Genomic DNA, 368157 nt, shown 5'->3' with positions numbered 1-368157 from the left:
GCGGTCCGGGCCGGTCAGGACCGGGTCAGTGCTGCCAGACGCGCACGTAGTCGACCTGCATGTCCGCCGGGGTCACGGTCGGGCCGGAGGCGTAGACCGCGTTGTTGAGGATCAGGTACATCGGCGCCGAGGTGATGCCGCTGGTGATCTGGCCGACCTTCACGCCGTCGTAGTAGTAGGTCACCGAGCCCGGCTGCCAGTCCGCACCGAAGGTGTGCCAGCCGCTGTAGTTGCCCGGGGCGCAGCCGCCGGGGCCGCCGGACGGCGAGTGGAAGTGGTAGCAGGCCTGACCGCTCAGGCCCTCCATCACGTCCAGCTCACCGTCGGCGGGCCAGTTCTGGCCGTCGGTCCAGAAGGCCGGCCAGTTGGCGACCTGCGAACCGGACGCCGGCAGGTAGATCCGGGCCTCGAAGGCGCCGTAGGTGAACTGGGCCTTGCCGTTGGTGTTGACCAGGCCCGAGGTGTACGCGTAGTTCTTGCCGTTCACCGTGGCCGGCTTCTGCTCGGCCTTGAGGTGCAGGCTGCCGCCGCTCTCGCTGATCTGGGACGGGGCGTAGGCGGCGGACTCGGCGCCGTTCACCGGGGGCGTCGTGCAGGTGGCGCAGCCGAACCAGTTGGGGTTCCACTTCGAGCCGTCCAGCGACGAGCCGTTGAACTCGTCGGCGAAGACCGAGCGCCAGGTGCCGGGGATGCCGAGCGGGGCTGCGCCGGAGCCGGACGGCTGGGTGGGCGTGGCCGTGGCGCTGGGCGTCGGCGTGGCCGTGGCGGTGGCGGTCGGCGTCGGCGTGGCCGTGGCGGTGGGCGACTTGGTGGGCGACGGCGAGGTGCTCGGGGTCGGCGACGCGGTGGCCGACGGGGACGCGGTGGCCGTGGGCGACGAGGTGGCCGTGGGCGACGAGGTGGCCGACGGGGACGCGGTGGCCGTGGCCGTCGCGGTGGGGCTCGGCGTCGGAGTCGGCGTCGGCGTCGGCGTCGTCGCACCGGCGGTGAAGGTGCCGATCGGCGCCAGGTTGTGCCAGGTGTTGTTGACCTCGTAGGCCACGAAGTACGTGTACTTGCCGGCCGGGAAGGTGCGGCTCTCCGGCGTGAACGTCCGCTGCGTCGAGGACAGCGTCGTCGGGATGGCGCCGCGGAAGTCGTAGTGGGTGCCGTCGGCCCCGCGGACCGCGATGGTCAGGGCCTGCACCGCGGTCCGCTTGGTGGCGTGCAGCTGGGCGGTGGCGGTGACCGCCGCGCCGTCGCCGGGAGCCGGCGGCGTGACCGACAGCGAGTCGACCACCACCGGCTCGGCCGGCGCGGTCGGCAGGGCCCAGGCGGCGGCCGCTCCGGTTCCGGTCGCGGCGATCGCGAGGGCGAGGACGGCGAGCCTTCGCCGGCCGGTGAACGTGCTGCGGGCACGGTGCTTCGAGTGCTTGGGCATGAGGGGGAGGACCTTTCGTTCCCCCCCGGCTGTGGAGCCAGCAGCCTGAACGAGGGAACGGTCCGTACGCAAGCCCGACGCCGCGGCCGGAACCGCGGCATCGATCGTGCACGTGCTCAAAACTCCAGGTGGGGCGGCCCTTCCGGGTGCGGATGCGGACGGTCTGTGAAATGGGGCACAGACGGGGTGCGGGTACCGGTCCGGCGGTGGGCGGGGCCGGCCGGACCGGGGCCCGGATCAGGCCGGTCAGCGCACCTCCGAGGCGATCGCCCGGCTGATCTGCCGGGCTGCGAAGCCCGTGCCGCAGACGAAGCGCATCATCGGCCCGAAGGTGTCGGCGGCGGACAGGCCGGTGAAGTAGAGCCCGGGCACCGAGGACTCGAAGCCGTGGGACAGCCTGGGCGCGCCGCCGTTGCGCCGGGCCACCGCCCGGCGCAGCGCCGGGTCCAGCATCTCCAGCCGCTCGACGTCGACCCGGTACCCGGTGGCGGCCAGCACCTGGTCGACCTCCAGGGTGTCGGTGGTGCCGCGCAGCCGGAGCCGGACCCGGCCGCCGACCTCCTCGGCCGACGCCACCCGGTGCCCGGTGAGCACCGGGAACCGGCCGAGCGCCCGCTCGGGCAGCCACCATGCCCCGGACGGTCCGAGCACCGTGCGCACCAGCTCCGCCCTGGTGCGGTCCGGCAGGTACCGGAAGGCCGCCGGAGCCCGGGTGAACGCCACGAACGACCAGCCCGGGCCCAGCGGGGACCCCGGATGCGCGATCCGCGTCGGCCACGTCCGGTCGCCCGGCCGGTCCGAGTCGGGCGGCTCGCCGAACTGCAGGCGCTCCGCCCTGGCGACCAGGACCGGTTCGGCGCCCGCCTCGTACATCAGCGTGGCGCTCTCCAGCGCCGACTGCCCGGCTCCGATCACCGCGACCCGCTGGCCGGCGAACTTCGCCAGGTCGGCGTGGTCCGAGGTGTGCGAGGCGAGGCCCGCCGCGACGAGCGGCTGCAGGTCGGCGGGGATCCGCGCGTACGGCGGGAAGCCGCTGGCCATCACCACCGCACGGGTCGTGAACGCCTCGCCGGTGTCCAGGTGGAGCCGGAAGCCCGGTGGCGCCCCCTCGACCCGGACCACGGCCGCGCGCTCCACCCCGGGCACGCACCGCTGCTGGTACCACTCGCCGTAGCGGACGAACTCGTCGAGCGGCACGGCGTAGCGGTCGCCCACCCGGGGCTGGTTCCTGGCGGCCCGGAAGTCGTTCAGCCCGAACCGGCGCTCGGGATCCGCGATGGACGAGGCCCGGGGGGTGGACTTCAGGAACATCCCCGCGGGCATGCGTGCCCGCCAACTGCCCATCGGCACGCCCATGATGCGTGCCGGAACGCTCCGCGCCCTGAGGTGCGTCGCGACGGCCAGCCCGTACGGACCGGCGCCGACGATCGCGACGGGCACATCGGTGATCGAGTTCATTTCGAACCTCCCAGGGCAAGGCCCTTGGTCATCCGCTGGCCGGCGTAGCCGGCCACGCGGCGTGTCCCCTGGCCGCCGAAGCGGAGCGCCATGACGGCGGCCGGTGCCGGGTCGTCACGGCACAGCCAGGCACGCTCCGTGGACCGCCGCGGCTTCAGGTCCGGCAGCGGGCGCCGGTCCTGCCAGTACGTGACGGCGGCGGAGAGCACGTCCAGCTGTCCCACCCCGAAGAAGCGGTGGAGCTGCGGACCGCGCGGTACCGGGCGCCCGGTGAGGGACAGGTGCAGGGCGCGGACCACGTCCACGCCGTCGGCCGTCTCGAACAGCCGGAACTGGGCACCGGTGCGGGGATTGAAGTCGAGCAGCTTGTACCTGCCGTCCCGCAGGTCCAGCCGCCAGTCGAGGTCGGCGATGCCGCTGAAGCCCAGCGCCCGGCAGAGCCGGACGGCGAGTCCGGCCAGCTCGGGGTTGGGCAGCGACACCGCCCGGGTGGTGAACCCGCCCGAGGGCGGGTACGAGCGCAGCTTCTGCCCGGTGAAGACGGCGAGCGGTTCGCCGCCCGGGCCGCAGCACAGGTGGGTGATCCAGTCCTCCGAGCGTTCCGGGGCCAGGTACTCCTGGGCCAGCACCGAGAGCCGGCCGTTCGGCGGGCAGGCGGCCAGCAGCTCCTGCTCGTCGCGCACGACCGTGGAGTGGTGGACCACCGGGCGGCTGAGCCGGGTGAACGGCTCCAGGTTCTTCAGCACCATCGGGTAGCCGCAGGTCTTCGCGGCCGCCAGCAGCTCGTCGTGGTCGCCCGGGGCGACGGTGACGGGCGCCGGGACGTCGTGCTCCTCGCAGATCGCGTGCATGGCACCCTTGTTGGCCAGTCGCCGGGGAAGCCCGGCGGGCACGGGCGGCAGCACGAAGTACGGGGACAGCTCCTCGGCGTGCTCGGCGAGCAGGACGGCGGCCTCGTCGTCGGTGGGCAGGGCGATGCACCGGCCGCCGATCTCCCGGCCGACCTCCCGGACGACGGCGAGCAGCCGGTCGGTGCCCTCGCGCCCGGTGGTGGGCCGGACGAAGGCGCGCGTCAGGTAGCGGGAGAGCGCCGTCGGCGTGAGCCGGTCCTCGACCATCGCGTACACCGGCACCCCGGCACGGCCCAGCGATCGCACGGCGCCGACCGGCCCGTGCGCCAGGGGGTACTTCCCCACCTTGACGAGTAGGACCGCGGTCTCCCGGTCCAGGTCCAGGTCCAGCCCGGTCGGTCGGGTGTGGTCGGCCCGGTTCATGTCGTGCCTCCTGTGGTTCGTGTGCTCGGGAGTGCCGCTGGTCGGGTGCGCTGCGGTCCGGTCGGTCGTGCGCTCAGTGCTGCCACACGCCGACCCAGTCGACGCGTACCTGCGTCGAGTCGACGCCGGGCGGGGGCGACTGCTGGTAACCCACGGCGAGGTTGAGGATCAGTTCCATCGGGGTGGTCGGGATCGAGGCCCGGTCGGTGACCTGGAAGACCTGCACGCCGTCGACGTACCAGGTGACGGCGTCGGGCTCCCAGTCGAGCCCGAAGACGTGGTAGCCGACGGCGAAGTCCGCCGGGCCGTGGGCGTAGTGGGCGTCGATGTCGGTGCCGTCGGGGGCCTCGGCGTGCAGGTTGAGGTCGACGTACCGGTTGCTGTTGATGAACTCGGCGGCGTCGAGCTCCGGGAGCCCGCCCCTGGTGTCGGCGGAGAGCAGCCAGAACGCCGGGAACATGCCGAGCGGCTGGTCGGTGGTCCTGATCGCGGCGGCGAAGTACCCGTAGGTGAAGGTGTGCCGCGGGTTGCCGTCCCAGTTGTCGCGGCCCGTGGAGACCATGCCGGACGTCCAGGGGTAGACCTTCCCGTCGCTGCCGGACGTCGCTCGGCGCTGGGCGGTGAGGGTGAGTGCGCCGTTCCCCACCGCGACCTGGCCCGGGAGGTACCACTGGTCCTCGTGGTTGCCGGCGTTGGTGCAGCCCCGGACGTTCCAGTCGTAGCAGGTGGTCCACTTGGAGCCGTCCAGGCCGGTGCCGTCGAAGTCGTCCCGGAACACCTGGTGCCACGGGCCGGCTCCGGGCGGCTGGTCCGCACCGACCGGCGGCGGGACGTCCGCGTCGCCCGTGGACGCCGCGGCCGAGGTGTGCGGCTGCAGGACCGCGCTGACGCCGGTGCCGGCGCCGCTGGCCGTTCCGCAGGCGACGGCCAGCAGCAGCACGCCGGCCACCGGCAGCGTCCGCCACCGGACCGCGGGGCCGCCGCCGGACGGCCTCCGGAGCCACCCGGGGCGGCGGGAACGGCCGGCGGGCTCGCCGGACGAGGGGGCCGGCGGGGGCGCGGGCGCTGGCGCGGGGGCGGCGGGGAGGCGGCGCGGGAGCACCGTCAGGAGGGTGGTGAGCACGGCGAGGACCAGCACGGCCCGGCCGACCGTGAAGGAGTGGGTGAAGAACAGTGCCTCCGCCGTCAGCATCGTGAGCGCCAGGCTGACCGTCACGGCCAGCGCGGCGGCGCTCACCCGGCCGGGCCCCCGGTCGCGCCAGGACGGGCCCGGCCGGGCCCAGGCCACGGCCGCCGCACCCGGGCCGGCGAGCAGGAAGACGCCGGCGACGACGGCCCGCAGCGGGTTCCCGGCCGGGAGCAGCAGGGCGGCGAGGGCGGTCCAGCCGCAGAGCGCGGGAAGTGCGCGCGGCAGGGTCCACGGTCGGACGGTCATGACGTCCTCCCTCCGGTCGGGGCGGAGCCGGCGCCCACGCCGCCGGACGGGACGTACTGGTAGACGACGGAGTCGTCGTTGGAGAACACCAGCCGGAGGTCGGGGGCGGTCGCCGCCGCGGCCGCGAAGCCCTCCGTCGCGGAGACCGGCAGCAGGCCGGTGAGCTCGCACTCGGCGAGCTGGGCCCGGGTCAGGATCAGGTAGGTCGGGCCGCCCGCGACGTTCGGGCGCTCCAGCATCATCCGCAGGACGTCACCGGGGTTGGCCACCAGGCGCTTCAGGTCCTCGTGGGAGGCGTCGCTGAGGACGAGCCGGTCGTGGTCGTCGTAGTGCAGTTCGCCTCCCGGCTCGTTGGCGGTCAGCGAGACGATCCGCGAGCCGGCCGGGGTGGCGGCGACGTAGCGGAGTGCGGCGGCCTCCTGCGGGGTGAAGTAGTTCATGCTCTCCTTGCCGAAGTAGCCGAAGAGCATGCCGCCGAGCAGACCGAGCAGGACGACGGCGGTGAGGCCGGTCCGCACCGGGCCGCCGGGCCGGCCGGCCGGCGGAGCGGGCGTGCGGTCGGACGGGGAGCCGGAGTCGGGGCCGGACGGGGCGTCGGCGGGCCTGGCGTCGGCGGGCCTGGCCGGCTGCGTGTCGGCGGGCTTCGGGTCGGCGGGCTTGGCGTCCCGGGCGCCCCAGAGGAGGGTCGCGGCGAGGAAGGCGGCGGCCGGCAGGGCGAACAGGTAGGCCCGGAAGAGCATCTCCCCGTCGTAGGCGTTGGCGAGCAGCACCAGGAGCGGCGCCACCAGCAGCGGTACCAGGCCGACCCGGCGCACCGAGCGGCGGCGGACCAGCGCGGCGAGGGCGAGCAGGAGGACGGCGCCGGTCAGGAAGCGGTCGGCCCAGGAGGTCATGATCTGGCCGGGGGCGGCCTGTCCCAGCTGGGCCAGGCCCGACACCGCGTTGTGGTCCGGCGAGCCCAGGGCGGTGATCAGGCCGGCCAGGTTCTGCGACACGAACGGTCGGGCCACGGTGGCGTCCCAGAGCACGGTCAGGCCGACCAGCGCGCCCAGCACCGGCAGCACCGTGCGGCGGTTGCGGCGGCCCAGGGCCAGCAGGGCCAGGCTCACGGCCAGCATGACCGGGGTCAGCTGGTGCGAGGAGACGATCACCGCGAGCAGCACCAGGAGCAGCAGGAACGGCGCCACCCGCCAGCCGCCGCGCGGCGGGACCTCGTCGGCCGTCGACAGGGCCCGGGCGCCGGGCGGGCCCGCCCGGCGCTCCGCGGGCCCGTGCCCGGCCGGCGCGAGCGTCCGTGTCACCGCCAGCTGACGCATGACCAGCGCGACCACGGTGAGCGAGACCAGGTAGGCGAAGGCCTGCGGGGAGAAGTAGTCCTGGCCGACCCAGGCGGTCGAGAAGTAGAGCCACACCCCGCCCCAGACCAGCCGGCGGTCCCTGGTGATGCTCCGGTAGAGCATCAGCAGCGGCCCGAGCAGCAGCAGGTTGGTGATCACCGGGTACCAGGAGGCGTAGCCCAGGACGGAGTCCAGGCCGGTGGCGCGCAGGACCAGGGCGTGCAGCTCGAAGAAGCCGGGCCACTGGTTGTAGACGTCGAGCTTGCCGGCGCCCGGCACCGTCCCGCCGTGGCGCAGCATGGCGTCGACGATCGCGACGTGCTTCCAGGCCCAGGCGTAGCGCAGGGTCGGGTAGAGCAGGCTGGGCGTCGCGTGGATCACCAGGATCAGCGCCAGGACGTAGGCACCGGGCCACCGGTGGCGGATCCTCGGGGCGCGCAGGGCGGTGACGAAGCCGAGGGTGAGCAGCACCAGGGCGGCGAAGTAGGCCGGCGGCAGTGCCTGGAGCAGACCGAGGTCGCCCATCCGGGAGAGCTGCGTCCGGGAGAGGGCCAGCAGCCAGAGCGCCAGTGCGGCCGGCAGGGCGCCGCGGACCACCCAGCCGGACCAGCCGGGGGCGGCGAGGGCCGTGCGGAGACCGCCGGTCCGGTGGCCGGAGGTGCGCTTGGCGAGTGGGCGGTGAGCCGGTGTCCGCGGGTCGGGTCGGACGTCTTCACGTTCCAGGGAGTCGGTCACTGTGATCACTCCTGACCGCGGCCCCTCGGTGGTCCGCCCGGCGGGCGGCCGAGGGCCGCGCGCAGGCGGCGGTACGTCCGCCACGCCCGGGTGGCGGCACTCTCGTGGAAGGGCGCGGTCGGGGCGCCCCGGCGCTTGGTCCAGTCGTCGAACACCTGCGGCGGCGTGTCGGCGCGGACCATCAGGCGGGCGATCCGCAGCGGGTCGTCCGCCGGGGAACTGAAGGCGTTCCGGACGGCGGCGGCCGAGGTGTACCCGGCCTGGGCGACCTTGCGGCGGACCTCGGCGCCCGAGTACCCGTGGGGGTAGGCGAAGGAGACGACCTCGTGGCCGAGCACGTCCTCCAGGACCGTCTTGCAGCCGGCGATCTCGTCGGTCAGCCGCTTGCCGTAGACGGTGTCCAGCGGGACGTGGCTCCGGGAGTGGGCGCCGATCTCGACGCCCAGGGCGTCCAGGGTGCCGAGCTGGCGCCAGTTCAGCATCGGTGCCGGCGGCAGCAGGCTGCCGGTGCCGCGCCCGCCGGGCGGGTGGAGGGCTCCGGTGGTGACGTACAGGGTGGCGGGCAGCCCCTCGTCGGAGAGGATCGGGGCGACCGTCCAGTAGAAGTCGGCGTAGCCGTCGTCGAAGGTCAGGACGGCGGCGCCGGGCGGCAGCTGCGGTCCGCCGCGCAGGGCGGCGACCAGGCGGCGCAGCGGTACGAGCTGGAGGCCGTTGTCCGCGATGCGGGCCAGCTGCTCGCGGAACAGGGCGGGCGTGACGGTGTACGGCGCGAGCCAGGACGGCGGGTCGTCCGAGACCGAGTGGTAGAGGAAGACCGGTATCCCGCTCATGGCGCGCCCCGGGTGGGTGCGCCGGTGGGCGGCCGGCCGCCGGCGGCGGGGCGGGCCTCGGTCTGCTCGTCGTGGGTCGGCTGGTCGTGCGGGGTGGGCCGGTCACCGGTGGGCCGGTCGTGGGTGGGCTCGTCACCGGTGGGCTCGTCACCGGTGCGCCGGCCCCCGGTGCGCTGGCCCCCGGTGACCGGACGGACCGCCCCGGTCCGGCGGAGTGCGGTCCGTCCGGTTCGGCCGCCGGCGGAACCGGTGAGGTAGCCGGCGGCGGTCAGGGCGACGCCGGCGCAGAGCGCCGCCGCCGTGGCGGGGCGCCACCGGCGCAGGCTGCGCAGCACCGCGGCGGGCACGGTGTGCCGCAGGTAGGTGCGCTCGCTCGCGAGGCCGGCGGCGGCGCCGTCGTGCCGTACCACCGCGGCCTTGGAACGGCCTTCGGCGAAGCAGCGCGCGGCGAAGTAGGAGAACGTGGTGCGGGCCGGCGGCACCCGGTGGCGGACGGCGGCGGCCGGCTCGTAGCGGAGCACGGCGCCGGGGTGCCGGGCGGCCAGCCGGATGCAGAGTTCGGTCTCCTCACAGCCGAGCGGGCGCCGCCCGACCCGGCCGAGGTCGGTCCGGAAGCCGCCGGCGGCGAGGGCCTCGGCGCGACGGAAGGACATGTTGGCGCCGATGAAGTTGCGTACCCGGGCGGCTTGGCGCGGCAGACCCCGGTAGGAGCAGCCGACCACCCAGTCGAACTCGGGCGGGAACCAGCCGGGGCGGCCGCTCTGCCACCACGGCCGGACGAGGCCGCCGACGCCGAGCACCTCCGGTGCCCGGTAGCCGGCCAGCAGGTGCCCGGTCCAGTCGGGGGCGGCCGTGGCGTCGTCGTCGAGGAAGGCGATCAGCTCGCCGCGGGCCGCTCGCAGGGCGGTGTTGCGGGCTCCGGAGAGACCGCGCCGCTGTTCGTTGGCGATGATCCGCAGGCCGGTGGAGAGGTGTTCCCGGGCGAGGCGGAGCAGTTCGGGGCAGTGGTCGACGACGAGCAGCAGCTCGTCCGGGGGGCGGTGCTGGGCGTGGACGGAGGCGACGGCGGCGCACAGGTCGTCCCAGCGCTCGACGGTGTAGGCGCAGATCACGACGGTCAGGCTCGGCCCGGGGCCGTCGACGGGCCCGGGGGTCCGGTCACCGCCCCGGTCGGACGACAGGTCGACCGGCTCGGCGGAGCGGTCAGTGGTCATCGCCCTCGCCTCCTTCCGTGGCGGCCGGCTCCGCGACCCGCGGCTCGACGGCCGGCGCCTCCGTGGTCCGCAGCCAGCGCCGCAGGACGACGAGCAGGAACGCCGCCAGCGTGTACTCGGCGATCACCCAGGCGAGGCCCACACCGACCAGTCCGTACCGCGGCAGCAGCACCGAGACCAGAGTGATGATCATGACGGCGGAGGCCATCCGCACCCCGACCATCCACGACAGCGCGCGACGGACCCGGGACACCTGGATGACCACGTTGGTCACCGCGATCGGCAGCGCGCACAGGGCGAGCAGCCGCAGCACCGCGGTGCCGTTCTCCGCGTACGCGGCACCGAACACGCTCAGGATCCAGGGCGCGCCGACGACGATGACGAGCACGGCGCCCGACAGCAGCAGTCCGGTGTGGCGCAGCATCCGCCCGGCGTACTCGGCGAGCCTCCGCGGGTCGCGGGCGCCCTCGACCACCAGGGAGTGGCCCATGCTGAACGTCGCGACGAAGAGGGTGGAGGCGATGACGAAGGCCAGCGAGTAGTAGGCGCTGCCCTCCGGGCCGAGCTGGGCCAGCACGATCAGGGGGACGGCGCTGTAGCTCGCGAAGCTGAAGAGGTTGCCGAGGTAGTCGGCACCGGCCCAGCGCAGGACCCGCTGGGGCGGTTCGGCGGTGCCGTCGTCGGCCGCGGCGTGGACCGGCACGGCCCGGCGGAACAGCACCACGTTGGCCAGCCCGATCGAGACCACCATGGCGACCGCCCAGGCGACCAGGATGCCGGTGCCGACGGCCAGGGCCGCGCAGCCGGCGAGGAGCAGGGACTTGGCGACCGCGAAGACCGCGTTCTCGCCGAGCACCCAGCCCGTGCGGCGGGTTCCGGTGAGCGCGCCGTCCTGCAGGACGAAGATCGCGTAGCCGGCGGTGGCCGCGACGAAGGAGACCGCGAGCACCGGCGAGTGCAGGTAGCGCAGGTTGGGTGCGACCACCGGGAGCAGCAGCAGGAAGCCGACCGCGACCAGGGCGCTGCACCCGGCGCTGACCGCGTAGCACCACAGCACCAGTCGCCTGGTGTGCCGGCCGGCGGCGGGGACGAACCGCACCAGGGCGTCCCCGAGGTTGAGGCTGCCGAGCGTGGCCAGGAACATCGCGGCCGACAGTGCCGCGTAGCTGCGCCCGACCGCCTCGACGGAGTAGTAGCGGGTGGCGAGGATCCAGAAGAACGCACCGAGCCCGGCTGCGACGATCGAACTCGCGGCCAGCACATGGCCGTTGTGCATCAGAGAGTCCGCGCGCAGGCGCTCGGTCGCCGCCCTGAGCCGGGCTCGCAGCAGCACCGGGTAGGAGCACTCGCAGGGCAGCGCCAACGGGCACGAGCACGGCCGGGCGGACGCGGTCCTGCGCCGGGAGCGGGCGTGGTCGAGGGCGGACATCACGACCTCGCCGAGTGGTCGGCCCGGTGTTGCATCCGGACGCTGCGCAGGTAGCAGACCGGCCCGTAGACCAGCCCGAGGAGCTCCAGTCGCCCGAGGCGGGCCATCAGCGGGTCGCGGCGTGCCCCGGCCGGGGTGCCCCGGCGCAGGGTCTGCCGGACTCCGCGCGGCACCCGGGCGAGCAGGGCGGCCAGCAGGAGCGGCTGCCGGCGGGCGGCGGCGGCGAGGTAGGCGCCGAATCCGACCCCGAAGCCGAAGACCTGCTTGGTCAGCGACTCCATGGAGCGGCGGTGGGGGTGCCAGACCAGGGCGTCCGGCCGGTACACGACGGTGTGGCCGGAGGTCAGCACCTGCAGGAAGGAGAGCAGGTCCTCCCCGCCGCGGGCCGGGGTGCCGGTACTGGTGGCGGGGTCGAAGCCGCCGAGGGACCGGAGGAGGCCGGTGCGGAAGGCCATGTTGGCGCCGGTGCCGAGCCGGCCGGTGGCGAACGGGAACAGCGGGTCGTCGGACGGTTCGGCGAGCGACCAGCTGCGCACGGTGAAGCCCTTCGCGTAGCCGCAGTAGCGCTCCAGCGCGATCTGCGCCCGGGTGTCCAGTTCGGCGGGCAGGACCAGGCCGGTCACACAGCCCACCCGCGGGTCCGCGAAGCCGTCGACCAGGGCGGCCGCCCACCCGGCGTCGATCAGGAGGTCGTCGTCGGCGAAGGCGCAGATCTCGCCGTGGGCCGCGGCCAGGCCGCGGTTGCGGGCCCGGGCCAGGCCGGGCACCGGCTCGTGCACGTAGCGGACGCGGCCCTGGTAGCGGAGCCGGACGAGCAGTTCGGTGGCCCGGTCCGAGGGGGCGTTGTCGACGACGATCACCTCGGTGTGCCGGTAGGTGCCGGCCAGGAGGGCGTCCAGGGAGCGCGGCAGCAGGTCGGCGCGGTCGTGCGTGCACACGACGACGCTGACCAGCGGGGTGCCGGCCGGCCCCGCCGGCGCGGCGGCGGTCGCCGTCCGGGGGGCCGGCGCGGGCAGGTCCAGTTCACGGGCGGCCGCGGCGGTCAGGGCGCGGCAGAGTCCGTCCCGGTCGCCGGGTGCGGCCTCGGCGGTCACCAGGCCGAGGGGCCGTCCCCGGTAGCGGATCAGCGCGAGCACGCGGCCGTTCGGGGAGAACACCTCGCCCCGCCCCGGGCGGTGCAGCTCGTCCGGGTGTTCGAGGTCCAGCTCGGCGACCGCGACGGGCGCGGGCGGCAGGGTGATCGGGGCATTCATGACGGCTGACCTCCGGTGCGGCCCGCCGCCCCGGGGCGGCGCTGCTGCCAGACGGTGAAGAGGTAGCAGAACGGGCCGTACAGCAGCCCCCGGCGCTCCAGCCTCCGGAGGGTGCGCAGGGTGTCGCTGTCGACCCGCCCGACGCGGGGGCCGACCCGGTGGGTGACGTGCCATCGCCACACCCCGTAGGGCAGCCGCCGGAGGAGTTCGGCGAGCAGGCTCGGCCGGTGCGAGATCGCCGCCGCGAGGTACGCGCCGAATCCGACCCCGAAGCCGCGGATCTGGGTGGCGAGCGCCTCCATGGTCCGCCGGTGCCGGTGCCAGATGATCGCGTCGGGCTGGTAGGCGACGGTATGCCCGGCGGTCAGCACCTGCTGGAAGGAGAGCAGGTCCTCCCCGCCGCGCGAGGGCGTGCCGGTGCCGGTGGCCGGGTCGAAGCCGCCGAGGGAGCGGATCACCTCGGTGCGGAAGGCCATGTTGGCGCCCATCCCGAAACGGCCCGTGGAGAACTGGACCAGGGGGTCGGCCAGCGGTTCGCGGAGCGACCAGCTCCGGGCGGCGAAGCCCCGGCCGGGACCGCAGTACTCCTCCAGGACGAACTGCGCCTCGGTGTCGAGCTCGGCCGGCAGCACCAGTCCGGTCACGCAGCCGATCCGGTCGTCCGACTGGAACGCCTCCGCCAGGGCCGCCACCCAGCGGGAGTCGGCGATGGCATCGTCGTCCGTGAAGGCGCAGACGTCCCCGCGGGCGGCGGCGAGGCCCCGGTTGCGGGCCCGGGACAGGCCCGGCAGGGGCTCCCGGACGTACCGGACCCGGTCGCCGTAGCGCGATCGGACCAGCCGCTCGGTGGCGTCGGTCCGGGGGGCGTTGTCCACCAGGATCACCTCGATCGCGGGCGATCCGATGTCCACCAGCGAGTCCAGGCAGCTGGGCAGCAGCTCGGCCCGGTCCCGGGTGCAGACGATCACGCTGACGGTCAGCGGGCCCGCAGGCACCCGGGCGCGTCCGACCCGACCAGGACGCGCCGCGGGTGTCGCGGTGGACAGCGCGGGAACGGGGAGTTCCCGGTGAGCGGCGTCGACCAGCGCCCGGCGCAGCGTGGCGGTGTCGCCTGCTGTTCCGGTGGCCGTGACCAACCCGAGCGGGTGTCCGTGCAGCCGCACCAACGCCAACACGCGGCCGGCCGGGTCGTCGGCGCCGAGACCGCCGGGCGAGCGCAGCCCGCTCGGCTCGTCCAGGTCCAGGTCGACGACGCGGACGGGGGTGTAGAGCGAGTCACGGGCGGCAGGGCGCGGGCAGGCAGCTGCGGTGCGCCGGTCGGAGCCATTCATCATCGCTCCCCCGCGGAAGGGGCCGCCGAGGCCCGGGCGCCGGGACGCTCGGAGATCAGGGTCCTCAGCACCCGGCGGCCGTCGGAGACGGCGTGGAGGTGGGAGCGGCCGCTGCGGCGGGGGAGTTCCAGGCTCGGCACCTCGGCGATCCGCAGTCCGGAGCGGAGCGCGTGCGCGATCATCTCGGCCTCGATCTCGAAGCCGGTCGACCGCAGGTCGAGCGCGTCCAGGAAGGAGCGGCGGAAGGCACAGTAGCCGTAGCACAGGTCGGTGAGGTGTGCGTCGTACAGGCGGTTGACCACGGCGAGCAGCACGCGGTTGCCGAGCGAGCGGATCCGGGTGAAGTCCAGCGAGCCGCCGCCCGCGATGCACCGGGAGCCCTTGACGAAGTCGTAGCCGTGGTCGAGGAAGTGGAGGAAGTGCGGGATCTCGCCGGGCCACATGGAGCCGTCGGCGTCCAGCATGACGATGTACTCGCCGGAGGCGGCGGCGAATCCGGTGCGCAGGGCGTTGCCCTTGCCGGGACCGCTCTGGGCGACGCTGCGCACGGTCGGCAGGCAGTGCCGGGCCATCGGGATGGTGGCGTCGCTGGACGAACCGTCGACCAGGATGACCTCGTCGACGCAGCGCGGGATCTGCTCGAACACCCAGGGGATGTTGCGGGCCTCGTTCTGCGCGGGAACGACCAGCGTCACGCTGTGCTTGCTGGGAACGCCGTCCCCGGCCCGGCGCATCGGCCGCCGGCCGGTGACCCGGTCCTCGGCTCGACGGTTGGGCCGGCCGTTCTGCTCCGGGTGCGAAACGACGTGGTTGGGCAGGGTGCTCATCGAGGACGGCCTCTCGGGGGGAGGCGGCGGGCGGCGCCGGGCACGGCGCGGCCCCTGGTGGAACGGGGCGGACCCGGGCGCGCGACGGATGCGCGGGGCGGGCGGGGCCCCGGAGGGAAGTCCCCGGGGGGACTGCCGAAAAGCTGGAGAGCGACTCTCGCGGCCGAAGGGGGTGCGCGCCGCCCGCTCTCGCTCGGGCGCCGGAGCGCCCGGTCTGTCGAACTGGCCAATGTTCTTCCCGCACCGGGGTGCGGGGTGTGCCAGGGCCTCATCGTGCCCAGGTGACCTGCGCCACGTCAAGGGGTTTGTGGCGATTGGTTCCCTATGCCCGATTCGGAATGGATCGGGTGGGTCCGCCGAGGGGCCGGCGGATCGCGGCCCGCCCCCGCCGAGACGCAGCGCACGACCCGCGCGGTGCCCCGGTCAGCTCCCGACCGGCCGGCCCTCCGGCTCCTCGGCGATCCGCCGGGCGATCTCCCCCGGCCGCACCGGCCGCCCGAAGTGCCAGCCCTGCGCCCAGTCGCAGCCGATGCTGCGCAGCCGCTCGGCGTCCTTGCGGGTCTCCACGCCCTCGGCGGTGACGGTCAGCCCGAGCGCGTGCGCCATCGACACCAGGCCGCTGACGATCCGCCATCCGGTGGCCTCGTCCTTGGCCGGGTCGTGCAGGTCGCCGACGAACGAGCCGGCGATCTTCAGCCCGGAGACCGGGAGGTCGCGCAGGTAGGCGAGGTTGGACCAGCCCGTGCCGAAGTCGTCCACCGCGAGCGAGACGCCGAGGTCGACCAGGCCGTGCAGGGTGCGCAGCGCCTCGTCCTCCGGGCCGACCACGGTCGACTCGGTGATCTCCAGCTGGAGCAGCGCCGGGTCCAGGCCGGTGGCGTCGAGGATCCGGTCGAGGTCGGCGACGAGCGCGGCGCTGCGGGCCTGACGGACCGCCAGGTTGACGTTGAGCTGCGGCGCGTCGACGCCGAACCGCTTCGCCCAGTCTGCCGCCTGACCGCACGCCTGCTCCAGCACCCAGCGGCCGAGCGGCATGATCAGGCCGGTCTCCTCCGCGGTCGTGACGAACTCGTCCGGGCCGAGCACGCCGAGCTGCGGGTGGCGCCAGCGCACCAGCGCCTCCACCGCGGCGAGCCGGCCGTCGGCCAGTGCGTAGAGCGGCTGGTAGTCGATGAAGAACTCGCCGCGGTCGAGCGCGGCGGGCATCCGGACCGAGACCGCGTAGCGGCTGACGGCGCGGGCGTTCTCCTTGGGGTCGAAGAGCGTCCACCGGCCGCGGCCGGCCTCCTTGGCCCGGTACAGCGTGAGGTCCGCGGCGCGGACGGCGGCACCGGGGGTGGTGGTGGAGACGCGCCGCTCCAACACGCCCACGCTCGCGCCGACGGCCAGCTTGTGATCCCCGATCAGCACCGGTCCGGCCAGCGCCTTCAGCACGGTCTTGGCGGCGGCCACCGCCTCCTGCTCGCCCCGGCAGTTCTCCAGCAGCACCACGAACTCGTCGCCGCCGAGCCGGGCGACCAGGTGGCCGAGCGGGGTGAGGGCGGCCTTGAGCCGGGCGGCGACGGCCGAGAGCAACTGGTCCCCGGTGTCGTGCCCGAGGCTGTCGTTGACCACCTTGAAGCCGTCCAGGTCGACGTAGCAGAGCCCGAACCGGGCACCCGGGTCCGGCTCCTCGAACAGCTTCTCCAGCCGCTCGAAGAAGGCGGCCCGGTTGGGCAGGCCGGTCAGCGGGTCGTGGGTGGCCTGGTGGCGCAGCCGCTCCTGGAGGCGGTAGCGGTCGGTGATGTCCTCCAGCATCGCCACCTGGTACTGCGGGCGGCCGTCGTCGTCGCGGATCAGCGAGACCGTCAGGTGGGTCCAGACCACCTCGCCGTCCTGCCGGTAGTACGGCTTGTCGAACTGGAAGTAGTCGCGCTTGCCGCTGACCAGCTCCTCGTACGCCTCCCAGACGCCGGGGGTGTCCTCGGGGTGGACGAGATCGCCGACCCGGCGGCCCTGCATGTCCTCCGGGGCGGCGCCGAACAGCTCCTGCAGCGCCTTGTTGACGGCCAGGATGTTGCCCTCGGTGTCGCCGATGCCGATGCCGATCGCGGCGCTCTCGAACAGCGCACGGAAGCGGGCCTCGGAGGCGCGCAGTGCCCGCTCGGCCTCCTTGCGGGCGGCGTCGGCGGCGGTGCGGATCGCCTCCTGCTCACGCAGCGTGCGCTCGCGCAGGGCGGCGGCCCAGCCGGCCGCGAAGGCGCCGCACAGCGCCGGACCGCGGCCGTCGGAGGCCGGCTGCTCCTGGAGCAGCTCGACGGCCCGGGCCAGCACGACCGGGTCGGTGAAGTGGGCTTCGACCAGCTCGGCGCCGGCCTGTGCGGCCAGGTGCGGCTCGAAGGGCTGGTCCTGCTGGGCCCGGTGGAGCAGCGCGGCGGTCCGGGAGACCAGCCGGCCCAGCAGGCCGGGATGGACCACCGTGCCGTGGTCACCGGAGAGCAACCGCGCCCAGTCCTCGTGGAACCGTTCGGCGCTGCTCGGCACCGGCGCCTCGCTCACGCTCCCTCCCCGCTGCGCGCAACGGCGGCCACGCCGGCGGCGCGCCGCCGGGCGCTCCCGCCCCGGCCGCCGGTCGGGGGGACCGCCGTCGCCCTCAGGCTCACGCGCGGAACCCCACGCCCGCCACCCCGGTCATCCGCTCGGGGTGCTGGCCGACCGCCTCGGGCTGGTCCGGACGCCACTGCGGCAGGTAGACGACACCCGGCTCGACCAGCTCGAATCCGGCGAACATCGCGGTGATCTGCTCGACGGTGCGCATGGTGAGCGGGGTGGGCGTCATCCGGTACAGCTTCTGGTGGTCCTCGGCCTGGTCGGGGCGGCCCTCCAGGGAGGCGTGCGACAGCACCAGCGCGCTGCCGGGCGGCAGGGCGTCGCGCAGCACCGCGACGAGCTTCCACGGGTCCTCGGCGTCGCCGACGAAGTGCAGGACGGCGACCAGCAGCACGGCCACCGGCTCGCCGGGGGCCAGCAGCGCACGCACCTCCGGGCGCTCCAGCAGGTCGTCGACGTCCCGCAGGTCGGCCTGGACGGCGGCGCTCTGCGGGTCGTCCTGCAGCAGCAGCCGGCTGTGGGCGGCGGCGACGGGGTCGCGGTCGACGTAGACCACCTCGGACTCGGGGTTGATCGCCCGGGCGATCTCGTGCACCGCACCGAAGGTGGGGATGCCGGAACCGATGTCGAGGAAGCGCGTGATGCCCTGCTCCGCGACGAACTGCACGGCGCGGCGCAGGAAGGCGCGGTTGGACCGCATGATCTGCGGCAGCTCCGGCCACAGGGCGATCGCCTTGCGGGCCATCTCCCGGTCCACCTCGAAGTTGTGGGAACCGCCGAGGTAGTAGTCGTAGACCCGCGCGGCGTTCGGTTTGTCCAGGTCCGTGCCCTCCGGTACCCAGTTCGGTCGCCGCATCCTAGGGACTCCTTCGTTCCGGTTCCGGGAAGCCAGCTGTCTGACGGGACTGCTGCGACTGATGAGACTACAAGCACAAAAGATCCTCCCCCGCACGCTGAACGCGTGCAAGCGGAGTTCCGCCCTCCTACCGGCGGGTTCCCTCCGGCGCCGCCGGAGCGCTCCCGTGCGGGAGCGCGGCGCGCCGCGGCCGTCCGGACTGCCGTTCCGGCGCCGGCGGCCGAGAATGGAGCCGATGGCCGGACGCATCGAGGACTACGCCCTGATCGGCGACCTGCAGACCGCCGCCCTGGTGGGCCGGGACGGCTCGGTCGACTGGCTCTGCCTGCCCCGGTTCGACTCCCCCAGCTGCTTCTCCGGCCTGCTCGGCGGCGGTGAACACGGTGCCTGGCGGCTCGCCCCGGTCGGCGCCGCGCAGTGCTCCACCCGCCGCTACCGGGGCGACAGCCTGGTGCTGGAGAGCGAGTGGCGCACCCCCGAGGGTGCCGTCCGGGTCACCGACTTCATGCCCCAGCGCGGCCGGGGCGGGCGGCGCACCCCCCAGCTGATCCGGATCGTCGAGGGGATCGAGGGCAGCGTGCCGGTCCGCGGCGAGCTGCGCCTGCGGTTCAACTACGGCCGGATCCAGCCCTGGGTCCGGCGCACCGGCCACCACCGGGTCGCCGTCGCCGGGCCGGACTCGGCCTGGCTGCGGGTCCCGCCCGGGGTGCACACCTACGGCGTGGACGGCGTGACGGTCTCCGAATTCACCGCCACCCCCGGCCACCGCACCGCCTTCGTCCTCACCTGGCAGCCCTCCCACCTGCCGACCACCCCGCGCACCGACACCGAGGACGCGCTGGTCGCCACCCTCAGCGACTGGCAGCACTGGGCCGACGGCTGCCGCTACGACGGCGAGTGGCGGGACGCCGTCCTGCGCTCGCTGATCACCCTCAGGGCCCTCGCCTACGAGCCCACCGGCGGGATCGTCGCCGCCGCGACCGCCTCGCTGCCCGAGCGGATCGGCGGGATGCGCAACTGGGACTACCGGTTCTGCTGGCTGCGGGACTCCTCCATGACGCTCTCCGCGCTGCTGCGCGGCGGCTTCCGCGAGGAGGCCGCCGCCTGGCGCCGCTGGCTGCTGCGCGCCATCGCCGGCGAGCCCCGCGACCTGCAGGCCGTCTACGGCGTGGCCGGGGAGCGCGTTCTCGGCGAGACCGTCGCCGACTGGCTGCCCGGCTACGAGGGTTCCCGGCCCGTCCGGTTCGGCAACGCCGCCGTCGACCAGCTCCAACTCGACGTCTACGGCGAGGTGGTGGACACCCTGCACCTCGCCCTGCTGGCCGGCCTGCCGATGGAGCGGCACGTCTGGACCCTGCTCCGCGCGCTGATGGACTACCTGGAGAAGCACTGGCGCGAGCCGGACGAGGGCCTCTGGGAGGTCCGCGGCGGGCGGCGGCACTTCGTCCACTCCAAGGTGATGTCCTGGGTGGCCGCCGACCGCGCCGTCCGGCTGGCCGAGGCCACCGGTCTGCCGGCACCGGTCGACCGCTGGCGGGCCATGCGCGACGCCGTCCACGCGGACGTCTGCGCGAACGGCTACGACCGGCGGCGCGGGGTGTTCGTCCAGCACTACGGCGGCCAGGGGCTGGACGCGGCAACGCTGTTCGTGGTCAAGACGGGCTTCCTGCCGCCGGACGACCCGCGCGTGGTCCGCACCGTGGACGCGATCCGGGAGGGCCTGGACCACGGCGGCCTGGTACGCCGCTACCAGGCCCGGCAGCGCACCGACGGCCTGCCCGGCGGCGAAGGGGCCTTCCTCGCCTGCTCGTTCTGGCTCGCCGACGCGCTCGCCGCCACCGGCCGGCGGACGGAGGCCCGCGACCTCTTCGCCCGGGTGGTCGGGCTCGGCAACGACCTCGGTCTGCTCTCCGAGCAGTGGGATCCGCGCGCCCGGCGCCAACTCGGCAACACCCCGCAGGCGTTCACCCACGTCGCGCTGGTCAACACGGCCTTCGCCCTGAACGAGTCGGCCTGACCGGGCCCCGGCGCCCGGGTGCGCGGGCGGTCGGCGGCGCGGCGGGGTTCCGGGGCCGACTCCGCCCGGCGGCCACGGCCTATAGTGCGGGCGTGGACCCCAACCACTACCGGTTCCGCGGCGCGTGGCGCCTGAGCGCGCCGGCCGCCGCCGTGTACGCGGTGCTGGAGGACGTCCGGAACTACCCGCTCTGGTGGCCGGAGATCCGCGCCGTCCGGGAGGACGACCCGGACTCCGGCGCGGTGGTGGTGCGCGGGTACCTGCCGTACCGGCTGGTGATCGGCCTGCGGACGGTCCGGCGCGATCCGGCGGCCGGGGTGCTGGAGGCCGCTATGACCGGCGACCTCACGGGCTGGTCCCGTTGGACGGTCGCCCCGGACGGTGCCGGCAGCCTGCTCCGGTTCGAGGAGGACACCCGCCCCGGCAAGCCCCTGCTGCGCCGGCTCGCCGTCCCGCTGCACCCGGTGTTCCGGGCCAACCACGCCGTGATGATGCACCGCGGCCTGCGCGGGCTGGCCGCCCACCTCGGCGCCGCCCGGCCACGCCGGGCGGCGCGGGGGTGAGGGCCCGGGCCCTCACCCGGTGAACAGCCAGCGGCGCAGCAGCCGTGTCACCACCGGCAGCGCCGCGTAGGTCATGAGCGCGCTGATCAGGGGCGCGGTCACCAGCGGCCGGACGGCCACCGGCAGGCCGGCGAGGTGCGGATTGAGCAGCAGGCTCGCGGTGACGGTGAGCGGGGCTATCGCCACCGTCGAGGCGACCGCCATCTTCCAGCGCACCGGCGGGCGTCCCTTGGCGGCGGCCGGGGTGGTGGCGAACCAGCCCTCCATGCCGAGGATCTCGTGCCGGTGCACCTCGTGGTGGTGTCCGTCCGCCTCGGCGAAGCAGGCCGCCCGCGCCGGGGAGTCCTGCCAGGAGCGGAACGCGGCGGTGTCCCGGAAGTGCAGCAGCAGGTGCCAGGGGTCGTCCGGGCCGGCCGGGCGCAGCAGGCCGGTCCCGAGGTTGCCCTCGTGCGCGGCGGCCGCGGCGAGGATGCCCTTCGCCCAGACCTCGAACGCCGCCTCGTGACCGGCCTCCACCCGCCGGGCCACGAACAGCGTGATCTCGTCGCCCTGTTCCCCGTGCCGTCCGTCCGCCGCCATCGTGCGCCCCTCCTCCTGCCGGTGGCCGCCCGGCGTGCGGGTGCCGGTCCGGCCTGCGGGTCCCCGCCCGGCGTGCCAGGCCCGCAGCGTAGGCGCACCGGGCCGGCCGGTGCCGCACCGGGGGTGCCGCTGCCCGCCAGGACGTGGTCATCGTCCGGCCGGCGCCGTTCCCCGGCCGGGCAGGTCCGGACGATCCTCCGTAGCGGCCGGCCGGCACCTGCCGCTACCGCACGGCCCGGCGGCCCGCTACTGCGCCGGGCCGCTCCCGCGGCCCGCCGGGGGTATCCGGGCCGCGGGGCGGGAAGACGGGAGGAGCGGCGGGCACGCCCCCGGCGGTCCCTGACCGCCGCCGTCGCACCCCGCCCGCTCCCCCACCCCGCTCCACCCCGGAGGCCGCATGACCAGCCAGCCCGACGAGTTCGGCTTCGACCGGCCCTTCGACCGTGCGGGAACCGGCAGCGCCAAGTGGGCACGGGCCGGGCGCGGCTCCGCCGACGCCGCCGGCGTGATCGCGATGGGGCTGGCCGACATGGACCTGCCCGGGCCGCCCGCCGTCGCCCGGGCGCTCGAACGGCGGGCACGGCACCGGGCGTACGGGTACACGGTGTGCGATCCGGCCGACCGGGAGCTGGTGGCCGACTGGTACCGCGTGCGGCACGGGGTGGCGGTGGACCCGGCATGGGTGATGCTGCTGCCGTTCGGGCCGCGGACAGCGGTACGGCTGCTGCTGGAGGCGGTGCGCCCGACCGGGCCGGTGCTGTTCCCGACCCCCGAGTGGGGCGGGTTCGCCCAGCTGTGCCGGGCCGCCGGCCTCCCGTACCGGGAGGTGCCGCTGGACCGGGACGCCACCGGCTACCGGCTGCCGGTCGCGGCGCTCGCCGGGCACCCGGCCGCCCTGCCACCCTCCGCGCCGCCGCCTGCGGCCGACCCGCTGCGCCCGGACCGCCACTCCCGTCCCGGCCCAGCTGGCGCGGTGCTGCTGAGCAGCCCGCACAACCCCTCCGGCCGGGTCTGGACCGCGGCCGAGGTCCGTGCGCTGGCCGAGGCCACCGCGCGGGCCGGCGCCGTCCTCGTCTCGGACGAGGTGCACGGCGACCTCACCCATCCGGGCCACCGCCACCCGGTGGCCGTCGAGGTGGCGGGGCCGTACCGGGAGCGGACGGTCACGGTCAACTCGGTCGGCAAGACCTTCAACGCCTCGGGTATCCCCAGCAGCTTCGCCCTGGTGCCGGACGCCGCGCTACGCGAGCGGCTCACCGGGGTGATGGCGGGCTTCGGGCTCTGGGAGGGCGGGCTGCTGGAGCAGGAGGTGCAGCGGGCCGCGCTGCGGCACGGCGGTCCGTGGCTGGACGCGTTGCTGGCGCACCTGGCGGCCGCCCGGGACCGGCTGACCGGCCTGCTCGGCGCCGCCGTACGCTCCGCGCCGCAGGCCTCGTACCTGCTCTGGGTGGACGCCGCCGCGCTCGGCCTGCCGACGGCGGGGGCCCGGACGGCGCTGCTGGAGCGGTGCGGGCTGGAGGCCTCGGACGGAGCCGACTTCGGGCCCGGCGGCGAGGGCTCGCTGCGGCTCGACTACGCCCTGCCGGGACCGGTCCTGGAGGTCGTCGCGGAGCGGCTGAAAGGGCTCGGAACGGCCTGATTCACCCGGTTGCCACCCCTGCGAGCTGCGAGGACGCGCTCTTCACGAGATGTTCGCGGAGCGGCCCCGCATGGTCCGTAGCAGACTGGGCAAGGTAGACCGGGCCGCAATCGTGATCCCGAGGATGGTGAGTCCGGTGATACCCGTACGCCCGACCAGCCCGACCAGCCCGACCAGCCCGAGCAGTCCGCCGGAACGGCAGAGCGCCGGACCGCCCCCGACCGGGGTGTCCCCGCTCACCGAATCGGCGGCGCGCAGCCACATGGCCGGCGTCTGCTTCAAGATCGGCCCTCCCCGGCTGGTCGGTGTCGAGGTCGAGTGGTTCGTCCACGACGACCGATGTCCCGGCGACCCCGTCTCACCGGAGCGGCTGCACGCCGCACTGGACGCACTGCCCCTCGGCGGCCCCGACGGCACGTCGCTCCCCTCCGGGGCCCGCCTCACCCTCGAACCCGGCGGACAGGTCGAGCTCAGCTCCCCGCCCGCCGACGGCCTCGTCGCCTGCGTCGCCGGCACCCGGCGCGACCTCGCCGCCCTGCGGGCCGCCTTCGCGGCGCAGGGCCTGCGCCTCACCGGCACCGGCACCGATCCGCTGGCCCGCCCGCGGCACATGGTGCTGGACCACCCCCGCTATCTTGCGATGGAACGTTTCTTCAACTCCGCCGGGCCCTGGGGCCGGATCATGATGACCGGCACCGCCTCCGTCCAGGTCTGCCTGGACGCCGGCGACGCGAGCGGACCGCACGCGCTGGACCGCCGCTGGCGCCTGGCGCACCGGCTCGGGCCGGTGTTGGTCGCCGCCTTCGCCAACTCCCCGGTGCTGGACGGGAAGCCGACCGGCCACCGGTCCACCCGGCAGACCGTCTGGTCCCGGATGGACCCCACCCGCACGCTCGCCCCCGGGCCGGACCACGGCGACCCGTGCGAGGCCTGGACCAGGTACGTCCTGGACGCCGAGGTGCTCTGCATCCGCCGCCCCGACGGGCTCCCCTGGACGGCGCCGGCCGGACTGACCTTCGCCGACTGGCTGCGCGGCGCCGGCGAGCGCCCGCCCACCCTGGCCGACCTGGACTACCACCGCACCACGCTCTTCCCACCGGTCCGCCCGCGCGGCCACCTGGAGCTGCGGATGATCGACGCCCAGCCGGGCGACGGCTGGATCGTCCCCGCCGCCCTGGTCGGCGCCCTGCTGGACGACCCGGTCGCCGCCGACACCGCGCTCGCCGCCCTGGAGCCGCTGGAGTGCGCCGACGGCCCGCGTCCGCCGCGCAGCGACGCCTGGCGCCGCGCCGCCACCCTGGCCGTGGCCGATCCCGAGCTGCGCCGCGCCGCCCTCGCCTGCTTCGCCGCCGCCGACGCCGCGCTGGGCCGCCTGCCCGGCGCCGAGGGGCTGCGCACCGCCGTCGCCGCCTTCGCCGAGCGCTACCCCGCGCGCGGCCGCTGCCCGGCCGACGACCAGCTGGACGCCCTGCGCTCCGGCACCCGACGCACTCCCCCGGAGGAGGCCGCATCATGATCGACGACGCCCGCCCGACCGGCGCCCCCGCCGGCACACCCGCCGCCGACCCCTTCGCTCCGGGTCCGGAGACCCCGGTCGAGGCGCTGCGCGAGGCGATCGCCGCCGAGCTGCAGGCCGCCCGCGACCGGACCGCCGCGCTGACGGACTGCGTCGAGGACACCGACCTCACCGCCCAGCACTCCCCGCTGATGTCGCCGCTGGTCTGGGACCTCGCGCACATCGGCAACCAGGAGGAGCTCTGGCTGCTGCGCAACGTCGGCGGCCGGGACCCGATGCACCCGGAGATCGACCCGCTCTACGACGCCTTCCAGCACCCGCGCGCCGAGCGGCCCGCGCTGCCGCTGTTGCCGCCCGGCGAGGCCCGCGCGTACGCGCACGAGGTCCGCGGCCGGGTGCTCGACCTGCTGGACGCCAGCCCCCTGGAGGGCGCGCCGCTGCTGGACGCCGGGTTCGCCTTCGGCATGATCGCCCAGCACGAACAGCAGCACGACGAGACCATGCTGATCACCCACCAGCTCCGCAAGGGCGAACCGGTGCTGGCCGCTCCCCCGCCGCCGCCCGCCCCGGCGGACGCCGCCGCGCTGCCCGCCGACGTGCTGATCCCGGCCGGCCCGTTCACCATGGGCACCGACACCGAGCCCTGGGCGCTGGACAACGAGCGCCCCGCGCACCGGGTCGAACTGCCCGCGTACCGGCTGGACACCACACCCGTCACCAACGGCGCCTACCTGCGGTTCATCGCCGACGGCGGCTACGACGACCCGCGCTGGTGGGCCCCGGCCGGCTGGGAGCACCGGCAGCAGGCCGGGCTGACCGCCCCGCTGTTCTGGCGCCGCGAGGGCGGCCAGTGGCTGCGCCGCCGGTTCGGCGTCCTGGAGCCCGTCCCGCTCGACGAACCGGTGCTGCACGTGGGCTGGTACGAGGCCGACGCGTACGCGCGCTGGGCCGGGCGGCGGCTGCCGACCGAGGCGGAGTGGGAGAAGGCCGCCCGGCACGACCCGGCCACCGGCCGCTCCCGCCGCTACCCCTGGGGCGACGCGGCGCCCGCCCCCGCCTACGCCAACCTGGGCCAGCGGCACCTGCGCCCGGCCCCGGCGGGCAGCTACCCGGAGGGTGCATCCCCTTACGGTGTGCGGCAGTTGATGGGCGACGTGTGGGAGTGGACGGCCAGCGACTTCCGCCCCTACCCCGGCTTCTCGGCCTGGCCGTACAAGGAGTACTCGGAGGTCTTCTTCGGGCCGGAGTACAAGGTGCTGCGCGGCGGCTGCTTCGCCGTCGCCCCGGTCGCCTGCCGCGGCACGTTCCGCAACTGGGACTACCCGATCCGGCGGCAGATCTTCGCGGGGTTCCGCACCGCCGCCGACGTGGAGGCCGGCTGATGTGCCGTCACCTGGCCTACCTGGGCGCACCGGTGGCGCCCCGGGAGCTGCTGGTGGAGCCGCCGTTCGGGCTCCACCGGCAGTCCTGGGCGCCGCGCGCCCAGCAGTACGGCACGGTCAACGCGGACGGCTTCGGCCTCGGCTGGTACGCGGACGGGGACGCCACCCCGGCCCGGTACCGGCGGGCCGGGCCGATCTGGGCGGACGCCGCCTTCGCCGACCTCGCCCGGGTGATCCGCACCCGGGCGCTGGTGGCGGCCGTCCGCTCCGCCACCGAGGGGTGCGCGGCGGGCGAGGAGGCCGCCGCCCCCTTCGCCGCCGGGCGGTGGCTGTTCAGCCACAACGGCGCGGTGGCCGGCTGGCCCGGCAAGCTGGACGCCCTGGCCGCCCTGCTGCCGCCGGCCGAGCTGCTGGAGCTGGCGGCGCGCACCGACTCGGCGCTGCTGTGGGCCCTGGTGCTGCACCGGCTGCGGGCCGGCGCCGGTCTGGGCGATGCGCTGGCCGGCACCGTCGCGGACGTGGCCGCCCACACCACCGGCCGGCTCAACCTGCTGCTCACCGACGGCCACGCGATCGCCGCGACCGCCTGGGGCGACACCCTGCACCACCGGAGCCTGCCCGGCCTCGGCGTGGTGGTCGCCTCCGAACCCTTCGACGACCACCCGGACTGGACGGCCGTCCCGGACGGCTCGCTGCTGCTGGCCGGCCCGGACGGCGTCACGGTCCACCCGCTCTGACGTGGGTAGGCGCCCGGACCGGAGCCCGCGCCGCCGGCCACCCCGGGAAACGGCCGCCTGCCCCCTCTCCTTCACCTTTTGAACAGAGGATCCATCGCCCCATGAGCACCTTCGACGTCACCCGCCTGCTGCCCGCCGACCACTTCAGCACCGCCCTGCGGCACGACGTGCAGCTCGGTCTGACCTCCGAACCCAAGTGGCTGCCGCCGAAGTGGTTCTACGACGCCCGCGGCAGCGAGCTGTTCGAGGAGATCACCCGGCTCCCGGAGTACTACCCGACCCGCGCCGAGCGGGCCATCCTGACCGCGCGGGCCGGCGAGATCGCCGCCGCCACCGGGGCCCGGACCCTGGTGGAGCTCGGCTCCGGCTCCTCGGAGAAGACCCGGCTGCTGCTGGACGCGCTGCGGGAGCGGGGCACCCTGGACAGTTACGTCCCGGTGGACGTCAGCGAGAGCGCGCTGACGGCCGCCGGGGAGGCGCTCGCCCACGAGTACCCCGGGCTGTCGGTGCACGGCGTGCTGGCCGACTTCACCGCCCGGCTCGGCCTGCCCCCGGGCGGCGGCCCCCGACTGGTCGCCTTCCTCGGCGGCACCCTCGGCAACCTGCTCCCGCCCGAGCGTGCGGCCTTCCTGCGCGGCCTGCGCGCCGCCCTGGAGCCGGGCGACTCCCTGCTGCTCGGCACCGACCTGGTCAAGGACCCGCGGGTACTGGTCGCCGCCTACGACGACGCGGCGGGGGTCACCGCCGAGTTCAACAAGAACGTGCTCGACGTGCTCAACCGGGAGCTCGGCGCCGACTTCGACCCGGCCGCCTTCGAGCACGTGGCGCTCTGGGACCAGGAGCAGGAGTGGATCGAGATGCGGCTGCGGTCGCTGCGCTCCCAGACCGTGAAGATCCCGGCGCTGGACCTGCCGGTCCACTTCGACCGGGGCGAGGAGCTGCGCACCGAGGTCTCGGCCAAGTTCCGCCGCGAGCGGGTCGCCGAGGAGCTGGCCGCGGCCGGCATGCGGCTGGCCCACTGGTGGACGGACGAGGAGGGCCGGTTCGGCCTCTCCCTGGCCGAGCCGATTTGATTTTTCACCTTACTAATGGGCGAGGGGATTTGAGGAGCATCCCGCGTACAACACTTGAACATTGACGCGTTACGATCGCGACGACCGAGCTCAGTGCCGAGTACCAGGAGTCAAGATCGTGAGCGTCACCCAGCAGCCCGCGGAGCCGGCGGCGGCGGAGGCCGGGGCCTCCGGCCGCCTCGGCTTCGTCGTCTTCATCACCGCCGCCGCGGCCCTCGGCGGCTTCCTGTTCGGCTACGACAGCTCCGTGATCAACGGCGCCGTCTCCGGCATCCAGGAGAGGTTCGGCGTCGGCGACGGCGTGACCGGCCTCATCGTCTCCTCGGCGCTGCTGGGTTCGGCCGTCGGCGCCGCGCTGGCCGGCCGGTTCGCCGACCGCTACGGCCGGATCAAGGTGATGAAGGCGGGCGCGCTGCTGTTCGCGGTCAGCGCCGTCGGTTCGATGCTGCCCTTCTCCGCCTGGGACCTCGCGTTCTGGCGGGTCCTCGGCGGTGCCGCGATCGGCATCGCCTCGGTGATCGCGCCGACCTACATCGCCGAGGTCGCCCCCACCCGCTACCGCGGCCGGCTGGCCTCCTTCCAGCAGGCGGCGATCGTGCTCGGCATCGCCATCTCCCAGCTGGTCAACTGGGTGCTCGCGGACGCCGCCGGCGGCGACACCCGCGGTCACCTGCTCGGCCTGGAGGCCTGGCAGTGGATGCTGGGCATCTGCGTCCTGCCGGCCGCGGTCTACTTCGTGCTCTCCTCGACGATCCCCGAGTCCCCGCGCTACCTGATCTCGGCCGGCCGGCTGGACGAGGCCCGCACCGTGCTCGCCGAGGTCGAGGGCAAGGACGCCGACACCGACGCCCGGATCGCGGAGATCCAGGGCCTGATCGCCTCCGACCACCGCCCGCGCTTCCGCGACCTGCTCGGCGGCCGGTTCGGCCTGCTGCCCGTCGTCTGGGTCGGCATCGGCCTGTCGGTCTTCCAGCAGCTGGTCGGCATCAACGTGATCTTCTACTACTCGTCGATCCTCTGGCAGTCCGTCGGCATCGACCAGAGCAACTCGCTCCTGATCAGCTTCATCGGCTCGGTCATCAACATCCTCGGCACCGTGGTCGCGATCCTGCTGGTGGACCGGATCGGCCGCAAGCCCCTGGCCCTGATCGGCTCGGCCGGCATGGCCGTCGCACTGGCCGCCTGCGGCTGGGCGTTCTCCTCGGCCACCGGCAGCGGCGACGACGTCACGCTGCCCGACCTCCAGGGAACGGTGGCCCTGGTCGCGGCCAACGCCTTCGTGCTCTTCTTCGCGATGTCGTGGGGCGTGGTGGTCTGGGTGATGCTCGGCGAGATGTTCCCCAACCGCATCCGCGCCGCCGCGCTCTCGGTCGCCGCCTCGGCCCAGTGGATCGCCAACTGGGCGATCACCGTCTCGTTCCCGTCGCTCTCGCGCTGGAACCTCTCGGCGACCTACCTGGCGTACGCGGGCTTCGCCGCGCTGTCGATCCTCTTCGTGGCCCGCTTCATGAAGGAGACCAAGGGCGTCCGCCTGGAGGACATGGGCTGAGCCACCGGCCGACGCCCCACGACGCCGACCCGGTCCGACCCGGCCGCCCCGACCAGAGGCCGTCGCCGGTCCGGCAGTCGGACCACCGGCCCCCGCACCTCCAGGGTCCGTCCGCGAACCCCCGCCTGCCCGGTGACGCCCGGCCCGTCCTCCGGGCGGACGACGGGAGTTTGAGGACGGACCCTAGCGCCCCCGGCGCAGGTGCGGGGGCCGAATCGTCCACTCCCTGCGGCCGGCCGCGCACCTCCGGTACTCATGAGCGCCAGGAGGGATGTGTCCTTGATCTTCAACCGGCTTCGTACCCGCAGCACCCACAGCAGCCGCCGGCCCGCCTCGGCGCCCGCCGCAGCGCAGGCGTCGGCACCCGCCGCCGGCTGCCCGTACGCCCCCGCGCACCCCACCACCGGCGCCCCCGGGCCGGCCCCGGCGACCGCGGGCCGGCCCGACTCCCGGCCCGACCCGTTGCCCGCGGTCCGGCGGCCGACCGGCCACGGCACCGGGCGGCTCACCCCCCACCCGGCCGAGCCGTTCACCGACCCCGCGGAGGCCGCCGCCTTCGTCCGCCAGTTCCACCACGAGCAGCCGGCCGCCGGCGACCCGGCCGAGCGGCTGCGCGCGGTGCTCGACGAGATCGACCGCACCGGCACCTACGAGCACACGCGGGCCGAGCTGGCCTACGGCGCCAAGCTGGCCTGGCGCAACGCCGCCCGCTGCATCGGCCGGCTGTACTGGCGCAGCCTGGTGGTGCGCGACCTGCGGCACCTGGGTTCGGCCGACGACATCGCCGCCGAGTGCTTCGAGCACCTGCGCACCGCCACCAACGGGGGGCGGATCCGCCCGGTGGTCTCGGTCTTCGCTCCCGACCGGCCCGGCCGCCCGGCCGCCCGGATCCTCAACCAGCAGCTGGTCCGCTACGCCGGCCACCCGGGCGCGGACGGCGGCTGGACCGGCGATCCGGCCGGCGCGCGGCTCGCCGCCCGGGCGCGCGACCTGGGGTGGAAGTGCGCCGAGGAGCGGTTCGAGGTGCTGCCGCTGCTGGTCCAGGAACGGCCCGGCGAGCGCCCCGAGTGGTACGAGCTGCCGGACGACACCACGTTGGAGGTCGAGCTCACCCACCCCGAGCACGACTGGTTCGCCGAGCTGGGGCTGCGCTGGTACGCGGTGCCGGCGATCAGCGACATGACGCTGGAGATCGGCGGCGTCCGCTACCCCACCGCGCCGTTCAACGGCTGGTACATGGGCACCGAGATCGGCGCGCGCAACCTCGCCGACGCCGACCGGTACGACATGCTGGCGACCGTGGCCGGGCGGCTCGGCCTGGACACCTCCAGCGACCGCACGCTCTGGCGGGACCGCGCGCTGGTGGAGCTCAACGTGGCGGTGCTGCACTCGTTCCAGGAGGCCGGGGTGACCATGGCCGACCACCACACGGAGTCGGCGCGGTTCCTCAAGCACGTCGCCCAGGAGCAGCGGCTCGGCCGGCCCACCCCGGCCGACTGGAGCTGGATCGTGCCGCCGGTGTCCGGCGGGCTGACGCCCGTCTACCACCGGTACTACGACCCGGTGGACCCCTCGCTGCGGCCCGCGTTCACCCCCCGGGAGCCCTGGTGAGGGCCGCCCGCGGGGCCGCGGTCGCCGGCCCCGGCCGCGCTCGCCCCACCGGCGGGCTCCCGCTCGCCGACGGCCCGGACGGCGTCCGGCCACCTGTCTCCCCCGGCCCGGCGGGCGCCCTCGACGGTGCGCTCGAACCGTAGCGCCAGCCCGTCGAGGAGAGCCTCCAGTCCGGTCTCGAAGGCGCCCTCGTCGATCGCCCCCCGGTGCTCGGCGAGCCGGTGGGCCTCGCCGAGGTGGGGGTAGTCGGCCGCGTCGTACAGCCCGGCGTCCTCCGGGAAGCCCGCCGCGAACGAGGCCAGCGCCGAGCCGGTGACGAAGTACCGCATCAGCGCACCGATCCGGGTGGCCTGCCCGCGCGGCCAGCCGGACTCGACCAGGCAGCCGAAGACGGCGTCGGCCAGCCGCAGTGCGTTGGGGCGGCGTCCGGGGCCCTGGGCCAGCACCGGGACGATGTTCGGGTGGGCGGCCAGGGCCGCGCGGTAGGAGCGGGCCCAGGCCCGCAGCGCCTCCGGCCAGGGCGCCCCCGGGGTGAACATCGACAGGTCGACCTCACCCATCACCCCGTCCACCACCGCGTCCAGCAGCTCGTCCTTGGTGCCGAAGTGGTTGTAGAGGGACGGCCCGCTGACGGACAGCTCGGTGGCCAGGCGCCGGGTGGAGAGTGCGTCCAGCCCCTCGGCGTCGACGAGCCGGAGCGCGGCCGTGACGATGCGCTCACGGCTGAGCAGCGGGGTGCGCGGGCGGGCCATCGGCGCGGTTCCTCCGGTCGGGTGAGGGTCGGGCGGCTTCCCGCGTGTCTGGCCGCGGGTCGCCCGGGGGTGGGGATCGATTCTGGCAGGCGGCCCTTCCCAGCGGAGCCCCGTCGGGGCTACAGTCCCCCCATAAAACTTGCAGCGCTAGTTTAACGGGGTCTCGATGAACCTGGAGCTGTCCGAGGAACAGACCGCCGTCCGCGACCTGGCGGCCTCCTTCACCGACCGCGAGATCGCCCCGCACGCCGCTGCCTGGGACCGCGCCGAGTCCGTCGACCGCGCGGTCATCGGCAGGCTCGGCGAGCTGGGCTTCCTCGGCCTCACCCTGCCCGAGGAGTACGGCGGCAGCGGCGGGGACCACCTCGCCTACTGCCTGGTCCTGGAGGAGCTGGGACGCGGCGACTCCGCCGTCCGCGGCATCGTCTCGGTCTCGCTCGGGCTGGTCGGCAAGTCGATCAACGGCTACGGCACCGAGGAGCAGAAGCGGGAGTGGCTGCCCCGGCTCACCTCCGGCGAGGCGCTCGGCTGCTTCGCGCTCACCGAGCCCGGCACCGGCTCGGACGCCGCCAACCTCACCACCCGGGCGGTCCGCGACGGCGGGGACTGGCTGATCAGCGGCAGCAAGATGTTCATCACCAACGGCACCTGGGCCGACGTCGCCCTGGTGTTCGCCCGCACCGGGGGCAACGAGCCCGAGCAGCAGGGCCACCGGGGGGTGACCGCCTTCCTGGTCCCCACCGGCCTGCCCGGCTTCACCCGCACCGAGATCCACGGCAAGCTCGGCCTGCGCGGCCAGGCCACCGCCGAGCTCTCGTTCGACGACGTCCGGGTGCCCGACTCCGCCCGGCTCGGCGAGGTCGGCAAGGGCTTCACGGTCGCCATGGCCGCGCTCGCCAAGGGCCGGATGTCGGTCGCCGCCGGCTGCGTCGGCATCGCCCGGGCCTGTCTGGACGCCGCCGTGCGGTACGCGGGCGAGCGCGAGCAGTTCGGCAGGCCGATCGCCTCGCACCAGCTGGTGCAGGAGCTGCTCTCCGACATCGCGGTGGACGTCGAGGCCTCCCGGCTGCTCACCTGGAAGGTCGCCGACCACATCGACCGCGGCCTGCCGTTCGCCACCGAGTCCTCCGTGGCCAAGCTCTACGCGAGCGAGGCCGCCGTCCGGGCCGCCAACAACGCGCTCCAGGTGTTCGGCGGCTACGGGTTCATCGACGAGTACCCGGTCGGCAAGTACCTGCGCGACGCGCGGGTGATGACGCTCTACGAGGGCACCAGCCAGATCCACAAACTGCTCGTCGGGCGCTCGCTCACCGGCGTCAACGCCTTCTAGCCGGCTCCCGCCCGACCACCGGGCCGGACCACCGAGCCCCCCGATCTCCCGCTGTTCCGCTGTTCCGCTGTCTTGATAAGGAGCCCGACGACGTGCGTCCTGTCTACTTCGCCGCAGCCCGCCGCACACCCATCGGCCGGCTGCGCGGAGCGCTCGCCACGGTCCGCCCGGACGACCTCTCGGCCACCGTGCTGCGCGCCCTGCTGGCCGACGTTCCCGCCCTCGACCCCGCCCGGATCGACGACGTCTACTGGGGCGCCGCCAACCAGGCCGGCGAGGACAACCGCAACGCCGCCCGGATGGCGGTACTGCTGGCCGGCCTGCCCGACACCGTCCCCGGCGCCACGGTCAACCGGCTCTGCGCCTCCGGCCTGGAAGCCGTCACCCTGGCCGCCCGGGCGATCGGCTCCGGCGAGGCCGACGTGGTCCTGGCCGGCGGCTGCGAGTCGATGACCCGCGCGCCGTTCGTCCTCCCCCGCCCCGACGAGGCGCTGCCGCACCGGATCGAGACCTTCGACACGCGGCTCGGCTGGCGCCTCACCAACCCCCGGATGGCCGAGCTGCACGGGGTGCTGTCCATGGGCGAGACCGCCGAGGAGGTCGCCTCCCGCTACGGGATCACCCGCGAGCGGCAGGACGCCTTCGCCCTCCGCAGCCACCAGCGGGCCGCCGAGGCCCGCAAGTGCGGCCACTTCGACAACGAGCTGGTGCCGGTCGAGCGGCCGGACGGGGTGACGGTCACCCAGGACGAGAGCATCCGCGAGGACACCAGCCTGGAGAAGCTCGCGAAGCTCAAGCCCGCCTTCCGCCCCGGCGGCACGGTGACCGCCGGCAACGCCTCGCCGATGAACGACGGCGCGGCCGGCCTGGTGCTGGTCAGCGAGGAGGCGCTGGGCGACCTCGGCCTCCGGCCGCTCGGCCGGTACGTCGCCGGGGCCTCGGCCGGCGTGCACCCGGACGTGATGGGCGTCGGCCCCGTCCCGGCCACCCGTAAGGCGCTCGCCCGGGTCGGCTGGTCGCTCGACGACCTCGGGGAGGCCGAGCTCAACGAGGCCTTCGCCGCCCAGGTGCTGGCCTCGGTGGACCAGCTGGGCATCGATCCGGAGCTGGTCAACCCGACCGGCGGGGCGATCGCCCTCGGCCACCCGCTGGGCGGCTCCGGCGCCCGCATCCTCACCACCCTGCTGCACCGGATGCGCCGCAGCGGCGCCCGGCGCGGGCTGGCCACCATGTGCGTGGGCGTCGGTCAGGGCACCGCCGTCCTCGTCGAGAACGTCAACTGAGCAGCACCGAGCATCGTCCGGAGGGAGAGTCCGTCGTGACTCGTTTCGCAGGCAAGGTCGCCGTCGTCACCGGCGCGGCCCAGGGCATCGGCGCGGCCACCGCGCGGCTGCTGGCGGAGGAGGGCGCGGCCGTGGCCGTCGTCGACCTCACCGCCGAGCGCGCCGCCGGGACGGTCGAGGAGATCACCGCCAAGGGCGGCACCGCGCGCGCGTACGGCTGTGACGTGGCCGACTACGACGCGGTGGAGGCGGTCTTCGCCCAGGTCGTGAACGACCTCGGCGGGGTGCACGTCCTGGTGAACAACGCCGGGATCACCCGGGACAACCTGTTCTTCAAGATGACCAAGGCCGACTGGGACACGGTGCTGACCGTCAATCTGACCAGCGCCTACAACTGCAGCCACGTCGCCCAGAAGTACATGGTGGCGCAGAAGTACGGCAAGATCGTCTCGCTCAGCTCGCGCTCCGCGCTCGGCAACCGGGGCCAGGCCAACTACGCCGCCGCCAAGGCCGGCATCCAGGGCCTCACGGCCACCCTGGCGATCGAGCTGGGCCCGTTCAACATCAACGTCAACGCCGTCGCCCCCGGCTACATCGCCACCGCGATGACGGCCGCCACCGCCGAGCGGGTCGGTGCCACGGCCGAGGACCACCAGGCGGAGGTCGCCGCCCGGACCCCGCTGCGGCGGGTCGGCCGGCCGGAGGAGATCGCCTCGGTGGTGGCCTTCCTGGCGAGCGAGGACGCCTCGTACGTCAGCGGCCAGACGCTGTACGTCAACGGTGGGGCACGCTGAGCCCGGACGGCGGGCGGGATCGGCCGAACCGGCGGGGCTCGCCGGGCCGGCCCGGCGGGGCGTAGCGCCCTATGACTGACGATTCGTCATACTGTCGGCCCGGGTGGAGACTTACTTTCACCTGGGCCGGCCTTTACCTTTTCCGGTGGTCAGGCGTGACCATGCCGCAGGTACCAAATGACTATGGCATGATCATGCGGCTCTCGATGGGATGGCCGGAGCCACCCGACCGGACCAGGTCGGGCCCCGTACCCCAAGGAGTCCCATGGGCAGCCCCGCCACCCTCCGCCGCTCCCTGGCCCTGCTCGCCGCGGGGGCCACCGCCCTGACCGCCGGCACCGTCGCGGTACCGGCCGCGTCCACCGCGGCGTCCGCGTCCCTCTCCGGCGTCCACGTGCGCCCCGCCTCCGCCGGGCACCACAGCACCGTCGGGCGGACCGCGCCCCTCTCCACCTCGGAGTGCGTCAGCCAGATCGGCATCCACTGCTACTCCCCGCTCCAGTACCGGACCGCCTACAACCTCGACCCGCTGTACCGGGAGGGCATCACCGGCAAGGGCCGGACCATCGTCATCGTCGACTCCTTCGGCTCGCCGACCATCCAGCACGACCTGGAGGTCTTCGACAAGCAGTGGGGCCTCCCCGACACCAAGGTCGAGGTGGTCAAGTGGGGCGACGTCCCGGAGTTCGACCCGAAGAACCCCGACCACACCGGCTGGGCCGGGGAGACCACCCTCGACGTCGAGTACGCCCACGCCATCGCGCCCGACGCGCACATCATCGTGGTGGAGACCGGCGTCGCCGAGACCGAGGGGACGACCGGCCTGCCGGAGATGATGGACGCCGAGAAGGCCCTGATCAGGGCCGGCCGGGCCGACGTCATCTCGCAGAGCTTCGGCGCCACCGAGAACACCTTCCCCGGCTTCGACAAGGGCGACTTCAAGTCCCTGACCGACCTGCGCTACGCCTTCAAGGAGGCCGCCGCCCACGACGTCACCGTGCTCGCCGCCTCGGGGGACAACGGCGCCACCGACGCGCAGGAGAACGGCGAGGACCTCTACCCGTACCGGGTCAACTCCTGGCCCTCCGCCGACCCGCTGGTCACCTCCATCGGCGGCACCCAGCTCACCCTGGACGACGCCGGCAAGCGCACCGCGCCCGACAAGGTGTGGCACGACAAGTACGGCGCGGGCGGCGGCGGGGTCTCCGGCGTCTTCGAGCGGCCGTGGTACCAGGCCGGCGTCGCCGGCGTCACCGGCAACCACCGCGGCACGCCGGACATCAGCATGAGCGCGGCCGTGGACGGCGGGGCCTGGACGTACGAGTCCTACGACCCGACCTCGGTCGGGTGGCACCTCACCGGCGGCACCAGCGAGGCGACCCCGGTCTTCTCGGGGGTCGTCGCCCTCGCCGACCAGCTCGCCGGCCACCGGCTCGGCCAGATCAACTGGCGCCTGTACGGGCTCAGCCTGCTGCCGCCGAAGTGGAGCGGCCTGGTCGACGTGACGGAGGGCGACAACTCCTGGGACAAGGTGACGGGCTACCAGGCCGCCAAGGGCTACGACCTGGCGAGCGGCCTCGGCACCATCGATGGCACCAGGTTCGTCCACGCCCTCGCCGGTCGCTGACCGGCCCCGGGCGGCGGGACGTACGGGGCCGTCCGGCAACGCCTCGGGGAACGCTCGCGCGCGGGAGGTCGGCCAGGTCGACCTTCCGCGCGCGGGTGTGTCCGGCGGCGGCGTCCGGGGCGGGCCACTGCTCCCGCTCCCGGTTCAGGACTGCGGCTGGGCGCCCCGGGCCGCGAGGTTGGCCAGGTGGCGTTCGGCGGCGCGCAGCTTCCGGTTGTCCGCACCGGGCAGGTGGGCCCGGAGCTCGATGATCTCGGGGGCGATGCGGATCGCCTCCGCACGGTCCGGGATCGCCCGCCAGCAGGCCTCCGCGTTGGTGGCCGCCCGCTGGGTCTCGGGGTGCTCCGGCCCCTGCGAGCGCAGCAGCGTCAGCGCCACCTCGCGGTAGATGTCGGCCGCCTCCGCCGTCCGCCCGGCCAGCCGGCACACGTGGGCGCGGACCTGCCGGACCTGGAGCACGGGCTCGGAGACGGTGCCGTGCTCGGCGATGGCCTCCAGTTCGAGGGCGAACGCGAGGTCGGTGGCGGCGGCGTGGTCCCCCGCGTCGGCACTGCGGACGATCCGGCCGATCACCTCGCGGTAGTCGGCCAGGGGCCGCCCGGCCGCGTCGTCCTCGGCCGGGGGCGCCTCGGCGGGGGGAGCCTCGGCGGGCGCGGCCCCGGCCGGGGGCGCGTCGGCGGGCCCGGCGCCGGCGGGCGCCGGTGCCTCGGGGCCCGGGTCCGCGGAGCCCGCGTCAGCGCGCTCGTCGGTGGGGGCCACCGACGCGGGGGTCGCGTCGGCCGGAACGGCGTCCTGCGGCACCGCGTCCACCGGGTGCGCGGCCTCCGGGTGCGCGGCCTCCGGGTGCGCGGCCGGGAGCGCGCCCTGCGGCACCGCGTCCTGCGGTACGGCGTCCTGCGGCACCGCGTCGGCCGGGACCGCATCCGCCGCCACCGCGTCCTGCGGAACGGCGTCCGCCGGAGCCGGTTTGGCGAGCCGGATGCCGTCCGTCAGCGTGGGCCGCCAGGCGTACGGCTTGACCAGGTCGACGGGCCGGGCCGGCGGCGGGGGCGTGGCCGGGACCCCGGCCTTCACCAGGTCCACCGGGCCCTCGGGAACCACGGGTGCCGGAGCCGGGGCCGCCGCCGGCACCGCGGCGGGTGAGGCCGGCGGCACCGGCGGAGCCGCCGGCACGGGCGCGGCGCCCGCCGCCGCTGCGGCGGCCGCCGGCTTGTCCAGGGTGACGGCCGGCCGGTCCGCGGGCACGGCGTCGCGCGGCCCCCCGTCGCGCGGCGCGGCGTCCCGGGCGGCAGGCGGCCGGGGCAGCACCGCGGCAGGACGCGGTCCCTCGTACGGGACGGGGTCGAGCTGCGAACCGTCCGTCCGCCGGGCCGTGTTGCGGAAGAACGGGCGGTTCGGCGCGTGCGTGGCCAGGATGACGACGTCCGGGCGGAGCACCGAGTAGACCTGGTTGCGCAGCTGCTCGGGGGCCAGCACGGCCTCCCCGCCCGGGCGGCCGCCGTGCAGGGCCTCGATCAGCGCACGGGTGAAGGTGCCGATCTGCTCCGGGTCCGGGCTGACCACCGCCCAGAGCGGGAGGCCGTCGGCGAGCGGCGAGATGGTGCCCTGGAGGAACGGGAGGGCGCTCTGATCGGCGCTCAGGTCGGCGACGACGAGCGTCTGCCACTCGGCGGGCCGGTGGCGCAGCTCGCCGGCGATGGACTGCCAGGCCAGGCCGTCCTGCCGGACGCTGCCGGGCTTGGAGTCGCGCAGGGTGAGGTGGAGTTGGCCGCCGCGCTTGTCGGCCAGCAGGTGGCCGCCGAGGTGGACCAGCAGGGGTCCGGGGTGCCGGGCGGCGGCGCGCAGGTGGGCGAGCACGGTGTGCGGGTCGCTGGCACCGGGGAGGTGCACGGCGTCGACCGCGTCGGCGGCGAGCAGGACCTGCGGCGAGACGGCGGCGAGCATCGCGGAGAGCACGGGCGCCTGGGTCGGACCGCCGCGCCCCCAGGTGCGGCGGCCGGAGGTGCCGTAGCCGCCCTCGACGACCAGGATCCGCCCGCGCGGTGCGGTGCCGAGTCCGCCCGGGCCGGCGACCGGCGCGGCGCCGATCCCGTGCGCGGGCGTGGCGCCGGGCACGGTGAACGGCAGCGGGGTCGCGGACGGCGGAAGGTCCACCGCGGGCATGCCGGTGACGGTCCATCCGGTCGGCGGCACCGGCGGCGCGACGGGGGGTGCCGCGGGCGGCGGGGTCGGCGGGTCGTACAGGGCGGCCGGGCCGGGCACGTGCTCGTCGTAGGGGCTGCGCGGCGAGGGCGGAGCGGCGTCGCGCGGCACGGCGTCCGCCACGGGATCGGGGCCGCCGGGGACAGCCGTCGTCTCCGCCATCTCTGGTCACCGCCCCGCCCCGCCGCCCTGCGACGTCTGCTGCCCTTGCCTCGTGGTGGCGGACCACCACGACCCGTGGGCGCCACCCTACGAGATCACGCCCCGCCCGAGCCAGGCCGGGGTCGGCCCCGGGGGCGCGGGTGACGGAGCGCCACCCGCGCCGTCCGCTCCCGGCCGGTCAGCCCGAGAGGAGGTCGCGGAGCAGGGCCACCGTGTCGGCGTCGAGCTCGCGGCCGGTGCGGCGGCTCAGGGCGTCGAGCCGGTTGACGGCGCGGACCAGTTGGTCGCGGGCCCCGGCCGATGCGTAGGCGTAGAACAGGTCGCGGTGCAGCAGTTCGACGTCCGGGGCGACGGCGAGGCCCCGGAAGACGGCGGCCTCGGCGCTGCGGTGGTCGCCGTACTGGAGGCGGCGGGCGGCGAGTTCGTGCGCGGTGTCGACGATCGCGGCGATCATGTCCTGCCGCTCCGCCTCGGCCCAGCCGTACGAGGCGGGCGGGGCCTCCGCGAACGGGGCGCCCCGGACCAGCGCCAGGGCGTGGGCGAGCGCGGCGTCCGCGGTGGCACTGGTGCTGCGCATGCCGCGCCGGTAGAGGCTGCGGAACTCGTCCCAGTCGCAGGTGACGGTCGGGGCGTAGGAGTAGCCGTCGGAGGTGTCGGTGGGCAGGAACGGCCGGCCCTCCGAGGAGGTGCCGAGCCAGGCGGCCAGGTCGGCGAGCTTGGCGGGCAGCGGGCTCTCGGCCGTGGTCGGGTGCGGGTCGAGGTGGGCCGCGCCGGGGTGGAGGTCGTGGTCGAGGGCGTTGTGGTCGGCGCCCGGACGCAGCGCCAGGTAGGCGGCCAGCTCGGTGAGGCGGGGCAGCGCGCCGGGCTCGGCGGTACCGGCGGCGCCGGCCACGTCGACCGGGCCGAGCAGCCGGATCCGGGGTGCGGTGCGGCTGGCGTGCGCCTCCGGGGAGCGGAGGATGGCGAGCAGGTCGTCGCAGTCGGTGCGGCCCGGCGTGGTGCGGGCCACCGGTGCGGTGGCGGCGGGGCCGGGCTCGGGAGCCGGGGCCGGTTCCGGGCGGCCCGGGGTGCGCGGGGCCGCGGCGGACGCCGCGGGCGCGGGATCGTGCGCCGGCGCCGGCTCGGACGTGGTGGCGCGTTCGGCGGCCCTGCGATCCGGCACGGCGCCCGTCTCGGGGGTCGGCGCCGACGCCGGCTCCGCGGTCGGCTCCGAGGTCGGCGCGGGCTCGGCCCGGAGGGGTGCGGCGGGCGGCAGCGGCTGGACGGGGACGACCACGTCGCCCCGGGCCTCGGGCCCGGACGGGAGGCGGAGGTTCTGGGTGGTCTCCTCCTGGTCGGCCCCGCCGGCGGCCGGCGCATCCGAGGTCGGTGCGGCCGGTGCCGCGGGCGGCGCCTGGTGGGTGCTCGCGTGCCGGCCGAGGCCGTTGACCAGGAAGCGCGCCCCCGGGCCGCCGTTCGCACCGGCCGCACCCTTGGCACCGGCCGCGGCGGGCCCGGCCGGCGCCGCCGGGTCGGTGCCCGCGAACGGGCTCGCGCCGGTGCCGATCACCCGGGCGAGCAGGCGCGGCCCGGCCGCCCCCGCCCCGTCGTCCTCGTCGGCGACCGCGCCGCCGAAGTCTCCGCCCAGCCCGCCGCCGAGGCCGGCGAACGGCTCCGAGGCGGCCCCGACGGCTGCCAGCACCGGTACCGGGCTGGGGAGTTCGGCCGGCTCGACGTCGATGCCGGGGCCGTCGAGGGTCCACGCCGGCGCCGGGTGCTGGGTGGTGTCGTCGGCGGCCCGGAGCAGCTCGGTGACCTGCTCGTACTGCAGGCCGGTCAGGCGCTGCAGCTCCAGGGTGAGGTGCAGGCCCGGGATGGTGGCCTGGCCGGTGGCGGGCAGCGTCCAGCGGGCGACCGGGCCGGTGCCGCGTTCGGGCGCCCGGGTGATGACGGCGACGCAGGTCCGGGGCCGGGCGTCGAGCAGGCGGCCGAGCTCGGCGGGGACGTCGCCGCCGGGCTGCTGGGCGCAGAGCACGATCTCCGGGATCCATGACTCGTCGGCCAGGCCCCGGCTGCGGGCCTCCCGCGGGCTGGTGGACTCGGCCGCGACCAGGGTGGCCCGGGCCTTGGCGGTCCGCGGCCCGAGGGCGGTGAGCGCCGCCTCCAGGGTGGTGTGCCGGTGGATCCGCTCGGCGGCCGGTCCGCTGATCGGCAGCTCCTCGGCGAGGTCGACCAGGTGCAGGTGCAGCCGGTCGGCGAGCGGGCTGTGGGCGAGCTCGACGGCCAGGGTGCGCAGCACGTCGCGGGCGTCGTCCGGGTGGCCGGAGAGGTGCAGCAGCCGGACGGTCTCCAGGTCGGCGAGGACGACCGAGCCGTCCGGCGCGGTGCCGAGGGTGACCAGCGCCGGGTAGGGCGCGGCGGCCTTGCGGGCCTGCGCGGGCGAGAGCAGTTCGGTGGAGTCGGCCGCGCACCACCAGATGTTCGGGGTGTGGGCGGCGCGGAACGGCGCGATCGGGGTGGCCGGGCCGGAGAGGTGCAGCTCGACGGTGTGGTTGGGGGTGACCCGGGCGGCGACGATGGCCGGCAGGCGCTTGCCGCCCCGGACGGTGTTGCGGGCCATGGTGCGCAGGGCGCGGTCGAGCAGGTCGAGGCCGCGGTCGTCCTGGCGGGTCCTCAGCTCGGCCTCGAACGCGGCGGCGGGTGAGGCCGGGAGGGCGATGCGGTGGCGCGGGCGGCGGGCGCGGAGCTGGCCGCCGCGCTTGCGGGCGACCGTGCCGACCATGATGGCGGCGAGCAGCACGCCGACGGTGGAGGCGGCCAGGGCGACCGTGTAGTCGTCGCTGGGGGCGGCCTCCGCGTGCGCGGCCGGCGTCGCCGGGGCGTGGGCGGGCGGCGCCGCGGGGGTCGGGGCGGGCGCGGGCGCCTGGCCGACGGGGGCCGGATCGGCGGGTGCCTGGCTCGGGGGCGCGGACGGGGCGGGCGCGGGTGCCCGGGTGGCGGGCGGAGCCGGCGTGCCGGGCGCCGGTGGCGCGGTCGGTGCCGGCGCGGGCTCGGGTGCAGGAGCCGGGGCCGGTGCGGTCGCGCCCGGCAGCGTCAGGACCATCCCCGGCACGACCACGTCCGGGTCGGTGAGCCGCTCCCCGTCCGGCGCCTCGACGCCCCTGTTCGCGTCGAACAGCTTGGGCCAGGCCTCGGCGTCCCCCAACTCCCGCTCGGCGATGGCCGACAGGCTGTCCCCGGCGGCCACCGTCACCGTGGTGTGCCCGGAGCCGGCGCCTGCCCCGGTCCCGGCCGGCGGCGCGGGGGGTGCCGGAGCCGGGGCGGGCGCCGGGGCCTTGGCGTCGTCGGCCTTGGCGTCACCCGGCATCAGCAGCTCCCAGCCGGGCTGGATCGGCCGCTCGGCGTCGAACCGGATGCCCGAGTCGTCCATCACCCGACCGTCGTTCAGCTTGGCGATCTCCACCCAGCGTTCACCGGAGCCGAGCTGGCGCTCGGCGATGGACCAGAGGCTGTCGGCGGGGCGGCTGTCCCGGACGGTGTAGCTCGGGTGCTGGTCGGCGGCGGGCGCGAGCGCGGGCGCCGCCTGGGCGGCGGGCAGCGCGGCGCGCGGCGTGCCGGCGGTCACCTCGGCGGGCGCGGCGGCGGCCGGGGCCCGGTCGGGGGCGGCGGCGAAGGCCGAGCCGGCCACCGGGAGCAGCGCGATCACCGAACCGACCAGGCCGGCGGCGAGCCGCTGGCTCCAGCCGAAGGCCGGGATCCGCCGGGCGATCCGTCCGCGCAGCTGGGCCGGGATCTCCAGCAGGACGGAGAACGCGAAGCAGAGCCAGCCCAGCCAGCCGACCACGACCAGCAGCCAGAGGAAGAGCCGCCCGTCGTCGGGGCTGGTCAGGGCCTGCCCGATGCCGTCCGGCGCGACCTCGCCCATCCCGGCGACGGCCTGGGTGCCGTACAGCAGCAGGGCGGGCAGGCCGATCAGCAGGGCGAGCAGGGTGAGCAGCGCCGCGAGGGCGGTGAGTACGGCGCCGCCCCGGCCGCGGCGCGGCGGCAGGGGTGCCGGCCGCCGGCCGGGCGCCGGGGAGGCGGGCCCGCCGCGGGCCGGACGTCCGGCGCGGGCTTGGTCCTTGGCACGTGGCGCGACCATCAGTCGGTCTCCGCTTTCTCGACTCCGTGGACGAGGGTGGCACTCCCCTTGCCCGTGACCTTCTGCTTGCCGAGCTCCCCCAGCAGGGCGGGCCGGAACTCGGCCTTCACCGTGACGGTGACGACCGAGCCGTCGGCCGAGAACGTCACGCTCTCGGCCTGGAGGTGGTAGAGGGCGAGGTAGCTGTTGGCGGCGTCCCGGACGTAGTCCTGCTTCACCCGGTAGCCCGCACCCTGGAGGACGGCGGCCTCGTCGAGCTGCTGTCCCCCGATCCGGGCGGCCTCCTGGGCGTAGCCGTCGGTCCGCTCGGCGACCCTCAACCGGCCGGCCGCGTCCACCACGAGGGCGATGACCAGGATCAGGAAGGCCGCGCAGATCGCCACGAAGATGCCGATCGCGCCGCGGTCCGACCGGCCGCGCACGGCGCACCGCGCGCCTGCCGCCCGGGCGCTCCGCCGGCCCGCTCCCCCGGGTCTGCGCACCGCCGCGCACCCCTCCCGCACGTTCCTCTCCCCACCGGTCCCCGCCGGGACCGCTCCGCCTCGCACCTGCCGTCCCCCGGGGGCCCTCCGCTTGCGTCTCCCCCGCCCGGACGCTCCCCAATCCCCGCCCCCGGACCTCGCCCGCACCGGCCGCCTCACCCGCCCCGGTAGCGGTCGACCACCGAGACGAAGTGGCCGGTGAGCCGCTTCGTCCAGGGCATCCCCGGCCCCGGCAGCAGGTCGTTCAGCGGCACCTCGCAGACCACCGTCACCTCGACGGTCACCAGCGGGGCGCCGTGGGTGACCAGTTCGCCCTGCTTGACGTCGGCCTCCCAGTTCCGACAGGCCACGCCCTGCTGCCGCATGGTGTCCAGGGCGGCCTTCTTCACCAGCTCGTCCATGCCGTCGACGCTCCGCGCCAGCGAGGCCGTCCGGGCGGCCGACCGGGCCGCCGACTCCACCGTGCCGGCCGAGGTCTGCACCCGGCCCGCGGCGGCGGTGGCGAGGACCAGCGCCGCCACGGCCGGCAGGACGATCGCCGCCTCGATCGCGACCCCGCCCGCGTCCCGTCCGTGCGCCGACCGGGCGGCCCGCCGGGCGGCGAGCCGCCGCCCCCATCCGGCGGTCCGGGCCCGGGCGTTCACGGCACCGCCTTCGGCGGGACGAACCGCTCGCGCGGGGCCTCGGCCGACTGGACCACGGTCGGGGCGAGGAACGGGACCACCGACGGCGCGGTCAGCCGGACCGTCACCCGGACCAGGACCGGGGAGCTGCCGTCCGTGCGCACGTCGTACCCGCGGACGTCCTGCCGGTCGAGGAAGTCCTCGGCCTGCGACTTCGCCGCCGCGTCCTTGACCTCGTCGCGCTGGTCGCCCTGCACCCGCCCGGCGTCGACGCCCTCCCGGGCGGCGGTGAGCGCGACCTGGCGGTAGTACCACACCATCGCCACGTCGACCACGAGCAGGATCAGCACCAGGACGACCGGGAAGACGATGGCCAGGCTCAGGCTCACCGCTCCCCGGTCGCCTCGGCGACGGGGCCGTTCGATCACGTGGCCGCACCCGCTCCGGGCAGGTTCGGGTCCTGCTCGACCTTCTTCACGACCTTGTCCTTCAGCGCGTACAGGGCCACCGCGACGGCCCCCGCGACGAAGACCAGCGCGATGATGGCGAGGGCGAGCTCGATGCTGATCGCACCGCGGTCGCCGCGGGCCCGGGCGGCCTTCACCCGGCCGACCCGGAACTGGAAGAGCAGCAGGGCGAACTGGACGGGCAGCAGGGTCGGCCGGAGCAACCGGCCGGCCAGGGACTTGAGCTGGTGGGACATCAGGGGACTCCCGGGGTTGGGTGCGGTGTCGTCCGCTCGCGCTGCCGCATCGACGTCAGGCGAGCATCTGGTGGAGGGCGGGGAAGACGATCAGGACGGTCATCAGCAGGGTCAGGGCGGCGCCGGGGGCGACCATCCGCTCGCTGTCGGCGTTGGCCCGGGCCAGGTCCTCGGCGAGCAGTTCGCCGCGCAGGCCCTTGGCGCGGGCCCGCAGGGTGTCGTAGACGGCGGCGCCGTCGGTGCCGGAGAGCCGCATGATGTCGGCGACGTCCTGCAACGGCGTCAGGCCGAGCTCCACGGCGAGCGCGTCCAGCCCGGCCCAGGGCGGCAGCCGGTCGGTGGCGGCGCGGTCCAGGGCGTCCCGGATCCGGCCGAAGACGGTGCCGCGGCCGACCGACGCGGCGCGGCGCAGCGCCTCGGCCGGGCCGAGGTCGGCGGCCCGCTCCAGCGCGACCAGCTCCAGGTAGGCGGCGATCCCGTGCAGGTACTCGGTGCGCGCCTCCTTGGCCTCGCCGCGCACGATGGCGTCCGGGACGAACCAGAAGAGCCCGGCCAGCAGCGGTCCGACCAGCAGCGGAAGGGCGAACGGCAGTCCCATGTCCAGGAGCGCCGCGGTCGCCCCCAGGTACGCCGGGAGGACGAGGCCGACCAGGGCGAACAGCAGCTTGTGCGCCATGAACCGGGCCGGGCTGCGGCCGATCAGCGACAGCTCGCGGTGCGGGATGCGCACCCCGCGCAGGCCGAGCGAGCGCTCGCCGATCCGGTCGAACCAGCGCGGCCGCTCGTCCGGATCGACCACCCGCTCGGCGGGGGTGCGGTGCAGCCGCTCCAGCGCTTGGCCCAGGTCGGGCGGGGCGGGCCGGAGTTCGGAGACCAGCAGGGCGACGCCGCCGGCCGCGACCGCGCCGGCCAGCACGGACCAGGGGGAGATCACCGGACCTCCCCGAGGAGTCGGCGCTCGCCGCCCGCGTCCCGGCCCTCGCCGTCGTCCGGCGCCGGCGCGGTCCGGCCGCGCCGCCCGGTCCGGCTGCGCCGGTCGGGCTCGAGCAGCCGCGGCACCGGCGGGTGCGAGGCCAGCGCGCGCATCCAGGCGATGATCGCCACGAACAGCCCGGCGACCACGGCCAGCACGATCTGGCCCAGCGCGGTGCTGTACGGCCGGGTGTAGTCGGTGCTGAACGAGCCGATCGAGACGACCAGCACGATGATGCCGACCAGCCAGCGGATGGTGGTCCGGTGCTTGGCCCGGTCGGCCTCGATCGTGCGGCGCTGGCGGACCTCCTCGCGGACCGACTCGGCCATGTCGGAGAGCGCCCGGGCCAGCCCCGGGCCGCTGTCCCCGGCGCGCAGCAGCAGCGCCGCGAGGACCTTGTCCGCGGTGGCGTCGGCGATGCCGTCCGCGAACGCGCGCAGCGCCTCCTCCGGGCGCCAGCGGGCCTGCAGCCGGGCGGCCAGCTCGGCCACCTCCTCCTCGATCGCGGCGGGCGCGGTCCGGCGGCTGGTGACGATGGCCTGGTTGAGGCCGACGCCGAGCAGCAGCACGTCGGCGATCCGCTGGGTCCACTCGGAGAGCGCCTCCAGCCGCTCGATCCGGTGGGTGTCCGGGCGGGTGGTGTCGAACAGCCAGGGCAGGCCGAAGACGGCCAGCGGGACGAGCAACGCGGTGAGGGGGATGCCGGTGAAGAGCCAGCCGAGCGGCGCACCCACCAGGGCGGCCGGCAGCTGGACCCGGCGCAGCCGCACCATCCGGGCCGGGGCCGCGCCCGGGGCGCCGTACCAGAACACGTGGAGCCGGCCGGCCAGCGGGTTCCGGTCCGCCCCGGCGTCCTCGTCGACGGGCTCGCTGCCGCGGGCCCAGGCCACCAGGGCGACCACGCCGAGGGCGACCAGCAGGCCGCAGAGCACGAAGAGCAGCGTCATCGGGGGCCCCCGCCGATCCGCAGCTGCAGCGGCTCCGCCCAGCTGCCGAAGCGCGAGCCGAGCAGGGCCGCGTCGAAGCCCGCCCGCCGCAGGTCGTCCAGGCAGTTCGGCGGGGTGTGCGGGACGGCGCGCGGCTCGCCCAGGTCGGGGCGCGGGCCGAAGACCGTGTTCAGCGCGGGCCGCCCGCTCTCGCCGAGGCCGGTGACCTCCAGGACGTGCGAGACGAACCGGTGCCGGCGGCCGCCGACCGCGGTCTCGTCGACCATCGAGACGTGCACGATGAGGTCCACCGCGTTGGCGGTCAGCCGGTAGGCGAGCGCGTCGGTCATGTGCGAGCCGTACTCGAGGCAGAGCTCGGCGATGCGGTCCACCACCATGTGCGGGCCGCGGGCGTGCAGGGTGCACATCGAGCCGCCCTCGCCATTGGTCATCACCCGCAGCATCGGGACGACCTCGCCGGAGCGGACCTCGCCGACGATGATCCGCGACAGCGTCATCCGCAGCGCCGCCGGGATGAGGTCCCCGATGCTCAACTCGCCCGCCATCCGGCCGTCGACGCGCTCGCCGTTGCCCTCGCGGGCCTCCATCGGCACGACCTGGCGCAGGTGGCCGAGGGTGTGCAGCCAGAGCTCGAACTCCGACTCCAGGGTGCCGATCCGCTCGTCCGGCGGGATCTCGGCGGCCATCGCGCGCAACAGGCTGGTCTTGCCGACGCCCTGGGTGCCGGTGATCATCACGTTCTTCCGGGCCCGGATCGCCGCCGCCAGGAAGGCCGCCAGGGTGGAGTCCAGGGTGCCCAGGCGCACCATCTCGGGCAGCGTCGCCGACGCCACCCGGTGGCGGCGGATCGCCACGTACGGGCGCGGGGTCACCTCGGTGAGCGCCTGGAGGCGCATGCCGCCCTCCAGGCGCAGCGCGAGCGTCGGACTGGCGGTCGAGAGGCTCCGCTCGCCGCCCCCGTGCTGGCGGGCGAGGTCCTGGAGCAGCTCGATCAGCTCGGCGTCGCTGTCGGCCACCGGCGGCACCTGGCGCAGCGGCTGGTGCACCCGGGAGACCCAGACGTCGTCGCAGCCGTTGATCAGGATGTTCTCGATCTCCGGGTCGTCCAGGTAGGGCTGGAGCCGCCCGGCGCGGAAGAGCAGGTCGAAGACCGCCTCGGCCAGCGCGCGGTCCTGCTCGCGGGTGGGCGGGATGCCGTGGGTCTGCGCGTAGGCGTCGGACCAGCGGGCGACGGCCTCCTCGATCAGCGCGCGGCCTCGCTGGCGGCGGGTGGCGCGGTCCGGCTCGGTGCCGGAGGCGGCGGTCAACCGGGTGATCTGCTGGTGCAGTTCGGCCGCGACCTGGCGCTTGAGCTCGCGGGCGACCTGCGGGTCGACGGCCGGCCGGGTGGCGGCGCCGCGCAGGTCGAGCGAGGGCAGCTGGGAGGGGACGGCGGTGGGGCCCGCGGCACCGCCGGGCACGCCGGCGACCGGTCCCGGCGCGACCGGGCCGGTCCCGGGGAATCCCGCTGCGGTGCCGTCCGGCGCGGTGAGGTCCAGTGCGCCCGGGCCCGGTCGGGCGCTCGGCTGCGGCGCCGGCTGCGGGTGCGGCGCCGTCCAGGGCAGTGCGGCCGGATCGGCCGCCGGGTGCTGGTGCAGGGGGCTACCGCGCACGGAGCACCTCCCCGGGTGCGGTGGGCGACTGCCGCGGCCCGTGGGCGGACGGCGGCTGGTCCTGGCGGTACTGCTCGGGCTGCACCCGGCCGTAGGGGCGGCCGCCCGACAGCGGGTCGCTCCCCCGGGCAGGGCCGTCCTGCGGGACCTCGGGCTGCGGGCCGGGCTGCTGCGCGGGCTGTTGCGCGGGCTGCGGGTCGAACTGCTGCCCGTACGGGGGCGCGTACGGCTGCCCGTACAGGGGCGCGTACGGCTGCGCGTGCTGCTGGGCCGCATCCGGGCCGGCCTCCGGCGCCGGCTGGGGCCAGGGCGCCGCGGGGGCCGGCTGCACCGGGTGCGTGGGCTGCGCCGGGTGCGTGGGCTGCGCCGGGTGCGTGGGCTGCGCCGCGTACGTCGGCGGCACTTCCTGCCCGTACGGCGCCCCCTGCCCGTAGGGCTGCTGCGGTTCCTGCGGCCGCCCGGGCGCCGGGAACGGCGCCGGCGCGGCCGGCTGCGGCGCCAGCCCGGCGAGCGGCGCCACCGGACCGGTGGTGATCACCGGCGCGGCCGGCTGCGGCACCTGCCCGTAGCGCGGGGCGGGCTGCGGTGAGGCAGGGGCCGGCTGCGGCGGCGCGTAGGCGAGCGGCTGGGCCCCCGGACCGGGTGCGGGTGCGGCGGGCAGCTGCGCGGGCGCCGCCGTCGGCGCCAGCCGCTGCCGGCGGCGGCGCACCAGCAGCTGCACCTCGTCGGCCGCCGACCGGGCGGTCCGCATCAGCTCGGAGCGGATGAACCGCCGGTCGGTGGTGTCCCCGCCGTCGGAGAGGATCCGTGCGGTGCGCACCGCGTGCGGCAGCAGGCCGATCACCGGCAGCCCGAACTCGCGCGACACCTCCGCCCCCGAGTAGGGCCCTTCGGCGACCAGCAGCAGGCCGAGCGCGTCGGCTCCGGTGCCCGCGGCGGCCAGGTCCTCGGCGAGTGCGGACAGCCGCGGCCGGGCCGCGCTCAGGCCGCGCAGGGTGGTGCGCACGGTCACCGCCACCGCGTCCGCCCGGCGGGCGAGGACGGCGCTGGCCCCCGTGGCGCCGGAGCGCCCGAGGTCGAGGATCACGTCGTAGCCCTGCGGCTCCAGCCCGTGCAGAACCTCCATCAGCGGCTCCCACGTGTAGGCGAGCCCGGGCGCCTGGGCCGGGTCGGTCAGGCCGGGCAGCAGCAGCCGCTCGGCGTTCCCGTCCGGGGAGAGGTCGATCAGCTGCTCCCAGAGCGTCTGGGCGAGCAGGCCGCGCCGGTCGGCGACGGCGAGGTTGCGCAGCCCGTAGACCGCCTCGACCCGCCCCTCCAGGGCGCCGGCCAGCACCGCACCGCCGTCCGGGTCGCACTCGACCAGCAGGATCCGGCGCCCGGGCTGGAGCGGCCAGGCCAGCAGCAGCGCCAGCGCCGCCGTGGTGGCGCCCGGCGCGCCGGGCCCGCCGGCCACCGCGATCACCGCCATCTCAGCCCCCACCCGCCCCGGACGGCGCGGCCGCCGTGGAACCGCCCGGCGCTGCTGGCGCCCCGGACGCCGCGCCCGGTGCCGCGCCGGACGCGGCGGCGGACGGGGAGCCCGCTGGCGCTCCCGAGGGAGCTCCGGTCGCCGCGCCGCGCGGCGCCAGCACCACCTGGATCCGCTGACTGGCCACCCAGGCGGCCAGCTTGGCGGCGTCGGCCGACGGCACCGCCACGTCGACCACCTGGCTGCCGTCGGTGTCCACCCGGCCGACCGTGATCACCACCGCCGAGAGCGACTCCGGCCTCCCGGTGTCCGGGGTGTAGACCACGACGATCGCCACTCCGGGCTGCAGCCTGGTCGCCGGCAGCTGGGTGCGCTTGGCCGAGACGCCCACGATCAGCTGGCCCGGCTGGACGCTCAGCGACTGCGCCAGGTGCGCCTTGGTCAGCATCTCGCCGCGCTTGAGGTCGGTGGCGGCCCGCATCCCGACCGCCTTGCTCCGGTCCGCCGCGTCCAGCGGCTTCAGCGCCGGGTCGCTCGCGATCCGTGCCACCACCAGGTCCGCGTCGGTCAGCACCTGCCCGTACGGCACGTCATGAGCCAGGGCCAGCACGGCGACCCGCTGCCCGGTGCTGTTGTAGAGCACCGCGCCGCCGAGCCCGCCCGCGGCGATCAGCGCGACCGCCATCGCCAGTACGGCCGGCCGCCTCCGCCGGGCGCGCAGCGTCCGGCTCGGGGCGTGCGGCGTCGCGCGGCCCTGCTCGGGCAGCACCGCCGCCGCAGTCCCGGACGTGCCGGCCCCCGGCGTCGCGAATGTACGGTTCTCCACCGGGTTCCGACCTCTCCTGCGTCGTGCGGATCTCGCTGCCTACGGACGTTGCGGACGTGCTGTACCGGGCTCGGGCGCGGTTCCCCCCGCCGCCCGCCGGTCAGTTGAGGACCTGCACCTCGCCCACTCTGAGCTTCAGGTCGGTGGAGAGCGACATCTGCTTGGGGTCGACCTTCTGGTTGCTCCCGGTCACGGTCACGTAGCCGCGCCACCGCGTGGTGACCGTCCCGGTGAAGGTGCCGCCCCGCTTGCCGCCCGAGCCGGCGGTGAACACGTGGCCGCAGGTCGGCGACTTCGCCGCGCCGTACCTGGCCTCGTACGGCGTCCCGCCGGCGTTCGGCCCCTCGCAGACGACCGCCGGACCCCCGTCGCCGAGGTCCCACTCCACCGACTCCAGCTTCGGGGTGACGGTCACGCTGATCGCGCCCTCCGTCACCGTGACCGGATTCAGCGTGGTCGCGTTCTTCAGCCAGAACCAGACCGGGACGCCGACCACGGACGTGCCCTCGGGCGCGACACCCGGCTCGGGGTAGGGGAAGGTGAGGGAGTCCCAGATCTCCTGGGCCTTCGTGCCCGGGTTCATCGGCGGCGCGACGGGCGCCTGGGCGAAGAACGTCGGCTGCGGTGCGCCGAAGGTGCCGTCGCTGTAGGCGCAGGTGACGTCGTAGACCGCCCCCTCGGACGGCTTGTGCCCGGCCCAGACCGGGTCGTCCGCGGCGGGCTGCGGGCTGGTGGTGCGGTAGTAGCAGCCGTTGGTGCTGCTGAACCAGCCTTTGACGGGGTCGTGGCAGGCCATCGGCACGCCGTTCCACTGGCACACCTGGTCGCCGCCGCCACCGCCCCCGCCGCCCGTGCCGCCGCCACCGGGGCCGGGCGTGCTGCCGGGGGTGTGGACGCCGGTGCAGATCACGTTCACCGCACACTGCGTGACGTCGCCCCCGCCCCCGGCGGGAGGTTCGTCCGCCGACGCCGTGCCCCCGGGGGAAAGCAGCAATCCGGCGAACAACAGCGCCGGGACCGGGATTCGCCGTACCGGTTTCAGCATGTTCGGTCCACCTCCTGCTTGAACTCGGTTACCAGCCAACGCGCCTGGTACTTCCGTACGGAAACGGTCGCGATGTAGCGGGTGAGCCGCTTCGGCGGATCCTTTACCGCGCGCGTCGCCGCATCCGCCTGATGCCACCCCGAGACGTCCAGGCAGTCCTCGATCACGGCCGTCTGCGGATCGGCTTTGAGGTCCACGCTCTTCAGCACGGGGGAATTGCCCGGGCTTCCCGTCATTACCAGTTTGGCGTCGTGCAGCTGGCGCAGATTGACGAGCGATCCGCTCAACGCCTTCCCGGAGGAGAAGGCCTCCAGTCGGGAACCGTCCGAATCCGTTCGGCCGAAGACCTCGACCTGCGTCTGCCACCAGTCCTGATACGTCCTCAGCACCAGTCGGCCGGCCGCCCCTTCGGGTCCGTCGGTCGGCGCGATCCGGTCGTTTGCGGAACCACCCGAAGGAGTTAGCGGTGCAACTCCCGCAACAGTGGGCGCAGTCGTCCCGAGGCGATCGACCGAACCGGCGTCACCACCGCCCGCACAGGCACTCAGGAGCAACACCGAAACCAGCCCGGCGCCCCCTACCGTCCCAGTGCGCACCAGATTCAAGTGCCGCCACATCGCCCCACCTCGTCGCGACCGACCCCGTAGGTGGTCCGTGGTCGCCAGAAGATTTCCGCCGTCCCGCTGGTGTGCCGCGAGAGCATCGATTCTTCGCCATCCCGCCCCTGCACGGCAACACCCCGAGCCCCCTGACCTTACGTGGAAGGCGGATCCGTCGGGGCACTTTCGCGCCACAGGACGGCCAACAGTTCTTCGGAAAGCGACAATCCGGCCAATGCGCCCCGAACGGCGGCCCGATTGCGCATCAGCAGGCGCCCGCCCTGCGGCGGTACGAGCAGGCGTGCGCCCGGCGCACCGGCACCCGGTGCGGCGTCCGGCCCACCGTCGAGCTGGGCCGCCACGGCCGGCTGGAGGTCGAGCGGGGAGACCGCCGCGGGGGCGCCCGGGAGGCCGTGCCGCAGGACGGTGGTGAGCGCGTGGCTGAACGATCCCTCGGCACCGGGCAGGACGGCGTCCCGGCCCCGTCTACCGGTGGTGAAGCGGCCGACCCGGCCCCAGAGCGGGACGCGCGGGTAGCTGAGCAGCTCGCCCGCGCCGTCCTCGCCGCCGCCGCGCTCGAGCGCCGCCCAGGTGTCCCGGTCGGCGACGGCGTCGACCAGCAACAGCGCCTCCTCCTGGTCGCCGTGGACCATCGCGCTGACCACCCAGTCCCAGGCCAGGCCGCGACGGTAGGCGTTGTCGGCGGTGGAGCCGCCGGTGACCAGGGCCAGCCGCCGGCCGCGCGGGTCGGCGACCAGCTGGCCGACCAGGCAGACCACCAACCAGCGGCCCGGCCGGGAGGCCGCCTCGCGCACCGCGGTGAGCATGGTGTTGGCGTCCGCGGCCGGGTCCACCGCGGTGACCCGGCAGCCCGCCGAGCCGGCGTCGAAGCACATGCCGGGCAGCACCTCGGCGAGCAGCCGGGCACCCTCGGCCGCCCGGGCCGAACCGCCGAAGCCGCGGTCGGGCCCGCCGTCCGCCCCGATCACCACCAGATCGACCCCGCTGACCACCCGCATCGCCCCCTCCTCGCCGGCCCGCCGTCTCCGGGACCGCCCACCGCTCCGTCTCGCCGCCTCGCCGCGACCGCCGGCCGGGGCTCGTCCGCGCGAACCGCGGCCCGGCCGGCCGGCCGTGCCCCCGGCACGTTCCACCGCCGCGGAGCAGCACCGGCCACCGCCGGACAAGCTACCGCCCCGGGGGCCGCCTCCCCGGCCGGACGAGGGGCTCCCGACCCGGATGCTCCGGGACCATGGGCCCTATCGACCCGCCGTCGGGGCGGAGGACGATCGGACCCATGGACCGTGACGACCGTGTGGAGACCCTGAGCGAGGCCGAGTGCCTGCGGCTGCTCAGCACCGTGCCCGTCGGGCGCGTGGTGTACACCGAGCACGCGCTGCCCGCGGTCCTGCCGCTCTCCTTCGACCTCGCACCGGACGGGCGCCTGTTGCTGGCCGTGCGCCGGGACAGCGCCACCGCGCGCGGGTTGGACGGCACGGTCGTCGCCTTCCAGGCGGACCGGCTGGACCCGGTCACCCGCACCGGCTGGAGCGTGCTGGTGCACGGGCGGGCGGACCTGCTGCGCGACCCGGAGCAGATCCGCCGGGCGCTGCGCTCCGGCCTGCGGCCGTGGGTCGGGGACCCGGACCCGCTGTTCGTCGCCCTGGTGCCGGAGCTGGTCACCGGCCGCCGCCTGCTGCCCGCCGGCCGCACGGTGACGCGCTCCTGACCGCCCGGTGACGCGCTCCTGACCGCCCGCCCGCGCCCCGGGGACGGCCGGGCCCGTTCCCCCCGCGTGCCGCCCGGCTCCTGACAGGTGACCGGAGAGTAGGCATACTCTGCCGAGTCCGCACCCCACCTGCCACCAGGAGCGCTTCGTGACGATCTTCGCGTCCCTCGCCGACCTCACCGCCGCCGTCGGCACCGAGCTGGGCACCAGCAAGTGGCACACCGTCGACCAGTCCCGGATCGACCTGTTCGCCGAGGCCACCGGGGACCACCAGTGGATCCACGTCGACCCCGAGCGGGCGAAGGAGAGCCAGTTCGGCTCGACCATCGCGCACGGTTACCTGACGCTGTCGATGATCCCGGTGCTGGCCAAGGAGTGCTACGGCGTCGAGGGCGTGCGGATGGCGCTCAACTACGGCTCCGACAAGGTGCGCTTCCCCGCGCCGCTGCCGGTCGGCACGGCGATCCGGGCCACCGCGGAGCTGGTGTCGGCCACCGAGGTGTCCGGCGGCGTCCAGGTGGTGGTCCGCTTCACCATCACCAGCGCGGAGAGCGCCAAGCCGCACTGCGTCGCCGAGGCGATCACCCGCTTCTACGCCTGAGGCCTCCGGCCACCCCTCCGGAGCGGGCCGGTCGCCGTTCGGGCCCGCCCCGGCCGGCGTCCGAATCCCCCCGGCCGGCGTCCCCCCGCCCGGAGCGGCCCGCCGGTACGCCGAACGGCCCGCAGCGGGCCGCCCACCAGGTCCGGACGGCCCACGACGAGTAACCTCCGACAAGATGGTTGTCGTACCGCAGCGGCCTCGCCGTCCTGGGTACGCGCCCCGGCGTGTCCGGTAGCCGTAACCGTCCCTGGAGGTGCCCGTGCCCCGCTCCGCTCCGTGGTACTCCCGCGTCGCCGGTCTGACCTCGCCGCCCGCCCCGGCGTCCGCGCCCTCCCCGGACCGGACCGGACCGGGCCTGGCCGGACTCCCCCGGGCGGCCTGGCACCGGATCCGCACCGACGCCTTCGGCGCCGAGCCCCGTGGCGAACGGCTCGCCCGGATCCACCGCTCACCGCAGTTCGCCGACGGGGCCTTCCGCAACCCCCTCCCCACCCGCCGGCTGGTCTACGAGCGCACGCCGCTGGAGATCACCCGAGCCCAGCTGGCCGCCGACAAGACCCGCCGAACGCCGGCGGCCGCCGTGCCGCTGCACCGGCTGCTCCCGGTCGACCTGGCCGCGCCGGCCGCCTCCGGCCTGCGGCTGACCTGGCTCGGCCACGCCACCGTGCTGGCCGAGCTCGACGGCCGCCGGGTGCTGTTCGACCCGGTCTGGGGCGAGCGCTGCTCGCCGTTCGCCTGGACCGGACCCAAGCGGCTCCACCCGGTGCCGCTGCCGCTCGGCGAACTCGGCCCGGTGGACGTGGTGGTCGTCTCGCACGACCACTACGACCACCTCGACATGGCGACCATCCGCGCGCTCACGGGCACCGGCGCGGTCTTCGCCGTCCCGCTCGGCGTCGGCGCGCACCTCGAGCACTGGGGCGTCCCCGCCGGGCGGATCGTCGAGCTGGACTGGTGGGAGTCGGCCGAGGTGGCCGGACTGACCCTCACCGCCACCCCGGCCCGGCACTACTGCAGCCGCGGCCCGCGCACCAGCGCGCTGTTCCTCTGGGCCTCCTGGGTGGTGGCGGGCCGCGGGCACCGGCTCTTCCACAGCGGCGACACCGGCTACTTCCCGGGCTTCGCCGAGATCGGCCGCCGGCTCGGTCCGTTCGACGCGACGATGATGCAGGTCGGCGCCTACTGCGACTACTGGCCCGAGGTGCACATGACGCCCGAGGAGGGCGTCCGGGCGCACCTGGACCTCGGCGGGGAGCTCCTGCTGCCGATCCACTGGTGCACCTTCAACCTGGCGCCGCACCCGTGGGAGGAGCCCGCCGAGCGGGTCGTCGCCGCGGCCCAGGCGCTGGGCGCGCGGCTGGCGGTGCCCCGCCCCGGCAAGCCCTTCGAGCCCGCAGACCCGCCTGCGCTGCGGCTCTGGTGGCGGGCGGTCGCCGCTCCGCCGAAGGACGACACCGGGCTGGTCGTGCCGGCCGCCCCGGCCGGCCCCGAGCGTCCGCCGGCCCGGCCGGTGGCGACGACGGAGGACGACGGCGTCGCGGTGTGACCTCCGGCGCGGGCTCCGGCCCGCCCGGCCGCTCCCCACCCGTGCCCGCGCCCACCGCCGCGGCAGGGGCCCGTGGCCGGGCCCGTGGCCGGTCACGGACCGGGCACGGGGTCGCCGTCGGCCCCGTGCCCGCGCCGGCCCTGCCCGCGCCCCCTCGCGCCGGCCCTGCTCAGCCGGCCAGGACGTCGCGCAGCGAGCGCGCCTCCTTCACCAGCCGGCTCGACCCCGGCCGGGCCGCCACCGCGTCCACCTCCGCCACCGGCCCGCGGGCCCGGCAGCGGCGTGCGGCGTCCGCCGCGACGGCCAGCACCTCGCCGGCTCCCCGGGCGGGCTCGCCCGCGAGCAGGGCCGGCAGGACGGGGGCCAGGACGGACCAGACGGTCGCGTACGCGCCGGTTTCGGCCGCGGCGGCCAGCGCCTGCCCGAGCCGGTTCGGCTTCACCGTGTCGCGGGCGACCAGATGGCCGAGCTCCCGGCCGAGCAGACCGGCGTCGAGGTCCCCGCGGGCGGCGAGCACCAGCAGGGCGTCCACCGCGGCCGTGCGGTCCTCGGGGAAGCGCGCGCCCAGGCCGTACGCCACCGCCAGGTGCACCGCGAGCCCGGCCGGGCCGCCGGCCTCGGCGAGGATCGGCAGCAGCCCCGCGACCCCGCGCTGCTCGCGGTCGGCCGCGCCGGCGAACCAGTCCAGCCACCGGGCCGTCTGCTCCTCGCGGTGGTGCGGGAGCATGGCCACCCAGTGCACCGTCGGCCAGAGCCAGGCGTTCACCTTCCGGGCCCGGGCGATGCTCGGCTCTGTGGCGTCCAGCAGGGCGCGGAACTCCCCGCCCAGGCGCTCGCCGGCCGGGCCCTGCGGCCCCGCCCCGACCCCGGGCTGGGCGACGAGCACCCGGTCGACGTCCTCCCACGAGCGCTCCCAGTAGTGCGGGCCGTGCAGCCGGCTGCCGCTCGAACCGGGGACCGGGGCGAAGACCACGCGTTCCGAGGGCAGCGGCCGGAGTCCGCCGTCGCACAGCCACTGCGCCACCCACCGCCCGGCCGGTGAGGCCAGCCGGCCGGCGTCGGCGAGCACCGCCGGCTCGGCGGTCGGGGCGAGCCGCAGCAGGGCCGCCTGCAGGTCCACCGTCCCGGGCCGGGCGCCGGCCGCCTCGTACGCGGCGATCCGCTCCACCAGCTCGGCCGCCGCCACCGCGCCCGTAGCGTCGGTGGGCGTGGCGAGCAGCAGCGGCGGCCGGTCGGTGGTGACGCGCTGGGCGGCCTCCGCGAGCCGCGCGGCGAGCACGTTCCCGTACGGCGTGTTGTGGTCGCCGCGCAGGGGGTCCCGGCCCTTGTCACGGAAGACCGTGCCCCGCCGGTGCGGGTCGACGTGCCCGGCGATCGCGGCGGCGACGTACAGCACATCGGCCGGGGAGCAGTCCAGCCAGCGCGCGGCGCCGTTCCAGGTGTGCACCCGCAGCACCGGCTCCAGCGCCTCGGCGAGCGCCGCGTGGTCCCGGTGGGCGTGCCTGACCAGGCCGTCCAGCGTGCGCTCGAAGTCGACGACGTCCCCGCCCCCGGCCGCGAGCAGCGCCGACAGCTCCTCGGCGACCTCGGCCGGCGTGGCGATCGGCGCGCCCAGCGGGCGCGGCACCGGCGCGGGCGGGAGCGGTTCGCTCCACGCGGCGTCCGGGTCGCCGTCGTCGCCGACCGGGGCGCCGAGCACTTCCCCGGCCCGGGCGTGGTGGGCCGGGTTGAGCCCCTCGGCGGCGACCCGCAGCTCGGGCAGGACGGCCTCGCCGGCCTTCGCCAGGTGCCGGGCGACGATGTTCAGCGCCCGCTCCTGGAGGGCGGTGTCCGGGTGGGCGAAGGCCTCGGCGGCGGCCAGCACCACCGGGCCCGCCCGCTCCGGCGCGCGCTTCGCGGCCCTGTCCAGCCAGCCAAGCTGGGCCCGGACGAGGCTCTTCTCGGTGCGGAACAGCACCACGGCCGACGCCTCCGCCAGCAGCTCCGGCTCGACCAGGCCGCGCTCGTCCAGGCGGGCCAGCACCTGCTGGGCGTGGCCGGCCACCACCGGGAGCCCGTCCAGCATGGCGACCAGACTGCGGGCGTGTGCCCGGTACTCCGCATCGTCCGGAGCCAGCGCCGTCAGGATGCCGAGGAAGCCGCGCTGGTCGGCGGGCTTGCCGCCGCGCACCAGCCGGGCCAGGCAGCGATCGAGCAGCTCGGCCCGGTCCACCGTGCCGCTGGTCGCCAGCATCGCGACGGCCGCCGGGAAGCCGTCCCCCGGCCGCTCGCCGTGGCGCGCCTCCAGCTGCCGGCCGACGTCCTCCAGCTCGAACACCCGGGGCAGCAGGACCGGCGTGAAGGCGTCGGCGGTCATCAGTTCCTGCAGCGTCCGGGAGTCGCTGAGCCGGCCCGCGGCGCCGAGCTGGTCGAGCCACTCCGCCGTGAAGGCGTCGGTCGCGGGCACCGGGCAGCCGGTCCGGCGGACCACCTCGGCGATCAGCGGGTAGAGGTCCCAGCTCCAGCGCGAGCCGCGCCGGGCCGCCAGCCGGGTGGCCACCTCGACCTGCCACTCGACCGGCTGCGCCCGGACGACCTCGGCGAGCGCGGGGTGCCGGGCCCAGGAGCGCTCGGCGAAGTCCCGCCCGTTGATCCAGCCGGCGGCGCCGGCCGGGCCGGCGTGACAGCCGGCCCCGGCCACCAGCAGCGCCCCGCTCCGCGCACTCGCCTCCTTGGACCACTGGCCGCGGACTTCCTTGCGCAGCTCCTTCAGGGCCGGCAGGCAGGCCCGGCGCTCGACTGGCCCGAGCGCCGCCACCAGGGCCGGCACCTGGGGCGTCCGCCCCTCCCGAACCGCCGTCAACAGCTCCTCGACGCCGCTCACGCGACCGGCTCCTTCCCGTACGGGGCGGGCGAACCGCTCGCCGCGTCCGCGGCGGGCGCCGCACCACCGGAGGCGTTGCGCTCCCGGACCATCCCGACCGCCAGGACGTGCTTGCACGGCCCGCGTCCGCCCCGGTACTTCGCCCACCAGAGGCAGGTGCAGCCGGCCCGGCCGGACTCGTCCGTCCGCACCCGCTGGACGTGGTCGTCCACGGTGACGGTCGCGAGCGAGCCGTCGCCGTCCAGCCGCACCGCGCCCGCCGTCACCAGCGCGTGCGCCGCCCGAAGTCGCGGGTTCCGGGCCTCCGCCCGGCCCGCCTCGTACGGCAGCTGCCGGTGGAAGTAGGCCGCTTCGGCGGTGTCGTAGCCGATCTGCCCGGCGGTGCCGAGCCTCGTCAGCGCGGCCCGGACCCGGGCCGGGGTGAGCCCGGACTGCTCGGCCAGTTCGGCCACCTCGATCCGCGGCTCCCAGGCCAGCAGGACGGCGACCAGGTCGGCGTCCTGCTCGGCCGCCCCGGTGGCCAGGGCGCCCAGCACGCCGCCCTCGCCGGAGAAGCCCCGCGAGGCGTCCGGCGACAGCGTGAGTGTCAGCCGCATGCCGGGCAGCACCACCTCCCAGGCCGAGGCGGCCGGGCCGTCGCCCGGTACCGCCGGGCCGTAGACCCGCAGCGCCAGGGCGTGCCGCAGCACCCGCTGGAGCGCCGCGAGCCGGTCCGGCCCGGGCAGGCAGACCGCGCCGGGCACCGGCCGGGTGGTCGGGCGCAAGGTCCGGCCGGCCGGGACGACCCACAGGGCGGTGCGGGCGCCGGACCGGCCGCCGCCGCGCGGCAGCGAGCGCAGGAAGCGGACCGCCTCGGCGGCGGGCAGCTCGGCGCGCAGGTCGAACCCGGCGGCCGTCACCTGGGTCTCGGCGAAGCCCCGCAGCCAGCGCTCGGGCAGCGGCACCTTCTTCTCGACGACCGGGCCGTCGAAGGTGGTGACCTCCAGCGCGTCCGGCCCGACCGCGAGGTGCAGCGGCTCGGCCGGGCCGATCCGGGTGAGCGCCTCCCGCAGCGGGTTGTTGACGTCGACGTTGGTCGTGCCGTGGCCGATCTCGTCACCGTCCAGCCCGGCCTGGAGGACGTCGAGGCGGGCGTAGACGCCGCAGCAGCCGGAGAACGACTCGAACCGCAGCCGGTCGCCGTTGGCGGTGACCACCGGGTCCAGCGAGGCGCGCAGCTGCGGCTGGTAGTAGCGGGCGGCGGCGACGTCGGCGACCGCGAGCAGCGCGGCGGCGGCCGGGGCCGGGTCGGCCAGGAAGCCCGCGAAGAAGCGCGGGTTGGCGGCCGCCCCGAGCGGGGTGGCACCGCCCGAGGTCTCCAGGGCGAGGCGCGGACCGGCGGCGTCGGAGAGGACGGCGGACGGGCGCAGATAGGCGTACGCGTGTGCGGCTTGCGACATGCGGAGCACGCTAGGAGGGAGCACTGACAACCCGTCGGCCACGGCCGGGAGACTGGAACAGGTTCTATGGCCGAAGTTCGCCCGGAATGGTTACCCAGGTCACACCGTCCGACCGTTGGCTTCTGCCACTATGGGCCTCGTGACCGAGGTGACTGAAGAGAAGAGACGGGCCACCGACGCCATCGGCCCGTTCGCCGAGCTGCTGCGGATCGAGCGGCTGGACGAGAACACGTTCCGCGGCCGGTGCCACGCCGGGGCCCCGATGCGCGCCTTCGGCGGCCAGGTCGCCGCCCAGGCGCTGACGGCCGCCGGGCGCACCGTCGACCCGGACCGCCCGGTGCACTCGCTGCACGGCTACTTCCTGCTCCCCGGCGATCCGACCCGCCCGATCCGCTACGAGGTCGACCGGGTCCGCCAGGGAATGTCGTACGCCACCCGGCGGGTGACGGCGGTGCAGGGGGACGCGGCGATCTTCACCCTCTCCGCCTCGTTCAAGCGGCCGGAGCCGGCCGCCGACCGCCAGCGGGAGGCGCCGCCGGTCCCCGGCCCCGGGGAGCTGCCGGACGCGTTCTCGCTCTGGGACGCGGCGGCCCGCGCCGAGCTGGCCCGATCGGGCGGCTTCGGCTCGCTGGAGCTGCGGTTCGTCCCGGCGGACGCCCCCGGGCTGCCGCCGGCCGTCCCGGGCATGCCGGAGCAGTACGTCTGGCTGCGCACCGGCTCGCCGCTGGACGACGACGACCCGCTACTGCACGTCTGCGCGCTCACCTACCTGTCCGACCTCACGCTGGCCTCGACCGCCGGGCTGCACGTCCAGCCGAACTTCTTCCAGCGGCGGGAGCCGCCGCGGCTGATGATGGCCTCGCTGGACCACGCGATGTGGTTCCACCGCCCGTTCCGGGCCGACGAGTGGCTGCTGTTCGCCCAGCGCAGCCCCTCCTCCTCGGACGGACGGGGGCTGTCGCTCGGCGAGTTCTACGACCGGGAGGGGCGGCTGGTCGCCTCCGCCGTCCAGGAGGCACTGATCCGCGACCGCGGTGCCCGGCCGCGCTGACCTGCCGCCGGGCGGCCGGGGCGCCAGGGCCGGCCGCCCCCGGGAGCGGCCGGGCGGCGCCCGGGGGACGGTCGCGGAGCCGCCCCCGACCGGCAGCGGGACGGCGGGCGAACGCGGGGCGGCCGGCCGGCGTCATACTCCTGAGCGGCCCCGAGCCGTATCATGGTGCGGGTGACCAAGGTTGACCTGTCACCACGACCGGTGGAGGCGATGTCTCCGCGTCAGCTGGAACGCCGCGAATCCCTGATCGCGGCCGCACTCGCCCTGGTGAACGAGATCGGCGTCGAGCGGCTGCAGATGAAGCAGGTCTGCGAGCGCTCGGGAGTCGCCCTCGGGACGGCGTACCGCTACTTCTCCTCCAAGGACCACCTGCTGGCGGCGGCGATCGCCGAGTGGCACCGGCTGCTCCTGGCCGATCTGGTGGCGGAGCTGCGCGGGCCGCGGGCCGGACTGGGCGCCACCGACCGGGTGGTGCGCTTCGTCCGCGGCGGGATGCGCGCCTACCAGCGCCAGCCCGAGCTCGCCAGACTCCGGGTGGCCGTCGCCGCCTCCACCGACCCGTTCGCCAGCGAGGCCCTGCAGGGCATGGCCCGGGCCGACAGCGCCGCCCTGCACGCGGTGATGGCCGAGGTGCCGGCCGCCGCGAGCGACCTGGTGCGGCACATCGTCGGCCACGCCTGGCAGGGCGAGCTGACGGCCTGGGTGACCGGGCGCACCACGCTCGGCGACGCCCGGCGCCGGCTGGAGGACGTGGTGCGGCTGGTGCTGACCCCGTACGAGACGCCGTTCCCGGCCCCCTACGAAGGCCTGACGGAGGTGCGGCCGGACCTCCGGTCCGAGGTGCGGTCCGAGGTCCGGCCGACCGCGTGAGCCGGTCCGGGGCGGGCCGGGGGAGGCGCGGCGCCCGACCCCGGCTCGCGGGAGGCCGAGGCCTCGTCGGCGCGCCCTCCCCCGGCGCCGGTCGCCCGGTGGACGTCGGACGACACGGGTCCGTCGTCCGACCCCGTCACCGGCCGGCGGGTCGAGGACGGCGGCGCCCGGCAACGACGGCGGCGCCCGGTGGCGGGGCACATCCCACAAGCCGACGCCCGCCCCCCATCCGGACTTCACCCGCGCGTAGCGATCGTTAACGCCGCCCTGGAACGCTCCGTGACATGAACGCCCACCCTCCGGCGACCTCCCAGGATCCGCGCTTCCCGCTCCCCCAGCGGCACCGCCGCTTCCTCGCCTGCGCCGCCGTGCTCGCCTCCGTCGCCCTCGGCACCCTCGGTGTCGGCGCCACCGTCGAGACGGTCCGGCACGACACCGTGGCGACCACCGCGGCGGGCAAGTGAGGTGAGCCGGGCCGCACGAACGCGCCCGTCCTGCTCCAGGGGGCGGGGCGGCACGGCCGGGAGTACGCGATCGACGCCGCCCTGGTGGCCGTCGCACTCCGGCGACGCGCAGGGTGATGGCCCGCCCGTGGTCCCCACGGCCGGCGTCGAGGGCATCGGACGCCTCGCCGCCGGACGCATCGGGGCCGCCGGGCTCCGAGTTCCTCAGGCCCGCTGCTCGGCGTGTTCGGCGGTGGGGGACGGGACGGTGACCGCCGGGTCGCGGCGGGAGTGGCGGCCGGTGCCCGGCGTCGGCAGGAGGTCGGCCGCGGGGGCGTAGCGGGCGGCGGGGGCGCGGAGCAGCCAGCCCGGCGGGCGGGTGCCGCGGGGGGTGGGGGTGATCAGGCCCATCCGGTGCAACAGGTCGAGTGCGTCGCGGCGCAGGGCCGTGCGGTCGGCGAGGTAGTCCCGCCGCCAGCCGGCAGGCAGGCCGTACTCGTCGGCGATGTCGCCGAGCACGCCGTCTATCAGCGCGTCGGGAACCGGGACGACCGGCACCGCCGGCTCGCCGCCGGGGGTCTCCGCGTCCTCGGCGGGTTCGCCGGGCAACGGGCGGACCTCCTCGACCAGGCGCTCGACCAGCAGCAGCGCGGCCTGCGCCAGGGTGCCGGGGCCGGGCAGCACGAGGTCGGTGAGTTCCTCGGCGGGGTCGAGCAGGGCGACGCCCTCGGCCCGCGACTCGGCCTCCAGTCCCAGGAACTCCGCGAGGGCCGCCGGGCCGCTGTGGCGGTGCTCGCGGAGCCAGGCACGCTGGTCCTCGGGCAGGTCGGCGACGAGGACGGCCGGGGTCTCGGCGAGCCGGCGGCGGACGGCGGTGCCGGGTTCGGCCTCCGCGGCGCGACGGATCAGGTCGGCGGCGTCGGCGGCGAGCGCGGGCGGCCCGGCGGGGACGGCTCGGGCGAGCTCCCGGTCGACCGTCAGGACGGCGTCCTCGTCGGCCGGCTCGGCGGGCACGCCGGTGAGCACCTGCCAGTCGGCGAGCGTGGCGAGGGCCATGCCGAGGTCGCCCGGGGCGGCGGGGACCGGTCCGGACGCGGCGCGCATCGCCGCCCGCAGCCGGCCGAGCGGCAGTTGCTCCGGGGCGTCGACCAGCAGGGCCAGGGCGAGGGCGAGCTGGGCGTAGCCGCCGGGGGTGAACGGGGCACCGGTGGCCGGGTGTTCGAGCCGGCGGGTGGCGCCGGGACCGAGGCCGGCCTTGCAGAGGCGGGCGTGCCAGGGGCCGACCACGAGGCGGTATCCGAGCAGGGTGTCGAAACGCTCGGCGAGCCAGTCGCGGTGACGGCGGATCAGCGGGAAGCCGTCGGCGTGCGGGCCGGAGGCGGTGACCAGCGGGTGGGCGAGCAGCAGGCGGGCGGCGATCCGCTGCTCGGCAGCGGCGGCGGAACGGTCCTGCGCTCCGGACCCACCGGAACCACCGGACCCACCGGCCGGGGGCGCCACGGCGGCGGCGCCGCGGGACCGCTCGGGCTTGCGGTGCCGCCCGGGGCTGCCGGGCTTGGCGCCCGAGCGGACCACGGGCAGGGTGTCGGCGTCACGCCGGGCACGGCGCGGGCCGCGGGCCGGGCGGGTCCCGCGGGCGCGCAGCGCGGCGGCCGCGTGCGCGGTGGGGCCGTGCCACCAGCTGACGTCCGGCGCACCCCCGGGGGCAGTCACCGCCGCAGTCCCCGCGGCGTTCCCGGCGGCAGCCTGCGCGGGAACGGCCGGTACGGGGGCCGCCTCGGCGGGGGCGCCGAAGTGCCGGGCGGGGTAGAGGCCGAAGGACGCGGCGCAGAGGTCGTCGGCGGTACCGGGATCGGCCTCGGCGAACCACCGGGCGAGCCGGAGCAGCCCGGGGTCGGGCGAGAGCCCGTCGGCCGGGTCGGCCGGTGCGGACCCCTGCGGAGCGTCAGGCCCGGCTCCGCGTACGGCGGCGACGGCGTCGGTGGTGCTCCGCCCCGCCCCGCCCGTGCGCCCGTCCGACGTGCCGCCGGCCACCTGCGTGGCGCCGGCCGCGTACTCCTGCTGCTCCATGTCGTGGACCAGACTAGACGGTGGGCGACGCCCCCGGGGGCGGCAACCGCTCCTCCCGGCGAATTGACCGGCCCGGCCCCGCCGGTCGGCGGCAGCCCGCTGCCTCCCCCCGCCGCTCCCGCGTGCCTCCCGCCACCGTGCGGATCCGCCGCCGCGTCACCGCCCGGTCGGCACCGGGCCTACGCACCGGTAACAATGTCTTCCACCGGCGGGCCCGGTCGCCCAGGGGGGGGACGAACGGGCCCGCCGCCCCGGCCCCGCCGCGCCCGCGCACCGCCCCACCCACCCGGAGGACACCGCCGCATGAGCATCCGTACGACCACCCGCGCCGTTCTCGGCGGGCGCCTGCGCTCCGCCACCGGGCTGCTCGCCGGCTTCGCCGCCACCTCCGCGGCCCACCTGGGCGCGATCCTCACCGAGACCCCGGTGCTGCGCCACGCCACCAAGCCGGCCCTGATGCCCCTGCTGGCCGCACAGAGCGTCACGGCCGCCACCGAGGCCGGCCGGAAGGCCCCGAAGCTGCTGGCGCCGGCGCTGCTGTTCAGCACCGGCGGCGACGTGCTCCTGCAGCTCGGCGACGACACCGCCTTCCTCGCCGGCATGGGCTCGTTCGCGGCGGCGCACGTCTGCTACGTCACCATGTTCGTCCGGCGCGGGGCGCTGACCGACCGGCGGCGGGCCCTGCTGGTGGCCGCCGCGTATGCGACGGCGTGGGCGACGATGATCGGGCGGCTCTGGCCGGACCTCGGCGACCTGCAGATCCCGGTGGCGGGGTACAGCCTGCTGCTCGCCTCGACCGCCGTCACCTCGGCGGGCCTCGGTTGGCGGACCGGCCTGGGCGGGGCGCTCTTCCTGCTCTCGGACACGCTGATCGCGACCAAGCTCGCGAAGTGGCAGGAGTTGCCCGGCCACCAGTTCTGGATCATGGCGACGTACGTCCTGGCCCAGTACCTGCTGGCGAGCGGCACCATTCGGAGCGAGGAGGCGTCCACCGCCGCGCCCGCCGCCGCCCGGCCGGCTCTCCGGCCCGCCACCACCCGGCCCGTCTCCGCCTGACCCGCCGGCGTACGACGCCGGCCGGAACCGGACCGGACGCCGACCCGACACCGACCGCTGCGGCGGTCGGCCCCGGACGCACCGGTGCCGCCGGACCGCTGGTCCGGCGGCACCGCCGTGCGGGACGCCCTTCAGACCGAGCCGGCGCCGGTCCGCCGCCGGAGCAGCCAGAAGCCGCCGATGCCGGCCGCGACCAGGGCCGCGCCGCCGGCCAGCTCCGCCGGGTCGGCCGCGACCGAGCCGCCGAGCCCGGTCTTCACGGCACCGTGCGGGGCCACCTGCTGGCTGCCGGCGCCGGACTGCCCGAGCGAGCCGGCCCACTCCCCCGCCGCCTGGCTCCACGAGCCGATGCTCTCCGCGGGCGAGGACGCGGTCGCGGTGGTGACCGTCACGCTGGTCGAGAAGACGGCGCCGTCCGGGCAGGTGCCGTCGACCTTGTTGTCGCCGCTGTTCTTGCCCGCCAGCCGGGCGGAGCCGGTGTGCTTGCCGTCCGAGCCGAGCGTGAGGGTGGCCGGCCCGCCCTCGAACGCCTGGGAGTGGGCGGTGATGGTCTTGGCGTTGGGCTTGTCGGACTTCTCGCAGGAGACCGTGACGGTCACGGTCTGACCCGGTGCGGCCTGGGACGGGCTGACCGTGGCGGCGCCGTCCTTGGCCAGCGCGGTGGGAGCCGTCAGGCCGGTCAGCACCGCCGCGCCGATCAGGGCGGCGGCGGCCGTACGCGTGGGGCGCATGCCGGAACCTCCGGGATTCTCGGGCGCAGCCGGGGACTCCGAAGTCCACGTGATCGAACAACTACACCCAGTCATCCACCGACGCTAGGCACCCGCCCCCCGCCCGGCCACCGCTCTGGACCGTTCGGGGGACCGGGCCCTCCCCCGGATCCTGCTCACACGCAGTGATCCGGGCCGTCTCAGAGGTCGAGGTCGACCACGACCGGGGCGTGGTCGGAGGTCCCCTTGCCCTTGCGGGCCTCGCGGTCGACGTAGCTGTCGGTCACCGCGTCGGCGAAGGGCTTGTTCCCGTAGGTGAGGTCGATCCGCATGCCCCGGTTCTTCGGGAAGGCCAGCTGGCGGTAGTCCCAGTAGGTGTAGGGGCGGTCGTACTTGAGCGGGCGGGGCACGACGTCCTGGAGGCCGGTCCCGGCGAGGGCGGCCAGCGCCTCGCGCTCGGCGGGGGTGACGTGGGTGAGGCCCTCGAAGGCGGCGACGTCGAAGACGTCCTCGTCGGTGGGGGCGATGTTGAAGTCGCCCAGGACGGCGAACGGGCGCGGGCCGGCCGCGTCCTCGGCCGCCGCCACCCGCAGCGCCTCCAGCCACTCCAGCTTGTAGCGGTAGTGGGCGTGGTCGACCTCGCGGCCGTTCGGCACGTAGACCGACCAGACCCGGACCGGGCCGCAGGTGGCGGCGATGGCCCGCGGCTCGACGTCGGGCAGCAGTGCGCCGTCGGCCAGGTAGCCGGGCTGCCCGGGGAGGTCGCGCACGACGTCGTCGAGACCGAGCCGGGAGACGATCGCCACGCCGTTCCAGCGGCCGGTGCCGTGGGCGGCCGTCTCGTAGCCCAGCTCGCGCACCTCCTGGTAGGGGAAGGCGTCGGTGGCGCACTTGAGCTCCTGGAGGCAGAGCACGTCCGGCTTGGCGTTCTCCAGCCATTCCAGGAGCTTGGGCAGCCGCGCGGTGACGGAGTTGATGTTCCAGGTGGCGATGCGGACGGTCACGGCTTGCGGCCTTCCCGGTGGCGGTTCGGACGGGGGTGGGCACCCGAGCGGACGCCCACCCCGAATCTACCGAACGGCACCGACAGAGCCGGCCGGCATCAGGGAGCGGGCCGCACCACCGCGGCCGAGCCGCCACCACGGCGCACCGGCTCGGCGGCGGCCACCCAGCGGCCGTCCGGCAGGCGTTCGACGCCGGTGGCCGCCCCGATCTCGGGTGTGCTCGCGAACACGTGGCCGAGCGCCTCCAGCCGGGCGCGCTCGGGCAGCGCGAGGAAGCCCGGCTCGGCCTGGGTGGCGGCCGTGTTGCGCTGGCTGGCGCGCGGCGCGGCGATCGCCTGCTCCAGGCTGAGGCCGCGGTCCAGGCGCCCGAGCAGCACCTGGAGCGTGGTGGTGATGATGGTCGCGCCGCCGGGCGAACCGGTCGCGAGCAGCGGCTCGCCGTCGCGCAGCACGATGGTCGGCGAGAGCGAGGAGCGCGGGCGCTTGCCGGGGCCGGGCAGGTTGGGGTCGGGCACCCCGGGGTTGAGCGGGGTGAAGTTGAAGTCGGTGAGCTCGTTGTTGAGCAGGAACCCCCGGCCGGGGACGGTGATGCCGCTGCCGCCGGTCTGCTCCAGGGTGAGCGTGTAGGAGACGACGTTGCCCCAGCGGTCCGCGACGGTGAGGTGGCTGGTGCTCAGGCCCTCGTACGGCTCCGCAGCGGGTGCCGCGCCGGTGTCGGCGCAGCGGGCGGGGTGGCGCGGGTCGCCGGGGGCGAGCGGACTGGTGAGGGCGCGGTCGGGGCTGATCAGGCAGGCCCGGGACGCGGCGTACCGCTCGGAGAGCAGCTCCCGCACGGGGACGTCGTTGAACGCCGGGTCGCCGACCCAGCGGTTGCGGTCGGCGAAGGCGATCCGGCTGGCGTCCAGGAAGTGGTGGTAGTACTGGGTGCCGTCGTACTGCCCGACCTCGCCGTCCTCCAGGATGCCGAGCGCCTCGCCGACGGTGGTGCCGCCGGAGCTGGAGGGGGCGATCGAGTAGAGGTCGTAGTCGCGGTAGGCGACGTGGGTGGGCTGCTGCCGGCGGACCCGGTAGGCGGCCAGGTCGGCGGCGTCCACCTTGCCGGGGCGGGCGTTGCGGCCGGAGGTCGGGTCCACCGGGGGGTGCTGGACGGTCTTCACGATGTCGGCGGCGAGGTCGCCCCGGTAGAGCGCGTCGGTGCCCTCGCGGCCGAGCTGCCGGTAGGTGGCGGCGAGGTCCGGGTTGCGGAAGGTGGAGCCGACGGCGGGCAGCGCGCCACCGGGGAGGAAGAGCTTCGCCGTGTCGGGGAAGTCCTTGAACCGGGCCTGGTTGAGCGCGGTCTGGTCCTGGAACGTCCGGTCGACGGTGAAGCCCTGCTCGGCGATCCGCTCGGCGGGCTTCAACGCGTCGGCGAAGGAGCGCTTGCCCCAGAGCCTGACGGCCGTCTCCCAGGTGGCCGGGGCCCCGGGCACGCCGACGGAGAGGCCGCTGGTGACGGCGTCGGCGAAGGGCAGCGGCTTGCCGTCCTCCAGGAACAGCGAGGTGTCGGCCGTCCGCGAGGCCGTCTCCCGGCCGTCGATGGTGGAGACCCGGCCGGTGGCGTGGTCGTAGTAGACGAAGTACCCGCCGCCGCCGATCCCGGCCGAGTACGGCTCGGTGACCCCGAGGGCGGCGGCGACGGCCACGGCCGCGTCCACCGCGTTGCCGCCCTTGCGCAGCACCTCGATCCCGGCCGCCGTGGCATCGGCGTCGACACTGGCCACCGCACCGCCCCAGCCCACCGCCTCGGGCACCTTGGGCGGTGGTTCGGCCGCTCCGGCCGGCCCCGCGGCGGAGCAGACCAGGGCGGTGGCGAGCAGGATCGGCGGGGTGATGCGGGCCAGAGCTCTCATCCGAAGGGCCTCCCGAGTCGACGTCAACTCCGTTGTTTCACAGGAGGCATGGCCCGGACAACAGGGCCGCACCGGTACCACCGCACAGTCGGCGCTCCGCCCGGGTCCCGGCGTACGCCGGGGTAGCGTAGGGGCGCCCGCCGCCGGGCGGGCGCCCCTACGGACCGGAGGGGCGCTACGGCACGCTGCGCTCCACCCGGCGGCGCTTGATGGTGCGGAAGCGGCGGGCCACCTGGCGGGCCAGGTCGGCGGCCCCGACCAGGCCGGCCTCGTTGCCCAGGGCGGCGTGCACGATGGTGGACTCGGGGCGGAAGCCGCGGCCGGTCAGGGTGCGGCGGAAGGTGTCGCGGGCCGGGGCGAGCAGGAGGTCGCCGGCCTCGGAGACGCCGCCGCCGATGACGAAGCGGCCCGGGTCGAGCGCGGCCGCCAGGTTGGCGATGCCGACGCCGAGCCAGGTGCCCACCTCGTACAGCAGCTCGGTGGCGGTCGGGTCGCCGGCCCGGGCGGCCTCGGTGACCAGCGGGCCGGTGATGCCCTCGGCGGTGCCGCCGGCCCGGGCCAGCAGCGGCTGGACCACCGGCGACTCCTCGGCGACCAGCTCCCGGGCGTCCCGCACCAGGGCGTTGCCGGAGGAGTACTGCTCCCAGCAGCCCCGGTTGCCGCACGGGCAGCGGTGGCCGCCGGGCACCACCTGCATGTGCCCGAACTCCCCCGCCAGCCCGTACTTGCCCCGGTCGACGTAGCCGTCGCGGACCACGGCGCCGCCGATCCCGGTCCCCAGGGTGAGCATCACCATGTGGTCCTCGCCGCGCCCGGCGCCGAACCGCCACTCGGCCCAGGCGGCCGCGTTGGCGTCGTTCTCGACGATCACCGGGAACCGCAGCCGCTCGCTGAGCGCCTCGCGCAGCGGCTCGCCGCGCCAGTTCAGGTGCGGGGCGAACAGCACCGTGGAGCGGTCCGCGTCGACCCAGCCGGCCGCGCCGACGCCCACCGCGTGGACGTCGTGCCGGTCGGCGAGGTCGAGGACCAGCTCGACGATGACGTCCTCGACCACCTTGGGGCTCTTGCTCTTGTCGGGGGTGTCGGTGCGCACCTTCTCCAGCACCTTGCCCTCGCCGTCCACCACGCCGGCGACCACCTTGGTGCCGCCGATGTCGACGCCGATGGTGGGCAGCCGCAGGACGCCGACGGGCAGGGCCCGCCGGCGGCGCTCGGCCCGCGGGCCGAGGCCGAGCAGATTGGGCAGGACCGGCGGCCGGGTGCCGGCGTTGGGGCTGGTCACGGCTGCGGACGCTCCTCACGGGGTTCGGGGGCGGGGTCGGTGGGTCGGCCCAGCTCGTGCGAGAGCTCGGCGAGGTCGGACCCCCCGGCCATCTCGGTGGTGAGCTGCTCCAGGCCGATCTCCGCCCGGGGGTGGCTGCCGGCCGTCCGGCCCCGCTTGAGCAGGGTGAAGTGGTCACCGACCAGGTACGCGTGGTGCGGGTTGTGGGTGATCAGCACCACCCCGAGGCCGGCGTCACGGGCGGCGGTGACGTACTTGAGCACCACGCCCGACTGCTTCACGCCGAGCGCGGCGGTCGGCTCGTCCAGGACGAGCACCTTGGCGCCGAAGTGCACGGCACGGGCGATCGCCACGCACTGGCGCTGTCCGCCGGAGAGGGTGCCGATCGGGCGGTCGACGTCGGGCAGGTCGATGCCCATCCGGGCGAGCGCCTCCCGGGTGGTGGCGCGCATGCCGTCGGCGTCCAGCCGCAGCCCGCCCCAGCGGCGGTGGCCCTGCTCGGAGCCGAGGAAGAAGTTGCGCCAGACCGGCATCAGCGGGACGACCGCGAGGTCCTGGTAGACGGTGGCGATGCCGCGGTCGAGCGCCTGGCGCGGAGAGTCGAAGCGGACCTCCTCACCCCCGACGGTGAAGGTGCCCTCGTCGTGCCGGTGCAGCCCGGCGATGATCTTGATCAGGGTGGACTTGCCGGCGCCGTTGTCGCCGAGCACGCAGCTGATCTCGCCGGCCCGCAGGCTCAGCGAGACGCCCTCCAGAGCGCGGACCGTGCCGTAGGTCTTGCCCACCCGGTCGAGCGCGAGCAGCTCGGTCATCGCGGTCCCCTCTCGGCGCGGCGCTTGACCCAGGAGTTCAGCAGGGCGGCGAGCAGCAGCATCGCACCCAGGAAGAACTTGAACCAGTCGGGGTTCCACTGCGCGTAGACGATGCCCTTGCCGACCATGCCGAAGATCAGCGCTCCGAGCGCGGCGCCGACCACCGAGCCGTAGCCGCCGGTGATCAGGCAGCCGCCGATCACCGCGGCCACGATGTAGATCAGCTCGTTGCCGACGCCCTCGCCGGACTGCACGGTGCCGAAGGAGAACAACAGGTGCTGGCCGAGCACCCAGGCGCAGAAGCCGACCCCGAGGTAGAGCACGGTCTTGGTCCGGGCGACCGGCACGCCGACCGCGCGGGCCGCGGCCGCGTCACCGCCGACCGCGAAGACCCAGTTGCCGAAGCGGGTCCGCAGCAGCACCCAGCTGCCGACCGCCACCAGGCCGAGCCACCACCAGACGGTGGCGCGGATCGTCAGCCCCCCGACGGTCAGCTCGGAGGCGAACAGCCACCGGCAGGAAGCGAAGCCCTCCATGTCGGAGATCGGCTTGGTCGAGACCGTACCGGAGACCAGCTTGGTGACGCCGAGGTTGGCGCCGGTGAGCATCAGGAAGGTGCCCAGGGTGACGATGAAGCTCGGCAGCCTGGTGCGGCCGAGCATCCAGCCGTTGAAGAAGCCGATCGCCAGCGTGACGGCCAGCGAGACCAGTACGCCGACCCAGGTCACCGCGGTCAGCTGGTAGCTGACCATGGACGAGGTGAGCGCAGCGGTGGTCACGAGCACGCCGGCCGAGAGGTCGAACTCGCCGCCGATCATCAGCAGCGAGACCGGCACCGCCATGATGCCGATGGTGGACGCCGCGTACAGCACGGTGCCCAGCGAGGAGACCCGGAGGAACGGTTCGGCGACCGCGGCGAAGACCAGGAAGACCGCCACGGCGGCGATCAGCGCGCCCAGCTCCGGCCGGGCGAGCAGCCGCCGCACCGTCGCCGGGCGCTCCTGGACGAGGACGTCGGTGCTCAACGCGTCCCCCTCGCGACGTACTCGGCGAGGGCGTCGGCGTCGTTCCCGGTGAGGATCTGGGGGCCGGTCAGCACCGGCTTGCCGCCGCCGAGCATGTCCAGGTTGGAGCGGTGGAGCCAGAGCAGGTCGACGCCCTCGTACCCCTGGAGGTAGGGCTGCTGGTCGACGGCGAAGCCGACGGAGCCGGACTTCAGCCCGGCCACCACGGCCTGGCCCAGGTCGAAGGTGTCCAGCTCGACCGGGCGGCGGGCGTCCTGGATGGCCTGCAGACCGGTGGCGGCCATCGGGCCGGAGAGGGTGAGCACGGTGTCGATGGCCGGGTCGGCCTGGAGCTTCGCGGCGACGGCGGCGCGGGCGTCGGGCATGTTGACGCCGTCGACGTAGAGGACCTGGAAGGCGCTGCCGGCCTTGCTGCGGGCGCCGCCGCAGCGCTGCTCCTGGCCGACGTTGCCCTGCTCGTGGATGACGCAGAGGACGTTCCCGCGGCCGCGGGCGGCCAGCTCGGCGCCGGCGGCCTGGCCGGCGGTGGACTCGTCCTGGCCGATGTGGGTGAGTGCGCCGAATCTCGCGGAGTACTCCTGGCCCGAGTTGATGGTGATCACCGGGATGCCGGCGGCCTTGGCCTTGCCGAGCACGTCGGCGAGCGCGTCGCCCTTGGCGAGGGTGACCAGCAGGCCGTCGACCTTCTGGTCGATGGCGGCCTGGACGAGCTGGACCTGGTTCTGGGTCTGCGCGTCGTTGGAGTATAGGAAGGTGATGTTGTCCTTGGCGGCGGCCTGCTCGGCGCCCTTGCGCACGGTGTCCCAGAAGGCGTCGCCGGCGCCCGCGTGGGTCACCATCGCGACCTTCCAGCGCGGGGTGGTGACGGCGCTGCCGGCGGCGGCCGCGGCCTTGGCGCGGGCCTGCTCGGCGCGTCTGCCTCCGGTGCTGCTGCAGCCGGCCACGGCGACCACCACGGCCAGCGCGGCGCAGGCGGGCCAGAACCGGCGGGAAGGGCGAAAGCGGGTTGTGCTCATCCCCATAGTCTCGCTGGCCCGCGAGCGCGCGATTGCACCGCCTCGCCCGCCACCGGGGTCCGGACGGGCGGTATCGTGCCCTGTCGGGGGCAATCCTGGCGTCCGCCGGGCGGATGGTCCGGGTGCGGGCTGTCAGGGTGGCAGACTAGGGCGGACCCGGAAAGGGATCATCACGGAAACGTGATGTTCCTCTCAGGTTCCGCACAGATTCGGACGGCAACCGATCCCCGTTTGAGGCCGTCCAATGCCATTGGAGTGCGTTCGGGCGAGTGGGGCCCGAGCGGCTTGCGAACCCGGATACGAGACTTTGATGCAACTGACAGGCACGCCCTTCCTCATCTGCACGGTGATCCTCGTGCCGATCTCCATCGCGGTGGCGATGCTGTGCTGGGGTCGGGTACGCGGGCCCCAGCCGGTGCGGATCCTGTCCCGGCTCGTCATGATCGTGTTCTGCCAGATCACGGCCGTGGTCATGGTGTTCGTCATGGTCAACAACGCCAACCTGATCTACGGCAGCTGGGAGGACCTGCTGGGCACCGGGAACCACGTCCGCGCGGTGCCCTCGATCCCGCCGGCCGAGCAGCCGGTCCCGGCCGCGGGCGGCACGGCCAGCGGGCAGCCGGCCGCGGGCGGGGACGCCGCGAAGCCCAAGCTCACCCAGCAGTTCCGCGGCGTCAACGATCCGGCCGTCCCGGGCGACGTGCAGAAGACCGACCTCAAGGGCCCGGTCTCCGGCGTCGACGGCGAGGTGCTGGTCTGGCTCCCGCCGCAGTACAACGACCCCGCGTTCAAGGACAAGAAGTTCCCGGTCGTCGAGCTGATCCCGGGCTACCCGGGTTCCTCGTCCACCTGGTACGGCACCCTGAAGGTCTCCGAGCAGCTGAAGCCGCTGATGCAGCAGGGCAAGGTGGCGCCGTTCATCCTGGTCTCGCCCCGCACCCTGTTGCTCAGCGGCCACCAGGACGCCGGGTGCACCGACATCCCCGGCAAGATCAACGCTGACGCCTGGCTGACGCGGGACGTGCCGCAGATGGTCATGGACAACTTCCGCGCCGACCCGTCGCCCGAGCGCTGGGGCATCGCCGGCTATTCGGCCGGCGCCCACTGCGCGGCCAAGCTCTCGCTCGCCCACCCGAACCGCTACCGCGCCGGCGTGGCCCTGTCCGGCTACAACGACCCGGCGGTCGAGAAGGACTCGCTGGTCGGCAAGGACGCCAAGCTGCGCGAGGCCAACAACCCGGTCAACATCCTGAAGAGCGCCCAGCAGCCGCCGAAGGTCGCGCTGTACGTCTCCGGGAACAAGGGCGACGGCTTCGAGGACGGCCAGGCGATCGCCGCCGTGGCCAAGGCCCCGACCACCGTCCAGGTCCAGGAGGCCACCGGCCCGCACACCACCGACCAGTGGAAGGCCCTGGTGCCCGGCGTCTTCGAGTGGCTGACCGGCGTCATCCCGGTCCAGTAGGACGAACGGATACGGAAGGGCCCGCCGGTGTGCGGCGGGCCCTTCCGGCGTTCCGGTCCTCAGACGGTGTCGGCGTACCAGATCCGGCTCGGCGGATCCCCGGCCTCGGTGTCCGCGCTGAAGCGCCTGGGCATCCCCGGGCGCAGCGCGGGCCTGACCACCTGCCAGAGCCGTTCGACCGCCTGACCGGTGAAGCCGTCGAATTCCGGCACCGCCTGGAGCAGGACGGCGCCGCCGGGCAGCTCCTCCACCCGGTGGAACCCGGCGGCGCGGATGGCCTCCGCACCGCCGAGCTGCTGCGCGATCTCCCGGGGGACGACCATCAGCCACTCGTACCCGCGCAGCAGCCGCCGCGACTGCGGCAGCGTCATGCCGGGCAGCGGCGGACCGACCCGCTCCTCGTGCTCGGTCCGGCCCAGGGTCCGGGCGTAGCCGATCTGCGCGTAGGAGGGGTCGACCTCCTGCGCGAAATCGCGCAGCAGGTCCGTCCAGCGGGCCTGGTCGGCCGGCGCGAAGCGCCCCTCGGGGGCCTGCGCACCGAGCCGGATCCAGTCCTCGCTGTCCTCGTCCCGGGCGACGCTGAGGCGCACCAGCGCCTCGCCCGGCATGCCCTCGGCGTCCAGCCGGTAGAGGGCGACCTCCGCCAGCTGGACGTCGGTGGCCAGCCACTTGCGCAGCAGGGGCAGGTTCTTCCGGGTCAGCACCTTGCTGCGGTGGGTGATCCGGCCGTTCCTGCGGTTCACGCTGTCCGCCGAGAGGAAGCCCCAGAGCGCGCCCGGCGGGCCGCACGGGACGGCCTTGGTGAGGGACTCCTCGACGAGGCCGGTGGAGTCGAGGACCGCCTGGAGGGACTCCCCCTCCAGGCGTTCCGCACCCTCGACCAACCAGCGCCATGCGAGACCGGCGAACGCCTCGGCGTCGCGGTACTCCGTGTCGATCTCGCATCGGATGGTGTGCATCACAAGTCCCTTGCTGCTTCTCGACCGGCCTGGAACGGCCGTCAGTTAGGCGATGGCGACGGCGCCGATGACCAACAATCCACCGAGCACGACGCTGACCAGGATATTGGTCTGTTGCTGCTGGGTCGGAGCCACCCAGGTGATTCCCATTCCGCCCTCGCCGTCGCCCGGGGTGGTGGCGTAGGGCATCGCCCGCGCCGGCGCGGCGTCGGCGGCCGGCGCCCCCTTGATCGGACGCGTGGTGGTCCAGCCGGGCCTGCGCCCCCGCTCGCTCAGCGGGATCGGACTGGCCTGCGGGACCGGGACGGGGTGCGGCACCGGATCGGGCTCGCCGCCGCGCGTGTCCTCCTTCGACCACCTGTAGGTGATGATGCCGTCCGACTTGCCGTCCTTGGCCGTGATGAACTCGGCGGGGTTGGCGAAGTTGGGGACGGGGCCCAGCTCGGTGCCCAGCGCACCACCGGCCTTCACGGTGCGGTGGTCGCCGTTCTCGATCAGCATGACCTGCAGCTGGCGGATGTACCGGGCGAGCTGCGCCGGTCCGGCGTCCTCGGCGCCGCCGCCCTCGTGCTTGACCTCCCAGACCAGGACCTCGTCCTTGCCCCACTCCACGATGTCCGCGTAGCCGGGCTTCTTGTTGCCCTTGGCCGAACCCTCGCGGACGAAGACGTCGTTGTCGAAGTCGTTGTAGGGGTGCCGGGCCTTGAGGTAGGCGGTGGCCATCAGGACGGCCGTGTCGTGGCGCGGCGTCCAGACCTTCCACCACTTCTCCTCCTCCGGTTCCGGGTCGGAACCGAGGTCCGGCTCCTCCTCGCCGGTGGCGGTGGCCTGCGCCTCGCGCTCGGCCCGCTCCTGCTGCATCTGCCATTCGCGCAGGTCCGGGTCGTAGAGGCCGGACGGGTCGCTGCGGTTGACCGGGTCGCTGTGGGAGTAGCCGTAGCTGTTCCACTGCTGCGGGTCGTCCGGGACGAGCAGCGGGTCCGGGCTGACGAACCGCCCGGTGGAGGGCTGGTACTGCCGTGCCCCCAGGTTGGTCAGACCGGTGACGTCGTCCTTGGAGCCGCCGACGAAGCCCTTGTCACCCGCCCAGACGCCCGCCGCGGGCTGGGTGCCGCGGGGGTTGCCGAAGGGGTCCATCGGCCGGCGGGTGACGGCGAGGCTGGTGGCGTCGACGGTCAGCAGGCCGCTGTCGTGGTGGTCGGCCAGCTGGATGGTGAGGCCGCCGGCGCCGACCCGGACCATGGTGAGCCCGCCGGGCACCGGGTAGTAGCGGGTGCCGGTGAGGGTCTTGGCGACGGTGTCGTAGGTGAGCTCGTCGCCGCCCAGGTTGACGGTGGTCTTCCCCGGGTTGCGGCGGATCAGCTGGTTGCCGTCCGCGTCGTAGACGTAGCTGGTGACCTGGCTCGGGACGGTCCACTTCTGGCCGGCCGGAACGGTCGTGGCGCAGTCGCCCAGCACCAGGTCGGTGCCGTTGGTGGTGACGTCGCCCGGGACGGCCAGGCAGCGGGCGGCCGCCTGGTTGAGGACGGTGCCGTCGGCGCGGGCCGTCCACTTCTGCGCGGCGCCGCCGTCGCAGGGCTGGAGCTGGACGAGCGAGCCGGCCGCGGTGCCCATCGCGGTCACGCACTTGTTGAACGCCTTGAGCACGCCGCCGTTGACCGCGAAGCGCTGGCCGCCGCCGGAGCCGCAGGTGTAGATCTGCGCCGGGGTGCCGTTGGCCGAGCTGCCGCCCTGCATGTCCAGGCACTTGCCGCCGATGCCGGTGATCGGGCCGGCCTGGGCGAAGGTGTCGAGCTTGCCCTCGGTGTTCCAGGCGAGGTCGGCCGTGCCGGTCCTGGAGGTGTAGATCGAGGTGGTGTTGCCGGCGGCGTCGTACTTGTCGCTGCCGGAGACCGTCGTGCTCGCGCCGACCTTGGTCCCGGTGCCGGTCAGCGCGTGCGGACCGCCGCTGCCGTTGCCGGTGTTGACGGTCCCCGGGTTCGGGAACGTCTGGGTGGTGACGGCGTCCTTGGTGGCGTCGCCGCCGGTGTCGTGCTGGACGAACCGGGTGCGGTTGCCCGTGACGTCGTAGCCGTACTCCTGCCAGTAGGGGTTGCCGCCGCCGACGGTGGTCAGCGCGGGTGCGACGGCGCCGCTGGTCGGGGTGGTGTTGGTGCACCGGCCCTGGTCCGGGGTCTGGTGCTCGGCCGGGTCCGGGACGGTGACGCCCCCGGTGTCGCTCCAGGCGGTGGTCAGCCGGCCGAGGCTGTCGTAGCCGAAGCACTGCAGGTCGCGGGCGGCCGGGTTGTTGTCGGGGGTGGTGCTGATCGACGTGACGCGACCGGAGTCGTCGTAGGTGTAGCCGGTCTGCTGGACCGCACCGGAGGTGGAGGTCTGCTTGTCCAGGAACTGGTTGCGCAGCCGGCCGGTGGCCTGGTCGTAGTCGTTGGTGACGACGACCTGGGTGGCCCAGGGGTTGACGGTGGACCGGGTGGCCCGCCCGAAGGCGTCGTACTCGGTCTGGGTGTCGTAGGTGGTGGCACCGGCGTACTTGTACAGCTGACCGTAGTCGTTGTACGAGTACGCGAAGTCGTCGACCGGAAGCCCGCCGACGGCGGGCTGCAGGCGGGACTTCACGTTCCCCGTGATCTTGTCGAACGCGGTCGACACGGAGTAGCTGAAGGTGCCGGTCTGGCCGACCTCGCTACCGGGGATCGTGATGGTGGCCCCGGTGGCCCGGTAGGCGTCGTCGTACCCGGTCACGGCCGTGGTGTACGCCTGCCCGGCGGCGCCGCCGACGTAGCGGGTGGACGAGGCCGGCTTGCCCCTGACGACGGTGTCGTAGGACCAGCCCGCGAGCTGGTTGGCCGGGGCCACGCTGCCCTCGTACACGCCGGTCTTGCGGCCGGTCAGGTCGTAGGTGAAGGCGAGCGTGCGGCCGCGGTTGTCGGTGGTGGTCGCCACCCGGGAGGCCTGGTCGTAGGTCTGGGTGACCGTGCCGGTGTCCGGGTCGGTCGCCGAGATCTGGCGGTCCCGCAGGTCGTAGCCGTACGACCAGCGGTTGCCGGCCGCGTCGGTGCGCGACTCGGGCTTGCCCTCGACGGTGTAGCCGTAGCTGGAGACCACCGCGTCGGCACGGTTGCCGGTGGCGGTGGGCGTGTTGTACTGCCACCGCTCGACGGTGCGGCCGCGGGCGTCGGAGACGGCGCTGGTCGGCCAGGTGCCGGCGGGCGGGATGAGGTCGACGCGGTCCACGCCCGCGTAGACCGTGGTGGAGCGGTTCTGCTCGACGCCGAGCGACCAGGAGGCCACCACGGTGACCCGGCCCTGGCCGTCGTACGTGGTGCGGGTCTGGGCCGGGACGGTCGAGTCGGCCGCCTGGACCAGGGTCCCGGTCGGGCCGGAGGCGTTGTTGTACCAGGCCGCGTCGGCGGTCTTCACCCGGCCCTGCGAGTCGTACAGGGTCTCCGTGATCAGCCGGCCGGTGTAGGCCGGGTTGGCCGGCGAGGCCTGGGTCTGCCGGGTGCGGCCGAAGCCGTCCAGAATGTCGATCTTGCGGGTCTGGACCGGGTTGGCCAGGTCCTTCTTGAGCACGAACGTCGTCACCGAGGACGGCGAGCCGGCCGTGTTCGACAGGTTGTACGCGTAGCTCAGGTTCGGGTTCGGGTTGGCCCCCGGCGTACGGCCGGCGAGCCAGACACCGGTGAGCCGCCCGAGGGCGTCCCAGACCTGCGTGCTGGTCTTGTTGTTCGGGTCCTTGACCGTGAGCGTGTTGCCGCGCCGCGGGTCGATCGTGGTGACGGTGTCCCAGGTGACCCCGCTGAGGCCGGGCGCGGGCGCCGAGGAGGTCAGCGTGGACGGCAGCTCACCGGCCGCGGCTGCCGCGTAGCTGGTACGGGTGGTCGCGCCGCCCGGGTGCTGGGCGTCCTTGACGGTCAGCGCCGTGACCGACTCGACCCGGCCGTACTTGTCGAAGGTGGTGCTGGTCGTGTCGGTGAAGGTGGCGCTGCCGTCCGCTTCGTAGCGCTCCAGCTCCTGGGCGCCGCTCGGGTTGGCGGTCGCCCCGGCCTGGCCGAACGGCAGGTTGTCGTACAGCACGCGGCTGCGGGAGGCGGTGTTGCCGGGGCCGGCGGTGGCGGTGCACGCGCCGGCGCCGGAGACGGTCAGCGTCTCGGCGGGCAGGTCGGTGCGCTGCGGGTCGGGCCCGGTGGCGTAGGAGGTGCGGGTGCACAGGTCGGGCAGGCCGTCGGCCTGGTCGAGCACCGTGCTCGTGCGGTTCGGGTGGGCCGGGTCGCTGACCGTGGTCTTGGTGGTGGTGCGCCAGGTCTGGTCGGCCTTGAGCCCCTGGGTGGTGACCGTCCGGGTGGTCGCGGTGTAGCGCGCGACGAGGTCCGGCAGGCCGTTGCCGCGCGGGTGGGTCGCCGTGGCGACCTCGCCGGAGGCGCCGTTCACGGTCCGCGAGGTGACCTTGCCGTTCTCCTGGTCGAACACCTCGGTCTGCAGGACCTGGCCGGCCAGCCAGTCGACGTCGACGACGTCCCGGCCGAGCGCGTCGGTCAGGTGCACGCTGCGCGTGCCGCCGCCGATCCGGACGTCGCCGTCCATGCCCTGCCGGTAGGTGGTGCGGGTCTGCGTCCGGGGACCGTCGTTGCCGCTGCCCGCCGTGACGGTGACCGCCGCGAAGCCGCGGAAGTCGCCCCAGGTACGCGCGTTGGACTCGGTGAACTCGCTGTCGTCGCGGTGCCAGCCGGCCCGCTCGTAGGCGTACTTGGTGATCTTCTGGGGGGCATCGGTGGCGGTGTCGTTCTCCGTCAGCGAGGCCACCGTGTAGTGGTTGAACCAGTCCAGCACCGGGGTCGCGTCGGCGACCGAGCCCGGCGGCAGCCAGCGGACGGGGTAGCAGCCGAGGGTGTTGTCGTCCTCGGCGACCGGCATCACCTTGTTGATCCGGGAGCAGGCCGGCAGGTTGTAGTCGACGTTGAGGACGCCGCCGAGCTCGTTGTGGATCTGCTGGATGCGCGGGCGGTTCATCAGCGGGGGCGCCGGCACCAGGTCGGTGCCGTCCACCCGGTTGGGCAGCATCACCGGGGTGAAGCTGACCAGCGGGGAGCTGAGCTCGGGCGTCGCGGTCCTGCCGGTGCGCTTCACCGAGTCCAGCCACAGCGCCTTCTGGCTGGTGGCGTCCTTGGGGTCCGGGAAGGAGTGCTTCAGCTCGTAGGCGTCGACGTCCTTCCAGACGTTGTTGACGCGCACCTGGGTGGTGATGCCCGACAGGCGCTTGGTGGTGAAGTAGCTGGGCCCGTAGTGGGTGCAGGTGCCGTCCTGCTTGCACTCCTGGTCCACCGGCACGTCGGGCCAGTTGTTCTTGTTCGCGACGGTGCGCTGGGCGGGGTCGCAGTTCGCGGTGTCGAGGCAGCGCTCGGCGGTGGTGAAGGTGATCCTGGCGGCCGGCTGCAGGGCGCCCTTGGCGGCCACCTGCTCGTCCAGGCGCTGGCCGAACGCGACGGAGGCCGGGAGGTTGGCCCGGGTGTACGCGGTGCGGGTGCCGTTGCCGTTGTTCTGGCCGCCGCCACGGGCGTACCAGTTGGTCTCCGGGGACCAGGTGAAGGTGGTCAGGTTGCCCTTCGGGTCCACGACGTAGTCCAGCGAGAGCCGCTGCCACATCTGGCACCAGGACGCCTTGCCCTGGGCCGAGTCGTAGCAGGGGTCGCCGCTGTTGGGCGAGTAGACCGGCACGGTGGAGACGGAGTTGGACGCGGGGTCGCTCTTGTCGCCGCCGGGCAGGTGGTTGAGCCCGAAGTAGTAGACCGTGCCGGAGCTGTCGGTCACCTTGGCGTAGGCGCCGTCCCGGGCGTCGTTGCCGGCGCCGGAGCCGAACTCGACCTTGGTGCCGTCGTCGTCCTTGGGGTGCCAGACGCCGGTGGCGGCGTCGGTGGTGGCACCGGCCGAACCGGCGTTGCGGTCGCGGACCAGCTGGCCGGAGTGCGAGCCGAGCGAGAGGGTGGCGTTGAAGCCCGCCCAGCACTCGTCGCCCGAGCCCTTGATCCCGTCCTTGTCGCACGGCTTGAAGGTGCGCTCGATGAAGCCGGGGTTCAGCTCCCAGCCGTCACCGACCCAGGACGCCTGCGCGTTGGTGGCGGAGGTCTTGCCGTCCACCGACGAGGAGTTGTACGCGAGCGCGACGGTGGGCGCCGCGCCGCCGAGCGAGGGCGGCACCTGGATGGGGTAGCTGTAGTTCAGCGCGCCGGACGCGCTGCCGGCGGCCCAGGCCGAGGAGGGGTTGAGCGTGGAGGCGGCGTAGTCGCCGCCCCCGCCGGCCGGCGCGGTCTCCGCGGCCAGGAGCAGCGGTGCGGCGGCGGGGGCCGCGGCCGGGGCCTCGAGCGCACCGGAGGCGAAGGCGGCCTTGACGGCGCCGCCGGCGGACTTCTCCGGAGCCGGTGCCGGAGCCGTGGGCGCGGCGGGCAGCGCGAGGTCGGCGACCAGGCGCTTGGCGGCGGCGTCGTAGTGGCTCGCCACCGGGGTCCGGACCTGGCAGGCGGGCACGTCCGGGGTGGTCGCGGCACACGCGGGCAGCGTGACCAGGCGGCCCCGGGAGGCGAACTCGCCGCCGGTGGCGGCGTCCAGCGCGGCCACGTCCATGCCGACCTGGACCGGCGCCGGAGCGGCACCGTCCTGCGGTGCGGGGGCGGCGGCGGGGGCCGCCGTCGCCGGCTGTGCGGTGAGACTGAAGAGCAGGCCGTTCACGCCGGCCGCGCGGGCGCTCGGCGCGTCACCCTGGACGACGGTGACCGCCGCGGGGGTCCCGGCGGTCGCGGCCGCGCCGGGCCCGGGCGCCACCCAGACCGGCAGCCGGCCGGCCTTCGCGGGCGCCTCCGGGCGGGCACCGGCGAGGTCGGCGGTGGCCGACTCGCGCTGGGCCGGGGCCGGGGCGGCCGCCTTGCCGGCCCGCTCGGGCACGGGGTAGTGCGGCGCGACGGCGGCGGCCTTGGCGGCGTCCGTCACGGTGACCGAGGGACTGCCGGGCAGCGGCGTGCCGGGCGGCTGCCAGACCTTGGAGAAGTCCGGCTTGGGGGCGGCCTGCGCCGCCGGGCCGATCAGCGAGCCGGCCACCGCGAAGGCGACCGGCGCGGCTATCCACCGCCACGGAATTCTCCCGCGCTGCGGTCTGTCCGTTTTTGACACGTTCCCACCCCGTTGAGTGCAAAAGGTATTTGAATGCTCATCAGAAATAAGCAGGCGGAACCTAGCAGTCCGGTGACCGGCACTGCCAACCCCGGACGGAGGCCGGGGCGAGTGACCCATCTCACTGCCCGGTCATCCGATCCGTTTCGCATCCAAACCCGGACAAGCCCGATCCGCGCACGTTGTCGGCAGTCCGTCAGAACTGCGACAGTGCGCCTGACCTCTGCGTATCCGCCCTGAACGGTGCGCGCCGAACCACGGGGGAGCTCCATGCCCACCACACCCAGACCCAGACCCGTCCGGTCGACCGGACGGCCCGCCGCCGCTCTGGTCTCCTTCGCCGTCGTGACCGGACTGCTGACCGTCAGTCCGCTCGCCGCCCACGCCGCCGGCGGCCCCTCCCCGGCCCCGAGCGCCACTGCCGCCAAGCCACCCACGCGGCCGGCTCCGGACAAGGTCCAGGAAGCCATCGCCCGCGCCAAGCGCGAGGGCAGGGACGTCCCCGTCCCCGAACTCACCGACGAGTACACCACGGTGGTCGCCACCGCCGGCGGCAAGCTGCGCTCCGAGCAGCACCAGCAGGCCCAGCGCGCCAAGCGGACCGACGGCTCCTGGGCCGCCCTGGACGACACCCTCGTCAAGCGCCCCGACGGCACCGTCGCCCCCACGGTCGCCAGCGGCGACCTGGTCATCTCCGGCGGCGGTACCGGCCCGCTGGCCACCATGACCACCCAGGACGGCCGGCAGCTCGCCGTCTCCTCGCCGTTCCCCGGCCCGCTCCCCGCGCCGGTGCTCACCGGCAACGGCGCACTCTTCCGCGACGTCGCACCGGACACCGACCTGCAGGTCAACGCGAGCAAGTGGGGCGGTTACACGACCGTCGTCGTGCTGCGCACCCCCGCCGCGGCCGCCAACCCCGCCGTGCGCACCCTCGTCTTCCCCACCGCCACCAAGGGGCTGGAGCTCGGCAAGACCGCCGAGGGCGCGCTGACCGCCTCCGCCGGCGGCGAGGCGGTCTTCACCGCCCCCACCCCCCAGATGTGGTCGGCCAAGGAGGCCCGCACGCCGGCCGCCCGGGCCGCCGCCAAGTCCGCCGCCGAGGCCTTCGCCGGCTCGGCGCCCCGCGCCCTGGGCGCCCCGAAGGCCGCCGAGGCGCCCGCCGGGCAGCCCACCGAGGCCAGCGCCGCGACCCGCACCGCCCCGGACGCCCCGAGCACCACCGCCGGCCCCGGCTCGCTCGCCACCGTCGCGGACATCCCGGTCACGGGGGCCGAGGTCCACGACAAGGGCGGCAAGGCCGAGGGCGCGATCACCCTCACCCCGAGCCCCGACCTGCTGGACGGCCCCAGCACCTCGTACCCGGTCTACGTCGACCCGTCCTGGGGCCGGGACGCCCGTGGCAAGCAGCACCACGCCTGGGTGATGCAGGCCCACAGCACCACCGGCAACTTCGACCGCACGGGTTCCAACGACCGCGACCGGCCGGGCTCGGGCTACCAGGGCTGGGAGTCCCCGTACGGCATCGAGCGGGCGCTGTACGAGTTCGACCTGAACGGCTACGCCGGCGCCACCATCAACTACGCCAACCTGCAGATCAAGCAGTACATCTCCTCGGACCACTCGTGCACCACGACCTACCCGGTCAACCTCTACCGGGCGCGGGAGTTCGACTCCTCCGTGTCGTGGGGCAACCACCAGGTCCGGGAGTGGATCGAGGGGAAGAACGTGCCGGGCAACGGCACCCTGTCGGAGTGCTACAACGACATCCCGATCGACTTCAACATCACCAACGCCCTGCGCGACGGCATCCGCAACACCGGCGTGCCGCTCGCCTTCGCCGTCCTCGGCCAGGAGGGCAGCGGTCAGCGGATGGGCTTCAAGCGGTACTCCTACGACGCGACGCTGAGCAGCGAGTACGACTTCCCGCCGCGGGTGCCCACCAACGAGCGGGTCACCCCCGCCCCGCACCGGGTCACCGCCTCGGACACCGACGCCTGCGCCGACGTCCCGGTCTCCTCGTACGGCTACGTCACCAACACCACCGCCACGCTGCGCTCCACCGTCAGCAGCCCCAACCAGGGCCAGCTGACCGAGTACGTCAGCATCTGGGACAACACCACCGGCGGCAACACCGTGAACAACGGGTGGTCCGGCTTCGTGGGCACCGGCAACGAGGCGGCGTACGACCTGCCGGTCGGGCTGCTCCAGAACGGCCACCACTACGGCTGGTACGCCCAGGGCGACGACGGCCTGCTGCGCGGCCCGGCCGGCACCGTCTGCCACTTCGCGGTCGACCTGACGCCGCCGGTGTTCGGCTTCGGCGCCTTCACCGACCCGGCCACCCAGTTCCCGCCGGCCGGCAACGGCCGGACCACGCAGCTGAAGCTCGGCGACACCGGCCACATCCCGGTGACCGCCTCCGACCCCAGCCCGGGCGCCGGCCTGATCTCCTCCGGCCTGGCCTGCGTCGAGTGGAGCTACGACCCCCAGCTGGCCGGCGCGGAGCGCACGTGCGCTCCCGGCGGCTCCCTGGCGGTCACGGACATCACCACCAAGCCCACCCACTGGGGCACCAACGTCCTGTACGCCCGCGCCGTCGACGAGGCCGGGAACTCCTCCCAGACCTACTCGTACGCCTTCTACGTCCCGTGGGCGCCCGGCCCGGTCGCCTTCGGTGACACCACCGGCGACGCCCGCCCGGACATCCTGCTGGCCGACACCGCCGGCAACCTGGTGACGCACGGCCGGGCCACCGACGCGGGCAACGCCAGTGTGCCGCCCACGGGCACCGCGGCCCCGGCCGCCCAGGCACCCGGCTACGACTCGCCGACCAACCCGCGGACGTGGAAGGACTACCGGGTCTCGCACCGCGGCTCGCTCGACCCGACCACCAACCTGGACGACCTGTTCGTCCACAAGGACCCGAGCAAGCCCGGCGCCGGCGACGGCGACGACGCGCTGTACTACTACTCCGACACGCTCTCCGACCCCGGCCGCTTCACCCGCGGCACCGCGACCACCGTCGACCGGCCGGACTGCGACACCGCGTACGCCACCTCCTGCAACGGCCACCACGACGGCGGCAGCTGGGCCCTGGCCCGCCAGATCACCCCGATCGGCTCGGCCAAGGACACCCGCACGCCGAGCCGCCGGGTGACCGACGCCACCGGCGTGTTCGCCATCGACTCGGACAGCCTCTGGTTCTACCCGGTCAAGACCAACCACACCCTGGCGCCGCCGTCCCTGGTCTCGGCCGGCGGCTGGGACGACAAGGACCTGATGGTCCCCGGCAACACGCTGGCGATCGGCGCCACCACGGCCACCACCCCGGCCCTGTGGGTCCGCAACCGGACCAACGGCGACATCTTCCAGTACGCGCCGACCACCGCCGGACGGCCCGACGGCTCCACCACGGTGACCGCCCTCACGGCCAACCCGGCCACCAGGATCGGTTACGGCATCACCGCCGGGAGCTACCCGACGGTCGGTTCCGACGGCGACGTCACCGACGACCAGGTGCCCGACTTCTGGGCCGCCGACGCCTCGGGCAACCTGCACGTCTGGGCCGCCACCACCGCCTCCGGCAAGGTCAACGGTTTCACCGGCGAGCACATCCGCGGCACCACCCAGGCGCCGTACGCCCAGTGGCGGCTGACCGGCGACGCCACCGCCAACCCGGCCGGGTACAACGGCACCGCCAACGGCGTCGCCTGGACCGACGACACCGTCGACGGCCACGCGACCAAGGTCGCCGCCTTCGACGGCACCCGCAAGTCCGACCTCACCGCCAAGTACACCGTCGACACCCGCAAGAGCTTCACCGTCAGCACCTGGGCCTACCTGGCCAAGGACGACGCCGGCATGATCGTCAGCCAGGAGACCGCGCACGGCAGCTCGTTCATGATCTACGGCGATCACGGCACCTGGAAGTTCGCCATCGCCCAGAACGACGCGTCGAACGCCTGGCCCTACGACTGGACCTCCGCCATGGGCCCGGCCGCCGCGTACCAGCTGAACACCTGGACCCAGCTGACCGCCAGCTACAACGCCGACACCGGCCAGATGAACCTGTACGTGAACGGCAGCCTGGCCGGCACCGCCCAGCACGCCGCGTCGACCAGCCCCACCGCGACCGGCAGCCTGGTCGTCGGCCGCTACCGCAACAACGACGCGAGCAGCAACTACCTCACCGGCCGGGTCAGCAACCTCGCCGTCTACAACACCGCGGTCACCGCGACCACCAGCAACAGCCCGGTCCGCTTCGCGACCCACGTCGGCCGCTGCATGGACGCACCGGACAACAACACCGGCAACGGCATGCACCCGCAGCTGTGGGACTGCAACGGCACCGACGCCCAGCGGTTCAGCCTGAACGCCAACGGCACGCTCACCATCAACGGCCAGTGCGTGGCCGCGAGCGGCAACGGCACCGCGTCCGGCACCGCGATCATCCTGTGGACCTGCCTCGGCGAAGGCGGCCAGCAGTGGCGCGCCCGGGCCGACGGCAGCCTCTACAACCCGCAGTCGGGCCTGTGCCTGGACGTCCCCTGGGCGAACAGCAACCCGGGCACCGTCTTCCAGCTGTTCACCTGCAACGGCACGCCGGCGCAGCGCTGGAGCATCCCGACCGTGAACACCCCCGTCCTGCCCGTCAACCCGTAGCGGGGCTCCGGGCAGGCAGTGCGCCCCGTCGGCCGACCGGCCGGCGGGGCGCCGTCACGTCAGGCCAGTTCGAGGGCCAGGTAGAAGTCCACCCGGTCCTCCAGGCGGGAGAGGTCCCGCCCGGTCAGCTCCTCGATCCGGCCGATCCGGTAGCGGAGGGTGTTGACGTGCACGTGCAGCTGGGCGGCGCAGCGCGTCCAGGAGCCGTCCGAGCGCAGGAACGCCTCCAGCGTCCGGACCAGGTCGGCCTGGTGCTCGATGTCGTAGGCGATCACCTTGTCCAGCAGGCGGCTGCGGAAGGCGCGGCGGACCTCGTCCGGGACGGCGGCCAGCAGCAGCACGTGCGAGGCCAGCTCCTCGGGGCCGGCGACGCAGACCCGGCCGACCCGGGCACCCGCGATCCGGCGGGCGTGCCGGGCCTCCTCCAGGGCGCCGCGCAGGCCGCCGGCCTCGGGGGCGGGGGCGGAGACGCCGAGGGTGATCCGGCCCTCGGAGCCGAGGCCGGCCTCCAGCGGGGCGAGCAGCTCACGCAGGGTGTCGGCGGGGACGGCGGCGTCCATCGCGGGCATCACCACGACCGCGCCGCTGCCGGCGCCGGCGACCAGGGCCCGGTCGGTGGCACCGCCCAGGGCCTCCTCCAGGAGGGCGCGCACCGCCCCCTCGGGCAGGCCGGTCCCCTCGGCGCTGAGCACCAGCCAGTTGCCGTCCGCCGCGTGGGGCTTCGGCTCGGGGATCTCGTACCGGGCCGCCATCGCCGAGGAGGCGTAGAGGGTGCGGCTGATCTCGGCCGGGTCAGCGTCACGCTGCAGCAGGGTGAGCACCTCGTCGGCGAGCCGGCGGCGCAGCCGGCGGCCCTCGTCGCGGCGCTGGCGCTCGGCGGCGACCAGCCGGGCCAGGTTCTCGGCGAGCTGCTGGCGCTTGGTGGTCCACTCGGTGACGTCGCCGGCCACCGCGAGCACCCAGTCGGCGAGCGGCGCCTCGGCGTCGGGGGTGGCCGAGGCCGGCAGCAGCGAGTACGAGCCGGTGAGCAGCCTGGCCCGGTGCGGGGGCCGGCGGCGCTGGCGCTGGGCGCCGAGGTGGGCGCGGACCAGCTGGTCGCGGTCCTCGGCGGAGAGCCGGTCGGCGGGGCCGGCGATCACCGCGCCGGTGGGGGTGAGCACCCAGCAGTCCAGGTCGAGGTCGCCGCCGAGCAGGTCGAGGACGGCGTCCAGCCCGCCGCCGCCGGCCGCGGAGACCAGCAGGCGGTGGCGGTCGACCAGGGCGGCCAGGTCGGCGGCGCGGTCGGCCGAGACCTGCCGGCCGATGAACTCGGTGACGGTGCCGAAAGCGATGTCGTCAGGTACCGCCAGGAGGGGCATCCGGTGCCGGCGGCAGGCGTCGACGAGGTCCTCGGGCACGGGGCCGACCTCGGCCTCGCCGGCCGCGAGGGCGACGGCGCCGCCGGCCGCGATCGTCCTGACGAACCGCTCCGAGTCGGCCGGGCCGGTGCGCCAGAGCATGCCGGTGAGCACCAGCTCACCGCCGTGCAGGTAGCGGCCGGGGTCGTGCAGGTCCGTGGTCATGACGCCGCTGACCTGCCGGTCCAGCTCTTCCTCCGCCGCGAGCAGGCGCAGTCGCGGGGCTCCGGGGGCGAGCAGGTCACGGACACGCATCCGGGACTCCTAACGGGCTGGGGGGTGAGGGTGGGGGGCCCGAGCGCTCGGTCCGGGCAGACAGTGTGCCCGAACACCAGTGCTCGGTGTTACGTACCGACGGTGCCCGGATCACGGGCCCGTAGCTCGGGAATCACGGCCGGATTACGGTCGTAGGTAGCGCCCCGCGAACAGCTGGGCTGCGCGATTGTCCTCCTTAGAGGAACGTACAGGATGCCGGGCGGCACCACAGCCGGGGCTTCATGCCATCGGTGACTCCCAGTGGGCCGGGTCACAGCGGTTCACTGGCCACACGCCGCCGGACACACCCGGGTTACCAGGACGCAAAGCGAAGGCGACAAAGCAGTAGCACAGTCCGAACACCGGAAGCGGGCACTGTGCCCACCGTCCGGCAGCAACGACTTGAGGAGACACCCGCATGGAGTTCCTTCGGCCCGCTACCTGGGACGAGGCACTCGCGGCGAAGGCTGAGTACCCGACCGCGCTGCCCATCTCGGGCGGTACGGACGTCATGGTCGAGATGAACTTCGACGTGCACCGGCCATCCGCGATTCTCGACCTCAACCGCATCACCGAGCTCACCGAATGGTCGAACGACGGCAGCGTCGTCCGGCTCGGTGCCTCCGTCCCGTACACCCGGATCATCGACGAGCTGTCCGGCCCGCTGCCGGGCCTCGCGCTGGCGGCCCACACCGTCGGCTCCCCGCAGATCCGCAACCGCGGCGGTGTCGGCGGCAACCTCGGCGGGGCCTCCCCGGCCGGCGACGCGCACCCCGCGCTGCTGGCGGCCGGGCGCGACGTCTTCGTCGAGGCCGGCTCGGTGCGCGGGACCCGGATGATCCCGATCGACGAGTTCTACGTCGGGGTGAAGCGCAACAGCCTGGAGCCCGACGAGCTGATCCGGGCCGTGCACATCCCGGTGGCGGACGGCCCGCAGCAGTTCTCGAAGATCGGCACCCGCAACGCGATGGTGATCGCCGTCTGCGCCTTCGGTTTCGCCCTCCACCCGAGGAACGGCACCGTCGGCACCGGTATCGGTTCGGCTGCCCCCACGCCGCGCCGCGCCGTCGCGGCCGAGGAGTACCTGCAGGGCGTGCTCGCCGAGCGCGGGCTCTGGGAGTCCGGCGAGCTGCTGGGCACCGAGGTGATCCAGCGGTTCGGCGAGCTGGTGAAGGACGCCGCCTCCCCCATCGACGACGTCCGCGGTACCGCCGACTACCGGCGCCACTCGCTGGCCGTGATGGCCCGCCGCACCCTCACCTGGTGTTGGAACGACTACAGCAAGCAGATCAGGAGCGCGGCATGAGGGTCACTTTCACCGCCAACGGCAAGCCGGTCGAGGCCGACGACGTCTGGGAGGGCGAGAGCCTGCTGTACGTCCTGCGGGAGCGGGTCGGCCTGCCTGGTTCGAAGAACGCCTGCGAGCAGGGCGAGTGCGGCTCCTGCACCGTCTACCTGGACGGCGTGCCGGTCTGCTCCTGCCTGGTCGCGGCCGGCCAGGTGCAGGACCGCGAGGTCCGCACCGTCGAGGGTCTGGCCGAGGAGAACGGCGAGCTGGGCCTGGTCCAGCAGGCGTTCGTCGACGCCGGCGCCGTCCAGTGCGGCTTCTGCACCCCGGGGCTGCTGGTGCAGACCGACGCCCTGCTGGAGCAGGACGCCCAGCCGAGTGACAACGACATCCGCGAGGCGCTGTCGGGCAACCTCTGCCGTTGCACGGGCTACGAGAAGATCATGGACGCGGTGCGGCTGGCCTCCGCCCGCAAGTGCGCCGGGAAGGCGGCCGCGGAATGAGCACTCGTACCATCCAGGGTCAGAAGAACCTCCAGAACATCAACCAGGCGAGCAAGGACGGCATCGGCGGCTCGCCGCTGCGCCCGGACGGCAACCTGAAGGTCAAGGGCGAGTTCGCGTACTCGTCCGACCTGTGGCACGAGGACATGCTCTGGGGTATGGCGCTGCGCTCGCCGCACCCCCGGGCCAACATCCTGGGCGTGGACATCTCCGAGGCCCTCAAGGTGCCGGGCGTCTACGCCGTGCTCACCCACGAGGACATCCCGGGCTCCAAGTACTACGGCCTGGAGATCCAGGACCAGCCGGCCCTGGCGATCGACAAGGTCCGCTACCACGGCGAGGCGATCGCGCTGGTCGCCGCCGACCACCCGGAGACGGCCCGCCGCGCGGTGAAGAAGATCAAGGTCGAGTACGAGGTGCTCACCCCGATCACCACCGAGGAGCAGTGCCTCGACCCGGAGACCCACGGCTACGTGCACGAGCCGCACGAGTACAAGTCCCACGGGTACGGCAACATCTGCCACGAGCAGAAGCTCGTCTCCGGCCTCGGCGTGACGGACGAGGTCCGCGCGATGGCCGACGTTATCGTCAAGGGCACCTACGAGGTCGGCATGCAGGACCAGGCCTTCCTCGGCCCGGAGTCCGGGCTGGCCGTGCCCGCCGAGGACGGCGGCATCGACCTCTACATCGCCACCCAGTGGCTGCACGTGGACCGCCAGCAGATGGCCCCCGTGCTGGCCCTGCCGGAGGAGAAGGTCCGGCTCACGCTGGCCGGCGTCGGCGGCGCCTTCGGCGGCCGCGAGGACCTCTCGATGCAGATCCACGCCTGCCTGCTGGCCCAGCACACCGGCAAGCCGGTCAAGATCGTCTACTCCCGCGACGAGTCGTTCTTCGGCCACGTGCACCGCCACCCGGCGCGGATGACCTACGAGCACGGCGCCACCCGCGACGGCAAGCTCGTCTTCGCCGACGCCCGGATCGTGCTGGACGGCGGCGCGTACGCCTCCGCCTCGCCCGCCGTGGTCGGCAACGCCGCCTCGCTCGGCCACGGCCCGTACGTGATCCCGAACGTCAGGATGCACGCCATCGCGCTGTACAGCAACAACCCGTCCTGCGGCGCGATGCGCGGCTTCGGCGCCGTCCAGGCGGCGTTCGGCTACGAGACGCAGATGGACCGGCTGGCCGCCGAGCTGGGCATGGACCCGGTCGAGCTCCGCCAGCTGAACGCGATGGCCGAGGGCGACCACATGCCCACCGGCCAGCAGATCGACTCGCCGGCCCCGGTCGCCGAGCTGCTCCAGCGGGTCAAGGACATGCCGCTCCCGCCGCCGCTGGACCTCGACCAGCTGGACGTCCGGCAGATCCCCGGCGCGCTGTCCAACACCTCGCACGGCGAGGGCATCGTGCGCGGCGTCGGCTACTCGGTCGGTATCAAGAACGTCGGCTTCTCCGAGGGCTTCGACGACTACTCGACCGCACGGGTGCGCCTGGAGGTGATCGGCGGCGAGCCGGTCGCCATGGTGCACACCGCGATGGCGGAGGTCGGCCAGGGCGGTGTCACCGTCCACGCCCAGATCGCCCGCACCGAGCTGGGCGTCGAGCAGGTCACCATCCACCCGGCCAACACCGAGGTCGGCTCGGCCGGTTCGACCTCCGCCTCGCGGCAGACCTACATGACCGGCGGCGCGGTGAAGCTGGCCGCCGAGGCGGTCAAGCAGGCGCTGATCGAGAAGGGCCGCAGGCGCTACGGCTGGACCCGCAACGACCTGTCGCTGGTCGGCGGCAAGGTGGTCTCGGAGTCGGCCGGTGTGCTGGTCTCCATGGTCGACCTGCTCGGCGACGAGGCGATCGACCTCACCCGGGAGCACCACCACCGCCCGACCGTCCCCTTCGACAAGGAGACCGGGCAGGGCTTCGGCCACGTGCAGTACACCTTCTGCGCCAACCGCGCGGTGGTCGACGTGGACGTCGAGCTCGGCCTCGTCAAGGTGGTGGAGCTGACCGCCGCCCAGGACGTGGGCAAGGCGCTCAACCCGCTCTCCGTGGTGGGCCAGATCCAGGGCGGCTGCACCCAGGCGCTCGGCCTGGCCGTGATGGAGGAGATCATCGTCAAGGACGGGAAGGTGCGCAACGCGTCCTTCACCGACTACCTGATCCCCACCGTCCTGGACACCCCGCCGATCCCGGTCGACATCCTCGAACTGCCCGACCCCAACGCGCCGTACGGTCTGCGCGGCGTCGGCGAGGCTCCCACGGTCTCCGCGACGCCGTCGATCGTGGCCGCCATCCGCAACGCCACCGGTCTGGCGCTCAACCGGATCCCGGTCCGGCCCGAGCACCTGACCACCGAGGCCCCGGAAGCCCTGTAGCCGGAACCTCCTCCCCGGGGCGGCGACCGTGTTCTCCGAGCGCGAGCGAGGAGAACAGCGACCACAGCCCCGCCGCCCCGGGGCAGCACCACCGAACGCAGTGAAGAAGCACCACCCATGCACCATCCGAAGCAAGGCGAACGCATCACTCCGCTGCCTCTCCCACGCCGGGGCTCTGCAGCGGTGCCCACCACCCTCGCACTGCCGGCACTGCCACAGAGTGCACCCAGTGAGTCGAATCGTCCCCCTGTGCCAACTTCGTTGACTGGCTGTCAGGTCGGCTCGCCCACCCCAACCCCCTTTGACACTTGGGAGTGGACATGACCAGGATCCCCACGGAGCCCGGCACCACTGAAGACAGACCCGCCGAGGACGACGCCCCCACGTCGGCCCCTGCGACTCCTTCGAAGAACGCGCTGGACGCGTACTTCAAGATCTCCGCGCGGGGATCGACGCTCGCCAACGAGCTCCGCGGTGGCGTCACCACCTTCATGGCGATGGCGTACATCATCCTGCTCAACCCGCTCATCCTGAGCGGTGCCGACGTCACCGGCGTGAAGCTGGACCACGCCGCGCTGACCACCGCCACGGCGCTCGCGGCCGCCGTCACCACCATCCTGATGGGGGTGGTCGGCAACGTCCCGCTCGCCCTGGCCGCCGGCCTCTCGGTCTCCGGGGCCGTCTCCGCCCTGGTCGTCCCGCACACCACCTGGCCCCAGGCCATGGGCCTGTGCGTCATCTACGGCCTGCTGATCGTGCTCCTGGTGGTCTCCGGCCTCCGCGAGAAGATCATGAACGGCATCCCGCTGCCGCTCAAGCACGCGATCACCATCGGCATCGGCCTCTTCGTGACGATCATCGGCCTCTACAAGGCCGGCTTCGTGCACACCGGCGGCCCCACCCCGCTGTCACTCGGGCCCACCGGCGAGCTGGCCGGCTGGCCGGTCCTGATCTTCTGCCTCACCCTGCTGACGATCTTCGTGCTGATGGCCCGCAACGTCCGCGGCGCGATCCTGATCGGCATCGCCGGCGGCACCGTCCTGGCGGTGGTCGTCAACAAGCTCGCCGACGTGCCGGCCCAGGCCTGGAAGAACTCCGTGCCGGTCTGGCCGGGCAGCCCGGTCTCCGCCCCCGACTTCAGCCTCTTCGGCGACGTCGACCTGTTCGGCGCCTTCGGCGGCCAGGGGATGGGCGCGATCAGCGCCTCCGTCGCGGTCTTCACCCTCGTGCTGGCCGGCTTCTTCGACGCGATGGCCACCATCATCGGCGTCGGCACCGAGGCGGGCCTGGCCGACAAGCAGGGCCGGATGCCCGGCCTCTCCAAGGCGCTCCTCATCGACGGCGCCGGCGGCGCGGTCGGCGGCCTGGCCGGCGCCTCCGGGCAGACCGTGTTCGTCGAGTCGGCCACCGGCGTCGGCGACGGCGCCCGGACCGGCCTCGCCTCCGCCGTCACCGGCGGCCTGTTCGCCCTGATGCTCTTCTTCTCCCCGCTCGCCGGCATCGTCCCGGTCGAGGTCGCCTCCGCCGCCCTCGTCGTGATCGGCGCGATGATGATGAGCCAGGCCCGGCACATCGACTGGTCCGACCGCGAGGTCGCCATCCCGGCCTTCCTCACCTGCGTCCTGATGCCGTTCACCTACAGCATCACCGCCGGTGTCGCCGCGGGCGTCATCTCCTACACGGTCATCAAGGCCGGCCAGGGCAAGTGGCGCGAGCCCGGCCCGCTGATGTGGATCCTGACCGCCGTCTTCGTGGTCTACTTCGCGCTCACCCCGATCAAGTCCTGGCTGGGCGTGCACTAGCAGCACCGCCGCCGTACGGGGATCGTTTCCCGTACGGCGGCACCACCCGTTCCGTCCGTTGAGGTTGAAGGAGCTCCCCGACATGCAGGACATCGCCGAGCAGCTGCAGGCCTGGCACGCGTCCGGGCGTTCCTTCGCCGTGGCCACGGTGGTCGGGGTCTCCGGCAGCGCGCCGCGCGATCCGGGGGCCGCACTCGCCGTCGACGCGGCGGGCGAGGCCGTGGGAAGCGTCTCCGGGGGCTGCGTCGAGGGGGCCGTGTACGAGCTCTGCCAAGCCGCGATCGAGTCCGGCGAGCCGGTCCTGGAGCGGTTCGGCTACAGCGACGAGGACGCCTTCGCCGTCGGCCTGACCTGCGGCGGCATCCTGGACGTCTTCGTCCAGCCGGTCGTCCCGGGCACCGACCCCGCGCTCGACGCCGGCATCGCCTACATCGCCTCCGGCACCCCGGTGGCCCTCGCCCGGGTCATCGCCGGCCCCGGCGGCCTGCTGGGCGCCACCGTCGCCGTCACCGCCGACACCCACCACGGCGCCCTCTCCCCCGCACCGACGACCGTGGCCAGCCTCGAACGCGCCGTCGTCGCCGAGGCCCGCGCCATGCTGGACGCCGGCCGCACCGGCCAGGTCGTCCTCGGCCTGGACGGCCGTCCGTGCGACGAGCACGAGCATGGCACCGTCACCGTCTTCGTCGAGTCCTACGTGCCCGCGCCGCGGATGCTGGTCTTCGGCGCCATCGACTTCGCCGCCGCCGTGGTGCGGATCGGCAAGTTCCTCGGCTACCACGTCACCGTCTGCGACGCCCGCCCGGTGTTCGCCACCCGCAAGCGGTTCCCGGACGCCGACGAGGTCGTCGTCGACTGGCCGCACCGCTACCTGGACGCGCAGCTGGAGCGGATCGACGGCCGGACCGTGCTCTGCGTGCTCACCCACGACGCCAAGTTCGACATCCCGCTGCTGGAGCGCGCGCTGCGGCTGCCGGTCGGCTACGTCGGGGCGATGGGCTCGCGCCGCACCCACCGCGACCGGCTGGACCGGCTGCGCGAGGCCGGCCTCACCGGGGCCGAGATCGGCCGGCTGCGCTCGCCGATCGGTCTGGACCTCGGCGCCCGCACCCCCGAGGAGACGGCCGTCTCGGTCGCCGCGGAGATCGTCGCCCACCGGCGGGGCGGCAGCTGCCTGCCGCTGAGCGCCGGCGACGGACCCATCCACCACGACGCGGAGCGCGCGGCCGAGGCCGCTGAAGGCCCGGCCGCCCGGGATCCCCGGCCGCACGCGGCCTGAGCGCCGGGGGGCGCGGGCCGGGTCGGCGAGGCGCGGCGGCGCCGCCGCGCGGGTGACCGCCGGTCAGGTCACGACGTCGTAGGCCTCGCAGATCATCGGCGGGGTGGTGGGAATGCCGACCTCCTGGAAGATCGGCATCAGCACCGCCGCGAAGTGGTCGAAGGTCTCCCTGGACTCCCACACGTCGGTGACGTGCCACCCGCCGCCCGGCGTCGGGCCCGCCGTGTGCAGGACCAGCCCGCGCACCGGCCAGTCCGACGGCGAGTTCAGCCCCGCCCCGCCGGTCAGCCGGTCGACGCTCTCCTGGTACTGCGCCTGGGTGACCTCGGGAAACTCGAACACCACGATGACGGCCATGGGCTGCTGCTCCTGCTCACTGGGCCGGCGGGTCGCCGGGGAGGGCCGAGTCCAGTGCAGCCCCGGCCCGGACCCGGTCGCCAGCCGGCGACCCCGCCCGGGTGACGACGGGCGCAGCCTGCCCCGGTCGACTCGCCGGTGGCCTCGGGCGAACACCGGGTCGCATTGCGGGCCCCTGCCGGCGGCCTGACGCTGGAGTCCGGCGGACTCACCGTGAGCCCCGGGGAAGGAGCAGCGGTCATGCGTGCCCTGCTGGAGATCGAGCTCGACACCGAGACGACCAACGCGCTGATCACCGACGGCACGATCCGCGAGCGGTTCGAGCGGATCATGTCCGACCTCCGGCCGGAGGCGGCCTACGCCTTCGCCCGCAACGGCCGGCGGTGCCAGATCGTCGTCGTCGACGTCACGGACGCGGCCTCGATCCCGTCCATCTGCGAGCCGTTCTGGCTGGAGTTCAACGCCGACGTCGACATGCACCTCTGCATGAATCCGGACGAGCTGCGCGCCGGGCTGGACCGGATGGGCCGCTGAGGGCAATCGGCCGGGCCGGCGAGAGCCGCCGGGTCCGCGTCAGTCCGGGACGGCGAGCCCTCACTCCGAAACCGGCCTCCACCGCACCGCTCACCCGGTCCGGTGCGAGCCGTCCCCGGCCGGGTGGCCCGCCCCGCTCAGAGGGGCCGGACGCGTTCGGCCACCGCCCGGCCCTCCTGCTCCGTAGCGTCGTACTCGACCCGCTGGCCCTCGGTCAGCGCGCGCTCGCCCTCCCCCACGATCGAGTCGAAGTACACGTACAGCGCGGGCCCGTCCTCGTCGGGCGTGATCAGGCCGTAGCCGTGGTGCACGTTGTAGGACTGGACCGTCCCGGTGGCCATGGGCACTCCTTCGGTCGCTCGGGGTGACGACCTCCTGGGTACCACCCCCGGGCGCCGAACGGCCGCTGCCGCGCCCGGGGCGTGCGGCGTCAGCGGTGGTTCGCCGGATCCAGGCACCCCTCGGTCCGCCGCCGAACTGCGGCGATCCGGCTCGACGGCCCCGCGCCAGGTCCCCTCGGTGACGCCGAAGTGCTCCACCACCGTCTCCGAGCGCAGCCACCCCGGCGTCAGCCCGACCGCCGTCGCCCCCGGAACTCAGTCAGCCGTGCCGGGCGGGACGACCCAGCGGGTGGACTGACCGGTGACGGCGGCGATCATGTCGTAGTCGCCGTCGTAGTGCAGGACGGTGCAGCCGTGGCGTTCGGCCACGGCTGCGATGCCGAGGTCGGGCACGGACAGCGCCCGCCAGTGGCCGGCGGAGGTGAGGAGCGCCTGGACCTCGACGGCGCGGTCCCACACCTCGTCGGGCGTCGACAACCAGTCGAAGCCGCGCAACCCCTCGCGGATCCGGTCGGCATCGGTCTTGGACCGGGCGCTGTGCGTGATCTCCAGCTCGACAGCGCCGCAGAGCGCGAGCAACCCTTCGTTGAACAGTCGGTCGATCACGGCCCGAACGGCCGGCTTCGTGTAGCGGGCGAAGGCCGACTTGTCGATCAGGAAGCGCTCACTCACCCTGGTCCACCGGTCCGGTGAGGTCGGGCAGTCCGCCCTCGGCGAGCCAGGCGAGGAACTCCCTGCCCTTGCGGCGCTTGACCGCGTCCTCAAGGGCGGCGTTGACCGTCGCCACCTTGGTCGTCGTGCCGAAGATCTCGGCGGCCTCGGCCAGCAGCTCGTCGTTGACGTCTATCACGGTACGGGCCACGGTCGGCCTCCCAGATCAGCCGGCCTGCGATATCAAACTCCAGCCTATTCGATATCGCAGGCCCACGGGCCGTCGGCTCAGGTCACGTCGAGGCGGGCCGCCAGGCGGAGCAGGCCCGGGGAGAGGCGGCTCAGGAAGCGGGCGGCCTTGGCCTCGGGGGTGACCGGGACGACGGGGCGGCCGGTACGGACGGCGTCGAGAATGGCGGCGGCCACCTTCTCGGGCGGGAAGCCCCGGCGGGCGTAGAGCCTGGCGGCGCGGGCCTGCTTGGCGGCCTGCTCCGTCGCGGTGGTGGCGGAGAAGGTGGAGGTGCGGGTGATGTTGGTGTTGACGATGCCGGGGCAGATGGTGGAGACCCCGATGCCGTGGCCGGCCAGTTCGGCGCGCAGGCAGTCGGAGAGCATGAAGACCGCCGCCTTGCTGGTGGCGTAGGCGGTGAGCGCCTTGGACGGCAGGTAGGCCGCGGCGGAGGAGACGTTGACGATGTGGCCGCCGGCGCCGCGGTCGGCCATCAGCGTGCCGAAGGCCCGGCAGCCGTGGATGACGCCCCAGAGGTTCACGTCCAGGACGCGCTGCCACTCCTTCGCGGTCGTCTGCAGGAACGTCCCGGAGTGGCCGATGCCCGCGTTGTTGACCACCACGTCGGGCACCCCGTGCTCGGCCGCGACCTCCTTGGCGAAGGCGTCGACGGCGTCGCCGTCGCTCACATCGACCTGGTAGGCGTGAGCCGCCGGACCGATCAGCGAGGCGAGTTCGGCGGTGCGCTCGGCGGCCGCGAGGTCGAGGTCGCAGACCACCACCCGGGCGCCGTCCTCGGCGAAGGCCAGGGCGGTGGCCCGGCCGATGCCGCTGCCGCCGCCGGTGACCACGACCAGCCGGCCGGCGGCGGCCGCCTCGGCCGCCCGCCCGGCGTCGACGGCGGCGGTGAACTCGCGGACCATTCCGGCCACGGTGGATCCCTTCTCCAGCAGGGCGGACCAGTGGGTGGCGTGCAGCGAGCGGCGGGTGAGTCTGGGCACCCAGCGCTCCAGCCCCTCGGAGAGGAACGCGCCCACGTAGTGGTCCTCGGTCAGGGTGATCAGCTGGACCGGCACCTCGGTGGGCCGCTCGCGCGGGTTGCGCAGGGCGGGCCGCATGTTGGCCCGGTACAGCTCGATGCCGCGGACGGCGTCGCGCCGCAGGGTGGGCTGCGGGTGGCCGGGGCGCGGGGTGACCCCCTCCAGGTCCCGCAGGACCCTCGGCCAGGCGCGGGCCAGGCCGAGGCGCCAGAGGCCGGGGGCGAGGTAGGGCAGGTGGAAGGCGGTGATGTACCAGGAGTGGACGCCCTGGGAGAGCAGCTGCCTGAGGTGGCGCGGGGTGGGCCGGCGCAGGCGGTCGCGCAACCAGTGGCCCATGTGGTCCAGGCAGGGTCCGGACATCGTGGTGTAGGAGGCGAGCCGCTGCTCGGCGCCGGGCGCGGTGACGGCCTCCCAGGACTGCAACGAGCCCCAGTCGTGGGCGACCACGTGCACCGGCCGGTCCGGGCTGACCGCGTCGGCGACGGCGAACAGGTCGGCGGCCAGCTGCTCGAGCCGGTAGCCCTCGCGGGCGGACGGGACGCCGGACTCGCCGGCGCCGCGCACGTCGTAGCGGACCACGTGGTGGTCGCGGGCCAGGTCGGCGGCGACGTCGTCCCAGACCGCGTGGGTGTCGGGGTAGCCGTGCACCAGCAGGACGGTGGGCCCGGACGGGTCGCCCTCCTCGAAGACGGCGAGCGGCAGCCCGCCGGAGTGGACCCGGCGGCGGGGGGTCGTCGTCATCGGGTCGCCTCCCGGGCGGTCCCGGCCCCGGCCGGGACGGACGCGGTCGTGCTCTCCGCCGCGCTCCAGCGCCGGACGTGCGGCAGGTCGTCGTCGAGCCAGTACGCGTCGTCCTCGGTGACCACCAGCAGCTCCTCGAACTTGATGCCCACCTCGCGGAAACCGATGTGGGGCTCGACCGCCCACAGGCCCGGGGTCGGCGCGTGCCGGGACGCCCGGCCGTCCGCCCAGAGCGGGGAACGGCCGTGCAGGCGCTCGCTGATCAGCTCGCGGCCGAGGGTCTGGAGCGTACGCACCCCGAAGCCGAAGAGGTTGACCCCGGCGGGGCCGCGGGCGGTCATCCGGGTCACCTGGTGGCCGATCACCCGGCCCGGGTAGACCTGGTGCCGGTTGTCGTAACCGTGCGCGGCGATCTGCGCGTCGACGGCCGCGTACACCTCGTCCAGCGGCTTGCGGGCGCGGACCTCCGCCAGGATCAGCTCGCGGTAGACCCGGAGGTCGGCGGCGAGCCGGTCCCAGACCCGGTTCTCGCCGACCTTGCCGCCGTAGCCGATGTCGGCGGTGTAACCGTCCACCACGGGCGCGCAGTCCAGCACGTAGGGCATGCCCTCCTCCAGCCGGCGGCCGCCGGCGAAGAACTGCAGCGGCGTGTGGAAGTGCCGGAACGCCGTCCGGTCGCCGAACCAGGCGAACGGGACGTGGAAGAAGTCCTGCACGCCCGCGCCGACCAGGCGGCGGCGCAGTTCGGCGGTGGCCTGCCGTTCGGTGACGCCGGGTTCGATCCAGGCGGCGACCTGCTCGGCGCAGTGGTAGGCGAGTTGCTGGGTCTCGCGGAAGCGGGCGAGGTCCTGCTCGGTGAACGGGAAGGACGGGGGCTTCTTCGCCACGGCGGGGCTCCTGTTCTGGGGGTCCGGGGCTGGGGAGCGAGGGTCTGCTGCGGACTGCCTGACGTGTCGTCGGGTGAGGCGCCACGGCGGGCCGGGCGCCGGCCGCTACAGGTCGACGGCGAGCGTCTCGCCCTCGGCGGCCCGGGAGACGCAGGGCAGCAGGGCGCCGGCGGCGCGCTGCTCGGGGGTGAGGCGGCGGTCGCGGTGGTCGGGCGTGCCGGCCAGCAGGCGGACCTCGCAGGTGCCGCAGAACCCCTGGTGGCAGGAGTAGGGCAGGTCCGGGCGGGCCTCGCGGAGCACGTCCAGGGCGGACCGGTCGGCCGGGACGGCGAGCGCCGGGCCGTCCGCGCCGAGGCGGACGGTGAACGGCTCCCCGTCGGTGATCGGCGCCGCGCCGAACCGCTCGAAGTGCAGGGCGGCGGCGGGCGATCCGTCCAGCGCGCCCTGGACGGCGGCGAGCATCGGGGCCGGGCCGCAGCAGTAGACGGCGGCCCCGGGAGGGGCGTACCCCAGCAGCTCGGCGCCGGTCGGCACGCCGCCGTGCTCGTCGTCGGTGCGCCGGTGCACCCGGCGCGGGTCGAGGTCGTCCAGCTCGTCCGCGTACGGGAGGGTGGCGGCGCTGCGGCCGACCAGGACGAGCCGCCAGTCCAGCCCGTGGCGCTGGGCCTCGCGCGCCATGGGCAGCAGCGGGGTGACCCCGATGCCGCCGGCCAGCAGCAGGACGGCCGGCTCGGCGCAGAAGGCGAAGCCGTTGCGCGGGCGGCGGGCGGTGAGGCGTACGCCGCGGTGCAGGGCGTCGTGGACCTCGACCGAACCGCCGCCGCCCCCGGGCAGCCGGCGGACGGCGATCCGGTAGGCGGCGCGCTCGGCCGGGTCGCCGCAGAGCGAGTAGTGGCGCTCGCGGCCGGAGGGGAGCGTGAGACGCAGGTGCGCACCGGGCTGCCAGCGCGGCAGCGGGCCGCCGGAGGGGTCGGTGAGCCGCAGTTCGACGACGTCCGCGGCGACTTCGCGGCGGTCGGCGACCACCAGTTGCAGCGGCGGGGTGGGGCGGCCGACCGGGCGGCGGGGGTTGCGGCGCAGCAGCGGGCTGCCGAGGGCGGGGCTGTAGCGGTCGCCGAAGGCGGTGAGCCGCCGCATGAACCGGTCGGCGTGGGGACGGCCGTAGAGGTCGGGGGGCGGGGTGTGCAGGTCCATCCGGCGGGTCCTTGGGTGTCCGTGGGGGCGGCGTCGGGCGGGGCGGGCGACGTCGGGCGGGGCGGGCGCCCCGCACGCCGTCAGTGGGCGGCCGCCGCGCGGGCGGCCGGGGAGGTGGCCAGGTAGCCGAGGGCCTGGCTGGACGAGCCCTCCTGGGTGGGGTGGTAGCCGGGCCTCAGGTAGCGCAGCCCGGAGCGCACCGACTTGACCGGATCGGGCAGCAGCCCGCGCCGGGCGATCCGGCGGGCCTCCCGCCAGGTCGGCTTCAGCCGTCCGTCGAGGCTGGGGTCGGCCGCCAGCAGGAACCGGGCACCCCGCACCCAGAGACGGACCAGCAGCGGCCCGGAGACCGCCATCCCGCGGATCCGCCGCAGGTAGCCGGGGTCGAGGTGGACCATCAGGTCGAACGCGACGCTGCGGTGCTCGACCTCCTCGGCGCCGTGCCACCGCAGCAGGTCCAGCATCGTCGGGTCGGCCTGGGCCCGGTCCAGGCCCGGTGAGTTGAGCGCCCAGTCGCCCAGGAAGGCGGTGAAGTGCTCGATCGCCGCGACGAAGGCGACCCGCTCGATGACGTTCTCGCGCCGCCGGGCCGGCGTGAGGCCCGGCTTGTCGCCGAGGACCCGCTGGAACAGCCAGGCGATCTGACGGACGTACGGGCGCGGGTCGAGCCCCTGGCCGAGCAGGTGGTCCAGCACCTCCTGGTGCGCCTCGGCGTGGATGGCCTCCTGGCCGATGAAACCGAGCACCTCCTCGCGCAGCTGCTCGTCGCGGATCAGCGGCAGCGCCTCCTTGAACACCTTGACGAACCAGCGCTCGCCCTCCGGCAGCAGCAGGTGGAGGACGTTGATGACGTGGGTGGCCACCGGCTCGTCCGGGATCCAGTGCAGCGGCAGGCCGGCCCAGTCGAAGCGGACGTCCCGGGGCTCCAGGACGAGGCCGTCGTGGACGCGGGAGGCCGGGGCGGCGACGGCGGGAACGGGCGTGGAGCGGGGCATGGGAGGGCCCTCCTGACCTGCGGGTGGCGGCTCGGCTCAGGGAAACGTACTCGCGGGTAGCGACGGCGACAAGGGGTTCGGCACCTCTTATCGACATCGAGTCTAATAAGTGATGTGCGCCGCGCGGCACCACGGGAAACACGGAAGGCCCCGCCGAATCGAGGCGGGGCCCACGTGGACGGGCGGACGGCGGCCGGTCAGACCGCCATGGCGAGCATCAGCGGCGCTGCCCGGGCCGCCAACAGCTCCGCTGCCGCCTTGAGCCGGTGCACGTTGTCCACCGGCATCGACGTGGCCAGGCAGCCGACCGTGCTGCCCGCCGTCACCGGCACGGCCGCGCAGACGGTGCCGAGCGCGTACTCCTGGATGTCCAGCACGGGCACGGTGGCCGGCTGCCGCTCCAGCCGGTGCATCAGCTGGTCGGTGTCGGTGACGGTGCGCGAGGTCAGCCGGGCCACCGGGTGGCGGGAGAAGTGGTCCCGGCGGCCGTCGTGGTCGAGCTGGCTCAGCAGGCACTTCCCGATCGCGCTGGCGTGCGCGGTGGCCCGGAAGTCCACCCACTCCTGCACCGCGGGCGCGTGGTCGGCTGCGGAGACCGCCTCCACCGACAACTCGCCGTCGTGGTAACGACTGAAGTACACCGCGGCGCCCAACTCGTCTCGCAGGTCAGCGAGTTGCCGGTTCAGCCGGGCCCGGACGAGCTGCTCCCGGTTGTGCTGTCCGAGCAGCGCGAACGTACCGCCGAGCAGCCAACCGCCGTCCTGGCACTGGAGATAGCCCTCGATCTCCAGGATCTCGGCGAGCCGCCGAACCGTCGACAGGCTCAGGGACGTCTCCCTGGCGAGGGCGACCAGGGTGGCTCCGCCGGCGTGCCGGTCGACGGCCTCCAGCAGTCTCAGGGCGTGCTGCAAGGAGGTGATCGGACCGGGCGTGCCCTGGTCCGGCGCGGCGTGACGACCCGGGGCTGGTGTCGACATGTCGTCCCCTTCCGATGTCCGCCCGCGCGGCGACCTGCGGGCTTCCTCCAGCCTAGCCACCCGAACGGCCGGGCAGTTGCCGTCCACGGATATTGGTGCAGGTCTCGTGAACGGGCTTGACCGGCATATGCCCCGGCCGCCGCGCGAGGACACCCACGCCCCAGGCCCGCCCCAGGCCCGCGCACCGCTGCCCGCCGGGGAACGCGGAGCGGGCCCCTCCCCACTGCCCAGGGGGAGAGGCCCGGTCGCGGCCGCCGGGGTGCGGACCCCGGCGGCCGGTGAGGGTGGTCCGGACGCGCGTGCGACGCCTCGTCAGCCCTCGTCCCCGGCGCGGAGCCTGGCGACGGCCGCCGCCAGGCGGGCGCCGTACTCCTCGTCGGCGGCGTGGAAGTGGGCGAGGTTCTTCTCCACGATGTCCTCGCGGGTGACCTGCGCGAGGAAGCCCGCGAGGTTGTCGATCAGGCGGCTCTTCTCGCCCTCCGACATCAGGCGGTAGAGCTCGCCGGCCTGGAAGAAGTCGTCGTCCTTGGTGTGGGCCGGCGTGGTGTAGGTGCCGGTGTGGCCGCTCAGCCGGACCGGGGCGGCGAGCGCCTCGTCGGTCTGGGCGGGGCCGTCGTACGAGTTGGGCTCGTAGTTCCTGCCGCGGCCGGACCTGTTGATCGCGTGGAGGCCGTCGCGGCCGTAGTTGTTCGCCTCGGTGGCGCGCGGGGCGTTCACCGGCAGCTGGGTGTGGTTCACGCCGAGGCGGTAGCGCTGGGCGTCGGCGTAGGCGAACAGGCGCCCCTGGAGCATCTTGTCCGGGGACGGGCCGATGCCCGGCACGAAGTTGTTCGGCGAGAACGCGGACTGCTCGACGTCGGCGAAGACGTTCTCGGGGTTGCGGTTGAGCACCAGGCGGCCGACCTTGACCAGCGGGTAGTCGGCGTGCGGCCACACCTTGGTGAGGTCGAACGGGTTGAAGCGGTAGTCCGCGGCCTCGGCGACCGGCATCAGCTGGACGTAGAGGGTCCAGGACGGGAACACCCCGCGCTCGATGGCCTGGTGCAGGTCGCGCTGGTGCGAGTCGGCGTCGGCACCGAGCACTTCGGCGGACTGCTCGCCGTCCAGCGAGCGGATGCCCTGGTTGGTCTTGAAGTGGTACTTCACCCAGTAGGCGTCGCCCTGCTCGTTGACCCACTGGTAGGTGTGCGAGCCGTAGCCGTTCATGTGGCGGTAGGACGCCGGGATGCCGCGGTCGCCGAAGAGCCAGGTGATCTGGTGGGTCGAGGCCGGCGAGTGCGCCCAGAAGTCCCAGACGTTGTCCGCCTCCTGGACGCCGGTGTACGGGTCGCGCTTCTGCGAGTGGATGAAGTCGGGGAACTTCAGCGGGTCCTTGATGAAGAAGACCGGGGTGTTGTTGCCGACGAGGTCGTAGTTGCCCTCCTCGGTGTAGAACTTCACCGCGAAGCCGCGGGGGTCGCGCACGGCGTCGCTGGAGCCCAGGTTGCCGGCCACGGTGGAGAACCGCAGGAACAGCTCGGTGCGCTTGCCGACCTCCGAGAGGAAGGCGGCCTTGGTGTACTGCGAGACTTCGTCGGTCACCTCGAAGTAGCCGTAGGCGCCGGAGCCGCGGGCGTGCACGACGCGCTCCGGGATGCGCTCGCGGTTGAACCGGGCCAGCTTCTCCAGCAGCTGCTGGTCCTGGATGAGCAGCGGGCCGTACTCGCCGGCCGAGGCCGAGTTCTGGTTGTCGGCGATCGGCGCGCCGGACTCCGTGGTCAGGATCTTGGACATGGAGGGTCCTTCGGGTGTCGGTGCAAGCAGTGCGTGGAGGAGGGGTTGGCGTCCGAGCGGCTGCCGCTCAGATGCCGAGCAGGCGCCAGACGGCCGAGCGGCGGCGGGAGGAGTGCTCGCCGTCCGGGCCGTCGGCGGGCCGCAGCTCGGCGACGGCGGCGGTGGCCGCGGCCGGGTCCGCCAGCGGGCGGGCGGCGGTAAGCGCGGCGGCCTCGTCGGCGGTGAGGCCGGCCTCGGTGAGCGCGGCGGCGGCCTCGGCGGCCGGGACGGCGTTGAACCAGCGCAGCGCCAGGGCGGCGCGACCGGCCTCGGTCAGCCGGCCGGTGAGGCGGAGCCGGGCGAGACCGCCGTCCGGGTACACGTTGATCCGCACGTGGGTGACCGGGCGGCCGACGTCGAGCCGGAACCGGTGTCGGGTGTCGGGCTGCAGGCGGGTGCGGGGCAGGATCTCGAACCAGCCGTCGCGGTCCTCGGAGGGGTTGCCGCCCTGGGAGGCGTCGTAGCCGACGAGGTCGGCCCAGCCGGGGGCGTTGGCGACGAAGTGGGTGGTGTCCACCTCGGCGGCCAGGACCTCGCCGCCCCCGGCCAGGGCGATCTGCACCCAGTCGTTGGCCTTGTCGCGCCGACGCCGGGTCTCCCAGCCCTCGCCCATGACGGAGGCGCGGCCGGGAGCGTTCAGGTTGTGCGGGGAGGAGAAGTAGCGGTCGGACGCCGCCTCGGCCACGCCGCCGTACTCCTGGGCCGCGAGGTCGAAGGTGAGGCCGTCGAGCTCGCGCGGGTCGGGCAGCACCTCGCCGTGGACGCGGAGCCGGGCCACGCCGCCGTCCGGGAAGATGTTCAGCCGGACGTGGGTGTAGCGGGTCTCGTCGCGGACCTCGAACTCGTGGGCGGTGTCGCCCTGGAGCGGGGTGCGCGGCAGCAGCTCGACCCACTCCGCGGCGGCCAGCTCCTCCGGCGAGGGGTGACCGGGTATCGCGGCGGCCTCGACCGAGGCGCTCTCCGGGTAGTTGCCGGTGAAGTGCGCGGTGTCGACGATCAGGCCGCGGACCACGCCGGCGACGCCGAGCCGGACGATCGTCCAGTCGTGGTCGTCGTCGGCGGGGTGCGGCTGGTCGGCGCCGACGCCGCGGCGCCGCTTGGACTCCCAGCCGTCCATGATCTGGCCCTTGTGGCCGAAGGTGTGCGGCCGGAACTCGGCGGGCTTGGCGACCAGCAGGTTCTCCGCGTCCGCGAAGGTGTCCTCGTTGGTGGCGACGACGCCGGCGCCGAGCAGCCGGGAGGCCAGGTTGACCAGCTCGGTGAAGGGAGCGCTCGGGGTGTTGACGGTGGTCACTGAGTCTCCTCGGGGCGGGTGTCCGGGCCGGCGGACGGGCGGGTGATCTGGCGGCCGAACGGCTCGGCCGCGACGTCGACGACCCGGCCGCGCAGCCAGGTGGTGCGCACGGCGCCGGTCAGCGTCCGGCCGGCGTACGGGGTGACGGGGTTTCGGTGGTGGAGCTCGCCGGCGTTCACGGCGAACTCGGCGTCCGGGTCGAAGGCGACCAGGTCGGCGTCGTGGCCGACGGCGATCGCGCCCTTCGTGCCGGTGAGGCCGACCAGCGAGGCCGGGCCGCTCGCCATCCAGCGGACCACGTCGCCGAGCGTGTGGCCGCGGCGGCGCGCCTCGGTCCAGATCGCCGGCAGGCCCAGCTGCAGGGAGGCGATGCCGCCCCAGGCCTCGGCGAAGTCCCCGCTGCCGCCGAACTCCGGCAGCAGCTTGAGGTCCGGGGTGGACGGCGAGTGGTCGGAGACGACGGCGACGAACTCGCCCGCCGCCAGGGCCGCCCAGAGCGCGTCCCGGTTGGACTCGTCCCGGATCGGCGGGCAGCACTTGAACGCGGTGTCGCCGTCCGGCACCTGCTCGGCCGCGAGGGTCAGGTAGTGCGGACAGGTCTCGGCGGTCACCCGGACGCCGTCCTCCCGGGCCTGCCGCAGCAGCGGCAGCACGGCGGCCGAGGAGACGTGCAGGATGTGCACCCGGGCACCGGTGCGGCGGGCGGTGTCGAGCAGCCGCGCGACGGCCGCGGTCTCGGCGTCGGCGGGCCGCGAGGCCAGGAAGTCCCGGTAGTGGACGCCGGGTTGCTGCGGGGCGGCGGCCAGGACGGTCGGATCCTCGGCGTGGATGATCGCCAGCGCCCCGATCCGGGCCTGCTCGGCCAGCGCGGCCTCCAGGTCGGCCGCCTCGACGTGCGGGAACTCGTCCACGCCGGACGGCGCGAGGAAGCTCTTGAAGCCGAACACGCCCGCGCGGTGCAGCGGTTCGAGGTCCGGGACGTTGCCGGGGACGGCGCCGCCCCAGAAGCCGAGGTCGACCCAGGCCTGGCCCTCGGCGGTCTTCCGCTTGGCCTCCAGTCCGGCCACCGTGGTGGTGGGCGGGATCGAGTTGAGCGGCATGTCGACGATCGTGGTCACGCCGCCGGCGGCGGCCGCCCGGGTGGCGGTGGCGAAGCCCTCCCACTCGGTCCGGCCGGGCTCGTTGACGTGCACGTGGGTGTCGACCAGACCGGGCAGCAGCGCGGTGTCGCCGAGGTCGGTCAGATGCTGGTCGCCGGCGAGCAGCGAGCCGTGCTCGGCGATCTGCTCGATCCGCCCGTCCCGGATCAGCACGTCCGCGGGGCGCTCGCCGTCCGGCAGGACCACCCGGCGGGAGCGGATCACCGCAGTCTCGCTGAGGGGCATGGGGGACCTCCGAAGCCTGAAGAAGAAGGGTGGGTACGTCGAAGGATTGCCCGGAGCCTAGGGCCGCCTTCAACAAAACGTCAATGGAGGAACGCACGAGGGCCGACGGGTTTCCGGCCACCCGGGGTGGGCGTTCGGCCGGACCGGCCGTGGAGCCCTCCTGCCCGTCTCGGGCCGGACCTCCGGTCGAGCGCGGAGCGCCCGCGGTCGAGCGCGGAGCGGACTGCGGTCAGCCGGCGAGGAACTCCGCCGCCAGCCGCTCCCCCGCGACCTCGGCGAGCTCCGCCGCCCGGGTCATGCTGTCCCCGGGATGTTCGGCCAGGTCGGTGAGGGCGTACGCGCCGACGAAGCCGGCCGCCCGCCACTCGCCCTCGGAGAGCTCCAACCGCCCTGCCACAGCGGCCACCCGAACCCCCGCCCGGGTGGCCGCCGCGGCAACGCCGGCGGGCGCCTTGCCGTGGAGCGTCTGCGCGTCCAGGCAGCCCTCGCCGGTCACGACGAGGCGTGCCCCACGCACGGCCTCGTCGAAACCCAGCAGATCGAGCATCAGCTCGATGCCGGGTCGCATGGTGGCGCCGAGCAGGGCGAGGGCGGCGAAGCCCACCCCGCCTGCGGCCCCGGCGCCGGGGGCGTTGCGGAAGTCCCGTCCGACGGCCTCGCCGACCACGTCGGCGAAGCGGGTCAGGCCCTCCTCCAGGATCACCAGGTCCTCGCCGTCGGCGCCCTTCTGCGGGCCGTAGACGGCGGTCGCGCCGCGCGGGCCGAGCAGCGGGTTGTCCACGTCGCAGGCCACCACGATCTCGATCCCGGTGAGCGCCGCCGCCGGTGTCCCCGTGGCCAGCGGGCCGAGGTCGAGCCGGTCGAGCCTGCGCAGCGCGGCGCCGCCCGGCGCCAGCTCGGTGCCGTCCGCGTCCAGCAGGCGGGCGCCGAGGGCCTGGACCATGCCGGCCCCGCCGTCGGTGCAGGCGCTGCCGCCGAGGCCGAGCACGATCCGCTTGGCGCCCAGGCCCACCGCCCGGCCGATCAGCTGGCCGACCCCGTAGGAGCCGGCCGCGAGCGGGGCGGTCCGGCCGCCGGGGAGCCGGGCCAGCCCGGAGGACTGCGCCAGCTCGACCACGGCGGTGTCGCCCCGCACGGCGAGTGCGGCGTCCACCGGCAGGCCGGTGGGTCCGGCCACCTTGGCCGGGATCCGGTGGAAGCCGGCGGCCAGCGCGGCGGCGAGGGTGCCCTCGCCGCCGTCGGCGACGGGCAGTTCGCGGACCTCGGTGCCCGGCGCGGCGCGGCGGATGCCGGCCGCGATCCGCGCGGCGACCTCGGCACCCTCCAGGGTGCCCTTGAACTTGTCGGGAGCTACGACCACATGGCCCTGGGCGGGGGTGGCGGGCATGGCGTGGGCCTCACTTCCGGACTGGTCTGGCAATGGTTCGTCAAGCATGTGCCCCCGGGGCGGGCGTGCGCCCCGGCAGGGTCGGCCGGGCCGGGCAGGTGCCCCCGTCGGGGTGCGTCCGTCGGGGGCCCGCCCCCGTCCGACGGGTGCCCGTCGGACGGCCTGCCCGCGATCCGGGGCGGCCACCCCGCCGGGCACGGGCCCGGGTGGGGTGCGATGGCCCCCTCCCCGCCGTTCCCCTCGTCCCGCTTCCGACGTACGAGAGGCTCCCCTCGGCGAGGGAGGGGGCCGGGCGACACGCAACCGGCACGACCGAAGTGCCCCCGTCAGGGAGTGCGTGTCACCGGCTTGGTCGATCGGCAGGAGGCGGATGAGCCCCGAACCACCTGCCGATCGGGCCTGGCCTCCTGGTGGCGCGGGCACGACCGGATAGGTACACGCCACCAGGAGGAGTCCGCGGGCCTCGGGGGCCCGGTCCGGCTACTCGACCTCGCGGCCGGACAGCCGCTCGACGCCGCGCAGCAGCGCCGAGTGGTCGAGGGAGCCGTCGCCGTTGGCACGGGCCGAGGCGACCAGCTGGGCGACGACCGCGCCGACCGGCAGGGCGGCGCCCACGGCGCGGGCGGCGTCGGTGACGATGCCCATGTCCTTGTGGTGCAGGTCGATGCGGAAACCGGGGGCGAACTCGCGGTTGAGCATGTTCGCCTTCTTGCGGTTGAGCACGGTCGAGCCGGCCAGGCCGCCGCCGAGCACGTCCAGCGCGGCACCCAGGTCGACGCCGGCGTTCTCCAGGAAGACCACGGCCTCGGCCAGGACCTGGATGTTCACGGCGACGATCAGCTGGTTGGCGGCCTTCACGGTCTGGCCGGCGCCGGCCGGGCCGACGTGGATCACCGTGGTGCCCAGGGCGTCGAACAGCGGCTTGGCCTCGGCGAAGTCCTCCGCCGCGCCACCGACCATGATCGACAGGACGGCCTCGACGGCACCCGCCTCGCCGCCGGAGACCGGGGCGTCCAGGGTGCGGACGCCCTTCTCCTTGGCGGCGGCCTCGACCTTGATCGAGGTCTGCGGGGTGATCGAGGACATGTCGATCACCAGGGTGCCGGGCCTGGCGTTCTCGAGCACGCCGCCCTCGCCCAGGATGACCTGCTCGACCTGCGGGTCGGCCGGGACCATGGTGATGACGACCTCGGCGTCCTTCACCGCGTCCGCGATGCTGGTGGCCCCGTGGCCGCCGGCGGCGACCAGGGCGTCGATCTGCGGCTGGGTGAGGTTGAAGCCGGTGACGTGGTGCCCGGCCTTGACGAGGTTGGCGGCCATCGGGCTGCCCATGATGCCGAGGCCGATGAAGGCGATCTTGCGGCTCATCGCGTCGTTCCTTAGGTGCGTGGAGGGGTGGGGTGCGGGGTCCGGCGGGCGGGCCGGAGGGCGGTGCGCTCAGCCGGCCGAGCGCAGCTCGCGCGGAAGCCACTCGAAGCTGTCGGCGCTGACGCCGGTGGAGGGGCGGTACTCGAGCCCGATCCGGCCGGTGTAGCCGGCGGCGGTGAGCCGGGCGAACAGGTCCTCGAAGTCGAGGCCGCCGGTGCCCGGCTCGTTGCGGCCCGGCTTGTCGGCGATCTGGACGTGGCCGAAGCGGTCGGCGTAGGTGTCGATGACGGCGGCCAGGTCCTCGCCGTTCATGGCCAGGTGGTAGAGGTCGCAGAGGAACTTCGCGTTGCCCAGGCCGGTCGCGGCGTTGACCTTGTCCACGACCTCGACCGCGGCGGCGGCGGACACCAGCGGGTAGTCCGGCGACTCGGGCCGGTTCAGCGCCTCGACCAGCAGGATCGCGCCGATCTCGTGGGCGGCCCGGGCGGCGAGGACGAGGTTCTCCAGCGCGAGCGCGTCCTGCTCGGCCGGGTCCACGCCCTCGACCCGGTTGCCGTACAGCGCGTTGAGCGCCTTGGTGCCGAGCGAGGCGGCCAGCCCGGCGGCGACCGGGACGTTGGCGCGGAAGCGGTCCTTCGCGGCCGGCACGGAGACGGTGCCGCGGACACCGAGGCTGAGGTCGTCCAGGAAGTTGAGCCCGGTGAGCCGCACGCCGGCGTCGGTGAACGCCTTGCGGAGCGCGTCCAGCTCGGCCTGCGCCGGCGTGGCGCTCTCGCCGAACGGCCACCAGAGCTCGGCGGCGGTGAAGCCCGCGGCGGCGGCGGCGGCCGGGCGCTCCAGGAGCGGGAGCTCGCTGAACAGGATCGACAGGTTGACCGTGTAGCGGTGCTGGGCCGCAGCCGTCACGTCAATCACCTCTCACTCTCTTCCGTCATCCGCAACTTCCACGATACGGAAGAGGGATTCTGCTTGGTGGAAGCATGTCCGCCGCGCCGAGCGGGTGTCAAGACCGCCGCAACAATTTGTTGAAGCCGACCGAAACCGCTCCCCCGCAGGCCCCGGCACTGTTCGATCGACCAGCCCCTGCCCGCCCGCACCCCCGCGATCGACCAGCCCCTGCCCGCCCGCACCCCCGCTCGCTACAGTGGGCGGGTGCGATTGATGGTGGAGTTCACGACAGAACCGTTCGAACTGGACACGTTCCCGGAGCACGCCGTGGCGGCCCGGAAGGTGGTCGACGAGGCCGGCCTGGCCGTCTCGGTCGGCCCCTTCGGCACCGGCGCGGAAGGCGATGCCGAGCAGGTCCTGGGCGCGGTGACCAAGCTGCTGCGGGACACCTTGGACGCGGGCGCGACCCGGATCTCGGTCCAGGTCAGCGTGCTCGGCGAGGAGGGCGGTACGCCGTGACCGAGCACGTGGAACACCCGCTCGCGGCGGCGATAAAGCCGCTGCTGGACGCCGTCGGCGCCACGCCCGTCCGGTTGGACGAGGCGAAGGCCGAGGACGTCGTCCTGGAGTGGGAGGGCGCCCCGGCGCTCGCCGTACGACTGCCCCACCTGAGCAGTGCGCTCGACCGCCTGCTGGCCGAGATGACCCGCCAGTTCGACGGGCGCCCGCTGACCGAACTGGACCGCTGGGAGAAGCAGCGCGTGGTCGCACTCCTGGAGGAGCGCGGCGCCTTCACCGTCCGCCACGGGGTGGAGACGGTCGCTTCGGCACTCGGCGTCAGCCGCTTCACCGTGTACAACTACCTCAACCGCCAGGACGGCTCGAAGTCCGGCTGAGCACGGCCGGCGAGCCCCCCGCGAGGTGTGCGAGGCCGCCCGTGACGTGCGCGGATCCGCGTACATCCGGGTGAACCCCGCCGGCCGGGCCAGTCTTCACCAGTCCCCGGCGGGGCACACTTGTCTCATCGCACACGAAACGCCCGGGTAACCGGGACCCGTTCAAAACGTAACCACCAACCGTTCAACAAAGTGTTGACGGCCGCGGTGGGTCGATCTAGCTTGTGCGGGTGGCACCACTCTTCAGGAGGTCCACCCGTGACCAACCACCCCCACGCCCTCGACGCCCTGGCGGCGGCCGACGCCGCCGAGCTGAGGACGATCCTGCTGGAGGTCTGCTCCAGCACCACCTGGGCCGACGCCGTCGCGGCGGCCCGGCCCTGGTCCGACCGGACGGCCCTGCTGGACGCCAACGCGTCGGCCATGGCCGCCCTCACGGTCGCCGACCTGAACGACGCGATGGCCGGCCACGCCCGGATCGGCACGCCCAAGGCGGGTGACGCCACCTCCGAGCGCGAGCAGGCCGGCATCAGGGGAGTGGACCCCGCACTCCTCGACGAACTGCACGAGGCCAATGCCGCCTACGAGGCGAAGTTCGGTCACGTGTTCCTGATCTGCGCCACCGGGCGCACCGCGGACACCATGCTCGCCGCCCTGCGGGAGCGCTACCCCAACGACCCCGCCACCGAGGCGGAGATCGTCCGGGGCGAGCTGCGCAAGATCAACGACATCCGGATCAACCGGCTGCTCGACGAGGACTGACGCCGCGCCGGCCGGTCCCGACACAACGTCACACCTGCCATCAGTAAGGTCACTTCACCCATGACTGGCATCTCCACCCACGTGCTCGACACCAGCCTCGGCCGCCCGGCCGAGGGTGTCCCGGTCGAGCTCGCACTGCACACCGAGGGTGGCTGGAAGGTGCTCGGCACCTCCGCCACGGACTCCGACGGCCGGGCCAAGGACCTGCCGGCCGTGGAGGCGGGCTCGGTCGTCCGGCTGCTCTTCGACACCGCCGCGTACTACGCGGCGAGGTCCGAGGGGGCGCCGTTCTTCCCCGAGGTCTCGATCGTCTTCACGGTCGCGCCCGCGCAGCACCACTACCACGTGCCGCTGCTGCTCAACCCGTTCGGATACTCGGTCTACCGCGGAAGCTAGACCGCCTGATTGATTGGGAGCCATGTCATGGCCCACGTGCTCGGTCAGAACCAGTACGGCAAGGCGGAGAACCGCATCGTCCGGATCTACCGTGACTCGACCCGTCACGAGATCAAGGACCTGAACGTCTCGGTCTCCCTCCAGGGCGAGTTCGAGGACGTCCACCTCACCGGGTCGAACGCCAACTGCCTCCCCACCGACACGACGAAGAACACCGTGTACGCCTTCGCCAAGGAGTACGGGATCGAGTCGGCCGAGGCCTTCGGCATCCTGCTGGCGCGGCACTTCGTGGACGACACCGAGCGCGGTGTCGTCCACAGCGCCCGGATCCGGATCGAGGAGTACGCCTGGGACCGGATCAAGACGCCGGACAACTCCGCCCGCTTCATCGGCTCCGAGGAGGTCGGCCACTCCTTCGTCCGCAACGGGCAGGAGACCCGCACCTCCGAGATCGTCTACGACGGCGAGTCCGTCCAGGTCGTCTCGGGCCTCAAGGACCTCATCGTGATGAACTCCACCAACTCGGAGTTCTGGGGCTACATCAAGGACCGGTACACCACCCTGCAGGAGGCGTACGACCGCATCCTCGCCACCCAGGTGACGGCGCGCTGGAAGTACGGCTTCAGCGGCCGCGACGGCGAGGCCCAGCCCAACTGGAACCGCTCCTACTCCCACGTGAAGCGGCACCTGCTGGAGGCCTTCGCCGAGACCTACTCCTACTCGCTGCAGCAGACCCTGCACGCGATGGGCACCCGGGTGCTGAACAACCGGGCCGAGGTGGACGAGGTCCGCCTGGAGCTGCCGAACAAGCACCACTTCCTGGTCGACCTGGAGCCCTTCGGCCTCAAGAACGACAACGAGGTCTACTACGCCGCCGACCGGATGTACGGCCTGATCGAGGGCACCGTGCACCGCGAGGGCGTGGTCCCGGTGATCCCGGTCGCCTGACCTCCCCATGGACACCGTCCGGCGTCGCCGCACCCTCCGGCCCCCTGTGGCCGGTCGATACCGGACGGGCCGCACCACCCGTCACACCAGCACCATCCGTGACACCAGCAGCACCCGCACCACCTGTTTCTCCACCCCCACCCACCGGAGACCGTGCCCGCTCGACGGCGGCCGGCCCGGGGAGCTGGAGATACCGGCCGGGGGACCCTTGCACCGCCGTCCCGCCCCCGGCCGCCGCGCGATCGATACGTCTCCAGCGCCGCGGGCGCGTCGCGAGCCACGGGCACAAGAGGGGCTCGACATGGCACCCAGCAACACCAGCAGCACAGACGGCGGTTCCACCCCTGCAAGACCTTCTGGTCCGGACGGCACGTCAAGCAGCCTCCCCGGCAGTCCGTCCGGACCGGAAACCCACCCCGTGGACGAACTGCTGCCACCGGTGAAGCTCGTCTCCACCGGCCTGCAGCACGTCGCCGCGATGTACGCGGGAGTCGTCGCTCCCCCGCTCATCGTCGGCGCCGGCGTGGGGCTCTCCCCCGCCGAGCTCGCCCTGCTCATCTCGGCCAGCCTGTTCACCGCCGGACTGGCCACCCTGCTCCAGACCCTCGGCTTCTGGAAGATCGGCGCCCGCCTGCCGTTCGTGAACGGCGTCTCGTTCGCCGGGGTCGCCCCCATGATCGCCATAGCCGAGGAGCACGGACCGGAGGACGCCCTCCCGGTGATCTTCGGAGCGGTGATCGTCGCGGGGCTCCTGTGCTTCCTCGCGGCACCGTACTTCTGCAAGCTGATCAGGTTCTTCCCGCCGGTGGTCCAGGGCGCCGTGATCACCCTCATCGGGGTGTCCCTCCTCCCGGTGGCGGTCAACTGGGCGCGCGGCGGCTCGCCGGGCGCCCCCGGGTACGGCTCCATGCGGGCCATCGGCCTCGCCGCGATCACCCTCGTCGCGGTGGTGCTCTGCAACCGGCTGCTGCGCGGCTTCTGGCAGCAGCTCTCGCTGCTCATCGGACTGGCGATCGGCACCCTGCTCGCCTTCCCGCTGGGCCTCGCCGACTTCGGCGCGGTCGAGGACGCGAAGGTCTTCGCGCTCCCCTCGCCGTTCCACTTCGGCGCGCCGATGTTCGACGCGGCTGCGATCGCCTCGCTCTGCATCGTCATGGTGGTCTCGATGACCGAGTCCACCGCCGACATGCTGGCGCTCGGCAGGATCGTCGACCGCGAGGCGGACGAGTCCGTACTCGCCGCCGGCCTGCGGGCGGACGGACTGGCCACCGCGCTCAGCCCGGTCTTCAACGGCTTCGCCGCCAGCGCCTTCGCCCAGAACATCGGGCTGGTGGCGCTGACGAGGATCCGCAGCCGCTTCGTGGTCGCGGCCGGCGGAGGCATCCTGATCCTGCTCGGGCTCTTCCCCGTGCTCGGGTCGCTCGTCTCCCTGGTCCCGCAGCCCGTCCTGGGCGGCGCCGGGATCGTGCTCTTCGGCACGGTCGCGGCGAGCGGCATCCGCACCCTGGCGGAGGCCGGCATGGACTCCGGCTCGAACACCGTCCTGGTGTCGGTCTCGCTCGGCGTCGGCATCGTCCCGATCGCGGTACCGACCTTCTACGACCCCTTCCCGGAGGCCGTCCGCACCCTGATGCACTCCGGGATCTCGGCCGGCTGCGTGATGGCCGTCCTGCTCAACCTGCTCTTCCACCACGTCGGAGTCGCCCGCCGGTCGCCGGCCGACGGGACACCCGGCACGACGGTGCCGACGGCGACACCGTCCTGACCCACCGGGCGGGCATGCCTGCCATGCCCGCCCGGCCTCCCCCATAGGAGTTCCCCATGGCAGTCCAGCCCCCGCCCGCCGACCAGCGGATCGTGATCGAGAACGTCGCGATCGCGACGGTCGACGCCAACGACACCGAGTACGCCCGCGGCCACGTGGTCATCCTCGGCAACCGGATCGAGTCGGTCGGCAACGGCCCTGCCCCGCAGTGGCTGGACAACGTGGTGCGCCGGATCAACGGCGAGGGCCACCTCGTCACCCCCGGCCTGGTCAACACCCATCACCACTTCTACCAGTGGATCACCCGCGGCCTCGCCCAGGACGACATCCTCTTCGACTGGCTGGTCGCGCTCTACCCGACCTGGGCCCGGATCGACGAGAAGCTCGTCCACGCCGCCTCGCAGGGCTCCGCCGCCGCACTGCTCAAGTCCGGCTGCACCACCGCCTCGGACCATCACTACGTCTTCCCCGAGGACGGCGGCGACGTCCTCGGCGCCTCCATCGAGGCGGTCCAGGAGCTCGGCCTGCGCTTCACCGCACTGCGCGGCTCCATGGACCGCAGCAAGAAGGACGGCGGCCTGCCGCCGGACCACGCCGTCGAGCAGCTCGACGACATCCTCGCCTCCTCGGAGGCGGCCGTGGACAAGTACCACGACCCCTCCTTCGGCTCGATGCTGCACGTCGCCATCGCGCCCTGCTCGCCGTTCTCGGTCTCCACCGACCTGCTGCGCGAGTCGGCCGTCCTGGCCCGCCGCAAGGGCGTCCGGCTGCACACCCACGGCTCCGAGACCGCCGAGGAAGAGGCGTTCTGCAAGCAGCTGTTCGGGATGGGCCCGACCGACTACTTCGAGTCGGTCGGCTGGCTCGGCGAGGACGTCTGGATGGCGCACTGCGTCCACATGAACGACTCCGACATCGCCAAGTTCGCCGAGACCGGCACCGGTGTGGCGCACTGCCCCTCCTCCAACGCCCGCCTCGCCGCCGGCATCGCCCGCGTCCCCGACATGCTGAAGGCCGGCGTACCGGTCGGCCTCGGCGTCGACGGCACCGCCTCCAACGAGTCCGGTGAGCTGGGCACCGAGCTGCGCAACGCGCTGCTGATCAACCGCCTGCACGGCTCCCCGACCGCCCTCACCGGACGCCAGGCGCTGCGCCTTGGCACCATGGGCGGCGCCCGGGTGCTCGGCCGGCAGAACGAGATCGGCTCGATCGAGGTCGGCAAGCTGGCCGACCTCGCCCTGTGGAAGATCGACGGCATCATGCACTCCTCGATCGCCGACCCGATCGCCGCCCTGACCCTCGGCGCCCTGCCCCCGCTGGCCACCCTCTTCGTCAACGGCAACGCCGTCGTCGAGAAGGGCCAGCTGACCACCGTCAACGAGGACCGGATCGCCCGCGACTGCGCCCGGGCCGCCAAGGAGCTGGCCTCCCGGCCGGTCTGATCCCCGGTCCGCTCCACCCCTCCCGGAGCGGGAGGCCTCCCGGTCCTCCCGGTCCTCCCGCTCCCCTCCCACTCCGGGCCGCCCAGGGACGGTGCGTGACCCGGACTCCGCGAGCCGCCCCTCCCGGCCGGCCAGCGGAACGCAGCCCCGGACCCACGGCGAGGGTCCGGGGCTGCGGCGTGCCCGTGCCCACGACCCCGGCGCTCCGGGCGGTGGGAACCGCCACGGACGTCGCCGGACGCGGTCCGGTGCTGATCCCGCGCCTGGGTGGGGCCGGGCGCGGGATCAGCACCGGACCGCGTCACCCCGCCGGGACCGCCCCTGGTCACCGATCCGGCGCGTGGCAGGGCCACCACGGCCGACGGCCCGACCGCGGGCCGCGCCGGGCACGGCAACGGCCCGCCGGGCGAGACGCCCGGCGGGCAGCCGGTCCACCCGGCGTCGGCTCAGGCGGTGCGGCCGAGCGTGGCGAGGTAGGCGCGCCAGCCGCCGTGGTGGGTGATCTCGCGGTGGACGCCGCGCTCCGCCTCGCCGCGGGCGAGCAGCATGGAGAGGCAGGCCGAGCCGTCCGCCAGCTCGATCACCCCGAGCTCCAGCTCGCGCGGCTCCCCGGGCAGGACGACGTCGCGCAGGTGCTCCAGGCTCACGTCGTACAGCTCGCCCTCGATCGCGGTGTCGACGGACGGGTCGGGGTGCAGCCCCGGGCAGACGTCGCTCTCGCCGCCGACGTCGATCGAGAAGAAGCGGTAGCCGGGGGCGGTGCGGACCGGACCGACCAGCGCGTCCGCGACGGAGGCGTGGAAGGGGCCGCCGACCATGGCCTGGCCGTTGAAGAAGATGCGTGCCATGAGGTTCCTCCGGAAGGCCGTTCCGTACGGCGACGAGAGGACAGGTGGATTCGTCGCCGTACGGAACGGAGCAAAGGGCCGCGGGTCTGCTACAGCCTGGCAGGCGGCAGCCGGCCCGCGCGCGGATAGATTGGGCTCAGCCCAGCAGGGGAAGCGCGGGAAGGGTCAGGAAGTCCGCGAACTCCTCGGCCAGGGCGACCTGTTCGAAGAGCTTGGCGGCCTCGCGCCAGCGCCCACCGGCGTAGACGTCGTCGCCCAGCTCGGCCCGGAGCTCGGCCAGCTCCGTGGCCACCAGGCGGCGCACGAGGTCGGCGGTGGCCTTCTCCCCGGTGTCCGCCAGCACGACGCCGTTGTTGATCCACTGCCAGATCTGCGAGCGGGAGATCTCGGCGGTGGCGGCGTCCTCCATCATGTTGAAGATGGCGACCGCGCCGAGGCCGCGCAGCCACGCCTCGATGTAGCGGATGCCGACCTGGACGGCGTTGTGCAGGCCCGCGTGGGTGCAGGTCCCGCCGGCGCCGGCGATGTCGAGCAGTTGGGCCGCGGTGACGGGCTCGGGCGGGCCGGGGTTGTCCTTCTGGTTCGGGCGGTCGCCGAGCACGGCGTCGAAGGAGGCCCGGGCGACCGGGACCAGGTCGGGGTGCGCCACCCAGGAGCCGTCGAAGCCGTGGCCGGCCTCCCGGTCCTTGTCGGCCTTGACCTTCTCCAGGGCGGCCGCGTTGACCTCGGGGTCCTTGCGGCTCGGGATGAACGCGGCCATGCCGCCGATGGCGTGGGCACCGCGCCGGTGACAGGTCTGCACCAGCAGCCGGGTGTAGGCGGCCATGAACGGCGAGGCCATGGTGACGGTGTTGCGGTCCGGCAGGATGTAGTGCTCGCCGGCGTCGCGGAAGTTCTTGACGATCGAGAACAGGTAGTCCCAGCGGCCCGCGTTGAGCCCGGCCGCGTGGTCGCGCAGCTCGTAGAGGATCTCCTCCATCTCGAACGCGGCGGTGATCGTCTCGATCAGGACGGTCGCACGGATGGTGCCGTACGGGATGCCGAGGGCGGCCTGGGCGTGGGTGAACACGTCGTTCCACAGCCGCGTCTCGAGGTGGCTCTCGGTCTTCGGCAGGTAGAAGTACGGGCCGGAGTTCGGGTCGTCCGCGCCGCGGGCGATCAGCCGGGCCGCGTTGTGGAAGAAGTACAGCCCGAAGTCGAAGAAGGCACCGGCCACCGGGACGCCGTCGACCAGCAGGTGGTTCTCGTCCAGGTGCCAGCCCCGCGGGCGGACCACGACGGTGGCGAGCTCGGCGGCAGGCCTGAGGCTGTAGGTCTTGCCGGCCGAGGACGTGAAGTCGATCCGGCCCTCGAAGGCGTCGATCAGGTTGATCTGGCCGCTGACCACGTTCTCCCAGGTCGGGGCGGTGGCGTCCTCGAAGTCGGCGAGCCACACCTTGGCGCCCGAGTTGAGCGCGTTGATGACCATCTTGCGGTCGGTGGGGCCGGTGATCTCGACCCGGCGGTCCTGGAGCGCGCGCGGGGCCTCGGCCACCGTCCAGTCGCCCTCGCGCACGGCGGCCGTCTCGGGGAGGAAGTCCAGGGTGCCGGCCCGTGCGATCTCGGCGCGGCGGGTCCTGCGGCGGGCCAGCAGCTCCTGTCGGCGGTCCTCGAAGGCGCGGTGGAGGCCGACGACGAAGGCGACCGCCTCCGGAGTGAGCACCTCCTCCGCCCGGTGGACGCGCGGACCGGCGACAGTGACGACCGGAGCGGCGGGGGAGGCGCCGGCGGGTCCCTGATCTGTAGCCATGAGCAGGACACTCCTAAGACGGTTGAGCACGGCGAAGGGAGTTCCGGTGGGAACGTCCTTGATCTGAACCGATCTGAACCCACCTACCGGAGGGTTCGATTCTGTAAAGTGGAGACTAGTTTCCGCGATACAGAATTTCAACGGTTTGTTGAGGTGATCGCAGGGACTCTACTCCTCCCCCGACAGCGAAGGGAACGCCGGTGGTCTCGACCCCCGACACAGCATCGACGACGGGCCCGGACCGCGCGAGCGGCGGTGTGCAGTCCGTCGAGCGCGCCTTCCAGTTGCTGGAGGCGCTGGCCGACTCCGGTGGCGTGGCGACGCTCAGCGAGCTCTCCACCTCCTCCGGCCTGCCCATGCCCACCATCCACCGACTGGTTCGTACCCTCGTCCAGCAGGGCTATGTCCGCCAGGACACCGCACGCCGCTACACCCTGGGCCCGCGGTTGATCCGACTGGGCGAGACGGCCGGCCGGCTGCTCGGCAGCTGGGCCCGCCCGTACCTGGCCGAGCTGATGGAGGCCACCGGCGAGACCGCCAACCTGGCCGTGCTGGAGGGCGGCGAGGTGGTCTACGTCGGGCAGGTGCAGTCGCGGCGCTCGATGCGGATGTTCACCGAGGTCGGCCGCCGGGTGCAGCCGCACTGCACCGGTGTCGGCAAGGCCCTGCTGGCCCAGCTGCCGGAGGACGAGGCGCGCGCGGTCCTCGGGCCCAATCCGCTGCCCGCCCACACCGAGTTCACCGTGACCGATCCGCAGGCCCTGCTGGACCAGCTGGCGCAGGCCCGCGAGCGCGGCTACGTGGTGGACGACCAGGAGCAGGAGATCGGGGTGCGCTGCATCGCGCTCGCGGTACCGGGCGCGCCGACGCCGACGGCACTCTCGGTCTCGGGCCCGGAGGCCCGGATCCGGGCACTGGAGGAGCAGGCCGGCGCCTCGTCGCTGGTGCCGGTGATGCAGCAGATCGCGATCAGGCTGGGGCAGGTCCTGGCTCCCTGACCGAGCGTCATGTGGCATCGGTGCGCAGGTAGTCGGATCCTCCGACTTCCTGCGCGCGACTTCCTGCGCCGCCCCGCGGGCAGCGGCCCTCCGCACCTGTCCTCTGCGCCGGCTCCCGCACCGGCTCACCGCCCTGCCCGGGCTCCGCGGGCCGGTTCGCCCGTTCGAGCGGCCCGAGGGCGGGTTGCCCCGGCCGCGGCGGACCGGTCGGTCACGCTGGGTGCGGACGCAATGCCCCGCGACGGTGCGGGGCGCCGGAAGCAGAGGGCAGGGTGAGCGCCGATGTCGCGCAGAGGGTCCGCACGGGTATTCCTCGGGAGGTCGTTGACGGTGGGGTGCGCGCTGGTGGCGCTGGCAGCCGGGCCGGCGCTGGCCTGCCCGACCGACGACGAGGGGCAGCAGGCTCCCGCGCCGGCCGCCGCACCGGCTGCCGTACCGGTCGCGGCGGCGCCCGCGACGTCCGACTCCGACCTGGTGGTGGTCCGGATCGACCCGGACGCCGCCGCGCCGGGCGGCACCACCACGGTGCACGCCTTCGTCGCGAACTTCGGCCCGGACCGCACCGCCTCCCCCTTCACCCTGGTGGTCACCCTGCCCGAGGGGGTGGAGCCGGAGGGCCCGTTCTACCCCGAGAACTGCTACCCGTTCCAGAACGGCCACCGGGTGCGCTGCACCTTCCCGGCCGGCCTGCCGAGGTTCCGGAGCGCGACGGCGCGGATCCCGGTCCGGCTGGCCCCGACGGTCCCGGCGCCGAGCACGCTGACCGGGGGCTGGGTCGCGGTGCGCGGCGACGACGACAGGAACGAGGCCGACAACAAGCAGCCGTTCGAGATCGCGGTCGTCCGGACCGGCTGAGCCCCCTCGTGGTGCGATGCCGCGGACACGCCGGAGCGCCGCCCCTCGTGCGGAGGGTCGGCGCTCCGGCGCGTCCGGATCATCCCGGCGGGCCGACGGGCGCGGGGCCGCCGGCGGGCGGTCGGGTCAGCGGTAGACGCGGAGGTAGTCGGCGGCGAAGGTGATCGGGGCCGTTCCCGTCGGCGCGGGGTGGTACTGCCCGGCGCTGAGCGACAGGTTCAGGATCGGGTAGGCCGACCAGCCGGCGCCGACGCCCTTGCCGTCCGAGAAGACCTTGACCCCGTTGATGTACCAGTCCACCGAGGTGGCGCCGTACTGGGTGCCGACGGTGACCCACTGGTCGTGCGCGATGGACTTCGCATCGGTCACGTACTTGTAGCCCGGGTTGATGTGGTTGGTCAGCTCCAGCAGGTTCGCGTTGTCCGCGTGGTACTCGAAGCTGTCGATCTCGCCGTGGTTGCCGCTGGTGCCGTTCCACGTCCACAGCGCCGGCCAGGCGCCGGTGCCGGCGGGGAGCTTGACCCGGGTCTCGATGTAGTCGCCGGTCTGCACCTTGAAGCCCTCGGTGGAGTACTCGGTGGTGAGCAGGCCGGTGTCCCAGGCCTTCTTGCCGTTCTCCAGCGTGTGGGCGCTCGGCCGGGCGGTGAAGGTGGCGACACCGCCGGAGACGGCGACGTTGTCCTTGTTCAGCCAGTCGAGCTTGTTGTCGTCCGGGTTGTGGTCGCCGTAGTGGTACGAGCTGCTCCGGTCGGCCGTCCAGCGGGAGCCCAGGGCGAGGCTGTCGAACTCGTCGGACCAGGTCAGCTTCTTCCCGGCGACGGGCGCCGCGGCGGCCGGGCTGCTCGGGGTGGCGGTGGCCGTGGCCGACGGCGTGGGCGTCGCGGTCGGGGCGGGGCTCGGGGCGGCGGTGGCCGCGGAGACCACCAGCTGCTGGGACGGCAGGTTGTGCCAGGCGCCGCCGAGGTCCTGCCAGAAGCCGAACTGGGTGTAGGTGCCGGCCGGCAGCGTGCGCGATCCGGTGGTGACCGACAGCCCGCTCGGGCATATCTGCGCGTTCGCGACGCTGCCCGGGAAGTCGAGGTTGTGTCCGGCCGCGTCGCGCACCCCGACCCCGACCGTCTTCGTGGTGAAGCAGGCCGAGGAGTGGACGGTCAGCGAGGCAGTGGCGGCCTTGCCCGCGACCATCGTGGCCGGGGTGAGCTTGTCCTGGGTGACGGTCGGCGTGGTCGCCGCGTGCGCACCGGTGACCGCCGGGAGGCCGAGCAGGCCGGCGCCGCCGAGGGCGAGCGCGCCGGTGACGGCGAAGGCCGCGTTGCGGCCGCGGTGGGAGGGTCGGGCATGGCGCGGCGCGCGGCGCCGGGCAGGCTTCTGCATGGCAGTGTCCTCTGCGACGCCTGCGAGGTGAGCTGTCGGGTTCGGGCAGAGGTCGCCCGGCCGCGCGTGGAGCGGCTTCACCCCTAGCCTCGGCCGCGCGGGAGCGCACGGGCCGAGGCACTACCTTGGGTCCCCCGCTCCCGTCCGCTGTGGTGCTCGGTTGCCGGCCGGCGGGTGGACAGGACTCGGCGTCCCGACGGCGGAGGTCCGCGAAGCGGACGTCCCGAGCAGGCTAGGCAGCCCCTCCCGGACGCGACAACCCGGCGGGGTCGGTTGTCGCACAGCTCACATCCGGTCCGCGGGCGGCCCCGCCGGAGCCGATCGAGTCGCGGTCACCGGTGACCGGTTGCCGGGTCGGCCGCCTGCCTTCCGGGGCCGGTTCAGCCGAGCCAGGCGTCGACCTGCGCCATCGCCTCCGGGGACCAGGCCAGCTCCAGGTGATTGAGCCCCTCCAGCAGCCGGGTGCCGCCGACGGTGGCGATGCCGGTGGTGTCCAGCGCGCTCCTGGTGAAGACGATGCCGTCGCTGGGCCCGCGGTTCTCGTTCAGGACCCCGGGGATGTCGGCCGTGCCGCCCGCCAGCAGGTAGGTGCGGACCGCCGCCGGGACGCCCGCCCGCTGCAGCGGCCCGACCAGGGAGCCGGCGTCGATCGCCGCCTGGACGCCCTGGCCGGAGGTGAAGACCCCCTGGCCGCCGTAGTACGTCGTCCACCAGTCCTGCGCCGTCCCGTCCACCCCGTAGGTGCCGTCCCAGCGGGCGAGCAGCTGGCGCTGGCCCGGGTAGCAGTCGTGGCCGCCGGACGGCAGCACGCCGAGGCAGGGCTGCGCCGTGTACGTCCCGTAGCAGGTCATGTACAGGTGCGGGGAGGGCGCGTTGGCGGTGCCCCCGCAGGCCGGCCAGGAGGCCAGGGAGAACGCCCAGCCGTGGGCGTAGACATAGTCCAGGCCACCGTTCGGGCCACCGAGCGTCACCAGCCGGCGGACGTCCCCGGCGTACGCCCGCCCCCAGGCCGGGCGGACGGAGGAGACGTAGGCGCGGGCCGCCACCTCGCCCTTGCTCCAGGCGACCACGTCCACCTGGGGCACTCCGAGCCGGGCGCGGATCAGGGCGACGGCGTCCCCGACCGCCTGGGCCTGGAGCAGGTTGTCGCCGTGCTTGTGGGCGAAGCCGATCGCGAACACCCGGTGGCCGGTCCCGGCGAGGTACTGGGCCAGACCGGTGGACGGGCAGCCGGCCGGGCCGGTGGCGCCGCAGCTCCCGCTCTCACCGGGGTCGGCCCAGGCGCGGTCGGCGTTGTCGTTGGCGCCGTGGACGAGCAGGACGGGCGTGGCGTGGCCGCCGGTGTCCCAGCCGGCGGCGGAGTAGAGGAGGAACCTGCCGGAGAACGGCTGGCGGACCCCGCCGAAGTAGGCGAGGCGGGCGCCGTCCTGGTCGCCGCGTCCGCCGGGCGGGTACTGCTCGGCGGGGAAGCCGGGGGTGGTGTCGAGGTAGCGCTCGACCTTGGCCCAGCCGTTGGCCGGGGAGGGGAAGGTCGCCTCCAGGGTCGGTCCCGCGGTCACGGCGGGGGGCCGCGGCGGCCCCCGCCGCGTCTGCCGGGGGAGCCGCCGGCACGGCCAGGAGGAGCAGGGTGAGTGCGAGCAGCGCGGCAAGGGCGGCGGGGGTCCGGTGGGCGGCGAGCGTCGCGCGTCGGGTGGTGCGGCGGGTCCACGCTCGAGTGGTGCGGGTGCTGGGCATCGGCGGCTCCGTGGTCGGACCGGGCCGGGCCCACGTCCCGGTGGGCCGGCGCCAGCACGGTACGGCCGGGTCACCGGGGCGGCCCATGTTCCGGGCTCACACCCGGTGTGCGGCCTGGGTGGGGCCCCGCGCCGTGGCGGGCTGTCGGCAAGTACGCCGCGGAGGTCACCTCGTCGGATAGGTTGGAGGTCCATCCGCGGCCACGTGCCGACCGGCCCGCACCCCGGTGGACCGGTCCGCCCGGACCGCGTGGACAGCACCGCAGGCACCGCACCACACGCCCCGGGTCGTACGCCCGGCCCCGCACGACGAGAGACGAGGACCCGTCCCGCCATGACCGCCGCCCTGCCCGCCTTCGCCGGCCGTACCTACCTCTTCCAGGTCGACAACGGCGCGGCCTTCCGCAACGCCTACTCGGCCGACGGCAAGCGGCTGCGCTGGGAGGGCCTCGGCGAATCGGCCGGCCAGTGGGAGGACGTGGCCCTGCACGTCGCGGAGGTCGGCCCGGAGCTGTACTTCGTCAGCTGGACCGAGCAGAGCGGCATCACCGTCAGCCACGTGATGGACCTCGGCAAGCTGACGGTGCGCGCGTTCTGGACGTACGAGGGCGAGGGCGGCCGGGTCGGCGAGCTGCACACCGGCACGCTGGAGCAGGTGGCCTGAGCCGCGGGACGGTTCCGCCCGCCCCTCCCGCCCCGGCCGGCCCGGCCCCCGTCGATCCCCGGGCCGGCCGGGCCGGCCCGGATCAGACCGGCTGGCCCGGGACCTTCAGGCGCTCGGAGAGCCACTCCAGCGAGGACGGCAGCAGCTTGCTCCAGGTCTCGAAGTTGTGGCCGCCGGTCTGCAGCATGCTGTACGAGACCTTCATCGGGCTCTGCACCGCGCCCACGAACGCCTCCGTGTCGCGCCGGTACTCGCCGTCCCCCTCCTTGGTGCCGGCCAGCAGCACGGACACCTTGGGCTGCGGCAGGTTCTTCAGCCGCCACATCAGGTCGGCCTCGCTGCGGCGCTGCTCACCGTCCGCGCCCTTGAACAGGTCGACGGTGGTCGGGTCGTCGGCGGCGCGGTAGTAGCCGGAGAGCGAGACGGCGGTGGGGAAGACGTCCGGGTGGCGCATGGCCAGCTTGAGCGCGCAGTAGCCCCCGGTCGAGTTGCCCATGAAGCCCCAGGCCTGCGCAGCGGTGGAGACCCGGAACGTCGCCTGGATCGCCGACGGGACGTCCCTGGTGTAGTACGTGTCGGACTGCGGGCCGCCCGGGACGTCCTCGCACTCGGTGTCCTTCGGCAGCGCGGGCGACGGGGTCATCAGCACCAGGACGGTCGGCTGCATCCGGCCCTCCTGGAGCAACTTCAGGGCGGCACCGGGGTAGTTGAGCCGCGTCACCAGGTTCTTGGCGATGCCGGGGAAGCCGGTGCTGATGATGACCGCCGGGAACTGCTTCTGCGCGTACTCGGGCTGGAAGTACTGCGGCGGCAGGTAGACGTACCCCTCGGTGGAGAGCCTGGAGACGGCGCCGTCGATCCGCACCTCGCGGATCTCCCCGGACTGCTTGGGGTCCCGGCCGAGCGCCCCGCCGCCCTGGACGTTGGCGTGGCCGATGGTCTCGACCAGGAGGCGGCCGGAGGCGTCCGCCTTGTTCTGGATGACGACCGGTCCGTTGTCGCCGGTGCCGAGCAGGTCGTCCCAGCTGCTGTAGAAGGCGAAGTAGTTGTTGGCCACCAGCCCGAGCGCGGCGAGCACGGTGACCTGGGTGGCGAGCAGCGCGCCGATGCGGCCGAGCACGGCCTGCCAGCTCCGCTTCGCGAGTCTCGGCCAGAGCCAGACCGTGCCGACCATCATCACCACGGCGATCACTACGGTCAGCGCCAACACCTTGTGGCTCGTCAGACCCATGTCCTGCTTGCTCCCACGCCTCGAACTCCCCACCCGGCCACTAGCGGGCAGTTGCTAGGACACCGGGGCGGCCGCCCCGGTTCCCCCGTCCACAGCAGAGGCCGTCGCCGAGGCGCGGTACCCCACCCTAGCGCCCCTCGGGGGCCCTTCGGACCCGCCGACCAGCGGGGACCGGAAGGATGAGACGCGCCGGCCCGCGCTGCCCGACAGGCCGGTCGGGCAGCGCGGACGCGGGGCCCGGCGACGGGCGGCGAACGCGGGCCGGCGCGCAGGTGGAGGCGTGGATCACCGCGGGCGCGCGGTCGGCGTCGTGCCGTGGCCGTCACCCGTCCGGCGGATCGGGCCAGGGGCTGCGCCACACCACCGCGGTGGCTTTTACTGGAAGGGAGGGCACCCGAGCCGGCGGCAGGGCGAAGCGCTCCGTCACCGCCGCCGGTGGTTCACCGGTTCACCGCCAGGAGGTCGTGCCATGAGCCCGCCTTCGCGAGAGCTCGATTTACCGCGCCTCGTCGTCGACAGCCCCGACCGGCTCAAGGGTCAGGTGTTCGTCCTCGCCGACGAGCCGATGCTGGTCGGCCGGAGCTCCGACTGTCAGATCCACGTGGGCGATCCGGGCGTCAGTCGGCGGCACGCCGTGGTGTGGCGCACCGGCGGCCACACCACCGTCGAGGATCTCTCCTCCACCAACGGCACCAAGCTGAACGGCCACCTGGTGTCGGGGCAGGAGGAGGTGCACGCCGGGGACGTGCTGGACTTCGGACCGTTCGAGGTGCACTACGAGGAGCCGCGCGACGCCGACGTCACCGTCCCCGGGGTCGGTGCTCCGGGGCCGACGGCCAGCTTCCGCACCGTGCAGCCGCCCACACCGACGCCGGGGCCGGGGCAGCCCCGGCCGCCGCACCCGGAGCGACCCCCGGGGCCACCGCAGGGCCGGCCCGCGGCACCGAGGCCACCGGGCCCGGCGACACCCCCGGCCGGCCACCCGACGCCGCCGCACTACGCGCAGCCGGGGCAGCCGCCGCCCCCCGGGGAGGAGCGCCGCTTCGACGTGAGGGACCAGCAGGCCTGGAACCTGAACAACGTCGCCGGCAACCAGTACAACGTCATGCAGGAGCGGCGGGACAACTTCTTCCGCGAGATCGCCGCCACCCGGACCAGGGCCCGCCACCTGATCGTCACCGGCTTCGTGATGTTCCTGGTCGGCGGCGGGGTCTACTTCTGGGCGCTGATGAGGTTCATCTCCGCAGGCAGCGACGCCGTCAACTCCGAGAGCACCGACTACTCCGTCCCCGACCTGCTCGGGCCGAAGATCGGGGGTGTGCCGGTCGGCGCCATCGGCTTCGCAGCAGCGACGATCGGCACCGTCCTGATGGTGATCGGGATCGTCCTGCACATCGTCACCACCTCGCGCCGACGGCGCTTCGAGGAGGACGAGTCGCGGCGGTTCAACGTCCCGCCGCCGGCGCGGTGAGCCCGCCCCGACAGCCCCCGGAGGAGGCCCCCATGGTCTTCAACATCGGTAACCAGCAGGGCGGCGTGGTCAACAACGTCGCGGGCGACCAGACCGTCCACGGCGGCCTGTCGGGCCACCTCACCGCGGACGGACAGGACGTGCGCGGCCTCGTCGGCGATCTGCGGACCGCCGTCGACCAGGCGCAGCTGCCGCCCGCGGTGGTGCCCGAGGTCCGGGCGGAGCTGGACTCCCTCGACACGGAGGTCAACCGCCCGGAGCCGGACCGCGAGGTGGTGGCCGGCCGCCTCACCCGGATCACCCGGGTGCTCACCACGGCCGGCGCCCTCGCCGCCGCCGGCTCCAGACTGGTCGGCCCGATCTCCGCGCTGGCCGGCTGGTTGGGCGCCCTGGGCCAGCCGATCATGCACCTGCTCGGCGGCTGAGCTCCGCCCGGGGCGGCGGCGGCGCGGACCGGCCACGAGGGGGCTGCGGGAGGGGTGACGCGCGCCGCTCAGGTAGGGCGGGCGGGCGCGCGGCCCGGCCCGGGGCGGGTGCCGGTCCAGGCGGCCCGGCGTTCGGAGGCGAGGTTGCCCGACCAGACCAACGCCGCCCCGACCAGGGCGAAGCCGCAGGTCGTCAGGAAGCAGGCCCCCGCGACCCGCTCGTAGCCGCGGGGCAGCGCCGGGTCGAGGAAGGCGTACGGGTACCAGTCGGTGACCGCACCGCGGATGAGCGTGCAGCCGAGGTAGAGCAGCGGGAACGCCAGCCAGGCGCCCAGCGCCGGGAGCAGCCGGATCCGGCGCGCAGGCGGGTCGACCAGCCAGTCCGCGAGCATGACGACCGGCACCACCCGGTGGAGCACCTGGCCGGCCCAGGGGAGCACGACCTCCCCGGGGTAGCTCGCCACGCCCAGGCCGTAGACCAGCCCGGTGACCGTCGTGCAGAGCACCACCGCGCCGCGCACCACGGGCGGCACCGGGCGCCCGCCGGTCAGGCCCGCCCAGCCGCCGAGCAGCAGGACGGCCACGGCGGCGATGCTGCTCAGGGTGGTGAAGTAGCCGAAGAAGTCCGGCACCCCGACCGGCCCGGTCGCGGCGCGGTAGCCCACGACTCCGAGCGCCACGGCCGCGAGGGCGCCGAACGCGATCCGGCAGAAGGCCGACCATCGGGGCATCGTCGAATCCGCCTCTCACGGCCTGGTCCGACCGTTCCCCAGATTCAAACCCGGCCGGGCGGACGCGGCCACCGGAGGCCGCGCGGGGCACGGGACGGGTGGTGCGGAACGGACGGGCCAGGGCGGACGGGCGGTGCGGAACGGACGGGCCAGGGCGGACGGGCCGGGCAGGGCGGACGCGGCGGAAGGGACGGCCCCGGGCGGGTCCGGCCGCGGTCAGGCCTTCCAGTCGACGGCCAGCGCCCGGGCCGGGTTCGCGATGAGCGCCAGTCCCGGCAGCTCCGCGCCGAACTCATCGGCGAGCCGGGGGGCGAGGGAGGTCAGCAGGTGGGCGGGGCCGGGGGCGCAGCGGGCGGAGCGGGTGGTGGTGTCGACGCCCAGCAGGATCCGGTCGGCGTGGCCGGCGTCGAGCAGGGTGGCGAGGATGTCGAACAGGTGCCGCTCGGCGGCGGCGTCGCCCGGGCGGGGGGCGTCCAGCGCGACGAAGACGCCGAGGTCGACGAGTTCGCGGATCGGCTCCAGCGCCGGGAGACGGTTGAGGTGGCCGAGGATCAGCCGCTCGGGCGGGACGTGGAACCGGCTCCCGAGCTGGAAGAGCACGGCCATCGGGTCGGTCCCGGCGTCGTGGTGGACGGCGATCGGGGCCCCGGTCGCGTGGTGGGCCTCGGCGGCCGCCTGCAGCACCCGGCGGGTGTGCCCGGTCATCGGTCCGTTGTCGCCCGCGACCTTGATCAGCCCGGCCCTGGTCCCGTCGGGCGCACCGCGCAGGCCGGTGGTCAGCTCGGCGGTGAACAGCTCGGCGAGCCCCTCGTACCACCCGTCGAGCAGGGCCTGGTCGTAGTGGACGGCCTGGTGCAGGCCGGTGGCCGTCACCAGGTGGACGCCGGTGGCCCTGGAGAGGCCGGCGAGCACGTCGTTGCCCCGGCCCGTCCCGTACGGGCTCCACTGGACGAACGACCGCCCGCCCGCCGCCGCGAACGAGTGCAGCACCTCCTCGGCCGCGACCGGGTCGTCCAGCTCCTCGCCGGGGAGGCGGGGGCTGCGCAGGAACAGGTGGTCGTGGGCGTCGCAGACGCCGAGCTCGGCCGGGTCGAGGTCGCCCAGGACGGTGCGGACGGTGGCGCTCATGCTGCGGCCTCGCCGTCCGCCGCCTCGTGGCCCGCCTCGTCGTCCGCCTCGTCGCCCGCCGCCTCGTGGCCCGCCTCGCCGTCCGCCGCCGCGAAGGCGGCCGCGGCGACGCGCAGCCCGGCCAGGGCCCTGGGCACGCCGACGTAGGGAGCGAGGTGGACCAGGACCTCGGTGACCTCCTCCCGGGTCAGGCCGATCCGCAGACTGTTGCGGACGTGGTCGGCGAGCTGCGGTTCGACCCCGCCGAGCGCGGTGAGGGCGGCCAGGTTGGCCACCTGGCGGTCGTGCAGGGAGAGTCCGGGCCGCTGGTACGTGCCGCCGAACAGGGCGGTGACGATCCAGTCGGCGAAGCCCGGTGCCAGCGCGTCCAGCCCCTGCAGGGTGGCGGTCGTGGTCCGGGGACCGGCGAGTTCGTCCAGCAGGGCGTAGCCGGCGGCGCGGTCGAGGGGCGCGGGAGCGAGCGCGGCGGGTTCCATGGGGTAGGTCGGTCCCTTCATCGGTCGGTCTGTCACCAGTGGCGGCCGGCCGGCAGCCGGTCGAGTTCGGGGCGGCTCAGGTGCAGGACCCGGAAGCGGGTACCGGGGGTCCCGTCGGGCACCGGGCCGGCCCAGAGTGCGAACCGCATCAGCTCCCAGCGGTCGGGGTCGACGGCGACCGCGGCGGTGTGCAGGTCGGGGTGGTCGGGCAGGTCGGCGAGGGCCGCCGCGACCGCCTCGGCCGGGTCGACGTCCTCGGGAAGGCGTTCCAGCCGGCGGGTCGCGGTGGCCGGGGTGCCGCGACCCGGGCGCCGACCCGCGCCGTGGCGCAGCCCGGCCCCGAGCCAGTGCCGGACGGCCGGACGCCCGAAGTCGGCGCTCAGCCCTCGGAAGCCCGGGCCGAAGAGGAAGCCGTTCATCCCCTCGGCGGTGCGCCAGAGGTAGAACGGGGCGTAAGCGTTGACCGGCGAGCCGTCCTCGCCGCGCTCCCGCACCAGGTAGGCCTTGGCCCCCAGCCCGGGGTGGGCGTCCAGCAGGTGGCCCCTCTCGGCCACCCGCCTGCGGATGATCCCCATGTCGTAGTCGGCGGGCAGGGTGATCTCGTACTGCATGGCGTGCACGGGCCGCTCCGGTCCTCAGCCGGCCCGGTGGGCGGCGAGCAGACCGAGGGCGCCGCGGACGGCCCGCTCGAACGGCTCGGCGCTGCCGGCGGCCCGGGCGAGGACGTAGCCGCCCTGGACGACGGCCACCACGGCGGCGGCGGTGTCGGCCGGATCGGCGGCGGCGCGCAGCTCTCCCGCTGCCTGGCCCTCGGCGATCAGCCCGGCGATCCGGCCGCGCAACCAGTCGAAGGTCTCCTCGACCGGGGCGCGCAGCTGCGGGTCGGCGACGACGTCCGGGTCCTGGGCCATCCGTCCGATCCGGCAGCCGCGCAGCACGTCGCGCTCGCGGTGCAGGTAGGCGGCGATCCGCTCGTAGGCGGTGCCCGGGCCGGCGAGATCGGCCTCGGCGACGGCGCGCATCTGCTCGGCGCTGCGGCGCAGGGCGGCCGCGGCGAGGTCGGGTTTGCCGGTGAAGTGGTGGTACATGCTGCCCTGGCCGACGCCGGAGCGCTGCTGGATGGCCTTGGGGCTGGTGCCGACGTAGCCGCGCTCCCAGAGGAGTTCCTGGGTGCTCTCGATGAGGCGGTCCTGGGTTGCCATGGGCAGCACTGTACATACCTGTAGGTACAGCTGTCCATACCACTAGGTACAGAAGGGGGCCGCCGCGCTCGTCGATGGTCGATCCCGGCGCCGGGCTGGCAGGATGGCCGGCATGACCTACCTCGCCGCGGATGACCGCTATGCCTCGATGACCTACCGCCGGGCCGGCCGCAGTGGCGTGCAGCTCCCGGCCGTCTCGCTCGGCCTGTGGCACAACTTCGGGGACGCCCAGCCGCTCGACGTCCAGCGGGCGGTCCTGCGCCGAGCCTTCGACCGGGGCATCACCCACTTCGACCTGGCGAACAACTACGGCCCGCCGTACGGCAGCGCCGAACGCAACTTCGGCTACCTCTTCGCCCAGGACTTCCGCCCGTACCGGGACGAGCTGTTCATCGCCAGCAAGGCCGGCTACGACATGTGGCCCGGCCCGTACGGCGACGGCGGCAGCCGCAAGTACCTGCTGGCCAGCCTGGACCAGTCGCTGGGCCGGATGGGCCTGGACTACGTGGACGTCTTCTACTCGCACCGCTACGACCCGGACACTCCGCTGGAGGAGACGATGGGTGCGCTGGACTCCGCGGTCCGCTCGGGCCGGGCGCTGTACGCGGGCATCTCCAACTACCCGGCGGAGCAGCACCGCGAGGCGGTGGCGATCCTGCGCGCCCTGGGCACGCCGGTACTGATGAACCAGTCGGCGTACTCGATCCTCAACCGCACCGTCGAGGGCGACGTGCTGGACGCGGTCGGCGACACGCAGACCAGCCTGATCGCCTACTCCCCGCTCGCCCAGGGCCTGCTGACCGACCGCTACCTCAGCGGGCGGGTACCGGCCGGGTCTCGGATGTCGGTCGGCCACTTCCTCAAGGAGGAGGCGCTCACCGAGGCCAAGCTGGAGCAGCTGCGCGGGCTGAGCAAGGTGGCCGAGCGGCGCGGGCAGACCCTCGCGCAGCTGGCGCTCTCCTGGGTGCTGCGGGACGAGCGCGTGGTGTCGGTGATCATCGGGGCGAGCAGCGTGGCCCAGCTGGACCAGAACATCGACGCGCTCGACGGCGGCCCGTTGACGGCCGAGGAGCTGACGGAGATCGACACGCTGAGCCGCTGAGGCCCGCGCGACCGCCCGGCTCCACCGGCTCGCGGCACCGGCACCGGCACCGCGCGAGGTCCGGCCGCCGCCCCGGGCCCGCCGCACGCTGTGGGAGGCCCGTCGTCACGACGAGGCACCGCGGCCGGGAGGGCGTTCACGGTGAACGCCCTCCCGGCCCACGGCAGTGCCCGCCAGGGGCGGCCGTGGGTCAGGCCACCGGCGAGTACTTGTAGCCGACCCGACGAACGGTCACGATGCTGTCCCGGTAGGCCGCCCCGAGCTTCCGGCGCAGCCGCGCCACGTGCACGTCCACCGTCCGGCCGTCCCCGACGTGGCCGTAGCCCCAGACGGCGGAGACCAGGTGGTCCCGGGTGTGCACCCGCTGCGGGTGCTCGGTCAGGTGCGCCAGCAGCTCGAACTCCAGGTAGGTGAGGTCGAGCAACCGGCCGTCGACGTAGGCGTTCCGGCGCTCGACGTCGACGGTGATGCCACGGTCGGCGGGGCGGACCGGACGGACGGCGGCCGGCCCACCGGCGCCCGGAGCCGCCGCGGCCGGACCGGCCGGGGCCCCGCCCTCGGCGGGCACCAGCACCAGGTAGCCGACCATCGGGTGCCCGGGGGCTGCGGCGCCGAACTGCGCGCCGTACTGGGCGAGCAGGGCCTGCGGCAGCACGCCCGGCGGGAGCGCGGCGACGACCGCCGCACCCTCCGGAAGCGCGGCGAGCAGCGCCTGCGGCGGCTGCGGGGCCCGCGCGGCCTGCGCAGCCGAGGGGGCGGGGACGGTCGGCGGTGCCGGTACCGCCGCGACGTGTGCCGCGGCGGGCACCTGTCGCTGGGGCGCCGGACCGGCGTGCCAGCGCTCGGCGGTCGACCGGTCGGCGATCGACCGGTCGCCGGTCGAGGGAACGGAACGGACTGCGCGCAGGTGCGGGGTCGCGCTGGGCAGGGGCAGGGTGGCCGTGGAGGAAGAGGTCATGGTGCTGCTCATTTCGCGCGGAACGGACGGGGTGGAGTCGTCTGCGCGTCGACCGGGCGGAGTGCGCCGGCGCTGAACGAGGTCAGCGGGCGGAGGGCCGGGACGCGCTGGGCGAACCCGGACACGTCTGGTCGAACAGGTGCGGCTGCCGCGACGGCCAGAACGGTTCGAGGTCGGAGCGGCCGCGAACGGCTCCGCCCGCGACGCCGGCGGCACGGGCGGCTGGGTCGGCGAGGGGCTGGGCCTGGGTGGGGAGGAGGGGGTTCACTGGTGCTCTCCGCGATGCGGGCCTGGGCAGCGGCGGCCGGTCGGACGGGTCCGACCGGGCCGGGTCGACGAGTGGACGGTCCGTCGGGCCGCTCCGGCGGGGGCTCGCGCGGCGGCTCGGAGAGGCCGCGGAGCGGGGCGCAGGAGGCCGGCCGGAGGATCCGTCGGGATACCGGGGGCTGGTCCGTCAGCGACAGCAGGCGCTGCAGATCAGCGCCTGGTCGATGTAGCGGCGGACCGTCAGCGCCGGGGTGACCGGGGCGGGGGCGGACGTGACGGCTGCGCGTCGCTGGTCGACGGTCACGGTGCTTCCCTCCCCCCTTGCCGGATGTTCCTGAGGCACCCGGAACCGTAGCCCGGGCGGCCTTCGACCCCAGAGCCTTCCACGCCGGGCCGGTCGAGGCAACCTCCCGTCCACAGAACGTCCGGAATGCGGACGTCCGAATGAGACGCCGGACGCGCCGTCAGACCCGCGCCGGTGCACTGCGGCGCCGTGCCGCGGCGTGCTCGACCAGGTTGACCAGCAGCTCCTTCCCGTCCTCGCGCCGCCGGGCGTCGCAGAGCAGCACCGGGATGTCGGGGTCCAGGTCGAGCGCGTCGCGGACCTCCTCGACCGTGAACGCCTCGGTGCCGTCGAAGCAGTTCACCGCCACCACGAACGGGATGCCGCGCTGTTCGAAGAAGTCCACCGAGGGGAAGCAGTCCGCCAGCCGGCGCGTGTCGGCCAGGACCACGGCGCCCAGGGCGCCGCGGGCCAGCTCGTCCCAGACGAACCAGAACCGGTCCTGGCCCGGCGTGCCGAAGAGGTAGAGCGCCAGGCCGGGCCGCAGGTCGATCCGGCCGAAGTCCATCGCCACGGTGGTGGTGCGCTTGGCCTCCACGCCCGAGATGTCGTCGAAGGGGCGGCCGAGCTCGCTCAGCTCCTCCTCGGTGCGCAGCGGGCGGATCTCGCTGACCGACCCGACCAGGGTGGTCTTGCCCGCGCCGAAGCCGCCGGCGACCAGGATCTTCACCGCGACGCCCGGGCCGCCGCGCCAGCTCGGGTCGGTGGTCGCGGCGGCGCCGGACGCGGCCGTCGGGACGGCGGACGCCCCCGCCGGGGTGGTCGGGTCAGAGCGCACGGAGTCCATTGATCACGTCTCGCAGCAGGCGCTCGTCCGGCAGCTCGGCGAGCGGAACGGGTCGGGTGACGCTGATCAGCTCGGCGTCGTAGAGGTCGCCGAGCAGCACCCGGACGACGCTGACCGGCAGGTCGGTGTAGGAGCCGAGCTCGGCGACGGACAGCGGCTCCCGGCGGCACCAGGCCAGGATGGTCTGGTGCTCCGGGTCGAGCACGTGCGCGGGCACCGCCCCCGCGTCGGGCCCCGGCTCGGCGGCGGTGATCAGCGAGATCAGGTCGAACAGGCCGTCCTCGACCGGCCGGGTACGGCCCCGGGTCATCGAGAACAGCCGCACCACCGGGCCGGCGTCGTCGTCGAACCAGCGGTCGTCGACCTGGGTGCGCGGCCGGAACAGGTCGACCTCGAGCGTGTCCTCGCCCGGGTCGTCCTGTTCGCTCGTCGGCTCCTCGTCCGCCATCGGGCCGCTCATCTCACCGGCGGGGCGGCTTCGGTGCGCGGCTCGGCGGCCATGTGCTCGCCCACCCGCTTGACCAGCAGGGCCATCTCGTAGGCGATCTGACCGATGTCGGCCTCGGCCTCGCTGAGCACGGCCAGACAGCTGCCGTCGCCGGCCGCGGTGATGAAGAGGAACGCCTCGTCCAGCTCCACCATGGTCTGGCGGACGCCGCCCACCTTGAAGTGCCCGCCGGCGCCCTTGGCGAGGCTGTGGAAGCCGGCCGCCACGGCGGCGAGGTGCTCGGCGTCCTCGCGCTCGAGATCGCGGGAGGCGCCGGTGGCGAGACCGTCGCTGGAGAGGATCACCGCGTGCCGCAGGGCCGCGACGCGCCCCACCAGGTCGTCGAGGAGCCAGTTGAGGTCCCCGGACGACTGCGTCGAAGTGGTCATGAATCAGTTCCTTCCGCTGGGGCGGGTGGTGCGGGTACTGCCGGTGTTCCGGATGGTGCGGGTCCTGCGGTCCGGGCCGGGGGCCCGGGGGGTCCTGAGGGTGGTGCGTACGGGGACCGGTCGGCGCGCGGCGCCGGGGGCGCGGGCGGCACCCGGCGGGCGAGCGGGGCCGGGGAGCCGGCGGCGGGCGCGGGCAGCGCCGCAGGAGCGGGCGCCGGCGCGATCGCCCGCCGGGACGGGTCCGGGGGCTGCCAGGCCGGCACGGCGACCGGACGGGCCGGTGCCGGCACGGACCGGGCCGTGGCACCGCGCCCACGGGTGAAACCGCGCTGGAAGGAGGTGAAGGCCGCCCGGGCCTCCTCCGGCGAGCGCTCCCGGGCGGTCTCGGCGGCGAGGGTGCCGGCCGTGCTGCCCGCGCTCCGCCGGGCCTCCTCCGCGGCGCGCTCCTTCAGTTGGGGCGCGAGGCTGGCCTGCCGGACGCGGCGCGGCAGCACGCCGGCCGTGCCGGGAGCGCGGGACGGCAGGGGGGAGACGGGCGCGGCGTCCGCCGGCGTCGCCTCGGCGGCGGCGCAGCCGGGGGCCGCCTCGACCGCCGGAACGTCCGCGGACGGCGTCTCGGCGGGCGGCACGTCGACGGCGGGCGCGTCGGCGCCCGGCGGCTCGGCGCGGCGGTGCCGCCCGGTGCCCGGGCCCTCCTCCCCGCTGCCGTCGGGGGCCGCGACCAGCAGCGGTCCGCCCTTGGTCCGGGAACGGCGCGGCAGGCCGCCCGGGGTGCGGGCGGGCTCCGGCGCCGACGGGCGCGGACCGCCGCTCCCCCGGTGCCGGCCGCCCTGGCCGGAGCCGGACCCGGCGGTGCGGGTACCGCTGCCGGTTCCCTCCTCGCCGCTCAGCGGGGGCACCGCGACCAGGTCCCGCTGGCCGCGCCGGCCCGTCGCCGGACGCCGGCCGGCGGAGGCTCCGGCAGCCGGGCCGGCCGCGGGCCCGGCCGCAGGGCCGACGGCGGAGGCGGCACCGGCGCCCGGTCCGGCACCGGCCGCGGCCGGCTCCGGCATCCCGTCCGGCGCCTCCGCCAGCAGCTCGCGCGGGACCAGCACCACCGCGGTGGTGCCCCCGTACGGCGAGGGCCGCAGGTGGACCCGGATGCCGTGCCGTCGGGCCAGCCGGCTGACCACGAACAGGCCCAGCCGGTCGGTGTCCGCGAGGTCGAACTCCTGCTCCACCGCGAGGCGCTCGTTGATCTCGGCGAGGGCCTGCTCGCCCAGGCCGAGCCCGCGGTCGTCGATCTCCAGGGCGAAGCCGTGCGCCACCACCTCGCCCTGGACCGTCACCTGGGTGCTCGGCGGGGAGAACACCGCGGCGTTCTCGACCAGCTCGGCCACCAGGTGGGTGACGTCGGCGACCGCGCTGCCCAGCAGGCCGGTGCCGGGGAACGGTCGGACGATCACCCGGGCGTAGTCCTCGACCTCGCCGACGGCGGCGCGGACCACGTCCACCATCCGCACCGGCTTGCGCCAGGCGCGCCCCGGCGAGCCGCCGGCCAGGATGATCAGGCCCTCGGCGTGCCGGCGCATACGGGTGGTGAGGTGGTCGACCTTGAAGAGGTCCTCCAGCTCCGCCGGGTCCTCGGTGCGGCGCTCCATGGTGTCCAGCAGCGTCAGCTGGCGGTGCAGCAGCACCTGGCTGCGGCGCGCCAGGTTGACGAAGACCGCCGAGACGCCGCGCCGCAGCTCCGCCTGTTCGACGGCGGCCTCGACGGCGGCCCGCTGCACGGCGTTGATCGCGCGGCCGACCTGGCCGATCTCGGCCGGGCCGAACTCCAGCTCCGGCGCCTCGACCGCCACGTCCACCGCCTCGCCGCGGCGCAGCCGCAGCATCACCGAGGGCAGGCGGGTGCCGGCCAGCTCGTTGGCCGCGTTGCGCAGGCCGATCAGCTCGCGGGCGAGGCCGCGGCCGATCCGGTAGGAGATCAGCACCGACAGCACCACCGCGACCAGGCCGATGGCACCGGCGATGCCGCCGCGCCACAGCAGGCCGATCGCGTAGGAGCGCTCACGGTCACCGATGGTGCCGGCCAGCCTGGTGTTGATCGCGGCGAGGTCGCCCAGCGCGCGGTCGGCGGTCTCCCGCCAGGCGTCGCCGTTGATCGCCTGGACCACCCGGTCCGGCCCGCCCGCGCCGACGAAGTCGGCCTCGGCGCGGGCCAGCGCCGCCCAGGCCTCGCCGCCGCGCAGGGCGATGTAGTCGGCCTGGTCGACCGGCTCCAGCTCGGCGACGTACACGGTGAAGAGCGCCTGCTGGTTGTGCAGGGCGTCCAGCGCGACCTGGTACTGCTCGGCGGTGGGCTTGCCCGGGGCGGTGCGCAGCCCCTCCATCGCCGCGTCCTCCTGGGACAGGTACTCGCGGGCACGCGCCAGCTCGATCAGGATCGTTCCCTGCCGGGGCAGTTGGCCGCTCTGCCGGGCGACGAAAGCGGACCGGAAACCGAAGGTGGGCTTGACCAGGTCGCTGTACTGGCCGAGGGCGAACTCCCAGTTGAGGGCCGAGCGGCCGATCTGGGCGCGCAGCGGGACGAGCTGGTCGGCGGCGGCGAGGATCTGCAGGTAGCGGCCGCGCTGGGCGGCGTCGAGCCGCCCGTTGCTCCCGTCCTTCTTCTGCCGCAGGGCGGCCAGACCCCGGTCGGTGACGCCCTGGGCGTGCTCGAAGGCGTCCCGCGCGGACCGCGAGCCCGGGTCGGCCAGCCGCTGGACGGCGGCGCGCCGCTCGTTCTGCAGCGCGTAGGCGTACTGGTCGACCGGCGTCCCGAACTCCTTGTACGTACTGCTGACCTCCAACTGGCTCCAGACGTCTCCGGTGGTGGCGAGCGTCGCGTACGCCCACAGGGCGGTGAGAGCGACGATGGGCACCAGGAGCAGCGCGATGATCTTCGCGCGGATCGAGCTGCTGCGCAGACGCATGGAGTCCTCGGTCGGGAAGTGCCAGGCGCGGACGGGGAGCGGTTCGAGGGGCCGCCGGCGGGAGCCTGTGGCGGGCGGACGACATCGGGACGGCGACGGGGGAGACGGCGGGCGGTCGGGAGGCGGACGGCCAGAAGGCGGGCGGGACGCGGTGGGCAGGCGGGCGGACGGTCGGGCGGTCGGGCGAACGTGGGCGGCATGACAGGTGCATGACGCGTAGAACGCAGACGGACAAACGGTGGTACGGGCGGTGGCCCGCCAGGTCGAGGGGGCCTCGTCGGAAGGTCCCGGCCTCGGGTCTGCGAGAGCCTACTACGCCCTGACCACTCGTTCGAGGGTCGAACCCGTCCTCTCCCCCACCCCGCCGCGATCATGTCCGGATCGTCCCCGACGTCCCGGAATGGCCCCCTCGTCCGATCCACCCGCACCACGCCGCCACGGCACTCGCCCGACGGGCACGTGCCGATCTCGTCGCGTCACGGTCACAACCCTGGGCAGTGACAGAGCTATCCGATAGTTTCGCTCCACCTGCCCGACCGGTCGGGGCGCCACCGATCCGGACGCCCGCACGGGCCCGGCAGGCCGGGGCCGCGAACGCGATCGGGGGTACAGTGCGCGAGTTCACCTCCCCCGCACCGGCCGGCCCCCCGGCCCGGGGCGGACTGGCCGACTCGCTCTACGACACCGCCGAACGCTCCCCCGGTCTGGTCCAGCTGGCCCGCCGGTCCGGCAGCGGCGAGGAGTGGCAGGAGGTCACCGCGGGCGCCTTCCGGGACGAGGTGATGGCGCTCGCCAAGGGCTTGCTCACCCGGGGCGTCCGGTACGGCGACCGGGTCGCGCTGATGTCCCGGACCCGCTACGAGTGGACGCTGTTCGACTACGCCCTCTGGTCCGTCGGCGCCATCCCCGTCCCGGTCTACCCCACGGCCTCGGCCGAGCAGGTCCGCTGGATCCTGGCCGAGACCCAGGCGGTGGCCTGCCTGGTCGAGGACGAGGACCACGCCATGACGGTCGGCGCCGTCTGCGACGCACTTCCCGAACTCACCGGCATCTGGCAGCTGGACCGGGGCTGCATCGCCGCGATCACCGAGGACGGCCGCGGAGTCCCCGACTCGCTCGTGCACCGCCAGCGGCTCGGAGTCACCGCCGAGAACGTCGCCACCGTCGTCTACACCTCCGGCACCACCGGCCGGCCGAAGGGCTGCCTGCTCACCCACGGCCACCTGGCCACCGCGGCCGACGCCCTGCTGGACGGCTGGGGCGACGTCTTCCGGGACACCGGCGGCCCCCAACCCTCCACCCTGCTCTTCCTCCCGCTCGCGCACGTCTACGGCCGGATGGTGCAGGTCGCAGCGGTGCGCGGCGGCTTCCGGATCGGCCACGTCGCCGAGGTCTCCACCGACTCCCTGCTGCCCGCGTTCGCCTCCTACCGGCCGACCTTCCTGCACATGGTCCCGTACGTCCTCGACAAGGTCTTCAACCAGGCCCGGCGGGCCGCCGAGGAAGCCGGGCGCGGCGAACTCTTCGAGCAGGCCCGCCAGGTGGCCGTGGAGTGGGCGACCGCCCGCGAGCAACGCGCCCTCGGCCGCGGCCCCGGCCCGGGCCCCAAGCTGCGGCTGCGCCACCTCGCCTACGAGCGGACGGTGTACCAGCGGCTGCGCGCCGTCCTCGGCGGCCGGGTCCGCGGGATGATGTGCGGCGGCTCCTCGCTGGGCCGGGAGTTGGGCCTCTTCTTCACCGGCATCGGTGTCGAGCTGTACGAGGGCTACGGCCTGACCGAGACGTCCGCCGCGATCACCGCCAACCCGGCGGGGCGGCAGAAGCTGGGCACGGTGGGGCGGCCGGTGCCCGGCGCCACCGTGGCGATCGCCGACGACGGCGAGGTCTGGGTGCGCGGTGCCGGCGTCTTCGGCGGGTACCTCAACCACCCGCGCTGCACGGCGGAATCGCTCTTCGACGGCTGGTTCGGCACCGGCGACCTGGGCAGCCTCGACGAGGACGGCTACCTGACCATCACCGGCCGCAAGAAGGACCTCATCGTCACCAGCAGCGGCAAGAACCTCGCGCCGACCGCCCTGGAGGATCGGGTCCAGGCGCACCCGCTGGTCTCCCAGTGCCTGGTCGTCGGCGACGACCGCCCGTACGTGGCCGCGTTGATCACGCTGGACCCGGCGGCCCTGGCGCACTGGTTGAAGACGCACGGCCGGGGTCAGTTGGACCCGTGGGCGGCGCTCTCCGACGAGGAGCTGCACGCGGAGATCCAGCGGGCGGTCGCAGCCGCCAACACCGCCGTCTCACGGGCCGAGTCGATCCGGGCGTTCCGGCTGCTGCCGCGGGAGTTCGGCGTGGACCAGGGCCTGCTCACGCCCTCCCTGAAGCTGCGGCGATCGGCCATCGTGGCGCACTACGAGCAGGACATCGAGGAGCTGTACGCGCCCTGACGGGGAGGTCGCGAGGCGGCCAGTCGCCATGCCCCTGACGCTCCGTCGTGTCGCCTCGGGGGTAGCGCACTTGGGTCCGCGGTGCGGTTCCGTTCCGTGCGCGCTTCATTCGCCGTTCCCTTGACGATCCGAGTGGTCCAGTCCATTGTTTTGCCTCGGCCGAGTGCGGCACGCCGACGGCTCCCACCCCTCGGGGAGCGTTCCACCCCGTTCCACGCGCCCTTCCCAGGGGCGCGCCCACACCCCCCACTCCCCCACGCAGGAGTCCTCACGTGCCCACGTCTTCACGCCCGTCCACGTCTTCCGGTCCGTCCACGACTTCGGACCCGGCTGCGCCGGCTCGTCGGCGCGCCCCGGTGCGGTTCTCCGCACTGGCGGCGGGCGCGCTGCTCGCCGTCTGCGGCCTGGCCGCGCCCGCCTCCGCCGGCCCGGCGCCCACCGCCACTGCCTCCGTCGTCAATCTGGCCACCAACCCGGGGTTCGAGATCCCCGCCTCCTCGCTGGCGGACTGGGGCAGCATCCCCGGCTGGCGTTGCACCGGCGGCCCCACCGAGGCGACCGTCACGGCCACGGCCCCGCACTCCGGTGGGAGCGCCCTCGTCGTGACCCCGGCGAGCGACGACTCCAACGGCGAGTGCGCCCAGACCGTCTCCGTCCGGCCCGACACCACGTACACCGCCTCGGCCTGGGTCCGCGGCACCTACGTCTACCTGGGCGCCACCGGCACCGGCCGGGACGTCGCGCCCGCCTGGACCGCGAGCACGGACGGCGGCTGGCAGCAGCTCACCACCCGCTTCACCACCGGTCCGGACGCCCGCACCGTCCGGCTGTACGTCCACGGCTGGTACCAGCAGGGCCCGTTCGCCGTCGACGACGTCCGGGTGGACGGTCCGGCTCCGACACCCGCGACCGGTGCCGGCTCGGTGCCGACGGGCGACCGGGTCGTCTTCCTCACCGTCGACGACGGCTGGCAGCGCACCCCCGAGGCGGAGAGGTTCATCGCCGACCACAGGCTGCCGATCACCGCCTTCCCGCTGCCGATGCCGGCCGCCGCCGACCCCGGCTTCTTCCGCCGGGTCACCGCCGTCCCCGGCTCCTCCGTCCAGGACCACAGCGTCTCCCACCAGGACCTCTCCAGGCTCCCGCTCGCCGAGCAGCAGGTCGAGATCTGCGACGCCCGGGACTCGCTGACCCGCCTGTTCGGCGCCGCTCCGACGGTCTTCCGCCCGCCGTACTTCGCCTGGAACGCCGACACCCTCCAGGCCGCCGCCAACTGCGGCATCCGCACCGTCCTGACCGCGAACGCCGACTTCAGCTGGGGCGCCTCCAACGTCTGGCACGAGGGCACCCTGTCGCCCGGCGACGTCGTCCTGCTGCACTGGACCGACACCCTCGCCGCCGATCTCCAGCGGGCCCTCTCCGCCGCGGAGGCGGCCGGCCTCCAGCCGGCCGGCCTGGCCTCCTACCTGCACTGACCCGCCCGGGGCGGCTCCGCCGGTCCCGGGGGGATCGGCGGAGCCGCCGCGTCGGGCCTGCCGGTCGTCGTTCCCGGGGGGACGACGACCCGGGGGATCCGGCTCGTTGACACGGCGCGGGCCGGGTGGCTCTAATGAGGGCGTGCAGCGCGGCGTCGGCCAAAGAGAACTGGGCCGGCCGACGGCCGAGCGAGCACCTTCACAGAGGGACGATGCGCGATGAGCACTCACTCCGCTCCCCTGATCTGACCTCAGCGGCCGCCGCGGCGCTCCCTGCGCCGGTGCGCATGACCGGCCGCCGAGCACCCTGCCGCTCACCCGTACGCGCCGTCAGCTCTCGGCGCGGTCACGGCTGCGCAGCGGCCGGGCACTCGCGCAGCGCCGCCGGCGGCCCTCCCATCCCCCTGTTTCGGAGAACCCACAGGCGTATGCCCATGTCTTTCAATCAAGCGGTCATCGAGGAGTTCCGCGCCAACGGCGGGAAGGTCGGCGGCCCGTTCGAGGGCGGCGATCTCCTGCTGCTCACCACCACCGGCGCACGGTCCGGCCGCGAGCACACCGTGCCGCTCGGCTACGTCCGGGCGGAGGGGCTGCTGCTGGTCGTCGCCTCGGCGGCCGGAGCGCCGGAGCACCCCCAGTGGTACCGCAACCTGCTCGCCCACCCGGTGGTGCGGGTGGAGCTCGGGACGGAGGTGTTCGCATCCGTCGCCGTCCCGGCCGAGGGCGCGCGCCGCGACCGGCTGTTCGAAGCCGTGGTCCGGGTCGCCCCCGGCTACGGCGACTACCAGGCGCACAGCGAACGAGTGCTGCCGGTGGTGGCGCTGGAGCAGGCCGTCGCCGAGGCCGAGCCGCGCGCGGTGGCCGACCTCGCCGACAAGGTGGTGCAGGTCCACACCTGGCTGCGCGCGCAGTTGCGGCACGTGCGGGAGGAGACGGAGGCGCACTTCGCCTCCGGGGCGGCGGGCGACGGACGCCCGCCCGGGCTCGGATTCCAGGTGCGGCAGCACTGTCTCGCGTTCTGCGAGGGTCTGACGCACCACCACACCGGCGAGGACTCCGCGATCTTCCCCGCTCTGGCCCGGAGCCATCCGGAGCTGCGTCCGGCCCTGGAACGCCTGGGCGAACAGCACCGGGAGGTGGGGCGGATCAGGGACCGGCTGGTGGCGCTGCTCTCCGGGATCGGCGTGGCCGATCCGGCGCGGTTCCGCGCCGAGCTGGCGTTGATGTCGGCCGAGCTGGAGGCGCACCTCGACCAGGAGGAGGCCGAACTGCTGCCCGTCCTCGCCGGCATCCCGTTCCCGCCGAGGCGCTGAGAGGGGTGAAGTGTCGAGGCGTTGAGGAGGTGAAGGGCTGAGGCACCGAGGAGGGGGGAAGGGCTGAGGCGGTGAGGCAGAACCCTCGGCGCGGGTCCTGCGGGGCGCGTCCGGGATCTCCTCCTGCGGGTCGCGACGCCGGGCCCCGCCCGCCTCGTCGTCGAGGCGGGCGGCGCCCGGCGGTTGTGCGGGGGCCGGCCGGGGCCGGCACCCCGTCAGACCTGTGCCGAGAAGACCGGGAGGTAGCCGCCCGAGTGGCCGGAGGCCTTCGGGTGGTAGCTCTCCTCGATCGGGAACGTGGTGCTGTTCAGCCAGGTCGTGGCGGAACCGCAGATCTCGTGCTCGGTGAAGATGTTTCTGACGTCGCCGAAGGCGAAGCCCGCGTTGGCGGCGCGCTTGGCGATCACGCCGTCGAGGACGTCGGCAGCGCTGTTGATGGCCTTGCGCTTGGTGTCGCCGATGCCGAAGATGCAGCTGCCGCCGATCTTGTAGAGGTGGGGGTAGCCGAGCACGACCACGCGGGCGTTGGGGGCCTTGGCGTGGATCGCCGCGTAGACCTGGTCGAGCTTGCCGGGCAGGGTGTCGTTGGCGTAGGCCTTCGCCGCCTCGACCGCGTTGATGCAGGCGCTGTCCGAGTCCAGCACGCAGGTCTGCATGGTGCTCGCGAAGCCGGCGTCGTTGCCGCCGACGCTGATGCTGACCAGCGTGGTGGAGGAGTTGAGGACCGAGAGCTGGTTGTTGATCACGTCGTCGGTGCGCGCGCCGGAGCAGGCGGCGAACGCGAAGGACGACGGCGCGTGGGCGTTCTTCCAGAGGTAGGCGTAGGCGTTGGTGCTCCGCTTGCAGCTCCCGCTCTCGGCGGTGTAGCTGCCGGCGCCGAGACCGGAGGCGTAGGAGTCCCCCAGGGCGGCGTAGTTGACGCCGGCTGCGCTCGCGGAGCCGGCGGTGGAGAGGGTCGTGAGGGTGAGGAGAGCCGTGAGGGCGGCAACGGACATGGCACGGGTGGGGCGCGGCATGACACCTCCAGGGAGTGACGTGAGTCACAGATTTGATACCAGGCAGTAGGTATCGCGGGAAGTGCTCATGCCAGGGCAATTGACGGTCCGTCCGGCAACCGTGGAGTGAACTTCCTTGCAGGCGCGGTGAAGTGCGCTGGTCACGCCGCGGCGGTGCGCTCGGCGCGGGCCCCACGGCTCACCCGTTCGGCGGTCCGCCCTGCGGGTCGCCGAACGGCCGGGCGCCGGGATGTCGCCGTGAAGGGCCCCGTGAAGGGCCCCGTGAAGGGCCCCGTGAAGGATGGCGGGAAGGCTGCCGGGAACGGCAGGCCGCCGGGTTCGGGCGGGGGCAGCAGCAGGCCGATCCCCCCGCCACGGCATCGGTCGCCGGTCGGGCGGAAGCCGACTCCCGGTCAGTCCCCGGCGGGGTGGGCGGCACTCGCGCCGGTGGGGCTCGCGTCCGCGCCGGGGAACACCTCGCAGCCCTCCACCGGGAGCTCCTCGATCGCCTCGTTGGCCGCCGCCGGCACACCGAGCCACCGGACGGCGGTCGCCACCGCCACCCGGGCCTGCCGCAGGCCGGGCGCGCCCCAGCCGAGCAGCTCGACCGCGAGGCCGGGTGCGACCAGCAGCCGCCGGTAGTGCCGGCCCGAGGCCGGGTCGGGCGCGCTCGGCCCGACCGCGCGCAGGACGGCGGCCATGCGCACCCGGGCGCACTCGTGCCCGTTGTTGGCCGACCCCACCCGGTCGTAGAGGTAGCCGAGGTAGTGGGGCGTGCCGATCGACGCCTGGGCCTCCTCGGCCGCCTCACGGGCCAGTGCGGCACCGGGGTCGCCGCCGTCCTCCGGTTCCAGCGAGCCGCCGGGGAGGGAGACGATGCCGTCCCTGGGGTTGACCAGGGTCAGCACCCGACCGTCGGGCGCGAACAGCCAACCCCACGACTGCTTCACCGGCAGCCCGGCGGGCACGGGCTCGCCGGGTCGCCAAGGCCAGCCCGCGGTGGGACGCCGGCGCACCTTGCCGAGCAGCTCGGCGATCTCGGCGCTGTACTCGATCCGGCTCATGCGTCCCCCCTCTCGGTGTCGGGCTCGCCGGACCGGCGGTGCGCGGGGAGGGCCTGCGGTGCACGGTTCGGGGCGGAGCGGCAGGAGCGCCGGCTGGGGGGCCGTACGCTCCTACCTGTTGATCTTCCCCGAAATCTTCCCCGAACAGGCGGTCGATGAACAGTCCCCAGCGCCGCTTGGTGGACACCCGGCCGCGAGTTGCCTGGTCAGACCAGGGGCCCACCGCCCTCCCGGTCCGGGCCTTCGGCCCCCGGCGGGGCGGGGTCCGACGGCCCGGCGGAGGGCCCCCGGCCGGACCGCGGCGACCGGACCGGCGGAGGGTCGGGGAGGGCGAATCCCGGCAGCGGCACCGCGCCCGGAGGGTGGGGCAGGCCACGGCCGACGTCGTCGTCGAGCGCGTCGAAGACCTCCTGGGCGGTCATCGGTCGCAGTCGGCCCCGCCCGAGGGCCCAGCCCCGGATCACCTGGCCGCCGGGCGCGGCCGGGTCCCCGTGCAGCAGCAGCGCACCCTCACCACCGGCGGCCGCCCCCGCCGCCAGCGTGACGCAGAAGGCCTCGACGTCCCGGCCCTCGCCGAACGGGCGGCCGCCCGCGACCCGGACGTCCGCCGCCGCGGTGAGCTCCTCGCCGTCCTCCGGGCCGTGGCAGCGCAGCGTGAACAGGTGGCGGCCCTCGCCCGCGCCGTCGGTCAGCGTCAGCCAGACCGCCGCCACGTACGTCATCACGGCCACCAGCCGCGGCTGTCCGAGCGGGCCGTCGCCGACCGCCGCCACCAGCGCGCCGCCGGCCACGGTGATCCGCACCCGGGCCCGGTGGTCGTCCAGCAGGACGGGCAGCAGGTCGGTCAGCCGCTCCCCGGCGTAGACGAACGGCTCCCCCGCCAGCTCCGGATCCGCCGCGTAGGCGACGCGCCCCGCGGCGCCCGCGGGATCGAACCCGAAGGCCTCGCAGTAGTCCTCGAAGTCGGGCGGGTCGAGCACCCGCAGGTGCACCTCCAGCCCCGCCGCCCGCAACGCCCTGAGCTGGGACTCCGTCCGCCGCAGGTACTCCCGGAAGCCGAGCGCGCCGAACAGGCCGTGCCGGGCCAGGCCGTCGAAGTCGGCCGCACGGACGGCCACCCCGAGCGCCACCGGCTGCGGCGGCGGCGCCCCGCGCGCCCGACCCCGCGGGCGCGGACGGCCGCCGGGCCCGCCCGGCATCCGGAAGCCGCTCCACCCGCCGCCCGGCGGGCCGCCCGAGGGCCCGCCCGCGGGGCCGCCACCGGGCGGCCCGCCGGCGCGGGGCCGACGGGAGGCGAGCCGGACCCCCGGGCGCGGCGCCGCCGCCCGCGCACCGGCGCCCTCCGCGGCAGCGGCGCCGGCACCCGCCCCCGCCGCGGCCGCCCGACCCGCACGAACCCGCGACAACACCTGCTTGAACTGCACGGACATACACCCTCCCGTCAAGTCGTGGCCGGCCCGCTCCGCTCCGAGGCCCGAGACCTCCCGGGCCGCACCGGCGATCGCGACCGTACACACCGTCACTGACAATCCACCCCGGGTCACCGCCGGCGGAGCCGCCCGCGCGGCCGACCGGGCCGTCGACGCGCCCGAGCCCCGAGCCCCGCACCGCACCGCACCGCACCGACGGCAGGAGCGTGCACACCGTCACCGGCCAGTCGCCGCGTGACGGAACGCACCCCCGGCCGCGCACCCCCGGGGCGCCCGGGCCCGTTGTTCCGGCCGCGTTGTCAGTGCCGGGCGTTAGGGTCGGTGACCATGCGGCTGCTGCATACCTCCGACTGGCACCTCGGGCGCTCCTTCCACCGGGAGAGCCTCCACGACGCCCAGCGCGCCTTCCTCGACCACCTGGTGGCGGTGGTCGAGTCCGAGCGCGTGGACGCCGTGCTGGTCGCCGGCGACGTCTACGACCGGGCGCTGCCGGGCCTGGACGCGGTCGCGCTCTTCGACGACGTGCTGCACCGGCTGGCCGCGCTCGGCGTGCCGACGGTGTTCATCAGCGGCAACCACGACTCGGCCCGCCGGCTCGGCGTGGGCGCCGGCCTGATCGGCCGGGCCGGGATCCACCTGCGGACCGACCCGGGCGAGTGCGCGGCGCCCATCCTGCTCGCCGACGAGCACGGGCCGGTCGCCGTCTACGGGCTGCCCTACCTGGAGCCGACGCTGGTCCGCGAGCGGTTCGGGCTGGAACGGGGCGGCCACGCGGCCGTCCTCGGCGCGGCGATGGACCGGGTCCGGGCCGACCTCGCGGCCCGCCCCGCGGGTACCCGCGCGGTGGTCCTGGCCCACGCCTTCGTCACCGGCGGCGCGCCCAGCGACAGCGAGCGGGACATCGCCGTCGGCGGCGTCGCCGCGGTGCCCGCGGCGGTCTTCGACGGAGTGCACTACGCGGCGCTCGGCCACCTGCACGGCTGCCAGACGCTCGCCCCGCACCTGCGCTACAGCGGCTCGCCGCTCGCCTACTCCTTCTCCGAGGCCCGGCAGCGCAAGACGATGTGGCTGGTCGACCTCGCCGCCGACGGCACGGTCGCCGCCGAGCGGGTCGACTGCCCGCAGCCGCGCCCGCTCGCCTGTCTGCGCGGCCGGCTCGACGAGCTGCTCACCGGCGAGGAGTACGCGGCGCACGAGCGGTCCTGGGTGCAGGCGACGCTGACCGACCCGGTCCGCCCGGGCGAGCCGATGGAGCAGTTGCGCCGCCGCTTCCCGCACACCCTGCAGCTGCTCTTCGACCCGGAGGAAAGCCCGGCGGTGCCGTCGCAGTCGTACGCGGCCCGGGTCAGCGGCCGCGCCGACCTGGAGATCGCCGAGGGCTTCCTGCGGCACGTCCGCCCCGGAGCCGAGCCGGACCCGGACGAGCTGGACTGGCTGCGCGAGGGCTTCGAGACCGTCCGGCAGACCGGCGACCGGAAGGCGGACCTGCCCCGATGAGGCTCCACCGGCTCACCGTCACCGCGTTCGGTCCGTTCGCGGGCTCCGAGACGGTCGACTTCGACGCGCTCGCCGCCGGCGGCCTGTTCCTCCTGCGCGGCGCCACCGGCGCGGGCAAGAGCAGCGTGCTGGACGCCGTCTGCTTCGCCCTGTACGGCGAGACCCCCGGCACCCGCCGGGCCAACCGGCTGCGCAGCGACCACGCCGACCCGCGGCGGCTCACCGAGGTCCGGCTGGAGCTGACGCTCGGCGGGCGGCGGCTGGAGATCACCCGGCTCCCGGAGCAGCTGCGGCCGAAGAAGGTCGGCAAGGGGACGACCGTCGAGCGGGCCCAGACCCTGCTCCGCGAGTGGTCCGCGGACAGCGGCGACGGCACGCCGGGCTGGCGGGCGGTCAGCAAGTCGCACCAGGAGGCCGGCGAGGAGATCCACCGGCTGATCGGGATGAGCCGGGACCAGTTCTGCCAGGTCGTGCTGCTCCCGCAGGGCGACTTCGCGCGCTTCCTGAAGGGCGACTCGGAGGAGCGCGGCAAGCTGCTGCGGCGGCTGTTCGACACCGAGCGGTTCCAGCACGTCGAGTCCTGGCTCGCCGAGCAGCGCCGGGCCCAGGAGGCCGCGGTCCAGGCCGGGCGGCGCAGGCTGCGGGACTTGGCGAGCAAGGCCGAGCAGGCGGCCGGCCCGCAGGCCGAGCCGGCCGCCGCCTGGGTGCCGGCGGAGGACGAGCCGGCGCACGGCGCCGCCGATCTCACCGACGGCGTGCTCGGTTGGGCCGCGATCCTGCGCAGCGGCGCCGCCGAGCAGCTGGCCGTCGCCGACGCCGCGCTGTCCGGTGCGGAGGCCGAGCACCGGCGGGCCCAGCAGGCCGTGGCCGACGCCGAGGAGCTGGCCGGCCTCCAGCGCCGCCACCAGGCGGCGGCGCAGGAGGCGGCCCGGCTCGCCGAGGCCGGCCCGGCCATGGAGCGCGACCGGCTCCGGCTGGCCGAGGCGCAGTCCGCCGTCGGCGTGGAGGCGGTGCTGCACCTGCGGACGGCCGCCGCCGACGCGCACCGCGAGGCGCACGAGGAGGAGCGCCGCCGGCGGGCCGCGCTGGCCAGCGCTCCCGGCGAGGGCCCGCTGCTGGCCCGCGCGGAGACCGCGGAGCTGACCGCGGCCGAGCAGCGGCTGCGGGCCGCGGCGGTCCGGCTGGAGGCGGCCCAGGCCGAGGAGCGCCGGTGCGGGGAGCTGGTCCGCGAGCAGGAATCGCTCGACGGGGAGCGCCGCCGGGCCGAGGAGCTGGCCGAGGAGGCGGCCGACTGGCTGGCCGACTTCGACGACCGGCTGGCCGCGCTCCAGGAGGAGCAGACGGCCGCCCGCGCGGCCGGCGCCCTGGTCGAGCAGCTGGACGCCCGGCGGGCCGAGGTGACGGAGCGGCTGGAAGCCGCCCGCCGCCGGGACGGCCTGCGTGCGGAGATCGCGGCCGCCGAGCCGCGCGCGCTCGCGCTGCGCGCCGAGGCGCTGGACGCCCGCAAGCACAGCCAGGACGTGCGCGAGCGCCGGCTCACCGGCATGGCCGCCGAACTTGCGGCCCAGCTGCGGGCCGGCGAGGCGTGCCGGGTCTGCGGTTCGCCCGAGCACCCGGAGCCGGCCCTCCCCTCCGACGACCAGGTCGGCGCGGAGGACGAGGAACGCGCCCTGGCCGCCCAGGCCGCGGCCGAGCAGCGGGCCGGGGCCGCCGAGCGCGAGCTGGCCGACCTGCAGGTCCGCGAGGCCGCCGCCGCGGGTGCGGCCGGCCCGGAGAGCGCGGAGGCGCTGGCCGCGGCGCTCGCCGAGGCGGAGCGGGAGCGCCGGGAGGCGCTGCGCGTCGCGGAGGGGTTGGGGGCGGCCACCCGGCGGATCGAGCGGCTGGCGCAGGAGCAGGCCCGCCGGCTCGCCGCGGTGCGCGACGCCGGCGAGCGCACGGCCGTGCTGACCGACCGGATCCAGCTGCTCGCCGCCGAGCGGGAGGAGCTGACCAGGCGGGTCGCCGAAGCCCGCGACGGCGCCCCCTCGGTGGCCGCACGCGCCACGGGCCTGGTCCGCCTCGCCGACGGCGTCGCCGCGCTCGCCGCGGCCGCCCGCGCCGGTGCGGACGCGGCCCGGCGGCTGAAGGAGGCCGATGACGAGCTGGCCCGCACGGCGGCGGACGCCGGGTTCCCGAGCCCGGCGGAGGCCGCGGCCGTCCTGCTCCCCCGGGAGCAGCGCGAGCGGTTGGAGGGTCGGCTGGCGCGGTACCGCTCGGAGCTGGCGGCGGTCGAGCGGCTGCTCGCCGAGCCGGGTCTGGCCGCGGCGGCGGCCGGCCCGCCGGCCGACGTGCCCGGTGCCCGGAGCCGGCTCCGGACGGCGGTCGACCGCCTGCGCGGGGCACACGCCGCGCAGCAGGTGGCGCGCGAACGCTGCGCGGCGCTCGCCGGGATCGGCCGGGAGCTGGCCGAGCTGGCGGCGTCGCTGGCGCCGACCCTGGCGCGGTACGGCCGGATCAACCGGCTCGCCGCGCTGGCCGCCGGGACGTCGGCGGAGAACCGGCTCCGGATGCGCCTGGAGTCGTACGTGCTGGCGGCACGGCTGGAGCAGGTTGCGGCGGCGGCCAGCGACCGCCTGGTGCGGATGTCGGGCGGCCGGTACACGCTCGTCCACAGCGACGACCGGGGCAGCGGCAACAGACGCTCGGGGCTGGCGCTGCGCGTGGTGGACGCCTGGACCGGTACCGAGCGGGACACCGCGACGCTCTCCGGCGGCGAGAGCTTCTTCGCCTCGCTCGCCCTGGCCCTGGGGCTGGCCGACGTGGTCACGGACGAGGCCGGCGGCATGCCGCTCGACACGCTCTTCATCGACGAGGGCTTCGGCACGCTGGACGAGCACACGCTGGAGGAGGTCATGGACGTCCTCGACGGCCTGCGGGAGCGGGACCGCGCGGTCGGCATCGTCAGCCACGTCGCCGACCTGCGGAGCCGGATCCCGGCGCAGCTGCTGGTCCGCAAGGGCCGGCACGGCTCCACGCTCGCCCTGGCCGGGCGGGAGGACGCCTGACGCGCCGGGACCGCCGGGCGGTGCTGACGGGGCGGGAGAGCCGCGGCAGCGCACGGAGAACGGGGAGGGCGCCCGAGGCCCCCGGACGGGACGGCGTCCGAGGGCCTGGCGGGGCCCGGGCCGGGCCCGGGCCCGTCACGCGTCAGCCGGTCGCGGGTGATCGGCCGGCCGGCGGGTGGTCGCGGGGTGGAACGGGTACACGGCCGAAGGCTCGGTCGGCGGGTCGGCGGGTCGGCAGGACCGGGCGGTCGAGCGGACGGGGACCGGCGGTCAGCCGGAGCAGGCGATCCGCTGGGCCTGCTGCCAGGCACAGACGGGGCAGAGGGTGCTGCCCGGGTGGTCGGCGGGCAGTTCGGTGGGCTCGCCGCAGAGCACGCAGTCGGCACGTGGACCGGTCGGGTCGGGGTCGCGGGCCGGCGCCGCCACCGCGGCCTCGGCCGCGTCGGGGCCGAGGGCGCAGATCGCGCCGTCGTCGCCGGTCTCCGCTGCCGCTTCGCTCATGACGCCTTCCTACTCCGCCGCCCGGCCGGAATCAAGGCTCGCCCGTACCCGCGGCCGACGCCCGGCAGGCCCCCGGGCCGCCGCCCGGCGGCGGCCCGGCACCCCGGCGCCGGCCGGGCGTCGGCCGCGGGTACGGTGGCCGGGTGTCCGCCACCCTGCTCCGACGCCTCACCGCCGCCCGGGCCGCCGCCCCCAACTACCCCGAGGTGGGCGCCACCCTGGACGCCCGGCTCCCCGCCGGGTACGCGCACCTGCGGCGGCGCGTCCACCTCGGACACGGGCCCGAGGTGCTGGAGCGGGCCGGCCGGTACGTCCTCGGCTGGGGCTGCCAGCTCGGCACCGGCTTCGCCGTCCACCCCTACGCCCCGGCCGAGGAGGGCGCGACCGTCCTGCTGCGGCTGGCCCTGCCCCGACTGCGCCGGCCCCGGCTGGTGATCCCCTGCCGGGTGGTGTGGACGGTGGACGAGCCGGACCGGATCGGTTTCGGGTACGGGACGCTGCCCGGCCACCCGGAGTGCGGCGAGGAGGCGTTCCTGGTCAGCATGGACGCCGACGGCGAGGTCTGGTTCGAGGTGACGGCCTTCGCCCGGCTCGCCGCCTGGTACGCGCGGCTCGGCCGCCCGGTGTCGGTGCTCTGCCAGTACCTGGCGATCGAGGGCTATCTCACCGCGGTGGCCGCAGCCGTCGCGGGCGGCGGCGCCGCCCCTACTGCCCCTGCGGCCGGCGCCCGCGCTGCCGACGGTCACGCGTAGGAAGGCGGCGCGGGGACGGCGGCGCAGGGACGGCGGCGCAGGGACGGCGGCGCAGGGAGGGAGTCGTGTCCGGCCGCCGGATCAACCGAGGAATGACAGCCGGACCGTCCTGCGCGGGTTGTCCCCGTTGGTGTCGACCAGGACCACCGACTGCCAGACGCCGAGAGCGAGTTGGCCGCCGATCACCGGCAGCGTGGCGTGCGGCGCCACCAGGCCGGGGAGGACGTGGTCGCGGCCGTGGCCGGGGCTGCCGTGCCGGTGGCGCCAGCGGTCGTCGGCGGGCAGGAGCTCGCGGAGGGTGGCGAGGAGGTCGTCGTCGCTGCCCGAACCGGTCTCCAGGACGGCGATGCCGGCCGTGGCGTGCGGCACGAAGACGTTGAGCAGCCCGTCGCGCCCGGCGGCCCGTTCGTCGAGGAACGCGGCGCACCGGTCGGTGATGTCGAGTGCCACCTCGTGGCTGCCCGTGGTGATCTCGAACGTGGTGGAGTGGAAGGGGGTGGAGTGGATGTTGTCCGCCATGGGCTCATCCTCGCCCAGCCGCGGTGGCTCTCCGTCCCGGCTCGCCGACTCTCCTTGCCAAGGAGGCAAGGTGTCGTAGGCTGAGAGGTTCAGACCTTCCCGGGCCCGAGCCGTTCCGGCCCGCTCCGCGGCAGCCGCACGTCAGCGCTGGACCGTCCTCCCGTGGCGCCGGTGGCACGGGTCCGGGTACGCCGAAGACCCGAGGGGCCGTTGAGGCCCGTCGGGTCGGATGCCGCTCGTCGCGGCGGCGCCGGCCGGTCTCAGCCGCGGCCGCCGAAGAGGCTCCGGCGCAGCCGGCGCAGCGGCGCCAGCAGCGACACCCGCACGTGGCGGCGCGGCGCGGTCGGGGCACCGGCGCCGCGCGGCGTCAGCTCCCTTATCAGCCCGAGCGCCTCGGCGGTGTCCACCGCCGGGAGTGCGGGCGCGCCGAGCACAGCCAGGTGTCGCTCGATCCGGCGGCCGGTCGCGCCGACGCCGCACTGGACCGCCGGCACGCGGGGCCGAGTCCGCACTTGCATGTGTTCCATCAGTATTCCCACCCCTACGAGGCGCCAGGGCCGTGAGGCGAAGACTATCCGTGACAGACGGCCTTCGCGCAACCGTCCTGGTGTGCTGCCACCGTACCGTGCGGCGTCAACTGACGACGCACCAGGGGCCACCCGTCCGGTCACGACTAGGCATCAATGATGGTGCACGACCCGCCGCCCGTCACCGGAGCGACGGAGGCACCGGCCCGGCGCCTGCCCGAGAGGCACGCGCCGGGCGTACAGGGTCACCGACAGTCATGGCACACAGTCCCCGGGCGGGCGGCGCAGCAGACGAGCGCCGGGCGCACCCCGAGCACGGGGCCGCTACGCGCTGCGACCGCGTGCTCGCTCGACCGCCAGCCCCGCTCGCGGCGTCACGCGATACGACTATCACTTCAGGAAGTGAACACAATCGCGGGATTGACTCGGCTCGAAGCTCCAAGCAATATCTTCATCGACATGCGCGGGCGCGAGCTCGCACCGCCCGCACCCAGTCGCGTGTTCGACAGATGAAGATCTCCGGCTCCCCCGAGCCACTGCCGGCCGCCTCGACGCTGCGGTGGCCAGGTTCGGGAGGTTTCGGACAGGCGGCCGGCCGTAGAGGGTCGGCCGGGCCGCCACCTGGCTGCCGGTGCCGCCCCGCACGGGGCCCGGCACCGGCGGTTCCGGCTCCGGGAGCACCGCTCTCCTCCCCCCGCGCGCCACGGGGCGCCCCGCACGGATCCGCCGCCGACCGCGCTCGCTAGACTCGGCCAGCGTGCCAGTCCTCCTCAGCATCGTGCTCCCGGTCCACGGAGTGGAGCGCTACCTGCCCCGCTGCCTCGACTCGATCCTGGAAGCCACTCCCGCCGGGGAGTCCCGCTTCGAGGTGATCGCGGTGGACGACCGCTCCCCGGACCGCTGCGGCGAGATCCTGGACGAGTACGCCGCCCGCGACCGCCGGCTGCGCGTGCTGCACCTCACCGAGAACCAGGGCCTCGGGGGTGCCCGGACGGCCGCGCTGCCCGAGGTGCGCGGCGAGTACGTCTGGTTCGTCGACAGCGACGACTGGCTGCCGGACGGCACCGTCTCCGCGCTCGTCGACGAGCTCGACCGGGAGTCGAAGCGCGACCGGCCGACCGACGTCCTGCTCACCGACTTCGTCCACGCCTACCCGGACGGCGGGACCGAGCCCAACCCCTGGCGCCACGTGCTGGTCGGCTCCCCGCTGGTCGAGGGCGCCACCCTGGCCGAGCACCCGGCGCTGTTCCAGACCGTGATGTCGGTGTGGAACAAGGTGTTCCGCCGCGAGTTCCTGCTCGGTCTCGGCGTCTCCTTCGGGCGCGGCTTCTACGAGGACATCTCGGTCACCTACCCGGCGCTGCTGGCCGCCGAGCGGCTGCGCTACCTCGACCGGCCCTGCTACTTCTACCGGCGCGGCCGGGCCGGCGCGATCACCTCCACCGCCTCCCCCAGGCACGCGGACGCGTTCGCCCAGTACGACGCGATCTTCGCCTTCCTGGACCGCCCGGACCGGCCCGGCCGCCCCGTGCCGGAGTCGCTGCGCACCCTGGTCTTCGACCGCACCGTCCGGCAGGCGCTCAACGTCTACGACACCCCCGGGCTGGTCCCGGCGGACCGGCGCAAGGACTTCTTCCGCCGGATCTCCGAGCACTTCGCCCGCCACCGCCCGGCCGGCTACCGGTTCCCCGGCGGGGTGCGCGGCGTGCAGTACCGGCTGGCCGCGCGCGGCGCCCGGCTCGCGTACGCGGAGCTGCGGCGCACCGGGCGGCTGCCGCGCGAACTCAAGCGCGGGGCGCGGGCCGTGGCACCCGCGGTGAAGAAGGGGGTCCGCAGCAGCGCCCGGTTCACCGCGTACAACGCCTTCCGCCGGCTGCCGCTGGACGAGCACCTGGCGGTCTACGCGGCGTACTGGCACCGCGGGTACGCCTGCAGCCCGGCGGCGATCTACGAGAAGGCGAAGGAGCTGGCGCCGGACGTCCGTGGCGTCTGGGTGGTGGAGAACCGCGCCCGGGCGGCCGCGCTGCCCGCCGGCGTGCCGTACGTGATCGTCAACACCCCCGCCTACCTGAAGGCGATGGCGACCGCCAAGTACTTCGTGAACAACGTCAACTTCCCCCGGACCATGGTCAAGCGGCCCGGCACGGTGCACGTCCAGACCCAGCACGGCACACCGCTGAAGGCGATGGGCATGGACCTGAAGGACCACCCGGTGGCGGCCGACGGGATGGACTTCGACCTGCTGCAGGAGGCCGTCGACCGCTGGGACTTCCTGGTCTCGTCCAATCCCCACACCAGCGAGCACTTCGCCCGCGCCTTCCCGGGCCGGTACGAGATGCTGGACACCGGCTACCCGCGCAACGACCGGCTGGCGAACGCCGGGCCGGCCGAGGTGGCCGCGATGCGCGAGCGGTTCGGGCTGGCTCCCGGGCGCACCGCCGTGCTGTACGCGCCCACGCACCGCGAGGGCCAGGGCGGCTACGTGCCCCTGCTGGACGTGCGCGAGCTGGCGCGGAGGCTGGGCCCCGGTTTCACGCTGCTGGTGCGCACCCACTACTTCCACACCGGCGGCCCGGGTGACCTGGCGGCGGGCGAGGGCGCGGCCGAGATCCTGGACGTCTCCGCGCACCCGACCGTGGAGGACCTCTACCTGGCGGCGGACGTGCTGGTCACGGACTACTCGTCGATGATGTTCGACTTCGCCGTGCTGGACCGGCCGATCGTGGTGTTCGCGCCGGACTGGGAGGAGTACAAGCGGAACCGCGGCGTCTACTTCGACCTGTTCGCCGAGCCGCCGGGTGCGGTGACGGTGGACGCGGACGGGCTGGCGGCGGCGCTGCTGGCGGGCGACCCGGAGCCGGGGGCGCGGGCGAAGTTCCGGGAGCGGTTCTGCCCGTGGGACGACGGCGGGGCCGCCGAGCGGGTGGTCCGCCGGGTGTTCCCCGTCAAGGACTGAACGGCGGGCCCGGGGCCGGGCGGCGGGCCCGCGGCTGACGGCGGGCCCGGAGCCGAGCGGCGGGCCCCGGGTCGCCCCGGGGCCCGGCCGGGCCGGCCTCAGCCCTGGCGGGCGGCCAGGAACTCGTCGAAGGTGAGCTCACCGTCGTGGTTGGTGTCCATCTGCTTGATGATGGCCTCGGCCACCGAGATCGTCGTGGTCAGGTCGCCGAGCTCGCGCGCGACCTGGGCGTACTCGGCGGCGGTGATCCGGCCGTCGCCGTTCACGTCGAACTTGTCGAAGGCCGCGCGGATGTTGTCGACGTCTGCCATGGGACCCCTCCTGAGGGAACTGGAAGCTGGTGAGCTTCTGAAACTGCTGAAACGCCTGTCCGCCGGTCGACCGATCGGCTGGTCCGCCCTTCGGGCGGTGCTCCGATCACGAAGATCCGCCGATCGGAACGACCTGCTGATCGAGAAGACCTGCTGGAGTGCGTTTCTCTACGACGGCCGTACCCTACCCGGCCGTGGTGAGCGCCACGGCTGCCGGGAGTGGACGGGTTCGGGGGTGGGTGTCGTAGTCTGCGGGTCTGATTCCCGGCCCGGCCGGGGACGACCGCCGATCGTCGACCGTTCAGGCCCGGGCTCCCCTCGGGCGTGCACGTCCTGGGAGGGACCATGCTCGATCTCGTCACCAAGCTGGTGCTGAAACCGCTCGCGCGGGGGATCTGGCGGCCGAACATCGAGGGCCTGGAGAACGTGCCGCGCAAGGGCGGCGTCATCCTGGCCAGCAACCACCTCTCCTTCATCGACAGCGTGGTGATCCCGCTGACCGCGCCGCGCCGGGTGCACTTCCTGGCCAAGGCCGAGTACTTCACCGGCGCCGGCATGAAGGGCGCGCTCTCCAAGGGCTTCTTCGAGGCGATCGGCGCGGTGCCGGTCGAGCGCGGCACCTACCGCTCGGCCCAGGCCTCGCTGGAGTCGGCGCTGGCGATCCTGGAGGACGGCAAGGCCTTCGGCATCTACCCCGAGGGCACCCGCTCGCTCGACGGCCGCCTCTACCGGGGCAAGACCGGTGTGGCCTGGCTGGCCCTGACCGCGGGCGTCCCGGTGGTACCGGTGGCACTGGAGGGCCCGGAGCAGATCCTGCCGATCGGCAAGCGCGTCCCCCGGATCAGGAAGGTGACGGTCCGTTTCGGCGAGCCGCTGCACTTCGACGAGCTGCACGGCCAGGCCCGCTCGCTCAAGGCCCGCCGGCAGGTCACCGACGAGGTGATGCGGGCGATCCAGCAGCTGTCCGGCCAGGAGGTCGTGGAGAGCTACAACGAGATCCCCAAGGCGGCCTGAGCCCGTCCGCGGGCGGGGCCCTCGGACCGGCCCCGGCCCGCCGGCCGCCTGAGCCCCGCCGCCTGAAGCCCCGCCGCCCGGGCCGAGCCCGTCCGCGGCCCGGGCCCGCGGCCGCTCAGACCCGGCCGAGCTGGGCGGCCGGCACCTCGCGCCGCAGCAGCGCCGCGTACCGGCCGTCGGCCTCGACCAGCCGGTCGTGGGTGCCCCGCTCGACCACCTCGCCGCGATCCAGGACGACGATCTGGTCGGCGGACCGGACGGTCGAGAGCCGGTGGGCGATGGTGATGGTGGTCCGCCCCGCCGCCAGCGTGTCGATGGCCTGCTGGACGGCGCGTTCGGTCCGGTTGTCGAGGGCGCTGGTGGCCTCGTCCAGGATCAGCACCGGCGGGTTGCGCAGGATGGTCCGGGCGAGCGCGAGCCGCTGCTTCTCCCCTCCCGAGAAGCGGTAGCCCCGCTCGCCGACCAGGGTGTCGTAGCCGTCCGGCAGCCCGGCGATGGTGTCGTGGATCTGCGCGGCCTCGGCCGCGGCGACCAGTTCGGCGTCGGTGGCGTCCGGCTTGGCGAAGCGCAGGTTGTCGGCGACCGAGGCGTGGAAGAGGTAGGTCTCCTGGGAGACCACGCCGACCGCCCGGGACAGCGAGTCGAAGGAGAGCTCGCGGACGTCGACGCCGTCGATGGTGACCCGGCCCCCGGTGACGTCGTAGAGGCGGGGCACCAGGTAGCTGAGCGTGGTCTTGCCCGAGCCGGTCTCGCCGACGACGGCGAGCGAGCTCCCGGCCGGAACCTCGAGCTCGACCCCGGAGAGGGTCGGCCGCTCCTGGTCCGGGTCGTAGCGGAAGTCGACGCCCTCGAAGCGGACCTCGCCGGTGATCCGCTCCAGCTCGACCGGTCGCTCCGGCTCCGCGATCTCGACCGGCAGGTCCAGATACTCGAAGATGCGGTGGAACAGGGCCAGCGACGTCTGCACCTGCACACCCGTGGAGAGCAGGCTGACGGTGGGGCGGAACAGGCCCTGCTGGAGCGAGACGAAGGCGACCAGGGTGCCGACCGAGACGATCGGCGAGCCGCCGGCCGCGGCCAGGCCGGCCGCCCAGTAGATCACCGCGGGCATCGCGGCCATCACGATCTGGATGGTGTTCATCCGCCACCGCCCCGCCATGCTGGCGCGCACCTCCAGCTCGGCCAGCTGGTCGGACTGGCCGGTGAACTCCGCGGCCAGTGAGTCCGAGCGGCCCATGGTGCGGCCGAGCAGGATGCCGCTGACCGAGAGGGACTCCTGCACCGCCGAGCTCATCGCGGCGAGCTGCTTCTGCCGCTCGGTGGTGATCTTCTTCCGCTCGTTGCCGACCCGCCGGCTGATCCAGACGAACACGGGCAGGAGCAGCAGCGAGACGACGGTGAGCCGCCAGTCCAGCGCGACCATGGCCACGACGGAGGCGATGACGGAGGTGAAGTTGGAGACCAGCGAGGTCGCCGTCGACGTCACGGTGGACTGCATGCCGCCGATGTCGTTGGCGATCCGGGACTGCACCTCGCCGGTGCGGGTGCGGGTGAAGAAGGCCAGCGACATCCGCTGGAGGTGGCTGTAGACGGCGGTGCGCAGGTCGTGCATGACGCGCTGGCCGACGGTGGTGGAGATCAGCGTCTGCAGCACGTTGAAGATGCTGTTCACCACGGCGGCGGCGATCATGCCGAGCGCGAGCAGGCTGAGCAGGCCGGTGCGGCCCTGCGGGATGGCCGTGTCCAGGACGGCCCTGAGCAGGAACGGCGATATCACCGACACCACGGCGGAGGCCGCCACCAGCAGTCCGACCGCGGTGAGCCGGCCCGTGTACGGGCGGAACAGCGCGAGGATGCGGCGCCACTGGGCCGGCGGGCGGGGCTCGTCCGCGGCTCGGGCGGGTGGGGTCCATCGGATGCCGTCGGGCCTCAAGGGCAGACCTCCCAGGGTCGGACGCGCGGGCGGCGCGCGGCGGGCGCGGCAGCGCGCACCCGCGCGGAGGGCATGGCACCGCGCGGGTGCGCGGCGGGCATGGCGGTGCAGCGGACACCGGCATGGCGAGCATAGCTCATAGTTAGCGAAGCTAATAGTGAGGCTCGCTCTATTCCCGGCGCCGGGTCGCCAGCCAGAGCCTGCCGCACGGGCGGCTCCCCTCCGGGGCCGCCGCACCGTCGCGCTCGCGGCCGGCGGCAGGCCGGCGCGACCCCGGGGCCCGGGGACTCGCCGCCCGCCGCGAGCGCCTCCCGACTCAGTCGGTCCGGTAGGTGCGCGCCGCCTTGGAGGAGAGTCCGCCGAGCTTGCCGGAGGGCAGCAGGCGGGCGACCGCCACCGCGATCTTGTACCGCTTGCCCGGCACGGACAACGAGCGGCCGCGGGCGAGGTCCCGCATGGCCTCCTCGACCACCCGCTCGGCCGACAGCCAACCCCAGGACGGGATGTTGCCGGTGCCCATGCCCGCCCGCTGGTGGAACTCGGTCCGGGTGAAGCCCGGGCAGAGCGCCATCAGCCGCACGCCGGTACCGCCCAGATCGCGCATCACGCCCTGGGTGAAGCTCACCACCCACGCCTTGCTCGCGCCGTACGTCCCGCGCGGCAGGAAGGCCGCCACCGAGGCGACGTTGACGATCGCGCCGCGCCGCCGCTCGCGCATCCCCGGCAGAGCGGCCGTGGTCAGCCGGAGGATCGCCTCCACGTGGACCTTCAGCATGTCCAGCTCGTCCTGGAGCGGGACGGTGAGGAAGGCGCCCTTGTTGCCGAAGCCGGCGTTGTTCACCAGCAGGTCCACCGGGCGGGCGGTGTCCGACAGCCGCGCCTCCACGGCCGCGATGCCCTCCTCGGTGGCGAGATCGGCGGTGAGCACCTCGGCATCGATGCCGTACGTGTCGTGCAGGTCCGCGGCGGAGCTCTCCAGCCGTCCGGTGTCCCGGGCCACCAGGACGAGCTGGTAGCCGCTCCGGGCGAGCCGACGGGCGAACGCGGCTCCGATGCCGGCGGTGGCGCCGGTGATCAAGGCAGTGGTCATGCACCCGACCGTACCGACTCGCCGGCGGCCAGGGGTACCGCCCCGCGGCACCGGAGCGTCGAGGGCCACTCCGACCCTGCACGGACGGGCCGTTCGCCACCGAGCGCATCCGGGAGCGAGGTCCGCCCGGTGCCATCGGTCACGCAGAGTACGCCCGTTGCGCCGGACAGTTCGCACCCGTATCGTCGGACGAGGGGGCACCGCCGGGCCAGGCGGTGAAATCCCGATGAGGAGGCAGCCGATGCTTGCTCAGACCACCCGAACCACGCGGGCTCCGCTCGCCACGCCGGCCGAGGTCGACGTGCTCGGCACGCTGATGCTGGAGGACGAGGCGACCGTCAGTGACGCGCCCACGTACCGGCCCGAAGCCTCGGGCGTGCTGATCGCCCTCCTTCTGCTGTCACCGAAGCAGCCCAAGGAGAAGACCCGGTAACCGGCCGGGCTCACCGGCTCTCCACGACAGGAGAACCTCGTTCCCATGCCGTTCGCCGACACTTCCCTCCGTGACGAGTACGCCGCGGCCGTCGAGCGAGTGGCGGGCCGGGTCCTCGACGCCCTCCGGGGCGCCGCGGGCCCGGCCTCGCCCGGCCGGCCCGGCGACGGTACGCCGGACGGCCCGCCGAACAGCCCCTCTCCGGACGTGCCGCTCCTGGAAAGCCCGTTGTCCCGGGCCGAGTTGGCTGCCGTCCGGGTGCTCGGGCCGGACGTGTTCGCGCCGCGGCTGCTGCACGGGCTCCTCCCCGACCGGCCGACCGCGCTCGCCGTCGCGCTGGCCCTGGAGGCGTTCCCCGCACCAGCCCCCGGCACGACCGACGATCCGTCCGACGGCGCGGCGGCGGCGTCCTGGCGGGACCGCGCCACCCTCGACCTGCTCGCCCTCGGTGGTCATTCGGGCGGTCACCCCGACGGTCAGCCCGTCTCCGCCCCGCGGCCCGCGGCCCGACCGGGTCCGCCTCCGGCCCCCGTGCCCGAACCGGCCCTGCTCGGCTGGCCCCGCTGGTCGGTGGCGATGGCCCGGCTCTCGCCCCTGGCCCTGCCCGACCTCGGCGGGCCGATCCACGACCTCGCCCGCCGCCACGCCCTCGCCCTCGCCCGGGGAGCCGCCCGCTCGATGATGCGGCGCGACCTCCGCACCGCCGCCCGGATCGCCCGGTGGCTGGCCTGGACCGTGGCGAACGGCGCCCCGGAGCACCTGGAGGTCGCCCCCGTCCTGGACCGGGTCCGCGCCGCCGGCGACGGCAGTGCCCGGATCGCACTTGAAGTCGCCATCGCCGAGGGCCTGTTGGCACTGCGGCCGAACGGAGCGGCGGTATGACCGGCACCACCGACACGACCGTCCTGCGCAGCGCCCAAGAGGTCTCCTCGGGTGCGCTGCGCTGGCTGCACTCCTGCTACCGCAGCGGGCTCGGCCGCTTCCCCGAGGACGCGACCATCGACCTGGCCGACCCCGACAACGTCTACAAGCCTCTCGGGGAGGCCGCGTTGGCGACCGGCCTGCTGCTGCGCGAGGGCGTCGTGGGCGCCGAGGACAGCCGGATCGCCCGCGAGACGCTCGACCTCGCCTGGGAGCAGCTGCGGGGCGGCGACCTGCTCTACGAGCGGCAGTTGCGCTACCCGCTGATGACCGACCCGCTGGAGGTCTACGTCCACTTCGCCCGGGCCGACTACCGCCACCGGGCCCTGGAGGAACTGCTGGACTCACTGGCCCGGCTCCGCGCGGTGCGGGCCATGGAGATGTTGCCCAACCGGCGGCTGGCCGTCGCCAACGCCCGCCGGGTGGTGGGCCTGGAGCAGCAGGCGGACTGGTCGGCCCTCGCCGCCGCCACCTGGCTGGGGGCCACGCCCGAGCCCTGGATGATCGACTGGCTGACCGCCTACGACGTCACCCACACCGTGTTCCACCTCACCGACTGGGGCGCCCGGCCGGACGGCCTGCCCGCCCCGATGCGCGACTACCTGCGCGACTGGTTGCCGGTCTGGCTGGACGTCTGGCAGGAGATCGGCCAGTGGGACCTGGTCGGCGAACTGCTCATCGTCGCCGCGTGCATCGGCGAGACCGAGGCCGGCGTCCCCGGCTGGCGGGCGCTGGCCGCCGCACAGCGGCCCGACGGCATGGTGCCGCGGGACGCCGACCCGGTCGCCGGCGAGCCGGAACAGCTGCTGACGGACCACGGACACACCGCCGTGGTCACCGTGGTCGCCGCCGCGATCACCCTGGCCCGCGCGCTGGGCGGCGCGTCCGGCGCCACCGCCGTGGCGGCCTAGGTGGACGGCCCGACCGGGAAGCCCCGGGCCACCGGCGCAGCCGGCGAGCCGGTCGTTTCGCTCGAACTCCGCCTGGGCGTAGCCGGGTCGGGCAGGTCAGGCGGACCAGACGGAGGCGGCTCCGGCTACGGCGGGTTGGGCTACGGCGGGTTGGGCTACGGCGGGTTGGGAGAGCAGGATGCGGAGCGGCTGGTCGCGGCGGCCGCCCCGTTCGCCACCGCCGTCACCCTGGCCGTCGCCTGGGGCGAGCGGCAGGCCGTCCACTCCCGCGGCCGGCTGTCGCACGGGGGTGCGCCCTGCACGCCGGACAGCGTCTTCGAACTCGGCTCCGTCTCCAAGACGTTCACCGCTCTGCTGCTGGCCTCGATGACCGCGCGCGGCGAACTCGCCCCGGCCGACCCGGTGGAGCCGTACCTGCCCCGGAACTGGCGGGCACCGGCCGTCCGGCAGGGCGGGCCCATCCGGCTCCTGCACCTGGCCACCCACACGTCCGGGCTTCCCCGCCTGCCGCCGGGCCTGCTGAAGAGCGCCCTGCCGGCCTGGTTCAGCAACCCCTACGCGACCTTCCGGGACGAGCAGTTGCAGGCCGCTCTGGCCCGAACGACGTTGCACCACCGGCCCGGTAGTCGGTTCGCCTACTCCAACTACGGCGCCGGTCTTCTCGGCCGGCTGCTCGCCGAGGCCGCGTCCACCGACTATCCGGCGCTCCTCGCCGACCGCATCTGCCGACCGCTGGGCCTGCGCACCACGACCTGCCGCCCGGACGCGCCCGACCGCGTGGTCGGACACCGCCACGAGCGCCCGCTGCCACCCTGGCACATCCCGGGCCTGCCGGGCGCCGGGGCCGTCCGTGCCGGCGGTATGGACCTGCTGCGCTACCTCCGCGCCCATCTCGCCCCGGGTGACGGGGAGCTGGGGGCGGCCCTGCGCGACGTCCAGCGGCCCCGGCTACGCCTGCCGCACTCGGCGGACCGGATCTGTCTGATCTGGAACCACCGCCGGATCGGCGGCCGTGACCTCCTCTTCCACTCCGGCGGCACCCGCGGCTTCACCGCCTTCGTCGGCTTCTGCCCGCAGACCGCCACGGCCGTCGCCGCCCTGGCCAACTGCGGTCCCGCCCTGGACGGCCGGTTCGTCCAGGCCGGCTACGAGGCGCTGAAGCGGCTCTCCTCCGCACAGCCCTGACGACCGCCGGCCGGCGACAGGGCAACAGGGCAACAGGGCAACAGGGCAACAGGGCAGGATGACCGGCCGGTTCCGCCGGGTGGATCCACCCGGCGGAACCGCCGCCCGGATCAGTGCTCGGTCGAGCGCGCGGCCGTGTCGGCCGCTCCCCCGGCGCCCACCGGGCGCAGGCGGGTGGCGGCGGTGGCGGCCAACTGCGGTGCGAGCTTGGCGACGTCGCGGGATCCGACGGCCGCGATCACCAGCGGCAGCAGCGCACGCACAGGCTGCATGCCGCGCAGCCAGGCCTGGGCGTAGACGTGGGCCGAACGGCGGGCGATGCCCTCCACCAGGCGGTCCACGGCGGGGCCGAGCGGGTAGGTCTTGTTGGCGGGCCAGGGCAGCCGGGAGCGCATCTGCTTCAGGACGGTGTCCTGGTCGGCACCGCGCACCATGTCGGTGTCGGTCCAACTCAGGTACGCGACGCCGACCTTCACACCCTGGTAGGCGACCTCGGCGCGGACGGAGTGAGCGAAGGCCTCCACGCCCGCCTTGCTGGCACAGTAGGCGCTCATCAGCGGCGCCGGCGTGAGCGCGGCGAGCGAGGCGATCTGCAGCAGGTAGCCGCGGCTCTCGGTGAGGGCCGGAAGGAAGGCCCGGGCGGTGGCGACGCTGCCGAGCAGGTTCACCTCGATCACCCGGCTGAACGCCCGGTGGTCGCTGTCGAGCAGCGGGCCGCCGATGGCGATGCCCGCGTTGGCCACCACGGCGTCGATCCGGCCGTAGTGCTCCTTGATCAGCCGGGCGGTCTCGGTGAGGGCGTCGACGTCGGTGACGTCGGCCTCCCAGGCGGTGGCGGACGGGCCGCAGAGCGCGGCGACGGCCTTGAGCTCGGCCGGCTCCAGACCGACCAGCGCCACCTTCGCGCCGCGCAGGGTGAGCTTGCGGGCGAGCTCGGCACCGACACCGCGCGCGGCACCCGTGACGACGACGACCTGTGCGGACAGGGGCGGAATGGCGTTCATGCGGGCACGGACCTTTCGGGGGCGGCTGACGGGGCGGGGCCGGGCACGGTCGGGACGGACCCGGTCGGGACGGACGGCACGGTCGGGGCGGACCCGGTCGGGACGGCGGTCTCGGCGGCAGCGGGCCCGAGGGCGGCGGGCCCGGCCGCGCGGAGGTGGGCGGCAGCCATCCGGTGGATCTCGGCGGCCACCTCGGCGGGCCGTTCCATCGGGGCCATGTGCCCGACCCCGGGGAGCAGGAGCAGCCCCTGCGGGTCGGCCAGCGCCGCCACCATCCGGTGGGCGTGCACCGGCGGGGTGAGCCGGTCGTCGGTGCCGACCACGACGGCGGTCGGCGCGGTGAGCCGGGCCAGCCCCGGCCGGACGTCGAGCTCCCCCAGCACGCCGGCCCACGCGGCCCGGACCCCGGTGGGGCAGGCGTGCACGATGCGTGCTGCCGCCTCGACCGGGCCCTCGGGCGAACTCGCGCCCATGGTGGCGTACCTGAGCACGGACCGGCTGGCCGGCCCGACCGGACCGAGCGGCAGCCGGGAGCGCAGGACCCGGCGGTGGAGGAACCGTCGCAGCGCAGGGGAGCGCACCACGCCCGGCAGTACGCGGAGTTCGGCGATCAGGTCGGACGAGCCGGTCGAGACGAGCACGGCGGCGGCGGTCCGCTCGGCGACCTCGGGGCGGCCGCCGGCGGCCATGATGGTCATGCCGCCCATGCTGTGCCCGACGAGGAGGGCGCGCTCGCCGGCCGCTACGGTCCGTGTGAGCACGGCGGAGAGGTCCTCGGCCAGCGCGCGGGTGGAGTAGCGGACCGGGCTGGGCGGGATATCGCTGCGGCCGTGCCCGCGCTGGTCGTACGCCACCACCCGGTAGCGGTCGGCGAGTCGGCGGATCACCGGCGCCCAGAAGACGGTGGAGCAGGTCCAGCCGTGGGCGAGGACGACGGTCGGGGCGCCGGGTTGCCCGTGCACCTCCACGTGGAGCCGGATGCCGTCGGCCGAGCGGACGTCCACCTGCTCGACGGGGCTGAGCGGTTCGTAGTCGGCGGGGATCGCGGGCCTCATACCAGGGCCCCCTCGGCCGCGGCGGCCGAGCCCGGCGCCGCGGGGGCGGCGCGCATGATCAGCTCGTACTCGGCGAGGTCGACCTTCCGGGTGGCCCGGCGGAACGCCGTCGTGGAGCCGGGCCAGAGCACGGTGTTCCTGCCGTTGGGGTCCAGGTACCAGCTGCGGCAGCCGCCGGTGGTCCAGACGGTGCGGTCCATCCGGTGCTGGAGTTCGAGGTTCCAGTGCCGCTGGGCCCGCTCGGTCGGCTGCATCGCGGTGGCGCCGATCGAGCCCAGGGTGGTCAACGCGTCGATCATGTAGTTCAGCTGGGACTCGATCATCAGGATCATCGAGCTGTTCCCGAGGCCGGTGTTGGGGCCGATCACGAAGAAGAGGTTCGGGAAGCCACGCACGGTGGAGCCGCGCAGCGCCTCCATGCCGTCCTTCCACTCCTCCGCCAGGCTCGTGCCGTCGACGCCGAACACCCGCTCACCGATGGGCATGTCGGTGACGTGGAAGCCGGTGCCGAAGACGATCGCGTCCACCTCGTGCTCGCTGCCGTCCGCCGCGACGAGGGTCGAGCCGCGCACCTCGCGCAGGCCGGAGGCGACCACCTCGGTGTTGGCGGCGGCGAGCGCCGGGTAGTAGGTGTTGCTGAGCAGGATGCGCTTGCAGCCGATCCGGTAGTCCGGGGTGAGCCTGGCGCGCAGCGCGGGGTCGGCGACAGCCTGGGCGAGGTGGCGTTCGGCGAGCTGCTGGACGACCTTGAGCAGGCCGGGCCGGCGGACGAAGGCGTCCACCTGGAGCTCGCGAAGGGCGAAGAGGGTGCCTCGGCGGATCTTGGCGGTCACGGGAAGGCGGCCGTGCAGCCACTTCTCGATCTCGCTGATCGCGCGGTCACGGCGCGGCAGCACCCAGGCGGGCGTGCGCTGGAAGACCGTCAGCCGGCCCACCAGCGGCTGGATGGACGGGACGATCTGGGCGGCGGACGCGCCGGTGCCGACCATCGCGACCCGCTTGCCGGCGAGCTCGTAGTCGTGGTCCCAGCGGGAGGAGTGGAACACCTTTCCGGGGAAGGCGTCCAGGCCCGGCAGGTCGGGGATCTGCGGATCGGCCAGCGGCCCGGCGGCGGAGACGACGGCGTCGGCGGTCCACTCGCCGGCCGTGGTGGTGATCCGCCAGCAGGCCTGGTCCGCCTCCCAGCGAGCCTCGGTGACTTCGGCGTTGAAGCGCAGGTGCGGGCGGATGCCGAAGACGTCGGTGACCTTCTCCAGGTAGGCCCGGATGTCCGGCTGGCCGGAGAAGCTGCGCGGCCAGTCCGGATTGGGGGCGAAGGAGAAGGAGTAGAGGTGGGAGGGCACGTCGCAGGCGCAGCCGGGGTAGCTGTTGTCGCGCCAGGTGCCGCCGACCGAGTCGGCGCGCTCCAGGATGACGAAGTCGGTGATCCCGGCGCGGCGGAGCCGGACGCCGGCGCCGATCCCGCCGAATCCGGAGCCGATCACCGCGACCCGGACGTGCCGGACGGGCGCCGGGACCGCCGCTGCGGGCCCGGCCGGCCGGGCTGCCGGGACGGTCGCGGCGGCGGCCGCCTCCGGCGCGGCGCTCGCCTCCGGTCCGGAGGCGGCGTCCGGTGCGGCGGTCGCGGCCGCCTCCGGCGTGGCGTCGGCAGCGCCGGAGTCCTGGCCGGACGAGCCGGGGCGCGGGCGCTTGGTGCTGGATGCCATGCGGCGTCCTCCTGAGGGTGGGGGCCTGAGGTGCGCACTGCCGCGACGCGCCGCCTCCATGGTGCCGTGGCGTGCCGCGAGAACCATGCCAGCAATCACTGGCACGATGGGCAGGTTAGCCCTTGCTGACAGTCGATGGAAGAAGCCCGGCCGCCGCACTTCCACGATCGGCGGTCCTATGCTGAGCGCCGTGGACAAGGTCAGAGCGGCGGCGGACGACAAGCAGCGCGAGTACCGGGTGGAGGAGCTGGCCGAGGCGGCCGGCATCACCACCCGCACGCTGCGCTTCTACCGCGAGCGCAAGCTGCTCCAGCCCCCGCGCAAGGAGGGCCGGATCGCCTGGTACGGCGAGGCCCACCTCGCCCGGCTCCGGGTGATCGCCGAACTCCTGGAGCGCGGCCACACCCTGGGCGGGATCGCGGAGCTGATCGGCGCCGGCGAGAGCGGCCGGGACGTCGCCGAGCTGATCGGGCTGGAGGCGGCGATCGTCGCCCCCTGGTCCGACGAGACCGCGGTCCGGCTGGACTGGGACGAGCTGAAGGCCACCTTCGGGGACCAGCTCACCGAGGAGAACACCGCCGAGTCCATCGCCCAGGGCTTCATCACCGTCGACGAGGACGGGATCACCCACGTCAGCCGCCGGCTGCTGGACGCGACCACGGACCTCGTCGCCGAGGGTGTGCCGCTCTCGGCGGTGCTGGAGGCCAGCCGGCGGACGCGCGAGCACGTGGACGCGATCGCCGAGGTCTTCACCGCCCTCGCCCGGGAACACCTCCTGGGCGCCCTCGCGGCCGACACCCCGCTTCCGCCCGGCGAGGCCGCCCGGCTGACCGAACAGGTGCTGCGGGTGCGCCCGCTGGCCCGGACCGTCACCGACGCCCAGTTCGCGCTGGCCATGGACCGCCGGGTACACGCCGAGTACGAGGAACTGCTGCGGCAACGCCTCGAGCAGCGCGACGAGGCCGACGCGGGGAGCGGCACCGGCCGCGAGGCGTGACGGGCACCGAGGCATGACGGGCGCCGAGGAGTGACGGGCACCGAGGCATGACGGGCGCCGAGGAGTGACGGGCACCGAGGAGTGACGGGCACCGAGGCATGACGGGCGCCGAGGAGTGACGGGCGCCGAGGAGTGACGGGCACCGAGGCATGACGGGCGCCGAGGAGTGACGGGCACCGAGGAGTGACGGGCACCGAGGCGTAGCACGCCCCGCCGTGGCGGATGCTCGGCATCGGCTCCACCGGCGCGGGCCCGGTCCTCGACCGGATCCGCCCAGGAGGAGCCCGGCCGGCCGAGCGCTCGCCCCTGGTGCCCCGAGGGGGCCGACGGCATCCGCAGCACGCTCCTGGTTCACCACCAACTGCCTTGTGGAAGAAGGTAGTAGGGACCAGCGAGAGGGGGCGGGACATGGACGCGCTGGCGACCGCGGGCACGGTGGCGATCCCGGTCCTCGCGGCATGGTCGGTGCTGCGGCTCTGGCTCCGCCCCGGGACGACGCCGGGCGACGCCGTGTCGGCGTACGGGTGGTCCGCGCTCGGCCTGGCGGTCGGCTACTCCTCCGGCCCCGGCTGGCTGGTGCCCGCCTGCTGGGCGACGCTCGGCCTCGCGGCGGCGTACCACCTCGGCCGCCTGCTGCTGTGGATCGTCGCGAAGCCGATCGTCCCGACCGATCCCGTCGTGCTGCGGCGACGCCTGCTGGACGCCTGCCGCGCGGAGACCGGACCCGAGGCGTTCCTGGTCGGCGTGAGCCCGGACGGGTACCTCACCTTCTGGGGGCTGGAGAGTGCCGGCATCCCGCGCTGCCGGCTCCGGCCCGGGCCGGGCTGCGCGACCTGCCTCCTGGAGGAGATCGTCGGGGAGTTGGCCGTCAACGCGGCGGACGTCGTCGCGCAGTACCGGGCCCGGTTGGCGGAGCGGGCGAACCAGCTGTTCGCCCTGCGGCGGGGGGTGATCGACAACCGGTGGAAGGCCGAACTGCGCCCGGTCAAGGGTGCCAGGATGCCGTTCGAGCACTCTCCCTGCACCGTCCACCGGTTCTGAGCGACGCGCCGTCCACCCGATCCGCCCGTTACAGTCGAGGCCCACCCGCGGCCCACCCGCGGCCCTTCCCGGGCCGGGGACGCCGTCCGCCCGGCGCCGGTTCCACTCCGAAGCCCAAGACCGCCCCAACACCCGGCGCGGATTCCCGGCAGAACGCGGAGCCGACGCGCCCTCAACGTGAAGGAATCGAGCAGCCCGCACCGTCGCGGAGGGCCTGGCGGCACGGTCCGCGCCACACGTTAGGCTCATCCCCCGATGCCCGCGCCGCACCACGTCGCGCGGGCATCGAGCCATACGGACTGACGTACCGGAGCCGGGCGACACCGGTCGCGCGACGTGCGCCGGAGACGGGGGAACGGGGAGACATGAGTGGCGGACCAGCCCAGGGTGCCGGGGGCACGGGTGACGGCGGAGCCGGCGGATACAGCGTCAACGTGGCCGGGCTGCACGGGGTCAGCGAGGCGCTGAGCAAGACGGCGACCGACATCGCGGAGGCCAAGACCGCCTACGCGGGCGGGCTCTGCTACGCGTCGACGGCCTTCGGCGAGTTCGGGATGGACCACGCCTGGTCGTCCTTCGACCAGAACTGGTCGAAGGAGATCGACGTCACCCAGCGCGCCCTGGACGAGCTGGCGCAGAAGATGTCGACCACCACGGCGAACTACCGCAACACCGAGAAGGCCCTGGCCGCCTCGCTGGCGCCGGCGGGCGGCGGCCGATGAGCAAGGTCAAGGACCTGGAGAGCGCCCAGCACAGCATCGAGAAGTTCTCGCTCATGTTCGCCAACCTCCAGTTGCTGGAGGGGATCGACAAGGCCCTGGCCGTCCCGGAGCCGGTCGGCGATCCGGGGGCGATCCGCGCCCGTGCCCAGGACTACGCCAAGGCGGCCGCCTCCTTCGGCAAGGCCGCGCAGGACCTCGCCGGCATAGCCGGCAACCAGCTGCCCGCGGTCTGGACCGGTTCGGTGGCCGAGCACGCCACCCAGGCGGTGCACGCGATGTCGGCGGAGACGGTCACCTCCAAGGAGACCCTCGCCGAGGCCGCGAAGGTCCTGGAGGCCTGGGCGAACGACCTGCAGTGGGCGAAGTCCGTCGACGCCCAGGGCCGCCAGCAGTTGCAGTCCGCCCGGGAGAAGGCGCGCAAGGACCCGGGCGGCTTCGACCAGGGCGCCCGGGAGGAGGCCCTGAACGGCGTCGCCGCCCAGCTGTCGGGCGCCCGCCGCGCCGAGAGCTGCGGGACGAGCACGGCGAGCAAGCTCAACCAGCTGGCGTCCAAGGCCCGCGCCGAACGGGCCGGCCAGGGGTCGATCGACCCGCTCGCGGCCGTGGTGCTGGCCACCGAGAAGAACCCGGGCGCCGGCGAGGACGACGGCTACATCCTCACGCCCAACCAGCTGGACCGCGCCACCCAGACCCTCGGCGTGATGCCGGGCGGCGACCAGGCGGCGTTCCGTGCGCTGCTCTCCAACGCCAAGTCGCCCGAGGAGGCGGCGTACCTGTGGAAGGCGCTGGCGGCCGGCCACTCGGTGGCGGACATCCAGAAGTTCGACGAGGGCATCCACCCGCACGGCGACGACCCGGCCTGGCTGGCCCAGCATCTGGTGCCGGCGACCAGCACCGGTGACACCGACCGCGAGTCCTCCGACAACATCGACGTCACCTACCAGGGCCGGAACGTCAACATCGACGGGTACTCGGTCTACTCGCAGCGCAACGTCAGCGACTGCGTGGCCGCGTCCACCGTGATCGCCCAGGCGAAGCTGGACCCGCTGCTGATGTACCAGCTGACCACCGGCGGCACGCCCGACGTGCCCGGCGCGGACTCGCCGGAGAACTTCGAACAGCGGCTGCAGAAGACCTACATCGGCGAGTACATCGACGGCCAGAAGGTCGACGGCCGGAAGACCTATCCCAAGGAGGACAGCGGCCTCGGCCCCAAGGCCCAGACCTACCTGGCCGACAAGGACCTCGGCAAGGCCACCGGCGCCGACTACGAGCACGTCGAGCTGGAGAACGACGACGACCGGCGGGCGGCGCTGGCCCGGATCGAGAAGTCCGTGGACGAGGGCCTGCCCGTCCCGATCACCGTGCGCAACAGCGACTCCGGCCACCAGATGATGATCATCGGACGGGACGGCGACAGGCTGCAGATCTACAACCCCTGGGGCTTCACCTCCTGGGTGACGGAGGAGCAGTTCGTCAACAGCCAGCTCGGCGGGCTGACCCCCGGCGACCACCCCCTCGACAAGTCGACCGCCCTGGAGCTGCCGAAATGACCACCGTCCGGTCGGACGCCGAACTGGCGGACCTCGACGTCCCCGCCGCCGTCACCCGCGGCCTGCTGCTCGCCGGCGGCCCGCGCCAGGCCCTGTTCACCGAGGCCGCCATCGCCGCCGCGCACCGGGCCGAGGCCGCCGGCATCGGCCCGTACCCGCTGGGCTTCCTGGCCCGGCACGTCCGGGCCGGCGGCTTCGCGGCGGCCCTCGCCCTGCCCGACCCGGTCATCGGCGAGCCCGGCCGCACGCTGGTGCGCGGCTGGCTGGAGGCCGCCGCGGCGACCGGCGCCGACCTGGGGCGCGAGCACCTTTTCGCGCGCTGGCTGGCGGAGGTCGCCGCGCTGGTCTCGCTGCGGCGCGACGCCCGGGAGGGGAACGCGTGACGGGCAGCCGGCGCCGCCCGCTCGACCGGGGTCTCGCCGTGGCCGCCGCCGCCCTCGTGGCGGCGGCCGCGGCGGCCGGCTGCTCCTCCTCCGCGGCCGGTGGCCCGGACCGGCAGCCGGACGCCGTCCTCGCACTGCCCGCCGACCAGGACGCGGACGCGGTGGGAGGGGGCCGCCAGCCCGCCTTCCCGCCCTCCGAGGTCCACCTCGCGGTCGGCGGCTCGCTGGGCGTCAGCCTGACCTCGGCGCCGCTGCCGCACGGCTGGCAGCTCGCCGGCGAGGGCGATCCGGCGGTCGTCCGCCGGGGCCCGGACACCCCGCTGAGCAGTTGCCCGGCCGACTCGGCCGGCTGCGGCCACACCGTCCGCCAGACCTGGACCGCCGCCACCGCCGGATCCACCACGCTCACCTGGCACTTCGTCGACCGCACCGGCTGCGGCCGCGGGGCCGGCGGGCCGGGCACGGCCCCCACGGCCCCGGCCGGTTCCGGGACGGGCGGTTCCGGGACGGCCGGGCCCGCGTCGTCCTGCAAGGTGCTGGCCGTCAAGGAGGTCCGGATCAGCGTCGGCTGACGATGCGTCGGAGAACAGGCTTCCCGGGCACCGCTCCACCGCGTGCGCCTACGATCTGATCATGATCGAGGGAACGCTGGTGAAGCTGCGCGCACTGCGCGCGGAGGACGCGGAGCACCACCTCCGCTGGCGCAACGACCCGGAGGTGGTGCGGTTCGCCGCCGCCGGGGACCCGTGCTTCGGGCCGGTCACGGCCGAGGGCGTGGAGATCGGATTCTCGACGATGCTGCGGCTGGTCCCCCGGGAAGCCGCCGTGCTCACCGTCGAGGAGGCGGCGACCGGTCGCGTCATCGGGATGGTCGACTACCGGGACCTCGACCCGTTCGTCGGCGTCGCCACGCTGGGGATCACCCTCGGCGAGAAGGAGTTCTGGGGCCGCGGCCACGGCTCGGAGGCACTGCGGCTGCTGGTGGACCACCTCTTCGGCGCCTACGGCCTCAACCGGCTGGAGCTGGACACCTGGAGCGGCAACGAGCGGGCCGTCCGGGCGTTCACCCGGATCGGCTTCCGGGAGGAGGGCCGCCGCCGCGCGGCGGCCCTGGTCGGCGGCGTCCGGTACGACCGGGTGCTCTTCGGCATGCTCCGCGAGGAGTGGCGGCCGGCGGTCCGGCCGTAGCCGCTCACCGGAGCGTGGCCGGCGTACGGGCGCGTCGGTGGCGGACGTCGGGCCCCGGGTCAGGCACCCCAGGTGCGGGTGCAGAGCACCAGCCGGTACCCGTCCGGGTCTTCGACGGTGACGCCGAACTCGTCCCAGTACGGATTGTGCGCCGGCACCCGCTTCCCCCCGGCAGCCTCCAGGCGTGCGACGGCGGCCTCGTCCACGGGTGCGCCCAGGTAGAGGACGAAGAGGTCGTCGACGGTCGGGGTGGGCTCCAGCGGCTGCTCCGGGTCGCGGGTCAGCTCGAAGTGCCAGGCGCCGCCGGGGAGGCCGACCATGACCAGGTCGTGCTCGCCGGACACGCGCTCGGTGGAGCGCCAGAGCACCGAGAGACCGAGGCCGTCGACGTAGAAGCGCTCGGCGGCGGCGAGGTCCCGGGAGGGGCGGGCGACCCGGACCTTCGTAGTGGAGTCGATCATGCAGTGACCCTACCCGCCCACCGGGGGTGGCCGGCGTGCCGGCGGCCGCTCAGAACCGCCGCAGGCGCTCCTCGTCCGACGTACGGGGGCAGGTGAGGCAGGCGGAGTCCGGACGGATCGCGTAGTAGAGACAGCAGCCGAGCCGGGTCCGGGTGTGGTGCTCGCGGCCGTCGGTGCCGCGCAGGACCCGGAAGTCGGCGGCGCCCGGGAGCGGTCGGGTGCCGCCGGGCAGCACCGCAGCGGCGGCCGCGACGGCGGCGGCCTCCTCGCCGAGCATCCGGCCGAGGTACCAGACGGCGGAGGCCAGATCGTCCGTGACCATGCCCCAGAGGGCGCGGGTGCCGCGCCGGGTGGGCCCGGCGAAGGCGGTGAGCAGCGGCTCCACGTGCGCGACGACGGCGGCACGCAGCTCGGCACGGAGTTCGTCGTCGCCCGGAAGGGTGCGGTGGGAACGCGGGCGCAGCGCGAGGTCGCCGGTGGGGGCGTGCAGCCAGAGGTCGCGGGGGTCGATGACGGGCACCCGCCGGGCGAGGTGCCAGGGGCCGACGATCAGGAGGCAGGCGGACCAGACGTAGTGGTGCAGCAGCCGGGAGGCGGCGACGTGCGGGCGCGGCGAGGTGCCGTGCTCGGCGGCGAGCGGGGCGATCCGGGCGGACTCACCGGCCAGCGCCTCGGCCAGGGAGGTCGGGTCGTCCGCCAGTCGGGCCGCGGAGTGCCAGCCCTGGGCGGGGGCGGGGTCCGGGTCGTCGGCCGCGAGCAGTGTCAGCGCGAGGGCCGGGCAGAGTTCCACCAGCCGCCGGTAGTCCGCGGCGAGCGCCGCATCCTCTTGACGGGCGTGCGCGGCGTCCGCATGACGGGACGACACCGCGCCCGCCCCAGGAGCGTGGGCGGTGCGGGCGAGCGTGGTGGGTGCAGGGGCGCCGGACGCGAGCGCCGGCTGCGCCCCGCGGATGAGCACGCCGTCCGGGCCGGCCTGCAGGCCGGGAGCGAGCGGGCCGCCCGCCGCATCGTCAGCACGGAGAGGACCCAGTGCGGACGGGGCTCCGGGCATGGGTGTGGCACCCGAGATCATCGGCACTCCCGAGATCGATTAAGGTGAGGCTCACCTTACAGTCGCACGGAGCCGCACGATCCCGGACCCGCACCGCCGATCCGGGGCATCCGCCCGGACCTGCACCGGGACCTGCACCGGGACCTGCACCCGAGGCTGCACCCGGACAGCTCCACCCAGGACGGACGGATCGGGACAGGACTTGACGAGGTTAGGCATGCCTAACCTAATATCTCGAATCGTGTTGAAGACCGACCCTCCGACGGCCACCGCCGCGGCAGCGCCCCGGACCTCCGCAGTGCGGCGGCTCCTGCTGCTGACCGCGGGAGCCGGAGCGCTCGTCCTCTGCGTCGCACTCAGCCTCGCGCTCGGCTCCCGCTCCATCCCGATCTCCACCGTGATCGACGCCCTCACCGGATCCGGCTCCGGCTCCGGCGGCGACGCCGACGTGGTGACGGGCCTTCGGGTCCCCCGCACGCTCGTCGGCCTGGCCGTCGGCGCCGCCCTCGGCGTCGCCGGGGCCGTCGCCCAGGGCGTCACGCGCAACCCGCTGGCCTCGCCGATCACGCTCGGCATCAACGCCGGCGCGAGCTTCGCCGTGGTCGCCGCGATCTACGGGCTCGGGCTCTCCCGGCCGGTCGAGTACGTCCCGTTCGCCTTCCTCGGGGCGGCCGTCGCCGCCGTGGCGGCGTACGCGATGTCCCGCCGCGGCGGGGACCTCGACCCGGTCCGGCTGGCGCTCGGCGGCACGGTGCTCACCGTGGTGCTCACCTCCTGGACCTCCGCGCTGATGCTGGCCAGTCACCGCACGCTGGACGAGGCCCGGTTCTGGCTGGCCGGCTCGATCGCCGGGCGGCAGCTCGACACCCTCACGCCCGTCCTGCCGTTCCTGGCCCTCGGCCTGGTCGGCGCCTTCGCCGTCGCCCCCGCGCTCAACGCGCTGGCCCTCGGGGACGAGGCCGCGCAGGCGCTCGGCGTGCCGGTCGCACGGATCCGCGTCCTCGGCGGCCTCGCCGTGGTGCTGCTCGCGGGCAGCGCGGTCGCCGTCGCCGGGCCGGTCGCCTTCATCGGCCTCGCCGCGCCGCACCTGGTCCGGCCGCTGCTCGGCAACGACCACCGCTGGCTGCTGCCCGGCTGCCTGATCACCGGTCCGCTGCTGTTGCTCGCCGCCGACGTGCTGGGGCGCCTGGTGGTCCGGCCGTCCGAGATCGAGGTCGGCATCGTGACGGCCTTCCTCGGCGCGCCGCTGCTCGCCGTGCTGGCCCGGAAGGTGGCCCGATGACCACGCTCACCCTGGACACCGCGGCGCGGACGGCCGCGGGGACGAGCGCGGCCCGCCGCCGGGCCCGGACCGCCGCCTGGTCGCTGCTGGCCGCCGCGCTGCTGGTGCTGCTCACCGGCGTCGCGCTCGGCACCGGCCAGGTGCAGATGTCCGCCTGGGACGCGCTGCGCGCCCTGGTCGGCGTCGGCGACGCCGGAAACGTGCTGGTGGTGCAGGAGTTCCGGGCCCCCCGGGTGGTCTCGGCGCTGATCGCCGGCGCCGGGCTCGCCGTGGCCGGCTCGATGCTGCAGCGGCTCTTCCGCAACCCGCTCGCCTCCCCGGACACCATCGGCGTCACCGGCGGGGCCTCGTTCGGCGCCGTCCTGATGCTGGCCACCGGCGCCTCGCAGGAGCTGATCCCGCTCGCCGCGCTCGGCGGCGGCCTGCTCGCCGCGCTGCTGCTCGGCGGCTTCGCCTGGCGTTCGCGGATGGCGGTGACCCGGCTGGTGCTGGTCGGCCTGGCGGTCCAGCAGGGCCTCGCCGCGGCGGTCAACCTGATGATCGTCCGGTTTCCCGCCGAGCTCGCCGCCTCCGCGATGCAGTGGACCACCGGCTCGCTGTACGGGCGCAACTGGACCGAGGTCTGGATCGGCGGCACCGCCATCGCGCTCACCGCCGCCGTCGCGGTGCTCTGCCACCGCCGGGTCGCCGTCCTGGACCTCGGCGACGACTCGGCCGGCGGGCTCGGCCTCGACCCGAACCGCGACCGGCTGCTCCTCCTGCTGCTGACCATCGCACTCGCCTCGCTCGCCGCCGCGCTGACCGGGCCGGTCGCCTTCGTCGCCCTCGCCGTGCCGCACCTGGTGCGGCTACTCGCCGGGCCGCCGACCCTCGGCACCCTCGGCCTCACCGCGCTCACCGGCGCCGCGCTGCTGCTCTCCTCCGACCTCCTCGTGCTCCACGTGATCCCCGTCCACGGCCTGCCGGTGGGTGCCGTCACCGCCACCCTCGGCGCGCCCTGGCTCCTGGTGCTGATGATCCGCCAGGGCCGACTCCCCCAGAGGAGCAGCTGATGACCGCCGCCACCACCGACCGGCAGCCCGCGACCGGAGCACCCGACGAGCGGCCCACCGGCGCCAACCGGCTCGCCGCCCACGGGCTCCACCTGCGGTACGGCAACCGCGTGATCGTGGACGGGCTCGACCTGGAACTGCCCGGCGGAGCCGTCACGGCGATCGTCGGCCCGAACGCCTGCGGCAAGTCCACCCTGCTGCGCGGCCTGGTCCGGCTGCTCGACCCGGCCGCCGGGACCGTCACCCTGGACGGCTGCGACATCCACCGGATGCCGGCGCGGGCGCTCGCCCGGCGGATGGGCCTGCTGCCGCAGCAGCCGGTCACCCCCGAGGCGATCACCGTCGAGGCCCTGGTGCGGCTCGGCCGCTTCCCGCACCAGCGGATGCTGAGCCCCTGGTCCAAGGCCGACCAGGCCGCGGTCGAGGAGGCGCTGGCCCGCACCGGCACCGACGTGCTGCGCGACCAGCAGGTGGACCGGCTCTCCGGCGGCCAGCGCCAGCGCGCCTGGATCGCCCTGGCGCTCGCCCAGGACACCGAGCTCCTGCTGCTCGACGAGCCGACCACCTTCCTGGACCTGCGGCACCAGCTGGACGTCCTCGACCTGGTCGCCGACCTGCACGCCGAGGCCGGACGCACCGTCGTCATGGTGCTGCACGACCTGGGACAGGCCGCCCGCTACGCCGACCACCTGGTGGTGCTCAAGGACGGCCGGCTCGCCGCCGCCGGAGCGCCCACCGAGGTACTGACGGCCGAGCTGGTGGAGGAGGTCTTCGAGGTGCCGTGCCAGGTGGTGCCCGACCCGGAGACCGGCACGCCGCTGGTCGTGCCACGGGCACGGACCCGGTCCCGGACCACCGCCGTCTCCTCGGGCTGATCCCCCTTCCGCCCTCCGGCCGCCCCGCGCTCACCCGTGGCCGAGCCGGTGTCCCACCCTGCCCGGAACCGTCCGGCACCCCCGCACCAGAGCAAAGGAACCGCCATGAACCGCTCCGTCCGCGCCCGCAGGCTCCCCGCCGCCGTCCTGGCCGTCGCGCTCTCCACCACGCTGCTCGCCGCCTGCGGGAGCAACGGCGACGCCGAGGACGCCGCCAAGCCCGCCGGCGACGCCGCCCCGGCCGCCGCCGGCTCCGGCGGGGTCTTCCCGCGCAGCGTCACGCACGCCGCCGGGACCGCCGAGATCAAGGCCCAGCCGAAGCGCGTCGTGGTCCTGGACAGCGGCGAGCTGGACGACGTCACCCTGCTGGGCATCACCCCGGTCGGCGCGGTCTCCCCGCACATGAAGACCGAGGGCGGCTTCCCGGGCTACCTCAAGGACAAGGTCAAGGACACCAAGGAGGTCGGCCCGATGGCCGAGCCGAACCTGGAGCTGATCGCCTCCCTCAAGCCCGACCTGATCCTCTCCTCGAAGGTCCGGCACGCCAAGGTCTACGACAAGCTGAACGCCATCGCTCCGACGGTGCTGGCCGAGACCACGGGATTCCCGTGGAAGGAGAACCTCGCCCTGTACGCGCAGGCGCTCGGCAAGGAGGCGGAGGCCAAGAAGGCACTCGCCGACTACGAGGCCCGCGCCGCCAAGCTCGGCGAGGCGATCAAGGCCAAGTACAACGGCACGGCCCCGAGCGCCTCGGTGGTCCGCTTCGTCGCCGGCCCGACCCGCCTCTACCAGAAGCAGTCGTTCAGCGGTGTCGTGCTCAAGGACGTCGGCCTCGGCCGCCCGGCCTCGCAGGACGTCGACAAGTCGATGCTGGAGGTCAGCGCCGAGCAGATCAACCAGGCCGACGCCGACCTGGTCTTCGTCACGGTCGCCGACGACCCGACCAAGACCAAGCAGAGCGAGGTCCAGGGCACCCCGGTCTGGCAGGGCCTGAACGCCGTCAAGAACGGCAAGGTGTTCAACGTGCCGGACGAGACCTGGATGTCGGGCATCGGCGTCCAGGCCGCCGACGCCATGCTCGGCGACATCGCCAAGGCCGCGGGCGTCGACGCGCCCAAGTAGCCACCCCCCCAGACGGAAGGGCGGGCCGCCCGCACGGCGGCCCGCCCCACCCGGCCGGCCTCCCCGGCCCGGCTCCCCCACGGAGAGGACCCCGCCCACCATGCGGCTCTACCTGCTCGCCCACAACCCCACCGACTCGGTCACCGAGGGCTTCCTGCCCGCGGCCGCCCGGTTGGGCCTCGACGTCACGGTCCTCTCCGACGACGCGGCGGCCCACCGCCTCGCCTACGCCCAACTCCCATTCCCCGCCGACTCGCTGGAGGTGCTGGAATGCGACGTCCGGGACTTCCGCGAGGTGATCGGGCGGATCTCCCGCCATCACGCACCCGACGCGGTCTTCACCAACAGCGACCACCTGCAGACCCAGGCCGCGCTGGCCGCCGAGTACTTCGGCCTGCCGGCCAAGGACTGGAAGGCCACCCTGCGAGCCAAGAACAAGGCCGAACTCCGCCGCCACCTCGCCGCGTCCGGCGTGGACGCGGTCTGGTCGGCCGAGCTGGCCCCCGACCAGGACCCGGCCGACCTCCGCGGCCTGGACATCCCCTTCCCGTGCGTCGTCAAGCCCCGTGAGGGCGTGGCCAGTGAGGACGTCGAACTGGTCTCGGACATCGACGAGTTGGTCCGCCTCGGCAAGGAGATCCAGCACCGCCGCCCCGGCGCGGCGCTGGTGGTGGAGGAGTTCCTGGTCGGCGAGCTCCGCACGCTGGAGACGCTCGGCGACGGCACCGTCCGACACGTCCTGGGCGGCTTCGAGACCCGGCTCTCCCCGCCGCCGCAGTTCATCGAGGAGGTGCTGGAGTTCGTCCCCGCCCACCCGCAGCCGGTGGTGGACCAGGTCCTCGCCCAACTGGACGCGCTCGGCGTCGGGTTCGGCGCCTGCCACACCGAGTTCATCGTGCAGCCGGACGGACGGGCCAGGATCGTCGAGGTCAACTACCGCGCCATCGGCGACCGGACCGACCTCATGATGGCCGGGTTCCTCGGCATCCCGCTCTTCGAGCACATCCTGAACGTCCACCTGGGCCGGCCACTGCCCGCCGACCTCGGCGCCCGCAGCGACCTCCGGGCCCACAACCTGGCCGTCTGCGCCGACCGCGCCGGCACGCTCACCGCCGCCCCCGAGCCGTGCGATCTCGACGTCGACGGCGTCCACCTCTCGTACCGCCCGATGCGCGCGGTCGGGGCACGGCACCCGCACTACCGCACCAACCGGGACTACCTCGGCATGATCTGGACCATCGGCCCGGACCTCACCGAGCTGCGGCGGGTCGCCGCCGAGTTCGCCGACGCCAACCACTGGGAGATCACGCCGTGAACGCCGTGAACGCGCTGGACCCCTCCCCCGTCGCCGGACAGCTGACGCTCCGGGTGCTCTCCGCCCTGCTGCGCGAGGACGTCCTCGGCCTGCGCACCCGCAGCGTCCCGGCCGACCGCGCGGACGGCCGCTGGCTCACCCTGGCCGAGCACGCGATCGCCCTGCCCGTCGCCGAGGAGGGCTTCCAGAGCGAGTACGCCGCCCGGCTGCCGCTGCTGGAGCACGACGGCGACCGGCTCACCGGGCTCGACGCGATCCTGGCCGCGCTCGCCGGGCTCGCCGACCCCGAGGACCGCGACGGCTGGACCGCCTTCGCCGAGGAGTGCCGGCAGACCCTCGCCACCATGGAGTTGCACGACCACGTGCGCGGCGAGGTGCAGACGGCGCTCGCCGACCTGTACGGCCCCGACCCCGCCCACTGGACCGGCCTCGCCGCCGCCCTCGGGCAGGACACCCTCGCCGCCCACCTCGACCACCCGGTCTACCCGACCGCCCGCGGGCGATCGGGGCTCAGCGAGCCGCAACTACGCTCCTACGCGCCGGAGTTCCACCCGGCCTTCGAACTCCGCTGGCTGGCCGTGCCGGCCGGCGCCGTCCACCGGCACGGCGGGCAGCCGCTGCCCACCTGGTGGCCGACCCCGGCCTGGCTCGGCCTCGACCTCGACGGCGACGGCGACGGAGACGGAGACGGAGACGGCGACGGCGACGGCGGCTGGCTCACCCTGCCCGTCCATCCGCTCTCCGTCGGCAGGCCGCTCGACGAGGCGCTGGCCGCCCTCGGCCTGACCGGCAGGGCCGTGCTCGCCGAGCGGCCGTACCTGACCGTCGTGCCGACGCTGTCCATGCGCACCGTCGCCGTCGCCGAGGACCCGGCCTGCCACCTGAAGCTGCCGCTGGCCACCGCCACCCTCGGCCTGAAGAACCGCCGCACCATCAAGCCCGGCGTGCTGCCGGACGGCGCGGCCGGCCAGCGCCTGCTGGAGACCGTCATCGGTCTCGAACCGCGCTTCGCCGCCACGGTCCTGCACGCCGACGAGCAGTGCTACCTCGAAACCGGGCACGAGCTGCTGGCCGTCCTGCTGCGCCGCTACCCGGCCGAGCTGGGCGAGACCGTGACCGTCCCGCTCGCCTCGCTGCTGGCCCCCGCGCCCGGCGGCCGGCTGGTGGTCGACCACCTCGCGGACCGCTTCTACGACGGCGACCCGCTCGCCCTCTACGACGCCTTCCTCGCCCTGCTGTTCGACTGGCAGACCACGCTCTTCCGCTACGGCATCGCCCTGGAGTCCCACCAGCAGAACACCTCGCTGGTGCTGGACCGGGCCGGCGGCCGGACCCGGCTGCGGCTGCTCTACAAGGACAACGACGGCCCCCGGATCAACGGCCCGCGGCTGGCCGCCGAACTGGGGGACCTCGCCCCGGAACCGACCGAGTTCGACGACCACGCGCGGATGTTCGGTGACACCGACCGGCCGCTGACCGACCTCTTCACGACCATCACCGGCCACCTGTGCAGCGCCTCCCTCGCCTTCGGCCTGGCCGCCCACGGGCGCGCCGGACTCGACGACACCCTGGCGCTGCTGCGCAAGCGGCTCGCCGAAGCGGTGGACCGGCTCGGCCCGGCGGGCGAGCCGCTGCGCGCCGCCGTGCTGGACGCCGAGCGGCTGCCGGTGAAGGCGATGGTCACCGCCGGCACGCTGCTCAGCAAGCAGCGCTCCGGCGCCGCCGACATCAACAAGCACTACACCAGCGGCCCCAACTACCTCCGGTCGCCGGGCGTCACGCCCCCGGGAGCCACCCGATGACGGTCGACACCCTGGCGAAGCCGTCCACCGGCGAGACCGCCCGCGCCACCGGGCTCGGCCGGCGCCAGGTGCACGCCGTCGCCGCCTGCTACTTCGTGGCCTCCTTCGCCGCGCTCGGCCTGCCGCCGTACCTGACGGCGATCCTGCCCGCGCTGGGCGACCCGCAGGGCCGGTGGGCCGGCGTGCTCTACATCGTGCCGACCGTGTTCAGCGCGCTCGGCGCCCCGCTGTGGGGGCGGCTCGCCGACCGGTTCGGCCGCAAGCGCCTGTTGCTCCGCGCCCAACTCGGGCTCACCGTCTCCTTCCTGCTCGCCGGCGCGGCCGACAGCCTGCCGGCGTTCACCCTCGCCCTGGCACTCCAGGGGTTCCTGGGCGGCACCTTCGCCGCGACCAACGGCTACCTGGCCGCGGCCCTCGACGGCGCACGGCTCTCCCGGGCGCTCACCCTGATGCAGGGCAGCGCGCGGGCCGCCCTGGTCGCCGCCCCCGTCCTGGTCGGCGCGCTGTCGCCGTGGATCGACCCGCACCGGCAGTACCTGCTGATGGCCGCCCTGCCGCTGGCCGCCGCCGTGCTGCTCTCGTTGCTCCCGGAGCCGGCCCGGCCGGCCGTCGCTGCGGTCCGCACGGGCGACGCCGAGGGCGAGGCCGGAGGCGCGATCGGGGGCGGCGTCGGCACCGCGAACGCCGGCGTGGCCGGGACGGCGGACGACACCGAGCCGGCCGCGGCCGCCTGCGCGCCGCTCACCGCGCTCTACGCCTTCGAGTTCGCCTTCGTCTTCGCGACGATCATCTCCTTCCCCTACCTGATATCCCTGGCCGAGGAGCGGGTCCCCGAGGTCTCCGAGACCACCACCGGCGTGCTGTTCGCGCTGCCGCACCTCTGCTACCTGGCGTTCGCCGCCCGCACCCACACCGCCTTCCTCACCCGCCCGCGCGCCGGGATCGCGCTCGGCTTCGGCTTCGTGGCCCTCGGCCTGGCCGGACACGCCGTGGCGTACTCGCTGCCGGCCTTCGTGGCCGTCCGGCTGCTGCTCGGCGCCGGGCTCACCCTGGGCCTGGTCTGCCTCTCCGTGCTGGCCGCCGAGGCCGCGCGGGGCCGGGCACCGGGCCGGATGTTCGGCACCCTCGAATTCGTCTCCAAGGGCGGCGCCGTGGTCGCCGGTGCCGTCGCGGCGCTGGCCAACGGCCGGTTCGGCGCCGCCGCCCCCGTGCTGGTCGGCACCGCCGCCGCACTGCTGGCCGCCGCCGCGGCCACCGCACTCGCCGCCCCCTCCCCCAAGCGCTGGAGTCACCGATGACCCGCGAACTGCCGACCGCCGACCACGCGGTGGCCCACACCCTGCTCAACTGCCTGCTGCGCGAGGTCTCCGCACCCGAGCACCAGACCGCCGTCGCCGACGGCCGGCTGCTGCTGCGGCTCCCCCGGCGCGGCGTGCTGCTGCGGGTCGCGCTGCGCCGCACCTCGCTGCTCGGCGCGCACCGCTTCACCGGCCCGGTGGAGGAGGAACGCCCCGACGGGTGGTCCGAGTTGGACTGGCGCTCGCTCGCCGACCACGTCCAGGGCGAGCTGGAGCTGCGCACCGGAACGGTGAACGAGGAGTTCCTCGACCAGCTGGCGTCCAGCCACGCCGGTGTGCTGGCCGGGCTGGAGAGCCGCCCCGCCGCCGGGCCGGACCGCTACCTGGAGTCCGAGCAGGCGCTGCTCTTCGGGCACCGCTTCCACCCGGCGCCCAAGTCCCGCTCCGCCGAGCGCGGCGACTGGCGCTCCTACGCGCCCGAGTCCCGGGCCGAGTTCCGGCTGCGCCACCTGGCCGTCCGGGAGGAGCTCGTCGCGGGGGCCTCCACCGACCCGGCGGCGACCGCACTGCTGGACGGCCTGCGCGAGGTGCCGGCCGGCTACCGGCTGCTGCCCGCCCACCCCTGGCAGTTCCAACTCCTGGCCGACCACCCGCTGTTGCGCGGCGCCCTGGAGCGCGGAGACATCCTGGACCTCGGCCCCGGCGGCGAGCCGTTCGCCGCCACCGCCTCGGTGCGCACCCTGCACGGCGCGGGCGCGTTCCTGAAGTTCAGCCTCAACGTGCGGATCACCAACTGCCTGCGCAAGAACGCCGCCTACGAGCTGACCGGCGCGGTGACCCTGACCCGGCTCCTCACCCCCGCGCTGACCGACCTCGCCGAGCGCTTCCCGGACGCCGCGGTGCTGCGCGAGCCGGCCTTCCGCACGCTGGCGCTGCCCGGCGCGGACGGCCTTCCCGACCGGTCGCTCTACGAGGGCTTCGGCCTGATCGTCCGCGAGGGCTTCGCCGGCCTGGTGCGCCCCGGCGTCACCCCGCTGCTGGCCGCGGCCGTGGCCGACGAGCACCCGACCAGCTCGGCCCAGGTCGCGCAGCTGCTCGGCCCCGACGCCGACGCGCGGACGGCCCTGGACTGGTGGACCACCTACCTGCGGCTGCTCGTCCCGCCGGTACTGGCCGCCTACTTCGACCACGGCGTCGTGCTGGAGCCGCACCTGCAGAACGTGCTGGTCGGGGTGGACGCCGACGGGCTCCCCGCCCAGGTGCTCTTCCGCGACCTGGAGGGCACCAAGCTCGTCCCCGAACGGAACGCCGCCGTGCTGGCGGCCCTGCCGCCCGAGGTGGCCGGGCCGATGGCCTACGACGCCGAACGCGGCTGGGACCGGGTGGTCTACTGCCTCCTGGTCAACCACGTCGCCGAGCTGCTCGCCGCGCTCGCCGACCGCCACCCGGAGGCGGAGGGCGCCCTCTGGGAGGCCGTGCGCCGGGTGCTGGAGGAGTACGCCGCCGCCCACGGCCGCCCGCCCCGGCTGCGCGCCCTGCTCGCCGGGGTGCCGCTGCCGGCCAAGGCCAACCTGCTGACCCGCTGGGAGCGCCGCCCCGACCGCGAGGCCGGCTACGTGCGGCTGCCGTCCCCGCTCGGCCGCTCGGTCCTGGCCGGCGCGGCGCAACTGGCACCGCAGAGCGCCGCCCGCACACCGGCGTGGAGCGCCCGATGAACGACACCCTGCCGCTGGGAGGCACCCGATGACCGACACCGTCCGCCGACACGTCGCCGGGCTGGCGCCGGATGCTCTGCCCGCCTTCGTCCACGACCTGGCGGCGCTGCGCGTGCACGCCGCCGCCGTCCGGGCCGCGCTGCCCGAGCGCGTCGAGCTGTACTACGCCGCCAAGGCCAACCCCGACGCCCCCGTACTGACCGCGCTGCGTTCCGCCGTGGACGGCTACGAGGTCTCCAGCGGCGGCGAGTTGGCGCACGTGCGGCAGGCCGTGCCGGACGCCCCGCTGGCCTTCGGCGGCCCGGGCAAGACGGAGGCCGAGATCGCGGCCGCGGTCGACGCCGGGGTGCACCGCTGGCACGTCGAGAGCGAGCAGGAGCTGTACCGGCTCGCCGCCGCCGTGGCCGACCGGCCGCAGGCCTCGGTGGACGTGCTGCTGCGGGTGAACCTGCCGGTGGGCGCGGGCGCCCTGGACGCGGTCGCCCTGGCGATGGGCGGCCGGCCGACGCCGTTCGGCCTGGGCCCGGAGCGTGCCGAGGCGTGCGCCCGCCTGCTCACCGACCCGCTCGGCCCGTTCGGCGCGCTGCGCCCGCGGCTGCGGCTGCGCGGTGTGCACGCCCACCTGGCGAGCGGGCTGTCCGCCGCGGACCAGCTGGCGCTCGCCGAGCAGATCGTCGGCTGGTCGGCGCGGCTGGCCGAGCGGCACGCCGTCGCGCTCGACGAGGTCAACGTGGGCGGCGGCATGGCCGTCGACTACGCCGACCCGCAGGCGGGCTTCGACTGGACCGCGTTCGGAGCGGGCCTGGGCAGGCTGCTCGACCGCCACCCCGGGCTGACCCTGCGGATCGAGCCGGGTCGCGCGCTGACGGCGTACTGCGGCTGGTACGCCACCGAGGTCCTGGACGTGAAGCAGAGCCACGGGGAGGACTTCGCGGTCGTCCGCGGCGGCACCCACCACCTGCGCACGCCGGCCACGCGGGGGCACGACCAGCCGTTCACCGTGGTGCCCGTCGAGGCCTGGTCGCACCCGTGGCCGCGCCCGGCCGTCACCACGGGGCGGGCCACCCTGGCGGGGCAGCTCTGCACCCCGAAGGACGTCCTCGCGCGCAGCGCGCCGGCCGCGGCCGGGCTGCGCACGGGGGACCGGGTGCTCTTCGCCATGGCGGGCGCGTACGCGTGGAACATCTCGCACCACGACTTCCTGATGCACCCGCACCCCGGCTTCCACTACCTCGACGACGAGGTTCCGGCGGCCACCGGCTGACGGCGGGCGCCGGCCGGGCGCGGTCGCGGGCGGCAGCTTTCGGCGGACGACTTCCAGCCGACGGCTTCTGAAGTCCGTCGGCCGGAAGCCGTGGGCCGGCGTCGTGGGCCGGCGTCGTGGGCCTTGACGTCGCCGTGGCGGGTCGAGGTCGTGGGCCGATCGCCTCGGGGCGCTCGCCCCCTCGGAGCGCCCCCGGTCCGCCCCCTGCCGCAGGTCGGCACCGCACAGACGTGCGAGAGTGGTAGCCAGCGAAGGGAGCGCGCAGTGCTGATGGACAGGGTGGCGGAGATCCTCGCCGAGGCGTCCGCCGAGGCGGTGGAGCCGCGGTTCCGGGCGCTGGCCGCCGGCGAGGTGATGGAGAAGGCCCCCGGTGAGGTGGTGACCATCGCCGACCGCGAGGCCGAGGCGATCATCGAGCGGCGCCTGCGCGAGCTGCTGCCCGTGCCGGTGGTCGGCGAGGAGGCCGTCTCCGCCGACCCCGCCCTCGCCCGCGCCCTGCACTCCGAGCCCGCCGTCTGGCTGGTCGACCCGGTGGACGGGACGTCCAACTTCATCGCCGGCCGCCCCGACTACGCCGTGATGGCCTCCCTGGTCCGTTCCGGCCAGACCGTGGCCTCCTGGATCTGGCAGCCGTCCAACGCCGTCTGCTACACCGCCGAGCTGGGCGCCGGCGCCTGGCGCAACGGCCACCGCCTCACCCGGACGCCCGCGCCGGCCGCCCCCGCCAAGTGGCGCGGCGCGGTGAAGAGCCGCTTCCTGGACCCGGAGCAGCGCCGCCGGGTGGAGGCGAACAGCGCGGCCTTCGGCGAGGTGACCCCGGGGCGGCACGCCGCCGGGATCGAGTACCCGGAGCTCGCCGAGGGCGGGCTGGACTTCATCCTCTACTGGCGCACCCTGCCCTGGGACCACGCTCCCGGATCGCTCCTGGTCACCGAGGCCGGCGGGGTCTCCGCCCGGCTGGACCGCAGCCCCTACCGCCCGGAGGCCCCGGGCTGCGAGCACGGACTCCTGGTGGCCGCCGACCGGGCGACCTGGGAGCGGACCCGCGCCGTCCTGCTCGGACCGGACGACTAGGTTCCGTCCGGGCGGCCGCGGGCCCGCCCCCTGCGGGCTCGCCGGACGACGGGGAGCCGCTCCGGCAGGCGCTTGATGAGGCCTGGCCGCCAGGCCGGCTGCTCGGCCGGCTGCTCGGCCGGGCAGGGCCGGCCGCAGACCCGGCAGGCGCTCGACCAGCGCCGTGATCGCGATCTCCGCGTGGGTGCGAAGTCGATGCGCTCCCGCTCCGGGAAGACCGCCGGGTCGTGGTCGGCCCCCTCGACCAGCACCAGGACCAGCTCGCCCTCCTTCACCTCCACCTCGCCCAGCCGGACGTCCGGACGGCTCCCAGGGCCGAGCGGCTAGGCGGGCCGGGTCTCCCGGCCGATGCGCACCACCTCGTGCAGCAGTGCGCCGACTTCGGCCGCGGAGGCGTGCGGGTTCAGCAGGGTGAGCTTCAGCCGGACCCTGCCCGGTCCCTCGCCGGGCAGTTCGGTCCGTCCGACGACGGCGCGCCCGGTGCGCAGCAGCGTCCGGCGGAGTTCGGCGTTGACCGCGTCGAGCGCGGTTCCGTCGTGCTCGCCCGGCGGGCGGTAGCGGAACACCACGGTGGTGAGGACCGGTTCGGCGTGCAGCTCCAGTTCGGGCTCGGCCCGCACGGCCTCGGCGGCGCCGCGCGCCAGCAGGTGGCAGGCGTCGACCAGCCGGCCGAGGCCCGCCCGGCCGAGGGTGCGCAGGGTGACCGCGATCTTGAAGGCGTCGGCCCGCCGGGTGGTGCGCAGCGACAGGCCCAACAGGCTCGGGTAGCCGGCCTGTTCGTCGTCGGCCGGGTTGAGGTACTCGGCGCGGCGGGCGAGCGACACGTAGGTCTCGGCCCGCCGCACCAGGAAGATCCCGGCGGCGGCGGGCTGCCAGCCGAGCTTGTGCCAGTCCAGCGAGACCGAGTCGGCCCGGGCGATGCCGTCGAGCAGGGGCGCGAGCCGGTCGGACAGCAGCGCGCCGCCCCCGTACGCGGCGTCGACGTGCAGCCAGGCGCCGTAGCGGGCGGCGAGGTCGGCGGCGGTGTGCAGCGGGTCGATCGCCCCGGTGTCGGTGGTGCCGGCGGTCGCGACCACGGCGATCGGGGTGTTCCCCGCCCAGCTGGTCTCGGCCAGGACGCGTTCCAGGGCGGCCGGGTGCATGCGCAGGTCGCGGTCGACGGGGACGGTGACGACGGCCCGCTCGCCGAGTCCGAGCAGCGCGGCGGCGCGCTGGACGGAGAAGTGCGCGGCCTCCGAGGCGATGATCCGGGGCCGGGCACCGGCCGGGAGGCCGTCGAGCTCGACGATGCCGTCCAGCTTCTGGTCGCGGGCCAGCATCAGGCCCATCAGGTTCGACTCGGTACCGCCGGAGGTGAGCACCCCGGCGGCGTGGGCCGGGTCGAAGCCGACCAGGGCGGCGAGCTCGGCGAGCAGTGCGGTCTCCAGTGCGGTGGCGGCGGGCGCCTGGTCCCAGGAGTCCTGGGAGGGGTTGAGCGCGCTGACGGCGAGGTCGGCGGCGGCGGCCACGGCCAGCGGCGGGCAGTGCAGGTGGGCGGCGCAGGCCGGGTCCGCGGGATCGGCGGCGCCGCGGGCGAGCACCTCGGTGAGGCGGCCCAGGGCCTGCGCCCCGCCCGGCCCGGCCAGTGCGTCGGCGACCAGCGCGGCGACCTGGCCGGGGTGCCCGGCCGGCAGCGGCCCGCCGCGGCGGGCGGCGCCGGCGTCCAGGGCGTCGAGCACGGTGGCCAGCAGGGGCCCGAGGGCGCCCGGGCCGCCGGTACCGCCGGCCAGGGCGTCGAGGCCGGCGGACGGGTCGTCCGGCATCCCGGGTTCGTCGGAGCTCGCGGGCTCGGGCCCGCCGGTCCCCGGGCCGCCGGGACCGTCCGGGACGCCGGTCCCCCAGGGGTCGTCCGGGAGATCGGAACCGCCGGGCACCTCCGGGCCGTCGCCGCCCCCGCCCGCGCCGCTCACCGGGGGCCCGCCGAGGCGGCCGCCGCAGCCGTGCCGGAGGTCGCGGCTCTGCCCGCGACGCCCCTCGCGGCCCCGGCGGCCCCAGCGCCCACCGCGCCCACCGCCGCGATCGCGTCCGCCAGCCGGTCGAGGACGGCATCGGCCTGCTCGTCGGTGATGGTGAGCGGGGGCAGCAGGCGCAGCACCGCGTCGTGCCGGCCGCCGAGTTCGACGATCAGCCCACGGGCCAGGCACGCCTCGCGCACCCCGACGGCGAGTGCGGGCGCGGCCGGCCGGGCCCCGCAGGCGTCCGGTGCGGCGTCGGGATCGACCAGTTCGACGCCGAGCATGAGCCCGCGGGCGCGCACGTCGCCGATCACCGGCAGCTCGCCGGCCAGCGCGCGCAGCCGTTCGGCCATCCGGGCGCCGACCAGTGCGGCCCGCTCGGCCAGACCGTGGGCCGCGACGAAGCGGATCGTGGCCGCCCCCGCCGCCATGGCGAGCGTGTTGCCGCGGAAGGTGCCGGTGTGGGCACCGGGCCGCCAGCCGTCGTACTCCTCGCGGTAGACGACGACGGCGAGCGGCAGGCTCCCGCCGATCGCCTTCGAGAGCACCATCGCGTCCGGGACGATCCCGCTGTGCTCGACCGCCCACATCGCCCCGGTGCGGCCGACGCCGGTCTGCACCTCGTCCACGATCAGCGGGATGCCGCGCTCGGCGGTGATCCGGCGCATCTCGCGCAGCCAGCCGTCCGGCGCGGGCACGACGCCGCCCTCGCCCTGCACGGCCTCCAGGATCATCGCGGCCGGCCGGACCACCCCGCCCGAGGGGTCGTCCAGGAGCCGCTCCGCGTACGTCGCCGCGAGGCCGGCCCCGGCCTCCCCGCCCACGCCGAACGGACAGCGGTACGCGTACGGGTAGGGCAGCCGGACCACCTCGCCGCCGCTCGGCAGCGGCTCCCTGACGGCGGTGTTGCCGGTGAGGGCGAGGGCCCCCGCGGTCATCCCGTGGTAGGCGCCGGTGAAGGCGAGCGCGCCGGAGCGGCCGGTGGCGGTCTGCATCAGCTTGAGCGCGGCCTCGACGGCGTCGGTGCCGGCGGGACCGCAGAAGTGCACCCGCGCCTGCCCGGCGAACTCCTTCGGCAGGCTCTCGAACAGCGCGGTGGTGAAGTCGTCCTTCTCGGCGGTGGCGAGGTCCAGCAGGTGGAGCGGGGCCCCGCTGTCCAGGGTGCGGCGGATCGCCTCCAGCACCACCGGGTGGTTGTGGCCGAGCGCGAGCGTGCCGGCACCGGAGAGGCAGTCCAGGTAGCGCCGGCCGTCGGCGCCCTCGACGGTCATGCCGTTGGCGCGCACCGGCACGATCGGGAACGAGCGGGCGTACGTGCGGGCGGCGGACTCGCGGACGCGCTGGCGGCGCAGGATGGCGTCGCCGCCGGGGGTCTGGGCGGGCACGGTCGGGGCGGGCACGGTCGGACCGGTGGCGGGCTCGGCGGCGAGCGTCAAGGCGGGACTCCCAAGAAGTTAGGTAAGCCTAACTTTACTTTGCTTGACCTGTCGGAATGCACCCAGGGGCACCGGAATCACCCGCGCGGGTGACAACGAGCCCGATCACCCAACGAACGGGCCGCCGGGAGGTTACGGGCTCCGCGCTACGCTCGCCCCATGCCCTCCGAACCCTCGCCCGCGCCGTCCGACCACGCCGGCGAACTGGCCCGCACCCGCGAGTTCTTCGCCGCCCGCGCCGCCGGCTGGGACGCCCGCTTCCCCGACGACGGCCCGCGCTACGCCGCCGCGATCGCCGAACTCGGCCTGGGACCGGGCGACTCCGTGCTGGACGCCGGCTGCGGCACCGGCCGCGCGCTGCCCCTGCTGCGCGCCGCGGTGGGGCCCGAGGGCCGGGTGCTGGGCGCCGACGTCACCCCGGAGATGCTGGACGAGGCCGCCGCCCGCCACCCCGGCACCGCGACCCTGCTGCTCGCCGACTGCGCCCGCCTCCCGCTCCCGGACGCCTCCCTCGACGCCGTCTTCGCCGCCGGCCTGGTCTCCCACCTCCCCGACCCGTCCCGGGCCCTGCGCGAACTCGCCCGGGTCACCCGCCCGGGCGGGCCGCTCGCGCTCTTCCACCCCGTCGGCCGCGCCGTCCTCGCGGCGCGCCACGGCCGCGAGCTCACGCCCGGCGACCTGCGCGCCGAGGCCAACCTGCGCCCGCTGCTGGCCGCCGCCGGCTGGCGGCTGGACCACTGCACGGACACCGACGAGCGCTACCTCGCGCTCGCCACGCGGGCCTAGGCCAGGGGCCGGCCGCTCGTCCTCCGGCGCCCCGGCGGGGGCGGCCGCGATCCAAGATCATCGCCATGCCAGACTCGGACTCCCACGCACCCGCACGGGTGCCTGACGAGAGGATCCCCATGGCGCTCTTCGGCAACGCCCACCGGGTGGACGACTCCGAGGCCCAGCAGGAGTTCGCCCGGCTGCTCGGCGCGGGCGAGCAGGTGCAGGCCGCGTACCAACTGGTGCGCGACACCTTCTTGTTCACCGACCGCCGGATGATCCTGATCGACAAGCAGGGCATCACCGGGAAGAAGACCGAGTACCACTCGGTCCCCTACCGCAGCATCACCCACTACGCCGTGGAGACGGCCGGTTCGTTCGACCTCGACGCCGAGCTGAAGATCTGGGTCTCGGGCGCGGCGCTGCCGATCTCCAAGAACTTCACCAAGGGCGTCGACATCTACGAGGTGCAGGCGCTCCTCACCCAGTACGTCGCCCGGTAGCCCCGGGGCCCCACCACACCTGGCGGCCGCCCGGGCGGGCCCCGCTAACCGCCGCCGGCCGTCCAGCGGTAGCAGAGCTCCGGGCGGCCGACGCTGCCGTACTGGGGCTCGCGGGCGGCGAGGCCGGTGTCGACCAGGTGCTCCAGGTAGCGGCGGGCGGTGATGCGGGAGACGCCGGCGGCGGAGCCGGCCGCCGCCGCGGAGAGCCCGGTCCGGGCCTCGCGCAGCACGGCCGCGACGGTCTCCAGCGTCGGCGCGCTCAACCCCTTGGGCAGGGCGGTGCGTTCGGGCGTGCGCAGCAGGGCGAGGGCCTGGTCGACCTCGTCCTGGCCGGTCGCGTCGCCGGTGCGCCCGAGGGAGTCGCGGTAGCGGGCGTACCGCTCCAGGCGGTCGTGCAGGGCGGCCGCGCTGAACGGCTTCAGCAGGTACTGGACCACGCCGGCCGAGACCGCCTGCCGCACCATCGCGAGGTCGCGGGCCGAGGTGACGGCGATGACGTCGGTGGTGTGCCCGGCCGCGCGCAGGGTGCCGCACAGCTGCAGGCCGTGCCCGTCCGGCAGGTAGAGGTCGAGCAGGGTGAGGTCGACGGGCGTGCCGGCGGCCCGGGCGCGCTCCAGGAAGCGCAGCGCCTCCGCGCAGCCGTGCACCGTGCCGACGGCCCGGAAGCCGGGTTCGCGGTCGACGTAGAGGGTGTGCGCGGCGGCGGCCACCGGGTCGTCCTCGACCACCAGGACGGTGATCTCCGGGCGGGGCCCGCCACCGCGGCGCCCGGCGGGACGGCGGAGCCCCTCCGAGGGCCGGTCCGGGCGCCCCTCCGAGGGCCGGTCGACCGGCCGGTTCACGACGCCACCGGCGCGGGCAGCCGGGCCGGGCGGCCGAGCGGCAGCCGGACGGTGAGCACCGCGCCGCGGTCGCGGCCGACCTCGACGGTGCCGCCGTTGCGCCGGGCGGCCTGGGCGACCAGGGCGAGCCCGAGGCCGTGCCCGCGGTCGTCCCGCTTGGTGCTCCAGCCGCGCCGGAACACGTCCGCGACGGCGGACGGGTCGATGCCGGTGCCGGTGTCGGCGACGCGGAGCAGCAGGTGCCCGCCCGCGCCGGTGGCGGGCCCGGCCGGACCGGTCCCGCCACCGGTCCCGGGCGCCGCGGCGCCGGCCGGCCCGGACCGCGCTCCGGCCGACTCCGCCCCGGCGGCGTCCGTTCCGCCGGGCTCGATCCGGGCCGTGACGGTGACCTCGGGCGGGTCGGGGCTCTCGGCGGCGCCGGCGATCGCGGCGTCGACCGCGTTGTCGATCAGGTTGCCGAGCACGGTGATCAGGTCGCGGGCGGACAGACCCGGCGGCAGTACGCCGTCGTCGATCCGGCTGTCCTCGGTGAGCGTCAACTCCACGCCCCGTTCGGCGGCCTGGGCCGCCTTGCCGAGCAACAGGGCCGCCAGCACCGGCTCGCCGACCGCGGCGACGACGCGGTCGGTCAGCTGCTGGGCGAGTTCGAGCTCGGCGGTCGCGAACTCCACCGCCTCCCGGTGCCGGCCGAGCTCGACCAGCGAGACGACGGCGTGCAACCGGTTGGCCGCCTCGTGCGCCTGTGCCCCGAGCGCCTCGGTGAATCCCCGCACCGAGTCCAACTCGCCGCTCAGCGATTGCAGTTCGGTGTGGTCGCGAAGGGTCAGCACCCGCCCGAGGCCGGTGCCGATGGTCGACGTGTTGAGCACCACGACCCGCTCTGCGGTGAGGTGGACCTCGTCCCGGACCGGCTCGGCCCCGAGCACGGCGGCCACCAGCGCCGCCGGCAGCCCCAGCTCGGCGAGCGGCCGCCCCTCCACCTCCCCGTCCAGCGAGAGGAGTTCGCGGGCCGCGTCGTTGCAGAGCACCACCCGGTGCCGGTGGTCGAGCAGGACCAGGCCCTCGCGCACCGAGTGCAGGGTGGCCTGGTGGTACTCGTAGAGGTGGCTGAGCTCGTCCGGCCCCATTCCGTGGGTGTGGCGCCGCAGCCGGGAGTTGGCGAGGTAGGTCCCGGCGCCGCCGACCGCCAGGGCGGCCACCGCGACACCGACCAGTGCGAGCAGCGGACCGCGCAGCTGTGCGGAGATCGACTGCACCGTGATCCCGGCGCTGACCAGCGCGACCACCCGGTGCCGCTCGTCCAGCACCGGTGTGACCACCCGGACCGAGGGGCCGAGCGTCCCGGTGTACGTCTCACTGCGGGTCCGGCCGGCGAGCGCCCAGTCGATGTGCCCCAGGAACGGCTTGCCGATCTGCTCGGGCAGCGGGTGGGTCCAGCGCACCCCGGCGGTGTCCATCACGGTGACGAACGAGACCCCGGTGTCCGCACGGACCTGCTCGGCGTACGGCTGGAGCACCCCGCTCGGGTCGGGCGCACCGACGGCGGCCAGCACGGACGGCGAGTCCGCCACCGAGCGGGCGACCGCGGTGACCTGGCGGCGGGCGGCGTCCTCGGCCCGGCCCGCGGTGAAGAGGTACGCCAGCACGGCGCCACCGGCCACCACCGCGGCCACGATCACCACCTGGACGACGAAGAGCTGCCCGGCCAGGCTGCGCACCGGTCCACGCGGCCGCCGGCGCGGTGTGGGGAGGGTGCGCACGGACATGCCAGACAGTGTGCACCACCGCCGGCACCCGGCAGGAGACCCGTTCGCGCCGGGGTCGCGCCCCCGTCTCCCGGCACCGCGGCCGCGCCTGCCGGGCCCGCCCGCTCACGCCGCCGGCCGCTGCCGTCCGGGTGCGGCATGAACTCTATGAACGCAAACGTGACCCCCGTCACTGTCCGGCCCGATAGTCGGAGCGGCCCACCACCCGGGCCGCCAGGACTGCAGGGCGAAGGAGCCGCAGATGTCGATCACTGGAGCAGGGCCCCAGGCGGGGGTCAGACGCCGGGACCGCACCCACTACCTCTACCTCGCGGTGATCGCCGCGGTGGTCGCGGGCGTCGTGGTCGGACTGGTCGCGCCGGCGTTCGCGGTCGAGTTGAAGCCGCTCGGGACCGGTTTCGTCAACCTGATCAAGATGATGATCAGCCCGGTGATCTTCTGCACCATCGTGTTGGGCATCGGCTCCGTGACCAAGGCCGCGAAGGTCGGCAGGGTCGGTGGGCTCGCACTCGGCTACTTCCTCGCCATGTCCACCGTGGCGCTGGGCATCGGCCTGGTGGTGGGCAACCTGCTGGAGCCGGGTGGCGGCCTGCACCTGACCGCCGCGCTCGCGAAGTCCGGCCACGCCCAGGCCGCCGCCGGGCACGCCCAGTCCACCACCGACTTCCTGCTCGGAATGATCCCGACGTCCATGCTCTCCGCCCTCACCGAGGGCAAGGTGCTGCAGACGCTGCTGGTCGCCCTGCTGGCCGGCTTCGCCCTGCAGGCGATGGGCCCGGCCGGCGCGCCGGTGCTGCGCGGAATCGAGCACGTGCAGCGGCTGGTGTTCCGGATCATGTCGATGATCATGTGGGTGGCACCGATCGGGGCCTTCGGGGCGATGGCCGCGGTCGTCGGGGCGACCGGCACGGCCGCGTTGAAGAGCCTCGCCGTCATCATGATCGGCTTCTACGTCACCTGCATCCTGTTCGTGGTCGTGGTGCTCGGCACGCTGCTGCGGCTGGTCGCCGGTGTCAGCGTGTTCGCGCTGCTGCGCTACCTCGGCCGCGAGTTCCTGCTGATCCTCTCCACCTCGTCCTCGGAGAGCGCGCTGCCCCGGCTGATCGCCAAGATGGAGCACCTCGGCGTCAGCCGGCCCGTCGTCGGCATCACGGTCCCGACCGGCTACAGCTTCAACCTCGACGGCACCGCGATCTACCTCACCATGGCCTCGATCTTCATCTCGGAGGCGATGGACAAGCCGATGTCGCTGGGCGAGCAGCTCTCGCTGCTGGTGTTCATGGTCATCGCCAGCAAGGGCGCGGCCGGGGTGACGGGCGCCGGGCTGGCCACCCTCGCGGGCGGGCTGCAGTCGCACAAGCCCGCGCTGGTGGACGGCGTGGGCCTGATCGTCGGCATCGACCGCTTCATGTCGGAGGCTCGGGCGCTGACCAACTTCGCCGGCAACGCGGTCGCCACCGTGCTGATCGGCCACTGGACGGGCGAGCTCGACCGCGAGCAGGCCCGGCGGGTGCTGGCCGGCGACGCGCCGTTCGACGAGCAGACCCTGGTGGACGCGCACGGCACCGCGGCGCCCGCCCCCGAGGGCGTGCCTGCGGGCGGCGGAGCACTGCCGGAGCCGGTGCCCGCGCAGGGCGGCGGCGCCGCGAGCGCGACGGCCGCCTGAGCCCCATCACCCGCACACCCCACCCACGACCCCACTCCGAACACCCCCGGCCCGGCGCCTCGCCCAACCCCCGAGCGGCGCCGGGCCGGGGGCTCTCCCGCCCGCCGGACCGGCGCCGCCCGCACCCCTCAGGGCTCGTCGGAGCCGCTGACCGCCCAGCTCAGACCCGTCGCCGGGTCCTCCATCGCGAGGTGCAGATGGCGCAGGCCGTCCGCCGGGTCCCACCACGTGAAGCAGCGCATCCGGGCCACCAGCGCGTTCACCGCCGCCCGGTCCGGCCCGTCCTGGCCGGCCATCGCACCGAGCGCCCGCCAGAGCGCCAGCCGGCCCTGCGCCGATCCCCGTGACCGCTCCGTCGCCCCGGCCTGGACCAGCACCGGGTACGCCACCGCGAACGGCAGGTACCCGCCGGTGACCCGGTGACCCGGGGCCAGCTGGGCGGCCGCCCGCGGCGCGGGCCCGCGGACGCAGACCACGTCCGCCCACTCGGCCAGCGCGGACAGCGCGCCGGTCGCCGGCTGGCCGCGCAGCCGGCCGCCCGGCTCCGGCAGCAGCACCGGCCCCAGGCCCTCGCGCGTGGCGGGCAACGTCAGCAGCGCACTGCGCGCACCGCCGCCGGGCAGGTAGTCGCGCACCCGCACGCCCTCGCCCCAGCCGACCGACTCCCACGGCTCCAGCAGCAGCGGAACGCCCTCCGGGTCGGGCTCGGCCCCGTACGAGAGGTCCTCGCCGATCAGCACCCGGGTCTGTGCGACCAGCCGCCGCACCGGGGCCGGGCCCAGCAGCGGGGCCAACCGCAGCCAGGAGTGCCGGGTGGCGAGCACCTCCCACAGCGGACCGGCGTCGTGGTCCGCCTCCCCGGCGGAGGTCCCGGGGCCGCCGTCCGCGTCGAACAGGCGGACGGCCAGTTCGGGCGGCGCGGCGTACGCGATCAGGTGGCCGAGCAGGGCGGTCTCCACCACGGCCGCCTCCTCGCCCGCACGCGCCACGGCGGCGGCCCGGACCTGCCGGTAGACGGCCAGCAGTTCGTGCCAACGGCCGCCCTCGACCAGGGTGCGGAGCCGGTGCTCCTGGTACGTGATCACGATTTTCAGCGTACGGGCCGGGGCCCCGCATCAGCTGACTTGCCGTCAGCTCGGTGCGTCGGGCGGCGCCGGGACCCTCCGCACCCGACCCGCGCGCGGCCGCCCCGCGCTGCCGCCTCCCCCGCCGTGCCCGTGGCCGCCACCTTGGCCGCCACCGGCGCGCTCCCCTTCGAGGAGGGTCCGGAGGTGGCGCAGCGCCCGGCGGCGGGTGACCGCCAGCGTGGAGCGGTGCACGCCCAGCAGCGCCGCGGCTTCGTCGATGCTGTAGCCGTCGACGTCGACCAGCAGGACGACGCGCGCCTGCTTGGCGGTCAAGTGGCGCAGCAGCCGGACCACCTCCCAGTGGGCCTGCAGCTCCCCGAACCCCCCGCCGCACGGTTGCGCGTCGACCCGCACCCCCTCCGGCGGTTCCGGCACGAACGGCCGGCGCCGTTCCCGACGCCACTGGTCGCGCAGGATGTTGGCCATGATGGTGAACGCGTACGCGTAGGGCTGCGGATGGTCGAGGAAGCGCTCGGGGCGGCGGGCGATCCGCAGGTACGCGTCGTGCACGATGTCGCCGGCGGCGAACGGATTTCCGGTGAGCGAGGCGGCTGCCCGGTGGAGCCTCGGCAGCATGTCCGTGAACGCCCGGTTGAAATCCGCGGCAGTGGCGTTCTCCGATCGGGAGGCGTCCGATCCCGGCCGCGTTTCGCCACATCCAGCCCGGTCGCCCCCGGAACGGCCGCACCCGGGGAGGACGCCTCGCTCGGACGGGCCCTGATCGGAGGGGCCCTGATCGGAGGGGCGGGCGTCGCCGGCGGTGTCCGGCCCTCCCCCACCTCGGCACTGATGGATGAATTCCACGCCGCCCCCTCGGAAGTCGGCAGCCGAAGTCACCGGTCGGCGATTCGACCGACCGGCATGTGATGCAGATCACATCATAGTTCGCCGTCTCACGATGCGCAGTCATTCGTGTGCAATTCGTCATCACCCTTGCGGGGCTCGGGAATTGGCGGCCCGACCGGGCGGGACCTGCCCGCCCGTGCCGAGCCCACGGGCGGGAAGGCCGAAGACCGCGTCAGGAGGCGGCCGGCGCCCGCGGACGACCACGGCACGGATCGTGGACGGCGGGGAACGGCGTGGGCGGCGAGGTCCGGCGTGCGGGTCGGTGGCCCCGGCGGGCCGGGGTTGGCGGTTCGCGCCTCAGGCGGCGCGGTCGTGGTCGCCCGGTGCCGGCCGCACGGGCGCGGTCGGGAACTCCTCGACGGTGAGCTCGCCCGCCTCCCGGTAGGCGGCGCGCTGCCGGGCGGTCGGGCTGAGCGCGACGAAGGCCGAGGCGAGGAAGAGGGACGAGCCGAGCCCGACGGCGATCGGGAAGACGAACTCCATCGGCGCGGCCCCGCCGGGGACGGTCCGGGCCGGCTCCGGCTGGACGCGGACGGCCGCCATGGCCGCGCAGTGCATGCAGCTCACGGCGAGACCCATCAGCAGCGACGCGCCGACGGCCGCGTACACGGTGCGGATGGTGACGGCCGCCCAGAGAGCCACCGTGGTGGCGCCGACCGCGATCAGGACGGAGAGCAGAACGGTGCCCGCTTCGTAGCGCAGACCGCCGTGCAGCCGCATCGCGGCCATGCCGAGGTGGTGCATCGCGGCGACACCGAGGCCGGTGGTGAGCCCGCCGGTCACCAGCGCGAGGCCCCGGTGCCGGCCGTGGCCGACGGCGAACGTGCCGAGGCCGGGGACCAGGACGGCCACCAGCAGGCTCAGCACGGTCAGCGGGACGTCGTAGCGCAGCTCGGTGCCGTCGACGGCGAAGCCGTACATGGCGACGAAGTGCATCGTCCAGACGCCGGAACCGATCGCGGCGCCCGCGGTGAGCAGCCGGTTCCGGCGGGAGGCCCCGGTCGCGGCCAACCCGCGCAGCATGCACCGCAGGCCCCGGGCGGCCCCGGCGCACGCCACCACGTACGAGAGCGCAGGCGTGAGCCAGCCGAAGCCGAAGTGCTTCATCATGCCCATCGGACCTCCGGTCGACCGGTCGAACCCGGGCGGTTCACGCTGCGCGCCCGGGGGCTCCCTGCGCCGGGCGGACGCCGCGCCGTCGGCGGACGGCGACGGGTCCGGCCAGGCCGGAGGGCGCTTGTCACAGGCCGGACGCATGTGCACACCCGCTTCAGGGTGCGTGGGACGCTATCGAGGGCGCCGAAGCCCTTCGCGAGGATGTGAAAAGCCGCCCACCGCGTGCGGCGGCTGTGTTCGAATGGGTCGGTCCTCTGCCCGCGCGACGACCCCGCCCCGCCCGTACCCACCGGTTGACCGCCGGGTCATCCTCCCGGAAGGTGGCGCAGCGGACCAGGGCGCGTCCGCCCACCGGCCCCGCCATCCGTGACCTGCGACCCGTGACCCGCGACCCGCGACCCGGTTCGAGCCTTCCGACAGGCCGAAGCAGCCGCCAGCCACCCTCGCCTGTGCGATGGAACAGGCGATTTTGGGCTGGTATCTGCGGCACTATGATCGCCATATCAGCCGCACCTGCGGACGTGGCACCGCGCCCCGTCCGGCGCGCCCCGGAGGGGAAGCCCGATGAGCACCGACAGCACGCCCACCGCCCGCACCCGCAGACTCGCCGTCGTCGCCGCAGCGGCTCTCGCCCTCAGCCTCGGGATCACCGCCTGCGGCAGCGACGGCGACACGAAGTCCTCGGGCAGCGGCGCCGCCGGCAGCGCGTCCGCCGGCGCCACCACGGGCGCCGGCTCCTCGACCGCCGCCTCGGCCGACGTTCCGAAGGCCTCCGGCGCGATCACCGTCTTCGCCGCCGCCTCGCTCAAGGAGAGCTTCACCGAGCTCGGCAGGAAGTTCGAGGCCGCCCACCCGGGCGCCAGGGTCACCTTCAACTTCGGCGGCAGCTCCAGCCTCGCCACCAGCATCAACTCCGGCGCGCCCGCCGACGTGTTCGCCGCGGCCAGCCCGGCCACCATGAAGACGGTCAGCGACGCGGGCGGCGCCGTCGGCACGCCGAGGACCTTCGTGAGGAACACGCTCGCCATCGCCGTGCCCAAGGGCAACCCCAAGCACGTCGCGGGGCTCAAGGACCTCTCCGCCCCCGGCGTCAAGGTCGCGCTCTGCGCGAAGGAGGTGCCGTGCGGCGCCGCCGCGCAGACCGCGCTCAAGGCCGCCGGTGTCGAGCTCACCCCGGTCACCCTGGAGCAGGACGTGAAGGGCGCGCTGACCAAGGTCGAGCTGGGCGAGGTCGACGCCTCGCTGGTGTACAGGACCGATGTGAAGGCCGATGCTGCGAAGATCGACGGCGTGGACTTCCCCGAGGCCGCCAAGGCCGTGAACGACTACCCGATCGCCGCCCTGGCCAAGGCGCCGAACAAGGACGGCGCGGCCGCGTTCGTCGCCTACATCGGGTCGGCCGAGGCGCAGCAGGTGCTCACCGCGGCGGGGTTCCAGGCACCGTGAACCCCCGCACCACCGGGCCGGAGGCCGGGGTGGCCCCGAGCACGGGCCTGCCACCCCGGCGGCGGCGCGCGGACCGCGTCCCGGTCGCCCTGCTGCTCCCGGCGCTGCTCGGGCTGGCGTTCCTGACCCTGCCGCTGGTCGGGCTGCTGGTCCGGGCACCCTGGAGCAGCCTGTCCGACCAGCTCACCAGCACCGAGGTCTGGGACGCGCTGCGCCTCTCGCTCGTCTCCGCCACGGCGGCGACGGGGGTGTCGCTGGTGCTCGGGGTGCCGCTGGCCTGGCTGCTGGCGCGCACCGAGCTGCCCGGGCGCCGGCTCGTCCGGGCGTTGGTGACCCTGCCCCTCGTGCTGCCGCCGGTGGTGGGCGGTGTGGCGCTGCTGCTGGTGCTCGGGCGGCGCGGCATCGTCGGCTCGTGGCTGGACTCCGCCTTCGGCATCACCCTGCCCTTCACCACCACCGGTGTGATCGTCGCCGAGGCGTTCGTGGCGATGCCGTTCCTGGTGATCAGCGTCGAGGGTGCCCTGCGGGCGGCCGACCCGCGGTACGAGGAGGCGGCCGCCACCCTGGGGGCCTCGCGGCTGACCGCCTTCCGCCGGGTCACCCTGCCGCTGATCGCCCCCGGCATCGGCGCGGGCGCCGTGCTGGCCTGGGCCCGGGCGCTGGGCGAGTTCGGGGCGACGATCACCTTCGCGGGCAACTTCCCGGGCAGGACGCAGACGATGCCGCTGGCCGTCTACCTCGCCATGGAGCGCGACCCGGAGGCGGCGATCGCCCTCTCGCTGGTGCTGCTGGTGGTCTCCGTCGCCGTCCTGGTCGGGCTGCGCGAACGCTGGCTGTCGACCTCGTGAGCCCGGCTGCAGCCCCCGGGGCCGGACTCCGCGCGCCCGCCCGGCAGTGCCCGCAGGCCGGGGACCGGGCACCGGCCGGACGCGTGGAGGGGACGCGGCGGGCGCGCTCGGCGGAAGCGCGGAGTGGACGGTCGGCCCACCCGGCCCTCCGCTCCGGCGGTGGATCGGCCCGCCCGTCCGACCACGCTCCCCCGCTGGGCGCCGCCGCCCCGGATCCAGCGACGACCCCGCCCCCTGCCGAGCCCTGGAAGCCCACACCGTGACTGCCGCCGCCCCCGCCCTCGACGCCCGGCTGCGGGTCGACCGCGCCGCCTTCAGCCTCGACCTCGCGCTCACCGCCGCCCCCGGCGAGGTGGTCGCCCTGCTCGGACCGAACGGCGCCGGCAAGTCCACGGCCCTGCGCGCGCTCGCCGGACTGCTCCCGCTCGGCGGCGGCCACCTGCGGCTGGACGGCCGCGTCCTGGAGGACCCGGCCCGGCGGCTGCACACCCCCGCCGAGGAGCGCCCGGTCGGCGTGGTGTTCCAGGACTACCTGCTCTTCCCGCACCTCAGTGCGCTCGACAACGTCGCCTTCGGCCCGCGCTGCCAGGGCCGGTCCAAGCGCGAGGCGCGCGCCGAGGCGGCCGGCTGGCTGGAACGGATGGGCCTGGGCGAGCACGCCGACGTCCGGCCTGGCCGCCTCTCCGGGGGCCAGGCGCAGCGCGTGGCGCTCGCCCGCGCGCTGGCCGTCCGGCCCCGGCTGCTGCTGCTCGACGAACCGCTGGCCGCCCTGGACGCCCGCACCCGCCTCGACGTCCGCTCGCAGCTGCGACGCCACCTCGCCGAGTTCGAGGCGGTGGCAGTGCTGGTGACGCACGACCCGCTGGACGCGATGGTGCTGGCCGATCGGCTGGTGGTGATCGAGGACGGGCGGGAGGTGCAGTCCGGCAGTCCGGCCGAGATCGCCCGCCGGCCGCGCACCGACTACATCGCCCGCCTGGTCGGCCTCAACCTCTACCAGGGCACGGCGGACGGCCACCGGGTCACGCTGGCGGACGGCACCGGGCTGACCACCACCGAGGAGCTGACCGGTCCCGCCTTCGTGGCGTTCCCACCGTCGGCGGTGACGCTCTACCGGGAGAGGCCTCAGTCCAGCGCGCGCAACGTCTGGGAGCTGGAGGTGACGGGCCTGGACCTGCACGGCGACCAGGTCCGCGCCGACTTGGCCGGAGCCGTGCCGATGGCCGCTGATCTGACGCCCGCCGCCGCGGCCGAGCTCGACCTCGCCCCCGGCGCCACCGTCTGGGCGTCGGTCAAGGCCGCCCAGACGCACGCCTATCCGGCCTGACCCCGCCGCTCCCGCGGGCCGGGGCCCGGTGCCGGGGGCCGCGGTCCCGTCACCCCGTCGGCCCGTCGGCCCGTCGGCCCTGGCGGCCTACTCCGACGGCTCCACGAAGCCGGCCTCGTACGCGGCGATCACCGCCTGGGTGCGGTCCCGGGCGCCGAGCTTCGCCAGCACGCTGCTGACGTGCGTCTTCACCGTCTGCACCCCGAGGAACAGCTGCTCGGCGATCTCCCCGTTGGCCAGTCCGCGGGCCATCAGACGCAACACCTCCGCCTCGCGCCCGGTCAGGGCGGCGCGCTCCAGCGTCTCGCGCGCGGCGCGGTTGCCCTGGCCGACCGCGAGGCGCCGGATCGCGGCCGGGAAGAGCAGCGACTCGCCCGCAGCGACCAGCCGGACGGCCTGGGCGATCTCGGAGGGGCGCGAGCGCTTCAGCAGGAACCCGTCGGCGCCGGCCCGCAGCGCCTGGTAGACGTAGTCGTCGTTCTCGAAGGTGGTGACGACCAGGATCTTCGGGGCCTGCTCCGACCCCCCGCCGCCCGCGGCCCCGCCCGGGCCCGGCCCGACCAGGGCCCGGGTGGCGGCCAGGCCGTCCATCACCGGCATCCGGACGTCCATGAGCACCACGTGCGGGCGCAGTTCGCGGGCCAGCGCGACCGCCTCGACCCCGTCGGCGGCCTCGCCGACCACCGTCAGGTCACCCTGGGCCTCCAGGACGGCCCGCAGGCCGGCCCGGACCAGCTCCTCGTCGTCGGCCAGCAGTATGTCGATCATCACGCGCCCAAGCGTAGGGGGACGCGAACGGCCAGCACCCACTCGCCCGACTCCGCGTCCGTCCCGGCCGAGGCCTCGCCGCCGAGCAGGACGGCCCGCTCCCGGACGCCGCGAAGCCCCTTCCCACCCCGGCGCGGGGTGGACCGGCCGTGCGGCGCCGGGCCCACGGTGTTGGCGCAGCGCAGCTCGAACGCGCCCTCGCGCACGGCCATCCGGATCCTGATCGGCTGCCCGGGCGCGTACTTGAGGGCGTTGGTGACGCCCTCCTGGACGATCCGGTAGCCCTCGCGGGAGAGCACGCCCGGCAGCCTCCCGGACGGCACGTCGATCCACGCCTCGACCTGGCTGCCGGCCGAGCGTGCGGTCTCGAAGAGCGCGGGGAGCTGCTCGATGCCGGGGCGCTCGCGGGCGTCCCCGCCCTCACCGGCGCAGCCTCCGCCCCCGGGGCGGTCGCCGGTGTCGCGGAGCAGGACGAGGGTGCGCTCCAGGTCGTCCATCGCCCGGCGCCCGGTCTCCTCGATGACCTCGAGCGCGTTGGCGACGAACGCCGGATCGCCGACCTCACGCGCCGCACCGGCCTGGATCACCGTCACCGTCAGGGCGTGGCCGATGGAGTCGTGCAGCTCACGCGCCAACAGGTTGCGCTCCAGCAGCCGTTCGGCCCGCAGTTCGGCGGCGGCCAGCCGCTCGGCCCGCGACGGCCCCAACAGGCTTGTCGCCATGGCCAGTTGAAGGCGGCCGGCCCAGACGATCAACCAGCCGACGCCGAACAGCAGGACCGGCGCCAGCAGTTGGTACCAGGACAGGCCCGTGCGGGCCGGGAACCGGACTCCGTAGAGGTCGGGCTCGGGCCGGACGACCAGGTCGACGGCGGCCGTCGCCGCCAGGATGCAGGCCACCCCGACGGCCGAGCCCAGGGCCGTCCGCCCGACCAGCCACACCGCGGTCCGCCACCGGTCGGCCCAGGTGCGGGCCGGCTCGGCGGCGATGTCCTGCTCCCGGCCGGGCATCAGCAGCAGACGGGCCTGCACGCCCTCGGCCCGGCGCATCGCGGGCACCAGGGCCGCCAGGACGAGCAGGGCGACGTCCACCGGAACCGCCCGCGCCAGGATCCCGCCGAGGGTCGGGCCGGACGTTCCCGGATAGACCATCAGGACCACGCCGGCGAAGATCCAGCCGATGAGCAGATGCACCAGCCGCGCGTAGGCGGCGGCGCTCAGCAGGGGCGCGAACATGCGGGGCATTCGGCCATCCTGCCAGGTCAGCGGCGGGGGCGGTCTCCCTCTCGGGAGGGAGAACCGTCCCCTCCCCGGCGGGATCCGCAGGGCTGGTCGGTTCCGGTCGAATGGTGACCACCCGGAGCGCGCCACCCCAGACGGCGTCAGCGGCAGAGAGAACAGGAGCACGACCGTGATCCAGGTCCAGGGCCTCGGCAAGGAGTACGACGGTACGTGGGTGGTCGCCGACCTCGACTTCGAGGTCCGGCCCGGAGTGGTGACGGGCTTCCTCGGCCCGAACGGCGCCGGCAAGAGCACCACCATGCGGATGATCCTCGGCCTGGAGCGGCCGACGGCCGGCCGCGCCCTGGTGGACGGCCGCCCGTACGCCGAACTGCCCGACCCGCTGCGCCGGATCGGCACCCTGCTCGACCCGCAGGCCGTGCACGGCGGTCGCACGGCACGCGGCCACCTGCGCTGGCTCGCCGCCAGCAACGCCCTGTCGAAGCACCGGGTGGACGAGGTGCTCGCCCAGGTCGGCCTCGCCGACGCGGCCGACCGCCGGATCCGCGGCTTCTCCCTCGGCATGCGCCAACGCCTGGGGGTAGCCGCCGCGTTGCTCGGCGACCCGCCGGTGCTGATGCTCGACGAGCCGGTGAACGGGCTCGACCCGGAGGGCATCCGCTGGATCCGCACGCTGCTGCGCGGCCTGGCCGCCGAGGGGCGGTCGGTGCTGGTCTCCTCGCACCTGATGACGGAGATGGCCCTCACCGCCGACCACCTGGTGGTGATCGGGCGGGGCCGGCTGCTGGCGGACGCCGCCACCGCGGAGTTCATCGACCGGCACGGCCGCACCCGGATCCGGGTGCGTGCGGTGGACCCGCAGAGGCTGTCCGTCCTGATGCGCGACTCCGGCCTGGACGCGGAGCCGGTGGACGGGGGCGCCTGGGAGGTCGCCGGCGCCGAGCCCGAGCAGCTCGCCGCCCTGGCGGCCGCCAACGGCGTGGTGCTCTACGAGATCGCCGTCCAACAGGACACCCTGGAAGAGGCGTTCATGCGGATGACCGCCGACAGCGTCGAGTACCGGGCGGTGGCCGCATGAGCGCCCCGATCGCCCCGGCGGTCACGGCCACCGCGACCGGCCGCTCCGTCGCCGGCAGGTCCACGGCCCCGGGCGTGCTCGACGTCCTGCGCGCCGAGGGGATCAAGCTCACCACCCTCCGCTCGCTCTGGATCACCCCAGCGCTCGCGGCGCTCCTCACCGCCGGGGTCGGCACCGCCGTCGCGGCGGCGGTCGGCGGCGTGGACGCCGGCCTCACCGACGACCCGGGGGTCGGTGTCCACTACGGCCTGAACTTCGGCCAGGCCGCCCTCGCCTGCTTCGGGATCCTGCTGCTGGGGCAGGAGTTCGAGACCCGCATGATCGGCGTCTCGCTCGCCGCCGTCCCCCGGCGCGGGCGCCTCTACGGCGCGAAGCTGGCGGTCGGCGCGCTCGTCGCCCTGGGGGTCGGCGCGGTCGGGACGGCCGGCTCCTTCACCGGGTACGCCGCCCTCGCACCCGGCGCCTGGGACGGCCCGGCCTTCGTCCGCAGCGCCACCGCCGGGGTGCTCTACCCGGTGCTGCTGACGGTGCTCTGCCTCGGCCTGACCGCCGTGATGCGCAACCTCACCGCGGCCATGGGCCTGTTGGTGCCGAGCATCTTCCTGCTCTCGCCGCTGCTCTCCGGCGTGCCGGGCGTGCGGCACGTGGTGCAGTTCCTCCCGGACCGCGCCGGCCAGTACGCACTGCGCTACGCGGACGACCCGGCCGTCCCCTACGGCCACTGGACCGCCCTGCTGATCATGGCGCTCTGGAGCGCAGCCGCGGCCTACGGCGGGCTCCGCTCGATCCGCCGCCACGCCGCCTGACGTCCCTGTCCGGAGTCCCCGTCCCCGTCCCCACCAGTCGGAAGAGGAAGCCGATGACCTCCGTCCTCGCTGTGCTCCGCTCCGAGCGGGTCAAGTTCACCACGCTCCGGTCCCAGTGGATCACCCCGCTCGTCGCCGTCGCACTCACCGTCGGCATCACCGTCCTCGTCAACATCGCGTACGGGACCGTCGACCACACCCCCGGCGAGGACCCGGCCGGGGGGATCTACTACGGCCTGCTCTTCGGCCACGTCGCCGTCGCCTGCACCGGGGTCCTGCTGCTCGGCCAGGAGTTCAGCACCCGCATGATCGACGTCTCGCTGACCGCCGTCCCCCGGCGCGGGCACCTCTACGGCGCGAAGCTGGCGCTCGGCGCCGGGCTGGGGCTGCTGGTGGGGCTGGTCTCCACCGCGGGCTCGTTCCTCGCGGTCGCCACGACCGTCGGCCTCGACCCGTCCACCCCGGGCCTCCGGCGCAGCTTCCTCGCCGGTGTGCTCTACCACCCGCTGCTGGTGGTGCTCTGCCTCGGCCTGACCGCCATGATGCGCAACTTCAGTGCGGCGCTCGGTGTGCTGACACCGATGCTCTTCCTCGGCACGACCTTCCTGGCCGCCGTCCCCGGGGTCGGCGAGGTGGGCCGGTTCCTCCCCGACCGGGCGGGGCTGTACGCGATGCAGACCCGGGCGGACCCGGCCGTCCACTACGGTCACTGGACCGCACTGCTGATCATGGCGCTCTGGAGCGCAGCCGCGGCCTACGGCGGACTCCGCTCGATCCGCCGCCACGGCGCCTGAACGGCCCGGACGGCCCCGGACCGCCCCGGCTCCGCGCACGGGCGCGGGCGCGGGCGCGGGCGCGGGCGCGGGCGCGGGCGCGGGCGCGGGCGCGGGCGCGGGCGCGATCGGGGCGTCAGGGCCGGCGAACGCGCCACCGGGCGCCGACGGACGCCAGGGAACGGCCTTCGGACGCCGCTCGCTGCCGTCCGTCCCCCGTCGCGGCCCGAGGCGTCACGCGCGCAGCGCCGGGTGGTCGGCGACGACCGTGCAGCTCCCCGGGGCGATCTCCGTGAAGCCCGCGTCCTGGACCAGCGGCAGACCGCTCGCCACCAGCTCCGCCCAGGCCTCGGGCGTGGCCGTACGGACCGCCAGGGCGAAGCCGGCCCCGGCCCACTCCTTGCGCTGCGCGTCGCTCAGCCGCCACCAGGCGAGCTGAGCCGCGTGGCCGGTCTGGGCCATGGTCTTCCCGGCGCTCATCTCCAGCTCCGGGTTCAGCCAGAGCACCGGGATCCCGGCCCCGGCGGGGTCCACCGGCCCGGCCTCCGCCAGGTCGGTGCCGGAGACCTGGAGCTTCGCGAGGTCCTTCGGCCAGCCGTCGAGCGGGATCGGCGGGAACACCCGCACCTCGGCCTCCCGCCCGGTCACCGTGATGCCCGGCAGCTCGCCCGCCCTGCGCCACTCGCCGCCCCGCGCCCGGCGGACCACCTTGCGGATCCGGGCGTCCTCCCAGGCCGCCACCTGCTCCGCCCACTCGCCGTCCGCCTCGGTGACCCGGGGGTCGGCCAGCAGGGTGAGCACCGCACGCGCCGAGGTCTCCAGCGCGTCGCTCCGCCCGGGCGGAGCCGCCTTCTCCAGCCGGACGACCAGCGGGAGGACGTACTGCGGCCGCGCATCGCGGTCCTCGGGAGCAGGGATGGGGACGGGAGCATCGAACGGAGAAGTCACCCGTCAAGCATGCCAGCCCCCGCTCCGCGACGATCACCGGAGCCGCGGCCACCGCCGGAGCCGCAGGAGACGGCCGCGGCCGGGCGCCGGCGGGGCAGGCACGGGCACCGGACGCGGGAGGCTCAGGACGCGGGGCCGGCTCAGGCTCAGGAGAGGTAGTCCTCCGGTCCGCCGTCGCGCCGGATGTCCAGCGTCACGCAGTGGAACCCGCCGCCGAGCACCCGCGAGTGCCGCAGCCGGTGTGGCAGGACGGTGATGCCGGCGTGCTCCAGTTGCTTGATCAGGCTGTGCTGCCCCGACTCCACGATCGCCGTGTCCGGGCTGACCATCAGGAGGTTCATGCTGATCCAGCTCTCGCTGAGCGCGTGCTCGGGCGAGTCCGCCGACGGCTCGGCGGGCGGGCACCAGAGGATGTCCCAGCCGCGCAGGGGCTCGGGCACCGTCTCCGGGCTGATCCGCTCCGGGTTGAGCAGCACCAGCCCCGGACGCAACAGCGCGATGGTGCTGTCGATGTGGGTGTAGCCGTAGATGTCGCGCAGCGGGTGGAGCCTGAGGTCGCCCAGCAGGCCGAGGGTCGACTCCAGCCACTTCAGGCCGAGTTCGTTGCCGCTGCGGGACACCTGGTAGAAGACGTCGCGGCCCAGCCGGAGCACGTTGGCGGCGTCGAAGACGGGCTCGGACTCGCCCAGCAGCGGCAGGCCGTCGGCGTCGAACTCGAAGAGCCCGTCGTCGAGTCGGGGCCGCGGTGCGGACAGCCAGCGCGCGCCGCCGAGCAGGTACTCCTGGAAGAGGTCGCGCAGGCCGAACACTTCGAAGTAGCGGTGGCGCATCGGGCTCGCCACTTCGATCACCGTCTCGCCGACGACCAGTGTGAGGTCGCGCGGGCAGTAGGAGTGGAAGCCGCCGTCGGCCTTCCACCCGGGCGCGGAGAACGCGGCCGCGTGGTCGACGACCTGGGGCTGGTGGACGGTCACGCCCAGCTCGCGGAGGGTGGCGACCAGCGCGTCGAGGTCCTCCTCGGTCTCCTCCACGACCTGCTGGGGGTAGGCACCGACCTCGATCGCGGCGAGCTCGGCGGCACTGGTCTTCGGGAAGCAGGAGAGCCAGGACGACGGGTCGGTCTGCTCGGGCAGCCGTGCGCCCACGGCGGTGCCGACCACCACCTCGCGCAGCGTGGTGAACTCGTCCCAGCTGTGGACCGGACGGGCCGGCGCAGCCGGGCGGGTCGACTCGGACATGACTCCCCCTTGACACGTGGCGGAACAGCGTGGATTCGGAACGGATCGGACGGCGAACGGCGGGCAGCCGGAATCGGCCCGACGGTATCGGCGGGTGCGAACGAGAACATCCGGCTGGAGCGGATACCGAACGGCCCGCTCCGGCGGTGGAATTCCTCGAACCTCGGAGAAACCGCCGACCCGGCCGAGGCCGACCGGCGGACGGGAAATCACCGGCCGGGCAGGCGAATTCACGGATTGCGTGAGCCGGGATCGATCGCCAAGCTACCCGGCCGCCCGACGGCCACGCAAGGGAGTGATCGACATTCCCGGCGCCGCCCGATCGACCCGGTGATCGACCGGCGCGTTGTTCGACGCCGCTTTCCCGAGGCCGATCAAACCCGCAGGACGCGGCGGATCCGGCTCCCGCTCGCCAGCGTCAGCAGCGCCCCGCCGGCCGCCGCGATCCCGGCCACGGCCAGGCTCTGCCGCCGGGCCCGGCGCCGGTCGGCCGCCGCCGCACGGACGGCGGCCGCCAGGAACGCGCGCTCGACGCCTCCCGGCACCAACTCGCCCGCCGCCACCTGCCGCCGCACCGCCTCCAGCCGTCCACCCCGGTAGAGCAGCTCCGGGTCGCGGTCGGCCGCCGCCCAGCTGCGCGCCGCCTCGGTGAGCCGGCGGTGTTCGACGATCGTCTCCCGCCCCTCGGCGAGCCAGTCCCGGAGCCGGGGCCAGGCCTGTGGGAGTGCGTGGTGGGCCAGCTCCACGGTGTCGCGGTCCAGTACCACGAGCCGGGCCCGGACCAGTCGTTCGAGCACCGCGGGAACGCCCGGCTCGTCGAACTCCCGCCGTCCGACGGGCTGGTGCGCGCCGTCACCGGCGGCCCCCGTCGGCGGCCGGCCGCCGAGCCGCAGGAAGACCGCCTTCACCCGCTCCCGATCGGCCGGGTCCAGTCCGTTGAACAACGCCTCGGCGGTCCGGGCCAGCGCCCCCTCGAACCCGCCGGTGGCCTGGAAGCCGGCCAGCGTGAGGGCGTTGCCGCTGCGCCTGCGCCAGGTCTCCAACAGGGCCGCCGACAGCAGCGGCAAGGCGCCCGGCTGCCGGGCGGCGGTGGAGATCAGGACGGCGAGCAGGGCGCCCTCGACGGTACAGCCGGCCCGGAGCGCCGGCTCGGTGATCGCCCGGCGCAGCTCGTCCGGCGCCGGCGGGCCGACGTCCAGGACGGCGCCACGGGCGACCGCGGCCAGCCCCCGGTGTTCCGCCTGGAGCGCGGCCGCCTGGTCGGAGCGGAGCACCAGCACCACCCGGCACGGCCCGACGCCGGCGCTCCCGGTGCCGTGCCCGCCGAACCCGCCGAGCCCGGAGGTGTCCGCCCCCGGTCCACCGGCCCCGCGCCCGCCGGTACCGCGCCCTCCGGCGCCCGGGCCGTCCGCCCGGCCCTGCGCGACCGCCACCAGGGTGTCCAGGAACCGGGTGCGTTCCGCGGCGTCCCGGCAGCGCGTGCGTAACTCCTCCCCCTGGTCGACCACCAGGACCGGGCCCGCGGGGCCCGCCCCCGCCGCCCGGCCGCCACGCGCACCCCGTGCCTCCCCGGCTCGATGCCCGAGCCGGGCCAAGGCCAACCTGTACGCCTCCATCGGACGCTCCCCGGGGGTGAGCAGGGCCACCGGGACGGTGCCCGCCCCGCCGGTCCCCCGGCCGCTCCCGCGCCCGGGCCTGCGACCGGCGGGTCCGCGGTGCACGCCCGCGCCGGCGGGAGCCCCCCGACCCGGCGCTGCGTCACCCGCCGGTCCGCCGCCCGGCGTGCCCTCCCCCGCAACCCCGCCGCCGGCGGCCGGCTCCCCCGCCAGCCGGGCCAGCAGCCCGGCCCGGACCAGCGAGGACTTGCCCACCCCGGACGGCCCGGTGACCACCACCAGGCGCCGCTCGTCGAGCAGCCCGACCAACCGGTCCAGCAGTGCCTCGCGCCCGAAGAACCGTTCGGCGTCCACCGCCTCGAAGGCCACCGCCCCCGGGTAGGGGGCCCGCCCGGCGTCCTGGGCACGCCGCCGCGCGGCGGTGTCGGCGGCCAGCTCGGCCGCCAGCAACTGCCAGCGGTGCTGCCACTGACGGACGTCCCCGCCGCACGCCTGGACGTACGCGAGCGTCACGGCGAGGCTGGGCAGCCGCCGCCCGCCCGCGGCCACCGAGAGGCTGGCCGCCGAACAGTGGGCCCGGACGGCCAGTTGGCGGTACGGCGGACTGCCGGCCCGTTCCCGTAACGCCCGTAGATCGCTCGCGAACCGCAGCAGCGGTCCATCCCCTTCGTCCAGCGGGCTCTCCCGACGCGGCACTGCTGTCCTCTTCTCCGTCGAAGTGGCGACCTTCCGGTGTCCATCCCCCGGATTCATCATGCGCAACACCGTTGGCGTCAAACAATGGGGCGCACGAGCCGGTTGTTCCGAGTTGATGTTCAATGTCCAGTCGCTCGGCGCCGAACAATGCCGGTGGGATAGAACCGGGAGCCGCAGACTTCGCTGACTTCGGAGATTTCCCATGAAGTTCACGCGGTACTGCCGTTCCCTGCTGTCCACACCCGCGATGGCGGTGGAGCGGTACGCCAAGAGCCACCAGTCCGGGGCCGACATCGCCATGGTCGACCTGGAGGACTCGGTCCCGCCCGCACGGAAGGAGGAGGCCCGCCGGCTCGCCGAGGAGTTCTTCGACCTCCCGACCACCAAGCTCGCCCGGAGCGCGGTGCGCATCAACGCCCTCTGCGGGCCGGACGGTCTGCGCGACCTGATCGCGATCAGCCGCTACCGGGTGAAGCCGGACATCGTGCTGGTGCCGATGGCGGAGTCCCCACGGGACATCGAGATCGCGGCCGGCGCGCTCGGACCGGACTGCCCGGACACGGAGTTCCTCGCCGTCGTCGAGACGCCGCTCGGCGTCGAGCACGCCCCCGCCATCGCGACGGCCGGCCACCGGCTGCGCGGGCTGGTCTTCGGCTCGGCCGACTACGCGTTCGCGGTCGGTGCCCGGCTCTCCTGGGACGCCCTCGCCCATGCCCGCGGCCGGCTGGTCAACAGCGCCCGCGCCGCCGGGGTGGAGGCGATGGACGCGCCGTTCTTCGAGGTCGCCGATCTGGCCGGACTGCGCCACGAGGCCGCGCTTGCCCGGGACTTCGGCTTCAGCGGCAAGATCGCCGTCCATCCGCGCCAACTCGCGCCGATCAACGAGGCGTTCAGTCCGGACGAGCAACTGCTGGAGCGGGCCCGCCGGGTGGTCGAGGCGGGCCGGGAGAACGGCCGCTCGGTCACCGTCGTGGACGGCGTGATGGTCGGCATGCCCTTCTTCGAGGCCTCGCAGCGCCTGATCGAGCAGTTCGCCCCACCCGAACCGAACGAGACGAAGGAGAAGTGACGATGACCGAGGCAACCGAGCCGGCGCAGTCCGTCCAGGGCCCGCGCCGCTACCGCAACGCCGCGGCGATGCTCGCCGCCGCCGATCCGGTCTGGCAGGCGGCCGGCGCCAACGGCCTGATCGGCATCAAGGTGGACTCGGAGTCCAACAACCGGCTGATCGTCCGCGAGAGCGGCCACGAGTTCGCCAACATGGTCTCCTGCGCGTACCTCGGGCTGAACAACCACCCGCAGGTCGCGGCCGGCGCGGTGGACGCGCTCACCGAGTCCCGGAGCACCTGGCTGGTCACCTCCACCACCCGGATCAGGCACAACCTGCTGGTCCGCCTGGAGGAGGAGTTGGGTGAGCTGTTCGGCGCACACGTCCTGCCCGGCGCCTCCTGCACCTCCCTCACCGCCGGCATCCTGCCGCTGGTCGCCTCCGGCCACCTGAACGACCGCTGCGACGGCAGCAGCGACGGCCCCCGGGTGATGGTCTTCGACCGGTTCTGCCACTTCTGCATGGCCTACGTGAAGCCGATCTGCGCGGACGAGGCGCTGGTCCTCAACTGCCCGCACAACGACCTGGACTACCTGGAGGACATCTGTCGCAGGTACCCGCGGGTCGCCTACGTGGCGGACGGCGCGTACTCGATGGGCGGCGCGGCCGCACTCGACGGCCTGCTCGAACTCCAGGACCGCTACGGCCTGTTCCTCTACATCGACGACTCCCACTCGCTCTCCATCATGGGCGAGCGCGGCGAGGGCTTCGTGCGGTCCCGGCTGGAGATGAACCCGCGGACGGTGATCGTCGCCAGTCTCGGCAAGGGCTTCGGCACCGGCGGCGGCATCGCGATGCTCGGCAACCGGGATCAGTTCGAGTTCCTGCACCGGCACGCCGGCCCGGTCGGCTGGTCGCAGAACGTCGCGCTCCCGCTGGTCGGCGCCTCGCTCGGCAGCGCGGCCATCCACCGGTCGCCCGAACTCGCCGAGCTGCAGGCAAGGCTGAACCGCAACATCGACCTCTTCGACGAACTCCTGCCGACGAGCTTCGCCGGCAACGGCCTGCCGGTGCGGCGCGTGGACGTCGGCGACGCCGAGCGCGCGGTCAAACTCTCCGCCCAGCTCTTCGAGCGCGGCTTCTACAGCTCGGCGGTGTTCTTCCCGATCGTCCCCAAGGGCGAGGCCGGACTGCGGCTGATGATGCGCGCCGACATGGACGAGCGCCTGATCACCGAGTTCGCCGGCCACGTCAAGGAACTCACCGCCGACCTCTGACACCTGGGAGCACCCGCACCATGCCCGAACCCCTGTCCGCAGACCACCCCACCCCCGCGCTGCGCCCCGCGGCCGCCGGCGACCTCCCGGGCGCGGCCGCGGCCGAACCGGAACCAGTCGGCTACCGGCGGATCGGCCGGCTTCGCTACCGCGAGGTGGTCGGCCGCTACTACGAGGAGTTCACCGTCGGCGACGTGGTCGAGCACCGACCGGGACGCACCGTCACCGAGCTGGACAACGTGCTGATGAGCATGCTCAGCATGAACGACGCGCCGCTGCACATCGACGCGGCGTACAGCGAACACACCCCGTGGGGGCGGCCGATCGTCTCCAGCCTGGTGACGCTCAGCATCGTCGGGGGGATGACCGCCCGCTCCACCAGCGGGCGCACCATCGCCAATCTCGGCTGGGAGAACATCCGGATGACCCACCCGGTGTTCACCGGGGACACCCTGTACGCGGAGACCGAGACGCTGGCCAAGCGGCTCTCCAAGAGCCGCGCCGGCCAGGGCATCGTCAGCTGCCGCACCACCGGGACCAAGTCCACCGGCGAGGTGGTGGTGGTGTTCGAGCGCAGCTTCCTGGTCCCGCTGCGCGGCCACGGCCTGGACGAGGTCGCCGGCTACTGACGGCGGAGAACCGGACGGCCCCGGGGACGGAGTTCGGCGGACGGACACCCGGATCCGCCCGCCGAGCCCCGCGGCCTGCGAACCCGTCCCCCGGATTCGCCGGTCGCGCCCTCGCACTCCCGTGCCCCTGCCTAGGCGCGCACGTCCACGAGCACCTTGCCCATCGTCTCCCGCGCACCCATCGCGCGGTGCGCGGCGGCCACCCCGGCGAGCGGGACGACGCGGTCGATCCGCGCCACCAGCCGCCGCCGCTCGGCCAGCGCGAACAGGCGGGCGGCGACGTCCGCGAACAACGCCCGGTCGTCCAGCACGTGCTGGAGCCAGAAGCCGAGCACGCCGACCGACCCCTCGGCCAGCTCGGCCACCGAGAACGACTCCTCCGGACCGCCGCGCGCGCCGACGGAGAGCAGCCGGCCGAACGGCGCCAGCGCCGCCAGCCCGGACCGCAGCACCCCGCCGCCGACCGAGTCCACGAAGAGGTCCACGCCGCCCGCCTCGCCGAGCAGTTCGGCCAGCCGCGGATCGGCGGGGTCGAACACGGCGTCGGCCCCCAGGGAGCGGACGAAAGCCCGCTTCGTCTCGGTCGAGGCCACGCCGAGCACCCGGCCCGCGCCCAACTCCCGGGCCAGCTGTACGGCCAGGTGCCCGACGCCACCGGCCGCCGCCGTCACCGCGACCCGCTCGCCCGGCCGGATCCGCCCCAGCAGGGTCAGCGCGCCGTAGGCCGTCGCCCCCTGCTCCAGCAGCGCCAGGGCCTGCTCGTCGCTCACCCCGTCCGGCACCTCCACGGTGAACACCAGCTCGGCGCAGGCCACTTCGGCGTATCCGCCGCCCGAGCGGAGCAGTGCGGCGACCCGCCGGCCGTCGGCGCGCCGCCGGCCGACCACGTCGGCGCCGAGGACGGCGGGCAGCGGGTGGCACCCGTAGGACCCCTCGCGGCAGTGCAGATCCGCGTAGTTGAGACCGGCCAGGGTCACGTCGATCAGCACCTGGCCCGGCCCGGCGACGGGTTCGGGCACGCTCTCGGTACGCAGGACCTCCGGCCCGCCGTAGGACCGGATCACCGCCGCACGCATCACCGAAGACCTGCCGGCGGGGCGACCGGAGCCGGCACCACCGCGAGGGTCGCCCCCCGAGGCGCCCGGACCCGCCCGTTCGCCGTCGCGCGTCACGGCGTGAACAACCCGAGCAGGCGGCTCTCGGCGGCCCGGGCTGCCGCCGCGTCCTCGGCGATCACGCAGTACATCACCGAGCCGTCGGCCGGACCGAAGTCCGCGCTGAACACCACGCCGGTGCGGGTCCGCCGGTCGAAGGCCAGCCCGGCCCGCTCGACCGCCGCGACGGCCTCCGGGAAGGACGGCACGTGCAGGCCGGCCAGCTCCAGGATCACCCGGTGGGCGCGGTGTTCCGCCCCGACCAGGCGGGCGAACAACGCGTCGTGCAGATGGGTCGACCCGGTCAGCCGCCCGTTGGTCTCGCTGAAGTACAACTCGCCCTTGGGCGTGAGGAAGGCGTCGGCGCTGACCGTCCCCCGGTACCCGAGAACCCGCAATGACTCGCACAACCGGGCTGCCTGCTCGACGAGTTCGGCCCGCACGCCGGCGTCCGGGGTGACCGGCGGAGTGATCTCCCCGACCACCACCGGATCCATCAGCATCTCGCCGCAGCCGGAGAGCACCGAGCCGCCGTCGCCGACGGAGAACTCCGCGTACAACGGCACGGCGTCCGCGAAGTACCGCTCCACGACCACGCGCTGGTCGCGGCCACCGGTCAGCCACTGCCACCGCTCGGCCACGTACGCGGCCACGGCACCGGCGTCCGCCAGCTCCACCGCCCGCTGCGCCCCGGCCGGGGCGACCTGCTCGGCCCGGGTGAGGACCTCGTTGCCGAAGCCGCCCGCCTGGTACTCGACCTTCACCATGACGCTGTGGCCCTGCTCCAGCAGCCCGTTCACGGCCGCCTCCACCTGCTGCGGCGAGGTGGCCACCGTCCCGGGCGACACCGGCACACCGGCCCCGGCGGCCAGCGCCCGGAACACGGCCTTGCTGTTCACCAGCGCATTGCCGCCCTGCGCGGCGAAGGCGTGCCCCGGCACGGCGTCCTCGGCCCCGATCGCCGCGGCCAGATCGACCACGGCCGCGTTCGGCGATATCGCCAGCACCCGCCCGACCGTCCGTCCGGCCAGCACGCGGCGCAGCTCCCGGCGGAATCCCGGGTCGGCGAGGCGGTCCGGGGTGAGGATGTCCCCGCCGTCCGGGGCCGCGGGCGGCACGACCACCGTCAGGCTCTCCGCCCTGGTCCCGGTGAGCCCGGTGACGTACGCGAGGTAGGCCGGTTCGGGCTCCCACGGCAGCACCAGGACGTCACCGTCCTCGGCGAACCAGAGCATCCGCTGGGCCCCGCAGCCGGCGAACGCGCGCTCCAGCGCCGTCATCCCGGTGAGGTCCCCGACCATCTCCTCGGTGCGGTTGTTTCCGATGCACAGCGTCGTCATCTGCCGAACTCTCCCCATCGCCGGTCGGTGCTGCGCTCCAGGTGTAGCGCACCGGGGTTGTTCGAGTCCGGCTGTCGGTCATTGAACAAAAAGGCTGAACAACGGCCTCCGCCTGCCCGCGGCGGGGCGGCGCGCGCCGCCCCGGCGCGGCACCCGGGCACGGCGTCCGCACCGCGCCCGGCGAGGGGTCAGTGCAGGCGCTGCCGCAGTTCGGCGACGGCGGCGCGGATGCCGGCGGCGTACGCGTCCTCGGGTAGTGCGTCCAGGCTTCGCACCGCCCGCTCCAGCTCCTCGCGCGCCCGGTCCGGCTCGCCGAGCTTGAGGTGGTCGGAGGCCAGGTTGAGGTGCAGAGCGGGGTAGAAGGCGCGGACCTGCAGGGCGGACCGGTAGGTCTGCGCCCGCTCGGCGGTCAGCGAGTCGGCGGCGGCCAGCGCCCGCCGGTCCCACTCCAGTTCGGCATGCGGATCGTCCTGCAGGTCGGCCAGGTAGTGGGCGAGGACGCAGCGGTGGAAGACGTCGCCGCTCTCGCCGAGGGCGTCCCACAGCTGCTCGAAGCTCGCCCGCGCCTGCGCCGTCCGCCCGCGCTGCGCCGCCTGAACGCCGTCGAGGCCGAGCGCCACCCGCTCCAGCACCGGGTCGGGGGCGGCCGGATCGACGTCGGCAGGCACGGGTGCAGCCCGGTCGGCGGCGGGCCGGCCCTCGGGGTCGGACATCTCGGACATGTCCGCAGCCTAACCGCGGAGCCGGCCCGCCGCGCCGCCGGAAGCCGCTCGGGCGCGCGCCCTGCGCGGGGGGGCCGGCGGCCTCCCGGTCAGCGCCGGTAGCCCCGCTGCCCGTCCCGCTCCTCCGCGTCCTCGTACCCGAGGAACCAGCCCTCCGGATGGGTCGCCGCCAGCAGCCGCTCGGTGCGCTGCTCCGAGTCCAGCTCCGGGTCCCCGTCGTCCGGCCCGTAGGCCCCGAACAGCTCGTCCTGGCAGCCGTCCCAGTCGTAGTCGTAGAGGTCGGCGGGCAGGTCCCCCATCATGTCGGCGACCGATTCGGGCTGCGCGCCGAGCAGCGCCCGTGCGTCCACCAGGGCCATCCGCAGCGCGATCTCCTCGGCCAGGCAGCGCGGCAGCGGCCATTCGCCGAGCGCGAGGTCGTCGGCGAGGTCGTCGAAGGCGCGGGCCATCGACCGCCGCCAGGCCCGGTGCATGCGCCAGGTGCGCTGCGGCAGACGGCCGAAGACCGTCCAGTCCCCCTCCTCGCCGTCCACGACCGGTTCGTCCTGGTGCTCCTCCAGGTCGTCGTACGCGGCGTCGGCCAGGCCGAGCAGCTGGGCGTGGAGCAGGCAGGCGGTCCGCGGGGTGAGGGTCCAGTCCCCCGCCGCGCCGCCGTCCTCCTCGTCGCCGTCCAGCGGGAAGAGCTCGGCGAAATCGGGCGCGAAGTCCTCGGTGACGCTGATCTCCAGCGTGCCGCCGATCGCCTCGACGCCCGGGATCGCCGCCACCAGCCGGTCCGGGTGGAGCAGCGCACCGAGCGCCGCGTTGGCGTCCTCGGCCACCTCGCGCAGCAGCTCGCGGCGTTGGCCGGCCGGGTCGATGCCCTCGAAGTCCAGCTCCTCCACGGCCGCGATCGCGGCCGCGCGCAAGGCCGGCCAGTCGGTGATCCGCAGGCCCAGCACCACCGTCGCCTCGATCTCCTGCGCGCCCGAGTCCTCGGCCGCGCCCGGCCCCTGTGGATGATCGCTTCGCTCGCCCATGGGGCTACGGTACGGCTTTTCCGCCGCCCGATCACCGGTCCGGTGCGGTCCGGCTCGGCAGCGCCCACTCCAAGCCATCTCCGGCCCTCCCGGCCACGCCTCTGGGCGGGGGCCGTGGACAGCCCGCAGGATGGCCCCATGGCGAACATCGACGAATTCGGCGGCGGGCAGCGCCCGGACGCCCAGGTCCTGGTGGTGACCACCAACGACATCCCCGGCTTCCGGGTCGACCACGTGATCGGTGAGGTCTTCGGGCTGACGGTCCGCAGCCGGCACGTCGGCAGCCAGATCGGCGCGTCGCTGAAGTCGCTGGTCGGCGGCGAGCTCCGGGGTCTGACGAAGACCCTGGTGGAGAGCCGCAACGAGGCGATGGACCGGCTGGTCGAGCAGACCAGGGCGCGGGGCGGCAACGCGGTCCTCATGTTCCGTTTCGACGTCACGCAGGCGGCTGACGTCGGCACCGAGGTCTGCGCCTACGGCACGGCCGTGGTGATCTCCCCGGCGACCTGATCCGCCGCCGCCCACCGACCCGGCCTCCGGCGTGCCCCGCGCGGGGGGTGCGCGCCCGGCGCGCCCGGCGTGCGTACGGGGCCGGACCACCCGCGCCCGGGGAACACGCCCGCCGGGCCCGATGTTTCACCGATGTGACTGTTTACGGTGCAACCAACGACAGCGGAGTGCGGACCGGCGAGCTCCGGCGGGTGGACGTCGTGGTGGTGGGCGCCGGGCAGGCGGGCCTCTCCGCCGCCTACCACCTGCGCCGCCGCGGCTTCGCCCCCTACCGGGCGGGCGCCGACGGCGGCTTCGTGGTGCTCGACGGGGACACCGCTCCGGGCGGGGCCTGGGCCCACCGCTCGCCCTCGCTGCGGATGGCCACCGTGCACGGCTTCCACGACCTCCCCGACTTCGAGCTGCCCGAGCCCGACCCGGACGCCCCCGCGCGCGAGGTCGTCCCGGGGTACTTCGCGGCGTACGAGGCCCGGCACGCGCTCCCGGTCGTGCGCCCCGTCCGCGTCCTGGCCGTCCGCTCCGCGTCCGACCTGCCGGACGCCGGGACGGACGCGCGGACGGGCGCCGGGACCGACGCGCGGACTGACACCCGGACGGACGGCGGGACGGAGGACGGGCACGAGGTCGCACCGGGCGGGCGGCTGCTGGTCGAGACCGATCGCGGCACCTGGTCCACGCGCGCCCTGATCAACGCCACCGGCACCTGGACCCGCCCGTTCCTGCCCCACTACCCCGGCCACTTCGCCGGCCGGCAGCTGCACTACGCCGCCTACCGGGGCCCGGAGGAGTTCGCCGGCCGGCGCGTCCTGGTCGTCGGGGGCGGGGCCTCGGCGATCCAGGTGCTGTCCGAGATCGCGACCGTCGGGGAGACGGTCTGGGTCACCCGCACCCCGCCGGTCTTCCACGACGGCCCGTTCACCCCCGAGTACGGCCGCGCGGTCGTCGCCAAGGTCGAGGAACGCGTCCGCCAGGGCCTGCCGGTGCGCAGCGTGGTGAGCGTGACCGGGCTCGGCCCGTCCGTCGCCTACCGCCGCGCCGAGGAGCTGGGCGCGCTGCACCGCCGCCCGATGTTCGACCGCCTCACCGAGCACGGGGTCGCCTGGGGCGACGAGGAGCTGGCGGTGGACGCGATCGTCTGGGCCACCGGATTCCGCCCCGAGGTCGGCCACCTCGCGCCGCTCGGCCTCCGCTCCGCGGGCGGCGGCATCGCGCTCACCGGCCCCCGCGCCACCGCCGATCCGCGCGTCCACCTGGTCGGCTACGGACCGTCGGCCAGCACCGTCGGCGCCAACAGGGCGGGCCGGGCCGCCGTGAACGACATCGTCGGCCTGCTCGGCGCCCCGGCCCCGGCGGCCCCGCGGCCTGCCGGCCCGGCCGTCGCCCCGGCCGCCGGGACCGCCCCGGCCGCGGTCGGCGGCCGGGAACCGGTCACGGTCGCCGTCCGCTGACCGGCGCAGCCCGGCCCCGGGCTGCGCCGGTCAGCGGTCGAAGTCGACCGTCACCCGGTCGGTGACCGGGCGGGCCTGGCAGGTCAGGACGTAGCCGGCGGCCACCTCCTTCTCCTCCAGCGCGAAGTTGCGCCGCATCTCCACCCCGCCCTCGGTGACCAGGGCGCGGCAGGTGCCGCAGACCCCGCCCTTGCAGGCGAAGGGCAGGTCCGGTCGGGAGCGCTGCGCGCCGTCCAGGATGGAGCGGTCGCACGGGAGGTCGAGCGTGCTGCCCCGCCCGTCGAGCACGACGGTGACCTCGCTGTGGGGGCGGTCGCCCGCCGCCTCCGTGCCGGTCTCGTCGGCGCGCCGGGTGATCGGCTCGTCCTCGGCGTGGAACAGCTCCTGGTGCACCCGCTCGCCCGGGACACCCAGGCCGGCCAGGAGCTCCTTGGCCCCGGCGACCATGCCGAACGGGCCACAGAGCCACCAGTGGCCGACCTGCCGGACGTCCACCAGCGCCGTCAGCAGCGCCTCGACCCGCTCCGGGTCCAGCCGCCCGCTGAGCAGTTCGGCGTCCCTGGTCTCGCGGGAGAGGACGTGCACCAGCTGGAGGCGGCCGAGGTAGCGGTCCTTCAGGTCGGCCAGCTCGTCGGCGAACATCACCGTATCGCTGCGGCGGTTGCCGTAGAGCAGGGTGACGGTGGAGGTGCGGTCGGCGGCGAGCACCGAGGCCGCGATCGAGAGCATCGGGGTGATCCCGGAGCCGGCCGCCAGCAGCACGTGGTCGGCGGCCACGCCCAGATCGGGGGTGAAGAGCCCGGTCGGGGTCAGCACCTCGACCTCCTCGCCGGGCCCCGCATCGCGCACCAGCCAGCGGGAGAACAGCCCGCCCGGCACCTCCCGGACGGCGATCCGCAGCGGTCCCCCGACCGGGGCGCAGATCGAGTACGAGCGGCGCTCGTCCACCCCGTCCACCACCCGCCGCAGCGTCAGCGTCTGCCCGGGGCGGAAGGCGAAAGCGTCGGACAGCCCGTCCGGCACCGCGAAGGTCACCGCGACCGCGTCCTCGCAGAGCCGCTCCACCTCGGCGATCCGCAGGTGGTGGAAGGCCGGACGGCGAGCCGGCCGGACACCGGGGGCGGTGTCGACGTCCGCACCGGCGTCGGCGGCGACGTCGGCGGCGACCGGGTCGGCCGGGCCGGCGGTCTCGGTGGGGCGGGCCGTGCTGGCGGGACCGGCGGCCATTCAGATCTCCTTGACGCGTTCGAAGGGCTCGCGGCAGTCGCGGCAGCGCCACAGCGCCTTGCACGCGGTGGAGCCGAACCGGGACAGTTCCTCGGTGTCGGTGCCGCCGCAGAGCGGGCAGGGCACCAGGTGGCGGGTGGGACCGAGCGTGAGCAGGGGCGAGGCGGTGCTGCGCGGCGCAGCGCCGGCGGAAGCCGCCGAGGCCGCCCGCTCCGACGCGGAACGCGGCGGGGCGATGCCCGCCTCGGCGAGCTTGCGGCGCCCCTCGGCGGTGATCAGGTCGGTGGACCACGCCGGGTCGAGCCGCAGCCTGACCCGGACGTCCGCGTAGCCGGCCGCGCGCAGCCGGCGGTCGACGTCGGCCGCCATCTCGGCGACGGCCGGGCAGCCGGAGTAGGTCGGCGTCAGCCAGGCGGTCACCGCGGCCCCGGCGGGGGCTCCGGTCGCCTCCGCCGTCCCCGCCTCCGCCGTCCCCGGCGCCGCCTCGACCTCGACCTCGGCCAGCACGCCCAGGTCGGCGAGGGTGAGCATGGGCAGCTCGGGGTCGGGGACCTCGGCGGCCACCGCCCAGGCCCGCTCCCGCGGCGTCGCCGCCGTGCCGGTCACCACGTCGCCCCCGGGTGCGCACGGGCGAGCACCTGCAGTTCGGCCAGCAGCAACCCCAGCGCCTCGGTGTGCACGCCGTCCCGGCCGGCCCGGCCGCCGACCGTGGCCAGCCCCGGCACCTCCGGCACCGCCAGTCCGGCCTCGGCCAGCACGGCGGCGAGCGAGCGCAGCACCGGCTCGCGCAGCGTCGCCGGGTCCACGCCGACCCGCAGTTCCACCGGGTGCGCGGTGAACAGCTCGTCCAGCAGCGGCCAGACCGCGTCCAGGCCGGCCTGCATCCGCTGCGCCGAGTACGCCGTCCCGTCGCCCAGCCGCAGCGTCCAGGCGGTGGCGTACTCGCGGTGGTACGCGAGCTCCTTGGCGCCCCGGGCGGCGACCGCCGCCAGGACCGGGTCGGCGTGGCCGGCCAGCTCCTCGTACAGTGCGCCGCGCGCGGTCGCGAAGAGCAGCAGGCGGGCGATCGAGTACGCGAAGTCGCCGTTGGGGGCCTCGACCAGGCGGACGTTGCGGAACTCGTGCTCCTCGCGCCAGTAGGCCAGATCGTCCTCGGTGCGGCCGGAGCCGTCCGCCTGGCCGGCCCGGGTGAGCAGCTGGCGGGCCTGGCCCAGCAGGTCGAGGCCGAGGTTGGCGAGCGCGACCTCCTCCTCCAGCTCCGGCGCCCGGGTGCACCACTCGATGAGCCGCTGGGCGAGGACGAGCGCGTCGTCGCCCAGCATCAGGCAGTACGCGGCGAGGTCGGCTCCGTCGAGGCCGGCCGGCACCGCCGTGTCGACCCCGAGCAGCGGGTCGGCGAAGCCCGTGCCGTAGGCCCAGCGGCCCTCGCCCTCGGGCTCGGGGGACGCCTCGGAGAGGCTGAGGTAGACGTGGTCGTCGGTCATGGTACTGCTGCTCCCCGTCAGATGTGCGGGACATCCTCGGGGATGTCGTAGAAGGTCGGGTGGCGGTAGACCTTGTCGCCGCTCGGCTCGAAGAACGGGTCCCGCTCGTCCGGCGTGGAGGCGGTGATCGCGTCCGAGCGGACCACCCAGAGGCTGACGCCCTCGTTGCGCCGGGTGTAGAGGTCGCGGGCCGCGAGCAGCGCCATCCGGTCGTCGGCCGCGTGCAGCGAGCCGACGTGGACGTGGTTCAGCCCGCGCCGGGGGCGCACGAACACCTCGTACAGCGGCCAGCCGGCCTTGGACTCGGTCACTTTCCGTTCTCCTGTTCCGGGGTGTGCTGGGCTTCGTCGGCGGTGCGGGTCCCGGCCTCGGCGCGGCGCTTCGCGGCGTAGGCGGAGGCGGCCTCGCGCACCCAGGCGCCGTCCTCGTGGGCGGCGCGGCGGCGCTCGATCCGCTGGGCGTTGCACGGGCCCTGGCCGTGGATCACCCGGGTCAGTTCGGACCAGTCGGGCTCGCCGAAGTCCCAGCCGCCGCGCTCCTCGTTCCACCGCAGCTCGGGGTCGGGCAGGGTGACGCCGAGGTGCTGGGCCTGCGGCACGGTCATGTCCACGAAGCGCCGGCGCAGTTCGTCGTTGGTGTGCCGCTTGATCCGCCAGGCCATCGAGCGGGCGGTGTTCGGCGAGTCCCCGTCCGAGGGGCCGAACATCATCAGCGACGGCCACCACCAGCGGTCGACCGCGTCCTGGACCATCCGGCGCTGGGCCTCGGTGCCGCGCATGAGCGTCATCAGCAGCTCGTAGCCCTGGCGCTGGTGGAACGACTCCTCCTTGCAGATCCGGACCATGGCCCGGGCGTAGGGGCCGTAGCTGCAGCGGCAGAGCGGCACCTGGTTGCAGATCGCGGCGCCGTCGACCAGCCAGCCGATCACGCCGACGTCGGCGTAGGTGAGCGTCGGGTAGTTGAAGATCGAGGAGTACTTCTGGCGGCCGGAGATCAGCTTCTCGGTGAGCTCGGCTCGGTCCACCCCGAGGGTCTCGGCGGCGGCGTAGAGGTAGAGACCGTGGCCGGCCTCGTCCTGGGCCTTGGCGAGCAGGATCGCCTTGCGGCGCAGCGACGGGGCGCGGGTGAGCCAGTTGCCCTCGGGCTGCATGCCGATGATCTCGGAGTGGGCGTGCTGGGCGATCTGGCGGATCAGGGTGGCCCGGTAGGCGTCGGGCATCCAGTCCCGGGGCTCGATCCGCTGCTCGGCGGCGATGACCGCCTCGAAGCGCTCCTCCTGGGTCTGGGCGGGGACCGGTTCGGCCACCTCTGCTGTCACCACGGTCCCCTCTCACGTGTCGCGCGTCGCCGGACGCGAGGCGTGACGGGCAGGGCGGCTGGGTCCCGCCGTGTCGCCCGCCGGGCACTCGCGCTCCCGACTGACCGTTCGGTCGGTTCCATTGTGCGCGGTGAGGCGGCGCCCTGACAAGGGAGGCGGGCCGGGGCCCGCTCGGGGCCGGACGGGATGCGGCCCGCGGACCGGGAGACCCGACGGGCCCGCCGTCCGGCGGCTGCCGGACGGCGGGCCCGTCTCCCGTTCGCAGGCGGCCCGACGGCCGGGCGCCGGACCTACCCCTCCGCCCGGTCCCGCAGGCGGGGCAGCGGGACGGCGAGGAGTGCGGCCAGCAGCGCGATCCGCGGCGCCAGCTGGTCGATCCGGATGTGCTCGTGCCGTGCGTGGGCACCCGCACCGACCGCGCCGAAGCCGTCGAGCGTCGGCAGTCCGCGCGAGCCCGGCAGATTGGTGTCCCCGGCGCCGCCCGCCGGGCCGCCGTCCAGCTGCTGGCCGAGCACGGCCGCGAGCGACCGGACGTGCCGCAGCAGCGGGTTCGCGGCGCGCTCCGGCCAGGCCGGGCGGCTGGAGAGCACCTCGGTCCGCACCCGCGCCCCCGGGCGCAGTGCGGCGAGCCGGGCCAGGTTGTCGAGGGTGCGGCGCTGGGCCTCGGCGGTGGCGAAGCGCAGACCGAGCTCGGCCTCCGCGCGTCCGGCGACCACGTTGGCCCGGGTGCCGCCACTGATCCGCCCCGCGTTGAGCTCGGTGCCCGGCTGGCAGGCCAGCCCGCGGACCGCGACCAGCTGGTCGACCAGTTCGTCCACGGCGGACACGCCCTCCGCGGCGTCGTTGCCGGCGTGGGCCTCCCGCCCGGTGACCGTGAGCCGGACCCGGCTGCTGCCGCGGCGCGCGGTCTTGAGCCGGCCGTCCGGGTGCGGCGGTTCGAGGCCCAGGACGGCGGCCGCGCCGCGCAGTTGCCGCTCGACCAGGCGGCGGCCGTCGGGGCTGCCGACCTCCTCGTCGGAGACCACGACCAGCCGGACGGTGCGGTGCGGACGCTGGCCGAGGTCGGCGAGCAGGGCGAACGCGCCTTCGAGGACGGCGAGTCCGCCCTTCATGTCGATCACCCCGGGACCGGTGAGGATGCCGTCCTGTTCGGTGACCGGCCAGTCCTCGAGGGTGCCGACCGGCCAGACGGTGTCGTGGTGGCCGACCACCAGGAGGTGCGGAAGGCTCTCGTCCTGGCCGTCCCACTGGAGCAGCAGGTGGTCGCCGGCCGGACCGGCCTCGCGGTGCGCGGTGGCCCCGGTGGCACGGAATCCGGCGGCCAACTCCTCGGCGAGCGCGTTGAGTCGGGGCGCGTCCCCGCTGGGCGACTCGATCCGGGCCAGGTCGGCGCAGCGGCGTCGGACGGCTCCGGCCAGGGTGCGGGCGCGGGTGGTGAGCGCCTGGGGAAGGCCCGGCAGGGCCGCGGTGGGTCCGTCGGCGGCCGGCGGTGCGGCCGCGGGGCCGGCGGCGGGGCCGGCGGACGGGACGGTCCCCGCGGCACCGGCACCGGCACCGGTGCCGGGAGACGGAGCGCCGGCCTCCGGGTCGGACGGCTCGGCGACGACGGGGGCCGCGGTGGCGGCCGTTCCCGCCGCGGCGTCGGGGGACGCGGAGACGGCGGCCGGGGTCAGCGCGGGTTCGGTGGTCACGGGCTCGGCGACGGGCGGCCGGACGGTTCGGGGACTCAACGCTCGCCTCCGCGGCCGCCGCCGGTATTGAGCGGTCGCACCGGCCGGCCGGAGCGCGCGGCCCGAGTGACCCCGGACGCTCCGCTCCGCCCGACGACCCCTCTGAACCCGGCAGGAGCTGGGATCCCCCGGGACGGCCCGTCTGGCTCAAGTCCGGTGGAACGGCTGGGCGGCGTGCTTGGCATTGCGTCCTCCTCGCTCGATCCGGTGGCCCCGGTCGACCCGGGGCCCCGTGGACGGCGGCTTCGAAGCAGCGGTCGCAGCGACTGCACCGCCACAGGGAAGCCGAGACGTGAGCCTAGAAGAACCGTTCGGTTGCCTGCGAGGTGGCCCTGCTCCCAGCGCACCGGGGGACGGGCCCCGCCTCGCGTGCCCGTCGGAGACCGGCGGCGGGCCTACGGCGCGCGGGCCTGGATCGGCGCGCGAGCGCGGTCGCCGGATCGCGCCCACCTCCACCATGAACCCCCCGCCGGGGTTTGGCAGCGCAAACGGCCAAGGCGCGGCATTTCCACGCCGGATGGGTGACAGCGGCTCAACGCCCGGTACCAGGTCGGCGGGTCGCCGGCCGGGCCCGGACGGCCCGGCGCGAGGACCGACACCGGGCAGCGGTCCGGCAGTTGCGTGCGGCGGTCCGGCAGTGGTGTCACGTCGAGGGGACGCACGGGCCGGCGAGCCGGGCCGCGGACGCGACGCTCCCGGGCGGCGGTCGAGCGGACGCATCGGCGATGACACCGTGCCATCGATCGGGCACCGAGTTCACATGACAGATTTCAGCGAACAGACTTTGAAATCTGTTCGCCGCCGTGGCACAGTTGAACTCGGCCACCCCCTGCCAGGCCTCTGCACCCACACCCCACTCCCCTCTTCTCCCCAGGAGCCCTGCATGTCCGCCACCCCCTCCCCCGGCCCGCGCATCCCGCAGCGCCCCCTCGGCGCCACCGGCCTCACCACCTCCGTCCTCGGCCTCGGCTGCATGGGCATGTCCGACCTCTACGGCCCGGCCGACGAGGCCGAGAGCATCGCCACCATCCGCGCCGCGCTCGACGCCGGCGTCACCCTGCTCGACACCGGCGACTTCTACGGCATGGGCCACAACGAGCTGCTCATCCACGACGCACTCCGCGGCCGCGACCGCGAGAGCGTCCGGATCAGCGTGAAGTTCGGCGCCCAGCGCACCCCGGACGGCCAGTGGCTCGGCTACGACGCGAGCCCGGCGGCGACGAAGACCGCGCTCGCCTACACCCTGCGCCGCCTGCGCACCGACTACATCGACGTCTACCGGCCGGCCCGCCTGGACCCGGACGTCCCGATCGAGGAGACCGTCGGCGCGATCGCCGAGCTGGTCGAGGCCGGCCACGTCCGCCACATCGGCCTCTCCGAGGTCGGCGCCGACACCCTGCGCCGCGCCGCCGCCGTCCACCCGATCAGCGACCTGCAGATCGAGTACTCCCTGATCTCCCGCTCCGTCGAGGAGAGGATCCTGCCCGCCGCCCGCGAGCTGGGCATCGGCGTCACCGCGTACGGCGTGCTCTCGCGCGGCCTGCTCAGCGGCCACTGGAACGACGACCGCGCTCTGGCCGGGACCGACTTCCGCGGCCACAGCCCGCGCTTCCAGGGCGACAACCTCACCCACAACCTGCGCCTGGTCGAGGCGCTGCGCGCGGTCGCCGCGGAGCGGGGCGCCACCGTCGCGCAGGTCGCGATCGCCTGGGTCGCCTCGCGCGGCGAGGATGTCGTCCCGCTGGTCGGCGCCCGCCGCCGCAACCGGCTCGGCGAGGCCCTCGGCGCGCTGGACCTCACGCTCGACCCGGCCGATCTCGCCGCGATCGAGGCCGCGGTCCCGGCCGGTTCCGCCGCCGGGGAGAGGTACGCTGCCGCTCAGATGGCCCACCTCGACAGCGAGCACTGAGCGCGGCACCCCCGCGGGACGGCGCCGCCGCCGGGTCCGGCCGTCGGGCCACCACCTCCGACCACCGACGAGCCCCCAGCACCGACCGCCGACCAGCACCGCACCCGCCAGCCGCAGCGCCGTCCGCCGCCGCCCCGGCGGCGGACGCCCCACCCGAAGGACGAACCTCCCCGTGACCACGGACAGCGCACTCACCCCCGAGCAGATCCTGAGCGCGACGGAGGACGTCCTGAGGCGGTTCGGGCCGGCCAAGGCCACCGTGGTGGACGTCGCCCGCAACCTCGGCGTCAGCCACACCAGCGTCTACCGGTTCTTCCCCAGCAAGGCGGCGCTGCGCGAGGCCGTCACCCAGCGCTGGCTCGACCAGGCCCACCACGAGCTGCAGTTCATCGCCACCGAGCCCGGCCCCGCCGCGGACCGGCTGCACCGCTGGCTGGCGACGCTCTTCGCCGCCAAGCGGAAGAAGGCGCTGGACGACCCGCAGCTGTTCGCCACCTACCTGGCCCTGGTCGCCGAGACCAGCAGCACGGTCGAGGCGCACATCGACACCATGGTCGCGCAGATCGGCCGGATCGTCCGGGACGGCGTCCGGGACGGGGAGTTCGGGCCCGCCGACATCGCCTCGACCGCCCGCGCCGTCTTCGAGGCCACCGCGCACTTCCACGACCCCGCACACGCGGCCGAGTGGTCCGATCCGCACGCCCAGGACCGCTTCGAGGCCCTCTGGAAGCTCATCCTCGGCGGCCTCGCCGCGAAGTGACCCCGCGGCCGCCCGGGTCGCCCGTGCCGGGCGGCGCGGGCGGCCGGAAGGGTCAGCGGCGGGAGTTGCCGAAGACGAGGCGGTAGGCGATCAGCAGCACCAGGGCGCCGCCGACGGCCGAGGCCCAGGTGGCCAGGTCGAAGAAGTGCGCCGTCACCTCGCGGTGCAGGAACCGTGAGGAGATCCAGCCGCCGACGAAGGACCCGGCGACGCCGATCAGGGTGGTCACCACCAGGCCGCCCGGGTCCTTCCCCGGCAGCAGCAACTTGGCCAGGGCCCCGGCCACCAAGCCCAGCACGATCCATGCGACGAAGCTCATGCGTCCTCCCGCCCTCCGCTACGGCGGTCCCGGCCGGACCGCCCTGCCCGCAGGGACGCTCCGTGCGCCCCTGCGGTTCCCGGGCGCCGGGCGTGGCCGCCCCCGTCCCGGCCGGTGGCCCCGGGATACTGCCGCCATGCGCATCCTGATCGCCACCGCCGGCTCCCGGGGCGACGTCGCTCCGTTCACCGGGCTCGGTGTCCACCTGCTCGCGGCCGGCCACGAGGTGGCCGTCGCCACGCACGCCACCTTCGCCGGCACGGTGCGCGCGGCCGGCCTGGAGTTCCGTCCGCTGCCCGTCGACCCGCGCGCCGAGCTCGCCTCGACCGGCGGCCAGCGGCTCCTGCGGGCCGGCGCCGGACCGCTCGGCGTCCTCGAACTCCTGCGGCTGGGGCGCTCCTTCATGCCCGCCATCGGCGACGGCATCGCGGCCGCCGCCGACCGGGGCGCCGACCTCCTGCTCACCAGCAGCACCACCTCCGCCCTCGGCCAGGCGGTCGCCGAGGCGGCCGGCCTGCCCCACCTCGGGCTGCACCTCCAGCCGCTGGCGCCGACAAGGGAGTTCGCCCCCGCCGTGACCGGCTCCCGGTCGCTGGGGCGGACCGGGAACGTCCTCGCCGGGCACGCCGTCCAGGCCGCCACCGACCAGCTGTTCGCCCCCGCGGTGCGGCGGCTGCGCCGCCGCCTCGGCCTGCCGCCGCGCAGTGTGGCGCGGGCCCGGCGCGACCACGCCGTCCTGCACGGCTTCTCCCCCACCGTGGTGCCCCGGCCGGCCGACTGGCGGCCCGGCCTGGACGTGGCCGGCTACTGGTGGCCCCACCCCGATCCCGGGTGGCGGCCACCGGCCCGGCTCCTCGACTTCCTCGCGGCCGGTCCGCCGCCGGTGTTCGTCGGCTTCGGCAGTCTGGTCGTCCCCGACCCCGAGCGGCTCACCGCCACCGTCCTGGCCGCGCTGCGGGCCGCCCGGGTGCGCGCGGTGGTCCAGTCGGGCTGGAGCGGCCTCGCCGCGCCGGAGGGCGACGACGTACTGACCGTCGACGACACCCCGCACTGCTGGCTGTTCCCGCGGATGGCCGCGACCGTCCACCACGCGGGTGCCGGCACCACCGCCGCCACCCTGCGGGCCGGCACGCCGACCGTCCCGGTGCCCGCCCAGCTGGACGCCCCGTTCTGGTCCGCGCGCGCCGCCCGCCTCGGCACCAGTCCCGGGCCGGTCCCGCTCGCCGGCCTCACCGCGGGGCGCCTCGCCGCCGCGATCCGCCGCGCCCTGGACGACCCGGGCCACCGGGCCCGGGCCGGTGCCGTCGCCCGGGTACTGGCCGCCGAGGACGGCGCGGGGAAGGTCGTCGAAGCCGTCGCCCGGATCGCCGACCCCCGGTGGCGCGGCACCCGTCGGTGACCGGCGGTCCGCCGGCGGCGGGACCGCGGCACCCCGCCCGTGCGCACCGCACCTCAGCGGCGCGCCCGCCGGCTCGCCGGCGTCAGCACCGTGTAGAGCACCAGCGACGACCCCACGCCCACCGCCCACCCGTAGTCGGCGAGCGGCTTGAGCGCCGGGATCAGCCCGTCGGCCGGGAACGGACCGCCGTACGAGCCGCCGACCGCCAGGACGCCGCCGACGAGCAACGCGGTGACGGCCCGCCAGTTCCACCCGGCGGTGTACCAGTAGGCCCCGCCCGGCCGGTAGAGGTCGGCGAGCCGGAGGCGGGTGCGGCGCAGCAGCCAGTAGTCGGCGATGAGGATCCCGGCGACGGTCCCGAGCAGTCCGCCGACGACGCCGAGCCAGGTGAAGATGTAGACGTGCGGGTCGGAGATGAGCTTCCACGGGAAGATCGCGATCCCGACGACGCCCGTGATCAGCGCCCCGGTGCGGAAGTCGACGAGGCGAGGCAGCAGGTTGGCGAGGTCGTAGGCGGGCGAGACGACGTTCGCGGCGATGTTGACCGACAGGGTGGCGACCAGGACGGTCAGCAGCGCGAAGAGGATGCCGACCGGGCTCTCCATCTTGGCGGCGAGGGCGATCGGGTCCCAGATCGGCTCGCCGTAGACGGCCTGGGAGCCGGAGGTGACCAGGACGGAGAGCAGCGCGAAGAGGGTCATGGTGGTCGGTAGGCCGAGGGCCTGACCGCGGATCTGGGCGCGCTGGCTCCCGCCGAAACGGGTGAAGTCGGGGATGTTGAGGGCGAGGGTGGACCAGAACCCGATCATGCCCATCAGGGCGGGGAAGAAGACCTTCCAGAAGTCCGCGTCCCAGCCGAGCCGGGACGGCTGATCGAGCAGCGGGCCGAACCCGCCGGCCTTGACGGTGATCCAGGCGAGCAGGGCGAGGGCGCCGACGATGACGAACGGCGCGGCCCAGTTCTCGAACCGGCGCAGGGTCTCCATGCCGCGGGCGATGACGGCCATCTCGATCAGCCAGAACAGCAGGAAGGAGAGCCACTGCGTCCACGGGTAGCCGCCCAGCTCGCCCGCCGTGCGCCAGGATTCGCCGAGGAGCTTGCCGGCCAGCAGGAAGATGCCCTCGCCGCCGATCCAGGTCTGGATGCCGAACCAGGCACAGGCGACCGCGGCGCGGACGAGGGCCGGCAGGTTGGCTCCGCGCAGGCCGAAGGCGGCGCGGGCGAAGACCGGGAACGGGATCCCGTACTTGGTCCCGGCGTGGCCGGTGAGCAGCATCGGCGCGAGCACCACGAGGTTGGCCAGGGCGATGGTGAGGACGGCCTGCTTCCAGTCCATGCCGAGGGCGACGAGGCCGGAGGCGAGGGTCCAGGAGGGGATGTTGTGGGCCATCCCGACCCAGAGCGCGAGGAAGTTGTAGGTGGTCCAGGTGCGGCGGGCGACGGGGACGGGGCGCAGGTCGTCGTTGGTGAAGCCGTTGGCGGGCAGGGCGCCGGCGGCCGGGTCCAACTCGACCCGGCCGTCGGCGTGCCGGAGCTCCGGGAGGGGACCGCCCGGTCGACCGGGCGCGGTGCCGTCGCCCCCTATCGCGGCGGTTCCGGTCATGGACGGGTCCCGTCCGGGGCCAGCTGCGGGATGACGTCGGTGCCGTAGGCGTCGATGGTGGCCTCGATGGCGTCGTGCATGGCGTAGACGGCGAACTGGTCGACGCCGAGGGAGCGGAGGTGGTCGAGGCGTTCGAGCTGCGCGGCGGGCGGGCCGATCAGGCAGAAGCGGTCGACGATCTCGTCGGGGACGAAGGCGGTGTCGGGGTTCCCGGCGCGCCCGTGGTGGCTGTAGTCGTAGCCCTGACGGTCCTTGATGTAGGCGGTGAGGGCGTCGGGGACGAGGTCGGAGTGCTCGCCGTAGTGGCGGACCAGGTCGGCGACGTGGTTGCCGACCATGCCGCCGAACCAGCGGCACTGTTCGCGGGCGTGGGCCAGGGCGGCCGGGGAGTCGTCGGCGGTGACGTAGGCGGGGGCGGCGACGCAGATGGTGAGCGCGTCGGGGTCGCGTCCGGCGTCGGCGGCGGCCGCCCGGACCGCCTTGATCATGAACTCGGTGAGGTAGGGATCGGCGAGCTGGAGGATGAAGCCGTCGGCCTGGCGGCCCGTCAGGGCCAGGGCCCTGGGGCCGTAGGCGCCCATCCAGACGGGCAGTCGCCGACCCTCGCCGACCCAGGGCAGGTGCATCTCCGTGCCGTCGACCTCGACGGTGCGGCCCTCGGCGAGCTCCTTGATCGCGTGCATGGCGTGGGAGAGCCGTTCGAGGGTGGCGGGGTGGCGGCCGGCCACGCGCATCGCGGAGTCGCCGCGGCCGATGCCGCAGACCGTCCGGTTGCCGTACATGTCGTTCAGGGTGGCGAAGAGGGAGGCGGTCACCTCCCAGGTACGGGTGGAGGGGTTGGTGACCATCGGGCCGACGGTGAGCCGCCGGGTCTCGGCGAGGATGCGGCTGTAGATGACGAAGGGCTCCTGCCACAGGACGCAGGAGTCGAAGGTCCAGCCGTGGCTGAAGCCGGCCCGCTCGGCGCGGATCATGCGGTCGATGACCAGGCGGGCGGGCGGGTCGGTCTGCAGGACGAGGCCGATGTCCATGGGTGCTCCAGGGGGCTGGCCGCGGCCCCGGGCCCGGCGTTCGGCCCGGGGCGGCGGCGGACGGGGGTGTCGGTCGACGGGGTGTGTCGGCGGCCGGGTGTGGCGGCGGACGGGGGCGGACGGTGCCGGGTTTCAGACCAGGTACTGGCAGGTGTCGCGGCGCAGGAAGGTGCCGTGCCCGGCCCGGCCGAGCCAGTTGCCGCGGTCGAGGACGACGGTGCCGCGGGAGAGCACCGTGCGGGCGCGGCCGGTCAGTCGCCGCCCCTCGTAGGCCGAGTAGTCGACGTTCATGTGGTGGGTGGCGGCGGAGACGGTCTGCACGGCGGCGGGGTCGTAGACGACCAGGTCGGCGTCGGCGCCGGGAGCGATGGTGCCCTTGCGCGGGTGGAGGCCGAACATCCGGGCCGGGGTGGTGCAGGCGATCTCGATCCAGCGGCGGCGGGTCAGCTGCCCGTCGACGACGGCCTGGTGCAGGAGGTCCATCCGGTTCTCCACGCCGGGCAGGCCGTTGGGGATCTTCGAGAAGTCGCCGCGGCCGAGCTCCTTCTGGCCGACGTAGCAGAACGGACAGTGATCGGTGGAGACCACCTGGAGGTCGTTGGTACGCAGGCCGCGCCAGAGCGCGGCCTGGTGCTCGCGGGGGCGCAGCGGGGTGCTGCAGACGTACTTGGCGCCCTCGAAGCCGTCGGCGCCCTCCTCGGCGAGGTTGTCGGTGGAGAGGAAGAGGTACTGGGGGCAGGTCTCGCCGAAGACGTTGAGGCCCGTGTCGCGGGCCCGGGCGATCTCGGCGAGCGCCGAGGCGGCGGAGACGTGGACGACGTAGAGCGGGCTGCCCGCGACCTGGGCGAGCTTGATCGCGCGGTGGGTGGCCTCGGCCTCGAGGAGTTCGCGCCGGACCTCGCCGTGGTAGCGGGGGGCGGTCTTCCCGGCGGCGATCGCCTGTTCGACCAGCACGTCGATGGCGATGCCGTTCTCGGCGTGCATCATGGTCAGCCCGCCGTTGGCGGCGCCGCGCTGCATGGCGCGCAGGATGCGGCCGTCGTCGCTGTAGAAGACGCCGGGGTAGGCCATGAAGAGCTTGAAGGAGGTGGACTCCCCGGAGTCGACGAGCGCGTCCATCTCCTTGAGCACGCCGTCGTTGACGTCGGAGACGATGGTGTGGAAGGCGTAGTCGACGGCGCAGTTGCCGTCGGCCTTGGCGTGCCAGGCGTCGAGGCCCTCGCGCAGGGAGCCGCCCACGGGCTGCACGGCGAAGTCGACGATCGTGGTGGTGCCGCCCCAGGCGGCCGCGCGGGTCCCGGTCTCGAAGGTGTCGGACGCGGCGGTTCCGCCGAAGGGCAGTTCCATGTGGGTGTGCGCGTCGACGCCGCCGGGGATCACGTAGTGGCCGGTGGCGTCGATGACGGTGTCGGCGGTCCAGGCCCCGGCGGCGTCGCTGCCGGTGGCGGCGAGGGCGGCGATGCGCTCGCCCTCGATCAGGACGTCGGCGTGCAGTTCGTCGGCGGCGGTGATCACGAGGCCGCCGCGGACGATGGTGCGGGTGGTGGTCATCGCGGCTCCTCTCACGCCTCGGTCAGGGGTCCGTAGGCCTCGGGCCGGCGGTCGCGGTAGAACGCCCACTGCTGGCGGACCTTCTCGATGAGGCCGAGGTCGAGGTCCCGGACGACCAGTTCCTCCTCCTTGTCGGAGGCGACGTCGCCGACGAACTGGCCGCGCGGGTCGACGAAGTAGGAGGTGCCGTAGAAGTCGTTGTCGCCGTACTCCTCGGTGCCGACCCGGTTGATGGCGGCGACGAAGTACTCGTTGGCGACGGCGGCGGCGGGCTGTTCGAGCTGCCAGAGGTAGGCGGAGAGGCCGCGGCTGGTGGCGGAGGGGTTGTAGACGATCTGGGCGCCGGCCAGGCCGAGGGCGCGCCAGCCCTCGGGGAAGTGCCGGTCGTAGCAGATGTAGACGCCGACCTTGCCGACCGCGGTGTCGAAGACCGGCCAGCCGAGGTTCCCGGGCTTGAAGTAGTACTTCTCCCAGAAGCCCCTGACCTGGGGGATGTGGTGCTTGCGGTACTTGCCGAGGTAGCGGCCGTCGGCGTCGACCACGGCGGCGGTGTTGTAGTAGACGCCGGGCTGGTCCTCCTCGTAGACGGGGACGACGACGACCATGCCGAGCTCGCGGGCGAGGTCCTGCATCCGGCGGACGGTGGGACCGTCGGGGACGGCCTCGGCCCAGCGGTAGTGCTCGGGCTCCTGGACCTGGCAGAAGTAGGGGGAGTTGAAGACCTCCTGGAACCCGATGATCTTCGCGCCCTGGGCGGCGGCCTCGCGGGCGTACCGCTCGTGGAGGGCGATCATCGACTCCTGGTCCCCGGTCCACCGGGTCTGGACGAGGGCGGCGCGGACGATCTGCGACATGGGTACCTCCGCAACTCCGTGGCCCGGCCGGTGGGGCGGGCCTGCGGTCTGAGGGTTGTCGGGCGGATCCGTACGACCATCTACGTGCGTAGAACGTGGTCCGTAGACCGTAGGCCCGGCCTCGGTGGCCTGACAATACGTCGGACGCGGCGCGGCTGGGGCGATCTTGTTGCGTGGACACGCTGGGGCGAGTAGGTGGGATGAAACGGTCATCTACCCCTGGAGCGCTCTCCTTACTCATCCGGGTGAATCCGTGCACGAGGTACTGCGCAACGGGGTAGGACGCGCCATGATGCTGCTCCGGTCCGTCACCGGAGCGTGCCCGGGAGTGATGTGCGAGTGCTCCGCCCGCGGCCCCGCCGGCCCCGGAGGCACCCCGCACCTGCGGTCGACGGCGCCCTGGTTCCGGGTGCACGGGGGAGGTGGACGTGGCGACTGGATCGCGGATGCGCGGACGGCCTCCGGTCCCGGCGTGGGCCGGGGTGTTGCTCGGGCTCTCGGTGCTCGCCCCCGCGGCGCTCGGAGCCCTGCTGTACGCCCGGTTGGCCCCGGCGGTGCGGGACGTCCCCCTGCAGCTGGCCGGCACCCGTGCGGCCGCCGCGGCCGTGGTGGCCGGCCGGGTGCCGGAGTACCGCGCCGCGCTGACGGCGGACGGCTGGCTGGTCGCCGGGTACACGCTCACCCTGCTGGCCGCCGGGCTGCTCGGCCGGTACGTGCTGGGCCGGGAGCACTGGCGGCTCGCCGCACTCGCCGCCGGCGGCGCCGGGCTGCTGGCGGGCGCCTGCGACGTCGCGGAGGACGTGCTGCTCGCCGCCGGGTTGGACGGGGTGGGCGGTGCGGGGGGTCCGGACGGCACGGACCGGCTGGTCGGGCCGGGCGGCTCCGACGCGCCGTTCGCGGCCGCGGCGGCGCTCAGCACCGTGAAGTGGGTGTTGCTCCTGCCCGCCGGGGCCGCCGCCGCGGTGGTCGTCGCCGTCACCCTGCACCGCGCCGTGCGCGCACTCCTGCGGCGCCCACCGGAACCGGACGACCCGGCCGACGGCGCGACGGACGACGCGACGGACGACGGCGCCCGTCCCGCGGCCGGGGCCGCCGGGCGGACGGCCGGCGCCGACGCCGGGACGGCCACCGACGCCGGGGCGGCCACCGCGGCCGGCCCCGCTGCCGTGCCCGCCGGACCGCCGGACCGGCGTGCCGCCGGTCCGGCGCTGATCCCGCCCTGGCCCGTGGCCACCCCCCACGGCGGGCGCTGGCCACCCGGCCGGCGGACCCACCGGCCGCTGGACCACCAGGCCCGCTGGCGCAACGGCGCCCTGGTGCCGCCCGGCCGGGAGCACGCCGCGCTCGGCTTCTGCGCCTCCGGCGGCGGCATCCGCTCCGCCTGCGTGACCCTCGGCGCGCTCCAGGTCCTGCGACCCTGGCTGATGCGGTCCCGCTACCTGGTCTCCGTCTCCGGCGGTGGCTACGCCGTCGGTGCGCTCCAGCTGGCCCTCTGCGACTCGGCGCCGGGCAGCGCGGTGCACGCCGTCTCGGGGCTCACCGCGGCCGACGTCCTGGCGCCGGGCTCGCCGGAGGAGGATCACCTGCGCCGGCACGCCAAGTACCTGGCGGACGGCGCCGGGCAGTGGCTGGTCGCCCTCGGCACCCTGCTGCGCGGCCTGGTCTCCGCGCTGACGCTGCTGCTCGCCGCCATACTCACCCTCGGTCTCGGGCTCAGCCGCTGCTACCACCTCGTCCCGCTGGCCGACCTCGACGCCCTCGCCGCCGTCGGCCTGCGCACCGGCGGGGCCGTCCGGCTCGGCCCGCTGCCCGTCCGGACGCCCGCCGTACTCGCCCTGGTGGGGCTGCTCACCACCGCCGCGGTCTGCTGGCTGCTCTGGCTGCTCGCCTTCCCGCTGCTCGGCTGGAACAGCCTGCTGCCGCGAGCGCTGCGCCGTCTGGGGCACGGCGCGCTGGCCCTGGCCGGGCTGGTCGCCGTGGGAGTGCTGGTGGTGCCCGGGCTGGCCTGGGGCGCAGTCGCGCTGCAACAAGCGCTCGCAGTGGGTGCGCGGCAGACCGGCGCCGGCCTGAGCCTCACCGTGCTGCTCAGCTACCTGGCCCTGCTGCTCGGCATACTGTGGCGCAGCCGGCGGGCCATCGAGATCGGAACGGCGGCGCTCGGCGGGCTGGTGGGCGGCGCCCGGCGCGTCGGCGGCGGCCTCGGCGCCCGGGTCACCCAGTACCTGGTGGTCTGGGCCGCGCTGGGGACGCTTTCGGTGGGCGCGCTGCTGGCGCTCGGGTGGGCCGTCGCCACCGGCCACGCCTGGCCGGTCGCAGCCCAGGTGCTGCTGCCGCTCGTCCTGGCGACGGTCGGCCTCAACCTCGACCAGACCTGGACGGGCCTGCACCCGTTCTACCGGCGCCGGCTCGCCTCGGCGTTCGCCGTCCGCCGCTCCACCGAGGACGGCGAGGTGCTGGCCCGGCCGTACCACTTCCACCGGGAGCAGACCCGGCTCAGCCACTACGGCGCCCGGCACCCGGGCTTCCCCCAGGTGGTGTTCGCGGCCGCGGCCAACCTGTCCGGCAACTCGCGCACCCCGCCCGGGCGCCGCGCGGTCTCGTTCACCTTCTCGCACGACTACGTCGGCGGGCCGGACGTCGGCTACGCCCGCACGGACCTGCTGGAGCGGCGCACCCGCCGGCACATCACCCGGGACCTCACGGTCCAGTCCGCGATGGCCGTCTCCGGCGCCGCGTTCTCCTCCGCGATGGGGCGTCAGTCCCGCGTCTACCAGGGGCTGTTCGCGGTGACCAACGCCCGGCTCGGCACCTGGCTGCCCAACCCGGCCGCGCTCGACCCGCTCTGGGCGCCCGATCGGGACTGGCGGCACGCGCCCCAGCCCGGTGTCCGCCGGCTGCCCTACCAACTGCGCGAGCTCTGCGGGCGCTTCCCGATGGACGACCGGTTCCTGCTCACCACCGACGGCGGCCACTACGAGAACCTCGGGCTGGTCGAGCTGCTCCGGCACGGCGTCCGGACGGCGGTCTGCATCGACGCCAGCGGGGACGCCCCGCTCGCCGCCACCCTGGCGGCCGCCATCACGCTGGCCCGCGAGGAGTTGGGCATCACCATCACCCTGCACGAGCCGGAGCTGCTGATCCCCGGCAGCCTCGGCGCGCGGGGCGGACCGGCCGGGCCGCCGTTGCGCGGGCTGGCGGCGCGGCTCGCCGACCGCTTCTCCGCCCGGGCGGTGATCACCGGGACCATCCGCTACCCGGCCCCGCTCGACCTCCCCGAGGACGGGTACCGGGACGCGGACCGGGACGCGGACCGGGACAGGGGCTGGTACGGGGACGGGGACGGTGCCGGTCGCCCCGGCCCGGCCGACGTGGGCCCCGGCGGGGAGGACGGACGCCACCTCGGCACACTGATCGTCGTCCAGGCCGTCCTGACCCCCGACATGCCCTACGAGCTGCACGCCTACGCGGCGGCCAACCCGGCCTTCCCGAACGACAGCACCGGCGACCAGTGGTTCGACCACCGGCAGTTCGACGCCTACCAGACGCTCGGCCGCCATCTGGGCGAGCTGGCCGCCCCCGTCCTGAGCGCGGTCCTGACCGGCCCCGGACGGACGGCACCCACGGCACCCACGGCACCCACGTCGCCGATCCCGGCACCGGCCGCGTCGGCGCCGCCGGTCCGCACCCCGTCGGAACCCACGTCACAGGCGCCCACGTCCGCGAAGGCCACGTCCGCGAAGGCCGCGTCGTCGGAACCCGCCTCGTCGGAGGCCGCGTCGGCGCCGCCTGCGGGACCGCTGCCCGGTCCGTCCGCACCCGCACCGCCCGCACCGCGGCGTCCCGCGGAGGGGTGACCGGAGCCGGAACGCGCTTGACTCCCGGCTGCTGCGTCGGGAAGGATCCCGAGCATGGACTCCGGCACCACTCTGGTCTGCCGCCTGCACGTCGATCTGCGACGCCAGGCGAGTTCCATCTGTGCCCGCTGACCCTGCCCTTTCCCGCCGGTCCCGCCCTGTGACGTCCCCCAGGGCCCGCGCCGCGCACCCGCACTCCTGACGCGTCCGTCCGGCGCACCCCTGCACCGCTCGGGTGCGCCGGACAGTCCCGCAGCCGTGTCCGCCGCACCCGGCCCGGCCGCGTCCCGCATCCGCTCGCCACGCCTTCCCCGAGGACACTCACATGACCCCGGACCTCGTCACCGAGCTCTCCGCCACCGCACCCACCACGGCTCGAACAGCCCTGGCCGGACGTCCGACGTTCGACCCCACGACGTTCGGTCCCACGGCGGCCGGACCATCGGGGCCGGCCCGAGCCACCGCGGCCCGTGCCCCGCTCACCCCGGCCGCCCTGAGCAGGATCGTCCGTGAGCTGGCCGAGCGGCCGGACCGGTGGATCCACCACGTCCGGCTCTCCACCAAGGACCGCTGGTACCGGCGGTTGGCGGCCGACGAGGACCACGAGGTCTGGCTGATCAGCTGGCTGCCCGGCCAGTCCACCGGCTTCCACGACCACGGCGGGGCGCGCGGCGCGTTCACCGTGGCGCTCGGCGAACTCGAGGAGCTCTCGCTCGGCGGCCCGGAGCGTGGCCTGCTGGTGCGCCGGCTCCCGGCCGGCACCGCGCGCGCCTTCGGCCCGGAGTACGTGCACGACGTCCGCAACACGGCCACCGGCCCGGCCGTCACCCTGCACGCCTACTCGCCGCCGCTGAGCTCCATGGCGCACTACGAACTGCGGGCCGGCGGCCTGGTCCGCACCTCCGAGGAAGGACCCGAACAATGGTGACCACGATCGACGACCTGCTGACACGCGCTCGGGAGGGCGTCCACCGGCCCGGACCCGAGGAGGCCCACCGGGCGCAGGGGTCCGGCGCCCTGCTGGTGGACATCCGGCCGGCGGCACAGCGTGCGGCCGAGGGCGGGATCCCGGGCTCGCTGGTGATCGAGCGCAACGTCCTGGAATGGCGCCTCGACCCGACGGGCAGTCACCGCATCCCGGAGGCGGTGGGGTACGGCGTGGAGGTGATCGTGGTCTGCTCCGAGGGCTACGCCTCCAGCCTGGCCGCCGCCTCGCTGCGCGAGCTGGGGCTGCACCGGGCGACGGACCTGGACGGCGGGTTCGTGGGCTGGGCCGCCGCCGGACTGCCGACGCAGCCCGGCGGCTGACGCTCCGCGGGGCGACCGCCGTGCCCGAACCCGACCCGCTTCCCCGGGGTCCCGGCGGCGGTCCCCCCGGTCACCGCCGGCTGCCGAGAGGCGCGCGCCGGGACCCCGCAAGGCACCCGTAAGGCACCCGTAAGGCATCCACCGGACGGTAAATCAGCGACAGGAGATGATCCAGGTCATAGTCTGATCAGAGTTTCCGCCGGTCCGATGCCGGGCAGCCACGCGGGCGGAAGAACGCCCGAACACGTCACCCGACGAAGAGGACCGCACCACGTACTGTCATTTGTCGACAAGACGCCACCAACCCACGACCGCGGTCGACTGACCGATCGACAGACTGACAGAACCGACACCATCGGCGCCGCCGGCACCCGGGGGCGACCGAGACGAGGAAACTCCCCGTGATCAGATTCGACGGCGCCGGCAAGCGCCACCCCGACGGCACCATCGCCGTCGAGGGCCTGGACCTCGATGTGCCCACCGGGCGGATAACCGTGCTGGTCGGCCCGTCCGGCTGCGGCAAGACGACGCTGCTGCGCATGGTCAACCGGATGGTCGAGCCGACCTCGGGCCGGGTGCTGCTGGACGGCACTGACGTCGCCGATCTGGAGCCGGCCAAGCTGCGCCGGGGCATCGGCTACGTGATCCAGCAGGCCGGGCTCTTCCCGCACCGGCGGGTGATCGACAACGTCGCCACCGTCCCGTACCTGCTCGGCTGGGACCGGAAGAAGGCCCGCGCCCGGGCCGCCGAGTTGCTGGAACTGGTCGGGCTGGCACCGGAGACCGGCAGGCGGTACCCGTTCCAGCTCTCCGGCGGCCAGCAGCAGCGGGTGGGCGTCGCGCGCGCGCTGGCCGCCGACCCGCCGGTGCTGCTGATGGACGAGCCGTTCAGCGCCGTCGACCCGGTCGTCCGCGCCGGACTCCAGGAGGAACTGCTGCGGCTGCAGTCCGAGCTGCACAAGACGGTCCTGTTCGTGACGCACGACATCGAGGAGGCCGTCCGGCTCGGCGACCAGGTCGTGGTGCTGCGCGAGCACGGGCGGATCGCCCAGCTCGCCGATCCGCACACACTGCTCACCGCACCCGCCGACCAGGGCGTGGCCGCCTTCCTCGGCCGCGACCGCGGCCTGCGCGGCCTCGGCCTGCGCCCGGCCCGCCACGTCGCCGTGCGCCCGCTGGCGGCCGGACTGCGCTACGGCGGGTGGGAGCTGGTCCTGGACGACGAGCGCCGGCCGATCGGCTGGATCGACCGCGAGGCGGCGACCGCGGCCCTGCACCCGGTGACCGGATTCCACCCCGCCAGCGACACCCTGCGCACCGCACTGGACGCCGCCGTCCTGTCGCCCGCCGCGGTCGCGGTCGCCCTGGACGACGACGGCCGCGCCACCGGCACGGCGAGCCGTGAGGCCGTCCTCACCGCGCTCGACGCCGCACCGAGCACCGCCTCGGACGGAGCAGCCGTGCAGGAGGGAGCCGCACAGGAGGGAGCCGCCGTGAACGGCGGCGGCCGCGCGAGCGGCGGCGCCACGGCGAAGGACGATGCCACCCCGAAGGACGGAGCAGGCCGTGGACGATGAACCGATCGTCCGCTGGTACTGGATCGGCGACCACCTCGGCTACCTCGGCAGCCTGCTCGCCGACCACGCCGTGCTCGCCCTGCTCCCGGTCCTGATCGGCCTGCTGCTCGCCGTCCCGCTCGGCCTGGCCTGCGCCCGGTTCCCCCGGCTCTACCAGCCGCTCGCCTCCGTCTTCAACGTCGTCTACGCGCTGCCGGCGGTGGCCGTCTTCGTGCTGCTCATCCCCTACACCGGGTTGGCCACCCAGGCCACCGTGATGATCCCGCTCACCTTCTACGCGCTCGCGGTGCTGCTGCCGACCACGGTGGACGGGCTGCGCGCCGTGCCCGAGCCGGTCCGGCAGGCGGCGACCGCCATGGGATACGGGCCGTGGCACCGGCTGACCGCCGTCGAACTGCCCGCCGCCGTGCCGTACCTGGTGGCCGGGCTGCGGGTCGCGGCGGTCTCCAGCATCTCACTGGCGAGCGTGGGCGCCCTGATCGGGCGCGGTGGGCTCGGCTACCTGTTCATGGACGGGTTCCAGCGCACCTTCACCACCCCCATCGTGGCCGGCATCGCGCTGACGGCCGCGTTGGCGCTCGCCGTGGACCTGGTGCTGCTCGGGGCGCGGCGGCTTCTCGCGCCCTGGGCGGTCCGTGAGAAGGGGGCGGTCCGGTGAACTGGCTCTCCTGGCTGGGCGACTTCTTCTCCTCCCCCGACCGCCGCACCGGTCCGAACGCGATCACCCAGCGGATCGCCGAGCACCTGCTGTTCTCCGGCGAGGCGTTGCTCTACGCGGCGGTGCTGGCCGTCCCGCTCGGACTGCTGATCGGCTACACCGGGCGCGGCACCGCCCTGGTCACCGCGCTGGCCGGCGCGACCCGCGCGCTGCCGACGCTCGGGCTGGTGACCTTCACCGTCCTGCTCGCCGGGGTGGGGGACACGGCCGTGCTGGTCCCGCTGGTCGCACTGGCCGTGCCACCGCTGCTGGTGGCGGCCGTCGAGGGGGTGCGCGGCACCGACCCCGACGTCCGGGACGCCGCCCGCGGGGTGGGGCTGACCCACCCCCAGGTGCTCCGGCAGGTCTGTCTGCCGTCGGCGCTGCCGACCCTGCTGGCGGGGTTCCGCACCGCGACCGTGCAGGTCATCGCGACGGCCACGGTCGCCGCGTACGTCGGGCTCGGCGGGCTGGGCCGGTACGTGATCGACGGTCTGGCCACCCGCGACTTCGCCCTGACCGCGGGCGGGGCTCTGCTGGTGGTGCTGCTCGCGGTCGGCGCCCAGGTCCTCTTCACCGTGCTCGCCCGGTTCGCGCTCCCGCCCGGGCTGCGCGCCCGGCGCCGGGCCCGCTGACGCCGCCCCCGACACACCGACCGCTGCGACCCGACCGCTGCGACCGGGTCACGGCGCCCCGGTCACGGCGACCCGATCACGGCGCTGATCAAGACGCCCTGATCACGACTCCGACGTCCGCTCAAGCTCCCCGCTTCGTTTCGTTCACGCCCTGGAAAGGACATCTGTCACCATGTCGACTCCTGCCTCCCTCCGGCCGGCACCGGCCCGCCGGGCCGTCGTTCTCGGGACCCTGGCAGCGCTCGCGCTGGGCGCAACCGCCTGCTCCTCCTCCGGTTCCGACCCGCTCGGCGCCGGCTCCTCGTCCGCACCGGCCGCCGGCTCGGGAAGCACGGCCGGCACCGCCGGCACGGGCTCCTCGGGTTCGACCGTGGTGGTCGGATCGGCCAACTTCCCCGAGAACGTGCTGCTCGGCTCGATCTACTCGCAGGCGCTCAAGGCCAAGGGCGTCAAGGTCGATGAGAAGTTCAACATCGGAAGCCGTGAGGTGCTCTACGGGCAGCTGCAGAGCGGCAGCCTGACCGTCCTGCCCGAGTACAACGGCGCGCTGCTCGCCTACCTCGGCGGCAAGGCCCCGGCCCCCACCAAGGACGAGGTCAACGCGGCGCTGGCGAAGACCCTGCCCGCCTCGCTGGCGATCCTGGACTCCTCGCCCGCGGAGGACAAGGACACCCTGAGCGTCAGCCAGGAGACGGCCGACAAGTACGGTCTGAAGACGATCGCGGACCTGGCGGGGAAGGCCGGCGAGCTCACCATCGGCGGCCCGCCGGAGTTCAAGTCCCGGCAGGAGCAGCCCTTCAAGGACGTCTACGGGCTGACGTTCAAGGAGTGGAAGCCGACCGGCGACACCACCGCGAACGCGGTCAAGGACGGTGCCGTCCAGGTCGGCAACGTCTTCTCCACCGACCCGAAGATCAGCCAGCTGAAGCTGGTGCCGCTGGCCGACCCGAAGAACCTCTTCGGCGCGCAGAACATCACCCCGCTGGTGAACAAGGCGGGGGTCGACGCCAAGGCGACGGCTGCGCTCAACGCGGTGTCGGCCAAGCTCGACACGGCGGGCCTGCTCGGGCTGATGAAGAAGGTCGCCGTCGACAAGGAGGACCCGTCGGCGGTGGCGAAGGACTGGCTGAAGGCCAACGGTCTGGTCTGACCGGCGGTGCAGCGGCGGCGGTCGCGGGGAGCGTTCCCCGGGCCGTCGCCGCGTCCTCGGGCCGTAGCGCCGTCGGGGCCTCGGGCGCCGGCCCCGACGGCGCTACGGCCCGTCCGGGGATCTTCCCTTGGGCGGCGCGAACATGACAGTGTGGCGGAATGCGCACTCGTCTCCTCGCCGCCACCCTCACGGCGTTCACCGCGGTGAGCCTCGCTGCCTGCTCCAGCTCCGGCTCCGGCACCTCCGCGGCCGGCGCCGGCGGCTCCCCCACCGCCTCCCCCACCGCCTCCGCCGCCACCGCGGCCGCCGGCGCACCCACCACGGGCAGCACCGGCGCCCCGACGCCGGGCGCGTCCACCCCGGGCGCGTCCGCCCCGGCCACCCCCGCCACGGGCGCCTCCGACGGGCCGGCCGCAGGCTCCCCCTCAGCGGGCACCCCTGACGCCGCAGGCACCCCGGCGCAGCCCAAGCCCGCGCCGCCCGCAGATGCCGGACTGCCCACCAAGCCGGGCACCGACGTGACCGCCAAGCTGGTCGACGCGCTGAACGCCATCGACCCGGCGATCGTCGGCGGCAAACCCGACCAGGCCGTGGACCGGGCGCGCAACCAGTGCCAGGCGATGTACCAGTTCCCGAAGGACAGGGCCAAGCTCGTCGAGCTGGCCGACCAACGCTTCACCGATGCCGCCCACCCGCAGGGCTTCGGCCCCGAGAAGGCCGAGAAGATCATCGAGGCCCTGCGCGCCACCCTCTGCCCGCCGGCCTGAGCCGAACGGGCCACCCGGAACGGCCCGGTGTCCTGAGCGCCGGGCCACCGCGGCCGCGCGACGATCCGCGCGGCCGCGGCCTCACGGCCCCCCCTGAGCCGCCCGATATCCGCCGTTTCGGGCGTCGACTCGCCTCCCGCAAAGACGTCCTGACGGACACTCGGACGACGCGGGGGCTGCACACCGGGCCGGTGGAACGGCGGCCGCCACGCGGACCCTTCAGCCGACGGCCAACGACCGACCGGGCGAACCCGGCGAGTCCGGCGGGGCCGCGCCCGGGCAGGCGGATCGCCCGCCCAGTCACCACCAAGCCCGTGCGGTGACGAACAGTCAGGACTCTTGACAGACAAGTGGTCTAGTCCAACCATAGGCATGTCGATCCGACCGGGATGCACTGTGGGGGTGTGACCACCGGCGGCTGAGGCATCGCCCTGCCCTGTTCCGCTCCACCCCCGAACCGCACGGCCGCCCGCGGCCGCACGGCCACACCTGCGCTCCGTCGCGCCCTCCCGCCCTCGCGCCCGAGGTCCCGCACGCCTGCGTCCTGAACGCCTGCACACCCGCGCACCTGCCCCTCCGCAACACCCGCAACACCCGCACCCCGCAGCTCAGTTCCGCACCGACCTTCACCAACACCAGCCCCACCAGACCTGTTGGAGAATCCATGCGTCTACGCAGAACGATCCAGGCCGCCCTCACCGCCTGCGCCACGCTCGCCGCCTCGGCCGGGCTGGTCGCCACCGGGACGTCCTCGGCCGAGGCCGCGACCCCGCTCCCGACCCGGGTCTTCGCCCCGTACTTCGAGGCCTGGACCGGCCAGAGCCCGGCCACGCTCGCCGCCCAGTCCGGCGCCAAGCACCTCACCATGGCGTTCCTGCAGACCGCCACCAAGGGGTCCTGCACCCCCTACTGGAACGGCGACACCTCGCTGCCGGTCGCGCCGTCCTCGTTCGGCGCCGACATCGCCACCATCCGGGCCAACGGCGGCGACGTGATCCCCTCCTTCGGCGGCTACACCGCCGACAACACCGGCACCGAACTCGCCGACAGCTGCACCGATGTGAACCAGATCGCGGCCGCCTACGAGAACGTCGTGACCACCTACGACATCAGCCGGATCGACCTCGACATCGAGGACAACTCGCTGACCGACACGGCAGGCATCGACCGCCGCAACAAGGCGATCAAGCTGGTCCAGGACTGGGCCGCCGCCAACGGCCGCTCGATCCAGTTCTCCTACACGCTGCCGACCACCACCGGCGGCCTGGCCGCGAGCGGCCTCGCGGTGCTGAAGAACGCGGTCGGCAACAACGCACGGATCGACGTCGTCAACCTGATGACCTTCGACTACTACGACAACGCGGCGCACGACATGGCCGCCGACACCCAGAGCGCCGCCACCGGCCTCTACAACCAGCTGGCGAAGCTCTACCCGGCCAAGACCCCCGCCCAGCTGTGGGGTTCCATCGGCATCACCGAGATGCTCGGCATCGACGACTTCGGCCCGGCCGAGACCTTCACCGTGGCCAATGCGACCACCGTCTACAACTGGGCGGTCTCGAAGGGCATCAACACGCTCTCCTTCTGGGCCCTGCAGCGCGACAACGGCGGCTGCCCGGGCACCGGCGGCCGCGACGACTGCTCCGGGATCAGCCAGGGCACCTGGGACTTCACCCACGTCTTCGCGCCGTTCACCGGCAACACCCAGCCGGGCAACGACTTCTCGGTCGGCGTGAGCCCCGGCTCGGCCACCGTGGCCGCCGGTTCGTCCCCCACCGCGACGGTCTCCACCGCCGTGACGGCCGGCTCCGCCCAGTCCGTCAACCTCACCGTCACCGGTGCCCCGGCCGGCGTCACCGCCGCCGTCTCCCCCGCCACCGTGACGGCGGGCGGCACCGCCACCCTCACCGTCAGCACCACGTCCGCGGCCGCCGCGGGCACCTACCCGCTCACGGTGACCGCCAGCGCCCCGTCCGGCAGCCACACCGGCACCTTCAACCTGACCGTCACCGGCGGTACCCCGCCCACCGGCGGGCTGGTCAACGGCGGCCTGGAGACCGGCAGCCTCGCCCCGTGGACCTGCCAGACCGGCGGCGCGGTGGTCGCCACCCCGGCCCATTCCGGCTCCCACGCCCTGCAGGCGGCGGCAAGCTCCGCGCAGACCGGCCAGTGCGCGCAGACCGTCACCCTGAAGCCCAACACCTCGTACACGCTGAGCGGCTGGGTGCAGGGCAGCTACGCCTACCTCGGTGTGAGCGGCGGCGCCACCGCCAGCACCTGGACCAACGCCGCGGGCTGGACCAAGCTGACCGTCCCCTTCACCACCGGATCCTCCGGCACCGTCACGGTCTACCTGCACGGCTGGTACGGCCAGGGCAGCGTCTACGGCGACGACTTCACCCTCGCCTGACGCCCACCCGCACGCCACCACCCGCACGCCACCACCCGCACACCCTGCCGGGGGGCGCCGCGCACCACCCACGCGGCGCCCCCCGGCGGCATCCCCGCCACACCCGCGAGCAGAGCCGGCGACCGGTCCGGACGCTCCGGTCAGGTGGCCGGGGCGGGGGCGGGGGTGGCGGCCGGGGTGGTGGGACGGCAGAGGAGGAGGTAGGAGGCGGCGGAGAGGAGGGCGCAGGTGAGGACGACGGCGGCGAGCAGCGCCGCGGAGGGGGTGCCACCGAGGGAACTGAGCGGGGCCACGACGGCGCCGCAGAGGAAGTTGCCGGTGCCCAGAAGGGCCGAGGCGGAGCCGGCGGACTGGGGAGCGACCAGGCTCAGGGCCCGGGCGGCGCTGTTCGGCAGGACGATGCCGAAGCTGCCCATCAGGACGAAGAGGGCCGGGCAGACACCGACCAGACCGAGGTCCCACACCGTGGTGACGAGCAGCAGCGCGGCACCGGCGGCGACGGCGGCCCCGAGGCCGGCCAGCATGAGCGCGCCGGGGGTGAAGCGGCGGGCCAGGACGCGTCCGTTCAGCTGGGTGACGGCGACGATGGCCAGCGAGTTGAGGCCGAAGAGCACGCCGAAGGTCTGCGGCGAGACGTGGTAGACGTGCTGGAGGACGACCGAGGAGCCGCTGATGTAGCCGAACAGGGAGCCGAAGGCGAAGGTGCCGGTCAGCAGCAGCCCGAGGAAGCGCAGGTCACGCAGGAGCCGGCCCATGGTGCGCAGGGTGGTGGTGAGGCCGCCGCGGTGGCGGGCGGCGGGCGGCAGGGTCTCGCGCAGGGCGCCGAAGGCGACCAGGGCGAGCAGCAGACCGAGCGCGGTGAGCGCGCCGAAGGTGCCCCGCCAGGAGGTGACGCGGAGCAGCTGGGCCCCGAGGAACGGCGCGAGCATCGGGGCCAGCCCGGATATCAGGCTGATCGAGGCGAGGAAGCGGAGCATCGCCACGCCTTCGAACCGGTCGCGGGCGATGGCACGCCCGACGACCAGGCCGGCGGCCCCGGCGGCGCCCTGGAGGAAGCGGCCCAGGACCAGCACGGGCAGGTTGGGCGCGACGATGCAGACCGCGCTGGCGAGGGTGTAGAGGAGAAGGCCGACGAGCAGGGGCGGACGGCGGCCGAGGCGGTCGCTGAGCGGTCCGAGGACAAGCTGGCCGGCGGCGACGCCGAACATCGAGAAGGTGAGCGTGAGCTGGACCGCGGCGGGGGCGGCGGCGAGGTCCTGCGCGATCGCGGGCAGGCCGGGCAGGTAGAGGTCGGTGGTGAGCGGGCCGAGGGCGACCAGGCCGCCCAGGACCGCGACGGTGCCGCGGCCGGGGGCCGCCGCCGTTCCGGCGGGCGGGGAGCCCGTGGGGCCACCCGGCGTGGAACCGGCCGGGGCGGCGGGGGCGGTCGACATGTCGCCGGCGGGGTCCGGGCGGCCGGCGGTCGGACCAGGCATGGGGCTCCTCACGGGACGGCGCGGGCGGATTCTCCTCGCTCCGTCCTACCGCAGCGCGCCTGGTCCGCGACACCCGGGGTCGGCCGCGCGGACCAGTGCGGCGCCCGCCCGCCCCCGCACGGGGTGGTCCGGGGGGCCGGTCCGGCACCGGTCCCGGCAGGGGCTCAGTGCTTGGCCTGGTGCCCCGCCCGCAGTGCGGCCTGGACGGCGGCGCCGTCCTGCCACGCGTAGAGCTGGTTGCCCGTCAGGGTGACGCTGTAGTGCCCGCAGCTGCCGGTGGTCCTGGCCGCGACGCTCTCCGGGAACCAGCCGGCCTTGAGGCTCGCCGGCATCGGGTGGACGCTCCGGGCGGGCGTGCCCAGCGTGCAGCCGGCGGGCAGCCGGCCGTCCGGCAGGGTGGCGCGCAGCAGGCGGTCGTCCCCGGTCGTGGACATCAGGTAGTGGACCGAGGTGGCGTTGTCCGGCAGCCAGGACGGCATCGAGTGGCGGTCCGCCTTGGCGTCGCTGCCCTTGGCGTAGCTGGCCTGCTCCTGGTGCCGGCCGTCGTACCAGTCGGAGACCCGCGGGCCGATCGCGATGGTCGCGACGGCGACGGCCATGCCCGTACCCGCGACCCCGACTGCGACCTTGCTCACGATGCCGTTCATGCCCGCCGTGCCCTCTCTGTCCGATGTCCGTCCGCCCGGCCCGTGCTCCCGGGCCGGAGATGTTTCCATCCTGGGGCCGACCCGCCTGCCGGGTCGTCACCACGAGGTCGCGACCGTTCCTCCGACCGTGGGGGTACGGCCTCCGCCTTCAGGAGTACACGCGGCGCACCGGCCCGGGGGTTCCCGGCCGCGCCGTGCGGTCAGACGCCTGCGGGAGCGGGCTGCGCGACCGGGAACGGGCGGCCGTCCAGAGTCCAGTGGGGATCGATGGGCCGACCGAGTGCCGCGTATACCTGGGCGGCGACGTCCGGGTGGCGGATCTCGCCGGTCGGCGGGGCGGCCGGGATGCCGGGACCGGCGCAGGCCACCCACGCGGTCCGCTCCTCGGGGGTGCGGCCGCCGTGGCCGCCGGCGTCGACGTGGCCGTGGTCGGTGACGACGATGACCGTCCATGCCTCGTCGGCGTGGTCGGCGCGGCTGCGGACGGCGTCGAGCAGCCGGCCGAGGCGCTCGTCGGCGGTGCGCATGGACGCCCGGTACTCCTCGCCGCAGCCGAGGAAGTGCGCGGTCTCGTCGACGGCTCCGAGGTAGACGAAGGAGGCCTCCGGGTCGGTCGTGGCCAGGACGTGCACGGCTTCGCGGGTGACCTCCTCGTCCACGGCTTCCCAGGCCTCGGGGGTGTCCGCCGCGGGCGCGACGTACGAGAGGCGGCCCGGGGCGCGGAACAGCGGGCCGCCGGACTCCTTGATCATCAGCGGGTCCCAGCCGGCGGCGACGAAGGTGCGGCGGCCGTCCTGCCGGGCGAGGCGGGTGGCGAAGTCGGGGAACACGTCCAGCCGGTTGCCGGCGAGGTGGTTGCCCCAGACGCCGTGCTTGGCGGGCTCGACCCCGGTGACGATGGTGGCCCAGCAGGGGCCGGACATGGTGGGCGTGGAGCCGGCCACCGTGACGGGCGCCAGGAACCCGGCCTCGGCCACCTCCGTGAGCCGCGGCATCGGGACCCGGCCCAGCAGGTCGTACCGGACGCCGTCGATGCCGACGACGAGGACCCGGGGGCGCGGCAGCGGAGGTGTGGACATGGCGCGGTTCCTTTCACGTGGCGCGGCCGGCGCCCCCGATCCGGGGCCGCGCCGACCGCGACATGTTCCACGCACTGCCGGTCCGGGACGTGTCGGCAGCCGGAACAGCGGGTGTCCGGCCGGTGTCGCCCCCCTGCCCCCCGCCCGGGCAGCGGAGGGGCCGGACGTCCCGGCGGCGCACCGGTCGGCGCCGCCAGCCGACCCGCCGGAGGCGGGTGCGGACCCGTCAGCGGTAGGCCGACTCGCCGGTGATGGCCTCGCCGAGGACGAGGGTGTGGATCTCGCTGGTGCCCTCGTAGGTGAGCACCGACTCGAGGTTGTTGGCGTGGCGCAGCACCGGGTACTCGGTGGTGATGCCGTTGGCGCCGAGCACGGTGCGCGCGCTGCGGGCGATCTCCAGCGCGGCGCGCACGTTGTTGAGCTTGCCGAAGCTGATGTGGGCCGGACGGGCCGCGCCCTCGTCCTTGAGCCGGCCGATCCGCAGCGCGACCAGGTAGGCCTTCTCCACCTCCAGCATCATCTCGACCAGCTTCTGCTGGGTGAGCTGGAAGCCGGCGATGGGGCGCTCGAACTGGATGCGGCTCTTGGCGTACTCGAGCGCGGCGGTGTAGCAGTCGCGGGCGGCGCCGACCGTGCCCCAGAGGATGCCGTAGCGGGCCTCGCCCAGGGAGGAGAGCGGCCCGCGCAGGCCGGTCACGCCGGGCAGGACGGCGTCCGCCGGCAGGACGACCTCGTCGAGCACCAGCTCGCTGGTGACCGAGGCGCGCAGCGACAGCTTGCCGTGCACGTCGTTCGCGGTGAAGCCGGGGGTGCCGCGCTCGACCAGGAACCCGCGCACGCCCTCGTCCGTCTGCGCCCAGACGACGGCGACGTCGGCGATGCTGCCGTTGGTGATCCACATCTTGGTGCCGGAGAGCACCCAGTCGCCGTTCTCGCCCCCCTTGCGGCGGGCGCGCGTCCGCATGTTGGCGGGGTCGGAGCCGAAGTCGGGCTCGGTGAGGGCGAAACAGCCGATGAGCTCGCCGGCCGCCATGCCCGGCAGCCAGCGCTGCTTCTGCTCCTCCGAGCCGTAGGCGTGGATCGAGCGCATGGCGAGGGAGCCCTGGACGGAGACGAAGCTACGGAGGCCGGAGTCGGCGGCCTCCAGCTCCATGCAGGCCACGCCGTAGGCGACCGCGGTGGAGCCGGTGCAGCCGTAGCCGTCGAGGTGCATGCCGAGGACGCCGAGGGCGCCGAGCTCCGGGGCGAGTTCGCGGGCCGGGAAGACGCCGCGCTCGAACCAGTCGCCGACGTCGGGGCGGATGCGCTCGTCGGCGAACTTCCGCACTGTGTCGCGGATCAGCCGCTCCTCGTCGGTGAGCATGTCGCCGACCGCGAGCAGGTCGGCCGGGTCGATCCGGGTCGGCTTGGCCATCGAAGCTCCTTGTAGTCTCGGCTGGTACCGGTCCGGGCTGGTCGCGGTACTGGTCGCGGTGCTGGTACCGGCGAGTATTGCGCACCGGGGCCGGACACGGGCCACCGGCCACGAGGGAGTGATCATGTACACAGTCGAGCAACTGACGGCGGACGAGCTGGAGGCCGCGACGGGCCGGCTCGCGGCCCTGCTGGTGGAGACCGTCGCCACCGGGGCCTCGCTCGGCTTCCTCTCCTCGCTCGACGCCGAGGAGGCGGCGGGCTGGTGGCGCGCGCTGGTCCCGGAGGTCGCCGCCGGGCGGCTGCTGCTCTGGGCGGCCCGCGCCGAGGGCGACGACCGGATCGCCGGGACGGTTCAGCTCCGGCCGGCCGTCCCCGCCAACGGCCGGCACCGGGCGGAGGTGGCCAAACTGATGGTGCACCCGGCGGACCGGGGGCAGCGGCTGGCCGGACGCCTGCTGGCGACCCTGGAGGCGGGCGCGTCCGAGCGCGGCATCCGGCTGCTGGTGCTCGACACCGAGACCGGGAGCCCGGCGGAGCGGATGTACGCGGCGGAGGGCTGGACCCGGGTCGGCACGGTGCCCGACTTCGCGACCGACCCGGCCGGGGTCGCGCGCCCGACCACCATCTTCTTCAAGCAGCTGGCCGTCGCCGGCGGGGCACCGGGCGGGGCGTAGCGACGGGCGGCGGAGCCGGCGGCCCGCGGCCCGAAGCGGCCCGAAGCGGTCCGAAGCCCGCGGCCCGCGGCCCGCGGCCCGGCTTAGGATGGCCGTCTTCGCAGGCCGACGAGGGGTGGGAGATGGCGCGCTGGGCACTGGTCGTCCAGGAGACCGAGGGTGTCGGCAACGACCGCATCTGGGGCACCAACGTGCTGGCCGAGGTCGAGGGCAGCCGGGCGGACGCCCTCGCCGAACTGAAGCGGATCGTGCCGACGTACACGCCGCAGCACCCCTTCAACAGCCGGCAGCGCACGCTGCTCCGGGACGGCGACACCTATCTGCTGATCTCCAAGGGCAGCATGCGGGACTACCACTGCGTGTTCAAGGTGTGGGAGCTGCTCTGGGACAGCAAGCGGCCCGAGATCCAGCAGGAACGCCTGGCCGACGGCGCCGCCGGCTGACCGGGCCGGCGGTCCGTCAGGCGACATTGCGGAGGCGCTGCATCGCGGTGGTCGCGGCGCCCGCCACCACGACGAGCGGGAACGGCACGCGGCGTACCGCGAGCACTCCGGCGACCAGGAGCCCGACCGGCCCGGGTCAGCCGGCCAGCAGCCGGTCCAGGAAGGGGTTCCCGAACACCCGGTGCGGGTCGTGGCGCTCCAGGACGGCGATCGCCTCGTCCCAGCCGGGTCCGCCGCCCTCGCGGTGGCTGGCGGGGACGACCCGGCCGAGCACGTCCGGATCGGCCCACGCGGCGTCCTCGGTGTAGGCCCAGCCCTTGGACCACTCGACGCGCAGGCCGGCCCGGGTGCCGTCGAAGGTGCGCAGCAGGAACTGTTCGAGGTCGCGGGCGAACCGGTGCAGTCCGGGGGTGCCGGGCAGGGCGAGGACGTCGAGCCAGACGGCGGTGTCCCACTCGGGCCGGTCGGGGCGCGGGCGCAGGGCGGAGAGCAGCGGCGGCCTGGCACCGGGCACCCCGGACGCGGCCGGGTCGTCCAGGCCGGTGACCCGGATCTCCACCGCGCCGTTCACCGGGAACTCACCGCGGGCGCGGTACTCGGCGAGCAACGTCCGGTAGTGGTCCGCGAACTCGGCGACGACCCACTGGAGGTCGGCGCGCCGGGCCAGCACGGCGTAGCCGTTGGCGGTGACCCGCAGGGTGGTCGGACGGACGTAGTTGAGCAGGGTGCGCGAGGGCCCCCAGAGGTCGGAGCGAAGGCCGCCGGCGAGCAGGTGGGTGAGGACGTCGCCGGTGAGCAGGTCGCGCAGCAGGGTGCCGGAGAGCAGCACGTCGGTGATGTCCCCGGTGAGGGCCACCTTGGCGATCAGGTACTGGAGTTGACCGAAGAGCGGGGCCGATGCCCAGGCCCCGGCCACGAGTTGGCCGGCGAGTCGGGCGACCGGTTCCGGAATGCTGTCGGAGAACGGGTAGTTGTAGGGCTCGTCGACGGCACGGGAGCCGAACGGCCGGTCGGGCGCGATGCTCCACGTCTTGAGCCAGGGGCGGTCGGTGTAGGCGAACCAGATCACCTCGGCGCGCCCGTCCCGGTCGACGAAGCCGGCCAGGGTGCGGGGCCGGCCGGCGGCGCCCGGGCGGGCGAACAGCTCGGTCGCCGGGACGTCCACCCGGCTGACGCAGCGCAGCGGATCGGTCGGCGCCGGCCCGGAGCACCACCTCGGTGACGAAGGCCCGGCCGAGGTGGACCAGGAAGGCGGCGCTGTCGGCCTCGGCACGGTCGAAGGTGCGCAGCGTGTAGCGGTCGGTGGCCGGGTCGTGGACGACGGCGGTGAGCCGGGTCACCTGGTTGCTGACCGATCCGTAGCCGTGGCCGTCCGGGCGGAGCTCGCCGACCGCGGGGACGGCGGTGCCGTGCCCGCCGATGGCGAGCACCCCGCCGACGGTGAGTTCGCCGGGGGCGGGGCAGTTGGTGAGGCCGAGGCCGCGGCCGGCGAGGTGGGCGAGCAGGTCCTCCATGGTGGCGCCGGTCTGGACCCTCACGGTGCTCGGCGAGTCCGCCGTGATCGCCGTCAGGTGGCGGGTGGTGTCCAGCAGCAGGACGCGGGCGGACTCCGGGGTGGCGCCGGCGACGGTCAGTGGGGCCCAGGTGTGCCGGTGACCCTGGGCACGCAGCCGCCAGCCGTTGGCCCGGGCCCAGTCGGCGAGCCGCGGGACCTCCTCGGGCGTGCGCGGCGCGCAGGTCCAGAGCTGGTCGGTGCGGACCTCGCCGGACCAGTTCTGGTAGACGCGCCGGTACAGTTCCGTGCCGGCGGGCAGTCCGGGCGGGGCCGGCTCCGTGGCCTGCGCGCTCTCCGGGCCGACCGTACCGCGGAGCAGCCAGACGGCGCCGCCGAGGGCCGCGGTGGCGCCGAGCAGCCTGCGCCGGCTCAGACCGGCGCCGGTCCCCCCGCCCGCGCCGTCCCCTTCGCCGGGGGCGCCCTGAGCTACGGCGCCGCCCTGCACCCCGGTCCCGCCCCGCACCCCGGTCCCGCCCCGGGCGCCGGCCGCACCCCGAGCCACCGCCCCGCCGTCCGACCGCCGCGCCGCCGTCATGCCGCCCCCTGGTTGCCGGCCCCGCGTTCGGCGGTGCCCGTGTCCGTCCCCGTCTCCGCCCCCGCCGAGGTGTCCCGGCCGAGGTGTCGCGCTGCCGTGCTGCGCCCGCCGGGTCGCGCGGACCGGAGCCCGGCGCCCGACGCCCTGCCGGCCGAACGCCCGCCGGCCGCGGACCCGCCGTCCGGCCCGGTTCCCGCCGGGGCCGGCCGCCGGCCGCGCCGGCCCGGGAACCGGACTGTCGCAGTCCCGTTCCCTGGCCCGCGGCCGAGCGTACGGAGCGTGACGGCGACTCAGCGGGCCGACGTCACGATCTTCACTCCTTCGAGTGAACAGTTGCCCGCTTCTCCCGCACCGCCGCGCCCCATCGGTCGGGATCGCCACCCCCGATCTCCCGGAGGCGCCCGTGCGCGCGTCCACCCCCTGCGCGCCCGAAGGCGGCTTGCCGGCGCCGGCCGGCCGCAGGGCCGCCCAGCGGCGCGTGATCAACTGGGGCGGCCGGGCGGAAATAGCCGGGGGCCCCGCGCGGCTGTGGTGATCGAAGAGCAGGACCGACAGCGACGGGCCCCGGGCCGTGAGCGGCCACGGGACCTCCCAGGAGGTGCAGCGCGCGATGGGCGACGAGCAGCAGTACCGGACCGAGCACGACTCGATGGGCGAGGTGCGGGTACCGGCCACGGCCAAGTGGCAGGCACAGACACAGCGGGCGGTGGAGAACTTCCCGGTCTCGGGCCAGCGGTTGGAGCGCGCGCACATCGCGGCGCTGGCACGGATCAAGGCCGCCGCCGCCCGGGTGAACGCCCGGCTCGGGGTGCTGGACACGGAGACCGCGGAGGCGATCGCGGCGGCCGCGGAGGAGGTCGCGCAGGGCCGCTGGGACGCGGAGTTCCCGGTGGACGTGTTCCAGACCGGCTCGGGCACCTCGTCGAACATGAACGCCAACGAGGTGATCGCCACCCTGGCGTCCGAGCGGCTGGGCCGGCCGGTCCACCCGAACGACCACGTCAACGCCAGCCAGTCCTCGAACGACGTCTTCCCGTCCTCGATCCACATCGCGGCCACCGCCGCCGTCACCCACGACCTGGTCCCGGCGCTGGAGCACCTGGCGGAGGCTTTGGAGCGCAAGTCGGCGGAGTTCGCCGAGGTCGTGAAGTCCGGCCGGACGCACCTGATGGACGCCACGCCCGTCACCCTCGGCCAGGAGTTCGGCGGGTACGCGGCCCAGGTGCGGCACGGTCGGGAGCGGTTGCTGGCCACGCTCCCCCGGGTGGCCGAACTGCCGCTCGGCGGCACGGCGGTGGGCACCGGCATCAACACCCCGCCCGGCTTCTCCGCGGCCGTCATCGAGGAGGTGGCCCGGACCACCGACCTGCCGCTGACCGAGGCCCGCGACCACTTCGAGGCCCAGGGCGCGCGGGACGGCCTGGTCGAGCTGAGCGGTCAGCTGCGCACCGTCGCGGTCGGATTCACCAAGATCGCCAACGACCTGCGCTGGATGGGATCGGGCCCGCGCACCGGGCTCGGCGAGATCAACCTGCCCGACCTGCAGCCGGGTTCGTCGATCATGCCCGGCAAGGTGAACCCGGTCCTGCCCGAGGTGGTGCTGATGGTCTCGGCCCAGGTGATCGGGAACGACGCCACCGTCACGGTGGCCGGTGCGAGCGGCAACTTCGAGCTGAACGTGATGCTCCCGGTGATCGCCCGCAACGTGCTGGAGTCGATCCGGCTGCTCGCCAACAGCGCCCGGCTGCTGGCCGACCGGACGGTCGACGGCGTCACCGCCAACGTCGACCGGGCTCGCGAGTACGCGGAGTCCTCGCCGTCGGTGGTCACCCCGCTCAACCGGTACATCGGGTACGAGGAGGCCGCCAAGGTCGCCAAGCAGGCCCTGGCGGAGCGCAGGACGATCCGCCAGGTGGTGCTGGAGCGCGGGTACCTGGAGCAGGGGCTGCTCACGCCGGAGCAGCTGGACGAGGCACTGGACGTCCTGCGGATGACGCGGCCCTAGCGCCGGACCCCCGCAACACGCGCCGGGGCGCGGACGGCGGTCTCCGCCGCTCCGCGCCCCGGTGTCAGATCGCCGGGTAGACCCCGCGGGTCAGCCCTTGGCCCGGCCTGCCCGGCCGCGCCGCATCGATGCTCCGTTCGACGTCATGGTGGCCATGGAGATCGCGGCGAGCCCCAGCAGGAACATCACGCCGCCCGTGATCAGGCAGGTGACGATGTTCTTGCCGCGGTCGACCTCTCCCGAGACCACCCAGGGGGAAATGATCGTCCAGGCGCCGAGCAGGGTGGCCGCCCATGCCCGTGCGTGGGTGCGTTCGTAGGCCGAGCCGTAGCCGGCCATCAGCAGGCAGTAGGCGAGACCGACGATCAGGCAGGTGACGGTCAGCGTGTTGAACGCCGTGAAGCCGACGATCCACGGCGATGCCGCCAGGAACAGGCCCGCGAGAACGGCCAGGGCCTCGACGGCCTGGGCACGCGGGGTCAGGGTGAGCCGTTCGTACTGCTCCCTCAGTTCGACGATGTCCGGATGGTGCTCCATGCCCATCGGAATCTGGGTAGACACCGATACCACCTCCTAGGTCTGGACCATGGAAGGCGCTAGCCCAGTACCATTCTGTCGCCGATCCACCGTTTTGCACCTTTTGATCAGGGAAGATACCCTGCCCCGCCCGCGTCACGACCGGTGGGTGAGCTGCGTCTCACCGTGACCGCCCGCCATTGCGTATGCAATTCGTTGCATAGCAGGATGCCGCCATGGCACTGGAGCACGCGATCCTCGTCTCGCTGCTGGAGCAGCCCGGCTCCGGCTACGAGCTGGCCCGCCGCTTCGACCGTTCCATCGGGCGCTTCTGGACCGCCACCCACCAGCAGATCTACCGGGTGCTGCGGCGGATGGAGGCGGACGGCTGGGTCTCGGTCGAGGAGGTCGCCCAGGACGGCCGGCCGGACAAGAAGGTGTACTCGGCCGCCGGGCCGGGCCGCACCGCACTGTCCGCCTGGCTGCGCGAGCCGGTCGAGCCGGAGACCGTCCGCCACGAACTGGCGGTCAAGATCCGCGCCGCGGCGTTCGACGACCCCGCCGCCCTGATCTCCGAGGTCGAACGGCACCGGGAGGGCCACGCCGCCCTCCTCGCCCGCTACCTGCACGGCGAGCAGCGCGACTTCCCCGACCCCGCCGCACTCGACGCCCGCCGGGAACTGCAGCACGTCGTGCTGCGCGGCGGCATCGAGTACGAGCGGATGACCCTCGCCTGGCTGGACGACGTGCTCGCCACCCTGCACCGCCTGGCCGCCCGGACCGACTCCGGCGCCACCCCACCCTCGACCCCCGGGAGCCCGTGATGCTCTTCAACCCGCGTACCTACGACCCCGCGCAGTTCGACGAGCCGACCCGCCGGCTGCTGCGCGCGACCGTGGACTGGTTCGAGTCCCGCGGCAAGAAGGCTCTGATCGACACCTACGTCGACCGCACCTGGTACTCCGACTTCCTGGAGTTCGCCGCCCGGGAGGGGCTGTTCGCGGAGTTCCTGACCCCGTCCGCGGCCGACCCGGAGAAGCGCTGGGACACCGCCCGGATCGCCGAGCTGAACGAGATCCTCGGCTTCTACGGCCTCGGCTACTGGTACACCTGGCAGGTCACCATCCTCGGCCTCGGGCCGGTCTGGCAGAGCGAGAACGAGGCCGTCCGGGCCCGTGCCGCCCGCCTGCTGACGGAGGGCCACGTGATGGCGTTCGGGCTCTCCGAGCGCAGCCACGGCGCCGACATCTACTCGACGGACATGATCCTCACCCCGGACGGCGAGGGCGGTTTCACCGCCACCGGCTCCAAGTACTACATCGGCAACGGCAACGTCGCCGGCCTGGTCTCGGTGTTCGGCCGCCGCTCCGACGTCGAGGGCCCGGAGGGTTACGTCTTCTTCGCCGCCGACAGCCGCCACGAGGCGTACCACCTGGTCAAGAACGTCGTGAACGCCCAGATGTACGTGAGCGAGTTCCGGCTGGAGGAGTACCCGGTGCGCGCCGAGGACGTGCTGCACACCGGCAAGGCCGCCTTCGACGCCGCGCTGAACACCGTCAACGTGGGCAAGTTCAACCTCTGCACGGCCTCCGTGGGCATCTGCGAGCACGCGATGTACGAGGCCGTCACGCACGCCCACAACCGGGTGCTCTACGGCAAGCGGGTCACCGACTTCCCGCACGTGCGCCGCGAGTTGACCGACGCCTACGCACGCCTGGTCGCGATGAAGCTGTTCGCCGACCGCTCGGTGGACTACTTCCGCACGGCCTCCCCCGAGGACCGCCGCTACCTGCTCTTCAACCCGATGACCAAGATGAAGGTCACCACCGAGGGCGAGAAGGTCATCGACCTGATGTGGGACGTCATCGCGGCCAAGGGCTTCGAGGCGGACACCTACTTCGACAAGGCGGCGAAGGACATCCGCGGTCTGCCCAAGCTGGAGGGCACCGTCCACGTCAACCTGGCCCTGATCCTCAAGTTCATGGCCAACTACCTGTTCGCGCCCGCCGACTACGCCCCGGTGCCGCGCCGGCTGGACGCCGCCGACGACGAGTTCCTGTTCCGCCAGGGCCCGGCCCGCGGCCTCGGCGCGATCCGCTTCCACGACTGGCGCACCGCGTACGACGCCCACGCGCACGTCCCGAACGTCGCGCGCTTCCGCGAGCAGGCCGACGGCTTCTGCGAGCTGCTGCTGAAGAACGCGCCGAGCGAGGCGCAGCAGGCGGACCTGGACTTCCTGCTGGAGATCGGCCAGCTGTTCGCGCTGATCGTCTACGGACAGCTGGTGCTGGAGCAGGCCTCGGAGACCTCGCTGGACGCCGACGTGCTGGACCAGATCTTCGACGCGCTGGTCCGGGACTTCTCCGCGCACGCCACCGAGCTGCACGGCAAGGCGTCCACCACGGAGGCGCAGGCCGCCTGGGCGCTGGCGCACGTGCGCCGCCCGGTGGCGGACGGCGAGCGCGCGGCCCGGGTCTGGGAGCGCGTCGAGGCGCTGTCGGGCGCCTACGAGATGCAGCCGTAGGCATCTGCGGTCGCGATGACCCCCGGGGGTGTCGGTCGGCGGACCGGCACCCCCGGTTCACTTCCCCGGGCGGGTCAGAAGGTGAGCTTCCAGCTGTCGATGTAGCCGGTGTCCTGCGACGCCACGTCCTGCACCTTGAGCTGCCAGGTACCGTTCGCCGGCACCGCGGAGGCGTTGACCGTGTAGGTGGTCTGGACGTTGTCCGCGGAGTCGTTGCCGCTGGAGTTCTTCAGCCGGAAGGTGGTGCCGTTCGGCGCGACCAGGTCGACCACCAGGTCGCCGCGCCAGGTGTGCTTGATGTCCACGCCGACCTGGAGGGCGGCCGGCGCGTTGCCGGTCCGGCCGGTGACCGTGACGGCGGAGGTGACCGCCGCGCCGTTGTCGGGGATCTGCACGTCGGTGGTGTTCTCGAAGACGGTGCCGGAGGGCGGGGTGGTGTCGCCGGCCGACAGGGTCCAGATCGCGTAGGCGATCGCGTCGCTCATCCGGTCCAGCACGGTGTCGTCGATGTTGGCGCTGGTGTCGCAGGAGGAGTGGTAGCAGCGGTCGAACGCCTGGCCCGCCGTGCCGCCCCACTTCGCCGCCTGGGCAGCGGTCTTGGTGTAGTCCGCGCCGCTGAAGAGGCCGCCGACGCGGATCCCGGCGTTCTGGAACGGGGCGTGGTCGGAGCGGCCGTCGCCCTCGAAGTCCTGCTCGGTGGCGATGCCGAGGCCGGCGAAGTAGTCGCGGAACAGGGCGTCCAGCGCGGAGTCGTAGCGGTAGGTGAAGTAGCCCGGGTTGGGCGAGCCGATCATGTCGAAGTTCAGGTAGCTGTCGATCTTCGAACGGTCGGCGGAGGAGAGGCTGTTGACGTAGTTCTTGGAGCCGACCATGCCGTACTCCTCGGCGCCCCACCACCCGAACCGCAGGTGCTTGGTGGGCTTGAGGCCGGCCCGGGAGACCGCCAGTGCGGTCTCCAGGACGCCGGCCGAGCCCGAGCCGTCGTCGTTGATGCCCGGGCCACCGGTGACGGAGTCGAGGTGGGCGCCGGCCATCACCACGTGGGAGGTGTCGCCGCCCGGCCAGTCGGCGACCAGGTTGTAGCCGGTCGAGCCGTTGTAACTGAAGGTCTGCAGCGTGGTGGTGTATCCCGCGGCGTCCAACTTGCCCTTCACGTAGTCGATCGAGGCCTTGTAGCCGGCCCGCCCGTGGGCGCGGTTGCCGCCGTTGGCGGTGGCTATCGACTGTAGTTGGGCCAGGTGCGCCTTGACGTTGGCGACCGGGATGTCGGGGGCCGCGGCGGCGGTGGCGGCGGTGACCGCTCCCGCCGCGGGCGCCGCGGTCGCCGGTCCGGCGACGGCGGCGGGGGTGATCAGGGCGGCGGCGAGGGCGACGACCGCTCCGGTCGGCAGGACGGTTCGGCGCAGGCGGGATCGCCGCGGGGCACGCTCGGTCACGGAAGGCTCCGGTTTCTGGTGGGGCAGAACGGAAGCGCGACACTTCGCGGACGGCGTGGGCACTCGAAGGGGCATGGGGGCGAGCGACCGGTGAAGTCGGGGGCCGGGACGCAAAGTTGACGCGACCATGATGATTGGGCCAACCCGCGGTCGCGTCAAGAGGCAGTGTCCGGGCGGCGGCTGCGCCCGCCGCCGCGCCGACTACGACGAGGCAGCCCCGCCGTCACCGAGCCCCATGTCACGGGCCCGGGCGACCGCCTCCGCGCGGGTCGCGACGTGCAGTTTCTCGAAGATGTGGGTGACGTGGTTGCGGACCGTCTTCTCCGCCACCACCAGCTCACGGGCGATCCGCCGGTTGTCCAGCCCCCGCGCCACCAGGTCCAGCACCTCCGCCTCGCGCGCGGTCAGCGCCGGGAACAGCTGCCCGGCCTCGCGCAGCCGCGCCCCGGCGAGCAGCTCCGTGATCCGGCCGGCCACGTCCGCACCGAACACCGCCCCACCCGCCGCCACCGTGCGCACCGCGTGCAGCACCTCCTCCCGGCCGGCGCCCTTGACCAGGTAGCCGCGCGCCCCCGCCTGGAGTGCGGCGAGCAGGCTGCCGTCGTCGTTGGCCATGGTCAGCATCAGCACCGGCGGGGACGGCTGCTGCTCGGCGAGGCGGCGGGCGGCCTCCAACCCGGAGCCGTCCGGCAGCGAGAGGTCCATGACCACCACGTCGGGAGCGGTCCGGGCGACCACGTCCGGCACGTCCGCGACGCGCTCGGCCTCCGCCACCACGGTGATGCCGTCGGCGCTCTCCAGGGCGGCCCGCAGCCCCTCCCGGAACAGCGGGTGGTCGTCGACGATCAGTACACGGACGGGCAGGCCGCCCCGCGGTTCTCCATCCACCCGGCCGACACTACCAGCGACGTTCCGGCGACTTTCCGTGACATGCGCGCAGTCCGCGATCCGGGCTGGCGCCGGCCCCGGCCGCCGGAACCGCGCGCCGCGACCCGCAGCGCCCGCCGCCACGGAGCCGCCGCCACCGGCCGGACGAGACCGCTGCCTCATGCGCCCGGGACGGTGGGCCGCCCAGACTGGTGACCGGCGCGCGGCGAACGGCCGTCGGCGGACCACAAGGCGGTGCCATGACCACGGTGACCACTCCCCGGCGCGGAGCCCCCGCCCGACCCCGGCGGGGAGTGCCCGCCCGGCTCCGGCGAACGCCCCCGCGCACCCGCGCCGAGCGGCAGCTGACGGCGGCGGCCGCCGTCGCCTGCCTGTGCCTGGTGCTCGCCACCCTGTGGAGCTGTTACGTCCTCGCCCACCTCGGCGATGCGCGTGTCTCCGTGCCCCGGGACCAGCTGGCCGTCCTGGCCTACGCGCTGCCCACCGCCGGGGCGGGGATGATGCTGCACGCGCACCGGCCGGGCAGTCCACTCGGCTGGGTGATGCTGTTCTACGGACTCGCCGTGATCCTGCCCAAGGCGGTGGCCGCCCCGGTGACGGTCGAGGTCACCGATCCCGCCGTCGTGGGCACCGCGGTCGTGCTCAAGGCGGTCTGCGACACCGTCCGGGAGACGCTGTTCTTCGTCCTGCCGATCCTGCTCCCCTCCGGCCGGCTCACCGACCGCCGGTGGTGGATCTACATCGGGGCGGTCGCCCTCTGGCAGGTACCGGTGTACCTGTCGTACGCGGGTGAGAGCCGGCTGTTCGGCCGGGACAACCCGCTGGCCGACACCCCGCCCGGCCGGTTCCTGACGATGCTCTACGAGCGGGTCGGCGTCCACGACGACAAGGGCTTCTACGTCCTGGTCGGCATCTCGGCGGCCGTGCTGCTGACCCGGCTGGTGCGCGCCGCGCCGGCGAGCCGCCGCTACCTCGGGCTGATGCTGGCCGCCTACCTGCTCTGGGCCGGTGCCCAGGACGCCTACAGCCGGTTCCAGACCGACGACTACTGGCTCTTCTACGGGATCCTCGCCGCGGCCGGCCTGCTCTGGGCCGTGGCCATCGCCTACCTGGTCGTCAAGAACGGCGGCTGGCGGCTCGACCGGGCGGCCCGGCGGATCCTCAGCGGGCTGCTGCTCGCCACCGGGCTGACCACCCTGTTCGTGGTCTTCGCCGCCGTGCTGTCGAGCTGGCTGGTGCCGGGCCGCGGCGCGGCCGCCCTGCTGCTGATCGCCCTGGTCTTCGTCCTGGGCTCCGGTCTGCCGCGCGCCGCGCGGTGGGCCGTCGGGCTGGTCGACCGGCTGTACTACGGCGAACGCGCCCAGCCCTACCAGGTGCTGCGGACGCTGGCCGAGCAGGTCCGGCAGGTGGTCGACCCGGAGCAGCTGCCGGTCGCGCTCTGCGCGACGGTCGCGGAGGAGCTGCGGCTGCCCTGGGTGGCCCTGACCGTCAGCACCCGGGCCGGGCTCCGCCCGCTGGCGGCCGTCGGATCGCCGGGGGACGGCGCCCGGAGCTCGTTCGCCCTGGTCCACCACGGCAGCACCATCGGGCAGCTGACCGTCGGCCTGCGCGAGGGCGAGGAGCAGCTGGACGCCACCGACACCGACATCCTCCGGACGCTGGCCGACCAGGCCTCGCCGGCCGTCGCCTCGCTGCGCCTGCAGAAGGACCTCCAGGCCGGCCGGGAGCAGATCGTCGCGGCCCGGGAGGAGGAGCGCCGGCGGCTGCGGCGCGACATCCACGACGGCCTCGGGCCCGCGCTGGCCGGGTTGCGGCTGCGGGTGGACAACGCCGGGGCCGCCGTCGCGGCCGAGGCGCCGCTCGCCGGCACCCTGCGCGGGATCTCGGCGGACCTGGCGATGGCCATCAAGGAGGTCCGGCGGATCACCGACCGCCTCGGGCCCGCCCCGCTGAGCGAGGTCGGGCTCGGCCGCGCGGTCCGGCAGCTGGCCGCCACCTTCGGCGGCACGGGGCTGACCGTCACCACGGAGCTCGCCCCGGAGCCGCTGCCGGAGCTGCCGGCGGCCGTCGAGGTGGCCGTCTACCGGATCACCGCGGAGGCGCTGAACAACGTGCTGAAGCACGCCCGGGCCACGTCGGTCCGGGTCGGGCTCCGGGTGGACGAGGAGGTGCTGACGCTGACCGTCCGGGACGACGGCGTCGGGTTCGGGAGCCCGTCGGCGCCCGGGCCGGACGGCGGCGCGCCCCCGAACGGCGGGACGCGTCCCGGCGGCGGGCCCCGGGCCGGCGGTGGTTCCGCCGGCGGCGGGGTCGGGCTGCAGTCGATGGCGGACCGGGCCGCGGAGATCGGCGGCAGCTGCACCGTCGTCGCACTGGAGCGCGGCACGCAGGTCCTCGCCGTGCTCCCCCGCCATCCCTCGCGGGCCTGAGGCCGGCGGCCCGGGCCGACGCCCGTCCGTCCGCCGCCCCTCGCAGGCGTGGTCCGCCCCCGGCACCTGGGCGGTGTCGGGGGCGGAAGTCGTGGGGGGACGGGGGTTCACTTGCAGGGAGGCGGGTCGCCGGCCTCGCACCTCCGGGGTTCGCCCCCTCCCGATGTCGGCTTGCCGGGGCCGGTGAGTGCGGAGGAGCCCGAGGTCGCGCCGGTCGCCCTGCTGCCGATCACGTCGGTGACCGCGCACTTCACGGCGATGCCGGCCGTGGTGAGGCCGGCCAGCAGGGTCGCCAGACGGAGCGCCTTGGTGGCTGTGCTGGTACTCATGGGATTGCTCCAGATCTTTCGAGTGGTCGAGCGATCGGCCGCTCTTCCTTCACCATGCGCGTGGGCCCGCCCCGGGCGCATGGGTCCACCGTCCCGTCCCGGTCCCATCGCTCGACGCGGCCGCCGGCCCGGAGCCCGACCGCGCCGGCACGCCGGAGCACCGGTGAGGCCCCGACGTGGACGGGCCCGCCCCGGCGCTGGCGCCGGGGCGGGCGGGGCGGGCGAGTCCGGCGGCGGTCAGGCCAGGCCGGCAGGCGGGGTGGTCGGAAGCGTCACGGGCGGGTCCGTCGTTCGGCACGGCGGCGGGCCAGGACCTGCCTGGTGGCGCCGGCGCGGCGGGGTGCGGCAAGGGTGAGGCAGAGGAGCTCGGCGCCCAGCGGCCCGGCCTCCAGCAGCACCGGGGTCGACCGGCGGGCCAGCAGCAGGTCGCCGTCGGCCGCGAGGTGGACCGGCTCGCCGGCCGTGCGGCCCACGAGGAGCGAGCCGCGCAGCACGTGGAGGGCGGTCTCGCTCTCGGCCTCCCCGGGCAGCGCGTGCCGGGCACCGGGGCTGAGCCGCAGGTGGTCGAAGGACTCGCAGGCGGCGGTCATCAGCGAGCGGCGCGCCAGGCAGCGCAGGCGCACCCGCTCACCGTGCGGACCGAGGATCACGGCGGTAGCGGACGAGGCAGGGGTGACGATCACCTCGGCTCGCCTCCTTTCCGGCGTTCGGAGCCGTCCCGGGCGTCGGTGTGCGGGTCGTCGGCGGCCGGACCCTCGGCGGCCTGGTCGGCCGGGCGTCCCGGGCCGCCGGGGCCGCCGGGATTGCCGGGGGCGGCGGGATTGCCGGGGCCGCCGGGATTGCCGGGGGCGGCGGGATTGCCGGGGGCGGCGGGATTGCCGGGGGCGGCGGGGCCGGTCGGGCTCTCCCCATCCGAGGGCTCGCTGCCTGCGGGGGTCTCCGCGCGGGGTCGACCCGGCCGGTCGGCGGCGGGCCGGTGTCCGGCCGGCCGGCCGGCCACCGCGAGGACCGCGTGGAAGTACTCCAGCCCGGTCGTGCCGGCGGTCAGGACCGTCCGCTCGCCGAGCGTCAGCGTCAGCGCTGTGCCCTCCACGAGCGGGATCCCGGCGCCGGGAGCCGCCTGCGCCGCGTGGTCGTCCGGGACGGCGGCCGTGCCCGAACCGGCGGTGACGTAGAGCACGTGCTCGACGCCTTCCGCGGTGACCTCGGTGCCGCGGCCCGGGTCCAGCCACTGCAGTCCGACCGCACGCAGCGGGCCGCTCAGGACCCGGCTCGGGTCGACGGCTCCGCGTCGGCGGAGGTCGGTGATGACGGTGCCCGTCATGGCGGGACTCCTTCGGGTCTCGGCGGACCGTGCTGGTCCGTCCTCGTCCCCCACGGTCCGGCGCCCGTCGTCCCGGCCGCACGGGGACCGGGTCCTGTCCTGTTCCCGCCCTTCGCCCGGCCGCCCTTCGCCCGTCCCCGCCCGGGCCTCCCGGGACCTGCTGCCTGGGGGTCAGGCGGCCGCGGGCTGGGGCTCCGCGACGGGGCGACGGGTCTGCGGAAGGGCGGTCGGGGCCGCTCCGCGGACGGCGGCCCGGAGCACCCCGGGGTCCACCTGGGTGAGCAGCCGTCCCCGTACGCAGTGCGGGTACCCGAGGTCGGCGAGCAGCAAGAGGCCGGGCCGGGCGGCGACGGTGACGGCGTCGGCCAGGAGGCCGGCGCCCACCACGTCGGAGCAGGCGCCCACCGCGTCGAGGGCGGGTGCCGCCAGCGGGTCGTCGCCGCCCGGCAGGGTGCTCGTCGAGCCGTTGCGGGCGAGCAGTTCGCGGTGCGCCCACGCCGCGGAACCGTCGAGCAGGCCCAGCCCGACGGCGATCTCCGCGGCGAGGAGGAGCCCCAGGGCCTCGGCGTCGCCCGGGGCGGGCACCGCGCGGCCGGCGGCGTCGGCCGCCGCCCGGACCGCCTCGCCGAGGCGCCTGCCGTAGTCGAGCGCGAGGGCGGGGCCCGTCTCGAACGGGTCGAAGCCGACCAGGGCGGCCCGGGCGTCCGCGCACAGGGCCAGGCAGGCGGCCACGGCGTGCGGCGTGTACCGGGCGTCCGGGCGCAGGACGGCGGCGAGCGCCTCGTACTGGGCCGGGCAGACGGCCAGCACGTGGCGGATCACGGTCACCATGCCCGCGCGCGTCTCGGCGGCGGGACGGGCGGCCAGCAGGTCGCTGCGGGCCCAGACCAGGGCGGGCGCGGTGCGGGCGGGCGGCGTGCGGGCCCCGGCGGGCGGAGGCAGCAGTGCGAGTGCGGGACCGCAGGCGGCGGCGAGGGTGGTCGGCAACCGCAGGTCGGCCGGCACCCGGCAGGCCTGCTCACCGCCGACGGCGATCACGACCGTGCGGCTCTCCGGCGCCGCGGAGTCGGAGGTGCCCCGGGGGCCGGACGGGTCGGCGGTCGAGCCCGGCGAGGGCTCCGGGCACTCCGGGGACGGTGGGGGCTCCGGGAACGGCGAGGGCGCCGGGGCTGCGTCGGACCGGAGCGTGACGCGGGTGCAGGGCGCCCGGGCGGCCGCGAGGGCGTGGATCCGGGCGACGTACTCGGCGGGTGCGGCGGCGTCGCCGACCAGCACGAACCGGTGGGCCCGGAACGCGGCGAGCCGGTCGGCGAGTTCCGTCCAGGACGACTCGCCGCACCGCACGGTCAGGGGGAAGTTCGCGGGGCCGGCCTGCAGCCGGCGGTCGAAGGCGGCACCGGGGTGCATCGTGGTCTCCTCCGGGTTGTGCTCCGACCACGACGGTGCGCCGCCCGCCGCCCCGGGCACCTGAGCCCCCGTTCCCCTTTCCGGCCGGCCGCAGCGGCCCGGGTGGATCCGGGCCGGTCCCGGTCCGTCCCGTCGCGTCCCGGCCGCCCGGCGACCAGGCCCGGCCCGGCCCGGGGCACCCGGCGCCCCGCCGCCTCCACCGCGCACCGCGGGCGACGTACGGTGGAACTCGGAGGCCGCGCCATGCACGTCACCGGTACCCACTTCACCGACCGCACCGATGCGGGCCGCCGACTGGCTGCCCACCTGGGCCACCTGCGCGCTCCCGGCACCGTCGTGGTCGCCCTCCCCCGCGGCGGCGTCCCGGTGGCCGCCGAGGTGGCCGACGCCCTCGGCGCCCCGCTGGACATCTGCGTGATCCGCAAGCTCGGCGTGCCCTACCAGCCCGAGCTGGGCATGGGCGCGATCGGCGAGGACGGCATCCGCGTCCTCAACGACCAGGTGATGCGCGTCGCCGGTGTCACGGACGAGCAGCTCACCCGCGTCGAGCGGCGGGAACGCACCGAGCTGGAACGCCGGGCCCGCCGCTACCGGGGCGACCGTGCACCCGCCGACCTGCGCGGGAGCACGGTCGTCGTGGTGGACGACGGGATCGCCACCGGCTCCACCGCCCGCGCGGCCTGCCGGATCGTCCGGGCCAGGGGCGCCGCCCGGGTCGTGCTGGCCGTCCCCGTGGCGCCCCGCGACTGGGTCGACCGGCTGGCCGACGTCGCGGACGAGCTGATCTGCGTCGGCACGCCGTCGCCCTTCTTCGCGATCGGCGAGTTCTACGGCGACTTCTCGCAGACCACCGACGAGGAGGTGCTGCGGCTGCTGGCCGAGGCCCGCGGCGAACGGACCCGGGCCCCGGCCGCGGTGGACCACGAGCTGACCGTGCCCGCCGCCGGGGTCGGGCTGGCCGGGCGGCTGACCGTGCCGGTGCACGCGCTCGGCGCGGTGGTGTTCGCGCACGGCAGCGGCAGCGGCCGGCACAGCCCGCGCAACCGCTACGTCGCCGCGTACCTGAACCGGGCGGGCCTGGCGACGCTCCTGTTCGACCTGCTCACCGAGGACGAGGAGCCGGACCGGCGCAACGTGTTCGACGTGGAGCTGCTCGGCACCCGGCTGACCGAGGTGAGCCGCCGGCTGCCCGACCTGGACGACGCGGCCCGGGGCCTGCCGATCGGGCTGTTCGGCGCCAGTACCGGGGCCGCCGCGGCGCTGTGGACCGCGGCCCGGCTGGGTGACGGCGTACGCGCCGTGGTGTCCCGGGGCGGGCGGCCGGACCTCGCCGGGGCGCCCCGGCTGGCCGCCGTCGCCGCGCCGACGCTGCTGATCGTCGGCGGCCGCGACAGCACGGTGATCGACCTGAACCGACAGGCGCGGGCCCGGCTGCACTGCGAGAGTGAGCTGGCGGTGGTGCCGCGCGCGGGCCACCTGTTCGAGGAGCCGGGGGCGCTGGACCAGGTCGCCGAACTGGCCCGCGACTGGTTCCTGCGCCACCTCCCGGAGGGGCATCGGGACCGAGGCTCCGGCGGAGGGCAGCCATCCGGTTCCTGAGGACGGCGGCCGTCACCAGCGGCGGGAGCAGGCGATCGGAGGGATGGCAAGGATCTCGGGAATCCGTCGTTCGACAGCACATATTGCGCAGCCGGACCAGGGATTTCCTGGCCAGCTTGTACACATTGATCAGTGAAATCGCGACCTGTTGCCCAACCAGTCCGACAGGAGCAAGCTCTCCGCTCAGCCGCACCGCCCACCCTTGCGGCGTGGCCGCCTCAAGCGGATGCCTCCCAGCCGAGGCCTCATTGTGGAGGAACGACCGATGACCCCGCAGACCCACGCTCTTGAGCTGACCCCCGAGGAGCGCGAGGCCGGTCTCGACGCCGAGCAGCTGCGCCGCCTCGTCGGCCTCGTCGAGCACGACCCCGCCACGGACCCGTTCCCTGTCATCGCGCAGGACGCCGTGATCTTCGTGGTCGGCAACGCCACCCAGACGGCCCAGTTCTACCAGGTCGTCTTCGGCATGGAGCTGGTCGCCTACTCCGGCCCGGAGACCGGCCGCCGCGACCGCAAGGCCTACGTCCTGCGCTCGGGCTCGTGCCGCTTCGTCATCAAGGGCGGCGTCTCCCCCGACAGCCCGCTGCTCGACCACCACCGCCGCCACGGCGACGGCGTCGTCGACCTGGCGCTGGAGGTTCCGGACGTCGACAAGTGCATCGCGCACGCCCGCGCCCAGGGCGCCGTCGTGCTGGAGGAGCCGAACGACGTCTCCGACGAGCACGGCACCGTGCGCCGCGCCGCGATCGCCACCTACGGCGAGACCCGGCACACCCTGATCGACCGCTCCCGCTACCACGGCCCCTACCTGCCCGGCTTCGTGGCCGCCGAGACCAGGGTGACCCGCCCGGCCGGCCAGCCGAAGCGGCTGTTCCAGGCCCTCGACCACGCCGTCGGCAACGTCGAGCTCGGCAAGATGGACGAGTGGGTCGGCTTCTACAACCGCGTGATGGGCTTCGTGAACATGGCGGAGTTCGTCGGCGACGACATCGCCACCGAGTACTCGGCCCTGATGTCCAAGGTCGTCGCCAGCGGCAACCACCGGGTGAAGTTCCCGCTCAACGAGCCGGCCATCGCCAAGAAGAAGTCGCAGATCGACGAGTACCTGGAGTTCTACGGCGGCCCGGGCTGCCAGCACCTGGCGCTCGCCACCAACGACATCCTCACCACCGTCGACGTCCTGCGCGCCAACGGCGTGGAGTTCCTCTCCACCCCGGACTCGTACTACGACGACCCGGAGCTGCGCGCCCGGATCGGCAAGGTCCGCGTCGAGGTCGAGGAACTGAAGAAGCGCGGCATCCTGGTCGACCGGGACGAGGACGGCTACCTGCTGCAGATCTTCACCAAGCCGCAGGGCGACCGCCCGACCGTCTTCTTCGAGTTCATCGAGCGGCATGGCTCGCTCGGCTTCGGGAAGGGCAACTTCAAGGCGCTCTTCGAATCCCTGGAGCGCGAGCAGGACCGCCGCGGCAACCTCTGATCACCACCCCTGATCAGGGCGAATCGGCGAACGGGCCAGGAGGAGCAGGACGATGGCGTACTACCGGCAGCTGGGCAGCATCCCGCCCAAGCGGCACACCCAGCACCGCACACCCGAAGGCGGGCTGTACTACGAGGAGTTGATGGGTGAGGAGGGGTTCTCCTCGGACTCCTCGCTGCTCTACCACCGGGGCATCCCCTCGGCCGTGGTGAACGCGGTGCCGTGGGAGCTGCCGGACCAGTCCACCGTGCCGAACCACCCCCTGCTCCCGCGCCACCTCAAGCTGCACGAGCTGTTCGCGGACCAGGAGTGGAAGTCCGCCGACGTGGTCGGCAGCCGCCGGCTGGTCCTCGGCAACGGCGACGTGCGGATCTCGTACGTCGCCGCCGGGGCCCCGAGCGAGCTGTACCGCAACGGGCTCGGCGACGAGTGCGTGTACGTGGAGTCCGGCGCGGGCACCGTCGAGACCGTCTTCGGCTCGCTGGAGGTCGGCCGGGGCGACTACGTCGTCATCCCCCGGGCGACCACCCACCGCTGGGTGCCGACCGGCGACGAGCCGCTGCGCGCGTACTGCATCGAGGCGAACAGCCACATCACCCCGGTGAAGCGGTTCCTCTCCAAGTACGGCCAGCTGCTGGAGCACGCGCCGTACTGCGAGCGGGACCTGCGCGGCCCGGTCGGCCCGCTGCTGGTGGACGACGCCGGCGACGTCGACGTCCTGGTCAAGCACCGCGGCCCGAACGGGATCGCGGGCACCCGGTACACCGTGCCGCACCACCCGTTCGACGTGGTCGGCTGGGACGGCTGCCTCTACCCGTACGCCTTCAACATCAGCGACTACGAGCCCATCACCGGCCGGATCCACCAGCCGCCGCCCGCGCACCAGGTGTTCGAGGGCAACGGGTTCGTGATCTGCAACTTCGTGCCGCGCAAGGTGGACTACCACCCGCTGTCGATCCCCGTCCCGTACTACCACTCCAACGTGGACAGCGACGAGGTCATGTTCTACTGCGGCGGCGACTACGCGGCCCGCAAGGGCTCGGGCATCGCCCAGGGCTCGATCTCGCTGCACCCGGGCGGCCACACGCACGGCCCGCAGCCCGGCGCGTACGAGCGCAGCATCGGCGTGGAGTTCTTCGACGAGCTCGCCGTGATGGTGGACACCTTCCGCCCGCTCGAGCTGGGCGAGGGCGGCCGGGCCAGCGAGGACGCGAACTACGCCTGGACCTGGGCGGGTCGGGGGCCGGGCCGGTGAGCACGATCCCCCCGCTCTTCCAGGACCTCTTCGACGACGCGGCCGTCTTCCCGCCGGGGAACCTGCCGGTCGCCGAGGCGGTACCGGCCCACCGCGCGCACCGCTGCGCGTGGTACGCCGAGGCGGTCGGCCCGCTCCTGTGCGGGGCGGGCCGGCTGGACGAGCTGGCCGTGGCGGCCGAGGCCGCCACGGCGGCCGTCGGCGCACCGGTCCCCCTCCGGGTCGGGCTCGTACTGCCGGGGGGCAGTGCCGAGCTCGGCCCGGCCCTGGCCGCCGCCGCGCCGTTCGAGGTGGCCGGCGTCGAACTGGCCACCCGGGACGCCCGCGAGGCGGTCGCCGCGCTCGACCTGCTGCTCCCGACCCACATCCCCGCCGCCGTCGAACTGCCTCGCGAACTCCTGCGCGGTGACGGCCTGGACGAGGTGCTGGACGTGCTGGTCGACAGCCCCTACCGGGCGAAGTTCCGCACCGGCGGCGTGGTGGCCGACGCGTTCCCGGACGAGGACGAGCTGGCCGGCTTCCTCACCGGCTGTGCGCAGCGCGGCCTGCCCTACAAGTGCACCGCCGGGCTGCACCACGCCGTCCGGCACACCGATCCGGCCACCGGCTTCGAGCACCACGGCTTCCTGAACGTGCTGCTGGCCGCCCGGGAGACCGACCGCGCGGCCGCCGCCGAACTGCTGGCGGAGCGCTCGGGCGCCGCCCTGGCCAAGGCGGTCCGCGAGTTGACCGAGCACCAGGTTACGGTGATCCGGAACTCGTTCACCGCGTTCGGCACCTGCAGCATCGCCGAGCCGCTGGCGGACCTGGTCGCGCTCGACCTGGTGTCGCCCGGGACCGGCCCCAGCCCCACGCCCCAGGAGGACCGTTGACCACCCCCCGCAGCTGGCTCGCCGGCGCCGACGACTCGCCGTTCGGCGTGCACAACCTGCCGTACGGCGTCTTCACCGCGGCCGACCGGCCAGGCGTGCGGCGGATCGGCGTCCGGATCGGGGAGTTCGTCCTCGACGCCGGCGCCGCCGCCCGGGCGGTCGGCGAGCCGTCGGTGCTGCTGGACGCGGACACCCTCAACCCGCTGCTGGGCGCCGGGCGTCCGGTCTGGACCGAGGTCCGCGCCGCGCTCACCCGCTGGCTCACCGACGAGTCCCACCGGGCCGCCCTCGCGCCGCTGCTGCTGCCGGTGGCCGGGGTGGAGCTGCACCTGCCGTTCGAGGTCGCCGACTACGTCGACTTCTACGCGTCCGAGCACCACGCGAGCAACCTGGGCCGGATCTTCCGCCCCGGCTCGGAGCCGCTCACCCCCAACTGGAAGCACCTGCCCATCGGTTACCACGGCCGGGCCGGCACGGTCGTCGTCTCCGGCACCCCGGTGGTCCGCCCGCAGGGGCAGCGCAAGGCGCCCGCGGACGCCGTGCCCTCGTTCGGCCCGACCCGCCGGCTCGACATCGAGGCGGAGGTCGGCTTCGTCGTCGGCGCCCCGTCCGTCCTCGGCACGCCCGTCCCCCTGGACCGGTTCCGGGAGCACGTCTTCGGCGTCTGCCTGGTCAACGACTGGTCCGCGCGCGACATCCAGGCCTGGGAGTACGTGCCGCTGGGCCCGTTCCTGGGCAAGTCCTTCGCCACCTCCGTCTCGCCGTGGATCGTGCCGCTGGACGCGCTGGAGCAGGCCCGGGTCACCCCGCCGGCCCGCGACGTCGAGCCGCTGCCGTACCTCGACGACCGCGGCGGCGAAGCGTGGGGCCTCGACCTCGCGCTGGAGGTCCGTCTCAACGGGCACCCGGTCTCCCGGCCGCCGTTCGCCTCGATGTACTGGACGGCCGCGCAGCAGCTCACCCACATGACGGTCAACGGCGCCTCGCTGCGCACCGGGGACTTCTTCGCCTCGGGCACCGTCAGCGGCCCCGAGCCGCAGACCCGCGGCGCGCTGATCGAGCTGACCTGGAACGGCGAGGAGCCGCTCAAGCTCCCCGACGGCACCACCCGCACCTTCCTGGAGGACGGCGACGAGGTGACCATCACCGCGACGGCACCGGGGCCCGACGGCACGGTGGTCGGCTTCGGCGAGGTCACCGGCCGCGTCACGCCGTAGCGGCTCGGCGGCCCGTGCCGGGCCCGTGCGGATTCCGGGGGAACCCGCACGGGCCCGGCGCGGTGCGGCTAGTACGGTGGCGCAGGAGTCCGGGGGCCGACCGGACCACCCTGGGAAGCGGCGACGAGGAACGGGAGCGGGCCCGATGAGCGCAGAGGTGCAGGTCTACCGGGACGGCGGGGTCGGGCGCATCGTGCTCGACCGGCCCAGGGCGCTCAACTCGCTGACCCACGGCATGATCACCGCCGTCCGGGAGGCGCTGGACGCCTGGGCCGCGGACGACGCGGTGGGCGCCGTCGTGCTGACCGGCGCCGGCGAGCGCGGCCTCTGCGCGGGGGCGGACATCCGCGCGATCCACGACGACGCCAAGGCCGGCGGGGCCGGTTCGCGGACGTTCTTCGCGGACGAGTACGGCCTGAACGCCCTCGTCTCCCGCTACCCCAAGCCGTACGTCGCGGTGATGGACGGCATCACCATGGGCGGCGGCGTCGGCCTCTCCGCCCACGGCTCGGTGCGGATCGTGACCGAGCGCTCCGTCGTCGCGATGCCGGAGACCCGGATCGGCCTGGTCCCCGACGTCGGCGGCAGCCGCCTGCTCGCCCAGGCCCCGGGCGAGCTGGGCACCCACCTCGGGCTCACCTCCGGGTCGATGGGGCCCGGCGACGCGCTGCTCTGCGGCTTCGCCGACCACTTCGTGCCCTCCTCCGCCGTCCCGGCCCTGCTCGCCGCGCTCGCCGCCGTCCCGGCCGGTGCGGACACCGCCGCGACCGCCGCCGCCGTCGCCGCCGTGGTCGCCGCGCACACCGGGCCGGCGCCGGCCGCCGCGCTGGCCGCGCAGCGGGAGTGGATCGACGCCTGCTACGCCGCCGACACCGTCGAGGAGATCGCCGAGCGGCTGCTCGGCAGCGGCGTCCCCGAGGCGAAGCAGGCCGCCGAGGAGCTGGCCGACCGCTCGCCGACCATGCTGAAGGTCACGCTGGCCGCCCTGCGCCGCGCCGCGGGGCAGGGCACGCTCACGGAGACCCTGGTGCAGGAGTACCGCGTCTCCTGCGCCGCGCTCGCCCACCACGACCTGGTGGAGGGCATCCGCGCGCAGGTGGTGGACAAGGACCGGAACCCGCGCTGGTCCCCCGCCGCCCTGGTGGACGTCGACGACCGGGCGGTGGCCGCCTTCTTCGAGCCGCCGGCCGGCGGCGACCTGCGGCTCGGGTGAGCCGCAGGCCCGGCCTGGTGACGACCGTCTCGCCTGGCGAGACTGGCGCTCGGGCGGTCCGTCCGCGATCGTATCCCCCGTCAGAGTGCCGCCGAGCTGCGAATGGGAGTCAACGACGATGACCGAGACCTACGAGACGATCCTGGTCGAGCGCAAGGGCCGGGTCGGGCTGATCACCCTCAACCGGCCGGAGGCGCTCAACGCGCTGAACACCCGGCTGATGAACGAGGTCGTCGCGGCCGCCACCGCCTTCGACCGCGACCCGGAGATCGGCTGTCTGGTCATCACCGGGTCGGAGAAGGCCTTCGCCGCCGGCGCCGACATCAAGGAGATGCAGGGCAACCGCTTCCCCGACGTCTACCTCGACGACTGGCTGGGCCCGTGGGACCGTCTGGGCGAGCTGCGCAAGCCGGTCGTGGCGGCGGTCGCCGGCTTCGCCCTCGGGGGCGGCTGCGAGCTCGCGATGCTCTGCGACATCCTGCTGGCCGCGGACACCGCGAAGTTCGGCCAGCCGGAGATCAAGCTCGGCGTGATCCCGGGCATCGGCGGCTCGCAGCGGCTGACCCGCGCGATCGGCAAGGCCAAGGCGATGGAGCTCTGCCTGACCGGCCGGATGATGGGCGCCGAGGAGGCGGAGCGGGCCGGCCTGGTGTCGCGGATCGTCCCGGCGGACCAGCTGCTGGCGGAGGCGCTGGCCACGGCGGAGAAGGTCGCGGAGATGTCGACGCCCGCCAGCATCATGATGAAGGAGAGCGTGAACCGGGCCTTCGAGACCACCCTCGCCGAGGGCGTCCGCTTCGAGCGGCGCCTGTTCCACGCCGCGTTCGCCACGGCGGACCAGAAGGAGGGCATGGCCGCCTTCGCCGAGAAGCGGCCGGCGAACTTCTCGCACCGCTGAGGGCCAGCCGACGGCGTTCGGCGGAGGGGTCGGCCCCCTCCGCCGAACGCCGTCAGCCCTCGCGCACCAGGGCGGTGTTGAGGCGGGCCAGGCCGCCGCGGCTGGCGGCGACCACGATCCGGTCGCCCGGAACGAGCTGCCGGGTGCGGTCGGCGTAGTTCCACTGGTACGCGCGCGGGCCGGCGGCCAGCCGGACGGCCACCACCCGGACGCCACCCGGGTCCTCCAGGTCGTGCCGGTTCATCCCGACCAGTCCGCTGCCCTCCTCCACCCGCAGCTCGGCGATGAGCAGCACGTGCCGGAACACCGAGAGCGTGCCCAGCACCTCGCGTCCCATCAGGGCCGCCGCGAACGCGGGCGCGGCGAGGTAGGACGTCGAGCGCGAGGCCGCGTTGTCCAGCGTGGCGTACACGTGACGGGCGAAGTTGTCGTCGAAGAGCCGGACCACCACGCGGACGTCGGGCCGCACCGCGCGCGCCTCCAGCGCCGCCTCCAGGTTGGTGGCGTCGTCCCCGCTGACCGCGACCACCGCGCGGCTGTGCTTCAGCCGGGCCCGGCGCAGCTGCTCCGCGAGCGGGCCGTCGTCCACCACGACCGGCACGCCGAGGGCGCGGACGGCCGAGATGCCGCGCGCCTGCGGGTCGCGCTCCAGGCCGACCACCGGCACGCCCATGCCGTGCAGCTGGGCGACGACCCGGGTGCCGACGTTGCCGAGCCCGGCCACGATGACGTGGTCGCGGGTGCCCGCACCGGGGTTGCGGGGCTGTCCCCGCCGGCCGGAGCCGAGCACCTCGACCATGATCGCGGTGGCGACGGGCACGAAGGTGATGCCGCAGAAGGTGATCACCACCTGTGCGACCCGCTGCCACAGGCCCCCGGTGCCGGTGCCCGCGGCCGCGTCGGCGGGCTGGTCGGGCTGGGCGGCGCCCGCGAGGTCGAGCAGGGAGACGTAGAGGGACCAGCCGAAGTCCCGGTTGAGGTACCAGAGCAGGCCGAAGGACATCAGCACGGCGGCCAGCGCGGTGATCAGCACCAGCCGGAGCCGGGCGCTCGTGAGGTAGCGCAGGGTGTCGAGCAGCCGCCAGCGGAGCCGGCGGGTCCAGGCGATCCGCACCCGCGGCTCGCTGGGCAGTGCCTGCAGCGCCGCCACCCCGCCGGGCGCCGCGGGTGCGGGACCGGGCGCGCCGGGCACGTCGCCGGGCGCGTCGGGCACGTCTTCGGCCGCGTCGGGCACCGCGTGCTCCGGCGTCGCGGACTCGTCCGGCGCGCCCTCGTCCCGGCTCGGCACCTCGGGAGCCTCCGCCGGGCGGCCCGCGTCGGGGGCGTCCGCGTTCCGCACCCGCCGCACCGGTCCGTCGTCGCCGAACTCGCTGGCCAGCCGGACGAACGAGGCCGAGTCGCCCTCCTGCTCCGGCAGCAGCCGGATCCGGCCGAGGTGTTGGCGGTCGATCCGGTCGGCGACGACGCAGATCCGGCTGGAGTCGATGTCGTCGTCGTAGGCGATGTACAGGAATCGGTCGCCGACCTGGACGGAGTTGGGGCGGGAGAGCGCGGCCGCGGCGAAGGCCGGCGCGGCGGTGGCCGAACCGGAGAGCGCGGCGCCGTTCCTCAGCAGACGTTCGATGTTCTCACCGAGACGCTGGTTGAACATCCGCAGCACGATGCGGATGTCGGGGTTGTGCTCCTGGGCCCTGAGCGCGGTGTGGATGTTCTCCTGGTCGGAGCCGTCGACCAGGGCGATCCCGCGCGCGGTCTCCACCCGGACCGCGCGCAGCGCCTCCTCGGTGACGCTGCTGAACTCCACCACCGCCGCGACCCCGGCCAGCTGCTCGATCTGCGGGGCGTGCTCGCGGGTCCGGTCCGGGACCAGGACCACCACCGGGACTTCGTACTGTTCGACCAGCTCCAGGGCCAGGCGGTGTGCGAGCGCGTTCCCGCCGCAGACGATGTAGTGCTGGCTGATCGGCCCAACCGGAGGGGTCCCCCACCCTGCAGAAGTCATATCGCCGGATCATATCTACGGCGAGTGATCGGCAGATGGCGTTCCGGTGGCTGGGGGGAAAGCAGTTCGCCCTCCCCGAACGGGTGCGTCCGGCGGGCGAACCGGATCACGCCCGACGATCCTGGGAGGCGCCCCCTGCCACTCCCGGCAGCAGCCCCCGGCCGGACCCCCGGGCCCGGCCGCCGTTCCTCACCCAGCCGTCAGGAGTTCGCCGCCGTGGTCTCCCCGATCATCACCCCCAACGGTTCCCCGGTCCAGGGCCCGCTCGGCATGCTCGCCAAGGCCGCCTGGCAGGTCCTGCTGATCGCCGGGCTCGCCTCGCTCGCCCTCGGGATCGTCGTGCTCGCCTGGCCGAAGCAGACGCTGCTGGTGGTCGGCGTCCTGTTCGGCGTCTACCTGCTGATCATCGGGATCGTGCAGCTCGTCGCCGCCTTCGGCACCCACGCCACCACCGCCCTGCGCGTACTCGCCTTCATCAGCGGCGCGATCTGCGTGCTGCTCGGGCTCCTCTGCTTCCGCAGCGCGGCGCAGTCGGTGCTGCTGCTGGCGATCTGGATCGGGATCGGCTGGCTCTTCCGGGGCATCACCCAGCTGGCCGCCGCGATCTCGGACGAGACGATGCCCGCGCGCGGCTGGCAGATCTTCGCCGGTGTGGCCAACACCCTGGCCGGTGTGCTGCTGATGCTCTGGCCGGCCGGCTCGATCACCGCGCTGACCGTGCTCGCCGGGTGCTGGCTGCTCGTCCTCGGCCTGATCGAGATCGTGACGGCCTTCCGGATCCGCGGCCGGGCCAAGGACATCCCGTCCGGTGTCTGAGCGCGGCGCGGCGCGATGCGGCACGACGCGGGGCGACGCCTGCCGTTACGGCCGGGGCGCGTAGCCGAGGACGTACTCCGCCGACTCCAGGGCCCCGGCGGTGAGGCGGACGTCCGTCAGCCGCTCGGCGAGGGCGAAGGCCGCCCGGGTGTGCAGACCGTTCCCCGGGCCGCCGCCCCGGTCGTCGTCGGCCGGCAGGAAGCCGCAGCCCGTCAGCAGCTCGGGGATGCCCGGCGCATCGGCGTCCGAGCCGTCCCGCTGCTCGGGGAAGAGCGGTTCGAAGTGGAGCCTGGTCCGGCCGTCCTCCCACCAGTGGAAGTGGTCGACGGCGTTGACGTTGCGGAAGTGCGAGACCAGCCGGGTGCCCTCGGCGAGGCCCGGGAGGAGGGTCCAGGTCGTGCCGAGGTAGCCGTTCACCTCGACCGCCAGCGCCCAGCCGTCGAGCCGGGTGACGGCGATGAGCAGGCGGTCCTGCTCGTCGTCGCCGAGTGTCTCGTCCTCGCCGTCCTCGAACGCGTCCCAGGCCTCCACCACCGCCTGCAGACCGGTGACCCGCCGGCCGGGGAGAGCGGCGAACCGGCCCAGCAGTTCCTCCGCGGAGAGCCCCTGGACGAGGGTCAGGCAGTACGCCTCGGCGAGCTCGGCGTAGTGCTCGCCGAACCAGGTGAAGTCGGTTGCGTGTGCGGCCATTCCGCCATGATCCCAGAGTGGTCGGACAGCCGGCCCGCCGGCCTGACGGCGGGCCGGGCCGGCGTCCGCTTTCAGCGCCAGACCGGTGCGTCCGTCCCCCAGCGGCCGGGCGGGCGGGACCAGTCGGCGGGGCCGCCCCGGTAGCCGACCGGGGGCAGGGCGTGGCGCAGCCTGCCGTACGGGGAGTCCGTCTCGACGAGCCAGGTCGCCGGGTCGTACGGCTCGTCGTCGAGCGGCGCGAGCGGCGCGATGCCGTACTGCAGCCAGGAGGCGGTGCCGGCCAGGGAGTAGCGCAGGTGGCGGCCGCCCGGGCGGCCGGTGCGCTGGTCGGTGAGCGCGCGCAGCACGCCGGCGGCGATCAGGTAGCCGGTGCCGTGGTCGAGGGCCTGGGCGGGCAGGACGCCCGGTCGGCCGTCGGCGCCGGCCTCGGTGACGGCGATGCCGACGCCGGCCTGGACCAGGCTGTCGAAGCCGCGGCGCCCGGCCCAGGGACCGGTGCGGCCCCAGGCGTCGAGCTGGGCGACGACCAGGCCGGGACGGCGCTCCAGCAGTGCCTCGGCGGCCAGGCCGTGGGCGTCCAGGGCGCCGGGGCGGTAGCCGGTGACGACGGCGTCGGCGCCGGCCAGCAGTTCCTCGAAGACCGCGCGGTCGGCCGCCTCGGCGAGGTCGAGCCGGGTGGACCGCTTGCCGAAGCCGGTGTCGGCGTGGGCGTCCTCGGCCTCGGGCAGGCGGGGCGAGTCGATTCGCAGGACGTCGGCGCCGAGCAGGGCGAGGGTGCGGGTGGCCACCGGGCCGGCGATCACCCGGGTGAGGTCGAGGACGCGCAGGCCCGCGGCGGGCAACGGGGCTTCGCCGAGCGGACGGACGGCGGCCTCGCCGACCGTCCGTGTCTCGACCAGGGGGAGCGTGGTGGGACGCGGCGGCGCGACGGCGACGGCGAGTGCGCCTGCCGCGTAGGCGCGTTCCTGGATCCACTCGGCGGGGTGCTCGCGCAACGTCCGGGCGAGCCGGTCGGGTTCGGTGTCGGCGGGCAGTCCGAGGGCGTCGAGCAGCCGGGCGCGGTGGTGCGGGTAGTTGGCGTGGGTGCGGACCCAGCCGTCGGCGGTCTGCCAGAAGCCGGAGAGCGGCGCGAAGGCGACGGGTGTGCGGCCGTCGATCTGCAGGTGCCGCTCGCTCACGAAGGCGGTGGCGACGGCGCCCTGGTCGATCGGGACGTCGGGCACCTCGCCGCCGTTGCGCAGTGCGGACAGCTCGGCGGCCGCCAGCGAGCAGGCCGCGACGGTGGCCCTGGCCAGCTGCCGCACGGGCAGCCTGGCGGGCAGGACGGCGTCGGGGCCGTGGAAGGAGACCCGCTCCAGCAACGCGGCGGGCCCGCCCAGGGCACCCCAGGCGTACGCGGTGGCGGGGTCGGCCGGGGCTCGGTCGGCCGACGCGGGGTCGGCCGGGGCGGGATCGGCGGCGGGGGGGGTCGGACGCTCTGTCATGACCGCATTCTGCGCGGGTTTCCCGGCCCTCGCCGTGACCCCCGCCACGGGCACGGGTCGTCGGGCGAACCCGCCGAACGGGCACCGCAGCTCCCGGCCGACGCGTAGGGTACGAACCGGGGCGGGGGGCCGGCACACCGGCGCGCCGGGACCCCACCGGGGAGCCGGGCGGCCCGGGCCACCCGTCCGAACCGATCAGGGGGGCCTGCGTGTCCGCGATCCACCGTCTCGACCTCGGCTACCTCGTCCGCCCCGCGTCGGAGGTGGGCGGGCCGGAGCCGCGCGTCGAACCGGTGCTGGCCTACCTGGTACGGCGTCCGGAGGGCCTGCTGCTGTTCGACACCGGGATCGGTGCGGCCGACCCGGAGACGGAGGCGCACTACCGTCCGGTCCGGCGGCCGCTCCCGGAGGCGCTGACCGCTGCGGGCGTGGCGCTCGCCGACGTCGACCTCGTGGTCAACTGCCACCTGCACTTCGACCACTGCGGCGGCAACCCGCTGCTGGCCGGCACACCGGTGCTGGTGCAGGCCGGGGAGCTGGCCACGGCCCGGGCCGGCGACTACACCGTCGACGCCCTGGTGGACTTCCCGGGTGCGGTCTACCGGGAGCTGACCGGCGAGGCGGAGGTCTGGCCCGGGGTGAGGGTGGTGCCGACGCCCGGGCACACGGACGGCCACCAGTCGCTGGTCGTGGAGCAGCCGGACGGCGGGACGGTGGTGCTGGCCGGTCAGGCGTACGACTTCGCCCACGAGTTCGGCGGGGCGGTGCTGGCCCGGCGCGCGGCCCGCGAGGGGGTCGAGCCGCCGCTCCCCGGCGTCCGGGCCTGGCTGGACCGGATCTGCGGCTTCGGGCCGCGCCGGGTGCTGTTCGCGCACGACAACGCGGTCTGGGAGCCTGCCGACCTGCTCTGACCAGGCTCCCTTGCCGTACCGGACACCCACCGGCCCCGGCCGGGCACGAGCCGCCCCGACCCGGGCCCGCCCCGACCCGGGACCGCGCCGACCCGGGCCCGCCCCGACCGGCCGCGGGTCAGAAAGTGAACCGCAGGGCCCGTACCCGGTTGTCGAAGTTGGACGGGACCAGCTCCGGCTCGCCGACCGACCGGGCCGCCGGCAGCCGGGTGAACAGCTCGCGGAACAGCACCTTCATCTCCTGCCGGGCGAGGTGGGCGCCGAGGCAGTAGTGCGGGCCGCCCCCGCCGAAGCCGAGGTGCGGGTTCGGGCTGCGGGTGATGTCGAAGGCGTCCGGATCGGCGAAGACGGCCTCGTCGCGGTTGGCGGAGGCGAAGAACAGCACCGCCTTCTCCCCCGCCGGCAGCAGCGGGCCGTCCGGACCGCCGAGGCGGTGGTCGACGGCCAGGGTGCGGCGGAACTGGATGATCGGCGTGGCGTGGCGGACGATCTCGTCCACCGCGCCGGCGAGGTGGCGTTCGGGGGCGGCGACCAGCAGCTCCCGCTGCTCGGGGTGGGTGGTGAGCAGGTGCAGACCGTGGGCGAGGGCGTTGCGGGTGGTCTCCACCCCGGCGACCAGCAGCAGGGAGAAGAACGCACCGAGCTCCCGCCCGGTCAGCCGGCGGCCGTCGACGTCGGCGGTGACCAGGGCGGAGATCAGGTCGTCGGCGGGCCGGCGGCGGCGCTCCCGACCGAGGTCGGCGACCATGCCCTGCATCCGGGCGAGCGCCCGCAGTCCGCGCCCGGGCACCCGGATCCGGCTGCGCAGCGGGCGGGCGACCCCGGTGTGCTCGGAGGCGTGGTTGACCTCGTCGAGGATGGCGCGGCGGGGTTCCCCGGGGATGCCCATCATGTTGCAGATCACCTGGAAGGGGAGCTCGGCGGCGACCGCGGTGACGAAGTCCTCGGGCCGCTCCCGCTCCACCCGGTCGACCAGTTCCCCCGCCACCCGGCGGATGTCCTCCTCGGCCCGGGCGAGCAGGCGCGGGGTGAAGGCCCGGGAGACGATCCGGCGCAGCTGGGCGTGGCGGGGGTCGTCCAGGTTGACCATCGAGTCGCCGAACAGCAGCCGGACCCAGCGGGCGGGTTCGGGGGTGGTGACCCCGGGGCCGCTGAGGAAGACGGCGGGCGTCCGGCCGGCCTCGACCACGTCGGCGTGGCGGACCAGGGCGTGGAAGCCCCTGCGCGGGCCCTTCCCGGCCCGGCCGCCGGCCGGCCCCTCGCCGAAGAAGAGCGGGCCGGGGAGGCGGCGCAGCGCCGCGAAGCCGGCGGCACGGTCGGCGGCGGGCAGCCGCCAGAAGGCGGGGTCGGCGAGGTCCGCGGGGACGCCGACGCCCGCCGGGTCGGTCACTGTCCCCATGTCGCGCCTCCGGTCGGGTCGTTGCTCTCTCAGGGTGCTCGGCTGCGCACATTAAGTGACCGATCGGTGACCGTTGTCAAACCGCACCGACCATACGACGATCGGACTTTGAGGTGGCGTCATCAGCCCGGCGGGCCGGGCGGGCCCCGCGAGCCCGGCGGGCCGGGCGGGCCGGGCGGGCCGGGCGGGCCGGGCGGGCATGCTCTCACGGGAGGGAACCGGCCAATACCGGAGGGGGCGGTACGGACCGGCGGGGCCGGATGCGACGATGAGTGTCATCGTGATGACCGACCGGATCCGCTCGCTGCGCGCCGTGGTCTTCGCCGCGCTCTGCGTGGCGCTGGCCGCCACGGCGCACGTCGCGATGGCCGGCACCGGGGTCTCCGCGCCGGTCCTGGCCGGAGCGTTCGCGGCCACCCTCGCGCCGACCTGGCTGCTGGCCGGCAGGCGACGCGGGCTCGGACTGGTCAGCGTCTGGATGGTGGGCGCGCAGACCGCGCTGCACCTGGCGTTCGAGCAGGCCGGGGCGCTCGCCGCCGGCCGGCCGGACCGGCTCGGCACGACGGACTGGGCGAGCCTGCTGCTCTGCAACCCGGATCGGGCACCCGCCGGGCTCTCGCCCGCCGACCTGGCCCGGATGGCCGGGATCGATCCGGACGTCCCGCCGGCTCCCGGGCTCCGGGCCCTGGCCGCCGGCGTCCATCACCCGGGCTCGCACGGAGGCTCCGCGACCGGAGCCACGGGGACGGCCGGCACGGTTGGCATGGGCGACATGGGCGACATGGGCGGCCCGGGTGCCGTGCCCGGCCACGGTGCGGCCGGGCACGCCATGGCCGGCCACGGCCTGTCCCCGGGGATGGTCGCGGCCCACCTGGCGGCTGCGCTGGCCTGCGCGTTGCTGCTCTGGCGCGGCGAGGCGGCCGTGGCCCGGCTGTTCGACCTGCTCGGCATGCTGGGCGGGGTGCTGGCGGGCGCGCTGCTGGCGCCGCTGCTCGCGCTGTTCGGCCGCCCGCTCGGCTTCCGGCCGCCGGCCGCGCCCCGCTCCGCCGGCCACCGGGTGCGTCCGCCCCGCTTGGTGCTGCTGACGCACGCTCTGGTCCGGCGCGGCCCGCCGGCCCTCGTCCCCGCCTGCTGACGCGCCCCCCGTCCGACGCCTGACGCCCGACGTCACCCCGACGCCCGACGTCACCCTGGCGTCCGCCACGCGGTGGGCAGGTCGCCCCGTGCCGTGGCGCCGCCGACCGGCCGCGCCGACGGGGTCCGCGTCCGTGCCCGCCGCCACCCCGCCGGGGTGCCGCGGCGCCCGGGCGCCCACCGACGCCGAGCGCGTGCCGCCCGCAGCGGCACCGCTCCCACGCCTTCCCCCTCAGGACCTTCCATGCCTGACTACGACGGCGCACCGGCTCCGGCCGGCGCCATCGTCCTACCCGTCCCGCCGGCCGTCCCCCTGCCCGGGACGGCCCGGCCCGCCGGCTCCGTCCTCGGCGGCTCCGTCCTCGCCGGCTCCGTCCTCGGCGGCTCCACCGCCCGGCACACCGTCGGCCTCGCCCAGACGGGTGAAGAGGGCCGCCGACCAGTCCGCCGACGGCCCGTCGGCCCCGGCCGCCGACACCACGCCGCGCAGCCGCTCCGCCCGCTGCAGCCACTCCCGGCAGGCCGTGCACCGGGCGACGTGCTTGTCCAGCCGCCGGCCCGGCACGCCGGTCGGCTCGCCGTCGAGGCGGGCGGAGAGGGCTGTGCGGAAGTGGGCGCATCTCATATGCCCATCGTCCCGCACGACTCCTCAGCCCCGGCGGACCGGGTGGGCGACCGCCGCGGTCGCGGGACCGGCGGCCACCGCGAGCGCGGGCAGGGAGGCCGCCGTGGATGACGAGCAGCTGACCGCCCTGGCCCTCGCCGCCCGCGCCGGCCGGCCGGCGGACGTCGAGGCCTTCGTCCGGGCCACCCAGCGGGACGTGTGGCGGTTCGTCGCCCACCTCACCGATGTGCAGTCCGCGGACGACCTCGCCCAGGAGACCTTCCTGCGCGCCCTGCGCAGCCTGCCCGGGTTCGCCGGACGTTCGTCCGCCCGGACGTGGCTGCTGTCGATCGCCCGGCGGACCGTCGTCGACCGCTACCGCACCGCCGCCGCCCGCCCGCGCTGCGCCGCCCTGCCGGACTGGCAGGAGGCCGCCGAGCGGCAGGGCCCGCCGCCGGCCTCGGGGTTCGAGGACGGGGTCGCCCTCGGCGACCTGCTCGACCGGGTGCCCGCGCAGCGCCGTGAGGCGTTCGTGCTCACCCAGGTGGTCGGACTGAGCTACGCGGAGGCGGCCGAGGTGGCCGGCTGCCCGGTCGGCACCGTCCGGTCCCGGGTCGCCCGGGCGCGTGAGGAGCTGATAGCGCGGCTCCGGGCCGCCGAGGGCGGCGACCCCGCGCCGCGCGGGCCGGCCGTCCAACTCGCCGCGGCCTGCTGACGGGAGGCCGGACGCCCGTCGGCGCCGGCGGTGCCGATGCACCACCGCCCCCGGCACGGCCGCCTGCGGTCAGGGCGCTCCGCACGACGTGCCGGGGCCGGAGGGCCCGGCGCCGCGGGGCCCTCGGCCGCGCTCCGGCCGCATCCCGGTCGTGTCCAGGTCGTGTCCAGGGCGGGAAATTCCCCCAGGTGTTCGGAACCAGCACGCCCGCGCCTCCGACTGCTGTACCGGACCCCGCCGCCGAGGCGGTGTCCGGTGCAGCACGGGGATTCGGAGGAGCGCCATGTCAGCGCAGCAGTCGCCGGCCGGCGGCGGGCCGACCGCCGGTCGGGGCCGGTCGGAGGACCGGTGGAGCCTGGTCGTCGCCGCCGGGCTGCTCTCGTTCGTCGCCATGCTCGACATGAACGTCGTCAACCTGGCCCTCACCGACATCGCCGACGGCCTGCACGTCTCCGCCACCACGGCGCAGTGGGCGGTGCTCGGCTACCAACTGCCGCTGGTCGCCCTGCTGCTGCCCGCCGGGCGCCGGCTCGACCAGGTCGGGACCAGGTCGGCGCTGCTCCTGGCGGTCAGCTGCTTCGCACTGTGCAGCGTGCTCGCCGCGGCGGCCCCGTGGGCCGGCTGGCTGATCGCCGCCCGGCTGGCGCAGGGCGCCTTCGGCGCGGTGCTGTTCGTGCTGATGCCGGTGCTGGCCGCCACCGCCGTCCGGCCCGAGCTGCGCGGACGGGCGATGAGCGTGCCCGCGACGCTCGGGCCGCTCGGCGCCGTCACCGGGCCGGTGGTCGGCGGGCTGCTGCTCGACCACGTCGGCTGGCGGGCGGTCTTCCTGGTGAAGCTGCCGGTCTGCCTGGTCGCCCTGGCGATCGCGTACCGGGCGGCGCCGCGCGACGGGGGGCTGCGGGCGCCCGCCCGGGACTCGGCTCCGGGCGGATCCCCGGGCCGGTCCCTGGGCGACGCCGCCCTGATCGGCTCCGCGGTGGCGGCCGTGCTGCTCGGGCTCACCCTCGCGCCCGGGGCGCCGGCCTGGCTGCTGCTTGCGCTGCCGGCCGCTCCGCTGGTCGTCGTCTGGTGCCGCCGCCCCGGCGGGCGGCCGGTCTCCACCGTGCTGCGCGCGTCCGGCACCGCCGCCGTCAACGGCTCGGTGCTGGCCCTGGCCGCCGGATTCGCCGCCAACCACTACCTGTTGGCCCAGCACCTGCGCCGCGACGCCGGGATCAGCGCCACCACCACCGCCCTGACCATGCTGGCCTTTCCGCTGGGCATGGTCCTGGCCGGCCGCCTCGGCGGCCGGCTGGCCGACCGTTGGGGCGCCCGGCCCACCGCGCTGACCGGTGCCTGCGTGACGGCCCTCGGGATGTTGCTCCTCGTCCCGGTCGACGCGGACTGGACGCCCGCCGACATCTCCTGGCGGCTCGCCCTCGCGGGCGCCGGAATGGGTCTCAACGGCGGGCCCGTCCAGGCCCTGGTGATGACCGCCGCCCCGCCCGGGCAGCTGGCCACGGCGGGCTCGGTCGTCCAGTTGGCCCGCAGTCTCGGGTTCGCCCTCGGCCCCGCTCTCGCCACCGCCGCGGGCGCCTTCGGCGGGGACCACGTGACGGATGTCCGGGCCGGCATCGGCCTCGCCACGCTGATGGCCGTCACGGCCGCGGCCCTGCTCCTCCTGCACCACCGAACCGAGCGGACCGACCGGACCGACCGGACCGCCCACGGCCAACGGAGCGGCCACGACGGCCGGACAGACCGGCCCCGCCCCGCCGGGGCGGCCGCACCCGCACCCGCACCCGCGGCCGCCGACCACGCCGCCGAGCCGCACGCCTGACCGTCCGCCGACCGCCGGACGACCCCCACCCGACCCCGGAGGACCTCCTCGCATGACCGACACCGTCCACGAACCGACCGCGGCCGGCCCGACGGACGACGCGCCGCGCTGCCCGTTCGGCCACGGCGAGCTCCCCGCTCCCCTGCCGCTGTCCGGGCCGGAGTACAAGCGCGACCCCTACCCGCTCTACCGGCGGATGCGCGAGGCCGGTCCGGTCCACCGGGTGCGGTTCCCGAGCGGGATCGCCGCCTGGTTGGTGACCGGTTACAAGGCCGCCCACGAGACGCTCAACGATCCCCGGCTCGGCAAGAACCACGCGCTGGGGAACGCGAACTGGCGCCGGCTGGCGTCGATCATGCCGGAGCCGCAGCACTCGCGGCTCCAGGTCCACCTGCTCCACCAGGACCCGCCGGAGCACACCCGGATGCGCCGGCTCGTCCTGGACGCCTTCACCCCGCGCCGGGCCGAGGCGCTGCGCCCGCGGATCCAGGAGCTGGCCGACGAGCTGGTCGACGCACTGCCGGGGGCCGGCGGCGCCGACCTGGTGGCCGGCTTCGCGGCGCACTTCCCGTTCCGGGTGCTGGCCGAGGCGATCGGGCTGCCACCGGAGCTGGCCGGCCGCTTCGACCGCGACTGGGGCAAGGTGGTCCAGCCGGTCGGCCCGCAGGACCCGGGCCGACCCGCCTACGAGGCCCGGCTGCGTGCTCTGGAGGACTACATCGCCGAGGTGGTGGCGCACAAGCGGGCCCACCCCGACCCCGCCGGCCCCGGCACCGACCTGCTCGGCCGGCTCGTCGCCGCCCACGACGCCGGCGAGTTGAGCGCCGAGGAGCTCGACTCCATGGTGTTCCAGCTGCTGGTGGCCGGGCAGGAGCCCGTCACCAACCAGATCACCACCATGCTGATCACGTTGCTCCGCCACCCCGACCGGCTCACCCGGCTGCGTGACGGCCTCGCCGACGACCCGGGCCTGCTCGGCCGGGCGGTGGAGGAACTGCTGCGCCACGACGCCGCGTTCGAGCTCACCACCTGGCGCTTCTTCGCCGAGGACAGCGACCTGCACGGAACGACCGTGCCCGCCGGCGACTCGGTGATCGTCTCGCTCTGCGCGGCCAACCGCGACGACGAGCAGTTCCCGGACGCGGACGTCCTCGACTTCGACCGCACCCCCAACGCGCACCTGGCCTTCGGCCACGGCATCCACTACTGCCCCGGCGCCGCGCTGGCCCGTGCCCAACTGCAGGTCGCCCTCGGCACCCTGCTCACCCGCCTGCCCGGCCTCCGGCCGTCCACCGCGGCGGGCGCGGACCTGGACTCGCTGGCCTGGGTGCCCGCCGTACTCGCCCGGGGGGTGAACAGCCTGCCGGTCGCCTACGACCAGCGCGTCTGACCCGCCGGCCCCCGCGGGTCGCCCCTCACCCCCGCGCGGCTCACCGCGCACTCGCCCGACTCCCCGGCAGCCGCCCCGGCGCACCAGCGCCGGGGCGTGGCTCCCGCCTGCCCCGAAGCCCGCCCACCGTCCCGTGGAGGACCTGCCATGCCGCCCGCCGGCACCCTCGCCACCGATTCCCCGTCCGCCTCGCAGTCCGCCTCGCAGTCCGCCGGGGCACCCGTCGCGCCGGCCGCCGGCATGCCCTCCGCGCCGGCCGCCGGCAGAGCGAACGCGGCTCCGGCCCCGGCCGAGCGCGCCGTCACCGACCCGCGGGAAGCCGCCCGGATCGCCGCCGGGATCATCGACCTCCTGCTGCCGCACCGCCGGGCCTCCGATCCGGAGCTGCCGGCCACCGCCGCCGACTTCCCCCTCCAGCTGGCGCAGTTGGCCGACTTCGTCACCGCGGGCGACCCGGTCAGCTTCACCCTGCCCGGCTTCCCCTGCAAGTCGCCCAACCCGGCCAAGGTCCTCGGCCACCTCCCCGACGAGGGCGAACGCCTCTCCCTCTCCTTCCTCAACGGGCTCTGCGAGGCGATCGGCGCGCTCTACCCACCCGGCGCGCAGATGCTGATCTGCTCCGACGGCCACGTCTTCGGCGACCTCATCCACGTCCCCGACGACCACATCGACCAGTACGCGGACGAGCTGACCGCGATGATCGAGCGGGAGGGCCTGACCCACCTCGCCACCTTCGACCTGCGGGCCGTCCTCGGCGACCTGCCCCACGACGAGAAGCGCGCCCGGGTGCACGCCCGGTACGCGCCCTCCGCCGAGGAGTTGCGCGCGCAGGTGCTGGTCGACGAGGAGACGCTGCGCCTCTACCGCGGCATCACCCGCTTCCTCACCGAGGACACCGTCGGCTTCACCGGCACCAGGTCCGCCCTCCAGCGCGAGTGCCGCCGGCGCGCCTACGCCGTGATCCAGCGCAGCCGCGCCTGGGGCGACCTCATCGCCGAACACCACCCGCGCTCCGTCCGGCTCTCCATCCACCCGCAGAAGGCGGGTGTGCTGAAGTTCGGCATCCGGCTGCTGGAGGCCGCCGACGTCTGGACGACGCCGTGGCACTCCTCGGTGCTCCACCGACCGGACGGCCGTTGCGAGTTGCTCCGCAGCGAGGACGCCGCGAAGGTCGGCCGCCTGGTCGAGCGGGACGGCCGGCCCAGCCACTACGAAACCTGCTGAGGCTCCTGTTACGCCTCCGGTCCCGCTTCCGCCGCCATGGGGGCGGGGGCGGGACCGGGGGCGGGCGTGCGGTGGTCGAAGGCGATCAACGGGTCTCCGGTGAGCGGATGGTCGACCACCGCCGCCCGCACGCCGAACACCTCCGCCAGCAGCTCGGGGGTCAGCACGTCGCGCGGCTCCCCCGAGGCCACCAGGGCCCCGCGGTGCAGGACGTGCAACCGGTCGCAGACGGAGGCGGCGGCGTTGAGGTCGTGCAGGGCGACCAGCGTGGTGCGGCGCTGCTCGCGCAACAGGGCGAGCAGCTCCACCTGGTGCCGCACGTCCAGGTGGTTGGTCGGCTCGTCCAGCACCAGGACGTCCGGCTGCTGGGCCAAGGCCCGCGCCAGCAGCACGCGTTGGCGCTCGCCCCCGGAGAGCTGGGCGAACCGGCGGGCCGACGCCGCGGCCATCCCGACCCGGCCCAGCGCCTCGGCGACCACCCGGCGGTCCTCGGCGTCGTCCGCCGCGAAGGCCCGCTTGTACGGGGTGCGGCCCATCGCGACCACCTCGCGGACGGTCAACTCGAAGTCGCCGCCGCGCTCCTGGGGCAGCGCGGCGATGTGCCGGGCGGACTGGGCGGGGGTGAGGTCGGACAGCTCCCGGCCGGCCAGCAGGACCCGCCCGCCGCTGGGCCTCAGGTGCCGGTAGACGGTGCGCAGCAGGCTGGACTTGCCGCTGCCGTTGGGTCCGACCAGCCCGGCGATCTCGCCCTCCTTGGCGACCAGGTGGACGCCGGCCACCACCGCCCGCCCGGCCAGCGTGACGGTCAGGTCCTCGACCGCGATCCTCAATTCCGCTCCAGTCGTCGGTCCAGCAGGTAGAGCAGGGTGGGCGCGCCGAGCACGGCGGTGACCACGCCGATCGGCAGCTCCTGGGTGTCCAGCGCGGTGCGGGCGGCGGTGTCGACCACCACCAGGAGTACCGCCCCGGTGAGGGCCGACAGCGGCAGCAGCCGGCGGTGGTCGCCGCCGACGAGCAGCCGGCAGACGTGCGGCACCATCAGCCCGACGAAGCCGATCGCACCGGAGACGGCGACGAGCACGCCGGTCAGCACGCTGGTGACGGCGAAGACCTCGCGGCGCAGCCGGGTGACGTCGACGCCGAGCCCGGCCGCCGTCTCGTCGCCCATCAGGAGCGCGTTCAGTCCCCGGGCGCGGGCCAGGAGCAGCGCCAGGCCGAGCGCCACGGCGGCCGCGGGGACGGCGAGCTGGCTCCAGACAGCGCCGCCGAGGCTGCCCATCAACCAGAACAGCACACCTCTGGTGCGCTGCTCGTCCCCGGTCTGCAGGACGAGGTAGCTGGTGAACCCGGCGAGGAACTGCCCGATGCCGATGCCGGCCAGGACCAGGCGCAGCGGTGAGAACCCGCCGCCGCGCCGGGCCAGCACCCAGACCAGGCTGAACGCGCCGAGCGCGCCGAGGAAGGCGGCCAGCGAGACGGTCAACCCGAGCGCACCGCCGAAGGCCGCCTCCAGACCGAGCCCGCCGCCGAGGACGATCACCGCGACCGCCCCGAGCGAGGCGCCGGAGGAGATCCCGAGCAGGTAGGGGTCGGCGAGCGGGTTGCGGACCAGGGCCTGGACGGCGGTGCCGACGAGCCCGAGCCCGGCCCCGACCGTCGCGGCGAGCAGGGCGCGCGGGACACGCAGGTGCCAGACGATGAGGTCGCGGGTACCGGGCCCGGGGGTGCGCCCGGTGAGCCGGTGGGCGACCACCGACCAGACCTCGCCGGGCGGGACGTCCACCGAGCCGAGCGAGACGGCCGCGGTGAGCGCGGCGAGCAGGGCGAGCCCGAGCAGCGCGGCGAGCGGGCCGGCGCGCAGGGTGCGCGTCCGGCGCCGCCGCCCGTCGGCGGTGGCGGCAGCGGCGGAGGTCGCGGGTGCCACGGGTGCCACCGCCCTACTGGCCGTTCTTGACGAGCGCCGGATGGACGGTGGCGGCGATCCGCCGGACGGTGTCGGCGTTGCGCACCCCGGCGATGGTGGTGACCTCGGAGCCGATCCGCAGGAACCTGCCGTCCCTGACCGCAGGCAGGCCCTGGGTGGCCGGGAAGTCGCGCAGGAAGGCCTCGGCCGCGTCGAAGGCCTTGCGGTTCTCCTCCTCGCTGCCCCGGTTGCGGACGGCGAGCTGGATCCAGTCGGGGTTCCTGCCCACCACGTCCTCCCAGGAGACCGGCTTGAAGTCGGCGTCGCAGTCGGCGAAGACGTTGCGGGCCCCGGCCAGCGTGATCACCGCGTTGGCGACCTGCCGGCCGCAGACGGCGACCGGCTGCTTGGTGCCGGCGTCGAAGTCGAAGAGGAAGTAGCTCGGACGCTGGTCGGCGGGGACGGCGGCGGTCGCGGTGCGCACCTCGCCGACGGTCCGCTCCATACCGGCCACCAGCTCCTCGGCCCGTGCGGCCGTCCCGGTCACCGCGCCGAGCCGGCGGATGTCGCTCTCGACCTCGGCGAGGTCGGCGCGCGGCCCCTTGGCGGCCTTCGGCGTGCCGGCGCAGGCGGTGGAGAGGAGGAAGACGTGCTGGATGCCGGCCGCCGAGAACTCCTGCTCGGTCGGCCCGGCGCCCGCCGCGCCCATCATCGGCATCGCGCCGAAGGTGTCGACGTAGAGGTCGGCGCCGGAGCCGAGCAGCTTCTCCTTGGCGATCACGGTGGAGCCGAGGACCGGCACCCTCGCCCCCTGCTCGGCGAGCGGCGCGGGCAGGCTGCCCTTGCCCGGCGGGAAGCCGGTGCCTATGACGCGGTCGCCGGCACCGAGCTGGAGCAGCATCTCCAGGCTCGCGGCATTGCTGGTGACGATCTTCCTCGGCGCCTGTGCGACCGTGGTCTCCTTGCCCGCGCAGTCCGCCACCTTCACCGGGAACGCGCCGGCGGCGGTGGTCCCCCCGCCACCGGCGCCTCCGCTTCCGCCGTCCGCACTGCCGCCACCACCGCTCCCGCAGGCGGTGGCGAACAGGGCGACGGCGGCCGCGATGCCGCAGAGGACGCGAGGGCGCATGACAACTCTCCTGGTCAATGGTCGTGCCGGGGCTCGGCCTGAGAACCCGGTCCAGGTAGTCGGCCGCCGCGGCCGCCCGGTTCCCGCGACTTTCACCGGGGCGGCGGGGCGGCGGGGCGGCGGGGGCGGCGGGGCGGCGGGGCGGCGGGGCGGCGGAGCCCTGGTCTAGGGTGTGCTGATGGAGCAGCAGGCGGCTGGGGGAATGCCGGTGGGCGGGGACGCTCGGGCGGCCGCGGGCCGGCGGCCCGACGACCCCCCGGTGGACGACCTGGGCTCGGCGGTGCCGCTCGGCGGCGGGCCGGTGCGGCGAGTGGTGTCGCTGGTCCCCTCGCTGACCGAGGCCGTCGCCGCCACCGCACCCCACCTGCTGGTCGGCGCCACCGACTGGTGCACCCACCCCGCCGGTCTGACCGCCACCCGGATCGGCGGCACCAAGAACCCCGACGTCCGGCGGATCGCCGCGCTCGCCCCCGACCTCGTCCTCGCCAACGACGAGGAGAACCGCCGCCCGGACCTCGACGCCCTGCGGGCCGCCGGACTGCCGGTCTGGGTCACCGACATCCGCACGCTGGAGCAGGCCTTCACCTCGCTGCACCGCCTGCTCACCGCCGGCTGCGGCCTGCCCCGCCCCGCCTGGCTGGACGCCGCCGAGGCCGCCTGGGCCGATCCGGGAGCGCGCGCGCTGCGCCCGCGCCGGAGCGCCGTCGTGCCGATCTGGCGACGCCCGTGGATGGTGCTGGGCCGCGACACGTTCGCCGGCGACCTGCTCGGCCGCCTCGGCGTCGACCTCCTCCACACCGACCGCCCCGACCGCTATCCGGCCGTCCCCCTGCCGGAACTCCTCGCCTGTGAGCCCGACTTGGTCGTCCTCCCGGACGAGCCGTACCGGTTCACGGCGGTGGACGGCCCCGAGGCGTTCCCCGGCATCCCGACCGCGCTGGTCAGCGGCCGACACCTGACCTGGTACGGACCGTCACTGACGGAGGCCCCGGCCGTGCTGGCCGCGCAGCTGCGCGCGGACGTCCCGCAGGCCTGAGCGTCGTCACCGACTCCCCGCCGGCTCCCCGCGGAATCCGCATCCGATCCATGCCCGGCTCCCCGCCAGTTCAGCGCCCCCGATCGGCCCGACCCCGGCAGCCGACGTCAAAGTCCGATCGTCGTACGATGTCGCCTTCTCGCCGGGCCGTCCGGCGAGGCATCGGGGGGAGCGGATCCATGCCAGGGCACGAGCGCAGGCCGGAGCACGAGCAGGGCCACCTGCGGGGGACGAACCCCGTGCGGGAACCGGAGCACGGTCGGGGCCGGAGCGGCGTTCGGCGGGCGCTGGTCCTGGTCTCGGCGGCGGCCGTGTCCACGGCCCTGCTGACCGGATGCGGCACCGAGAAGGCCGACGGTACCGCCGGGAGCACGGGCACGCCCGCCCCGGTGGCGACCACCACCGGGGCGGAGACCACGCCATCGCCGTCCGCGACGCCCTCCGCCGACGCCTCACCGAGCGCGACCGCGACCGCGACCGCGAGCCCCACCGCCGGCAGGAGCGCCTCACCGAGCGCGACGGCGGGCAGGTCGGGCAAGCCCAGCCCGGCCGCGACGCCCAGCAGCGCCCAACCGAGCACCGGCACCAAGCCCGCCGACCCGGCCCCCAAGGCCGCGCCGGCGCCCCCGCCCGGCCCGGCGGCGGTGGTGCCGGCGCCCGCGCCGACGCCCAAGCCCGGCCCGGTCGCGCCCACCCCGCCGCCGGCTCCGCCGACGCCGCACGTCCCGCCGCTGCAGAGCGGCTGCACCCCCACCAAGCCCCAGCCCGACGAGCCGAAGGAGGCGGTCGGCGCCGCCCTCACCGCGGCCGCCGGCCAACCCCGCACGCTGAACCTCAGCAACGGCGGCACCGACAAGCTCCCACCGCTGCCGGTCGGCCTGGTCAAGGCGATCGCCTGGCAGGAGAGCGGCTGGCAGTCCGGCATCCTCGCCTGCGACGGCGGCATCGGGACGATGCAGATCATGCCCGCCACGGTGAGCTGGATGAACAGCAAGTTCGGGACGACCTCCGACCCGAAGACGCTTAACGGGAACGTCCAGCTCGGCACCCAGCTGCTGGACTGGCTGGTCGCCTACTACGGCGACTCCTCCTTCGGCGGCAAGTACGACCTCTCCCCCGACCCGGCCACCGGCAAGACGCCGCTGCTCGACCTGGTCATCGCCGCGTACAACGCGGGGGCGGGCAACGTGCACTACAACACCGTCACCGACCCGGCCACCGGCGCGACCACCGGCAGCCTGGTCATCCCCAACCCCGGCTACGTCGCCAACGTCAAGGCGCTGATGTCCGGCGCGCCCTGGAACAAGGCGGGCTGACCGGCAGGACGGTCCCCGGGGCGCCCGGGGCCGAGCCCTTCGGGACAGGACGGGCGAGGGCCCGGTGGGAGCGGCGATCCGCATCCCACCGGGCCCTCGCCCGTGTCGCTCGTCCGTCGGGTCAGCCGCGCGCGGCCGTGACGGCGGCGCCCAGCGCCTCCTTGATGCGCGGGCCCAGGCGGGCGAAGCCCAGCTCCTTCATCGCGGCGCGCAGCAGCTCCTCGTCGCTGCGCTTCACGCCGTCACCGTCCAGCCACCGGACGACGGCGAGCAGTTCGTCGGCGGAGTAGGCGGTCACCGGGCGGCCCGGGGTGAAGTCGGGCTTCTCCGGCCGGCCGGCGGGCGCGGCCGGCGCGGCCTGGACGACCGGCTCGGGCTCGACGACGGGCTCGGGCTCGACAACGGCCGCCGGCGCGGGCTCGGGCTCGGGCTCGGGGGCGACGTCGGCCTCGGGGGTGGCTTGCTCGACGACCGGCTCGACGGCCGTAGCCTCGGGCTCGACCTCGCCTGTCCCGGCCTCGGGCGCCTCGGCCTCCTCCGGCAGGGCGACGGCCTCGGCGGTCTCCTCGGCGACCGGCTCGACCGGCTCAGCCTGCTCGGCCTCGGCCTCGACCTCGGTCCGGGTCTCGACGGCGCTCTCCTCGGCGACGGTCCCGATGACCTCGGCCGCAGCCTCCCCCGCCTCGGGCTCGGCCTGCTCGGCCTCCACCACCGGCTCGGCCGCGGGCTCGGCCACGACCTCCGCGGCGGCTGCCACGGCGACCGGTTCGGCGGCCGCCACCTCGGCCTCAGTCGCGGGCTCGTCGGCCTCGACCACGGCGGCCCCGGCCGGAGCCCCCTCGGTCTCCGCCGCTGCGACGACCTCGGACTCGGCGGCTTCGGCCACCTCGTGCTCGGCCTCCACAACCTCCTCGACCGAGCCGGCCTCGTCCGCAGCCTCCTCGACAACCGGCTCGTCGGCCTCAGCCCCGACCTCGCCGTTCTCGGCCGCGGCCCCGACCTCGTCGACCTCCTCCGGCTCCACGGCCGGGGCAACCTCGGCCACCCCCTCGGCGGCCTCGACCACGGCGGCCTCGACCACGGCGGCCTCGCCCTCGGGCTCGGGCTGGACCTCGGCCCCGATCTCGACGGGCTTCGCCGGGAGGATCGGGGTGACGTCGACCAGGTCGTCCGCCGCGGGGGACGGCGCCGGGAGCGTCACGACGACGGGCTGAACCTCCACAGGCTCCTCGCCGGTGAGCTCGTCGGCCAGCACCGGCTCGGCGTCCGCGGCGTCCGGCTCGGTCGCGGCCTCGGGCTCGGACTCGGCCGCCGCCTCGGGCTCGGGCCCGGTCTCCACCACGGCCTCCGGCTCCGGCTCGACGGCCCCCGTCGCCTCCGCCTCCACCTCGTCCGCAGCGCCGGCCTCGGCGGTCATCTCCGGCTCGGCCTCGTCCCGGGTGCCGGCCAGACCGTCCCGCTGGCCACCGGCCAGGGCCTGGCGGGCCGTGAAGGCGGCCTCGGCCGCGCGGCGGTCGGCGCGGGCCTCGGTCAGCTCGGCGAGCAGGTCGGCCAGGCCGGCCTCCTCCAGAGTGGCGCGCAGCGAGCGGATGGTCGGCAGGCGGTAGAGCGTTCCCTCGTCCGCCGCGAGCCGCTCGACCAGGTCGATCAGCTCGCCGAACGGCAACCCGTCGAGGTCGTGCTCGGGCAGCAGGCGGGCCAGCTCGCGCAGGCCGGTGCCGATCGCTTCGAAGGCCGTGGCGGTCTTCTCGACCAGCGCGCCGTCGGCGGGCGGGTTCGGCAGGGTGCCGGCCGGGGCGAGGACGGCCCAGGCCCGGCGCTCGATCTCGGCGGAGCTGAAGGCCTCGTGCAGTTCCTCGGGGCGGACCTTGCGACCGTCGCGGGCGAACGCCGCGGCCTGCTTGCGCAGCCCGCGGACCTTCAGGAACGACAGCTTGACGCCGCGCTCGCGCCGCCAGGCGCGGTCGGCGGTGGCGGCGATGAGGGCGTCGAGGTCGGCATCGTAGGCGGCGCCGACCAGCGTCGCGGAGGTCCTGTGGACGCGCTGGAGGAGCTCGACCAGCAGCGCCGCCTTGGCGACGGTGTCCGGTTCGTCCAGCTTCGCGTCGGCGGCCAGGGCGGTGACGGCGTCCCAGGTCTGCTGGAGGTCGCGACCGCGCAGCTCCGCGAGGACGGTCGAGGCGGCGCGGGCGTCCTCGGGGGTGGCGACCGTGTCGACGGCCGCGTACCAGGCGTGGCTCTCCGCGGTGAGGGTGAAGGCACCGAGCTCGGCGTAGCGGCCGAGCTCGTCCCGGAGGTCGGTGTCCGTCGCAGCCGGCCGGGCCGTCGTCTGCTCCAGGTCGGTGGCGTCCGTGGTGTCGGCGGCGTCCGTGGCGGTCTCGGCGTCGGCGGCCTTGGCATCGGCGGCGTCGGCCGCGTCGGCGTTGCGCGAGTGAAGCACTGTCATGTGAGGTCCGGTTCTGGGCGACTGCGGCGGGGGCTGGGCGGCGGGGGGACGGCCGACCGGGTGCGCGGGGCCCCGGCGGGAGGGGGCCGGGGGGCGCGCGATCGGCCTGCCGGTTGTGGAGGCCCAGAATACGGGTGCCCGTTCGAGCCTTGCACGCACCCACCGCCCGATGGACCGATGTGGCGTCCCACACCGCTCACCTGGGCGCTACTCGGGAGGACCGGACGGGTGATGCGGTCCGGGGCCGGACGGGCGGGGCGGACGCTGACCGGACCGCCGGCCGCCACCGCTGCGGAGCCCGTCCACCGGCACCGTCCTGGCGCGCCGGCCCAGGGGCGGCCGGTAGCCGGATCGGGTGAGGGCGTCAAGGCTGACGGGGCCGAGGTACTCGTGCAGCTCGGTCCGGTGCCACCACGCGCCGGTCTCCCGCAGTTCGCGCCAACCGGTGAACCGGTAGAGGTAGAGGGTCGCCCGGACGTGCGTGGGCGGGGTGTCCGGAAAGGGGTTGCTCCGCAGCAGCCGCAGGGTGTCCGGGTCGTTGACGAGCAGCCGGGCGACGAACGGCAGGAACCACGGCCGGGCGTACGCGGGCGAGATCCCGGCGAACCACATCAGCCAGTCCAGCCGCAGGTGGTAGGGGGCGTACTGGCGCGGGAGCCGGCGCACGTCCCCGGGCTTGCCCTTGAAGCCGTACTCGCGCCAGACCGTGTGCCGGGTGACGGTGGGCTCGTCGGTCCCCTCCACGACGACCTCCTGGCGGATCCGGTTGATGCTGCCGAAGGCGCCGTAGGTGTTGACCAGGTGGAGGCGGTTGAAGGAACGGTTCATGACCTGGCCGCGGGAGATCATGTTCCGCACCGGCCAGTAGCTGAGCACGGCGACGCCGCAGGTCAGCGCGATCACCAGGACCTCGAACCAGACCGGTGTGCCGGCGTAGGAACGGGGGTGGACCGGCAGGCCCAGCCGGGCGGGGTCGACGGCGGCGAGGGCGAGCGTGATGGTGAGCCAGTTCAGCCAGGCGAAGTTCCCCGAGGCGACCAGCCAGAGCTGGGTCACCACGATCACGGAGGCCGCGTACGTGGCGACGGGCTGCGGGAGGAGGAGGGCGACCGGGACCACGAGTTGGGTGACGTGGTTGGCGGCGGCCTCGATCCGGTGCAGCGGGGCGGGCAGGTGGTGGAAGAACCAGCTGAGCGGGCCGGGCATGGGCTGCGTCTCGTGGTGGTAGCGCAGGCAGGTCAGGTCCCGCCAGCAGCTGTCGCCGCGCAGCTTGATCAGCCCGGCGCCGAACTCGACCCGGAGGACCAGCCAGCGCATCAGCCAGAGCACCAGGACGGGCGGGGCCACGTCCTCGTTGCCGAGGAAGACGGCGAGGGAACCCGCCTCCAGCAGCAGGGACTCCCAGCCGAAGGAGTACCAGGTCTGCCCGACGTTGACGATCGAGAGGTAGAGGACCCAGAGCACCGTCCACAGCAGCACGGCCGCCCAGAGCGGCACGGCGTCGCCGAGCCCACCGACCAGCGCGGCGGAGAGCGCGGCCCCGGTCATGGCGACGGCGGCGAAGAAGCGGTCGCTGTAGTGGAGGTGGAAGAGGCCGGGTGCGCTGCGGAACGGCACCCGGGCGGTGAAGCGGGGCACCGGGAGCATCCCGGAGGCGCCGATCAGGGCGCGGAACTGGGCAGCGGCCGCGAGGAAGCCGGTGAGGTAGAGGCCGGCGAGCAGCCGTTGCACGAGCAGTCGGCTGAGCCAGTACTCGGGGGCGGCGAACCAGTCCATGCGGCCCATGCCTACCACCGGCGGGACGGCCGGGCGGCCGGGCCGGCTGCGCGGCGGCGGCGGTTCACCCGGGCGGCACCGTCACCGGAGAGCATCGTGGCGGGGAGCCTCTCCTCGGGGGTGAGAGGCGCCCCGCCACGATGACGGTGCGACGTGCGGTGCGACGGCCGGTGCGACGTGCAGACGACGGGCCGTACGACGGGCGGTGCGAGAGCGGTTCGGCGTGCAGTGTCGTGCAGTGTGACGTGTGGTGCGACGTGCAGGACGACGGCCGGTGCGACGAGCGGTTCGGCGTGCGGTGTGACGCGTGGTGCGATCGAGTGCGGTCGGAGGTGCAGTGGACGGTGTCCTGGAGGGCCTGCTCAGGGCTCAGCCCGGCAGGAGCGGTCCGGTCTCACCACCGCCGAGGCCCGGACGGCCGGCCCCGTTCTGCTGCAGCCGGTCCACCAGCAGGGCGGCGAGCGTGCCCAGCTCCTCCTCGGTGCGGGACTGCGCGGTGACATCCATGCCGACGGTGACCACGCCGTTGACCTGCCCGGTGCGGGCGCTCCGGAGCGGGGTGCAGGTGAAGCTGAAGATCTGCTGGATCCGCTGGGCGTCCGGCCGGACCGACTGGATACGGACGTCGTTCAGGACGGTGGTCCGCCCGGTGTGGTAGGCCTCCGCGACCGCCCGGTCGAGTCCGGCCGCGCCGAGCTGCGGGTAGGCCATGCCGACCGATCCGTACGCCGTCGGGGCGCCGAAGGTGTCGGCGTGCTGGGCGTTGGCGTAGCGGATCTCCTGGCCGGGGCCGTCGGTGAGCATGATCGGGAAGGGCGAACCGTCGAAGGCCGCGAACATCTCCTGCTGCTGGGCGAGCAGGTTGTCGCGCAGCCGGATCTCGGAGAGCAGGGCCTCGGCGAGGTGCTGGATGTCGCGCAGCCGCTCGCGCCCCCACTGGCGGGGCTCGCGGTCGAGGACGCAGACGGTGCCGATGACGGTGTTGGTGTCGTCGACCAGCGGGGCGCCGAGGTAGGCGCGCACGCCCAGCTCGTCGACGACCGGGTTCCCCGCGAACCGCGGGTAGGCCAGGATGTCGTCGAGGGCGAGCGGGGAGCGCTGCGCGACGACGTGCGGGCAGAAGCCGTGGCTCAGCGGCATCTCCCGGGTCGGGAGGTCGAACGCGATGCCGCGGTCGGCCCAGGAGGCACCGATTTCGGCCGTGGATTCGGCGGAGGTTGGCGGAATGTAGAGCCCCCGGAACATCTGTCGCTCGTCGTTGATGAAGTTGACCATCGCGATGGGGGCGCGGGTGATGCTGGCGGCGAGGTGAGCGAAGCGGTCGAAGGCCTCGTCCGCGGTCGGCTCGTTGAGACCGAGGCTGCGCAGCCTGCGGGTCCGCTCGGACTCGCCGCCGGCACCCGGGAACTGGCCTTGAGTGCTCATCACATCAGTCATGTCGCACATGTAATCAGACATCATGCGGCCGTCGCGCTCCCGGCCCTCCACGGACAGCTTGCTGATGCTCAGCCAAAGCGCCACGTGAACGGGGCCGGACCGGGCGACAAAGCGGGGGAAGATCGTTTCCCCTTCCGGCGACCGTTCAACCCCATTCGGCGGCGGACCTATCCGGATCCGGCCAATCCAAGATCCACACTGGAGACGTCCTGTTTGCCGGACAACAATGGCCCTGCCGAAAATGCGGGCGGTTCCCCCAAGGACTCGGCCCGACTACTCCGCACGCACCGGCTGCACCCTGGGCAACCGGCCGCCACCCCAACTCCCCACCCTCGGGCGGCCGGCGCGGATCGGCGGCACGGATGGAGGCACGACTAACCGACGGACCGAGAGGACCCAGCATGGCGATGGACTACTTCACCGACGAGCGACACGAGAGCCTCCGGGCGGAGGTGCGTGAGTTCGCCGAGAAGGAGGTACGTCCGCAGGTGGCCAGAATGGAAGCCACTCGCGAGGTCGAGGTCGAGCTCTCCCGCGAGATCGCACGCCGCGGCTGGATCGGCGCCACCATCCCCCGCGCGTTCGGGGGCATGGGTCTGGGCCACCTCGCCAAGACGGTCATCGTCGAGGAGCTGTCCCGGGTCAGCGGCGCGATGGGGGCCATGGCGCAGGCCTCGCAGCTGGGCGTCGCCAAGGTCATCCACTTCGGCTCGGACGCCCAGCGCCGAAAGTGGCTTCCCAGGTTCGCCTCCGGGGAGTCGCTGCCGACCATCGCCGTGACCGAGCCCGAGTCCGGCGGCCACGTGCTCGGCATGACCGGCACCGCGCACCGCGAGGGCGACGAGTACGTGCTCAACGGTCGCAAGTGGTTCGTGGGCAACTCGCACATCGCGGACGTGCACGGCGTGGTGCTGCGCACCGGCGCGGGCAGCAAGGGCCTCTCCGCGTTCCTGGTGGAGAGCAACCGGCCCGGCTTCCGCACCGGCGAGCTCGGCACCCAGAGCGGCCTGCACGGATTCAGCTTCGGCGAGATCGTCTTCGACGACTGCCGGATCCCGGCCACCAACCGGCTCGGCCGGGAGAGCCAGGGTCTGGACGTCGCGTACTCCTCGTCCACGCTGTACGGCCGGCTCAACCTCGCCGCCGTCGCGCTCGGCATCCACGTGGCGATCGTCGAGGACACCGTCCGCTTCGCCGAGGAGCGGACGCTCTACGGCAAGCCGCTCTCCCAGCTGCCCAACATCGCGCTCAAGCTGGGCGAGATGCAGTCCCGGCTGATGACCGCCAAGCTCGCCGCCTACCACGCCTCCCACCTGCTCGACCACGGCAAGGCCTGCGACGCCGAGCTGATGAACGCCAAGCTCATCAACACCGAGTACGCGCTGGACTCCGCCCGCAACGCGATGGAGATCCACGCCGCCCGGGGCCTGCAGAGCGAGTTCCGGATCGAGCGCTACCTGCGGGACGCCACCCACATCTACCCGCCGGCCGGCACCTCGGACGTCCAGCGGCTGCGGCTGGGCCAGTTCGCGGCCGGCACCTACGGCAAGGAGTGGTCGGCGGAGCTCTCCGACCTGGCCAGCTGGGCCTGGACCGAGCTCGCCGAGCGCGAGGCCGCCGCGGAGGCCGAGGCCGTGGCCGTCCAGACCGGAGGGGCGTCGCTGCTGCACATGCCGCTGGCGGGCTGACCCGCGCGGCCGGCCGGGCCCCCTCCCCGCACCGGGAGGGGGCCCGGCCGCGCCGCGCCGGCCCGGTGAGCTGCGGCCGTACCTGCCGCCTGCGGCGCCCGGTCGTTTCGATCATGAACCGGCCATTCCGACGACAGGCATGACCGATGATCAGTTCGAGTCGCCGGACACGGGCGGGAGTTACCGTCCGGTCTCCGGACCGTCCGCCGAGCGGCCCCCCGGCCGGCGCGTTTTGACCTGCTCCTGACGGCTTTCCGGAGGTCGCCCAGCGGCCCCCGGAGAGCCGTCGCCGCGTTCATGGCACACCCTTTGACCAGCGGCGATGCCTCCACGGAGAACGGCGGGGCGGACGGACGGCATGTCATCGCCCGTTCACGTATCGTCAGTTGATGTTGCACTGAGTCCACCTCGTGCTGGTAGCGTGCCCTGCAGTCGGCGGCCGTGTGCACCGCCCGGGACGGTGACACTGCGTCACCCGATCCGGCGTTTCCTCCGGACATCGCCGGCCGTGGGCGTCCCGCCGCCCCGGCCGGGGGGCGCACCGGACCGCACACGGGGGACCCGTCGTTCGGCCCAGCAACAAGGAATCAGATGCCAGGCATATCGGCCCCCCGGACGGGCCACCGCGCCGGCCGGTCCGGCTCCCTCCGCAGCTCGCTCCTCGGCCTCGTGCTGGTCCCCTGCCTGGGTCTCGCCGCCGCCTGGGGCTACGCCGCCTACCTGCTGCGCGACACCGGACACCGCACCGCCCTGCTGACGGTCAGCGCGCTCGTCGCGGTGGTCGTGCTGGGGAGCCTGATCCGCGGCATCGGGCTGGTCCGGGCCCTCTCCACGCGGCTCGCGGGCCTGCGCACCGACACCCTCACCCTCGCCCGGCACGAGATCCCCGACGTCGTCGACCGGCTCCGGGCCGGCGAGTCCGTCCCCGCACCGCCCGCCTGGGCCCCCTCGCGGCGGACCGGCGACGAGGTCCAGCAGACCGCCGACGGCCTCGCCGCCGTCCGGCAGGCCGCCCTCGCCGCCATCGTCCACCAGGCCCAGGGCCGCGAGGGGACGAAGAAGGTCTTCCTCAACATCGCCCGCCGCACCCAGATCCTGATCCACCGCCAGATCAGCATGCTGGACGCGCTGGAGCGCGAGCACGAGGAACCCGACCTGCTGCGCGAGCTGTTCGCCGTCGACCACCTGGCCACCCGGATGCGGCGCAACGCCGAGAACCTGGTCATCCTCGGCGGTGCACTGCCGGCCCGGCGCTGGCGCAACGCCGTGCCCGTGGTCAACGTGCTGCGCAGCGCCGTCTCCGAGACCGAGAACTACTCCCGGGTGGTCGTCCAGGGCGTCCCACGCACCTCGCTCAGCGGGCAGGCCGTCGCGGACGTGATCCACCTGGTCGCGGAGCTGATCGAGAACGGCACCACCTTCTCCCCGCCCTACACCCAGGTGCAGGTCTCCGCCCAGGAAGTCCCCAAGGGCCTGGCCGTCGAGGTCGAGGACCGCGGACTCGGCATGGGCGAGGAGGACTACGAACGCCTCAACGACTACCTGGCCAACCCGCCCGAGCTGGACGTCTCCGCACTCGGCGACGACCTGCGGCTCGGACTCTTCGTGGTGGCCCGGCTCGCCGCCCGGCACGACATCCAGGTCACGCTGCGCCCCTCGCCCTACGGCGGGACGCGGGCCGTGGTGCTGGTGCCCTCGGTGCTGCTGGAGCAGGCGCAGCCGGCCGCCTCGGTGCCCGGTCTGCCGGCCGGTGCCCGGGTCACCCGGACGCCGGTGCCGGAGGTCGGGCCGGTCCAGGACGGCGAGCCGGTCCAGGACGGCGGGCCGGCCTACGCCGGCGGCGAGCCGGCGGCGGACAGCGGCGCGCCGGCCGGCGTGCTCGGCGGCTCGCGGGGCGGCGGACCGGCGGCGGGCGACGAGCCGGCGGCCGGCGGCGCGGGCGGAGCCGGTGGTGCAGACGGAGCGGGCCCGGCGGCCGGGGGTGGCGCCGGTGCCGGTGAGCGGCAGGACAGCGGCCTCAGCATCGGCGAGCTGCTCGCCCAGTACGGCCAGAACGGCGACGCCGGCGCGCGCGAGGAGGGCCGCCTCACCAACGGCGGCCTGTCGGTGGGCGCTTCGATCCCCGGCCTGCCCGGCGCGGTGGTCGTCCCCCGGCCGGCCATGCCGCGGCCGTACGAGATGGGCGAAGCTCCGCCGAGCGGGACTGCGGCCGGCGGGACCCAAACCGGGTTCGCGCACGGGCCCGACGGCGCCGAAGGCGCTCCTACGGGCACCCCGACGGGCACCCCGGCGGACGGCCGGCCCCCGGCCGGCGCCGCCGCGCCCACGCACGAGCGCGCCCCGGAGGCACCCTTGGAGCACGGCCCGGACGGCGAGCTGCGCACCCCGCGCGTCCTGCCGCAGCGGGTACGGAACGCCAGCCTCGCAGAGCAGCTGCGCGAGGCCAACGCGCCCGGCGGAATGCTTCCGCCGCCGGCGGGCTTCCCCGGTGCACCGGCCGACGCGACGCCCGGCGCCGTGACGGGCGGCAGCACCTTCGGCAGCGGCACCTTCGGCGGTGGCGCGTTCGGCGGAGCCTCGTTCGGCGGCAGTGCGTTCGGCGGCAGCACCTTCGGCGGCAGTGCGTTCGACGGCAGTGCTTTCGACGGCGGGACGACGGGCCGGGCCGCCACCGGCGGTGCCCCCGGCGCCGACCCGGGCCCCGTCGACGATCCCTCGCCGCAGCGCTCCCGCGCCACCATGGCCGCCATCCAGCGCGGTACCCGTACCGCCCGTGCGGCGGACCCCGACTCGGACGCACCGGCCGTTCCCCTTGCACCGGCCGCACCCTCCGCAGCTAAGGATCAGCAGTGATGACGCAGTACACCGACACCCAGCGCGACCTCAACTGGCTGCTCGACCAGCTGGTGGCGCGGGTCCCGGAGACCCGGCACGCCATCGTCCTCTCCGAGGACGGCCTGCTGGTCGGGCTCTCCCAGGGCCTGGACCGCGCCGACGCCGAACACCTCTCGGCCGTCGCCTCCGGCCTGCAGAGCCTCGCCCGCGGCGCCGGCCACCGTTTCAACGGCGGCCGGGTCCGGCAGACGGTGATCGAGATGGACCAGCTGTTCCTCTTCGTCACCACCGCCGGCCAGGGCGCCCGGCTGGCCGTGCTGACCACCGAGCTCGTCGACGCCGGCCTGATGGCCTACGAGATCAACATGCTGGTGAAGCAGGTCGGCCAGTACCTCACCGCGGCGCCGCGCAGCGACGCCGGCCAGGTCGGCGTGGGCGGCGGTGCGTGACCGCCGACGCCGAGGAGGCCTGGTTCTTCGACAAGGACGCCGGCCATCTGGTCCGCCCCTACGCCATCACCAACGGGCGGACCGGCCCGGTCCGTGAAGGCTTCGCGCTGATCACCCTGGTGGTCACCGCCGACCCGCGCACGGACACGTCGCGGATGTCGCCCGAACCGGCCGCCATCATCGACCTGTGTCGCGAACGCCCGCTCGCCGTGGCCGAGATCGCGGCCGGCCTCGACCTGCCGGTGAGCGTCGTGAAGGTCCTGCTGGACGACCTGGCCGAGGCCCGTCTGATCCTCACCCGGGCTCCCGTCCAGCTCGCCGAGGCGCCGGACGTCTCGCTGATCCAGGCCGTGATCGAGGGCGTCCGCCGGCTCTGACACCGACGACCGCGGCCCCCCCTGCTCACACCTAGGCCGCGGCGCACCACAACCTCCAGTTCCCTTACAGGAGATCCGAATTGACGACCCAGAGTCTGGTGCCCGGCGCGGTCAAGATCCTCGTCGCCGGCGGCTTCGGCGTCGGCAAGACCACCATGGTCGGCTCGGTCAGCGAGATCGAACCCCTGCAGACCGAGGAGCGGATGACCCGCGCCAGCATCGGGGTCGACAGCCTCGAGGGCGTCCAGGAGAAGTCCACCACCACCGTCGCCATGGACTTCGGACGGATCACCATCCACGACGAGCTGGTGCTCTACCTGTTCGGCACCCCGGGCCAGTTCCGGTTCTGGTTCATGTGGGACGACCTGGCGCTCGGCGCGCTCGGGGCGATCGTGCTGGCCGACACCAGGCGGCTGGAGTCCAGCTTCGCCGCCGTCGACTTCTTCGAACAGCGCGGCATCCCGTTCGCGATCGGCGTCAACTGCTTCTACGGCCGGCGCGACTGCACCCCCGACGACGTCCGCCGCGCCCTCGACCTGGATCCGGAGGTCCCGGTCGTGCTCTGCGACGTCCGGGAACGCGCCTCCAGCAAGGAGCTGCTGCTCGCCCTGCTGGACCGCGTGCACCGCGACGCGCTCGCGGCGCGGCGTTAGGGCGCTGCGGCGCCGTCGGGTTGCAGTGCGCTCGGAGCGGTCGGCGCGGGGCGGTCGTCCCGGCAGGCCGGTCCGGATCGGTCAGGTGGTGGCGGAGGCCGCCGGGGTGAGTTCCAGCTCCTCCAGGGCGTGGACCAGCGGGGCCAGCTCAGGGGTCTCGGTGGCCTTGGCCAGCGTCGCCTCCAGCGCGGCATCGTGCACCGGGCGGGCGGCCTGCAACAGCTCGCGGCCCCGCGGCGTCAGCTCGGTGTAGATGCCGCGACGGTCGTCCGCGCAGAGGTAGCGGCTGAGCAGACCGCGGTCCTCCAGGCGGGTCACCAGCCGGGTGGTCGCACTGCTGCTCAGAGCGGCCGCACGGGCCAGCTGCTGCATCCGCATGTGCCAGCCGTCCTGCCGGGAGAGCGCGTCCAGCACCGTGTACTCGACCACCGACAGCTGGTGCTCGGCCTGAAGCGCCCGCTCCAGTGCCGTGTCGATGAGACCGTGCAGCGCGGCGAGCGTGCGCCAGCCGCTCGCGCGGACCTCGGCGGCATCGTCGTGGATCCCCATGGCTCGCCCCTCTTCTTCCCCGGTCCCGTTCGGACCGCCGTCGGACCGGTCGCCGGACCGCCGTCCACCCCCGCCGACCGGTGTCCGGTGCCGACAGGGTGTCCGGCCCAGGTCAGCGGTGCTACGACCGGTCGAACGTCTCCCGTCCGCCCAGTATGCCACTCGGCGCATTCTACCTGTTTGTGCAAGTACCTTCCCCGTTCGGGGGAGTCGGGTGGTCGCGTCGGGGGTCGAGGTCCTGGGCCGAGTCTCCCTCGGCCCAGGATCAGCTCCCCTCTCCCCCGGACCAGGCGGCCGCGCAGAGTGCCGTGGCCAACTCCTCGCCGTAGCAGGCCGCCGCCAGCCATGCGGCGGTGAACGCCTCGTGGTCGTCCGCGACGACCCGGCCGAACACGTCGCGCGGCTGGTCCGCCGCAGACGCGCGCAAGGCGTCCAGCAGCGTCGCCCCGGTGGCCAGGCCCGCCGACCTCAGCCGGGTCGCGTCGCCGTCCGGCGTACCGCCGCCGAGCGCGAGGGCCTGCCGTCCACCCGTCACCGCCTGCTCCACCCGGCGGGTGAGCAGGTGAACCGGGGCCTCGGGGGCCTCGGACATGCCGGGCGTGCCGGGCGGATCGGCCGCAGCGGACGGCGTGACGGCGTCGGTGCGCGGGGCGGGCAGGACGAGGTCGGCGGTCTGCAGGCGTTCCAGACCCAGGTTGACCCGGCCCGACCGTGCGGCGTTCAGGGCCAGTGCCGGTTCGTCCGGTGCCCGGTCGTCCCGTTGGGGGTCGCCCGGTCGGGGGTCGCCCGGTTGGGGGGCGCCCGGGGGCGTCCCGACGGCGAGCAGGTGCAGCTCCGGCCGGGCTGCGCGCTCCAGGCGGCCGATCACCCGCAACCGCAGCCCGGGCGCGGTGGCGAGCAGCGCGAGGTTGCCCCGGAACGCGAGCCCCGGGTGGTCGTGTGCCGCCCGCAGCGCGACGACCAGGCCGCCGCCACAGTCGGCGAGCAGCTGCGGCACACCCGTCGGCCCGTACGGCGCGGCACCGAGCAGCGTGACGTCCAGGAAGAGCAGGTCGCTCCCGGCCGGCCTGCTCTCGTACGGCACCACCGCCGCCGACAGCGCACGCTCCACCTGGGCGGCCGGTGGCTCGGCCCAGAGTGCCGCGAGCGGCTCGGCCGTCCACGCCGCACCCGCCGCCCGGACCGCGCGCACCGCGGCACCCGCACCGAGCCGCCCGTTGGCGGACCTCGTCGCCCCCTGGACGGCGAGCCCGGCCCGGCCGAACTCGGCGTGGCCGAGCATGGCGTCGCCGAGCCGGACGACCCGGTTCGCGGCGCCGACGGCCTGCGGAGCCGCAGCCGTCGCGTCGGCGTGGGGCATGACCTCCGCGACCGTGCTCAACCGCCCGCCGGCGTCCATCGCCCAGGTGAGCACACCCGCGTGCGTGGCCGTCAGCACCGGCTCGGTGAACAGCCCGTAGAGACGCAGCCCACCCGCCTCGTGGTAGGCCTGCCGGGCCGAGCCGCGCAACTCGGCGAGGCGCCCGGGTGGGAGAGCCGGCGGGACGGCCGGCGAGGCCGTCGCGGTCGTCACGGTCGTCACGGCCGTCACGGCAGCGGTCAGCGCGGTCGTCAGGTCGAGCAGCTCGCGCAGACCTGCGACCAGGTCCGCCAGCCGGTGGTCCGGCTCGCCCGAGCGGGCGGCACGGACCCTGGTCACCACCGCCACCGCCGCGGCGGCCGGCCGGTGGAGGCCGGCCAGCCGCGCGCGGTGGGCCGCCCTCAGCAGCTCGGCCTGGAGGACGGCGCCCGTGCCGCCGACACCCGCCGCGAGCACGGCCGCGGCGGCGTGGTGCAGATGGTGAGCGGCGGCCCGCTCGGCCGGCGTCAGCGAATCGGCCGGCGTCGGCGAATCGACCGGCCGTGGCCACTCGGCCGGCTCGGCGGTAGGCGGGACGGCGGTCGGCGGGACGGCCGTCGGCGGGACGGCGCGACCGTCCGCCTCGTCGGCGTCGGCGTCCGCGTCCGCCTCGCCGTCCGCCTCCGCGTGGGACTCCGCGTCCGCGTCGGCGAGACGGCAGACCGTGACCGCGGCCGCCCGGTGGACGCAGGCCGGGGCCAGCAGGCAGCCGCAGCGGACGCCGGCCGGCTCGCCGACCACCCCGCCGGGCGCGTGCAGGACGAGCTCGGTCTCCTCGTCCACCGCGATTCGCCAGTCGTCGCCGGTGCGCTCGACCGGACGGCCGGCCAGCTTGGCCGCCGCGCCGTCCAACCGCTTCTGCAGCCGGGCCGACAGCCCGGCCACCACCTCGGCGACCACCTCCGGCCGAACCGCCGGCCACTCCGTCGTCGATGCCGTCATCGGACCTTCTCCCCTACCCAGCGGGCCAGTTCGAGCGGGCTGAGTGCCGCCACCGGCATCCCGGCCGCGACCAGTTGGCCCGCGACCGCCTTGGAGTACCGCGCCTTCCCGGTGTCGTCCAGCGCGGCGCAGCCGAGGACGTGGCACCCGGAGTCGACCAGCGCCCTGGTCTGCGCGAGCAGCCCGCCCACCGGGCCGCCCTCCTCGAAGTCGCTGATCACCGCGACCAGGGTCCGGGAGGGCACCGTCACCAGGTCCCGCGCGTACTTCAGACCGGTCGCGATGCTGGTGCCGCCGCCGATGCGCACCTCCAGGAGCAGGCTCAGCGGATCCCGCACCCGTTCGGTCAGATCGACGACCTCGGTCGAGAAGGCCACGAAGTGCGTGCTCAGCGACGGGACCCCGGCCAGGATCGAGGCGGTCAGCGCCGCCCAGACCGTGGAGGCCTCCATCGACCCCGAGACGTCCACGACCAGGATCAGCCGCCAGTCCGCGGCCTTGCGGGCCCTCGTCCGGAACACCGGCCGCTCGGGGACGATCAACGTGCCCCGCTCCCCCTCGGGCCCCGGCGGGGCCGGGCGGGCGGTGGCGAGGTTGGCCCGGATCGTCCGGTCCAGGTCCAGCCCGCCGCCGGGCCGTCGGCTCGGGCGCGGCACGCCCACGCCGGTGAGCGCGGGGCGCAGCCTGGTCGCCAACTCCCGGGTCAGTTCGGCCACCAGGCGCCGCACCAACGGGCGCAGCGCGGCGATCCGCGCCTCGGGCAGGCCGCCGGCGTGCTCCAGTACGGTGCGCAGCAGGTCGACGGACGGCCGGACGGTGTCGGGGTCGACGGCGGACAGCGCGTCGGTGCGACCGTGCGCCACGGCTGCGGCCAGGACCTCCTCGCGGATGCCGGGGCCGAACAGCGCGACCAGTTCCTCCGACCACTCGCGCACCCCCGGGTACGGCGCCCCGCGGCCGCCCCGCTGGCCGCCGGCGCCGCCGCGCCCGTCCAGGCGGGGGCCCGAGCCCTCGCCGTGGCCGGTGCCGTAGAGCTCGTCGAGCGCGGTGGCCAGGCGGGCCGCCCGCCCGCCGAGGCCGCCGCTGCCCGGCCGGCCGAGCAGCAGCCGCCACCGCTCGGCGGGGGTGAGGGCGTGTGCGGTGGCGGCCGTACCGGGGGCCTCGGTCACGGCCCCCTCAGTGGCCGGTGGCATGACCGTGCCGCCGGGTGCCGCGGGCGGCGCCGTCGTCGGCGCGGGTCGGCCGGCCGGCGGCCCGAGGGTGCCCGCCGGGAGCAGACCGCGACGGCCCAGTGCGGTACGGGCCGCGAGATCGGCCCCGGCCCACCGGGCGAACAGCGCCGGTGCGACGGCGTCCGGCAGGGCCTGCACCCGGGTGCCGAGGCGCTCCTCCACGAGCGTCAGCAGCCGGTCGCGGGCGGCCGGGCTGAGGGTGTCGAAGCCGCCGCGCAGCGCGGGCAGCCGGTCGAGGAAGTCCGTGTCGGCGAGTGCCGTCACCCGTTCCAGGACGGGTTCCAGGACCTCGGGTGCGGTGGCGAGGAGCCCTTCGGCCGCCGTGAGCATCCCGACCAGCGAGCGGGCGAGGGCGTGCCGTGCCGCGGGGTCGGTGGCCCCGTCGACCCAGGAGGCGGCGCGGCCGCCGAACGCCGAGGCGCTGTCGTGCCCGAGGAGCACCCGCACCGAGCCGGCCGCGCCCCGAACCAGCGGGCTCCCGCCGTTCGCGAGTTCGGCGAGCACGTGGCCGAGTCGCAGCCCGCCCGACCGGTCGGCGCGCCCGGCCAGCTCCAGGAGGGCCCGCGCGTCGGCGGGATCGTCCGAACCGCCCACCCCCTCCAGCTGCCGCACGGCGGCGACGGTCAGCAGCTCGGCCGCCGCCGCCAGCGCTGCGGCACGTCCGGCGGCCTCCGGCCCGGCCGCCGGGGTGTGGTCTTCCGCAGCGACGGCTGCGGCCGCCGGCAGGCCGGGGGCGTGGCCCGCGGTGAGGCGGTCCAGAAGGGCGAGGCCGTCGAGGAGTTCGGGCAGCGTGCCGCTCTCGGGGAGGACGGAGGTGAGCTGGGCGAGGCGGACGTCGGCGAGGGCGGCCAGGCCGCAGGCCGCGGCGTCCGCGAGGCCCTGCAGCACGTCGCGCGCGGTCGGGCCGTCGGCCTGCTGCTCGCGGCGCAGCCGTTCCCGCAGGGCGCCCTCGGCCGCCTGCGCGGGGGTGACGCCCCGGGTGCCCGCGACCGTCAGCATGGCCGCGGTGGCCGGCGTCCACTGCACCTGCCAGCGGGTGCCGATGGTCTCGATGCCGCCCGCACCGGTGCCGGCGAGCGGTTCGCCGTAGGGGACGCCGCAGGCGGTGAGGCGGTGGAGGAGCAGCTCGCGGCGGCGGTCGAGGGGTGAGCGCAGCGGGTCGAGCCGGAGGTCGCGCGGGGAGGACTCGGCGGCGTCGGCGGGGCCGGGGAGGCCGAGTTCGGCGAGCAGGGCCTCGACGGCGGGGGCCAGACCGCTGCGGGGGGCCGCGGGGGCGGCCCGGCCGGTGCGGGTGCCGACCAGGACGCGTTCGAGCGCGCGGGCGACCGCCCGGCCCCGGCCCAGCGGCTCGCCCTGGGCCAGTACGGTCTGCACGGCCTCGACCAGTTCGCCCCGGCCGGGGGCGGAGAGCCCGCGCAGCCGGGCGAGGTCGCCGGCGAGGCGGACGATCTCCCGGGCGTCGGCCGGGCCGGCGGGGTGGTCCTGGGTGCGCAGGGCCTCGCAGATCCGCACCGCGGTGCGGACGAGCGCCTCGGCGAGTCGCTCCCGGTCCCCGCCGGCCTCGAGGACGGTGTGCTGCCATTCCGGGTCCCGGATGCCGGCCGGGTAGCCGGAGCGGGCGTCCAGCAGCGGGTAGGTGTACGGGATCAGGGAGACGACGTGGCCGTCGGCCGGCGGCTCCTCCACCGGGGAGCCGGCCGGCCCCGCCGCGGTCCCCGCGGCCGCCCGGGCCCCGGGGTCACCGGCTACGGCGGCCGACTCCGACGGCTGCGGCCCGTCCGGCCGCTCGGCGGCGTCGAGCAGCGCGGGGGCGTGGAACGCCCCGACGACGGCGGCGACGCGCCGACCGCCCGAGGCGGCGGCCGCGATCCGCGCCCGCATCCACGCCTCGCGGCGCAGGTCGTACGGGTCGACGCCGGGGCCGTCCTCGGCGTCGCGACGCATGGCCCAGCCGACCAGCAGTGCGGCGCGCCGCACCGCCTCCGGGGTGGAGCCCGGGGCGGCGGTCTCGACCAGGCGGTCCCAGAGGTCCTCGTCGTCGTCCCGCCCGGTGAGCCGGCGGCGCAGCGCGGCGGCGACGCCCGGGCCGCGGCCGGCCAGGGGGGTACCGGTGGCGGGAGGACCGTCCGCCCGGTCGGTGCCGGAGCGGTCGGTGACGCCTCGTCCGGCGTCGGCGCGCTGGGCGAGCGGAAGGTCGCAGGCCACCGCCTCCACGCCGTTGCGCCGGGCCCACCGCAGCGCCGCCAGCTCCGGGGAGAAGTCGGCGAACGGGTAGAAGGCGAGCCCGGACGCCCCCGCGCCCGCGCCGCCCCCGGGGCCGTCGTCCCCGGACCCGCCGGGGGCGGCGGCGAGGGCGACGGGCGCCCGGGTGGAGTCGTCCGCCAGCCAGCCGAGCCACGGCTGGAACTCGGCGGGCAGCTCCACCAGCACCACCTCGGGCCGGACGGCGTCGAGCAGCGCGGGCACGGCCGCGCTGAGCGAGGGCGCGTGGTGCCGGACCCCGATCAGGTACGGCCCGGGCGCGCCGACGCCCGCGGCGGCCAGGCGTGCCGTCTCGGCCTCCACCGCCGCCCGTGGGTCGCCGGTGCCCGCGGCTCGGCCGGAGCGACCGGACCGGGCGGGCCCACCAGGCCCACCGGTGCCACCGGACGCCCCCGGAGCCGCTTCGCGGCCGGGGGGTGCCGCGCTGCTCGTCGTCGTCATCGCGTCACGCCTCCAGCGCCGAACGGAGGTCCCACAGGGTGCGCCAGGTGGCGGCGCCCTGCTCGGCGCGGCGGCGGACCGGGCCGTCCCAGTAGCCGAGCAGGCGGGCGGCGTCCGCCGGGTCGTCCTTGCGGACGACACCGATCAGCTGACCGGGAAGCCGGCCGAGCACGTCGCCGCCGTCGGGCAGGTAGGCGGCGGAGACGCCGAGCGCGGTGGCCACCGAGACCGCCTCGGCGGTGCTCATCACGGTGGACGGACGCTCGACGTCCCAGCCCTCGGTGGAGCGGCCGGTGCGGAGGTCCCGGAAGGCCGTGACGAGGGCCTCCAGCACCGCGTCGTCCACCGCGAACGGGGCCCCGGCCCGGGCGACGGCGGCGGTGGACTGGCGGCGGACCAGCTCGACCTCGGCCGCGAGGCTGCCGATCGGGCCGACCGTCTCGAAGTTGAACCGGCGCTTGAGCGCGGCGGACATCTCGCTGACGCCCTTGTCCCGCAGGTTGGCGGTGGCGATCAGGGTGAAGCCGGCCGCGGCGTGCAGCTGGCCGTCCGGGGTACCGGCCAGCTCCGGGACGGCGATGCGCCGTTCGGAGAGCAGCGAGACCAGGGCGTCCTGCACCTCGGGCAGGCAGCGGGTGACCTCCTCGACCCGGGCGACCGCCCCGGTGGTCATCGCGGTGAGCACCGGCGAGGGCACCAGGGCCTCCCGGCTCGGGCCCTTGGCCAGCAGCAGGGCGTAGTTCCACCCGTACTTGAGCTGGTCCTCGGTGGTCCCGGCGGTGCCCTGGACGGTGAGCGCGCTGGTGCCGCAGACCGCGGCGGCGAGCAGTTCGGAGAGCATCGACTTGGCGGTGCCGGGCTCGCCGACGAGCAGCAGGCCGCGCTCGCCGGCGAGGGTGACGACGCAGCGCTCGACCAGCGCCCGCTCGCCGACGAACTTCTGCTCGACGACCAGGCTCTTCCGCCCGGCCTTGAGCTTCTCACCGCCGCTGCCCATGACGAAGGTGACCACGGCGCGCGGGGTGAGCCGCCAGCCCGGCGGCCGGGGGCCGGAGTCGTGCGCGGCGAGGAACTCCAGTTCGGCGGCGTACTTCTCCTCCGGCGGGACGATCTGACGGGTCGCCGCCCCGGCCGGGGTGGCGGCCGCGGTGCCGGCGGACGCGACCGCGGTCTCGGTGGTGGTGCTCATCGGCGGGGCCTTCCTGCGCTTGCTGGTCTGGAGCTCTTCGTATCCGGGGGTGTCGCCCTCGCCGATCCGCTGCCAGGCCCGCGCGAACAGCTCGGGGACCGGCAGGTGCGGCAGGGCCACGCGGCGGGTGGGCAGGTCGTACAGCCCGGCCTTCCAGGCCTCGGCGGGAAGGGCGGGGGCCTTGGCCTCCTGCCAGCCGCCGGGCAGGAAGAGGCTGCGGCCGGCCCGGGCCCGCTTGGCCTCCAGGACCAGGCCCTCGGCGGCGACGAGTTCGGCCCGGGCCTTCTTCAACCGGGCGGGCTTCCAGCCCGTCCAGCGGGCGACGTTGCGGTCGGTCGGGTCGGGCAGCGCGAGCAGCTGGAGGTAGAGCGCGGCCGCGTCCTCGCCGAGGGCGTGCGTCTTGGCCACCTCGGCGACCAGGTCGGGGACGCTGAGCTGCGGGTTCTGCAGCCAGCTGCCCGGCGCGGCGGCCTTGCCGCCGGCCTCCGGTCCCGCGGCGGGCGGCACGGCCGGCAGGGCGACCAGACGCTCCGGCTCGCCGTCGAGGACGGCCCGCAGGGCCGGGAGCTGGCTGTCGAACCAGTAGCTCTGGGCGAGTCCGCCGAGCAGCTCCAGCAGCGGGTCGTCGCCGCCGGTGAGCCCGGCCGGGCGCAGCCAGGCGTACTCGATGCCGCCGGGGCCGGGGGCGAGAACGAGTGCCTCGCCGCAGCGGACCAGGCCGTCGGCGTCGGCGCCGCCCTCCTCCGGCAGCCCGAAGTGGCTGCGCAGCACGGGCGCCAGCTTCCCGTCCTTGACGGTGCTGTAGAGACCGTAGTCGAGCAGCAGACCGGGGTCGGCGAGGCGGGCGCGCAGCGCGGCGGCGGCCTGCGGCAGCACCGGGCGCAGCGGGCTGTCGGCGGGCAGGTGGTAGGCGAGCCAGCGGAGGGCGTCGACCGAGCCGCGCAGCGCGTTGTTGCCGGGCAGGGCGGCCGGGTCGTCGGCGACCAGGCGGTCCGCCTGGTCGCCGTCCTCGCCGGCGCGCAACCGGTAGCCGGTGGTGCGGGTGAGCCAGCTGTCCCGGGCGGGGTTGAGCACGGCCTCGATGTGGCCGATGTCGGCGCCGCTCACGGTGGCCTGGGACTCCTCGGGCAGGGTGACGAGCCGTCCGAACCGCTCCGTCCACCAGGCGGCGCCGGCTGCGGTGTCGGGGCCGTCGGTCCACAGGGCCTCCGGGTCGGCGGGCAGCAGGGCCGTCCAGACGCCGGTGAGGCCCTCCCGGTCGCGGTCGCGCAGCCAGTCGCGGGCGGCCTTGGCCTCGCCGGCTTTGAGGCCGTACTCCTGGAGCCGGTCGGCGGGCAGCACGCTGCCGTACCAGTGGAAGAGGGTGTCGGGCGGGCTGAGCAGCAGGCCGGCGCGGGCGGTGCCGATGCCGGTGCGCTCGGCGAAGTCGGCGGCGTGGGCCGCGTCCCGGGTGGTGGGCCCGCGCAGGGCCAGCGCCTGCCGGAACCCGGCCACCCAGGCGGCGTCGATCCGTTCCTCGGTGGTGCGCTCCGCGGTGGTGGTGAAGTGCGCGACCGGGCCGAACACGCCGCTCGGGTCGTGGTCGACGGCGAGCCAGTGCACCTGGTCGTCCTGGTGCTGGCTGCAGCCGAGGATCACGACGGTGCGGTCCCCGAGGCGCAGCACCTGGCCGGCCCGCTTCTCGTGCTGGTGGTAGCCGGTCGAGCCGGCGAGCGGTTCGGCGAGGCTGAGCTCGCGCAGGGTGGCACCGCGGTCGGCGAGCACGCCCGTGGTCAGCTCGTCGAGCAGGAGGGCGAGGGAGGACCGGCGGGCGCTGTCGGTGAGCGGGGCGGCGGCCGCGTAGGCCACGGTGCCGAGCCGGCCGAGCAGGTGGAGCCAGCCGTGGTGGTCGTCGTCGCCCTGGAGGTCGATCCGCAGCGGCACCGCCCAACCGTCGGCGCCCTCGGGCACGGCGGGGGGATCGGCGAGGACGGCGGTGACGGTGCGCAGGTTGTTGACGACCTGCCACGGGGCGGAGGTGCCCCAGGAGCGACCGAAGCCACCGAGGCCGGGCAGCAGGATCCCGACCGCCTCGCGCAGCTCGTGGTCGCGGCCGTGCTCGGGCCGGTACTCGGCCGCGCCGGCGGTGCCGGGCTTGGTGCGGCGCTCGGCCTCGGGCTGCGGGGCGAAGCGGGCGGCCCGGTCCAGCAGGTCGGCGGCGGCCCGGGCGAAGCCGGCCACGCCGGCGCGCAGCAGGGGGTGCCCCACGGCGGGGAGCAGCGCACCGACCGCCTCGACGGGCAGCTCGGCGCGGCTGTCCTTGCCGTTGGCCAGCAGGCGGCGCACGCCCTGGACGGTGAGCCAGCGCTGCTCGTCGGCGGGCACCGGCTCGGTGTCGACGGGCCAGGCGGCGTCGATCAGTCGGGCGGCGTGCTCGGCGGTGACCGCGCGCAGGGCCTGCGAGCCCGCCTCGTCGCGCGGCCGCAGGGCGTGCCAGTGGGTCAGCGGCGGGACGAGCGCGGTACCGGCCGCGTCGGGCCCGCCGGGGCGGCAGGCGTGCAGGTCGCCGATGGTGTCGCCGGGCCGGGCCCCGGCGGGCACGGCCCCGGCGGTAGCGGCCCCGGCGGTAGCGGCGGGGGAGCCGCCGGTCTCGGCACCGCCGGTGCCCGGGTTCAGGACGAGGGCGAGGCCGCTGCCCTGCTCGACGACCAGCGGGTTGGCACCGCCGGGCAGCCCGAGCCGGCCGACCGGGTAGCGCTGGGCGTGTGCGCCGGTGCCCGTCAGGACCAGGGTGGTCCCGTCGGCGGTCCCGGTGGTGACCCGGGCCCCGTCGACCCGGACCCAGCTGCCGAGGACGGTGCCGTCGGTGCCGAGCGGGGTGGCCTCCAGACCGGGCTGCATCGGGAGCAGCCGGGTGCGGTGCACGTCGAGCAGACCGGCGGCGGCGCCGGCGGCGATCCGGGGCGGCTCGGAGGGGCGACCGAGGGTGCCGGTGGCCGGGTCCAGCTCGACGAGGTGGCCGCCGTTGCGGCCGTAGCGGACCGTCCAGTGGCCGGTGCCGTCGCCGAGCACCGGGTGCTCGGCGGGCGCCCGGGTGTCGCCGGGGTGCAGGGGGCGCTCGCCGGTGGACCGTCCGCCGCCGGGCAGCGCGAGGGACGGGGCGCCGGGCTCGTCGCGGCCGCCGTAGTAGCTGACGATGGTCTCGCCGCCGAGGTCGAAGACCTCGGCCGGGCGGCCGGACCAGTAGGCCCGCTGCTTGCCCTCCCGGTACCAGGCGACCAGCAGTTCGCCGTCGACGTAGCGGATCCGGGGCCGCTGCCAGCGCTCCAGCTTGTCGGGGATGCGCAGGGTGTGCTCCAGCACGATGCCCTCCGGACCGACCACGAGGACCTCGCCCTTGCGGGCCACGATCAGGTACGGCCACGCCTCTTCGAGGAGGACGTCCTCCGGGAGGGTGTTCCCGGCCGGGCGGCCGGGGGCGGCCTTGGGCTCGGCGCCGAACCGGTCGAGCGCCTCCTCCAGGGCGGGCCAGCCGAGTTCGTCGAAGATGCCGGCGTTGAGGGTGCGGGCGAGCAGCCCGGCCACGTCGATGCCGGCGATCCGCTCGGCGGCGGCCGGGTTCTCGGCGCAGATGGCGACCCGGCTCGGCCGCAGTTCGCGGAGCAGGTCGGCGGCGCTCGTCAGGCCGCGGGCGGCGAGGAGCTCGTCGGCGCGCGCGTCGGACCACTCGACGAACAGCTCGCGCAGCACCGGCAGGGCGGGCAGCCCCTTCTGCACCGCCGCGTCCCAGACGCCCGGGACGGCGGCGCGCAGCGCGGGGCGGAACCGGGGGTCGGCGGCGATCGCGGCCAGGGTGCGGCCGTCGGGCCGGGCCTCGCCGACCCACTCGCGCAGGTCGAGCGAGAGGTCGGTGCCCGGGTCGGCGACCGGGACGCCCTCGGCGAGCAGCAGGTCGAGCAGCTCGATCCGGGTGGTGCCGGCCCGGCGGCCCTGGAAGAGGTCGACCGGGACGCCGTCGGCACGCAGTCGTGCGGCCATCCGACCGGCCAGGGCGACGGTCCCGCCACTGAAGCCGCTGGTGCGCCAGCCGCGGCCGATGTGGGCCGTCCAGCGCTGCAGCCAGACGGCCGGCGCCGTGGCGTCCGAGGCGTCCGCCGTGCCGGCGGCCGGCGGACCGGTGAGCAGCTGCTCGGCGCCGGACTCGGCGAGCAGGGCCAGCCACGAGGCGTCCTGGGCCGTCCGGTCGGTGGCGCCGGCCGGATCGGGCATGATCTCCAGCAGCCGGACGCGGACCGCCTCGTCGCTGCGGCCCAGCTCGACGACGGCGCCGTGCCAGGACTTCCAGAACGCGCCGGGCGCCCGGTCGACGGCGGACGAGGCGAGCAGTTCGGCGAGCAGGGCCCGCTCCTGCTCGGTGCGGTCCAGCCCGGCCGCCCTGATCAGGGCGCGCGCGTCCTCGGCGACCCCGGCGTAGGGGGCCATGCCGGCCGCCGAGCGCTCGGTGCAGAGCTGGCGGAACCGCTGCCAGGCCGTCAGCGGGTCGAGTCGGCCGCTGAGCTCCTTGACGTACTGGCGCAGGGCCTTGACGGTGAGGGCGCCGGCCAGCGCGAACTCCAGGAAGACGGCGCGCAGCCGCTCCTCGTCGACGGTCAGGCCGTGGGCGCGCTCGGCCTCGCGGGCCTTGCCGAAGAACGTCCCGGCGTAGGTCTGGTTGCCCTGCTCGAGGAAGATCCGGCCGACCTCCTCGCAGAAGGTGGGCAGGAAGTGCGGCACGGCACGGCCGAGGCGCAGGGCGAGCGCCTCGAAACCGTCCTTGGCGTGCCCGGGCTTGGACTTGGCCTGCCGGGCGAGCCGCTCCATCTCCTTCACCAGGGCGAGCGCGTGGTGCCCGTTGGCCGGGTCGTGGACCAGCGCCCAGGCGGGGAATCCGAGCGCCTCCTGCCGCACCTGGCCGACCTCGGCCGGCTCCTCGGCGGGCTTCAGGCCGAGGAAGTCGACGGCGAGGTCCTCGGCGGGGCCGAGTGCGCCGGGCACCAGCCGCACCACGCGGCGCTCGCCGAGCACCGGGTGGGCGTACGTCCGGGCCGTGAGAACGTCGGCCGGACTGTCGGGCCCCCCGACGCCGGGCAGGGTGCCGGCCGGGAGCACCGCTCCGGCGTCCAGCAGGCGCTCGTGCGCGCGCCGCGCCCGCTCGGCCGTCGGCTCGGCGGCCGGTCGCCCGGCGCGGGGCTCCTTCACTTCGGTGGTGCTCATGCGGCTTCCTCCCCTTCGACGGTGCGGCCGGCGTACAGCGCGGCGGCCATCCGCATCCCCTCGGACCAGGCGACCGGCCCGACCTCGGCCGGCGGCAGGACCTTCCCGTCCGGGCCGGTCCAGCTGAGTGCCCCGGTCTCGCACTCGTCGTACTCGTAGTAGTCGCCGACCCAGACCCGGGCCTCCATCGGGACGCCGCCCTCGACGACCGGCAGGACGGCGTGGCCGCCGCGCACCCGGTAGCCGAGCCGGGCGCACCGGCCGAGCAGGTCGCGCAGCGCGGCGTAGCGGCCGCCGGCGTAGGTGGTGACCTGGTGGCCGGTCGGTGCGTCGGCAGCGTCCGGGCGGTGCCAGACCTCCCGGTACAGCTGCTGGACCTGCTGGGTGACGCCCAGCTCGACGGCGAACTCGCGCAGCTCGTCGAGGTCGCCCAGGAGGACGGGGTGGGGTATCCGGATCTCGCCGTCGGTCAGGCGGACGGTGTCCCCGTCGAGGTCGACCAGGCCCAGCCCGCGCTCGGCGTCGGCGCCGCGCAGGAACCCGGTGACCGAACCGTCGGCTCCGGTGACCACGAGGTCGCGCAGGACCTCCTGCCAGGCCTCGTCGGCCCAGACGGCGGTGATCACGGCGGCCGGCACCGGCAGCGAGCGGACCATCCACCGCTCGACGTCCTCCAGGCAGCGCCGCCGGTGCGCGGCCAGCCATTCGGTGAGCTGCTTCAGACCGGTGACCACCGGATCGTCGTTCAGCTTCGACGGGAGCGACTTCAACCGGCGGCCGGCCGCGTTGCGGCACACCACCCTGCCCCCCTCGTCGAGCGCGACTTGATAGCCGCCCGCTCCCGCTTCCACCCACGCCACGGCCGCTCTCCTCCCAGCTGCTGGTCTGCGATGGGAGGAACGTAACGGGACACACTGACAACGCGGACGCCGGGGTTCGCCGCTGGTCGGCGGCGGAATGCAAACCCATCGAACGGGTGAACGATCACGGTCGGCCGGCACCCACGCGCCCCCCGGGCGCCGAGCCCCGCGGCGGGCGGAGGCCGGTACCGGTGCCGCCGCGTGGCCGACGCACCTACGACCGACGCACCTACGACACGGTGAGGCGGAGGATGCGGTCGTCGCCGGGGCGGGGGTCGCCGCGGCCGTCGGTGTTGTCGGTCATCAGCAGCAGCGTGCCGTCCGGGGCGGCGACGACGGTGCGCAGCCGGCCGTAGGCGCCGTCGAAGAACTCCTGCGGCGCGGCGGCGAGGTGGTCGCCGTCGAGCGGCACGCGCCACACGCTGGTACCGCGCAGCCCGGCGACCCAGACGGCGCCGTCGGCGTACGCGATGCCGCTCGGGGAGGACTCGGAGGTGCGCCACCGCACCACCGGGTCGATGAACCCCGGGCGCTCCCCGATCCCCTCGACCTCCGGCCAGCCGTAGTTGCCGCCGGCCCGGACGAGGTTCAGCTCGTCCCAGTTGTCCTCGCCGAACTCCGAGGCCCAGAGCCTGCCCTGGGGGTCGAAGGCGATCCCCTGGACGTTGCGGTGGCCGTAGGAGAAGACGGGTGATCTGGGGAACGGGTTGCCGGGCGCGGGGGCGCCGTCGGGGGTGACCCGGAGGATCTTGCCGCCGAGCGAGTTCAGGTCCTGCGCGAGGGCGCGGTCGCTGCTGTCGCCGGTGGTCGCGTAGAGCATGCCGTCCGGGCCGAAGGCGATCCGGCCGCCGTTGTGCCGGGGGCCGTGCGGAATGCCCGTCAGGACGACTGTCGGGTCCCCGAGTTGCCGCCCGGCCGGCCGCGACGGATCGTAGGGGAAGCGGACGATGCGGTTGTCGTCCGCGGTGCTGAGGTAGGCATAGACCAGGTGGTCGGCCGGGTAGCCGGGCGACAGCGCCAGGCCCAGCAGCCCGCCCTCGCCGCCGGCGACCACGCCGGGAACGGTGCCGACCTCGGTCTTGGCACCGCCCTCGGCCGCGATCCGGAGGATCCGCCCGTCGTCCCGCTCGGAGACCAGCAGGTCCCCCTCGGGCAGCACCGCCAGGCCCCAGGGGGACCGGAGGCCGTCGGCGACGGTGCCCCGGACCGCCACCGACGGTGTGGCGGCGGGCGAGGCGGGAACGGGGGCGGAGGCCGGCGCGGAGGCGGCGGTCGGGCCGGTCGAGGGCGTCCCGGGTACGGGCTCGGCGGAGGAGCAGCCCGCGGCCGCGACCGGCCCCAGCACGAGGGCGAGCAGCACGACGGCGGTTCGGCGGAGCACCGGTGGGCCTCCCGGAGCGGAACGAGCGGGGCGGGTTCGGATGCGGCGCCACCCAGGACACCACATCGGCCCGCGACCGGGCGGGCAACCCGCCGCCGAGCCTGCGGAGGGCCCTCCCCCGCTCCTCCGTCGCCCCCCGTCCGGACGCCTCAGCCCGCGGTCACCCGGGTGCCCGCCCGCGGCACGATCACCGGCGCGCCGTCACCAGGGGCGGCCAGCACGTCGCTGTCGACGTCGTAGAGGGCCCGGACCAGCGGCGCGTCCACCACCTCGCGCGGCGCGCCGCACGCGACGACCCCGCCGTCCCGCATCGCGACCACCAGGTCCGCGTACCGGGCGGCGGCCGCGAGGTCGTGCAGCACCATGACGACGGTGCGCCCGCCCGCCGCGACCTCGCGCACCAGCTCCAGCACCTCGACGGCGTGGCCGAGGTCGAGCGCGCTGGTGGGCTCGTCGAGCAGGACCACCGGCGCGTCCTGTGCGAGCACCATGGCCAGCCAGCAGCGCTGCCGCTGGCCGCCCGAGAGCCGGTCCAGGCGGCGGTCGGCGAAGGCGTCGACACCGGTGGCGCGCAGCGCCTCGGCGGTGAGCCGCTCGTCCTCCGCCGACCACTGGCGGAAGAGGCCCTGGTGCGGGTGGCGGCCGTACCGGACCAGCCCGGCCACGGTGACCGCCTCGGGCGCCTGCGGGCTCTGCGGGAGCAGGGCGACCCGGTGCGCGGCCCGGCGCGGACGCAGCCGCCAGACGTCCTCGCCGCCGACCAGCACCCGCCCGGCGTCGGGCCGGTGCAGCCGGGCGATCGAGCGCAGCAGGGTGGACTTGCCGCAGCCGTTCGGGCCGACGATCGCCACCACCCGTCCGGCGGGCAGGACGAGGTCGATCCCGTTCAGCACCGGGCGCCCCGGGCCGTAGCCCGCCGTGAGCCCTTCGACCGTCAACTCCATGGCGTCCTCCTCATGATGGGAGCCGATGCCGGCCGGCCGCCGGTCAGGACCTGGCGCCGAGCGCCTTGCCGATGTCGCCGATGACCACGTCCGCGGCGAGCGGACCGCCACGGGTGGACCAGACCGAGCCGTCCACGGTGACGGTGTGGTTGTTCTTCACCGCGCCCAGCTCCTGGTAGGCGGGCTTGGACTGGACGTCCTTCAGCGCGGCCCTGCCGTCGTCGGTGAGGGTGGAGAGGAACAGCCAGTCGCCGTCGATCTCGTTGATCTTCTCCAGGCTGAGCGCCGGGGTGTGTGCGTTGCCGTCCTTGTCCTGCGCCTTCGGGCGGGTCAGGCCCATGTCCAGGGCGACGCCGCTGGCGAACTGCCTCTTCTCCATCCAGCTCGGCCCGGTCGGGTTCCAGCGGACGATGGAGACCGCGGCGCCCTTGGCGGCGCCGAGCTCGCCACCGGCCCTGGCGGCCTTCGCGTCGTAGTCGGCGATGACCTTGTTCGCCTGGTCCAGCTTGTTGACGGCGTTTCCGATGCCGCGGAAGGAGAGCTTCCAGTCGTCGGTCGGCGCCATCGTGACCAGCGTGGCCGGGGTGATCTCGCGCAGCTGCTTGAGCACCTGCTCGTCCTGCATGTCGCCGGCCAGGATCAGGTCCGGCTTGGCGGCGATCACCTTGTCCATCACGGGCTGCAGCAGGTTGCCGACCACCGGGACGCCCCGGACCCTGTCCTTCAGGTAGGCGGGCGGCTCGGCCAGGCCCTGGCCGTTGGTGATGCCGACCGGCTCGATCCCGAGGGCGAGCACCGCGTCCAGGTCCTCCTGGGTGAGGGTGACGACGCGCCGGGGCTCGGCGGGGATCTCGACGGCCCTGCCGGTGGCGTCCTTGACGGTCCGCTTGCCGCCGGCGGCCGCGGCCGGGCTGCCGGACGCGGAGCCCTTGTCGGAGGGCGCCTTCTCGGAGGAGCCGGACGAACCGCAGCCGGTGAGCAGGAGCGCGGCCGCCCCGGTGGCGGCCAGCGCCTGGACCGCCCGGCGGCGGACGAGGGGGAGCGGGCTCTGGGCGGTCGACATGAGTGCCTCCGGGCAGGGGTGTTGCAGGGGAGTCGGGCCGGGCCGCGGCAATCGGTGCAGGGCCGGACGGCCGTCGGAACGCAATGGCCATTAGGTTAGCCTTACCTTATGACCTTGTCGCAAGTGGGTGCCGCCGAACCGCCCCGAACCGGCCCGGACACCGCCCCCGCCGCCGGCCCCGCCTCCGACGCCCGGAACCCCGCCCCCGCCGCCGGCCCGTCCGCACCGCCGGCGGCGACGCGGGGCGACGCACGAAGCGGCCCCCGCACCGCCTGGCTCACCGTCGGCGGAGTCCTCGCCGTCCTGCTCGCGCTCACCGCGCTCTCGCTCTGCGTGGGCGCCGGCGAGGTCGGCCCCGCCCGGGTGCTCGACTACCTGCTCGACCGCGGCGGCGCCCGCGCCGACAGCCGGCTCGCCCTGGTCGTCGGCGACCTGCGCCTGCCGCGCACCCTCACCGCCCTGCTGGTCGGCGGCGCGCTCGGGGTCGCCGGCGCCCAACTCCAGTGCGTCACCCGCAATCCGCTCGCCGAGACCGGCCTGCTCGGCGTCAATGCGGGCGCCTCGCTCGGCGTCGTCCTCGGCATCGCCGTCCTCGGCGTGCAGAGCAGCTACGCCTACCTCGTCTTCGCCTTCGGCGGGGCCGTCCTCGCCAGCGGGACCGTGCTGGCCTTCTCCGGCGGCCGGGGCGGCGGCTCGCCGGTGCGCCTGGTGCTCGGCGGCTCCGCCGTCGGCGCGACCTTCGGCGGACTGACCGGTGTGCTGATCGTCAACTCCCCCGAGGCGTACGACCGGTACCGGGTCTGGGTGCTCGGCTCGCTGGCCGGCGTGGAGGGCTGGACGACATTGCGCCAGCTCGCCCCGGTACTCGGCGTCGGCTTCCTGGCGGCCGCGGCGACCACCCGCCCGCTCTCCGCACTCGCACTGGGCGACGACCTCGCCCGGGGCTTGGGCCACCGGCCCGGCGCCACCCGGGCGGCGGTCGCCACCGCCGTCACCCTGCTCACCGCGTCGGCGGTCGCCCTGGCCGGCCCGATCTCCTTCCTCGGCCTGCTGGCCGGCTTCCTCGCCCGCGCCGCCGCCGGCCCGCGGCTCGGCCGGCTCACCCTGCTCGCCGGCCTGGTCGGCGCCTCCGTCCTGACCGGAGCCGACGTGCTGGCCCGCGTGGTGGCCCGTCCGTTCGAGGCGCCGGTCTCCGTGATCGTCGCGCTGATCGGCGCGCCCGCCCTGATCGCCATCGTCCGCTCCCGGCGGACGGCCGCGCTCGGGATGACCGACACCGCGCCCGACGGGTCCGCCCCCGGACGGCGGAAGGAGACCGCCCGGTCGCCCCGGCCGGACGTGGTGCTGCGGCGCGGCGCGCTCTCGGTGCTGGTCCCCCGCCGCTCCGCGCTGGCCGCGCTCGGCCTGGCGGGCGCGCTGCTCGCCGCCGTCGTCGTCGCCGCGCACGCCGGTCAGAGCGATCTCGACCTCGGCCGCACCTTCCGGGCGGTCTTCGGCTACGGCGACCGGCTCGACGTCCTGCTGGTGCAGAGGTTCCGGCTCGGCCGGATCGTCGCGGGCATCGCCGCCGGCGCAGCGCTCGGCCTGGCCGGCTGCCTCACCCAGACGCTCGCCCGCAACCGGCTCGCCACCCCCGAACTGCTCGGCGTCAACGACGGCGCGACCGCCGCCGTGCTGATCTCGGTCACCGCCTCGGGCGCGTTCGGCGCCTGGTGGGCCGGGCCGGTCGGCGCGCTCGCCGCCGTCGCCGTGGTCACCGTGGTCTCCGGCGGGCTCGGCGCCCGCGGCTACCGGGTGTTGGTCGTCGGCCTCGCGATGTCAGCCCTCGCCTCGGCGGTCATCCAGGTGGCGATGGCCCGCCGCTCGCTCAACTCGGCCGGATCGCTCTACGTCTGGACCTCCGGCAGTCTCAACGGCCGCGACCAGGAGGTGGCCACGCCGGTCCTGGTCGGGCTGGCCGTCCTCGTCCCGCTCGCGCTGGTCGCCGCCCGCCGCCTGGCGGTGCTGCGCTTCGACGACGACGTGGCGTCCTCGCTCGGCGTCGACCCGGCCCGGGTGCGGCTCGCCTGCCTGCTGCTGGCCGTCGCCCTGGCCGGCCTCGCGGTCGGCGTCTGCGGCCCGGTCGGCTTCGTCGCGCTGGCCGCCCCGGTGATCGCCGGGCGGCTTGCCGGGCCCGCCCGCGTCCCGGTGCTCGGCTCCGCACTGGTCGGCGCGGTGCTGATCGTGCTCGCCGACACCCTCGGCCGGGTGCTGATCGACGGCGTCGAGATCCCGGTCGGCATCGTCACCACCGTGCTCGGCGGCCCCTTCCTGCTCTGGGTGCTGCTCGGCCGCAAGGGCAACCCCGCCTGATCCCTAGGAGTCACCACCGTGCAGAACCACGTCCCGCCCTCCGACGAGGAGTTCTGGGCCCGCGTCGCCGCCGAGGGCGCGCCGCTGGTGGACCCGGACCCGGACGACCCGGCCTACCGGCTGGTCACCTTCGTCCACCGCGACGAGCCGGCCGGCGATCCCCCCGACGCCGTGCTCGCCCTCCTCCACACCGTCACCGACAGGGACCGGCACGCCGACGACCTCGCCCCGCACCTGATGCGGCGCCGGCCGGGCGGCTGGTCCCACACCTACCGGCTGCGCGCCGACCACCGGGCCTCGTACCAGCTGTACCCGGTGCGGGGTGCCGTGCCGGGCACGGCGCGCGCCGACTGGCTCCGCGTCCTGGACGGCGCCCGCCCCGACCCGCTCGCCCGCGGCCCGCAGCTGCCCGCGCGCGACGGCCGCCGGCCGTCCTCGGTGCTCAGCCTGCCGGACGCCCCCGCCCAGCCGTACGCCCGGCGGCGCGCCGGCGTGCCGCGCGGGCGGACCCTGGCGGCCGAGGTGGCGGGGCGCCGGGTGGACGTCCACCTCCCCGCCGGGGCCGGGGCCGGCGACGGGCCGCTGCCCGTCCTGGTGCTGCTGGACGGCGAGATGTGGGGCGAGGTGCTGGCCGTCGGCGACACCCTGGACAACCTCGCCGCGGACCGCGCGATCCCGCCGACCACGACCCTGCTCGTCCACACCATGGGCCCGGGCCGCCCGGAGGACCTGAACTGCAACCCCGGCTTCGTCGACCTCCTCGCCGACCGGCTGCTGCCGTGGGCCGCCGCCGAGCACGGCACGGCGCTGGCGCCGGACCGCACGGTGGTCGCCGGTCAGAGCGCGGGCGGCCTGACCGCCGCGTTCGCCGCCTTCCGCCGGCCGGACCGGTTCGGCAACGCGCTCTGCCAGTCCGGCTCGTTCTGGTGGCCGGACGGGACGGAGTTCGACGCCGGCAGCGAGTGGCTGACCAGGCAGTTCGCGGCGGAGCAGCGCCGGGAGGCCCGGTTCTGGGTCGAGGTCGGCCTGCAGGAGTGGATGCTGCTCACGCAGAACCGCCACCTCCGGGACGTCCTGGTGGCCCGCGGCTACGACGTCGAGTACCGCGAGTTCAACGGCGGCCACGACTACGCCTGTTGGCGCGGCGGACTGGCCGACGGCCTGATCCACCTGCTGGGCTCGCCCGAGCGGGAGGTCCGGCCCGCCGGCGCCTGACGCGGCCGAGGCGGGGCCGGGCGCCGCACCCCGGCGGGCCGACCCGCCGGGCGGGCGTGTTGCCCCATGGTTCGTGGGCGATCGTCAACTAGTCTGCGTCGACGAGGTGACAGGTGACGTCACACCGACGAAAGGGCTGATCATGGTCGAGAACTACACGGATCTGCCGGCGCCGGAGTCCGTGCGCATCATCGACTTCGACGAGGCGCAGGTCGTCCCGGGGATCGTGCCGGGCACCTTCATCCTCATCGTGAACGGGGTCATGCCCTACCAGAACATGACGGTCCGCCTGTCGCCGCGGGTCTACATCGAGCGGCCGGTCTACTGGGGCATCGAGGTCGTCGGCTCGCTGCCCGGCATCGGGATCCCCGCCACCGCCCCGTACACCGTGTCCCTGCCGCTGGACGGCGTCCTCGGGACCAGGGGCATCGAGGTGATCGGAGCGAACCGGACCCAGCAGATCTCCGTGCCGTAGCCGCGCCCACCCCCCGGGGGTCCGCGGCCGGTCGAACCGTCCGGTTCCGCGGCCCCCCGAGGGGCCGGGCACCCGGGGCGACCGGAAGGGCGATTCCCGTGCGGCCCCCGCTGGGGCTTTATACAATGTCACATTGTGACTCACCGCCCGTTCCAGCCCTCCGTCGACTACCCGCCGCTGGCCCGGCTGCTCTCCGCCGCCGGGCCGAGGCCCGTCACGCCCGCGGAGTTGCGCGCCAAGGACGCTCAACTGCCGCCCACGGGAAGCCTCTTCGCCGGCCCCGAGGGACTGCTCACCGGCTTCGGGCGGATCCGCCTCGTCGAGCCGGGCCCGGACGGCGAGCTCGCCGCCTTCGCCACCGCCTGGCGGGCGCCGTGGACGCCGCCCGGCGACGTCGCCTCGCTCGTCGTCGGCACGAAGGGCCTGCCGCCCGAGCGCCTGCTCCCTCTGATGGACGCGCTGGAGCGCTGGGCCCGCGGCGCGGGCGCCCGCCGGCTCCTGGGCGAACTGGCCCAGGGCCACCCGGAACTGCTCCGCCTCGCGATCGCGCGCGGCCACCGGATCGACGCGCACATCCGAACCGCCTCGGCCCGGCTGGACACCCTCCCGCCGGCCGTGCCCCCGCCCGGCATCCGCCTGGGCACCCTCGCGACCACCTCCGCGCCGCAGCCGGCCCTCCAGCTCTACCGGCTCTACCGCGAGACCCTGCGCGACAACCCGGGCTTCGTCGACGCGCTGCCCGACTTCGACCACTGGTACGCGGAGGCGGTGGCCGGCGAGGGGTGCCGCCCGGACTGGATGTTCACCGCCGAGTGCGCGGGCCGGATCGTCGGCGTCACCGCCGCCCGCGCCACCGACGACCCGCGCACCTGCCGCATCGACTACACCGGCGTGCTGCGCCCCTGGCGGGGGCGCGGCCTCGCCCGGAGCCTCAAGCTGCACGCGGCCCGCCGCCTCGCCGGCCACGGCGTGCGGACCGCGCACACCGAGGTCGAGGCCGGCAACACGCCGATGGTCGCGGTCAACTCGGCCCTGGGGTACCGCTGGGGGCCGGGACACCACCGGCTGGTGAAGCAGCTCTGACCCGGCACCGGCCGGCGCGGGAGCGGTCGTCCACGCCGGGCAGCCGGGAGTCGAGGCGGCCCAGCTCGGCGGCGACCACCTCGGAGGCCATCGCCCGCAGGGCGACCACGGTCGGCGCGATCCGGGCGGCCCGCCGGGCGGCGCCGGCCCCGGTTCCGTCACCGGCCGCCGAGCAGCGACGGTCCGGCCTGGCTGGCCACCAGCTCCCGGTACGGGAGGCAGCGGGTCAGCAGGGTGGGGTGGTCGGCGGCGTCGACGACGGTCCCGCGGTTCATCATGATCACGTGGTCGGCCCGCTGGACCGTGGTGAGCCGGTGGGCGACCACGACCACGGCCCGGTGGCGGGCCAGCCGCTCCACGATCTCGCGGAAGCGCAGTTCGTTGAGGCCGTCCAGCTGGCTGGTGGGCTCGTCCAGCAGGACGATGTCGGCGTCGGCGAGCAGCGCCCGGGCCAGCGCCATCCGCTGCCGCTGGCCGCCGGAGAGGTCCGACTCGCGGCCCAGTACGGTGTCCAGGCCCTGCGGGAGGCGGGCGACGTCCTCGGTCAGGCCGACGGCCGCCAGCGCCTCGGCCAGCTCGCCGTCGGTGGCGGCGCCGACCCGGCCGAGCTGCAGGTTCTCCCGTGCGGTGGCCTCCAGCAGGGTGAACGCCTGGTCCACGTAGGCCATCCGGGCGCGCAGCGCGGCCAGCGGCCAGCTCCCGGCGTCGTGGCCGAGGACGCTGATCGCGCCGGCGGAGGGCCGGACGAACCGGCCGATGAGCGAGAGCGCGGTGGTCTTCCCGGCCCCGGAGGGGCCGACCACCGCCGTCAGTCCGGTGCGCGGGACGCTGAAGGAGACGGCGCGCAGGGCGGCGTCCTGCGACCCGCCGTGGGTGTAGGTGACCGAACGGAAGACCACGGCCGGGGCGTCCGGTGCCGGGTCGGGGGCGGTCCGGTCGGCGTCGTCCGGGTCGGCCTCCGGCGACAGGGCGAGCAGTTCGTTGCAGCGGTCCCGGGCCGCCAGGCCGGCCTGGAGCCGTCCGAAGCCGGTGGCCAGCGTGTTCACGGACGGGACGGTCTGGAGCAGGTAGAGCAGGAACGCGGCGAAAGCCGCCACCTCCAGGTCGCCGGCCGCCATCCGGGCCCCGCCGGTGAGGATCACCGCGATCATCGCGAACTGGTTGCCGAGGGTCAGCACCGCGGGCACCAGCGCGCCGAGGCGGGCCCCGGTCAGGGAGACGGCGCGCAGCTCCTCGGCGTCCTCGGCCAGGGCCCGGTCGGCCACCGGTTCGGCCCGGTACGCCTTGATGGTGGTGAGCGCTTCGAGGTTGGCGGTGAAGCGCTGGGCGATCCGGCCGACCGCGTCCTGCTGACCGCTCACGTTGGCCCTCATCCGGCGCATGATCAGCAGCACCAGGACCGTCAGCACGGCGAGCGCGGCCACGGTGACGGCGGTGAGCACCCAGTCGATCCAGACCATCACGCCGAGGGTCGCCAGGACGCTGAGCGCGGCGAGCGGCAGCTGGGTCGCCACCTCGACGACCTGCCGCAGCAGTTGCGCGTCGGAGGTGACCCGGGCGGCGAGGTCGCCGGTGCCGCGGGCCCGCACCACGGGCAGCGGCAGCCGCAGCGCATGCGCCATGATGCCGACCCGCAGGCGGTAGGTCATCCGCTCGCCGATCCGGGCGAGTTGGAAGCCGGAGAGGGCCTGGGCCAGTGCCCCGCCGACGGCGGCACCGGCCATCATCAGCAGGCCGGGGGCGAGCGAGCGGTGGGCGGAGAAGTCGCCGACGATCTTCTGCACCAGCAGCGGGAGCGCGAGACCGGCGGCAGTGGCGGCCACGGCGAGCAGCAGGGCGACGACGAGCCGGACGGGCTGGGCGGCGAGTTCACGGCGCAGCCGGACCGGGGGCGGCACGGGGGTGTCGGCGTTGGGGGGCTGGTCGGCCACGGATTGCCTCTCTGCTGGGGCCGGTGTGACGCTGCGGCCGGTCGGTAGGGCGGCCGGGCCGGTCTGCGAGGACGGCCGGTCCGGCGAGGACGGGCGGGCGGACACGGCGGGGTGCGGGCGAGCGGACACGGGTTGGCTCGGCGGACACGGGTTGGCTCGGCGGACACGGGCGGGGCGGTGCGGCGGACGGCTCCCGGGACCCCCGGCGGGCGCCGCACCGGAACCCCGTCGCCCCGAGCCGGGCCCGACCACGGACCGGGCCGCAGCGGAGACCGCTGCGGCCCGGTGACCGGCCAGGTGCCCGGAGATCACCGGGCCGGCCCCGCCGTACTACCCCGCCCTACGGGCGGGGGTACGGCTCAGAGGCAGAGGAGCGTGCTGACCGTGCTGGTGCCGCAGTTGAGCACGCTCAGCGAGCTGGTGCTCGCGAGGGTGTCGTCGATCGGGGCCGCCTCGGTCTCGGGCAGCTCCATGGTCTGGAGGTCGAGGATCGCCATGACGTTCTCCTTCACTGTGCGGTGAATCACCCGGCCGGGCGGCCGGGAGCCTGGGGGCGCGGCAGTCGCGCCCTGGGGGACGGGCCGGGCGGCCCGTCAGCGGGGGGTGGGGCGCGAGCGCGGCGGTGCGGTGCCGGGCGCCCCGGTGAACGGGAGGAAGGGGGTGCCCGCGAGGGCCGTGCCCAGTGCCAGCAGCACTCCGGCGGAGCCGGTGGCGAGGTCGGTCGAGAGCCGCAGCAACTGGTCGCCGGGGAAGGCGAGCCACCCCCGGTAGGGGATCTGGTGCAGGGCCAGCAGGGCGCGCTGCCGGTCCAGCAGCGTCGCACCGCCCTCCTCCCCCGCGCCAGGACCCGCCGCCGGACCGCCGGTGCCGGGCGGGGCGACGCCGGCGGCGCGGCGCTGGGTGAGCGCGAGGTAGCCGAGCAGTCCGGCCCGCCCGTTGAACAGGCCGGGCTGGATGACGAACTCGGGCTCGCCGGCGCGCCGGATCGGCGCCTCCCGGTCCGCCAGGGCGGAGTCCGGCCGGTGGGCGAGCAGCGCGTCCAGCGCCAGCCCGATCCCGGCGCTGCCGGTCTCGATGTAGGGCAGGACCCGGCGGCCGTCGACCACCTGGAGCGTCCCGTCGGCGACCATGACGCACCGTTCGAGGTCCAGTTCCAGCAGCGTCTCGGCCTGGTCGAGCAGGGCTTGGTCGCCGGTGTGCTCGTGCAGCCGGACCAAGGCGAGCGCGGCACCCGAGGCGCCGGCCAGCAGTCCGGCGCGGCGCCGGGGGTCGCTGTTCCCCGCCTTCTCCCACGCCCCGGCGGCGGACCTGGCCTGGCTGAGCGCCTCCTCCAGCAGCCGGTCGTCGCCGGTGGCGACGGCGAAGTGGAGCAGCGTGAGGGCGATGCCGGGACCGCCGGCGGCCAGCCCCGCCCCCGGTTCGGCCCCCGTCGCCGCCGCGGTGAGCCCGTGCAGGAGCTCCACCGCCTGCTCGCGCTCGCCCAGCAGGTCCAGGACGTAGGCCACGCCGTGGCCGCCGTGGTAGAGACCGGGCGGGAGGGTGCGGCCGCGGGCGGCGCCGGCCAGCCAGCGGACGTGGCCGGGGTCGACGGCGGCACCGGTGGCGTGCAGGGCGTAGAGCACGCCGGCCGCACCGTGGGCCAGGCCGAGCCCGCCCTGGGTGAACTGGGCGACGTCGCCCGGGAAGAGCCGGTCGGTGCGGTCGGGGGTGGCCGTCGCGGCGATGCCGGCGGCGAGCGAGTCGCGGATCGCCGGCCAGTCGGCGACCGGCGCCTCCAGCAACGCCCTGGTCTCGGCGCGGCCCAGGTCGAGTTCGGGACGCGGCGTCCGGCCGTCGGAGGGCGCGGAGCCGAGGTAGCGGCGGATGTCGTCGGCGTAGCCGGCCGGGACCGGGAAGCGGCGTTCGACGGCGTCCGCGAGCTGCGCGGCCTTGCCCGGGTCGAGGGCGGTCAGCTGGGCCAGCGGGAAGAAGAGCCAGAGGCGGAGCGCCGCCAGCCCGTACCGGTCGATGTCCGCCCCGGTGTAGCCGGGCGGCGCGGTGAATCCCGCGGCTCCCAGCGCGGGCCGGAGGAAGGCGTCGAGGGTGCTGGCGAGTTCGAAGTCGATGAAGCTGAGCTCGCCGTCCGGCCGGATGATCAGGTTGCGCGGGTGGAGGTCACCGAAGACCACGCCGCGGGCGTGGATCCCCGCCAGGGCCCGCTCCACCTGCTCGACGACCGCGAGGGCGTCGCGGGTGTACTCGGCGACGGCCTCCTCGTCGGTGCCGGGGTGGATCAACGGGTAGCGGGCCGTCAGCCACTCGCTGAGGGACTGTCCCTCCACGTACTCCTGGACCAGGAACTCGTGCTCCCAGGCGGTCAGCAGTCCGTGCTCGGCGGGCACGCCGGGCACGCCGGCCAGCCGGGCGAGGATGCCGTGCTCGTTCCGCAGCCGGGTCACCGCGTCGACGCCGCGCTGGTCCAGGCCGGCGAACGGCCGGGCCTCCTTCAGCACCACGGGCGGCCGGTCCACGCCGTCGCGGGCCAGGTAGACGCCGCCGGCGTTGGAGAAGTGCAGGACCCGCTCCACCGTGTAGGGCAGCCCGGTGTCCTGCTGGGCCGCGCGCTCGGCCACGGCCGGCGCGATGCAGTCCGGGACCGGAGCCCAGGGCGGGACGGCGAAGCCGGCACCCCGGACGTCCGGGACGAGCCGTCCGTCGGGCCCGGTCAGGGCGAGCACCCGCTCCCCCTGCTCGTTGCGGCAGTAGCGCTCGGCGAAACCGCCGTACCGGAGGTAGAGCGGCCCGTCGGCCCAGCGCAGGTCGCTGAGGATGTAGGGACCCTTGCGGCCGGCCAGCAGTCGGCCGAGCCCGTGGAGACATCGCTCCAGTTCCCCGTCGTCCACCGGGTAGAGCGTGCAGAACTTGCCACTGGAGCCGCGGGGCGCGTACTTGGAGTTCTGCACCTGGAGGATCGGCAGCCCGCGCAGGAACTTGAAGGTGATGCGCTCGCCCAGGCAGTAGGAGTGGACGGTCTCCAGCACCTCCTCCGCGGTCTCGACGCACGAGGAGACGTGGATCTTCCAGCCCTGGTCGGGGATCCGGACGCCGGTGGGACGCACGACGGACCACATCTCCAGCTCGCTGCGCTCCCAGCCCTCGGGCAACGGCCGGGTGACGGCGGCGAACTCCTCGTGCGCTCCCCAGCGCCGGGGCGAGTCGTAGAAGAGCGGGTCGGCGTAGGCGTAGGCCTCGTACCGGTTGTCCAACGGAACCCTCCTCGGTGCAGGGATCTGCGCAGGCGGGACGGCGGAGAATGCTGGTGATGGTGGAGAGCCGGTGTCCATCGCGCCCGGCGTCGCGGAAGTGCCGGCCGAAAGCCACGGTGTGGAAGTGCCGTATGGCGATCCGACCATCAGAATGGTGAAGCCACAGAGGATCCCTCGGCAACGGCGCACTTTCCCTACGACGGAACGATTCCGCGCACCGGTTCGCGCCCCGATCGGACCCGTGAGCCGGGCGCGGGACGGTGCGCCACCGCATGGCGCGGGCGGGCCGGGGCGGCGCGTGCGCGCCGCCCCGGGCGACCGCCCCGCTGTGGCCGGCCGATCGGTCCACACCGCCTCCACCTGCGACGACGGTGCGGCTACGGCCCGGACCGAGCCGCGACGGCCGGACCGGAACTCCCGTGGCGGGCTCCGGCGCACGCCCGGCGGAGGCCGGGATTCCGCCGCTCGGCGTTCACCCGCCCGGACACCGGAAATCCATCGGAAATAGCGAACGTCATATCATATTCCGCACTTCTGTTCTATGAAGGAATTCGTCCACGGCCGCGAATTATTCGTTGCTGCTCGGCCACTGCTCGGCCGACCGGGGGCTCGGAAACTCCTCACGGCATCCGAAAGCAACCGACGGCATCCCGGGGAAACGCGGCGGCCCCGGGAAACGCCGGGCGGGAAACCGCCGCGAGCCCGCCCCGTGAGGTTCGGGGCGGGCTCGCGCGCGTCCTGGGAAGCCCCGGCGCCGGTCCGGGCTAGTCCATCGGCGGCGGGCCCGGGGCCTCGCGGGGGAGGCGGGCCGCGACCAGCGTGCCGGCGGCGACCAGCACCGCCGTCAGCAGCAGCGCCGCCCGGTAGGGGCCGGGCTCGGCCGCGTGGGTGCCATCCTCGGCCAGAACGCCGACCAGGGCGGCCGTGGCGGCTATGCCGAGGGCTCCGCCCAGGGTGCGGACGATGGTGAAGAGGCCCATCGCCCGGCCCATCGCGGGCGGCGCCACCTCGGCGAAGCCCGCGATCTGCAGGGTGAGCACCGCGGTGCCGAGGATCAACCCGATGCCGAACATCAGCGCCCGGACCGCCCAGGCGTTCCCGCCGACGCCGGGCGCGGCGAGCACCGCCAGCACGAGGGCGGCGAGGAGCAGCGCCGGTACCGCGAGCCGGCGCGGGCCGGTCCGGGGCAGCAGGCGGTCCACCACCTGGGAGGCGGCCATCAGGCCGATCGCCTCCGGGAAGACGCTCAGCCCGGCGTCCAGGGCGGAGCCGCCGAGGGCCGCCTGGTGGAGCAGCGGGAAGACGAACAATGCGCCCATCAGTCCGGCCGAGGTCAGCAGGGCGAGCCAGGTGGCCGCACCGAAGACCCGGTCGGCGAGCAGCCGGAGGTCGACCAGCGGCTCTTCGGTGCGCAGTTGGTGCCGGACTGCGGCGCCGAGCAGCAGCAGGCCGATCACCCCGGCGGTCGCGACGGCCGGGGAGGACCAGCCGCGTGCCGGGCCGAAGCCGAGCGCGTAGGTGAGCAGGGCGAGGCCCGGGGTGGCGAGCAGGAAGCCGGCGGTGTCGAAGCGGCCGGCCCGCTCCTCCTCCCCCGCGGGCAGGCCGAGCAGGCCGGTGAGGACGGCGGCCGCGCCGATCGGCACGTTCACCAGGAAGAGCCAGTGCCAGGAGAGGTGTTCGGTGAGGAAGCCGCCGAGCGGCGGCCCGAGGGCGGGCATGAGCGCGGTCGGCACGATCAGCACCTTGCCCAGCCCGGCGCGCTCGTGCGGTGCGAAGGCGCGGAAGAGCAGCGTCATCCCGACCGGGGTGAGCAGCCCGCCGGCGACGCCCTGGACGGCCCGGGCGGCGCAGAGCGCGCCGAGGCCGGGCGCGGCGGCGCAGAGCGCGGAGGCGAGCGTGAAGCCGGCCAGCGCGGCGAGGAAGACCCGCTTGACGCCGTACCGGTCGCCGAGCCGGCCGGCCGCCGGCAGCGCGAGGGCGAGGCCGACCAGGAAGGCGGTCTCCACCGCGTTGGCGGCGGAGACCGGTCGGCCGAAGTCCTCGGCGATGGTGAACAGCGCGGGGTTGACGATCGTGGAGTCCAGGCCGCTCATGCACATCGCGGCCGTGTAGACGACCACCACCGCGACGCGCCCGGCGAACCGGGGGCGCGCCGCGGGGGCCGGGGCTGCGGCGCCGGTCACCGTACCGGGCACAGGTCGGTCCAGTGGGCGGTGATCCAGTCCAGTGCCTCGGCGCGCGGGCAGGGCCCGTGGGCGGCGGTCCAGCCGGCCGGGACGGCGGCGAAGGCCGGCCAGAGCGAGTGCTGGCCCTGGTCGTTCACGAGGGCGAGGAAGTCGCCGTCGCCGTCGAAGGGGTTGGCGGGGGCGTCACTCATCGGTGGCGTTCTCCAGGGTTGCGAGGTGTTCGGCGACCACGCGCGCGATGTGCGCGATCGGCTCGGGCAGGGTCATGTCCTTGTGCGAGCAGGCGACGTCGGTGTTGTGGATCCGGCCGGCCGTGTAGGGGGCCCAGAGTTCGGGCACCAGGGTCTCGTCGACGGTGTCGACGGTGGCGCGGAAGAACAGCACGTCGCCCTCGAAGCGGCGGTGGTCGTAGCCGCGGACCAGGTGGTTGGTGTTGAGGTAGATCCGGTTGAGCGCCTCGACCGTGGCGTCGTCCAGACCGGCCAGCGGGCTGCCCTCGCGGCGCAGCAGCTCGGTCACGTGGGCGAGTTCGAGCGGGCGGCCGTCGAGGTCCGCGGGACCGAAGCCGCCCATGGTGAGCAGCGCCTCCAGGGCCTCGGCCTGGTCGGGCACCGGCAACTCCCGGAATCCCTCGGCGGGGTAGGCGTCGAGGACGGCCAGCAGCTCGACGGCGCAACCGAGTTCCTGCAGCCGGACGGCCACGGCGTGGGCGATGATGCCGCCGGTGGACCAGCCGAGCAGCCGGTAGGGGCCGTCGGGCTGGACCTCACGGAGCCGGTCGACGTAGTGGGCGGCCAGCTCCTCCAGGGTCCGCGGCAGCGGCCGGTCGGCGGTGGCGGCGCCGACCCCCTGGGCCTGCAGCCCGTAGATCGGCACGTCGGCGGGCAGATGGCGGATCAGGCCGGTGTAGCACCAGCTGAGGCCGCCGGCCGGGTGGACGGCGAACAGCGGGGCCCGCCTGCCGGGTGCGGCGGGCCGCAGCGGGAGCAGGACGTCCAGGGCGTCGGCGCCGCGGACGTCCGCGGCGAGGGCGGTGTCGAGGGCGGCCGGCGTCGGGGCCTGGAAGAGGGTGCCGATGCCGACCTCCAGGCCGAGCACGGCGCGGATCCGGGCGGCCAGGCGGACGACCAGCAGGGAGTGGCCGCCGAGGGCGAAGAAGTCGTCCTCGGGGCCGACCGCCGGCCGGCCCAGCACCTCGCCGAAGAGCTCGCAGAGCTGCTGTTCGCGCGGGTTGCGCGGGGGTCGTCCGCCACCGCCCGCGGGGGCGTCGGGGGCGGGCAGGGCCCGGCGGTCGAGCTTGCCGTTGGCGGTCAGCGGCAGCTGCTCCAGCAGCACGACCGCGGAGGGGACCATGTGGGCCGGCAGGTCGGCGGCGGAGTGGGCGCGCAGTTCCTCGGCGGTGGGTCGCGCGCCACCGGCGGCCGGCGCCGGCACGGCGTAGCCCACCAGGCGCCTGTCACCGGGCGCGTCCTCCCGGACGATCACGGCGGCGTCGGCGACGCCCGGGTGGGCCGCCAGCACGGCCTCGATCTCGCCGAGTTCGATCCGGAAGCCGCGGATCTTGACCTGCTGGTCGGCCCGGCCGAAGTACTCCAGGAGGCCGTCCGCGCGGCGGCGGGCGAGGTCGCCGGAGCGGTACATCCGGGTGCCGCGCTCGCCGAACAGCTCGGCGTACGGGTCGGCGACGAAGCGTTCGGCGCTCAGCGCGGGGCGGCCGAGGTAGCCGCGGGCCAGGCCGGCGCCGGCCACGTACATCTCGCCGGTGACGCCGGGCGGGACGGGCTGCAGGTACGGGTCGAGCACGTAGACGCGCAGGTCGGGGATGTTGACGCCGATGGTGCTGCCGGTGCCGGCGGCGGCGCTCGCCCGGTCGAGGGCGAGGTGGGAGACGTGCACGGTGGTCTCGGTGATGCCGTACATGTTGACCAGCACGGGTGCGTCGTCGGCGTGCCGCTCGTACCAGTCGTCCAGGCGGCCGAGTTCGAGCGCCTCGCCGCCGAACACCACGTAGCGCAGGGCGAGTTCGCGACCGGGTTGCTCCCGGTCGGCGGCACTGAGCTGGTAGAAGGCGGACGGGGTCTGGTTGAGCACGGTGACCCGTTCGCGCGCGAGCAGGTCGAGGAAGGCCGCCGGGTCCCGGCTGACCAGGTGCGGGACGACGACCAGGCGGCCGCCGTGCAGCAGGGCGCCCCAGAGCTCCCAGACCGAGAAGTCGAAGGCGTAGGAGTGGAAGAGCGTCCAGACGTCCTCGGCGCGGAAGCCGAACCAGTGGTCGGTGGCGGTGAACAGCCGGACCACGTTGTGGTGGGTGACCGGGACGCCCTTGGGCCGGCCGGTGGAGCCCGAGGTGTAGATGACGTAGGCGACGTCGTCGGCGGTGAGCGGCCTGGTGCGCTCGTGCTGGGCCAGCGGGGTGGCCGGGTGGGCGTCCGGCTCGCCGCCGTCGACCAGGATCCGCGGCACCCCGTGGGCGGGGAGGCGGTCGGTGGTGGCGGTGTCGGTGAGCAGCGCGGCGGGCGCAGCGTCGGCCAGCATGTAGGCGAGCCGGTCGGCCGGGTAGTCCGGGTCGAGCGGCAGGTAGGCCGCGCCGGACTTGGCCACGGCGAGCAGGGCGGTGACGAGTTCGAGCGAGCGCGGCAGGGCGAGCGCGACGACGGCGCCGGGGCCGATGCCGCGGGCGGCCAGCAGGCGGGCCAACCGGTCGGAGCGGGCGGAGAGTTCGGTGTAGTCGAGGCTGTCGCCCAGGTGACTGACCGCGGTCGCGGCCGGGTTGGCGCGGGCGGCGGTCTCGAACAGCTCGGGCAGGGTGGCACCGGGGGCGGTGGCGACCGGGGTGCCGTTCCACCCGACCAGGGCCCGGTGCCGTTCCTCGGCGCTGATCAGCGGGAGCCGGCCGATCGTGGTGTCGGGCGCGGTGGCGGCGGCGGTCAGCAACCGGGCGAGCCGGTCCGCGAGCGCCTGCACGGTGGCCCGGTCGAACAGGTCGGTGCGGTACTCCAGGAAACCGGCGAGACCGCCGCCGGCCCGCTCCCCCGCGTTGAGGGTGAGGTCGAACTTGGCGGTGCCGGAGGGCACGGCGGCGATCCGCGCGGTGAGCCCGCCGCCCATCGCGAACTCCGCGTCGGGGACGCTCTGCCAGGCCAGCATCACCTGGAACAGCGGGTGCCGGGCCAGCGAGCGGGGCGGGTTGAGCTCCTCCACCAGTCGGTCGAAGGGCAGGTCGGCATGGTCGTGGGCGGCCAGTACGGTGGCCCGGACCCGGTCCAGCAGGGTGCGGAAGGTGGGGTCGCCCGAGGTGTCGGTGCGCAGCACCACGGAGTTGACGAAGTAGCCCACCAGGGCGGCGGTCTCCTCGCTGTCGCGGCCGGCGACGGGCGTGCCGACGGGGATGTCGGTGCCGCAGCCGTGCCGGGTGAGCAGTGCGGCGAGGCCGGCCTGGACGGCCATGAAGACGGTGGTGCCGGTGTCGCGGGCGAGCTCCGCCAGCGCGGCGTGGGCGGCCGGTTCCAGGGTGAACGGCACGGTGGCGCCGCGGTGTCCGGCGACGGCCGGACGCGGCCGGTCGGTGGGCAGGTCGAGCTGGTCGGGCAGGCCGGCGAGGGTCTTGCGCCAGTGGTCGAGCTGGCGGACGGCCAGCGGGCTGGGCGCACCGACGGCACCGAGCAGCTGCCGCTGCCAGGCCACGTGGTCGGCGAACTGCACGGTGAGCTCGGGCAGTTCGGGCGCGCGGCCGGCGCTCCTGGCGGCGTAGGCGGCGGCCAGGTCGCGGGCCAGCGGGGTGGTCGAGGCTCCGTCGCCGGCGATGTGGTGGAGCAGCAGGAGCAGGGTGTGGCCGCCGTCCGGTTCGGTGAACAGCGTGGCTCGCAGCGGCGGTTCGGCGGCGAGGTCGAAGGCGTACCGGACGGCCTCGGCGAGCGAGTCCCCGTCGTGCAGCGGGACGTCGGTGGCCGGGAGGACGCGCTGGTACGGCTCGCCGTCGGCGGGCTCGACGCAGACGGTGCGCAGGGTCTCGTGCCGGCCGGCGAGGTCGGTGACGGCGCGGGCCAGGGCGTCGCGGTCGAGCGGGCCGGTGAGGGTGAGGACCAGCGGGATGTTGTAGGTGGGGCTGGGGCCCTCGAGCCGGTGCAGGAACCAGAGGCCGCGCTGGGCCGGCGAGAGCGGGAGCCGCTCGGCGCGCGGCGCCGGCACCAGGACCGGGCGCGCTTCGGGCGCCGAGCGCTCGCGCAGCAGGGCGGCGAGGGCGGCCGGGGTGGGGTGGCGGAAGACGTCGGCGAAGCCGACGGCCGCGCCGAGGGTCTCGCGCAGGCGGGCGGTCAGCCGGCCGGCCAGCAGCGAGTGGCCGCCGAGCTCGAAGAAGGAGGCGGACCGGCCGGGGGCCTCGGGCAGGCTCAGGACGGCGGCGAACAGGCCGCGGACCACCTCCTCCTGGGGAGTGGCCGGCGCGTCGTCGTCGCCCGCCGGCGCCGCGGCGGCCGGCTCGGGCAGGGCGCGCCGGTCGAGCTTGTCGTTGCCGGTGCGCGGCAGCTCGTCCAGGACCAGGACGGCCGCGGGCACCATGTGCGCGGGCAGCCGTTCGGCGAGGGCGGCGCGCAGCGCGTCCGGGTCGGGCGCGGCACCGGGTGCGGGGACGGCGTAGCCGAGCAGCCGCTTGCCCTGCGGGCCCGGCCGGGCGATCACGACGGCGTGCGCCACCTCCGGGAGCCCGCCGAGGACGGCGGCGATCTCGCCGGGCTCGATCCGGAAGCCGCGGATCTTCACCTGGTCGTCGGCGCGGCCGAGGAACTCCAGGGTGCCGTCGGCCCGGCGGCGGGCGAGGTCGCCGGTGCGGTACATCCGGCCGCCGGGCGGGCCGAACGGGTCGGCGAGGAAGCGCTCGGCGGTGAGGTCGGGGCGGCCGAGGTAGCCGCGGGCCAGGCAGGCGCCGGCCACGTAGAGCTCACCGGGGACGCCGTCGGGGGCGGGGCGCAGCGAGGCGTCCAGGACGTAGGCACGGGAGCCGCGGACCACCCGGCCGACGGGGGTGCCGTCCGGCCCGGGGGTCCAGGAGTAGGCGTCGACGGTGGTCTCGGTGGGTCCGTAGAGGTTGAGCGGGGCGAGGCCGTCGATGGCGGCCAGCCGCCGCCAGAGGGCGTCGGGGGTGGCCTCGCCACCGACCACGAGCACCGCCGGCCGGTGCCGGCCCTCGTCCAGCAGACCTTCGGCGAGGAGGACTTCGAGGTAGGAGGGGGTGACGTCCAGGTAGTCGATGCGCTCCCGGTCGACGTAGCGGGCCAGGGCGGCCGGATCGCGGTAGGTGTCGTCGTCCAGCAGGTGCAGTTCGTGGCCGTGGACCATCCACAGCACCGGGTCCCAGGAGGCGTCGAAGGCGAACGAGGCGCTGTGGGCGACGCGCAGCCGGGTGCGGCCGGTGCGGGCGAGGGCGGGGGCGATGTGGTCCTCGCCGTGGCCGGCGTGCAGGTTGGCGAGCGAGGCGTGGGTGACCACGACGCCCTTGGGACGGCCGGTGGATCCGGAGGTGTGCAGCAGGTAGGCGGCCTGGTCGAGGGCAGGTCCGGGCAGCGGCCGCCCGGCGTTCGGTGCGGGGGCGGGGGGCGGGGCACCGGGCAGCAGCCCGAGGTCGGCCCGGACGGCCGGGTCGTCGAGGGCGACGGCGGGCCGGCCCGTACCGCCGGAGCCGTCCGGGGCGTCGAGGCCGTCCGGACCGCCCGGGAGCGCCGCGAGGGTGGCGGCCGTGCCGACGGCGCAGACCGGGCGGGCGTCGGCCAGGACGTCCGCGATCCGCCGGCGCGGGTGGGCGAGGTCCAGCGAGAGGCAGGCGCCGCCGGCCTTGAGCACCGCGAGCACGGCGACGAGGGTGTCGGCGCTGCGCGGCAGGGCGAGTGCGACGGGCGCCCCGGCGCGGACCCCGAGGGCGGACAGGCGGTGGGCGAGGCGGTCCGCGGCGGCGTCCAGCTCGGCGAAGGTGAGCACGGATCCGCCGCACCGCAGGGCGACGGCGTCCGGGGTGCGGGCGGCCTGCTCGGCGAAGAGCGCCGGCACGGTGCGGGTGCCGGCGGGTTCGGCGCGGCCGGCCGTGGCGTGGCGCAGCGCGTCGGCGTCCAACAGGTCGATGCGGGCGATCGGCGTCTGCGGGTCGGTCAGCAGCAGCTCCGCGAGCCCGTCGAGGTAGCGGAGCAGGCCGTCCCGGTGGGCGGCGAGCGCGTCGGTGCCGTAGCGTGCCGGGTCGGCCTCCAGGAGGAGGCGCAGGGCGCCGCCGGGCCCGGGCGAGACGGCGAGGGCCAGGTCGTCGACCGGGCCGGCGGCGAGGTTGCGGACGGTGCCGGGCAGGCCGGCCAGGTCGAGGTCGCGCTCGAACGCCTTGATGTTGACCATCGGGCCGAACAGGGCGCTCCGCTCGCCGGTGAGCGCGAGGTCGCGGCGCAGGTCCTCCAGCGGGTAGCGCTGGTGGCGGCGGACGGCGCGCAGCTCCAGGACGACGCGGCGCAGCAGGTCGGCGGCGGTGTCCCGGGGGCGGACGGCGAGGCGCAGCGGCAGCACGTTGGCGGTGGCGACCGGGGTGCGCAGGGCCGCCGGCCCGCGGCGGTTGGCCAGTGGCAGGCCGAGCACGACGTCCTCGGTGCCGGCCAGGCGGTGCAGGTAGCCGGCCATGGCGGCGATGACCAGCTCGGCCCAGGTGGCCCGGACGGCGCCGGCGGCGCGCTCCAGACGGGCGAGCGTGCCGGCGGGCGACTCGGCGGCCAGGCGCGGGAGCCGGCCGGCGCCGGCCTCGGTGGCCGGGGCGCCGGCCGCGACGGCGGGCAGCACGGGGAGCGTGGCGGGCGCCTCGGCGCCGGCCAGCCGGTCGCGCCAGAACGCCTGGTCCGCGGCGTGGTCGGCGCTGTCGCGGTAGGCGGCCTCCTCGGCGGCGACCTCGGCCGGGGTGGCGAACGTGCGCCCGCCGGGCCGCTCCCCGGCGACGTACGCGGTGTACAGCTCGGCGACCCGGTGGCCGATCAGGGTGAGCGCATAGGCGTCCACGGCCAGGTGGTGGACGCGCCGGTACCACCAGTGGCGGTCCTCCCCGAGCCGGATCAGGGCCTGGGCGAACAGCGGGCCCTCGGTGAGGTCGACGGGCCCGGCCAGGTCCGCCCGCATCCAGGCCTCGGCCTCGGCGTCCGGGTCGGCGGCGGCGCGCAGGTCGAGCCGGTGCAGCGGCCAGGGCCGGCCGGGCTGCAGGCGCTGGCGCGGGGCGCCGTCCTCGGCGGCGACGACCACCGCGCCCAGCGCGTCCGCCTCGCCGACGGCCTGCCGGAGGGCTCCCTCGAAGAGGTCGGCGTCGAGCGGGCCGACGATCTCCACGGCGTCGCCGGTGTTGTAGACCGGGCTGCCGGGGTCGAGCGCCTGGGCGTACCAGATCGCCGCCTGGGTGGCGAGCAGCGGTACGTCGGCGGCGGGATCGGCGACGGGGTCGGACGCGGCCTGGTGGGGACGCATGGTTCTGAGAGCTCCTCGGGTCCGGCGAACGGAACGCCTACTTAGGTTAGCCTAAGCTATCTACATATCGTCTGGTCAACCGCCTGTCACAGCACGGGCCCTGACGCCTCCGGAGGCGCCGATGTCCCCCCTGAACGCGAACCCGCCCGGCCCCGGGACCGCGCCGGAGACCGCTGCGCCGGCGCGCGGGGACACGGCCGCGGGCGGGGGCGGTGCGGCCGGCGCGGGTGCCACCGACGCGGGTGCCACCGACGCAGGTGCAGCCGCTGCGGGTGTGGCCGCTGCGGGTGTGGCCGCGCTCGAACGGGCCGGTCTCAAGGCCGCCGTGCGCGAGCGCGTCCACGCGCACCGCGACGAGCTGCTCGCCCTCAGCCGCCGCCTCCACGCCCACCCCGAGACCGCGTTCGAGGAGCACCGCGCCGCCGCCTGGTGCGCCGAGCTGCTGCGCGACCACGGCTACACGGTCACCGCGCCCGCGCACGGCCTGCCGACCGCGTTCACCGCCACCACCGGCTCCGGGCCGGTGACCGTCGCCCTGGTCTGCGAGTACGACGCGCTGCCCGGGCTCGGCCACGCCTGCGGTCACAACGTGATCGCCGCCGCCGGTCTGGGCGCCGCGCTCGGCCTCGCGCCCCACGCGGACCGGCTCGGGCTCACCGTCCGGGTGATCGGCGCCCCGGCCGAGGAGCGCGGCGCCGGGAAGGCGCTGCTGCTGGACGCCGGGGCCTTCGCCGGCGTGGACGCCGCGATGATGGTCCACCCCTGCCCGGTCGAGGTCGCCGACTTCCGCTCCTTCGCCCTCGGCACCCTCGCCGTCCGCTACACCGGACGCGCGGCCCACCCCAGCCTCAATCCGCACGAGGGCCGCAACGCGGCCGACGCACTCACCGTCGCCCAGGTCGCGCTCGGCCTGCTGCGCCAGCAGTTGCCGCCGAACTGGCGGGTGCACGGCATCACCACCGCCGCCGGGACGGCGCCCAACCTGATCCCGGACACCGCCACCGCCGAGTACGAGATCCGCGCCTCGGCCGCCGAGGACCTGGCGCAGCTGCGCACCCGGGTGGAGGACTGCTTCCGCGCCGGCGCCCTGGCCACCGGCTGCGAGGTCGAGCTGACCCGGCCGGAACCGGACTACCTGGACTTCCGCAGCGACGCCGGCCTGCTCGCGCTCTGGCGCGCCAACGCCCGCGCGCTGGGCCGGCCGGAGCCGGTCGAGAGCGGGCCGTTCGCCTGCACCGACATGGGCAACGTCTCGCACGTGCTCCCCGCGATCCACCCGGTGCTGGACATCACCGGCGGCGCCTGCGCACCGCACGAGCCGGCCTTCGCCGAGGCGGCCGTCTCCCCCGAGGCCGATCGCGCCGTGCTGGACGGCGCGGTCGGGATGGCCTGGACGGCGGCCGACCTCGCGGCCGGCCACGCGGGCGCGGCCGGCCGCTGACCGCCCCGCCCCGGCGCCGCGTCAGTCGCGGCCGAGCAGGACGTGCACCGGCGCCGGACCGGGCTCCGGGAGCAGGCCACCGAGGACCGCCGGGGCCGCCCGCAGCGCGGTGACGCCCAGCTCCCGGACCAGCCCGCCCACGTCGGCCGGCCGGTCCGGACCGGCCAGCACCAGCGCCGCACCGGTCCGCAGCGGCCAGAAGAACTCCCAGAGCGGCAGACCCAGCTGCAGCACGCGGTCACCCGGTCCGAGCCGGTAGGCGGCCTGCAGCTCGCGTACCCGCCGGTCCGCCTCGCCGTGGGTCAGCGCGACGCCCGCCGGCCGCCCGCCGGGGCCGTAGCCCAGGCAGAGCGGATGCTGCGGCGTCAGCGCGCGCGGCGGGTCGGTGGCCAGCTCGGCCGCCAGCTCGGCCGGTCCGGGCCGGACCGCGCCGGGCACACCCTCCCCCAGGACGGCGACCGGCTCGGCGTCGGCGCACAGCCAAGCCAGCCGGCCGGGGGCGTCTCCCGGGTCCAACGGCAGGTACGCGGCACCGGACTTGGCGATCGCCAGCAGTGCCGGCACCACGTCGGCCGGCCGGGCGAGCGCCAGGCCGACGACCGCGCCGGGGCGGGCGCCGAGGCCCGCCAGGTGCCGCGCCAACCGGTTGGCGCCCGCGTTCAGCTCGCCGTACGACACCTGCGCGCCGTCCGCGAACAGCAGCGCGGGCGCCTCGGGCGTCCGGGCCGCCTGCGCCTCGACCGGGCCGACCACGGTGGTCGGCGGCCGCTTCACCGGCGCCTCGCCCGGCGTCAGCACGTCGGCCGGGTCCATCAGGACGCGCCCAGCAGCTCGGCCCAGGCCTCCACGGCCGGCCGCTCGGCCAGCTGCGGGAAGGACACCTCGGCGCCGTCCGCCCGCCACCGCTCGGCCAGGGCCATCAGCCGGACCGAGTCCAGGCCCCAGTCGACCAGGTTCTCGTCCAGCGGGATGTCCGCCGGGTCCTCGCCCAGCAGGTCGGCCACCTCGGCCCGGATGCGCTCCACGGTGAAGGCCATGCCCGTCACTTCCCCACTTCCCTTCGACGTGCTTCGGGTTCGGCGTCGTCGCCGGACCGGGCGGCGCCGAGGACGGCGTCCGCGGTGGTGACCACGCCGCAGCGGCCGGCCACCCAGGCGAGGGCGGCGCGGTGCTCGTCCGCGCCGAAGTCGGCGACCGCGTCGGCCACCACGAAGGCCTCGATGTCGCGCATCCAGGCGTCGCAGGCGGTGGCCTGCACGCCGATGTGCGCGTAGACGCCGGTGATCACCAGCTGGTCGCGGCCCTGGGCGCGCAGCAGCTCGGCCAGGTCGGTGCGGACGAAGGCGCTGTACTTCCACTTGGTCAGCAGGACGTCCCGCTCGCCCGGGGCGACGGCGTCGGCGACGGCCGCCGCGCGCGGGTCGTCCGGGATGCCGGGACCCCAGAAGTCCTGCTGGAGCCCTCGCTGGTCCGGGCTCTGGCCGCCGGGCTGCGCCGAGTAGACGACCGGGATGCCGAGGCGCCCGGCCTGCTCGCGCAGCCGGTTGACGTTGGCGAACAGCTCGGTGACCGGCGCCGCGCCGGTGTCGAAGGCGTCCAGGAAGTGGTTCTGCAGGTCGTGCACCAGCAGCACGGCGCGCGACGGGTCGACCGTCCAGGCGACCCGGTTGGCGGGGAGCTCGCCGGCGGCGGGCATGGGATAGGAGGGGATGCGGGGCAGGCCCACGGCGGTGCTTCCTTCGGTCTCAGGGGGTGGTGAGGGCGGCCGCGACGGCGGCCCGCAGGTCCTTCTTGCTGACCTTGCCGATCCCGGTGGCGGGGAACGCGTCGACGAACTCCACCCGGTCCGGCACCTTGTAGTCGGCCAGTCCGCGCTGTCGCACGAACCGCTTCAACTCGACCGGCTTCGGGGGTCGTTCGCGGTCGCTCTCGCGCAGCACCACGTACGCGCAGGTGCGCTCGCCGAGGTAGGGGTCGGGCATCGAGACCACGGCCGCGTCGTGCACGGCCGGGTGGGCCAGCAGGTGGTTCTCGATCTCCTCCGCGGCGACCTTCTCGCCGCCGCGGTTGATCTGGTCCTTCGCCCGCCCCTCGACCACCAGGTGACCGGTGGCGGTGCGCCGGACGAGGTCGCCGGTGCGGTAGAAGCCGTCCGCGGTGAAGGAGCTGCGGTTGTGCTCGGGCGCGTTCCAGTAGCCGCGGATGGTGTACGGACCGCGGGTGAGCAGGTGGCCGGTGGTGCCGTCGGGCACGTCGCGGTCCTCGTCGTCGACCACCCGGACCTCGTCGTCGGGGGAGATGGGCCGCCCCTGAGTGGTGACGATCACCTCCTCCGGGTCGTCCAGCCGGGTGTAGTTGACCAGCCCCTCGGCCATGCCGAACACCTGCTGGAGCGTGCAGCCCAGCACCGGCCGGACCCGGCGGGCCGCCTCCTCGCTGAACTTGGCGCCGCCGACCAGCAGCACCTCCAGGCTCGCCAGCCCGGCCGGCTCCCCCGCCGCCGTCCGCCGCTCGGCGGCGTCCAGCCAGAGCAGTGCCAACGGCGGCACGAGGCCGGTGATGGTCACGCCCTCGCGCTCGATCAGCGGGAACGCCGTCTCCGGGCCGGGCTGCGGGCAGAGCACCACCCGGCCGCCCGCGTACAACGTGCCGAGCGAACCCGGCGAGCTGAGCGGGAAGTTGTGCGCGGCCGGCAGCGCGCAGAGGTAGACGCTCCGCTCGTCCTGGCCGCAGATCTCCACCGAGCCGCGCAGCGAGTGGATGTAGTCGTCGTGGGTGCGCGGGATCAGCTTGGGCACGCCGGTGCTGCCGCCGGACAGTTGCAGGAAGGCGACGTCCGCCGGCTGCGGTTCGACGGTCGGGCCCGGGCCGTCAATCGGCACGTCGGCCAGCCGGACGTGCTCCCCCGGGTCCTCGCCGGCGACCAGCACCAGCCGCAGCGACGCGGTCTCCGCCTTGATCCGGTCGGCCAGTCCGCGGTAGTCGAAGCCGCCCTCGGCGGCCGGGACCACATAGCCGGCCGCCCGGGTGAAGGAGCAGAAGTAGGAGATCTCGGTGTAGCGGTGGGCGGGCAGCGCGAAGACCGGCAGGGCGCCGATCCGGAAGAGCGCGAAGACCACCTCGAAGAACTCGGCCACGTTGGGGAGTTGGACCACCACCCGGTCGCCGCGGCCGATACCCCGGGCGAGCAGGCCGGCGGCCATCCGGTCGGCTCGGCGGTCGAGTTCGGCGTAGCTCCAGTGGCGCGGGCCGCCGACCCCGTCGGGGCTGCCCGGCCCGACGTGACCGGCGGGATCGGTGATCGCGATGCGCTCGCCGTGGGCGGCGGCGCGCTCGCGCAGCATCCGGCCGAAGGTCTCGCCGCGCCAGTGGCCGGCGGCCCGGTAGCGCTCGGCGAACTCCGCCGGGTAGGGGGTGAAGCCGGCCAGTACTTCGGCCATCGGGTCGGCGGCCGAGGCGGGGTCGACGCCGCCGTCCGGCACCGTACCGGACACCTCGCCGAACGCCCCGGCGCCCGTCAGGTCCTTGCTCCCGGCGCTCATCGCGGCACCCCCGCGGCATCCAGGAAGGTCCGGAACTTGGCGCTGGTCTCGGCGAGTTCGGCCTCGGGGCGGGACTCGGCGACGACACCCGCCCCCGCGTAGACCCGCAGGGTCCGCTCGTCCGCCTCGGCGCAGCGCAGGGTGACCACCCACTCGCCGTCGCCGTCCGCGTCGCCCCAGCCGACCATCCCGGCGTAGAGGCCGCGGTCGAAGGGCTCGATCTCACCGATCGCGCGGCGCGCCAGCGGCGTCGGCGCGCCGCAGACGGCCGGGGTCGGGTGCAGTGCGGTGGCCAGCTCCAGCGCGGAGACGGCCGGGTCGGCCAGCTCGGCGGTGACGGTGGTGGCGAGGTGCCACATGGCGGCGGTGCGGACCAGGGTCGGCCGCGCCGGCACGTCCAGCGTCCGGCAGTACGGGGCCAGCGCGGCGCGGATCGCGTCGACCACGACGGCGTGCTCGTGCAGGTCCTTGGGTGACTCCAGCAGTGCGGCGGCGCGGCGCACGTCCTCCCCGAGGTCGGCGCTGCGCGGCACCGAACCGGCCAGCGGGTTGGCCAGGACGGCCGTGCCGCGGCGGGAGAGCAGCAACTCGGGGCTGGCGCCGATCAGCGTCCGGCCGGAGCCGGCCGGGAGGGCGAAGGTGTAGCCGCCCGGGTCGCGGCGGGCCAGTCTCTGGAGGATCGCGGGCAGGTCGAGCGGGCGGCCTGCGGTCAGCTCCAGCGTGCGGGCGAGCACCACCTTGTCCAGCTCGCCGGCCCGCAGGCGCCGCACGGCCTCCGCGACGCCTGCTCCGTAGGCCTCCGGGGCGGGGACGGACCGGACCTGCCACTCGACCCGGTCCGCGGCCGGGGCGGGCAGCGCGATCAGCGGGTCGTCGCGCAGCGCGCCGCAGCGGCGGACCCGCGCAGGCACGGCCAGTTCGGCGCGACTGTCGTGGTCGAACGCCACCGCGCCCACCACCAGCGGTCGTTCGAGCCCGTCCCGGCGGGCGCGGGCGAGCGTGTCGGTGACCCGGACGGGCAGCGGGCGCCCGTCCTGCGGCACCCGGACGTGCACGCCGTCGGTGAGCAGCGTGCGGGTCGGGGAGGCGAAGAACGCCTCGTCGGGCGCGGCCCGGTACTGGCCCAGCAGCCCGCTGGCCGCGCCGATGACGGTGGGGTCCGTCCCGGCGGGGGCGTGGTGCACCGTGGTCACCTGGATTCTCCAGTCTGCGAATGGCCGCCGGGCGCTGCGTGTGACTCCGGCCGGCGGGTGGTGGGGTGGTGGGGGCCGGCTCGGAGCCCGGACCCCGGTACGGGCGGGGCGGTCCGAGCGCAGGGCGGCGGGGCCGGACCGAGCGGGCCGACCGGGCCCCCGGGGCGGCGGCCCCGCGGGGGCCGCGCTGGCGCGGACCGCGGCCGTGCGGGTCAGGCCCGCAGCGTGGCACCGCCGTCCACGTACAGGTCGTGCATGGTGATGTGCCGCGCCCGGTCGGAGACCAGGAAGGCCACCGCCTCCGCGACGTCGGCGGGTTGGGCGATCCGGCCGAGCGGGATGCCCACCCGCCAGCCGGCCGGATCACCGTCGACGACCCGCCGTTCGGCGGCCTCGGCGTCGTCGCCCCAGAGCGCGCGCTGCATCTCGGTGTCGGTGGAACCGGGCGAGACGATGTTGCAGCGCACGCCGGAGCGGGCCAGCTCCAGGCCCAGACAGCGGGTGAACATGGTGGCCGCCGCCTTGGAGGCCGCGTAGGCGGCCATGCCGGCGCGCGGCACCCCGGCGGCGTTGGACCCGACGGTGACGATCGACCCCGAGCCGCGCGCCGCCATCCGGCCGCCGACCGCCCGGCAGGTGTGGAAGACGCCGGTGCTGTTGACGGCGAAGGTGTCCGCCCAGTCCTGGTCGGAGAGCTCGACGGCGGGCGACGTCCGCAGGATCCCGGCGACGTTCACCAGGACTCCGATCGAGCCGAGTCGGCGTTCGATCAGCTCCACGGTGGACTCCACGGCCGCCGCGTCGGTGACGTCGAGCACGTACGGGCGGACGGAACCGCCGAGCTCCTCCACCAGCGCGGCGAGCGGGCCCGGGTTGCGGTCGACCGCCGCGACGGCGGCCCCCGCGGCGGAGAGCGCCCGCACCACGGCGGCGCCGATGCCCTGCCCGGCGCCCGTCACCACGGCGGTGGTGCCGACCAATTCCGACTGCAGCACAGGAAATCCCCTCCGACCAGCAACATTAGGCAAGCCTAACCTAACACAGGTGTTCGGGCGCGCCGAGGGGTCGCGCAGCTCCTGCGACGCCGTCAACTGGCCCATGCCGAGCCGTTCTCGGCCCGGCGCCAGGGACGCCGACGAGAGTAGACGCAACGTTGCGTCCAGTGCTAGCGTCCCGACCGAGGTAAGGAGACGCAACGTTGCGTCCACTTTCGCTGATCCACTCCCGAGGAGTCCTGTGACCACCACCCCGCCGCCCCGCACCGGCCCGGCACCCGAGGCCGCCGGGCCGACGCCGCCCGGGTCGCCGACCCCCTCCGGCGCCCCCGTCCCGGCCACCGTGCCGCCCCGCACCGACCCGCTGGCCCGGGCCGCCGTCGCCCTCGCCTTCTGGGTGACCATGGCCGGCACCACCGTCCCGACCCCGCTCTACCCGCTCTACCAACACGCCTTCGGCTTCTCGCCGTTCACCGTCACGGTGATCTTCGCGGTGTACGCCCTCGGCGTCGTCGCCGGCCTGCTCACGCTCGGCCGACTCTCCGACGAGATCGGCCGCCGCCCCGTCCTGGCCGGCGCCCTGCTGCTCGCCGCCGGCGCCGCCGGACTCTTCGAGGCCGCCGACTCACTGCCCTGGCTGCTCGCCGCCCGCGTCCTCTCCGGCCTCGCCGCCGCCCTGATCACCGGCGCCGCGACCGCCGCACTGCTCGACCTCGCCCCGCCCGAGCGACGCCTGCGCGCCCAGACCGTCGCGCTCGCCGCCAACATGGGCGGCCTGGCCGGCGGCACCCTGCTCTCCGGCCTGCTGACCACCTGGGTCGACACCGACGCACCGCTGCGCCTGCCGTGGACGGTGACGCTCGCCCTGACCGCCGTGGCCTTGATCGCCCTCCCGGCCGTGCCCGAGACCGTGAGCTCCCCGGCGGGCTTCCGCCTGCGCTTCCAGCGGCTGCGCGTCCCGGCCGACATCCGCCCCGCCTTCCTGCGCGCGGCGCTCACCGGCGGCTCGGGCTTCGCCGTGCTCGGCGTGCTGACCTCGGTCAGCGGCCTCTTCCTGGCCACCGTCCTGGACGTGCACAGCCCCGCGCTCACCGGCCTGGTCGTCTGCCTGGCGTTCGCCAGCACCGCCGTGGGCCAGTTGCTCGCCCGGGTGCTGCCCGGTCCCCGCGCGCTGCCGATGGCGTGCGCCGGCCTGGTCCTGGCGTCCGCGCTGATCGCCACCGCACTGCTCACCTCCACGCTGGCGCCGCTGCTGATCGGCGCCTGCGTCAACGGTCTCGCCACCGGCACCGCCGTCGGCACCGGGCTCGGCACGGTGAACAACGGCGTCGCACCGCAGCGGCGCGGCGAGGCGATCTCCACCTTCTTCGCCGTCCTCTACACGATGCTCTCGGTGCCGGTGGTCGGCGTCGGCGTCCTGATCCAGGCCACCGACCTGCGCACGGCCGGTGTCACGTTCAGCGCGCTGGTCGCGGCGCTCGCGCTCGTGGTCGCGGGTGGACTGCTCCGCCACCGGGCGCGGTCGGCGGCCGGTGCCCCCGAGGCGTCGTGAGCGGGGCGTGAGAGGATGGCCCGGACCGACCTGCCCGACCGCCGTGCGAACCCCGTACGCCCCGCACGGCTCGCCCACGAGGACGCCAGAGCCATCGCCGCCCAGCCCAGCCCCGCCACCGGGAACGCCCGGAGCGCCGGCAGCACCGCCGTCGGCGGCCGCAGCGCCGGCAGCCGCCGGAGCGAGGCCGCGCGCCTGGCCGTGCTGAACGCCGCGGACGACCTCCTGGTCGAGTACGGCTTCGAGGGCCTCACCATCGAGGGCATCGCCGCTGCGGCCGGGGTCGCCAAGCAGACGATCTACCGCTGGTGGAAGTCCAAGGTCGACATCCTCTTCGACAACCTCGTCCTGGACGCCGGCTCCGCCCTCGGCTGGCCCGAGCACCCGTCAAGCCCCGCGGACGTGCGCGCGTACGTCCACCGCTTCGCGACCTTCCTCGGCGAGGAGCCGGCCGGCCGGGTCCTCCAGGCGCTCCTCGGCCACGCACAACTCGACCCGCGGACGGCGGAGTTGCTGCACAGCGGCTTTCTCGACGAGCTCCGTGCCCGGGACGTCGCGCACGTCCGAAGCTGCCTGGGCCTCGCCGACGACGACCGGGCCGCCGCCGTCCTCGACGCCGTCCTCGCCCCGCTCTACCACCGCGCCCTGGTGCTGCGCCGCCCGCTCGACGCCGCGTTCGTCGACGCGCTGCTCGACCAGCAGCTCGACCAGCAGCCCGCGCGCTGATCCCTTCCCCTCCCACCTCCGGCCCGCGTCATGCCCGGGCCGGCTCTGGAGCGACCATGTTCAAGCGCCCCCGTCCGACCTTCGACGTCGAGGTCACCGCGGTTGCCCCGCTGACCTCCACCCTCCTCCGGCTCACCCTGGCCGGCCCCGAGCTGGCCAGGCTTTCGATCGAACACCCCACCCAGTGGGTCAAGTTGGCGACCCCGGACGGTGCGTCCCGGGCCTACACCATCCGTCGTCACCGGCCGGCCGAGGGGGAGGTGGACATCGACTTCGTCCTGCACGGCAACGGGCCGGCCGCCCGCTGGGCCGCGCGGGCCCGCCCGGGCGAACCGATCCGGCTGGCCGGCCCGCGCGGTCGGCGACCCGGCTTCGACGGCGCCGCCCACGTCCTCCTCGCCGCCGACGAGAGCGCGTTGCCCGCCGCCTTCACCATCCTGGAGCAACTCCCGGCCGGCACAAGGGTGTCCGCCTACTTCGAGGTGGCCGAACCGGCCGACGCCCTGCCCGTCGACACCGCCGCCGAGCTCACCACCACCTGGCTGCCCCGGGCGGGCACCGCCCACCCCAAGGGCGGACTGCTCGCCCACACCGTCCGCACCGTGGACGTGCCCGCCGGGACCCACGCCTGGCTGGCCGGCGAGGCCGGTGCCGTCGCCGCCGTACGCCGCCACCTCCTCACCGACTGGGCGCTCCCCCGCGAGCACGTGCAGACGAAGGGCTACTGGAAGCACGGCGAGGCCGACCACAAGGGCTGAGGCCGGAGCCCGGGCCGGCCGACCGTCGGGGACAGGCGGGGACGGCCCCCGAGGAAACGGGGACGGGCCGCCGGGGAGCCTGGACCGCACCGCACCTCAGCGGTCCGGCCGGCCCTCCTGGCGGGCCACCGCATCGGTGTACAGCTCGGTGGTGAGGTCCCCGTCCTCCACACCGAGTTCGGCCATCACCCGGCGGACGTCGGCGAGCGCGGCCGGCAGCCCCTCCACCGCCTCGACGGCGGTCTCCACCTCCAGGAAGACCCCGTCCAGCCGCGCCACCCGGACCAGGGTCGCCAGCATCCGCCGGCCCTCGTACCCGAACGCGTAGGTGCGGCAGCGCTTCTCGAACGCGAGCCGCCGGACGAACCCGAGGCCGCGTACGATCCCGTGCGCGGCCCGGACGTCTGCCACCTCGGTCTCTTGCTCGGGCTTGGACCCGGAGGCGGCGTCCACCCGGGCGCCCTTGTAGGTGAGCAGCGTGCGGCTCCCCCCGTCCGCGCCCTCCACCACCCGGATCCGCAGCTCCCGGTCGGCGCCCATGAGTCCGCCGTCCGGCGCGTCGTAGTAGGTGTCCCGGTACACCTCGGAGCGCCCCGGCCCGTGTGCCGCCTCCAGCCGGCGCAGCACCGCACGCGGCTCCCGCACCACGGCCTTCAGCTCGGCCTCGATCACCTCACGGCCTCCTCGGCGGCGCTCCCGGGACCTGCCCGCCGGCCCGTCCGGGCCGTCCCGGAGGCCGGGCTGCCCGGCATGGGGTCACTGTAGCGGCGCCCGGCGCCGCGGCCGCGGTCCGGCGCCACCGGCACCGCCCCGGAAAACCGGGTGCCGCGGAACGGCCGGCCTTCTACCGTGGCCGCATGTGCATCCGCCCCCGGACCACCCGCCGTCACTTCGTCTGCCCGCCCTGCCGGGCGTCGTGGAAGCGGCGTCCCGCCCCCGGGCGGGACCGGTGCCCGTACTGCCGCGGCGAGTTGATCGACGCCGGACAGGACCTGGCCGTCCCGCGGAAGCGGGACGACGCCGGGTGGCGGGCGCTGACGGCGGTCCTGGCCGCCGGGGTGACGTTCCACTCGCGCTGCTGCTACGGCCCCGGGTGGCGTCCGCGGACCCCGCGTCAGGTGCGGGAGCGGCTGGCCCTGGTGCGAGGCGGCGGGGTGCCGGTGGCCGAGGCCCTGACCACGCGGGACCTGGACGAGCTGCGGGCGGAGGTCAGTGCGCGGCGGGTGCCGGGGCCAGGCCGGTACAGCCGCGCAGGCCGTCGCGGCGCTTGAGCGCGGCCTCGGCGGCGGCGCCGGTCTGCGGGACGGGCACGCCCCGGTCGTCGACGGTCGCCGGGGCGAAGCTCTCGCCGGTGACCTTCCCCTCCTTGGAGACGGTCAGCGTGGTGACGCCGGTCTCGTTGGAGAAGGCGTAGTTGGACGTCCCGTACCAGAGGAAGTTCCCGAAACCGTAGCCGACGTAGGTGTTCCCGAGCATGCCCGAGCCGAGCATGGTGTGGGCGTGCGTGCCGACCACGGCGGTGGCGCCGGCCGCCGCGAGCTTCTTCGCGACGGCGGTCTGGGCTCCGGTCGGGCAGGCCTTGCCCTCCTCGCCCCAGTGCAGGTAGACGAGCACCGCGGGAGCCTGCTTCTTGGCCGCCTCCACCGCCTTGACCAGGGCAGGAACGTCCAGGGCCGAGGCGATGCCCGGCTTGTCGGCACCGGCGCGCCACTTCTGGTTGGTGAGGTCCTCGACCTGGCTGGCCGCGACCACGGCGACCTTCACCCCGCGGACCGTGGTGACGTACGGCGCGTACGCCTCCTTGGCGTTGCGGCCGAAGCCGACGACCGGGATCGGCGAGGACTCCTTGGCGGCGAGGGTGTCGGCGAGGCCGTCGGCACCGAAGTCCACCGCGTGGTTGTTGGCCATCGAGACGACGTCGACGCCGGAGTCCTTGAGGACGCCGAGGGCCTTGGGCGAGGTGCGGAAGGTGTAGGTCTTCGGCTCGGGGGCGCCGCGCTCGGTGATCGCGGTCTCCAGGTTGAGGACCGAGAGGTCGGCGTCGGCCAGCGTCTGCGCGATCGGGCCGAGCGCCTGCTCGGGGGCCTTCACGGCGAGCCGGGCTTCCGTCCGGCCCTCGAAGTGGACGTCGCCGGCGAAGGCCACGGTGATGCTGCCGTCCGGGCGGGGCGCGGCCGCGGCACCGCTCGGCGTGCCGGTCCCGGGGGACGCGGCGGTTGTGGTGGCGCCGGTGGGCGCGGCGGTGGGCGCCGGGGCTGCGTCGGCCGCCTTGGCGGGGGCCGGGTCGGGGTCGTCGGGACCGCAGGCGGCGAGCGGGACCATTCCGAGCAGCAGTGCGACGGCGGCCGCGGCACGGCGCATGAGTGTTCCCCCCGAGGTCGGTCCAAGAGCGGTCAGCCTACGCCACTCCCCCGCGGCTCCTTCGCCCCGCGTCCACACGGCGTTCGACCGCCCGGCGGGACGGCTCTGCCCCGGCCTCCCACCGACCCGGACGCCGCGCCCTGGCGCGCCGCCCGGCGGGCGCGCAGCGTGGGGAAGCACGCCGCCCGGCCCGACCGCGATCGTCCGCGCGGACCGCCCCACCTCCCCGGCCCGGCCGAGCAGTGACATGCTGGTCCCGGACCTACCGACCGCGGCCCGGGCGAACCGACCGCGACCGGGCAACCGCGACCGACCGGCCCACCGGCAACGGCCTCCGCCGGGACCCATCCCCGGCCGCCGGCAACGGGCGACGAGCAGATGACGGGTGACGACAGCAGATGACGGACTCGGCCGGCCCGGCTTCGGGCGCCGCGCCACCTCCCACCTCCGCGCCCGCCGGCGACTTCACCGCCGCCGAGCGCGCCCGCGGCCGGGCGCTGCGCCGCGCCCAGCTGCCCTGGGCCCTGGGCGGCCGGCTGGCCGGGCTGGCGCTCGCCCTGCTGCTCGGGCTGACCCCGGCCGGCGCCGCACTGGTGACCACGGTCGGCGGCTGGTTCGGCGGCTCCCGCACCGCGGAGGTGCTGGCCGGGGCGGCCGCACTGGTGGTCCTCGGCCAGGCGGTGCAGCTGCCGTTCGGTGCCGGCGTCCGCACCGTCCGGGCCCGGTTCGGCCTGGTGACGCAGGGCTGGGGCGGCTGGGCCGCGGACGCGCTGCGCGGCCTGGCGCTCGGCCTGGTCCTGGCCCTGCCGGTGGCGCTCGGCCTGTTCGCACTGACCGCCCGGTCGCCCCGGTACTGGTGGATCCCGGCCGCGGGCGCGGCGGCTCTGCTCACCGCGGCCCTCTCCTTCCTCTACCCGCTGCTGGTCGAGCCGGTGTTCAACCGGTTCACCCCGATGCCGCCCGGCTCGCTGCGCGACGCCCTGCTCGGGCTCGCCGAGCAGGACGGCGTCCGGGTCCGGGACGTCCTGGTGGCGGACGCGTCGCGGCGGACGACGGCGCTCAACGCTTACGTGTCCGGTCTGGGCGCGACCCGCCGCATCGTCGCGTACGACACGCTGCTGGCCAGCGCCGAGCCCCGCGAGGTGGAGCTGGTGGTGGCGCACGAGCTGGGGCACGTGAAGCACCGGGACGTGCTGACGGGCACGGTGCTGGGCGCGGTGGGGGCGGCCTTCGTGGTGGTGGCGCTCGGGCTGCTGGCCGACTGGGGCCCCCTGCTGTCGGCCGCCGGGGTCACGGACGCCGCCGATCCGCGGGCGCTGCCGCTGCTGGCCGCCTGCGCGGCCCTGCTGGGCGCGCTGTCGGGCCCGGTCCAGTGCGCGGTGAGCCGCGAGGTGGAGGTCCGGGCGGACCGACACGCCCTCGAACTCACGTCGGACGCGGAGCAGTTCATCGCGATGCAGCGCAGACTGGCAGTGACCAACGTCTCGGACGTCGACCCGCCCCGCCTGCTTGAGCTACTGTTCGCCACTCACCCGAGCGCGACCCGCCGGATCGCGGCCGCCCGCGCCTGGCAGGCGTCGCCGCCCGGCCCGGCCGCCGGCCCCGGCAAATACGTTGTATAGTGCAACAAATTTTCCGAGGAGGTAGGAAGCCGTGCCCGGCCGCGAGACGTCGATCGACACCATCCAGCGCGAGCTGACCGCCTTCGCCCGGCGGGCCCGCCACAAGGCGAGCCAGCTGCACCCGGACCTCTCCCTGGTCACCTACAGCATCCTCGACCTGATCAACGAGCGCGGCGGCTGCCGGGCCGCCGACGTCGCCTCCCACTTCATGCTGGACAAGTCCACCGTGAGCCGACAGGTCACCGCGCTGGAGAAGCTCGGCCTGCTGCGCCGCGAGACCGACCCGGACGACCAGCGCGGCCAGATCCTCGGCACCACCGAGGCGGGCCTCGCCCTGCTCCGCGACGCCAACGAGCAGCGCCGGGCGGCCTTCACCGCCCGCTTCACCGACTGGTCGGACGAGGACGTCGCCCGGTTCGCCGACTACCTCGCCCGCTACGGCGCCGAGGGCTGACCACCGCCGTGCCCGGGGCGGCCCGCCGGGGGCCGGGCGGCCCCGCCGGAGAGCCGGGCCGACCGGACCACGCCCGGGGCCGCCGAAGTGCGCCCCACCGCCCGGACGGTGTACAGAGGAGAGGTGCCACTTCGGCAGCGCCCCCGCGACCGCCGCCCGTCGTGGCGGCCCGACCGCCGCGCGCTGACGGTGCTGCCCCTCGCGCTCATAGCGGTGATCTCGATCGTCGACGTCCTCGCGCCCTCGCAGATCCACCTGGGCCCGCTGCTGATCGTCGCCCCCGCCATCACCGCCTCTTTCGCCGGCGCCCGCGCCACCACCGTCGTCGCCCTGCTCTCCCTGGCCGCACTGACCGTCATCGGGATCCTGCGGGAGGGCATCACCACCGCCAACCACGAGACCCAGCTGGGCGCCCTGATCGCCGTCTCGGCGCTGATCGTCGGCCTGCGCGTGCTGCGCGACCGGCACGAACGCGAGCTGGCCCAGGTCCGGACGGTCTCCGAGGCGGCCCAGCGCGTCCTGCTGCGCCCGCTGCCGGATCGGATCGGGCCGCTCCACCTCGCCTCCGTCTACCTGGCCGCCGAGGCCGAGGCGCAGGTCGGGGGCGACCTCTACGCGGCGGCCCGCACCGCCGGCGGCACCCGGCTGCTGGTCGGCGACGTCCGCGGGAAGGGACTCTCCTCGCTGGGCGACGCGGCCCTGCTGCTGGGCGCCTTCCGGGCCGCCGCCCACCTCCACGCCGACCTGCCCGAGCTCGCCGGCTACCTGGACGGGAGCGTCTGCTGGGACCTCGCCCAGCTCGGTGACCAGGACCGGTACCCGGACGGCGGCCGGGGCGGCGCCGCGGCCCACGGCCGGGAGCGGGGGCACGGCCCGCGACGGAGCCCTGACCGCGGGTCGGACCCGAGCCCGGAGAAGCCGGGCCGCGGGCTGCAGCGCAGCGCGGAGTCCGCCGCCCGCCTCGGCCGGGACGGGTCCGGCCGGGACGGCGACGGCGACGCCGCCGCGGACGACCGCGGCGAGTCCTTCATCACCGCCGTCATCCTGGACATCCCGGACGACGACTCGGTGCTGCGTCTCATCGACTGCGGTCACCCGCCCCCCATGCTCCTGAACGCCGACGGCATCACCGTCCTGAACTCGCGCCACCCGGCTCCGCCGCTCGGGCTCGGCGAGCTCGCCCCCGTCAAGTACGAGGTGGAGGTCTTCCCGTTCCTGCCCGGCGACCGGCTGCTGATCTACACCGACGGTGTGATCGAGGCCCGTGACCCGCAGCGGCGTTTCTACCCGCTCACCGAACGCGTCGCCGCCTGGCGCTCCGAACGCCCGCAGGTCCTGCTGAACCGCCTCCGCCGCGACCTGCTCGCCCACGTCGGCGGCCGGCTGGACGACGACGCGGCGATGGTCCTGGTCGAGCGGCTCCCCCGCCGCGGCTGAGGCCGCTCGGCGGGCCGGGCACCGCGGGCCGGGCACGGCGGGCCGGGCGGCCCGCGTCACGGCCGGTACGGCAGCTGCGGCACCTCGAAGCAGTTGGAGGTCATCGACGCCACCTGGGTGACCCAGCCGCCCCGGCCGCCCTGCGCGGAGTCCTGCCAGCGGGCCGCGTTCAGGCAGGCCCGGGCCGGCCCGCTCGGCGGGGGCTGCGGGACGAAGGAGGCGGGCAGGATCAGCCCGTGCGCGTCGTACGGTTCCGGGCGGTTCATGAACCGCTCCACGCAGGCCCGGGTGAGGTCGGCCCCGCAGGAGTCCATCGCGTCGGTCAGCCACTGGGCGCCCGCCCAGCCCTCCAGCTCCCAGGCCGAGAGCAGCGGCTCGCGGTCGGGGTAGTACCTGGCCATCGCGGCGCGGAACTGGGCCACCGGCGGGTGGTCGACGGCCTCGTAGCCGAGGCTGGACGAGGTGGCCCAGAGCACGTTCCGGCAGGTGGGCGAGGCCTGGTAGTCCCGGCGGACGGTCTCGGACCAGTTCTGCACGTTGGTCACCTTCGCCTCGACCCGCACGCCCGCGTCGTCCAGCGCCCGGCAGAGCGCCGCGTTGCCCCGGGTGTCCATCGCGTCGAAGAGCAGCTGCGAGCCGTCCGCGCGGACGGCGGCGGCCACCGCCTGGAAGTTCGGCAGCGCGAAGTCGACCGTCTGGGTCAGCACCTTGTAGCCCTCCGCCTCCAGGCCGTCCCGCAGCTGCGCAGCGTAGCGCGCCGAGTCGGCCTGGTTGTAGGCGACGACGGCGGCGCTGCGCGCGCCCAGCCGCTCCTTGAAGAAGCGGTACACCTCCGTGGTCTGGTACAGCGTGCCGTTCCAGCCGACGGCGTTCCCGTCGCGCGGCGCGCTGTTGCCGTAGATCTCGTAGAGGTGCGGCCAGCGGTCGTACGCGGTGCCGATCGGCTGGCCGCCGACGTCCGGCACGCCCTTCTCGCTGACGTACGGGGCGCCCGCGTAGTCGAGCACGCTGCCGGAGACGAAGGCGAAGACGTGC

The 368157-nt window shown here is 75.1% G+C and carries 294 protein-coding genes, 3 pseudogenes and 1 riboswitch (1 of these 298 running past the window's edge); of the genes and pseudogenes, 136 read left to right on the top strand and 161 right to left on the bottom strand.

Going from position 1 to position 368157, the window contains the following annotated elements; all coding sequences use genetic code 11:
* Positions 1 to 25 precede the first annotated feature (25 nt).
* The 13 genes from MCM47_RS17640 to MCM47_RS17580 all read right to left on the bottom strand — a co-directional run bounded on the left by MCM47_RS17640 (position 26) and on the right by MCM47_RS17580 (position 17988).
* Positions 26 to 1420: a family 16 glycosylhydrolase gene (locus MCM47_RS17640; protein WP_238862575.1), complete on the bottom strand. Its 1395-nt coding sequence runs from the start codon at positions 1418 to 1420 to the stop codon at positions 26 to 28.
* A 246-nt stretch (positions 1421 to 1666) separates the two neighbouring features.
* Positions 1667 to 2878: an NAD(P)-binding domain-containing protein gene (locus MCM47_RS17635; protein ID WP_238862574.1), complete on the bottom strand. Its 1212-nt coding sequence runs from the start codon at positions 2876 to 2878 to the stop codon at positions 1667 to 1669.
* Entirely contained in the window at positions 2875 to 4152 is a 1278-nt protein-coding gene (locus MCM47_RS17630; protein ID WP_238862573.1) for an ATP-grasp domain-containing protein, read from the bottom strand. The genes MCM47_RS17635 and MCM47_RS17630 overlap by 4 nt, the downstream gene beginning before the upstream one ends.
* 73 nt (positions 4153 to 4225) lie before the next feature.
* Positions 4226 to 5587: a family 16 glycosylhydrolase gene (locus MCM47_RS17625; RefSeq protein ID WP_238862572.1), complete on the bottom strand. Its 1362-nt coding sequence runs from the start codon at positions 5585 to 5587 to the stop codon at positions 4226 to 4228.
* Positions 5584 to 7659: a glycosyltransferase gene (locus MCM47_RS17620; RefSeq protein ID WP_238862571.1), complete on the bottom strand. Its 2076-nt coding sequence runs from the start codon at positions 7657 to 7659 to the stop codon at positions 5584 to 5586. The genes MCM47_RS17625 and MCM47_RS17620 overlap by 4 nt, the downstream gene beginning before the upstream one ends.
* A 5-nt stretch (positions 7660 to 7664) precedes the next feature.
* Positions 7665 to 8489: a polysaccharide deacetylase family protein gene (locus tag MCM47_RS17615; protein WP_238862570.1), complete on the bottom strand. Its 825-nt coding sequence runs from the start codon at positions 8487 to 8489 to the stop codon at positions 7665 to 7667.
* On the bottom strand, positions 8486 to 9703 hold the full coding sequence (locus MCM47_RS17610; RefSeq protein WP_238862569.1) for a glycosyltransferase: 1218 nt from the start codon (positions 9701 to 9703) through the stop codon (positions 8486 to 8488). The genes MCM47_RS17615 and MCM47_RS17610 overlap by 4 nt, the downstream gene beginning before the upstream one ends.
* Positions 9693 to 11132: a lipopolysaccharide biosynthesis protein gene (locus MCM47_RS17605; RefSeq protein ID WP_238862568.1), complete on the bottom strand. Its 1440-nt coding sequence runs from the start codon at positions 11130 to 11132 to the stop codon at positions 9693 to 9695. The genes MCM47_RS17610 and MCM47_RS17605 overlap by 11 nt, the downstream gene beginning before the upstream one ends.
* Positions 11132 to 12385, bottom strand: a complete 1254-nt coding sequence (locus MCM47_RS17600; RefSeq protein WP_238862567.1) for a glycosyltransferase family 2 protein — start codon at positions 12383 to 12385, stop codon at positions 11132 to 11134. The genes MCM47_RS17605 and MCM47_RS17600 overlap by 1 nt, the downstream gene beginning before the upstream one ends.
* Entirely contained in the window at positions 12382 to 13716 is a 1335-nt protein-coding gene (locus tag MCM47_RS17595; protein WP_238862566.1) for a glycosyltransferase family 2 protein, read from the bottom strand. The genes MCM47_RS17600 and MCM47_RS17595 overlap by 4 nt, the downstream gene beginning before the upstream one ends.
* Positions 13716 to 14543, bottom strand: a complete 828-nt coding sequence (locus MCM47_RS17590; protein ID WP_238862565.1) for a glycosyltransferase family 2 protein — start codon at positions 14541 to 14543, stop codon at positions 13716 to 13718. The genes MCM47_RS17595 and MCM47_RS17590 overlap by 1 nt, the downstream gene beginning before the upstream one ends.
* A gap of 423 nt (positions 14544 to 14966) precedes the next feature.
* On the bottom strand, positions 14967 to 17081 hold the full coding sequence (locus MCM47_RS17585; protein WP_238862564.1) for an EAL domain-containing protein: 2115 nt from the start codon (positions 17079 to 17081) through the stop codon (positions 14967 to 14969).
* Positions 17082 to 17181: 100 nt separating this feature from the next.
* The gene (locus MCM47_RS17580) at positions 17182 to 17988 is read right to left on the bottom strand and encodes an SAM-dependent methyltransferase (protein WP_238862563.1); all 807 of its coding nucleotides are present in this window, start codon (positions 17986 to 17988) and stop codon (positions 17182 to 17184) included.
* A 235-nt stretch (positions 17989 to 18223) separates the two neighbouring features.
* Here MCM47_RS17580 and MCM47_RS17575 point away from each other — a divergent pair, with 235 nt between their 5' ends.
* On the top strand, positions 18224 to 20005 hold the full coding sequence (locus MCM47_RS17575) for a glycoside hydrolase family 15 protein (RefSeq protein ID WP_238862562.1): 1782 nt from the start codon (positions 18224 to 18226) through the stop codon (positions 20003 to 20005).
* A 92-nt stretch (positions 20006 to 20097) separates the two neighbouring features.
* On the top strand, positions 20098 to 20568 hold the full coding sequence (locus MCM47_RS17570; protein WP_238862561.1) for an SRPBCC family protein: 471 nt from the start codon (positions 20098 to 20100) through the stop codon (positions 20566 to 20568).
* 12 nt (positions 20569 to 20580) lie between these two features.
* Here the strand turns inward: MCM47_RS17570 and MCM47_RS17565 are convergent, their stop codons facing one another.
* A complete protein-coding gene (locus MCM47_RS17565; protein WP_238862560.1) occupies positions 20581 to 21147 on the bottom strand; it encodes an antibiotic biosynthesis monooxygenase in 567 nt (188 codons plus the stop codon).
* A 397-nt stretch (positions 21148 to 21544) separates the two neighbouring features.
* Here MCM47_RS17565 and MCM47_RS17560 point away from each other — a divergent pair, with 397 nt between their 5' ends.
* The 7 genes from MCM47_RS17560 (at position 21545) to MCM47_RS17530 (ending at position 30654) form a co-directional block, all read left to right on the top strand.
* Entirely contained in the window at positions 21545 to 22786 is a 1242-nt protein-coding gene (locus tag MCM47_RS17560) for an aminotransferase class I/II-fold pyridoxal phosphate-dependent enzyme (protein WP_238862559.1), read from the top strand.
* Between the two features lie 136 nt (positions 22787 to 22922).
* Complete coding sequence (gene egtA, locus MCM47_RS17555; RefSeq protein ID WP_238862558.1) at positions 22923 to 24302, top strand: ergothioneine biosynthesis glutamate--cysteine ligase EgtA; 1380 nt, start codon at positions 22923 to 22925, stop codon at positions 24300 to 24302.
* Complete coding sequence (gene egtB / locus MCM47_RS17550; RefSeq protein WP_238862557.1) at positions 24299 to 25684, top strand: ergothioneine biosynthesis protein EgtB; 1386 nt, start codon at positions 24299 to 24301, stop codon at positions 25682 to 25684. Before egtA ends, egtB begins: the two co-directional genes overlap by 4 nt.
* The gene (gene egtC / locus MCM47_RS17545; protein ID WP_238862556.1) at positions 25684 to 26421 is read left to right on the top strand and encodes an ergothioneine biosynthesis protein EgtC; all 738 of its coding nucleotides are present in this window, start codon (positions 25684 to 25686) and stop codon (positions 26419 to 26421) included. Before egtB ends, egtC begins: the two co-directional genes overlap by 1 nt.
* A gap of 101 nt (positions 26422 to 26522) precedes the next feature.
* Positions 26523 to 27494 carry an L-histidine N(alpha)-methyltransferase gene (gene egtD / locus MCM47_RS17540; RefSeq protein WP_238862555.1) on the top strand — a complete coding sequence of 324 codons (972 nt, stop codon included), beginning with the start codon at positions 26523 to 26525 and terminating at the stop codon, positions 27492 to 27494.
* A 118-nt stretch (positions 27495 to 27612) separates the two neighbouring features.
* Positions 27613 to 29043, top strand: a complete 1431-nt coding sequence (locus MCM47_RS17535) for a sugar porter family MFS transporter (protein ID WP_238862554.1) — start codon at positions 27613 to 27615, stop codon at positions 29041 to 29043.
* A 273-nt stretch (positions 29044 to 29316) separates the two neighbouring features.
* The gene (locus tag MCM47_RS17530) at positions 29317 to 30654 is read left to right on the top strand and encodes a nitric oxide synthase oxygenase (RefSeq protein WP_238862553.1); all 1338 of its coding nucleotides are present in this window, start codon (positions 29317 to 29319) and stop codon (positions 30652 to 30654) included.
* 116 nt (positions 30655 to 30770) lie between these two features.
* Here MCM47_RS17530 and MCM47_RS17525 read toward each other — a convergent pair.
* Positions 30771 to 31406, bottom strand: a pseudogene (locus MCM47_RS17525) (TetR/AcrR family transcriptional regulator); the annotation flags it as partial.
* Positions 31407 to 31572: 166 nt separating this feature from the next.
* Between MCM47_RS17525 and MCM47_RS17520 the strand changes: the two are divergent.
* From MCM47_RS17520 to MCM47_RS17505, 4 genes are all read left to right on the top strand, one after another.
* Positions 31573 to 32736, top strand: coding sequence for an acyl-CoA dehydrogenase family protein (locus MCM47_RS17520; protein ID WP_238862552.1), 1164 nt, complete (start codon positions 31573 to 31575; stop codon positions 32734 to 32736).
* A 92-nt stretch (positions 32737 to 32828) separates the two neighbouring features.
* Positions 32829 to 34019 carry a thiolase family protein gene (locus MCM47_RS17515; RefSeq protein ID WP_238862551.1) on the top strand — a complete coding sequence of 397 codons (1191 nt, stop codon included), beginning with the start codon at positions 32829 to 32831 and terminating at the stop codon, positions 34017 to 34019.
* A 35-nt stretch (positions 34020 to 34054) separates the two neighbouring features.
* Positions 34055 to 34813 carry a 3-oxoacyl-ACP reductase FabG gene (gene fabG, locus MCM47_RS17510; RefSeq protein WP_238862550.1) on the top strand — a complete coding sequence of 253 codons (759 nt, stop codon included), beginning with the start codon at positions 34055 to 34057 and terminating at the stop codon, positions 34811 to 34813.
* A gap of 265 nt (positions 34814 to 35078) precedes the next feature.
* Positions 35079 to 36440 (top strand): S8 family serine peptidase, encoded by a 1362-nt coding sequence (locus MCM47_RS17505; protein WP_238862549.1) that lies wholly within the window; start codon positions 35079 to 35081, stop codon positions 36438 to 36440.
* 144 nt (positions 36441 to 36584) lie between these two features.
* On the opposite strand, the gene MCM47_RS17500 is transcribed toward MCM47_RS17505, so the two are convergent.
* From MCM47_RS17500 to MCM47_RS17430, 14 genes are all read right to left on the bottom strand, one after another.
* The gene (locus MCM47_RS17500) at positions 36585 to 38804 is read right to left on the bottom strand and encodes a hypothetical protein (protein WP_238862548.1); all 2220 of its coding nucleotides are present in this window, start codon (positions 38802 to 38804) and stop codon (positions 36585 to 36587) included.
* Positions 38805 to 38982: 178 nt separating this feature from the next.
* Entirely contained in the window at positions 38983 to 42924 is a 3942-nt protein-coding gene (locus MCM47_RS42615; RefSeq protein WP_305067993.1) for a BTAD domain-containing putative transcriptional regulator, read from the bottom strand.
* Positions 42924 to 43346, bottom strand: a complete 423-nt coding sequence (locus MCM47_RS17485; RefSeq protein ID WP_238862546.1) for a hypothetical protein — start codon at positions 43344 to 43346, stop codon at positions 42924 to 42926. Before MCM47_RS17485 ends, MCM47_RS42615 begins: the two co-directional genes overlap by 1 nt.
* Positions 43347 to 43561: 215 nt before the next feature.
* Positions 43562 to 44050 carry a TadE/TadG family type IV pilus assembly protein gene (locus MCM47_RS17480; RefSeq protein ID WP_238862545.1) on the bottom strand — a complete coding sequence of 163 codons (489 nt, stop codon included), beginning with the start codon at positions 44048 to 44050 and terminating at the stop codon, positions 43562 to 43564.
* Entirely contained in the window at positions 44047 to 44418 is a 372-nt protein-coding gene (locus MCM47_RS17475) for a TadE/TadG family type IV pilus assembly protein (RefSeq protein ID WP_238862544.1), read from the bottom strand. Before MCM47_RS17475 ends, MCM47_RS17480 begins: the two co-directional genes overlap by 4 nt.
* 35 nt (positions 44419 to 44453) lie before the next feature.
* Positions 44454 to 44732, bottom strand: coding sequence for a hypothetical protein (locus MCM47_RS17470; protein WP_238862543.1), 279 nt, complete (start codon positions 44730 to 44732; stop codon positions 44454 to 44456).
* A gap of 55 nt (positions 44733 to 44787) precedes the next feature.
* Positions 44788 to 45666: a hypothetical protein gene (locus MCM47_RS17465; protein WP_238862542.1), complete on the bottom strand. Its 879-nt coding sequence runs from the start codon at positions 45664 to 45666 to the stop codon at positions 44788 to 44790.
* Positions 45663 to 46652 carry a type II secretion system F family protein gene (locus MCM47_RS17460; protein ID WP_238862541.1) on the bottom strand — a complete coding sequence of 330 codons (990 nt, stop codon included), beginning with the start codon at positions 46650 to 46652 and terminating at the stop codon, positions 45663 to 45665. The genes MCM47_RS17465 and MCM47_RS17460 overlap by 4 nt, the downstream gene beginning before the upstream one ends.
* Positions 46649 to 48304, bottom strand: coding sequence for a CpaF family protein (locus tag MCM47_RS17455; protein WP_238862540.1), 1656 nt, complete (start codon positions 48302 to 48304; stop codon positions 46649 to 46651). Before MCM47_RS17455 ends, MCM47_RS17460 begins: the two co-directional genes overlap by 4 nt.
* The gene (locus MCM47_RS17450) at positions 48294 to 49772 is read right to left on the bottom strand and encodes a hypothetical protein (RefSeq protein WP_238862539.1); all 1479 of its coding nucleotides are present in this window, start codon (positions 49770 to 49772) and stop codon (positions 48294 to 48296) included. The genes MCM47_RS17455 and MCM47_RS17450 overlap by 11 nt, the downstream gene beginning before the upstream one ends.
* A gap of 1 nt (position 49773) precedes the next feature.
* The gene (locus MCM47_RS17445) at positions 49774 to 50598 is read right to left on the bottom strand and encodes an SAF domain-containing protein (protein WP_238862538.1); all 825 of its coding nucleotides are present in this window, start codon (positions 50596 to 50598) and stop codon (positions 49774 to 49776) included.
* A gap of 100 nt (positions 50599 to 50698) precedes the next feature.
* A complete protein-coding gene (locus tag MCM47_RS17440) occupies positions 50699 to 51514 on the bottom strand; it encodes a hypothetical protein (protein ID WP_238862537.1) in 816 nt (271 codons plus the stop codon).
* Positions 51515 to 51636: 122 nt separating this feature from the next.
* On the bottom strand, positions 51637 to 52248 hold the full coding sequence (locus MCM47_RS17435; protein WP_238862536.1) for a hypothetical protein: 612 nt from the start codon (positions 52246 to 52248) through the stop codon (positions 51637 to 51639).
* A gap of 149 nt (positions 52249 to 52397) precedes the next feature.
* Positions 52398 to 53261 (bottom strand): hypothetical protein, encoded by an 864-nt coding sequence (locus MCM47_RS17430; protein WP_238862535.1) that lies wholly within the window; start codon positions 53259 to 53261, stop codon positions 52398 to 52400.
* 278 nt (positions 53262 to 53539) lie between these two features.
* Here MCM47_RS17430 and MCM47_RS17425 point away from each other — a divergent pair, with 278 nt between their 5' ends.
* The 3 genes from MCM47_RS17425 to MCM47_RS17415 all read left to right on the top strand — a co-directional run bounded on the left by MCM47_RS17425 (position 53540) and on the right by MCM47_RS17415 (position 56118).
* Entirely contained in the window at positions 53540 to 53971 is a 432-nt protein-coding gene (locus MCM47_RS17425; protein WP_238862534.1) for a pyridoxamine 5'-phosphate oxidase family protein, read from the top strand.
* A 148-nt stretch (positions 53972 to 54119) separates the two neighbouring features.
* Entirely contained in the window at positions 54120 to 54572 is a 453-nt protein-coding gene (locus tag MCM47_RS17420; RefSeq protein WP_238862533.1) for a MaoC family dehydratase, read from the top strand.
* A 355-nt stretch (positions 54573 to 54927) separates the two neighbouring features.
* Positions 54928 to 56118: an MBL fold metallo-hydrolase gene (locus MCM47_RS17415; RefSeq protein ID WP_238862667.1), complete on the top strand. Its 1191-nt coding sequence runs from the start codon at positions 54928 to 54930 to the stop codon at positions 56116 to 56118.
* A 169-nt stretch (positions 56119 to 56287) separates the two neighbouring features.
* On the opposite strand, the gene MCM47_RS17410 is transcribed toward MCM47_RS17415, so the two are convergent.
* Together MCM47_RS17410 and MCM47_RS17405 are read right to left on the bottom strand one after the other, a co-directional pair.
* The gene (locus MCM47_RS17410; RefSeq protein ID WP_238862532.1) at positions 56288 to 58981 is read right to left on the bottom strand and encodes a DUF6493 family protein; all 2694 of its coding nucleotides are present in this window, start codon (positions 58979 to 58981) and stop codon (positions 56288 to 56290) included.
* Positions 58978 to 60420, bottom strand: a complete 1443-nt coding sequence (locus MCM47_RS17405) for an SWIM zinc finger family protein (RefSeq protein WP_238862531.1) — start codon at positions 60418 to 60420, stop codon at positions 58978 to 58980. Before MCM47_RS17405 ends, MCM47_RS17410 begins: the two co-directional genes overlap by 4 nt.
* A 139-nt stretch (positions 60421 to 60559) precedes the next feature.
* Here MCM47_RS17405 and MCM47_RS17400 point away from each other — a divergent pair, with 139 nt between their 5' ends.
* The 3 genes from MCM47_RS17400 to MCM47_RS17390 all read left to right on the top strand — a co-directional run bounded on the left by MCM47_RS17400 (position 60560) and on the right by MCM47_RS17390 (position 62805).
* Positions 60560 to 61471: an acyl-CoA thioesterase II gene (locus MCM47_RS17400; protein WP_238862530.1), complete on the top strand. Its 912-nt coding sequence runs from the start codon at positions 60560 to 60562 to the stop codon at positions 61469 to 61471.
* A gap of 171 nt (positions 61472 to 61642) precedes the next feature.
* Positions 61643 to 62341, top strand: coding sequence for a TetR/AcrR family transcriptional regulator (locus tag MCM47_RS17395; RefSeq protein WP_238862529.1), 699 nt, complete (start codon positions 61643 to 61645; stop codon positions 62339 to 62341).
* 284 nt (positions 62342 to 62625) lie between these two features.
* Positions 62626 to 62805: a hypothetical protein gene (locus MCM47_RS17390; RefSeq protein ID WP_238862528.1), complete on the top strand. Its 180-nt coding sequence runs from the start codon at positions 62626 to 62628 to the stop codon at positions 62803 to 62805.
* Between the two features lie 204 nt (positions 62806 to 63009).
* Here MCM47_RS17390 and MCM47_RS17385 read toward each other — a convergent pair whose 3' ends face one another.
* On the bottom strand, positions 63010 to 64854 hold the full coding sequence (locus MCM47_RS17385; protein WP_238862527.1) for a DUF2398 family protein: 1845 nt from the start codon (positions 64852 to 64854) through the stop codon (positions 63010 to 63012).
* A gap of 303 nt (positions 64855 to 65157) precedes the next feature.
* Between MCM47_RS17385 and MCM47_RS17380 the strand changes: the two genes are divergently transcribed.
* A complete protein-coding gene (locus MCM47_RS17380) occupies positions 65158 to 65910 on the top strand; it encodes a lysoplasmalogenase (RefSeq protein ID WP_238862526.1) in 753 nt (250 codons plus the stop codon).
* A gap of 131 nt (positions 65911 to 66041) precedes the next feature.
* Here the strand turns inward: MCM47_RS17380 and MCM47_RS17375 are convergent, their stop codons facing one another.
* The 7 genes from MCM47_RS17375 to MCM47_RS17345 all read right to left on the bottom strand — a co-directional run bounded on the left by MCM47_RS17375 (position 66042) and on the right by MCM47_RS17345 (position 73648).
* Positions 66042 to 66641, bottom strand: coding sequence for a hypothetical protein (locus MCM47_RS17375; protein WP_238862525.1), 600 nt, complete (start codon positions 66639 to 66641; stop codon positions 66042 to 66044).
* Between the two features lie 179 nt (positions 66642 to 66820).
* Complete coding sequence (locus MCM47_RS17370) at positions 66821 to 67624, bottom strand: exodeoxyribonuclease III (RefSeq protein WP_238862524.1); 804 nt, start codon at positions 67622 to 67624, stop codon at positions 66821 to 66823.
* Positions 67625 to 67722: 98 nt separating this feature from the next.
* The gene (gene ggt / locus MCM47_RS17365) at positions 67723 to 69513 is read right to left on the bottom strand and encodes a gamma-glutamyltransferase (RefSeq protein ID WP_238862523.1); all 1791 of its coding nucleotides are present in this window, start codon (positions 69511 to 69513) and stop codon (positions 67723 to 67725) included.
* A gap of 175 nt (positions 69514 to 69688) precedes the next feature.
* The gene (locus MCM47_RS17360; RefSeq protein ID WP_238862666.1) at positions 69689 to 70750 is read right to left on the bottom strand and encodes an ROK family glucokinase; all 1062 of its coding nucleotides are present in this window, start codon (positions 70748 to 70750) and stop codon (positions 69689 to 69691) included.
* Positions 70751 to 70791: 41 nt separating this feature from the next.
* Entirely contained in the window at positions 70792 to 71607 is an 816-nt protein-coding gene (locus tag MCM47_RS17355; protein ID WP_238862522.1) for an ATP-binding cassette domain-containing protein, read from the bottom strand.
* Positions 71604 to 72632, bottom strand: coding sequence for an ABC transporter permease (locus MCM47_RS17350; protein WP_238862521.1), 1029 nt, complete (start codon positions 72630 to 72632; stop codon positions 71604 to 71606). The genes MCM47_RS17355 and MCM47_RS17350 overlap by 4 nt, the downstream gene beginning before the upstream one ends.
* On the bottom strand, positions 72629 to 73648 hold the full coding sequence (locus MCM47_RS17345) for a substrate-binding domain-containing protein (RefSeq protein ID WP_238862520.1): 1020 nt from the start codon (positions 73646 to 73648) through the stop codon (positions 72629 to 72631). Before MCM47_RS17345 ends, MCM47_RS17350 begins: the two co-directional genes overlap by 4 nt.
* Positions 73649 to 73958: 310 nt before the next feature.
* Between MCM47_RS17345 and MCM47_RS17340 the strand changes: the two genes are divergently transcribed.
* Complete coding sequence (locus tag MCM47_RS17340) at positions 73959 to 75110, top strand: esterase family protein (RefSeq protein ID WP_238862519.1); 1152 nt, start codon at positions 73959 to 73961, stop codon at positions 75108 to 75110.
* Between the two features lie 59 nt (positions 75111 to 75169).
* Here the strand turns inward: MCM47_RS17340 and MCM47_RS17335 are convergent, their stop codons facing one another.
* Together MCM47_RS17335 and MCM47_RS43285 are read right to left on the bottom strand one after the other, a co-directional pair.
* A complete protein-coding gene (locus MCM47_RS17335) occupies positions 75170 to 76069 on the bottom strand; it encodes a hypothetical protein (protein WP_238862518.1) in 900 nt (299 codons plus the stop codon).
* A 45-nt stretch (positions 76070 to 76114) separates the two neighbouring features.
* Positions 76115 to 83158: a ricin-type beta-trefoil lectin domain protein gene (locus MCM47_RS43285; RefSeq protein WP_308222347.1), complete on the bottom strand. Its 7044-nt coding sequence runs from the start codon at positions 83156 to 83158 to the stop codon at positions 76115 to 76117.
* A gap of 342 nt (positions 83159 to 83500) precedes the next feature.
* Between MCM47_RS43285 and MCM47_RS17325 the strand changes: the two genes are divergently transcribed.
* On the top strand, positions 83501 to 87892 hold the full coding sequence (locus tag MCM47_RS17325) for a ricin-type beta-trefoil lectin domain protein (RefSeq protein ID WP_238862517.1): 4392 nt from the start codon (positions 83501 to 83503) through the stop codon (positions 87890 to 87892).
* Between the two features lie 59 nt (positions 87893 to 87951).
* On the opposite strand, the gene MCM47_RS17320 is transcribed toward MCM47_RS17325, so the two are convergent.
* The gene (locus MCM47_RS17320) at positions 87952 to 89544 is read right to left on the bottom strand and encodes a PucR family transcriptional regulator (protein ID WP_238862516.1); all 1593 of its coding nucleotides are present in this window, start codon (positions 89542 to 89544) and stop codon (positions 87952 to 87954) included.
* A 418-nt stretch (positions 89545 to 89962) separates the two neighbouring features.
* Here MCM47_RS17320 and MCM47_RS17315 point away from each other — a divergent pair, with 418 nt between their 5' ends.
* The 5 genes from MCM47_RS17315 (at position 89963) to MCM47_RS17295 (ending at position 96785) form a co-directional block, all read left to right on the top strand.
* The gene (locus tag MCM47_RS17315; RefSeq protein WP_238862515.1) at positions 89963 to 90850 is read left to right on the top strand and encodes a xanthine dehydrogenase family protein subunit M; all 888 of its coding nucleotides are present in this window, start codon (positions 89963 to 89965) and stop codon (positions 90848 to 90850) included.
* Positions 90847 to 91335, top strand: coding sequence for a (2Fe-2S)-binding protein (locus MCM47_RS17310; protein ID WP_238862514.1), 489 nt, complete (start codon positions 90847 to 90849; stop codon positions 91333 to 91335). The genes MCM47_RS17315 and MCM47_RS17310 overlap by 4 nt, the downstream gene beginning before the upstream one ends.
* On the top strand, positions 91332 to 93704 hold the full coding sequence (gene pucD, locus MCM47_RS17305) for a xanthine dehydrogenase subunit D (RefSeq protein WP_238862513.1): 2373 nt from the start codon (positions 91332 to 91334) through the stop codon (positions 93702 to 93704). The genes MCM47_RS17310 and pucD overlap by 4 nt, the downstream gene beginning before the upstream one ends.
* 320 nt (positions 93705 to 94024) lie before the next feature.
* Entirely contained in the window at positions 94025 to 95506 is a 1482-nt protein-coding gene (locus MCM47_RS17300) for an NCS2 family permease (protein WP_238862512.1), read from the top strand.
* Between the two features lie 82 nt (positions 95507 to 95588).
* Positions 95589 to 96785: an XdhC family protein gene (locus tag MCM47_RS17295; protein WP_238862511.1), complete on the top strand. Its 1197-nt coding sequence runs from the start codon at positions 95589 to 95591 to the stop codon at positions 96783 to 96785.
* A 63-nt stretch (positions 96786 to 96848) separates the two neighbouring features.
* Here MCM47_RS17295 and MCM47_RS17290 read toward each other — a convergent pair whose 3' ends face one another.
* Positions 96849 to 97142: a hypothetical protein gene (locus MCM47_RS17290; protein WP_238862510.1), complete on the bottom strand. Its 294-nt coding sequence runs from the start codon at positions 97140 to 97142 to the stop codon at positions 96849 to 96851.
* Between the two features lie 240 nt (positions 97143 to 97382).
* Here MCM47_RS17290 and MCM47_RS17285 point away from each other — a divergent pair, with 240 nt between their 5' ends.
* Positions 97383 to 97676 (top strand): hypothetical protein, encoded by a 294-nt coding sequence (locus MCM47_RS17285; RefSeq protein ID WP_238862509.1) that lies wholly within the window; start codon positions 97383 to 97385, stop codon positions 97674 to 97676.
* A 137-nt stretch (positions 97677 to 97813) separates the two neighbouring features.
* On the opposite strand, the gene MCM47_RS17280 is transcribed toward MCM47_RS17285, so the two are convergent.
* From MCM47_RS17280 to MCM47_RS17210, 14 genes and pseudogenes are all read right to left on the bottom strand, one after another.
* Positions 97814 to 98017 (bottom strand): cold-shock protein, encoded by a 204-nt coding sequence (locus tag MCM47_RS17280; RefSeq protein ID WP_238862508.1) that lies wholly within the window; start codon positions 98015 to 98017, stop codon positions 97814 to 97816.
* A 255-nt stretch (positions 98018 to 98272) separates the two neighbouring features.
* Complete coding sequence (locus tag MCM47_RS17270; protein ID WP_238862507.1) at positions 98273 to 98689, bottom strand: PIN domain nuclease; 417 nt, start codon at positions 98687 to 98689, stop codon at positions 98273 to 98275.
* Entirely contained in the window at positions 98682 to 98879 is a 198-nt protein-coding gene (locus MCM47_RS17265) for a type II toxin-antitoxin system VapB family antitoxin (protein ID WP_238862506.1), read from the bottom strand. Before MCM47_RS17265 ends, MCM47_RS17270 begins: the two co-directional genes overlap by 8 nt.
* Positions 98880 to 98956: 77 nt before the next feature.
* Positions 98957 to 100678: an SDR family oxidoreductase gene (locus MCM47_RS17260; RefSeq protein ID WP_238862505.1), complete on the bottom strand. Its 1722-nt coding sequence runs from the start codon at positions 100676 to 100678 to the stop codon at positions 98957 to 98959.
* Entirely contained in the window at positions 100675 to 101565 is an 891-nt protein-coding gene (locus MCM47_RS17255; protein WP_238862504.1) for a M24 family metallopeptidase, read from the bottom strand. Before MCM47_RS17255 ends, MCM47_RS17260 begins: the two co-directional genes overlap by 4 nt.
* A gap of 105 nt (positions 101566 to 101670) precedes the next feature.
* Positions 101671 to 102759 (bottom strand): PDR/VanB family oxidoreductase, encoded by a 1089-nt coding sequence (locus MCM47_RS17250; RefSeq protein ID WP_238862503.1) that lies wholly within the window; start codon positions 102757 to 102759, stop codon positions 101671 to 101673.
* An 80-nt stretch (positions 102760 to 102839) separates the two neighbouring features.
* Positions 102840 to 103754, bottom strand: coding sequence for a metal-dependent hydrolase (locus MCM47_RS17245; protein ID WP_238862502.1), 915 nt, complete (start codon positions 103752 to 103754; stop codon positions 102840 to 102842).
* 197 nt (positions 103755 to 103951) lie between these two features.
* Complete coding sequence (locus MCM47_RS17240) at positions 103952 to 104731, bottom strand: IclR family transcriptional regulator C-terminal domain-containing protein (protein ID WP_238862501.1); 780 nt, start codon at positions 104729 to 104731, stop codon at positions 103952 to 103954.
* Positions 104732 to 105043: 312 nt separating this feature from the next.
* On the bottom strand, positions 105044 to 106504 hold the full coding sequence (locus MCM47_RS17235; RefSeq protein ID WP_238862500.1) for a catalase: 1461 nt from the start codon (positions 106502 to 106504) through the stop codon (positions 105044 to 105046).
* A gap of 280 nt (positions 106505 to 106784) precedes the next feature.
* Positions 106785 to 107837 (bottom strand): annotated as a pseudogene (gene alc / locus MCM47_RS17230) (allantoicase); the annotation flags it as partial.
* Positions 107834 to 109222, bottom strand: a complete 1389-nt coding sequence (allB, locus tag MCM47_RS17225; protein WP_238862499.1) for an allantoinase AllB — start codon at positions 109220 to 109222, stop codon at positions 107834 to 107836. The gene allB and the pseudogene alc, both read right to left, overlap by 4 nt.
* 229 nt (positions 109223 to 109451) lie before the next feature.
* The gene (locus MCM47_RS17220; protein ID WP_238862498.1) at positions 109452 to 110609 is read right to left on the bottom strand and encodes a glycerate kinase; all 1158 of its coding nucleotides are present in this window, start codon (positions 110607 to 110609) and stop codon (positions 109452 to 109454) included.
* 480 nt (positions 110610 to 111089) lie between these two features.
* Positions 111090 to 111977, bottom strand: a complete 888-nt coding sequence (locus MCM47_RS17215) for a 2-hydroxy-3-oxopropionate reductase (protein ID WP_238862497.1) — start codon at positions 111975 to 111977, stop codon at positions 111090 to 111092.
* Positions 111978 to 112046: 69 nt separating this feature from the next.
* On the bottom strand, positions 112047 to 112892 hold the full coding sequence (locus tag MCM47_RS17210) for a TIM barrel protein (RefSeq protein WP_238862496.1): 846 nt from the start codon (positions 112890 to 112892) through the stop codon (positions 112047 to 112049).
* A gap of 246 nt (positions 112893 to 113138) precedes the next feature.
* Here MCM47_RS17210 and MCM47_RS17205 point away from each other — a divergent pair, with 246 nt between their 5' ends.
* The 7 genes from MCM47_RS17205 to MCM47_RS17175 all read left to right on the top strand — a co-directional run bounded on the left by MCM47_RS17205 (position 113139) and on the right by MCM47_RS17175 (position 119074).
* Positions 113139 to 113384, top strand: coding sequence for a thiamine-binding protein (locus tag MCM47_RS17205; RefSeq protein ID WP_255752388.1), 246 nt, complete (start codon positions 113139 to 113141; stop codon positions 113382 to 113384).
* On the top strand, positions 113381 to 113761 hold the full coding sequence (locus MCM47_RS17200) for a helix-turn-helix domain-containing protein (RefSeq protein WP_238862494.1): 381 nt from the start codon (positions 113381 to 113383) through the stop codon (positions 113759 to 113761). The genes MCM47_RS17205 and MCM47_RS17200 overlap by 4 nt, the downstream gene beginning before the upstream one ends.
* Positions 113762 to 114019: 258 nt before the next feature.
* Positions 114020 to 114523: a 2-oxo-4-hydroxy-4-carboxy-5-ureidoimidazoline decarboxylase gene (gene uraD, locus MCM47_RS17195; protein ID WP_238862493.1), complete on the top strand. Its 504-nt coding sequence runs from the start codon at positions 114020 to 114022 to the stop codon at positions 114521 to 114523.
* 60 nt (positions 114524 to 114583) lie between these two features.
* A complete protein-coding gene (gene uraH / locus MCM47_RS17190; protein WP_238862492.1) occupies positions 114584 to 114919 on the top strand; it encodes a hydroxyisourate hydrolase in 336 nt (111 codons plus the stop codon).
* A 27-nt stretch (positions 114920 to 114946) separates the two neighbouring features.
* Positions 114947 to 115867 (top strand): factor-independent urate hydroxylase, encoded by a 921-nt coding sequence (gene pucL / locus MCM47_RS17185; protein ID WP_238862491.1) that lies wholly within the window; start codon positions 114947 to 114949, stop codon positions 115865 to 115867.
* Between the two features lie 301 nt (positions 115868 to 116168).
* Positions 116169 to 117632 carry a nucleobase:cation symporter-2 family protein gene (locus MCM47_RS17180; protein WP_374209146.1) on the top strand — a complete coding sequence of 488 codons (1464 nt, stop codon included), beginning with the start codon at positions 116169 to 116171 and terminating at the stop codon, positions 117630 to 117632.
* Between the two features lie 56 nt (positions 117633 to 117688).
* Positions 117689 to 119074 carry an 8-oxoguanine deaminase gene (locus MCM47_RS17175; RefSeq protein ID WP_238862489.1) on the top strand — a complete coding sequence of 462 codons (1386 nt, stop codon included), beginning with the start codon at positions 117689 to 117691 and terminating at the stop codon, positions 119072 to 119074.
* Positions 119075 to 119520: 446 nt separating this feature from the next.
* Here MCM47_RS17175 and MCM47_RS17170 read toward each other — a convergent pair whose 3' ends face one another.
* Together MCM47_RS17170 and aceB are read right to left on the bottom strand one after the other, a co-directional pair.
* Positions 119521 to 119922: a gamma-glutamylcyclotransferase gene (locus tag MCM47_RS17170; protein ID WP_238862488.1), complete on the bottom strand. Its 402-nt coding sequence runs from the start codon at positions 119920 to 119922 to the stop codon at positions 119521 to 119523.
* Between the two features lie 136 nt (positions 119923 to 120058).
* Positions 120059 to 121711: a malate synthase A gene (aceB, locus tag MCM47_RS17165; protein ID WP_238862487.1), complete on the bottom strand. Its 1653-nt coding sequence runs from the start codon at positions 121709 to 121711 to the stop codon at positions 120059 to 120061.
* Positions 121712 to 121911: 200 nt separating this feature from the next.
* On the opposite strand from aceB, the gene MCM47_RS17160 reads away from it, so the two are divergent.
* The gene (locus tag MCM47_RS17160; RefSeq protein ID WP_238862486.1) at positions 121912 to 122709 is read left to right on the top strand and encodes an IclR family transcriptional regulator; all 798 of its coding nucleotides are present in this window, start codon (positions 121912 to 121914) and stop codon (positions 122707 to 122709) included.
* A 345-nt stretch (positions 122710 to 123054) separates the two neighbouring features.
* Positions 123055 to 123564, top strand: a complete 510-nt coding sequence (locus tag MCM47_RS17155) for a hypothetical protein (protein ID WP_238862485.1) — start codon at positions 123055 to 123057, stop codon at positions 123562 to 123564.
* A gap of 126 nt (positions 123565 to 123690) precedes the next feature.
* On the opposite strand, the gene MCM47_RS17150 is transcribed toward MCM47_RS17155, so the two are convergent.
* Complete coding sequence (locus MCM47_RS17150) at positions 123691 to 124938, bottom strand: family 16 glycosylhydrolase (protein WP_238862484.1); 1248 nt, start codon at positions 124936 to 124938, stop codon at positions 123691 to 123693.
* A 2-nt stretch (positions 124939 to 124940) separates the two neighbouring features.
* Positions 124941 to 125103, bottom strand: a riboswitch (cyclic di-AMP (ydaO/yuaA leader).
* Positions 125104 to 125318: 215 nt separating this feature from the next.
* Positions 125319 to 126497: a triacylglycerol lipase gene (locus MCM47_RS17145; protein ID WP_238862483.1), complete on the bottom strand. Its 1179-nt coding sequence runs from the start codon at positions 126495 to 126497 to the stop codon at positions 125319 to 125321.
* Positions 126498 to 127005: 508 nt separating this feature from the next.
* Between MCM47_RS17145 and MCM47_RS17140 the strand changes: the two genes are divergently transcribed.
* Positions 127006 to 127335 carry a MoaF N-terminal domain-containing protein gene (locus tag MCM47_RS17140; protein WP_238862482.1) on the top strand — a complete coding sequence of 110 codons (330 nt, stop codon included), beginning with the start codon at positions 127006 to 127008 and terminating at the stop codon, positions 127333 to 127335.
* 82 nt (positions 127336 to 127417) lie between these two features.
* On the opposite strand, the gene MCM47_RS17135 is transcribed toward MCM47_RS17140, so the two are convergent.
* On the bottom strand, positions 127418 to 128566 hold the full coding sequence (locus MCM47_RS17135) for an esterase family protein (RefSeq protein ID WP_238862481.1): 1149 nt from the start codon (positions 128564 to 128566) through the stop codon (positions 127418 to 127420).
* 469 nt (positions 128567 to 129035) lie between these two features.
* Between MCM47_RS17135 and MCM47_RS17130 the strand changes: the two genes are divergently transcribed.
* Both MCM47_RS17130 and MCM47_RS17125 read left to right on the top strand, forming a co-directional pair.
* The gene (locus MCM47_RS17130) at positions 129036 to 130037 is read left to right on the top strand and encodes an FHA domain-containing protein (RefSeq protein ID WP_238862480.1); all 1002 of its coding nucleotides are present in this window, start codon (positions 129036 to 129038) and stop codon (positions 130035 to 130037) included.
* Between the two features lie 32 nt (positions 130038 to 130069).
* Positions 130070 to 130462, top strand: a complete 393-nt coding sequence (locus tag MCM47_RS17125; RefSeq protein ID WP_238862479.1) for a hypothetical protein — start codon at positions 130070 to 130072, stop codon at positions 130460 to 130462.
* A gap of 68 nt (positions 130463 to 130530) precedes the next feature.
* Here MCM47_RS17125 and MCM47_RS17120 read toward each other — a convergent pair whose 3' ends face one another.
* From MCM47_RS17120 to MCM47_RS17100, 5 genes are all read right to left on the bottom strand, one after another.
* On the bottom strand, positions 130531 to 131193 hold the full coding sequence (locus MCM47_RS17120; RefSeq protein WP_238862478.1) for a Pr6Pr family membrane protein: 663 nt from the start codon (positions 131191 to 131193) through the stop codon (positions 130531 to 130533).
* Between the two features lie 216 nt (positions 131194 to 131409).
* Positions 131410 to 132321, bottom strand: coding sequence for a phosphotriesterase (locus tag MCM47_RS17115; protein WP_238862477.1), 912 nt, complete (start codon positions 132319 to 132321; stop codon positions 131410 to 131412).
* On the bottom strand, positions 132318 to 132818 hold the full coding sequence (locus MCM47_RS17110; RefSeq protein WP_238862476.1) for a carboxymuconolactone decarboxylase family protein: 501 nt from the start codon (positions 132816 to 132818) through the stop codon (positions 132318 to 132320). Before MCM47_RS17110 ends, MCM47_RS17115 begins: the two co-directional genes overlap by 4 nt.
* An 11-nt stretch (positions 132819 to 132829) precedes the next feature.
* On the bottom strand, positions 132830 to 133417 hold the full coding sequence (locus MCM47_RS17105) for a DUF4865 family protein (protein ID WP_238862475.1): 588 nt from the start codon (positions 133415 to 133417) through the stop codon (positions 132830 to 132832).
* 15 nt (positions 133418 to 133432) lie between these two features.
* Positions 133433 to 133999, bottom strand: a complete 567-nt coding sequence (locus MCM47_RS17100) for a TetR/AcrR family transcriptional regulator (protein WP_238862474.1) — start codon at positions 133997 to 133999, stop codon at positions 133433 to 133435.
* A 112-nt stretch (positions 134000 to 134111) separates the two neighbouring features.
* On the opposite strand from MCM47_RS17100, the gene MCM47_RS17095 reads away from it, so the two are divergent.
* Positions 134112 to 135101: an aldo/keto reductase gene (locus MCM47_RS17095; RefSeq protein ID WP_238862473.1), complete on the top strand. Its 990-nt coding sequence runs from the start codon at positions 134112 to 134114 to the stop codon at positions 135099 to 135101.
* 190 nt (positions 135102 to 135291) lie between these two features.
* Here MCM47_RS17095 and MCM47_RS17090 read toward each other — a convergent pair whose 3' ends face one another.
* The 5 genes from MCM47_RS17090 to MCM47_RS17070 all read right to left on the bottom strand — a co-directional run bounded on the left by MCM47_RS17090 (position 135292) and on the right by MCM47_RS17070 (position 141286).
* Positions 135292 to 136059, bottom strand: coding sequence for a winged helix-turn-helix domain-containing protein (locus tag MCM47_RS17090; protein ID WP_255752305.1), 768 nt, complete (start codon positions 136057 to 136059; stop codon positions 135292 to 135294).
* A gap of 731 nt (positions 136060 to 136790) precedes the next feature.
* Positions 136791 to 137456, bottom strand: coding sequence for an ATP/GTP-binding protein (locus tag MCM47_RS17085; RefSeq protein ID WP_374209145.1), 666 nt, complete (start codon positions 137454 to 137456; stop codon positions 136791 to 136793).
* Complete coding sequence (locus MCM47_RS17080) at positions 137437 to 137904, bottom strand: DUF742 domain-containing protein (protein WP_308222343.1); 468 nt, start codon at positions 137902 to 137904, stop codon at positions 137437 to 137439. Before MCM47_RS17080 ends, MCM47_RS17085 begins: the two co-directional genes overlap by 20 nt.
* An 8-nt stretch (positions 137905 to 137912) precedes the next feature.
* On the bottom strand, positions 137913 to 138332 hold the full coding sequence (locus MCM47_RS17075) for a roadblock/LC7 domain-containing protein (RefSeq protein ID WP_238862472.1): 420 nt from the start codon (positions 138330 to 138332) through the stop codon (positions 137913 to 137915).
* Entirely contained in the window at positions 138329 to 141286 is a 2958-nt protein-coding gene (locus MCM47_RS17070) for a nitrate- and nitrite sensing domain-containing protein (RefSeq protein WP_238862471.1), read from the bottom strand. The genes MCM47_RS17075 and MCM47_RS17070 overlap by 4 nt, the downstream gene beginning before the upstream one ends.
* 611 nt (positions 141287 to 141897) lie before the next feature.
* On the opposite strand from MCM47_RS17070, the gene MCM47_RS17065 reads away from it, so the two are divergent.
* The 3 genes from MCM47_RS17065 (at position 141898) to MCM47_RS17055 (ending at position 146515) form a co-directional block, all read left to right on the top strand.
* Positions 141898 to 143727, top strand: coding sequence for a long-chain fatty acid--CoA ligase (locus MCM47_RS17065; protein WP_238862470.1), 1830 nt, complete (start codon positions 141898 to 141900; stop codon positions 143725 to 143727).
* Between the two features lie 356 nt (positions 143728 to 144083).
* Positions 144084 to 145202 (top strand): polysaccharide deacetylase family protein, encoded by a 1119-nt coding sequence (locus MCM47_RS17060; RefSeq protein ID WP_238862469.1) that lies wholly within the window; start codon positions 144084 to 144086, stop codon positions 145200 to 145202.
* A 428-nt stretch (positions 145203 to 145630) separates the two neighbouring features.
* On the top strand, positions 145631 to 146515 hold the full coding sequence (locus tag MCM47_RS17055; RefSeq protein WP_238862468.1) for a nitroreductase/quinone reductase family protein: 885 nt from the start codon (positions 145631 to 145633) through the stop codon (positions 146513 to 146515).
* 215 nt (positions 146516 to 146730) lie between these two features.
* Here MCM47_RS17055 and MCM47_RS17050 read toward each other — a convergent pair whose 3' ends face one another.
* From MCM47_RS17050 to MCM47_RS17040, 3 genes are all read right to left on the bottom strand, one after another.
* On the bottom strand, positions 146731 to 147531 hold the full coding sequence (locus MCM47_RS17050; protein WP_238862467.1) for an SGNH/GDSL hydrolase family protein: 801 nt from the start codon (positions 147529 to 147531) through the stop codon (positions 146731 to 146733).
* A gap of 392 nt (positions 147532 to 147923) precedes the next feature.
* Positions 147924 to 148574: an NUDIX domain-containing protein gene (locus tag MCM47_RS17045; RefSeq protein WP_238862466.1), complete on the bottom strand. Its 651-nt coding sequence runs from the start codon at positions 148572 to 148574 to the stop codon at positions 147924 to 147926.
* Positions 148575 to 148780: 206 nt separating this feature from the next.
* Positions 148781 to 149692, bottom strand: a complete 912-nt coding sequence (locus MCM47_RS17040) for a hypothetical protein (RefSeq protein WP_238862465.1) — start codon at positions 149690 to 149692, stop codon at positions 148781 to 148783.
* Between the two features lie 639 nt (positions 149693 to 150331).
* Here MCM47_RS17040 and MCM47_RS17035 point away from each other — a divergent pair.
* Positions 150332 to 151501, top strand: coding sequence for an exonuclease SbcCD subunit D (locus MCM47_RS17035; protein ID WP_238862464.1), 1170 nt, complete (start codon positions 150332 to 150334; stop codon positions 151499 to 151501).
* Positions 151498 to 154545, top strand: coding sequence for an AAA family ATPase (locus tag MCM47_RS17030; protein WP_238862463.1), 3048 nt, complete (start codon positions 151498 to 151500; stop codon positions 154543 to 154545). Before MCM47_RS17035 ends, MCM47_RS17030 begins: the two co-directional genes overlap by 4 nt.
* A gap of 270 nt (positions 154546 to 154815) precedes the next feature.
* On the opposite strand, the gene MCM47_RS17025 is transcribed toward MCM47_RS17030, so the two are convergent.
* Positions 154816 to 155046 carry a hypothetical protein gene (locus MCM47_RS17025; RefSeq protein WP_238862462.1) on the bottom strand — a complete coding sequence of 77 codons (231 nt, stop codon included), beginning with the start codon at positions 155044 to 155046 and terminating at the stop codon, positions 154816 to 154818.
* A gap of 143 nt (positions 155047 to 155189) precedes the next feature.
* On the opposite strand from MCM47_RS17025, the gene MCM47_RS17020 reads away from it, so the two are divergent.
* On the top strand, positions 155190 to 155798 hold the full coding sequence (locus tag MCM47_RS17020; protein WP_238862461.1) for a DUF1990 family protein: 609 nt from the start codon (positions 155190 to 155192) through the stop codon (positions 155796 to 155798).
* Positions 155799 to 155879: 81 nt separating this feature from the next.
* On the opposite strand, the gene MCM47_RS17015 is transcribed toward MCM47_RS17020, so the two are convergent.
* Together MCM47_RS17015 and MCM47_RS17010 are read right to left on the bottom strand one after the other, a co-directional pair.
* On the bottom strand, positions 155880 to 156317 hold the full coding sequence (locus MCM47_RS17015; RefSeq protein WP_238862460.1) for a YjbQ family protein: 438 nt from the start codon (positions 156315 to 156317) through the stop codon (positions 155880 to 155882).
* A gap of 260 nt (positions 156318 to 156577) precedes the next feature.
* Positions 156578 to 156844, bottom strand: coding sequence for a hypothetical protein (locus MCM47_RS17010; protein WP_238862459.1), 267 nt, complete (start codon positions 156842 to 156844; stop codon positions 156578 to 156580).
* A gap of 757 nt (positions 156845 to 157601) precedes the next feature.
* Here MCM47_RS17010 and MCM47_RS17005 point away from each other — a divergent pair.
* Positions 157602 to 159800: a bifunctional glycosyltransferase family 2 protein/CDP-glycerol:glycerophosphate glycerophosphotransferase gene (locus MCM47_RS17005; protein ID WP_238862458.1), complete on the top strand. Its 2199-nt coding sequence runs from the start codon at positions 157602 to 157604 to the stop codon at positions 159798 to 159800.
* Between the two features lie 98 nt (positions 159801 to 159898).
* On the opposite strand, the gene MCM47_RS17000 is transcribed toward MCM47_RS17005, so the two are convergent.
* Complete coding sequence (locus MCM47_RS17000; protein WP_238862457.1) at positions 159899 to 160111, bottom strand: EF-hand domain-containing protein; 213 nt, start codon at positions 160109 to 160111, stop codon at positions 159899 to 159901.
* Between the two features lie 345 nt (positions 160112 to 160456).
* On the opposite strand from MCM47_RS17000, the gene MCM47_RS16995 reads away from it, so the two are divergent.
* Positions 160457 to 161125 carry a 1-acyl-sn-glycerol-3-phosphate acyltransferase gene (locus MCM47_RS16995; RefSeq protein ID WP_238862456.1) on the top strand — a complete coding sequence of 223 codons (669 nt, stop codon included), beginning with the start codon at positions 160457 to 160459 and terminating at the stop codon, positions 161123 to 161125.
* A gap of 115 nt (positions 161126 to 161240) precedes the next feature.
* Here the strand turns inward: MCM47_RS16995 and MCM47_RS16990 are convergent, their stop codons facing one another.
* Positions 161241 to 163058, bottom strand: coding sequence for an ABC transporter ATP-binding protein (locus MCM47_RS16990; RefSeq protein ID WP_238862455.1), 1818 nt, complete (start codon positions 163056 to 163058; stop codon positions 161241 to 161243).
* Positions 163059 to 163374: 316 nt separating this feature from the next.
* Positions 163375 to 164148, bottom strand: coding sequence for an SDR family oxidoreductase (locus MCM47_RS16985; protein WP_238862454.1), 774 nt, complete (start codon positions 164146 to 164148; stop codon positions 163375 to 163377).
* Between the two features lie 241 nt (positions 164149 to 164389).
* Here MCM47_RS16985 and MCM47_RS16980 point away from each other — a divergent pair, with 241 nt between their 5' ends.
* The 4 genes from MCM47_RS16980 to MCM47_RS16965 all read left to right on the top strand — a co-directional run bounded on the left by MCM47_RS16980 (position 164390) and on the right by MCM47_RS16965 (position 167598).
* A complete protein-coding gene (locus tag MCM47_RS16980) occupies positions 164390 to 164581 on the top strand; it encodes a hypothetical protein (protein WP_238862453.1) in 192 nt (63 codons plus the stop codon).
* Positions 164582 to 164626: 45 nt separating this feature from the next.
* Positions 164627 to 165463: a hypothetical protein gene (locus MCM47_RS16975; RefSeq protein ID WP_238862452.1), complete on the top strand. Its 837-nt coding sequence runs from the start codon at positions 164627 to 164629 to the stop codon at positions 165461 to 165463.
* Positions 165460 to 166413, top strand: a complete 954-nt coding sequence (locus MCM47_RS16970; protein ID WP_238862451.1) for a hypothetical protein — start codon at positions 165460 to 165462, stop codon at positions 166411 to 166413. The genes MCM47_RS16975 and MCM47_RS16970 overlap by 4 nt, the downstream gene beginning before the upstream one ends.
* Before the next feature lie 165 nt (positions 166414 to 166578).
* Entirely contained in the window at positions 166579 to 167598 is a 1020-nt protein-coding gene (locus MCM47_RS16965) for a serine hydrolase (RefSeq protein ID WP_238862450.1), read from the top strand.
* Positions 167599 to 167708: 110 nt separating this feature from the next.
* Here the strand turns inward: MCM47_RS16965 and MCM47_RS16960 are convergent, their stop codons facing one another.
* The 3 genes from MCM47_RS16960 to MCM47_RS16950 are packed head-to-tail and all read right to left on the bottom strand — an operon-like array spanning position 167709 to position 171363.
* On the bottom strand, positions 167709 to 168602 hold the full coding sequence (locus tag MCM47_RS16960; RefSeq protein WP_238862449.1) for an SDR family oxidoreductase: 894 nt from the start codon (positions 168600 to 168602) through the stop codon (positions 167709 to 167711).
* Positions 168599 to 169657, bottom strand: a complete 1059-nt coding sequence (locus tag MCM47_RS16955) for an alpha/beta fold hydrolase (protein WP_238862448.1) — start codon at positions 169655 to 169657, stop codon at positions 168599 to 168601. The genes MCM47_RS16960 and MCM47_RS16955 overlap by 4 nt, the downstream gene beginning before the upstream one ends.
* Positions 169654 to 171363, bottom strand: a complete 1710-nt coding sequence (locus MCM47_RS16950; RefSeq protein WP_238862447.1) for an NAD(P)/FAD-dependent oxidoreductase — start codon at positions 171361 to 171363, stop codon at positions 169654 to 169656. Before MCM47_RS16950 ends, MCM47_RS16955 begins: the two co-directional genes overlap by 4 nt.
* 190 nt (positions 171364 to 171553) lie before the next feature.
* On the opposite strand from MCM47_RS16950, the gene MCM47_RS16945 reads away from it, so the two are divergent.
* From MCM47_RS16945 to MCM47_RS16915, 7 genes are all read left to right on the top strand, one after another.
* Positions 171554 to 172360, top strand: a complete 807-nt coding sequence (locus MCM47_RS16945; RefSeq protein WP_238862446.1) for a MerR family transcriptional regulator — start codon at positions 171554 to 171556, stop codon at positions 172358 to 172360.
* A gap of 408 nt (positions 172361 to 172768) precedes the next feature.
* Positions 172769 to 173401: a hypothetical protein gene (locus MCM47_RS16940; protein WP_238862445.1), complete on the top strand. Its 633-nt coding sequence runs from the start codon at positions 172769 to 172771 to the stop codon at positions 173399 to 173401.
* A gap of 365 nt (positions 173402 to 173766) precedes the next feature.
* Positions 173767 to 174123, top strand: coding sequence for a type VII secretion target (locus MCM47_RS16935; protein WP_238862444.1), 357 nt, complete (start codon positions 173767 to 173769; stop codon positions 174121 to 174123).
* Positions 174120 to 175676 carry a hypothetical protein gene (locus MCM47_RS16930; protein WP_238862443.1) on the top strand — a complete coding sequence of 519 codons (1557 nt, stop codon included), beginning with the start codon at positions 174120 to 174122 and terminating at the stop codon, positions 175674 to 175676. Before MCM47_RS16935 ends, MCM47_RS16930 begins: the two co-directional genes overlap by 4 nt.
* Positions 175673 to 176059 carry a hypothetical protein gene (locus MCM47_RS16925; RefSeq protein ID WP_238862442.1) on the top strand — a complete coding sequence of 129 codons (387 nt, stop codon included), beginning with the start codon at positions 175673 to 175675 and terminating at the stop codon, positions 176057 to 176059. The genes MCM47_RS16930 and MCM47_RS16925 overlap by 4 nt, the downstream gene beginning before the upstream one ends.
* Complete coding sequence (locus tag MCM47_RS16920) at positions 176056 to 176631, top strand: hypothetical protein (RefSeq protein WP_238862441.1); 576 nt, start codon at positions 176056 to 176058, stop codon at positions 176629 to 176631. The genes MCM47_RS16925 and MCM47_RS16920 overlap by 4 nt, the downstream gene beginning before the upstream one ends.
* 61 nt (positions 176632 to 176692) lie before the next feature.
* Positions 176693 to 177247 carry a GNAT family N-acetyltransferase gene (locus MCM47_RS16915; protein ID WP_238862440.1) on the top strand — a complete coding sequence of 185 codons (555 nt, stop codon included), beginning with the start codon at positions 176693 to 176695 and terminating at the stop codon, positions 177245 to 177247.
* A gap of 59 nt (positions 177248 to 177306) precedes the next feature.
* On the opposite strand, the gene MCM47_RS16910 is transcribed toward MCM47_RS16915, so the two are convergent.
* A complete protein-coding gene (locus MCM47_RS16910; RefSeq protein WP_238862439.1) occupies positions 177307 to 177708 on the bottom strand; it encodes a VOC family protein in 402 nt (133 codons plus the stop codon).
* Between the two features lie 49 nt (positions 177709 to 177757).
* Positions 177758 to 178759, bottom strand: coding sequence for a (2Fe-2S)-binding protein (locus MCM47_RS16905; RefSeq protein ID WP_308222342.1), 1002 nt, complete (start codon positions 178757 to 178759; stop codon positions 177758 to 177760).
* A 298-nt stretch (positions 178760 to 179057) separates the two neighbouring features.
* On the opposite strand from MCM47_RS16905, the gene MCM47_RS16900 reads away from it, so the two are divergent.
* The 10 genes from MCM47_RS16900 (at position 179058) to MCM47_RS16855 (ending at position 191558) form a co-directional block, all read left to right on the top strand.
* Positions 179058 to 180041 carry an iron ABC transporter permease gene (locus MCM47_RS16900; RefSeq protein WP_238862660.1) on the top strand — a complete coding sequence of 328 codons (984 nt, stop codon included), beginning with the start codon at positions 179058 to 179060 and terminating at the stop codon, positions 180039 to 180041.
* Positions 180038 to 181093, top strand: coding sequence for an iron chelate uptake ABC transporter family permease subunit (locus tag MCM47_RS16895; protein WP_238862438.1), 1056 nt, complete (start codon positions 180038 to 180040; stop codon positions 181091 to 181093). Before MCM47_RS16900 ends, MCM47_RS16895 begins: the two co-directional genes overlap by 4 nt.
* On the top strand, positions 181093 to 181968 hold the full coding sequence (locus MCM47_RS16890) for an ABC transporter ATP-binding protein (protein WP_238862437.1): 876 nt from the start codon (positions 181093 to 181095) through the stop codon (positions 181966 to 181968). The genes MCM47_RS16895 and MCM47_RS16890 overlap by 1 nt, the downstream gene beginning before the upstream one ends.
* A gap of 105 nt (positions 181969 to 182073) precedes the next feature.
* Positions 182074 to 183090, top strand: a complete 1017-nt coding sequence (locus tag MCM47_RS16885) for an ABC transporter substrate-binding protein (RefSeq protein WP_238862436.1) — start codon at positions 182074 to 182076, stop codon at positions 183088 to 183090.
* A 100-nt stretch (positions 183091 to 183190) separates the two neighbouring features.
* Positions 183191 to 184405 (top strand): acetyl-CoA carboxylase biotin carboxylase subunit family protein, encoded by a 1215-nt coding sequence (locus MCM47_RS16880; RefSeq protein WP_238862435.1) that lies wholly within the window; start codon positions 183191 to 183193, stop codon positions 184403 to 184405.
* Positions 184402 to 186207: an IucA/IucC family protein gene (locus MCM47_RS16875; RefSeq protein ID WP_238862434.1), complete on the top strand. Its 1806-nt coding sequence runs from the start codon at positions 184402 to 184404 to the stop codon at positions 186205 to 186207. The genes MCM47_RS16880 and MCM47_RS16875 overlap by 4 nt, the downstream gene beginning before the upstream one ends.
* Positions 186204 to 187505 (top strand): MFS transporter, encoded by a 1302-nt coding sequence (locus tag MCM47_RS16870; RefSeq protein ID WP_238862433.1) that lies wholly within the window; start codon positions 186204 to 186206, stop codon positions 187503 to 187505. The genes MCM47_RS16875 and MCM47_RS16870 overlap by 4 nt, the downstream gene beginning before the upstream one ends.
* The gene (locus MCM47_RS16865) at positions 187502 to 189220 is read left to right on the top strand and encodes an IucA/IucC family siderophore biosynthesis protein (RefSeq protein ID WP_238862432.1); all 1719 of its coding nucleotides are present in this window, start codon (positions 187502 to 187504) and stop codon (positions 189218 to 189220) included. Before MCM47_RS16870 ends, MCM47_RS16865 begins: the two co-directional genes overlap by 4 nt.
* Before the next feature lie 28 nt (positions 189221 to 189248).
* Positions 189249 to 190484 carry a type III PLP-dependent enzyme gene (locus tag MCM47_RS16860; RefSeq protein ID WP_238862431.1) on the top strand — a complete coding sequence of 412 codons (1236 nt, stop codon included), beginning with the start codon at positions 189249 to 189251 and terminating at the stop codon, positions 190482 to 190484.
* A 270-nt stretch (positions 190485 to 190754) separates the two neighbouring features.
* The gene (locus MCM47_RS16855; RefSeq protein WP_238862659.1) at positions 190755 to 191558 is read left to right on the top strand and encodes an inositol monophosphatase family protein; all 804 of its coding nucleotides are present in this window, start codon (positions 190755 to 190757) and stop codon (positions 191556 to 191558) included.
* Here MCM47_RS16855 and MCM47_RS16850 read toward each other — a convergent pair.
* The 3 genes from MCM47_RS16850 to MCM47_RS16840 form a co-directional block, all read right to left on the bottom strand.
* Positions 191555 to 191839, bottom strand: a complete 285-nt coding sequence (locus MCM47_RS16850; protein ID WP_238862430.1) for a hypothetical protein — start codon at positions 191837 to 191839, stop codon at positions 191555 to 191557. The two genes, MCM47_RS16855 and MCM47_RS16850, sit on opposite strands and share 4 nt — an antisense overlap.
* 42 nt (positions 191840 to 191881) lie before the next feature.
* Entirely contained in the window at positions 191882 to 193360 is a 1479-nt protein-coding gene (locus MCM47_RS16845) for a pyridoxal-dependent decarboxylase (protein WP_238862429.1), read from the bottom strand.
* Between the two features lie 143 nt (positions 193361 to 193503).
* Positions 193504 to 194988: a diaminobutyrate--2-oxoglutarate transaminase family protein gene (locus MCM47_RS16840; RefSeq protein WP_374209144.1), complete on the bottom strand. Its 1485-nt coding sequence runs from the start codon at positions 194986 to 194988 to the stop codon at positions 193504 to 193506.
* Positions 194989 to 195147: 159 nt separating this feature from the next.
* Here MCM47_RS16840 and MCM47_RS16835 point away from each other — a divergent pair, with 159 nt between their 5' ends.
* Entirely contained in the window at positions 195148 to 195774 is a 627-nt protein-coding gene (locus MCM47_RS16835) for a class I SAM-dependent methyltransferase (protein ID WP_238862428.1), read from the top strand.
* 119 nt (positions 195775 to 195893) lie between these two features.
* On the top strand, positions 195894 to 196259 hold the full coding sequence (locus MCM47_RS16830; RefSeq protein WP_238862427.1) for a PH domain-containing protein: 366 nt from the start codon (positions 195894 to 195896) through the stop codon (positions 196257 to 196259).
* 44 nt (positions 196260 to 196303) lie between these two features.
* Here the strand turns inward: MCM47_RS16830 and MCM47_RS16825 are convergent, their stop codons facing one another.
* Entirely contained in the window at positions 196304 to 196999 is a 696-nt protein-coding gene (locus MCM47_RS16825; protein WP_238862657.1) for a response regulator, read from the bottom strand.
* Between the two features lie 98 nt (positions 197000 to 197097).
* The gene (locus MCM47_RS16820; RefSeq protein WP_238862426.1) at positions 197098 to 198867 is read right to left on the bottom strand and encodes an ATP-binding protein; all 1770 of its coding nucleotides are present in this window, start codon (positions 198865 to 198867) and stop codon (positions 197098 to 197100) included.
* Positions 198868 to 199108: 241 nt separating this feature from the next.
* Here MCM47_RS16820 and MCM47_RS16815 point away from each other — a divergent pair, with 241 nt between their 5' ends.
* Positions 199109 to 200533 carry a cation:dicarboxylate symporter family transporter gene (locus tag MCM47_RS16815; RefSeq protein ID WP_238862425.1) on the top strand — a complete coding sequence of 475 codons (1425 nt, stop codon included), beginning with the start codon at positions 199109 to 199111 and terminating at the stop codon, positions 200531 to 200533.
* 128 nt (positions 200534 to 200661) lie between these two features.
* Here the strand turns inward: MCM47_RS16815 and MCM47_RS16810 are convergent, their stop codons facing one another.
* From MCM47_RS16810 to MCM47_RS16800, 3 genes are all read right to left on the bottom strand, one after another.
* Positions 200662 to 201618 (bottom strand): hypothetical protein, encoded by a 957-nt coding sequence (locus MCM47_RS16810; RefSeq protein ID WP_238862424.1) that lies wholly within the window; start codon positions 201616 to 201618, stop codon positions 200662 to 200664.
* Between the two features lie 45 nt (positions 201619 to 201663).
* Positions 201664 to 202464: an RNA polymerase sigma factor gene (locus tag MCM47_RS16805; RefSeq protein WP_308222340.1), complete on the bottom strand. Its 801-nt coding sequence runs from the start codon at positions 202462 to 202464 to the stop codon at positions 201664 to 201666.
* Positions 202465 to 202803: 339 nt separating this feature from the next.
* A complete protein-coding gene (locus MCM47_RS16800; RefSeq protein ID WP_238862422.1) occupies positions 202804 to 203622 on the bottom strand; it encodes an MHYT domain-containing protein in 819 nt (272 codons plus the stop codon).
* Between the two features lie 564 nt (positions 203623 to 204186).
* Between MCM47_RS16800 and modA the strand changes: the two genes are divergently transcribed.
* The 3 genes from modA (at position 204187) to MCM47_RS16785 (ending at position 207243) form a co-directional block, all read left to right on the top strand.
* Entirely contained in the window at positions 204187 to 205068 is an 882-nt protein-coding gene (modA, locus tag MCM47_RS16795; RefSeq protein WP_238862421.1) for a molybdate ABC transporter substrate-binding protein, read from the top strand.
* Positions 205065 to 205916, top strand: coding sequence for an ABC transporter permease (locus MCM47_RS16790; RefSeq protein ID WP_374209143.1), 852 nt, complete (start codon positions 205065 to 205067; stop codon positions 205914 to 205916). Before modA ends, MCM47_RS16790 begins: the two co-directional genes overlap by 4 nt.
* 259 nt (positions 205917 to 206175) lie before the next feature.
* Complete coding sequence (locus tag MCM47_RS16785; RefSeq protein ID WP_308222339.1) at positions 206176 to 207243, top strand: ABC transporter ATP-binding protein; 1068 nt, start codon at positions 206176 to 206178, stop codon at positions 207241 to 207243.
* Positions 207244 to 207330: 87 nt separating this feature from the next.
* On the opposite strand, the gene MCM47_RS16780 is transcribed toward MCM47_RS16785, so the two are convergent.
* Together MCM47_RS16780 and MCM47_RS16775 are read right to left on the bottom strand one after the other, a co-directional pair.
* Positions 207331 to 208014, bottom strand: a complete 684-nt coding sequence (locus MCM47_RS16780) for a response regulator transcription factor (protein WP_238862420.1) — start codon at positions 208012 to 208014, stop codon at positions 207331 to 207333.
* Positions 208011 to 209255 carry a sensor histidine kinase gene (locus MCM47_RS16775; protein WP_238862419.1) on the bottom strand — a complete coding sequence of 415 codons (1245 nt, stop codon included), beginning with the start codon at positions 209253 to 209255 and terminating at the stop codon, positions 208011 to 208013. The genes MCM47_RS16780 and MCM47_RS16775 overlap by 4 nt, the downstream gene beginning before the upstream one ends.
* A gap of 166 nt (positions 209256 to 209421) precedes the next feature.
* Between MCM47_RS16775 and MCM47_RS16770 the strand changes: the two genes are divergently transcribed.
* The 3 genes from MCM47_RS16770 to MCM47_RS16760 are packed head-to-tail and all read left to right on the top strand — an operon-like array spanning position 209422 to position 211930.
* Positions 209422 to 210330: an ATP-binding cassette domain-containing protein gene (locus tag MCM47_RS16770; protein ID WP_238862418.1), complete on the top strand. Its 909-nt coding sequence runs from the start codon at positions 209422 to 209424 to the stop codon at positions 210328 to 210330.
* Positions 210327 to 211136, top strand: coding sequence for an ABC transporter permease (locus MCM47_RS16765; protein ID WP_238862417.1), 810 nt, complete (start codon positions 210327 to 210329; stop codon positions 211134 to 211136). The genes MCM47_RS16770 and MCM47_RS16765 overlap by 4 nt, the downstream gene beginning before the upstream one ends.
* Positions 211137 to 211189: 53 nt before the next feature.
* Positions 211190 to 211930, top strand: coding sequence for a hypothetical protein (locus MCM47_RS16760; protein WP_238862416.1), 741 nt, complete (start codon positions 211190 to 211192; stop codon positions 211928 to 211930).
* Between the two features lie 213 nt (positions 211931 to 212143).
* Here MCM47_RS16760 and MCM47_RS16755 read toward each other — a convergent pair whose 3' ends face one another.
* The 3 genes from MCM47_RS16755 to MCM47_RS42610 all read right to left on the bottom strand — a co-directional run bounded on the left by MCM47_RS16755 (position 212144) and on the right by MCM47_RS42610 (position 216407).
* Positions 212144 to 212857 carry an aminoacyl-tRNA hydrolase gene (locus MCM47_RS16755; RefSeq protein WP_238862415.1) on the bottom strand — a complete coding sequence of 238 codons (714 nt, stop codon included), beginning with the start codon at positions 212855 to 212857 and terminating at the stop codon, positions 212144 to 212146.
* Positions 212858 to 213003: 146 nt separating this feature from the next.
* Positions 213004 to 214095, bottom strand: coding sequence for an inosamine-phosphate amidinotransferase 1 (locus MCM47_RS16750; RefSeq protein ID WP_238862414.1), 1092 nt, complete (start codon positions 214093 to 214095; stop codon positions 213004 to 213006).
* A gap of 374 nt (positions 214096 to 214469) precedes the next feature.
* On the bottom strand, positions 214470 to 216407 hold the full coding sequence (locus tag MCM47_RS42610) for an ATP-binding protein (RefSeq protein ID WP_305067990.1): 1938 nt from the start codon (positions 216405 to 216407) through the stop codon (positions 214470 to 214472).
* 202 nt (positions 216408 to 216609) lie between these two features.
* On the opposite strand from MCM47_RS42610, the gene MCM47_RS16730 reads away from it, so the two are divergent.
* Genes MCM47_RS16730 through MCM47_RS16720 form a run of 3 tightly spaced genes read left to right on the top strand, consistent with a single transcriptional unit; the run spans position 216610 to position 219361 of the window.
* Positions 216610 to 217476 (top strand): CoA ester lyase, encoded by an 867-nt coding sequence (locus MCM47_RS16730; protein WP_238862411.1) that lies wholly within the window; start codon positions 216610 to 216612, stop codon positions 217474 to 217476.
* 2 nt (positions 217477 to 217478) lie between these two features.
* Entirely contained in the window at positions 217479 to 218732 is a 1254-nt protein-coding gene (locus MCM47_RS16725) for an aminotransferase class I/II-fold pyridoxal phosphate-dependent enzyme (protein ID WP_238862410.1), read from the top strand.
* A 20-nt stretch (positions 218733 to 218752) separates the two neighbouring features.
* Entirely contained in the window at positions 218753 to 219361 is a 609-nt protein-coding gene (locus MCM47_RS16720; RefSeq protein ID WP_238862409.1) for a MaoC family dehydratase, read from the top strand.
* Between the two features lie 131 nt (positions 219362 to 219492).
* On the opposite strand, the gene MCM47_RS16715 is transcribed toward MCM47_RS16720, so the two are convergent.
* The 4 genes from MCM47_RS16715 to MCM47_RS42600 form a co-directional block, all read right to left on the bottom strand.
* A complete protein-coding gene (locus MCM47_RS16715) occupies positions 219493 to 220437 on the bottom strand; it encodes a zinc-binding dehydrogenase (protein ID WP_238862408.1) in 945 nt (314 codons plus the stop codon).
* Positions 220438 to 220529: 92 nt separating this feature from the next.
* Positions 220530 to 221855 carry a peptide ligase PGM1-related protein gene (locus MCM47_RS42605; RefSeq protein WP_305067989.1) on the bottom strand — a complete coding sequence of 442 codons (1326 nt, stop codon included), beginning with the start codon at positions 221853 to 221855 and terminating at the stop codon, positions 220530 to 220532.
* A 188-nt stretch (positions 221856 to 222043) separates the two neighbouring features.
* On the bottom strand, positions 222044 to 222577 hold the full coding sequence (locus MCM47_RS16695) for a hypothetical protein (RefSeq protein WP_238862407.1): 534 nt from the start codon (positions 222575 to 222577) through the stop codon (positions 222044 to 222046).
* A gap of 89 nt (positions 222578 to 222666) precedes the next feature.
* A complete protein-coding gene (locus MCM47_RS42600; RefSeq protein WP_305067988.1) occupies positions 222667 to 223596 on the bottom strand; it encodes a hypothetical protein in 930 nt (309 codons plus the stop codon).
* A gap of 138 nt (positions 223597 to 223734) precedes the next feature.
* Between MCM47_RS42600 and MCM47_RS16685 the strand changes: the two genes are divergently transcribed.
* Both MCM47_RS16685 and MCM47_RS16680 read left to right on the top strand, forming a co-directional pair.
* Entirely contained in the window at positions 223735 to 224106 is a 372-nt protein-coding gene (locus MCM47_RS16685) for a YbjQ family protein (protein ID WP_238862406.1), read from the top strand.
* Positions 224107 to 224240: 134 nt separating this feature from the next.
* Positions 224241 to 225554: an NAD(P)-binding domain-containing protein gene (locus MCM47_RS16680; RefSeq protein ID WP_238862405.1), complete on the top strand. Its 1314-nt coding sequence runs from the start codon at positions 224241 to 224243 to the stop codon at positions 225552 to 225554.
* A 30-nt stretch (positions 225555 to 225584) separates the two neighbouring features.
* On the opposite strand, the gene paaE is transcribed toward MCM47_RS16680, so the two are convergent.
* The 6 genes from paaE to MCM47_RS16650 all read right to left on the bottom strand — a co-directional run bounded on the left by paaE (position 225585) and on the right by MCM47_RS16650 (position 231313).
* Positions 225585 to 226781, bottom strand: coding sequence for a 1,2-phenylacetyl-CoA epoxidase subunit PaaE (gene paaE / locus MCM47_RS16675; protein ID WP_238862404.1), 1197 nt, complete (start codon positions 226779 to 226781; stop codon positions 225585 to 225587).
* Positions 226782 to 227390, bottom strand: coding sequence for a 1,2-phenylacetyl-CoA epoxidase subunit PaaD (gene paaD / locus MCM47_RS16670; protein ID WP_308222338.1), 609 nt, complete (start codon positions 227388 to 227390; stop codon positions 226782 to 226784).
* Positions 227384 to 228265 (bottom strand): 1,2-phenylacetyl-CoA epoxidase subunit PaaC, encoded by an 882-nt coding sequence (gene paaC / locus MCM47_RS16665; protein ID WP_238862403.1) that lies wholly within the window; start codon positions 228263 to 228265, stop codon positions 227384 to 227386. The genes paaD and paaC overlap by 7 nt, the downstream gene beginning before the upstream one ends.
* A gap of 17 nt (positions 228266 to 228282) precedes the next feature.
* Positions 228283 to 228576, bottom strand: coding sequence for a 1,2-phenylacetyl-CoA epoxidase subunit PaaB (paaB, locus tag MCM47_RS16660; RefSeq protein ID WP_030056311.1), 294 nt, complete (start codon positions 228574 to 228576; stop codon positions 228283 to 228285).
* Complete coding sequence (gene paaA / locus MCM47_RS16655; protein ID WP_238862402.1) at positions 228573 to 229583, bottom strand: 1,2-phenylacetyl-CoA epoxidase subunit PaaA; 1011 nt, start codon at positions 229581 to 229583, stop codon at positions 228573 to 228575. The genes paaB and paaA overlap by 4 nt, the downstream gene beginning before the upstream one ends.
* 290 nt (positions 229584 to 229873) lie before the next feature.
* Positions 229874 to 231313, bottom strand: a complete 1440-nt coding sequence (locus tag MCM47_RS16650) for a M20/M25/M40 family metallo-hydrolase (RefSeq protein ID WP_238862401.1) — start codon at positions 231311 to 231313, stop codon at positions 229874 to 229876.
* Positions 231314 to 232196: 883 nt separating this feature from the next.
* Here MCM47_RS16650 and MCM47_RS16645 point away from each other — a divergent pair.
* Complete coding sequence (locus MCM47_RS16645) at positions 232197 to 233222, top strand: aldo/keto reductase (protein WP_238862400.1); 1026 nt, start codon at positions 232197 to 232199, stop codon at positions 233220 to 233222.
* A gap of 172 nt (positions 233223 to 233394) precedes the next feature.
* Complete coding sequence (locus MCM47_RS16640) at positions 233395 to 233982, top strand: TetR family transcriptional regulator (protein WP_238862399.1); 588 nt, start codon at positions 233395 to 233397, stop codon at positions 233980 to 233982.
* Between the two features lie 52 nt (positions 233983 to 234034).
* On the opposite strand, the gene MCM47_RS16635 is transcribed toward MCM47_RS16640, so the two are convergent.
* Positions 234035 to 234301, bottom strand: a complete 267-nt coding sequence (locus MCM47_RS16635; RefSeq protein WP_238862398.1) for a GlsB/YeaQ/YmgE family stress response membrane protein — start codon at positions 234299 to 234301, stop codon at positions 234035 to 234037.
* A 136-nt stretch (positions 234302 to 234437) separates the two neighbouring features.
* Between MCM47_RS16635 and MCM47_RS16630 the strand changes: the two genes are divergently transcribed.
* The gene (locus MCM47_RS16630) at positions 234438 to 235700 is read left to right on the top strand and encodes a glycosyltransferase (protein ID WP_238862397.1); all 1263 of its coding nucleotides are present in this window, start codon (positions 234438 to 234440) and stop codon (positions 235698 to 235700) included.
* A 53-nt stretch (positions 235701 to 235753) separates the two neighbouring features.
* On the opposite strand, the gene MCM47_RS16625 is transcribed toward MCM47_RS16630, so the two are convergent.
* The 4 genes from MCM47_RS16625 to MCM47_RS16610 form a co-directional block, all read right to left on the bottom strand.
* Complete coding sequence (locus tag MCM47_RS16625; RefSeq protein WP_238862396.1) at positions 235754 to 237304, bottom strand: NCS1 family nucleobase:cation symporter-1; 1551 nt, start codon at positions 237302 to 237304, stop codon at positions 235754 to 235756.
* Positions 237301 to 238335 carry a TIGR03842 family LLM class F420-dependent oxidoreductase gene (locus MCM47_RS16620; RefSeq protein WP_238862395.1) on the bottom strand — a complete coding sequence of 345 codons (1035 nt, stop codon included), beginning with the start codon at positions 238333 to 238335 and terminating at the stop codon, positions 237301 to 237303. Before MCM47_RS16620 ends, MCM47_RS16625 begins: the two co-directional genes overlap by 4 nt.
* Positions 238336 to 238467: 132 nt before the next feature.
* A complete protein-coding gene (hydA, locus tag MCM47_RS16615) occupies positions 238468 to 239886 on the bottom strand; it encodes a dihydropyrimidinase (protein ID WP_238862394.1) in 1419 nt (472 codons plus the stop codon).
* A gap of 11 nt (positions 239887 to 239897) precedes the next feature.
* A complete protein-coding gene (locus MCM47_RS16610) occupies positions 239898 to 240740 on the bottom strand; it encodes a nitrilase-related carbon-nitrogen hydrolase (RefSeq protein WP_238862393.1) in 843 nt (280 codons plus the stop codon).
* A 446-nt stretch (positions 240741 to 241186) separates the two neighbouring features.
* Between MCM47_RS16610 and MCM47_RS16605 the strand changes: the two genes are divergently transcribed.
* The 10 genes from MCM47_RS16605 (at position 241187) to MCM47_RS16565 (ending at position 253138) form a co-directional block, all read left to right on the top strand.
* The gene (locus MCM47_RS16605) at positions 241187 to 244594 is read left to right on the top strand and encodes a hypothetical protein (RefSeq protein WP_238862392.1); all 3408 of its coding nucleotides are present in this window, start codon (positions 241187 to 241189) and stop codon (positions 244592 to 244594) included.
* Between the two features lie 54 nt (positions 244595 to 244648).
* Positions 244649 to 244726: a putative leader peptide gene (locus MCM47_RS44025; protein ID WP_374209156.1), complete on the top strand. Its 78-nt coding sequence runs from the start codon at positions 244649 to 244651 to the stop codon at positions 244724 to 244726.
* Between the two features lie 193 nt (positions 244727 to 244919).
* Entirely contained in the window at positions 244920 to 245522 is a 603-nt protein-coding gene (locus tag MCM47_RS16600) for a cysteine dioxygenase family protein (RefSeq protein WP_238862391.1), read from the top strand.
* Complete coding sequence (locus MCM47_RS16595; RefSeq protein WP_238862390.1) at positions 245516 to 245902, top strand: rhodanese-like domain-containing protein; 387 nt, start codon at positions 245516 to 245518, stop codon at positions 245900 to 245902. Before MCM47_RS16600 ends, MCM47_RS16595 begins: the two co-directional genes overlap by 7 nt.
* 401 nt (positions 245903 to 246303) lie before the next feature.
* Complete coding sequence (locus MCM47_RS16590; RefSeq protein ID WP_238862389.1) at positions 246304 to 247479, top strand: ABC transporter ATP-binding protein; 1176 nt, start codon at positions 246304 to 246306, stop codon at positions 247477 to 247479.
* Positions 247469 to 248137 carry an ABC transporter permease gene (locus MCM47_RS16585; RefSeq protein ID WP_238862388.1) on the top strand — a complete coding sequence of 223 codons (669 nt, stop codon included), beginning with the start codon at positions 247469 to 247471 and terminating at the stop codon, positions 248135 to 248137. Before MCM47_RS16590 ends, MCM47_RS16585 begins: the two co-directional genes overlap by 11 nt.
* The gene (locus MCM47_RS16580; RefSeq protein ID WP_238862387.1) at positions 248134 to 248811 is read left to right on the top strand and encodes an ABC transporter permease; all 678 of its coding nucleotides are present in this window, start codon (positions 248134 to 248136) and stop codon (positions 248809 to 248811) included. The genes MCM47_RS16585 and MCM47_RS16580 overlap by 4 nt, the downstream gene beginning before the upstream one ends.
* A gap of 172 nt (positions 248812 to 248983) precedes the next feature.
* Positions 248984 to 249961 (top strand): ABC transporter substrate-binding protein, encoded by a 978-nt coding sequence (locus tag MCM47_RS16575; RefSeq protein WP_238862386.1) that lies wholly within the window; start codon positions 248984 to 248986, stop codon positions 249959 to 249961.
* 158 nt (positions 249962 to 250119) lie between these two features.
* Positions 250120 to 250728 (top strand): hypothetical protein, encoded by a 609-nt coding sequence (locus MCM47_RS16570; RefSeq protein ID WP_238862385.1) that lies wholly within the window; start codon positions 250120 to 250122, stop codon positions 250726 to 250728.
* Between the two features lie 664 nt (positions 250729 to 251392).
* Entirely contained in the window at positions 251393 to 253138 is a 1746-nt protein-coding gene (locus tag MCM47_RS16565) for a glycosyl hydrolase family 18 protein (RefSeq protein ID WP_238862384.1), read from the top strand.
* Positions 253139 to 253278: 140 nt separating this feature from the next.
* Here the strand turns inward: MCM47_RS16565 and MCM47_RS16560 are convergent, their stop codons facing one another.
* The 4 genes from MCM47_RS16560 to MCM47_RS16545 all read right to left on the bottom strand — a co-directional run bounded on the left by MCM47_RS16560 (position 253279) and on the right by MCM47_RS16545 (position 257753).
* Complete coding sequence (locus MCM47_RS16560; protein WP_238862383.1) at positions 253279 to 254613, bottom strand: multidrug effflux MFS transporter; 1335 nt, start codon at positions 254611 to 254613, stop codon at positions 253279 to 253281.
* 164 nt (positions 254614 to 254777) lie between these two features.
* Positions 254778 to 255248, bottom strand: a complete 471-nt coding sequence (locus MCM47_RS16555) for a hypothetical protein (RefSeq protein ID WP_238862382.1) — start codon at positions 255246 to 255248, stop codon at positions 254778 to 254780.
* Between the two features lie 212 nt (positions 255249 to 255460).
* On the bottom strand, positions 255461 to 256339 hold the full coding sequence (locus MCM47_RS16550; protein ID WP_308222333.1) for an alkaline phosphatase family protein: 879 nt from the start codon (positions 256337 to 256339) through the stop codon (positions 255461 to 255463).
* A gap of 226 nt (positions 256340 to 256565) precedes the next feature.
* The gene (locus MCM47_RS16545) at positions 256566 to 257753 is read right to left on the bottom strand and encodes an acyl-CoA dehydrogenase family protein (protein WP_238862381.1); all 1188 of its coding nucleotides are present in this window, start codon (positions 257751 to 257753) and stop codon (positions 256566 to 256568) included.
* Positions 257754 to 257877: 124 nt separating this feature from the next.
* Here MCM47_RS16545 and MCM47_RS16540 point away from each other — a divergent pair, with 124 nt between their 5' ends.
* Entirely contained in the window at positions 257878 to 258429 is a 552-nt protein-coding gene (locus MCM47_RS16540; protein ID WP_238862380.1) for a GNAT family N-acetyltransferase, read from the top strand.
* 122 nt (positions 258430 to 258551) lie between these two features.
* Complete coding sequence (locus tag MCM47_RS16535; RefSeq protein WP_238862379.1) at positions 258552 to 258872, top strand: hypothetical protein; 321 nt, start codon at positions 258552 to 258554, stop codon at positions 258870 to 258872.
* A gap of 136 nt (positions 258873 to 259008) precedes the next feature.
* Here the strand turns inward: MCM47_RS16535 and MCM47_RS43280 are convergent, their stop codons facing one another.
* Entirely contained in the window at positions 259009 to 260037 is a 1029-nt protein-coding gene (locus MCM47_RS43280; RefSeq protein WP_308222331.1) for a cholesterol oxidase substrate-binding domain-containing protein, read from the bottom strand.
* 277 nt (positions 260038 to 260314) lie between these two features.
* A pseudogene (locus MCM47_RS43275) lies at positions 260315 to 260962 on the bottom strand (FAD-binding protein); the annotation flags it as partial.
* Positions 260963 to 261572: 610 nt separating this feature from the next.
* Between MCM47_RS43275 and MCM47_RS16525 the strand changes: the two are divergent.
* Entirely contained in the window at positions 261573 to 262967 is a 1395-nt protein-coding gene (locus MCM47_RS16525; RefSeq protein ID WP_238862652.1) for an aspartate ammonia-lyase, read from the top strand.
* Positions 262968 to 263057: 90 nt separating this feature from the next.
* On the opposite strand, the gene MCM47_RS16520 is transcribed toward MCM47_RS16525, so the two are convergent.
* Positions 263058 to 263528 (bottom strand): SPW repeat protein, encoded by a 471-nt coding sequence (locus tag MCM47_RS16520; RefSeq protein ID WP_238862378.1) that lies wholly within the window; start codon positions 263526 to 263528, stop codon positions 263058 to 263060.
* A 191-nt stretch (positions 263529 to 263719) separates the two neighbouring features.
* Here MCM47_RS16520 and MCM47_RS16515 point away from each other — a divergent pair, with 191 nt between their 5' ends.
* Both MCM47_RS16515 and MCM47_RS16510 read left to right on the top strand, forming a co-directional pair.
* Positions 263720 to 264307 carry a PadR family transcriptional regulator gene (locus tag MCM47_RS16515; RefSeq protein ID WP_238862377.1) on the top strand — a complete coding sequence of 196 codons (588 nt, stop codon included), beginning with the start codon at positions 263720 to 263722 and terminating at the stop codon, positions 264305 to 264307.
* Positions 264307 to 266007 carry an acyl-CoA dehydrogenase family protein gene (locus tag MCM47_RS16510; RefSeq protein ID WP_238862376.1) on the top strand — a complete coding sequence of 567 codons (1701 nt, stop codon included), beginning with the start codon at positions 264307 to 264309 and terminating at the stop codon, positions 266005 to 266007. The genes MCM47_RS16515 and MCM47_RS16510 overlap by 1 nt, the downstream gene beginning before the upstream one ends.
* Positions 266008 to 266081: 74 nt before the next feature.
* Here MCM47_RS16510 and MCM47_RS16505 read toward each other — a convergent pair whose 3' ends face one another.
* Positions 266082 to 267398, bottom strand: a complete 1317-nt coding sequence (locus MCM47_RS16505) for a M28 family metallopeptidase (RefSeq protein WP_255752357.1) — start codon at positions 267396 to 267398, stop codon at positions 266082 to 266084.
* A gap of 246 nt (positions 267399 to 267644) precedes the next feature.
* Positions 267645 to 268331, bottom strand: a complete 687-nt coding sequence (locus tag MCM47_RS16500) for a response regulator transcription factor (RefSeq protein ID WP_238862375.1) — start codon at positions 268329 to 268331, stop codon at positions 267645 to 267647.
* Positions 268332 to 268570: 239 nt separating this feature from the next.
* Between MCM47_RS16500 and MCM47_RS16495 the strand changes: the two genes are divergently transcribed.
* The gene (locus tag MCM47_RS16495; protein WP_238862374.1) at positions 268571 to 270760 is read left to right on the top strand and encodes a sensor histidine kinase; all 2190 of its coding nucleotides are present in this window, start codon (positions 268571 to 268573) and stop codon (positions 270758 to 270760) included.
* A 107-nt stretch (positions 270761 to 270867) separates the two neighbouring features.
* Here MCM47_RS16495 and MCM47_RS16490 read toward each other — a convergent pair whose 3' ends face one another.
* From MCM47_RS16490 to MCM47_RS16475, 4 genes are all read right to left on the bottom strand, one after another.
* Entirely contained in the window at positions 270868 to 271089 is a 222-nt protein-coding gene (locus tag MCM47_RS16490; protein ID WP_238862373.1) for a hypothetical protein, read from the bottom strand.
* 272 nt (positions 271090 to 271361) lie between these two features.
* Positions 271362 to 271772: a hypothetical protein gene (locus tag MCM47_RS16485; RefSeq protein ID WP_238862372.1), complete on the bottom strand. Its 411-nt coding sequence runs from the start codon at positions 271770 to 271772 to the stop codon at positions 271362 to 271364.
* Positions 271769 to 272413 (bottom strand): hypothetical protein, encoded by a 645-nt coding sequence (locus MCM47_RS16480; protein WP_238862371.1) that lies wholly within the window; start codon positions 272411 to 272413, stop codon positions 271769 to 271771. The genes MCM47_RS16485 and MCM47_RS16480 overlap by 4 nt, the downstream gene beginning before the upstream one ends.
* A gap of 171 nt (positions 272414 to 272584) precedes the next feature.
* Positions 272585 to 273820 carry a hypothetical protein gene (locus tag MCM47_RS16475; RefSeq protein ID WP_238862370.1) on the bottom strand — a complete coding sequence of 412 codons (1236 nt, stop codon included), beginning with the start codon at positions 273818 to 273820 and terminating at the stop codon, positions 272585 to 272587.
* Between the two features lie 243 nt (positions 273821 to 274063).
* On the opposite strand from MCM47_RS16475, the gene MCM47_RS16470 reads away from it, so the two are divergent.
* The 7 genes from MCM47_RS16470 (at position 274064) to MCM47_RS16440 (ending at position 282354) form a co-directional block, all read left to right on the top strand.
* Positions 274064 to 275419 carry a phosphoribosyltransferase family protein gene (locus tag MCM47_RS16470; RefSeq protein ID WP_238862369.1) on the top strand — a complete coding sequence of 452 codons (1356 nt, stop codon included), beginning with the start codon at positions 274064 to 274066 and terminating at the stop codon, positions 275417 to 275419.
* Positions 275420 to 275684: 265 nt separating this feature from the next.
* Positions 275685 to 276899: a 4-hydroxyphenylpyruvate dioxygenase gene (hppD, locus tag MCM47_RS16465; protein WP_238862368.1), complete on the top strand. Its 1215-nt coding sequence runs from the start codon at positions 275685 to 275687 to the stop codon at positions 276897 to 276899.
* A 52-nt stretch (positions 276900 to 276951) separates the two neighbouring features.
* A complete protein-coding gene (locus MCM47_RS16460) occupies positions 276952 to 278154 on the top strand; it encodes a homogentisate 1,2-dioxygenase (RefSeq protein WP_238862367.1) in 1203 nt (400 codons plus the stop codon).
* On the top strand, positions 278151 to 279026 hold the full coding sequence (locus tag MCM47_RS16455) for a hypothetical protein (RefSeq protein ID WP_238862366.1): 876 nt from the start codon (positions 278151 to 278153) through the stop codon (positions 279024 to 279026). Before MCM47_RS16460 ends, MCM47_RS16455 begins: the two co-directional genes overlap by 4 nt.
* Entirely contained in the window at positions 279023 to 280243 is a 1221-nt protein-coding gene (gene fahA / locus MCM47_RS16450; RefSeq protein WP_238862365.1) for a fumarylacetoacetase, read from the top strand. The genes MCM47_RS16455 and fahA overlap by 4 nt, the downstream gene beginning before the upstream one ends.
* 145 nt (positions 280244 to 280388) lie before the next feature.
* Positions 280389 to 281456: an enoyl-CoA hydratase/isomerase family protein gene (locus MCM47_RS16445; RefSeq protein ID WP_238862364.1), complete on the top strand. Its 1068-nt coding sequence runs from the start codon at positions 280389 to 280391 to the stop codon at positions 281454 to 281456.
* Positions 281457 to 281574: 118 nt separating this feature from the next.
* On the top strand, positions 281575 to 282354 hold the full coding sequence (locus MCM47_RS16440) for an enoyl-CoA hydratase (RefSeq protein WP_238862363.1): 780 nt from the start codon (positions 281575 to 281577) through the stop codon (positions 282352 to 282354).
* A 52-nt stretch (positions 282355 to 282406) separates the two neighbouring features.
* Here MCM47_RS16440 and MCM47_RS16435 read toward each other — a convergent pair whose 3' ends face one another.
* Complete coding sequence (locus MCM47_RS16435; protein WP_238862362.1) at positions 282407 to 284356, bottom strand: potassium channel protein; 1950 nt, start codon at positions 284354 to 284356, stop codon at positions 282407 to 282409.
* Positions 284357 to 284572: 216 nt separating this feature from the next.
* Between MCM47_RS16435 and MCM47_RS16430 the strand changes: the two genes are divergently transcribed.
* A complete protein-coding gene (locus tag MCM47_RS16430) occupies positions 284573 to 285172 on the top strand; it encodes an HdeD family acid-resistance protein (protein WP_238862361.1) in 600 nt (199 codons plus the stop codon).
* A 45-nt stretch (positions 285173 to 285217) separates the two neighbouring features.
* Here MCM47_RS16430 and MCM47_RS16425 read toward each other — a convergent pair whose 3' ends face one another.
* Complete coding sequence (locus MCM47_RS16425) at positions 285218 to 285862, bottom strand: DUF6461 domain-containing protein (protein WP_238862360.1); 645 nt, start codon at positions 285860 to 285862, stop codon at positions 285218 to 285220.
* Positions 285863 to 285933: 71 nt separating this feature from the next.
* Positions 285934 to 287346 carry a CoA transferase gene (locus tag MCM47_RS16420; RefSeq protein ID WP_238862359.1) on the bottom strand — a complete coding sequence of 471 codons (1413 nt, stop codon included), beginning with the start codon at positions 287344 to 287346 and terminating at the stop codon, positions 285934 to 285936.
* Positions 287347 to 287555: 209 nt separating this feature from the next.
* Here MCM47_RS16420 and MCM47_RS16415 point away from each other — a divergent pair, with 209 nt between their 5' ends.
* Positions 287556 to 288257, top strand: a complete 702-nt coding sequence (locus MCM47_RS16415; protein ID WP_238862358.1) for an N-acyl homoserine lactonase family protein — start codon at positions 287556 to 287558, stop codon at positions 288255 to 288257.
* Positions 288258 to 288375: 118 nt separating this feature from the next.
* On the opposite strand, the gene MCM47_RS16410 is transcribed toward MCM47_RS16415, so the two are convergent.
* Positions 288376 to 289656, bottom strand: coding sequence for a cytochrome P450 (locus MCM47_RS16410; protein ID WP_238862357.1), 1281 nt, complete (start codon positions 289654 to 289656; stop codon positions 288376 to 288378).
* A gap of 268 nt (positions 289657 to 289924) precedes the next feature.
* On the opposite strand from MCM47_RS16410, the gene MCM47_RS16405 reads away from it, so the two are divergent.
* Positions 289925 to 290791 (top strand): hypothetical protein, encoded by an 867-nt coding sequence (locus MCM47_RS16405; RefSeq protein ID WP_238862356.1) that lies wholly within the window; start codon positions 289925 to 289927, stop codon positions 290789 to 290791.
* A gap of 288 nt (positions 290792 to 291079) precedes the next feature.
* Here MCM47_RS16405 and MCM47_RS16400 read toward each other — a convergent pair whose 3' ends face one another.
* Positions 291080 to 291415: a zf-HC2 domain-containing protein gene (locus MCM47_RS16400; protein ID WP_238862355.1), complete on the bottom strand. Its 336-nt coding sequence runs from the start codon at positions 291413 to 291415 to the stop codon at positions 291080 to 291082.
* Positions 291416 to 291518: 103 nt separating this feature from the next.
* Here MCM47_RS16400 and MCM47_RS16395 point away from each other — a divergent pair, with 103 nt between their 5' ends.
* The 4 genes from MCM47_RS16395 to MCM47_RS16380 all read left to right on the top strand — a co-directional run bounded on the left by MCM47_RS16395 (position 291519) and on the right by MCM47_RS16380 (position 296542).
* The gene (locus tag MCM47_RS16395) at positions 291519 to 292109 is read left to right on the top strand and encodes a sigma-70 family RNA polymerase sigma factor (RefSeq protein WP_238862354.1); all 591 of its coding nucleotides are present in this window, start codon (positions 291519 to 291521) and stop codon (positions 292107 to 292109) included.
* Between the two features lie 283 nt (positions 292110 to 292392).
* On the top strand, positions 292393 to 293928 hold the full coding sequence (locus MCM47_RS16390) for an MFS transporter (protein ID WP_238862353.1): 1536 nt from the start codon (positions 292393 to 292395) through the stop codon (positions 293926 to 293928).
* A gap of 52 nt (positions 293929 to 293980) precedes the next feature.
* Positions 293981 to 295318 carry a cytochrome P450 gene (locus tag MCM47_RS16385; protein WP_238862352.1) on the top strand — a complete coding sequence of 446 codons (1338 nt, stop codon included), beginning with the start codon at positions 293981 to 293983 and terminating at the stop codon, positions 295316 to 295318.
* 147 nt (positions 295319 to 295465) lie between these two features.
* Positions 295466 to 296542, top strand: coding sequence for an L-tyrosine/L-tryptophan isonitrile synthase family protein (locus MCM47_RS16380; protein WP_238862351.1), 1077 nt, complete (start codon positions 295466 to 295468; stop codon positions 296540 to 296542).
* Positions 296543 to 296550: 8 nt separating this feature from the next.
* Here MCM47_RS16380 and MCM47_RS16375 read toward each other — a convergent pair whose 3' ends face one another.
* From MCM47_RS16375 to MCM47_RS16365, 3 genes are read right to left on the bottom strand one after another with little or no spacing between them, the layout of a single operon-like run.
* Positions 296551 to 297372, bottom strand: a complete 822-nt coding sequence (locus MCM47_RS16375) for an ABC transporter ATP-binding protein (RefSeq protein WP_238862350.1) — start codon at positions 297370 to 297372, stop codon at positions 296551 to 296553.
* Entirely contained in the window at positions 297369 to 298466 is a 1098-nt protein-coding gene (locus MCM47_RS16370) for an iron ABC transporter permease (protein WP_238862349.1), read from the bottom strand. Before MCM47_RS16370 ends, MCM47_RS16375 begins: the two co-directional genes overlap by 4 nt.
* A gap of 13 nt (positions 298467 to 298479) precedes the next feature.
* Positions 298480 to 299574: an ABC transporter substrate-binding protein gene (locus MCM47_RS16365; protein ID WP_238862348.1), complete on the bottom strand. Its 1095-nt coding sequence runs from the start codon at positions 299572 to 299574 to the stop codon at positions 298480 to 298482.
* A 178-nt stretch (positions 299575 to 299752) separates the two neighbouring features.
* Between MCM47_RS16365 and MCM47_RS16360 the strand changes: the two genes are divergently transcribed.
* Positions 299753 to 300610, top strand: coding sequence for a helical backbone metal receptor (locus MCM47_RS16360; protein ID WP_238862347.1), 858 nt, complete (start codon positions 299753 to 299755; stop codon positions 300608 to 300610).
* A 179-nt stretch (positions 300611 to 300789) separates the two neighbouring features.
* The gene (locus tag MCM47_RS42595; RefSeq protein WP_305067987.1) at positions 300790 to 301926 is read left to right on the top strand and encodes a transglycosylase SLT domain-containing protein; all 1137 of its coding nucleotides are present in this window, start codon (positions 300790 to 300792) and stop codon (positions 301924 to 301926) included.
* A 121-nt stretch (positions 301927 to 302047) separates the two neighbouring features.
* Here MCM47_RS42595 and MCM47_RS16345 read toward each other — a convergent pair whose 3' ends face one another.
* The 3 genes from MCM47_RS16345 to MCM47_RS16335 form a co-directional block, all read right to left on the bottom strand.
* Positions 302048 to 304372: a hypothetical protein gene (locus MCM47_RS16345; RefSeq protein ID WP_238862346.1), complete on the bottom strand. Its 2325-nt coding sequence runs from the start codon at positions 304370 to 304372 to the stop codon at positions 302048 to 302050.
* 207 nt (positions 304373 to 304579) lie between these two features.
* A complete protein-coding gene (locus MCM47_RS16340) occupies positions 304580 to 306148 on the bottom strand; it encodes a lipase maturation factor family protein (RefSeq protein WP_238862649.1) in 1569 nt (522 codons plus the stop codon).
* 369 nt (positions 306149 to 306517) lie between these two features.
* Complete coding sequence (locus MCM47_RS16335) at positions 306518 to 307573, bottom strand: GAF domain-containing protein (RefSeq protein ID WP_238862345.1); 1056 nt, start codon at positions 307571 to 307573, stop codon at positions 306518 to 306520.
* A gap of 419 nt (positions 307574 to 307992) precedes the next feature.
* On the opposite strand from MCM47_RS16335, the gene MCM47_RS16330 reads away from it, so the two are divergent.
* The 5 genes from MCM47_RS16330 (at position 307993) to MCM47_RS16305 (ending at position 313587) form a co-directional block, all read left to right on the top strand.
* Positions 307993 to 309273 carry an acyl-CoA dehydrogenase family protein gene (locus MCM47_RS16330; RefSeq protein WP_238862648.1) on the top strand — a complete coding sequence of 427 codons (1281 nt, stop codon included), beginning with the start codon at positions 307993 to 307995 and terminating at the stop codon, positions 309271 to 309273.
* 591 nt (positions 309274 to 309864) lie between these two features.
* The gene (locus tag MCM47_RS42590) at positions 309865 to 312126 is read left to right on the top strand and encodes an ATP-binding protein (RefSeq protein WP_305067986.1); all 2262 of its coding nucleotides are present in this window, start codon (positions 309865 to 309867) and stop codon (positions 312124 to 312126) included.
* Positions 312126 to 312557 (top strand): roadblock/LC7 domain-containing protein, encoded by a 432-nt coding sequence (locus MCM47_RS16315; protein WP_238862344.1) that lies wholly within the window; start codon positions 312126 to 312128, stop codon positions 312555 to 312557. Before MCM47_RS42590 ends, MCM47_RS16315 begins: the two co-directional genes overlap by 1 nt.
* Positions 312554 to 312934: a DUF742 domain-containing protein gene (locus MCM47_RS16310; RefSeq protein WP_238862343.1), complete on the top strand. Its 381-nt coding sequence runs from the start codon at positions 312554 to 312556 to the stop codon at positions 312932 to 312934. The genes MCM47_RS16315 and MCM47_RS16310 overlap by 4 nt, the downstream gene beginning before the upstream one ends.
* Before the next feature lie 80 nt (positions 312935 to 313014).
* Entirely contained in the window at positions 313015 to 313587 is a 573-nt protein-coding gene (locus MCM47_RS16305) for an ATP/GTP-binding protein (protein WP_238862342.1), read from the top strand.
* Positions 313588 to 313668: 81 nt separating this feature from the next.
* Here MCM47_RS16305 and MCM47_RS16300 read toward each other — a convergent pair whose 3' ends face one another.
* The 8 genes from MCM47_RS16300 to MCM47_RS16265 all read right to left on the bottom strand — a co-directional run bounded on the left by MCM47_RS16300 (position 313669) and on the right by MCM47_RS16265 (position 331081).
* On the bottom strand, positions 313669 to 314136 hold the full coding sequence (locus MCM47_RS16300) for a MarR family winged helix-turn-helix transcriptional regulator (protein WP_238862341.1): 468 nt from the start codon (positions 314134 to 314136) through the stop codon (positions 313669 to 313671).
* Positions 314137 to 314401: 265 nt separating this feature from the next.
* Complete coding sequence (locus MCM47_RS16295) at positions 314402 to 316477, bottom strand: hypothetical protein (RefSeq protein WP_238862681.1); 2076 nt, start codon at positions 316475 to 316477, stop codon at positions 314402 to 314404.
* A complete protein-coding gene (locus MCM47_RS16290) occupies positions 316474 to 320412 on the bottom strand; it encodes a DUF5682 family protein (protein WP_238862340.1) in 3939 nt (1312 codons plus the stop codon). The genes MCM47_RS16295 and MCM47_RS16290 overlap by 4 nt, the downstream gene beginning before the upstream one ends.
* Positions 320413 to 320416: 4 nt before the next feature.
* On the bottom strand, positions 320417 to 326833 hold the full coding sequence (locus MCM47_RS16285) for an AAA family ATPase (RefSeq protein ID WP_238862680.1): 6417 nt from the start codon (positions 326831 to 326833) through the stop codon (positions 320417 to 320419).
* On the bottom strand, positions 326830 to 327693 hold the full coding sequence (locus MCM47_RS16280; RefSeq protein WP_238862339.1) for a DUF4132 domain-containing protein: 864 nt from the start codon (positions 327691 to 327693) through the stop codon (positions 326830 to 326832). The genes MCM47_RS16285 and MCM47_RS16280 overlap by 4 nt, the downstream gene beginning before the upstream one ends.
* Positions 327694 to 327922: 229 nt before the next feature.
* Positions 327923 to 329074 (bottom strand): sorbosone dehydrogenase family protein, encoded by a 1152-nt coding sequence (locus tag MCM47_RS16275; protein ID WP_238862338.1) that lies wholly within the window; start codon positions 329072 to 329074, stop codon positions 327923 to 327925.
* Positions 329075 to 329223: 149 nt separating this feature from the next.
* Positions 329224 to 330018 carry an ABC transporter ATP-binding protein gene (locus tag MCM47_RS16270; RefSeq protein ID WP_238862337.1) on the bottom strand — a complete coding sequence of 265 codons (795 nt, stop codon included), beginning with the start codon at positions 330016 to 330018 and terminating at the stop codon, positions 329224 to 329226.
* Between the two features lie 43 nt (positions 330019 to 330061).
* Positions 330062 to 331081, bottom strand: a complete 1020-nt coding sequence (locus MCM47_RS16265; protein ID WP_238862336.1) for an ABC transporter substrate-binding protein — start codon at positions 331079 to 331081, stop codon at positions 330062 to 330064.
* A 108-nt stretch (positions 331082 to 331189) separates the two neighbouring features.
* Between MCM47_RS16265 and fhuB the strand changes: the two genes are divergently transcribed.
* The 4 genes from fhuB (at position 331190) to MCM47_RS43270 (ending at position 336206) form a co-directional block, all read left to right on the top strand.
* Positions 331190 to 333433 carry a Fe(3+)-hydroxamate ABC transporter permease FhuB gene (gene fhuB, locus MCM47_RS16260; RefSeq protein WP_238862335.1) on the top strand — a complete coding sequence of 748 codons (2244 nt, stop codon included), beginning with the start codon at positions 331190 to 331192 and terminating at the stop codon, positions 333431 to 333433.
* An 18-nt stretch (positions 333434 to 333451) separates the two neighbouring features.
* Positions 333452 to 334648: an enterochelin esterase gene (gene fes, locus MCM47_RS16255; protein WP_238862334.1), complete on the top strand. Its 1197-nt coding sequence runs from the start codon at positions 333452 to 333454 to the stop codon at positions 334646 to 334648.
* Positions 334649 to 334754: 106 nt separating this feature from the next.
* Complete coding sequence (locus tag MCM47_RS16250) at positions 334755 to 335123, top strand: hypothetical protein (RefSeq protein WP_238862333.1); 369 nt, start codon at positions 334755 to 334757, stop codon at positions 335121 to 335123.
* 135 nt (positions 335124 to 335258) lie between these two features.
* Positions 335259 to 336206, top strand: coding sequence for a GNAT family N-acetyltransferase (locus MCM47_RS43270; protein ID WP_238862332.1), 948 nt, complete (start codon positions 335259 to 335261; stop codon positions 336204 to 336206).
* A gap of 158 nt (positions 336207 to 336364) precedes the next feature.
* On the opposite strand, the gene MCM47_RS16240 is transcribed toward MCM47_RS43270, so the two are convergent.
* From MCM47_RS16240 to MCM47_RS16215, 6 genes are all read right to left on the bottom strand, one after another.
* Positions 336365 to 338137, bottom strand: coding sequence for an ABC transporter ATP-binding protein (locus MCM47_RS16240; protein ID WP_238862331.1), 1773 nt, complete (start codon positions 338135 to 338137; stop codon positions 336365 to 336367).
* A 359-nt stretch (positions 338138 to 338496) separates the two neighbouring features.
* A complete protein-coding gene (locus MCM47_RS16235; protein ID WP_176189324.1) occupies positions 338497 to 338634 on the bottom strand; it encodes a SapB/AmfS family lanthipeptide in 138 nt (45 codons plus the stop codon).
* 96 nt (positions 338635 to 338730) lie between these two features.
* Positions 338731 to 341382 carry a class III lanthionine synthetase LanKC gene (gene lanKC / locus MCM47_RS16230; RefSeq protein WP_238862330.1) on the bottom strand — a complete coding sequence of 884 codons (2652 nt, stop codon included), beginning with the start codon at positions 341380 to 341382 and terminating at the stop codon, positions 338731 to 338733.
* Positions 341383 to 342146: 764 nt separating this feature from the next.
* Positions 342147 to 343577: a DHA2 family efflux MFS transporter permease subunit gene (locus MCM47_RS16225; protein ID WP_374209142.1), complete on the bottom strand. Its 1431-nt coding sequence runs from the start codon at positions 343575 to 343577 to the stop codon at positions 342147 to 342149.
* A complete protein-coding gene (locus MCM47_RS16220) occupies positions 343562 to 343759 on the bottom strand; it encodes an MbtH family protein (RefSeq protein ID WP_238862329.1) in 198 nt (65 codons plus the stop codon). The genes MCM47_RS16225 and MCM47_RS16220 overlap by 16 nt, the downstream gene beginning before the upstream one ends.
* Complete coding sequence (locus tag MCM47_RS16215) at positions 343752 to 351041, bottom strand: non-ribosomal peptide synthetase (protein WP_238862328.1); 7290 nt, start codon at positions 351039 to 351041, stop codon at positions 343752 to 343754. The genes MCM47_RS16220 and MCM47_RS16215 overlap by 8 nt, the downstream gene beginning before the upstream one ends.
* A 121-nt stretch (positions 351042 to 351162) precedes the next feature.
* Between MCM47_RS16215 and MCM47_RS16210 the strand changes: the two genes are divergently transcribed.
* Positions 351163 to 352482 (top strand): M20 family metallopeptidase, encoded by a 1320-nt coding sequence (locus MCM47_RS16210; RefSeq protein WP_238862327.1) that lies wholly within the window; start codon positions 351163 to 351165, stop codon positions 352480 to 352482.
* Between the two features lie 21 nt (positions 352483 to 352503).
* Here the strand turns inward: MCM47_RS16210 and MCM47_RS16205 are convergent, their stop codons facing one another.
* From MCM47_RS16205 to MCM47_RS16180, 6 genes are all read right to left on the bottom strand, one after another.
* Complete coding sequence (locus tag MCM47_RS16205; protein WP_238862326.1) at positions 352504 to 353295, bottom strand: AMP-binding protein; 792 nt, start codon at positions 353293 to 353295, stop codon at positions 352504 to 352506.
* Positions 353295 to 353519, bottom strand: coding sequence for a phosphopantetheine-binding protein (locus MCM47_RS16200; protein ID WP_238862325.1), 225 nt, complete (start codon positions 353517 to 353519; stop codon positions 353295 to 353297). The genes MCM47_RS16205 and MCM47_RS16200 overlap by 1 nt, the downstream gene beginning before the upstream one ends.
* A 5-nt stretch (positions 353520 to 353524) precedes the next feature.
* On the bottom strand, positions 353525 to 354208 hold the full coding sequence (locus MCM47_RS16195) for an isochorismatase family protein (RefSeq protein WP_238862324.1): 684 nt from the start codon (positions 354206 to 354208) through the stop codon (positions 353525 to 353527).
* Between the two features lie 19 nt (positions 354209 to 354227).
* Entirely contained in the window at positions 354228 to 355922 is a 1695-nt protein-coding gene (locus MCM47_RS16190; protein ID WP_238862646.1) for a (2,3-dihydroxybenzoyl)adenylate synthase, read from the bottom strand.
* 98 nt (positions 355923 to 356020) lie between these two features.
* A complete protein-coding gene (gene dhbC, locus MCM47_RS16185; RefSeq protein ID WP_374209155.1) occupies positions 356021 to 357223 on the bottom strand; it encodes an isochorismate synthase DhbC in 1203 nt (400 codons plus the stop codon).
* Between the two features lie 206 nt (positions 357224 to 357429).
* The gene (locus tag MCM47_RS16180; RefSeq protein WP_374209141.1) at positions 357430 to 358245 is read right to left on the bottom strand and encodes a 2,3-dihydro-2,3-dihydroxybenzoate dehydrogenase; all 816 of its coding nucleotides are present in this window, start codon (positions 358243 to 358245) and stop codon (positions 357430 to 357432) included.
* Positions 358246 to 358453: 208 nt separating this feature from the next.
* On the opposite strand from MCM47_RS16180, the gene MCM47_RS16175 reads away from it, so the two are divergent.
* Genes MCM47_RS16175 through MCM47_RS16165 form a run of 3 tightly spaced genes read left to right on the top strand, consistent with a single transcriptional unit; the run spans position 358454 to position 361248 of the window.
* On the top strand, positions 358454 to 359764 hold the full coding sequence (locus tag MCM47_RS16175) for an MFS transporter (RefSeq protein WP_238862321.1): 1311 nt from the start codon (positions 358454 to 358456) through the stop codon (positions 359762 to 359764).
* Positions 359765 to 359779: 15 nt separating this feature from the next.
* The gene (locus MCM47_RS16170; protein WP_238862320.1) at positions 359780 to 360490 is read left to right on the top strand and encodes a TetR/AcrR family transcriptional regulator; all 711 of its coding nucleotides are present in this window, start codon (positions 359780 to 359782) and stop codon (positions 360488 to 360490) included.
* A gap of 56 nt (positions 360491 to 360546) precedes the next feature.
* The gene (locus MCM47_RS16165) at positions 360547 to 361248 is read left to right on the top strand and encodes a siderophore-interacting protein (protein ID WP_238862319.1); all 702 of its coding nucleotides are present in this window, start codon (positions 360547 to 360549) and stop codon (positions 361246 to 361248) included.
* 96 nt (positions 361249 to 361344) lie between these two features.
* On the opposite strand, the gene cyaB is transcribed toward MCM47_RS16165, so the two are convergent.
* Entirely contained in the window at positions 361345 to 361920 is a 576-nt protein-coding gene (gene cyaB, locus MCM47_RS16160; RefSeq protein ID WP_238862318.1) for a class IV adenylate cyclase, read from the bottom strand.
* Between the two features lie 185 nt (positions 361921 to 362105).
* Between cyaB and MCM47_RS16155 the strand changes: the two genes are divergently transcribed.
* Positions 362106 to 362519, top strand: a complete 414-nt coding sequence (locus tag MCM47_RS16155) for a hypothetical protein (RefSeq protein WP_238862317.1) — start codon at positions 362106 to 362108, stop codon at positions 362517 to 362519.
* Here the strand turns inward: MCM47_RS16155 and MCM47_RS16150 are convergent.
* The gene (locus MCM47_RS16150) at positions 362458 to 363609 is read right to left on the bottom strand and encodes a CapA family protein (RefSeq protein WP_238862316.1); all 1152 of its coding nucleotides are present in this window, start codon (positions 363607 to 363609) and stop codon (positions 362458 to 362460) included. The two genes, MCM47_RS16155 and MCM47_RS16150, sit on opposite strands and share 62 nt — an antisense overlap.
* A gap of 398 nt (positions 363610 to 364007) precedes the next feature.
* Between MCM47_RS16150 and MCM47_RS16145 the strand changes: the two genes are divergently transcribed.
* The 3 genes from MCM47_RS16145 to MCM47_RS16135 all read left to right on the top strand — a co-directional run bounded on the left by MCM47_RS16145 (position 364008) and on the right by MCM47_RS16135 (position 367122).
* Positions 364008 to 365231 (top strand): M48 family metalloprotease, encoded by a 1224-nt coding sequence (locus tag MCM47_RS16145; protein WP_238862315.1) that lies wholly within the window; start codon positions 364008 to 364010, stop codon positions 365229 to 365231.
* Between the two features lie 31 nt (positions 365232 to 365262).
* A complete protein-coding gene (locus tag MCM47_RS16140; protein WP_238862314.1) occupies positions 365263 to 365685 on the top strand; it encodes a MarR family transcriptional regulator in 423 nt (140 codons plus the stop codon).
* Positions 365686 to 365808: 123 nt separating this feature from the next.
* Positions 365809 to 367122 (top strand): PP2C family protein-serine/threonine phosphatase, encoded by a 1314-nt coding sequence (locus MCM47_RS16135; RefSeq protein WP_238862313.1) that lies wholly within the window; start codon positions 365809 to 365811, stop codon positions 367120 to 367122.
* A 56-nt stretch (positions 367123 to 367178) separates the two neighbouring features.
* Here MCM47_RS16135 and MCM47_RS16130 read toward each other — a convergent pair whose 3' ends face one another.
* Positions 367179 to 368157: the 3' portion of an ABC transporter substrate-binding protein gene (locus MCM47_RS16130; protein ID WP_238862312.1), read on the bottom strand. 539 nt of this gene lie beyond the right edge of the window; only the last 979 of its 1518 coding nucleotides appear in the window; its start codon lies off the right edge, out of view; it ends in the stop codon at positions 367179 to 367181.

The sequence above is a fragment of the Kitasatospora sp. A2-31 genome (genome assembly GCF_022288725.1).
Taxonomy (GTDB): domain Bacteria; phylum Actinomycetota; class Actinomycetes; order Streptomycetales; family Streptomycetaceae; genus Kitasatospora.
Note: the sequence above shows the minus strand (reverse complement) of the source record. Positions and strands in the feature narration are given on the sequence as shown.

Excerpts from the sequence above, each read along its gene's own strand:
- MCM47_RS17640 (WP_238862575.1), bottom strand. The coding sequence starts at position 1,420 with ATGCCCAAGCACTCGAAGCACCGTGCCCGCAGCACGTTCACCGGCCGG.
- MCM47_RS17635 (WP_238862574.1), bottom strand. The coding sequence starts at position 2,878 with ATGAACTCGATCACCGATGTGCCCGTCGCGATCGTCGGCGCCGGTCCG.
- MCM47_RS17630 (WP_238862573.1), bottom strand. The coding sequence starts at position 4,152 with ATGAACCGGGCCGACCACACCCGACCGACCGGGCTGGACCTGGACCTG.
- MCM47_RS17625 (WP_238862572.1), bottom strand. The coding sequence starts at position 5,587 with ATGACCGTCCGACCGTGGACCCTGCCGCGCGCACTTCCCGCGCTCTGC.
- MCM47_RS17615 (WP_238862570.1), bottom strand. The coding sequence starts at position 8,489 with ATGAGCGGGATACCGGTCTTCCTCTACCACTCGGTCTCGGACGACCCG.
- MCM47_RS17610 (WP_238862569.1), bottom strand. The coding sequence starts at position 9,703 with ATGACCACTGACCGCTCCGCCGAGCCGGTCGACCTGTCGTCCGACCGG.
- MCM47_RS17605 (WP_238862568.1), bottom strand. The coding sequence starts at position 11,132 with ATGTCCGCCCTCGACCACGCCCGCTCCCGGCGCAGGACCGCGTCCGCC.
- MCM47_RS17600 (WP_238862567.1), bottom strand. The coding sequence starts at position 12,385 with ATGAATGCCCCGATCACCCTGCCGCCCGCGCCCGTCGCGGTCGCCGAG.
- MCM47_RS17595 (WP_238862566.1), bottom strand. The coding sequence starts at position 13,716 with ATGAATGGCTCCGACCGGCGCACCGCAGCTGCCTGCCCGCGCCCTGCC.
- MCM47_RS17590 (WP_238862565.1), bottom strand. The coding sequence starts at position 14,543 with ATGAGCACCCTGCCCAACCACGTCGTTTCGCACCCGGAGCAGAACGGC.
- MCM47_RS17580 (WP_238862563.1), bottom strand. The coding sequence starts at position 17,988 with ATGCGGCGACCGAACTGGGTACCGGAGGGCACGGACCTGGACAAACCG.
- MCM47_RS17575 (WP_238862562.1), top strand. The coding sequence starts at position 18,224 with ATGGCCGGACGCATCGAGGACTACGCCCTGATCGGCGACCTGCAGACC.
- MCM47_RS17565 (WP_238862560.1), bottom strand. The coding sequence starts at position 21,147 with ATGGCGGCGGACGGACGGCACGGGGAACAGGGCGACGAGATCACGCTG.
- MCM47_RS17560 (WP_238862559.1), top strand. The coding sequence starts at position 21,545 with ATGACCAGCCAGCCCGACGAGTTCGGCTTCGACCGGCCCTTCGACCGT.
- egtB (WP_238862557.1), top strand. The coding sequence starts at position 24,299 with ATGATCGACGACGCCCGCCCGACCGGCGCCCCCGCCGGCACACCCGCC.
- egtC (WP_238862556.1), top strand. The coding sequence starts at position 25,684 with ATGTGCCGTCACCTGGCCTACCTGGGCGCACCGGTGGCGCCCCGGGAG.
- egtD (WP_238862555.1), top strand. The coding sequence starts at position 26,523 with ATGAGCACCTTCGACGTCACCCGCCTGCTGCCCGCCGACCACTTCAGC.
- MCM47_RS17520 (WP_238862552.1), top strand. The coding sequence starts at position 31,573 with ATGAACCTGGAGCTGTCCGAGGAACAGACCGCCGTCCGCGACCTGGCG.
- MCM47_RS17505 (WP_238862549.1), top strand. The coding sequence starts at position 35,079 with ATGGGCAGCCCCGCCACCCTCCGCCGCTCCCTGGCCCTGCTCGCCGCG.
- MCM47_RS17500 (WP_238862548.1), bottom strand. The coding sequence starts at position 38,804 with ATGGCGGAGACGACGGCTGTCCCCGGCGGCCCCGATCCCGTGGCGGAC.
- MCM47_RS42615 (WP_305067993.1), bottom strand. The coding sequence starts at position 42,924 with ATGGTCGCGCCACGTGCCAAGGACCAAGCCCGCGCCGGACGTCCGGCC.
- MCM47_RS17470 (WP_238862543.1), bottom strand. The coding sequence starts at position 44,732 with ATGTCCCACCAGCTCAAGTCCCTGGCCGGCCGGTTGCTCCGGCCGACC.
- MCM47_RS17460 (WP_238862541.1), bottom strand. The coding sequence starts at position 46,652 with ATGACGCTGCTCTTCGTGCTCTGCGGCCTGCTGGTCGCCCTCGGCGTG.
- MCM47_RS17450 (WP_238862539.1), bottom strand. The coding sequence starts at position 49,772 with ATGGCGGTGATCGCGGTGGCCGGCGGGCCCGGCGCGCCGGGCGCCACC.
- MCM47_RS17430 (WP_238862535.1), bottom strand. The coding sequence starts at position 53,261 with ATGCGGGTGGTCAGCGGGGTCGATCTGGTGGTGATCGGGGCGGACGGC.
- MCM47_RS17425 (WP_238862534.1), top strand. The coding sequence starts at position 53,540 with ATGGACCGTGACGACCGTGTGGAGACCCTGAGCGAGGCCGAGTGCCTG.
- MCM47_RS17405 (WP_238862531.1), bottom strand. The coding sequence starts at position 60,420 with ATGTCGCAAGCCGCACACGCGTACGCCTATCTGCGCCCGTCCGCCGTC.
- MCM47_RS17390 (WP_238862528.1), top strand. The coding sequence starts at position 62,626 with ATGAACGCCCACCCTCCGGCGACCTCCCAGGATCCGCGCTTCCCGCTC.
- MCM47_RS17385 (WP_238862527.1), bottom strand. The coding sequence starts at position 64,854 with ATGGAGCAGCAGGAGTACGCGGCCGGCGCCACGCAGGTGGCCGGCGGC.
- MCM47_RS17380 (WP_238862526.1), top strand. The coding sequence starts at position 65,158 with ATGAGCATCCGTACGACCACCCGCGCCGTTCTCGGCGGGCGCCTGCGC.
- MCM47_RS17375 (WP_238862525.1), bottom strand. The coding sequence starts at position 66,641 with ATGCGCCCCACGCGTACGGCCGCCGCCGCCCTGATCGGCGCGGCGGTG.
- ggt (WP_238862523.1), bottom strand. The coding sequence starts at position 69,513 with ATGAGAGCTCTGGCCCGCATCACCCCGCCGATCCTGCTCGCCACCGCC.
- MCM47_RS17355 (WP_238862522.1), bottom strand. The coding sequence starts at position 71,607 with ATGACCGAGCTGCTCGCGCTCGACCGGGTGGGCAAGACCTACGGCACG.
- MCM47_RS17345 (WP_238862520.1), bottom strand. The coding sequence starts at position 73,648 with ATGAGCACAACCCGCTTTCGCCCTTCCCGCCGGTTCTGGCCCGCCTGC.
- MCM47_RS17340 (WP_238862519.1), top strand. The coding sequence starts at position 73,959 with ATGCAACTGACAGGCACGCCCTTCCTCATCTGCACGGTGATCCTCGTG.
- MCM47_RS17335 (WP_238862518.1), bottom strand. The coding sequence starts at position 76,069 with ATGCACACCATCCGATGCGAGATCGACACGGAGTACCGCGACGCCGAG.
- MCM47_RS17325 (WP_238862517.1), top strand. The coding sequence starts at position 83,501 with ATGCCCACCACACCCAGACCCAGACCCGTCCGGTCGACCGGACGGCCC.
- MCM47_RS17320 (WP_238862516.1), bottom strand. The coding sequence starts at position 89,544 with ATGCGTGTCCGTGACCTGCTCGCCCCCGGAGCCCCGCGACTGCGCCTG.
- MCM47_RS17315 (WP_238862515.1), top strand. The coding sequence starts at position 89,963 with ATGGAGTTCCTTCGGCCCGCTACCTGGGACGAGGCACTCGCGGCGAAG.
- MCM47_RS17310 (WP_238862514.1), top strand. The coding sequence starts at position 90,847 with ATGAGGGTCACTTTCACCGCCAACGGCAAGCCGGTCGAGGCCGACGAC.
- pucD (WP_238862513.1), top strand. The coding sequence starts at position 91,332 with ATGAGCACTCGTACCATCCAGGGTCAGAAGAACCTCCAGAACATCAAC.
- MCM47_RS17300 (WP_238862512.1), top strand. The coding sequence starts at position 94,025 with ATGACCAGGATCCCCACGGAGCCCGGCACCACTGAAGACAGACCCGCC.
- MCM47_RS17295 (WP_238862511.1), top strand. The coding sequence starts at position 95,589 with ATGCAGGACATCGCCGAGCAGCTGCAGGCCTGGCACGCGTCCGGGCGT.
- MCM47_RS17290 (WP_238862510.1), bottom strand. The coding sequence starts at position 97,142 with ATGGCCGTCATCGTGGTGTTCGAGTTTCCCGAGGTCACCCAGGCGCAG.
- MCM47_RS17285 (WP_238862509.1), top strand. The coding sequence starts at position 97,383 with ATGCGTGCCCTGCTGGAGATCGAGCTCGACACCGAGACGACCAACGCG.
- MCM47_RS17280 (WP_238862508.1), bottom strand. The coding sequence starts at position 98,017 with ATGGCCACCGGGACGGTCCAGTCCTACAACGTGCACCACGGCTACGGC.
- MCM47_RS17260 (WP_238862505.1), bottom strand. The coding sequence starts at position 100,678 with ATGACGACGACCCCCCGCCGCCGGGTCCACTCCGGCGGGCTGCCGCTC.
- MCM47_RS17250 (WP_238862503.1), bottom strand. The coding sequence starts at position 102,759 with ATGGACCTGCACACCCCGCCCCCCGACCTCTACGGCCGTCCCCACGCC.
- MCM47_RS17245 (WP_238862502.1), bottom strand. The coding sequence starts at position 103,754 with ATGCCCCGCTCCACGCCCGTTCCCGCCGTCGCCGCCCCGGCCTCCCGC.
- MCM47_RS17240 (WP_238862501.1), bottom strand. The coding sequence starts at position 104,731 with ATGTCGACACCAGCCCCGGGTCGTCACGCCGCGCCGGACCAGGGCACG.
- MCM47_RS17235 (WP_238862500.1), bottom strand. The coding sequence starts at position 106,504 with ATGTCCAAGATCCTGACCACGGAGTCCGGCGCGCCGATCGCCGACAAC.
- allB (WP_238862499.1), bottom strand. The coding sequence starts at position 109,222 with ATGCCCCTCAGCGAGACTGCGGTGATCCGCTCCCGCCGGGTGGTCCTG.
- MCM47_RS17220 (WP_238862498.1), bottom strand. The coding sequence starts at position 110,609 with ATGCCCGCCACCCCCGCCCAGGGCCATGTGGTCGTAGCTCCCGACAAG.
- MCM47_RS17215 (WP_238862497.1), bottom strand. The coding sequence starts at position 111,977 with ATGAGCCGCAAGATCGCCTTCATCGGCCTCGGCATCATGGGCAGCCCG.
- MCM47_RS17205 (WP_255752388.1), top strand. The coding sequence starts at position 113,139 with ATGGTGGAGTTCACGACAGAACCGTTCGAACTGGACACGTTCCCGGAG.
- uraH (WP_238862492.1), top strand. The coding sequence starts at position 114,584 with ATGACTGGCATCTCCACCCACGTGCTCGACACCAGCCTCGGCCGCCCG.
- pucL (WP_238862491.1), top strand. The coding sequence starts at position 114,947 with ATGGCCCACGTGCTCGGTCAGAACCAGTACGGCAAGGCGGAGAACCGC.
- MCM47_RS17180 (WP_374209146.1), top strand. The coding sequence starts at position 116,169 with ATGGCACCCAGCAACACCAGCAGCACAGACGGCGGTTCCACCCCTGCA.
- MCM47_RS17175 (WP_238862489.1), top strand. The coding sequence starts at position 117,689 with ATGGCAGTCCAGCCCCCGCCCGCCGACCAGCGGATCGTGATCGAGAAC.
- MCM47_RS17170 (WP_238862488.1), bottom strand. The coding sequence starts at position 119,922 with ATGGCACGCATCTTCTTCAACGGCCAGGCCATGGTCGGCGGCCCCTTC.
- aceB (WP_238862487.1), bottom strand. The coding sequence starts at position 121,711 with ATGGCTACAGATCAGGGACCCGCCGGCGCCTCCCCCGCCGCTCCGGTC.
- MCM47_RS17150 (WP_238862484.1), bottom strand. The coding sequence starts at position 124,938 with ATGCAGAAGCCTGCCCGGCGCCGCGCGCCGCGCCATGCCCGACCCTCC.
- MCM47_RS17140 (WP_238862482.1), top strand. The coding sequence starts at position 127,006 with ATGACCGCCGCCCTGCCCGCCTTCGCCGGCCGTACCTACCTCTTCCAG.
- MCM47_RS17135 (WP_238862481.1), bottom strand. The coding sequence starts at position 128,566 with ATGGGTCTGACGAGCCACAAGGTGTTGGCGCTGACCGTAGTGATCGCC.
- MCM47_RS17130 (WP_238862480.1), top strand. The coding sequence starts at position 129,036 with ATGAGCCCGCCTTCGCGAGAGCTCGATTTACCGCGCCTCGTCGTCGAC.
- MCM47_RS17125 (WP_238862479.1), top strand. The coding sequence starts at position 130,070 with ATGGTCTTCAACATCGGTAACCAGCAGGGCGGCGTGGTCAACAACGTC.
- MCM47_RS17120 (WP_238862478.1), bottom strand. The coding sequence starts at position 131,193 with ATGCCCCGATGGTCGGCCTTCTGCCGGATCGCGTTCGGCGCCCTCGCG.
- MCM47_RS17115 (WP_238862477.1), bottom strand. The coding sequence starts at position 132,321 with ATGAGCGCCACCGTCCGCACCGTCCTGGGCGACCTCGACCCGGCCGAG.
- MCM47_RS17110 (WP_238862476.1), bottom strand. The coding sequence starts at position 132,818 with ATGAAGGGACCGACCTACCCCATGGAACCCGCCGCGCTCGCTCCCGCG.
- MCM47_RS17100 (WP_238862474.1), bottom strand. The coding sequence starts at position 133,999 with ATGGCAACCCAGGACCGCCTCATCGAGAGCACCCAGGAACTCCTCTGG.
- MCM47_RS17095 (WP_238862473.1), top strand. The coding sequence starts at position 134,112 with ATGACCTACCTCGCCGCGGATGACCGCTATGCCTCGATGACCTACCGC.
- MCM47_RS17090 (WP_255752305.1), bottom strand. The coding sequence starts at position 136,059 with ATGACCTCTTCCTCCACGGCCACCCTGCCCCTGCCCAGCGCGACCCCG.
- MCM47_RS17085 (WP_374209145.1), bottom strand. The coding sequence starts at position 137,456 with ATGGACTCCGTGCGCTCTGACCCGACCACCCCGGCGGGGGCGTCCGCC.
- MCM47_RS17080 (WP_308222343.1), bottom strand. The coding sequence starts at position 137,904 with ATGGCGGACGAGGAGCCGACGAGCGAACAGGACGACCCGGGCGAGGAC.
- MCM47_RS17075 (WP_238862472.1), bottom strand. The coding sequence starts at position 138,332 with ATGACCACTTCGACGCAGTCGTCCGGGGACCTCAACTGGCTCCTCGAC.
- MCM47_RS17070 (WP_238862471.1), bottom strand. The coding sequence starts at position 141,286 with ATGCGTCTGCGCAGCAGCTCGATCCGCGCGAAGATCATCGCGCTGCTC.
- MCM47_RS17055 (WP_238862468.1), top strand. The coding sequence starts at position 145,631 with ATGCCCATGTCTTTCAATCAAGCGGTCATCGAGGAGTTCCGCGCCAAC.
- MCM47_RS17050 (WP_238862467.1), bottom strand. The coding sequence starts at position 147,531 with ATGCCGCGCCCCACCCGTGCCATGTCCGTTGCCGCCCTCACGGCTCTC.
- MCM47_RS17045 (WP_238862466.1), bottom strand. The coding sequence starts at position 148,574 with ATGAGCCGGATCGAGTACAGCGCCGAGATCGCCGAGCTGCTCGGCAAG.
- MCM47_RS17035 (WP_238862464.1), top strand. The coding sequence starts at position 150,332 with ATGCGGCTGCTGCATACCTCCGACTGGCACCTCGGGCGCTCCTTCCAC.
- MCM47_RS17030 (WP_238862463.1), top strand. The coding sequence starts at position 151,498 with ATGAGGCTCCACCGGCTCACCGTCACCGCGTTCGGTCCGTTCGCGGGC.
- MCM47_RS17025 (WP_238862462.1), bottom strand. The coding sequence starts at position 155,046 with ATGAGCGAAGCGGCAGCGGAGACCGGCGACGACGGCGCGATCTGCGCC.
- MCM47_RS17015 (WP_238862460.1), bottom strand. The coding sequence starts at position 156,317 with ATGGCGGACAACATCCACTCCACCCCCTTCCACTCCACCACGTTCGAG.
- MCM47_RS17010 (WP_238862459.1), bottom strand. The coding sequence starts at position 156,844 with ATGGAACACATGCAAGTGCGGACTCGGCCCCGCGTGCCGGCGGTCCAG.
- MCM47_RS17000 (WP_238862457.1), bottom strand. The coding sequence starts at position 160,111 with ATGGCAGACGTCGACAACATCCGCGCGGCCTTCGACAAGTTCGACGTG.
- MCM47_RS16995 (WP_238862456.1), top strand. The coding sequence starts at position 160,457 with ATGCTCGATCTCGTCACCAAGCTGGTGCTGAAACCGCTCGCGCGGGGG.
- MCM47_RS16985 (WP_238862454.1), bottom strand. The coding sequence starts at position 164,148 with ATGACCACTGCCTTGATCACCGGCGCCACCGCCGGCATCGGAGCCGCG.
- MCM47_RS16980 (WP_238862453.1), top strand. The coding sequence starts at position 164,390 with ATGCTTGCTCAGACCACCCGAACCACGCGGGCTCCGCTCGCCACGCCG.
- MCM47_RS16975 (WP_238862452.1), top strand. The coding sequence starts at position 164,627 with ATGCCGTTCGCCGACACTTCCCTCCGTGACGAGTACGCCGCGGCCGTC.
- MCM47_RS16970 (WP_238862451.1), top strand. The coding sequence starts at position 165,460 with ATGACCGGCACCACCGACACGACCGTCCTGCGCAGCGCCCAAGAGGTC.
- MCM47_RS16960 (WP_238862449.1), bottom strand. The coding sequence starts at position 168,602 with ATGAACGCCATTCCGCCCCTGTCCGCACAGGTCGTCGTCGTCACGGGT.
- MCM47_RS16955 (WP_238862448.1), bottom strand. The coding sequence starts at position 169,657 with ATGAGGCCCGCGATCCCCGCCGACTACGAACCGCTCAGCCCCGTCGAG.
- MCM47_RS16950 (WP_238862447.1), bottom strand. The coding sequence starts at position 171,363 with ATGGCATCCAGCACCAAGCGCCCGCGCCCCGGCTCGTCCGGCCAGGAC.
- MCM47_RS16940 (WP_238862445.1), top strand. The coding sequence starts at position 172,769 with ATGGACGCGCTGGCGACCGCGGGCACGGTGGCGATCCCGGTCCTCGCG.
- MCM47_RS16935 (WP_238862444.1), top strand. The coding sequence starts at position 173,767 with ATGAGTGGCGGACCAGCCCAGGGTGCCGGGGGCACGGGTGACGGCGGA.
- MCM47_RS16930 (WP_238862443.1), top strand. The coding sequence starts at position 174,120 with ATGAGCAAGGTCAAGGACCTGGAGAGCGCCCAGCACAGCATCGAGAAG.
- MCM47_RS16925 (WP_238862442.1), top strand. The coding sequence starts at position 175,673 with ATGACCACCGTCCGGTCGGACGCCGAACTGGCGGACCTCGACGTCCCC.
- MCM47_RS16915 (WP_238862440.1), top strand. The coding sequence starts at position 176,693 with ATGATCGAGGGAACGCTGGTGAAGCTGCGCGCACTGCGCGCGGAGGAC.
- MCM47_RS16910 (WP_238862439.1), bottom strand. The coding sequence starts at position 177,708 with ATGATCGACTCCACTACGAAGGTCCGGGTCGCCCGCCCCTCCCGGGAC.
- MCM47_RS16905 (WP_308222342.1), bottom strand. The coding sequence starts at position 178,759 with ATGCCCGGAGCCCCGTCCGCACTGGGTCCTCTCCGTGCTGACGATGCG.
- MCM47_RS16895 (WP_238862438.1), top strand. The coding sequence starts at position 180,038 with ATGACCACGCTCACCCTGGACACCGCGGCGCGGACGGCCGCGGGGACG.
- MCM47_RS16890 (WP_238862437.1), top strand. The coding sequence starts at position 181,093 with ATGACCGCCGCCACCACCGACCGGCAGCCCGCGACCGGAGCACCCGAC.
- MCM47_RS16885 (WP_238862436.1), top strand. The coding sequence starts at position 182,074 with ATGAACCGCTCCGTCCGCGCCCGCAGGCTCCCCGCCGCCGTCCTGGCC.
- MCM47_RS16880 (WP_238862435.1), top strand. The coding sequence starts at position 183,191 with ATGCGGCTCTACCTGCTCGCCCACAACCCCACCGACTCGGTCACCGAG.
- MCM47_RS16870 (WP_238862433.1), top strand. The coding sequence starts at position 186,204 with ATGACGGTCGACACCCTGGCGAAGCCGTCCACCGGCGAGACCGCCCGC.
- MCM47_RS16865 (WP_238862432.1), top strand. The coding sequence starts at position 187,502 with ATGACCCGCGAACTGCCGACCGCCGACCACGCGGTGGCCCACACCCTG.
- MCM47_RS16860 (WP_238862431.1), top strand. The coding sequence starts at position 189,249 with ATGACCGACACCGTCCGCCGACACGTCGCCGGGCTGGCGCCGGATGCT.
- MCM47_RS16855 (WP_238862659.1), top strand. The coding sequence starts at position 190,755 with ATGGACAGGGTGGCGGAGATCCTCGCCGAGGCGTCCGCCGAGGCGGTG.
- MCM47_RS16845 (WP_238862429.1), bottom strand. The coding sequence starts at position 193,360 with ATGCCGGACGACCCGTCCGCCGGCCTCGACGCCCTGGCCGGCGGTACC.
- MCM47_RS16835 (WP_238862428.1), top strand. The coding sequence starts at position 195,148 with ATGCCCTCCGAACCCTCGCCCGCGCCGTCCGACCACGCCGGCGAACTG.
- MCM47_RS16830 (WP_238862427.1), top strand. The coding sequence starts at position 195,894 with ATGGCGCTCTTCGGCAACGCCCACCGGGTGGACGACTCCGAGGCCCAG.
- MCM47_RS16820 (WP_238862426.1), bottom strand. The coding sequence starts at position 198,867 with ATGTCCGTGCGCACCCTCCCCACACCGCGCCGGCGGCCGCGTGGACCG.
- MCM47_RS16815 (WP_238862425.1), top strand. The coding sequence starts at position 199,109 with ATGTCGATCACTGGAGCAGGGCCCCAGGCGGGGGTCAGACGCCGGGAC.
- MCM47_RS16800 (WP_238862422.1), bottom strand. The coding sequence starts at position 203,622 with ATGGGCATGATGAAGCACTTCGGCTTCGGCTGGCTCACGCCTGCGCTC.
- modA (WP_238862421.1), top strand. The coding sequence starts at position 204,187 with ATGAGCACCGACAGCACGCCCACCGCCCGCACCCGCAGACTCGCCGTC.
- MCM47_RS16775 (WP_238862419.1), bottom strand. The coding sequence starts at position 209,255 with ATGCCCCGCATGTTCGCGCCCCTGCTGAGCGCCGCCGCCTACGCGCGG.
- MCM47_RS16765 (WP_238862417.1), top strand. The coding sequence starts at position 210,327 with ATGAGCGCCCCGATCGCCCCGGCGGTCACGGCCACCGCGACCGGCCGC.
- MCM47_RS16760 (WP_238862416.1), top strand. The coding sequence starts at position 211,190 with ATGACCTCCGTCCTCGCTGTGCTCCGCTCCGAGCGGGTCAAGTTCACC.
- MCM47_RS16750 (WP_238862414.1), bottom strand. The coding sequence starts at position 214,095 with ATGTCCGAGTCGACCCGCCCGGCTGCGCCGGCCCGTCCGGTCCACAGC.
- MCM47_RS16730 (WP_238862411.1), top strand. The coding sequence starts at position 216,610 with ATGAAGTTCACGCGGTACTGCCGTTCCCTGCTGTCCACACCCGCGATG.
- MCM47_RS16725 (WP_238862410.1), top strand. The coding sequence starts at position 217,479 with ATGACCGAGGCAACCGAGCCGGCGCAGTCCGTCCAGGGCCCGCGCCGC.
- MCM47_RS16720 (WP_238862409.1), top strand. The coding sequence starts at position 218,753 with ATGCCCGAACCCCTGTCCGCAGACCACCCCACCCCCGCGCTGCGCCCC.
- MCM47_RS16715 (WP_238862408.1), bottom strand. The coding sequence starts at position 220,437 with ATGCGTGCGGCGGTGATCCGGTCCTACGGCGGGCCGGAGGTCCTGCGT.
- MCM47_RS42605 (WP_305067989.1), bottom strand. The coding sequence starts at position 221,855 with ATGACGACGCTGTGCATCGGAAACAACCGCACCGAGGAGATGGTCGGG.
- MCM47_RS16695 (WP_238862407.1), bottom strand. The coding sequence starts at position 222,577 with ATGTCCGAGATGTCCGACCCCGAGGGCCGGCCCGCCGCCGACCGGGCT.
- MCM47_RS42600 (WP_305067988.1), bottom strand. The coding sequence starts at position 223,596 with ATGGGCGAGCGAAGCGATCATCCACAGGGGCCGGGCGCGGCCGAGGAC.
- MCM47_RS16685 (WP_238862406.1), top strand. The coding sequence starts at position 223,735 with ATGGCGAACATCGACGAATTCGGCGGCGGGCAGCGCCCGGACGCCCAG.
- paaE (WP_238862404.1), bottom strand. The coding sequence starts at position 226,781 with ATGGCCGCCGGTCCCGCCAGCACGGCCCGCCCCACCGAGACCGCCGGC.
- paaC (WP_238862403.1), bottom strand. The coding sequence starts at position 228,265 with ATGACCGACGACCACGTCTACCTCAGCCTCTCCGAGGCGTCCCCCGAG.
- MCM47_RS16645 (WP_238862400.1), top strand. The coding sequence starts at position 232,197 with ATGTCCGCCACCCCCTCCCCCGGCCCGCGCATCCCGCAGCGCCCCCTC.
- MCM47_RS16635 (WP_238862398.1), bottom strand. The coding sequence starts at position 234,301 with ATGAGCTTCGTCGCATGGATCGTGCTGGGCTTGGTGGCCGGGGCCCTG.
- MCM47_RS16630 (WP_238862397.1), top strand. The coding sequence starts at position 234,438 with ATGCGCATCCTGATCGCCACCGCCGGCTCCCGGGGCGACGTCGCTCCG.
- MCM47_RS16625 (WP_238862396.1), bottom strand. The coding sequence starts at position 237,304 with ATGACCGGAACCGCCGCGATAGGGGGCGACGGCACCGCGCCCGGTCGA.
- MCM47_RS16620 (WP_238862395.1), bottom strand. The coding sequence starts at position 238,335 with ATGGACATCGGCCTCGTCCTGCAGACCGACCCGCCCGCCCGCCTGGTC.
- hydA (WP_238862394.1), bottom strand. The coding sequence starts at position 239,886 with ATGACCACCACCCGCACCATCGTCCGCGGCGGCCTCGTGATCACCGCC.
- MCM47_RS16610 (WP_238862393.1), bottom strand. The coding sequence starts at position 240,740 with ATGTCGCAGATCGTCCGCGCCGCCCTCGTCCAGACCCGGTGGACCGGG.
- MCM47_RS16605 (WP_238862392.1), top strand. The coding sequence starts at position 241,187 with ATGCGCGGACGGCCTCCGGTCCCGGCGTGGGCCGGGGTGTTGCTCGGG.
- MCM47_RS44025 (WP_374209156.1), top strand. The coding sequence starts at position 244,649 with ATGGACTCCGGCACCACTCTGGTCTGCCGCCTGCACGTCGATCTGCGA.
- MCM47_RS16600 (WP_238862391.1), top strand. The coding sequence starts at position 244,920 with ATGACCCCGGACCTCGTCACCGAGCTCTCCGCCACCGCACCCACCACG.
- MCM47_RS16595 (WP_238862390.1), top strand. The coding sequence starts at position 245,516 with ATGGTGACCACGATCGACGACCTGCTGACACGCGCTCGGGAGGGCGTC.
- MCM47_RS16575 (WP_238862386.1), top strand. The coding sequence starts at position 248,984 with ATGTCGACTCCTGCCTCCCTCCGGCCGGCACCGGCCCGCCGGGCCGTC.
- MCM47_RS16570 (WP_238862385.1), top strand. The coding sequence starts at position 250,120 with ATGCGCACTCGTCTCCTCGCCGCCACCCTCACGGCGTTCACCGCGGTG.
- MCM47_RS16565 (WP_238862384.1), top strand. The coding sequence starts at position 251,393 with ATGCGTCTACGCAGAACGATCCAGGCCGCCCTCACCGCCTGCGCCACG.
- MCM47_RS16560 (WP_238862383.1), bottom strand. The coding sequence starts at position 254,613 with ATGCCTGGTCCGACCGCCGGCCGCCCGGACCCCGCCGGCGACATGTCG.
- MCM47_RS16550 (WP_308222333.1), bottom strand. The coding sequence starts at position 256,339 with ATGTCCACACCTCCGCTGCCGCGCCCCCGGGTCCTCGTCGTCGGCATC.
- MCM47_RS16545 (WP_238862381.1), bottom strand. The coding sequence starts at position 257,753 with ATGGCCAAGCCGACCCGGATCGACCCGGCCGACCTGCTCGCGGTCGGC.
- MCM47_RS16540 (WP_238862380.1), top strand. The coding sequence starts at position 257,878 with ATGTACACAGTCGAGCAACTGACGGCGGACGAGCTGGAGGCCGCGACG.
- MCM47_RS16535 (WP_238862379.1), top strand. The coding sequence starts at position 258,552 with ATGGCGCGCTGGGCACTGGTCGTCCAGGAGACCGAGGGTGTCGGCAAC.
- MCM47_RS16525 (WP_238862652.1), top strand. The coding sequence starts at position 261,573 with ATGGGCGACGAGCAGCAGTACCGGACCGAGCACGACTCGATGGGCGAG.
- MCM47_RS16515 (WP_238862377.1), top strand. The coding sequence starts at position 263,720 with ATGGCACTGGAGCACGCGATCCTCGTCTCGCTGCTGGAGCAGCCCGGC.
- MCM47_RS16510 (WP_238862376.1), top strand. The coding sequence starts at position 264,307 with ATGCTCTTCAACCCGCGTACCTACGACCCCGCGCAGTTCGACGAGCCG.
- MCM47_RS16495 (WP_238862374.1), top strand. The coding sequence starts at position 268,571 with ATGACCACGGTGACCACTCCCCGGCGCGGAGCCCCCGCCCGACCCCGG.
- MCM47_RS16490 (WP_238862373.1), bottom strand. The coding sequence starts at position 271,089 with ATGAGTACCAGCACAGCCACCAAGGCGCTCCGTCTGGCGACCCTGCTG.
- MCM47_RS16480 (WP_238862371.1), bottom strand. The coding sequence starts at position 272,413 with ATGACGGGCACCGTCATCACCGACCTCCGCCGACGCGGAGCCGTCGAC.
- MCM47_RS16475 (WP_238862370.1), bottom strand. The coding sequence starts at position 273,820 with ATGCACCCCGGTGCCGCCTTCGACCGCCGGCTGCAGGCCGGCCCCGCG.
- MCM47_RS16470 (WP_238862369.1), top strand. The coding sequence starts at position 274,064 with ATGCACGTCACCGGTACCCACTTCACCGACCGCACCGATGCGGGCCGC.
- hppD (WP_238862368.1), top strand. The coding sequence starts at position 275,685 with ATGACCCCGCAGACCCACGCTCTTGAGCTGACCCCCGAGGAGCGCGAG.
- MCM47_RS16460 (WP_238862367.1), top strand. The coding sequence starts at position 276,952 with ATGGCGTACTACCGGCAGCTGGGCAGCATCCCGCCCAAGCGGCACACC.
- MCM47_RS16445 (WP_238862364.1), top strand. The coding sequence starts at position 280,389 with ATGAGCGCAGAGGTGCAGGTCTACCGGGACGGCGGGGTCGGGCGCATC.
- MCM47_RS16440 (WP_238862363.1), top strand. The coding sequence starts at position 281,575 with ATGACCGAGACCTACGAGACGATCCTGGTCGAGCGCAAGGGCCGGGTC.
- MCM47_RS16435 (WP_238862362.1), bottom strand. The coding sequence starts at position 284,356 with ATGACTTCTGCAGGGTGGGGGACCCCTCCGGTTGGGCCGATCAGCCAG.
- MCM47_RS16425 (WP_238862360.1), bottom strand. The coding sequence starts at position 285,862 with ATGGCCGCACACGCAACCGACTTCACCTGGTTCGGCGAGCACTACGCC.
- MCM47_RS16420 (WP_238862359.1), bottom strand. The coding sequence starts at position 287,346 with ATGACAGAGCGTCCGACCCCCCCCGCCGCCGATCCCGCCCCGGCCGAC.
- MCM47_RS16410 (WP_238862357.1), bottom strand. The coding sequence starts at position 289,656 with ATGGGGACAGTGACCGACCCGGCGGGCGTCGGCGTCCCCGCGGACCTC.
- MCM47_RS16405 (WP_238862356.1), top strand. The coding sequence starts at position 289,925 with ATGAGTGTCATCGTGATGACCGACCGGATCCGCTCGCTGCGCGCCGTG.
- MCM47_RS16400 (WP_238862355.1), bottom strand. The coding sequence starts at position 291,415 with ATGAGATGCGCCCACTTCCGCACAGCCCTCTCCGCCCGCCTCGACGGC.
- MCM47_RS16390 (WP_238862353.1), top strand. The coding sequence starts at position 292,393 with ATGTCAGCGCAGCAGTCGCCGGCCGGCGGCGGGCCGACCGCCGGTCGG.
- MCM47_RS16385 (WP_238862352.1), top strand. The coding sequence starts at position 293,981 with ATGACCGACACCGTCCACGAACCGACCGCGGCCGGCCCGACGGACGAC.
- MCM47_RS16380 (WP_238862351.1), top strand. The coding sequence starts at position 295,466 with ATGCCGCCCGCCGGCACCCTCGCCACCGATTCCCCGTCCGCCTCGCAG.
- MCM47_RS16365 (WP_238862348.1), bottom strand. The coding sequence starts at position 299,574 with ATGCGCCCTCGCGTCCTCTGCGGCATCGCGGCCGCCGTCGCCCTGTTC.
- MCM47_RS16360 (WP_238862347.1), top strand. The coding sequence starts at position 299,753 with ATGGAGCAGCAGGCGGCTGGGGGAATGCCGGTGGGCGGGGACGCTCGG.
- MCM47_RS42595 (WP_305067987.1), top strand. The coding sequence starts at position 300,790 with ATGCCAGGGCACGAGCGCAGGCCGGAGCACGAGCAGGGCCACCTGCGG.
- MCM47_RS16345 (WP_238862346.1), bottom strand. The coding sequence starts at position 304,372 with ATGACAGTGCTTCACTCGCGCAACGCCGACGCGGCCGACGCCGCCGAT.
- MCM47_RS16340 (WP_238862649.1), bottom strand. The coding sequence starts at position 306,148 with ATGGACTGGTTCGCCGCCCCCGAGTACTGGCTCAGCCGACTGCTCGTG.
- MCM47_RS16335 (WP_238862345.1), bottom strand. The coding sequence starts at position 307,573 with ATGAGCACTCAAGGCCAGTTCCCGGGTGCCGGCGGCGAGTCCGAGCGG.
- MCM47_RS16330 (WP_238862648.1), top strand. The coding sequence starts at position 307,993 with ATGGACTACTTCACCGACGAGCGACACGAGAGCCTCCGGGCGGAGGTG.
- MCM47_RS42590 (WP_305067986.1), top strand. The coding sequence starts at position 309,865 with ATGCCAGGCATATCGGCCCCCCGGACGGGCCACCGCGCCGGCCGGTCC.
- MCM47_RS16315 (WP_238862344.1), top strand. The coding sequence starts at position 312,126 with ATGACGCAGTACACCGACACCCAGCGCGACCTCAACTGGCTGCTCGAC.
- MCM47_RS16300 (WP_238862341.1), bottom strand. The coding sequence starts at position 314,136 with ATGGGGATCCACGACGATGCCGCCGAGGTCCGCGCGAGCGGCTGGCGC.
- MCM47_RS16295 (WP_238862681.1), bottom strand. The coding sequence starts at position 316,477 with ATGACGGCATCGACGACGGAGTGGCCGGCGGTTCGGCCGGAGGTGGTC.
- MCM47_RS16290 (WP_238862340.1), bottom strand. The coding sequence starts at position 320,412 with ATGACGACGACGAGCAGCGCGGCACCCCCCGGCCGCGAAGCGGCTCCG.
- MCM47_RS16285 (WP_238862680.1), bottom strand. The coding sequence starts at position 326,833 with ATGAGCACCACCGAAGTGAAGGAGCCCCGCGCCGGGCGACCGGCCGCC.
- MCM47_RS16270 (WP_238862337.1), bottom strand. The coding sequence starts at position 330,018 with ATGGAGTTGACGGTCGAAGGGCTCACGGCGGGCTACGGCCCGGGGCGC.
- MCM47_RS16265 (WP_238862336.1), bottom strand. The coding sequence starts at position 331,081 with ATGTCGACCGCCCAGAGCCCGCTCCCCCTCGTCCGCCGCCGGGCGGTC.
- fhuB (WP_238862335.1), top strand. The coding sequence starts at position 331,190 with ATGACCTTGTCGCAAGTGGGTGCCGCCGAACCGCCCCGAACCGGCCCG.
- MCM47_RS16235 (WP_176189324.1), bottom strand. The coding sequence starts at position 338,634 with ATGGCGATCCTCGACCTCCAGACCATGGAGCTGCCCGAGACCGAGGCG.
- MCM47_RS16220 (WP_238862329.1), bottom strand. The coding sequence starts at position 343,759 with ATGAGTGACGCCCCCGCCAACCCCTTCGACGGCGACGGCGACTTCCTC.
- MCM47_RS16215 (WP_238862328.1), bottom strand. The coding sequence starts at position 351,041 with ATGCGTCCCCACCAGGCCGCGTCCGACCCCGTCGCCGATCCCGCCGCC.
- MCM47_RS16210 (WP_238862327.1), top strand. The coding sequence starts at position 351,163 with ATGTCCCCCCTGAACGCGAACCCGCCCGGCCCCGGGACCGCGCCGGAG.
- MCM47_RS16205 (WP_238862326.1), bottom strand. The coding sequence starts at position 353,295 with ATGGACCCGGCCGACGTGCTGACGCCGGGCGAGGCGCCGGTGAAGCGG.
- MCM47_RS16200 (WP_238862325.1), bottom strand. The coding sequence starts at position 353,519 with ATGGCCTTCACCGTGGAGCGCATCCGGGCCGAGGTGGCCGACCTGCTG.
- MCM47_RS16190 (WP_238862646.1), bottom strand. The coding sequence starts at position 355,922 with ATGGCCGAAGTACTGGCCGGCTTCACCCCCTACCCGGCGGAGTTCGCC.
- MCM47_RS16170 (WP_238862320.1), top strand. The coding sequence starts at position 359,780 with ATGGCCCGGACCGACCTGCCCGACCGCCGTGCGAACCCCGTACGCCCC.
- MCM47_RS16165 (WP_238862319.1), top strand. The coding sequence starts at position 360,547 with ATGTTCAAGCGCCCCCGTCCGACCTTCGACGTCGAGGTCACCGCGGTT.
- MCM47_RS16155 (WP_238862317.1), top strand. The coding sequence starts at position 362,106 with ATGTGCATCCGCCCCCGGACCACCCGCCGTCACTTCGTCTGCCCGCCC.
- MCM47_RS16150 (WP_238862316.1), bottom strand. The coding sequence starts at position 363,609 with ATGCGCCGTGCCGCGGCCGCCGTCGCACTGCTGCTCGGAATGGTCCCG.
- MCM47_RS16145 (WP_238862315.1), top strand. The coding sequence starts at position 364,008 with ATGACGGACTCGGCCGGCCCGGCTTCGGGCGCCGCGCCACCTCCCACC.